Source organism: Halanaerocella petrolearia (assembly GCF_054657875.1).
Genome location: NZ_BAAHXW010000002.1, coordinates 980,417 through 1,315,286, shown reverse-complemented (window position 1 = coordinate 1,315,286; position 334,870 = coordinate 980,417). Strand labels below are relative to the sequence as shown.

Annotated in this window: 301 protein-coding genes, 3 tRNA genes, 3 rRNA genes, 5 pseudogenes, 2 riboswitches and 1 other annotated feature (1 of these 315 only partly in view); of the genes and pseudogenes, 29 read left to right on the top strand and 283 right to left on the bottom strand. The window is 32.2% G+C overall.

Translation table 11 applies throughout. From position 1 onward, the window contains the following. Positions 1–138 precede the first annotated feature (138 nt). The 33 genes and pseudogenes from hisB to ACYQ39_RS13675 all read right to left on the bottom strand — a co-directional run bounded on the left by hisB (position 139) and on the right by ACYQ39_RS13675 (position 33,560). Positions 139–721, bottom strand: a pseudogene (gene hisB / locus ACYQ39_RS13835) (imidazoleglycerol-phosphate dehydratase HisB). Between the two features lie 266 nt (positions 722–987). Continuing rightward, a pseudogene (hisD, locus tag ACYQ39_RS13830) lies at positions 988–2,278 on the bottom strand (histidinol dehydrogenase). Between the two features lie 54 nt (positions 2,279–2,332). Then, the gene (gene hisG / locus ACYQ39_RS13825) at positions 2,333–2,980 is read right to left on the bottom strand and encodes an ATP phosphoribosyltransferase (RefSeq protein WP_459844300.1); all 648 of its coding nucleotides are present in this window, start codon (positions 2,978–2,980) and stop codon (positions 2,333–2,335) included. Next, positions 2,973–4,238 carry an ATP phosphoribosyltransferase regulatory subunit gene (gene hisZ, locus ACYQ39_RS13820; RefSeq protein WP_459844297.1) on the bottom strand — a complete coding sequence of 422 codons (1,266 nt, stop codon included), beginning with the start codon at positions 4,236–4,238 and terminating at the stop codon, positions 2,973–2,975. The genes hisG and hisZ overlap by 8 nt, the downstream gene beginning before the upstream one ends. Positions 4,239–4,658: 420 nt before the next feature. Then, a complete protein-coding gene (locus ACYQ39_RS13815) occupies positions 4,659–5,249 on the bottom strand; it encodes a cell wall hydrolase (RefSeq protein ID WP_459844294.1) in 591 nt (196 codons plus the stop codon). A 12-nt stretch (positions 5,250–5,261) separates the two neighbouring features. After that, positions 5,262–5,933 (bottom strand): S-layer homology domain-containing protein, encoded by a 672-nt coding sequence (locus ACYQ39_RS13810; protein ID WP_459844291.1) that lies wholly within the window; start codon positions 5,931–5,933, stop codon positions 5,262–5,264. Next, complete coding sequence (locus tag ACYQ39_RS13805; protein ID WP_459844288.1) at positions 5,914–7,932, bottom strand: cohesin domain-containing protein; 2,019 nt, start codon at positions 7,930–7,932, stop codon at positions 5,914–5,916. Before ACYQ39_RS13805 ends, ACYQ39_RS13810 begins: the two co-directional genes overlap by 20 nt. An 11-nt stretch (positions 7,933–7,943) precedes the next feature. Beyond that, positions 7,944–9,020, bottom strand: a complete 1,077-nt coding sequence (locus ACYQ39_RS13800) for an energy transducer TonB (protein ID WP_459844285.1) — start codon at positions 9,018–9,020, stop codon at positions 7,944–7,946. A gap of 9 nt (positions 9,021–9,029) precedes the next feature. Next, on the bottom strand, positions 9,030–9,440 hold the full coding sequence (locus tag ACYQ39_RS13795) for an ExbD/TolR family protein (RefSeq protein WP_459844282.1): 411 nt from the start codon (positions 9,438–9,440) through the stop codon (positions 9,030–9,032). After that, on the bottom strand, positions 9,427–10,050 hold the full coding sequence (locus tag ACYQ39_RS13790; RefSeq protein WP_459844279.1) for a MotA/TolQ/ExbB proton channel family protein: 624 nt from the start codon (positions 10,048–10,050) through the stop codon (positions 9,427–9,429). Before ACYQ39_RS13790 ends, ACYQ39_RS13795 begins: the two co-directional genes overlap by 14 nt. Before the next feature lie 11 nt (positions 10,051–10,061). Further along, positions 10,062–10,883, bottom strand: a complete 822-nt coding sequence (locus ACYQ39_RS13785; RefSeq protein ID WP_459844276.1) for a PHP domain-containing protein — start codon at positions 10,881–10,883, stop codon at positions 10,062–10,064. Between the two features lie 145 nt (positions 10,884–11,028). After that, complete coding sequence (locus tag ACYQ39_RS13780; RefSeq protein ID WP_459844273.1) at positions 11,029–11,565, bottom strand: spore maturation protein; 537 nt, start codon at positions 11,563–11,565, stop codon at positions 11,029–11,031. A gap of 4 nt (positions 11,566–11,569) precedes the next feature. Then, positions 11,570–12,148 carry a nucleoside recognition domain-containing protein gene (locus tag ACYQ39_RS13775; RefSeq protein ID WP_459844270.1) on the bottom strand — a complete coding sequence of 193 codons (579 nt, stop codon included), beginning with the start codon at positions 12,146–12,148 and terminating at the stop codon, positions 11,570–11,572. A 91-nt stretch (positions 12,149–12,239) separates the two neighbouring features. Beyond that, positions 12,240–14,279 carry a bifunctional 4-hydroxy-3-methylbut-2-enyl diphosphate reductase/30S ribosomal protein S1 gene (locus ACYQ39_RS13770; protein ID WP_459844268.1) on the bottom strand — a complete coding sequence of 680 codons (2,040 nt, stop codon included), beginning with the start codon at positions 14,277–14,279 and terminating at the stop codon, positions 12,240–12,242. 139 nt (positions 14,280–14,418) lie between these two features. After that, positions 14,419–15,876 carry a DUF445 family protein gene (locus ACYQ39_RS13765; RefSeq protein WP_459844265.1) on the bottom strand — a complete coding sequence of 486 codons (1,458 nt, stop codon included), beginning with the start codon at positions 15,874–15,876 and terminating at the stop codon, positions 14,419–14,421. 71 nt (positions 15,877–15,947) lie between these two features. Continuing rightward, the gene (locus ACYQ39_RS13760) at positions 15,948–17,387 is read right to left on the bottom strand and encodes an ATP-binding protein (protein WP_459844262.1); all 1,440 of its coding nucleotides are present in this window, start codon (positions 17,385–17,387) and stop codon (positions 15,948–15,950) included. A 136-nt stretch (positions 17,388–17,523) separates the two neighbouring features. After that, positions 17,524–18,363, bottom strand: a complete 840-nt coding sequence (locus ACYQ39_RS13755) for an ABC transporter permease (protein ID WP_459844259.1) — start codon at positions 18,361–18,363, stop codon at positions 17,524–17,526. Next, entirely contained in the window at positions 18,356–19,123 is a 768-nt protein-coding gene (locus tag ACYQ39_RS13750) for an ABC transporter ATP-binding protein (protein ID WP_459844257.1), read from the bottom strand. The genes ACYQ39_RS13755 and ACYQ39_RS13750 overlap by 8 nt, the downstream gene beginning before the upstream one ends. 103 nt (positions 19,124–19,226) lie before the next feature. Beyond that, positions 19,227–20,225 (bottom strand): ABC transporter substrate-binding protein, encoded by a 999-nt coding sequence (locus tag ACYQ39_RS13745; RefSeq protein ID WP_459844254.1) that lies wholly within the window; start codon positions 20,223–20,225, stop codon positions 19,227–19,229. Between the two features lie 91 nt (positions 20,226–20,316). After that, complete coding sequence (locus ACYQ39_RS13740) at positions 20,317–20,934, bottom strand: tetratricopeptide repeat protein (RefSeq protein ID WP_459844251.1); 618 nt, start codon at positions 20,932–20,934, stop codon at positions 20,317–20,319. A 171-nt stretch (positions 20,935–21,105) separates the two neighbouring features. Continuing rightward, positions 21,106–21,948, bottom strand: coding sequence for a diaminopimelate epimerase (gene dapF / locus ACYQ39_RS13735; protein WP_459844248.1), 843 nt, complete (start codon positions 21,946–21,948; stop codon positions 21,106–21,108). Positions 21,949–21,991: 43 nt separating this feature from the next. Then, complete coding sequence (gene hfq, locus ACYQ39_RS13730) at positions 21,992–22,219, bottom strand: RNA chaperone Hfq (RefSeq protein WP_459844375.1); 228 nt, start codon at positions 22,217–22,219, stop codon at positions 21,992–21,994. Positions 22,220–22,288: 69 nt separating this feature from the next. Continuing rightward, entirely contained in the window at positions 22,289–22,489 is a 201-nt protein-coding gene (locus tag ACYQ39_RS13725; protein WP_459844245.1) for a hypothetical protein, read from the bottom strand. An 11-nt stretch (positions 22,490–22,500) separates the two neighbouring features. Continuing rightward, a complete protein-coding gene (locus tag ACYQ39_RS13720) occupies positions 22,501–23,016 on the bottom strand; it encodes a hypothetical protein (protein WP_459844242.1) in 516 nt (171 codons plus the stop codon). A 40-nt stretch (positions 23,017–23,056) separates the two neighbouring features. Then, positions 23,057–23,656 (bottom strand): GTPase, encoded by a 600-nt coding sequence (locus ACYQ39_RS13715; RefSeq protein ID WP_459844239.1) that lies wholly within the window; start codon positions 23,654–23,656, stop codon positions 23,057–23,059. A 25-nt stretch (positions 23,657–23,681) separates the two neighbouring features. Further along, the gene (locus ACYQ39_RS13710; protein ID WP_459844236.1) at positions 23,682–24,641 is read right to left on the bottom strand and encodes an AAA family ATPase; all 960 of its coding nucleotides are present in this window, start codon (positions 24,639–24,641) and stop codon (positions 23,682–23,684) included. Positions 24,642–24,741: 100 nt separating this feature from the next. After that, positions 24,742–25,065, bottom strand: a complete 324-nt coding sequence (locus tag ACYQ39_RS13705; protein ID WP_459844233.1) for a hypothetical protein — start codon at positions 25,063–25,065, stop codon at positions 24,742–24,744. A 14-nt stretch (positions 25,066–25,079) separates the two neighbouring features. After that, the gene (gene miaA / locus ACYQ39_RS13700; protein ID WP_459844230.1) at positions 25,080–26,015 is read right to left on the bottom strand and encodes a tRNA (adenosine(37)-N6)-dimethylallyltransferase MiaA; all 936 of its coding nucleotides are present in this window, start codon (positions 26,013–26,015) and stop codon (positions 25,080–25,082) included. Positions 26,016–26,026: 11 nt separating this feature from the next. Next, complete coding sequence (gene mutL, locus ACYQ39_RS13695; RefSeq protein ID WP_459844227.1) at positions 26,027–27,898, bottom strand: DNA mismatch repair endonuclease MutL; 1,872 nt, start codon at positions 27,896–27,898, stop codon at positions 26,027–26,029. Positions 27,899–28,050: 152 nt separating this feature from the next. Then, positions 28,051–30,738, bottom strand: a complete 2,688-nt coding sequence (gene mutS / locus ACYQ39_RS13690) for a DNA mismatch repair protein MutS (protein ID WP_459844224.1) — start codon at positions 30,736–30,738, stop codon at positions 28,051–28,053. A 187-nt stretch (positions 30,739–30,925) separates the two neighbouring features. Further along, entirely contained in the window at positions 30,926–31,303 is a 378-nt protein-coding gene (locus tag ACYQ39_RS13685) for a YlbF/YmcA family competence regulator (protein ID WP_459844221.1), read from the bottom strand. Between the two features lie 17 nt (positions 31,304–31,320). Further along, entirely contained in the window at positions 31,321–32,643 is a 1,323-nt protein-coding gene (gene miaB, locus ACYQ39_RS13680; RefSeq protein ID WP_459844218.1) for a tRNA (N6-isopentenyl adenosine(37)-C2)-methylthiotransferase MiaB, read from the bottom strand. 389 nt (positions 32,644–33,032) lie between these two features. Beyond that, positions 33,033–33,560 carry a ferritin family protein gene (locus tag ACYQ39_RS13675; RefSeq protein ID WP_459844215.1) on the bottom strand — a complete coding sequence of 176 codons (528 nt, stop codon included), beginning with the start codon at positions 33,558–33,560 and terminating at the stop codon, positions 33,033–33,035. Positions 33,561–33,935: 375 nt separating this feature from the next. Here ACYQ39_RS13675 and ACYQ39_RS13670 point away from each other — a divergent pair, with 375 nt between their 5' ends. Further along, on the top strand, positions 33,936–34,397 hold the full coding sequence (locus ACYQ39_RS13670; protein ID WP_459844212.1) for a DUF3189 family protein: 462 nt from the start codon (positions 33,936–33,938) through the stop codon (positions 34,395–34,397). A 64-nt stretch (positions 34,398–34,461) separates the two neighbouring features. Here ACYQ39_RS13670 and ACYQ39_RS13665 read toward each other — a convergent pair whose 3' ends face one another. The 8 genes from ACYQ39_RS13665 to ACYQ39_RS13630 form a co-directional block, all read right to left on the bottom strand. After that, positions 34,462–35,073 (bottom strand): hypothetical protein, encoded by a 612-nt coding sequence (locus ACYQ39_RS13665; RefSeq protein ID WP_459844209.1) that lies wholly within the window; start codon positions 35,071–35,073, stop codon positions 34,462–34,464. A 92-nt stretch (positions 35,074–35,165) separates the two neighbouring features. After that, positions 35,166–35,339: a small, acid-soluble spore protein, alpha/beta type gene (locus tag ACYQ39_RS13660; protein ID WP_459844206.1), complete on the bottom strand. Its 174-nt coding sequence runs from the start codon at positions 35,337–35,339 to the stop codon at positions 35,166–35,168. 67 nt (positions 35,340–35,406) lie between these two features. After that, positions 35,407–36,129 carry a DUF421 domain-containing protein gene (locus ACYQ39_RS13655; protein WP_459844203.1) on the bottom strand — a complete coding sequence of 241 codons (723 nt, stop codon included), beginning with the start codon at positions 36,127–36,129 and terminating at the stop codon, positions 35,407–35,409. A 1,239-nt stretch (positions 36,130–37,368) separates the two neighbouring features. Further along, positions 37,369–37,776: a hypothetical protein gene (locus ACYQ39_RS13650; RefSeq protein WP_459844200.1), complete on the bottom strand. Its 408-nt coding sequence runs from the start codon at positions 37,774–37,776 to the stop codon at positions 37,369–37,371. 11 nt (positions 37,777–37,787) lie between these two features. Then, positions 37,788–38,795 carry a flotillin-like protein FloA gene (gene floA / locus ACYQ39_RS13645; protein ID WP_459844197.1) on the bottom strand — a complete coding sequence of 336 codons (1,008 nt, stop codon included), beginning with the start codon at positions 38,793–38,795 and terminating at the stop codon, positions 37,788–37,790. Between the two features lies 1 nt (position 38,796). After that, a complete protein-coding gene (locus ACYQ39_RS13640; RefSeq protein WP_459844194.1) occupies positions 38,797–40,110 on the bottom strand; it encodes an NfeD family protein in 1,314 nt (437 codons plus the stop codon). Positions 40,111–40,156: 46 nt separating this feature from the next. After that, complete coding sequence (locus ACYQ39_RS13635; RefSeq protein ID WP_459844191.1) at positions 40,157–40,543, bottom strand: 4Fe-4S dicluster domain-containing protein; 387 nt, start codon at positions 40,541–40,543, stop codon at positions 40,157–40,159. Positions 40,544–40,742: 199 nt separating this feature from the next. Beyond that, a complete protein-coding gene (locus ACYQ39_RS13630; protein WP_459844188.1) occupies positions 40,743–42,113 on the bottom strand; it encodes an MATE family efflux transporter in 1,371 nt (456 codons plus the stop codon). Between the two features lie 238 nt (positions 42,114–42,351). Here ACYQ39_RS13630 and ACYQ39_RS13625 point away from each other — a divergent pair, with 238 nt between their 5' ends. Beyond that, positions 42,352–42,543, top strand: coding sequence for a hypothetical protein (locus ACYQ39_RS13625; RefSeq protein WP_459844185.1), 192 nt, complete (start codon positions 42,352–42,354; stop codon positions 42,541–42,543). An 89-nt stretch (positions 42,544–42,632) separates the two neighbouring features. On the opposite strand, the gene malQ is transcribed toward ACYQ39_RS13625, so the two are convergent. The 11 genes from malQ to ACYQ39_RS13570 form a co-directional block, all read right to left on the bottom strand. Next, complete coding sequence (gene malQ, locus ACYQ39_RS13620; protein ID WP_459844182.1) at positions 42,633–44,147, bottom strand: 4-alpha-glucanotransferase; 1,515 nt, start codon at positions 44,145–44,147, stop codon at positions 42,633–42,635. 73 nt (positions 44,148–44,220) lie between these two features. After that, positions 44,221–45,231 (bottom strand): hypothetical protein, encoded by a 1,011-nt coding sequence (locus tag ACYQ39_RS13615; RefSeq protein ID WP_459844180.1) that lies wholly within the window; start codon positions 45,229–45,231, stop codon positions 44,221–44,223. A 22-nt stretch (positions 45,232–45,253) separates the two neighbouring features. Next, complete coding sequence (locus tag ACYQ39_RS13610) at positions 45,254–46,006, bottom strand: outer membrane lipoprotein-sorting protein (protein WP_459844177.1); 753 nt, start codon at positions 46,004–46,006, stop codon at positions 45,254–45,256. 21 nt (positions 46,007–46,027) lie between these two features. After that, complete coding sequence (locus ACYQ39_RS13605; protein WP_459844174.1) at positions 46,028–47,287, bottom strand: ABC transporter permease; 1,260 nt, start codon at positions 47,285–47,287, stop codon at positions 46,028–46,030. Between the two features lie 12 nt (positions 47,288–47,299). After that, positions 47,300–48,538: an ABC transporter permease gene (locus ACYQ39_RS13600; protein WP_459844171.1), complete on the bottom strand. Its 1,239-nt coding sequence runs from the start codon at positions 48,536–48,538 to the stop codon at positions 47,300–47,302. Between the two features lie 2 nt (positions 48,539–48,540). Beyond that, on the bottom strand, positions 48,541–49,230 hold the full coding sequence (locus tag ACYQ39_RS13595) for an ABC transporter ATP-binding protein (RefSeq protein ID WP_459844168.1): 690 nt from the start codon (positions 49,228–49,230) through the stop codon (positions 48,541–48,543). 129 nt (positions 49,231–49,359) lie between these two features. Then, positions 49,360–50,532, bottom strand: a complete 1,173-nt coding sequence (locus ACYQ39_RS13590; protein WP_459844165.1) for a tRNA pseudouridine(54/55) synthase Pus10 — start codon at positions 50,530–50,532, stop codon at positions 49,360–49,362. A 211-nt stretch (positions 50,533–50,743) separates the two neighbouring features. After that, positions 50,744–51,298, bottom strand: a complete 555-nt coding sequence (gene yfcE / locus ACYQ39_RS13585; protein WP_459844162.1) for a phosphodiesterase — start codon at positions 51,296–51,298, stop codon at positions 50,744–50,746. Positions 51,299–51,318: 20 nt separating this feature from the next. After that, entirely contained in the window at positions 51,319–53,340 is a 2,022-nt protein-coding gene (locus ACYQ39_RS13580) for a sensor domain-containing diguanylate cyclase (RefSeq protein WP_459844159.1), read from the bottom strand. Between the two features lie 57 nt (positions 53,341–53,397). Beyond that, a complete protein-coding gene (locus ACYQ39_RS13575; protein ID WP_459844156.1) occupies positions 53,398–53,943 on the bottom strand; it encodes an NUDIX hydrolase in 546 nt (181 codons plus the stop codon). 168 nt (positions 53,944–54,111) lie between these two features. After that, complete coding sequence (locus tag ACYQ39_RS13570; RefSeq protein ID WP_459844153.1) at positions 54,112–54,408, bottom strand: YkvA family protein; 297 nt, start codon at positions 54,406–54,408, stop codon at positions 54,112–54,114. A gap of 170 nt (positions 54,409–54,578) precedes the next feature. Between ACYQ39_RS13570 and ACYQ39_RS13565 the strand changes: the two genes are divergently transcribed. Next, on the top strand, positions 54,579–56,336 hold the full coding sequence (locus ACYQ39_RS13565) for an Rqc2 family fibronectin-binding protein (protein ID WP_459844150.1): 1,758 nt from the start codon (positions 54,579–54,581) through the stop codon (positions 56,334–56,336). A 39-nt stretch (positions 56,337–56,375) separates the two neighbouring features. Here ACYQ39_RS13565 and ACYQ39_RS13560 read toward each other — a convergent pair whose 3' ends face one another. The 26 genes and pseudogenes from ACYQ39_RS13560 to ACYQ39_RS13435 all read right to left on the bottom strand — a co-directional run bounded on the left by ACYQ39_RS13560 (position 56,376) and on the right by ACYQ39_RS13435 (position 84,397). Then, positions 56,376–57,251 (bottom strand): GNAT family N-acetyltransferase, encoded by an 876-nt coding sequence (locus ACYQ39_RS13560; protein ID WP_459844147.1) that lies wholly within the window; start codon positions 57,249–57,251, stop codon positions 56,376–56,378. A 162-nt stretch (positions 57,252–57,413) separates the two neighbouring features. Continuing rightward, positions 57,414–58,685 (bottom strand): HD-GYP domain-containing protein, encoded by a 1,272-nt coding sequence (locus tag ACYQ39_RS13555; protein ID WP_459844144.1) that lies wholly within the window; start codon positions 58,683–58,685, stop codon positions 57,414–57,416. Positions 58,686–58,894: 209 nt separating this feature from the next. Next, positions 58,895–59,470 carry an orotate phosphoribosyltransferase gene (pyrE, locus tag ACYQ39_RS13550; protein ID WP_459844141.1) on the bottom strand — a complete coding sequence of 192 codons (576 nt, stop codon included), beginning with the start codon at positions 59,468–59,470 and terminating at the stop codon, positions 58,895–58,897. 389 nt (positions 59,471–59,859) lie between these two features. Beyond that, positions 59,860–60,774: a dihydroorotate dehydrogenase gene (locus tag ACYQ39_RS13545; protein WP_459844138.1), complete on the bottom strand. Its 915-nt coding sequence runs from the start codon at positions 60,772–60,774 to the stop codon at positions 59,860–59,862. Continuing rightward, positions 60,767–61,564, bottom strand: coding sequence for a dihydroorotate dehydrogenase electron transfer subunit (locus ACYQ39_RS13540; RefSeq protein ID WP_459844135.1), 798 nt, complete (start codon positions 61,562–61,564; stop codon positions 60,767–60,769). The genes ACYQ39_RS13545 and ACYQ39_RS13540 overlap by 8 nt, the downstream gene beginning before the upstream one ends. A gap of 246 nt (positions 61,565–61,810) precedes the next feature. Then, entirely contained in the window at positions 61,811–65,011 is a 3,201-nt protein-coding gene (carB, locus tag ACYQ39_RS13535) for a carbamoyl-phosphate synthase large subunit (RefSeq protein ID WP_459844132.1), read from the bottom strand. 340 nt (positions 65,012–65,351) lie between these two features. Continuing rightward, positions 65,352–66,428, bottom strand: a complete 1,077-nt coding sequence (carA, locus tag ACYQ39_RS13530) for a glutamine-hydrolyzing carbamoyl-phosphate synthase small subunit (protein WP_459844129.1) — start codon at positions 66,426–66,428, stop codon at positions 65,352–65,354. 298 nt (positions 66,429–66,726) lie between these two features. Further along, a complete protein-coding gene (pyrF, locus tag ACYQ39_RS13525) occupies positions 66,727–67,671 on the bottom strand; it encodes an orotidine-5'-phosphate decarboxylase (RefSeq protein ID WP_459844126.1) in 945 nt (314 codons plus the stop codon). Positions 67,672–67,823: 152 nt separating this feature from the next. Further along, on the bottom strand, positions 67,824–69,107 hold the full coding sequence (locus ACYQ39_RS13520; protein WP_459844123.1) for a dihydroorotase: 1,284 nt from the start codon (positions 69,105–69,107) through the stop codon (positions 67,824–67,826). Continuing rightward, entirely contained in the window at positions 69,100–70,032 is a 933-nt protein-coding gene (locus ACYQ39_RS13515) for an aspartate carbamoyltransferase catalytic subunit (RefSeq protein ID WP_459844121.1), read from the bottom strand. The genes ACYQ39_RS13520 and ACYQ39_RS13515 overlap by 8 nt, the downstream gene beginning before the upstream one ends. A gap of 322 nt (positions 70,033–70,354) precedes the next feature. Next, positions 70,355–71,761, bottom strand: a complete 1,407-nt coding sequence (locus tag ACYQ39_RS13510) for an ATP-binding protein (protein ID WP_459844119.1) — start codon at positions 71,759–71,761, stop codon at positions 70,355–70,357. A 200-nt stretch (positions 71,762–71,961) separates the two neighbouring features. Next, on the bottom strand, positions 71,962–73,248 hold the full coding sequence (locus ACYQ39_RS13505; protein ID WP_459844117.1) for a uracil-xanthine permease family protein: 1,287 nt from the start codon (positions 73,246–73,248) through the stop codon (positions 71,962–71,964). A 329-nt stretch (positions 73,249–73,577) separates the two neighbouring features. After that, positions 73,578–74,126, bottom strand: coding sequence for a bifunctional pyr operon transcriptional regulator/uracil phosphoribosyltransferase PyrR (pyrR, locus tag ACYQ39_RS13500; protein ID WP_459844115.1), 549 nt, complete (start codon positions 74,124–74,126; stop codon positions 73,578–73,580). Between the two features lie 180 nt (positions 74,127–74,306). Further along, the gene (locus ACYQ39_RS13495) at positions 74,307–75,215 is read right to left on the bottom strand and encodes an RluA family pseudouridine synthase (protein WP_459844113.1); all 909 of its coding nucleotides are present in this window, start codon (positions 75,213–75,215) and stop codon (positions 74,307–74,309) included. A gap of 19 nt (positions 75,216–75,234) precedes the next feature. After that, entirely contained in the window at positions 75,235–75,690 is a 456-nt protein-coding gene (gene lspA, locus ACYQ39_RS13490) for a signal peptidase II (RefSeq protein WP_459844111.1), read from the bottom strand. A 258-nt stretch (positions 75,691–75,948) separates the two neighbouring features. Beyond that, positions 75,949–76,593 carry a TraR/DksA C4-type zinc finger protein gene (locus tag ACYQ39_RS13485; protein WP_459844108.1) on the bottom strand — a complete coding sequence of 215 codons (645 nt, stop codon included), beginning with the start codon at positions 76,591–76,593 and terminating at the stop codon, positions 75,949–75,951. Between the two features lie 20 nt (positions 76,594–76,613). Further along, on the bottom strand, positions 76,614–77,141 hold the full coding sequence (locus ACYQ39_RS13480) for a nitroreductase family protein (RefSeq protein ID WP_459844106.1): 528 nt from the start codon (positions 77,139–77,141) through the stop codon (positions 76,614–76,616). 325 nt (positions 77,142–77,466) lie between these two features. After that, positions 77,467–77,730, bottom strand: a pseudogene (locus ACYQ39_RS13475) (alpha amylase N-terminal ig-like domain-containing protein). A 107-nt stretch (positions 77,731–77,837) separates the two neighbouring features. Beyond that, positions 77,838–77,913: transfer RNA gene (locus ACYQ39_RS13470), tRNA-Asn, on the bottom strand. A gap of 25 nt (positions 77,914–77,938) precedes the next feature. Next, positions 77,939–78,055: ribosomal RNA gene (gene rrf / locus ACYQ39_RS13465) — 5S ribosomal RNA — on the bottom strand. A 43-nt stretch (positions 78,056–78,098) separates the two neighbouring features. Then, a 23S ribosomal RNA gene (locus ACYQ39_RS13460) occupies positions 78,099–81,060 on the bottom strand. Between the two features lie 67 nt (positions 81,061–81,127). After that, a tRNA-Ala gene (locus ACYQ39_RS13455) sits at positions 81,128–81,203 on the bottom strand. Between the two features lie 5 nt (positions 81,204–81,208). Next, positions 81,209–81,285 (bottom strand) — tRNA-Ile (locus tag ACYQ39_RS13450). 79 nt (positions 81,286–81,364) lie between these two features. After that, positions 81,365–82,900, bottom strand: a 16S ribosomal RNA gene (locus tag ACYQ39_RS13445). The 16S, 23S and 5S rRNA genes sit together here with 3 tRNA genes alongside, the layout of an rRNA operon. 272 nt (positions 82,901–83,172) lie before the next feature. Next, positions 83,173–83,811 carry a uracil-DNA glycosylase gene (locus ACYQ39_RS13440; protein ID WP_459844103.1) on the bottom strand — a complete coding sequence of 213 codons (639 nt, stop codon included), beginning with the start codon at positions 83,809–83,811 and terminating at the stop codon, positions 83,173–83,175. A 28-nt stretch (positions 83,812–83,839) separates the two neighbouring features. Continuing rightward, positions 83,840–84,397, bottom strand: a complete 558-nt coding sequence (locus ACYQ39_RS13435) for a hypothetical protein (RefSeq protein WP_459844101.1) — start codon at positions 84,395–84,397, stop codon at positions 83,840–83,842. Positions 84,398–84,522: 125 nt separating this feature from the next. On the opposite strand from ACYQ39_RS13435, the gene ACYQ39_RS13430 reads away from it, so the two are divergent. Both ACYQ39_RS13430 and ACYQ39_RS13425 read left to right on the top strand, forming a co-directional pair. Beyond that, positions 84,523–85,800 (top strand): flagellar hook-length control protein FliK, encoded by a 1,278-nt coding sequence (locus tag ACYQ39_RS13430; RefSeq protein ID WP_459844099.1) that lies wholly within the window; start codon positions 84,523–84,525, stop codon positions 85,798–85,800. A 16-nt stretch (positions 85,801–85,816) separates the two neighbouring features. Further along, positions 85,817–86,080, top strand: coding sequence for an EscU/YscU/HrcU family type III secretion system export apparatus switch protein (locus ACYQ39_RS13425; RefSeq protein WP_459844097.1), 264 nt, complete (start codon positions 85,817–85,819; stop codon positions 86,078–86,080). Here ACYQ39_RS13425 and nth read toward each other — a convergent pair. The 28 genes from nth to ACYQ39_RS13285 all read right to left on the bottom strand — a co-directional run bounded on the left by nth (position 86,072) and on the right by ACYQ39_RS13285 (position 118,057). Next, complete coding sequence (gene nth, locus ACYQ39_RS13420) at positions 86,072–86,707, bottom strand: endonuclease III (RefSeq protein WP_459844094.1); 636 nt, start codon at positions 86,705–86,707, stop codon at positions 86,072–86,074. The two genes, ACYQ39_RS13425 and nth, sit on opposite strands and share 9 nt — an antisense overlap. Before the next feature lie 319 nt (positions 86,708–87,026). Then, a complete protein-coding gene (ribH, locus tag ACYQ39_RS13415; protein ID WP_459844092.1) occupies positions 87,027–87,503 on the bottom strand; it encodes a 6,7-dimethyl-8-ribityllumazine synthase in 477 nt (158 codons plus the stop codon). Positions 87,504–87,506: 3 nt separating this feature from the next. Next, a complete protein-coding gene (locus tag ACYQ39_RS13410) occupies positions 87,507–88,721 on the bottom strand; it encodes a bifunctional 3,4-dihydroxy-2-butanone-4-phosphate synthase/GTP cyclohydrolase II (RefSeq protein WP_459844089.1) in 1,215 nt (404 codons plus the stop codon). 17 nt (positions 88,722–88,738) lie between these two features. Next, positions 88,739–89,389, bottom strand: coding sequence for a riboflavin synthase (ribE, locus tag ACYQ39_RS13405; protein ID WP_459844086.1), 651 nt, complete (start codon positions 89,387–89,389; stop codon positions 88,739–88,741). A 159-nt stretch (positions 89,390–89,548) separates the two neighbouring features. Then, positions 89,549–90,640 (bottom strand): bifunctional diaminohydroxyphosphoribosylaminopyrimidine deaminase/5-amino-6-(5-phosphoribosylamino)uracil reductase RibD, encoded by a 1,092-nt coding sequence (gene ribD / locus ACYQ39_RS13400; protein WP_459844083.1) that lies wholly within the window; start codon positions 90,638–90,640, stop codon positions 89,549–89,551. A gap of 77 nt (positions 90,641–90,717) precedes the next feature. Beyond that, positions 90,718–90,832, bottom strand: a riboswitch (FMN riboswitch). A gap of 66 nt (positions 90,833–90,898) precedes the next feature. Then, positions 90,899–91,543 carry a ribulose-phosphate 3-epimerase gene (gene rpe / locus ACYQ39_RS13395; protein ID WP_459844080.1) on the bottom strand — a complete coding sequence of 215 codons (645 nt, stop codon included), beginning with the start codon at positions 91,541–91,543 and terminating at the stop codon, positions 90,899–90,901. Between the two features lies 1 nt (position 91,544). Then, on the bottom strand, positions 91,545–92,435 hold the full coding sequence (rsgA, locus tag ACYQ39_RS13390; RefSeq protein WP_459844078.1) for a ribosome small subunit-dependent GTPase A: 891 nt from the start codon (positions 92,433–92,435) through the stop codon (positions 91,545–91,547). A 30-nt stretch (positions 92,436–92,465) separates the two neighbouring features. After that, positions 92,466–94,379, bottom strand: coding sequence for a Stk1 family PASTA domain-containing Ser/Thr kinase (pknB, locus tag ACYQ39_RS13385; RefSeq protein ID WP_459844075.1), 1,914 nt, complete (start codon positions 94,377–94,379; stop codon positions 92,466–92,468). Positions 94,380–94,432: 53 nt separating this feature from the next. Continuing rightward, positions 94,433–95,146, bottom strand: a complete 714-nt coding sequence (locus tag ACYQ39_RS13380) for a Stp1/IreP family PP2C-type Ser/Thr phosphatase (protein WP_459844072.1) — start codon at positions 95,144–95,146, stop codon at positions 94,433–94,435. Between the two features lie 34 nt (positions 95,147–95,180). Then, positions 95,181–95,918 (bottom strand): FHA domain-containing protein, encoded by a 738-nt coding sequence (locus ACYQ39_RS13375; protein WP_459844069.1) that lies wholly within the window; start codon positions 95,916–95,918, stop codon positions 95,181–95,183. A 2-nt stretch (positions 95,919–95,920) separates the two neighbouring features. After that, positions 95,921–96,952, bottom strand: coding sequence for a dual-specificity RNA methyltransferase RlmN (gene rlmN, locus ACYQ39_RS13370; RefSeq protein ID WP_459844066.1), 1,032 nt, complete (start codon positions 96,950–96,952; stop codon positions 95,921–95,923). 43 nt (positions 96,953–96,995) lie between these two features. Further along, a complete protein-coding gene (gene rsmB / locus ACYQ39_RS13365) occupies positions 96,996–98,336 on the bottom strand; it encodes a 16S rRNA (cytosine(967)-C(5))-methyltransferase RsmB (RefSeq protein ID WP_459844063.1) in 1,341 nt (446 codons plus the stop codon). 2 nt (positions 98,337–98,338) lie between these two features. Next, positions 98,339–98,968, bottom strand: a complete 630-nt coding sequence (locus ACYQ39_RS13360; RefSeq protein ID WP_459844060.1) for a DUF6391 domain-containing protein — start codon at positions 98,966–98,968, stop codon at positions 98,339–98,341. After that, positions 98,968–99,663: a zinc metallopeptidase gene (locus tag ACYQ39_RS13355; protein ID WP_459844058.1), complete on the bottom strand. Its 696-nt coding sequence runs from the start codon at positions 99,661–99,663 to the stop codon at positions 98,968–98,970. Before ACYQ39_RS13355 ends, ACYQ39_RS13360 begins: the two co-directional genes overlap by 1 nt. 206 nt (positions 99,664–99,869) lie before the next feature. Then, entirely contained in the window at positions 99,870–100,616 is a 747-nt protein-coding gene (locus ACYQ39_RS13350; RefSeq protein WP_459844056.1) for a DUF116 domain-containing protein, read from the bottom strand. A 6-nt stretch (positions 100,617–100,622) separates the two neighbouring features. Then, positions 100,623–101,564: a methionyl-tRNA formyltransferase gene (gene fmt, locus ACYQ39_RS13345; RefSeq protein ID WP_459844054.1), complete on the bottom strand. Its 942-nt coding sequence runs from the start codon at positions 101,562–101,564 to the stop codon at positions 100,623–100,625. Between the two features lie 35 nt (positions 101,565–101,599). Beyond that, the gene (def, locus tag ACYQ39_RS13340) at positions 101,600–102,040 is read right to left on the bottom strand and encodes a peptide deformylase (RefSeq protein ID WP_459844051.1); all 441 of its coding nucleotides are present in this window, start codon (positions 102,038–102,040) and stop codon (positions 101,600–101,602) included. Positions 102,041–102,229: 189 nt separating this feature from the next. Then, positions 102,230–104,461, bottom strand: coding sequence for a primosomal protein N' (gene priA, locus ACYQ39_RS13335; RefSeq protein ID WP_459844049.1), 2,232 nt, complete (start codon positions 104,459–104,461; stop codon positions 102,230–102,232). A gap of 9 nt (positions 104,462–104,470) precedes the next feature. Continuing rightward, positions 104,471–105,511 carry a lysylphosphatidylglycerol synthase transmembrane domain-containing protein gene (locus tag ACYQ39_RS13330; protein ID WP_459844047.1) on the bottom strand — a complete coding sequence of 347 codons (1,041 nt, stop codon included), beginning with the start codon at positions 105,509–105,511 and terminating at the stop codon, positions 104,471–104,473. Positions 105,512–105,687: 176 nt separating this feature from the next. After that, positions 105,688–106,962 carry a YkvA family protein gene (locus ACYQ39_RS13325; protein ID WP_459844045.1) on the bottom strand — a complete coding sequence of 425 codons (1,275 nt, stop codon included), beginning with the start codon at positions 106,960–106,962 and terminating at the stop codon, positions 105,688–105,690. A gap of 117 nt (positions 106,963–107,079) precedes the next feature. Then, a complete protein-coding gene (locus tag ACYQ39_RS13320) occupies positions 107,080–109,413 on the bottom strand; it encodes a bifunctional diguanylate cyclase/phosphodiesterase (RefSeq protein WP_459844042.1) in 2,334 nt (777 codons plus the stop codon). A 40-nt stretch (positions 109,414–109,453) separates the two neighbouring features. After that, the gene (locus ACYQ39_RS13315) at positions 109,454–110,068 is read right to left on the bottom strand and encodes a YczE/YyaS/YitT family protein (protein WP_459844039.1); all 615 of its coding nucleotides are present in this window, start codon (positions 110,066–110,068) and stop codon (positions 109,454–109,456) included. A 123-nt stretch (positions 110,069–110,191) separates the two neighbouring features. Continuing rightward, the gene (locus ACYQ39_RS13310; protein WP_459844036.1) at positions 110,192–111,229 is read right to left on the bottom strand and encodes a YeiH family protein; all 1,038 of its coding nucleotides are present in this window, start codon (positions 111,227–111,229) and stop codon (positions 110,192–110,194) included. Between the two features lie 228 nt (positions 111,230–111,457). After that, entirely contained in the window at positions 111,458–112,771 is a 1,314-nt protein-coding gene (locus ACYQ39_RS13305) for an HD-GYP domain-containing protein (RefSeq protein ID WP_459844033.1), read from the bottom strand. A 293-nt stretch (positions 112,772–113,064) separates the two neighbouring features. Next, positions 113,065–114,465 (bottom strand): [Fe-Fe] hydrogenase large subunit C-terminal domain-containing protein, encoded by a 1,401-nt coding sequence (locus ACYQ39_RS13300; protein ID WP_459844030.1) that lies wholly within the window; start codon positions 114,463–114,465, stop codon positions 113,065–113,067. An 86-nt stretch (positions 114,466–114,551) separates the two neighbouring features. Continuing rightward, positions 114,552–116,657: an ATP-dependent DNA helicase gene (locus tag ACYQ39_RS13295; protein WP_459844027.1), complete on the bottom strand. Its 2,106-nt coding sequence runs from the start codon at positions 116,655–116,657 to the stop codon at positions 114,552–114,554. Between the two features lie 86 nt (positions 116,658–116,743). After that, positions 116,744–117,211, bottom strand: a complete 468-nt coding sequence (msrA, locus tag ACYQ39_RS13290) for a peptide-methionine (S)-S-oxide reductase MsrA (RefSeq protein ID WP_459844024.1) — start codon at positions 117,209–117,211, stop codon at positions 116,744–116,746. A 201-nt stretch (positions 117,212–117,412) separates the two neighbouring features. After that, positions 117,413–118,057 carry a hypothetical protein gene (locus tag ACYQ39_RS13285; RefSeq protein ID WP_459844021.1) on the bottom strand — a complete coding sequence of 215 codons (645 nt, stop codon included), beginning with the start codon at positions 118,055–118,057 and terminating at the stop codon, positions 117,413–117,415. 251 nt (positions 118,058–118,308) lie between these two features. On the opposite strand from ACYQ39_RS13285, the gene ACYQ39_RS13280 reads away from it, so the two are divergent. Beyond that, positions 118,309–119,082 carry an HD domain-containing protein gene (locus tag ACYQ39_RS13280; RefSeq protein WP_459844019.1) on the top strand — a complete coding sequence of 258 codons (774 nt, stop codon included), beginning with the start codon at positions 118,309–118,311 and terminating at the stop codon, positions 119,080–119,082. A gap of 54 nt (positions 119,083–119,136) precedes the next feature. Here ACYQ39_RS13280 and ACYQ39_RS13275 read toward each other — a convergent pair whose 3' ends face one another. Further along, positions 119,137–120,720 carry a DEAD/DEAH box helicase gene (locus tag ACYQ39_RS13275; RefSeq protein ID WP_459844017.1) on the bottom strand — a complete coding sequence of 528 codons (1,584 nt, stop codon included), beginning with the start codon at positions 120,718–120,720 and terminating at the stop codon, positions 119,137–119,139. A gap of 155 nt (positions 120,721–120,875) precedes the next feature. On the opposite strand from ACYQ39_RS13275, the gene ACYQ39_RS13270 reads away from it, so the two are divergent. Further along, positions 120,876–120,983 carry a KTSC domain-containing protein gene (locus ACYQ39_RS13270; protein ID WP_459844372.1) on the top strand — a complete coding sequence of 36 codons (108 nt, stop codon included), beginning with the start codon at positions 120,876–120,878 and terminating at the stop codon, positions 120,981–120,983. Between the two features lie 311 nt (positions 120,984–121,294). Here ACYQ39_RS13270 and ACYQ39_RS13265 read toward each other — a convergent pair whose 3' ends face one another. The 17 genes from ACYQ39_RS13265 to recQ all read right to left on the bottom strand — a co-directional run bounded on the left by ACYQ39_RS13265 (position 121,295) and on the right by recQ (position 146,473). Then, positions 121,295–121,486 carry a DUF3006 domain-containing protein gene (locus tag ACYQ39_RS13265; RefSeq protein WP_459844015.1) on the bottom strand — a complete coding sequence of 64 codons (192 nt, stop codon included), beginning with the start codon at positions 121,484–121,486 and terminating at the stop codon, positions 121,295–121,297. A gap of 254 nt (positions 121,487–121,740) precedes the next feature. Then, positions 121,741–122,928 (bottom strand): MBL fold metallo-hydrolase, encoded by a 1,188-nt coding sequence (locus tag ACYQ39_RS13260; RefSeq protein WP_459844012.1) that lies wholly within the window; start codon positions 122,926–122,928, stop codon positions 121,741–121,743. 163 nt (positions 122,929–123,091) lie between these two features. Continuing rightward, positions 123,092–123,757, bottom strand: coding sequence for an OmpA family protein (locus tag ACYQ39_RS13255; protein ID WP_459844010.1), 666 nt, complete (start codon positions 123,755–123,757; stop codon positions 123,092–123,094). A gap of 1 nt (position 123,758) precedes the next feature. Next, positions 123,759–125,624, bottom strand: coding sequence for a MotA/TolQ/ExbB proton channel family protein (locus ACYQ39_RS13250; RefSeq protein WP_459844007.1), 1,866 nt, complete (start codon positions 125,622–125,624; stop codon positions 123,759–123,761). A 20-nt stretch (positions 125,625–125,644) separates the two neighbouring features. Further along, the gene (locus ACYQ39_RS13245) at positions 125,645–127,549 is read right to left on the bottom strand and encodes an NYN domain-containing protein (RefSeq protein WP_459844006.1); all 1,905 of its coding nucleotides are present in this window, start codon (positions 127,547–127,549) and stop codon (positions 125,645–125,647) included. 331 nt (positions 127,550–127,880) lie between these two features. Further along, positions 127,881–129,797 (bottom strand): molecular chaperone HtpG, encoded by a 1,917-nt coding sequence (gene htpG, locus ACYQ39_RS13240; RefSeq protein WP_459844003.1) that lies wholly within the window; start codon positions 129,795–129,797, stop codon positions 127,881–127,883. 131 nt (positions 129,798–129,928) lie between these two features. After that, on the bottom strand, positions 129,929–130,666 hold the full coding sequence (locus ACYQ39_RS13235; protein WP_459844000.1) for a ribonuclease H-like domain-containing protein: 738 nt from the start codon (positions 130,664–130,666) through the stop codon (positions 129,929–129,931). A 35-nt stretch (positions 130,667–130,701) separates the two neighbouring features. Beyond that, positions 130,702–131,778 carry an SPFH domain-containing protein gene (locus tag ACYQ39_RS13230; protein ID WP_459843997.1) on the bottom strand — a complete coding sequence of 359 codons (1,077 nt, stop codon included), beginning with the start codon at positions 131,776–131,778 and terminating at the stop codon, positions 130,702–130,704. A gap of 2 nt (positions 131,779–131,780) precedes the next feature. Beyond that, a complete protein-coding gene (locus tag ACYQ39_RS13225; protein WP_459843995.1) occupies positions 131,781–132,221 on the bottom strand; it encodes an NfeD family protein in 441 nt (146 codons plus the stop codon). A 78-nt stretch (positions 132,222–132,299) separates the two neighbouring features. After that, on the bottom strand, positions 132,300–132,836 hold the full coding sequence (locus ACYQ39_RS13220; RefSeq protein WP_459843992.1) for a hypothetical protein: 537 nt from the start codon (positions 132,834–132,836) through the stop codon (positions 132,300–132,302). Positions 132,837–132,840: 4 nt separating this feature from the next. Continuing rightward, the gene (locus ACYQ39_RS13215; RefSeq protein WP_459843989.1) at positions 132,841–133,536 is read right to left on the bottom strand and encodes a hypothetical protein; all 696 of its coding nucleotides are present in this window, start codon (positions 133,534–133,536) and stop codon (positions 132,841–132,843) included. Between the two features lie 17 nt (positions 133,537–133,553). Beyond that, a complete protein-coding gene (locus tag ACYQ39_RS13210) occupies positions 133,554–136,583 on the bottom strand; it encodes an ATP-binding protein (protein ID WP_459843986.1) in 3,030 nt (1,009 codons plus the stop codon). A gap of 19 nt (positions 136,584–136,602) precedes the next feature. Further along, positions 136,603–139,386: a molecular chaperone DnaK gene (locus tag ACYQ39_RS13205; protein WP_459843983.1), complete on the bottom strand. Its 2,784-nt coding sequence runs from the start codon at positions 139,384–139,386 to the stop codon at positions 136,603–136,605. An 11-nt stretch (positions 139,387–139,397) separates the two neighbouring features. Continuing rightward, positions 139,398–140,135 carry a coiled-coil domain-containing protein gene (locus tag ACYQ39_RS13200; protein ID WP_459843981.1) on the bottom strand — a complete coding sequence of 246 codons (738 nt, stop codon included), beginning with the start codon at positions 140,133–140,135 and terminating at the stop codon, positions 139,398–139,400. 145 nt (positions 140,136–140,280) lie between these two features. Then, complete coding sequence (locus ACYQ39_RS13195; RefSeq protein ID WP_459843979.1) at positions 140,281–141,597, bottom strand: hypothetical protein; 1,317 nt, start codon at positions 141,595–141,597, stop codon at positions 140,281–140,283. A 58-nt stretch (positions 141,598–141,655) separates the two neighbouring features. Then, positions 141,656–144,229 (bottom strand): SF1B family DNA helicase RecD2, encoded by a 2,574-nt coding sequence (gene recD2 / locus ACYQ39_RS13190; protein WP_459843976.1) that lies wholly within the window; start codon positions 144,227–144,229, stop codon positions 141,656–141,658. 132 nt (positions 144,230–144,361) lie between these two features. Beyond that, on the bottom strand, positions 144,362–146,473 hold the full coding sequence (gene recQ / locus ACYQ39_RS13185; protein WP_459843973.1) for a DNA helicase RecQ: 2,112 nt from the start codon (positions 146,471–146,473) through the stop codon (positions 144,362–144,364). A gap of 204 nt (positions 146,474–146,677) precedes the next feature. Here recQ and ACYQ39_RS13180 point away from each other — a divergent pair, with 204 nt between their 5' ends. From ACYQ39_RS13180 to ACYQ39_RS13165, 4 genes are read left to right on the top strand one after another with little or no spacing between them, the layout of a single operon-like run. Next, complete coding sequence (locus ACYQ39_RS13180; protein WP_459843970.1) at positions 146,678–147,556, top strand: hypothetical protein; 879 nt, start codon at positions 146,678–146,680, stop codon at positions 147,554–147,556. 43 nt (positions 147,557–147,599) lie between these two features. Beyond that, a complete protein-coding gene (locus ACYQ39_RS13175) occupies positions 147,600–148,688 on the top strand; it encodes a hypothetical protein (protein ID WP_459843968.1) in 1,089 nt (362 codons plus the stop codon). A gap of 12 nt (positions 148,689–148,700) precedes the next feature. After that, on the top strand, positions 148,701–150,191 hold the full coding sequence (locus tag ACYQ39_RS13170; RefSeq protein ID WP_459843965.1) for a hypothetical protein: 1,491 nt from the start codon (positions 148,701–148,703) through the stop codon (positions 150,189–150,191). Positions 150,192–150,206: 15 nt separating this feature from the next. Further along, entirely contained in the window at positions 150,207–150,761 is a 555-nt protein-coding gene (locus ACYQ39_RS13165) for a hypothetical protein (protein WP_459843963.1), read from the top strand. A gap of 18 nt (positions 150,762–150,779) precedes the next feature. Here ACYQ39_RS13165 and ACYQ39_RS13160 read toward each other — a convergent pair whose 3' ends face one another. From ACYQ39_RS13160 to ACYQ39_RS13145, 4 genes are all read right to left on the bottom strand, one after another. Then, on the bottom strand, positions 150,780–151,892 hold the full coding sequence (locus tag ACYQ39_RS13160) for a DNA cytosine methyltransferase (protein ID WP_459843960.1): 1,113 nt from the start codon (positions 151,890–151,892) through the stop codon (positions 150,780–150,782). A 15-nt stretch (positions 151,893–151,907) separates the two neighbouring features. Beyond that, positions 151,908–155,009, bottom strand: coding sequence for an Eco57I restriction-modification methylase domain-containing protein (locus ACYQ39_RS13155; protein WP_459843958.1), 3,102 nt, complete (start codon positions 155,007–155,009; stop codon positions 151,908–151,910). A 214-nt stretch (positions 155,010–155,223) separates the two neighbouring features. Next, positions 155,224–155,853: a DUF3298 and DUF4163 domain-containing protein gene (locus tag ACYQ39_RS13150; RefSeq protein WP_459843956.1), complete on the bottom strand. Its 630-nt coding sequence runs from the start codon at positions 155,851–155,853 to the stop codon at positions 155,224–155,226. A gap of 266 nt (positions 155,854–156,119) precedes the next feature. Beyond that, on the bottom strand, positions 156,120–157,109 hold the full coding sequence (locus ACYQ39_RS13145; RefSeq protein ID WP_459843953.1) for a diaminopimelate dehydrogenase: 990 nt from the start codon (positions 157,107–157,109) through the stop codon (positions 156,120–156,122). Between the two features lie 394 nt (positions 157,110–157,503). On the opposite strand from ACYQ39_RS13145, the gene ACYQ39_RS13140 reads away from it, so the two are divergent. Then, positions 157,504–160,368: a cation-translocating P-type ATPase gene (locus ACYQ39_RS13140; protein ID WP_459843950.1), complete on the top strand. Its 2,865-nt coding sequence runs from the start codon at positions 157,504–157,506 to the stop codon at positions 160,366–160,368. A 204-nt stretch (positions 160,369–160,572) separates the two neighbouring features. Here ACYQ39_RS13140 and ACYQ39_RS13135 read toward each other — a convergent pair whose 3' ends face one another. The 19 genes from ACYQ39_RS13135 to ACYQ39_RS13045 form a co-directional block, all read right to left on the bottom strand. Further along, the gene (locus ACYQ39_RS13135; protein ID WP_459843947.1) at positions 160,573–161,358 is read right to left on the bottom strand and encodes an alpha/beta hydrolase; all 786 of its coding nucleotides are present in this window, start codon (positions 161,356–161,358) and stop codon (positions 160,573–160,575) included. A 763-nt stretch (positions 161,359–162,121) separates the two neighbouring features. Next, the gene (locus ACYQ39_RS13130; protein ID WP_459843944.1) at positions 162,122–162,799 is read right to left on the bottom strand and encodes a hypothetical protein; all 678 of its coding nucleotides are present in this window, start codon (positions 162,797–162,799) and stop codon (positions 162,122–162,124) included. 46 nt (positions 162,800–162,845) lie between these two features. Continuing rightward, positions 162,846–163,268, bottom strand: coding sequence for a hypothetical protein (locus tag ACYQ39_RS13125; protein ID WP_459843941.1), 423 nt, complete (start codon positions 163,266–163,268; stop codon positions 162,846–162,848). Between the two features lie 200 nt (positions 163,269–163,468). After that, positions 163,469–166,453 carry a type I restriction endonuclease subunit R gene (locus tag ACYQ39_RS13120; RefSeq protein WP_459843938.1) on the bottom strand — a complete coding sequence of 995 codons (2,985 nt, stop codon included), beginning with the start codon at positions 166,451–166,453 and terminating at the stop codon, positions 163,469–163,471. Between the two features lie 563 nt (positions 166,454–167,016). Next, a complete protein-coding gene (locus ACYQ39_RS13115) occupies positions 167,017–167,802 on the bottom strand; it encodes an Rpn family recombination-promoting nuclease/putative transposase (protein ID WP_459844369.1) in 786 nt (261 codons plus the stop codon). Between the two features lie 108 nt (positions 167,803–167,910). After that, positions 167,911–168,684: an Rpn family recombination-promoting nuclease/putative transposase gene (locus tag ACYQ39_RS13110; RefSeq protein ID WP_459844366.1), complete on the bottom strand. Its 774-nt coding sequence runs from the start codon at positions 168,682–168,684 to the stop codon at positions 167,911–167,913. 108 nt (positions 168,685–168,792) lie between these two features. After that, entirely contained in the window at positions 168,793–169,434 is a 642-nt protein-coding gene (locus tag ACYQ39_RS13105; protein WP_459843935.1) for an RpnC/YadD family protein, read from the bottom strand. 87 nt (positions 169,435–169,521) lie between these two features. Further along, positions 169,522–170,310: an HNH endonuclease gene (locus ACYQ39_RS13100; RefSeq protein ID WP_459844363.1), complete on the bottom strand. Its 789-nt coding sequence runs from the start codon at positions 170,308–170,310 to the stop codon at positions 169,522–169,524. Between the two features lie 42 nt (positions 170,311–170,352). Then, positions 170,353–170,862 (bottom strand): RNA-guided endonuclease IscB, encoded by a 510-nt coding sequence (gene iscB / locus ACYQ39_RS13095; protein ID WP_459843932.1) that lies wholly within the window; start codon positions 170,860–170,862, stop codon positions 170,353–170,355. Positions 170,863–171,133: 271 nt separating this feature from the next. Then, positions 171,134–171,427, bottom strand: a complete 294-nt coding sequence (locus ACYQ39_RS13090; protein ID WP_459843930.1) for an RpnC/YadD family protein — start codon at positions 171,425–171,427, stop codon at positions 171,134–171,136. Between the two features lie 469 nt (positions 171,428–171,896). Further along, complete coding sequence (locus ACYQ39_RS13085) at positions 171,897–173,225, bottom strand: restriction endonuclease subunit S (protein WP_459843928.1); 1,329 nt, start codon at positions 173,223–173,225, stop codon at positions 171,897–171,899. Further along, positions 173,218–175,245, bottom strand: coding sequence for a type I restriction-modification system subunit M (locus ACYQ39_RS13080; protein ID WP_459843926.1), 2,028 nt, complete (start codon positions 175,243–175,245; stop codon positions 173,218–173,220). The genes ACYQ39_RS13085 and ACYQ39_RS13080 overlap by 8 nt, the downstream gene beginning before the upstream one ends. A 16-nt stretch (positions 175,246–175,261) precedes the next feature. Beyond that, positions 175,262–175,777, bottom strand: coding sequence for a hypothetical protein (locus ACYQ39_RS13075; RefSeq protein ID WP_459843924.1), 516 nt, complete (start codon positions 175,775–175,777; stop codon positions 175,262–175,264). Between the two features lie 236 nt (positions 175,778–176,013). Continuing rightward, on the bottom strand, positions 176,014–176,217 hold the full coding sequence (locus ACYQ39_RS13070) for a cold-shock protein (RefSeq protein WP_459843921.1): 204 nt from the start codon (positions 176,215–176,217) through the stop codon (positions 176,014–176,016). A gap of 127 nt (positions 176,218–176,344) precedes the next feature. Further along, positions 176,345–176,590: a hypothetical protein gene (locus tag ACYQ39_RS13065; RefSeq protein WP_459843918.1), complete on the bottom strand. Its 246-nt coding sequence runs from the start codon at positions 176,588–176,590 to the stop codon at positions 176,345–176,347. An 80-nt stretch (positions 176,591–176,670) separates the two neighbouring features. Continuing rightward, entirely contained in the window at positions 176,671–176,970 is a 300-nt protein-coding gene (locus ACYQ39_RS13060; RefSeq protein ID WP_459843915.1) for a late competence development ComFB family protein, read from the bottom strand. Between the two features lie 36 nt (positions 176,971–177,006). Further along, positions 177,007–177,666: a hypothetical protein gene (locus ACYQ39_RS13055; RefSeq protein ID WP_459843913.1), complete on the bottom strand. Its 660-nt coding sequence runs from the start codon at positions 177,664–177,666 to the stop codon at positions 177,007–177,009. A 225-nt stretch (positions 177,667–177,891) separates the two neighbouring features. Further along, complete coding sequence (locus ACYQ39_RS13050) at positions 177,892–178,575, bottom strand: hypothetical protein (protein ID WP_459843911.1); 684 nt, start codon at positions 178,573–178,575, stop codon at positions 177,892–177,894. A gap of 66 nt (positions 178,576–178,641) precedes the next feature. Further along, on the bottom strand, positions 178,642–179,604 hold the full coding sequence (locus tag ACYQ39_RS13045) for a D-2-hydroxyacid dehydrogenase (protein WP_459843908.1): 963 nt from the start codon (positions 179,602–179,604) through the stop codon (positions 178,642–178,644). A 256-nt stretch (positions 179,605–179,860) separates the two neighbouring features. Here ACYQ39_RS13045 and ACYQ39_RS13040 point away from each other — a divergent pair, with 256 nt between their 5' ends. Further along, positions 179,861–180,460: a hypothetical protein gene (locus tag ACYQ39_RS13040; protein WP_459843906.1), complete on the top strand. Its 600-nt coding sequence runs from the start codon at positions 179,861–179,863 to the stop codon at positions 180,458–180,460. A 50-nt stretch (positions 180,461–180,510) separates the two neighbouring features. Here ACYQ39_RS13040 and metK read toward each other — a convergent pair whose 3' ends face one another. From metK to sfsA, 3 genes are all read right to left on the bottom strand, one after another. After that, positions 180,511–181,689 (bottom strand): methionine adenosyltransferase, encoded by a 1,179-nt coding sequence (metK, locus tag ACYQ39_RS13035; protein ID WP_459843903.1) that lies wholly within the window; start codon positions 181,687–181,689, stop codon positions 180,511–180,513. A 143-nt stretch (positions 181,690–181,832) separates the two neighbouring features. Continuing rightward, positions 181,833–181,934: riboswitch (SAM riboswitch) on the bottom strand. 62 nt (positions 181,935–181,996) lie between these two features. Then, positions 181,997–183,154 (bottom strand): MalY/PatB family protein, encoded by a 1,158-nt coding sequence (locus tag ACYQ39_RS13030; RefSeq protein ID WP_459843900.1) that lies wholly within the window; start codon positions 183,152–183,154, stop codon positions 181,997–181,999. A 17-nt stretch (positions 183,155–183,171) separates the two neighbouring features. Then, complete coding sequence (gene sfsA / locus ACYQ39_RS13025) at positions 183,172–183,867, bottom strand: DNA/RNA nuclease SfsA (protein ID WP_459843897.1); 696 nt, start codon at positions 183,865–183,867, stop codon at positions 183,172–183,174. Between the two features lie 186 nt (positions 183,868–184,053). Here sfsA and ACYQ39_RS13020 point away from each other — a divergent pair, with 186 nt between their 5' ends. Further along, on the top strand, positions 184,054–185,019 hold the full coding sequence (locus ACYQ39_RS13020) for a polysaccharide deacetylase family protein (protein WP_459843894.1): 966 nt from the start codon (positions 184,054–184,056) through the stop codon (positions 185,017–185,019). Between the two features lie 54 nt (positions 185,020–185,073). Here the strand turns inward: ACYQ39_RS13020 and ACYQ39_RS13015 are convergent. The 53 genes and pseudogenes from ACYQ39_RS13015 to ACYQ39_RS12755 form a co-directional block, all read right to left on the bottom strand. Then, positions 185,074–186,225: pseudogene (locus ACYQ39_RS13015) on the bottom strand (L-lactate MFS transporter). A gap of 327 nt (positions 186,226–186,552) precedes the next feature. Continuing rightward, positions 186,553–186,870: a P-II family nitrogen regulator gene (locus ACYQ39_RS13010; protein WP_459843891.1), complete on the bottom strand. Its 318-nt coding sequence runs from the start codon at positions 186,868–186,870 to the stop codon at positions 186,553–186,555. A gap of 26 nt (positions 186,871–186,896) precedes the next feature. Further along, complete coding sequence (locus ACYQ39_RS13005) at positions 186,897–187,871, bottom strand: sodium-dependent bicarbonate transport family permease (protein WP_459843888.1); 975 nt, start codon at positions 187,869–187,871, stop codon at positions 186,897–186,899. Between the two features lie 439 nt (positions 187,872–188,310). After that, positions 188,311–188,673 (bottom strand): Na-translocating system protein MpsC family protein, encoded by a 363-nt coding sequence (locus tag ACYQ39_RS13000; RefSeq protein WP_459843885.1) that lies wholly within the window; start codon positions 188,671–188,673, stop codon positions 188,311–188,313. A gap of 195 nt (positions 188,674–188,868) precedes the next feature. After that, positions 188,869–189,855: an ABC transporter substrate-binding protein gene (locus ACYQ39_RS12995; RefSeq protein ID WP_459843882.1), complete on the bottom strand. Its 987-nt coding sequence runs from the start codon at positions 189,853–189,855 to the stop codon at positions 188,869–188,871. A gap of 222 nt (positions 189,856–190,077) precedes the next feature. Next, positions 190,078–190,872: an ABC transporter ATP-binding protein gene (locus ACYQ39_RS12990; protein WP_459843880.1), complete on the bottom strand. Its 795-nt coding sequence runs from the start codon at positions 190,870–190,872 to the stop codon at positions 190,078–190,080. Beyond that, positions 190,850–191,755: an ABC transporter permease gene (locus ACYQ39_RS12985; protein WP_459843877.1), complete on the bottom strand. Its 906-nt coding sequence runs from the start codon at positions 191,753–191,755 to the stop codon at positions 190,850–190,852. The genes ACYQ39_RS12990 and ACYQ39_RS12985 overlap by 23 nt, the downstream gene beginning before the upstream one ends. An 11-nt stretch (positions 191,756–191,766) precedes the next feature. After that, positions 191,767–192,753: an ABC transporter substrate-binding protein gene (locus ACYQ39_RS12980; protein WP_459843874.1), complete on the bottom strand. Its 987-nt coding sequence runs from the start codon at positions 192,751–192,753 to the stop codon at positions 191,767–191,769. 209 nt (positions 192,754–192,962) lie between these two features. Beyond that, positions 192,963–193,406: an S-ribosylhomocysteine lyase gene (locus ACYQ39_RS12975; protein WP_459843871.1), complete on the bottom strand. Its 444-nt coding sequence runs from the start codon at positions 193,404–193,406 to the stop codon at positions 192,963–192,965. Positions 193,407–193,418: 12 nt separating this feature from the next. After that, on the bottom strand, positions 193,419–194,618 hold the full coding sequence (gene coaBC, locus ACYQ39_RS12970; protein WP_459843869.1) for a bifunctional phosphopantothenoylcysteine decarboxylase/phosphopantothenate--cysteine ligase CoaBC: 1,200 nt from the start codon (positions 194,616–194,618) through the stop codon (positions 193,419–193,421). A gap of 8 nt (positions 194,619–194,626) precedes the next feature. Beyond that, positions 194,627–194,833, bottom strand: a complete 207-nt coding sequence (rpoZ, locus tag ACYQ39_RS12965; protein WP_459843867.1) for a DNA-directed RNA polymerase subunit omega — start codon at positions 194,831–194,833, stop codon at positions 194,627–194,629. An 18-nt stretch (positions 194,834–194,851) separates the two neighbouring features. Then, positions 194,852–195,424 (bottom strand): guanylate kinase, encoded by a 573-nt coding sequence (gene gmk / locus ACYQ39_RS12960; protein WP_459843864.1) that lies wholly within the window; start codon positions 195,422–195,424, stop codon positions 194,852–194,854. Positions 195,425–195,443: 19 nt separating this feature from the next. Then, on the bottom strand, positions 195,444–195,695 hold the full coding sequence (remA, locus tag ACYQ39_RS12955; RefSeq protein WP_459843862.1) for an extracellular matrix/biofilm regulator RemA: 252 nt from the start codon (positions 195,693–195,695) through the stop codon (positions 195,444–195,446). Positions 195,696–195,799: 104 nt separating this feature from the next. Next, on the bottom strand, positions 195,800–196,276 hold the full coding sequence (locus tag ACYQ39_RS12950; protein ID WP_459843859.1) for a hypothetical protein: 477 nt from the start codon (positions 196,274–196,276) through the stop codon (positions 195,800–195,802). 26 nt (positions 196,277–196,302) lie between these two features. Beyond that, positions 196,303–197,826: a sensor domain-containing diguanylate cyclase gene (locus ACYQ39_RS12945; protein ID WP_459843856.1), complete on the bottom strand. Its 1,524-nt coding sequence runs from the start codon at positions 197,824–197,826 to the stop codon at positions 196,303–196,305. 186 nt (positions 197,827–198,012) lie between these two features. Further along, positions 198,013–200,802 carry an isoleucine--tRNA ligase gene (gene ileS, locus ACYQ39_RS12940; RefSeq protein WP_459843854.1) on the bottom strand — a complete coding sequence of 930 codons (2,790 nt, stop codon included), beginning with the start codon at positions 200,800–200,802 and terminating at the stop codon, positions 198,013–198,015. 127 nt (positions 200,803–200,929) lie between these two features. Beyond that, positions 200,930–201,169: a binding site (T-box leader), on the bottom strand. Between the two features lie 203 nt (positions 201,170–201,372). Then, on the bottom strand, positions 201,373–202,074 hold the full coding sequence (locus ACYQ39_RS12935) for a 5'-methylthioadenosine/adenosylhomocysteine nucleosidase (RefSeq protein ID WP_459843852.1): 702 nt from the start codon (positions 202,072–202,074) through the stop codon (positions 201,373–201,375). Positions 202,075–202,252: 178 nt separating this feature from the next. Continuing rightward, positions 202,253–202,498, bottom strand: coding sequence for a TM1266 family iron-only hydrogenase system putative regulator (locus tag ACYQ39_RS12930; protein WP_459843850.1), 246 nt, complete (start codon positions 202,496–202,498; stop codon positions 202,253–202,255). Positions 202,499–202,500: 2 nt separating this feature from the next. Then, on the bottom strand, positions 202,501–202,995 hold the full coding sequence (locus ACYQ39_RS12925) for a DivIVA domain-containing protein (protein ID WP_459843848.1): 495 nt from the start codon (positions 202,993–202,995) through the stop codon (positions 202,501–202,503). A 12-nt stretch (positions 202,996–203,007) separates the two neighbouring features. After that, on the bottom strand, positions 203,008–203,793 hold the full coding sequence (locus tag ACYQ39_RS12920; RefSeq protein WP_459843846.1) for a photosystem II electron transport protein, Sll1252 family: 786 nt from the start codon (positions 203,791–203,793) through the stop codon (positions 203,008–203,010). Positions 203,794–203,820: 27 nt separating this feature from the next. Next, a complete protein-coding gene (locus ACYQ39_RS12915; protein ID WP_459843843.1) occupies positions 203,821–204,093 on the bottom strand; it encodes a YggT family protein in 273 nt (90 codons plus the stop codon). 39 nt (positions 204,094–204,132) lie between these two features. After that, positions 204,133–204,948 carry a pyrroline-5-carboxylate reductase gene (gene proC / locus ACYQ39_RS12910; protein ID WP_459843840.1) on the bottom strand — a complete coding sequence of 272 codons (816 nt, stop codon included), beginning with the start codon at positions 204,946–204,948 and terminating at the stop codon, positions 204,133–204,135. A 3-nt stretch (positions 204,949–204,951) separates the two neighbouring features. Further along, positions 204,952–205,329 carry a cell division protein SepF gene (locus ACYQ39_RS12905; RefSeq protein ID WP_459843837.1) on the bottom strand — a complete coding sequence of 126 codons (378 nt, stop codon included), beginning with the start codon at positions 205,327–205,329 and terminating at the stop codon, positions 204,952–204,954. Then, positions 205,329–206,027, bottom strand: coding sequence for a YggS family pyridoxal phosphate-dependent enzyme (locus ACYQ39_RS12900; protein ID WP_459843834.1), 699 nt, complete (start codon positions 206,025–206,027; stop codon positions 205,329–205,331). Before ACYQ39_RS12900 ends, ACYQ39_RS12905 begins: the two co-directional genes overlap by 1 nt. A gap of 146 nt (positions 206,028–206,173) precedes the next feature. Then, positions 206,174–207,487: a PhoH family protein gene (locus ACYQ39_RS12895; RefSeq protein ID WP_459843832.1), complete on the bottom strand. Its 1,314-nt coding sequence runs from the start codon at positions 207,485–207,487 to the stop codon at positions 206,174–206,176. Positions 207,488–207,511: 24 nt separating this feature from the next. After that, positions 207,512–208,438 (bottom strand): biotin/lipoyl attachment domain-containing protein, encoded by a 927-nt coding sequence (locus tag ACYQ39_RS12890; RefSeq protein ID WP_459843830.1) that lies wholly within the window; start codon positions 208,436–208,438, stop codon positions 207,512–207,514. Between the two features lie 81 nt (positions 208,439–208,519). Then, positions 208,520–209,167 (bottom strand): phosphate signaling complex protein PhoU, encoded by a 648-nt coding sequence (gene phoU / locus ACYQ39_RS12885; RefSeq protein WP_459843827.1) that lies wholly within the window; start codon positions 209,165–209,167, stop codon positions 208,520–208,522. A 74-nt stretch (positions 209,168–209,241) separates the two neighbouring features. Continuing rightward, a complete protein-coding gene (locus ACYQ39_RS12880) occupies positions 209,242–209,928 on the bottom strand; it encodes a response regulator (RefSeq protein ID WP_459843824.1) in 687 nt (228 codons plus the stop codon). A gap of 169 nt (positions 209,929–210,097) precedes the next feature. Beyond that, entirely contained in the window at positions 210,098–211,582 is a 1,485-nt protein-coding gene (locus tag ACYQ39_RS12875) for a Na+/H+ antiporter NhaC family protein (RefSeq protein ID WP_459843821.1), read from the bottom strand. 173 nt (positions 211,583–211,755) lie between these two features. Continuing rightward, complete coding sequence (phoU, locus tag ACYQ39_RS12870; RefSeq protein WP_459843818.1) at positions 211,756–212,403, bottom strand: phosphate signaling complex protein PhoU; 648 nt, start codon at positions 212,401–212,403, stop codon at positions 211,756–211,758. Positions 212,404–212,462: 59 nt separating this feature from the next. Then, positions 212,463–213,221, bottom strand: a complete 759-nt coding sequence (gene pstB / locus ACYQ39_RS12865; RefSeq protein ID WP_459843815.1) for a phosphate ABC transporter ATP-binding protein PstB — start codon at positions 213,219–213,221, stop codon at positions 212,463–212,465. A 79-nt stretch (positions 213,222–213,300) separates the two neighbouring features. After that, positions 213,301–214,959: a methyl-accepting chemotaxis protein gene (locus ACYQ39_RS12860; protein WP_459843813.1), complete on the bottom strand. Its 1,659-nt coding sequence runs from the start codon at positions 214,957–214,959 to the stop codon at positions 213,301–213,303. A gap of 85 nt (positions 214,960–215,044) precedes the next feature. Then, a complete protein-coding gene (gene pstA, locus ACYQ39_RS12855; protein ID WP_459843810.1) occupies positions 215,045–215,941 on the bottom strand; it encodes a phosphate ABC transporter permease PstA in 897 nt (298 codons plus the stop codon). Further along, positions 215,941–216,837, bottom strand: coding sequence for a phosphate ABC transporter permease subunit PstC (pstC, locus tag ACYQ39_RS12850; RefSeq protein ID WP_459843807.1), 897 nt, complete (start codon positions 216,835–216,837; stop codon positions 215,941–215,943). Before pstC ends, pstA begins: the two co-directional genes overlap by 1 nt. Before the next feature lie 238 nt (positions 216,838–217,075). Further along, positions 217,076–218,044 carry a PstS family phosphate ABC transporter substrate-binding protein gene (locus ACYQ39_RS12845; RefSeq protein WP_459843805.1) on the bottom strand — a complete coding sequence of 323 codons (969 nt, stop codon included), beginning with the start codon at positions 218,042–218,044 and terminating at the stop codon, positions 217,076–217,078. 210 nt (positions 218,045–218,254) lie between these two features. Then, complete coding sequence (locus tag ACYQ39_RS12840; protein WP_459843802.1) at positions 218,255–219,196, bottom strand: PstS family phosphate ABC transporter substrate-binding protein; 942 nt, start codon at positions 219,194–219,196, stop codon at positions 218,255–218,257. Positions 219,197–219,333: 137 nt separating this feature from the next. Continuing rightward, positions 219,334–220,038 carry a glycerophosphodiester phosphodiesterase gene (locus tag ACYQ39_RS12835; protein ID WP_459843799.1) on the bottom strand — a complete coding sequence of 235 codons (705 nt, stop codon included), beginning with the start codon at positions 220,036–220,038 and terminating at the stop codon, positions 219,334–219,336. Positions 220,039–220,399: 361 nt separating this feature from the next. Continuing rightward, complete coding sequence (locus tag ACYQ39_RS12830; protein WP_459843796.1) at positions 220,400–222,790, bottom strand: heavy metal translocating P-type ATPase; 2,391 nt, start codon at positions 222,788–222,790, stop codon at positions 220,400–220,402. A gap of 254 nt (positions 222,791–223,044) precedes the next feature. Continuing rightward, on the bottom strand, positions 223,045–224,499 hold the full coding sequence (gene putP, locus ACYQ39_RS12825) for a sodium/proline symporter PutP (protein WP_459843793.1): 1,455 nt from the start codon (positions 224,497–224,499) through the stop codon (positions 223,045–223,047). Between the two features lie 193 nt (positions 224,500–224,692). Beyond that, the gene (locus tag ACYQ39_RS12820; RefSeq protein ID WP_459843790.1) at positions 224,693–225,427 is read right to left on the bottom strand and encodes an amino acid ABC transporter ATP-binding protein; all 735 of its coding nucleotides are present in this window, start codon (positions 225,425–225,427) and stop codon (positions 224,693–224,695) included. A 10-nt stretch (positions 225,428–225,437) separates the two neighbouring features. Further along, positions 225,438–226,094, bottom strand: a complete 657-nt coding sequence (locus tag ACYQ39_RS12815; protein ID WP_459843787.1) for an amino acid ABC transporter permease — start codon at positions 226,092–226,094, stop codon at positions 225,438–225,440. Between the two features lie 11 nt (positions 226,095–226,105). Then, positions 226,106–226,882 carry a transporter substrate-binding domain-containing protein gene (locus ACYQ39_RS12810; RefSeq protein ID WP_459843784.1) on the bottom strand — a complete coding sequence of 259 codons (777 nt, stop codon included), beginning with the start codon at positions 226,880–226,882 and terminating at the stop codon, positions 226,106–226,108. A 139-nt stretch (positions 226,883–227,021) separates the two neighbouring features. Beyond that, positions 227,022–228,506, bottom strand: coding sequence for a glycoside hydrolase family 32 protein (locus tag ACYQ39_RS12805; protein WP_459843781.1), 1,485 nt, complete (start codon positions 228,504–228,506; stop codon positions 227,022–227,024). Between the two features lie 307 nt (positions 228,507–228,813). Continuing rightward, positions 228,814–230,181 carry a sucrose-specific PTS transporter subunit IIBC gene (locus ACYQ39_RS12800; protein WP_459843778.1) on the bottom strand — a complete coding sequence of 456 codons (1,368 nt, stop codon included), beginning with the start codon at positions 230,179–230,181 and terminating at the stop codon, positions 228,814–228,816. Positions 230,182–230,548: 367 nt separating this feature from the next. Continuing rightward, the gene (locus ACYQ39_RS12795; protein ID WP_459843776.1) at positions 230,549–231,556 is read right to left on the bottom strand and encodes a LacI family DNA-binding transcriptional regulator; all 1,008 of its coding nucleotides are present in this window, start codon (positions 231,554–231,556) and stop codon (positions 230,549–230,551) included. Between the two features lie 91 nt (positions 231,557–231,647). After that, positions 231,648–232,598, bottom strand: a complete 951-nt coding sequence (locus tag ACYQ39_RS12790; protein WP_459843773.1) for an aminoimidazole riboside kinase — start codon at positions 232,596–232,598, stop codon at positions 231,648–231,650. Positions 232,599–232,769: 171 nt separating this feature from the next. Then, entirely contained in the window at positions 232,770–234,482 is a 1,713-nt protein-coding gene (locus ACYQ39_RS12785; protein WP_459843771.1) for a glycoside hydrolase family 32 protein, read from the bottom strand. Continuing rightward, positions 234,439–234,804 carry a hypothetical protein gene (locus ACYQ39_RS12780; protein WP_459843769.1) on the bottom strand — a complete coding sequence of 122 codons (366 nt, stop codon included), beginning with the start codon at positions 234,802–234,804 and terminating at the stop codon, positions 234,439–234,441. The genes ACYQ39_RS12785 and ACYQ39_RS12780 overlap by 44 nt, the downstream gene beginning before the upstream one ends. A 24-nt stretch (positions 234,805–234,828) precedes the next feature. Continuing rightward, positions 234,829–237,240, bottom strand: a complete 2,412-nt coding sequence (locus ACYQ39_RS12775) for an ATP-binding protein (protein ID WP_459843766.1) — start codon at positions 237,238–237,240, stop codon at positions 234,829–234,831. A gap of 258 nt (positions 237,241–237,498) precedes the next feature. Continuing rightward, the gene (gene pnpS / locus ACYQ39_RS12770; RefSeq protein ID WP_459843763.1) at positions 237,499–239,256 is read right to left on the bottom strand and encodes a two-component system histidine kinase PnpS; all 1,758 of its coding nucleotides are present in this window, start codon (positions 239,254–239,256) and stop codon (positions 237,499–237,501) included. Positions 239,257–239,268: 12 nt separating this feature from the next. Beyond that, positions 239,269–239,967, bottom strand: a complete 699-nt coding sequence (locus ACYQ39_RS12765) for a response regulator (RefSeq protein ID WP_459843760.1) — start codon at positions 239,965–239,967, stop codon at positions 239,269–239,271. A 13-nt stretch (positions 239,968–239,980) separates the two neighbouring features. Beyond that, on the bottom strand, positions 239,981–240,802 hold the full coding sequence (pgeF, locus tag ACYQ39_RS12760; protein ID WP_459843757.1) for a peptidoglycan editing factor PgeF: 822 nt from the start codon (positions 240,800–240,802) through the stop codon (positions 239,981–239,983). Positions 240,803–240,827: 25 nt separating this feature from the next. Further along, complete coding sequence (locus ACYQ39_RS12755) at positions 240,828–241,118, bottom strand: spore germination protein GerW family protein (protein ID WP_459843755.1); 291 nt, start codon at positions 241,116–241,118, stop codon at positions 240,828–240,830. 237 nt (positions 241,119–241,355) lie between these two features. Between ACYQ39_RS12755 and ACYQ39_RS12750 the strand changes: the two genes are divergently transcribed. Beyond that, positions 241,356–241,529, top strand: coding sequence for a hypothetical protein (locus ACYQ39_RS12750; RefSeq protein WP_459843753.1), 174 nt, complete (start codon positions 241,356–241,358; stop codon positions 241,527–241,529). 64 nt (positions 241,530–241,593) lie between these two features. Here the strand turns inward: ACYQ39_RS12750 and ACYQ39_RS12745 are convergent, their stop codons facing one another. The 5 genes from ACYQ39_RS12745 to ACYQ39_RS12725 all read right to left on the bottom strand — a co-directional run bounded on the left by ACYQ39_RS12745 (position 241,594) and on the right by ACYQ39_RS12725 (position 245,863). After that, positions 241,594–241,872, bottom strand: coding sequence for an SHOCT domain-containing protein (locus tag ACYQ39_RS12745; protein WP_459843751.1), 279 nt, complete (start codon positions 241,870–241,872; stop codon positions 241,594–241,596). A 100-nt stretch (positions 241,873–241,972) separates the two neighbouring features. Continuing rightward, positions 241,973–242,470 carry a Spy/CpxP family protein refolding chaperone gene (locus ACYQ39_RS12740; protein WP_459843749.1) on the bottom strand — a complete coding sequence of 166 codons (498 nt, stop codon included), beginning with the start codon at positions 242,468–242,470 and terminating at the stop codon, positions 241,973–241,975. A 146-nt stretch (positions 242,471–242,616) separates the two neighbouring features. Further along, positions 242,617–243,276 (bottom strand): PilZ domain-containing protein, encoded by a 660-nt coding sequence (locus tag ACYQ39_RS12735; protein ID WP_459843747.1) that lies wholly within the window; start codon positions 243,274–243,276, stop codon positions 242,617–242,619. Between the two features lie 36 nt (positions 243,277–243,312). Next, complete coding sequence (locus ACYQ39_RS12730; protein ID WP_459843745.1) at positions 243,313–245,178, bottom strand: HAMP domain-containing sensor histidine kinase; 1,866 nt, start codon at positions 245,176–245,178, stop codon at positions 243,313–243,315. Beyond that, the gene (locus tag ACYQ39_RS12725) at positions 245,168–245,863 is read right to left on the bottom strand and encodes a response regulator transcription factor (RefSeq protein WP_459843743.1); all 696 of its coding nucleotides are present in this window, start codon (positions 245,861–245,863) and stop codon (positions 245,168–245,170) included. Before ACYQ39_RS12725 ends, ACYQ39_RS12730 begins: the two co-directional genes overlap by 11 nt. Positions 245,864–246,561: 698 nt before the next feature. On the opposite strand from ACYQ39_RS12725, the gene ACYQ39_RS12720 reads away from it, so the two are divergent. Then, a complete protein-coding gene (locus ACYQ39_RS12720; RefSeq protein ID WP_459843740.1) occupies positions 246,562–247,083 on the top strand; it encodes a D-glycero-alpha-D-manno-heptose-1,7-bisphosphate 7-phosphatase in 522 nt (173 codons plus the stop codon). 2 nt (positions 247,084–247,085) lie between these two features. Here the strand turns inward: ACYQ39_RS12720 and pdxR are convergent, their stop codons facing one another. Next, complete coding sequence (gene pdxR, locus ACYQ39_RS12715) at positions 247,086–248,555, bottom strand: MocR-like pyridoxine biosynthesis transcription factor PdxR (protein WP_459843738.1); 1,470 nt, start codon at positions 248,553–248,555, stop codon at positions 247,086–247,088. A gap of 185 nt (positions 248,556–248,740) precedes the next feature. On the opposite strand from pdxR, the gene pdxS reads away from it, so the two are divergent. Together pdxS and pdxT are read left to right on the top strand one after the other, a co-directional pair. Next, positions 248,741–249,619 carry a pyridoxal 5'-phosphate synthase lyase subunit PdxS gene (gene pdxS / locus ACYQ39_RS12710; RefSeq protein ID WP_459843736.1) on the top strand — a complete coding sequence of 293 codons (879 nt, stop codon included), beginning with the start codon at positions 248,741–248,743 and terminating at the stop codon, positions 249,617–249,619. A gap of 10 nt (positions 249,620–249,629) precedes the next feature. Further along, entirely contained in the window at positions 249,630–250,229 is a 600-nt protein-coding gene (gene pdxT / locus ACYQ39_RS12705) for a pyridoxal 5'-phosphate synthase glutaminase subunit PdxT (RefSeq protein WP_459843734.1), read from the top strand. Between the two features lie 33 nt (positions 250,230–250,262). On the opposite strand, the gene ACYQ39_RS12700 is transcribed toward pdxT, so the two are convergent. The 8 genes from ACYQ39_RS12700 to pfkB form a co-directional block, all read right to left on the bottom strand. Then, positions 250,263–251,711, bottom strand: a complete 1,449-nt coding sequence (locus ACYQ39_RS12700; RefSeq protein ID WP_459843731.1) for a M16 family metallopeptidase — start codon at positions 251,709–251,711, stop codon at positions 250,263–250,265. 42 nt (positions 251,712–251,753) lie between these two features. Beyond that, complete coding sequence (locus tag ACYQ39_RS12695; RefSeq protein WP_459843728.1) at positions 251,754–253,097, bottom strand: M16 family metallopeptidase; 1,344 nt, start codon at positions 253,095–253,097, stop codon at positions 251,754–251,756. Between the two features lie 78 nt (positions 253,098–253,175). After that, entirely contained in the window at positions 253,176–254,252 is a 1,077-nt protein-coding gene (locus ACYQ39_RS12690) for a M48 family metallopeptidase (RefSeq protein WP_459843725.1), read from the bottom strand. A gap of 12 nt (positions 254,253–254,264) precedes the next feature. After that, entirely contained in the window at positions 254,265–254,585 is a 321-nt protein-coding gene (locus ACYQ39_RS12685) for a hypothetical protein (protein ID WP_459843722.1), read from the bottom strand. A gap of 257 nt (positions 254,586–254,842) precedes the next feature. Then, entirely contained in the window at positions 254,843–255,367 is a 525-nt protein-coding gene (locus ACYQ39_RS12680) for a Fe-S-containing hydro-lyase (protein WP_459843720.1), read from the bottom strand. A 12-nt stretch (positions 255,368–255,379) separates the two neighbouring features. Then, positions 255,380–256,222 carry a fumarate hydratase gene (locus ACYQ39_RS12675; protein ID WP_459843717.1) on the bottom strand — a complete coding sequence of 281 codons (843 nt, stop codon included), beginning with the start codon at positions 256,220–256,222 and terminating at the stop codon, positions 255,380–255,382. 94 nt (positions 256,223–256,316) lie between these two features. Continuing rightward, positions 256,317–256,892 (bottom strand): M15 family metallopeptidase, encoded by a 576-nt coding sequence (locus tag ACYQ39_RS12670; RefSeq protein ID WP_459843714.1) that lies wholly within the window; start codon positions 256,890–256,892, stop codon positions 256,317–256,319. Between the two features lie 220 nt (positions 256,893–257,112). Next, entirely contained in the window at positions 257,113–258,036 is a 924-nt protein-coding gene (gene pfkB / locus ACYQ39_RS12665) for a 1-phosphofructokinase (RefSeq protein ID WP_459843712.1), read from the bottom strand. A gap of 207 nt (positions 258,037–258,243) precedes the next feature. Here pfkB and ACYQ39_RS12660 point away from each other — a divergent pair, with 207 nt between their 5' ends. Further along, complete coding sequence (locus tag ACYQ39_RS12660; protein ID WP_459843710.1) at positions 258,244–259,881, top strand: glutamate synthase-related protein; 1,638 nt, start codon at positions 258,244–258,246, stop codon at positions 259,879–259,881. Positions 259,882–259,932: 51 nt separating this feature from the next. On the opposite strand, the gene ACYQ39_RS12655 is transcribed toward ACYQ39_RS12660, so the two are convergent. Beyond that, entirely contained in the window at positions 259,933–261,663 is a 1,731-nt protein-coding gene (locus tag ACYQ39_RS12655; RefSeq protein WP_459843708.1) for an ABC transporter ATP-binding protein, read from the bottom strand. A 104-nt stretch (positions 261,664–261,767) separates the two neighbouring features. Between ACYQ39_RS12655 and ACYQ39_RS12650 the strand changes: the two genes are divergently transcribed. Further along, positions 261,768–262,499 (top strand): PHP domain-containing protein, encoded by a 732-nt coding sequence (locus ACYQ39_RS12650; protein ID WP_459843706.1) that lies wholly within the window; start codon positions 261,768–261,770, stop codon positions 262,497–262,499. A gap of 93 nt (positions 262,500–262,592) precedes the next feature. On the opposite strand, the gene ACYQ39_RS12645 is transcribed toward ACYQ39_RS12650, so the two are convergent. From ACYQ39_RS12645 to ACYQ39_RS12615, 7 genes are all read right to left on the bottom strand, one after another. After that, positions 262,593–264,428: a patatin-like phospholipase family protein gene (locus tag ACYQ39_RS12645; protein ID WP_459843704.1), complete on the bottom strand. Its 1,836-nt coding sequence runs from the start codon at positions 264,426–264,428 to the stop codon at positions 262,593–262,595. Between the two features lie 33 nt (positions 264,429–264,461). Further along, positions 264,462–266,270: an oligoendopeptidase F gene (pepF, locus tag ACYQ39_RS12640; RefSeq protein ID WP_459843701.1), complete on the bottom strand. Its 1,809-nt coding sequence runs from the start codon at positions 266,268–266,270 to the stop codon at positions 264,462–264,464. Between the two features lie 162 nt (positions 266,271–266,432). Next, the gene (gene metA / locus ACYQ39_RS12635; protein ID WP_459843699.1) at positions 266,433–267,350 is read right to left on the bottom strand and encodes a homoserine O-acetyltransferase MetA; all 918 of its coding nucleotides are present in this window, start codon (positions 267,348–267,350) and stop codon (positions 266,433–266,435) included. A 198-nt stretch (positions 267,351–267,548) separates the two neighbouring features. Beyond that, entirely contained in the window at positions 267,549–269,270 is a 1,722-nt protein-coding gene (gene pulA / locus ACYQ39_RS12630; protein WP_459844361.1) for a type I pullulanase, read from the bottom strand. A gap of 34 nt (positions 269,271–269,304) precedes the next feature. Further along, positions 269,305–270,474 (bottom strand): pullulanase-associated domain-containing protein, encoded by a 1,170-nt coding sequence (locus ACYQ39_RS12625; protein WP_459843697.1) that lies wholly within the window; start codon positions 270,472–270,474, stop codon positions 269,305–269,307. A gap of 134 nt (positions 270,475–270,608) precedes the next feature. Continuing rightward, on the bottom strand, positions 270,609–272,366 hold the full coding sequence (locus ACYQ39_RS12620) for a GGDEF domain-containing protein (RefSeq protein ID WP_459843694.1): 1,758 nt from the start codon (positions 272,364–272,366) through the stop codon (positions 270,609–270,611). Between the two features lie 176 nt (positions 272,367–272,542). Beyond that, positions 272,543–273,517, bottom strand: a complete 975-nt coding sequence (locus ACYQ39_RS12615) for a YeiH family protein (RefSeq protein ID WP_459843692.1) — start codon at positions 273,515–273,517, stop codon at positions 272,543–272,545. 172 nt (positions 273,518–273,689) lie between these two features. Here ACYQ39_RS12615 and ACYQ39_RS12610 point away from each other — a divergent pair, with 172 nt between their 5' ends. After that, positions 273,690–274,583 carry a LysR family transcriptional regulator gene (locus ACYQ39_RS12610; RefSeq protein ID WP_459843689.1) on the top strand — a complete coding sequence of 298 codons (894 nt, stop codon included), beginning with the start codon at positions 273,690–273,692 and terminating at the stop codon, positions 274,581–274,583. 63 nt (positions 274,584–274,646) lie between these two features. Here ACYQ39_RS12610 and ACYQ39_RS12605 read toward each other — a convergent pair whose 3' ends face one another. Both ACYQ39_RS12605 and ACYQ39_RS12600 read right to left on the bottom strand, forming a co-directional pair. Further along, positions 274,647–275,117, bottom strand: coding sequence for a helix-turn-helix transcriptional regulator (locus ACYQ39_RS12605; protein ID WP_459843686.1), 471 nt, complete (start codon positions 275,115–275,117; stop codon positions 274,647–274,649). Positions 275,118–275,184: 67 nt separating this feature from the next. Then, the gene (locus ACYQ39_RS12600) at positions 275,185–275,601 is read right to left on the bottom strand and encodes an HTH domain-containing protein (protein ID WP_459843683.1); all 417 of its coding nucleotides are present in this window, start codon (positions 275,599–275,601) and stop codon (positions 275,185–275,187) included. Between the two features lie 226 nt (positions 275,602–275,827). On the opposite strand from ACYQ39_RS12600, the gene ACYQ39_RS12595 reads away from it, so the two are divergent. Then, on the top strand, positions 275,828–276,190 hold the full coding sequence (locus tag ACYQ39_RS12595; RefSeq protein WP_459843681.1) for a hypothetical protein: 363 nt from the start codon (positions 275,828–275,830) through the stop codon (positions 276,188–276,190). Between the two features lie 291 nt (positions 276,191–276,481). Here the strand turns inward: ACYQ39_RS12595 and ACYQ39_RS12590 are convergent, their stop codons facing one another. The 5 genes from ACYQ39_RS12590 to ACYQ39_RS12570 form a co-directional block, all read right to left on the bottom strand. After that, positions 276,482–276,892: a hypothetical protein gene (locus ACYQ39_RS12590; RefSeq protein WP_459843678.1), complete on the bottom strand. Its 411-nt coding sequence runs from the start codon at positions 276,890–276,892 to the stop codon at positions 276,482–276,484. A gap of 275 nt (positions 276,893–277,167) precedes the next feature. Next, positions 277,168–277,563: a hypothetical protein gene (locus tag ACYQ39_RS12585; protein ID WP_459843676.1), complete on the bottom strand. Its 396-nt coding sequence runs from the start codon at positions 277,561–277,563 to the stop codon at positions 277,168–277,170. An 82-nt stretch (positions 277,564–277,645) separates the two neighbouring features. Next, positions 277,646–278,794, bottom strand: coding sequence for an amidohydrolase (locus ACYQ39_RS12580; protein ID WP_459843674.1), 1,149 nt, complete (start codon positions 278,792–278,794; stop codon positions 277,646–277,648). A 105-nt stretch (positions 278,795–278,899) separates the two neighbouring features. Continuing rightward, positions 278,900–280,819, bottom strand: coding sequence for an OPT family oligopeptide transporter (locus tag ACYQ39_RS12575; protein ID WP_459843671.1), 1,920 nt, complete (start codon positions 280,817–280,819; stop codon positions 278,900–278,902). 109 nt (positions 280,820–280,928) lie between these two features. Beyond that, positions 280,929–281,672: an MBL fold metallo-hydrolase gene (locus ACYQ39_RS12570; RefSeq protein ID WP_459843669.1), complete on the bottom strand. Its 744-nt coding sequence runs from the start codon at positions 281,670–281,672 to the stop codon at positions 280,929–280,931. 227 nt (positions 281,673–281,899) lie between these two features. Here ACYQ39_RS12570 and ACYQ39_RS12565 point away from each other — a divergent pair, with 227 nt between their 5' ends. Further along, complete coding sequence (locus ACYQ39_RS12565; protein ID WP_459843667.1) at positions 281,900–282,133, top strand: hypothetical protein; 234 nt, start codon at positions 281,900–281,902, stop codon at positions 282,131–282,133. A gap of 7 nt (positions 282,134–282,140) precedes the next feature. Here ACYQ39_RS12565 and ACYQ39_RS12560 read toward each other — a convergent pair whose 3' ends face one another. The 4 genes from ACYQ39_RS12560 to ACYQ39_RS12545 all read right to left on the bottom strand — a co-directional run bounded on the left by ACYQ39_RS12560 (position 282,141) and on the right by ACYQ39_RS12545 (position 285,235). Continuing rightward, the gene (locus ACYQ39_RS12560) at positions 282,141–283,142 is read right to left on the bottom strand and encodes a 5-oxoprolinase subunit C family protein (RefSeq protein WP_459843665.1); all 1,002 of its coding nucleotides are present in this window, start codon (positions 283,140–283,142) and stop codon (positions 282,141–282,143) included. Continuing rightward, positions 283,142–283,873, bottom strand: a complete 732-nt coding sequence (gene pxpB, locus ACYQ39_RS12555; protein ID WP_459843662.1) for a 5-oxoprolinase subunit PxpB — start codon at positions 283,871–283,873, stop codon at positions 283,142–283,144. The genes ACYQ39_RS12560 and pxpB overlap by 1 nt, the downstream gene beginning before the upstream one ends. Positions 283,874–283,885: 12 nt before the next feature. Then, positions 283,886–284,650, bottom strand: a complete 765-nt coding sequence (locus ACYQ39_RS12550; RefSeq protein ID WP_459843660.1) for a LamB/YcsF family protein — start codon at positions 284,648–284,650, stop codon at positions 283,886–283,888. A 72-nt stretch (positions 284,651–284,722) separates the two neighbouring features. Next, positions 284,723–285,235, bottom strand: coding sequence for a L,D-transpeptidase family protein (locus tag ACYQ39_RS12545; protein ID WP_459843658.1), 513 nt, complete (start codon positions 285,233–285,235; stop codon positions 284,723–284,725). A 294-nt stretch (positions 285,236–285,529) separates the two neighbouring features. Between ACYQ39_RS12545 and ACYQ39_RS12540 the strand changes: the two genes are divergently transcribed. Then, positions 285,530–285,946, top strand: a complete 417-nt coding sequence (locus ACYQ39_RS12540) for an Hsp20/alpha crystallin family protein (protein ID WP_459843656.1) — start codon at positions 285,530–285,532, stop codon at positions 285,944–285,946. A gap of 36 nt (positions 285,947–285,982) precedes the next feature. On the opposite strand, the gene ACYQ39_RS12535 is transcribed toward ACYQ39_RS12540, so the two are convergent. Both ACYQ39_RS12535 and larAH6 read right to left on the bottom strand, forming a co-directional pair. Further along, entirely contained in the window at positions 285,983–286,108 is a 126-nt protein-coding gene (locus ACYQ39_RS12535; RefSeq protein WP_459843653.1) for a hypothetical protein, read from the bottom strand. Position 286,109: 1 nt separating this feature from the next. Then, positions 286,110–287,357 (bottom strand): nickel-dependent malate racemase, LarAH6 family, encoded by a 1,248-nt coding sequence (gene larAH6, locus ACYQ39_RS12530; protein WP_459843651.1) that lies wholly within the window; start codon positions 287,355–287,357, stop codon positions 286,110–286,112. Positions 287,358–287,568: 211 nt separating this feature from the next. On the opposite strand from larAH6, the gene ACYQ39_RS12525 reads away from it, so the two are divergent. Continuing rightward, positions 287,569–287,856, top strand: coding sequence for a hypothetical protein (locus tag ACYQ39_RS12525; RefSeq protein WP_459843648.1), 288 nt, complete (start codon positions 287,569–287,571; stop codon positions 287,854–287,856). A gap of 37 nt (positions 287,857–287,893) precedes the next feature. Here ACYQ39_RS12525 and ACYQ39_RS12520 read toward each other — a convergent pair whose 3' ends face one another. The 5 genes from ACYQ39_RS12520 to sigG form a co-directional block, all read right to left on the bottom strand. Next, positions 287,894–288,538 (bottom strand): hypothetical protein, encoded by a 645-nt coding sequence (locus tag ACYQ39_RS12520; protein ID WP_459843646.1) that lies wholly within the window; start codon positions 288,536–288,538, stop codon positions 287,894–287,896. 13 nt (positions 288,539–288,551) lie between these two features. Beyond that, positions 288,552–289,004 carry a transcriptional regulator NrdR gene (nrdR, locus tag ACYQ39_RS12515; RefSeq protein ID WP_459843643.1) on the bottom strand — a complete coding sequence of 151 codons (453 nt, stop codon included), beginning with the start codon at positions 289,002–289,004 and terminating at the stop codon, positions 288,552–288,554. A 152-nt stretch (positions 289,005–289,156) separates the two neighbouring features. Then, positions 289,157–289,417: a YlmC/YmxH family sporulation protein gene (locus tag ACYQ39_RS12510; protein ID WP_459843641.1), complete on the bottom strand. Its 261-nt coding sequence runs from the start codon at positions 289,415–289,417 to the stop codon at positions 289,157–289,159. 101 nt (positions 289,418–289,518) lie between these two features. Next, positions 289,519–290,232, bottom strand: coding sequence for a stage II sporulation protein R (gene spoIIR, locus ACYQ39_RS12505; protein ID WP_459843639.1), 714 nt, complete (start codon positions 290,230–290,232; stop codon positions 289,519–289,521). 2 nt (positions 290,233–290,234) lie between these two features. Then, positions 290,235–291,017: an RNA polymerase sporulation sigma factor SigG gene (gene sigG, locus ACYQ39_RS12500; RefSeq protein ID WP_459843637.1), complete on the bottom strand. Its 783-nt coding sequence runs from the start codon at positions 291,015–291,017 to the stop codon at positions 290,235–290,237. Positions 291,018–291,259: 242 nt separating this feature from the next. Between sigG and ACYQ39_RS12495 the strand changes: the two genes are divergently transcribed. Next, the gene (locus tag ACYQ39_RS12495; RefSeq protein WP_459843634.1) at positions 291,260–291,784 is read left to right on the top strand and encodes a LysM peptidoglycan-binding domain-containing protein; all 525 of its coding nucleotides are present in this window, start codon (positions 291,260–291,262) and stop codon (positions 291,782–291,784) included. Between the two features lie 65 nt (positions 291,785–291,849). On the opposite strand, the gene cobC is transcribed toward ACYQ39_RS12495, so the two are convergent. Beyond that, entirely contained in the window at positions 291,850–292,458 is a 609-nt protein-coding gene (gene cobC, locus ACYQ39_RS12490; protein WP_459843631.1) for an alpha-ribazole phosphatase, read from the bottom strand. 248 nt (positions 292,459–292,706) lie between these two features. Between cobC and ACYQ39_RS12485 the strand changes: the two genes are divergently transcribed. Then, a complete protein-coding gene (locus ACYQ39_RS12485) occupies positions 292,707–293,132 on the top strand; it encodes a GNAT family N-acetyltransferase (protein ID WP_459843629.1) in 426 nt (141 codons plus the stop codon). 9 nt (positions 293,133–293,141) lie between these two features. Here ACYQ39_RS12485 and ACYQ39_RS12480 read toward each other — a convergent pair whose 3' ends face one another. From ACYQ39_RS12480 to ACYQ39_RS12440, 9 genes are all read right to left on the bottom strand, one after another. Then, entirely contained in the window at positions 293,142–293,939 is a 798-nt protein-coding gene (locus ACYQ39_RS12480; RefSeq protein WP_459843627.1) for an L-2-amino-thiazoline-4-carboxylic acid hydrolase, read from the bottom strand. A 230-nt stretch (positions 293,940–294,169) separates the two neighbouring features. Then, positions 294,170–294,592 (bottom strand): DUF6326 family protein, encoded by a 423-nt coding sequence (locus tag ACYQ39_RS12475; protein WP_459843624.1) that lies wholly within the window; start codon positions 294,590–294,592, stop codon positions 294,170–294,172. Between the two features lie 243 nt (positions 294,593–294,835). Further along, positions 294,836–295,669, bottom strand: coding sequence for an EFR1 family ferrodoxin (locus tag ACYQ39_RS12470; RefSeq protein ID WP_459843621.1), 834 nt, complete (start codon positions 295,667–295,669; stop codon positions 294,836–294,838). A gap of 39 nt (positions 295,670–295,708) precedes the next feature. Continuing rightward, a complete protein-coding gene (locus tag ACYQ39_RS12465) occupies positions 295,709–296,254 on the bottom strand; it encodes a hypothetical protein (protein WP_459843618.1) in 546 nt (181 codons plus the stop codon). 103 nt (positions 296,255–296,357) lie between these two features. Beyond that, positions 296,358–296,948 (bottom strand): TetR/AcrR family transcriptional regulator, encoded by a 591-nt coding sequence (locus ACYQ39_RS12460; RefSeq protein WP_459843615.1) that lies wholly within the window; start codon positions 296,946–296,948, stop codon positions 296,358–296,360. 167 nt (positions 296,949–297,115) lie between these two features. Then, positions 297,116–297,862 (bottom strand): PHP-associated domain-containing protein, encoded by a 747-nt coding sequence (locus ACYQ39_RS12455; protein ID WP_459843613.1) that lies wholly within the window; start codon positions 297,860–297,862, stop codon positions 297,116–297,118. A 13-nt stretch (positions 297,863–297,875) separates the two neighbouring features. Continuing rightward, complete coding sequence (locus ACYQ39_RS12450) at positions 297,876–298,700, bottom strand: energy-coupling factor transporter transmembrane component T family protein (protein ID WP_459843611.1); 825 nt, start codon at positions 298,698–298,700, stop codon at positions 297,876–297,878. Continuing rightward, positions 298,687–300,399, bottom strand: a complete 1,713-nt coding sequence (locus ACYQ39_RS12445; protein ID WP_459843608.1) for an ABC transporter ATP-binding protein — start codon at positions 300,397–300,399, stop codon at positions 298,687–298,689. The genes ACYQ39_RS12450 and ACYQ39_RS12445 overlap by 14 nt, the downstream gene beginning before the upstream one ends. A 113-nt stretch (positions 300,400–300,512) precedes the next feature. Next, a complete protein-coding gene (locus ACYQ39_RS12440) occupies positions 300,513–301,379 on the bottom strand; it encodes a DUF8171 family membrane protein (protein ID WP_459843605.1) in 867 nt (288 codons plus the stop codon). A 217-nt stretch (positions 301,380–301,596) separates the two neighbouring features. Here ACYQ39_RS12440 and ACYQ39_RS12435 point away from each other — a divergent pair, with 217 nt between their 5' ends. Then, positions 301,597–302,436, top strand: a complete 840-nt coding sequence (locus tag ACYQ39_RS12435) for a MurR/RpiR family transcriptional regulator (protein WP_459843603.1) — start codon at positions 301,597–301,599, stop codon at positions 302,434–302,436. A 298-nt stretch (positions 302,437–302,734) separates the two neighbouring features. On the opposite strand, the gene ACYQ39_RS12430 is transcribed toward ACYQ39_RS12435, so the two are convergent. From ACYQ39_RS12430 to cobU, 22 genes and pseudogenes are all read right to left on the bottom strand, one after another. Continuing rightward, positions 302,735–303,262 carry a GNAT family N-acetyltransferase gene (locus ACYQ39_RS12430; RefSeq protein ID WP_459843601.1) on the bottom strand — a complete coding sequence of 176 codons (528 nt, stop codon included), beginning with the start codon at positions 303,260–303,262 and terminating at the stop codon, positions 302,735–302,737. 36 nt (positions 303,263–303,298) lie between these two features. Further along, positions 303,299–303,865: a nitroreductase family protein gene (locus ACYQ39_RS12425; RefSeq protein ID WP_459843600.1), complete on the bottom strand. Its 567-nt coding sequence runs from the start codon at positions 303,863–303,865 to the stop codon at positions 303,299–303,301. A gap of 1,020 nt (positions 303,866–304,885) precedes the next feature. Continuing rightward, a complete protein-coding gene (locus ACYQ39_RS12420; RefSeq protein WP_459843599.1) occupies positions 304,886–306,553 on the bottom strand; it encodes a hypothetical protein in 1,668 nt (555 codons plus the stop codon). 111 nt (positions 306,554–306,664) lie between these two features. After that, on the bottom strand, positions 306,665–307,459 hold the full coding sequence (locus ACYQ39_RS12415; RefSeq protein ID WP_459843598.1) for a hypothetical protein: 795 nt from the start codon (positions 307,457–307,459) through the stop codon (positions 306,665–306,667). A gap of 160 nt (positions 307,460–307,619) precedes the next feature. Then, the gene (locus ACYQ39_RS12410; RefSeq protein ID WP_459843596.1) at positions 307,620–307,895 is read right to left on the bottom strand and encodes a group II intron maturase-specific domain-containing protein; all 276 of its coding nucleotides are present in this window, start codon (positions 307,893–307,895) and stop codon (positions 307,620–307,622) included. A gap of 127 nt (positions 307,896–308,022) precedes the next feature. Next, positions 308,023–308,352: a reverse transcriptase domain-containing protein gene (locus ACYQ39_RS12405; protein ID WP_459844359.1), complete on the bottom strand. Its 330-nt coding sequence runs from the start codon at positions 308,350–308,352 to the stop codon at positions 308,023–308,025. A 33-nt stretch (positions 308,353–308,385) separates the two neighbouring features. Then, a pseudogene (locus ACYQ39_RS12400) lies at positions 308,386–308,583 on the bottom strand (reverse transcriptase N-terminal domain-containing protein); the annotation flags it as partial. 769 nt (positions 308,584–309,352) lie between these two features. Next, positions 309,353–310,351 (bottom strand): S66 family peptidase, encoded by a 999-nt coding sequence (locus tag ACYQ39_RS12395; RefSeq protein WP_459843594.1) that lies wholly within the window; start codon positions 310,349–310,351, stop codon positions 309,353–309,355. 887 nt (positions 310,352–311,238) lie between these two features. Continuing rightward, positions 311,239–312,000, bottom strand: a complete 762-nt coding sequence (locus tag ACYQ39_RS12390) for a methyltransferase domain-containing protein (protein WP_459843593.1) — start codon at positions 311,998–312,000, stop codon at positions 311,239–311,241. Positions 312,001–312,979: 979 nt separating this feature from the next. Beyond that, positions 312,980–314,050 (bottom strand): threonine-phosphate decarboxylase CobD, encoded by a 1,071-nt coding sequence (cobD, locus tag ACYQ39_RS12385; protein ID WP_459843590.1) that lies wholly within the window; start codon positions 314,048–314,050, stop codon positions 312,980–312,982. Positions 314,051–314,054: 4 nt separating this feature from the next. Beyond that, the gene (locus ACYQ39_RS12380; protein ID WP_459843587.1) at positions 314,055–314,936 is read right to left on the bottom strand and encodes a GHMP family kinase ATP-binding protein; all 882 of its coding nucleotides are present in this window, start codon (positions 314,934–314,936) and stop codon (positions 314,055–314,057) included. 156 nt (positions 314,937–315,092) lie between these two features. After that, positions 315,093–315,827 carry an adenosylcobinamide-GDP ribazoletransferase gene (cobS, locus tag ACYQ39_RS12375; protein ID WP_459843584.1) on the bottom strand — a complete coding sequence of 245 codons (735 nt, stop codon included), beginning with the start codon at positions 315,825–315,827 and terminating at the stop codon, positions 315,093–315,095. Next, positions 315,827–316,420 carry a cob(I)yrinic acid a,c-diamide adenosyltransferase gene (locus tag ACYQ39_RS12370; RefSeq protein ID WP_459843582.1) on the bottom strand — a complete coding sequence of 198 codons (594 nt, stop codon included), beginning with the start codon at positions 316,418–316,420 and terminating at the stop codon, positions 315,827–315,829. Before ACYQ39_RS12370 ends, cobS begins: the two co-directional genes overlap by 1 nt. A 331-nt stretch (positions 316,421–316,751) precedes the next feature. Then, a complete protein-coding gene (locus ACYQ39_RS12365) occupies positions 316,752–318,122 on the bottom strand; it encodes a cobyrinic acid a,c-diamide synthase CobB (RefSeq protein WP_459843579.1) in 1,371 nt (456 codons plus the stop codon). A 150-nt stretch (positions 318,123–318,272) separates the two neighbouring features. After that, the gene (cbiB, locus tag ACYQ39_RS12360) at positions 318,273–319,217 is read right to left on the bottom strand and encodes an adenosylcobinamide-phosphate synthase CbiB (protein ID WP_459843576.1); all 945 of its coding nucleotides are present in this window, start codon (positions 319,215–319,217) and stop codon (positions 318,273–318,275) included. A gap of 184 nt (positions 319,218–319,401) precedes the next feature. Beyond that, positions 319,402–320,916 carry a cobyric acid synthase gene (locus ACYQ39_RS12355; RefSeq protein WP_459843574.1) on the bottom strand — a complete coding sequence of 505 codons (1,515 nt, stop codon included), beginning with the start codon at positions 320,914–320,916 and terminating at the stop codon, positions 319,402–319,404. A 73-nt stretch (positions 320,917–320,989) separates the two neighbouring features. Then, positions 320,990–322,519 (bottom strand): cobyric acid synthase, encoded by a 1,530-nt coding sequence (locus ACYQ39_RS12350; protein ID WP_459843571.1) that lies wholly within the window; start codon positions 322,517–322,519, stop codon positions 320,990–320,992. A 13-nt stretch (positions 322,520–322,532) separates the two neighbouring features. Next, positions 322,533–322,931: an ExbD/TolR family protein gene (locus tag ACYQ39_RS12345; RefSeq protein ID WP_459843568.1), complete on the bottom strand. Its 399-nt coding sequence runs from the start codon at positions 322,929–322,931 to the stop codon at positions 322,533–322,535. Then, positions 322,921–323,538, bottom strand: a complete 618-nt coding sequence (locus tag ACYQ39_RS12340) for a MotA/TolQ/ExbB proton channel family protein (RefSeq protein WP_459843565.1) — start codon at positions 323,536–323,538, stop codon at positions 322,921–322,923. Before ACYQ39_RS12340 ends, ACYQ39_RS12345 begins: the two co-directional genes overlap by 11 nt. A gap of 4 nt (positions 323,539–323,542) precedes the next feature. Next, entirely contained in the window at positions 323,543–324,619 is a 1,077-nt protein-coding gene (locus ACYQ39_RS12335; protein ID WP_459843562.1) for an energy transducer TonB, read from the bottom strand. 100 nt (positions 324,620–324,719) lie between these two features. Further along, positions 324,720–326,528: a TonB-dependent receptor plug domain-containing protein gene (locus tag ACYQ39_RS12330; RefSeq protein ID WP_459843559.1), complete on the bottom strand. Its 1,809-nt coding sequence runs from the start codon at positions 326,526–326,528 to the stop codon at positions 324,720–324,722. Positions 326,529–326,569: 41 nt separating this feature from the next. Beyond that, entirely contained in the window at positions 326,570–327,163 is a 594-nt protein-coding gene (cobU, locus tag ACYQ39_RS12325) for a bifunctional adenosylcobinamide kinase/adenosylcobinamide-phosphate guanylyltransferase (protein WP_459843557.1), read from the bottom strand. Positions 327,164–327,838: 675 nt separating this feature from the next. Here cobU and ACYQ39_RS12320 point away from each other — a divergent pair. After that, positions 327,839–327,970 (top strand): hypothetical protein, encoded by a 132-nt coding sequence (locus ACYQ39_RS12320; protein ID WP_459843554.1) that lies wholly within the window; start codon positions 327,839–327,841, stop codon positions 327,968–327,970. A gap of 47 nt (positions 327,971–328,017) precedes the next feature. Here the strand turns inward: ACYQ39_RS12320 and cobK are convergent, their stop codons facing one another. From cobK to cbiD, 8 genes are all read right to left on the bottom strand, one after another. Then, positions 328,018–328,764: a precorrin-6A reductase gene (gene cobK, locus ACYQ39_RS12315; RefSeq protein ID WP_459843552.1), complete on the bottom strand. Its 747-nt coding sequence runs from the start codon at positions 328,762–328,764 to the stop codon at positions 328,018–328,020. Further along, the gene (gene cobJ / locus ACYQ39_RS12310) at positions 328,761–329,582 is read right to left on the bottom strand and encodes a precorrin-3B C(17)-methyltransferase (RefSeq protein ID WP_459843550.1); all 822 of its coding nucleotides are present in this window, start codon (positions 329,580–329,582) and stop codon (positions 328,761–328,763) included. The genes cobK and cobJ overlap by 4 nt, the downstream gene beginning before the upstream one ends. Continuing rightward, positions 329,477–330,505, bottom strand: coding sequence for a cobalt-precorrin 5A hydrolase (gene cbiG, locus ACYQ39_RS12305; RefSeq protein ID WP_459843548.1), 1,029 nt, complete (start codon positions 330,503–330,505; stop codon positions 329,477–329,479). The genes cobJ and cbiG overlap by 106 nt, the downstream gene beginning before the upstream one ends. After that, positions 330,502–331,257 (bottom strand): precorrin-4 C(11)-methyltransferase, encoded by a 756-nt coding sequence (gene cobM / locus ACYQ39_RS12300; protein ID WP_459843546.1) that lies wholly within the window; start codon positions 331,255–331,257, stop codon positions 330,502–330,504. The genes cbiG and cobM overlap by 4 nt, the downstream gene beginning before the upstream one ends. Positions 331,258–331,622: 365 nt before the next feature. Further along, positions 331,623–332,348 carry a precorrin-2 C(20)-methyltransferase gene (gene cobI, locus ACYQ39_RS12295; RefSeq protein ID WP_459843543.1) on the bottom strand — a complete coding sequence of 242 codons (726 nt, stop codon included), beginning with the start codon at positions 332,346–332,348 and terminating at the stop codon, positions 331,623–331,625. 4 nt (positions 332,349–332,352) lie between these two features. Beyond that, the gene (cbiT, locus tag ACYQ39_RS12290) at positions 332,353–332,940 is read right to left on the bottom strand and encodes a precorrin-6Y C5,15-methyltransferase (decarboxylating) subunit CbiT (protein WP_459843540.1); all 588 of its coding nucleotides are present in this window, start codon (positions 332,938–332,940) and stop codon (positions 332,353–332,355) included. Continuing rightward, entirely contained in the window at positions 332,933–333,559 is a 627-nt protein-coding gene (gene cbiE / locus ACYQ39_RS12285) for a precorrin-6y C5,15-methyltransferase (decarboxylating) subunit CbiE (protein WP_459843538.1), read from the bottom strand. Before cbiE ends, cbiT begins: the two co-directional genes overlap by 8 nt. A 347-nt stretch (positions 333,560–333,906) precedes the next feature. After that, positions 333,907–334,870 carry the 3' portion of a cobalt-precorrin-5B (C(1))-methyltransferase CbiD gene (gene cbiD, locus ACYQ39_RS12280; protein WP_459843535.1) on the bottom strand. It continues 119 nt past the right edge of the window, so the window shows 964 of its 1,083 coding nt (coding positions 120–1,083); the start codon falls outside the window, past its right edge — the gene reads right to left on this strand; its stop codon occupies positions 333,907–333,909.

Sequence of the window (334,870 nt, the reverse complement as noted above, 5' to 3'; positions counted from 1 at the left end):
TAGACTCAAAATTAACTTAAGCTTAATATCAATTAAACTCAAAGAATAAAACCATTTCCAAATAAATTATATTAATATATAAATTCTGTTTTTAACTTTGATTTTAACTGTACACTGTCAACTGTTAACTGTAAACTATTAAAGTTTCCCTTTCGTAGACATAACACCCTCAATTCTCTCATCTATCTTTACTGTTTTGGCTAATGCTCGAGCAAAAGACTTAAAGACACCTTCAATAATATGGTGGGTATTACTTCCTTCAATCTGTCTAATATGTAGGTTAAGTCCTGCATTATAAGCTACTGCTCTAAAAAACTCCTCTACTAGTTCTGTATCAAACTCTCCTACTTTCTCTTTAAACCTGTAACAGAGAAGTTAAGATAAAACGTCCACTAAAATCAATAGCAGTATGCAACAGTGCTTCATCCATAGGTACAAATTGGTCACCATAGCGCTGAATTCCTTCTTTATCACCAACAGCCTCTTTAAGCGCTTGTCCTAGAACAATGCCAATATCCTCTACTGTATGGTGTCCATCAATCTCTACATCTCCTTTAGCTTTTAACCTAAGATCAAAGAGGCCATGTCGACTAAATAATTCTAACATATGATCAAGAAAAGGAACTGGTGTATCAATCTTTGCCTCTCCACTACCATCTAGATTCAACTCTAACTCTATCTCTGTTTCACTAGTCTTTCGTTCTAACTTTGCCTGTCTCATTTTTTCCTCCCCGCTTATGAATTGATAATTGACAATGTAAAATTAATATAATGCAACTTAATTGATATATGTTTAACCGTTGAGTCTGAGCTTGAGTTTAAGTAGATTTATCACGAAGTGGTTGTTAAACCTGGAGGAACCATTAAAACAACTGGGATTAAGGGCTACTTAAACTTTATATTAATTAATTAAATATCTATCACTTGTTACTCGTCACTAATTACTAAATTTATTTTTACTATTTAACTTTAATTCTTAATTATCAATTAGTCTTCTGTTCTTACTCTGATACTATTCGCATGAGCATCTAGACCTTCTACTTCAGCTATCTTTACTGCTTCATCTTTAACCTTATCTAATCCCTCTTTAGAGTAATGAATAATACTAGACTTTTTAACAAAATCATCAAGGTTTAATGGTGAATAAAACTTAGCTGATCCCCCAGTTGGTAGCACATGATTTGGCCCAGCTACATAGTCACCAATTGGTTCAGCTGCATATTCACCTAAGAAGATAGCTCCTGCATTCTTTAACTTACCTAAGATAGAGAATGGTCTATTCACCTTGACCTCTAAGTGTTCTGGAGCAAACTGATTAGTTAAAGCAATTCCTTCTTCTAGATCTTCTACTACAATTAAAGCTCCATAATTATCTAAGGATTCACTAGCAATTTCAGCTCTAGATAACTCTTGTAATTGCTCTGTTAAATTCTTCGCTTACTTCTTGAGCCAATTGGTGAGAAGTAGTTACTAAGACTGCTGAAGCCATAGGATCATGTTCAGCCTGCGATAATAAATCGGCTGCTACGTAACGCGGATTTGCTTCTTCATCAGCTAAGACTAAAATTTCACTTGGCCCAGCTAGCATATCAATATCAACATAACCATAAGCCTTTCTTTTAGCTAAAGTTACATATATATTACCAGGGCCAACAATCTTATCCACCTTCTTGACTTCATCTAAATCTAAACTCAGTGCTGCTATAGCCTGAGCACCACCTACTTTATAGATAGTATCAACTCCTACTTCAGCTGCTGCAACTAAAGTATAGGGATTTAGACTACCATCTTCTGCCGGTGGAGAAACCATTACTATCTCCTCTACTCCTGCTACCTTGGCCGGAATACCATTCATAACTACTGAAGAAGGATAAGCAGCTCTCCCACCTGGTACATAGATACCTACTCGTTTAAGTGGTTCAAACTTCTGGCCTAAAATCACTCCATCTTCCTTTATATCTAACCAATCCTCTCGTAACTGCTGCTTATGAAACTCTCTTACATTAGCAATAGATTTTTGAATAGCAGTTAAGAATTCATCATCAACTTGCTTATAAGCAGCATCAACTTCTTCTTGACTAACCTCTAAATTATATAATTGGACCTTATCAAAGCGGGCTGTATAATCTAAGACTGCTTCCAATCCTCTTTCTTTAACCTCACCCCAAATCTCTTCAACTGCCGCTACCTGTTCTGGCTGATCAAAGGAAGAGCGATTTAAAATAGCATCTAACTTATCTGTTATCCCTGCTTGACTAGTATTTAGTATATCTATCATTTTAATCCCTCCACTATTAAGTTTAAGATTAAGTCTAAGTTTGAGTTACTAAACTTAACCTTTGTTTTCTACAACCTCTTTCACCTGTTTAACAGTCTCACTTATCTTTTTATTTTCTGTCTTATAGCTGACTCGATTGACGATTAACCTAGCTGATGATTTAGCTATCTCTGCAATCTCAACTAAATTATTCTTACGTAGAGTAGTTCCTGTTGATGAGATATCAACAATCATATCAGCCAATCCAATTAATGGGGCCAACTCAATAGATCCATTTAGCTTTACTAGTTCCATTTGAAAACCTTGTTCAGTAAAGAATTTACGAGCCACATTAGTATATTTAGTAGCTACCCTCCCTGTTAAAGGTAACTCATCTAAACTCTTAATATTCTCTTCTTCAGGTAATGCTACAACCAAACGGCATCCTCCAAATTTTAGATCTACTAATTCACAGACATCTGCTCCTGATTCTAATAGTATATCCTTACCTGCAACTCCTAAATCAGCTACTCCATGCTCTACATAGGTCTGAACATCTACTGCCTTAGATAGGATAAACTCTACTTCACCACTAGGATCAGGCAAGACTAATTTTCTTGAATCGTCATCTAATTCACGGTTAACTAAACCAGCTTCTTTTAAGATTTCAACTGCTGGTGCAAACATTCTTCCTTTAGGTAAAGCAATTCGTAATTTACTCATCTAACTCACCCTCTCCTACTTTAATCTCTGCTACTTCTAATCCTGCTACTTCCTTAGTAATATAATCTACCTTTAATTCTTCTTTACCTAGAGTTAAAATTCTATCTATTCCTTTACTAACTGCATAATCTATTACTTCTGTTAACTCTCTATTTACCACTTCTAATTCTACTTGATACTCTTCCTTACGTAACTGAGTTGCTAACCTAAAGCCTTCTTCTCTCTCTTCAGAAGTTACTAACAATAAAACTCTGTCTTCATCAGTATCAAACTCATATCCTTGTTTTTCTAAGGATAATAATAATCTATCAGTACCAATAGCAAATCCTGTCGCTGGTACAGAATAGCCAAATTCCTCTACTAGACCATCATAACGGCCACCACCACAGATTGTATAGCCTAAATCATGTGTATATCCTTCAAATACAATTCCTGTATAGTAATCAAAACTTCTGACTACACCTAAATCAATACAAATATATGAATCAACATCAAATAATTCTAAGTTTTTATAAACCTCTTTTAAGTTTTCTAGAGCCTGTATTGAAGCTTGATTATCAACTAACTTCTCTGCTGCAGTAAGAGTTTCTAAACCACCTCTTAACTTGGCCCCTTCTAATATAGCCTTCTCTTGTTGAGAAGTAAGATCAGCTTGAGTTAATAATTCTTCTAATTTAACAAAGTTTCTATTAGATAATGCCTTACGCACCTTAGTCTGTAAAGAATCAGATAAATCTGCCTCTTCCATAATCCCAGTAAAATAATCTACATCACCAATATCAATCTTAAAGTTCTTCAAACCTGATTCTTCTAAAGCTTGAGCAGCCATAGCAATTACTTCAGCATCTCCAACTGGTGTCTCTACTCCAAATAATTCAATTCCAGCCTGATAAAACTCTCTCTGGCGCCCTGCTCGTGGCGTTTCATAACGGAAAACATTACTTTGATAAGATAAACGCAAAGGTAACGGTTCATCTTTAAGCTCTGTTGCTACTAAACGAGCAATAGGAGCTGTCATTTCAGGACGTAAAGCAATAATTTCCCCCTTACGATTAAAAAATTTATACATTTTAGTCTGTAAACCTTCAGTAGCTTCTGATAAAAGCTCATAATACTCCATAGTAGGAGTAACAATCTGTTGGTAGCCCCAACTAGCAAAAGTTTGATTTAACCTTTCTTCTATCTCTTTCTTCTTAGCTGCCAAATCTGGCAAATAATCTTTTGTTCCTTCTGGTCTCTGTAATTTATCTACTGTCACTCTAACTCCTCCTTTAATACTTTAGTGCTTTAAAGTGGTGATTTATTAGAATATAACATATATTATTAGTACTGTCAATTATAATTTCTCCTACTCCATTATATATTCAATCTCTAGACAATTTTATTCTTTAATAGTGAAATATTATTGATATAAAGTGGCACTTTCGTGCCACAGCTATCAGCTATGTGCTGTGAGTAGTGAGCTAAATCAAAGTCAAAATCATAAATATATATCAAACCCTTGAAACGCAGGTATTGTAAGAATTTAGTTTTTGAACTGGCTGACAGCACACAGCACACGACAGACGACTGTGTCACCTATGGTGACACAATATATCAATTGAGTCTACTTTTAGTTTGCCTACTATAAAAAATTATTATAAGAAAAAAATCCCTAGAATTAACTCTAGGGATTGGATTACTTAGCAAAAACATGGTCTCCTATTTTTACTGTAGTTTCTTTTGTTTGAAACCAAGATATGTACTTAGCAGTCTTAGGATTATAAAAGTATAAAGCTCCTTGCGAAGGATCTTTACCATTTAGCGCCTCTTTTGCAGCCTTGTAGGCACTAACAGTAGGTTTAAGATTAATCTGTCCATCTTGTACAGAACTAAATTGCTTTTTTTGATGAATTACACTATAAATCGTATTAGGAAATTCACTACTAACTACTCGATTGAGAATTACAGCTGCTACAGCCACTTGGCCTCGATAAGGTTCTCCTCTTGCTTCACCATTAACAGCTTTAGCTAACCAATAAATTTTATCTTGATTATAATCATCTTCACTTATTATCTGTCCTTCTCTATTTTTGGATTCAGCATCATCTGTCAACCAATTCACAGTTAAAATAAGAATTCCAGTCAAAGCCAGACCTTTATAGGCTGTATCCTTACTAACTTCTGCTGCAGTAACTTGAGTAAAATTAGGAGCAAAGGGAGTAGTTACAATTGGAAACACTAATACGAATAAGAGAGTTAAAGCAATTACTTCTGTTATTTTAAACATCTTAATTCACTCCTAATTATTGACCAATAATAGTAAACCAATGCTTAAACCGGCTCCTAACCAATAAAATCTTCGTTGTAAAGTCTGTACTTCCTTTTCAGTACCTTTATCAGACAAATTAGACTCTATATTATTAACTCTTTCTCTCAACTCTTGATTACTAGTTTCTAATTTATCAATTCTCTGTTTTAATTTAGTCAATTTGGCTGCTTCTTTCTTTAATTCATTGACTAACTTATTTAACTCTGTTGTTAACTTATTAACCCTATCATTAGTATTAATTATATCTTCTTGATTAATTGTCTGTTTTTTAGATAGCTTATCTACTTCTTGCTGTACCTCTTTACTCTGACTCATTACCTCAACTAGTTCTGAGCGAAACTCTGTAGCTAACTTCTTTAGAGTTAAAATGTCCTTTTCTTTTAAAGAAATTTGCTCTTTTTCTACTTCTTCTAATATCTTATATACTGCCTTAGCCAATTGATAGCGACTGACTGAGGTCTCCCCTTTAAATTTACTACCATCATACAAAGATAAATAACCATGATCTACCAATTTTACTACACTTTCATATGCCCAATGGTTCTTAGAAACATCTTTTATCTTATCTTCAGCTAATGCAGGTACAGTACTACCAAATAGTAAAAAAACTATTAATAGAAAACTAATTATTCTCTGTTTCATCTTGATTACCCCCAATAGTTAATTGGTTATGCTGTAAACTCAATTTCAATTCTTGTTCTTTATCATTATAGACTTTAAAATTAGTAAGTTTTAACTTACTCTGTCCTGATGACTTCACTTTAAAGTGAATACTAACTATAGTCCCTTTTTTAATATCAAAAGGAGTATCCAAAGTTCCAGAAATTCCTTTGATTAGACCTTTCTGCTTAATTTGAGGTGAATTCCAGCTTAATAATTGATTATTTCTAACAAATATATCTCCTCGAGAAATATAAACTGGTTCTAAGACTTGAGAATTATAACTTAATCCACCATTTACTCGATATAAACTGGATATATTATCTAGTTTGATTTGAGCTGTTAGATAATCTCCTATTTGTAAATTTGACGCTTTATCTTCTAGTTTAACCTTAGCTTCAGGCTGACGATTAGATATATGCAATAAAGTATTTTGATCCTGATTAGCAGCATTTTTACTATCTACTCCTATAGAATAAGGTAACTTACCAGCTACTAAACCTACTGGTTTAATCTGCCAAGGTACTTTTACTGATTGACCAGGCGCTAAAGATCCTAGATATTTTTCTGCTTTATCACCAGCTGCTAAATCAAGACCTGGTGGTAAAGCTAAATAAGTATTCACTCCATGAGCTGTTGAGTCACCATTATTACTAATTCTGCCGTAGACTTTAACTGTATCCTTTAATAAGTGATTATTTTCCACTTTAATCTGAGCTGGAGTATCTAATTTTAAATTTAATTTAGGCGGGCCAACTACCTGTAAACTCCTAGCTACTTGATTATCATCAGTATTTTCGGCACTAACTTCTACTTGATAATCTAACTTTTGCGTCTTTAATTTATCAGGTCGTACCTTCCACATGACTTGAGCTGTATCTTGAGGTTTTAAATCACCTAACTTCTTTACTTTAGAATTAGACAATAACTCTAAATCAGAAGGTAACTTTAATTTAACTTCTACATCTTCAACTTCAATTTCAGCTGTATTCTGGATATAAGCTACAACCTGTAAGCTCTTATCTGGTCGATCCATAATTACTTTAGCTGGTGAAGTAACTCCTAATGATAATAATCCTGGTACAATAGTAATACCACCTAATCCATAATTAGTTACATACTCTCGTGTCTCTCCTGGCTGTAAAGAATCAGGTTGCCATAACAAAGACAGGGCACTATCTAATTCAAATTCTCCCTTTCTTAAAAACTTCTGTCCTGGATTAAAATCAAAATCCCAGAGTCCATCAGCTAAACTACCCCAATCAGCAAAGTATATCTGATCAGGAGCAGTTATATTTGGCCCTTTAATCGTCCCTTGTGCTGTTACTTGAGGATTATTTAAAGAATCAAAAGCCTGCCAAAAAGATGGCGACTCTTGTTTGGTATACAATTGGTCATCAGTAATAGCTTGGTTCTTGATCCGAAAAGGAGCTCCATCATTTTTTCCTAACATTGTATCAAGCATAACCCGCAGACCAACTTGATGGACTTTCTTTCCTTGATTGGTAACCTGGTACTTAATCTGCGCTGTATCAGGCAGTCCTGTAGTACTACTTTTAACAAAACTTAGAATTTGACTAACTACTAACTCTCCATACTTATATTTAGTTATAATCTGATCATTCTTTATTTGAGGTGGCGTCAGTACTTGGCCATACTCTCCTTTTCTTCCAGCTCGTTTATCAGTTGGCCCTCCAAAAACATAATTTGTACCATCTACTCGTAAAGTAGTATAAGACGTCCACGGTTTAGGACGACCATAAATTAATGGCTTACCATTATCGCCTTCTCTTAAAGGAGCACCTCCAGTTATATCAACAGCAAATCGCCCTTGATTAGATTGATCTTTATTGACAATAATTGAAATATAATCATTTTTTAACTTTAAATTCCCATGCTTATCTATTTGAGCTCCAGCTATTCCTGATAAAATAACTATTAACAAGCTGAGAATAAGTATCAATTGTATTACTTTCTTCATCTACTAACACCTCATTCCTGCTCCAATGTTAAATCTATATATTCTACATCAACCTGTTGTCCATCTTCTGTATTACGAAAATGAACTAATAAAGTCATCTGATAATCATTAGCCGCCTTCTTAAATTCCCAACCATGCTTAATTGTCATCAAGGCTATATTATTAAAGCTCTTATTATCTGCCGATTCTAAAAGGTTAACTTTCTTTATTTTTCCTGTAGCACTAACTTTAACACTTAATTTAACATTACCTTCTACAGAAGTATTAGAAGCATCTTTAGGATAACTAGGTGTAATATTAGTAGCAATCAGACTCTGTGGAGTTGGCGGAGTAATCTTCTCTTTCTTCTCCTTAGGCTGGCTTTTATTATCAGATTCATTATCTTCTTCTGAAGTATCCTTTACTTCTTCTTTTTGCTCTGTAGTATCTGATGTCTGAGACTCTTTAGTAGTCTTTTCTTCTTTTTCTCTCTTTTTCTGTTTAGGTTCAGCCTCTTCTTTCTGTTCTACTGAGTCTTGATTATTTTTAGCCACTTTTAGCTCTTCTGTACTATTTTCACTAGTCAATACTTTTTCAACATCTTTCTTTTCTGTCTTTATCTCTTCATTCTTAGTTTCAGATTTATCTTGAGTTACTACCTTCTCTTTTTCTTCTGAAGTTTCCTTACTTTTATTAGTTATTGCTTGATTCTGCTTGGTTGAAGGGCTAGTTTCAGATTTAGACTCTTTCTTTTCATTATTATTTGGTTTTGGTTGAGGATTACTCTTTTGTTGAGTAGAATCCTTCTTCTCCTTCAACTCTTTATCCTTATCCTCTTTAGCTTTATCTCTACTTTCAAGTTTCTCTTTTTCCTTCTTAACCTTTTCTTTCTTTTCTTCCTCTGTGACCTTTTTAGATACAACTTTAGACTCTTCTTGTTCAAGCTCTACTACTTTCACTTCACCATAATACTTCTTTTGCTGTTGAAAAGTTTCTTCTGCTTCCCAACCTGTTTGGGTTAGCAGATATAATACTATGGCATGGACAATAACTGAAATTGTTAAATACTTAACTAAATTATCTTCATTATTAAAATAGTCTCTCTTCATAGCCATCACCTAATTCATCTCTTCTTTATCTGCTGCCAAAGCTAACCTATGGCCACCTACCTGTCGAATTGTATCCATCACTTTAACAATCTGTCTATATTCAACCTGCTTATCAGCTTTAATAATAAATAATGTATCCTGATCTTCCTTTACTAAACCTACTACTTGAGACTTAAGATTAGATAGACTGATTAAATTCTTATCAATTGATAACTGTCCATCAGCTGTAATATTGATTCTTACTTTAGAATCTTGTTTCTGTTCAGTTACTGTTCTAGCTTGAGGAAGATTGATCTTCATCCCTGCTGGAGTAACTTTAAAAGTAGTAAATAACATAAAAAAGATCACTAAAAAGAGCATAACATCTATCATTGGTAATAATTTTACATCTAACTTTTTCTTTAAATTAGTCTCGAACATTATTACCATCCCTACTTAATAAATCTACTACATCCATAAACCAACGATTCATCTCCATTGTTCTTCGCTCTACTAAGCTAGTTAAGTAAGAATACATTAACATAGTTGGAATAGCTACGATTAAACCAGTAGCTGTACTAATCAATGCTTCAGCAATTCCAGAACTTAATGCTTGAGGAGAAGCAAGTCCTTGTGCCGCTTGTAAAATATTGAAACTATTAATAATTCCAATTACTGTTCCTAACAGACCTAACAAAGGAGAAACAGCAGCTATAAACTCTAATACTTTTAACCGTTTTTCTAATTTCTTAACTTCATTCTGTCCTGCTAATTCTAAATTATCTCTAATTTCATACTTACCTCGCCCTTGATACTTTAGTCCTTCTAATAACATACCAGCAATTGGCCCACGTTCCTCTTTAATTATCTCTTTTGCCTTACTTATCTTACTATTCTTCAACTTTAGTTTAACCTGCTTAATTAAATTATAGTTATTAGCCTTAGCTCGCTTTAAATAAATTAACCTCTCTAAACTAACTGCTAAACTAATAATAGAACATAAAATTAAAGGACTAATTGTTAGCCCACCTTGTTTAATTAACTGTAACATTTTTCTTCCTCCTATCTTGCTGCTTTTAATTCTTCTAGTAAAGAGTATGGTGCTTTAATCTGTCCTAGTAGCATACCTGCTTTTCTAGTTGGCCCATGGCAGTCAGAACCACCTGTTACTAATAAATCATGTTCTTGAGCCAACTCTATATAGTGTTCTGTCTCCTCTTGATTATGGTCAGTATGATAAGCTTCTAAACCTTGGGCTCCTGCATCTATTAATTCTGGTAATAATCCTTGATCACTTACCAATCCTGGATGAGCAATAATTGGTACTCCTCCTGCTGCTTTAACTAATTCAATTGCTTCAAAAGGAGTTAATTTCTCTCGTTTCACATAAGCAGGGCCAGAACGACCAATATACTGATCAAATGCCTCTTCCCATTCATCTACATAGCCTTTATTAAGCATTATCTTAGCTAAATGGACTCTACCTAAGGCAGCTCCCTCTGCTAATTCTTGAACTTCAGTAAATTCAATCTCTATTCCTAACTCATTTAACTTACTTACCATCTTCCTAATTCTATTAAAACGGGCTTGCTTTAAAGAAGTTAACTTATCCCGTAATTTCTGTCGTTTTAAATCAATATAATAACCTAAAATATGAATTTCTGCATCTTTATAATCAGTATTCAGTTCAATTCCTGGTACAAATTCAATTCCAACTTCTTGAGCAGCTTTTTTACCTTCTTCTAATCCATCTACTGTATCATGATCAGTAATAGCAATAGCACTAAGACTATGTTCCTTTGCTTTATTGACTAATTCTGTCGGAGTAAAACTACCATCTGATGCTGTAGTGTGTAGGTGTAAATCAATATATTTATTAGACATAATTTCATCTCCTATCTCTAGTAATCTGTGCTACAATTTTTAGTATAGACTAAGACTTAAACTAAAACTTGGACTTAATCCTACATTATTCTAGCTATATCACTAATTCAATATTTTAATACAAATTCCTGCTTTAAGCTCTAAATTAACTACTAAAAACTAACTGACAAATAAAAATAGCTGCTACAAAACCTGCTAAATCAGCTATCAATCCTACCACAATAGCATGGCGCTGATTTCTAATTCCTACTGCTCCAAAATAGACTGTAGCTACATAAAAAGTAGTCTCTGTACTTCCTTGTAAAGTAGAAGCTAGTCTACCAATAAAAGAGTCTGGACCATATTGGTTAATCAAATCACTGACTAAAGCTAAAGCACCTGTTCCTGATAAGGGCCTTAACAGTCCTAGAGGAAGAATTTCTTTAGGTACTCCAAGCAACCTTAATGGTTTCTCTAAAACATTTAATAATAATTCTAAACTTCCTGAAGCTCTAAAGATACTAATTGCCATTAACATTGCTACTAAATAAGGAATAATCTTAACTCCAATAGAAATTCCTTCTAAAGCACCTTCAGTAAATACATCATAAACCTTGACTCCTCGCCATGAAGACAAACCTAAAATTAAGACTATTAAACCAGGAATAGCCCACTGCGATAGAAGATTAATTAGATTAACCATCTTACTAAACACCTAATTTAATCATTAATTTATTAGCTAACAACCCAACTAACGTAGAACAAGTAGTAGCAAATAAAGTGGTTCCAATAATCTCTGTTGGATAGCTAGAGCCTGCTCCTATTCTTAAAGCTAATATAGTAGAAGGAATCAAAGTAACACTTGAGGTATTAATCACTAAGAAGGTACACATAGCATCTGATGCAGTCTCTTGTCTAGAACTTAACTCTTGTAACTTATTCATAGCTTTAATTCCTAAAGGAGTTGCTGAGTTGCCTAGACCTAATAAGTTAGCAGCTAGATTCATCATTATAGCTCCCATTGCAGGATGATCTTTAGGAACTTTAGGAAATAAAATCTTAGCTAATGGTCTAAACAACTTAGCCAATAACTCTGTCAGTCCTGCTTCTTCTGCTACTTTCATCAAACCTAGCCATAAAGACATAGGACCAATTAGCTTAATTACTATCTCTACGCTATCTTCAGCTGACTGTAAAATAGCCGTTGATACTGCTTCCATCTGTCCTTGAAGTGCCCCTACTAACACACCAATAATAATCATTGATAACCAAATTTTATTCAGCATATCATCCCCCCTACCTTAAATTTATGCTCTTACTAAGGGGATATGAAAAAAACCCTGACACTAGGTCAGGGTTTAAGGCATCTCTATAAGATTAATTAAATAAATCTTCTAAATCGTCGCCTACTAAATCTCCAATAGTAGTTCCATTCTTCTTAGCTTCTTTCTTAGCTTTATTAGCTGACTTATTAGCCCTATTTCTATTAGGCTTAGATTTAGGCTTAGGTTGAGATTTAGTCTGAGTAGCAGGTGCGTTATCTAATTCCTTCATACTTAACCCTACTCTTCTTTCATCTGTATCAATATTAATAATCTTAGCTTCTACTTCATCTCCTTCTGTAACTACATCTTCTACATTAGCTATATGCTCACGAGATAATTGAGAGATGTGAATTAAGCCTTCAACACCTGACTTAACTTCCATAAAAGCACCAAAGTCAACTGTCTTTGTAATGCTACCTTCAACTATATCTCCTTCATTATATTCTTGGTCAAACTCTTCCCAAGGATCAGTTTGAGTCTGTTTATATCCTAGAGCAATTCTTTCTTCAGCTGGATTAACACTTAAGACCTTAACTTTAATCTCTTGCCCCTCTTCCAATACTTTAGATGGATGTTCGATTCGTTGCCAAGAAATCTCAGAAATGTGTAATAAACCTTCAACCCCACCTATATCAACAAAAGCACCAAAATCGACTAATTTAGTAACTGTACCTTCAAGTACATCTCCTTCAGAAAGATCATTTAAAACTTCTTCTTTCTTCTTAGCAAGTTCATCTTCTAAAACTGCTTTACGAGATAATACTACATTATTATTCTCTTTCTCAACTTCAATAACCTTAAGCTCTAACTCTTCTCCTACAAATTGACTTAGATCCTCAACATAGTCAACTGCTACATGAGAAGCAGGAATGAATCCTCTTAGACCAATATCAACAACTAATCCACCTTTTACTTCTCTACTTATTTCAGCAGTAATAATTTCATCATTATCATATGCTTCTTCTACCTTGGCCCAAGCTGCTTCTTCATCTACTTTTCTTTTAGACAAAATAGCATGTCCTTCTTCACCTTCAGGATTTACTATTTCAACCTCTAACTCTTCTCCTTCACTAAGCTCTTCAGAAGGATCTACACGACGCGAGCTGATCTCATTAGCTGGAATAAACCCTTCAACTTTAGCACCTATATCTACATAGGCACCATCTTCAGCTAATTGAGCAACCTTTCCAGTTACTCTATCACCTGTTGTTAACGTAGTATTATTTTGTTCTTCAGATGCTGCTTGTTCTTGAACTTCTTCCATATCAGTCATTCGACTAACAACCTCCTTAATTATCCAATTAGGGGTCGAAGCCCCTGCAGTAACACCAACTTTTTTAATATTAGTAAACCAATCAGCTTGTAATTCATCTGCCTTTTCAATATGATAGGTTGTAACATCATTCTCTCGACAGATTTCAGCTAAGTGATTGGTATTGGCACTATTATATCCACCAATTACTATCATTAAATCTACTTCTTGACTCAAATCAGCTGCTTCATTTTGGCGCTGTTCTGTAGTAGTACAAATAGTATTATGTATTTTTAGATTAGTTACTTTAGGTACCAAATAGTTAATTAATTCTCTAAATTTATTAATTGACTGAGTTGTTTGAGAAACAACCCCAATTTTACTACTTAATTTTAAGTCTCTACAATCTGATAGATCTTCAATAACTACTGCTTCATCATCTGTATGACCTAAAATACCAACTACCTCAGGATGATTGCTATCACCACTAATTAAAACTTGATAACCATCTTCTAATAATTTTTCAGCTTTATCCTGAACTTTTTTAACAAAAGGACAGGTAGCATTAATTATTTCTAACTCCTTACTTTGAGCCTCATTTATAACTTCTGGTCTTACACCATGGGAACGAATAATAACAGTTCCATTATCTATATCATTTATTTTTTCTGTTACACCAACATTGGCTTCTTCTAACTTTTTTACTGCTTGTGGATTATGTATTAAAGGACCTAAAGTGCAAACAGCCCCTCTACTGTCTTGACCTGCTTTTAAAGCAACGTTCATTGCTCTATCAACCCCGAAGCAGAATCCACCATGTTCAGCCACAATAATCTCCATTTCTTCTACTCCTTCCAACCAACATATACATATGATACCCAAAGAAATATCAATTATACACTTCATTTTAATCACAACTATTCTATAGATATTATAACAGAAAAATAGACAAAACTAAAGAGTATTTCCATATTTTTATTTATACAGTAAGTAAAGAAATAACTGGAGTTATTAGTCCCATTATAAAACCTAGAACTGCTCCAAACCAAGTAATAGCTTCTAACTCTGTTTCAATTACATCTAATAATAACCTTTCTACTTCTAGGATATCAAAAGAATCAATCTTTCTTTTGACCATTCCTTCAAAATCTAAATCAGATAATACTTTACCTAAATGATGTTCCATTACATATTCAATTAAATTCACTATTCCTGTTTCTAACTTATCTGAATTAGTTGTAGGTAATTTAGAAAAATATAATTTTAATGGTTGAGAGAAGAAACTACTTAACCCTCTAGAGACTAATTTTTCAATAACTGTTATTAATAAATTAATATCAATTAGTTTATTAATAACTCTCTTTAATTGAATTTTTAAATCATCTACTGATAAATTATTTATTACAAACTTTTCTAAAGAATTAATTAACATTTCAATCCGACTATCTTCAACTAAATAATCGGCCATTTTTTCAGTTGTCTGATATATATCTTCTTCATCTATGTTATCTACTATAGTGGATAACTCTGTCTCTAGTATAGAATCTAAAAATTTATTAAGTTCTCTTCTAATTTCCTGGCGATTGTCAGGATCATCTAAAAATTCGACTAAATAACGTAAAAATTTTTCAACAACACTATCTTTTAACCCATCTAACATACTTACTAGTGGATTGTCTCCAAATAAACCATCTAGTCTTTCATCAATTTTTTCTTTTACTGAATCAGAAGTTAAAAACTCAGTAATCTGTTCAATCAATTTAGATTCATTATTAGCTAGACATTCCTTTATCTTATTTACTATAGGAGCAGGTATAATATCTCCAATTTCTTTTTCACTAGACTCTGATTCTTTTAAAATTGGTTGTAGAATGCTAACTAACCCCTGCTGAATCTTTTTTGCATCCAAATCTTGTAATAAATTAGTTTTTAACTGTTGATACTCTTCTGAAGTCAGATACTGCTCTAATTTATTTTGATCTAAATCAACAAATAAAGTATCAAGTAATCTATTAATTTGTTTCTCTGTTATTAAACTATCTATTAGTCTAATAATTAGCTTGGATAGATCTTGTTTTAACTCTTCAACTTTATCATTAGAAAATACTTGTTTCAAAATCTGTTCTAAACTTCGTTTCTCTACAGCTAATAATTCAAGTTTTTCTCTGATAAACCCTTTAACTTTACTCTTTGTCCTTTTCTCTTGGAACATTTTCTCAAACGCATCAGCAGTTAATAATTTCTTTCCTACTGCTGCTCCAATACTATCAGCTAACTTACCTCTCCTTCGTGGTATTACACCAGGAGTAAAAGGAATTTTAACTCCTAAAATTTCTTTCTTAGTTAAAGGGCGAAATAACATCTTAATTGCTAACCAATTAGTAAAGTATCCAATAATAGATCCTACAACTGGACTGATAATAAATACTGTATCCATTACTACTTACCTCCCATATCTTATTGTCTGCTAAGTTATTCTAGTTTATCCTCTATAAATAATTTTTTCAGTCAACTATTAATTCCTTTATATAATGTATCAAAGTCAATATCTAATTGATTAATACCATTTTCTAACTTGATATAAAAGGTGGTTCCTTCTCTATTACTTTCAAACCAAATATCACCTTGATAAATCTTAGTTACAATATAATAGGTAATTGTTAAGCCTAACCCAGCACCATTTGTTCCTTTTGTCGATGAAAATAAATCAAAAACATCATCTCTAATTTCTGATGGAATAGGTGGTCCAGAATTATAAATACTAAACAGAATATCATTACCTTCACCCCAAGATTTAATCTTAATCTTTCTATCCCCAGGATAATTCTGTAAAAACTCTATTGCATTTTCTATTACATTTTTTATGGCACGTAAAATAAGATTTTCATCTCCTATAATTTCTAAATCATCATTCTCCAACTCTACTAAAAAATCTATTCTTTTTTCTTTGCATTCTTGATAAATACTATCTTTTATTATGCTTAACAACTGTTTAACCTTTAACCTTACTAATTCAATCTCACCTGAATCAAAAAGCTGTAAATTTTCATTTAGAAGATTATTAATTCGTTTAACCTTATTATTAATTTTTTGAAAATAAAATTTAATCTCATCATCTTCAGCTTTTAATTCTCCCATTCCACTAGCGGCCATAATCTCCTGTAACGGATTTCTGATTTCATGTATTACTCGAAAAGCCATTTTTCTTACATTCTCTATTCTATTAGCTTGCTTTAGTTTTTTAGTATGTTGAAGAATATCTTCTGCATCTGCTGCAAAGGATATGGCTCCAATTACTTTTCCTTTTATAATTACAGGGAAACTAGTAACATCTAATATATATTTTTCTCCTGTCTGCTTTAACCGAGTAAATAGTCTGCTCTGAATAAGGTTTCCTTTTTTTATAGATTTTTCTGCCATAGATTTAATATCTTTAGAAGTTAATGATTCTAGAAAAAAGTCTGTTTTTTTATTGACTACATATTCAAAATCAACATTTAACTTAGTATTTAATTTATTTAATATTGATTGATTAAGATATACTATTTTTCCTTCTGTATTAAATAGAGATATACACATCTCTTTTGAATTAAAACAAGGTATCTGTTGCAACTCTTTCTTCATATCTGCTATATTTTCTATCTTAGACCTAAAAGCTAAAACTATAGTTAAATGGCCTTGTTGTTCACCATCAATTGGAGTAGGAAAACTATAATAGATAATTCCTTTACCTTTATATTCTTGATAACCATAAGTTATTTCATTATTCATTATGGCCTCTACTATAGATAATTCCTTAAATAAATTTACTTTTTCCAATTTAGCCCCTATTAAATTATCAACTATTATTTCTGCTCTATGATTAGTTTTAATTATTCTACTTTCATCATCTGTTATAATTACAAGTCCTGGATGTTCATCTATCATGAACTCTACGATATCCTTCATAATATTACCCCTTTTTCTATTAAAAAAACATATTTTTACATTTTATTCTGGAACCATATTATCATTTCGATAAATTTCCTAATTTTCCTTTTATTAATCAAAAAAAGATATCTCTCTACAAATAGCAGAGAGATATCTAATCTTCCCAGTCAATTACTTTATGCTCTAACCAAACTATAAAATAGTACAGTAAACCAGCCAAAATAGAAAGAATAATAACACTAGTCATTACTAGATTCAATTTAAACACTTGACCACCATAAACAATTAAATAACCTAGCCCAGCTTTAGAAACTAAAAATTCACCAACAATTGTACCTACTAAAGATAAACCAATATTTACTTTTAAAGCTGCAAAAATAGTAGTCAAATTAGCTGGTAAAACTACCTTCTTAAGGATTTGAAGTTTACTAGCTCCTAATGTTTTTAATAATTTCATCTTATTACTATCTGTTTCTTTAAAACCATTATAGGTCATCATAATCGTTACAATTACTGAAATAAGCAGGGCCATACCAATAATTGCTTGTTGACCATTTCCCAACCAGATAATTAAAACTGGTCCTAAAGCCATCTTAGGTAAGGCATTAAGCACTACAATAAAAGGTTCAAATACTTTAGATAAAAAATCAGACCACCATAATAAAATAGCAATTAAAATTCCTCCTGCAGCTCCTAAAGAAAAGCCAACTAATGTTTCGTAAACTGTAGTCCAAATATGTTTAAATAACTCTCCAGTTGTAGCTAATTTATAACTAGTAGCTATTATTTGTGACGGATAACTAGTGATAAAAGGATCTATTATTTTATAATTAGCTAATAACTCCCAACCAATAATTAATATAACTAATAGAGATACTTGAGCCAACTTGACACTAAACTGTTTTAATCTTACCTGTTTTAGATATTGACCATGCTCTTTAGTTACTGCTCCTTCAGTCAACAATTTATTAATCTCATCTTTTAATTTAAACATTAAGCTCCAACTCCTCCCAAATAGAATTAAAGTAATCACTAAACTGGGAAGCTTCTCGAGCTTTAAAAGTAGAAAAATCACCTTCAATAACCAAATCAATTGGATACTCAGCTTTAATGGAACCTGGCCGTTGACTAAAAACTAATACTCGATCTGACATGGCAATAGCTTCTGCAATATCATGAGTTACTAAAACTACTGTCTTATCTTCAGCTCTTAAAATATTAGCTACTTCATCCTCTAAGGCTAATTTAGTATGATAATCTAGAGCGGAAAAAGGTTCATCTAGCAGTAGAATATCTGGATCAAAAACTAGAGTTCTAGCTAAAGCTACCCGTTGTCTCATACCACCTGATAACTGACTAGGATAATGATGGGCAAAATCAGCTAAACCATAATCTTTAAGTAGTTTTTTGGCCCGTTGATAAGTTTTTTGGTTTAACATATCTTTAATCTCCAAACTAAGAAGAATATTCTCCTCAATAGTCCGCCATGAAAAGAGATGATCTTCCTGTAACATATAACCTACTTTCTGGTTAATCCCTTTAATCTCTTCATTATCAACTATCACTTGGCCACTAGTAGGAGAGATTAACCCTGCTAATAAAGATAGAGTAGTACTCTTACCACACCCACTAGGGCCAACTAAACTAACAAATTCATTTTCTTTTATAGAAAAGGATAAATCAGCTAAAGCTTCTGTCTCTGTTTCTAGAGTATGATACTTCATTCCCACCTCCCTAAACTCAATTTTATCCATTTTAGTTACCTCCTCTATAGTATTTTAGCTTGAGTTCAAATTCGAGCCTAAATTTAGCTTAATATTAAACTTAAACTCAATCTCAAATGCAATTCTTATAAGACTACCAAACAATCCAGATAGCAGCCCGCCCAAACTTAGGAATAACTACTTTTTTATAATCTACTTTCGTCTCTAATTCACCAGCTTCCTGAATAATATTCTGCCAACGATCAAAGTCTTCACGATGTAAAATTGGGTTATGAGCCCAAGTTTCTTGTTTCTTATATCTATCTACTACTGTAACCAATATATCAAACTCTATCTCAGGGAAAAATGGTCTAATTACTTGAGCAATTTCTTTAGCAGAGTGTTCATAAGTCCATTTTTGAGCTCGATAAATAGCATTAGTAAAAGCTTGAATAACTAATGGATTATCAGAGATATAATTCTTTCTAGCCATATAAGCAGTATAAGGTACCTTACTACCTAACTCTCCAAAGGAAGCTACTACATGACCTGCCCCTATCTTTTCCAACTGTGAAGCTTTAGGTTCAAACAACTGAACAAAATCACCTAAGCCATTCTTAAAAGCTGGTGCATTAGCAGTAAAATCCAGATTAGTAATTATATTGACATCTTTAAAAGGTTTTATTCCATTATGTCGCAAAACATACTCCATTACCATCTCTGGTGCACCACCAGGGCGATTACCAACAATTGTTTTACCTCTTAAGTCCTCGAGACTAAAATCAGGCATGGGCTTTCTAGCCACTAAAAAGGAACCTGCTTTTTGAGTTAATTGAGCAAAATTAACTGGATGATTCTCTTGACCTCTTTGATAGATATAGATAGCAGGTTCAGGACCAACTAAGGCTATATCTGTATGATTAGACATTAAACTAGCTGCTGCTTTATCACCACCCCAGGCTGTAGATAATTGGACATTTAGACCTTCTTGCTTAAAGAATTCTTTATGTAAAGCTACATATTGAGGAGCATAAAATATAGAGTGTACTACTTCAGTTACCTTAACACCCTTAACCTTAGCAAAACCTGTAATTGACAAAGAAAAAACTAACATAACCACTGTACAGAAGACAAATAACTTCTTCACCAACATCACCTCCAAATAATCTATTCCTATAGTTAGTTTATTCAACTTAAATATAAGTGTGCAAAAAATAAAAAAAGCGGCCTAAGCCGCTTACAAACTAATCTAAAAAGAGATCTGCTGCTTCTTTTCCTTTAGCAACATGATACATAGCTTTAAATATATTTCCTTGCTTATAGTAATTGACACCTAATAAAAAATGAGTATATTCATTATCTGTAATCTCTAAAGACTTTTCTAACATATCTTGAGCTTGATTATACTTCTCCTGCTTATGTTGGGTAATAGCTAAATAATTATAACTCCAAATATTATTTTTATCTAACTTAACTATATTATTAAATAACTTCTCAGACTCTTTATATTGATCATCTATAAAATAAGAAAAAGCTAAATAATTTAAAAGTTGAATATCTTCTTTCTGATCTATTCTTTTCTCATAATCAGTTATTAACTTCTCAAGTTTCTGCTCCCAGTCTTTCTGATCTAACTCATCAAATAATTTATTAGCCTTTTTAATCTGACCTAAATTAGCATAAGCTACTGCCAACTCATATTTTGTCTGGAGTTGAGCCTGATTCTGAGTAATTAATTGCTGGGAACTATCGACAACTTCTTTCCATTGGGGCTTAAACTTACTTTCAGCTATTACTTGTCCTGTGATTACTGCTACTAATAAACAGCTAATAAGCAGTACAGAAAGCCTTTGCCATTTCATATTTTGCCTCCCCAAAGTCTAGTTATCAGTTTTGAGTCATGAGCTATGAGCCAATTCAAAACTGTTAAATTCAAAATCAAAATCCTGATAATTCCTATATTTTAGGATATAGAAATATGTCTTGAGATAATATAAAAACAAAGGCGAGGTAACCCCCGCCTCTTACTTAATCTATAAACTCCAAGTACCTGTAAACACTTCTGTAGCTGGCCCACTCATATAGACATGATTATTCTCTTCATTCCATTCAATAACTAAATCGCCACCTAATAGGTGAACTGTTAATTTACTTGCTGTTAAATCATTTAAGTTGCAAGCCACTGTAGAACCGCAAGCTCCAGTTCCACAGGCTAAAGTTACACCAGCCCCACGTTCCCAAACACGCATTTCAATCTCATTATCATTAAGCACCTCAATAAACTCAACATTTGTATCTTCAGGAAAAGCTTGATGAGTCTCTAACTTAGGACCTAATGTCTCTACAGGGGCCTCCTCTATCTGATCAACAAAAACAACACAGTGCGGATTACCCATAGAAACGCATGTAACTTCAACTTCTTGTCCATCTACAGTTAATTTCTCTGCTACAACTTGGTCTTGCTCTTGACCAGTCATAGGGATTTGGCTTGGCTTCAATCCAGGTTGGCCCATATCTACCTTAACTAATTCTACTTCTTCATCATTAATAACTAACTCTGGTTTAATAATACCAGCTAAGGTCTCTACTTTAATATTCAACTTATCAGTTATATCTCGATCATAAAGATACTTAGCAAAGCATCTGATAGCATTACCACACATTTCTGGCTCACTACCGTCAGGATTGAAGATTCTCATTCTAAAATCTGCTTCTTCTAAGTCAGATGGCAGAATTAACACTAGTCCATCTGCGCCTACTCCAAAATTTCTATCACAGATCTTAGTAGCTAATTGAGCTGGATTAGTTACTTCTTCTGCAAAACAATTAACTAATACAAAATCATTTCCTAGTCCATGCATTTTAGTAAACTTCACTACTCTTCTCCTCCTTCTAAATACCTAGTTCAATCAATTACCTTTATTCAAATAAATCCTCAATTCCTCTAGCTGGTACAACAGTAGAAATAGCATGCTTATAAACTAACTGCTGACCTTTATCTGTCTGAACTACTACAGTAAAGTTATCAAAACCTTCAATCTTACCTGATAAACGTACACCATTTACCAAGAAGATAGTTACCTTAATATCTGCTCTTCGGGCTTGATTAAGAAACTTATCTTGTAAATTAATTTGTCCTGACACTATAATCTCTCCTTCCTATTGTAATAAAATTATCTCCTTTATCTTTATCTAAATTTATCTTTTCTATACGAATCACCTCTTTTCCTGCTTCAAAGAAAAATTATCCACCTTCCTATTACATAATAAACAACTCCCCTGCTTTAAACTTTGTTGTCTAAAAATTAAAGGCGCAGCAAAAAATCCTTCCTTAAAACCTCTCTGATAACCTAAATAACGACCTAAAAAATAACCTAGCACTAAAACAATGATCAATAATAACCACAAATCAAACAAAAAATCACCTCCTAACCTAAAAATACTGAAATCAGAGGGGTAAAAATAATAACTACCAAGGCTAACTGCCAGTTGATACCTAAAGCCACCCCTAAACAGATCATAGCTACTAATAATGTACCTATTCTATCTAAATAATTAACAAAATTACTTTGATTCACATATTCCTCTAAATGATAATCTATATAATCATCTATCAGCTGAATAAAGAAGATTACTGCTAAAGAAAATAAAAAATTCTTAACCCCTAAGATCCAAAACCCTAATAGAATCATAATAAATGATTCTTGATAAGCCTTCATTCCTGTAGGTAATGATTCTCCATTAAAGCCCATACCTACAATATAACTGGACCAGAATAAAGAAATTGCTAACTTATAATCAATTATAACAGCAAAACTAAATAACAATAAAGTATAAGGTAAAACTCCTCGCTGTAACTTAAGGGCCAAAGTCTGTCTATTATTTAACCTATCTATCTCCTGGTCTAAATAATCATCCATTAATTTAATTACTAAACCAGCCAACAAAACGACTAGAATTACAGCAAGTATCTTTAATCCCCCTTTATAGATTCTTCAATAAGAATTTTTTTACCTCAATAAATCCTTGTTGATAAAGAGCAGAGATAGGAAATATCGATTCTTTACCTACTAACTGCTGTAAAAAACTTAATCTCTGCTCTCCAGTATCTAAATCAATCTTATTAGCCAAAACCTTATATCCTACTTGTTTGTGTAAAAGGTTATATAGCTCTTGATCAATTAATTCTAGACCTTGGTCTAAATCAAGTTTGCTTAAATCAATCATATGCAAAACAATTTGACTATTAAATACCTGCTGTAGAGTTTGAGACATAGCCTGCCTTGTCTCTTTTTGCTGATGAATACCAGTTACTAAACCACAACTATCTACTAATTTTAATACTTTATCTTGCTTACCAACAGGTAACTTAAGCTTAATACTCTGTAGCTCCTTTGTTGTATGAGAAGTAACTGAAGTCAAATCATGAAAGGCTGTTTCTAATTGATAAGTTTCAGTTGCTGTGAAACCAGCTGGTTGTTTTACTAATAACTTTAATTCTGTAACACCTAAATACTGAGCAAAGTTAATCAAAAAAGATGTCTTTCCTACATTAGGCTGTCCGACTAATAATGCTGAAGTCATCATCTCCCTCCAAGATAAAAATAGTTTATAACTCATCACTTGATAACTTAGCTATATCCTGCCTAGTAATCTCCATTAACTCTTGACGACTATTCTTATTCTTGTCAACTAGTCTAGTTGCTTGTTTGCGAATTAATTGTTCAATAATATTCCTTACTGTTCGAGCATTTCCTGCCTCTGTCCCTTGATTCTGCCTGATTTGAGCCAGTAAAGTATATAGTTTGGTTTCAGCTTGACTAGTCAACTTATACTCTCTCTCTTGTAACATTAAGTGACCAATTTCTACCAATTGATCTAAGGTATAATCTTCAAATTCCATTTGAATAGGAAATCTAGAAGTTAAACCAGGATTAGAATTTAAGAAATGCTCCATTTCATCTGGATAGCCAGCTAAAATAACAATCAGTTGATCCTTATTATCTTCCATCTCCTTGACTAAAGTATCAATTGCTTCTTTACCAAAGTCCTTCTCGCCACCTCGGGCCAAAGCATAGGCCTCATCAATAAATAAGATTCCTTCCAAAGCTTCATCTATCACTTCTCTAGTACGTTTAGCAGTGTGACCAATATACTCACCTACTAAATCGGCTCTTTCCACTTCCTTAAGATGACCTTTTTCTAAGACTCCTAACTCTTTAAACAACTGACCTAAAATTCTAGCTACAGTCGTCTTACCAGTGCCAGGATTTCCTTTAAAGATCATATGCAAAACTAGAGAATCGACTTTTAGATTCCTCTTCTTCCGTTCCTGCTGGATCTTAATAAAAGCCTGTAATTCAGCTACTAAGTTTTTTATTCTATCTAAGCCAACTAATCTATCTAATTGAGCAATAACTTTTTTAACTTGTTCTTGTTGAGATTCTTCTTCTGCAATTGGTTCTGTTTCTTCTTTCAACGAGCTAAATAATTTAGAAATAGAAATTTGACCTGCTTCAAAAAGGCGAAATACCTCCTTTCTAGATACATCCTTCTGATTTAAGGGCATTTAATCCCCCCCTTTTGTTTAAATATTATATGCTTAAAGGCTAATAAAAAGAATTAAAGTTCTACTATACAATTTAATTTCAAAAAATAAAAAAAGAGGCCTAAGGCCTCTCACATTTAGTATTATTTATTATAAATTCCTCTGCTGAACAATAGTTCTTGCAAATATTTATTACCTCTAAATCAGAAGAGAATACTTCCTTGCCAAGAATACTATTAGTCAACTCATAATCATTACATAACTCATAACTACAGCAGACATGACACAAATAACCTTCAATAACTGGACAATATATATACTTAGTATGTTCTTGTGGCGGACAATTACAGCCTTGACAATTAACCTCTTTAGGAGTTGATGGTGGATTGACTCCTTCCTCTCTCAACTTAGTAATCAATTTAGCTACCTCTTTACTATACTTCATGCAAGATAGACCTCCTAGTCTAGCTCTTGATTAATTACTTCTTTTACCTCAGCAACTAACTCTTCAAACTCATACTTACCTACATCAAACCAGTGAATACTATCATCTCGCTTGAACCAAGTAAATTGGCGTTTAGCAAAATGGCGAGTATTACGCTTAATTAGTCTAACTGCTTCTTCTAAATCATATTCACCTGCAAAGCATCCTATGAGTTCTTTATAACCTAAACCCTGCATTGAAGTGAATTCACGATCATATCCTTGGTTATATAATTCTTTAACTTCATCTACTAAACCTTCTTCCATCATCTGATCAACTCGTCGGTTGATTCTATCATATAGCTCTTCTCGTTCTCGTCTTAACCCAATCTTGACGGCATTATAACGTGGTGGTCTCTTCTTAGCTTCTTCTTTAAAATGAGTAATTGTCTTACCTGTCTGCTTATATACTTCAAGCCCTCGAATAACGCGGCGTAAATCATTAGGATGTAACTTATCTGCTAAAGTAGGATCTATCTCTTTCAATTTATCATGAACATATTCAGTTCCATGCTCTTCTGCCTCTGCTTCTAATCTCTCTCTAAAGTCCCAATCTGTCTCCATATCAGGAAAGAGAAATCCCTCAATCAATGATTTAACATATAATCCTGTACCACCTACCAACATAGGTAATTTTTCTTGCGAAGCTATTTTAGGAATCAAATCATCTGCCCGAGCTTGAAAATCAGCTACACTAAATTCTTCATCAGGCTCAACAATATCAATCATATGATGAGGTACTAACTCCTGCTCTTTTGCTGAGGCTTTAGCCGTTCCAATATCCATCCCCTTATAAATTTGCATTGAATCAGCAGAAATAATCTCTCCGTCTAAATCCTGACCTAAAGTTAAGGATAATTTAGTCTTACCTACTGCAGTTGGTCCAACAATTGCTAGCATAGATTCATGCATAATATCACTCCTTATCTCCTTTTAAATTCTTTTTCTAATTCTTTCTTTGATAAATGCATAACTACTGGTCTACCATGAGGACAATTAGTTACATCATACTCATCAACTTCACCTAAAAGCTGATTCATCTCCTCAGTTGATAATTTATCACCAGCCTTAATCGCTGTCTTACAAGCTAACATAGTAATAAATTCTTCTACTAACTGATAATTTTCAGTTGCTTCTTGCTCAAGCAGACGGTCTATACTATCAAAAATCAAGTCTTTATCATCTAAGTTATATAGTTGCACTGGAACTCCACGTAAGATATAACTATTACCACCAAATTCTTCTACTTCAAAGCCTAACTGCTCTAATCTATCTTTTCTATCTTCTAATAATTTAACTTCTTGATAGGTTAACTCTAGCTGTAAAGGAACCAATAATTCCTGAATCTGTACCTCTTCTTCCTTAAATTTAGCTAATAAATTTTCATAAATAATTCTTTCATGAGCAGCATGTTGATCTATAATATACATTCCATCTTTACCTTGAGCTACAATATAAGTTTGATGAATCTGCCCTAGAGGTATTAGCTTAAAATTAGATTGATAATCTAGATTCTCTTCTTTTATCTCTAAATCTTCTTTAAGCTTATTATCTTCTGATCCAACCTGTTTCACACCAAATAACTTATCAATCTTTTTGGCCCGTTCTTCTTTACTATCCTGTTTATTATAATTATTCTGTCGATAATTAAATCTCTTTTTATTTTTAGAATTAGACTCTTTATTTTTTTGTAACTGTAATTTATTCTGCTTATATTCTTCCTTTGGAGTTTCTTTTTCATCAACTTCTTTCTTGTCAGATTCTTTCTGTTTATTTAGTTGAGATAACTTCAGTTCAGGAACTAACTCACTACCTTTAATCGCCTGACTAACCCCTTCTTTAACCAACTCATAAACTAAATCCCCGCGGCTAAATTTAGCTTCCAACTTAGTAGGATGTATATTTACATCTACATGAATTGGATTCAACTTTAACTTTAAAACAACAATAGGATATCGATCAATAGTCAATAAAGTATGATAAGCCTCTTCTACTGCTTTGCTCATCAGACCACTCTTAATAAAACGACCATTGACAAAGTATGACTGATGGCGTCTAGAAGAACGAGTTACAGTAGGTTTAGCAATAAAACCTTTAAGTTGCATATAATGATCTTCATAATCTACCTCAATCATTTCTTGAGCTACTTCTCTACCATAAATATTAAAGATAACATCTAATAAATTACCATTACCTGTTGTTTCTAAAATCTTGCGGTCATTGTGCTCTAAAGAAAAACTAATATTAGGATAAGATAAACTAAGCCGATTAATAATATCACTAATATGTCCAATTTCAGTTGAAGTCTTCTTTAAGTATTTATATCTTACGGGGGTATTGAAGAATAGATCACGAACAATAATATTAGTTCCCTGTCTACAACCGCAACTTTCCTTATCTTTTATTTCTCCTCCTGCTAACTGTAACTTAGTTCCACTCAAACTATCTTCAGCCTTTGTAACTATCTCCACCTTAGAAACAGCAGCAATACTAGGTAAAGCTTCTCCTCTAAAACCTAAAGTTCGTAGGGCAAACAGATCATTTGCCTGCTCAATCTTACTTGTAGCATGGCGTTCAAAGGCTAACCTTGTATCTTCAGCTGCCATTCCCTGACCATTATCAATAACTTGGATATAATCTTTACCACCATTTTTAACCTTAACCTTTATCTGACTACTATTGGCATCAATTGAATTCTCTACTAACTCTTTAACTACTGAAGCTGGCCTTTCGACTACCTCGCCTGCTGCTATTTTATTAGCTACCTTCTCTGGTAATAAATTGATCTTACCCACTTCTTTACCTCCTTTCAATATCAATAGTTTACAGTGTACAGTTGACAATGTACAATTAAACCTACAAAATCAAATTCAAAAACTAGTTTTTAGCCCAAACTTTCAGCAATGAAAAACTTATTTTAGTAGTTTTAATAATTTAACTTTGGATTTTAATTTTCAATCTCTTCTCTTGCCTGCTGTTGTAATTGATGTAATTTATTCATCGCTTCTAAAGGAGTTAAAGACATAATATCCAACTTGTTTAACTCTTCAACTACCTCACTTGGTTGACTATTAAAGAGAGATAATTGATTTTTTTTAACTTCTTCTACTTTATCTTCTTGTTCCTCTACTTCTGATTTATTGTCTAACTCATTTTCTACTGATTCTGTTTTAGATTCAGCAGCTACTGCCTTGACCTTCTCTTCATCTTTCTCCTCTAACCAATTTAAAATCTCTTTAGAACGATTAGTCACTTGGCTAGGCACTCCAGCTAATTTAGCTACTTCAATTCCATAACTCTGATTAGCTTCACCAGGAACAATCTTATGTAGAAAGATAACCTCGTCACCTTCCTCTTTAACAGCTACATTGTAATTCTTAACTCCTGGTAATGTCTCTTCAAGTTCAGTCAACTCATGGTAGTGAGTAGCAAATAATGACTTAGCTCCTATATTTTCTGGATCAGAGATATACTCTGTTACTGCCCAAGCAATACTTAAACCATCATAGGTACTAGTTCCACGTCCTACTTCATCTAAGATAATTAAACTATTCTTAGTAGCATTATTTAGAATATTAGCTACTTCATTCATCTCTACCATAAAGGTACTCTGTCCTGTAGTTAGATCATCTGAAGCACCTACCCGAGTAAAGATCCGATCTACAATACCTACCTCTGCTTTATCAGCTGGTACAAAACTACCTATCTGTGTTAATAGAGTAATTAAAGCAACTTGGCGCATATAAGTCGATTTACCAGACATATTTGGCCCAGTAATAATACAGAAACGATCATCTTTTTGATCTAAATAAGTATCATTAGGTACAAAAACTTCTTCTTCCATCATATCCTCTACTACTGGATGGCGACCATTTTCAATATTAATATTATCTCCTTCTGCTACTACTGGTTTAGTATAATCATTATTTAAAGCTACTTCAGATAAAGATAGTAAAGCATCTAACTCAGCTAATACAGTAGCTGACTGCTGGATTCTTTCTGTCTCTTGAGCTACCTTCTCTCTAACTTCAACAAATAACTCATACTCTAATTCTTTACTATTCTCTTGAGCTCCTAAGATAAGCGACTCTTTTTCTTTCAGTTCAGGAATAATATATCGTTCACTATTACTTAAAGTCTGTTTTCTAACATAATCTTCAGGGACTGCATCAAGATTGGCTTTAGTAACCTCAATATAATAGCCATGTACTTTATTATGACCTACTTTAAGCGACGTGATTCCTGTCCGTTCTCGTTCTTGTTTCTGTAGATCAACAATCCACTGTTTACCATTCTCCATTGCCTCTAATAATTCATCAAGCTCATCATTATAACCTTTCTTGATAATTCCACCTTCAGTCAAGGTAGTTGGGGGATCACTCTTAATAGATTCTTCAATTAAATCAGCTACATCTTCTAACTTATCTAATCTATCCTTTAGATTTTCTAATTTAGGAGTACTAAACTGATCCAAAGCTTGCTTCACATCAGGTAAGATATGCAAAGAAGTCTTTAAAGAGATTAAATCTCGGGAATTAGCTGACCCATAAATTATTTTTCCTAACAGTCGTTCAATATCATAAACTTCCTTCAACAATTCCTTAAGTTCTTCTTTAATAAATATATTTTCTTTAATCTCTTCTACTCCAGCTAATCGGTGTTGAATTCTATCTAACTCTAATAAAGGCTGCTCTACCCATTTCTTTAACATTCTACCGCCCATAGCTGTTACTGTTTGGTCCAAAACCCCAAGCAGACTACCATATTTACTCTTATCACGCATTGTCTTAGTCAGTTCAAGATTACGCCGTGTATTAGCATCTAAGACCATATAATCTGTTGTTGAATAAGTAGATACCTGGTTGATATGTCCTAAACTTCGCTTTTGTGTCTCAAGTAAGAAGTTTAGGACTGCTCCAGCTGCTTGAATAGCTAATGGTAAATCTTCACAACCAAAGCCTTCTAAATTAACTACATCAAATTGAACTGTTAGTAACTGATAAGCTCTATCTCGATCAAATCCTTCTTCAATATCTGTTAGACTTGAAGTCAGTTGCTGGTCAATAAATCCTATAATCTGCTCTGATTCTTGCACTTGCTTGTCTAATAGTATTTCAGAAGGGTTAATTCTTGATAATTCATCTATTACTTTTTCTGTCTTAGTTGGCCCGTCTAATTGAGTAGTTACAAATTCACCTGTAGAAACATCTACTACTGAAAAGCCATATCCTGTCTTATTCTTTACTATAGCTGCTAAATAATTATTATCCTTATCATTTAATAGATCATTATTGACTATTGTTCCAGGAGTAATAACTCTAACTACTTCCCTTTTTACTAATCCACTACTAGCATTAGCATCTTCTACCTGGTCACAGATAGCAACTCTATAGCCTCTTTCAATTAATTGTGCAATATATGATTCAGCTGATTTACAAGGTACACCAGCCATTGGAATTTCTTTTCCTCCGCCTTTATTGCGAGAAGTTAAAGTCAATTCTAATTCTCTAGCAGCTGTAGTAGCATCTTCATTAAACATCTCATAAAAATCACCTAACCTAAAAAATACTATTTCATCTTCATACTCTTCCTTTACCGAATAATACTGCTGCATTAATGGCGTCAACTCGGACACATTAATCCCTCCTGGTATAATTCAATTTATAGTTTATAATTAAATTGCACTATCTCCTTTAATACAATCGTAAATTATATTATACCATAATTTTTATTAAATCCAAATTAATTGAGTTAAAACTATTAAACTATAAAAATAAAACCCCTAGACCAATTGGTCTAGGGGTTAATATTAATAAGTATATTTAGCAGCAACCTCCGCCGCAGTTACCTGCGTCAGGACCGCATTCTTCTTCTTCACCACTTAAAGCACTAGAAATAACTTTGTTAACAGTATCCATTACCTGGTTAAACTGTTGCTGAGCTTCCATTAGTTGGCTAAGCTTTTCATTCTCTTGCATCTTAGCTTGTAATGACTGCATGTTATTTTGCATCTCTTCAGTTACTTCTTGACCGTTCATCTGGGCCATTTGTGCCTTTCTTTGTTCAGCTTGTAACTGTTGTAAAATTTGCTGAGCTTCTTCATCTTTAGAGACTTCTGCTTCAACACCCTTTAAACTTTGATATTCATCAGATTCAACAATAGTATCAGCTAAATCCTGAGCTTTCTCCATAATTGACATAAGTAAAATCCCCTTTCTTAATTGACAACTTCACCAAATAAAGTCCAACTCTGTGCCTTATTTATCTTAACATTTAATAGCTTGCCTGTCAAATCTTGTTCCGATTCTACTATAACTATTTTATCAGTACGTGTTCTTCCAGAGTATTTACTAGGATCTTTTTTGCTTGGCCCGTCTATTAAGACTTCAACAACTTCTCCCTTTAACTCCTTATTCTTCTCTAATCCAATTTCACTCTGTAACTCTAATAATTTCTGATGTCTTTCCTTTTTTACTTCTTCTGGTACTTGCTCTTCCATTTCAGCAGCTGGAGTTCCAGTTCTTTTAGAATAAATAAAAGTAAAGGCTCTATCAAAACCAACCTCTTTATAGATATCCATAGTTTTAGCAAAATCTTCTTCTGTCTCACCTGGGAAACCAACAATCAAATCAGTAGTAATTGCTGCTTTAGGCTTTCTCTCTTGTAGCTCTTTTACCAATTCTAGATACTCTTCTTTAGTATAACCTCGATTCATCTTCTTTAAAAGTCTATTACTACCTGACTGAACTGGTAGATGATAATGTTCACAGACTTTATCTAAACTTGTTACTGTTTCTATTAATTTATCAGTAAAATCTCGAGGATGAGAAGTCATAAATCTAATTCTGGGTAGTCCATCAATCTTATTTACTTCTTCTAATAAATCTGCAAACTCAATATCTTGCTCTAAATCTTTACCATAAGAGTTGACATTTTGTCCTAGTAACATTACCTCTTTAACTCCATCATCTACTAGTGTTTCAACTTCTTGAACAATATCTTCTTGCGGACGGCTACGCTCTTTTCCACGTACATAAGGCACAATACAATAAGTGCAATAATTATCGCAGCCATAAATAATATTTACTTTGGCCTTATGGTCTTCTTCTCGATCAGTAGGCATTCTATCTATCATCTCTCGCGCTTTATCCCACACTTCGACTAAACTTTTTTGTTCCTCTTTAGCATCTTCAAGTAATTTAGGAAACCTATGAATATTATGAGTCCCAAAAACCATATCAACAAAATTATATCTCTGCTTGATTTTATTTACAACTTCTTCTTGCTGCATCATACAACCACAGATTCCTACAATCAACCCTGGGTTTTCCTTCTTTAATTGCTTGATCTCACCTAATTTACCGAATACCTTTAATTCAGCATTTTCTCGTACACAACAAGTATTTAAAATAATTACATCTGCTTCTTTTAATTCATCTGCTGTTTGATATCCTTCATCTTCTAAAACACCAGATAGTTTCTCTGAGTCGTGTTCATTCATCTGGCAACCATATGTTCGTATAAAATATTTTTCTGCCATAATACTTCCTCCTTAGTAGATCTATATATAATATTACCTTCTAAATCTATAGTTTTCCATTGTGGCACTCATTATATTATAATTGATAAGAAGGAATAAAATCAAATTTTTCTATAGCAACTTTATAGTTCCTTAACAAAATAAATAGCATCAGTCCCTTCATTACATTCACAAAGTATATTCTAAATCTATTGTCTAATACTTATATCATTAAAATTTTAACTTAAAACTGAAAAAGCAATAGATAATTGAGATGAATTAACTAACCAACCTCCTATATCAAAATCTAAATTAAATTTAGAGACTAAAAATTATATTCCTTCCTTATTAATTAAAAAATTTTAATTAATAAAATATAGTCCCTAGGAATCTCCTAAGGACTATATATACTATAAATCGATAATACTCATAAGGCCCATATCCATCATCTGTAACAAATATAATTCACGAACTGCATGATACATCTCATCATGCATAGCATTAAAGAAGATATCTCTCAAATAAGGATTATTAGTCATTAAATAATAGTTTTTATAATCCTTATATTCAGCAGTATCTTCACGAATACTTCTGACTAATGCCTCTTCATATTCATCCTCTGCTAACTCAACCTCATATTCATACTCTGAAGTATAAGTGTCTCCTGTTAATCGTTCATAAGCGCGACGAAACTGATAAGCATGTTCTCGTTCATCTTTAGCAAACTCATTAAACATTTCTCTAGTAAATTGGTCTGGAGCTATTTCTGCTAAAGCCTTATAAAATGCTGCATCTTCAAGAGCTGACTCAATTGATAAATATAATTGTTGTAATAGATGTTCTAAATCTTCTTCAGAACCTTGTTGATTCCAATCTTTTTTCATCTTAACCAATTCCTTAGTCATAGCTAAGATATCTTTTCTACTTATATTATTCATTTAATACCCTCCTTTCGTGGTAACATTATATTCCATGGGATGAAAAAAGTGTGATAAAATAATAAAATGAGAGCCACATAATAAATGCAGCTCTCATCCCTAACTTATATTCAGTTAGTACTTAACTCCACCTAAGTTTCCTCCCATAAGTAATAAGATTAAAATTAAAAAGATTAGTAACATACCATCATCTCCGTATTCTCCCATGGTGATCCCTCCTTTTTCAAATTCAATATATAATAATAGACTATTTACTAAATCGTTCAAGGAAAATTATGTAATTATCTAAATGATCTAATTTTTATCTATTTATAATTATAATTTTAAGGCTAAATGGAAATATTAGAATAAAATAGTAAAATAAGGAGGAAGATAATGGATATTATTTACCATGATATAGGAGGAGCACATTCAGTAGCTACTGCTGCTGCAATTCATCTCAATAAAATACCATCTGATAGTAAACCGACTAAAGAAGAATTACTATCACTGCCTACATTCGATAAAGTAAAGAAACAGGACCTAGGTCACTTATTATACCAAGGTGATGATGAATTTGATAACTCAGTTTATACATTAGGCTATAAATACTCTAGCAAGATAACTTTACCAGTTATTAAAGATACTTATAATTTAGTAGGAGATAAAGATGACTTGTTACTTGTTGATACTAAACCAACTATTAACTTCTTAATGAAGGTGGGTGGGTTTTTATCTAGAGGATTAGGAGTAGTTAGTGTAGGACGACCAATAGTAGTTTATGGAGTGTTACAGACTTATCCTCAAATTGCCCAATTAGTAACAGATGTTAAGAGACAACTTCAAGTTAATAATTAATTAAATTAACTACTTGTCCATATCAAAACAAAAAATAATTCCCGGGCCAATCTCCCGGGATAGACTATAAGTCAAAATTCCAGATTAATGGTTCAGAACCTTCTTCAGTTTCTTCCACTTTCTCTGTTTTATTTTCTTCTTTTTCATCTTCTGATTCTTGCTCTTCATCTAAAGTAACTTCAGCCTGTAATTCCTCCAATGAATCTGATTGCTCTAAAATAACTACTTCTGTATCTTGATTATCAATTTCTGTCCCCTGCATTTTAGCAAATTTCTTTATCTCTTCTGTTAATTCATCTGTAGAATCAGTACTTTCTTTTATTTTCTTATCTAGCTTATCAACCTTATCTTCATCTATTACTTTTTCTTCAACATCTTCATTAACTATCTCTTCTTTCTCTGATTCCTTCTGTAGCTCTAAAAAACGCTGACCTGATTCAGTCAAATAAAAGACCTTTCTTCGTCCTTTTTTTAAGTCATGGTCTAAAAATAATCTAGATTCTAATTCATCAATTATACTTTTAACAGCATTTCTATCTAATTCAGTCGTCTGCTCAAATCCCATCCCTGTTAACCCTTTATCAATTAACACAGAAGAAAGTTCTTCTAAAGTCTGTTCTGCCTGATTCGATAAATTATTACCTAATTTTTTAATACAGTCATCACATAGCTTCAACTTAACTCCCCCCTATTTCTACCTATACCATATATATTTTAGGGAAGAGTAAAATATACTTAAAAAGAAAAACAGCAGGAGCTAAATTGCTCCTACTGCTCTTCTTGCTGAGCCATTGATTCTTCTGCCTTCTCTATTGCTCGTCTAACAAGCGACCCAGCTTCTCGAGTGGTTATATCCCCCCAATCACCATTCTTAACCTTATGATCAAAACCTAACTCCTCAGCTAGTTCATACTTGGTATCATCAGACATTATACGACCCATTGGGGAACCACCTCCACTAATTATAATGTTCAAAATCAGATTTATTATAACTACTTTCTTAGATTAATTAAAAATCACTGATATCTACTTTATCTTTGCTTAAGTTATCATCTTTAAAATCGAAATATAGACTTTTGTCAACTGGATTATAGATTACTAGAATAACCTCTTCTAATTTGACAATCTTCTGTTCTCTTAATTTTTCTTGTAGCCAATCTTCAGTTAAACCATGTTGTTTTAAATTATCTTTAATTATCTGACCATCAATTACTAACTCACTACAAATACTATCTTCCTCTGGTTGTAAACCTAAATCTTCTGGAGTAGCAGGCTGTTTGTTAGCTACTGGTAAAACACTTAAATATCCATCAGTTTCTAAAATAGCATAATGAACATCTCTAATATCAAATATCTGATTTTGTCTCAATTCAGACATTAAATCACTCATATTAAATCGTGTCTGTTTCATATTCTCCTCTAGAATCTTACCCTTATGGATTAAAATTGTAGGTTCACCTTCTATTACTTTTCTTGCTATTCTACTTTTAAGAGATATATACTGTAAAAGAAAAGTCAAAAAAGCAAATAAAGATAATCCAATTAAATGTTGCCAAGTCCTTTGATCTATATCAGAAGCCATATTTCCAGCAATAGAACCAAAGGTAATCCCATTAATATAATCATAAAAAGTTAATTCACTGATCTGCTTTTTACCAATTATTCGCGCAAAAAAGAGAGTAGCAAAAAAAGCTAATACAGTCTGTAAAATTATTTCTATTATTACCTCCATTATCTTCCTCCTATAATCTAAAACTAATTTTAGGATAAACTAAAATAAAGATATATATAAGGAGGAAACTAATGAGTTTATCTTTACAAACAATACTGACTATTCTATTTATTATTGCTGGCTTTACTCTACTATATTATCTTTCTAAAAAGGAGTTATTATAGAATACTGAAATTAGTAATAAAAAAATGGCAGGAATAAGTGTGAGTAAATATTTAACTCACACTTATTCCTACTATAAATAAGAAAACTAATTTATTATTTGTGTGCAAATAATAGAATAAGAACTAAAAATAGAATAAAAAAGCTATCTTTCCCCTCTTTATAACCACCCATATTATCCCTCCTTTTTCTATTCATAGTATATTTTATTCATTAATAAATTTTTTGTTAATAATATATTTAAAAGTTATAACTTTGTTTATATTTATTTAATTTATTAACATTTATTATTATAAATGCATAATATATACCAACAATTATTGGAAAGGAGGTATTTATTATGGGTGACTACTGCAAAGATGATGATTTAGTTTTTATTGTCTTCTTAATCTTAATTTTATTATTACTAGGTAGCGACTGCTAACTAATATTTAATCCTCCATTATTAACTCATTTATTTCCCTCTCTCGGCTATAAACCATCAACTGTCATAGTTGATGGTTTACTACATAAATTCAAATTCTTCTTAATTCATAACTAATCAATTATACATATTATTAACAAAAAATGGTTTTAACTCATAATATATACAAAGAGGATAAAAGGAGGTGCTATATATGGGAGATTGTGGAGGAAGTATCTATGATGATGGAGCATATTTAGTATTTCTTATTTTAATCCTACTTCTTCTAGGTAGCCACTAATAAAAAAAGAAGGAGCATCTAATATGCTCCTTCTTTTAGTTTCTATTTTACTGTAATTTCCTTAGCTGTTTTCCATTGTCCATGGACATTACAAAACGCATAAACTCTTGCTGTAATTCAAACTTGTCCAATTTATTAATAAAACAGAGGGAATTGCATCCCTCTGTTAATCTTATTATTAATAGTCACTACCTAATAATAATAAGATCAAAATTAGAAATACAACAAAAACATAATTATCATCTCCATAGTCACCCATATATCTCCCCCCCTTTCTAACTTCAATATATACTATGCCATAAATGAAAAAAGCGTTAAAAAATAAAAAAGCCTAAAGGTTTCCCCTTAGACTCTTTTAACTAATCTATTTATTTTAATTATCATTACGATATATTGGGTGTGGCTTTTTAGATCTTGGTTTATCTAATACCTCCTTGAAGATAATACCCTGCATAACCTGCCGTCTACCAAAAGGCTTAGACCTAGATTTAGATTGCTTATTAGTTAATTTCTTCTTTTTATTTTTCTGTTTTAATTTTCTATTCAACTTTTCTTCTGATAATCTCTCTTCTTCTATAAATCGATTAACAGGTTGAGAAGTAGATTCTTGAGCCAACTTAACTTCTTGCTCTCTTTGTGATCTATTCTTAATCTCCTGATTATTCTCTCTATAGGGCTGTTCTTGATTGATAGATTGATTCAATTTCTTAAGAAATTTACTTACTAGTCCCCATAAGACTACTACTACTGGCCAGAGAGCAAATAAATTATCTAAATCCATATTACCAACTCCTAATCTAGATCTTCTTCATCAACCATAGTATCCTGATCATCATAACCCTCTGCTCCAAACTGAGATATATTGTCTCGCATCTCAGTATCGGCCTTAACATTCTGCATATTCATATAATCCATAACTCCCATATTACCAGAACGTAAAGCTTCAGCCATTGCTTTAGGAACTTCAGCTTCTGCTGCTACTACTTTAGCTTTATTCTCTTGTACCTTAGCTTTCATCTCTTGCTCTTGGGCTACTGCCATAGCTCTTCTTTCTTCAGCTTTAGCTTGAGCAATCTCTTTATCAGCCTCAGCTTGATCAGCCTGTAATTTAGCACCAATATTCTTACCTACATCAACATCAGCAATATCAATAGACAGAATTTCAAAAGCTGTTCCCGAATCAAGACCTTTAGATAATACAGTTTCAGAAATAGAGTCTGGATTCTCAAGTACCTTTTTATGATTATCAGCTGAACCTACAGTAGTTACAATTCCTTCCCCTACTCTAGCTAAAATAGTCTCCTCACCTGCTCCACCAACTAAACGATCAATATCAGCTCGAACAGTTACTCTAGCATTAGCCTTAACCTGAATACCATCCATAGCTACAGCAGCTACCTCTGGCGTCTGAATCACCTTAGGATTAACACTCATTTGAACAGCTTCTAAAACATCTCTCCCAGCTAAATCAATAGCAGCTGCTTGCTCAAAAGGCAACTCAATCTCTGCTCTTTCAGCAGCTATTAGAGCATCTACTACATTATCTACATTTCCACCAGCTAAATAATGGGCTTCTAATTTATCAGTACCTAACTTCAATCCTGCCTTATGTGACTTGATCATTGGGCCTATAATTGCTGATGGAACAACTCTTCTTAACCTCATTCCAATTAAATTAAAGAAACTAATCTTTACTCCTGCAGCTAAAGCAGAAATCCATAAACCTACTGGAATAAAAAATAAAAATACAAATACAAATATAACTCCTAAAGTAATAAACAATAAAGCAATAGGTGTCATCTTATTCCTCCTTTATTATTTTTCTAACTACTACTCTATTCCCAGCTACTTCAATCACCTCTACTAATTCTTCAGCCTCAATAAATTCTCCTTCACTGACTACATTTATCCGTTGTCCATCAATTTTTACAATTCCTGCTGGACGTAGAGTATTAATTACTGTCCCTTGCTTACCTAATAGACATTCTGTCTCATCATTATGAGACCTATAACCTGTTTCTTTAGACTGCTCCTCTCCTAAAGAGACTCTCTGCCACAAGACAGAATTACCAAACTTTTTAACTATCAACCAAATACCAATAATTGATAATAATAAAGTTGCCGCTAAAACGGTCAAGGCTATATCAGAAGTAGGAAAGACCAGATACAAACTACTAAATATAGCAATCAAACCACCTATTCCAGTAATGCCAAAACCAGGTACAACTAACACCTCTAATAACATTAAAACAATTCCTACTATGAATAAAACAACTAATCCCCAACTTGCCATTCCATTAATAATATAACTACTGAAAAAGAGTCCTAAACTCAATAAACCAACTGTCCCTCCTACTCCCCACCCTGGGGCCAAGACTTCAAAAACTAAAGCAATAAAGCCTATACTTAGCAAGAAGGTACTAACTCCAGGATTAGTAATTAATCTAGCTACTCTTTCAGCCATAGTTAAATTTACTTCTTTTACTCTAGCTTTAGTTAAATCTAATTTCTTTAACAGACCTTTAAAATCTGTTACTTTAAAATTAGCTATATTATGAGTTATAGCTTCTTGTCTAGTTAGAGTCAATAACTTGCCCTGAGGACTAATATCTGGAATGTCTATCCTTTTATCAACCATAGCTGCTGCTAGATCATCATTTCTGCCTCTTTTTTGGGCTGTCGCCTTAAACTCCTTTCGCAAAGCTGAAATATACTTCTCTTCTTGTGGTCTAGTTTCAGCAGCACCAATGCTACTACCAGGAGTCATTGCTAGCTCTTCTCCTGCTAAAGCAATTAAAGCTCCAGCTGACCAAGCTCTACCTGATACATAAGTAACAGTTGATAACTTAGTAGTTAAAATCTTATCTCTAATCTTGATTGCTGAATCAACTAATCCTCCATAAGTATCAATCTCAAATACTATAGTATCTGCTCCAACCTCTTGAGCTTGATTGATTCCCTTATCCACTAAGTTGACTAAACCAGGATTAATAGTTCCTTTAATTGGTACTTTATATACAAGATCGGCTGAATAAGCAGAAACAGCAGGTATTAAGAAAAGAAGATTAAGTAATATTAATAAAATTATTATTTTCATTTGTGATCTAACATCCATCCTATCTATCACCTCCATTCTGACTTTTATAATTATCTTTAACCACTTAACTAGCAAAATATTCTGTTACATTAGCTAATAAATCACTTACTTCTAAATTCTGTGGACAAGATTCTTCACATTGACCACATTCAATACAAGCTTGACTCTTTTCTTCATCAGACATATTATTATACTTTTTAGTCATACTATCATATTCATTATGAATTTCAACCTGATTATATAAAGAAAAATTTTGTGGAATTTTAACTCCTTCTGGACAAGGAATATAATAGCCACATCCTGTACATCCTACAGCTGATAGCTCTTGGTACTTTTCATAAACTTGGTCAACTAAATCCAACTCTTCTTTAGTTAAAAGATTAATATCTGACTTAGCTGCACTTTCTACATTCTCTTTAACTTGCCATAGAGTACTCATTCCACTTAACACTAAAGATATCTCAGAGTGATTCCATAGCCATTGTAAAGTCCAATCAACAGGTGTTCTCTCTTCTTTAGCTTGTTTCCAGACTTTCTGTACCTCCTAATTTTAATTAGCATTACTTGTATTATAACATATTTTTTGAAATAAAAACAAATGTTAGCACCAACAAAAAAATAAATTTCCTGACTATATAGTGCAGGAAATTCTAACTATAATTATTTACTCTATTAACTACTACTTTATCTTTCCAAATACCACGTTTAAACCAGCCAAAAGCCCCAATAGCTCCAATTAAGTTACTAATAAAGACTCCCCACCATAATCCATCAGTACCTAACTGTACATAATGAGCCAGAAAATTAGCAATTGGTACTCGTAAGATACATAAACTTAAAGCTGAAAATACCATAGCCGGCATTGTATCACCAGCTCCTTTAAAACCACCATTAACCACTCGTAAAGTTCCCATAAAACCAAAAGAAAAAGCAATTATCTGTAGATAATCAGTACCTAATTTTACTACATTTAAATTATTATTAAAAATAACTACAATTTCTGAAGCAAATAAAAAGACAACAACAGATACTACTGTTAAAATCATAAAATCCAGTAGAGTTCCTATCATTACAGTCTTTTCTGCTTTCTCTTCATTATTTGCTCCTAAATGCTGTCCAACTAAAGTAGTTGTTGCTGCTGAAAAGCCAATTGCAGGCATAAACACAAGTGATAGCACCCGATTACCAATACCATAAGCTGCTACTGTAGCAGTCCCAAAACCAGCTACTGTCCCCATCATTAAAAACATACCTACAGCTCTAGTTGACTGCTCTAATGAAGCAGGAACTCCCACTTTAACTAATTTCTTTAATTCTTTCCATTTAGGCCATAAATTACTTAACTCCAACTTGACTCCATAGTCGCCACTGAGTAAAATAATAACTCCTATAATTGCTACTAATGTTCGAGATAGAGTAGTTGCTAATGCAGCTCCTTCTACTCCTAACTTAGGAATTGGACCCCAACCAAAGATTAATATAGGATCTAAGACAATATTAACTACTGTAGAAATTAACATTAACTTCATTGGCGTCTTACTATCTCCTAACCCTCTTAAAACTGAAGTAAATACAAAATAAACAAACATAGGAGTCAATCCTACAAAGATTATATTTAAGAAGTTAGTAGCTAAATCTAAGACTTGAGGTTTAGCCCCTAATAAATTTAAGATTTGACGATTAAATAAGAACCCAACTATAGAAAATATAATAGAGACTATAGTTACTAAAGTTAATGTTTGACCAGTAAATTTATCAACTTGTTTCTGATTTTTTGCTCCCTTATGCTGAGCTATAATAGAAGTCCCAGCAATAGTAAATCCTAAAGCTAGAGACATCATCAAAAAAATAATTGGAAATCCTAGTGAGACTGCTGCTACAGCATCAGCTCCTAGTTTTCCTACCCAGATTGTATCTACAATATTATAAGTAGTCTGCATCAGATTACTTAAAATGATTGGCCAAGCTAAAGTTAATAACCCTTTAGTTATTGATTCTCCTACCAAACTATCCTTATTCATATTAGTCACCTTCTTTCTTTAACTACACTTACCTACATATTATTGATATAAAGCATCATATCAAATCATAAGCTATAAATAGATTATTTTTATATAATAAATTGTTCTTTAATTACCTAAGATATCACTAAATAATGATATCACTTAGATATCTAACTGTCAATAAAATTTAGTAGTGCATTAATACTTCTTAAACTACAAATAATAAATTTAGTTAGTTCTAGAAAGGAGTCTAAATATGTTAGAAGACCAACTACTCCAAAAAGTAGCCCAACACTGTCCAGAATACGAACCAATTGCTTTAGCCCAAGGTTATGGTACTTCATGGCTGAATAACCCTGAATCTCTAGAAGAAGCAGAGTGTGACTTATGCATTAATTGGCAAGAAGGTGATTGTAATATCTTTCAAGAATATAAAAACAAATACTAATTAATTGAATTATTAATATTAAGTATTAACAATCAGTGTGAGTAAATTTATCTTTATTAGTATAGTGATAGAATTAACTCACACTGACACTACCTATTATACTTATCTGTCAAACTCTTTAACCTATCTGCTAAATCAGTAGTTAATATTCCTTTTTGATATCTCCATTGCCAATTACCATCTACTTGTCCTGGATTATTCATTCGGGCCTGACTTCCTAAAGAAAGTATATCTTGTAATGGAGCTAAAGTTAAATTAGCTTCTGAAGACCAAGCTAGCTCTAATAACTTCCAAGCCGGTTCTCTACTTTTAGTTATTGATAAATGTTTAGTAGTATATTGGGCCAATAACTCTTTCTGTTCTTGAGTAGCCTCTTCTTGATGCCAACCTAGAGTAGTATTGTTATCATGGGTACCAGTATAGACAACAGCAGCTTGATTATAATTATGTGGTAAATACTTATTATCTTCTCCAGACTGGAAAGCAAACTGTAACACCTTCATACCAGGAAAGTCAAATTTATTTCTTATTTTATCAACTTGATCTGGAACTACTCCCAGATCTTCAATGATAAAGGGGAGTGAATCCAATTCTTGACTAACTTTATTAAAGAAATCTTCTCCTGGGCCAACTTCCCAATGACCATGTTTTGCTGTCTCTTTATCACTAGGAACAGCCCAGTATTTTATAAAACCGCTAAAATGATCAAGCCGTAGAATATCTACTAACTCTAACTGTAACTTAAGCCTATCTAGCCACCAACTATAATTATTCTTTTTCAACTGTTGCCAATTATAGAGAGGATTCCCCCACAACTGACCTTCTTCACTAAAATAATCTGGTGGTACCCCAGCTACTTTAGTAGGTTCTCTTGTCTCATCTAAATAGAATAAAGAAGGATTGGCCCAGACATCAGCACTATCAAAGGCTACAAAAAGAGGCAGATCACCAATAACTTTAATTCCTTTCTTGTTAGCATACTCTTTTAAATCATTCCACTGTTTAAAGAAGAGATACTGGAGATACTTTCTAAATTCAATTTCTTCTTTAAGTTTATTTTGGTAATATGTTATCCCCTTCTCTTCTCTAAACTTAATCTTTTCTTCCCATTGATACCAAGGCTGTCCATCAAAATAATATTTCAGTGCTTTAAATAAAGCATAATCATCAAGCCAATCTTGATGTTGAGAACAAAACTCTATAAAATCATTCTGTTCCTTATTAGTATTTAACCTTTTAAACTCTCTAAAAGCCTGTCTCAATAATGGAATCTTAAAATCAATAACCTTTCCATACTCTACTTTATTTTCATTAAAACTAATTTTTTCTTTTAAATTAGACTCAACTAATAGCCCTTCTGCTACTAACTTCTCTAAACTAATTAAATAAGGATTACCAGCAAAGGCTGACATAGTTTGGTAAGGAGAGTCACCAAATCCAGTTGGCCCTAATGGACAGACTTGCCATAGGCTTTGATTAGCTCTAGCAAGAAAGTCAATAAAATTATAGGCTTCTGAGCCTAAACTTCCTATTCCATAGTCTCCTGGTAAGGAAGTAAGATGCAGCAATACTCCACCACTTCTTTCAAAATCCATCCCTATCACTCCTTGGTAGTATACTCCCTTTCATTATTCCATAATATACCATATAGTATCCATATAGAACTTTTTTAAAGTTTTAAAATGGATAACTAACAGTAGTCTCAATCATTCCACTATCAGAATCATTGCTATAAGAACCTTGTAATCTGAAATCAAGATTACTATTTAACTGACTCTTATATTCTCCACCTAATATTAACTCCTGTTGAGAATCGACTATAACATAAGAACTAATACTAGAAAAATCATCAAGCTCATAAGTAATCATTACTGTAACTAAGTCCTTACCAAGGTTTAAATTACTACCTATAGATGCTAACATCCCTTGTAATACATCAGCTTCATACCGTAAGTACTCACCTTGTAAAGTAAGTCTATTTATATCATTAAGAAGAAAACTATAATCTATTCCAGCTAGAAAAGCAGCCTCTTGGAAATCAAAATAATAGCCTACTGCTCCATAGGCCCCAATTGGCCCTAAATCTCCCTTTCCTGTAATTCCAATTCTCTGTCTATTATTATTTACATCTTTATCGGCTACATAGTTAAAACTTAAATCATAACCTTGATAATAAGTACGTCCTCGAAATCCAACTTTTATATCACCAGCATTATTATTAGGAAAAGCAGCTATCCCTGTAATACTAGAGTTCCAGTTAATTGGATAATAAACTTCTAAAGCATCTATACTTTTATTATTAGACTCTTCATTCATTGCTTCAGCACCTAGGTTAAAATCAACTGGATTTAATAACGAACCAAAAGACCAAGAGATAGGCTGCCTTCCTACTGTTAGATCAAATTTAGAAAAATGATTTGCTATATATAATTTTTTCAGCTGAGAATTAAGCTTATTATTTTTTATCCCATTAAATAGATCAACTTCAAATTTAGCTTCTGTATTACCACTAACCGGCAACATTAAATTTAAATTTAGTTTATTCTGTAAGAAATTTTGACTATCTTTATCATTAAGGGAAGTAATAATGCTAGTATCAACCTTACCTCCTACCTTTACTCTAGCCAAGACAGGAGAAGAAAGAAGTATTAATAAAATTAAAGTTACTATTATATACTTGTTTTTCATCTTATCCCTCTTTCTACTTAAACTACCTTCTCAAACTACGAAGACTAAACCTACTACTTGGAATATCAACATTAAATTCAATTGAATCCACTTTAAATTCAGTTCTTGTTCCTTGCTTCAACTTATTATCAACTACTTGATAGGTAGGAAACCAACGTTCTTTTATCTTCTTCATCTTCTTAGTCTTCATTACTTTTAATAATCTACCACTCCTAGCATATAACTCTTCTTTAAAAGGAATAAATCTTTCTTTATCTATCCAACTAAGGCGCCGATAATAAGAAGCTTCAGCCCTCTCTTTCTTAATGCCTTCTATTACATAACATAAACGATTTTTTATTTTCTCTTCTCTAATAATCTTAAAATCATATAAGTCAGTCAACTTAGTTGATTCCATCATATCTTGATATGAAAAGTCACTTCCCATCATACCTTTCTCTAACATATGATCAGAAATCTTGACTACATCTTCAGCATCAGGAAAGAACATCCATAAATTATCACCACGCTTTAGAAACTTGCTACCTCTATCTCGAGGATTAGTGAATTCAGTAAGTCCATACTGAGAACCTTTAACTAAACTAATCATCTCCTTTGTCATCTCTCTATTATCTTTAATAATAGTCATCTTTGCTTTCATTCTAGCTGATTTAAGATGCTGATACTCATCTACCTGACTCATAATCTCTTCAGGAGTAATTGCCATAGCTACATTTGAAACTAAACACAAGACTACTACTAAAATTGCTAACTTCCAGTTTGGCTTACTAATCATCTTTCCACCTCTTTCTAATTATTAATTACTACGTAATGCTTCTGTTGGTTCTAACTTAGCAGCCTTTCGGGCCGGAATAATAGAAGTAATAGTTACTACTATCGTACCCAAGATAAAAGCATAAATCAAATTAGTTATGTCAAAACTAGGATAAATAACTGGTCGCATTATTATTTCTGATCCTACATCTGACATAGCTGCTGAATAATCTAGTCCAACAATAGATAATACCTTTGTAATTATCCCCCCAGTAACTACTCCTAATAAGCTACCTGCTAAACCTAATCCTAATCCTTCTATAATAAAGAGATAGAGTATCTCTTGACGCTTTAATCCTAAAGCAGTCATCATACCTATCTCTTGAGTTCTCTCCTTAACAATCATCACCATAGTACTAACTACTACTATACAAGATAATAAGATAACAAAGACATAAACTAAATTATAAATATTCTTAGCCACTTGTAAATACTGAATAATACCATTACCTTGATTCCAAGCACTGACCTTATAAGTTTCTTGCTGACCTTTTTCTTTAAATAGCCCTCTTACTTGAGTTGTAATTTGGTCTACTTGTCTATAATTATCAGTCTGTAACAAGATTTCAGTAGCCATATCTGGCATGGCTAATATATTTTGGGGTTGATCCAAGGGTAAATAAAAACTCTTATCATCAAGTAACTTAAATCCACTTTCTATCTCTCCTACAATCTTAACTGTACTTCCTTTAAAGGAACCCCAAGAAGTGGTATAAACTATTGTAACCTTATCACCTACTTTAGCACCTAACTTATCTAATAGCTTTGTACCTGCTATTATCTCTTTCTTTCCTCTACCTATCATTCTTCCTTTTGTTAGATAAGACTTAATATCTGTAAATTGAACTTCTTTTTTTGGATTAACTCCCCAACCCATCATTGTTACCATATCGTCCTCAGTACTAACAGCAGCCCCAAATTTTATCCGAGGAATAGTCTCTTTAACTCCCTTAACCTTATTTAATTCAGCTTGCATCTTATTAATTCCCTTCTTATCAAAACCATTAACAGGATAATTTAGAGAAAGTAACTTCTCTTTCTGCTCATATTCCTGATTTATAATCTTAATATGACCTGCATCATATTGGATATGAAGCTGAAACATAGAATCAACCATACCTATAATCAAACCTCTTAAGACAACTACTATCATTACTGCAAAAGCAATAGCAATCACTGAAATGGTAGTTCTTAACTTATTCCTAAATAAGTTTTTTGTAGCCAAAGTCCATAAATAACTCATCTTCACACCTCCTTAATGATGATATATAGCTTCTACTGGATCTTTTTTAGCTGCCCAATAGGCTGGTGGTATACTGGCTAAAGCAGAAAGCATAACTCCAGCTACAAAAATGATAATAAAGTGAGACGGAGCCCAAATACCATGCAACTGACCTAAAATAGGCATACCAAAACTCTGATTTGACATTAATGAAGATAGATCTAATCCTTTAGCAACTAGATAATAGACTCCACTACCGCTTAATAGTAGACCAATTAAACCTCCAATGATTCCTATACCAGCCGATTCTATCATAAATACTAATATAATTTCATTCTTTTTAAATCCTAAAGCTTTCAGCATACCAATCTCTTCTCTTCTTTCTAAAGCAGATAAAATTACTGTATTAATAATTCCAATAGCAGCAATAATTAAGATTAGAGACATCATAACTATTGTTTCTATATTCTGTGCCTTACTCATTGCTATTACTGACTGGGCCAACTTCCGCCAAGAATAGACTCCTAAATTATTATCTTGGACAGCCAATCTCTGCTGTAATCCTTGCTTTGTTTCTAAAACTTGATCAACATTATCTAATCTAACTACTATTTGACTAACCTTTCCTTCTACACCTAAGGCCTGCTGAACAATATTTAAAGGTAGATAGACAAAGTTACTATTTACATCTGGATTCTGCGTAATTACCAGTCCTACAATTTTAACATCAATAGTATTAAAGCTACCACTTTTAGTCTTAACTAGTAATGTCAAATAGTCTCCTATTTTAAAATCCATTAAAGTAGCCAACTCTTTTCCTAACACTGCCTGATATCCTGAATCTTTAAAGTAACTACCTTTAACTATATAATCTTCTGTCGTAAAGACCTTTTTTGCTTGATCAGGAAGTATTCCATAACCTGTAATTGGTAGTTCATCAACTCCATTATTCAGCCTAGCTGAAAACTTCAGTTGAAGTGCCAAAGATTTAAAGTCTGGACTACTAGCAATAGACTGGCCTATTTTTTTATCATAATCTATTAAATTATCTAATAGCAACTCTTCTCTTTTTGACCAATATTCTTTATTTACTACCTGTAAATGACCAGTCTCTAAATTAATCAGATTATTAAAAGACATCTCTGTTAACCCCAACATTAATGAGTCTGTAGTCAAATAAATAGTAATTCCTATAGCTAAAATAACAGCAATAGCTATAACTCGTCGCTTATGTCGGGCCAAATTTCTTAAAGCCATCTTAACTAATAACAATCTTACCCCTTCCTTTCATCTTCAACAATCTGTCCATCCTTTAATGTAACTAACCGTTTAGCATACCCCCATACTTGCGGATCATGGGTAGAAAAAATAAAAGTAGTATCTAGCTGTTTATTCATCTCTAGCATTACTTCTAATACATCTTCACTAGTCTCAGAGTCTAAATTAGCTGTTGGTTCATCAGCAAGAACAAGTTGTGGTTCTTTAACTAAAGCTCTAGCAATTGAAACTCGCTGCTTTTGGCCTCCAGATAATTCATTAGGCTTATGATAAGCATAGTCTTCTAAACCTACTGCCTCAAGAATCTCCATTACCTTCTCCTTAATCTCATCTTCAGTTATATTATTAAGTAACTTTAAAGCAAGTTCAACATTTTCAAAAGCAGTTAATACTGGGATCAGATTATAACTTTGGAATATAAACCCTAAATTATTCCTTCTTAACATAGCAAGATCCTCTTGTGAAAATTCTCCAATCTCTTCTCCAACAAAAAATATCTTTCCTTCTGTTGGAGTGTCAAGACATCCTATCATATTTAATAAAGTCGTCTTCCCTGAACCTGATGGGCCAGCAATAGAAGTAAATTCTCCTCGACTAATAGTTAAATCAACTCCACGTAAAGCTGGAACTTCAATCTCTCCTTGTTGGTAAATCTTTTTAATCCCCTCTAATTTTAATAAAGCCACCTTGATACCCCCTTTTTATAGATGCCTTATAATCAAATTATTTCCTCAATCTTAATCTCAGGTTGAAATTAAACTTTATACTAACAAACTGACCATTCAGTCATATATGAAATTATTGATTACTGATACCTAATTATCTATATCAATTACATCTAATCGAGTACATTCAGCTTCACAACCTAATACCTTAGCTACACTGGGATTAGTTCTGCCTTCATCACTAGAGATTAACTCCTTAATGTAAGTTCCAGCTTCAGCTTTAATTATTAAGTCAATCTGTTTCTCAGTAATTAATTCAGCTGCTACCTTATAAACTTGTCGTTTTCTAACTCTATCTCCTCTACTACGCTTAACTCTTTCTGGGGTTTTTTGCTCTATAGTTCCAATTACTTGCTCTAACTTTACTAATTCTTCTTCCTCTACCTTCTTATTTACAGTTACTAAAGCACGATAAATCTTATCAACTCTCTTCTCCTTTAGACCTTTGATCTGCTCTCTATCACTAAATTCTAAAGCAAAGACTTCTACCCTGGATTGAGATTGATTTAATTCTGCTTCAAGTTGTTGTAGATTAATACTTCTCTTCTTTGGTTTGACTAGCTCTAAGACAAACTCACGTTTACCAAAACACCTAACATCAACATCTTCTCTTCCTGCCCCATGAAACTTAGCCTCTTTAGACTGAGTAAAATCCACAAAAGGAGTTTGAACTATCTCTTGTACAGAACTAGAAGAATACATCCATTCAGTCTGTGATATCTCTCGTGAATACTTGTTATACTTTCCATAAATAAATAAAGATTTTATTTGTAACTTTACATCATCATTCTCAATATCAATTAAGAATGTCATATTTGGATCAGCATAGTCAACTCCAACCTTTAACTTAGGTTTTACTCTCTTACCTACTAACCGGTTCCACTCTGATTTGATGGGTTTAGCAGAATCTTTTCCATATTTCTGCCATAACTCTTTCTGTTTCTTCTTTATTTCTTGCGGAAAATGAGTACCTACTAAGATAGTATTCATCTCATACTCAGCTACTGAGTCAACAACTTTATCTACATAATAGTCTAATCTATCAAATAATCCATTACAAAGATAACAAGAACCCCCAAGTTCAGTATCCTCTGGAATATTAGAGCGAATAAAATCATTTTCATTTATATCTTCTTTCTCTTTTAAGATAGCTCCTCGTTCATAGTTCTCTAACCCTCTACCTAACTTAGCAAACTGTCTTCCTAAACAATGATTACATAAATTCTTATCAATTAGTTGATCTCTTTTTTCTTGTAGATCCATTGATTTCCTCCTTATTATATCAGTTTGCAGTTTACGATTTACAGTTTACAGTTAAAACCTTAAAATTAAAACTCTATAAACCTTTACTATATAAACATCCATAAAAATTTTGACTTTAACTGTACACTATACACTGTAAACTGTTAACTATTGATATAAAGTTATAACTTTATATCAATAAAGGGCCAACATCACTGTTAGCCCTTTACTATTAATCTAACTTATATTCTTTTAATACTTCTTTACTCTCTAAAGAAACTAATTTAATCTGATCTTCATCTATCTCTGCTACTGTAGGAATAGCCGGATCCTGCTTAGGCAATGAAATACTACCTGGATTCAGTAAAGTAACTCCTTTTACTTCTTTTACTAAAGGCAGATGTGTATGACCAAAAACTAAAATATCTGCTCCTAATTTATGAGCAAAGTTGGCCCGCTCCTTTTCAGTTTCATGTTGATAACCATGATAAACAGCAATTCTACGTCCGTTATCCTCAACTACTGTATAATCAGATAAAGGATAGGGAAGAACCCAATCATCTACTAAAGCATCTACATTTCCTTTTACAGCTAAAAAATCTTCTTCCATTTGATTAAGTTCCTTTACTACTGCTTTAGTATCATATCCTTTAGGCAAAGGATTTCTAGCCCCATGATAAAGAAGATCACCTGCTATTAATAATAGATCACTATCTGCTAAATATTTCTTTGCTTTCTGAAATGCTGAAAAACTACCATGAATATCACTAATTACACCTAACTTCATAACTATCCCTCCTGAAAATATTATGCCACATAGATCCTATCTTTACCTCTATCTTTAGCTTCATATAAGGCTTGATCAGCTTGATTAATAAATTCTTTTTTAGATTGATCAAATTGATATATTGCTACTCCAATACTTACTGTCACATTTAACTCTAAATCATTATACTTAATATTTTCTTCTCGAACTAGATCATTGACTCGTTGGCCCATCTGATAAGCTCCTAGCTCATCAGTCTCAGGAAGAATAATAGCAAATTCTTCGCCACCATATCTAGCCACAAGATCAGCACCACGTACATTATCCTCTAGTACTTGAGCTATACTTCTTAAAACTTCATCTCCTGCTTGATGACCATAAGTATCATTAAAATTCTTAAAATTATCAATATCTAACATCAACAAAGCCAAATCACGTTTATAGCGATTACTTTTTTTAATTTCTTTGCCTAATCTATCTTGAAAATAACTATGATTGTATAACTTAGTCAATCCATCTCTGATAGCCATATTTTTCATTTGATTGTAAATTCTAGCATTTTCGATAGCAATTGCTACTTGATTAGCCAAAGTCGTAATAAACTTCCTATCTGCTCCTTTGAACTGACGCTCAAAATCAGTTTGGGCTGCAGCAATAGCTCCAATTACTTCTCCTCTGATTTTAAGGGGAACAAACATAACAGATTTAACATCAATTGTATCAAAACTATATTTTTCCTCAATTTCTTTAGCATTATCATTGATTAAAATCTTTTCATCATCAATTACTTCACTAGTAACTTCTTTAGCTGCTTTAACTATTGCTTCCTTTTCTAGCTCTGGCACTCCCTTAGCAGATACCAACTCCAGTACTTTATCACGGTTAAATAAAAAGAGACCTGCCATAGATACACCCATAGTGCCCATTACCATATCAACTGTATGTTCAAATACTTGATCAGTATTTAAAGTAGAATTAATTATATGGCTTGTTCTTTGTAACATAGACAGACCTGCTACATTCCGTTCTAATCTCTCAAATATTTCAGCTTTCTTAATTACTAATGGAGCTTGATCAATAACTGTCTGCAAAGGAATTAAGTCTAAATTAGAAAAGAAATCTTTCTGGGGAGCTAAAAAAACAAAAACACCTTTTAATTGATCCTGGCTAAAAATTGGGGCCATTAAAATAGACTCAACTTCTTCTCTTAAAGTAAACCTCTGTCCAAAACAGACTGATTCTAAATTATCAATTATAAGAATATCTTCTGTTTTTAAAGCTTCAGATAAACAATCTATTTGTGATATCTTAAATTCGTCAGAATATTTCTTACCTAAACCATACTCCGCTTTTAGTTCCAAGCAGTCACTCTCTTCATTATATAACAATAAACTACCATAACTAATATCCAATTGCTGACAACTAATACGTAATAATTCATCACATGCTTCTGATAAATTAAAATTAGAAATTAATTTCTCATTAATTGAATGTAATTGTTCTAAACTATCTCGCGCTTGACAAGCACTTCTAATTTCTAACTTTTGGTTTTGAAAAGACTGCAATTGTAATTTATGGTTGGTGATAATTGTAAATGAACCATAAAAAGCTAATGTATACAATGAAACACTTTGTTTTTGGGAGATAAGTATCAGACTAAACCCTAATAAAATACTGATTATAAGATCTTTTAATCTAATATTTAGTTTATCCAATAAAGATAGTTGATATAAATCACTAATTAAACCTAACAATAAAATTATCCCATTTAAATTAGCTATTTGATTACCTAACAAAAAGAATAAAATTCCAGATAAACTACCATAAGGAAAACCAAATAATCTACCACAAAGAATAATTCCGATAGCATAAATTAATATCTGGTAATCTCTAAAAAAATAAAACAAGCCTAAAGAACATAAAATAAGTCCTATAGACAAATAACTTTTCCTTTTCCACTCTAAATTAGTCATTAATCCTTGGGAAAAAATATCTATCTTTATTATTAAATAAGTAATTACTATAAAAGGTGAACTTTGTAAAATCAATTCTGCTAAAACCATTACTCCCCCCCTCTCTAAACTGACTATGACATTAAACAGTAAGTTTAATAACTACTATTAATCTAAATAATATCTTTGCGCATATAATAAAGCTAATACAGCCAAAGAATGATCTATATTCCCACTACCAATTAATGAATCTATTTCTTCAATTGGTACTAATATAAGTTCTATATCTTCAGTTAAATCCAAATCCTGTTTCTGAACCTGCTTAGCTCCTTCAGCTAAATAAAAATAACAATAATTATTCTGGATGGCAGGATTAGCAGCTACCTTTCCTAGATCAATTATCTCTGTTGCTTGATAACCTGTTTCTTCCCTTAATTCTCGCTTAGCAGCTAATCTAGGATTATCTTCTCCTTGATCTAAGGTTCCTCCAGGTACCTCTAAAGTAACTTCTTCTGTCCCAAAACGATACTGTTTAACTAATACTACCTCTTGTTGAAAAGTAATCGGAACTATATTAACCCAATCTAGAAATTCCATTCTAAAAAAAGAATGTTTAATTCCTTTTTCCTGATGCTGATATAACTCTTCTTTAAACTTAACAAAATCACGCCGATATATAACCTTCTCTTTAATACCTTGCCACTTATTATCCATTATAACCCCCTATATATACATACATATTAATACTAATTACAACCAATTACTGAATTTTAGATATACTACAACTATATATCTAACAGGTATAATAAGATATATTATACCTGTTACTTTTCCGATCCCATTATATACCACTAATATTTATTTGTCAAAATCATAGTTCAATTATTCAATATCATACTCATCCTCTTCTAAAGTATAATCTGTTTCATCATCAGTTGAATCATAATTACTTAAAATATCAAACATATACTTCCAAACAACTAAACCAATCACTGTATCATCTAACCAACCTAAAAACGGAATCAGATCACTTACTAGATCAAAAGGGGCAATAATATAAACTAAAGGAAAAACCAATAATATCTTCTTTCCTAAAGAAACTTGAGGATCCATTAGATATTGTCCAGCCAATTTGACACTACTAAAGATTCTTTTAAGTTTACTTAATTGTCGTCTCATCTTTACCACCTATCTTTAGAATAATATAATAATATTTTAAAGGTATTAGTCATTGAAATCAAGAGTTTAAAATGTTACATTAATATATAGGTTACCTTATTAAAATAAAATTATTTTTGATCAGTGAACTATTTAGGTAAGCATAAATATAAAATAAGGAGTTGTTTAATATGGCGTTAGATGGCGTTACCTTAGCTGCAATTAAGACTGAACTGCAAGACAAATTAATTGGTGGCCGAGTTGATAAGATTTACCAACCTAAAGATAATCTATTAACTATTAGAATCAGACAACCTGGTGAAAATATTAAATTATTAATATCTGCCAATCCACAAAATCCTAGAATTAATATTAGTCAACAGGAATTTGATAATCCCTATCAACCACCAGCTTTCTGTATGTTACTTAGAAAGCATCTCCAAAGTGGAAGAATAAAAGCTATCAAACAACCAGACTTTGAAAGAATTTTAGAAATTATTATCCAGTATAAAAATAATCAAGGTGAGATTGTAGATAAAAAACTATTAATTGAGCTAATGGGTAGACATAGTAATATTATTTTAACCAAAGAAGACGGACAGATTCTTGACTGTATCAAACGAGTAACGAAAAAAATTAGCCGCTATCGTGAATTATTTCCTGGTAAGGAATATTCACCACCACCTGAACAAGGTAAAACCAATCCTATAACTACTGATGCTAATAAATTTAGAAATTTATTAAAAGATAGTATAAATGAAGAAGAGATGTATAGAGCAATTATGAATAACTACCGAGGAATTGGCCCATTAATAGGTCAAGAAATAGTCTATAGAGCTGGTTTTAAACCTCAACAAGATCTATCTGATACTAAACAAATAGAAAATCTATGGTCTACATTCAAGAATATTTTTAACAAAATTAAAGAAAATGACTTTAATCCTACTTTAGTATTAGCTGAAAATGGTAATTTAAAGGACTATGAAGCTTTTGCCTTACAACAATTTGATTTACCTCAAGAAAGTTTTTCTTCAGCTAATCAACTATTAGATTATTATTTTACTAATTATATTACCCAAAGAAAAATAAATAGATTAACTAAAAGAATGAATAATATAATCAATAATAATCTAGAAAATGCTAACAAAAAGTATCGTCGAGTTAAAGGCCAATTAAAAGGAGCAAAAAATGCTGACAAACACCAGTTAAAAGGTGAACTAATTACTGCTAATATCTATCGACTAGAAAAAGGACAAAAAAAGGTTAAGTTAGAAAACTACTATGATGACAATAATAAAGAAGTTACTATCGAACTTGACCCTGAATTGACCCCAGCTGAAAATGCCCAACGTTACTTTGATAAGTACGAAAAAGCCAAAAAGAGTGTTAAATATTTAAAAAGAGAAGTTAGAAGGACTAAAAGAGAGATTGATTACTTAGAACAAGTAGAACTTAATATTGAACAAGCTGAATCATTAGCTGAGTTAAAAGAAATAGAAGAAGAATTGATTCAAGAAGAATATTTAAAAGCTAAAAACCAGAATCAAAATGATAAAAAAGATAAAAAGCTACCGCCACTAAAATTTGAATCTACAGCTGGGTATGAAATTCTAGTAGGTCGTAATAACAAACAAAATGATAGATTAACTCAAAGAATTGCCAACAATCAAGATACTTGGGTTCACGTTAAAGACTTAGCTGGTTCTCATGTCATTATCAGAAATCATACAGGAAAGGAAATACCAGAAGAAACATTATTCGAAGCAGCCCAAATTGCTGCTTTTTACAGTAAAGGACGTAAATCAAGTAATGTGCCTGTGGACTATACAAAAGTAAAATATGTTAATAAAGCCAAAGGAGCCAAACCTGGATTGGTCTATTATAAACAGGAGTCAACACTATATGCCACACCTGATCAAGAATTAGTGACTGATCTTAAACAAGACTAATAATAAAAAACCAGGGCCAATATTGGCCCTGGTTTTAAACTAAAAATCCATCTTCATCTCTAACCGCTCATCTTCTTCCTGCACTTCCCAGATATCTGATAAATCTAATTTAGATCTTAAATCTGATCGTAAATTAATATGTAAAGTATCGATATCTTCTTCTAAAGCCAAATTAGAACCATAAGCTATTAACTTCTCGATAATTTCTAAGTCTACATCAGCCTCAGGAAGATAAATCTGCAAAATTAGACCATCTAAAAGAATTACTCCTTCAATCCCATCAACTTTAACCTGATGTACAAAAGGACCAGAGTAATCTAAAACTTCTTCTTGACTGGCTCGAAAAGATTTAATCCATTGATAGTTTCTACCCCAAGGACAACCAACTACTACTTCCATATCTTTAGGCCTATCAGCAAAAGATAATTCTTTTAACTTTTCTACTTCCACATCCCGCTGACCTATTACCTTAACTAAAAGTTGAGGATCTCTAGTCAACTCTTTAAGACCTACCTTCTTAAACAAACCTTTTGACTTATCTACATCGGGCCAAGTAACATATCCATGATAACCTAAATCTTTCATAATAATTGCTGAATAACGAACTAATTCTATTCCAAATTTTCGCCTTCTATAGTCATCATGAATATCTAATCTAACTAAATAAACTGGTTTATCCTTTACTATAGGTAAAACTAATTCAGCATGACCAATTACTTTATCATTTAAAATTGCTACAAATACTTTACCATTAGCTTCTTTAAGTATATCATGGCGCAAATCATTTAGTTCTGGACTTTGCCACCAGTATTCAGGTTTGTAGTCTTGATACATATCATAAATTTTAGGAATATCATCTTCTTTGGCTTCCCGTAATAAAACTTTTCCTTCATTTGTATAAACAAACTGCTGCATAACATCACCTCTTTTAGAAAATAAACTCCTACCTATAAATACATATAGTGATTCAATTGATTATTAATTCTTGATTAACTCTTTTTTTCCTTCTTTTTCCCATAATTATCCTATCATTATACTTAGTATAGAATATTTATAGTAAAATATACATTCTAACTACTATAAAGTTTTATAAGTCTGCTGAAATAGTTTTTGATATTCTTCACTTTCTATAGTTTGAACTGAGTCTCGAATCCGATCAATCTCTTGATAATTAATTAACAAAACATCTACAATTTCTTTATCCAACGCAGAATTTTCTACTAATTCTACTAAAACTTTAGTTGCCTTTCTCTGATTCATCCCTTTTCGATAAGGTCTATCTTCTGTAATAGCAGTAAATACATCAGCTACAGCCATAATTCTTGATTCTAAAGAAAGTTGTTCTGCAGTTAAACAGAATGGATAACCAGTCCCATTTAATCGTTCGTGATGAAAAGCTGCCCACTGCTTAACTTCATCTAATCCCTCTACCCTAGATAAAATTCGATATGTATAAAAGGCATGTTTCTTAACAATATTAAATTCATTATTAGTTAATTTACCTTCTTTATTCAAAACTTCTGATGAAATAGCCAACTTTCCTAAATCATGCAAATATCCTGCTACTCTCAACATAATAGAATTTGATTTTGAAACTCCAACTAATTTACTTAATGTCTCAGCACTAGCAGCTACCCCACTAGAGTGTGTAGCAGTAAATGGACTTCTAAAATCTATAATCTGTCCAAATACTCGAGCTAACTGTAATAGAAGTTCTAAATCTAAATCAACAGCCAAACCAGTAGCTCTATCTTCTAAAGTTTGATCTATCTTATCAGATATAATATTAAACCAGAAAGATTCTCGTTTAGCTAAATCAAAAAAAGCAGTAACAACCTCTGGATTGAAGACTGTTCCTTCTTGTTCTTTAACTTCTCTTTTTATTTCCTCTGACTGAGCCAAAATCTCTGAATCCAGATCAATTAAGACATCAATTCGATCTGCTAAATGTAAAATATGACTGCCTAATGGATATTTTGATTTTAATTTAGATCTATTCCAGTGGGTATGATGATAACGAATTATTTTAGAAACATCTCTAAAAGGTATAAACTGATTTAATAATTTATAACCTATCTCAGCATGATTTCCTACATCATGAAAAGTACTAAAATCAAAAAACAAATCATCTATTTCTCTATCTAAAGCTAAAGTTCCTACATCATGTAAAGCTCCTGCAATCAGAATATCTTTTATTTCTTCTCTAGACAGATCCATCTCCCTTGCTATACTAGCAGCAATATAAGCTACCCGTTTATGATGACCTGTAATTACTGGATTGACCAAATCCAAAGCATCAGATAAACAAATTACCATATCAAACAAAGAAATTTCTAATTCAGAATTCATTTTTTCACCTCTACTTTCTTACATCACCTACAATATATATCAGCTACTTGTTATTAACTATCATTTATTCTACTAATAACTAATAACCAATAGCCAATTAATCACTACCATTATAACTAATAATCACTTGCTTTTAAAGTACTGATGTAATTAATTATCAAAATCAAAAAATAAAAAGATCAACCTATTAGGTTGATCTTTTTACTATATTAACTTAAATGCCGACTACCTGGTTGATCAAAACCTTTATCTTCTTTACACATAGGGCACTCTTTTGGTTGATAAGCTTCAACATCTACCTGCAACATTGACTCAGTTGGTACTTCAAAATTGACTTTGCCTTCACTACGATCAACTAAGACACCTACTCCTGCCAATTCAGCTCCAGTTCTATTTATTACTTCAATCACCTCATTAACTGACTTTCCTGTAGTTAATACATCATCAATTACTAATACCTTATCACCTGGGTCTAGTCTAAATCCTCTTCTTAATACCATCTTACCAGCTTCTCGTTCAGTAAAAATAGTCTTCTTCTCTAAAGCTAATCCTACTGCATAAGACAGAGTTACTCCTCCCATTGCCGGGCCAACTACTACATCAATATCCACCTCAGCAAACTTCTCAGCTAATCCATCAGCCAATTCTTGAGCATATACAGGATGCTGTAACACTTGTGCACACTGTAGATACTGACTACTGTGTAAACCTGAACTTAATTTAAAATGTCCTTCCTGCAGTACTCCAGTCTTCTTAAAAATTTCAATTACTCTTTCTTCTTTCATATTTATCCCCCTCAAATTTTTATTTATAAATTAAAATTCTGTCATATGCTATGTGTCGTGTGCCATCTGCTAATTCGAAAGATTTACATTCAAATTCTTTCATTTCAAGTCACTTAAACTATTTTATGCTTTTGACTTTGAATTAACTCCCCCTACGAGTTTCATAGAAACTCTTCGTGATGAAGATCATCTACTCACCACTCATAGATCATAAGATTAAGGCTAAGTAAAACCTTAAAAACCATTTATGATTTATAGGTTTTAATTTCTTAAGCTTAACCTTAATCTCAAACTATGCTCTATTTTTAAGCCTTTGAAATATTTATTCTCTATTCAATATAATTTATTATTTATTTTCTAACTGTAAACAGTCCACTGTCAACTGTTAATTATTTTATTGCTTGCCCTACTATCTTACTAACATCATCATAATTATTGGCTACTAGATACTCTTCTATACCCTCTAAGACTTCCATAGATACTTGTGGATTAACAAAGTTAGCTGTCCCAATAGAAATGGCATCAGCTCCTGCTAATAGAAACTCAATAGCATCTTGAGCATTGCTGATTCCACCCATACCAATTAATGGAACATCTACTGCTTGTGCTACCTGATAGACCATTCTAACTGCTACTGGCTTAATTGCTGGCCCAGATAATCCTCCCATCTTATTAGCTAAAATAGGTTCTTGATTATCAATATCTATCTTCATTCCTAATAGAGTATTGATTAAAGAAATAACATCTGTTCCTGCCTCTTCTACTGCCCTAGCAATTTCAGTAATATCAGCTACATTAGGTGATAGCTTAGTAATTAATGGTAGGTCTGTTTCCTTTCTAACTGCTGCTACCACTCCAGCAGCCATCTCTGGTTGGGTTCCAAAAGCCAGACCACCTTTTTTAACATTAGGACAGGATATATTAACCTCTAAAGCAGCTACATCTGCTTGATTTAGTTTACTAGCTAACGTAGCATAGTCTTCAACTGTATTACCTGACATGTTGACAATAGTCTTAAAATTATACCCTTTAATAGTGGGTAGAATCTTATCTAAAAAGTAATCAACACCTGGGTTTTGTAGCCCAATAGCATTTAACATACCAGCCTCTGTTTCAGCAATCCGAGGTGTAGGATTACCCTTTTTAGGATGTAAGGTAGTTCCTTTAACCATCACTCCACCTAATCTATCTAAATCTACATAATCTTGATATTCTTCCCCAAAGCCAAAAGTTCCCGAAGCCGTAGTTACTGGATTCTGTAGTTTAAGTCCATTTAAATCTACTTCTAGATTAACCTTACTCATCAAATATCACCTCGCCTAATGGGAAAGTTGGCCCTTCTGTACAAGTTTTTCGATACTCCCAATCATCTTTACTACCAACTTTGATTTTACAGACACAAGATAAGCAAGCTCCAGTTCCACAACCCATTCTTTCTTCTAAAGAGGTTTCGCCTGGAACCCCTTCTTGCTTAGCCCAGTCTTGTACCTTCTGCATCATTATCTCTGGACCACAAGTATACACATAATCTATATCTGTTAACTCTGTTAATAAGCCAGTTACAAAGCCTTGATGACCATAACTTCCATCCATTGTAGCTACTTTTAAATCTATCTCTAAATTCTGGTATTCAGATAAATTTAATAACTGTTCTTTGTTATTGGCTCCTAATAAGACAACTACTTCTTTATCTAAATCTAATAGTTGATTTACTAGAGGAAATAACGGAGCAATCCCCATTCCTCCACCTACTACAGCTACTTTATCAGTAGACTTAGGTATAGAAAAACTTTCTCCTAAAGGACCCATTAAATCTATTTTATCTCCTGCTTGTAGATTAGACAATAACTTAGTACCACGACCTATTACGCGATAGATAAGTGTAATAGTTCCTGTTTCTTGATTAATACTATTAAAGCTAATAGGACGTCGCAACAATGGATCACTCTGTTTTAAATCTTTGGCCCATTTTAAATGTAAAAATTGGCCCGGCAGAGATTGATTAGCAATCTCTGGAGCATTAATAACCATCTTAAAATGATTGGAACAGATCTCCGTTTGAGAAACTATTTCTCTAATTACTTGTTGTGCCATCTTAACACCTCTTCCTTTATTAATTTACAATTGAGAATTGATAGTTAAAAGCAATTAATAAATAATAGAGAATAAAGATTAAAAATAAACAAAATAGTAAAGAAAATGGTAGAGGGCTTAATATATTAAGCCCGTACCTACCAAATCTAAGTTTGAATTTTATTTAAACTTAATCTCAAACTCAGACTTATTCTTTTATTTTAGTTTTTTAATTGTTAATTGTACATTATAATTGTCAATTATTTTTTACACGTAGTCTTGTAAGGCCTTAGCTGTAATTTCAACTCCTGATTTAATCTCTTGTAATACATGTAAGATAGCTTCTGTTGTATCTAAAGAAGTTAAACATGGAACTCCCATCTCTACGGCATTTCTTCGAATCTGGAAACCATCTCTAGCTGGTACTTTACCTTTAGTTAAGGTATTAACTACTAAGTCAATTTGATCTTGCTTAATTAAATCTATTACATTCGGTGAACCATCTTCAGACAGTTTGTTGACTTCTTCTACTTCTAACCCAGACTCTCGAAGAGCTTGAGCAGTGCCTTCTGTAGCTACAATATTAAATCCTAGTTGAGCAAACTCTTTAATATAAGGAATAGCTTCCTGTTTGTCCTTATCTGCAATTGTAGCTAAAATAGTTCCATCTTCTGGAATATCAATTCCGGCTCCTATAAATCCTTTATAGAGTGCTTTTTCATAATCTTCATCTAACCCTAAAACTTCACCAGTCGATTTCATCTCTGGCCCTAAGTTGGTATCTACTTTCGTTAATTTAGAGAAGGAGAAGACTGGTACTTTAACTGCTACATGATCTTGTTTAGGCACCAATCCTGTTGGATAATCCATATCTGCTAGCTTTTCTCCTAACATTGCCTGTGTAGCTAACTTAACCATTGGAATTCCTGTTACTTTACTTAGATATGGAATAGTTCTACTTGATCTAGGGTTAACTTCGATAACATAAACTTCATCATCAAAGATTACACACTGAATATTGACTAAGCCTTTAACATCCATAGCTCTTACTAATTTAGTAGTATATTCTTCAATTTTTTCTTCTAATTCCTGTGATAAGTTCTGGGCTGGATAAACTGCTATACTATCTCCTGAGTGAACTCCAGCTCTTTCTACATGTTCCATAATTCCTGGAATGATTACATCTTCTCCATCAGAAATAGCATCTATTTCAATTTCATTTCCTACCATATACTTATCAATTAAGATTGGATGTTCAGGAGAAACTTTAACTGCTGTCTCCATATATTCAAATAGTTCCTCTTGATTATAAACAACTTGCATTGCTCTTCCACCTAGTACATAAGATGGTCTTACTAAAACTGGATAACCTATTTCACCAGCTATTCCCCTGGCTTCTTCTACTGACATTGCCACATCACCAACAGGAGCTGGTATATCTAAATCTTTTAGCAGATTAATAAATTTATCTCTATCTTCTGCTAGATCAATTGCTTCTACGCTAGTTCCTAAGATATTAACTCCTGCTTCTGCTAATGGCTTAGCTAAATTAACAGATGTCTGCCCACCAAATTGGACAACAACCCCTTCAGGTTCTTCATGTTCTACAATATGCATTACATCTTCTTTAGTTAGTGGTTCAAAGTATAATCTATCTGAAGTATCAAAGTCAGTACTTACTGTTTCAGGATTATTATTAACAATTACTGATTCATATCCTAATTCATCTAGCGCCCAGACTGAATGGACACTACAGTAGTCAAACTCAATTCCTTGTCCAATTCTAATTGGCCCCGAACCTAAGACCATTACTTTGTCCTGATCAGTAGTTTCAGATTCATTAAATCGTTCATAAGAAGAATAATAGTAAGGTGTTTCAGCTTCAAATTCAGCAGCACATGTATCTACCATCTTATAAACTGGGTTGATCTCTTCTTCAGTCCGCAACTTCTTAATTTCTTCTTCTGACTTACCAGTTAATAAAGCAATTTCTCTATCAGAGAACCCTAACTCTTTTGCTGCTGTTAATAATTCAGCAGTTAATTCTTCTTTTAATCTCTGTTCACATTCTATGATATTCTTAATTTTATGCAAGAAGAAAGTAGTAATCTCTGTAATTTGATAGACATCTTCTACTGTATATCCTCTTCTTAGTGCTTCAGCTACTACAAACAACCGTTGATCAGTAGCATCTTTTAATTGTTCTTCAATTTCATCATCAGATAGTTTTTCTATATCTTCATGCTTAAATCCGTAAGCTCCAATCTCTAAAGAACGAACCGCTTTTAATAAGGAAGTTTCTATTGTTCTATCTATAGACATTACTTCTCCAGTAGCTTTCATCTGAGTTCCTAATTCTCTATCTGCATAATGGAATTTATCAAAAGGCCAACGTGGAATCTTAGTTACTACATAATCTAGAGCAGGTTCAAAACAGGCTTTAGTCCGTTGTGTAATAGCATTATCAATCTCATCTAAGGTATATCCTAGAGCAATTTTAGCTGATACCTTAGCAATTGGATACCCTGTTGCTTTAGAAGCTAGAGCACTAGATCTACTGACTCGTGGGTTAACCTCAATCACATGATACTGGAAAGTATCTGGGTCTAGTGCATACTGAACATTACAACCTCCTTCAATACCTAAGGCCCTAATTATTTTAAGAGCTGAGGACCGTAACATCTGATATTCTTTATCAGCTAATGTCTGACTAGGAGCAAAAACAATACTGTCTCCAGTATGAACTCCTACTGGGTCAAAGTTTTCCATATTACAGACAGTAATACAGTTATCATTACTATCACGCATTACTTCATACTCAATCTCTTTCCAACCTTTAATACTCTTCTCAATTAAAACCTGACCAATCAGACTATGCTTAAATCCTCTACCAGCTATTTCCTCTAATTCATCTGGATTATTGGCTACACCACCACCAGCTCCACCCATTGTATAAGCAGGTCGGACAATGACTGGATAACCGATATCATTAGCAATATGCTTAGCTTCAACTATATTTTCTGTAATTCGACTAGATAAGACTGGCTCATCAATTTCATCCATCAGTGCTTTAAAAGAATCTCTATCTTCTGCTTGCTGAATAGTATCAATTGGAGTACCTAATAATTCAATTCCTAATTTATCTAAAATCCCTGTTTCAGCTAAATCAGTTGCTAGATTAAGTCCAGTTTGGCCTCCTAATGTCGGTAATAAACCATCTGGCTCTTCTTGCTCTAAAATTTGAGATACTGATTCTACTGTTAATGGCTCAATATAGACTCTATCAGCCATATTTCTATCAGTCATAATTGTTGCTGGATTACTATTAACTAATACAACTTCTAATCCTTCATCTTTTAAGGCCCGGCAGGCTTGACTTCCTGAATAATCAAACTCTGCTGCTTGTCCAATAATAATTGGCCCTGATCCAATAACCATTACTTTATCTAGATCTCTTCTTTGTGTCATACTTTAACCTCCCAATTATAGATTACAGTTCACAATTTACAGTTGACAGTTAAAACCATAAATTCAAAACCAATAGGTTTGATATATCAAGCCTTTACATCACATCTATCTTCTATTATAAAAATTCAATACATAGATACGGGCTTACTATATTAAGCCTCTACCACTAATTTCTCATCTTCCTGTTCCAAGAATTAAACACAAGATTTAATTCTAAGTTGTTCTTCACACTAATTCCTGACTCCTGATTCCTAATTCTAAATTATTCTATTCTTTATTAATTATTATTTGTTCTTTGCTCTTTCAATTGTAAATTGTACATTGTCAATTGTTAATTGATTTAACCCATCATTTCTATAAAATCATCAAATAGATAGTGTGAATCTTCTGGTCCAGGTGATGCTTCTGGATGATACTGAACAGAAAAGACTGGATATTCTTTATGCTTAATTCCTTCTATAGTATTATCATTGACATTTATATGAGTTACTTCTAAATCCAAATCCTTTACTGATTCTTCTTCAATGGCAAAACCATGGTTTTGAGAAGTAATATAAACTCGTTCTGTAGCTAAATCTTTAACTGGATGATTAGCTCCTCGATGTCCAAATTTCAACTTATAAGTTTCTGCTCCACAAGCTAATCCAATGATTTGATGACCTAGACAGATTCCAAAGATAGGTTTCTGACCAATTAATTCTTTAACTGTCTCTACTACATATGAAACATCTTGAGGATCACCTGGCCCATTAGAGATCATAATCCCATCAGGATCATAAGATAAAATTTTCTTAGCTGAAGTAGTAGCTGGGACTACTATTACTTCACAACCTCGACCTACTAAAGAACGAGTTATATTCTTTTTAGCCCCACAGTCGACTAATACAACTTTATACTCTTTATTTTCTTCTCCTTTTTTATAGATCTCATCTGTTGTTACTTCACCTACTAAATCTCTACCAGATAGTCCTGGTGCCTCTTTAGCTGCTGTAACTAATTCATTTTCAGCTTTATCTTCAACTGTAATAATCCCTTTCATTGTTCCTTCTTTTCTTAATTTTTTAGTTAGAGCTCTAGTATCTATTCCTGAAATTGCTACAATACCATGTTCTTTTAAATAATTAGCTAACTTCTCTTGGTAACGCCAATTACTAGGCTCTTGACAAAACTCTTTAACAATAAATCCATTTACATGTGATGTATAAGACTCTATATCTTCTTCATTAGTGCCATAATTTCCAATTAAAGGATAAGTCATAGTTACTATTTCACCTTTATAAGAAGCATCCGTTAAAATTTCTTGATAACCAGTCATTGAAGTATTAAATACAATTTCACCACTAGTTTCTCTCTGTGCACCAAAACTATTTCCTGTAAAGACTGTTCCATCTTCTAAGACCAACTTTGCTTGTTGCATTTGCATCCCTCCTAGTTTATTAGTTTGTAGTTAAACCATAAATTCAAACCAAACAGGCTTGATATATCAAGCCTCTCATCAATCTTCAATCGCTATTTTTCATATTTAATCTTTATTCTCTATTCTATATTATTTATTCTTTAATCCCTATTCCTATAATTCCTCACCTTTCTATTCCCAGAATCAAACACAAGGTTTAATTCTTCTGGCTTGTTCTTTACACTAATTCCTGATTCCTAATCTCTAATTGCTTTATTATTTGATTTTTAACTGTAAACTGTACACTATACACTGTCAATTATTCTTCCCACGCTAATTTATTAGCCTCTTGTAAAGCAGTATTAATATCTTCATTCATATCTAAGACTGCTTCTTTAGCTGCTTGTCTATAATCATTACTATAGTCTTCCTTTTCATAAGCAAAGATAACCCCTCGAGATGAATTAACTACTGTTCCTAAGCCATCTTCATTAAAACAAGGAACTACATCTTCTGCTCCTCCACCTTGGGCACCATAACCTGGTACTAAGAAATAATTCTGTTTCATTATTTCTCTTAATTCTTTAGCCTGTTGAGGATAAGTAGCCCCTATGACTGCTCCTATTGAACTATATCCTTTATTTCCTATACTATCTGCCCCCCAATCCACTACCAAACGGGCCAACTTCTCATAAACTAAATCCTCATCTGCCAATTCTAAATCCTGTAGTTCTCCAGCAGAGGGGTTAGAAGTTTTAACTAGAATAAAAAGTCCCTTATTATTAGCTTGACAATTTGTTACAAAAGGCTTAATTCCATCACTACCAAGATAAGGAGTTACAGTCAAAGAATCTGACTTAGCTTGTAGTTTATTATCCCATAACTTAGGACTTCCTAGATGCCCAGCTGCATAAGCTTCTGCAGTAGAACCAATATCATTTCTTTTAGCATCAGTAATCACTAACAGCCCCTGCTGTTTAGCATAAGCTACCGTCTCTTCAAAAGCCTTAACTCCTTGATAGCCATACTGCTCATAAAAAGCCATCTGTGGCTTAACAATTGGTATATAATCTTTTACAGCATCAATAATTCCTTGGTTGAAGGTTACAAAAGCATCAGCTACCGCTTCAGCTGTCTTACCATACTTCTTTACTGCATCTTCTTTTACTTTATCTGGAATCCGATTTAATCTAGGATCAAGCCCTACACAAATATGACTCTTTCTCTCTTCTACTTTTTCTATTAATCTATCTACAAAATTCATTTTTTCACCCCTCTTATCTAATTTACAATTTGAATCTGTTCCAAGAATTAAACACAAGGTTTAATCCTAGAGTGTTCCTCACACTAATTCCTGATTCCTAACTCCTCTATCCTTTGACTTTGAAATTGACTTCAACTGTCAGCTGTTCACTGTTAACTGTCAACTGAATACACTACTTCCCCAGCCACTACTGTCATTATCGTCTTACCTCTTAATTTATGACCAGTAAATGGTGTGTTCTTACCTTTAGAAATAAATTTAGCCGGATCTACCTGCCAATTATCTTTTAGATCAATTACTGTTAGATCTGCAACTTTTCCAGTTGCTATCTCTCCTTTATTTAAATCTAAAATCTGAGCAGGATTAATAGTCAACTTAGCTATAGCTTCTTCCAAGCTTAGAATCTCTGGCTTAACTAGTTCAGTTAAAACTAAGCCTAGAGCTGTCTCTAAACCAGATATTCCAAAAGGAGCATAATCATACTCTACATCCTTTTCTTCAACAGAGTGCGGGGCATGATCTGTAGCTATTACATCAATAGTTCCATCTTGCAATCCCTTCTTGATTGCCTCCACATCTTCTCGACTACGTAACGGAGGGTTTACTTTAGTAGCTGTATTAAAAGAAGTAATTTCAGCATCAGTTAAAGTAAAATGGTGAGGAGTCACTTCACAAGTTACTTCTACTCCACGAGCTTTAGCTTGTCTGACTAACTCAACTGAACCTTTAGTACTAATATGGGCAATATGGACTCTACTATCTGTTTCTTCAGCTAAAGATATATCTCGGGCTACCATTACATCTTCTGCTGATGCAGGAATAGAATCCAACCCTGTCATTGTAGAGTAATAACCTTCATGAACCACTCCATCTCCAGCTAAATTATCATCTTCACAGTGTGAAATAACTGGTAGATCAAAGTCTTTAGCATACTGTAAAGCCAACCTCATTACTTCAGCATTCATTACTGAGTTTCCATCATCTGAAACTCCAATAGCACCTGCTTGTTTCATACTACCAATCTCAGCTAACTCTTCTCCTTTACTCTCTTTAGTAATTGCTCCTATCTGACAGACATTGACTACTGCTTCTTCTTTGGCTGTAGCCAAAACTGACTTAACTAAAGCATCTTTATCAATTATAGGATCAGTATTAGGCATGGCCGCTACAGTAGTAAATCCACCTTTAGCTGCTGCTTTGGTTCCTGTTTCAATTGTCTCTTTATACTCAAAGCCAGGCTCTCTTAAATGAACATGCATATCAACTAATCCAGGAGTAATTATCTTTCCTGCTAAGTCAAATACTTGAGCAGTTTCCGATTTTAAATTACTACCTAATTTTACTATCTTATTATCTTCTATTAAAATATCTTGTTTCTGACTAGTCTGTTTAATTGGATTAATCACCTGTCCATTTTTTAATAATAATTTATTCATCTTCTAACCCTCCCTCTATTAACAGATACAATAATGCCATTCTAATAGCTACTCCATTAGAGACTTGTTCTTCTATTACTGATTGACTGCTATAAGCCAACTCTCTAGAAATCTCGATACCTCTATTGATTGGCCCAGGATGCATAATTAAAGCATCTTCTGCAGCCAACTTTAAATCTTCTTCTCTTAAACCATAAAATTGAGTATATTCTCTAATAGTAGGAAAGAACCCTTTATCCTGCCGTTCTTGTTGAATTCTTAATAGATAGATTACATCGGCATCTTTAATTCCTTCTTCTAGATTATTATAAACTTTAGCTCCCATCTGCTCTACTTCTACAGGCATTAAAGTAGTTGGCCCTACTAACCTTACTTCCGCACCTAACTTATTTAAGCCCCAAATATTTGATCTAGCTACTCGACTATGCCTAATATCTCCAATCATTGCTACCTTTTTACCTGCTATCTCTCCCTGTTCTTCCTGCATAGTATATAAATCTAATAAGGCCTGTGTTGGATGTTCATGCATCCCATCACCAGCATTTAAGACTGGAATTTCTACTGTTTCAGCCAATAATTTAGCAGCTCCAGGCACACCGTGTCTAATTACTACTCCATCAGCCCCTAAAGCCCTCAAAGTCTTAGCTGTATCTACTAAACTTTCTCCCTTTACTACACTACTTTGTTTAATAGATAGACTCATACCATCTGCACTCAACCTCTTAGCTGCTAAGCTAAAAGAAGATTTTGTTCTAGTACTTGGTTCATAAAAGAGATTAACTACTAGCTTACCTCTTAAAGTTGGTACTTTTTTAATTGGTCTATTTAATACTTCCTTCATTGACTGAGCTGTTTCTAGAATTAACTCTATCTCTTCTGTAGCTAACTCTTGTAATCCTAATAGATCTTTTTTTATTAATCCCATTCTTTCACCTCTCATTCTTTTTAATACTTAAGTTTACCTACTAAATTAAATATTATTGATTTTATCCTACAAAAAAACAGAACTTCCCTTGCCAACATAAGCTGACAAGGGAAGTTAATAATTTATAAAGTAAGCCCTAGATATACTAGGATCTAAAAATATTCATTATTAAACTATTCTACCCTTATTAGCCTCGCTGGACCAACTTAAAGGATTCTATTTTTTTAAGACGACTGCATAATCTCTTTTACCAGAACTTCTTTCCTAACCTCGCTGGGTTAGCTTAAAAGAAGTTTTTTACTTTAAAATAAAATTATCATACCTAAACAACATTGTCAATATTTTTCTGAAATTCTTTTTTAGGCAACTGGCAGATAAATTTTGTCCCAGATTCTTCTTTACTATGGACATTAATTTCTCCACCATAGTCCTCAATTAAACTCTTTACAATATGTAAACCAAAACCACTTCCTTTATCTTTAGTCGTATAACCAGGAGTGAAGATATTATCTTTTATATTAGCCGGAATTATTGGTCCATTATTATATATATTTAAAATCACTTTCTTCTTTTTAGCAAATAAATTAACTTCTACTTTACGATTATATTCTTTTTCCATTACTGCATCAAGAGCATTATCTAACAAATTAAATAAAATCTTAGTAAACTTACTATAAGGCATAGCAATCATACTAGGATCTAGCTTTACTTTAGCTTTTAAATCAATATTATTCTTTTCTGCTACCTTCTCTTTACATAATAAAACCGGTTTCAATTCATTATCATATTCTTCATTTTCTTCTAATTCTTTTGTTTCACTTAACTCACAGTGTACATCTTTAATATATTTTTCAGCTTCGTTACCTTTATCTAACTGTAACATAGTATAAATAGTCTGTAATTCATTCTTAAAATCATGGCGCTGAGACCTTAACTCTTTAATCATCTCCTGTTGATAATTTAATTTAGTATCCTTAATTTCAATTTCTTTTTGAACCAGAACTCCATTAGTTATTTCTTCACCAAAAAAACTTCTAAAGAAATAAATGAAAGCTACCAATTTATAAAAATGACTGGTAAAATAAACTGTTCCAAAAAAATCAACAGAGGATGATAATAATATTTCACTCAATAATAGAAAAACCAATCCTTTAACTACTAATAAATCATATTTATCTCCTGAATAATTATACTGTTTTACATAGTATACAATATTAATTATTAAACCAATAAGTACTATAGCTTTAATAGCAATGATCATTCTAGGAAAATAAAACCATAATTTAAATAATAAGCAAATAGAAATGATAGAATATAAGCTATTAGATACAACTAAGAAATAGAAATAAAATTTATAGCTATCAGTAGTTTCAGTATTAATTAGCCAACTAATTAATACTGTACTTACTAATATTAACTTAGGAGCTAAATCAAAAAAACTAAATCCTGAGTAATATGCTATATCAAACTGATTAAAAACCATTACTGAGTGAATTAAATTCATAATTCCAGCCCATAAGAAACTAACTGATATAAAAAGATTTCTTAAGTTTTTAGTAGCATGATAAGTATAAACTAATAATAAAAATATATTCCAACAAATAAAAACAATAGCAATTTCTAATCCAAACTCAATAAGATATTCTAGATTTACATTAAATAAATGTTCCATCTTATAGGGAAAACCAATACTTGATCTAAGATCAATCAACCTACCTAAAAATGCCACAGCTATACCCCATACAGCAAGAGACACTAATTCAAACTTATCTTTAAAAAATTCAGCTAACCCATTAATCTCCCCCCTTTTTTCTATCCTACTCCATTTGTAATAATTAGATATAATTACAAAATCTCCTGCAAATATATAGAAAAAACTTCTTGCTGATTATATCAACAAGAAGTTTTTCAGTAATAACCTATCTCTTATTATTCTGTAGGTAATAAAATATTTAATAAAATACCTACCATTGCTGCTAAGCCCATCCCTTTAAATTTCAATACATCAATTGCTTGGGCCAACTTATCAATCCAAGCTACTCCATCTAGCTGTAGCCACTGAACAATCTTGATAAAATTAATAGTTAGTGGAATACCACTGATTCCAACTACCAAGATAGTAGAAACAATTACTAGGTTACGATTAATACTTAAATCAACTTCATTTTCAATTAAAGTTCGCAAACCAATAGAAGCAATCATCCCAAATAGTAGAATTACTATCCCGCCCATTACTGCTTGAGGAATGGTCTGAATTAATGCACCCATCTTCTCAACAAAACTAATTCCTAAGACAATAATGGCTGCTATTTCAACAATTAAAGGATTATGAACTCCAGTCAGAGCTAAGACACCTATATTTTCACCATAAGTTGTATTCGGTGGTCCCCCTACTAAAGAAGCAAATGCCGTTGCTACTCCATCTCCCATTAGAGTACGATGTAGCCCAGGTTCATCAATAAAGTTCTCATCTACTGTCTTAGATAACGCTAGAACATCTCCTAGATGTTCTACCATTGTTACTATTGCCACAGGAGCAATTAAAGTAATAGCAGAAATACCATCACCTATTGAATCTAAAGCAAAAACTGTAGTAAAATTAGGCAGAGCAAACCAACTAGCCTGAGCAATAGGAGTTGTATCTACAATTCCATTAGCAAAAGCAAACAAATAACCAGCAATTATACCTATTAGAATGGGAACTACCTTCAAAAGGCCTCGCCCTAAAACACTGACACCAATTGCTACTACCAAAGTAAAGATCGCTGTCGGAAGATGTTTCATAGCCATATCTTTAGCCGTTGGAGCCAAACCTAAACCAATAGTCACAATTACTGGGCCAACAACTACTGGTGGTAAATACTCATCAATAAAATCAGTTCCTACCTTACTAATCACAAAAGATGCAGTTATATAAATCAGACCAGCTACTAGACACCCTAATAAAGCTGCCGGTAGACCATAGCTCTCTTTAGCTGCAATAATCGGACCAATAAAAGCAAAAGAAGATCCTAAATAAGCCGGTACTTGACCTTTAGTAATTATATGAAACAATAAAGTTCCTACTCCTGAACTAAATAAAGCTACACCTGGATTTAAACCAGTCAAACTAGGCACCAATACAGTAGCACCAAACATAGCAAATAAGTGTTGCACAGCCAATATCATTAATCTAGATAGTCCTAAATCACTTTCTTTTATCCGTTGTTTAATCATTATTATTCCTCCTTGTTTTATTGTGTGCTATGAGTTATTAGCTAATTCAAAACCTTTAAATTCAAAAAACAAGTCCTATATCCTATAGTTTTGAGATATAAATTCAATTTGGCTGACAACAGACAGCACATGGCTCATAGCTATATAATACCATTTTAAATAACAGTCATCAGTAACTATTAGTGTCTTTCTCACTTTAATATTTATTTTAAACTATAATATCTAGACATAAAAAAATTCCTTAACCTAGGTAGGCTAAGGAGGTAGAGTAATAGCTTAAAATCACTCCCCTTCTTAGCCTCACTGGACTAATTTAAAAGGAACTACTTTTATTCATTATATTCTTTTAAAGTAACTGAATCTCGATCATCAATTTCTTTTAATTCAACACTGATCACTTCTTCTTGAGAAGTAGGTAGATTCTTACCTACATAATCAGCCCGAATTGGTAATTCACGATGTCCACGATCAACTAAAATAGCCAATTGAATGCTTTCTGGTCTCCCTAGATCCATTAAAGCATCAAGAGCCGAACGCACTGTTCGTCCAGTATACAAGACATCATCTACTAAGACTACCTTCTTTTCTGTAATATCAAAAGGAATCTCTGTCTTGTGAACAATTGGTTGATTGGCTATAGTAGTTAAATCATCACGATAAAGAGTAATATCTAAACTTCCACTTGGTACTTCTTGACCTTCAATCTCTTCTAACATATCAGCTATCCGATTAGCTAATGGTACTCCTCGAGTTCTAATTCCAATAATTACAATATCTTCTAAACCTTCATTCTTTTCAATAATCTCATGTGAAATCCGAGTTAAGGCTCTGCGAATACCATCAGTATCAATTAACTCTTTCTTAACTTGTAAGTCCACTATTCATCCTCCTTTAAAGTAAAAAATCCTTCCCACTGTAGACAGTAAGAAGGGGGGGAGATAATAGTTATGTTCTATCTATCCTATCTTCCCCTTCTTAGCCTCACTGGACCAATTTAAAAGGGCAATCTTTAATTTGCTAACTGTAGTCTATCAAAAACTCATCCAACTTGCAAGTAGTTATTTTAAATCTGCTAATACTTCTTCCATATCCTCTAATAACGGCGCTTCAAACTCTTTCCATTCTTCAGTTCGAGGATGATAAAAACCTAATATTTTAGCATGTAGCATCTGGCGAGAAACCTCTAGTTGAGAAGTTGGCCCGTAAGTTTCATCTCCTACTACCGAATGTCCCATATAATTCATATGTAATCTAATCTGGTGGGTACGACCTGTCTCTAATTTAACTCTAACTAACGTATGATTCTGATACCTTTCTATAACTTCAAAATAAGATATAGCTTTCTTACTATTCTTACTTGTTACAGCCATCTTCTTACGATTATGAGGATCACGACCAATAGCAGCATCAATCTTTCCTTTATTATATTTTACTCTTCCTTGCACTAAAGCTAAATATTCCTTCTTTGTTTCTCGTTCTTTAAACTGTCGACTCAAATCTATATGAGTTTCATCATTTTTAGCTACTACTATTGCTCCAGAAGTATCTTTATCTAAGCGATGGACAATTCCTGGTCTAATAACTCCATTAATACCAGATAAATTATCACAATGATATAATAAAGCATTAACTAAGGTCCCACTAGTGTGCCCTGGTGCTGGATGGACAACCAAATCCGGTTGCTTATTAACTACTACTAAATCTTTATCTTTATATATAATATTTAACGAAATATTTTCTGGTTCTAGATCAACTTCTTCTGCCTCTGGAATAGTTAATTTAATCTTATCTCCTACTTCTAACTTATAACTTTTCTTAACTTTTTCGTTATTAACTAATACTTGTCCAGAATTTATCAACTCCTGAATATAACTTCTTGATAGATTATCATTTTTATTAGCTAAAAATTTATCTAAACGTTGTTTACTACCTTTATTTCTAATGTTAAACTCTTTCTTGTCTTCCATATTATCACTCCATCTTTAATTAATCAGCATCTATTACTAACATCCAATAACTGAAGATAATTACTGCTACTACAATAGCTGAATCTGCTATATTAAATACAGGCCAGACTCTAAAATCAAAAAAATCGATTACATAACCCAACCTAACTCTATCAATCAAATTACCTATTGCTCCTGCTATAGCTAATCCTAAAGCAAAACAATTTAAAAAGTTATCTAAAGGTAATTCTCTCAGAAAATAAATTAAGACTGCAATTAACAATAAAGTAACAATTATAAAAAAGGAAACTCTCCCTTGCAAAATCCCAAAAGCTGCTCCTCTATTCTGTACATAAGTAAGGTGAAAAATATTCTCAATAATTGGCATTGATTGATACAAAATAAATTCTTTAACAATCATATATTTTGTCACTTGATCTAATACCAAAGTAATTAAAAAAGTAATTAAGATGGTCATTTTCCCAACTCCATTCATTATAATAACCTCTTTGCTACTTATTATAATCAAACTAACTCATATTTTAGCATAAATAACATAAAAAAACAAGAAATATAGATTAGAGCTTATTCACAAAATAACTTTATATACAACACGATAATAATTAATTATACTCTAAGTTTATTAATAGTATCAGTATAAAAGTATAGACATATTTAATTAGACATATTAAAATATAATTAAAAATAAAAAGCCTTTTCTAATTTTAATAGAAAAGGCTTTTATGCTCCTATTTTATTCCTTATCTTCAAATATATCTTTCAGTTCATCTTCATAGAGATCTTGATAAGGCCATTCATCAGCATCAATATAACTATCTAAAGCATTACGAGCACCTGGCACATCAGAAGGTGTATTAGAAGTGCCTACCGAAGCCAAAGACTGCCAAGTATCTTCTCCATCAAAAGCTGTATTTTCACTATCATCTGTTAACCTAAAATATCCACCTGTATCAAAATAGTCATTCATTGTAGCCTCTTCTAATGGTCTATCACTGATATTTTCACTTGTCTCAAAATCATTTTTACAATCAATACAGATAGTAGTATGAGGCATAGCCTCTAAACGCTTTGAATTAATATCTTCCCCACAGTAGTCACATGAACCATACTGCCCTGACTCAATCTTTTCTAAAGCATCATCAATCATTGTCAACATAACCTTAGCATTATCTTGTAAGCCAATATCTTTCTCTCTTTCAAAAGTAGTATTACCAGAGTCAGCAGGATGGTTATCATAATTTGATAAACCACTAGTTGACTCACGAATACTATTCTTTAAACCAGCATAGCCATTATCATCAAACTTATCGATTTGATTCAAAATTCTTTTTCTTTCCTGTATTAATTTCTGCTGATAATAGTCTAGATTCAAATTCATTAATCATCACCTCCTAGTTCCTAATTAATAAATGTCACAATCTCATCTAGTGAGCGACTAGGAGTAGCATCTTTTAACTTTTCTTCTGAATAGCCAATAGTAACTAAAGCAATTGGCCAAGTTTCTTCTTTAATACCTAAAGTTAATTTTACCTTATTTTCATCAAATGCTCCTATCCAACAACTACCTAAATCATAAGCCTCAGCAGCCAAAATAATATTCTCAATTGCTGCTGCAGTATCTTGGATAACATATAAACTAGCACCACGCCTACCATATTCATCTGCTGAAATATCAGGCAAAGCACAAACCGTAATAATAGCTGATGCATCAGAAATCCACTTTTGATTATGGCAAGCTTCAACTAACTTATTAATTTTTTCTTGGTCTTTAACTACATAGAATTCCCAAGGTTGTAAATTACCTGCACTAGGAGCGTAATGAGCTGACTCTAATATTTCATAAATTACTTCATCTGAAACTGTTTCAGGAAGATAATTTCTAGTACTGACACGATCCCTCATTGCTGTAATAGCATCTTTAGACACTAATATGATACCTCCTTGCAGATCAATTATACAATTTTACTCTAGTATCTAACCTTTAAGTTTTCCTTAAAGCCAACTATTATACAAGCAATTAAAAACAAAGGTAGGAATATTTCGAATAGATTATCATCTAAAGAGTTAAAATATAAACTAAGATTTTATCTTAACATAACAACACTTTTAAAAAATTATTCCAACTTCAAAATTGCAACACTATCTCCATAATAAATCATTATCTTTTTAAGTATATTGGAAACAGTCTTTATCTTCAGGAAAATCAAATTTAAAACCATAAGTAGAATAATATAACCCTTCTTGACCATCATTAAGTAAAAAAATACTTAAACTTCTTTTTAGAATAATTAATCTCTACTTTAAAATAATCATATAACTGATTAGAACTATACTTTTTCATCTTTTTCCTAAAACGAGGTGCATTATTATTCCAGTCCCTAAAACCACCATCATAAATTACATATACATCATTTTAGTCACCTTTTTTAGCTCTTAACCGTAGAAAAAGCTGATCTTTATCTACTGGATAAACATAGTTCCCATATGGTTTATGATATACTGCTGCTCTTAACATCCCCCCCTAATATAAGACTAATTTATATCTTTCTATTATTTTACAATTAATTCCTGCAAACAAAAAATAAAAAAAGACACCTCCAAAGGTGTCAAAAAAAATAAAAATGGCTCCCCGAGCAGGACTTGAACCTGCGACAAAGTGGTTAACAGCCACTCGCTCTACCAACTGAGCTATCGGGGAACAATATAGTTTTATATATAGCAAATTCTGGCGGCGACCTACTCTCCCATAGGGCTACCCCTATAGTACCATCAGCGCTGGAGGACTTAACTACTGTGTTCGAGATGGGAACAGGTGTTGCCCCTCCGCAATCACCACCAGAATTATTTATTACACTTTCAAAACTGCACAATAATAACTTTATCTAGATTAAACCCTCGTTCTATTAGTACCAGTCAGCTTAATATGTCACCACACTTATACTCCTGGCCTATCTACCTGATAGTCTATCAGGGAACTTACTGGATTATTCCATGGGATATCTAATCTTGAGATCTGCTTCACGCTTAGATGCTTTCAGCGCTTATCAGTTCCGCACTTAGCTACCCAGCAATGCCATTGGTTGACAACTGGTCCACCAGCGGTACGTCCATCCCGGTCCTCTCGTACTGGGGATAGTTTCCCTCAAATATCCTGCGCCCACGGCGGATAGGGACCGAACTGTCTCACGACGTTCTGAACCCAGCTCGCGTGCCGCTTTAATGGGCGAACAGCCCAACCCTTGGAACCTGCTCCAGCTCCAGGATGCGACGAGCCGACATCGAGGTGCCAAACCTCCCCGTCGATGTGAACTCTTGGGGGAGATAAGCCTGTTATCCCCGGGGTAACTTTTATCCGTTGAGCGACGGCAATTCCATGCTCTACCGTCGGATCACTAAGCCCGACTTTCGTCCCTGCTCGACCTGTATGTCTCGCAGTCAGGCTCCCTTCTGCCTTTACACTCTTCGTGCGATTTCCAACCGCACTGAGGGAACCTTTGGGCGACTCCGTTACTCTTTAGGAGTCGACCGCCCCAGTCAAACTGCCTGTCTGAAACTGTCCTAACACTGGGTTACAGTGCGTAGTTAGAACGCCGGCACAATAAGAGTGGTATCCCATTGATGGCTCCATCGACACTAGCGCGCCGATTTCAATGCCTCCCACTTATACTGTACATAGTGTACCAAAGTTCAATATCAGACTGCAGTAAAGCTCCACGGGGTCTTTCCGTCCAGCCGCGGGTAGTCTGCATCTTCACAGACACTTCAATTTCACCGAGTCCTTCGTCGAGACAGTGCTTAGGTCGTTGCGCCATTCGTGCAGGTCGGAACTTACCCGACAAGGAATTTCGCTACCTTAGGACCGTTATAGTTACGGCCGCCGTTCACTGGGGCTTAAGTTCAATGCTTTGGATCTAAGTCCTAACATATCCCCGTGACCTTCCAGCACCGGGCAGGCGTCAGCCCCTATACTTCGACTTGCGTCTTAGCAGAGACCTGTGTTTTTGGTAAACAGTCGCCTAAGCTTCTTTGTTGCAACCTCTTCGAGCATAACTCTATTGAGGCACCCCTTCTCCCAAAGTTACGGGGCTAGTTTGCCGAGTTCCTTGACGAAGGTTCACTCGCTCGCTTTAGAATTCTCATCCAGTCCACCTGTGTCAGTTTGGGGTACGGGTACCTATCACCTTGCTAGAGGTTTTTCTTGGCAGTAGAGAATCAACTTCTTCGTTCCCGTAGGAACTCCTGATCACACTTCAAAGTTATCAATGGTCCGGATTTGCCTAAACCATCCTTCTAAGTGTTTCAACCTGTCATACCGTTGACAGGCAAGTCTATCTTCCTGCGTTACCCCTTCGCTCAAATGCTAATAGGTAGCGTCGGAATTTTGACCGACTATCCATCGCCTACGCCTTTCGGCCTCGGCTTAGGTCCCGGCTTACCCTGAGCGGACGAGCCTTGCTCAGGAAACCTTGGACTTTCAGCGAACAGGATTCTCACCTGTTTCTCGTTACTCATACCGGCATTATCGCTTCTATACAGTCCACAGCTCCTTCCGGTACTGCTTCAGTCCGTATAGAATGCTCCCCTACCATTGGATAACCAATTCGCAGTTTCGGTGGTAGACTTGAGCCCCGGATATTTTAGGCGCAAGACCACTCGACCAGTGAGCTATTACGCACTCTTTAAATGAATGGCTGCTTCTAAGCCAACATCCTGGTTGTCTAGGCAGTCTCACTTCCTTTGCCACTTAGTCTACACTTTGGGACCTTAACTGGCGATCTGGGTTGTTTCCCTCTCGACTATGAAGCTTATCCCACATAGTCTGACTCTTAAGCTTTCTGTATTAGGATTCGGAGTTTGAATGGATTCGGTAGCTTGGGTAAGCCCCTAGTCCAATCAGTGCTCTACACCCAATACAGCCGTCTTAAGGCTAGCCCTAAAGCTATTTCGGGGAGAACCAGCTATCTCCGAGTTCGATTGGCCTTTCACCCCTATCCACAGTTCATCCCATGGCTTTTCAACGCCAACGCGGTTTGGACTTCCACAGGCTGTTACACCTGCTTCATCCTGACCATGGATAGGTCACTCGGTTTCGGGTCTATGCTAAGCGACTTGCGCCCTCTTCAGACTCGCTTTCGCTACGGCTTCACCTTTTAGGCTTAACCTCTGCCACTTCACATAACTCGCCGGTTCGTTAAGCAAAAAGCACGCCATTAGGCTGATATATATACGCCCTCTGACCGCTTGTAAGCATATGGTTTCAAGGTCTATTTCACTCCCCTCTCGGGGTTCTTTTCATCTTTCCCTCACGGTACTGGTTCACTATCGGTCGCCAGATAATATTTAGCCTTAGGAGATGGTCCTCCTCACTTCCCACGAGGTTCCACGTGACTCATGGTACTCAGGTACTATCTAAGCCTCTTTTAATTTTCATCTACAGGACTATTACCTTCTGTGGTGTGGCTTTCCAACCACTTCGACTAGCTAAAAGTCAGCTTATGATACTTCATAGTAGTATCGTGATAGCCCTACGACTCTATAATAGCAATGCCTATGAGCTTTTACACTATTACAGTTTGGGCTATTCCCCTTCCGCTCGCCGCTACTTAGGGAATCGCTTTTGCTTTCTTTTCCTAGGGTTACTAAGATGTTTCAGTTCACCCGGTTACCTTCCTAGAGTTATTTTAATTCACTCTAAGATGACATGGGTTACCATGTCAGGTGCTCCCATTAGGATATCCTTGAGTCATCACTTGTTTGCAGCTCGTCAAGGCTTATCGCAGCTTGCCACGTCCGTCATCGGTTTCTGGCGCCTAGATATCCACCATACGCCCTTACTAGTTTAATCTAGACTCGGTTAATCGTTGTTATTGTGCAGTTTTCAAGGTGCAATTAAGAACTATAAAAGTCCTAAATGGTGGAGATAGTCGGGTTCGAACCGACGACCTCCGCCTTGCAAGGGCGGCGCTCTCCCAGCTGAGCTATATCCCCACGTATGGTGGGTCTAAGTGGATTTGAACCACTGACCTCACGCTTATCAGGCGTGCGCTCTGACCAACTGAGCTATAGACCCATATCTTATTAAGAGAGACTCAGTCTCTCAAAACTAAACAATGTAACATTCCAACTACCCTCAGCGTTTAACTCCTTAGAAAGGAGGTGATCCAGCCGCACCTTCCGGTACGGCTACCTTGTTACGACTTCACCCCCCTTATCGGGCACACCTTCGGCGCTTCTCTCACTTGGTTGAGTCAGCGACTTCTGGTGCCCCCAACTCGGGTGGTGTGACGGGCGGTGTGTACAAGGCCCGGGAACGTATTCACCGTGACATTCTGATCCACGATTACTAGCGACTCCAGCTTCATGCAGATGAGTTGCAATCTGCAATCCGAACTGAGACTCACTTTACAGGATTGGCTCTACCTTGCGGTCTCGCTTCCTTTTGTGTAAGCCATTGTAGCACGTGTGTAGCCCAGAACATAAGGGGCATGATGACTTGACGTCATCCCCACCTTCCTCCGCGTTCTTCCGCGGCAGTCTCCTTAGAGTCCCCATCATTACATGCTGGCAACTAAGAATAAGGGTTACGCTCGTTGCGGGACTTAACCCAACATCTCACGACACGAGCTGACGACAGCCATGCACCACCTGTCATTTCTGTCCCCGAAGGGAACTTCTCTGTTAAAAGAATATCAGAAAGATGTCAAGTTCTGGTAAGGTTCTTCGCGTTGCTTCGAATTAAACCACATGCTCCGCCGCTTGTGCGGGCCCCCGTCAATTCCTTTGAGTTTCAACCTTGCGGTCGTATTCCCCAGGCGGGATACTTAAAGCGTTAACTACGGCACCGAGGGAGTTGAACCCCCAACACCTAGTATCCAGCGTTTACAGCTAGGACTACCGGGGTATCTAATCCCGTTTGATACCCTAGCTTTCGTGCCTCAGCGTCAGAGTCAGACCAGGAGACTGTTTTCACCATTGGTATTCTTCCTAATATCTACGTATTTCACCACTACACTAGGAATTCCATCTCCCTCTTCTACTCTCAAGTCTAACAGTTTCAAAGGACTTTCACTAGTTGAGCTAGTGGCTTTCACCTCTGACTTGCTAGACCGCCTGCGCACCCTTTACGCCCAGTAATTCCGGACAACGCTTGCCCCTTACGTGTTACCGCGGCTGCTGGCACGTAATTAGCCGGGGCTTTCTTTTGAGGTACCGTCATACCTAGCAGTTGTTCACTACTAAGTTGTTCTTCCCTCAAGACAGAGCTTTACGACCCTAAGGCCTTCATCACTCACGCGGCATTGCTCCGTCAGGCTTTCGCCCATTGCGGAAGATTCCCCACTGCAGCCTCCCGTAGGAGTCTGGGCCGTGTCTCAGTCCCAGTGTGGCCGATCGCCCTCTCAGGCCGGCTACCCATCGTTGCCTTGGTAAGCTGTTATCTTACCAACTAGCTAATGGGACGCAAGCTCATCTTTAAACGATAGTAATCCATCTTTCCTCTAAAAAGAGTATATCCAGTATTAGCCACCCTTTCGAGTAGTTATCCCAGATTTAAAGGTAGATAACTTACGCGTTACTCACCCGTTCGCTGCTTTACTCGTTACCCGAAGGTAACTTTCTCGCACAACTTGCATGTGTTAAGCATGCCGCCAGCGTTCGTCCTGAGCCAGGATCAAACTCTCCGAAAAAAGGAAATGAGTTTGACACTGACTTCGGAATAGTCGGATGTTACATTGTTTAGTTTTCAAAGACCGAAATCTCTGTCGCCTTTTCAAGCGACATTTACTATATTATCAAACATTTGTTTTTCTGTCAATAAGTTTCCTGGATTATTTTTGCTTGTCCAAAAAGAACTACTGCTCTCGAGCGACATTTATTATATTATCAAACACTTCTTTTAATGTCAAGTTCTTTCTAAACTTATAGACAAACTGTACTTTGTGGTGACACAATTATCATCTTAAACTTCTTTCCCTTCAGCTTTCAACTTTAAATACTTATTATAAGTCTTTTTAATTTTTAAAAAATCATTCCAAACCGGTTTCTTTTTTCTTTCATCATGTAATAATGCTGCCGGATGAAAAGTAGGTAAAAAATACTTTCCTTCTCTTTCTACCCAAACTCCTCGCTGCCTAGTAATTCTCCCATTAGAATCTAATAAGCCTCTTAAAGCAGTTGATCCTAAAGGAATTATAATTTTAGGGTTCACAAATTTTATCTCTTGGGCCAATATCCAAAGACAACTCTGCATCTCCTTTATAGTAGGCTTTCTATTTCTTGGTGGACGACATTTAATAATATTACTAATATAAACTTCTTCTCTATCTATTTCAGCTGCTTTTAGTATCTTATTCAAAAGCTGTCCAGCATTCCCTACAAAAGGAATCCCTTGCTGATCTTCATTTTTACCAGGACCTTCACCTATAAACATTAAATCAGCCTTTAGATTACCAGAACCAAAAACTACTTGGGTACAATCTTCTCTCAGTCCACATCTATGACATTTAAGTGCTACTTTCCTTACTTCATCCAAGTTATTAAGCCTTCGATCTAATCGATTATTAAATAATTCCAACTGTGACTGAGTAGAAAATAACATTTAATTCCTCCTAACTAACCTTAATAAACTAAACAGGTAATAAATTATTTAAATTAAGTACATTAATATTAATTTCTTCAGCTGCTAGTTCTTCTTTTTCACAAACCTTCTCTCTATTATTAACCAAAAAATCTAACTGCTTGTACAAATTATTAAATTCCTCATCATCCTGTAATAGCCTCTGCTCATAAAACTGTTTACCTATTTTAATTAAACAATTTATATTCTCCTGATTTAACTGAGATAATTTCTTCTGCTTTCGTTGCAAAGAGTTATTCAATCTTTCTTTTCGTTTAGTAATCTTCTTCTCTTTTTCTAAATCATTATCTATTTCAACTAATTTATCTTCAGACTCATTAATTCCTTCTTCTAAGCCAGAAATTCTACTCTGTAATTGAGAACAGATCTGAAGATTATTGACTAATAAAGTTAATTGCCCCTTCAATTCAGAGCTTAATTTATCATTATACTTTAAGATAATCTGAGCATAATTCTTAATTACTAAGCAGCCTACAGAAATAAGTAAATCTTTCATATTTCCCCCACTACCTTTAATTCTTTGATATTTATTTACTGCTACTAACATACAGATCAACTCCTAATTAATTCAATTTTTCTAATCTTATTAAAACTTCTCTTAACTAAACAAGCAGGTTTATTAGAACCAGTATAGAATATAAATATATATAACATAAGGGGTGAATAATTAATATGGAAATTAACAGACTATCGACACTAAAACAGTATAACTTAAATAACGATAAAATGTCAAATTCAATTCCTAAAAATATAGATAAACTAAACTTTAAATCTATAACTATTTCTAGTTTACTACAGAACTTATCATTAAATACAACCGAATATAATAAAATGATTGCCACTGAGCTATTAAAAGCTAATCTACCTTTGAATAAAGAACTTATGACTACTATAAGTCAATTCTTACAAAATACTGAAGATGAGATTTCAGCTACAACAAAAGAAAAGATACAAGTAGCAATTTTATTAAAGCAACTTCAACTACCACTTAAAACAAAATATTTTCATCTAATCAAAGAGTATAACTCTTCATCTAAAGAACTAAAACAAATACTCAATCAACTATTTCATCAAGATAAATCTAAACTCAACTCACAAACTAATAATTCAAATAACTTAAAATCAGATTTACAAAAGTTAATTCAACAATTTAAAATACCTATCCAAAACAAAGAAGACAAATTAGTAACAATTTTTAAAAAAATAATTACTACCTTAGAGAATAAACCAAAACCAAATTTAACTTCTCAATTAACTAAAATCATAAAAAAACATCCTAATATATTAACTAGATTAAAAAAAGGATCATCTAAAGCTAAATTCGGTAAATTAGACAAACTAATTAAATCCTCTATCAACGACAATAATTTATTAGCTAAATACAAATTACTAACAACAGTTATTACTCCTAATAATACTACACCAGACCAGGTAAAACAAGGTCTCACTACTATAAATTTTAACCCTGGGCAAAAAAAATTAATTGAGCTATTATCAAACTTAGAAACTAATAAGCAAGAAGGAGATAAATTTATACATAAACTAATTAGTTTAAAAGCAATGAATTATGAGACTAACCTATTACAATTAGTTCTACCAATAATGATAAAAGATGCCTTCAGTTTAGTTCAAATAGAAATTAAAGATGATCAACAACAAAAAAAAGAAAAAAATAAATCCGATTTAGAATTTTCCATTGCTCTAGAAACAGAAAAATTAGGTGATATTAGAATTAAAGTCAAAATTCAAAATTCACAACTTAATCTTCTCTTTTTAACTGATAATTCAGAAACTGAAGAACTAATTCAAACACAATTAACTGACTTAGCAACTAAACTAAAAGATACAGGTTATCAGTTAAATTACTGTAACTGTAAATTAGCAGATCAAAAACTAACTAATAGCAATAAAAAAGAAATAAAACTGACAAATATTGATTTTACTATTTAAAATAAGGAGCTATAATATGAAAAAAGAAAAAGAAGAGGCTGTAGCCTTAAAATATGATATCAACCAAGACCAAGCCCCAAAAGTGGTAGCTAAAGGACAAGGAAGTTTAGCTAAAGAGATTATAAACAAAGCAGAAGAGCATGATATTGCTATTGAAGAAGACAAAGACTTAGTTGAAGTACTCCTTCAACTAGAATTAGGAGAAGAAATACCTGAAGAACTCTACCAAGTAATAGCTGAAATCCTAAGTTTCGTTTTTGGCTTAGAAGACTTAACTTAACTTCTGATAGTAATCACAATATTTACTTATTAGACACTTTTTACATTTAGGGTTTCTAGCTTTACAAATATTGCGGCCATGAAAGATTAACCAATGGTGAGCTGCAGACCATAAGTGCTGAGGAATTACATCCATTAATTGCTCTTCTGTCTTTCTTACTTTATCACTATCTGCCAGTCCAACTCTATTAGATACTCTAAAAACATGAGTATCAACTGCAATAGCATCTTGATCAAAAATACAACTTGCTACCACATTAGCTGTCTTACGTCCAACTCCTGACAGTTTCATTAGTTCTTTTCTTTGCTGAGGAACTTGACTATTATAACCTTCAATCAACTTACGGCAAGTCTGTACGATATACTTACTTTTATTCCTATATAATCCTACTCCTCTAATATAAGACTCTAATTCTTCAGGCTCTAACTTAGCTATATCTTTAGGAGTTTTAAATTCAGCAAATAAGTCAGTAGTAACTTTATTAACTTGTTTATCCGTTGTTTGGGCTGATAAAATAACTGCTATCAATAACTGAAATGGATTCTCATATTTTAACTCAGTTTCTGGGGCAGGATAAGTATCTTCTAAAATTTCTAAAATTTCAACTGCTTCTTCTGTAGTCTTCATCTCTATTCCTCCTCAATGGTATTGATATAGTGTGTCACTGCAAGTGACACAGCTGTGAACTATCTGCTTTGAGCTATGAGCCAATTCAAAACCTTAAAATTGCTGTAATCTAAGGATTTGAAACGTGTTTATGGTTTTGAATTTGCCTTAGCTGACCTACGAGTTTCATAGAAACTCTTCGTGATAAAACACATCTGCTGACGACAGATAGCTGATAACCGTGGCATGAAAGTGCCACTTTATATCAATTAAGTTTATCTAAAATAAAAGAAGGTTACCATTAAACTTTCAATGATAACCTTCTCTCTTTCTACATTTTCTATAATTCACTCATTAAATTAGCCATTTCTAAAGCTCCTAGAGCAGCTTCCCAACCTTTATTACCTGCTTTAGTACCAGCTCTTTCAATAGCTTGTTCAATAGTATCAGTCGTAATAACTCCAAACATAACCGGTAAATTAGTATCAAAACTGGCCTTAGCTACTCCTTTAGAAACCTCGGCACAGACATAATCAAAGTGTGGAGTATCACCACGAATTACTGTTCCTAAACAGATTACTGCATCATAGTCTTCACTACTAGCCATCTTTCTAGCTACTAAAGGAATTTCAAAAGCACCTGGTACCCAAGCTACTTCAACATCTTCTTCATTGACTCCATGTCGAGTTAATGCATCTAATGCTCCTGTTAATAACTTAGAAGAGATAAACTCATTAAACCTACCTACTACAACCCCAAATTTCAAACCAGAACCTATTAAATCACCTTCATATACTTCCTTTACATTATAATCCATTGTCTATTCCTCCTTAATAAAATCATTTTCTAACATATGTCCTAATTTTTCTTTCTTAGTATTTAAATAGCTTTTATTAACTTCATTAGCTTCTATCTGATGAGGAACTCTTTCTACTACTTCTAGACCATATCCCTCTAAGCCTACAATTTTACGTGGGTTATTAGTCATCAGGCGAATACTACCTAGACCTAGATCTGATAATATCTGAGCTCCAATACCATAATCACGCATATCATCAGCAAAACCAAGCTCCTGATTGGCTTCAACAGTATCTTTTCCTTCATCCTGTAATTGATAAGCTTTTAATTTATTAGCTAATCCAATACCTCTTCCTTCTTGGCGCATATAAAGAACTACTCCTTGGCCCTCTTCTTCAATACGCTCTAAAGACTTTCCTAACTGAGCTCGACAATCACACCGTAAAGAACCTAAAGCATCACCAGTTAAACATTCAGAATGAACTCTAACTAATACATTCTCTTTATCTTTTACTTCTCCTTTAATAATTGCTACATGACATTTATCATCGACTTTAGTTTCATAACCAATAGCTTTAAAATCACCAAATTTACTAGGTAGATCAACTTCTGCTACTTCATGAACTAACTTATCTTGCTTCATACGATATTCAATTAAATCTTCAATAGTAATAATTTTTAGATTATGTTCTTTAGCAAACTCCACCAGTTCTGGTACTCGAGCCATTGTTCCATCATCAGACATAATCTCACAGATTACACCCGCTGGCTTAAAACCAGCCAATTTAGCCAAATCAACTGCTGCTTCTGTATGACCAGTTCTTCTTAAAACACCACCATCTTTAGCTTCTAAAGGAAAGATATGTCCTGGACGATTCAGTTCTGAAGGCTCTGTATCTTCATCTATTAAAGCATTAATAGTTTGAGCTCTTTCAAAAGCTGAAATACCAGTAGTAGTATCCTTATGGTCTACTGAAATAGTAAAAGCAGTCTCATGGGTATCAGTGTTATCCTCTACCATTTGATCTAAATTTAACTCCTCTAATCGTTTGCTAGTCATTGGAGTGCAGATTAGACCTCTTCCATACTTAGCCATAAAATTGACCTTCTCAGGTGTAACCTTGTCTGCTGCTAAGATTAAATCTCCTTCATTTTCTCTATCTTCATCATCTACTACTATTACCATTTTACCTTCTTTAATGTCAGTAATTGCTTCTTCAATAGTATTAAATTTCATCTTCTCCACTCCTTACTCTAAGCTAATAAGAATCCCTTTTCTTTTAATAAATTGATATCTATATCTTCTTCTTCTTCCTCTTTAAAACCCATCATTCGTTCTACATATTTACCAATCATATCTGCTTCTAGATTCACCTTATCCCCTACTCCTTTATTACCTAATACAGTTTCTTGAGCTGTATGAGGAATAATAGAAACAGAAAATGTAGTCTCCTTAAGTTCAGCAACTGTCAGACTGATTCCATCTATAGCCACTGAACCTTTAGGGATTATATATCTTAGCAATTCAACTTCTGGCTTAATAGTAATAATAATTGCATTATCTTCTCTTTCTTGACTTACAATCTCTCCTAAGCCATCAATATGTCCAGAAACCAAATGACCACCTAATCTATCTCCTACTCTTAAAGCCCGTTCTAAATTAACTTGAGCACCAGTCTTTAATTGAGCAAGACTAGATTTTCGCATTGTTTCAGGCATAACATCGACAGTAAACTGGCTTTGACTAAAATCAGTAACTGTTAGGCAGACACCATTAGTAGCAATACTATCGCCAAGTTCTACATCCTCTAATACTTTCTTAGCAGCTATAGTTAATTCAATTGACTTACTTCCTCGATTAATCCGCTGTACTGTACCTAACTCTTCTACAATTCCAGTAAACATTATTCTCACCTCCTACCAGTCAGTTAACAGTTAACTGTTGACAGTGTATAGTTAAAACCCCAAAATCAAAATCTTATAATTCTCTTACAGATAAGAAAATACAAACAAGTTATATTTAACTTTGCTCTTGATTTTAACTGATAATTGTACAATTATCAGTTAATTATACTCTGGATAGCCTATCATTAAAATATCTTCACCAATCTCTTGAATCTCTTTATCTTTAATCCTAACTCCAGACTTAACTTGATCTACTCCTTGTCCTCCTACTACAGACACAGCATCTTCTCCACCGATGATTTTAGGAGCAATAAAATAATATAACTTATCTACTAATTCAGCCTCCCAAAATGAAGTATTAATCTGACTACCACCTTCTACTAATAAACTAATAATTTCTCGTCTTCCTAGTTTATCTAGTAACAAGTCTAGATCAACTTGATTATTTCCTGCTTCAATAATCTTAACTCCTATTGCTTTTAGCTCATCTTTCTTCTTCTCTGAAGCCTGCTTGGTAGTAACAACTATTGTTTTAGCTGATGATTCTTGAGTGATTACATTAGAATCAAGTGGAATACGTAATCTACTATCCAAAATAACTCTAACTGGATCTTCTCCACCATTAGGAAGTCTAGTTGTTAGTCTGGGATTGTCTGCTAAAATTGTACCAATTCCTACTAGAATAGCATCTACCTGATCCCGTAGCTTATGCACTAATTCTCGTGATTGCGAACCAGTAATCCATTTAGCATCTCCTGTCTTAGTAGCTATTCTACCATCTAAAGTTACTGCATTCTTTAAAATAACAAAAGGTTTTTTAGTAGTAATATATTTAATAAACCTTTCATTTAGTTCTTTAGCTTTATCAGACAAGACGCCTACTTCTACTTTTATCCCTGCTTCTCTTAGCATCTTTATTCCTGCTCCAGCTACTTTGGGATTAGGATCTTTCATGGCTATTACTACTCTCTCTATTTTAGCTTCAATAATTGCTTTACTACATGGTGGCGTCTTACCATAATGAGAACAAGGCTCTAAAGTAACATACAAAGTAGCTCCACTAATATCTTTATCAGCATTATCTAGAGCATTAATCTCAGCATGAGCTCCACCTGCATAATGATGATATCCCTGACCTATTATCTCTCCATCTTTAACAATTAAAGCTCCTACTAATGGATTAGGACTAGTTCTTCCTTTAGCTCTTTTAGCTAACTTTAATGCCTGTTTCATATACTCTCGATGATTCATCCCATCACCCTCCATCAAAAATAAAAAAGGTTCCTAAAGTAGACTTCAGGAACCTAAATTAAGTATAATCACCTTAATTCTCTCTCCTCCCTGCCAGACTATAACTGTCGGTTCTGGAATTACACCAGATCAGCTATTCGCTCGCGGACTATCACCGCCGGTTAGGATTTACACCTGTTCCCGAAGAAAGTAATACTAACTAATATTAAGTTTTAACTATCAACATTATACTATTATTCATCAAACAAATCAAATAATCTATTTATTTTTTAATTGATCTATAGCTTGAGCACGATTTTCAGCACCAAAAATAGCAGAGCCAGCTACTAAAATATTTGCGCCTGCCTCAATAGCATCGACTGCTGTAGTTCCTGGTTTAACACCACCATCAACCTGAATATCAATTTCTAAATTACGTTCATCAATTATTTTTCTTAATTCTTTGATCTTAGGTACTACTTCAGGAATAAATGATTGGCCACCAAAACCAGGATTGACTGTCATTAATAATACCATATCTAGTTCTGTTAATACATGTTCAATTGTAGTTAATGAAGTAGCTGGATTTAAAGCTACTGCTGCTTTAACTCCTTGAGACTTAATATTTTGGATAGTCCGATGCAAATGTGGACAAGTTTCAGCGTGGACTGTCATAATATCAGCTCCAGCATCAGCAAAAGCTGGAATATACTCATCAGGCTCTTCAATCATTAAGTGAACATCTAATATCTGATCAGTCTTATCTTGAATTGAATCTACAACTAACGGGCCAATAGTAATATTCGGGACAAAATGACCATCCATAACATCAAGATGTAAATATTCAGCATCCTTAACTGTAGCAATTTCTTCTTCTAACTTACTAAAATCAGCCGATAAAATAGAAGGTGCTATTTTAATCACGTTATCTCCTCCAGTCTCTTTCTTCTGCTTTCTTTATTTCATCTAAAAATTCTAAGTAATGATTATATCGATATTGAGCAATCTTTTCTTGATCTACTGCTGCTTTGACAGCACAATCTGGTTCATGGCTATGAGAACAGGGTGAAAATTTACAGCTATTAATATAACCAAGCATCTCTGGAAAGAAATACTGTAACTGTCGACTAGTAATAAAAGTTACATCTAAAGCACTAAACCCTGGAGTATCTGCTACCCAGCCTCCTATATCCAGAGATAATAACTCAACTCGGCGCGTAGTATGGCGACCACGCTTAATTCGTTTACTTATCTGACCTGTTCTTAACTCTAAATCAGGCTGAATAGCATTTAATAAACTAGATTTACCTACTCCTGAAGGGCCAGCAAAGACAGAAACTTTATCCTGCAGATTATTTTTTAATCTATCAATCCCCAATCCTTCTTGAGCACTAGTATAAACAACTTGATATCCAGCCTCTTCATAAGGTACCATTACTTCTTTTGCCTTATCTTTACTTAACAAATCAACTTTATTGACACAGATTATAATCTCTAAATCAGCTGCTTTACCTAAGATCAATAATCTATCTAATAACTTAAAATGCAGATCAGGATTAGCAATAGCTACTGTAATTACTACTTGATCTACATTAGCTATCGGAGGACGGAATAAAGAGTTTTCTCGCTCTAACCTCTCTTCTACTACCCCTGACCCATCATCTAAAATATTAAATTCAACCTTGTCTCCGGCAATAACATCAATATCTTCTTTCTTCAATCTACCTCTAATAGTTGATTGATATACTTTATCTTTTTGAGCATCATAGATAAAAAAGTATCCTCCATGTGCTTTTAATACCCTTCCTTGCTGCATAATCACTCTCCTTCCAACTGCATTTAACTACTAAATTCTCTTTTCTATATTTAGTTGACCATCGATATAAACTTGGATGACAGCCGATCCTACAGTTACAACTTGTTGTTCTACTTTATCCTCTGGTTGATGAGTCTGCTGATAAACAATTCGACGTCCATTATCATCTTTAACTACAATCTTTACTTCGCTCTTTTTTCCAGGTGGAATATAAGTCCTAACTTTAGAAGTTTTCACAGGAGCATCATAAGGATTTCTAATTCCTTGACTGATAATCAATTTAACAGTAGAACCTTCTAAAAGCTTATTACCTGATTCTGGCTGTTGAGCAATAATTCTACCTTTAAGATAATTTAAACTTTTTTTCTTAATTACCTGCCCTAAAATCAGATTTTTCTCTCTTAATTTATCAATTCCTTCTTCTCTTCTTAAACCTACTAAGCTAGGTACTGTTACTTCACGTGGTTTTCGGCCTTTACTGACAACTAACTTAACTTCTGTTTCGGACTTAACATTAGATTCAACTTGAGGAGTTTGAGAAATAATGTGATCCTTGGGAACTTCTTTACTATAAGTTCTCTCTACCTGACCTAAAATTAACTCTCTCTTATCTAATTCTAACTTTGCCTCACGTAATGTCTTATTAGATAGCTTAGGTATTTTAACTAATTTAGCACCTTTACTGATCACTACCTCTATTACTCGATTCTTCTTGACTACCTCATTAGGCTTAGGACTCTGAGAAACAACATGATTCTTCTTAATTTCATTATTATAAGCTTTATAATAAACCTCTAACCTTAAATCATGCTTATTTAATTTATTTTTAGCTTGTTTTATATCTCGTTTAATTATATTAGGAACTTTAACTTCTTCAACAGTCAAATAATCCATCAAGAAATAATAACCTGTCCCTAATACTATAGTTAAAATTAGTCCTACCATTCCTAAAGTAAATCCTAATCCTTTTTCTTGTTTCTCATCCGACTTTTCTTCTGCCACTGGTAAATCATCCTCTAAATTATTATTCTTCTCCTCAGTTTCAGCCTCTCTTTTCAGTTCCTCTTTCTTCAATTCTTCCTGAGCAATCACCATTGTCTCTTGATGAGATACCCCTTGTTCAATTCCTTTAGTAGCAATCTCTTTTAAATCACGTAACATTTCAGCTACCGAATTATATCTTTCTTCTGGTTCTTTAGCAAGAGCTTTAAGAATAATTTTCTCTAGCTTATTAGATACATTAGGATTTTTATCTTGTAGAGAGGGTGGCTCTTCTTCAACATGCTTTAAAGCTATCGCAACAGAACTATCAGCTCTAAAAGGCAGTTCTCCAGTTACTAACTCATATAAGACTACCCCTAAAGAATAAATATCTGACCTAGTACTTACTCTCTTTCCTTCAGCCTGTTCTGGAGAAAGATAATGGGCTGAACCAATAATAGAATTAGTCTGAGTCAAAGTAGCATCGGTTACTGCCTGTGCAATACCAAAATCAGTCACCTTAACTGTATTATCCTCAGTCAATAAAATATTATGAGGTTTGATATCACAATGAACAATATTATTACGATGGGCTTTAATTAATGCTCGACAGACTCCTTGCCCAATCTCAAGAGCCTTGCTTATCGGTAATTGGTTCTTTTCCTTTAGAACTTCTTTTAGATCAGAACTTCTAATATATTCCATGACTATATAGTGTAAATCATCTTCATGTCCAATATCAAAAATATTAACTATATTAGGATGAGATAAACTAGCTACAGCTTTTGCCTCTCTGTTAAATCTCTCTACAGCCTTTTGATTATCAGTAAATTGTTGTTGTAAGACCTTAACTGCTACTTCACGATCTAATAATTTATCTTTTCCTAAATAAACAATAGCCATTCCACCAGTACCAATCTTTTCTAATAGTTGATACCTATCATTTAATATTCTTCCAATCATCCCTGTCACCCCAGCAGTAAAACTAACCTTTTATATACCTAGTATATCATAATCTAACTATTCTGATAAATTAAAGCTGTAATATTATCATAACCACCAGCTTGATTAGCTCTTTCGACTATTAAATCAACCTTATCATCTAATGATAATTCTTTAGAAATAATTGTTTCTAACTCTCTTTTAGATAACATCTCTGTTACTCCATCAGAACAGAAAAAAATTAAATCATTACCTTCTAGGTTAATCTCAACTATATCTACCTCTACTTCTTCTTCAGTTCCTAAAGCTCTAGTCAATAAGTTTCTTTTAGGATGTTCAGCAGCCTCTTGAGAGCTAATTACATTCTTTCTTACTAACTCTCCTACATAAGAGTGGTCATCTGTAATCTGCTTTAACTTATTTTGTCGACATAAATAAGCTCTACTATCACCTACATGACCTATAGTTAAAATATTATTCTTAACTATACCTAAGGTCAATGTAGTTCCCATTCCTTTATATTTACTATCTCCTTTAGCTTGTTGTAAAATCTGACTATTAGCTTCTTTAATACATTCTCTAATCTCACTTGATAACTTATTCCCTCTAAAATTATGGTTCTCTACTGTACTTACAGCTATAGAACTAGCTACTGCACCAGCTCTATGCCCTCCCATGCCATCAGCTACAGCAATAATATCTAGATTATTCGCACCAATACTTACTAAATAATCATCTTCATTTCTGTCTCTAACTTGCCCTTGTTTAGAAATAGCTCCATAACCCATACTATCACCTCACTTAAGGTGTCTTTAATCTAACTTATTTTTCATAATAGAAATTTAATACTGCTTCTCCTAATTTTATTTTATCTCCATTACATAATTGCTTTTCAGTAACTAATTCTCCATTTACTAAAACACCGTTAGTACTATTTAAATCCCGAATTAGATAATAGTACTTTTTATTAATAATTTGAGCATGAACACGAGAAACACTAGGATCAGAAATTACAATTTCATTATTTGGCTGACGACCAATATTAGTCTCTACTGAATTAAGAAGAAAAGATCTTTCTTCTTTTTCAGGCATTAATAATTCAAGATAGGCCTTTCTTCTGGCTACAGGTTTAATCTTAATAGTAGAAGTAGCACTCATAGATATATCTTCTTTATTACTCTCTTTTTGAAATAATTTTGTTTCTTGTGTAATGGTTTCAGTATTAAGTTTAAATTCCCCTTTAATAGCTGGTTGTTCTAAATTATGCTTTAGACTAAAGTTCAACTGTAAATCATTACGTAATTTAAAGTTCATTTCCTCTAATTTCTCTTTAATTATCTCTTTAATCTCTATCTTTAATTGCCTATTAATTAATTCTAATTCAGAACTAGAAAGTTGAATTCTATAATAATCTGGAACATAAATTTCATTTTTACCACGTTTCTTTTTGGCTTTCATCTCAGCTATAATTCTAGTTACTATCCCTTCTATAATTTCATTTTTTGAATCAGTAGATAGTATCTTCTTTACCTTCCGGGCCAACTTAGCTGCAAACTTCATACTTAATCCTCCTTAGCCTGTAATTGGCCACATGCTGCATCAATATCAGCACCTCTCTCTGCTCTAGTACTAACTGGAATACCTTTTTTATCTAACTCAGCTTTAAATTCTCTAATCCTTTGCTCATCAGGGTTAGTATAGCCAGTCTCATCAACTTGATTGATAGGAATTAAATTAACATGGGCCAACATCCCAGCCAATAAATCAGCTAGTTCTTTGGCTTCTGCGACTGAATCATTAACTCCTTCTACTAGAGCATACTCAAAGGTAATCCGTCGATTGGTCTGATCAATATAATACTGGCAGGCTTCTATCAACTCTTCAACAGGGTAGCGGTCATTAACTGGCATCATCTCACTCCGTAATTCATTATTAGGAGCATGCAGAGAAATAGCTAAAGTAAGCTGTAACTCTTCTCTAGCCAACTTCTTAATCTCTGGCACTAAGCCACAAGTAGATAGAGTAATCTTACGCATACCAATATTTAGACCTTGGTTATGATTCATTAACTTAACTGCTTTAAGAACCTGCTCATAATTAGCTAATGGCTCACCCATGCCCATAAATACTACGTTAGTAATTCTAACTCCTTTAATCTCTTCTACAGTTAAAATCTGATTGATAATTTCACCAGCAGTCAGATTACGAGTTAAACCATGTAACCCAGTAGCACAGAATTCACATCCCATAGCACAACCTACCTGAGTAGAAATACATAAGCTATGGCGTTTATCCTCTATTGGTAGATAAACAGACTCAATCCGTTTACCATCTTCTAACTTAAATAAATACTTTTCAGTACCATCTTCTGACTCTTGACTAGCTACAACATCTAATCTATTTAATTCAGTCTTATTCTGTAATTGCTTACGTAAATCTTTAGCTAAATTACTCATATCAGAAAAACTAGTTACTTTTTTATCATAAAGCCAGCTAAAAAGTTGCTTAGCTCTAAAGCTAGCCTGATCTAATTCAGACATTAATTTTTTTAATTCAACTAAGTTCTGACCGATTAATTCTATCTTATCTTCCATGTTAATCCTTCCTTTGTTTCAATTATAAGTTGTGTACTGACACTTATGCTTTCTTGACTAACTTGGCCATAAAGAATCCTTCCCATAAGGTCGTATTAGGAATAATCTTTAGTAGTTCATCCTGATAGTATTCTGCTAGACCATAAGTCTCAGCCTCTTCTTTTAAATCAGCTATCATAAAGTCGGGGTGTTGCTCTAAAAAATCATTGACTACTTCGTCAGTCTCTTCTGGACTAAAGGTACAGACTGTATATAATAATTCTCCTCCAGACTTTACTAGTTGGCTAGCATTATCTAATAACTCTAACTGTAGTTCCTTTAATTGATCCAAATCCTGTGGTTTCTTCTGCCATCTAATCTCTGGTTTCTTAGCCATGATACCTAAACCAGAACAAGGTGCATCTACTAAAACCTTATCTACTTCTTGGTCAAAGGATATTTCTCGTCCATCAGCAGAATAATAATCAACATTATCAATACCTAACCGTTGACAGTTTTCTTCAATTAGATTCAATTTTGCATCGTGTAATTCTACTGCTTTCAGTTGGCCTTGATTCTCCATTAGTTGAGCTAAATGAGTCGTCTTACCTCCAGGAGCACTACAAAGATCAACTATTATATCACCCTGCTTAGGATTTAATAAGTGTCCAGTCAACATTGAGCTTAAACCTTGCACTATAAATTGACCAGCTTGAAAGCTATCTAATCCACCAATAGATGGATAGTCTAGCAGATTGACTGCCTCTGAAACTGGATCAACTGCTTTAGCTTCAACTCCCTCTTTCTCTAGATTAGACAACAGCTCTTCTCTATCTAACCTTAAAGTATTGGTTCTAATTATCATTGGCGGAATTTGATTTAAAGTCTTACAGATTTCAACTGTCTGTTCAGTCCCATAATACTTTCTCCAACGTTCTACTAACCATTGAGGTTGAGAGTAGTTATATCGTATATGTTGGACAGGAGATTCTTCTAAGTCAGGATACTGAATCTCATCTAAGTTACGAATGATATTACGTAAGATACCATTGATAAATTTAATTGCACCTCGATTACAATATTCTTTAGCTACTTCAACAGTCTCATTGCATGCTACTGGATTAGGAATTCGATCTAAAAACCTGATTTGGTAAACACCTAATCGCAAAGCATTGCGCACCCATGGTGTCATCTTCTTAACCTTCCTGTTAGCAAACTGATTAATTATCCAATCAAGACTATTTCTCCATCTAGTCACTCCATAGGTCAATTGAGTAGTCAAACCCCGATCTCGTTTGTCCAAATCTGACTCTTGTAGTAACTTATTAATTACTAAATTTGAATAAGCTTCTTCTTCATTGATCCGATAAATTGCTTTCAAAGCTAGTGAACGTGCTCGTTTCATACTTATCCTCCATAAACTTTTAAATTTTTAGTTCTAACAAATATTTTTTGATTTCCTGCTGAACCCAATATAGGATTAGAGTAATCTTTACGACTAACTCCTTCTATAGACATTCCTTCTACCTGATATGAGGTAGTAAAATTCTTCTGAAACCAAACCCCTAAAGTTGGCCCTAAAAATTTGGCCAAGAATAAAGCCAAAAAGACATTCAGCAGACTAAAACTTTTCGTTATAAATAATAATAAAAAGAAAATAACTGCAGCTAATATATTAGCCATAGCCATACTGGTTCCACATCTTCTATGAACTACTAGATCAGTCTCTCCTTGTTGCAGTCTTGTTAAACCCTCATAAGCGGCTTCTTCAATAACCAAAGGATCAAAGAGACCACTAATATAGAAACCATCTTCTTTAGATAATCCAGAGAGGTTCTGACAACCATATTTTTCTTCTAAAACATTAATAGTAGCATGCTCCAAAGCATGATTACGCCTTAAAGCCGGATTAGTGGCTATCTCAATAATCTGCCTTGGAGCATATAAAAGAGTAATAATTGAATCAATAGTAAATTTGTAAGGAATCAGAAAAATCAACAATGCAACTGGTAACAGAAATAGCAGTAATAGATACATCAATCATCATCTACCATACCAAACATCATTAGCAACCTTAACAAATGACCGATAGACACTAAAGTAGCAGCAACATAAGTTAAAGCTGCCGCATTAAGAACTTTCTTAGTTCCTTTAGCTTCTTCTCTATCTAAAAAATTATACCTTTGTAGTAAATTTAATGCTCTACTACTAGCATTAAATTCAACAGGTAAAGTAACTATCTGAAACAAAACAGCTCCTAAAAATAAAATGATTCCTAACCCAATTAAAAATTCAGATCTAAAGAACATAAAACCAAACAAACCTAGCATCGGGCCAAATCGAGAACCAAAATTGGCCACAGGAAATAAAGTATGCCTGATATTTAAAGGAGTATAACCTTTAGCATGCTGTAGAGCATGGCCTGTTTCATGAGCTGCTACTCCTAAAGATGCCAATGAAGTTCCTCGATAGACATCAGAAGATAATCGTAAAGTCTTAGTTCGTGGATCATAATGATCAGATAAGTTACCTTGAGTCAATTCTACTGCAACATCTCTAATACCCTCTCTGCGTAATAACTCTTTAGCTACTTCCGCACCTGTCTGTCCTGCTTTAGCTTTTACATCAAGATACTTATTAAAAGTACTTTTAACCTTATATTGTGCATAAAAGGTCAATAACATAAATGGAATTAAAATAATCATTGTTGGATCATAAAAGAAGGGAAACATATTATCACCCCAATCCTTATTAATTTACAGTTTACTTCAAATAATGAAAATTAAAACCTTGTAATTATTTAGTCTATAAACAATAGATTATTGGAAGATCATTTTAATCTTTAATTATCAAGATCAAAGTTAATGATCTTTTGGTTCCTCAATCTCAAACTCAACCTTAACCTAACTATCAACTATACACTATCAACTATTAACTACTAAGCCAGTATCTCTTCTATAGCCGATTCAATCTTTTCCATCTCTACTTTAGTATTAAAACAAGGCCCATTAGGCCGTAAGTTAACTACTCCCACAACTGGTAATGGATAGACATCTTGCATTCCACTACTTAAGTCTCGTTCACAAGCTACAGCCACAATCACCTTTGGTCTAGTCTCTTTAATGATCTTTCTAGCCAAAGTTCCTCCTGTAGCAATTGCTAAGTTAATACCATATCTCTCTTTTAATTCAATTAAATCTTGAACCTGACACTTACCACAGTGTTGACAGTTATCTAAATCACTAGTTACCCGATGACTACACTCAGACCACTGAATACAATGAGGCATTAAGATTAATACATCATCAGGTTTAACATCCATCTCTTCAGGACTAACTAACTGATTTCCTACTTTAATAAAGGAAGACATAATCTCTTCTTTTTCATAGCCAATCAACTTTCCTAATTGAATTATAACTGGTAAAAAATAAGAAATTACTATCTTAGTAGGAATCACTAGTCCAGGGACTGGTCTTCCTCGCTGACTAGTGATTAAAATCCCAATAATTCCTGAAATTAAGATTAATCCTACTATAGAAATAATAACTCCTAGTGTTAATAATACCCCTTGACTTAATATACTAAACCCAAAAAAATTAAGATACCAGATACCACCGATAAAGACTCCTACTACAGATAATGCCAGCAATAATAGTCCAATAAATAGTCGTCTAGAATTCTCCATAATTCATTATCCTAATTTAATACCTTCTTCTAAATCATATCCTAATAAATAATCAGCAGCAGACATTCTCTGTTTGCTGGCTGGCTGTAGTTGGGTTAGTAGTAACTGTCCTTCTCCTGTCTGAACCACAATTCCTAAATCACTATCTGCTTTAATAATTGTCCCTGGCTCAATTCCATCTCTATCTTCTTGATTATAGACTCTTGAAGCCCATAACTTAAGTCTCTTTCCGTCAAGGTAAGTATAAGCACCAGGCCAAGGATTCATACCTCGAATCAGATTCCAGATTGATTGAGCATCTTGACTCCAGTCAACTTCTCCTTCAGACTTATCAATTTTAGGGGCATATGTAGCCTGGCCATCATCCTGTTCAGTCGGTGAATCAGCACCTACTTCAATCTGCTCTAGAGTTTCGATTAATAGATCAGCACCTACTTGGGCCAACTTATCATGTAAAGCACCTACTGTATAATCTTCTGTAATCTCTACTCTTTCCTTTAATATCATATCTCCTGTATCCATACCTTCATCCATATACATAGTGGTAATTCCAGTCTCTTGATCACCATTAATAATTGTCCGATGGATTGGGGCTGCTCCTCGATACTCAGGTAATAAAGAAGCATGAACATTAACACAACCCTTAGGTGGTAGATCAAGTACTTCTGTTCCTAAAATCTGACCATAAGCTACTACAACAATCAAGTCAGGATTCCACTCTTTTAATTTATTAATTCCTGCCTCAGAAGTAACCTTTTGCGGTTGAAAAGTTTCTATATTATGTTCTAAGGCTTTCTTTTTAACAGGTGTTGGTTTCTTCTTTTGACCTCGTCCTCTTTTTCTATCTGGTTGGCTAACTACACCAACTACATTAGCAACCTTTGATTGGCATAATCCTTCTAAACAAGGAACAGCAAAATCAGGCGTCCCCATAAAGACAATATCCACTATTATCCCTCCTATTTTACCTATAATTTATATAACTATATCGTTTTATCAGTAAATAACTTGCCATCTAAATGATCAATCTCATGCTGTAAAGCTCTAGCTAATAGACCTTTGCCTTCAATTTCAAATTTATCTCCATTACGATTTAAAGCTTCTACTGTAACAGAAAAAGAGCGTTCTACTTTACCTTGCTCTCCTGGAATACTCAAGCAACCTTCTTGGTCTACATAAGTCTTATCTGATTTATCTACAATTTTTGGATTAATTAATTCAATCAATCCATCTCCAATATCAATTACCACAATCTGTTTAGAAATACCTACTTGTGGAGCAGCCAACCCTACTCCATCGGCATCATACATTGTATCTGCCATATTATCAAGTAGCATCCTAGTTTTATTAGTAACCTTCTGAATTGGTTTAGTATCAGTTCTTAATACTGGATCACCAACTTCTCTAATTCGTAAAATTGACATAATAGCACCTCCATTAAAAGTTGACAGTTTACAGTGTATAGTTTACAGTTAAATTCAAAATCATTAAACCACTATAATCATTTAAAAACTTTACGCTTTTTAACTGTCAACTGTCAATTGTACACCGTAAACCATTAGAAGAAACATCTATTTATTAATATAGTTAAGTAGTAATTACCTTTAATTAAATTATAGCACTCCTAGTGGGTCAACATCAATGCTAATTTTAACACTCTTTAATTTTTCGAATTCTTCTAACTCAGTTAAAGCCTGTTGATTAATCCCTCTTAACTTATCTAAATCTGGCCCCTTAAGTAACAATTGCCATCTATATTTACCTTTTATTTTGGATAATGGCGCTTTAGTTGGCCCTAGTAATTCAATAGTGTCATTATCTATGTTCTGTAACTGAGCAGCAATACATTCTCCTAATCGCTGAGCTACTTGAATAACTTTATTCTCCTCTTGGTCACTAATAATAATATTAATCAAGTGTGTAAAAGGAGGGTAGCACATCTCTTCTCTAAAAATAATCTCTTGTCTATAAAACCCTTTATAATTATGCTTTTTAGCTTGTTGAATACTATAATGCTCTGGGGTATAACTTTGGATCAGAACCTGACCTAATTTATCTCCTCGACCAGTTCTTCCTGCTACCTGGGCCAACAACTGAAAAGTACGCTCGCTGGCTCGAAAATCAGGCAGATTTAGAGCTGTATCAGCAGTAATAACTCCAACTAAGGTAACATTAGGGTAGTCATGACCTTTAGCTACCATCTGGGTACCTACCAGAATATCTATCTTTCCAGCTGAAAATGCTGATAAAATCTTCTGATAAGAACCCTTTCTAGTAGTAGTATCCCGATCCATTCTAACTACCTTAGCCTCAGGAAAGTTCTTATTTAAAGCTTGTTCCACTTTTTCTGTTCCTATACCAAAGTACTTAATATAACTACTACTACAATCAGGACAAATGTTAGGTACACTCTTACTCTCTTCACAATAGTTACATTTTAACCTCTCACCCTGGGAAAAATAGGTTAAAGAGACATCACAATTATTGCATTCAATTACATGTCCACATTCACGACACTGGACAAAGGTAGAAAATCCACGACGATTTAAAAAGATAATAGTCTGTTCATTATTTTGTAGTCGTCTCTCTATCTCGCGGGCCAACTTTCGGCTTAACATCTGCTTATTTCCTGCCTCTAATTCATCTCGCATATCTATTAACTCAACTTCTGGCAGAGGACGATCATCAACACGTTTAGAAAGCTCTAATAGCTTATAGTCTCCCTCTTGGGCTCGATAATAAGATTCTAAGGCTGGCGTAGCAGTACCTAAAATAGTTACTGCTTTGCTTAAGTTGGCCCGCTTAACAGCTACCTCACGAGCATGATACTTAGGATGTTCTTCTTGTTTGTAAGTTGTTTCATGCTCTTCATCAATTACAACCAACTCTAGATTATCAAAAGGAGCAAAGATAGCCGAACGAGCTCCAACAGCTATTTTAGCAGTTCCTTCTTTAATTCTTCGCCACTCATCAAAACGTTCTCCAGCAGATAACTGACTATGTAAGACAGCTACCTGTTTTCCAAAGCGACCTTTAAATCGAGAAATAGTCTGAGGAGTTAAAGCAATTTCAGGAATCAAAACTATTGCTTCTCCACCTTGAGCCAATACATCTGCAATAGCTTGTAAATAAACTTCTGTTTTACCACTACCAGTAACCCCTTTAAGTAAAAAAGTAGCAGAATCAGAATTAGAGACAGCCTGCTTTATTTCTGTTAATGCTTTCTTCTGTTCTAAAGTAGGAGTTAAAGGAGAAGTTGGTTCAATATTAGCATCTTGATAAGGAGTCCGTTTTATTTCAATATTAGTATATTCAAGCAGGCCTTTCTTAACTAATCGCCTTATAGTGCCTGGGCTAGTATCTACCTTATTAGCTAATTCAGTAGTTATTAACTGACTATCAGGATGTTCTATCAAATAATTTAAAACAGCTACTTGTTTATAAGCCTGACCTGGTAGTTGAGATATTACTTCTTTCGTCTCAGCAACTGACTGGCTCAACTGAACAACACGCTTAGTCTTAACTTTATGCTTACCACTAGGAACAATAGCCTTTAGAGCAGAAATCAAGTAAGACTGATAATATCCAGCCATCCAGTAAGCCAATTCCAATAATTCTTTATTAAATAGAATAAAAGGGCTAGTTACCTTAATGATTTCTTTTGTTTCAAAATCAACTTCCTCTACTTCAGCCACTATATAACCAGTAATCTTCCGTGGTCCAAAAGGAACTGTTACCTTCTTCCCAATTTCAACTTCTGTTCTTAAATCTTCTGGTACTTGATAAGTAAAAGTTTGATCAACTTGTTTGACTGGTAAATCGACTACTACAGCTACATACTTCATTATATGCCCCTACCCTTCTGAACTTACTGCTGATTTGGTTAAAATTCTAAGCAGAGCAACTCCACCTAAAATCAAAACTAAATAAAAGGTTAAGAATCTCCAAACTAAAGATAACAAGCCTATCAACCCTGCTGGCACAAAACTAGAGAATAAAGAAGCAAAACCTAACTCAGCTACTCCACTAGCACCAGGAGTAGGAATATAAGGCAGGATTAAATAGAAGATAGTCTGCATAATAAAGGACCGTAAAAAGAAAGGCTTAACTCCTAATCCTAATAAGATAACAGGAGCAATAGCAAAGAATAATCCCCAGTATAAAATAGTACAGATACCAGCCCAGATTAAACTACTCTGTTTATACTTAGTTAATTGCCATAAACTATCATGAAATTCTTCTACCTCATGATAGAATCTATCAATTAACTTCTTAGTCTTCTCATACTTCATTAATGGTTGCAAAAAAGAAAGTTCTCGTAACTTAGTTACTAATTTCTTTATCTTTTTTGGTTGCCAAATAAAATATATCATAAGCAAAGAGATACCTAGAGCAACCAAAATAGCTATATTAAATAACTGTGGTGGAATCAAACCAGGGTCAATTAAATCTCCAAACCAGAAAAATAATATAGGAGCAGCTAAACCAAAAAAGACTAAACGCAATACAAACTGCACTACAATAATTGTTGTTGCCTTGCCTAACGAAAGACCATCTTTATGTAATAAAAACACCTGAGCTGGTCCCCCACCAGAAGCAAAAGGAGTTACATTAGAAACGAAAGCACCAATTAAAAAGATACGTACTGCTTTCTTTATAGTTAAATTCTCTCCTGCTGCATCAGCAACTAACTTAATTCTTAAACCACCAACAGTCCACATAGAAAAGCTAATTAAAATAGCTAAAGCTAGATAAAAGGTATTAACACTCATTAATTTAGCAAAAGTATCATCATTTATAGTAAATAAAAATAATCCTCCTAGAGCTAAAATACTGACAATTAATGATAGTTCTAACCCTCTTTTAATTGTTCCTTTATTGATCTTCCCCTCCATTATTCTGCCTCCTAGTTAAAAAAATATGATATATTGTTATATATACTAAAACAATTAGTCTAACAGTATTATTATTCAAGTTGTCAGTTAATATTCCTGTTTATATTCATAATAAAGCCCCTGCTTCTCTAGCAGGGATCTTTAAATATCATAACATAATTTTTTTAACTAGGCAACTAAGACCAATCTGATAATCTGGTATAATAGTTAGCTGTTAGTTCTTCTCTTCTCTCTTTTAACTTTTCTTGCACCTTCTTATAATATTCTTTAGATTCTTCTTCTACAATCTGTGGTCGAGGATAAAATTCAACTTGATACTCTATCTGTCTATGAATAACATTAGATATTTCTCCAGCACCTCTAACCTTCTGCTCAGTTAAGTTGGCCCTAGTATCTAAACTTAAAAACTGACTAGTACTATGTTCAAACTTTAGATTTTCCTTACTCAAATCAGCTAGAATACGATTAGATATTAAATCATTAAAGTTACTTTGATTACTAAAATACCAGATTAAATTATCAATCTGATCCAAATTATAATTATCTATCCTCTCAAACTCTAGAGTCCGTTCTTGAGTAGTATACTTATACCCTCTCTGATTAGCTTTAACTTCTCCATTAATTATCTGCTCAAAAAGATTAAAGTCTATTGTAGCTGACAAATCCAATTGTTCAAACTCATGAGCTTTATACCTAATCATTTTGGCTCCAAAGGCTGATAATAGATTGATTTCTTCTTGAACTATATCTTGACTGATATACTGGTCAAAATTATCAATTGGAACTAAAGTTTTATAAAAATAGGGATGACCAATATATAACTGAGGTGCTTGCACTAAATTGTTATTTAAAATCTGCAAGCCAAATTCTTTTAATTGATCAGGGTACAAATATAAAGTCCTAACTCCTCCACTTTGCTGATATCTCTCTTTAATCTTATTAGTTGGTGGTTGTAAAGAATAAAATAAAGAATCCTCTCTTGGTTGTTGCTCATCTAAATATTGATTTAACTTCTGCCCTATAATTGAAACTGCTAACATAACTATAACTAAATCATCTAATAAACCAAAACCTAATACAAAATCTGGGATTAAATCTAATGGATTAAATATATATAATAAAGCTGCCCCAGCTATTATATGATAATAATTGGCTACTTTATCATCTTTAAGTAGAGAGAATAAAGCAATAACATAATCTTTAGCCTGTCTTAATGACGACTTATTAGCTTTAGCTTTAATCTTTTCCTCATTTAATATTAACTCTTCTATTTTTTCATCATTTACTTGACTTTGATAATGTTCTAAAACTGCTTCTACTCCTTTATCTCCTATCTGTAATTTATTCAAAACTTTAATCTGGTACATTTTAGCACCACAATTTGGACATAAGTAATAAGTTTCATCTGATAGATTAAGTTCTAAATTACACTCTATACACTGAAAATCCATTCTACTACCTCCTAATCAAGCTATTTATCACTTAATTATATGGAAACAAATTACATTATATTATCTATAACCAAAAAATAAAGTTAGGATACCAATATTGGTATCCTAACTTTATTATCAAGCATTTAATAACTTGATTAAGTTTTCACTATCTAATGGTCGACTGAAGAGATAACCCTGTAATACATCACAATCTTCTTGCTGTAAAAATTCTTGTTGTTCTTCAGTTTCTACTCCTTCAGCAGTTACAGTTAAATTTAGATTATGAGCCATTGTAATAATGGTTTCAGCAATAGCAATATTTTTAACATCTTTAGTTAATTCCATAACAAAGGATTGATCTATCTTTAAAGTATTAATAGCAAATTCCTTTAAATAACTTAAAGATGAATAACCAGTACCAAAATCATCAATAGCTATTTTGACTCCTAAATTTTGTAATTGGTCTAGTATATCTATTGTCTGTTCTATATTCTCCATAGTAGCCCGTTCTGTAATTTCCAACTCTAAATACTGGGCTTCTAGTTCTGTATGATGTAAAACCTTTTCTACTTTAGAAACAAAGTCACCTTCATTGAATTGTTGAGGAGCAATATTAACAGACATATATAAATCATCATAACCTAGCTGATGCCATTTCTTCAGTTGCTCACAAGAACGTTTTAAGACCCAATCTCCAATCTCAACAATTATACCTGTTCTTTCTGCTACTGGAATAAATTTACCAGGAGAAATCATACCCTCAATAGGGTGGTTCCATCTAATTAAAGCTTCAACACCTACTATCTTTTCTGTCTCTGCATCTAACAGTGGTTGGTAATTAAGATTAAACTGCTCTTCTTTTAATGCCTGTTTTAGCTTTACCTCTAGTTTCATTCGTTCTGATAATTTATCCTCCATATTAGCAGAATAGACCTGAATATCATTACCATTTCTTTTTTTTACTACATGCATTGCTAAACTAGCATTTTTAATTAACATCTCACTAGTAGTCCCTGCTGTAGGATATGTAGCTATACCTAAACTAGCTGTAATATAAATCATCTCTTCTTTAATAGCATATGGTCGAACAATTTCAGCTAATATTCTTCTTCCTAAATTTATGACCTTATTTTGATCACCAACTTCTGTAAAATAGAAGAAAAATTCATCTCTAAATCTAGCTATTACTACTTGATCATCTAAATTTTTCTGTAAACGATTGGCTAAACTCTTTAATACTTCATCTCCCATTTGGTGACCAAAATTATCATTAATTGTATCAAAATCATCAACTCCTAAAGCAAATAAAACTAACTGTTTATCAGTCTCTTTTATATCTCTTAAATCTGAATCAAACTTATCTTGAAAATAAGTTAAATTTAATAAATCAGTTAGTAAATCTTTACAAGTTAAGTTATTTATCTGCTCCATAATCTGATTAAAACTATCTGCCACTACACCAAGTTCATTATTGCTATCAATCTTGGCTCGAGCTGATAAATCTCCTGCAGCCCCTTTAGCAAAAACATTCTTCAACTTAGTAATTGGTTTAGTCAATTTCTGAGTAATAAAAAAGCTTAATACAGCTATTAATGTAATAATTATTAGACCAATCAACCATACCTTTTTATTTGCTAAAACTAATGGTTTAGTTAAATAGTTACCTGGCATCTCTAATGCTATCTTCCAGTTATTAGTTCCAACAATTGTATGATAGAATATATAATTAGCAGTATCATTTATATTATACTTTATCATCCCAGAAGTTTTTTTCTTAATCTTAGAATTTATAGCTTTCATTCTTGCACTATGATTATTAAATTTGAAATTAATCTGACTCGGATGCGCTAAAACTTCTCCTTCCTCCCCTATTAAATAAGCATACGAATTAAAATAATCTATCTTGAATTGGCTAACATAAGTAGATAGATCAGTTAATTTAATTGCGCCACCTAATACTCCAATTGGCTTATTAGCACTATCTTTAATAGGCGCAGCTACTACAATAATAGGTTTACCAGTAGTTTTAGAAATTAAAGGTTTAGAAATATAAGTCTGTCCTTGCATTGCATTTTTAAAATATTCCTCTTCCTTAACATTTCCTATATTTTTAAATTGAATTGTACTATAATTTCCATCCTTATCAGCAACAAAGAAAAAATCATAAATATCTAAACTATTGATTAATTCTTCCTTTAAATAATATTGTTTCTGTTGCCAACTACCTTTTCTTAAAATAGAATTATCAGCATAATTCTGCAAGTCATTCTTTCGCTCAGCAAACCAATCCCTTATCGCCAAAGCAGAAAGCTGAGCATTTTCTGTACCGTGTTTAAATGTTATCTCTTTAAAAACATTATGCGATAAAATAAAGGATAGATTAATTAGACTGAAACTTAATACTATAATAATTACTAATATCCAAAACCAAATTTTACACTTGATACTCTTGCATAATTGTATATTCATCCCCCCCTATCTTACTTGATAAAGTGCTAGATTTAATTCTCTATCTCCCTTCTATTTGTAAATTAGAATTATTAAATAAACTATTCATTAAATTTAAGGAAACCTCTACTATAGGGCCAACTGCTAAAGCAGTACATAACGTACCAACTCCAACTGGACCTCCTAAGAAATAACCTACTATTAAAATTGTTAATTCAATACTATTTCTAATCCATCCTAATCTAAAATCTAACTTCTTATCTAAAGCTATCATTAAACTATCACGTGGCCCAGCACCACACTGAGCTGAAATATAAGTTCCAGCCCCACTGCCAAAGATTATGATTCCTATAAACAAATATAAATAACGAATTATTAATAAACTAGGTTTTGGCACTAAAGGCATCAACAAATCAATTAAAAAGCCAACTAAAACTATATTAATAATTGTAGCTATTGTAGGTTTGATTTTAGCAACTAAAAAACTGACTAAAATGACTACTAAACCAGTTATCTGCCCAGCTTGTCCTACCTTTAAAGGTAGGTGATAGGTCAAACCAATATGAAATACAGTCCAGGGAGCTACTCCTAGATCAGCTTTAATTGTTAAAACTATTCCTAAACTTACAATTAATAATCCTATTGTAAATCTAGGCCAACTCTTCCTCTTATCCACTATAACGTAACTCCTTTCTTCATATTTTGATAAATCAACTACATTATACCAAGTATCACAATTAAATTAAACAGTAATCTTCAATTGAAAAATAATAAAAAAAGCCAGGATTCAATACCTGACTTATAAAATAAATAATACAGCTAATAAAGTAAAAACACTAACTACTAACTCTGCTCCTAAACCAACAAAAAAGGGTTTCAAGCCAGTCTCTTTCATTTTAGAAAATTGTGTTCGAAATCCTACCCCAACAAAAGATAACATAAAGACCCATTTATAAAGATGTTTTAAATTAGTAATCTCCTGAGCACTAAAAAAACCAAGTGTTGATAAGATAGACATCAATAAAAAACCAATTAAAAACTTAGGAAACCGCTCCCAGATAAATTGGCCCTTATTCTCTACTTGATCAGTAATACCCTTACGTGCATAATAAAGGGCAAAAAATAAGACTACAATTCCCATTAAAGCATTCCGAGATAGCTTGGTAATAGTAGCAATCTGACCTGCTCGTTCAGAATAAGCAAAACCTGTAGCTAATGACTCTGCTGTATTATCTACTGCTAACCCTGACCAGAAACCAAAAGCCTGCCCTGATAGATCAAATGTCTGCCCTAAAAGAGGATAAACAAATACCATTATAGCTCCAAAAATTAAGATAGTAGCAATTGCTAGACTCGACTCTTCTTCATCAGCATCAATTGCTCCTGTAGCTCCAATAATAGCTGATACACCACAGATTCCTACTCCTATCCCTAATAAACTACCTAATTTATCACTTAACCCAAATTTATTAGCCAAAAATTTAACTGTTGTTATAGAAACTAAAATCTCTAAAACTACCAGTATAATCCCTGTCAACCCTATCTTTAAAACATTCTGTAAAACAAGCCTAGCTCCTAATAGGACAATACCTAACTTCAACCATAATTCATAAGTATTAATCCCAGGAACAAAGACCTTAGGCAGTTCAATAGTATTACTAATTATCATACCTAATAAAATAGCAATTAAAACATACTCCATATGTGGAATATAGGAAGCTATAAATTTTGACATATATCCTACAACAAATAATAGTAAAATACCAGGTAGCTTACTAAATAGTTTCTTAAACTCAGTCTCTACTTTAGTACTACTTATTAATTCTTGTTCTGCCATAAAACCACCCTTTCTACCATGGAATATTAGAGAATAAACCCAACTTAACTAACAGTCCTAATAATAAGGCTCCACCTACTGCTAACCAGTCTGTACTAACTCCTATCTTTTCTAATTCCATCTTTCCACCTCCACAATAACGATATTAATCTTTAGTAAAAAATATTACATTTTTTAAATAAAACAAAAAACAAAGAGAGTCAGGTATAGTTACCTGACTCACATAATTCATCCTGCTAAACTATCAATATCTATTATATTTAGAAAAGCATCTATTACCTGAGGAGAAAATTGAGTCCCCTTATTCTTCTTTAACTCTTCGATAGCCACTTCTTTAGGTAAAGCACTACGATAAGATCTATTAGACCGCATAGCATCCCAAGCATCAGCTACACTTAAAATTTGAGAAACAAGAGGAATCTCTTCACCTTTAATTCCCTCAGGATAGCCCATACCATCCCAGCGTTCATGATGATATAAAACAAAACTTGCAATTTCCTCTAACTGTTTAGAATTCTGAAGTGTATAGTAAGCCCAAATAGGATGTTGCTTAATTAAACTATATTCCTCATCAGTCAACCTATCTTGTTTATTTAAAATTTCGCTTGGTATCAATGTCTTTCCTATATCATGTACCATCCCAGCCCAATAAGCTTGTTCAACCTGTTCATGAGACAAATTCATCTCCTTTGCTGTCTCTTTAGCATATCCAGCTACATTATCAGAATGGCCTTTTGTATATTCATCATGAATTTCTAGCATTTCAATTATTGAAAAAACTATCTCTTGTTGAAATTGATTTTGAATCGAATTATACTGTTGAATAGTATAAAATGAAACTGATACATCTTTAAATAACTTCATTAAATATTCAGATTTACTATCAAATTCTTGCTGACTATCATCAGCTATATCTAAACTAATTCCTGCTATTTTTTGATTATCAATATATAAATCAAAGGTTATTGACTGTTTAATTGGATTGATAGCTGCTTTAAATTTCTCTGCTATAGAATCTTCCATTCCATCTAATGAGTACGCTACAATATCATCAATAATAGTAATTTCACTTGTCGTCTTTTGAAAATTATCTTTATTTATAGATAATTCCTGTAGCATAGTAAGGTTATGACCTACCGTATCAACAAATTTTACTTGATTATCATCATATTTATGTACACTTCCATAATCTGCTTCAGGAATTAATTCAATAGCTGTATTCAGTAATTCTGACAAGAAACTTTCTTCATTTTTAATACTAGATTTAGTTAAATTAGAAGTCAAATTAATTATTCTTTCCAGATTAGTTGCTAACTTATTTACCTCTTGATAAGAACCTTCTAACTCTTCATTTAAAGCTAACATTTCTTCATTATAAGCCTGTAATTCCTCTTTCTTACTTCTTAACTCTTCTTCTACTTTCTTTCTTTTGAATATATTAACCATTAAAGTAATAATAATTAAAATTAGGAAACTCAAAGTAATAATTCCAGTGCTATTATTAATTAATAGTCTTATCATTTCATCCCCACTATTTATCATCTATTGACCTCACCTCTTTTCAAATTTAATTATTAGGCCAAAAAATTTATGGAATAAAATACTTCTTATGTAGACAATTCTAGATATTAATCTATTTTCCTTGTTTTTTTATCAGGTAATTTGTCGTTAACTTATCGACAAATTTCTACTATTTAATATCAATTCATTAGCAGTGAGCTATGAGTTAATTCAATATCTAAACTTATAAGGATATATCTTCTAATTATTCAAACTATATTTGTAATTGAATCTACTCACAACTCACACTGATTCCTGACACTAGACATCAATAACTAATCTACTCCATCTCTAGTCAATAAAGTTGCTATTTTGTGATCATTAGCCACATCCTCAATATTATCTACTCCTAGCTCTTCTAAGATCTTAATCAGATTCATATTATCAAAAGGGGTCATAATCAATGAATCTTCACCATATTCATTAACTATTTTAGTAGCTTCATCAGTCTCAATATTAGTTCTAGGACCTCCTACACAGCCACCTTCACAACCCATACCTTCTATAAAGTTAGCATCTATCTCCTCTCCAGCAGCTAAAGTATCGAGTATCTTCTTACAATCTACTACTCCATCAACTCGTTTAGAATCAAATTTAATTAATCTTCTTGGAGCTATTCTATTAACTACTGTCTTAACAGAAAAACTAACGCCTCCTGTTCTAGCATACACTCTACCAGCAAAAGAAGCTTGGTCTTTTTCATCCTGTGGTAACTCCTCTAAATCTATCTCAATAGCCTTAAATATCTCTTCTAATTCACGATAAGTTAAGACAAAGTCAATATCTTGAGCAAACTTCTCTTCTTTAGCCTCTGATTTCTTAGCTATACAAGGGCCAATAAAGACAACCTTAGCATCAGAATAAAGCTCTTTAAGCAGTCTACCTGAAGCTACCATTGGTGATAAAGAAGGTGACATCTGCTCAAAAATTTCAGGATAATTCTTTTCTACTAGATTAATCCAGACTGGACAACAACAACTTGTTAAAAAGAAGTCCTTTTGGCTATGAACTAAATCATTAAATTCAAAGGCTTCTTTAATAGTCAGCATATCAGCAAACAAAGCTACTTCAATCATATCCTGAAAACCTAATAACTTAAGAGCAGTTCTTAGTTGGCCCATTGTAACATCAGTCCCAAATTGACCTACTATTGAAGGAGCTACTGTAGCATAGACTGGTGTTTCTTCATCTTTAAGTAACTTGATTAAAGGAACAAACTCTATCTTATCGGCTAGAGCACCAAAAGAACAGCTAGTAACACATCTACCACAACTTAAACACTTATCATTAACAACAATTGGCCCTTCAGTTCTTCGATACATCTGAGCTTCATACTTACAGGAATCATAACAATCTATCTCATCAAACTCTTCACCACACTGCTGACAGATACCATCTATTTTAGTTACAATTGGTCGGTCTATATCATCAGAGTTAAGTGCCTCTTCTATTTCATTAGAAAAAGATTCTTCAGCTGTTGAATCCAGCCCTAAAGCTACTCTGATATGATCTTTAATAAAAGAGATATCCTTATCTTGATAACCATACTCTTTTTTTATCTCTTGAGCCAACTGATCTAAATTATGATTAGTTAAGTCTTCTTCCCAACCTCGCTTGACTATCTCTCGAAAGATCTCCATTCGTTTTTTCTGAAAATCTTTAAATTTATTTAGCATATATTTTCACCTTCAAGTCTAGTTTCTATTATTTTTACCACTTTTAGTTTACTAAATTCATTCTCAAAAAATAAAAAAAGCAACGCTTAAAGCGTTGCCTCTAATCTAGCTGTTAAATCATCTAATCTGTCGACAAAAGTATTATCAGTTGTTGGCAAAGCATTTAGAAAATAATTACCATAATTCTTCTTTAAGACTCGATTATCAAGAATAAATAGCCAACCTTTATCTGACTTACTTCTAATTAAACGTCCACAACCCTGTCTGAATTTAATAACAGCCTTAGGTAACATATACTCATAAAAAGAACTACTACCACTCTCATTAATTGCATCTAACTTGGCTGCTATATAAGGTTCACTAGGGACTAAAAAAGGTAGCTTAACAATAATTACACAACTTAAAGTTGGCCCAGGAATATCTACTCCTTCCCAAAAGCTACTTGTTCCTAATAAGACGGCTCCTTTCTTTTCTTTAAAGTCAGCAAGCAATTGCTGACGTGACTTTTGCCCTTGTCGTAATAAGTAATCAACTTCTAATTGACCTACTTGAGTAGCTAACTCTCTATAAACCTTATTTAATCTACTATAAGAATTAAATAAAAGTAAAGTCCTACCTTGCGTTGAATTGATAATCTCTTGTATACTAGAAACTACTTGCTTTATAAAGTTACCTTGTTTGGGGCCAACTAGATTCTTAATCAATCCTACTTGTAGCTGCTTACCATAATCAAACGGGCTACCTAAATCTAGAGTTTCTACTTCTTGGTCTACTAAGCCTAAGTTTTCCTTAATAAAAGCAAAAGAATTATCGACTGTCAAAGTTGCTGAAGTAAAAACAACAGAGTCAACCTTGTTTAATAAGTTATCTTCTAACTTCTGAGCAATATCCAAAGGAGCTGAACGTAGACTATAACCATCATACTCTTTTTCTAACCAATAAACACTTTCTTCATTAGCAAACTCTGTTATCTCAGTTAAAATAGTAGCTGTTTCAGAAATCACTCTAATCTTATTCTCTAATAAAGCCAAGATAGCTTCAAATTCAGCCACTTCACTGGCTGTCAAAACTGACAGTAGATCATTTAGTTTCCTATACAGATCATTAAGATTAAGAAGTAAATTTTCAAATTCTACTGCTAATACCTTCTGCCACATATTCTGTTGACGTACTTTCTCAGTTAAACGTACTTTCTTCCCTCTATGCTCTTCCATAAAATCAATCACTTTATCTTTTAAACCTTTAGTCTGGTCTAATAATTTAGCTACTGCAGGAAATAGTTCTTGATCAATTGCCTTTTGTAATTTAGCTTTAAGCCCTTTTTCTAACTGACCAATTTCAGCTCTAATCTGCAATAAAGCTCCTGTTTTATTCTGTGGATGATATAATAATTCTAAAGTTTCAACTATATCTTGACTATTGACTCTAATACCTAAATAATTAGTAGCTATCTCTTCTATGTTATGGGCTTCATCAAAAACGATTTTAGAATATGGTGGTAAGACTGCCTGCTGATTTTCAAACTCTCCTGTCTGTCGCAAGGAGATATCAGAAAATAAAAGATGATGATTTGCCACTATAATATCTGCTTCTTCTAACTTATTTCGAGCAAAATTAAAATGGCATCTATCATAATAAGGACATCTATGAGATAAACAATGTTGGGCTTGAGAAGATAGATTCTGCCATAGTTCTATTGCTACCTTAAAATCAAGATCAGAACGACAGCCTGTCTCTGTCTCTGCAGCCCACTTAGTAATATCTTGTAACTGTTGATATAACTCACTAGTTGGTTCCTCACTTCTTTGTTGTTGATTCAACCTTCTTAAACAGAGATAATTGCTTCTTCCCTTAGCCAAAACCACTTTGCAATCTATATCAAGCAACTGCTGTAAAGTAGGAATATCTTTAGCCATTAACTGCTCTTGTAGATTAATAGTATTAGTAGAAACTACAATACTCTCATCCTGTTTTAGTGATGATAAAATACTAGGTACTAAGTAAGCAAAAGACTTACCAGTACCTGTTCCTGCTTCTACTAATAAATGCTGATTTTGCTTAAAAACTTTAGCAATCTTGACTGCCATCTCTTCTTGCTGAGTTCGATACTCATAATTAGCAAAAGAGCCAGCTAGTTGACCATCTGGTGCAAAAAAGTTCTTTATTTCTTTACTATCTAAAACCTGTTGCATTAAATTTCTCCTTTATTGATTGGATATTGAGCTATGTGCTACAAACTGAAAATCTTAACTGATAGCAGAAGACACACGACTAATGACTATATATGGCACTGACCTGGATTTTTCTCTAAATAATCTTGGTGATATTCTTCAGCCTCATAAAAAGTTTTAGCTGCTACTATCTCTGTTACAATAGGATCATCGTACTTATCACTAGCATCTAAACGCTCCTTGGATTTAAGAGCAACTTCTTTCTGCTTTTGGTTGTGATAAAAGATAGCTGAACGATATTGACTTCCTATATCTGGCCCTTCTCTATTTAGAGTTGTTGGATTATGATTGGCCCAGAATATATCTAATAGTTCTCTATAAGTAATTTGATCTGGATCATAAGTTATCTCTACTGCTTCAGCATGTCCAGTATTATCAGTACAGACTTCTTCATATGTTGGACTCTCTGTCTCTCCACCTATATATCCAACTCGTGTAGATTCAACTCCTTCTAATTTATCAAATAATGCTTGTACTCCCCAAAAACATCCTGCTGCAAAAGTAGCCTTCTCCATGCTATCACTCCTTCTTTTAATATAAAGTGTTAGTAACTGGTGTGAGTGTGAGTAAATTTATTACGAAAAGTTCATCTTGAAACTTCTAGAGACTTTCACAGATAGTCTAGAGTATTTCAAGTTTTTGAATCATTAGATCTTGACTTTACTCACACTGATAACTAATATATTAATTATACCATCCTTCAGTTTAACTGTAAATTAAGAAGAAGCTGTATCGGTTAGATCATCTTTATATTCTCTATAACTAGGCATTTCTCCTTCTTTAGCATCAGGCACAAAAGTTGTATCTAAATTAATTCTATAAATAGTCCATGAGCCTTGGTCAGGAATTAATTTATAATATTTATTAAATTCAAATTTTCGTTTACTATAGCCAACACTCTGATATGAACTCTCTAACCGAATAAAATAAGCATCTCCTTCTTCTGGCATCTTCTCCATATACTCTTTTACTGGTAGAGAATCATAAGTATAAGGAGCTTCATTGGCCCCTAAATTAAAGTCTATCTTAGCAAATATGTATCTATTAAATTCGTCTTTCTGTAACAGTTCATTCTTTCTATCTGGAATAATACTGAAATCGTTATCTCTACCTTCTACTTTAGGTTCTATTAATATATAAATAACACCTTCAATTGATAATTCACCAACATTATCAATCTTCAATCTAGGACTACCTTGTTCATTAATCTCAATTTTAATATCTATTTGTGGTCTGTCACTTCTCCACTGCAGCATAATCTGGCGGTAAGCAATAGCAACAAAAGCTAGAGATCCAATTGCAACTCCTAAGTTGATAAGAATATCTATTAGCCATTTCCCATTATCTATTATCCAGTCCATAATCTACCTACTCTTCTTTACTCAATATATCTTTCCAGTCTGATTTATCCTTGTCAATTTTATCTGTCATTTTAACCCCTCCTTTATTTAATATGTACTTAGACTACTTAAAAAATAATCTTAAAATTGCAGATAAAATCTTAGAAGTACTAAGAGATAATAATTATGACTGTCAGACTAAAGATAAATACAAAACTTGCTTAAATATAAAATAATAGATACAATTGTAGTAGGCAAAGGAGGAGTTTTTAGTGAATAAGAATAAATTTTTAGCTTTAGAAGAATGGTTTGATAATTATGTTAATAACTTTTCTTTAACCGATCCAACAGAACAAGAAAATATCGACTTAAAGTATAAACATACTTATAAGGTTTGTGAAATGATAGAGCGTATTGCTAAAGAATTAGTAGTAGAAGAAGGATTATACATAGCCAAGACAATTGCTTTATTTCATGATGTGGGAAGATTTAAACAATACAACCAATATAAGACCTTTTCAGATGCTGAATCAGAAGATCATGCAGAGCTAGGTATTAAAATTTTACTAGACAATAATGTCTTAGCTGATCTTGAAGAGTTAATAGTTCAATTAGTCTTGACAGCTATCTCTTATCATAATAAAGCTACTTTACCTGAAAATGAATCAGAAGAGCCTCTATTTTACTCTAAATTGATTCGTGATGCAGATAAGTTAGATATTTGGCGAGTTGTACTTAAAGATTATAATAAAGAATCTAGAAATAAGACAGTTGGCTTAGGATTAGAAGATAACGATAAAATTTCTGACTATGTATATCATCAAATAATGAAAGAAGATGTTGTAGAATATGAAAGGTTACAGACTTTAAATGACTTCAAATTAATCCAGATGGGTTGGGTCTATGATATTAATTTTGGCCCAAGCTTTGAGGTTATTAAGGAAAGAAATTATATAGATAGATTATTCGAAACTCTACCTAAATCTAAAAGAGCAAATCAAGTTTATGCTAAAATCAAGTCTTATCTCATAGAACAAATTAATTAGAATATATAAAGGCCAACTTAGAAGTTGGCCCTTGCATAAACACAAATTTAGTTTTTACTTTGGATTGGCTGGTTCGATATCTATAGACTTTCCTTTTATTCTAGTATTCTTCATAATCTGTAGCACTTCTTTACCATGATCTTTAGGAACTTCTACAAAAGAGAATCTATCGTAAATATCAATTAAACCAACTAAATCACCAGAGATATTAGTTTCTCCTGCAATGGCTCCTACAATATCACCAGGTCTTACATGTTGATTCTTTCCAATATTTATAAATAATCTAACCATACCAGGCTCTGCTCCTGTATTACCAAAGTACTCTACATCTTCTGTATCCTCTTTCTTCTCATTTTCCATAACTAACTTTAATAAAGCAGCTGCTATATCAACAGAGACGTAATCTTCCTCAATTAAATCCTCAATCAATTCAGTTTCTTTTGCTAAATTGTCACCTTCTATAATTTCGGATACTTCATCTAAAACTATACCCATTTTAACTTCTCTTACATCACTAGCTGAAGGAACCTGCTTTCTCTCAATTTTAGTCTTAGTATACTTTTGGATTGACTTTAATTTATAAATCTCTTTTCCAGATACAAAAGTGAAGGCTCGACCTTTTCTTCCAGCTCGACCTGTTCTACCAATCCTATGTACATAATACTCTTCATCTTGAGGAATATCATAGTTAAATACCATCTCTATATCATTAATATCAATTCCTCGTGCAGCTACATCAGTTGCTACTAAAACTTCTATTGTACCAGTCTTAAACTTATTCATAACTCTATCTCTTTGCGGTTGACTTAATCCACCATGCAATCCATCTACAAAATAACCTCGTGCTTGTAGCTGAATTGTAAGCTCATCTACTTGCTTTCTTGTATTACAGAATACTAATGATAATTTAGGATCATACATATCAATTAGACGTGATAAAACTTCTAATTTATTACTTCTCTTAACCTCAAAATATGCCTGTTCAATATTTGGTACAGTTAATTTCTTATGAACTACCTTTACTATTTCAGGATCATGTTGATACTTCTTTCTTAAGTTTAGAATAGATTGAGGCATTGTAGCAGAAAAGAAAATAGTCTGTCTTTTGCCTTCAATACCATCTAAAATTGTTTCTATATCATCTCTAAAGCCCATATTTAACATTTCATCTGCTTCATCCAAAATAGCCATCTTCAAGTTATCAAACTTTAGAGTTCCTCTTCTCATGTGATCCATTAAACGACCTGGTGTTCCAATTACAACCTGAACTCCTTTTTTTAATGCTTTAATCTGACGATTAATAGATTGTCCACCATAAATCGGTAACGTCTTAATCTTATTTTTATACTTTCCTAACCTTCTTAGCTCTTCAGATACCTGAATAGCTAACTCTCTAGTAGGACATACAATTAAGGCCTGTACATCTTTACTATTTGGGTCTACCTTCTCTAAAACTGGAATTCCAAAAGCAGCTGTCTTTCCTGTACCAGTTTGAGCTTGTCCTATTACATCTTTGCCTTGTAACAGATAAGGAATCGCCTGAGATTGGATTGGAGTAGCTTCTTCAAATCCCATATCCTCAACTGCCCTATTTATCTCTGTAGATAGATTCAATTCTTCAAATTTCTTCTTTTCCATTATAATTTCACTTCCTTTTTTATATAACCATTCCATTTATTATATCATTATATAGATTTTTTTCAAGCCATAATTCTATATTAGTATCTTTTCCCAAGTGATTATTCAATATTTAATTATTTTTTAATTAATTTTATCAATTTATGTAAAAATTTATATATTACAAAGTACCTCCTATTATTTTTAACCAACTAACAAAAGCTGATTCTGCTGGGGTATACTATAACCAAAATATTAAAAAATCTTTGCTTGTAAAGAAATAACTTGTTAACTCTCTATTCCTTCAATTATTTTGAAAGAAAAGATTATTTTTTGTAATTTGATTGTAACTTTAGAACAAAAATGATAAAATTAAATTAAGATAATAAGTTATTAATAAGATTATAAGTTTATAAGGAGGAGTATAACAATGTTGAATCTATTTGATTTAGACAAGAAAGGATATGCTTTCTTAAAGAGTTTATCTTGGAAAGAGACTTTTAATAAGCATAATAAGCCAAGTAAGAGAAAGTAGTCTCTAACTTAAAAAGGTGCTTATGATGTCATAAGCACCTTTTTATTATTTATACAAAAATTATTTAAATAGCTCATCTGCTAATTCTTTGACCTTTTCTTCTCTACTCTCAGTTTCTTCTTTATCAATTACTACTTTAACCACATCTCCTTCTGTAGCCTGTTTAGGAAGTACTGACTTAGGTAGCGTAAAAGTCTGACTATCATACTCAATAATAACTTTATTCCCTTCAAACCTATCTATAATTAACATTCTTAACCTCCTTAAAATGTGTCACTTTCAGTGACACAGCTATCAGCTATGTGCTATGAGTAGATGGTCTTTATCACGAAGAGTTTCTATGAAACTCGTAGGATGAGCTAAATCAAAGTCAAAATCATTAATACAATTAAAAACTTAAAATATAAAATTCATAGGGATTTAGATTTTGAATTTGAAGATTTTGAATTAGCTCACAACACATAGCACACGACACACGACTGTATCACCTATGGTGACACAGTATATCAATACTTAGAAACTACTTTCTCATTAGAATTATACAACTTAGCTCCATCCCCATCATTATTCCAGATATACCAGTCATCCCAGACTAATTTATCCTCACCTGCTGTGGCAGTTGGCCCTGAAACTACTCTTATAGTAGATTCCCCTTCTATTATTGTTCCTGCTGGGAAATAAAAGACTTGTCCTCCTCTAGTACTTACTAATTTCCAACCAGAAATATCTACCTTGTTACTTCCTTGGTTCATTATCTCAACTACTTCATCTTCAAGACTTAAGTGGATTATCTTAATATCACCTGATTTGGTAAGACCATTATCTTCTCTAGAATCAACATTAAAGGTTATATCTTGTCCATTACTTGTAGCAATAATAGTTCCTTGTTTATCAGTACGATAAGTATTGATTCCTCTATACTTAAGTCTATCTATAACCTCAAATGTTGGATGACCATATCTATTATACTCTCCTACAGAAATTACTGCATACTTAGGATCTACAGAGCTTAAAAATGAGCTAGTAGTAGAAGAAGAACTACCATGATGAGCTATTTTTAAAAGATTAGCTTGGATATCTGTATTTTTATTTATTAAATCAAATTCTGCTTTAGTTTCCGTATCTCCAGTAAATAAAAATGATCTATCTTTATACTTAACTTTAGTTAAAACAGACCAGTTATTTAAATCTTTATAATTATTATCTACCGGGCCAACTATCTTGACCTGCAGATTAGAACTAGCAACTACTTCAAGGCCTGCTTGAGCTGGTATAATATTCCTCCCCTTAGCCTTAATGGCTTGTAATAGATCTAGATAAGTTTCAGTTGTGTGAGTAACCTGTGGTAGATAAATTTGGCCTATTTTGAAACTATAGATTACATTATCTAAACCTCCAATATGATCAGAATGAGGATGGGTACCAATTAAATAATCAATCTTTTTGATCTCCTGCTCTCTAAGGTAATTAACTACTTTTGGCCCTTGTTCATTCTCTCCAGCATCTATTAACATAGTCTCTTGATTAGGCAGCTGAATTAAAGTAGCATCACCTTGTCCTACATCTATAAAATGAATCTTTAATTTAAGCTGAGGTTTATTACTTTTCTTACTAATAGTACTTGGTAAATAGAAAAATAACGTGAAAACTAAAATAACTAACACCATTAGTATCTGTCTCTGTTTATCAACCACTTTTATTACCACCTATCTTCTTCTATAATCTATATTAACTTTAGTTAACTACTTAACAAAGTATCAGATCAATTAGTATATAAGAAATAAAATAGACATAAGAGGTAAAGAGAAAAAAGCTCTTTCTCAATAAGAAAAAGAGCTTTAATTGACATTTATAATTCTAGTTACTCCCAGTAATCTTATTAAAGATATTTTGGAAATAACTTTTATCTTTTAAACGAAACTGAAACTCTACTCTTCTCTGTTGTCGATTTCCTTTTTGGTTAGCAGAACCAGTTTCTGGGATACCACTAATTGTCATATAATCCTTTAGTAAGTCTCTATGTTTATATTTAGGGACCTCAGAACCTAGTATATACTCAACCACACTATAAGCACGATCTTGAGCCAACTTTAAATTATGCATATATCCTCCTGTAGCATCTGTATGTCCTTCAATAATAATCTGTGATATATACTTTCTTGTTTCATCTTTTAATAATACTTCTACATATTTGGGAACAAATTTATCTAGTGTCCTTTTAAATTTAGGCTTGATTTTAGCCTTATCAATTTCAAATAATACTTTTTCTTTAAACACAATAGCCCCTGTTTCTTTATCTACATCAACATCAATACCTGATTCAGCCAAAGTATGTTTTAACTCATTGATAATTTCTTTCTTGATTCCTCTCATTCGATTAATTTTATATGTATAAGAAATTATATTAACAACTAAAAATAATAAAATTACCAGAATTATAACACTCAATAAGTCTGTAAAACTAGGCCAGAAATTTTCTTCTTCCCCTTTCATATTAAAAAATTTATTATTCTTTCCTATCATACTATTCTCCCTTCTTAACTGAAATATCTTTTATTAACTGATCTATCTCTCTTTGCTCATTAACTAATTCATTATATTCTTCTGAAATCTCTTCTACTTTTTCATTAAGCTGACTATATAATTTCTGATTATTCTCTAAGTTAGTATCTATCTTGCTAACTTCTTCTATTAAAATATTGGCACTATCATCTAAACTATTTGATGCCTTAGAAATTTTATTTAAGGAATCTGTTAAGTCCTGACTATTAAAATCTACACTCTGTACCACATTACTCAATAGAGAATCCATATCAGAAAATTTATTCTTTATGATCTCATTAGTCTGCTTAATATAAGAACTAAACTCGCCAATTAAGTCCTCTAAATTACTTTGCAAATTACTGTTAAACTCTTGGTGTAATCTATCAATTGCAGTCTCTAATTTAGTAATGTTAGTAGACATATTATCACCAAAAGATTCTGTCATACTATCAACAGATCTTCTCAAGCTAACATTCAATTCTCTAATCTCTTCTTCTCTAGCTAACATATCTTTTTGCCGTTCTTCATATTTAGCTAAATCAGATTTCATTTCTCCTAATGCATCTCTAAAACTTGTTACTAATTCAGATTGAGATGTAGATACTTCAGAATAATCTATTAAATTAGCACTAACTTGTTCAAAACTATCCTCTATAGATTGATAAGTATTGATTAAATTCTGTTGTCTATTATCTATTGTGGTTAAAGTAGTAATCTGTTCTTGGATCTGAGAAGAATACTCTTCCATACTAGCTAATATATCCTCTAATAAATCTGTTTCTTTTTTAATAAGCCTTCTTTCTTCTGATAACTTTGCTAAATCTTCTCCCAAAGCAGAAAACTCGCCTTTTAAGTCATCTACACCTTCAGTAAAAATTGTAGTCAACTCTTTATTAGTCTGATATAATTCTGCAAACTTATTTACACTCTCTTCTAAACCTTGGTTGAACTCTACCATATAACCTTTAGCCTCTTCAAATTCATTTGATAGTTCATTAAATTTATTCATAGAATTATATATATTCTGCATGGTATTATCTAAAGTACCAATAGATTCAATAAATGTATCAGTTAATACATTTTCTAAACTAGAGAAACTCTGCTCGATTTTATTACTTAATTCAGTAACTGCTTCTACCTGTCTAGTCTGCCTATCTATCTGTCCTCTAATATTATTATCAAGGTAATCTTCTAATCTAGTCATAATCGAGATCATTTTTTGTTCAGGATTCCATATTCTATTTACAACATTTACAATTACAGAAGTGATCATTCCTGCAATACTAGTATAAAAAGCAATCTTCATCCCTTCTAATAATTTAGATAATTTATTAATACCTTTAGTCATATCTTGAGATAATATATTAAGATCTATATTACTTAAAGAAAAAGTTAAACCAATAAAAGTACCTAATACACCTAATAAAATTAAGACAGATACACTCTTATCAATAATCTTAATCCATTTAATTATACCATCTATCTTCTTTGAAAAATAAGCTTCTATAAATGACTGAGTATTGATTTTATCCTTTGATTTGGCCAATAATTCTTCATATTCTTCTTTCATACCTTTTAAAAAACTATCCGATTCATAGTTATTATTATTCATATTATCAATAATCTGATCTAATCTTAAATTAACCCTCCGTAATCTCCATATCATAAAGATGCCAATCAAAATAATAGCTACTATATACATTGTAATATAAGGATGCTTACTCCAAAACCCTGTTGCAGACTCTAATAAATTCTGAGCTATAGGTAAATTCATAAAGCCACCTATAATACCACCTATAATAATAATAGTAATCATCTTTTCTTTTAAACTCTTACTACCTTTCATAATTTAGCTCCTTTCTATAATTATTTGATAATTCTTTCACCAATTTCAATACAATCCCAAAAATCAGATAAATAATAATGTTCAAACCCTTCTAATAAACTATCATCTGTATCTTCAGTTGATATAGATATTATCTTAACTTCTTTACCTAATTGCTGATATTTACTAGCAATTTCATAAAAATCACTATCACCTGACATAATTAAGATACTGTCCCGATCATTAATTAAATCTTCCATCTTATTAATTAAGGCTTGATCATCTGAACTCAATCGCTTTGATTCCAATTTAGACTTAGGTGTACCATTCTCAACTTCTAAAACATTAAACCCCCATCTCTCTAAATATTTCTTAAGCTGATCTTGTTTTTCAGCTTGTCTTACTGTAGCTTCTGGATTATCTGGAAAGGTAGGATAAAAAAGAGTAGCATATTTATCCTTATTTTCAGCTGCATTATAGATTGTATCTAGTAATCTACCAAAATCAATATTTAGATTACCTAATCTAGCTCCAATTCCTTTAAAAATATTAGCTACATCTAAAAAGACCCCAATCTTCTGACTACGTTTTATCTTTTGACCATCAAACTGCTGTTTAATCTCTTCAAAACTATGATAGTGACCATTCTCTAAATTATCATAAATAATTTTGAAGTTATTATTTTCCTGATAAAGTTGATTGATATTATTAGCAATTCCTTTAACTGAAAAAGAAGCTTTTAACAGACGATATAATTCAGTTAAATTATTAGTAGACAACATCTTCTGAGACTTATGATTTATACTCAATGAATTATAATTAATAAAATACTTAATTTCTCCTTGTTTATTATAAAGAAAATTATTAAAAACATCTTCTTTAACAGTAGAAGAAGATATTTCATTCTTAACTGCTTTAATTTTATAACCTTCTTTAGTTAAGAAAGAGAAGAAATTAATCAAATTCTTTAGCCATTTAATGTTTGTCCCAATCTTATTTGCTATATCGTCACGCTGATATAAGTTTTCTTCTGTTCCAAAGACAGGTAAAATCAGACCAATATTCTCTCGTTTAAAAAGCCCTTGGTTTAATTTTTTTAAATTTTGATTAATCTCAGGAAAAGATTTATCATAGTTATTCTTTAAGTTAAAATCTTTCTTTTCTGAAGTCAATATCTCTTGTTTAAAAGTAAATAACCATTCTTTTGAACTTTGAGGTATAAGGTTATAATTACATTCATTTAAATATTCTAAAGAAATTCTTTCATAGGCAACCTCTGGAATAAATCTATGCTTAAAAGATAAACTATCTATAAAGCTTTTTTGGGCATATGAATTCTGTAATATCCTTTTTGAATTATCACTATCAATATTAACTGGTAAAATAGCATATTTATAATTACCCGATTTAGCTTTATTATCAAATTTATCTCTATTTTGTAGTTCCTGCTTAAACCTTGGATGAAGCTTTAATTTAGATTTTTTTCTAATATTAGACCCTTTATTTTTAGCAATCCTTTTACTTTTCTTATTTTTCATCGGATCTTTCTTTTGTGTATTTTCATTCTTATTATCACTATAAGTCTCCATAAACCAGAATGAAATTTTAGCAGCTAAGTTTAACAGTCTTTTTGCTTCTTCTCTAGAATCATAAGCATCATGTGCCGCTTTATTTCCTTCTGATCTTAAATTATGTAAAATATCTAACATCTCTTTACTAACTATATCTTTTCTCTCCAAATACTTAAGCCTATTAAATAAGGTGTTTTCTCTAAGGTTATCTAGATTTTGGTATTCAAAGATATATTTTACGATATGTTCAGCTAATAATCTCAACTTGATTAAAGTAGTATTCGGATCACTATTTAGATTTTTTTCTGCTAACCTTCCAAATTTAGCCAACTTAGGCCAGTCTTTTCTAAGGAAGTTAAAACTACTTTGTTTCATAATAGCCTCCTTTCTATTTCAAATAATTATATTGAAATAAATTACTATATAGTATTTATTCTATAATTTTACTAAATTACCTTTTTAATTGATAATTTAACCAATAATACTTGTTACAATACCGGGCCAACTTCTGACTCAGCAACCCATTAGCCGAAGCTAATCTAAAAAATCAATCTTACCTTACCACAGCCACCAAGCAAGCTATTATTAGCAGGATTTACAGTGGTTTCTACCTCTAAATTCCTGTAATAAACAGAATAAATACTAAAATAAAAAATACCAGAGCAGTTGGCCCTGGTATCCTTCTACAAATATTTTATTCTCAACTCTAATTAGCTTTAACCATCAAGTCTGTAATCTTATCACTAAGTGCTACTGGATCCTCTGGTGTAAATCCTTCTACCATAGAAGCTAGAGAATATAATAAGTCACTATATTCAGCCAACTGCTCTGAATTTCCTTTAGTAGCATGAATCTCTTTTAATTTAGAGAATAATTCATGATGAGGATTAATCTCTAGAATTCGCTGGGCTTGAGCTTGGCCCATATTTTGATTCATCTGCTCTAATACTTTCTCCATTGACATACTCAATCCTACATCTCCGCTAACTAAGCAGACTGCACTTGACTTTAATCGTTTACTTAGGCGAACATTATTGACTTTATCTGCTAAATTCTCTTCAATTGCTTCTAATAGTTCTTCTACTTCATCTTCATCAGTTTCAACATCTTCATCAGTTTCATCTAAATCTAAATCACCACGCAGAACTGACTTGAATTCTATACCGTCATACTCTCTTAAATTATTAATAGCAAATTCATCAATCTCATCAAAGAAATAGAGTACCTCTAGACCTTTCTCTTGTAGCAACTCCATCTGAGGCATCTTTTCTACCATTCTTTCATCTTCACCAGTTACATAATAGATCACATCTTGGTCTTCTTTCATTCGTTCAACATATTCAGCTAAAGTAGTCATCTCACCATCAGAGTCAGAAGAAGGGAATAATAGTAGATCAACTAACTTATCTTGGTCTTTACCATGAGTCATATTAATACCACTCTTAATTAATTGACCAAACTGACTCCAGAACTGCTTATATTGATCACGATTATCAGCTAACATATTCTTTAATCGTCTTAAAACCTTCTTCTTTAGATTTTTACTAATGATCTTTAACTGCTTGTCATCTTGTAGGACTTGTCGTGATAGATTCAGAGTAAAGTCAGGAGAATCTACTAATCCACGGACAAATCTTAAATAATCAGGTAATAACTTTGAACACTTATCCATTACAAAATTATTTTTAGAGTATAGTCTAAGTCCCTGCTCAAAGTCCTCAGAGAAGATATTAGATGGAGCCTGTTGAGGAATAAAGAGTAAAGTAGAGTACTTAACTAACCCTTCTACCTTACTATGGATTACTTCTAATGGCTCAGTCCAGTCATTAAAGACTTCTTTATAAAATTCATTATATTCTTCAGTGTCAACCTCTCCCTTATTTCTGACCCATAAAGGTTTCATACTATTTAAAGTCTTTATTTCTTCAATTGTTTCACCTTCATCATTCTCTTCATAAAACTTCATCTTAACTGGATACTCAACATAATTAGAATGCTTTTTGACCAACTGCTTTATAGTCTGGCAATTAGTTAGATCCATCTCATCTCCATCAGCAGTAAATTCATCTCTTAGCTCTAGCTTGATTGTAGTACCTCGCTTTGCTTTATCAATCTCTTCTATTGTATATGTACCGTCTCCTGTTGACTCCCACTTGACTCCTCTATCTTCTTTAGGTGCTTTAGTAGTCACAGTCACCTTATCTGCTACCATAAAGGAAGAATAAAATCCAACTCCAAACTGACCAATAAGGTCTAATCCATCACCTTCTGTTTCGGCTTGTTCTTGCTGTAACTTCTGTAAAAACTTCTGTGAACCTGACTGGGCAATAGTTCCTATATTCTCTACAACTTCATCATAGGTCATTCCTATTCCATTATCCTGAATAGTAACTACATTATTGGCTTCATCTATATCAAGCCAAATCTCAAAATCGGAATCTCCTTCTAAAATATCTGAATCTGTAAGTGATTGAAACTTAACTTTATCAATTGCATCACAAGCATTAGCAATTAACTCTCTTAAAAAGATTTCCTGGTTTGTATAAATAGAATTAATCATTAAATCAAGTATCTTCTGAGTCTCCGTCTGAAACTTCTTTTCTTCTACTTCTTTAGCTGTCATCTATTCTGCCCCCTTCTATTAATAAATGACTTAACTTTTATCCAGTATACATTTTAGCATTATCTAGCATTTATTGTCAAACTATAATCTTCAACCTATTTTTAAATAAAGATTACTGATCTTCTTAGTTTTTATAATTGATTTGTATTTCTTTGAATCTCCCAGTTTGGAATTACTGGAATTGCTTTTTGAGCTACTTTCTTCAACCTTTTAATATCTCGTTTATTATGCTCTATTATTTTATTCATTGCTTCTTCTTGTTCTAATTCATTATCAGTATTTTTAATTACTTTATATAACTTAGGTACTTCTGCTCCACTAGTATATTCTTCATTACACTCAGAATCAAATAATAACTGGTATACATTCTGTAAACTATTATCTTCATTAGGTTGCATTTCATAATCCAACCAATCAACCTTGTCTAGGTTCTTCATTAACTCAGTATAACACTGAGTCTTATTTTTATAATCTATCCCATTAGCATCAGCTAACTTTTTTAAATCATCAGCCATTAAACTACTTTTAGATGGTATATCATAAGAAGTTGTATTAATATACTTTTTGACTAAAGGTAATAAGTCCAGATGTTTTAGACCACCTAAAGTCCATTCTATATCCTGCTGAAGACACTTACTACGCAACCAAGGGAAATCGAATCCTCCCTTCCAGTTTTCACCATTGTAAGTTATAATAATACTCTTTCTTAAATCCATGAACTCTTCCATCAACTGATTAATTTCAGATATAACTTTCTCTTCTCCAGTAACTAAATTAGTATAAGCAGCACAAATAAATTCGTCTTCAAAAGCACTAAAACCTTCTGTTTCAATATCAAAATAAATAGGTATTAAACCATTAACTTTCATATTAACTTCCTTTCTTTAATAAATATCTTTTCTATTTAATTATCAATTTCTTCTTCCTTAGTTGTTACCATACCATCTTTCTGTTCTATAAATTCCTTAACTTTATGCCCAACCTTTCCTAACTCTTGACTATCTTCTCCCTTAAACAATTCTTTAATTCCTCCTAAAGAACTTAGTACTCCAGTAGCCTCATAAGGAAGATAGATTGTTTTATTATTATCTCCAGATGTCATTTCTTCTAATGTTTCAAGATACTTAATAGCAATTAAATATTGAGTAGGGTCTCCACCATTATCATTTAAAGCTCTACTTACCTTTGCAATTGCTTCTGCTTCACCTTCAGCTATCTTCTTTTTATACTCTTTTTCTGCTTCTGCTCTTAAGATACGAGCCTGTTTTTCACCTTCAGCTTTATTAATCTCTGATTCTTTCTTACCTTCTGCTTCTAATACTTGAGACTTCTTCTTACCTTCTGCCTTTAAGATAGAAGCTCTTCTATCTCTTTCAGCTCTCATCTGTTTCTCCATTGCTTCTTTAATATCCGCAGGGGGAATAATATCTTGAATCTCTACTCTATTGACTTTAACTCCCCACTTATCAGTAGCCTTATCTAAGATTTCTCTTAATTTTTTATTGACTTTATCTCTAGAAGATAATGTTTCATCTAATTCCATTTCACCAATAACATTTCTCAAAGTAGTTTGTGTCAAATTCTCAATTGCATTAGGTAAGTCATTAATCTCATAAACTGCCTTCTTAGGATCAGTAATCTGAAAATAAATCATAGCATTAATTTCAATACCTACATTATCCTTAGTAATTACACTCTGTTTTGGAAAATCATATACAGTCTCTCTTAAATCAATTCTTGATATCTGAGCTATTCTAACTACTTTACCTTGATCAGTCTCTTCTGTATACTTCCATCTTATCTTTCTAGGTTTCTCAATAATTGGATAGATCAAATTAATCCCTGATTCTAAGATTCGATTAAATTTACCTAATCTCTCTACTACCATTGTCTCCGACTGCTTAACAATTACCACAGAACGTGATATGATAATCACAGTAAATATAACCAAAACAATTAAAATTCCTAAAGTAAAACCCATAATTAATCCGTCTCCCTTCTTATTACATAAACTTTTGTTCCTTCAACCTCTAAAATTTCCACTCTTTCTCCTTGAGATATTTCTTTATCTACTTTAGAGATAGCTAACCAACTATCTCCTGCAATCTCAACTCTCCCCTTATTTTCACTAGGAATAATCTTTTCAGATACTATTGCAGTTTGCCCAACTAAAGCATCTACATTAGTCTTCTTATCTTCACTATCCTTATCTAAATATTTTAAGAAGAAAGGTCTTAAAAATACTAATGTAAGTAATGAACTTATAATAAATATGAGTATCTGAACTGTTAAATTAATACTAAATAAGCCAAATAGACTAGTTACTAAAGCCCCTATACCAAAACAAATTAGAAAAAAGGTAGGCGATAAGAGTTCTAAAATAAAAAATACAATAGATATTATAAACCAGATCTTAAATATCAAATTTTACCCCCTCCATAATAACAGATTATGGTTTTTAAAGCTCATCTATATTATAGCTCATTTTTCTTTGATAAACAATTAACAAAAACTCTCTGTCTTTTTACGATAGTACTTAGATAACTTGCTTTCCTCTTCTGGTTTTCGCCTTTCTTTCTTAATAATTTCTTCTGAATCTTCATCATCACTTATTAAAGTTACATTAGGAATACTACTCAAATAAAATAGTATTTCATATTCATCTGTATAAAGATCACTTATCTTTTCATTCTTGATTACCAATTCTCTTTTAATATTATTATAGCTTAATTGAATCTTTGCATAGGATAAGTGTTGAACTAAAAATTGATTTACTTCTTCTAAATTCCAAGTACTTTCTGAAACAGTAGGATAGCCTTTATTATATATAAAGTCATCACTCTCACTTATAAATAAAAAGTCTATCCTATCACTACTCTCAATAAATGAAATAGTCTTCTCCCACCAGTACCAAAAGGAATCAATATCTCCTGAATAAAAATCCTCTCCTTGATATCTAATCAATTCAAATTTACTATCTCTATATTGATAGGTTTCTATTTTATCTTCTTCTCTAAAAAAAAGATACTTATGTATCATAACTCTACCCTCTTTCAACTTCTCGACTTACCTGTTTCATTTCAAATATTCTATCTTGAATATCTTCATCTGATAAATCAGGATTTAGCTCTCTTAAAGTATCTTCAATTACTGAAGAGGTTTCTTTATTTTCTCTTACTGATAAATTGCCCTTTAAATAATCACCTAAATTAAGTTCAACTGAATCATTATCCTTAAAATTTTCTATATAAGCTTTTACCTCCTCAGCCTTCATATCCTGTTTACCTACTTCAACCCAAAAGTCTTCAGGAATTGTAATCTCTTTTTCTTCCTCTATTCCTTTCGATAAAACAGAAATACCAATTGCTGAACAGGCTAACCTTTCTTCTTCACCCATATTATTAAATTCTTCCATATCTAATTCTACTTCAGTTCTTAAGTGCTCTATATATTCTTCTGTTGAGCTAAAATCTTCTAAACCCTTTTCACTTTCTACTGCCTTGGCCCCTAATTCTTCTGGTGTTTCCTCTTCTTCAACAAGTCCTAACTCTTTAGCTATCACTTTTATAACAGCTGAAATAACTTCTGCAATAATAGCCACTTCTGGTACTCCAACAACTAATTTTTTTGCAAAACTACTAACTGCACTTCCAATACTACTTGCTACTTCACTTATACAATTTTTAACTGCACTACAGGCATCATTAACTACACTACAAGCACTACTGAACCAACCCATTTTTAAAACCTCCTTATTTATAAGAAATCATCATACTTATTGCCTAATTTTTTATCAATACTTCCACTACTAATGTCTTCTAACAATTCTTTAACTATCTCTTCTCTTTCTTCTAAACTACAACCATCTTCTGCAATATAAAACTTATTTGTCAGATAATTAGCCAACATTTCTAGACTATATTTAGCCAATAGTTTTTCAAGATATCCTTTGAAATCAAACTTTGTTATACCATTATCTATGAATTTCTTGAATTCTATTGCTAATTTATTACTCTGTAAAAACTCTATAAAATCTTCTACTAACTTTTGACTTGGTTCTTCTTCTAAATACTCTAGACCTTGTAATACTCCACTTTTATAATATTTTTGATAAAATCTTAAGATATTATCTCTAATCTCTTCTTCAGGAACTGATTCTTCTCCAGTTGTATCTGTTGTTTTTTTAACCTGAACCTGCAAGGCTTTATTCCAGCCTTGAGTAGATACTATAGCTCTACCTACTTCTAGATTAGACATAAATTCTTTCTGTTCATCATTTAAAGCAATTGTATTTCCAATAGCTTCTTTATCATCCTGAGCAAATATTTTGTGTACAATCTTGGTATTTGTATTCTTTAAAACCTCTGGAGTTAATTTATTAGGTATCTGGTCTACAATCATTAAAGATTCACCATACTTACGAACTTCAGCTAACATATCGGCAAAAACTTCAACACCTTGTTTTTTGTTTCTACTGTCTCCTGGTGTATATTTACTCAGTAATCTATGTGCTTCCTCTATCAATGTAACATGTTTAAACTCACCTGTTTTAAGATATTTAGCCTTAATACCTTCTACTAAATTAGTTAATACAAATCCCATAATTAAAGATTTTTCACTACCACTTTTAATTTCTTCTAATTCAAGAACAACTTTCTTCTCTATTAAACTTTCAAAATTAATTGATCGTTTAGTATTCAACATCAAACCTTTAGAACCAACTAATAATCCTTGTAATCTTGCCTTTATAGAACCGATATAATCATTCTTTAATCTATCATCAAAGCCTTGAACTTTAACTACTTCTTCTATCTTATCAATTAAATCTTCAAGGGTAGGAAAAGCATAGACTCCATCTGCAAAAGGATTATCATATTTTTCATTCTTATTAGTAGCTATATTCCACCCGTAATCTTCATAACACTCATAAATAGCCTTTTCTAATATCTGAGGAATTGCAGCCTCCATATCAAATGAAGCTTCTAAACTAGCTTTAATCATATCCACTCTTGAAGTTATACTCTCATGTTCAAAAAATTCAAAGGGATTTAATCTAAAAGGGGCTACTGTATCTTTTCCTAAAGTGAAAATTAAGATGTCATCAAACTCTTTGGTCAATATTCGATACTCTGTTTTAGCTGGTTCTACAACTAAGAATGGCAATTCACTATCAATTAATAACTTCTGACAGGTTGTTGTCTTGCCACTTCCTGTTACTCCAGTAACAAAAGTATGTTTATTTAGATTATCTTTATCTAAAGCCACATCTACTTCCTCTAAAACTCTACCACACTGTACTAAATTACCTAAGCTTATCTTCCTTTCTTGGTCTATATCTTGATTAAAATTCAGACCAAACTCTACCTCTTCTTTCAAACCTAATCCTACTATCTCTTTTTGAGGTAAGCCAGCAATCAAACTAAGTTCATTTGTTGAAATCCAGTTTCCTAAATAAACTTTATTATTTGTAACATACTGAGATAAGGCAGCTCTGGCATCTAATTCATTTTTACTTATATCATTTATAACACCACAAGGTATTTGAAAGTTTTTAAAATAATCTAAATAAGATTTTTTTGGTGACATATTTAATTTAAATGGTATCTTATTCCCACTCTTACCTGAATATAACGATTCTATTGTATTGCTTAATTTAATTAGATTACTCTTATTATTTGTAAATAAACAAGTTGTTGAAACAAAAATTCCTTTATTCTTTCCATAATCAAGACGTGGTAAGATAACTTCATCCAAATAATTAATCCATGTTTCAGCCTCTTTTTTTACGAATTCAACTGTGACAGTATTATTTTGACCTTTAGATACTGTATTTGATTCTGCTACAGATTCTCCTGTTGTTTTAGATTTTGTAGTTCCTTTAGTTTCTGAACTACTACTACTTTCTGTTTGGCCCCAAGTCTTAGTCTTACTACTTCCTTCTGTTGCTGTCTCTGTTTTACCAGTAGATTTTGAACTATCACCACTAGTTTCACTGGTTCCCTTTGCTGTACTCTTAGTAGTTGTTTCACTTCCTCCATTATTGCTACTTTTACTAGTTGTTGTTCCCTCAGAATAACTTTCTCCAGTAGTATTAGAAGAAGTAGTGGTAACTGTTTTTCCCTCAGTCTTTCCTTCTGAAGTTCCTTCTTGAACACTCTTTTTAACTAAAGGAGTTATTCCAGAATAAGTATTATACAACTTCTCTTCCATTGCAGTTATTTCTGATTGACCTATTGGCTTAGAAATAATTCCTAAACAGAAGTCATCTCCTAGCATCACATCTATAAGTCTATCTACTCCTTGAAGTTCTTCGCCATCTTCATTAATTCCTGGAACTCCCTCTAAGAAACCGCAATAATCCATTGCATCAATCTTATCTTTAATCTGTTTTTTTGAGGTTGGCTCAACTTCACTGATTTTGCTTCCTCTAAAGTTTCCTCTAATACTAGGCTTTAATATCTGCTCTCCTATATCTCGAATATTTAACAATAGATCCTGTTCTTCATTTAAATCTTTTACAACACCAAAATAAAAGTGAACTCCATCCTTATCACCTACTATTAAATATAAAAAACTGACTCCTTCTATTCTAAGAGAACTGATAACATTTTCAAAAGCTTCTCTTCTAGGAGCTTTATCTTCAAATGTCAACTCTTCTATATGATAAATAGCAAAGTCCTTTAATAATATTTCTTTTGCTTGCTCTAAATCAATTTTATCATTATCAGCCAAATAGTAGTTTTCTTCATTAGAAACAAAGTCTAGAGTATACTTATCTTGTTCCATATTGTCTCCTCTCTAATAACTAATTTAACTCTACCTGTTTAATTTCACCTAAATACTCTCCATTCTTAATTCCTTCTTCTGTTGCTACTACATACTCAATTACAGTAGGGCCAACTGCTCTCAGATAAACAAGAGCATCTTTATTGACTTTATCAATTCTACATTTCTTTCTAGAAGTCTTAGAGATATCTAATCGATTTCTACTTGCTTCTGGTAGACTAGTATAATAGACCTCAAAGTCCTCTTCTCCAGCATCAATAAAGTAATGCCACTTTTCATATGCAGTCTCTCTATCAATAATAACTCTAAACTTCTTCCTTCTATTGATACCAATAAAATACTTAAATTTAGCTTCATCTTCAATTACATTATTATTTATAACCTTTATATTACCACCTTGTCTACTTTCAACTAACCCAAAAGCAACACCTGTCTTTCCAGTTGGCTTGGTTATAGCATCTCTATCTACTGATATCTCTCGTTCTTCTTGTTTAGCATATGCTGCTTCTGTTCCTAAAGGAGGAAAGACTTCATAAAATTCTTCTTCTGGTTCTTCCTCACCTAAAATATTCTTAACTTCTTCTGCTATATATTCTTGAAATAATTCTTTTAATATCTCTGACTTACTTGAGTTTCCTGCTAAAAAGATATTAATCTTCTCTACATCTCTAGTGACTGGTTCATCAAAGGAACGTCTTAAAGCGTCAAAGAAGTTTCTAACTCCTTTTTCAATCCTTGCTCTTAATATTTCTTCTAATCTTTCTTGGTCTAGAGTTAATTCAAAATTAGGCTTAGCTTGTCCACTCTTATCAAATAGATTAACCTTGACAATTCCTTTATTAAACTTCTGCTCATAACCTTCATGTCTCTCCCATAAAGGTCTTAATTCTTCCATTAACTGTTTCATATTTAATTTTGCTTCCTGTGATTGATTTAATAACAGTTCACTACCAGGAAATCTATCACATTCTGGAGGTAAGGCAAATGAAATCTCTTCTTGTCGTAACTTTTTCTGATTCTCTTTAAATACCTCAAAGGCTAACAGTTCTAATAAATTTTCTCCCCCAAGATACTTATCACCTTCAGCTCCAAAGTGTTCAATTACAAAATCATAGCGCCTTTCTCTTATATCAGCTTCTTGCCAGATTCCAAAATCAAAATCAGTTGTTCCACCTCCAAAATCAAAGACGCCATAAAAGACTTTCTCATCACCAAAAGGTTCAAATTCATACTCCTCTAAAGCACAGATAGCATAAGCTGCTGGCTCACTTGCACCACTTGAAACTCTAAATCTATCCATAACCTCTTCATCATCATATAAAGGTAGTGGTAGTGACTTCTTTAAGCCTCGCTTGAAACTTTCCTGTATCTTAGTCCGTATCTTTCTTTCATAAGTTACAGGAAAAGAGAGAATATAGTCTAAGTAAATTCCATTATGCTGATTATTAATATATAGTCCAATATAATAAGCATATAATTCAATTGGATTAACATCATCTTCATCTAATTCTAAAAAAGTAGGCAGAGTAATATTTTGTCTACTCTTGTCCTTTAATCTAATTCGTTTCTTTTTATCTCCTGCCCACTGTTTTAGATCACTCAAGATAGAATAATAGTGTTCACTACTACTTTCCATCAAACTATTAAAAGCCGTATGAGAAACAGTTATATCCTCCCATAAAGTATCTGGTCTACTTAGCTTTGTACTATATTGTTCCATAAAACTCTCTAAATCTATAAACTCCATTACAGTAGGATTTTCGTAGTGCTTCTCTTCTATCTGTTTACTAAATTGTCCTACCCCTACTCGCATCGGCAGAGTATGTACACTATCTTCTTGATGAACTACAACTGTACTTTTAGTTCCAAAATCTATCCCAATTACTCCACCATCTTTGATATCAGCTCTAGGATCTCGAGCAAACAACTCTTCATCTAACTTAAGATTAATTGGATCTTCAAACTGATTATGTTTCCACAAGTTCCAGTGACCTCGATTAGGATCAGTTAGTATTTTGGGATCATAACTCTCTATATCAGCTCTATATCTATCACCATTTAGTAATGTATCTTTCAGACAATCACTCTTAATATCTACTTCAATTTCATTCCCTTTACAATAATCTGCTATTTCTCCTTTGCTAAAAGTTATGTTCTCATTTTTAAACTCAACTCCACACTCTGTTGCCAACTCAAGCAATTGCTGATAATTCTCTTTCTCTACCTTATTTAATCCTTGGGGCATTAACCCTTGCTTTAACCATAAATATAATACTTTTTCAGCCTTTACTTGACTACTATTCTCTCCATTTAGTCTAAAGATAGGCATAATAACTTCAATCTTATATCCTGTTTCATCATAATCCATTTCATATCCATCCAAAGTATTAGAGTCTTTCTTGTATGCCATCAGATAACTAGTATTATCACCATTATATTCAATACTATATGAACCAGATTTAAAGGGAAAATTAACATTCTTCTTAAAACTTTTCCTTACTTCTTCTAAAGTCATAAAGTCACCTTTAAAGCCTGAAAAATTCAAAGCATCTTTATCTACCTTATTTATAGGATGATTTGAGTTATTAATCTCAGTACATTGATAATGATTCAAGTCAGGATATAAAGCTATTACTTTATTATCATAAAAGGCATCCTTATTCTCCATAAAGACCCATCTATCTTCTAATAAGTCTTCAATTTTATCTAAAGCTGAATTAATACTATCCAGTATATTTTCAAATAGTATATCTTCAAATTCTTTAAAATCTACTTGATAATCAGTAACTAATTCTGTATCCATCTTCTTACCTCCTATATTCTTACTACAGATTTTTTAACTACCCTATCTGTATTTAAGTTAATATAACCCTTAAATAAAACATCTGTTATTCTTCCTCTCACCTTACTATTTTTACCTCTAATATGCTTGTCCTCATCAAATTCTTCTCCAGTTTCCACCTCTTGTATCTTATAAAGTGGATTGGCATAAATCTTATTATGAGCTACAAAAAAGTATCTAAAAATCTTCTCTAATTCTGTTAACCCTTCCTCATGTCCTTCAATGACCTCACGCTTTATGTATTCCCAAAGTGAATCTACATTTTCATGTTGTACTCCACAAAATATAAATTCATCAATACTATTACCTTTAAATATTCCTTGTAAAGCCTGGCGTTGCTTAGATGACAAATTTAAGTAAGTATTATATACTTCCTCTATTCCTTGAAACCTATTACTCAATCTCTTTATTTCTTCTTCTTTTCTCTGTATACTTCGCTTTAGCTCAAGGTTTCTGTTCTTTAGCTGCTTATTATCTGTCTCTAGTCTATTCTTCTTATCCTTTAGTTCTTCTACTATGCTTTGTTTACTCTCTAAACTAGTCTTGTATTCTTGAAGCTGACTCTCTAACTCTTCAATTCTCTTCTGCTTATCTTCTATTTCTATTAACTCTTTATCTTCTTTAGCTACAATTCTCTTTATTGCCTTAATTACTTCTTTTTCTTCTAATGCAGATAGTAAGGCCTTAATAAAGTCTTTATCTTTATTCATTCTATTCCCCCTGTACTTTAAATTATAACAACTACCTCTAGACAATAACTGTCTATTTATATTAAAATTTATCTATTATATATTCACTTACTACTATAAAAGTAGTATTTATCCTCTAATTTACTAAAAAATTAAATTTAAATTATTACTTTGATTCCTTCTGTAACTCTTTAATTTTAAAGTAAATTCTAGCTATTATTCTATCTAACTCCCTTATAATATCTTTTTTAGTAAATATAACTTTAGAAATTGGAACGGGAGTAGTAGAGTAGACATAACAATCAGAACCAAAATTATCATAATTCTTTTTATCTTCAAAATAGTATCTATTATATTTACTATAAATAACTCTTATACTTGCTATCTCTTTTACTATCTTTTCTGGCAACTCATCTATCCAATTCTGTTTCTTCTTAACATTATTCAAAGAGACGTTAAACCTCTGTAAATTCATTATATCCTGATCATTATGAATATTAGTATGATGTACATAAAAGTCTAAATTAGCTCTCCTACTTGTAAAAGCAATAATCTCATCATTACTATTTAAAAAAGTTACCATAATAGGCGCATACTCATTTAATATAGGTTGTCCTAATAACTCTTTGTTAATATTATCTAACTTACCATCATTAGGATAAATATACTCTTTATATTTTTCTATAATTCTATCAGCCTTTCGATAATAACTTTTATTTAGTTTAACCTGAATAGGGACTTCAACCTCTATATTCTCTGCACCTTTATCTTCAACCTTAGGTCTTCCTGCTATTGTTAACTGGAACATTTCTTTTGGATTGGCCACTTGCTTCAATTCTTTTAAATATAGTTTTAGCTTTTTTAGTCTCTTTATCCGTCTATCATTAATTTGAGCAAATAATTTCTGTCCATCAAATTTAAGAGCATTACCAATATCCTCATAAGACTGTGTAATTTCATTCAGCTGGGTTTTTAGTTCAACTGAATTAATATCTTCATTTCGAGACATCTTCTCCAATCTCTCTTCTAACTCTTTAACTCGATTGATTAGTTTTTGTACCTCTTTAGATGACTTCCTTCTTTTGGTATATGCTTTAATTCGTCTCTCAACATCTTCTTTATTGATTTTAAAGGTTGCTGTTATTTTAATGAAAATATTTCCTTCTTCTAACTGTTTAGTTGCTTTTTTAGATCCTGGAACTAGCTTTACAATACCTGCTGAAAGTGCTGTAACTTCATTTTTAGCTAACTTATGATTTTTAACTACAGTTTCACTTTCAATATATGTCCCAAACTTGCTTACAGCATGTTTTTTAGCCATTTTAAAGGCTACTTCTTCAGCTTGCTCTAGCGTAACTCCATTACCTAAGACTGATCTACCTATACCTTCTACTCTTTCAAACTTGCTGTTTTCTGCCATTACAGTAGCTGTAGTAGTTAATACTAATAACATTAATAGAGATAATACAGTAGTTTTCTTCATTTTACTCCTCCTATATAAATTAAAAGATTAGAACTATAGTTGGCCCTGTCTTTACTAATTAATTTATTTGCACTTGGGTATACTCCTCTTTGGGCTGGTTAAAATCAATTTTATAAGTCTTGATTAGATCTAAAACAGTATTTCTACTCTGATTAACTTCATTATTTAATGCCATATGAAAGGCTTTAGCTTGACCAACAAGATAGACTCTCTCTTTTCCTCTAGTTAATCCAGTATAGAGAAGATTCCTATTCAGCATAATATAGTGGGAGGTAGATAAGATATAGACTACTACTGGATATTCAGATCCTTGCATCTTATGGGCTGAACAGCAATAAGCTAAAGTGGTATATTTAATAAAGTCTTCTTTAGGATATTCTATAGTCCTATTTTCTAGCCCATTATCTAATTTACAGACTACAACTTCTTCTCTTCCTTCATCTCCTTCTCTAGACATTTCAGTATCTTCCTTGGCCCTTTCTTCAATTCTTAAGACCTCTAAAGTATCTCCATTTACAATATCTAGCTCTGGCAGATTCATTGTCTGCATTACTTTATCATGCCCTTTAATCTTTTTATATTTAGTTTCAATTAAATAATCATGAAGGTTAAATTCTTCTTGGATCAGTTCATTAATGGCATTAATTCCTACTATCCCATTATATTGAGGGCTAATAATCTGTAAATCATTAAAATCGGCATCTTCCTCCTCTAATTCATCCTTAACCAACCTTTTGATATAATCTAATATTTCTTCATTTTCCTTTCTAACTGACCTAATATCTTCATAATCAATTGTACCTGGGCTAGTCCCTTCAGCTATTTTGTTGCAGACTGACGCTATATGACTATCACTATCTTGTCTTTTTATCTCATCAAGCTCTACAAATAATCCCTCTATAAAATTAGTATTAATCATATTGATAATATCTCTAAAGATATTACCAGGCTGGACAGGAGGTATTTGAGCAACATCACCAATTAATACTAAAGTATGAGTTTGATTTAATCTTTTAAGTAACATATGAGCTACAGAAGTAGATAGCATCCCAGCCTCATCAACCATAATTACATCATAGTCATTAAATTCAAGATTATAACAGGCACTATGAATAGTATGGGCCTCTTTATCTGTTACTTCAATTACTCTTTTAGCAGCTTTACCTGTAGGGGCCAAGTTCAAAACCGTATCTCCATTAGCTGTAAACATATTGATAATACCTTTAGATACAGTAGACTTACCTGTTCCTGCCTTTCCAGTCAAGACTACTAGTTTTTCTTTTAAGCACTGCTCTAGTATCTCTCGTTGCTGCTTAGCATAGGCAAAACCCTGTTCTTCTTCTTGTTCAGTAATCAATTCTTGAATCTTATCTTGAGTTAGATTGACAGTAGCAGATCTAGAATTAATATCCTTTAACTTATGATAAATATTAATCTCTTGGTCATAACTTCTTTTAGTAGCTACACATAACTTTTTCCGCTTAGCTAATAGACTAAAATCTTCTTTATTATCTTCATTTAAAGGTTCTAAGTCATCTTCATTAAATAATACAAAGTCTTTAGTAAACTTTTTTGTCACTATCTCATCATCTTCTTTTATATTATAAGTTATCTCTTCAAACTCATAATAGGCCTTTAACACCTGATTAAATGCACTTTCTATCTCTAATTCTTCTGTAATAGTCTCTATTAATTCTTCTAGTTTAAAGTAAGTATGTCCATCAGATTTAGCTGATAGATAATAAGTTAAAAAGCTATTAATTCGATAATCACTGTCTTTGGCTAATCCCATCTCTTGAGCTATCTCATCGGCTTTCTTAAAACCAATTCCTCTCAGTTCAGTAATTAAGTATGGATTTTGATGTAAGAGATTAATTAATTCCTTACCATACTTTTCATAGAGCTTAAAGATCATATTTTCAGTAATATCATACTCTACTGCAAACTTAATCACTTCTTTAATCTTCATCTTTTCTTTAAAGGATTCGATTATAGTTGCTGCCCTTTTATCACCAATCCCAGATATACTAGTTAATTTCTCTGGTGATTCTCTAAAGATATCTAACGTATCCAACCCAAATCTATCTACAATTTTAGTGGCAAAATGTTTACCAATACCTTTAAAAAATTTAGAGCTTAAGAAATGAATCAAGGCTTTCTTATCAGAGAAAGGTAGCTCTTTACTCTGAGTTACATTAAAGTTTAGCCCGTAATCGTTCTTCTCAAAATAGCCTTTTAATTCAAGCTGAGTACCGATAAAGACTGGTGAACTTGAGACACAAGTAAAGTCTTTATCTCTCTCTTCGGTATCTATTTTAAATACATTAAACCCATCATCTTTATAAACTATACTAGTTACTTCTCCTGCTAAAACTTCTAAATCTTCTTCACTAGCTCCTTGTTCTTCAATTTCAATATTATTTTTATTAATTCTAATCTGGTGATTCTTATACTTATTATTCCACTCTTTCTGACCTGTTGTTATAACTAGATTTCCTTCTTCTATTTTGTCAGTAATTTTAGTAGGTAAATTTCCCTTAAGAGTTAATTGTTCGTGATTATCTCTTATAATTGAGAATATATAAAAATTGTTCTTATTATAATAAATTTTATTAATCCGACCCTTAATCATTATCCAAGCCTCCCTATTACTAGCTTATCTCTTATTATTTAAATTATCTTTCTTTTGTACTTTCTCGATTAGTCCAGTCTTACCTGCAAAATAAAAAATCAGGTGCCATAATTGGCCCTGATTTTAACAATTCTAAGATGAACTTTTGATCTCCTGTTTTATAATTTTATGCAACATAGCTCTAATCTGAAAGTAACTAACTTCTTCTGGTAAGGATTCTTTAATTGGTTTTAATCTAGTATCCTCTCGATCCTTTATTTTATCTAAAATTAATTCTCGATAGTCACTAGGTACAAAGGATTCTAAATCTACTTCCAATCCTTCCTTAGCTGCTCTTAGTATATGTTTTTGAATAGTACTTAACGTCAAGTCTCTTAGGTTAGCTATTTCTGCTAACTCTTTTCCTGACTTATATAATTTATAGCTTTTGATATAACTTTTCTTTCTATCTTTAATCGATTTATTATCCCTTTGCTGGTCTCTGTTAGTAACTTGCTTAATTTTTTCTAAGAACTGTTGCCCATACTTCCTAAGCTTAGTCAGTCCTACTCCTTTAACTTTTAACATTTCCTTACCAGTAGCTGGTAACTTATCTACCATATCACGCAGTGCACTATCAGGAAAGATGACAAAAGGTGGTACCCCTTCTTCTTCAGCTATCTCTTTTCTTACCTCACGTAATCTATCAAACAATTCATTAGTTTTAGAAATCTGTTTAGTCTCTTGACGAACTTTACGCCATACTTTCTTCTCTTGCCGTAATACAGGATAAGCTTTATTAGTAAGTTTAGTGGCAGGATATTGTCCTTTAGTTAGCCTAATATACTTTTCTGCTACTAGAAACTTAATTAAATTTTTGATCTCTTTAATTGTATAATCTTTAATTATGCCATAAGTTGATAATTCATCAAGTCCTAAATCCAAAATATCTTTAGCCTTTGAACCTCTCAATACCTTAGCTACTTTTGAAATACCATATCTTTCTTCCATCCTATAGATACAAGATAAGATTTTCTGTGTTTCAACAGTTATATCTACTAACTCTTTATCATCTGCACAGTTACTACAATTATCACAATCATCAGCTACATCATCTTCTCCAAAGTAATCTAATATATAACCTCGCAGACATCTACCAGTATAACAATAATCAATCATCTGCTGTAGTTTTTGATGGGCCAATGCCTTGCGCTTAGTAGACAGATTAGACTGTTGAATAAAATATTTAGGTAGCCTAATATCACTAGGGGAAAATAACAAGACACATTCACTTGCTTCCCCATCTCGACCAGCTCTACCTGCTTCTTGATAATATGATTCTATATCTTGCGGCATATTATGATGGATAACATACCTTACATTTGATTTATCAATGCCCATGCCAAAAGCATTAGTTGCTACCACAATTTTAATCTGATCATATAAAAAGTCATCTTGAGTCTCTTTTCTCACCTCTTTACTCAAGCCAGCATGATACTTACCAACTGCAAAGCCTTTCTGTTGTAAAAAAGCATGCAGATTATCTACTTCTTTTCTAGTTCCTGCATAGATAATTCCTGCTTCAGTACTATTTTTAGTCACATACTCAATAATAAAGTCCCGCTTATCTTCACCTTTAATCAATTTAAAAGTTAAATTGGCCCGATCAAAACTAGTAATAAATGACTCATCAATATCTAGGATATTACTAATATCTCTTCTTACATCTTCAGTAGCTGTAGCAGTAAAGGCCGCTACTACTGGGTCGCTAGCTAGTTCTTCTAAAAAATCAGAAATCAAGAGATAAGCTGGCCTAAAATCATGGCCCCAGTGAGAAATACAGTGGGCTTCATCAACTACTACTAAAGAGACCTTAATACTATCTAATAAATTTAAAAACTGTTTAGATTTTAATCTCTCTGGTGCTATATAGAGCAGATCATACTCTCCAGCTTTAACTTGCTTAATTCTATCTTCTATTTCTCTACTACCTAAAGAACTATTAATAAAAGTAGCATCAATACCTACCGCCTGTAAAGAATCAATCTGATCTTTCATTAAAGAAATCAAGGGCGAGAAAACAATTGTAACTCCAGATAGACAGAGAGCAGGTATCTGAAAACAGATTGATTTCCCCCCACCTGTCGGCATAACTCCTAAAGTACTATTACTATCTAAAATACTAGTTATAATCTCTTCTTGCCCTGGTCTAAATGAATCGTAACCAAAATAATCCTCTAAAATCATCTTTCTTTCTGCTGACATTTATCTTCCTCCAATATAAAAATAGTTATTCTTCAATACTTACTATAGTAGCTTTTATTATAACATTAAATGAAGACCTAACCAACTTTCCACCCTGTATTGGAAATTATCTATTTATACCATAACTTTCCTTGAATTCGTTTTTATGTTATAATAATAAAATAAATAATTTAAGTAATTACAAAGGCAAAGGAGGTTTTTTTATTGGTTAAAGATTTAAATCAGATTTTAAAAGATATAAACGATAAAAAATATTGGTACTTTGGCAATCATAATAAAGATTTTATAAAAATGTGTTACATAGTAGATTTACTAGATCAAATGTCACCTGATACTACTCAGAAAGAACTTGATAAAATAAGAAATGAATTTAACTCTAGTCACTCTAATATAAAACTTCATGCATCAATGTTTAAAAGTATGATATCATCTAAATTATATGGTTTATTAGATAACTCTAATAGAACCTATGTAAAATGTAACCCTACTCCTGTATTTAGAATAATTAAAGATAGAACATCTAGGGACTATAAAAATACTGACCTATATTTAGATATCATTGAACAACAAATAGAAAAAATTTATTGCATTACTCCTTTTTTTAGAACTAAAGGAAAAGAAGAAATACAATTATACCCTTTGTTTTTCTTATATAAAGTTCTTGTAGAAATAGGAAAAATAACTGGTAATTATAAAATTTCAGATGTTGAATTCAACTACTTTGTATCTACATCTAATACTTACTCAGAATGGAAAAATGTTGTAGATTCAATTATTTACTACAGAGAACTTAATACTGATTTAACATTAGAAATAGATAGAATATCACAAGAAAAAAAGATTAACCCACCAGACCAAAGGTATAACCAAATCATAAGTATTCTTCCTCAATTTAGAATTACAAGAGATTATTATAAACTTAGAAAAGATTATATAAATACTATTAAAGATAAAGTTGCAGCTTTTGAACTAGTAAATAGTATTCCTAGTGGTAATCCAGGCTCATTACCTAATGGACTTAATGACTTTAAAAATTATATTCAATTTCTAAATAATAACTCTTCTATGTTACCAAAATTATAATCTACTAATGTTGAAATACGCATAAAATAGAGAGGTGATAGCTATGGCTTACTACGATCAATTAAAAAGTGAATCAGAAATAATAGATTACTTATATGACTATATAACAACTAATAAGAACATGATAATTTCTAAAAAAGAAATAAAAAATCTATATTTCTCATTAAAGACCCAAAAACTAGTTATTTTAAACTCTAAGCCTGGTATGGGTAAAACAGAACTATGTAAATCTTTTATAGAAGGCTTTGAAAACATTTTAGAATCTACAGCTATTAAGAAAATATTTTTATCTATTAAAAAAGGCTTTGATAGATCTGATTTATTAGGTTACCAAGGACTCGACGAAGAGTACCATCCATCTAAATTTGCAAGAGAATTATTTGAATTAGATGAAGATGGAAACCCTCAAACCATAAATGATTTCAGAATTTATTTTATTATTTTAGACGAGATGAACCTTAGTCAAATTGATTTTTATTTTAGTGAGATATTAGCTGCTATCGAAAACAATGAAAATATTGAATTACCTAATGGAAAGGTTGTCTCATTACCTGAAAACACTTTCTTTTTAGGAACTATTAACTCTTTTACCTACGAAAGTTCTAGAAACCCTGTTAGTAGTAGTGTTAAACGAAGAGCTAATATAATCAATATTAAAAACCCATTAGATAAAATATTGAATATAGCATCTGAAGAAAAACAATTTAATACATTTAAAGATTGGATTAATAAAATTATTAAACAATCTGAAACTAATTTCAACACTACAACAGACTTTCTTAATAATTTCCGACAACTAAATTTTAGACAGAATGATTTAACTGATAGTAATTTTTATAAACCATTATTCGACTTGATTATATCTTTAAATAAATATAAAGAAAATAAATTAACTTTTGGAGTCTTACAAGATATTATTGAATATATCTTATTTTCAAATTTTGATAATATTAAAGCTTTAGACGTTCAAATAACTCAAAAAATATTACCTCAATTATCAGGATCTATCGAACAACTTCAAAAACTAGAATCATTATTAGATAAATATGATTTTAAAGAGAGCAAATATATTTTTCAGCAAATGAAACAAGATGCTGCAAGTAATATGGGCCAAATAACTCCATTATGTTAGGTTGTGAATAGCATGACTATTCAATGTATGCTTAAAAATGGAAGAAAGAAAGAATACAAAGTTAAATCAGATGCTAGCCTAGAAGTTACTGAAGGTAGATATTCATTATTGTTAACTAACATCCCTCAAGATAAAAACTATACACTTAAAATAAATGATGAACATTATGATATATTAGATGATACTACTTACTCTATAGTCATAAATTTGATTAATAATATAGGTTATTTCAAATATGAAATTTTAGATAATAAAGAAAAGGTAATATTTAAATTTCAACTCTTTAATAAGACCTATAAGCTAGCTAAAAAAGAGTTTTACAAAATGATAAATTTTGTAGCTAATAATAATATCTGGAATAATAAACAATTTGTTTATTATGATAGAAAAAAGCTCCCTCATAAAATAATAGATCCTCTATTTATTTTTAATTGGATCAGTAATCATTTTAATATAATAGAAAAATTAATCCTAAAGATAGACCAAAAAAATAATAAAAATAAGATTACCAAATACAGAAAAAATTTCTCAAATTCTAATAGATATAATAAAAGAAAAACAATGAATCACTTACGAAATAATACAGAATTACTTATGGAAGATCTCGCTAATAAGGGAATCATTAAAGTTGGAGATAAAACCTTTAATCCTCAAGCTGTAATTAAAGAGAAGAGTATTAGTAATGTTAAAACAAATGAACATCTACAAATACTAGAATTATTACTAAAAATATATGATTTTTTAAATAATACTAATAAATATTTTTCACATAGTAGATATGAAAATATAAGAGCTAAATGTAAGGATAAGGTAAAGTTTCATCAATGGATAAAAAGATTACACTATCTTAAAAATAATACTTTCTTAAAAAACATTTCAATGTTAGATATAAAACATATTACAAGACATCCTATTAGCCAACTACAAATGTCTGATTCTAACTATGGAGAGATCTATAAACTATATAAGGACTTTATAAATGACTATTATCAACTTATAACTGAAAATAACAACAATTTTTATCAACATATTAAAAATATAGATAAAGTATATGAATCATTTTGCTGCTATTTACTAGCTGATATACTAGAATTAGAATTTATTCAAAATAACTTTTTAGTATCAGGCAAAGCCTTTGAAAACTCTGATATAGCCCTATACTATCAAAGTAAACCTGCAACTATGAATGAATGGGCCTTATCTGATAGACCAGATATTATTTTAAAACATAAGAATGGAAATATAATTATACTTGATAGCAAATTTAAAATCAAAAATGGTAATGTAAAAGGAGAAGATATCCAAAAGCTACAAGCTTATTTAAATAATTACTTTCAGACTATTGGTGGTATTCTTTATCCAGGAGTTGACTTATCTTCTACATTAGATAGTATAAACAATATATATCAAATACACCATATTCCTATCTATCCTTGGTCTAATGATAAATATATAAAATTAAAAAATAGAATTAAAAATGAAATTTATAATTCTCTAACTTAAGAAAGGAGGAATAAAATGCCAACAGTACTAATAACTTCAGAAATGAGAAAGAAAGCTCATAATTTTGCATCTAATATTATCTCTGGTGGGAATCAATATGATAGACTTCCTACCACAATCAATGAAAGAATTGGAAGAACTTTTGCAGGAAAATTAGCAGAATATGCCTTTCTACATTACTTAAGAAGCCAAGAAATAAACTACTCAGAAGGTGACATGTTTGAAGTATTTGAGGGCCAAGAAAATGTAGATGGTTTTGACTTTGAAACTGACAATGGGAGAACAATAGATATAAAATGTGCATCAAAACCATTTCATAGTAGAATAATGGTTCCTATAGATCAATTTAATAGTATCCCTAAAGATTATTATATAGGTATTAAATTACACTCAAAACTATCTGATAAGGGACGGATTCTAACTAATTCCATAACAAAAGCAACTATAAGCGGTTACTGTACCTACAAAGAATTAGACCAAGTAACAACTAAAAGTTTTGGAGAAGGAGCTTGTAAACATAAAAGACTAGATGAACTTAATGACATAGAAACAATAATTAATATGTTTTAATAAAAAGAGAAGGTAGATCTACCTTCTCTTCTCAATATCTTCTTTTATTATCTTTGCAATCACCTGAGCCATTAAAGGAGGCACAGCATTTCCGATCTGTACTCTTATAGAAGATTTTGTTCCTAAAAACTTATAATTGTCATCAAATGACTGTATTCTTGCAGCTTCTCTAGCCGTTAACGTTCGATTCCTTTCTGGATGAATAAATCTCCCACCAGGAGGAGTATCAAATCTAGTCGTAATTGTTACTGCCTGCTGGTCCCATTTTAATCTTCCATATGCACCACTATGATTAGAATTAATATCATATCTATCAGTCAATTGTTCCCAGTTCTCGCCAGGATCGACTAGTTTAATTTTTTCTACTGTAGATTTACTATGTCTAGTTGCTTTATGATTATATAACTTTTTCGATCTTTCTCTTCTTGCTTTTTGATACTTGGTTAAATCTTCATTTATCTCTTGCTCTATATAATCATTTTCATAAGCTAACTCTTTTTTTCCTTCGCCAGCTTCAAGATAATTTAAATCTGATATTGCCTCTCTTAAATCAACTTTTTCTTTATAATGCTTTTTAGTTTCTTCAGCTAAATTTATTTTTTCATATTTTGAGCCTACTATAAACAACCTTTTTCTAGATTGTGGAACTCCAAAATCAGCTGTATTTAAAACTTCTTTATCTACTTTATAGCCTTCTCTACTAAATAATCTTATTATTTCATCTATAATTTTTCCATCATTAGAACTTAAAAGTCCTTCAACATTCTCCATTACAAAATAATCAGGTGCTAGCTCTATCAGTGTATTAAAATAGTCTCTAAACAGATAATTTCTTTCATCATCTGAAGGGCTATCTTCCCTATTTCTAGCTCCTGCTAAACTGAATCCTTGACAAGGAGGTCCACCTATTACAACATCAACTTTCTTACCATCTATTGCAGTTTCTAATTTATTAATAACTTTTGATTGATTTTTCATATCTTCTTGAATAACTTTTGTTGTTGAATGATTACATTCATAAGTTTTAGCTATCTTCTCATCCTTTTCTACAGCAGCCAAATTATGAAAGCCTGCCTTCTTAAACCCTTCTGAAAAACCTCCTGCTCCTGAAAACAGATCAACTACATTCATATTTTTAACTCACCTCTATTTATTATTAGAAATCTTATCTATATAATTTTCTAAATAATCACTTGCTCTATACTTCAAATTATAACTTCTTAAATAATCTACCTCTTGATCAGTAAAACCATAATATTCAGCCAAAATTTTATCGATTTCATCAATTATATTCTTAGACTTTTTATGTTTATACTCAACACTTGTCTGTTTAGTATTTACATCTTTTTTATGTTTAGCTATATCCTGTTCAAGTTCTACTGCTTTCTGAACTAGTTTTTCTTTTATCTCATCTTTCATACTATTTACATCAACCTTAAATAATTCTAGTTCTTTATTTGTTATATGCCAACAATCTGAAACAACTTCCCAAAAATAAAAGAATAGATTAGAATTTAATACTGCCATAATTACTTTAGCCTGTTGGTCACTCTCTAGATAATATTTATCAAACTCATTGGAGAATTCATCTGAATCTAGTCCTTTTTGTTCTGTTCCAAATCCAAGAAAACATTTTGTCCAAAATGTCATTCTTTTACTTAAATAAATACTATATGGAGTTTCTGTCTTTTTATCAAGTAGATCATATAAACTTTTATTTTTATTCTGTATTTTATTCCAAATTCCCTTTCCAATATTACTACCAAGCTTTAAAACACAATCTTCTATATCTTTAGAAGTTTGATTAGATACATATTTAATATTATCAAATAGAAACTCTCTTTCATTTTTTTCATTTCCAGAATACCAATGATAATATTTTGTTGTAAATAACTCTCTATCATCATCTTTAATAGTACTATTTTTTCTACTTAATAATATTGATAACTTCTGATGAACCCCTTCAAATAAATCTCCTGGTCTATCTCCAAAATTAGAATAATAAACATATTGACTATTATCTAATATTAGATTTCTTAAACTAGACATAGTGGGAGTTGAAACTATGGAAATTGGATTAATTAATCCTAGATGCCCTTCGTCTTTTAATATTTCATAGCTTCTTTCTGTAATAAGAGCAGCTAAATTATAACACTTTTCAGTTTCATACTGTTCTCTATAACCTGTTTTTTCATACTCAACTTTATAATGTTGTACATAAGGGGGATTACCAATTATACAATCAAAGCCTCCATTTTCAACTATAATAGTAGAAAATTCTAAAAACCAATGGAATGGTTTATATTCTTCTTTAAATTCTTCCTCTTCCATATCTAAGCATTCATCTAGTAATAAATTATCTAAAGTTTCTTTTTCTCTTGTATACTGTTCCCTTATATTTTGATACTTAAATTTAATTTCTTTATAATTTCTTTCTTTTGTTAAATAATCTTCTTTTGATCTTATGTATTCTTCTTTTAACTCAAATAATCTGTCAGACTCTTCTTTTATCTCACTTTTTAAATATTCCTTTGCTAATAAATCATCTAATTTTAATTTCAAATTATCTTTTTTACTTGTATATTCTTCTTTTATATTTCTAAATCTATTTTTAATTTCTTCATATTCTTTCTCTTTGCTCCAATATTCTTGCTTCAAACTAATATACTTTTCTCTTAATTTTAGTAACTTAATAGTATTTTTTATATCATTTTTAAATTCTAAATTTGAAAATCCTATTAAACTATTACCTGGAAGAATATTAAAATCAATATTAGGTAACGGTTCTACTTCCTCATAGTCGTCTACTAAAGAAATTAACTTTAAAAATAATCTCATTTTTGTTATCTCTACAGCTTCTTCCATTATATCTACACCATATAAATTATTTGATATAATAGACTTATAAATAAAGTATTTTCTGTTTTGATGACTATTTATTCTATCTAGTATAGTTTTAAATCCTTTAAATTGATTTGAAAAATCAGTTTCTATTCTATCTATACATCTCTCATAAATAAACTCTAATATATCTAAAGCTGAAAAAAGAAAAGCTCCTGAACCGCATGCAGGGTCTAATATACTAAGAGGAGATCTTTTGCCTGGTTTTCCAGCAATAATATAATAAAGCTCTCTAATAAATTCTCCTTCAGCATCTTTGATTACATCTTTAATAAGTTCTTTTAAGTTAAGATTATCAGTTATAAGATCATTTATACTATATCTTCCTTCTTTTGTTTTATCTTTGATTTTTTTGCAAATACCATTATATTGTCTTCTCTTATTTATGATTTCTCTCCATGTTTCCTTTTCAGTAATACTGAATTGATTTTTATATTCTACCTCTAATTCTTCATCTATACTTATGATTCTATCCCAGTTAAATCTTTTAGAAATATCTTCAAAGCCTACTTTTACTTTTGCAGGTAAATCCTCTTTTATATTTGCAAAGGATTCTTCATTTATACTCTGCTTTAGTTTTTCTGAAGAATAAATATATTTTCTTGGATTATTATTTAAAGTATCCCATATTACATTAAATTGATCACTAGTAAGTTTATCACTTAGCTCATGTAGTATAGATGGAATTATCGTATATTGCGTAATATATTCTGTAGTATCTTTTTTAGTATAATAGGCTCCTTTCTCTTTTTGATTAATATATTTCTCAAAAATATATCCTAATATCCTAGGTGTAATCTGATTATCATTATCTAATACTTCTTTACTCTGTCTTTCTTTATCTGTATATAAAGACCAATCATATCTATCAAAAAAATTAATTACTTCTTTAAAAATATTATTATCAATTTCTATACTAATATCATTAATTATCTTCTGATATTCATTAGTTTTTGCAGAAGTATATTTTTCTTCTAAAGAATGAATATCAAATATGCCTCCATTTAAATAAGGAACTTGTCCAATCAATTTTTCAGTCTCATCATCCCATGTTTTAGAGCTATTTAAACCATAATAGAATAATTTTAATAAGAAATCTCTATAAAAGGAATCAGTCTTAATATTTTCAAATCTATCTTTTAAGTAGTTAACATTATTATTTAATAGCCCTTTTTCCTGAATGAAGTATGTGATCATAAGTCTATTTAACATAACAGAACTATACCATTCTTTATCACCATTATCTTCAATACCAGATATAGACTCCATAAATTTATTATGTATTGTTGTATAAGATCTATAAAATTTCTTTGCTACTTTATCTATATCAACTTTTTTGTTACTCATCCTGTTACCCTCCTATTAAACTACACTCCAATTTTTTATGAGACTAGCACTTATTATATTATATCCAATTTGAAAAAACAAGTCGAAAAATCAGAGCCAAAGTTGGCCTAAATTCTAAGATTAAAAATGCTAAAATACTGAATATAGTATTTTGGTCATAGTTTAAAATAATTAACCCCTCAGGGCCAACGTCCCCAAGAGGTTAATATACACTTTAAAAACATCCTAACATCATCCCTAAAGGACTACTATCATCTATAATATCCTCTAGTTCATAAATTGAAATTGGAAAGCATGGTAGACCATAATAATAAGGAGTTATTTCATATAATTGAAAATAAATTACTAACATATTATCAGCTATATAATAATCCTGATCTTTTCTAATTCCCTCAAATTCACCTAAAATAGGAATATCGCGATCTATAATATCTTGAGCAATAATTTGAGATAGACGTTCTTGATAATTGCTATCTGCCTTAAAAAGTTCTTTTAATTGATAACTCTTCCCTGTATTCAGATCAAAGGTTAAAGACTTAACTATTGTTAAACCATGAGCTCCACCAGCATAGGCGTAATTAATTAAAGATAGACTTAAGACTCTATTTTGATTATTTTTTATCTGATAAGTAGCATCAATTGTAGTCAGAGGATTTTCATAATATCCCTGATCTCTAATCATCGCTCGAGCTAAGTTATAAATATCTTTATTTATCTTCCGCTGAATAAATAAATCTTTCATTCCCACTACCTTAGGGTATAATACTTCTAATCTAGGTCTGATTAAACGTGAAGTCTTAATCTTAACTGGTAAATAACTATACTTATAACCTCTATCTTTCATAATAACCTCCCTCTCTTAAAAAGATATACTCTTTATAGTCTATTCATCAGATTAGAGGGAAGTTACAAAAATTATCTATCCTATTTCGAGATAAGATTAAAGAGAATTGAACTTTATCTTAACAACCCCTTCTTACCAGCCTTCTATCTCTTTATCTGTCAACACTTTTATAGTTTAGACTTCTCTTCTTTCTAAAATAATTTGATATTGTCCATTCATTCATTAAAAAAAGGCCAACTCCTTTTGGAGTTGACCTTTTATCTATCTTATAGTAATTCTCTTCTTAATTCAGCTGAAGATTTATGAGTTAAATAAGATAACGGTACATCAAATGCTGTTTTAGCTCCAGTCTGTCCTTCTTGATTTAAGCGATGAACTGCTCGAGCATAAGCAACTAAGACACTAGCTGTAAATTCAGGGTTACTATCTAGATTTAAAGAAAACTCAATAATTTGATTATTATCTTTATTTTCTCCTGTTTGACCACTGCGCATCACAAATCCACCATGAGGCATAGCAGAATGCTCAGCATCTAACTCTTCTTGTGTTACAAAGTTAACTGTAGTTTCATAATCAGCAAAGTAATTAGGCATTGTCTTAATTTCTTCTTTAATCTCTTCTTTATCTGCTCCTTCTTCAGCAACTACATAACAATCTCTAGTATGCTTGTCCTTTGTTGCTAATTCAGGATTTTCTCCTTGTCTAACTCTTTCAATTGCATCTTCTTTAGGTAGAGTATATTGTACTGCATCCTTAACACCATCTACTCTTCTTACTGCATCAGAATGGCCTTGACTAACTCCATCGCCCCAAAAAGTATAAGCTTTCCCTTCTGGTAAAACAGCTTCTGCTAACATTCGATTCATAGAAAATAAGCCTGGATCCCAACCAATACTAATTGCACTAGTATTTCCATTCTCTTCAGCAACTTCATTTATTTCACTATAATACTCTGGAATCTCATCATGATTATCATAGCTATCTACAGTATTAAACATAGCAGCAAACTTTGGCCCTTGTACAGGAAGATCTGTAGCCGAACCACCACATAATAACATAACATCTATCTTATCAGTATAATCCTTAGCATCAACTACATTTACAACTTCAACACCTTCTTCGTTAACATCTACAGTATCTACAGGTCGTCTAGTAAAGACACCTACTAATTCAATATCAGGATTCTGCTTAACTGCTGCTTGTACTCCCTTACCTAAATTACCATAACCAACAATTCCTACTTTAACTTCTTTCATAATATGTACTCCACTCCTCTTTATAGGCAATAATAACGTCTCTAATAATTTTGAAATTCAATAATATTTATATACTGAAAATTATTCTCATCTTAATCATAATATATTAATTTACTCTTGTCAAATAATAGTTTGTCCAAAGAATAAGTCAGGTATCTCCTATTTTATATTCAAACTCTTCCTACAGCAATATATCTAACTTAATTATATCATAAAACTAATAAAACCTCTTTAAATCTTTCCTCAAAATCATTACTAAATATTGGTTTAACTATTTCTAGAAATACTCTTGCTTTTAAGTTGATCATTAGTATAAATAATAATAAAATATGAAAAAATAAAATTAGCAAATATCAACTATCACTAATTATTACTAAAACTTAAAAACAGGGAGGTGCAGAAAATTAATTTTTATCAACAACAGATTAAAGATATATTTAAAGAACTTGGTACTAGTCAGAAAGGACTTTCAGAAAAAAAGGCCAAAAGAAAATTAAAAAAACACGGTGAGAATAAATTAAAAACTTCTCAAGGAACACCAAAGTGGATCTTATTTCTGTTACAGTTTAAAGATGTATTAACTATAATGTTAGTGGTAGCTGCTGGAATGTCCTTACTAATTCAGAATTATCGTGATGCTATTGTAATGTTAGCAATAGTTGTTATTAATGTAGTAATTGGATTTTTTCAAGAATTTAAATCTGAAAAAATAATGTCTTCTTTAAAAAAATTAATCAAATCTCCTGCTAAAGTTTCTAGAGATGGTGAACTCAAAGAAATTAAACAACAGAAATTAGTCCCTGGTGACATAATTAGTTTAGAGGAAGGAGACAAAGTCCCTGCAGATATAAGAATAATAGAATCTAATAATCTTAGAACAAATGAGGTAGCATTAACAGGAGAATCAATGCCACAAGAAAAAGAAAGTGATCAAATTAGTGAAGAGAGTGCTCTTGGAGACCGTAGCAATATGGCTTATATGGGCACTACTGTTGCTTCTGGATCAGCTAAAGGCGTAGTGGTGTCTACAGGTACAGAGACCGAAATGGGTAAGATTGCTTCTTTAACACAAGAAGAAGAAAAATCAGAGTCACCTTTACAGAAAGAATTAAGGATAGTTGCTAATCAATTAGCAATTGCTGCTATTGTAATAGGTATCATACTATTTGGGGTCAGTATTTATCGAGGACTTAACCTGTATTATGCCCTGATTTATGGTCTAGGTGTAACTATTGCTGTTGTCCCCCAAGCATTACCCATGCAGGTTACCGTCTCGCTTTCTCAAGGAGTAGCTAGCATGTCTGAAGAAAATGCCATAGTAAAAAAACTTTCTTCAGTTGAAACTCTTGGGTCCACAAATGTAATATCTACAGATAAGACAGGCACTCTTACTAAAAATGAAATGACTGTTCAGACTGTCTGGTTTAATGATCAAGAATATAAAATCACTGGACTTGGTTATGAACCAGAAGGAAATATACTACATCAAGATGACACACCTGTTGCTAAAGAAGAAAAAGATGAATTAGAAATCATGCTTGATGCTGCAACTATGTCTTCAAATGCTGAAATTCATCCCCCTGATGATGATCATAAAGGATGGTACCCTATCGGAGACCCTACTGAAGCAGCTTTAATAACTTTATCTACTAAATTAGGCCTCCGATCTCCTAAAGAGGATGAAGAAACTCCTGAAATTCATGAATTTAGCTTTGACTCAGAACGTAAGAGAATGAGTTCTATAAGGGAATTTGAAGATAGTAAAGTTTTAACTATGAAAGGAGCTTTAAATAGTGTACTTTCAATATCAAAATATATTTATAAAAATGGTGAAAAGGTAGAAATTACTGATCAGGACAAAAAGAGGTTAACAGAGATAAATGAAAATTATTCAAATCAAGCTCTACGGGTTCTAGCTATCGCCCATCGTGAACTTGATTCTGATGAAACTGACTATGATATAAATGAAATTGAAAAAGAGGTTGTCTTTTTAGGATTAGTAGCTATGATTGATCCACCTAAAGAAGGGGTCAAAGAAGCCATGGAAGATGCACACAAGGCTCATATCGACACCTATATAATGACAGGTGACCATGCCATAACAGCGAGTGCAATTGCCGAAAAAATCAATCTAGGTGGTGATAAAAAGTCACCAGTAATTAGCAACCAAGAATTAGAAAAGTTATCTGATGAAGAATTAAAACAAAAAATGAAAGAGAACAGATCTTTAGTCTTCTCTCGTGTTTCTCCAGAAAACAAACTGAAAATTGTACAGAATCTAAAGGAAGAAGATAAAATTGTAGCAGTTACAGGAGATGGTGTCAATGATGCACCAGCACTAAAAAGTGCTCATATTGGTGTTGCTATGGGACAGATGGGAACTGATGTGTCAAAAGAAACAGCAGAAATGATCTTACTAGATGATAGCTACCCAACATTAGTTCATGCGATTAAAGAAGGAAGAACTATTTATAATAACCTTAAGAAGACAGTACTTGGCACCTTAACCAGTAATATCGCTGAACTATTAATTGTAATATTAGGTTTAGTTGGAGCAGTTTTCTTGGGATGGCCGATACCAATATTAGCTATTCAGATCCTTGCTATTGACTTATTAGCAGAGATTCTTCCTTTGACAGCATTAACCTTTGATCCTGGTTCTAAAGAACTAATGACTACTCCTCCACGTGATCGAGATGAGCATATTATTAACCAAAGTAGTACTATTGAAGTTCTCTTTTTAGGTATTATGATGGGAGGATTAGCTTTTATAAATTATGGTCTCTTTATCAGTAATATTGGAGGGGAACTCACAAAGAATAATACCTTATATCCTCGAGCCACTACTATAACCTATATGACTATCGTTATCTGTCAGCTTTTAAATATACTCTCACGACGTTATAAATTTACCAGTCTCTTTAATGAAAACTTCTTTAGTAATAAGAAGATGCTTTATTCAATCATGATTTCTCTTGGGTTAGTATTATCGGTTGTTTACGTACCAGGTCTTAACTCTTACCTTGATTTTGCACCACTACCAGCAACCGACTGGTTAAGAATATTATCAGCAGGTGGAATCTTCTTACTATCTTTTGAGATGGTTAAATGGTATAAACGAAAGAATACTTTTAGTAAACGAAGATCAACTAACAGGAAAGAATTAAAAAATTTAAAACCACTGTTTGATTTAGAAACAAGCAAAGAATTAGCCCCAAAGGATGATGAAAAAGAAGAAACACCTAAAGATGAATCTTAATTTGCAAATTAAATTCCCCCTCAATCTAATTTTAATGGAAGATGGGGGGGAAATAAAAAAAGACCCAAAGTTGGCGCAATTAAGATGATATGCTTTCCTTTTTTTAGTGCAGCTTGTATACGTTGTAAAACCATTTCTTTATTAGGATTAATCTATATTCTTCATCTTCATTGCCCTCTAAAATTTTATTTTAAATTATGTTAATTATTTATTTTCAAATCGACCATTTTTTAAAAAAGAATCAACTAACTCTGCTGTTTTGAATTGATAATGAATCTCTTTATGGTTATAGGGAATAACGATAAAGTCTGTTAAATCTTCATATTTCACAGAATCAACTTGAACTCTACCATCATTTTCATTTTTTAATAATTTTCCCAAAATTAGATTATTCTTATTACCAGCAATTGCTCCTATTTCAATAGCATCTATATTTTCCAAGCCTAATTTTTTTACATTATCAGTTTGTAATGAATTTAAAGTTTTAAAGATTTTAGTAAATAGAAGTTTTGATGCTATATCAGCTAATTTACTTCCTTGATTTGGGGTAGCTATTAGAATAGCTCTATTTATCTTATCTAGATATTCTGTATTAGATAAAAAGTATCTTATTATTAATCCACCAGTACTATGTCCTACAAAACTAACCTTTTCATTCTCTTCTAAATTAGATATAATCTCTTCTACTTTTTTCTTAAAAATAATACTAGAATCTTCAACCTTCTTAAATGTTAAAGGTAAATCAACTAACATTCCTTCATAACCTAACTTTTTTAAATTTTCTTTTAAAATAATCATATCATTTTTATTTTTATTATATCCATGTACTAGAACTACTCTATTCTTTATTATTTTTCCTTTATTTGAGTTTGGAAAACTTTCTTCTTTAGGAGTTAAATTTTCTTTAAAATTGGCGATAGCTTCATCTGCAAAATGTCCTGTTAAAATAACTAATAAAATTATAGAAATAACTATCAATATCTTTTTCATCTTATCACCTTAATTTCTTCTATTTTCATTTAATTATTGGTCTTACTCATTTATTTTATCATATAATATTAGTGATCGCTAATATCAATAACGAATACGATACTTATACTTGATAAGATTTTGACCTTGCCAACTACTTAACTAATTTAAATAGAATCAAATTTGTGTAGGTAGATATATAAGCATCATTATTATTTAAGTTAACTTTATATAGTATATCTGAAAATACTTCTTCTAGTTCTTTTGGATAAAAACTACTTTAATTTAATTACAACATACCTTTTATTTTACATAAATAGATACCGGGCCAACTTCCCAGCCTCACTTACTACACTAAATAAAAAAAGAGCCAAAAGTTGGCCCTTTATTAATAAAAATAGATAAGTATATACCCAATAAGCTAACTCCCAATAGAATCATAAAAAATAAGCTCTTCAATTAAGAGTACAAGGTTAATAAATTAATTACAATTTTATTGAAAGTATCTATCTCAAGATATGATTATAATAATATTCTTTTAACCGCTTATAGTAAATTTTTTGCAGTTTTGATTTATCTAAGTTATTTTTAATTTCAAAACAGAACCAAATAATATTCGATAAATTAGGAGATTTACCTAAACATATTTTTTCAAAAATAAATTCAACATATTCTTTATCTTTAGTTTTATTAAATATACGAATAATCTCATCTTTTAAAGGGGCCAAAAACATATATCCCATAGATATTTTATCTTTATTTGAGCTTTTACTAATATTTGATTTTACAGTTTTTCTTTTGGAAATTTTTTTGAGACATCTTTTTCATATTCTTCTTCAAAACTTTTAAAAGATGATATGATTTTATTAGTAAATTTTTGTTCTTCTTTTAATCCACAAATTAAATCTTCCTTTATTTTATTAATAGCAGTATCAATATTATATGAATCATCTATTTTACATATAGGATTTGGTTTAACAACTGTAAATAGTTTTTCTTGATCTTTATCTTTTATGATATGCCTTACTCTAAAATTTAAAGCATGACCTCTAAGTTCACTATTTGAAATTTCTATACCAAAAGAAATATTAAAACCGCTATAATTTTTGGATAACTTTTGTTCAAAGAATAATATTAATCCCGAATCACTAACTTTTGCTTTTTCTAAATGAAATTCTTTATTTAGATTATTTAATGATAATAGAATAATATATATAGCTATATTATTATCATAGTTATTATATTTGTTTTCAGAAGTAATATCTCTTAAATGACGATTACTATCATCTTTTCTTTCAATAAATCTATATTGTTGTTTATCATCATCCAATTCCTCTTCAACATATTTTTTCATCGCTTGTCTTATCAATTTCGCAAATTGATCTTTTTCTAATAAGTTTATTATATTCTTCGCATTAAAATATTTTTTAAAAAATTGATACGGATTCTCGTAATTCAACATCTCCTTACTCTTGTCAGAACTTTTAATAATTAATCTTCTTAATTCTTCAGATGCAAATATTATTTTTTTTAAAATCAAACATTATACTTTTCTTTAATTCATAATCTGGTGATTCAAAATTTATATTTTTCCAACTTTCTATTACATCTTCTTTTTTAACTTTCTCTCTAATCTTATTTAATATATCAATTAATGGTTTAGCACCTTTAACTTTTAATAATTTATTATCATCTATTATAGAAAACTCTTCTACTTTAGATATTTTGTAATCATAATATCTATCAGTAGGATATTGTTGATCATCTAATCTGAGTAGCTTTCTCAATTCCTTTAGTTTAACAAAAGAATCTTCATAATTCTCATATTTATCATTGTCTTTATTCAACCATCTATATACTTTATTATTTTTATCTACTAATTCATATTTTATTAAATGATTGTTTAAACTGTCGCTTAAACTTTTTGACAAAACCCCTCCCCCCTAAAACATAAAATTTACTTCATGGAATATGAAACATTATACTTTAATTGATTAATATTAGTTAATATTATGATTTATTACTTTTTTCAAAGATTAATATTACGTATTAATAAATTCGTTAAAAACAACTAAGAGTTCATTAAATCTAACTATAAAAAATAACCCCGGGCAGTTGGCCTGGGAAAAGATCAATAACTTATTTCTTCTCGTTCATCTTCAACTTCATCTACGCTTAAAGCATCATAAACTTTCTCTAATAAATATTCTTTAAGCGCATCTTGTAAATCATCATCATTCATTATCTTAGTAAACATCTTCTGATTTTTGTCCATCCGCTTAAATAGTTTCTTATTAAATTCTCGTTCAATAGCATATTTAAAGTTATCTTTACTATTGTTTCTTGCCTGCTTAGCCAACTTTTCATCAGCTATCATATCTTCTTCTATCTGATCTACAAAAAGTTTATCTGCTTCTGAGAAATCAGTTCCAAAGTGTTCATTAAACATCTCTATTACTTTTGATAAATATGTCTTCTCTTCCTCTTGTGGGCTACCAGTTCCTATATCAGTAGCTCCCTTAAGTTTACCATCTTCTTTAACTAGTGATATATCTTGCTGTTCTTGAGTCATATCTAACCTATAATATTCTAAAGTTACATCATTATCTAATGATATGTTAGCACTCTTATCTTTTTTAGGTAACTTTCTCAATAAAAACTTACCATAAGCATGTAACTTGTGAAGTTCAGGATCATTAAATGGTACTATCTGGGATAAAAAAGAATACTGTCTGACATAAGTAGTTAAAGTACTCTTAAATTCATGTTGTTCTTCTTCAGGTAATTCTTTAAATCTGTCTACTGCTGGATCAATATAGGAATTAAGTGCTCCTTGATCTTCTGGCTTCTGTTTAAATTCAGGCTTAAAAAAGACACTATTAAACTTCTCTATTTCAGAATCCCAATAAACCTGAAAATCATCTAACTTATATTTTAGATCATATAATAAGTTAGGATCAGTTGGCTCTTCTAGTATTGTCTGCTCATAATAAGGTTGGTATGATTTCTTAATAGTATCTATTTCATTAACAAAATCTAACACAAAAGTATCATGTTTACCCTTATGAGTTCTATTTAGTCTAGATAAGGTCTGGACTGCACTTAAACCTGATAACTTCTTATCAACATACATTGTATGCAATAATGGTTGGTCAAATCCGGTCTGATATTTATTAGCTACAATTAGAATTTGATATTTATCAGTAGCAAATTTCTTAGGTAATTCATCTTGAGAAAATTGATTCATAACTTCTTCAGTATATTCTTTTCCTGTATCCGGATCAGTTACAGTTCCTGAAAAGGCTACTACAGTATTTACGTCTTTAAATCCTTGTTCTTTAATATACTTATCAAAAGCTAACTTATACCTAACTGCATGTAGTCTAGAAGAAGTCACTACCATAGCTTTAGCTTTACCATTGATTTTATCCTTAGTAACTCTATTATAATGTTCGACCATTACTTGAGTCTTCTCTTTTATATTATGAGGATGTAATGATACAAACTCTGCTATAGCCTTTTTAGCCTTCTTCTTATCTAGTTCTGGGTCATCTTCAACTCTTTTAGCTAACCGATAATAAGTATTATAGGTAGTATAATTCTGTAACACATCTAGAATAAATCCTTCTTCAATTGCTTGGCGCATTGAATAAAGGTGAAAAGGCTTCTTCTGACCATCTTTTGTTTCAGTCCCGAACTTTTGTAATGTCTTATCTTTAGGAGTAGCAGTGAAAGCAAAGAAACTTAAGTTATCTTTTTGACCTTTTTTATCCATATCTTCTAATATTTCATCTTGATAACTCTTACTTTCCTCTTCTTCTTGAGAAGATAAGACCTTCTTTAAAGACTCAGATAAAGTTCCACTTTGTGACCTATGTCCTTCATCAGCAATTACTGCATAATTACGTTCTGGTAATTCTCCTATTTTATCTAAGACATATGGAAACTTATGCAAGGTAGTAATAATAATCTTAGCCCCATCTTCTAAAGATTGAGCTAACTGCGAGGAGTCTTCATCTATCTTTTCTACTACACCAGAAGTCCGTTCAAATTGATAGATTGTGTCTTGTAATTGTTTGTCTAAAACGCGTCTATCTGTAATGACTATTACTGAATTAAAGATTAATTCATCTTGTCGATTATGTAAGCTAGATAAATGATGGGCCAACCAAGCTATAGAGATACTCTTACCACTACCAGTAGAGTGTTGCACTAAATAATTCTTACCTGCTCCATACTCTTTCATATCAAAAATCAACTTTCTAACTGCATCTAACTGGTGGAATCTAGGAAAGATCATTATTTGTTTAGTATATGTTTCACCATTTTTAGTCTTTTCCTCTTCTTTAAGATGCATAAATCTAGCCAAGATATCTAATAAACTATCCTTCTGCCAGACATCCTGCCATAAATAACTGGTCTTATAGCCATTAGGATTAGGTGGATTACCTGCTCCTTTATTATGTCCTCTATTAAAGGGTAAAAAACTAGTATTATCACCAGCTAACTTAGTAGTCATATAGGCTTCATCTGTATCTACTGCAAAATGAACTAAAGCCCGCTTATTAAATTGAAATAGTCTTTCATTAGAATTACGATCCTTTTTGTACTGCACTTTAGCATCTTCTACTGTCTGATTAGTAAACTGATTCTTTAGTTCAATTGTGATTAGTGGCAACCCGTTGACACTTAACATCATATCTAGAGAGTTTTGATTCTTGTTACTGTAATAGAGCTGTCTAGTAATCTTTAATTTATTCTGCCGATATAACTCCATTGTTTTAGAATTTATATTATTTGCAGGAGCAAAATAAACTAAATCGAAATGGACTCCATAATCAGTTATTCCTTCTCGTAGAGTATTCAGCATCCCTCGCTTTTTAATAACTCTATCTAATCTCTGTAGTAATTTTTCTTTGATCTTATCGCCATGAACCTTCTTTAGTTCCTGCCACTTCTGTGGCTGACTTTCTTTAAGAAATTTAAATAAGGTCTTGGTATCTAAAGCATATGCTTTATCAAAGTCTTGAGAATAACCTTTAGTATAACCCCCATCCTTTAACAATGACTTCTCGATTGCTTCTTCTAAGGTCTCTTCACTATGATCTACCGGCATATTATCACCTACCCTTAATTAATTTACAATTTACAGTTAACAATTGACAGTTAAAAACAAATTCAAAAATAATCAATGCTGCGTTTGTTCCTTAATTTCATTTATCTTCTCTTTAGATAATTTAGTAACATCCTCAATATCTTTAATCTCCATTCCTTTTTTAGTAATCGCCTTGCTATTTTTAACTTGCTTTCTTCTTCACCCCTCTCAGTAGACATGTGAATTATTCATTACCTAATCATCCTTTATAATCTTTGTAAATATATTGTATCATATTTTACTATTGCTTTAAATCTCACATCTAAATACCGGCCAAGAGTAAAATTAAAACAATTCATTCATACATTTTGTCTTCTTCTGTTACCTCTCGTATATCTATTTCTAATATAATTTTATTATTCCACTCCTCTTTACAATTTGAACAGAACCAATCAATAACAAAAGGTTCGTTAATATTAGGTCGATATAAACAATAATCTCAACTCTTTTATCTGCTGAACAAAAAATACCGGGCCAACTTCCCAGCCCGGTACAGAATAAATAAACTTTACTTATTTGTTCTTCTAATGTCTAGTCTTTTTCTTAATCTTCTTTATCTCCTCTTCAGATAATCCACTAGCTTCAACTATTTTATCTATCTCAACTCCTACATTCAATAAATTTTTAGCCATTTCCATCTTACCTTCTCTTTTACCTTCTATCTTTCCTTCTTTTTTACCTTCCTTCTTACCTTCTTCTCGTAACTTCTCAGCAATAGTCATGATCTTTTCACTCCTTTCAGTAGAAATTTCTTTTGCTACCTCTTTTAGATCTTCTTCTGTTAAATCATCATTAGCACTCATAATATACTTAACCACCGTTTCAAAATACTCTAAACCAGTTCCTTTTTCCTCTAATTTATCTAAAACCAATAGTGCTTCTTTAAGTCTTTCCTTAAAACCATCACTAAATATTGCCCTAATTATTTCTAAAAATACCCATGCCTTGGCTGTCCCTTTAATCTCCTCTTCACTATATGGCGATAAGTCATATAGTAAATACTCAAAATCAGGTATATACTTTTCTAATTCCTCTGGAATCTCTCCTAGTAAACTAGATAAATTTAATCCAATATTCCATTCTTGCCTGCCATGATAAAATACCATAGGGATGACTAATAGCAATTTTCCTCTTTCTGTCTGCTTTAATTTTAGTTCCCAGATCTTGATTACATACTTTAGTAACTGAATACTTATCTTTTTATAGGTATAGCTCTTATGTTCAAATAGTAGATATATATAAGCATCCTTATTATTTAAGCTAACTTTATATAGTATATCTGAAAATACTTCTTCTAGTTCCTTCTCGATAAAAACTACCTTAATTTAATTATAACATATTTTTTATTTTACATAAACAGATACCGGGCCAACTTCCCAGCCCGGTACAGAATAAATAAACTTTACTTATTTGATCTTCTAATGTCTAGTCTTTTTCTTAATTTCCTTTATCTCTTTTTCAGATAATCCACTAGCTTCAACTATTTTATCTATCTCAACTCCTACATTTAATAAGTTTTTAGCCATTTCTCTTTTGCCTTCTCTCTTTCCTTCCTTTTTTCCCTCTTTCTTACCTTCTTCTCGTAACTTCTCAGCAATAGTCATAATCTTTTCACTCCTTTCAGTAGAAATTTCTTTTGCTACCTCTTTTAGTTCCTTTTCTGTTAAATCATCCTTAGCACTCATAATATACTTAACCACTGTTTCGAAATACTCCATTCCAGTTTCCTTTTCCTCTAATTTATCCAAAACCAGCAGTGCTTCTTTAACTCTTTCCTTAAAATCATCACTAAATATTGCCCTAATTATTTCTAAAAATACCCGTGCCTTAGCTGTTCCCTTAATCTCTTCTTCACTATATGGCGATAAGTCATATAGTAAATACTCAAAATCAGGGATATACTTTTCTAATTCCTCTGGAATCTCTCCTAGTAAACTAGATAAATTTAATTCGATATTCCATTCCTGCCTGCCATGATAAAATACCATGGGGATAACTAATGGCAATTTTTCTCTTTCTGTCTGCTTTAATTTTAGTTCCCAGATCTTGATTAAATACTTTAGTAACTGAATACTTATCTTTTTATAGGTATAGCTCTTATGTTCAAATAGTAGATATATATAAGCATCCTTATTATTTAAGCTAACTTTATATAGTATATCTGAAAATACTTCTTCTAGTTCCTTCTCGATAAAAACTACCTTAATTTAATTATAACATATTTTTTATTTTACATAAACAGATACCGGGCCAACTTCCCAGCCCGGTACAGAATAAATAAACTTTACCTATTTGATCTTTTAATGTCTAGTCTTTTTCTTAATCTTCTTTATCTCCTCTTCAGATAGTCCACTAGCTTCAATTATTTTATCTACTTCTACTCCCACTTTTAATAAGTTTTCAACCATCTCTATCATTCCTTCTTTTTTTCCTTCTATCTTTCCTTCTGCTTTTCCCTCTTTTTTCCCTTTAGACTTTCCAGCTTGATACAAATTAGTCATCTCCTTTGAAACTCCCATCTTATCACCTCCAATACTTTTAATAACATCATCTCTAAATTTCAACTCAAGATTAGATGGTAAAAACAATATTCCATCCAAAAATTCAAAAATCTTATATATCTTCTCTTTATCATGACCTCGCTCTAATAATAATTTAAATAACTTCCTTTTAAAGTTATACCTTAAGTTTTCTTCACCTTTAGTCTGTAAAGTATACAACCCTGCTAAAATTACTAAAGCAAAAGGATTATCAGAATCCAATAACTTTTTTTCATTCTGTTCCAATACTTTATAAACGTTATACTGATAATCTAATTTAGTACCATGAAAATCATATTCGAATCTATCAGGTTTATACCCTGTTTTATCTTCAGTAAAAATAGTAAGTGCTACTATCTTTTTATTATATTTATCATATATACGATAAAAATACTTAAACATTCTCTCACTAAACTCTTTTTCATAGAACTTGTTAATTGGAAACCCCTTACTTTAGTATGGGGAGGAAAATTAACAGCAGTTTGGTTTTTAAACTGCTAGTTTTTCAAAACTATAAGAATACCCATCCCCACGCTGTAATAACTCTAAATATTTACTATTAACTCCATCTACTTTAGAACCATCAAAACAATCTAGTCTAAAATAACTACTCTTTCTCGTTGATACACGAGCAAAATAAACTCCTTTATTTTTACCTTTGGTTATTTTTGCTTTAACTAAATCTCCTGTTTTAAATCTATCTACATACTTTTGATTGCTACGATATGCTCTAGGAAAACCATATTTATCAAGTAAAGTGCGTTGTCTAGTACCTCGACCAGTAGCTTTAATATTTAATACCTTAAATCCTTTATCAAAAGTATAATTACTTTCAGCTTCTTCAACACATAAAGCATCAAAATAATGTCTTTTATCTAAATTAGCTATTTGGTTACGATTGTATTTAGTCTTTGCCCCTGTGCTAAATTTTACTTTAGAATGTAATTTTTTAATCTCATTACCTAATTTAAATCTATAACTATTAACTCTGCCTGCACCTTTTAAATTTATATTTTCTTCTTTATTTAAGATTTCTTTAACATTGTTATATCTAAGTTTAAATAGCTTTTTTCTAAAATCTTTATCCTCTAAATCAGTTAACCATTCTTTAAGAGTATAATTATCCTTGTCTTGATTGCAAGTTTTACAGGAAAGAGTTAAATTGCTTAATTTATCAGTACCACCACAAGATTTAGGTATTTTATGTTCAACTTCTAATACTGGATCGTTAGTATAACCACCGCAGTATTGGCAAGAGTGGTTATGCTTATATAACAGATATTCTCTTATATTATAACCTTTTAATGTACCATGCTGATACTAAATACCTTTTATATCTGGGTTAACCATTTTTTGAGTATCAAACCTTGCAGTTTCTATAACTACTTTATCTATTGGACATAACTTTTTTAACCTTTTTATCCAGGTTTTAATATTGTTAACTATTGATTCTATGCTAGGTGGTAGCCAACCTTCTTTTTTAGTCCTGTTATCAAAACGAGGTTGCCTATACTTTATTTTGGAACGCCTAAACCTTCGGTGTTCCCTTCTAGTTTGTAAGTTTTGTTTGATAGTATCTGCTCTATGGTTTAAATTAGCTAAAAATACCACTTCACTACCACAATTAATAGCCAAACCTGTTGTTTGACTGCCAGGATCAATCTTTAAAGTATAATTTTTAAGATTAGGATTATCTATTTGCTTTTTAAGTCTAATAGTAAATGGTTGATACTTGTGTACTACTGCATATCCTTGAGATAATAACCATCTAGCTTTTCCATTACTAGTAGGATTTAAAGGTTTTTTAGTCTTATCTAATACAAATACCATTTTTAACACTTCCTTTTTTGTTTTAGGTTAAGTAGAGTTTGAATCTCTACTCTCAAATCAAATTGGTAACGATAAGCTTTTAAAAACGCTTATGCTCTCCTTGACAAAGTTATTTAGACTTTTTACACCTAATACACTACTCTTATCCCTTCAGAGTTGTTTAATATTAGGCAACAGAGTTTAGGACTGGAGTAGGCATCCTAAAGTGTTATAATCTAAATAACATAGTTAGAAAAAACTCTAACTTAGTCTGGACACCTTAGAACTTGAATTAATCAAGCTCTCCGACTTCAGTCGGGAGAAGATGACAATAACCTTGTACTTCTAAGTGAACTAAAATCCAATTTTCAGTTCCATCCTTTAAAAATACTTTAATTAATCTATCACTCATCTTCTTACCTTCTAATGTCTTATCTACTATATTAGCCAACTCATTATCTAAGAACTCATATCCTTTACTAAAATCAACTTTAGGATATAAATCAGGTAAGAAAAATCTCAAGAAATCTTCAAATAAATCTTCGATTATCTCCTTCCATAATAAATCTGGCATCTCTCGTTTCATATCCAAATTCCTCCTACAACAATATATCTAAGTTAATTATATCATACAACTGAATAAATTACAGATACCGGGCCAACTTCCCAGCCCGGTACCTCCCAATTCTTTTAAGTTTTTATTGGACATATCGTAGACTAAAATGTAAGCTGTGTCAAGAAATCTTATTTAAATAATTTGAACTATTTTTTTGATTTTGAATTAGCTCATAGCCCAAAGCAGATAGCTCATGACTATATCACGAAAATGACACAATACATCAATATTATGCTAAGTAACTATATTACCTTTCTGTAGCCTTTATATATTTAGATCATGATTAATTAGATTTTGAATTTAATTGTCAATTGTACATTCTCAATTGTCAATTATTTTTCTGTTACTTTAATCTTTCCTCATCCAGCATAAAAAGCAATGCTGGATGTGGACTAGATAGATATTCTTCTTTAGTTAACTAATAGATTATTGAACATCTTTACTCTTTTGTTACTTTTATTTTGCCTGTTACAGCATTAGAAATTAAAGCCTGTCTGTATTCTTTTAAGTTAGCTATCTGTTCTTCTGTTTTATCTATTAACTTATCTATTTTATTTATCTCTTTCTCAAGATAATTTGCTATTTCTTTTTGTTCTTCTAAAGATGGCACAATAGCAATAGATGATGCAACATCTCCAAGATAAACGCCACTTTGAGCACTTTGCTTAGCTTTTGATAATAACTCATCTTGAAAATAAGAAGTTTGTATTAAATAAAAAGCATATTCAGTCAAAAGATTTTCATTAGTCCCCATCATACAAACACTTCTTTGGAAAGCTACTTTTTCATCAATATTAAAAATAGCTACTCTACCTATCGTTCCAACAATAGTTAGCAACAAATCTCCTTTTTTCAAACTACTATTTGAAGTTATTGTCTCATAATCTTCTTCAGATATAAGACTTTCAGTATTTGATACTTTAACAGAACCATTTTGAATATTTTTAGCGCTAAGCAAAGGAATTCCTATATCTCTTCTACTAAAACTACCATGAGTTCCATCTTCAATAAATCTAGTAAGGTTTCGCAAACTCGTCATAGACCAATGTTCTGGTATCTCACCTAACCACTCAATTCCAGAATCCTTCATTTTTACATCAGAATCAAGTCCTTTAGTCACTGCCTGACTAATAGTAGCCTGTCGTTTTTCTGCTAATAATTCAATTAACTCTTCTTTCTTCTCAATCAATTTATCTATTCTACCGGTTTCTCGGTCAAGAAAATTAACAATAGCTTTTTTCTCATCCTTTGGCATATCTAGTACCATAAGATTTCTTAAAACATCTAACGATATAAAAGACTGAACTCCTCCTCTAGTCATTAACTCAAACTGAGTTTTTATAAATTTACTATCTAAAAAATATGATAATAAATTAGAATTAAAATTAGATTCACTAGTTTTAAAAAGAGCTACATTTTTTATAGAAAAAGCCTTTTCTGTTTTAACAACAACTGGATTACCAATAGTTCCAATCATAGGCATAATAACATCATTATTTTCTACATTAGAACGATTACTTATTTTTAAATGATCTTCAATTGAAATATGCTTAGCGTCTCTAAAATCAATTTCCCCATTTGTTATATCTTTAGTAGTAATCAAAGGTCTAGTTTCATTAGAAGGCTCTAAAAATTCAGGGGTATTATGTGTTCCATCTTTAACCTTCATTAAATATTTTAAAGAAACTATTTCCCAATGCTCTGGTATCTCACCTAACCATTCAACCCCAGAGTCTTTCATCTTATCATAACTAGGATACTTACTCACCAATCGTCACCTCACTTAAGAGGCCTAATATCTCATCTTCTAACTCCTTAATATCATTATCTATCTCTTCTAAATCTCTTAATTCCTCATACTCATAAAAATATCTAGTAAATGGTATCTCATAACCTATCTTAGTCTTATCATGATTGATCCACGCATCAGGTAAGTGAGGTTTGATCTCTTCATCAAAATAGTTATTGATATCTTCTTTTAAGGGGATATTCTCATACTCTCGCAGGTCAGAATTTGGCTTTTTATTTCCTTTCTTATCTCTAGCAGGTTCAGCTGTTTCATCTTCTTCACCAAAGGCTGCAAATAGAGCCTTCTTAATATAGACATACATCCGAATACTGATATCAGAAAAGATATCCTCCATCACATCCATAAACTCATTATGACTACTATAGACTTTACCAAACTCAAACTTCTCCTCTAGACCAGCGATAATCTGGGCTTGATACTCCTCACCATTCTTTCGCTCACCAATTCTCTGGAATCCATCTGTTTCTTTAAAGTCTTCTATAGTCTCTTCAGTAACCTGATAACTTCTTCTAATCGGCTGTTCTACAGCAACTCTCTGGTAACCAAAGTCTTGATTATCGAATATCTTACAGTATTCCCCCTCACTAAAGTCCTGATGAATCTGGGCAACCTCTTCTATCTGCTGAGCACTGATCTTACTTCGCTTATTACCTAAACTCTTTCTCATATCTTCATAAAAATCAACAGCATTAATCAACTGTACTTTACCCTTTCTCTCTTCAGTCTTATCACTAGTCAAGATCCAGATATAAGTAGCAATTCCTGTATTATAGAATAACTCCTCTGGCAGAGCTACAATAGTTTCTAACCAGTCATTTTCAATAATCCAACGTCTAATTTCACTCTCTCCTGAACCTGCTCCACCTGTAAATAATGGTGAACCATTAAAGATAATACCTAATCTACTACCCTCATCTTCTTTCATCTTAGATATCATATGCTGTAAGAATAATAATGAACCATCACTAACTCTTGGCGTTCCTGCTCCAAACCGACCATCAAAACCTAATTGGTCATGTTCATCTTCAATTTCATCTCTTACCTTCTTCCAGTTAACACCAAAAGGTGGATTAGACAACATATAGTCAAACTTTTCTCCTCGTAAGCCATCTTCAGTAAAACTATTACCAAACTTTATATTAGCAGTATTATGTCCTTTAAGTAACATATCTGATTTACAGATTGCATAGGATTCAGGATTTAACTCTTGTCCAAAAAGCTCTAAGTGGGCTTCAGGATTGACTTCTTCTACATATTCTTCTGCTACTGACAGCATACCACCAGTTCCACAAGCTGGGTCATATAATGTCTTTAACTTTCCTTCTTCATTCAATAGATCCTGAGAGTCTTCATTAAATAATAACTTAACCATTAATCTAATTACTTCTCGTGGTGTAAAATGCTCCCCTGCTGTTTCATTAGACTGTTCAGAAAACTTCCTAATCAATTCTTCAAATACATAACCCATCTCTAAATTAGTCATTACATCAGGATGTAAATCTATAGCAGCAAACTTCTGCATAACCTTAAATAATAGATTAGCATCATCTAATCTATCTATCTCTCGCTCAAAATTAAAGTAATCAATAATCTTTCTTACATTACTAGAAAAACCATTGATATAACACTTTAGATTATCGGCTATATGGTTCTGGTCTGCCTTTAACTTCTCAAAAGTAAATCCACTATGATTGTGAAAGCTATAGTCTTCCTCTAATATCTGATTAACTGTCTCATTCAACATTGGTTCTGGATTTTCTAGTCCCATATCTTCTAACTTGGCTTGTTGTTGATCTACTTCTTCAATAGTTGGTTCCAAGACACAATCTAACCGCCTTAAGACTGTAAATGGTAAGATTACTTTACCATAATCAGACTGCTTATAGTCTCCTCGTAAGATATCTGCTATACTCCATACGAAATTAGCTTTTTCTTTTACTTTTGCTTCTAAATTTCCTAATCCTAAACTATTTGCCATAATTAAGTCTCTCCTCTCATTTATAACTGTTACTTAAAGTTCCTTCAGTTCTAACCTCATCTTGCCACCTAGAATACCAACGCTTATAATCTGGAGTACAGACAGTAACATCCATTGAATACTCTTCTAGCACTTTAGGATGTAATCTACCATCATCAAAGTCATTAATCACAATTTTGTATTGATAATCTAACTTACGGCACTCCTGATATAATTCTTCAAGTTTCTCCCCATCAATATCCTTATGTAACTCTATTCTATCGGCTGAAAAATCAGTAAAATATTCATTGGCAAGTTTAAGTAATTTTTCGTCTTCTAAGACATAAAGTCCAATCATTAATAAAGCATCCTCTAATATATTTTCCCTAGTAGGAATCCAAGTTATTCTTCTCTGATCTTCTACTTCCTCGGGAAAGATATTTTGAGCAACTAGTGTCAAAGCCTCTGATAAGAATATATAATGGCTCGGATTAATCCCACCATGATTCGGATGAGCTCTACCTACTAAAATTTGCGCTGTCATTGTACCCACTATAAATCAACTCCCTATCTATAAAAGTCCAACTTTATTAATCTTATCTTATCATTTCTATATATGTACTTAATTACCTGCTAAGAAAATAAAGTCCTAATCTTTATCCAAAAATATCCCTCCAAAAACAAAAAATTCCCGAGCAGTTGGCCCGGGAATTAAAAAAATAAATAATATTTTTTATCAAAAACAAAAGCCTCGGAAAACCCGAGACTTTTCGCCGTAATCTATGTTAATTATAGCTTAACGACTTCTTCAGCTTGAGGTCCACGATCTCCCTCAACAACCTTAAATTCTACTGCTTGACCTTCTTCTAAGTTCTTGAATCCTTCTTCTTGAATTGCAGAAAAGTGTACGAATACGTCGTCTCCTGCTTCTCGCTCAATAAATCCATAACCTTTTTCTCCATCAAACCATTTAACATTACCTTGTTCTGTCATTATACAAACTCCTCCTAATAATTTAAAAATTTATCAATTGAACCACTTCATCAACTAACATACTACTATATTAACATAGCATTACACGATTGTCAAAAAATTATTATCTATTAAATAAATAATTTCATTACTTCTCAATCTTTGTCCCTGTATAAGTAAATTGATTTCGATTCATCTTAACATAATTTTTGCTACCTCTAGATTTAATATCTCCTATTATATTACCACAATTGTCACATACTAATTCATCCTCTTCAACCTTTCCATAAATTCTTCTTATCTTCTCTTCCCAACACCTTAATACTCTTCCTTTACCTATCTTCTTATATTTCAAAATCTTATCTTTACATTTCGCACATTTAATAGTTAACATTCTACCACTCCTTCTAGAGATAGTATCCAATTATATTAACAAAGATAAACAGGCGGGCCTATAGTTGGCCCGCCTATTCTTTAGTGATTTGGATTTTTAGCTACAACCTTGATTGCTTGAATTACTTTTAACTCAAAATCAACCTGGGGCTGATCTTCAAATTCATCTAAGCGGGTCATAACTTCCCCTCTAGAACTAGTAGTATACTTAGCTGGTAGTTGATTAAGAGCATGCGAGGCAATATCAAGCAGACACTGTTCACAAGTACAGACCTGTCCAAAATCATCTTCTGTTAATAATTCGGTTATCTTCTCTAAAACAACATCCTCAGTATGATTATGTAACCTCTCTTCTTTTATCTTCCCTAACTTCTCTATCATCTTAACTCCTCCACATTAAAATCTTTCAATTAAAGTCTACTCACTCTCAATTAATTGCCGATAGACAGATACACAAGCTCCAATACTTGTTGGATAAGTTACAAAGATTACAGGTAATAAAAATAAATGAGAAAAACTAACCATTATCAAAGCTACTACTAAAAATAAAAAAGCAAGTAACTTTATTTCCACTCCCCTAGTCAGATAAAAACTCTTCTTAAATGCTGCAAATAATTCTAATTCTTTATCTAGCATAAGATAACTAGCAAATAGAAATTTAGCATTTAAATAAGCTAATGTTCCTACTACTAATACCAACGATATAGTTAATAGTAACTGAGGATTTAACCCTAGAGCCATCTTCACTATCCATAAAGGAATAACTACTACTCCTAATAACACTATAAATCCAAGTAAAAACATAAATAATTTAATTGTAGTATCAAAATCTAAAATAATATCTTTAATATTAACCTCTTGCCTATCATATAATTTTAGGATTAAATTAATAATACCAAAGGTAAGTAAGATCCGTACTAAATTAAAAATAACTTGGCTTTTAAAGTTAAATGCTAAACCTAAAGCAAACATAATAAACCATAAAAAAGTGGAAAAGAAGAATAAACTAAAATTCTTTTTAAGTATATCCCAGCCAAAATTAAAAGCTTCTGTAATAGAAAAACCCTTCTCTGCCATATTCATACCCCTTTTCTAAAGATCAAAATAAAGATTATATAGTACACATCTTTCTTTTATCTATATACAAAATTAGATAGTTTTAATAAAACTCCTACCTAATTATTATTATTTTATTAAATTTTAGTTATTTTAATAATTATACTATTACAGGATACATAAAGCAATTCATTTAAAAGATAAATATGAAAAGCCTAGGTCAACTGGTCTAGGCTTTTCATATTACTAAAGATCAATATCTTCTAAAAAGATAGGTTCCTCAAAACTTAGATCTGAATTGACTACCAATTTACGATAGACAAAAGCAACTGCTCCTAAGCCAAGAGGTAAGCTAAGAAAGACCAATCCTAAGAAAAACCCAGGAAAAACCCCTAATAAATTAATAATCATTGTTGATAACCACAAACAGACCAGTCTAATAGTATGTCCTTCTGTTAAATGATAACTCAACTGTAAGGATGATATTAGATCTACATCCTTATCTATAATAAAATACCCTGCAAAGAAGAATCTAATAAATAAGAAAAAACCTACTAAAAATAAAATAAAACTAATAACTTGACTATTAAATGCTCCTGCTAAAGCACTCATTAAAGCTGAGGCTAAATAAAAAACCAAAGTTAATAAAAATAACGTTCCACAAATCTTACGCTTAAAAATTAAATCTTGCCATTCAACTTCAAGATCATCATATAATCTTAAGATTATATTAACTACCCCTAAAGTAACTACTAACTTAACATATTCAGTCACAATACCTAATAAAGAATTTACTTTGGGAGTAACTGCACTTAAAGAAAAAATTACTCCCCAAATCAATAACGGGCCAACTAACTTCCCAAAGTTATCTCTAATATTCTCCCAACTAACTTTAAAAGCCTCCATAATATCAAAACCATCATCAGCCATCTTTATCCCTCTTTTCTATTAAGAATCATAGTATTTTATTCAATGGCTGATTAGATAGTGATATATTTAGTATCCTACTCTAAAATTCACTCTATTCTTTAGAGGTTGACCTTTCATATAAGACTCTAAGTTCTTACTAAAGATATCATACAACCTTTTTGAATTGGTAGGCGAATAGCCAGAACAATGAGGTGTAATAATTACATTAGATAGTTCCCATAAAGGACTATCTTCTGGTAGTGGTTCAGGAGTAGTAACATCTAATCCAGCCCCTGCTATCCAACCTTCAGTTAAAGCCTTTATCAAATCATTCTGTACAACTAACTCCCCACGCCCAACATTAACTAAGAAAGCATCTTTCTTCATCAACTGTAACTCTTGTGCTGAAATTATTCCTTTAGTCTCTTCTGTAATCGGTAAAGATAAGATTATATAATCTGACTCCTTTAGTACTTGGTTAATTTCATCTTGAGTATATAACTTATCTACATAATCAGGAACTTGATCTACTGTCCGTTTCAGTGCCAATACTCTAGAGCCTAAAGCTTGAGCACGTTTAGCAACTTCTCTTCCTATATTCCCAAAACCAATTATTCCACAAGTAGAACCATAAATATCTCTTCTTGCTCTTACTGATTGCCATTCTTTCTGCTGTTGTTGCTCAAAATACTGAGATAGATTATTATTAAAAGCTAAAATCATACCTAAAATATGTTCAGCTATTGGCAAACCATAAACACCACTAGAATTAGTCAAAATAATATCTTGGTTATGATACAAACTTTGATCTATATACTTACTTGCACCAGCACTTGGTAGATGTAACCATTTCAAATTTTCTGCCTTCTTTAGATCTTCCTTCTTTGGCCAACCAAATATAATATCTGCTTTTTTTATCATTTCAGTAGTAACTTCATCTGCTTGAAGATTAGTAATTGCAACTTGAGGAGCCATCTTTTTTAAACTAGATAACTGACTTTGGTCAAAGTCTGCACCAAACATAATTAAAATCTCAAGATTATTAGTCACTTTATCTCCTCCTTTGTATATTACAATTATAAACCAATTTTATTGTATATTTCAATTAATTTAAATAGGCTGTTATTATATTTATGTATTATAGAAGGTTATTTATGCAAAGGTGATATTTCTCTTTCAGTAACATAGCCATCAGTTAATAGTATTATATACGACCAATACCTAGCTAAATAACTTAAATGCTACTATAGACAGGTTATAATCTAACCTGAACTATCGATAATATTAATAAGAGGGAGGGGATACTATGACTGAAGATGGCGTCAATAGAATTACAAAGACATCTCCAATTACTAAAACAAATCAGTATCATGACCATGCTTATAAACAAAATAAAGGTCGACAACAAAAGAAATCAAAAAAGAGTGACTTTCTTACTCTAACAGAAGAGCTTAAAGACGATAAGAAAGAGAAAAAAGAAGATAACCAAAAAGAATCTTATTCAGAATTAGAAGAAAAACTAAAGGTTGATACTGATAAATGGGGGATAGAGACTATTTCTAACCAAATTTTAGATTTGATCAAAGAAAAATACCAACAAAATCCAACTAAATTAAAGTCTTTCCATAAACAAGTTAAAAAGATTATTAATATTAGTTATAAGAAAGCACATAAAGCACTAGAACCTCTCCCAACAGATAGCGAAAAATTAATTACTGCTACTTATAAAGAGACAAGAAAAAAACTAAAAGAATGGACTATAAATAAAACTGAATCATCGCAACTAGCACCTAAAAACTTAACATTAAAAACCTTGCAAATAGAAATGACTGAATTATTTTTGGAGCAAGGTCGTTACTTCAAAGAACAAAAAACTTTACAACCAACTATTAATCTAAAAGGATAAACCAGCCCCTAATAAGATAAATACCGCCCTATAGGGCGGTATTTTATAATTTATAAACCTGCTTCTTCTTTTAATAGACCAGCTTTATCAGTTCTCTCCCAAGGTAAATCTAAATCAGACCGCCCAAAGTGACCATAGGTTGCTGTCTGGCGATAAATTGGCTGCCTCAAATCTAATTCTTTAATAATCTCACCTGGACGTAGATCAAAGTGCTTATCAACTAATTCTTCAATCTTATCCTCTTCAAGCTTAGCGGTACCAAATGTATCAACCATAATTGATACTGGATGAGCTACTCCAATAGCATATGATAATTGTACCTCACATTTATCTGCTAAACCTGCTGCTACTATATTTTTAGCTACATAACGAGCAGCGTAAGTAGCAGATCTATCTACTTTAGTAGCATCTTTACCAGAGAATGCTCCTCCACCATGGCGTGCCATACCACCATAAGTATCAACAATGATCTTTCGTCCTGTCAATCCAGCATCTCCTTGCGGACCACCAATTACAAAGCGACCAGTTGGATTGATATAATATGTAGTCTCTTCATCTAATAAATCAGCATCAATAACTGGCTTTACTACCTCTGCAACTAAATCCTCTCGTAGATCTTCTAGTTCAATTTCAGGATGATGCTGAGTAGAGATAACAATTGCATCAATTCGTACTGGCTTGTCTCCTTCATACTCTACTGTAACTTGAGTCTTGCCATCAGGTCGTAGATAATTTAGTGACCCTTCTTTTCTTACTTTAGCCAACTGCTGGGCCAACTTATGGGATAGAGTAATTGGTAAGGGCATCAACTCTTCTGTTTCATTAGTAGCATAACCAAACATAATGCCCTGATCTCCTGCCCCAATCTCTTCTTGGGCCCCTTCTTTAGATTCCAAAGCCTCATCAACTCCCATAGCAATATCAGGAGACTGTTCGTCAATAGAAGTTAAGACTGCACAAGTTTCAGAGTCAAAACCATATTTGGCCCTTGTATAACCTATATCTTCAATAGTTTCTCGCGCAACTTCCGAAATATCAACATAACAATCGGTAGAAATTTCACCAGCTACTAAGACCATTCCTGTAGTAACTGTTGTTTCACAAGCTACTCTAGCCGCTGAATCCTCTTCTAAGATAGCATCCAAAACAGCATCAGAAATCTGATCTGCCACCTTATCTGGATGACCTTCTGTTACTGATTCAGATGTAAAAAAGTATCTTTCTGACATAATTATTACCTCCTATATTTAATCCACAATTAATAATCACTAACTGCTAATTAAAATCTATCTATTATTTTTCCGCAACTAACTAAAATAATTTCTTATTAAAATAAAAAAACTCTCCTAACTGGAGAGATAATAAGCTACTCAATACATCTCCCAGAAAAAAGACTGGCAGGAATTAGCACCTTTCCTTCTCAGGCGGTTGCTGAGCTTCATAGGGCCTGTCCCTCCACTACTCGTGATGTATTATTCTATTTTTTAATCAACTTAATTCTATCATAACCAATTTAATATGTCAATTATCATAAGATTATATCTTATCAACTGCCTTTTTTAACCTCTGTAAACCTTCCTTTAATACTGATTTAGGACAAGCTATATTAATCCTTTGAAATCCACTTCCCTGCTCTCCAAAGATTGGCCCAGGATTTAAAATCAACTCCGCTTCTTTAAATAATAAACTTCTAATCTCTTTATCAGTCAAACCTAATTCTCTAAAATCTAACCAGACTAAATAGGTACCTTCTGGTTCAATAACATTTATTTGAGGTATATTCTCTTCTATATAACTTTGCAAAAACTCTAAGTTATTCTTTAGATAAACTAAAAGTTCATCTAACCATTCTTCTCCTTTATTATAAGCTGCCCTAGCTGCTGTAACTGCAAATATATTTGGCCTTCCTACCCCTGTACTCTCTAAAGTATGTTGAAATAACTCTCTAATATTCTGATTAGGAATAATAATATTAGAAATCTGAATACCTGCAATATTAAAAGTCTTTGTGGGAGCATTACAGATTACAGAATTTTGTTTAAATTCTTCTGAGAGAGAAGAAAATACTTGGTGTTCATTATCTGACAAAATCAAATCAGAATGAATCTCATCTGCAATTATAATTACGTCATTTTTATTACATATTTCCCCTAATTTCCTCAATTCCTCTTCACTCCAGACTCTACCAACTGGGTTATGAGGACTACAAAGAATCATAAGTTTAACTCGCGAGTCAAGTTTTTCCTCTAAATCTGCAAAGTCCATCTGATAACTAGCACCATCAAATTGTAAAGGATTATCAACTACATGACAGCCATTATTCTCTACTACTTCATAAAAAGGATAGTAGACAGGTGATTGAATAACTACCTTATCACCTTGATTAGTCAAAGCTCTAACTAACATATTCAAAGCTGGAACTACCCCTGGACTAATAGAGATCCAATCTTTCTTTACTTCCCATTGCTGGCGTCTTTTCATCCACTGGATAACTGCATCATAGTATGAGTCATATCCTCCAGCATAGCCAAAAATACCATGCTCTACTCTTTTAGCAAGAGCTTCTCTGACTGCTTTAGGGCTCTTAAAGTCCATATCTGCTACCCACATAGGTAACATATTATCATCACCAATTGTATCCCACTTTAAAGAATCAGTATCTCTCCGATCAATTACATCATCAAAATTAAACATAAAATAATCCCCCTTACTTATACCTTAACTTTTATTTGATTATCCAGCTTAATTCCATCTGTGTTTGTTTGGCATTGATAAGCATAAACTTCTACTCCTGCATCTATAGTTTCTTCTAACTTTTGAGCAAAGTCAAGATCAATTCTACGACAAGGAGTAAAATAATCAATATTCTGACGTTGAATAATAAATAAAACTACACTACGATAGCCCTTTTGATGAGCCTCAATCAACTCATCTAGATGTCTACGCCCTCGCTTTGTAGGAGCATCCGGAAATTTAGCTATCTTATCTTCTACTAAAGTAACTGATTTAACTTCTATTAAACATTCTTCTTCTCCATTACGTAATAAAAAATCTAATCTACTATTACCAACAGTATATTCAGCAATAACCTCTTGATAATCTTTAAACTCAGAAAAAAAGTTCGTTTCTAAAGCTTGGTTAACTAACTTATTAGGTAATCTAGTATCTAATGAAATCAACTCTCCATCTTGCTCAATCAATAATAAATCATACTCTGTCTTTCGACCTGGCTTAGCCTCATGCTTAACAAATACCTTGGCCCCTGGCAACATTAGCTCCTCTAGCCGACCTGGATTAGGTAAATATGCCTTAATCTCCTCTCCATCTAAATCTACTATAGCTACAAATCTATTAGGCCGTTCAATTAACTTACCTACTTCTAAATTTTCAAATTCAATTTTAGACATCTATATCTCTCCTTTGTAACTTCTATAGGTGAAAAATAACTTTATATCAATAACATTTCACTATCAAAGGATAAACTCATTCACTTCTTTGTTTCAATTTGTAATTTAATTACTAAAATTTACAGGTTGCTAAAGATATATTATGTATGTTACCATAAGCTTGTCCTAAAAAAGGAGGTGCCAAATTTGTTACCAAAGAAAACCAAAGTTGGTCTTATCTTTATGGTTATCTTGTTACTCTTACTCTCAGTAACAACAACTAGCTATGCTTATACAAAATATACTGTTGCAAATGGAGATTCATTATTCAAAATTTCCCTTAAGTTCAATACAAGTATGTCTAAATTATCAACATTGAATAACCTTAATAATCCAAATCTTATCTATACCAATCAGACCTTACTATTACCTGATAGTAACCCTAATTACTCAAATGGTAGTAATTCAACTGATTATAATAGTGGTTACCAACGTATTAGTTATAATTCTAAAACAGATGAGCAGACCTCTTCTCAACCAGAAGAACCTGCTAAAAAGATGTATCGTCGCGGGCCAAAAGTCAAAAAGATAGCTCTAACCTTTGATGACGGTCCAGATACTAAATATACACCTCGTATTCTAGAGATATTAAAGAAATATAATGTCAAAGCTACCTTCTTTTTACTTGGTAAATTAGCAGAAAAACATCCTGAAGTCGTCAGAAAGATTAAAGCTGATGGACATATAATTGCTAATCATAGTTGGTCTCATGCTAACTTAACTAAACTAAGTAAAGCAGAACTAAGCCAAGAGCTTAATGATACTTCAAAAGCACTTGAAAGAATCACTAATTACAAAACGATCTTACTAAGACCTCCTTATGGAGCTGTATCTGATAAATTACTAGATCGACTAAAAGGTACCGATTACGAAATTATCCACTGGTCTGTTGATTCTTTAGACTGGAAGTCAAAAACTAAAGAAGAGATCTTAAATCGTGTTCTACCAAAGATACATGATGGAGCAAATATTCTCTTCCACTCTGCTGGAGGGCCAACTCAAGACTTAAGCCCTACTGTTAAAGCCTTACCAGTAATTATTGAAACCTTACGTGAGCGGGGATATAAATTAGTCACTGTAGATAAACTATACTCCCTTCCTGCCTATGGATAAAATCAAATAAATAAAACTAGGAGTAGATTACATAATCTACTCCTAGTTAATATCTTATTTAGTTTCAGGCTCCTTTACTAATAGCACTGCAACTATCATTCCTAATATTGCAAGACCAATAGTTGGATAGAAAACATATGAATAACTCCCTAAAACATCTCTGATTTTACCTGAGAATAAGTTTCCTAATACAGCTCCTACACCATAGGCAGTAAATAGAAAACCATAATTCTTACTATAGTTCTTACTTCCAAAGAAGATTCCAGTAGCAGTCGGAGCTATAGCCAACCAACCACCTAGATTTAACCAGAATAGAGCAAAAGCAATACTGTAAAGAATCATGTCACCTTCTCCAGCATTCAACATTAAAATAGAAGCTACAATTATTAAAGAATAAGAAATTAAAGCCGCCTTTTTAGGATTCAACTTATCTGTAAGGCTACCAAAGATAGGTCTTCCAACTCCATTAAAGATAGCAAATAAAGAAACTAAGAAAGCAGCAGTACTGGCTTCTAAATTAATTATCTCTTCTGCTACAGGACTTGAAATTCCAATAGCCATCAACCCTATTAAAGTCCCTATAATAAAACATGTCCAAAGTCCATAAAAACTTTATGTCTTAACCATCTCTTTTGTATCAAAATTTATAATTTCTGATTTGTTATCTTCATTATTACCTGACTCTACATCTAAATTTTTGTCTGGAAACTTCAAAGGAATAGATAAGACTGTAATGATAATTCCAAAAGTAATACCTAAAACTTTAAAAGCTGTAAAAGGACCATAATTAGTTACCAACCAGTTAGCTACTGGAGCAGTTACAAAAGGAGATAAACCAAAACCTCCTAGAGTCAACCCCACTGCTAATCCTTCTTTATCAGGAAACCACTTAGCAGCTACTGCCATTGGAGCACCATAAGCTATTCCTACTCCCATTCCCGCAACTACACCATAAGTTATTGTCAATACTGTAATACTAGAAGTATACCCCGATACAAGCCAACCAATGGAGACTAATAATCCACCAACTATAGTCATTATCCTTGGCCCATACTTATCAATAAATCCTCCAGCAATTGGCATTCCTACTGCATAAAATACCAGAAACAACATATAAGGCAGACCACTTTCAGTTGCCCCTATATTGAAAGATTCTTCTATTGGTTTTCTAAAAACACTCCAAGAATAGACAGTCCCCATACACATAAATATTATAAGACCTAAGGGGATATAAAACCATCTCTTATTCCCTACAGAACTATTTGATTTTGATATACTTTCCAAAATTACTTCCTCCTTATTATTTAATAATTTAACTTAGTATAATTATAGTAACAGATAGAAATAGCTTTATCAAGTAATGGGTTCATGATTATACATTATAATTAATTATTATAAGACTTATGATCAATCTCTTCAACCTTTAGATATCTACTCTTTAACTATCTTTTATAAAGACAAAAAAGGTCAACACCTGATTAGCTATTAACTAACAAGGTATCGACCTACTGATTACAATAAAGCTATCACACTTTAGTCAAATTTATGCTTAACAACTCTAACATCTTCTAAATAGATTATACCAGCATATTTTGAATTTAAATATTTATCATATAGCTTTTCAGCTATATCAATTGCCTCTTCCTCATCTTCTATTATTATTTCAATTCTAATATTTTCACCAAAGTTACTAAGTCCCCCAGAGATTGATCTAATATCTCTATCACCTTGTCCAGAAACATCCTGATAAATAGTGTAAGCTTTAATATCTAGAGATTCTAAATAATCTATTATACGAGAACAAATAACTCTTTCAGTTATCATAATAATCTTTTCTACTTTTTTTAACATATCATTTACACCTCCCTGATTTCAAATTAAGAAACCATAGTTGCAATCTGATAGTATAACGGAATCCCTATTAAAACATTAAAAGGGAAGATAATACCTAGACTCATACCAAGAGCCAAAGATGGATTGGCATCTGGAAAAGTACTTCTCATTGCTGCTGGTGCTGAGATATAAGATGCTCCAGCAGCTAAAACTGCAAAAATCGTCGCTCCGCCAGGACTTAGACCAATAAAAGTAGCTAATAGTATAGTTGTAACAGCCTGGAATATTGGAAGTAGTATTGCTAATACAAATGTAACTGGCTTAACTTCTTTAAGTTCAGATAATCTTGAACCAGCAAGTAATCCTATATCAAGCATGAATATACTGAATATTCCTTTAAACATATCATCATAAAATAACATAATACTTTTAGTTCCTTCATGACCTGTTATTAAACCAATTACAAAGCTACCTAAAATTGCTACTGTTGATTTAGATGTCAAAGATTCACGTAATATACTGATTAAGTTATATTCATCTTCAGTAGCTTTTTGGTCTAAACCTGCATGACCTAAAAATATACCAGCAATTAAAGCCGCTGTATCCATAAAAGGATATAAAGCAGGTACAAATTCTTCAAAGTTGGCCCCAATTTGATTAAGAAAGACTATAGCAGTAGTCAGTGTTACACTACTACAAGCTCCATAATGCCCTGCTATAGAGCCAGCATTTGATGAATCAAAGCCTATCTTAGACATAACAAAATATACAAAAGTCGAGATTGAAATACCCATAATAATTGCTGCAATTACAGGTACTATTACTTCTACAATACCTGTTTTATTAACTGCTATACCTGCTTCTAAACCAATAGAAATTAAAACAAATAAAGTGATAGCTGTTCCTATTGAATCAGGTATCTCCAGGTCTGATTTAATTACTACAGCAATAACTCCTAATACAAAGAACAATATTGACGGAGATAACATATTACTAAAAGCCAATTCTAAAGAAACCATTTCCTTTAACACCTCTTAGATAATTTTATTCTTCTAATAATATTCTTAATCATTTACAGAAACCCATACTAAATATCCTAGAATAACTTTATAAATATTTAGCAATCTGATTTCAAAATTTCACATTATTATCACCTCAAAGATCTTTTTTATTTAAATAAAAAAGGTCAACACCATATTAACTAAGACCAAACTAGTTAACTACGGTGTTGACCTGCATTTGACTGGTATAGAATACCTTTCTACTGCCTATCAACTGAATTTTTATTTTTATAATTTTTACTATAACAGTATTAAAAACTTTAATACTGCTAAACTAAAATTATATAACTATCATTAGTGATTACTAAGATATTATATTAAAAGTTAATCGGTTTATCTTCAACTGCCCCTTAATTTAAAATAGGCCTTTGAAAATCTCCCGACATTATTCTAATAATTAAGAGCTTATTCTTTTCTCTAAATTAGATGATAATTTAAAGACCATAATTCGTTCACCGGTTTGCGTGCTAATATCAGTATGAAACATAACTACTTCTTCACCAGTCTGCTCTCTAATAATTTCATCTAATTGTTCTCTACCTGCTTCTACCAAATCCGCACGAATTCTCTTAATAGACAACAAACCTTCCTTGGTTTCAGAAAGTTTATGTTCAGCAGGTGTTAATATTCCCTTCAAAACAACAATTATCATATCCCGAAGAATATCTGCCTTCACCATAACAGAGCCTCGGCCTAGAAATTCCTTCTCCCACTGTGTTAATGCATTACTAATTTCTGCTTCCATTTGACCTTTTGTCATAGTTTAATCCTCCCAATTAAAAAATGGAAAGAATCTTTAAAACTTATTAATTTCTAAATAATAACATATCATCTTTAAAAGTATATTGTCAAGTAATTATTCATGATAAATATTAAATCAATACCCATATTAACATAATCGGCCTCAAATAGAAATTTTGACTTTAACTGTCAACTGTACACTATACACTGTTAACTATTCAATAACCTTCTCTGCCTCTTTAACTAATTCTTCTGGCACTTCTAAATTAATTTTATCAGCTGCTTTACGATTTATAATCAGACTAGTATCCTTAGTATATTCTACTGGCATCTGACCTGGATCTTTACCAGCTAAAACCTTAGCCGCAACCTGACCAGACTTTCTACCTAATTGATAATAATCAATTCCTAAAGTAGCTACAGCTCCAGCTTCTACTAAGCTATTGTCTGCTACTACTAATGGTAGTTTATTCTCATTAGCCACTTTAACCACTGATTGAATAGCAGAAGCAACTGTATTATCAGTTGGAATATAAATAGCATCTACTCGACCAGTCAGTGACTGAGCTGCTTGATAGACTTCACTACTAGATGTAACAGTAGCTGATACCAATTCTAATCCTAACTCTTTTGACTTCTCTTTAGCTAAATCAGCTAAAAAGACTGAATTACTCTCTCCTGAGTTATAGATAATTCCTATCTTCTCAATTCCAGCATCTAACCTTTTGAATAATTTAAATTGTTCTCCCACAGGAGTCAGATCACTAGCTCCTGTTATATTATTACCAGGTTGTTGGTAACTATCTACTAAACCAGCTTTTTTAGGGTCAGTAACTGCTGAAAAGATAATCGGTGTCTCTTCAACTGTATTAGCTACTGCCTGAGCAGTAGGTGTTGCTATAGCTAAGATCATATCTAATTTATCTTGAGCAAAGCTATTAGCTATTGTTTGTACAGTTGACATGTCACCTTGAGCATTTTTATAATCATAAATAACATCTTCCCCTAGCTTATAACCTTGTTCTTTAAGCTCATCAATAAATCCTTTACGAGCTGCATCTAAAGCTGGATGTTCTACAATCTGAGTAATCCCTATCTTAATCTTCTCTGCTTGTTTAACTGCCTGTTGACTACTACAACCTACCATGATACTTCCTACTACAACTACTAACAATAAAACCCCTACCATTCTACTCTTCATCCACTATTCCTCCTTATATAAGAATTAGTGTCAGGAATCAGTATTCAGTAGCAAGTGAGTAAAGTAAGAGGTGAAAAGTAAGTAAGGGGTTAATATATTAACCCCTTACTCCTTACTCCTTACTCCTGACTACTCACAACCCCTACTCATCACTTATAACTCGTCACTCCCCACTTACTCATTCCTCACACTAGTTACTCACTACTAATTACTCACTACTACTTACCCTAATAACATTCTATCATTAGTCAATCGATGACCACTGACCTTATTAAACTGCTCTAGTAGATCATTAATTGTCATCTTAGATCTTTCTTCTCCAGCAATATCAAGAACGATCTGACCATCATCCATCATAATAGTACGTGTCCCTAAATCTAAAGCATCATCTAAATCATGAGTTACTGTCAAAGTCGTTAAATTATGCTGTTTAACCAACTTTTTGGTAATCTTAGTAATCTTTTCTGCTGTCTTAGGGTCTAAAGCAGCAGTATGCTCATCTAATAATAAAATACTTGGTTCTTCAATAGTTGCCATTACCAAGGTCAATGCCTGACGTTGCCCACCTGATAATAGACCTACTTTATCATCTAATCTATCTTCTAACCCTAAATCTAAGATACTTAATTCTTCTTTAAACTTCTCTCTTCGATTTCCTGTTACACCTTTTCTTAGACTTAGACTACCTTTACGCTTCAAGGCCAGGGCCAAATTCTCAGCAATCGTCATATTAGCAGCTGTCCCTTGGAGTGGATCTTGGAAGACCCGACTTACTAAGTTGGCCCGTTTAAAGTCAGAATCAGAAGTTACATCTTGACCATCTATTAGCACCTGACCACTAGTCAACTGGTAACTACCAGCTACTGCATTTAATAAAGTTGACTTACCAGCACCATTACTACCGATTACTGTTACAAATTCTCCTTCACCTAGAGTTAAATCTACTCCTCGTAAAGCCGTATTCTGGTTGATTGTCCCTGGATTAAAGACTTTTTTAGCCTTTTTTAACTTCAGCATCTTCTAACACCTCTCTCTTGCCCCATTTCTCCTTAATAGTTGGAGCACCTAATGCGACTATTACTAATACAGCTGTAATCAATTTTAAGTCATTTGGGTTCAAATTCATCCGTAAAGCCAATGTAATTACTCCACGATAAATAATAGAACCAACTACTACACCTAAAGTAGCCCACTTAATACCTTTCTTTCTAACTACAGTTTCACCAATAATAACTGATGCAAGTCCGATAATAATCATACCAATTCCCATTTTAACATCAGTAAAACCTTGATACTGGGCTACTAAAGCTCCAGCTAAAGCTACTAGACCATTAGATAAAGCTAGACCTAGTATTACAGTATTATCTGTATTAACACCTAAACTTCTAATCATATCCTTATTATCTCCAGTAGCTCGTAAAGCAAGACCTAACTCAGTATTTAAAAACCAATCAATAGCCAGCTTAATGATTGCTACTGTTACTACAAAGAACAATAGGATACTCATCCGTTCTGATAAGTTAAGAAAATCAAATAAACCAAAAACTTTTGGTTTCCCTAATAGCGGAATGTTGGCCCGGCCCATAACTCGTAAATTAATTGAATATAAAGCAGTCATAGTTAATATACCAGATAATAAACCAGTAATCTTTAATTTAGTATTTAAAAGACCAGTAATCATTCCTGCTACCATCCCACAAATAAAAGCAACTACTGTAGCTAATAATGGAGGCTGACCAGCTAAAATCAACCTAGCAGCCACTGCTGCTCCTAAAGGAAAACTACCATCAACTGTTAAATCAGGAAAGTCTAAAATTCTAAAACTGAGATAAACTCCTAAAGCCATAATTGCAAATACTAATCCCTGTTCTGTTGGATTCAGTAGAATATTCAAATTCATAACTTCCACCTCTATTTAATTACTTTTTCTGCCTGTTTAGTTAATTCTTCTGGTAATTCTAGATTCATCTCTTTAGCCGCTTTACGATTAACAACTAACTTAGTCTCTTGAGCATACTGAATTGCCATCTTTGCTGGAGACTTTCCTTCTTCTAATACCTTAATAGCCATCTTACCAGTCTGTCTTCCTAACTGATAATAGTCAACTCCTAAGGTAGCTAAAGCTCCAGCTTCAACAGAATTACTTTCTCCTGTTATCAATGGTAAGTTATTTTCATTTGCTACCTTAATAACTGATTGAATAGCCGATACTACAGTATTATCAGTTGGTACATAAATAGCATCAACCCGACCTGTTAATGATTGAGCAGCTTGATAAACTTCACTACTAGAAGTAATTGTAGCTTCAACTAAATCTAAACCTAACTCTTTTGCCTTCTTTTTAGCCAAATCAGCTAAAAATACTGAATTGCTTTCTCCCGAATTATAAATAATTCCTACCCTTTTAATATCTTGATTCAATTTATTAAATAAAGCAAGTTGCTTACCTACTGGAGTTAAATCACTAGTTCCAGTTAAATTACCACCTGGTTGTTCATAACTATCAACTAGTCCTGCTTTTTTAGGATCAGTTACAGCTGAAATCAAAATAGGAGTATCATTGATAGCATTTGCTACTGCTTGAGCAGTCGGTGTGGCTATTGCTAGTATCATATCTAAGTCATCTTGAGCAAAGTTAGTTGCTATTGTCTGTGCAGTTGACATATCTCCCTGAGCATTCTGCAGATCATATACTATATCTTCTCCTTCTTTATATCCTTGCTTATTTAACTCATCAACAAAACCTTTCTTAACTGCATCTAAAGATGGATGCTTTACAATCTGAGTAATTCCCACTTTTATCTTATTATTCATCTCTGTAGCTTGTTGACTACTACATCCTACCACCAAAACTAAGAGTAATAATAATACCACTAAATATGATAATTTTCTACTCATCTACTAATCCTCCTTTGAATTCTTTAAAATAAATAAAACCCACTTCCAGTAGAAGTGGGTATAGTTATCCCCATAAAATTAACTATGATCTACTTCTACCTACTCTCCTACTCCTTTTATAACCTTACTTCTACCATACTACTCACTACTATAAATTATAATGACTTAGCTAAAATTATAGCTGACAGTCTACCTTATGTCAAGAATTACTAACTTCTAAATCCTTCTAATACTTCTTTGGCATACTCTTTAGCTCCAAATAAAGAATGATCACGATAATTACCACATTCTTTAGCAGTTGTAGCTTCTACTTCTTCTTCCTTTAAAGTCTGTTCTAAAGAAGTAACTAATGCCTCTTCTACTTTCTCAAGATTCATCTCTCCCACTTTACTTAAATAAAATCCTGTTCGACAACCCATTGGTGAAATATCAATAATATTATCTATCTGCTGACGCATAAATTTAGCCATTAAATGTTCTAAACTATGCAAAGCAGCAGTAGAAATAGCCCCTTGATTAGGCTGCATAAATCTTAAGTCATACTTTTGAATTATATCACCGCTAGGAGTAGTTATTTTACCAGCTTCTCTAACATAAGGAGCATCTACTTCTCTATGATCAAGCTTAAAACTCTCTACTTCAATCTCATCCATGACTACTCCTCCTTATTCTAAAATTGTAGTTACTTTATCTAATATTTTAGTAGCAATCTCTAACTTATCGGCTTGAGGTAATTCAGCTTCTTCTTCTTGACTGATAATCGTAACCCTATTATCAGATGCCCCAAAACCAGTTGTTGTAGCTGTAATATCATTAGCTACAATTAGATCAGTTTTCTTTTTCTTTAATTTACTCTGAGCATTAGTAATCAGATTATCAGATTCAGCAGCAAATCCAACTAATATTTGCCCTTTCTTTTTCTCTTCTCCTAAAGTAGCTAAAATATCCTTAGTTCGCTCTAACTCTAAAGTTAAACTTCCAGTATCTTTCTTAATCTTATTCTCTGCTACTTGAGCAGGGCGATAATCAGCAACTGCTGCTGCCATAATGATTATATCCTGTTCTTCTTGTTGGCTAATTACTTGCTGATACATCTCCCTAGCAGTAGTTACTTCAATCAACTTACAGCCTTTAGGCTGAGTTAAGTTGGTAGGAGCTGAAACTAAAGTAACCTCTGCTCCTCTAGCTTGAGCCGCTCTAGCCAAAGCATAACCCATTCTACCTGAAGAATGATTACCTATAAAGCGAACTGGATCTAAAGATTCTTTAGTTCCTCCAGCAGTAATTAGCACTTTCTTATCTACTAAATCATCTTGTCCTTGATTCAATAGATAGGCACTACTTGTCTTAACAATCTCCTCTGGCTTTGGAAAGCGACCTCTACCTTCATAGCCACAAGCCAAGTAACCTTTATCAGCCTCAATCATCTTATAGCCTTGCTCTTTCAGATAGGACAGGTTATCCTGTACAATTGGATTCTCATACATATTAACATTCATTGCCGGGGCCAAAACTACTTCAGCCTGAGTTGCCATTACAGTAGTAGATAGCATATCATCGGCAATTCCATTGGCTATCTTACCAATAATATTGGCTGTAGCAGGTGCAAGTAACATTAAATCTGCCTTATCAGCCAAAGAAATATGCTCTACATCCCACCTTTTAGGTTCAGAGAACATACTTACAACTACTGGATTATGACTAATAGATCGAAAAGTAAGAGGTTTAACAAATTCAGTAGCCGATTCTGTCATAATAACATGTACCTCAGCCCCTAATTTCTTAAATCGACTTGTAATCTCTACTGCCTTATAAGCAGCTATTCCACCTGTTACACCTATAATAACAGTCTTATCTTCTAACATAACGTCACCTATTCTTCTTCAATATTAGGTTCTATCTTGCCAGCAGCCAATTCTTCTAAAGCCTTAGAGACTACTTTTCTTCCTGTATATTCCTCTAAAAGCTGAGCTTCTTTATCATTTAATTCTTTAGCTCGATTAGCTGCAGTTAAAATATTAGCAAATTTTGATCTACCATTCTTTAAGATTTTATTAATTGGTGGTTCAGATAAATGCATCTTAACCCCTCCTTAGAATTATAATTTACATCTTTCAGCAATAATAACCGCTTCAAGTTTATTAACAGCTTTTTCTACCTCGTCATTTACAATTAAATAATCATAATGTTTTCTTTCTTCTAATTCATCTTTTGCATTTTTCATTCTAGTATTGATTGCTTCTTTACTTTCAGTACCTCGCTTAGTGATTCGATCTTCTAATTCTTCTAATGAAGGTGGGGCCAAAAAGACAAATATTCCTTCATCAAACTTCTCTCTTACTTGTTTAGCACCTTGAATATCAATTTCTAAGATTACATCTTTACCTGACTGCAATGTCTCTTCTACATATTTTATTGGAGTTCCATAATAATTATTATGTACTTTGGCCCATTCTAGAAATTCATCCTTATCTACTAAGGATTCAAATTCCTTTTTTTTCATAAAAAAGTAATCTTCCCCATTTTTCTCACCTTCTCTAGGCTCTCTAGTTGTAGCAGATATAGAGTAACAAATATCATTATAATTCTCTAATAAAGCCGCTAATACAGTTCCTTTCCCTACACCAGATGGCCCAGATAAAACTACTAAATTTCCTCGTTCTTCAATCATTCTAGTTCGCCCTCCTAAATTATTCCTCAGCGTCGTCATCTAAACGCTGTGAAACTGTCTCTGGTTGGACAGCAGATAAAATAACATGATCACTATCTGTAATAATTACTGCCCTAGTTCTTCGACCATAAGTAGCATCAATTAACATTCCTCTATCTCGAGCATCCTGAATTACTCTCTTAATTGGAGCAGATTCAGGGCTTACAATTGCAATAATTCGATTTGCCGCTGCAATATTACCAAATCCAATATTAATTAGTTCGATTGCCATAATTATCCCTCCTATAGATAAAACAATCTTATAAGACACATATATTATTGTCAAGTAAACTACTTAATAATATACCATATCTGCAGTGTACTTTTCAAGTCGACCTATCCTTGTTTTATTCTTGTTTTAACTTCTTTTACAATTAATTCATGAGTTTTAGGGTGTGAAAAGAGATAAGAGGTTAACATATTATACTCATGTTGATTGATTTTTTTATTATAAAATAGCATATCCAATATAGGCACAGGAAATTTGTCTAAATTAACTATAGCCAACCTCTTCTCCTGATCTGAACCTAGTTTAATAGCTACCTGTAAAGCATTAATCTTAGGGCCAAAAACTGTATCTTTGATCTGTTTAATATAAATAGAATCTAGATCAAGTTGATAATTAATACTTGGCGTAGCTACTAAATAATCTATCTGTTCAAAAGAAAAATCTAAATCTTCTACACTCAAATCTAATTCTTTTAATTTTCTATCTCCAAAAAATTTAAGACCCCAAAAATAGATTTCTGCTCCGTAAATTAGACCAATTCCAAGATAAGTTATCATTCCTAAAAATAAAAGATAACCAGACATACTGATCCCCTTTCTCTCTATTACTCTCAACTAAATTTGCTATCCTGATATTTCTTTACTAGATTACGACCTGACTCTTTAGCAGAATAAAGGGCTTTATCAGCAGCATCTATTAGCTGTTGTTTAGTATCAACATCTTCTGGAAATAAAGCTCCACCAATACTAACAGTTAATTGACCACTAGGTTGATTAACTTCATACTTGAATTTAGTTTCCACTATATTCTGTCTGATTCTTTCAGCAATCTGTTCTAGCTCTTGACATGATACATCTGGTAGAATAATTGCAAATTCTTCTCCACCATATCTACAGACAATATCATTACTTCTAACACTATTTTCTAAAACTTGAGCTACTTTTATTAGGGCTTGATTACCAGCGGGATGTCCATTATTATCATTATAAACTTTAAAATAATCAATATCTATCATTAATAAACCTAATTTAGAACTACCATCTAATTCATTTACTTTTCGAGTTAAACTATTCTGAAAGTAACGCTGATTATAAAGCCCTGTTAAATTATCTTTAATTGCCATTTCTTCCTTTAATTCATGTAAGCGAGCATTATTAATTGCTAAAGCTGCTTGGTTAGCAAAAGGAAGTAACGAGTCAATATCTTCATAAGTTATCTCCTGTTGATTAACAATATTATCTACACATAAGACCCCTATGGCTTCTCCGTTCACTACTAGAGGAATACAGGCAAAAGAACTTACACCTAATTCATCTGCTAAAGAAGATTGAAAAATATCATCTGGGTCTATCTCCTTAATATTTAAACATTCTTGTTTTTGAATAACTCTAGAACCTAGATGTTCTTTATCTAAATCAAAAGAAATCTGCTTAATAATTTCTTTTAAATCATAGTCATTATTTTCTAACTCACTCTGCTCACTAACCATATCATCTAGATTGAGTTTCTTCTTAGCCACACCTTGCCATTTAGTCAACCCTTCTTCTCTATTTAAAGGGCCAATACCTGTCTTACCAGTCAACTTATTATCTTCTACTAAAAATAATATAGCTCGATTAAACTCTAAACCATAACCAGCTGTTACTGCCAATAAAATCAGATGCAATATCTTATCTAGTTCTATAGTCTCTTGTAACAGAGCAGTGATCTCTCTTAAAACTCTCAATTCTTTTATCTGATTGGCTAGATTTAAATTTAACCTTCTATTTTTAGTAATAAAGGTTTTAATTTTAGCTATTAATTTACCGCCTATTAACGCTATAACTAAAAAATATAAAATATGATGCAAAATAGAACTTAGTCCAAAATTAAAATAAATTATTAATAATGAATAATTTATTAATAAAGCCATTATACCACCTATTTGGTCGAAAACAAAAATACTAGCAAAACTAAACAAATACAAAGCAGCTAAAACAGTAGTCCCAAATAATAATCTGTGAATAATCAATAAAACTAATAAACCACTTAAAAAGAATAGTTTGCCAAATAATTTATTTAATGAGACACTGCCTGATATAATCAATATTGGTAGAGTAACTACAGAAACTACAAAAAGAATAATTTTTAGCATTTTACCTCCTCCTAAAATATCTTCTTTCTTTTAAACTCCATGTATTATAATTCATTATATTACATTATATGTAACTGTATCTAATATATATATTATTAATCAAACTTTAAACTCCTTTATTATAAAATTCAAAAAAAGAAAAAGACTTGTAATCTAAAGGATTACAAGCCCCTTTCTTAATCAAAATTATAATTTCTGCACAACCTCTAAGCAGTCAGCACATATATCAGAATGTTCTTCACTCTGACCTACTGTTGTACTATAATTCCAACATCGATCACACTTTTCACCTGGTGCTTGATTAACTGCTACCTTAATTGCAGTATTCTGACTTGTGTAAATATTCTCTTCAGTTGTTTCAGCATTTGGTTCAGCTAAAGTAACATCAGAAACTATTAATAATTCAGCTAAATTATCAAATTGATCTAATAGCTGATACTGATTTTCAGTAGGATATAACTTAACTGCTGCATCTAGTGAGTGACCTACTACTTTTTCTTCTCGGGCCAACTCAATTGCCTTAGATATATCCTTTCTAATCTCTAAGAACTTACTCCATTTATCAGCTAGCTCATCATTTAAATAGTCTCCATTAACCTCTGGCCAATCAGTCAAGAAGACACTTTTAGTTTCTTCGCCTTCCGGTAAGTTCTGCCAAATTTCTTCTGCTGTATGAACTAGAATTGGAGCAACAATCTTAGTTAAAGTAATTAGGATCTCATACATAGCAGTCTGGCCAGAACGACGTACTCGATCATCCTCTTCTAGTGTATATAATCTATCCTTTAGTACATCCATATAGAAGGAGCTCATCTCTACAGTACAGAAGTTATGAACAGCATGATATACTTTGTGGTACTCATAATCCTCATAAGCTTTCTCACAGACTTCTAATACTTCTTGTAACTTCATTAGAGCCCATTGATCGATTTCAGTTAACTCATCATAAGCAACTGTATCTTCTTGTGGCTTGAAGTCAGATAAGTTACCTAGAATATAACGAGCAGTATTTCTAATCCGTCGGTAAACTTCAGAATTCTCACTTAAGATCTTATCAGAGATTCTAACATCCTCTTTAAAGTTAGAAGAAGCAACCCATAACCTTAAGATATCTGCTCCATACTGATCAATAACTTCATGTGGAGAAACAACATTACCAACTGACTTAGACATCTTCTTACCATTTTTATCAACGGTAAATCCATTAGTTACAACTGCTTTATAAGGCGCTTCATTACGAGAAGCAATAGAAGTTAATAAAGAAGAGTTAAACCAACCACGATACTGGTCTGTCCCTTCTAGATATAGATCAGCTGGCCGATCTAACATATCATAATTCTCTAGCACAGAAGCATGGCTAGCACCAGAGTCAAACCAGACATCCATAATGTCATATTCTTTAGTAAAATCACTATGACCACAGCCTTCACAGGCAATACTATCTGGTAGAATTTCTGCTGCATCTCTTTGATACCAACTTCCAGAACCTTCTTTAGCAAATAGTTCTTTTACAGCTTCAATACTTTCTTCTGTAATTAATGGCTCTCCACAATCATCACAATAGAAGATAGGAATTGGCACACCCCAAACACGTTGACGAGAGATACACCAATCATTACGATCTTCAATCATATTGGCCATTCTTCCTTCTCCCCACTCAGGATACCAGTCTACTTCTTTAACAGCATCTAAAGCTTGATCTTTAATGTCTTCTACAGAAGCAAACCATTGTTCAGTAGCTCTAAAGATAACTGGATTCTTACATCTCCAACAGTGTGGATAAGAATGATCAATAAAGTTTAAGTTCATTAGTAAGTTATCTTCTTTTAGTAAGTCAGTTACTTTAATATTGGCTTTATCATAATGTTTACCTTCAAAGTGCTCTCCAGCTTCTTCAGTGAAGACACCTACATCATTCATTGGAGCATAAACATCTAAATCATATTCTTGACCAATTACATAGTCTTCATGACCATGACCTGGAGCTGTATGAACACAACCAGAACCTTGCTCTAATGTAACATGATCTCCTAAAATTAGTGGAGATTCTCTATCAAAGAATGGATGATTACAGATAACACCTTCTAGTTTTTCTCCTTTAAATTCAGCTACAATTTCATAATCTTCAATATCACAGATATCCATCATTTCAGCTACTAACTCTTTAGCAGCTACTAATCTACCATTATCAGTCTCAGCAATTACATATTCAAAATCTGGATGGACAGAAATAGCTTGATTAGCTGGAATAGTCCATGGAGTAGTTGTCCAAATCACTACATAATCATCACTTGTTAGCTCTTCTCCACCTAGTGTTTTTCCTTCTTTTACTGGGAATTTAACAAAGATAGATGGACCATTAATCTCTTCATATTCAATCTCTGCCTCAGCTAAAGCAGTCTCACAGTTTGTGCACCAGTGAACTGGCTTTAACCCTCTAAATAATAGTCCTTCTAAAGCCATCTTACCAAAGACATCAATCTGCTTAGCTTCATACTCTGGCTGAAGAGTAATATAAGGATTATCCCAGTCACCCCAAACTCCTAGTCTTTTGAATTGACCTTTCTGTCGTTCAACATAATTTAAAGCATAGTCTTTACACTGCTCTCTCAATTCAGGAATAGATAACTCTTCTCTCTCTTCTCTACTTAACTCACTAGTTACTTTATGCTCAATTGGTAGTCCGTGAGTATCCCATCCTGGTACATAAGGACTCTGATAGCCCTGTAGATGATGATAGCGAGTTACAATATCCTTTAAGGTCTTGTTTAAAGCATGTCCAATATGAATATCACCATTAGCATATGGTGGACCATCATGTAAAATAAACTGCTCTTTTCCTTCTCTCTGCTCTAAAGCTGCTTCATAAATATTATTCTCTCGCCAAAACTTCTGAAACTGAGGTTCGCGTTCAGATAAGTTGGCCCTCATAGAAAAATCGGTATCAGGCAAATTTAACGTATCTTTATAACCCATTTTTAACCCTCCATCTATTTTATTTGAAAAATAAGTGTGAGGAATGAGTGTGAGCAAAAATATTAATTACTCACACTCATACTGACAGCTCACACCCTTATTACAAACTAAAAAAACCTCCTCCCAATAAAGGGACGAGGTTAATCGCGATACCACCCTAACTTAATATATGGTAACTAAATAATTATCAACCACATATTCACTCTAACAGAATAACGGTCTGCCTCCGACTCTTTCTACTAAATAAACTTATTCAAAAGAATGGCTAAGAGATGATCTTCAATATAGCTTCTATTGCTAGACTTTCACTATCTCTAGCTCGCTCTTAACTTCCACTATACATACTCTTCTCTATCTTGGCCTGTAGGCTATATTCATTTTGTACTTTATTATATTATAATTGGTTCAGCTCGTCAACTGTTATTTGAGATTAAGCCTGAGTTTTAGTTTAAGTCAACCAGAAAAAAATTGTATTTATGAATTATTCAGACTTAAACTCAATCTTAAACTAAAGCTAAAATAATAATTTGAAAGGTGTTCAACTATCAATTTTCAATTCTTAATTGTCAATTATAGCTTATCTAATATCCCTGTAACTATCTGATAGGAATGACTAGCAGCTACTTGAACAAACTCATCAAAGGAGACATCTGCCTCACCATCAGCCTTATCAGAAATAGATCTGATAATTACAAATGGAGTACCATTTAAAAAAGCAGCTTGAGCTACTGCTGCACCTTCCATCTCAGTACAATATCCTCCAAAAGTATCTTTTAACCAAGCTACTTTATCTTCATCAGCAATAAACTGATCTCCTGATAAGACTCGCCCCTTAACTAAACTAATATCTTCTTCAACAGTCACTTCTTTACCTATTTTATAGGCTAATGTAGTTAATTCTTCATCAGCTACAAAAGTAACTTGATCTAATTCTGGTATTTCACCAAGTTCTCTTCCAAAAGCCGTAACATCTACATCATGCTGAACTAGATCAGTAGAAATAACTATATCTCCTACATCTAACTCTGTATCAATAGCTCCTGCTACTCCAGTAAAGATAATTTTATCTACTGCAAAATCGTCCATTAATATTTGAGTACAGATAGCAGCATTCACTTTTCCAATCCCACTCTGGACTAATATAACCTCTTTATCTTTTAATATACCTTGATAAAACTTCATTCCTGCTTTATTTACTGTCCTTTTAAGATCTAAATCATCTCTTAATAATTCAATCTCTATCTCCATAGCACCAATTATTCCTAATTTCATACTTCTACCCCACTTTAGATTAATTTAAAGTTTAAAATTTACAATGTGCAATTAAAAAAATTAAATCCTTACAACTCATATATTCTAAGTAATTGAATTGTGTCTATGGTTTTAAATTTAACTTAACTCATAACTACTGATTTTAACTGTCAACTGTACACTGTAAATTGTACACTAGTTACGTCGCCATCATAGTCTTAACTTGAACTCCTTCTATATTACCTAACTTTCCAGCTAAACCTCCTAATTGATCATTAGTTCCATCAACAATTAAGGAGATTATATTTAATCCTTTGTTTTGATAAGGTAATCCCATTCTCCCTACAATCAATTCCCCATATTCACTCAAAATATCATTTACCTGTTGCGCAGCACCTTCTCTATCACTAATAATTATTCCTACTACTGCTATCCGTTGCTCCACTCTTATTCTACCTCCATTCTATCTTTAATACTCTCTCCTTCTTCATTCCCTAATAATTCTAAATAAGACTTTAATTCAGATTTAAATTTAACCTTAAATTTCTTTTTAGTTTCAAGTAACTCTTGATATTTTCGATACTCTTCTTGGGCTTTATCTTGTGCTTCTTTAATAATCTTATCAGCTTCTAACTCAGCCTTTTCTATAATCATATCAGCTTTTCTTTCTGCTTCCTTCTTCTTATTAGCAGCTGTTTCTTTAGCAGTAGCTATTGTCTCTTCTAGCGAAGACTGTAAGGTTGCTTGTTCTTCTTTGCAAGCTTCTAATTCCGATTCTAATTCTTTCACCTTCATCTCCAGTCCTTTATTCTCTTCTAATATTTCTTCATAATAAGTAGCTACTAAATCCAAAAATTCAATAACTTCTTGGTCATCATAAGACCATAAAGATAACTTCTTACTAAACTCTTTATTATAAATATCTTCTGGAGTTAATGCCATCTTTAATCCTCCTTATAAGTAACGCTTTAACCTTAATTTAATTCTTCCTCGTCGTGATTCACCTAATAGTTCATCTATTTCTACTCTGCCTCGCCCTCTCATAGAAAGAATATCATCTTGAGCAACCATATAGGATGTATCCTTTACTACCTTCCAATTAACTTTAACCTGGCCTTTTTCAATCTGCTCACTCATCTTGGTTCTAGAAGTAGAAAAACCAGAACTAGCTACAGAATCTAACCGTAAAGAAGCTACTGTATCTTTAATCAACTTAGTTCTTTCTGGTTCTAATCTTAAATCAGTAAATGGAATCTCTTCTACATCCACTCCAATTTGATGGACCTGCTCTAAATTTAGTTTTAAATAATCTTTCATTTCTTCAGCTACTATAGCTTGGCATCCTTCTTTATATAATACCAAATCACCAACTTTTTTACGTTTAATACCAGTTCCTAAAATAGAACCTAAAAAGTCCCGGTGACTTACCTGCTGAAATTTAAATTGGCCCGTAATATTTAATAGAGATATTGGTGGCTCAACTATATCAGGAATATAATAATCTCTCATTAATCCTAACCGTCTTCTTTCTGCTTTTTCATAGCCACCATACTCTAAAAACTTTAAATCTCTAATCTGTTCTAATACTGGCTTAGCCACATATATTTGACGTGGGTTTAGAAAATCAGTAAAGATTGGTTCATGTCTACGTAAAGCTAACTCTGCTTTATCTAATATTTTATCTACATCTCTTGCTTCTTCATTGTCTAAATGGGATAATAATTTTTCTTTATCAAACATTCTATCACCTCATACCTACCTGTAATGTTAAGCTAGATAAAACAATAGCTGCATTATTCCACCTCGAATAATATCTAGGGCCAAAAAAGCGATAATAGGAGATAAATCAATTCCAGGCAGAGGAATCATCTGTCTGATTGGGGCCAAAACAGGCTCAGTAGCCTGATAAACAAATCGCATAAACTTACGCATAAACTTATGATCAGTTGGTGGCTGAACCCATGATGCTATTATTCGAGCTAATAAGATAAAATTGTAAGCTTTAAAAGCTAAACTGACTAGATTAATTAATAAAAACACTCTATCACCTTCCTTATAATTCTTTAAAAATAATAATTATTATTCCCCTCTTAATTCTTTGGATTTAGCAGTTGCTGCTTCTACTGCTTGATAAAGGCTAGAACGAAGCCCTTCCTCCTCTAACTTCTTTAATCCAGTAATTGTTGTTCCCCCTGGTGAAGTTACAGCATCCTTTAATTGACCTGGATGTTTCTCTAACTCTTCTACCATCTTACCAGCACCTAATAGTGTCTGTAAAGCTAGTTTAGTAGCTATTTCTCTTGGTAGACCTACATTAACTCCTGCATCTGAGAGAGCTTCAACAATTAAATAAATATAAGCTGGGCCACTACCACTCAATCCAGTAACAGCATCCATTAAATCCTCTGCAACCTCTACGACTAACCCTACTGAACTGAATATCTCTTCTACTAACTTTCCTTCTTCTTGACTAGCAGCTTGACCTAAAGTATAAGCTGTAGCTCCTTCTCCAATTAAGGCTGGAGTATTAGGCATCAACCTTACTACGGGAACTTCTAAGGTCAACTGCTGTTCTAATTCTTTAGTTGTAACACCTGCTGCAATAGAGAATATCTTCTGATCTGGAGTGATCTGATCTCCTATCTGCCTCAATACTTTACTTACTACTTTAGGCTTAACTGCTAAAATAATATAGTCTGCCTCTGCTACTAACTGGCTATTATCCTCAACTGTCTCTACCTGATATGTATCCTCTAATTCAGTTAGACGTTCTCTATTAATATCACTAATATAGACCTCTTCTGGTAAATATAAATCTGTTTCTAAAATACCTGTCAATAATGATTCTGCCATTGATCCTGCACCAATAAATCCTACCTTATTCAATCTACTCACTCCTTACTGCTCATTTTGATAAACTATTTCTACTTCTGAAGGGGTAAATAAAAAGACATTCTCTCCTATCTTTTCAGAATAACCACCTAATGCATATATGGCTCCACTGATAAATTCAATAATCTTCCTTGCTTCTACTCCACTAACTTGGTTCAATCTAACTACTACTGAACTACCATTCTTTAGCTGGTCAACTATATCCTGTACTTTAGCAAAAGAGTCTGGCTCTATAATAGTTACATTCTCCTGTTGGTTGTCAGTTTCTTCCTTTAGAACTTGGGCCGCTTGTATCTTTTCAGTTTCTTGGGAAGTAGCAGATGACAAAATAGATACATCTAATAACTCTTCAACCTTACCTATCAGTCTATCAATTAGATCCATTACTTATACTCCCGAGCACCAAAGATACCTCTCCCAACCCTAATAATGGTAGCCCCTTCTTCAATAGCTACTTCGAAGTCATTAGTCATTCCCATTGACAGCTCCTTCATCTCTACTCCTGAAATCTGCTCCTCTTTAATATCATTAAACAGTTCTCTTAACTGGCCAAAATATGGTCTAGCTTCTTCCGGATCATCAAAATAAGGCAAGATGGTCATTAGCCCTTTAATCTGAAGGTGCGAAAATGAAGACACTTTAGTTAGAAAATCTTTTACTTTCTCAGGAGCAAAACCATACTTATTCTCATCACCAGCTACATTAACTTGCACCAAAGCATTTATCTTTCGACCTGCTTTCTCTCCTCTATCCTCTATCTTTTTAGCTAACCGCAAGCTGTCTAAAGAATGTATCAACTTACAATTATCCATTCTAGCTAAATACTTGACTTTATTACGCTGTAAATGTCCAATCATATGCCAATTCAAATCAGGCATTTCTTCATATTTATCTCTTAATTCCTGAACTCTACTTTCACCAAAGTTAACTAAACCTTCCTTAGACACCTCTTTAATCTTATCTAAGCTATAAGTTTTAGAAACTGCTACCAATTTTACCTCTTCTGGATTCCGGTTGGCCTTAGTAGCTGCTTCTTTAACTCTAGTCTCAATTTTAGTCAACCTTTTCTTTAGCTGCTGCATATAAATCCCTCCCTCTATATTATAAAAGTAGGGGCTAAATAAATCAAACTACTAATTTATATTTAACCCAATGATATTAAAAAACTTGCTTATTATTAGATAATAATAAGCAAGTTTGATTAAGAAGAGTTAAGATATTTTTATCTTTACAAGGAAATAGCAGCTAATTCTGCTAACTCTGATCTTTCTCCTTTAGATAGAGTAATATGTCCTACTACTTCTTTATCCTTCATTCGCTCTACTAAATAAGTCAAACCATTACTATTAGAATCTAGATAAGGATGATCTATCTGATAAGGGTCACCAGTCAAAATAATCTTAGTATCTTCCCCTACTCGAGTAATAATTGTCTTTATCTCATGAGGAGTTAGGTTCTGAGCTTCATCAACAATTATAAATTGATTAGGAATACTTCGTCCTCGAATATAAGTTAAAGCTTCTAGTTCAATTAGGTTCATATCTTCTAAGTCTGTAATCACCTCAGAAGGTTCACGATCATCACCTCGTACTAGATACTCCATATTATCAAAGATAGGCTCCATCCAAGGTCTCAATTTTTCTCGTTCGCTACCTGGTAGATAACCTAGATCCTTACCCATTGGTACAATAGGTCGAGCTACAATTAATTTCTCATACTCTTTATCTTCAACTACCTTCTGTAGACCAGCCGCTAGGGCCAATAAGGTCTTTCCAGTTCCAGCTCTACCTACTAAACTAACTAATTTGACTTGATCATTTAATAATAACTCAAAAGCACAGCGCTGTTCTCTATTACGTGGAGTAATTCCCCAAACATCACTAGTATTAAAGATAAAAGGGCAAATCATATCTTTAGACTGGTTATAATAACCTAAAGCAGACTGAGACCCTCCTAACTTATCCTCTAGATTAATAAATTGATTAGGAAATAATTCTTCTTCTAGTTCTTTAACCTTCAGTCCTTCTTGGGTAAAAAATTGATCTATTTTCTCAGAAGTGACTTCTAAATCACTAATACCAGAGTATAACTCATCAATCTTTACTACATCAGTCTCATAATCTTGAGCTGTAATACCTAATACATCAGCCTTAATACGCAAATTAACATCTTTAGAGACTACTACAACTGGCAGGTCAGCATTTTTACTAATACTTAACGCATAAGCTAAAATAACATTATCAGCTTTATCAGTATCCATTTCTGGTGGCAACTCTGTTACTGATTGATAAGATAGACTCGTCTTTAATGAGCCTCCTTGTTCAAGTTCAACTCCTTGTGATAAGTCTCCTTCATCTCTTAATTCATCTAAATATCTAGAGAAGATTCGAGCATTACGTCCTACAGAATCTTGTCTTCTCTTCTGTCCGTCTATCTCCTCAATTACAACCATAGGAATTATAACTTGGTTATCTTCAAAGGAAAATATTGCTCGAGGATCATGCAAAATTACATTAGTATCTAAAATGTAAATCTTCTCCATAAGCCACCATCCCCTTTTCTGTTTTTAATTTATCAACACCCTTGCACCAGGAAGTACACCCTTAACAACAACTTTATTCTCCACTCTAGCCTCAACCTCTACTTCAGTAAAGTAATCTTTGACATAGCCTTTGACTTGAACTCCTAATTGACCATCTTTATTCTTTACTAAAGCCGACTTAGGTAATACAATTCCAGAGTGTCTTTCCTTAATAACTTCAACTTTAGCTCGTCTTAGACTAATTAAATCAGGAACAAACTTATCTAGCTTGATAATCATTATATTTTCAGGTTTATCAGGTAAAATAATATCCACTTGCCCTTGAAATGGCTGAATTCCTAACCTAGAAAAGACTATTTGCACCTTAGTTCCTACTTCATAATTAGTCAATTCTTCCTGAGATAATAGGACTGCTAAATAAACTTGAAAATTATTAATCACCTTGAATAAAGGACGCCCAATATTAACTTGATTACCATCGTTAACTCTGTTAATTTCACCTTTAACCTTTTGAAATTTCTTATAGGTTAAATCCCCTCTGTTTTTGACAGACAGAGTAGTTTCTAAACCATCTACCTTATAACTTAAAATTCCTGGTCGATAATTATAAAGTTCATCTCTCTGTTGACCATTATGAATAGTTGCTATATGATTGCCTGCATTTAATCTCTCACCTTCAGATAACTTAAGTTCTATTTCCCCTGCTTGAGGAGCAAAAACAACTTTCTCATCTCTAATTAATAGACCACTAGTCTTAAAATTATGCTTTAATATTTGATAACTGGCTTTAGTTATTTGCGAAGAATGATAACCTAATAAATTAAAAGCTACTAATATAATTAGACCAGAACAGATTAGTAAAAAGATTCCCCAAACTACAACACCATGTTTTTTACTACTACTTTCTTTTCTTTCTTCTTTAGGATAACTTAATTGCCCAAAATCCTTCATTTCTTACCCTGCCTTTAGCTTAAATAATTACTTGTGGTAGTTAATAATATTCTTCTTAAGAGCTATAATCCCTGCATCAACTTAATATTTTATGCGCTGTCCTTCTAACATATAGATTATCTGTTCACAGATATTAGTAGCATGATCAGCAATTCGTTCTAAATAACGACTAACAAATAATAAAGGATTTTTATCTGTTATTAAAGAAGGGTTATTAATCATCTTCTGTAATAAACTTTCTGTTAGTTTTTGATCTAGCCTATCAACTTCTTCATCCCAGCTAGCTATCTTTTGAGCTAACTCAATATCATCTTTAACAAAAGCAGTTAAGGTCTGATATACCATCTGATATACTTTATCTGCTAACTGCAATAAATCAACAGGTAATCTAGATTTTGCTTTTGAATTTAATTCTATACTTATTTGAGCAATATTTTGAGCTAAATCACCTATTCTCTCTAAATTATTACTAATTCTAGAAATAGAAATAATTCGTCTTAAATCTATAGCTACTGGTTGCTGTAAAGCAATCAATTTAATACTATCCTCTTCAATCTCCAATTGATAATCATCTATTTGAGAATCATTAGTTATTACTTGTTGGGCTATATTGTTATTATTTTTCCTTAAAGACTTAATAGCATAATGTATAGCTTCTTCAACCATACTTCCTAACTTTACTAACTTCTCACTCAAATCATTTAACTGATCATGAAAATTATTACGCATCTGTAACCTCCTTTCTAATCAGAAATAATATCTCTGACTATCTAAATTTTATTAAAATATTAGGTAAAATATACCTAGTCTGTCATATGTAAAGTATATCCTCGACCTCGAACTGTCTTTATCCTTGGATTTTTTACTCTATGCTCCTCAAATTTCTTACGCAAACTTCTAATATGCACATCAATTGTTCGTAAACTAGTTAAAGAATCAGAACCCCAAACTTCAGTCAATAATTTTTCTCTGGAACAGACCTGATTCTCTTTCTGTAATAATAATTTTAATAATGAAAATTCTTTGTAAGAAAGCTTGACTTTATCTCCTTTAAAAAATATCTGATGCTTGGTAATGTCTAATTCTATATCTCCTAACTTTAAATTAGTCTCTTGAGTAACTCGGTTTCTCCTTATAATTGCCTTTATTCGTGATAATAGTTCACGTAAATTAAATGGTTTCCGTAAATAATCATCAGCACCTAAATTTAGTCCAGCTACTATATCTTCAACTTCATCTTTTGCACTTAAGAAAATAATAGGAATTTGACTATATTTATCACTAGCCTTTAAGTGTTGACAAAGACCATATCCATCTAACTTAGGTAACATAATATCTAATATAATTAAATCAAGGTCATATTCTTTTATCTTATTTAAGGCCTCTTGCCCATCAGAGGCTAGAATTGGGTTATATCCCTCTTGTTCTAGATTAAATTTAATTAAATCTAGAATATTATCCTCATCATCTACTACTAAAATCTGTTTCACCCACTCCACCTCCTCTATCTTAAGTATAGTAATCTAAACATAGTATGCCATATTAAAATTACAATTTAGTTATCATTAAGTTAATATTATGTTAAAATTCAAAATCTATTTCGAAGAGATACAAAAAATAGAATGACTCTGGCTACTAACCAGAGTCATATAATCTATATTATGAAACCATCTCATTATCTAATCCAACTTCTACTCCTTCTGGCAACTCTTTTACTGGTTCTCCATCTGCACCTATATATCTTCTTCCTAAACCAGTAATTGCTGCTACAAACATGATGGCTACTAAAAACCAACCATGGAATACATAAGGCCAAACCTGAGTAGTATCAATTACTTTTACAAATTCATATTGTCCTGCCATATTCTCTAGAGTACCATAACCTAATAACACTGCTGCACTCCAAGGAAAAATATATCCTAAAGCAGATGTAGTTGCATCTAATAAGTTAGCCCTACGATAAGGATGAATATTAAAATCTTCTCCTACCTCTTTTACAAAAGGGGCAGCAGCAATCTCTGCTGCTGTATTGACTGTAATAAACAGATTTAAGCCAGCAACTAGAGACCACATAGATAATTCAGCTCGAGAAGCACTATCTTTAACTTTATTAGATAACCATTTCTTCATTCCTTCCATTGTACCACCAATCTCCATAATATAACCAGCAGCTACAATTAATAAGATTAAAATAGCCATTGGTACATAACCAACTACCCCATCAACTATAGCTCCTTCAACAATACCTTTTTGCCTATTAATAAATAATAAATCCTGTGCCTTAATTAGACCAGTTCCTACTCCTAATCCAGAAGCAGTCACAATCCCCCAAGTTAGAGAAACAATTAGATGCTTGCCACTCATAGCCAAATAAATTACTAATGCAAATGGAATTAAGAATAATAAACCATTAGAATTGGCTGAATTAGCCATATATTCTGTAGCTTTAACTGCACTAATTCCCATATCACCACTAGCACTACCAAATATATATAACAGAATTAAGGATGGGATAGCAGCCGTAATAGCATACTTAAATCGAGATCTGACTACTCCTGGTACATCAGTTTCTTGTGTTACAGCAGAAACAATAGTTGTATCTGATACTGGAGCTAAGTTATCTCCAAATGCTGCTCCACCTAGAATACCTGCAAATAGAACAATAGGATGGGCTCCCATAATTAATCCAGCCGGATACATTAGTGTCGTAAAAGCTACCACTGTACCATAACCTGTTCCTACGGCAGTAGAAAATAAAGCAGCTAATAAGAAAGTAACAACTACAAAAAGTGAACCTTCAACTCCAGCAGCACTTGCTACCCAAACTAAACCTTTCACTAATCCTCCTTCTTGTAGAATCTGAGCAAAAGTTCCAGCAAAAAACCAAGCTATAATAGCAACTACACCTACATCTTGTGACATACCAGTAAAAATTACCTCACAATAATCCTCCCACTTATCTTTAACTAAAAACATACCTAGTGCTAACCCCATTAAAACTCCTACAATTAACCCATTGGTATCAGCAGCCCCTTGTACAGATATGAAAATAGCCCAAAACACAAAGAATAACATAGGTACTGCTCCACCTAAACTACCAAATCTAAAATTTAACCTTTCTTCTTCTTCTTTTTCAGTAGACATCTTCTCTCCTCCTCAGTATTATGTTTAATATTCCTGAACATGTGTCTTATATGATTATACATGACAAAACATATGTTTGCAATCCTAAAGACTACTTTTTAAATTTTCATAAAATTACATCAAAAAAAAGAAGAAGGTTCAGCTTAAGCTGAACCTTTAGCTAATTCTACTCTTTAGTAATGTACTCTCTCTCCAGTAACTATATAAATTACTTCTTCAGAAATATTCTTAGCATGATCTCCAATTCTCTCTAAATGCTTGCTTACAAACATTAATTTATTCCCTTGTCTAATTGACTCTGGGTTTTCCATCATATAAGTTAACAATTCACGTAAGATTTGATTGTCTAACTCATTTACTTCCTTATCCTTCTCTCCTATCTCTTCAGCCAATTCTACATTAGAATTAACAAAGGCATCTAATCCTTTTCTTAACATCTGCTGAACTATTTCACCCATTCTTGGCAGATCAACTAATGGTTTAATCAACTCTTCATCAGATATTTCTTGGGCAATTTCAGCAATATTTTGGGCCAAATCTCCAATTCTTTCCAAACCATTTGCCATTTTAGAGATCATATCAATTCGCCGTAAATCCTTGGCTACAGGCTGTTGTAGAGCAATTAACTGAATACATCTCTGTTCAATATCAGCTTCAAAATCATCTAAATCATCATCATTTTCAATTACTTCTGTAGCCAAGTCAAGATCCTGTTCTTTTAAGGCAGTAATCGCTTGATGAATTCTCTCTTCTACCATACTCCCCATTTTTAATAAATCTTGATTTAACTCCTCTAATTTTTCCTCAAAATTCTGTCTCATTAACCTATGCCTCCTTTATATTCAATTTATAATCAGATTCTAATATTAATTTTAATATTTTATCCAAATCTACCAGTAATATAATCTTCTGTCTTCTGGTTATCAGGATTTTCAAAGATCTTCTCAGTTGGCCCGTGCTCAATTAATTCTCCCATATAGAAGAAAGCTGTATAATCAGAAATACGAGCTGCCTGTTGCATACTATGAGTTACCATTACAATTGTATAGTCTTCCTTTAACTCATCAACTAAGTCCTCAATCTTACCAGTTGCAATTGGATCTAAAGCAGAAGTAGGCTCATCCATTAATAAGACTTCTGGATTGATTGCTAATGCTCTAGCAATACATAACCGTTGTTTCTGTCCTCCAGAAATTCCAAAAGCTGATGAATCTAATTTATCTTTTACTTCATCCCATAAAGCAGCTGATTTCAAACTATCCTCTACAATATTATCTAATTTACTCTTATCTGTAATACCATGAATTCTAGGACCATAAGCTACATTCTCATAGATAGACTTAGGAAAAGGGTTAGGATGTTGAAATACCATCCCTACTCGTTTTCGCAGATCAACTACATCTACTCCAGATTGATATATATTATTTCCATCTACTTTTACTTCACCATCTACTTTAGCTACTTCAATTAAATCATTCATTCGATTTAAAGTTCTAATGAAAGTTGATTTTCCACAACCACTTGGCCCAATTAAAGCTGTAACTTTATTTTCAGGAACTTCTAGTGATATATCCTCTAATGCCTGAAAATCACCATAATAGAAGTCTAAATCATTAACTTCAATCTTATTTTTAGCCATCTATATTCCTCCTATGCTATTGTTCAGATTAGACTATTAACATTGTAAAATAAAGAAACAAGAATTGCAATCTTTGTTATCAAATATTAAAGTTTTGTACTAAATCATTTAAATCCTCGGCCATAGTAGATAATTTACTGGCTTCTTTTGTAACTTCTTGAGAAATCACTTCAATCTCATCGGTTACTTCTAATACCTGTTGACTACCTGAAGCTAATTCCTCAGTTGAAGCAGTAGCTTCTTCAATATAAGTTACTGTCTCTTCTACAGCCTCATTAACTTGAGTAAAGGCTTGTCCTGTCTCTTTTATAATCTCTTCACCTTGATAAGTTACTTCTTGACCTTTATTAATTGCTTCGTTGGCCCTCATTGCTTGAGATTGGATATTACTAATTAAACCTTCAACCTCTCTAGTTGCTTCAGTCGTCTCATTAGCTAAATCTCTAATTTCATCAGCAACAACAGCAAATCCTCGACCATGTTCTTTTGCTCTTGCAGCCTCAATAGCAGCATTTAGAGCCAATAGATTAGTCTGATCAGCAATTTGATTGATCATCTCGATAATCTGACCAATCTCTTCAGACTGCTGGCTCAACTTATCAATTACATCTGATACCTCATCAACATTATCATGGATATTCTGCATTTGCGAAACTGATTTTTTTATCTTCTTATCTCCTTTTTTAGTCACATTTGCTACTTCATGAGAGAATTCCATTACTTCCTGACTACTAGCTGCAACTTCATCTACATCAGATGACATATCATCAACTATTGTTGAAGCAGATTGAATCGTAGTATCAGCTTCTGTAGCTAAAGCTGATAACTCTTGACTAAAACCTGTTACCTGATTACTTGTATCTGCTATATTAGTAATTAACTCTGATAAATTATCAACCATAATATTAAAGGATCTAGCCAACTCTTCTATTTGATCATTAGTATTGATCTTTAATTTATCAACTTGTAAATTACCATTAGCTAATTCATGGCTATAATCGACAAGCTTTTGTAAAGTATTTACTATATTCTTTTCTAGTAGAGTGACAATTAGGGAAGCTATTACTACAGTGACTATAAAGGTTATAATAAATGATCTATAACTGGAATTTATATTCTGTCCTACATTACTTACAGTGGCCATTCTTTTATCTGTAAATATCTCACTTAACTTATTACTATGATAAATAAGATCATTTCTAGCATCTTCTATTTTAAACATTGCTAACTTAAAGCTTTTATTTCCATTATACTCTATATCTTCTCCATTTTTGGCTTTATAAATTGGAATCAACTGTGTAGTAAAGATCTTATCAAACTCATCATTTCTTCGTACCAATGCTCTAAATATTCTTCGAGCTCGTTCACTTTTAATATTATCTTTTAAATTCTTAATCAGCTGATTAACTTTATCTTTATGATTTTGAAAATGTTCAATAGCTTGGCGATTATTATCGCCACGGCTATCACTTGTTATATCAATTGCATCCATATATTTGGCCCTAATTAAAGAAGATAACCTTAATACATAATACATATTATCGCCAGAGCTATCTAAATTATCGACATTATCATTAATATTATTCAGAAATATTAAGTTGATTCCTGAACCTAATAAAAATACTAAAATCACTGCTAAGAAACTGACAATTAATTTGTTTTTAAACTTCAAATTATTGAATTTCTCTTTTGACTTCCCTAGCTTTGAATTTGCTAACTTACTTTTTATCCACTCCATTAAATAGTCACCTACTTATTAAAGTTATTAATTAAAATCTGTTGAATTACAGATTAATCCAGTTATAGCAACTAAAGTAAGTTTTTTAATCTAGATCTCGTTGATATTTATTTCTTAACACTACTGCAATAGCATTTGCTGTTAATAATACAGCTAATAAAACAATAATTCCAGCAGCTGCTACATTATGAAATTCTGCTTGAGGTCTTGCTGTCCAGTTAAATATCTGAATTGGTAAGACAGTAAAAGTATCAAGGGGACCTCTTGGTAGGAAAGGAACGTATCCTGCGGCTCCTATAATTAATAATGGAGCAGCTTCTCCCATTGCTCGAGAAAGAGCTAAGATAACACCAGTAAAGATTCCTGGTGCTGAATAAGGTAATACAACTGCTTTAATCATCTGCCACTTAGTCATTCCTAAAGCATAGGCTCCTTCTTTTAGTGAACTAGGCACAGACTTAATTGCCTCTTGAGCTGATACAATAATTACTGGTAAAATAAGCAGACTTAATGTTGCTGCCCCAGCTAGTATACTTCTCCCAAAATTAAAAAAACGAACAAATAGAGCTAGTCCTAATAGACCATATACGACTGAAGGAACACCAGCTAAATTTGCTATATTTAATTTTAAAATATTAAAAAACCATGATTTCTTGTCTGCATATTCCTCTAAATAGATAGCTGTTCCTACTCCTAGTGGAACAGAGATTAAAGCTACTAAACCAATAATCCACAAACTCCCAATAAAGGCTGATTTAAGGCCCGCTTTTTCTGGAAAACGAGATGGAAAACTAGTAATAAAATCAAAACTAAGCCAGCCAAGTCCTTGCTTTAAGATATAAACTAATAAAACTGCTAAAGCAACAACTCCAAAAATAGTACACAAGAATAATACACCTTTAAAGAATTTATTCAATAATTTTCTTCGTTTTATTCTTTTTTTAGCTTCTGCTTCTGATTCTTCATTAAAATAGTCCTGCATTAATAACCCTCCTCTTGTCGCATATAAACAACTGCTTTAGCTAATAAGTTCATAACGAAGGTAATTATAAATAATACTGCTCCAACTGCAAATAGAGTCTTATACTCAATTGAACCACGAGAAATATCTCCTAAGCTCATATTAGCCATAAAACCAGTCATTGTTTGGATACTCTGTAGTGGGTTGAAATTCAGCAAGCTATTAGCACCAGCTGCAATAGCAACAATCATCGTCTCACCAATTGCTCGTGAAATTGCTAAGATAAAAGAGGAGACAATCCCTGATAAAGCTCCAGGTACTACAATCTGTGTTGCTACTTCAAATCTAGTCGCTCCTAAGGCATAAGCACCATTCCGAACTGAATCAGGAATAGCCCGCATTGCATCCTCACTTAAAGAAGCAACCATAGGAATAATCATAACACCAACTGCAATACTAGCACTTAAAGCATTAAATACTCCTGTCTGTGGTAAAATCATTTTTATTACTGGTGTAATAAAAGTTAAAGCAAAATAACCATAAACTACTGACGGAATACCTGCAAGAATCTCTAATAAAGGTTTGATAATTTTATTGGCTCTTTCAGAAGCATATTCACTTAAATAAATTGCACTACCTAAACCAATAGGTAAAGAAACAATACTTGATAATATAGCAATCATAAATGTTCCAGTTATAAGTGGTAATACCCCAAAACTCCGTGGTTGAATAGCCGGTGTCCATCTAGTACCTGTGAAAAATTTGACAATAGAAACTTCTTGGAAAAAGACAAAAGTCTCAGTAAATAAAGAGAATACAATACTTACTGTCGTCAAAATAGAAATTAAAGCACAGAAAACTAAAATGGCTTTAACAAGCTTTTCTCTTAAATATCCATTTTCCATTGAATTGTTCATCAAACTCCTCCTTATTATGTTATTTAAATAATTTTTAGTATACTTCTACCTAGAACCCTCCATCGCAATATTATATTATATTTAAAACTATTTGTCCAAAAAATATTATTTAGTTTCTACAAAAACCTCTAAAAATCTCATAAAATGACGAATTAATAGGAGGCAGATCAGTTTAAGACGCAAAACGCCCCCCAATTTATGGGGGCGTTTGAAGAAATTTTTAATTTTTTCCTAAAGATTATTCAGCTATTTTATTAAGCTTATCAAGTTGAGACTGATATTTCTCTTCAGAAAGTGGTACATATCCTATTTGAGGTACAATCTCTTTAGCATTATTCATATAAAATTCTACAAATTTCTCTACTGCTTTGTTATCCTTTAGAGAATTATTACTTACATAGAAGTATAATCCTCTAGCTAGTGGTTTATATTCTCCAGATCCAATACTTTCCATTGAAGGTTTAACTACTCCATTACCATTGTCAACTGCTACTACATTTAACTTATCTTTATTTTCTAAGTAGTAAGCAAATCCAAAGTAACCCAGAGCATACTTATTACCTTTAATACCTTGTACTAATACATTGTCATTTTCACTTGCTGTATAGTTTGCTCGACTAGCCCCTTCTTCATGATTAATAGCTTCAGTAAAGTAATCGAAAGTACCAGAGTCAGATCCTGGTCCATATAAATCAATCTTCTTATCTGGCCAGCTTGGTCGAATATCACTCCACTTCTCAACATCACTTCCAGGCTCCCAAATCTTACGTAATTCTTCTACAGTCATCTCTTTAGCCCAAGTATTGTCCGGATTAACAACTACAGAGATACCATCATAAGCTACAGTTACTCGAGTAGACTTAATACCATTTTCTCTAGCCAATTTTCTTTCTGAAGGCTTGATTTTACGAGAAGCATCATTAATATCAGTCTCTCCAATAGTATACTTTTCAAATCCTCCACCTGTTCCAGAAACACCAACACTTGCTCTAACTCCTGGATGTTTTTTCATAAATTCCTCAGCAATTGCCTGAGTAACTGGATAAACAGTAGAAGATCCATCAATTACTACTTCTCCTGTTAATTCTTCTTTTTCATCATCTCCACCAAAGATCCACCAAGCTCCTACTTTTCCAGTAGCAGTAAATACTACACCTAAAGTCAGAACCAATACCAATGATAAAGCTAATGTCTTTTTGTTAAACATTTAATCTGCCTCCTCTTATTGGTTTATTTCAGGGAATAATAAATATATGTAGTCCCTGTCTCTTTCCCTCTCTCTTATCTTGCATTTACAGTATAACACCCCTTTTTTACAAACAAATTAAATCAATGTTAACATTTTGTTAAAACTAATATCTTTTTAATAAAAATAAAGCGCCTGCCAATAGGCAGACGCTTTAAATAGATCTATAGATTACTTTATTGCTTTATTAAACTTATCTAGCTGAGTTTGATATTTCTCTTGAGAAAGAGGTACATATCCTACTTGAGGTACAATATCTCTAGCATTATTCATATAAAACTCTACAAACTTCTCTACTGCTTCTTTATCTTTTAGAGAATTCTTACTTACATAAAAGTATAATCCTCTAGATAATGGTTTATAACTTCCATTTCCAATAGTCTCTACTGTTGGCTGAACAGCTTCTCCATCTCCATCATCAATTGCTACTGTATTTAACTTCTCTTTATTCTCTTTATAATAAGCATATCCTAAGTATCCTAAAGCATATTTATTTCCAGATACACCTTGGATTAGTACATTATCATTTTCACTTGCTGTATAGTCAGCTCGACTAGCTCCTTCTTCATGATTAATAGCTTCAGTAAAGTAATGGAAAGTACCAGAATCAGAACCTGGTGCGTATAAGTCAATCTCTTTATCTGGCCATTCTGGTCGAATGTCACTCCACTTCTTAACATTACTTCCTGGCTTCCAAATCTTATTTAACTCTTCTACTGTCATGCTTTTGGCCCAATCATTATCTGGATGTATAATTATAGAAATCCCATCATAAGCTACAGTTGCTCTCATAGTTTCAATGCCATTCTCCTGGGCTAATTCTCTTTCTGAATCTTTCATTTTACGAGAAGCATCATTAATATCAATTTCTCCAATAGTATACTTTTCAAATCCTCCACCTGTTCCAGAGACACCAACACTTGCTCTAACTCCTGGATACTCCTTCATAAATTCCTCAGCTACTGCTTGAGTAACTGGATAAACAGTAGAAGATCCATCAATTAACACTTCTCCTGATAGTCCTCCTTCTTGCTGAGCACAACCAGAAAGAAGTAATATACTAACTGCTAAAATTGATACTAAAAATAGAGTTAAATTCTTTCTTGTAAACATTATTATTCCTCCTAAATAATTATTTTATTTCTTAGTATAAAGTGGTTAACTAACATTGTATTTTCCACTAAACCAAAATAATTATAACAATATTTCATTTATGAAGCAACTGAATTAATGTTAACATTCTGTTAAAATTAAGATTTAAATAGATCTGGATCATCAGTTATTATACCATCTACATCCATTTCTTCTAATTGATTAATCTGGCTTTCATCATTAACTGTCCAAGTATTAAGAAAATAACCCTCTTCTTGTATTTTATCTATTAACTCTTTATTGACAACCAAATAATTAGGATGAATCCCATCAGCACTAGCCTCATCAATCACCTTTACTGGATTAACTGGTAAAGCAACTATTAGAATCGCAGTTTTCAAGCTAGAATCAATCTCTTTTAAATATTTTAACAAAGAATGGTTGAAAGAAGAAATTATTACTTCCTCTTTAAAATCTTCTTTTTCTAATATAGTAACTAAATTTTGAATTAATATCTGCTTTTTATCTACTCTAGGCTTAAGTTCAATATTAAGTTTAACTTGTCCATTAACTAATTGAATCACTTCTTGTAAAGTAGGAATTTTTTCATTTTTAAATTCTTTACTAAACCAACTTCCTATATCAAACTTTTTTAACTCTGCTAGAGTCAACTCTTTTATTTGGACATCAACACCAGCAATTCTATTTAAATCATGATCATGAAAAACTACTAATTCCTGATCCTTAGTTAGTTGAATATCTAATTCTATCATATCTACCCCTAAATTTATGGCCTTTCTAAAAGAAACTAAAGTATTCTCGGGGGCCAATGCTGCAGCTCCTCGATGACCGATTTTTAACATAATACTCCTCCTCCCTGCTTATTATTTTACATAAGTGATTTTGAAATACAACTAATTAGAATAACCAAAATCATGAAATTATGGATGCTAACCTGATAGAACCGATATTGCTCAGGCTATGAGGGCAGATATTGTAGAACTAAAGTGGGGTGATTATATGATAATTTAAGTTTAAATTAAATTATTTTAATTTTCGTCATACTTTCGTAAAAAAATAAAGTTATAATATTAGTTGGAATCATCTTCTAGCATAAAATAAGCTTATAAACACACTAACTCTAACTTCTTATAGGTATATAAGAAGAAAAGTTCACTCCATTAATAAAGGGCTATGATACTTAAGTATCATAGCCCTTTAAATTTATACTTTAGCTCTAGTAATTCTCATTGCATTTAATACTGCAAGTAATGCTACACCTACATCTGCAAATACTGCCTCCCACATAGTTGCCATTCCGAAAGCCCCCATTGCAAGCACAACTCCTTTAACAATAAAGGCCAAGGCAATATTCTGCCATACCACATTACGAGTAAACTTAGCTACATTAATTGCGTCAACTAAATTAGATGGTTTATCTTTCATCAAGACAACATCTGCTGCTTCAATTGCTGCATCTGAACCTAATCCTCCCATTGCAACACCAATATCAGATCTAGCCAATACTGGAGCATCATTAATTCCATCTCCTACAAAAATCAACTTATCATTTTCCTCTCGATCTCTAATCAACTCTTCTACTTGTTCTACCTTATCATCTGGTAATAATTCAGCATAATATTTATCTAAATTCAAATCCTCTGCCACACTCTTAGCTACTTGTTCATTATCACCTGTCAACATAACTAATTTCTCAACCCCAAGCTTTCTTAAACCTGTGATTGCTTCTGCAGAATCCTCTTTAATTTTATCTGAAATAAGAATATATCCAATATACTCTCTATCAAAAGCTACATGAATTACTGTCCCAGACTCATCTGTACTAGAATAATCAGTTTCTTCTTTCTCCATTAATTTATAATTACCAGCCAGAATCTCTTTACCATCTACAACTACCTGTAAACCATGACCAGCAATCTCTTGATAACTATCTATATCTTCAGGACTAATCTCTTCACCATCATAAGCCTTTAAAATAGACTCTGCAATAGGATGATTAGAATTAATCTCTGCTTGAGTAGCTAATTTAAGCAATTTTTCTTGAGAATATTCATCTTCTGGTACTAATTTAGCTACTTCAAAGGTTCCTTCTGTTAAAGTACCTGTCTTATCCATAACCACTGTCTTGACACTATTTAGAGCTTCTAAATAATTACCACCTTTAACTAAGACACCTTGTTTAGAGGCCGATCCAATACCACCAAAGAATCCTAAAGGAATAGAAACTACTAAAGCACAAGGGCAAGATACAACTAAAAAGATTAAAGCCCGATAAATCCAATCACTAAAAGTAGCCCCTGAAATAACTAATGGTGGAACTATAGCTAAAGCCAATGCCCCAAAAACTACTACTGGAGTATAATAGCGAGCAAACTTAGTAATAAAGTTCTCGGTTGGTGCTTTCTCACTAGCTGCATTCTCTACTAGATCCAAAATCTTATTTACAGTAGATTCAGCAAAATCAGAAGTAACCTTAATAGTTAATAAACCATCTTGATTAATAAAACCACTTAATACTTCTTCTCCTGACTCAACTTTGCGGGGAACAGATTCTCCTGTCAGAGCAGATGTATCTACCATAGATTCTCCTGCAATAACCTCACCATCTAGAGGAATCTTTTCGCCAGGTTTAACTAAAATTATATCTCCAATTCCAACTTGATCAGGATCAACTTCTTTAACTTGACCATCACTCTTTAAATTAGCATAATCTGGTCTAATATCCATTAATGATTTAATAGAACGTCGAGAACGATTAACAGCAACATCTTGAAATAATTCACCAACCTCATAGAATAACATTACTGCTACCCCTTCAGGAAACTCTTGAATTGCAAAAGCACCAATAGTAGCAATAGTCATTAAGAAATTTTCATCAAAAATCTGTCCTCTAGATATATTCTTAGCCGATTTACTTAACACTTTACCACCAATAGTTAGATACGCAATTCCATACAGGGCCAACTCTCCCCACAAGTTAAGATTCAAAAATAGAGCTGCTATGAAAAAAACCGAACCAATTCCCAACCTAATAAATTCAGACTTCAAACTATCATTATCACCATGAGAATGATCATGGCTGTGACCATCATGAGAACCATGATCTTTAACTTCTTCTCTTATCTCTACATCAGGTTCAATATCCTTAATTAACTTTTTAGACTCTTCTACTACAGAAACTAACTTATTAGAATTATCTACTTTAATCTTCAATTTCTGTGAAGCAAAATTTAAATTAGCCTCACTAACTCCAGCCAATTGATTAATCTGTCCTTCGATCTTAGCTGCACAATCAGCACAACCCAATCCTTCTAGAATTAATGTTTGTTTACTATTACTACTTTCTTTGTTATTTCGACCTTTAAGTTTAGCCTTAACTCCTGGTTCTATTTCATCAACTAGTTTAGCTATTCTATCTGCAAGCTTATCTATATCACCACTAACTTTTACTTCCAAGATCTTCATAGTAAAATTCATCTTACTCTCTTCAACCTCTTCTAATTCACCTACCTGCTTTTCTATCTTACTAGCGCAATTGGCACAATCTAAACCTTCTAGTATAAATTTTTCTTTACTTAAAGCTTTTTCTTCCATTTTGTTACCTCCCTTTAACAAAAGTATGAGCAATCATTCAACTATCTATTAAAAAATATATGATTGTTTGTTCATATTTATTATATGATTCAGATCTTATAATGTCAATAAAAAGAGCAGAATCTTATAGAAGTTAAATTAATACATATAGAAATTACTAACTGTTATAATAAACCCTCTAAAGACAATTAAAAAAGCTACTCATCATAATGATGAGTAGCAAATTAATCCATTAAGTAATAAATAAATCTTTATTATACTCTAGTCTCTACTTCATTAAATCTATCTATTATCTCCTGATTCTCTTCTTCAATAAATACATTCACTCCACAAATAGTCACTACATTACAGATAAATCCAGGTACAATTTCATATAAAGTACTTCCAAATCCTAATTGTTTCCATAAAATTAAAACTATAGTTCCAGTAATCATACCTGCTAATGCTGCCTTCCAACTAGTATTCTTAGAGAAAAGTGCAAATAAAACAATTGGACCAAACGCAGCACCAAAACCACCCCACGCATAAGCAACTAATCCTAAGACAGTATTACTAGGATTTAGTGCTAACCAAAGAGCAATAGCAGAAATAACAAGTACACAGATTCTTCCTACATGCATCATCTCTTGTCGTGAGGCATCTTTATTAATAATCTTTTTATAAAAATCTTCTGTTAAAGCAGAAGAAGATACTAATAGTTGAGAATCAATAGTCGACATAATAGCTGATAGAATAGCTGCTAAAATAATACCCCCAACCCAAGGATTAAATAACTGATCAATCATATAAATAAAGACTTTTTCGTGATTTCCATTAGCTAAACTATCAAACATAGGGATTGAAACTAACCCTACAGCCAATGCTCCTCCTAAAGAGATAAAGACCCAAATAACAGCTATCTTCATTGCCTGTGGTAACTTCTTAACAGATTCAATACTCATAAATCTAGCTAGAATATGTGGTTGTCCAAAGTAACCTAACCCCCAAGCTAAAGATGAAATAATAGCCCAAATAGATAAATCAGCTGGAATTAAATTCATAGAAATTTCTCTCTGTAACATGACTTCTTTAATTGCTCCTACTCCACCAACTGAATTATAGGCTAAGACTGGAACAATAGTGATAGCTAAAAACATCAAAATTCCTTGAAAGAAATCTGTCCAACAGACTGCTAAAAAGCCACCAAGAAAAGTATATAACATAATGACAACTGCTCCAGAGATAACAGCAACTGTATAATCGACTTTAAACATTGATTCAAATAACTTACCTGCTGCAACTAGACCAGATGAAGAATAAATTGTAAAGAAGACTAATGTAATAATTGAACTAATTATTCTAAGTAATCCAGTAGGATCATTAAATCTTTCTTCAAAAAAGGAAGCTAAAGTCATAGCATCAGTCTCCTGAGTATAAACCCTTAATCGTGGCGCTACAAACTTCCAATTAAGCCATGTTCCAATAAAGAGACCAACAGCAATCCAAGCTTCTTTAACTCCACCTAAATAAACAGCACCAGGCAGCCCCATAAGCAACCAACCACTCATATCACTAGCCTGAGCCGATAGAGCTGTTACCCAACTACCTAAACCTCGGCCCCCTAATAGATAATCTTCAACATCAACAGTCTGACGATAAAAATAAAACCCAATTCCTAATAAAAAGATAAAATAGATCACAAAAGTAATTAGTGTCTGCATTTCTACCATTCTTCTCTATTCCTCCCTACTTATGATATTTCTCATAAATTTAACATCTATCAACTTTGATATAATACCATATTCCCATTATTTATTCAAATCAGATTATAATTATTCAATTTTATTACTTTAAATAATAACTTTTCCAGTTAACTTTATATCAAAAAACAAAAAAATGGTAGGTATCCACCTACCATTTAGGCTATCTAATAACTCTGCTTAAGAACTCTTTAGTTCTTTCTTTCTCTGGTTGAGAAAAGATTTGTTCTGGAGAATCAGCTTCAACAACTACTCCTTGATCCATAAATATAATTTGATCAGCTACCTCTCGAGCAAAATCCATCTCGTGAGTTACAACCAACATTGTCATTCCTTCTTGGGCCAACTCTTTAATTACTTTCAATACATCACCAATTAACTCTGGATCTAAAGCAGAAGTTGGCTCATCAAATAACATCAAGTCAGGATTAGTTGCTAAAGCTCTAGCAATTCCTACTCGCTGTTGCTGCCCCCCTGATAGAGAAGCTGGATACTCACCTTCTTTATCAGCCAAACCTACTTTATCCAGTAGATCTTGACCGATTTTAACTGTCTCTTCTTTTGACTTATTCTGAACTACCAATAAAGCCTCAGTTACATTTTCCAAAGCTGTCTTATTCTTAAAAAGATTATAACTTTGAAATACCATTCCTGTTCTTTGACGTAATTGACTAATCTTTTCTTTATCCTGACTACTTAAATCAACTTCTAAATCACCTAATTTAAGCTGGCCTTGGTTAGGAGTTTCTAAATAATTGATACATCTTAATAATGTTGATTTTCCTGAACCACTAGGGCCAACTAAAACAACAACCTCTCCTTCAGCAATCTCTAAGTCAATACCTGTTAGTACCTCTAATTGACCAAAAGACTTATGCAAGTTATCTATTCGTAACATATTATCAACCCTATTCATATGCCTCTTCAAGTTTATTTTCTAATAAGTTTTGAGCTTGATAGATTATAAAGAACAAAATCAAATAAACTACTGCAGCAGTAATATACATCTCTAAATAATTACCATGTAAAGCAGCCAACTTTTTAGTCTTAGCCATAACCTCTTCAATACTAATTACAAAAACTAAAGAAGTATTTTTAATTAGATTAATGAAGGTATTACCTGTTGTTGGTAGAGCAACTACAGCGGCTTGAGGTAATATAATCCGTCTCATTGCCTGCCAATAAGTCATTCCTACTGAGAGAGCTGCTTCAAGTTGGCCCTTATCAATTGACTTAATAGCTCCTCGAAAAACTTCTGATAAATAAGCACCTACATTAATCCCTAAGGCCAAATAAGCTGAGCTAAAAGCACCAAATTCAACTCCAGCTCTAGGTAGACCAAAATAAACAATATAAATCTGGACTAATAGAGGGGTTCCTCGAATAATAAATACATATAGCTCTGATAATTTATCTAGCACTGGAAGATTATACAACCTCATAAGTGCAGTAACCAGCCCTAGTACCAGACCAATAGCCATTGCTACTAGAGCAATTTTCAATGTTACTAACCCCAAAGGTAAAACAAAAGGTAGTTTATCTATTATTACTTCTAAATTTATCATCTTTATCCCCTTTACTTACTAACGTCAACTCCAAACCACTTCATAGAAATCTCTTTTAATGTCCCATCTTCTTTCATTTGACCTAAAGCTTTATTTACTTTATTTAATAGCTTATTATTACCTTTACGTAATACAATACCATTGACTACCTTCTTTACAGGTTCTCCTGCTAACTTTAGATCCAAACCAGTCTTTTTAATATTAATTCCAGCTACCAATTTATCATTTAAAGCAGCATCAATTCTACCAATTGATAGATCATTTAAAGTATCTAATAAAACCTCATAAGTTTTGACTTCAATTTCATTATTTTTATCAAATGATTTAACAATCTGTTCATAGTTACTACCTAACCCTACTCCTACCTTCTTTCCTTTTAAATCCTCTAGTGAATCAATATTATCCTGACCTTTCTTAACAATTAATTGAGCTCCTGAATATACATATGGTTCAGTAAAAGCATACTTTTCTTTACGCTTTGGAGTTATAGCTACTTGATTTACAATCATATCAAACTTTCTAGCCTCTAATGCTCCAAACATTCCCGACCACTTAGTAGGTACAAACTCAATTTGATATCCAATTCTTTTAGCAATCTCTTTTGCTACTTCTACATCATAACCTTTTAACTGACCATCTTCTGTTTCAAAATTAAATGGTGGATACGTACCTTCTAAACCTACTTCTAATACCTTTTTATCAGTAGTTGTTTCTTGATTGCTAGTACAACCTACAATTAAACCTCCAACTAATATTGTAATAATTAATATGAAACCTAATTTCTTCATTTTTCCATCCTCCAATCTGTATAATCCTTATCAGTTTTGTTGGTTTTATTATATAGAGAAAATAAAATAAAATCAAGTAAGTTAATAAAATTTTTATTAGAAAGTAATAAGGCTTGCCCAATTAGCAAGCCTTTAATAATTACTTAAGATTCCATTTCTCAACTTTTTTAAGATTAACTTTGCCATCTTGAGCAAAGAATTTAATTTCTTGACTATCTTTATCTGGATAAATCCGACTACTGAATACCTCTTCTCCACCATTAACAAATAACTCTAAAGAAGAAGTATCAAGAAATAGATGTAGTTTAACTGCACCATCATTCTCTAATAAACAACGTCTAATACCTTTCCCACCTTGACCAGATTTATTTCTATTAAGTGATAACTTCTGATTATTAGTATTATATTTAATTACAGTCTCTTCACTACCATCTTCAGCAGATCTAACCTTTAACCCAAACTCATGTGCATCTTCTATATCAAACTCAGCAATTAACTCAACTACATCTCCAGAAATACCTTCTAGAGCTAACTCTTCATCATTAATCTCAACCTCTTGATACTCTACTCTTTCTTGACGTAACTCCTTTAGCTCTGGAACTGGCTTTTGAATCAACTTATCATCTTCTCCTAACTCTAATACTCTAGGTAATGTCATTGCATGAATCCAACCATTCTCTCTCTCAGCATATTTTTCATCTTCCTCTGGCAGCCCCATCCAAGCAACCATAATTCTTCGCCCTTGTTGGTCTAAGGTAGTCTGAGCAGCATAAAAATCAAATCCCCTATCTAATTCAGTAAACTCTCCGTGATCAAACTCTCCTGTTTCATAATCTAGTTTACCAACTAAATAACCAGCTTGATAGATATTATTATACAGATCCCCTTCTGGTTCTAATCCTTGTGGCAAAGTAATCAATACCTCTTTATCTCCTAATTCAAACAAATCTGGACACTCCCACATGTAACCAAAATCATCTAAGCCATTTAGATTACTACCTGCAACTTCTCCTACTAAATCCCAGTCTTTTAAATCTGATGATTTATATAATAATACCCTACCTTCTTCTTTAACAGTTTGAGCACCAATTACCATATACCATACATCATCTTTCTTCCAGACCTTTGGATCTCTAAAGTGGGCTGTATAACCTTCCGGTTGACTATTAATTACTGGATTATCTTCACTCTTTTTAAAATCAACTCCATCTTCGCTTGTAACTAAACACTGATAAGCACTTCTGACTCCATCATTTTTGACATTACCAGTATACATCAAAGTAAGAATGCCATCATTATCTACTGCACTACCAGAATAACAACCATGAGTCTCATACCACTTATTAGGAGTTAAGGCAATAGACTGCTCTTCCCAATCAATTAAGTTTTGGCTTGTATAATGTCCCCAATATTTCAATCCACTCTCTGGACCACAAGGATGAAATTGATAAAATAAATGATAAGCCCCATCAAACTGAATAAAACCATTTGGATCATTTAACCAACCAGCTGGTGGCATAACATGATACTGTAATCTATAATAATCATTTTCTACCTTTTCTTTTACTTCTTCAATAGATTGATAAGCTTTATCTAACAATTCTTTCTTCTTTTCTTGACTCATTATAATCCCTCCAGTCTTAATTATCCATAATATAAATATGTCACTAAAAGTGACACTAGTCGTGTGTCTTGAGCTGTGTGCTATGAGCTAATTCAAAATCTAACTCACTATGAATCCTATATTCTAAGGTTTTATATTAATGATTTTGACTTTGATTTAGCTCACCTTACGAGTTTCATAGAAACTCTTCGTGATAAAGACCATCTACTCACAGCAGATAGGTAACACACTATATCAACAATCCTTCAATATATACAGTAAAAAAGGGAGGTCTCCCCCCCTTCTTTAAGACTTTCATATTCGGTTATTATTTTTCCTCAAAACCTATCATCCAAGTAGCTGCAAATGCACCACCAAATGCTATTAATAGTCCAATAACATAATTAACTATATCTCCAGAAGCTGCAATACTAATTGCTGGAAGTCCAGTCAATCCTAATCCAGTAAAGCCTACATTAGTAGCTACCACATAGACCCCACCTAAAGCACCACCAATGGCACCACCAATAAATGGTTTCATTAACCTTAGGTTAACACCAAAAATAGCAGCCTCAGTAATTCCTAATAAACAAGATGTTGCCGCAGGTAATGAAATCTGTTTCATATTATTATTTTCTGTCATAAAGTAAACAGCAAAAGCTGCACCACCTTGAGCAACATTAGCCATAGACCAAATTGGTAGCAAAAAGTTAACTCCAATATCTGGATTAGATAATAATCCTGCCTCAATAGCATGGAAACTATGGTGAATTCCTGTTACAACAATTGAAGAATAAGCACCACCAAAAATCAATCCTGCTAATGGGCCAGCAGTATCATAAATAGCTTGCAATCCAAATGAAATTCCATCTCCAATCAATCTAGCAAATGGGCCAATAACAACAAGAGAAATAAATCCGGTACTTAAAATAGTCAAAAATGGAGTTACGATTATATCTAAAATATCAGGTACGACTTTCTTCAAGCCATTATGAATATACTTCATAATCCAAACGGCTAATAAGATTGGTAATACTGTACCCTGATAACCTACCATTCCAATTTCTAAACCATACAAGTTAATTGTCTTTTCTATACCTTCTCCAATTGTCCAAGCATTCTGTAAAGCGGGGTGAATCATAATTCCACCAAGAACAGAAGCTAAATATGGATTAGTATCAAGTTCTTTAGCTGCACTAAAAGCAACTATAACTGGTAAGAAAATAAAAGCTGCATTAGAGAACATATTTAGTAACTTAAAAGCAGCACTATCTCCACCAACAACTCCATAAGCCTTAAGCATTCCTAAAACTCCCATTAAAACTCCACTAGCTACAATAGCCGGAATAATAGGAACAAATATATTAGATAACATCCTAGCAAAACGTTGGAATGGATTTAAATTCTTCATTGCTTCTTTTTTAGCTTCACCTTTACTTACTTCTGAAACATTACCAGCTTCAGTAAACTCTTTATAAACCTTATCAACTGTCCCCTGACCAATAATAATCTGAAACTGGCCAGAGTTTACAAATGCTCCCTTAACTCCATCAATATTTTCAACTGCTTCCTTGTCAGCTTTATCATTATCTTTAAGAACTAACCGAAGTCTAGTTGCACAATGAGCTGCACTATCTAGATTTTCTTTGCCACCAATTGCTTTAATAATCTCTGTGGCTACTTTTTTGTAATCCATTTTCTCTCCTCCTTATTTTTATTTCTTAATTATCCTACCTCAAAGAACACCTTATAAAGAGGAGCTTATGTAATTATTGTATATTAAAATATTAATCTAATATCTTATCTCCTCTATTAGTTAATTAACAGCAACCTATCAAGATACACTTGCTTAATCAGCTGATTATTTAATAAATTAATAGTTATAAACTTATTTGAATATATAAACCTATTTTAACTTATTAACTTATGAAAGTTATCTATTTAGGTCTATATAATATCTTATATTGGAATAATATCATTTTGGGAACCTTCCCAAAATATCTATAAGAATTTCCCAAATGAAGTCCATTTGGGAACCTTCCCAACTGTAAAATTATCATAATTTATATATTTATTACACTTTCTCTTTCTATAATATGAGAATCCATAACTAACTTGTTCTTCACTTGTTTATTATTAATGTAATTCAATAAGATTTTAGAGGCTTCTTCTCCTGCTTTTAAATGATCATACCGAACTGTTGTTAACTCTGGAGTAATTAAAGGACTTATATCAGAGTCGCCTATCCCTACTATAGATACATCTTCAGGCACTTGATAACCATTATCTTTAAGACATTTTATAGCACCAATAGCCAACCTATCCGTTGCTGCAAAAATAGCTGTAGGTAATTTTTTGGAATTATTGATTATTTCAAACATTCCGTTATATCCTGACTCCATACTAAAACCATCTTTATACATATATTCCTCTTTTACTTCTAAATTATTTTCTTTTAATACTTCTTCATATCCTTTTTTTCTCAGTTGGCCCACAGCAACATCATATTCTTTAATACCTATATAGCCAATCTCTTTATGCCCTTGGTCTACTAAATATTCTACTATATTCTTTGCTGAAATAAGATCATCATGAATAACACAAGGAAAATCTAAAAGATCAGTAGTGTCCTGACCTAATATTACAACTGGAATATCTATTCTATTCAATGTCTCTATATGCTCTTCTGTAACTTCAGTAGCAAAGAATAAAATTCCTCTTACTCTCTTCTCTTTTAATAACTTAAGATGATTTATTTCCTCTTCAGTGTTTAATCTAGTATTAGTTAATAAAATACTGTATCCATTCTCATGCATTGTATCACTTATGCCTTCTACCGCCGAAGAAAAGGTACTAGTATTTATTCTAGGGAGAATAACTCCTATTGTATTTGTCTTATTTCTTTGTAAATCCTTAGCTATAGAATTAGGAATATATCCTGTCTCATTTATAACCTGTTGAACTTTCTTTCTTGCTTCATCACTTACATGCTCAGAATCATTAATGACTCTCGAAACTGTAGACTTTGAAACATCAGCTAACTTAGCTATTTTTTTTATTGTCATTCCCATATACTATACCCTTTCTTTGGCTTGGTAACGTTCCCAACTCTTTTCTTATAAAAATTATACAAAATTTTGATGGTAAAATCAAGTATTAATTTTATTTATTCTTTACAATATCTTTTACTTCATCTAAAGTAGGTAATGCAGACATAGCTCCCTTTTGCGAAGCAGCCAAAGCCCCAGAAACACTAGCAAACTCTGTTACATAATCTAAAAACTCAGTATCTAACTCAGATAAATCTCTATCCATTTCATTGAGATTATAAAGAATACCAGATACAAAAGCATCACCAGCACCAGTTGTATCAACTGTATCTACTTTCATGGCTGGAACAAATCCTAAATCTCCTTGATAATAATAATAAGCTCCTTTACTACCAAAAGTTACATAAATTAATGAAATATCATACTCTTTCTTTAATTGCTTAACTCCTACTTCTACCTCTTGAGCACCTGTGATAAACTCTAATTCTTCTTCTGAAATCTTAAGAATATCTGTTTCTCCTAACATAGAAATAATACCTTCTTTAGCCTGATCAGCATCATCCCAAAGATTTAAGCGTAGGTTAGGATCATAAGAGATTAACATTCCATTTCTTTTAGCTTCTTTAACAGCATATTTAGTAGCACTACAAGCTGGTTCATTGATTAGAGATATAGAACCAAAGTGTAATATCTTATTCTTAGTAAACAGTTCTTCTTTAATATCTGCTTCATTTAAGAAGGTATCGGCACTAGGATCAATATAAAAACTAAAGCTTCGCTCGCCTGTTTTATCCAAAGTAACAAATACTAACCCTGTTCTAGCTTCATCAGTTAACAACATTCCTCCAGTATTAACACCTTTATCAGCTAAAGTTCTTTGTAAGAAATTACCTAGTACATCATCTCCTACTTTTCCTATAAAGCTAGAGTTGGCCCCTAATCTACTCAATCCTACTGCTACATTAGCTGGAGCTCCCCCAGGATTCTTCTTAAACTCTGTATTATTTTCATCTAAAGGAATAAAGTCAATCAATGCTTCGCCTAAAGTAATAACTCCTCTCATTTCATTTCAACTCCTTACTTAAATTTGATTTAAAATATACAAAGAGTATTAAAATCTTATCAACTTATACTCTTCTTATTTCTTTATTAGATTATATATACATCTCTAAACCTTGTCAAATCTAACTTTATATAATATTTTTTGTAGATTACAAAGTTACTTATATAGACTTTATTTTTTCCAAGCGGATTCTAACTTCCAAATATCAATTGACTTAAGAGTTACACTGCCATTTTCAATAAACAGATCAAGCCCTAAACTCTCTTCCCAGTGCGGATAAATTCTAGCTGATCCAGTTGCTCTTCCATCATTTGCAAAGACCTCAACTGAAGATCTATCTAGGTAAATATGAAACTTTACAGTATTATTATCAATCAATTTCAAATCTGTTTGATAAATACCTCTATTTCCTATACCTGACTTGTTTCTATTGATTATCAACTCTTCTGTTTTTGGATTATAGGCAATAATTGTCTCTTCATTCTCCTGGGGAGATTTACGTAATTCAATACCAAACTTATTAAAGTTGAAAGCATTAATCTTGAATTTAGCCTTTATCTCTAAAGTATCTCCTTTAATATTAGATAGGTAACCAGATTGTTTTGAAGTGATTTTTAGATCTTCAAAATGGTATTTAGGTCTCTTAGTAGCTCGTAGTTGTTTTAATTCTGCTATAGGTTTGCTTCCTAAATCACCATTAGGAAATAAAAATAGTTTACGTGGTAAAGACATTGCACCTAACCAACCACTCTTTTTAGTCAATTTAGCCCCTTCCCAACTATCCATCCAACCAATCATAATTCTTCTTCCTTTTGTATCTTTAAAAGTTTGAGCAGCATAAAAATCTGGACCAAAGTCGACTCTACCACTAGTTTCAGGGATGAATTTATTATTTTTATATTTTCCTACAAAATAAAGTGTAGTCTGCCTATTTCCATTAACAGTCACAAATATAATTGACTTATCCCTTATAGAAAAGAAGTCTGGAGTTATCCATCTACTACTATTAGTTTTATCTTCTTTGAATAATATCCCTAAGTAAGTCCACTCTTTTAAGTTAGGAGAGCTATATAAGTGAAGAATACCTTTATCATTATATCCTGAACCAAGTATCATCTTCCATAATCCATCTTTATCTTTCCAAACATTTGGATCACGAAATTGGGGACTTGCTTTAGCAGGCAACTTATCAATTACTGGATTACCTTTATACTTTTTAAATCTTATACCATCTTGACTAGTGGCTATTGCTTGAGTCTCAGGCATCTTATTAGGATGAGCTCTAGGATCAGTAAATTTGGTGTAGATTAAAGTTAATTCCCCTCTATTATTGACTACACTACCAGAAAAGATCCCACTCATATCTCCCATATTATCAGTCTCTTCTAGAGCTAGGGCAGTCGGTAAGTGTTGCCAATGTACTAGATCTTTACTGACTGCATGGCCCCAGTCAGTTGGCCCCCAAGTTACACTATTGAAACTAGATTGATAAAACAAATGATAATCTCCTTGCCAATGAATTAATCCATTGGGAACATTGATAGCACTTTGAGGAGTAGAAAAATGATATTGTGGTCGATAAGGACCACTATTATATAATTCTTTTATTTTATCTGAACTGAATTCAAAATCAGGTTTAGATAATTTAATAGCTGTCAAATTAGAAACCTTACTCTCTTCTATAGGGACATTAATATTATCAACATTAATGTGTCCCCAGCCACCTTGAGCTCTATCTACTACTTTAATATAACATTCTTCCCCAATATATTCTGATGCATTCCAGTATACTCTTCTATAATCTTCTCTATTTCTCCCTGTAGCTTTAAATAATTCTTTTTTATCTCTTACTCTTACTAAACTTATTAATATCTTTTCCTCCACCTATCAGTAAATCAATCTGACCATTACCTTTAAGAATAAAACTTTGAGATCTTAAAACACCAACTTGATTATCTCCTCCATCAGCATAACCCCATAAATGATATTTATCACTTTGATTAAAAGGACCATCCCATCCCCAACTACTACTATTAGTTACATCACCATCACTAAAAGCATTACCACTAATAACTTTCCAACCAGTTAAATCTCCTGTTTCAAAGTTATGATTTTTAATACCTTCTACTGTATAACTTGCTTGATCAGAATAATTACAACTAACTAAGAGTACTACTATAGAAATTACTACAAATAGACGTTTCATCTTCTGGCCTCCTTAAACTGATTACTATAAATCATAAATATCTGAAAGTTCTACATCTATTTTATCAATTAACTCCTTCTGCTGTTGAATATGATTAGAATCTAGTCTATCTTCACTTATTACTCTATCTGAAAGTTCTATAATAAACTCTGTACCTACACCATATCTACTATTTACTATAATCTTGCCACCATGTAACTCAACAAGTAACTTAACAATAGATAAGCCTATACCACTGCCCTCGTTATTTCGAGTAAAGGACTTATCCACTTGCCTAAACCTCTTAAAAATATTCTCTTGTTGATCTACTGGTATCCCAACTCCTGTATCTATAACTGAAATTAAAACTTTATCCTTTTGAGTAGAGATATTGACAAATATTTCATCCCCCTCTTCGGTGAACTTAATGGCATTAGATAATAAATTTAGTATTATTCTTTCCATACTAAAAGTATCAAAGGCTACTATCTTCTCTTCTAATTCTGAATTAAACTGCCATCTCCTATCTTTATTATCTATATAGTCTGCTACAGAATAAGTAACCTCTTTTACAGTTTCTACAATATCATGATTAGCTATATTTAACTTAAAAGAATTAGAATTTATCTTTGTAATATCAACTAAATTATTAGTTAATCTTAACATCCTATATCCATTCTGCCTAATAGTCGCAGTATATTTTTTCGCTTTCTGATAAGATTCAGAATCAATATTAGTCTTATGATATAAATCTAACATCTGTAAAGATGAAAAGATTAAATTCAATGGTGTCTTTAGTTCATGAGATAAATTAGCAAAAAACTCTACCTTGAATTTATTATATTCTAGTTCTTCTTTTAACATTTTTTGTTTAGTAACATCAACTCCTGATGCTAATATCCCTTGATTATTATCTTCATTATCTCTTAATAAAGAAATGTGCCAAGCAACTTTTCTTTCTTCATTATTCTTAGTTAAAATAGTCTGTTCAAAATATTCTCTCAACTCTGGTTTTTCATTCATCATAGCTTTAAAGTTATTTTTAGCTTCTTTTGTCTCTTCTTCCTTAGTAAAATTATCGAACCAATTTTTGTCTATCATCTCTTCTTCATCATATTCTAAAATATGACATCCTTTTTTATTAATTAATTCAACTTTTCCCTCCTTATCTAACACTAAAAATATCACTTCAGCTACATCAAGATACTTATGTAATTCATTCTTTTCATGCTTTAATTCTTGATTTAATTGATTCAACTCTTCCATTTTACTATGTAAATTATCTTTCATTATATTAAGAGCTCTAGACAACCTACCAACTTCATCATTAGTTTTAATCTGCAAAGGAGAAATATCTAACTTTTTATCAGCAATTTTTTGAGCAAAATCAGTAGCAGTAATTATAGGTTGTAAAAATTTATTAGAGAAGATTGTAATCATAACAATCATCATACTTGTAAATATAATTATTACTGAAAATACTACCTCATATATATAATATAAATCCTGGTTTAATTTCGATTCTTCCACTCCAAATATAAACTTCCAACCTGTCTGTAAAGATGTATTCACACTTACAAAATAATTTTTATTATTCATATTCACTTTAAAGTTTCCTTGCTCCATTTCAACTATGTTATTTAACTTATCTACTCCAATTTCCGTTATATTTTGAAAATTATATTTAGGCTTTTGAGAATGATTCAAAATAATTCCATCCTTAGTTGTCACAATCACATAACTTTTATTCTTCATGCTAATACTCTTTATTTTATCAACTAAACCTTTCAAACTAATATTAAGACCTAGTACTCCTATAATTTTTCCTTCATTATTTTCCACAGTTGTGACTATGCTAACAGTAGGTATTTTATTGTCTCTATTATTAGCCCATGAATAAGGATTAGTTTCTTGATTATTTCTATAATAGGGTCTGATTATACTAACTTGGCCTTTATTTTTCATAGCCATTTTATAAAAATAACTTTTTCTAGGATCATAATGTTGAGGAACTGATCTACTAGGCCACTGAATATAACCTCCATCTTTAGTTGCTAAATATACATAAGATATATTAGAATGAATCTGAGCAAAACTGGAAAATTTATTATAAATCCTAGTTTCAACTCCTCCATTTTTAACGAGATTCATCTGCAATTCTTTTTCTATTCCCTTATTTACATAAGAAGTAATATCCTTATCTACTTCTTCTACAATATAACTGGATGCTAATGATTTACATTCTCCTTTTATTCTATCAAAGTATACATCAACAGTATTATTTACTTGCTTAATTTCTCTTTTAGTAGCTGCAATAAAATTTTGCTGTAATATACTCTCTGTCTTTTGAATCTGCAAATAACTTAATATGAATACTGGTACTAATATTATTATTAAGAGTACTATAATTAATTTTAGTTTGATGCTACTAAAAATATTTTCAAATTCTTTCTTCATTAATATCTTTCCTTTCAATTATGATTACTTAATATATAATATATTACATCTACTATTAAATTTAGTTAATATGGATTAAAATTCCTTTATGTTCTTTTTATTTTTTACATTACATAAATGATTACATAACTTAGATATATAATAAAAAAACACACCTTTTAGGTGTGCTTTGCATCTAAATTAACAAAATTATTTATTAAATTGGGTTGTTGAGAAAATAACTTCACTATCTAATTTTAATTATAAGAGAATAGAGAACTATAATCTAACAGTAAATTTGGTCCCTTGCTCTAATTCACTTTCTACATTAATTTCTCCACCATGTTGGTCTACTATATGCTTCACAATTGATAGTCCTAGGCCAGTACCTCCTAGCTTACGACTTCTGGCTTTATTGACTCGATAAAATCGTTCAAAAATACGGGAAATATCCTCTTTGGGAATTCCTATCCCGTTATCCTCTACTTCTATTACTATTTCATCATTTTCAGAATAACCTCTAATTTCAACTTTTCCCCCAGAGGGAGTATATTTAATAGCATTATCAACTAAATTAATCATTAGACGAGATAATTGGTCTTGGTTCCCCTGGATTTTAGGTAATTCAAATGGTAAATCTAACTGTAATTCAACTTCTTTCTGTTGAGCTTTTGGCTCTAGAACTGGAATAATATCATTAATTACTGTTACTAAATCTATCTCTTCTTCTATTAAATTATTACCAGCTTCTATCTTAGATAAATCCAATATATCATTAATTAAATGCTCAAGGCGTTCTGTCTCATCACCAATTATCTTTAAGAAAGAATTATAAGTTTCTATATCTAAATCACTCTCTAATAATGTCTCTACATAACCCTTAATTGAAGTCAATGGAGTCTTTAACTCATGGGATACATTACTGACAAACTCTTTTCGCATCTGCTCTAACTTTCTTATATCAGTAATATCTCTTAAGCTAGCTACTACTCCTGTAGCTTGACTCTCTCTCTCTATCGGGGCCAACCTTATTCGAAATATCCTCTCTTCTGGTAATAATAACTCTATTTCTTCAGTTAAAACTTCTCCTGTCTCTAATGCCTCAGTTACCAATTCATCTAGCTTGTAATTTTTAGTAATTTGAATAACTGACTGCCCTAATACATCTTCTTCCTTAACTCCAAAAATCTGTTCTGTAGCTAAATTGATTAAAATAATCTCTCTTGCTTCATTGATAGCAATTACTCCATCACCAATACTAGTAACAATAGCTTCAATCTTACTCTTTTCACTAGATAGCTGCCCCATCTTATTCTTAACTTGATTTACCATATGGTTAAACATCTGGGCCAACCTACCAATTTCATCTCCAGTTTTAACAACTAGTTTCTGATCTAAAAAACCATTAGCTATCCTCTGGGCCACTGCTGTCATTTCACCAATTGGTTCAGTAATTCGCTTAGTAAACTTAAAAGATAATATAATAGAAATTATAAAAGCAGTTACTCCTATCTGAAATAAGACACGCCAAATACCATTATAAAGCTGATTTAACTTATTCAAACTTAAAGCTACCCTAATAATTCCAATTACTTGACCATTATTTTTAATAGGTATAGCTATATATCTCATATCAATTCCTAAAGTAGCACTATACCTTATCTTTTTACCTAACCCTTTATATAAAGCTTGCTGAATTTCAGGTCTAGTTAAATGATTATCCATTGTAGTTGGATCTTCTCTAGAATCTGCTAATACCTTACCATTATCATTAACAACTGTGATTCTGGTCTCTAACTGCTTACCATACTTATCAATCAACTTATCTAATTCTAAAGTATCTCTTCCTTGTATAATAGGCTTAATAATCCCTTTAACTAACTCCATTTCTCCAATTAATTTTTTATCTAACCAATGAGAAAAATAGTTTTCTAAAGATTGTTGTAAAAAGTATCCTGAAAAAACCAAAGTAATAATTAATAAGACTAAATATAAAGTTACAATCTTCCATCTAATACTCTTTAATCTCTGTAGCATATCTTTAACTCCTTATCCTAGATCCCTAAATTTATATCCTACTCCTCTAACAGTTTTAATATAATCTAACTTACTATATTCTCCTAGTTTTTTTCGTAATCTTCTAATATGAACATCTACTGTTCTAGTATCACCTTGATAATCATAACCCCAAATCTCCTTTAACAAATAACTCCGTGAAAATACCTGCCCAAGATTAGTCATTAACACAGATAATAATTCAAATTCTTTAGGGGTTAAATTGACTTCAGATCCCACAATTTCAACTTGATACTTATTCAAATCAAGCTTAACATCTCCTACTTTGATTACATCATCTTTCTGAACAAAATCCTGGGAAGTAACTCGTCGTAAAACTGCTTTAACTCGAGCAATTAACTCTCTAGGACTAAAAGGTTTAGTTATGTAATCATCTGCTCCTAACTCTAGCCCCAATATTTTATCTACTTCTTCTTCTTTAGCAGATAAAATAATAATAGGCAACTTATTAAACTGGTCATTCTTTCTAATCTCTCGACAAATATCAAATCCATCTACTTCAGGTAACATTAAATCTAACACCATTAAGTCAGGGTCTTCTTTCTTTACAACTTCTAATGCTTGCTGTCCATCATAGGCCGTAACAACTTCATAGCCTTTTTCTTCTAGATTAAATTTAACTAGTTGTACTATATTTTCTTCATCATCAACTACTAAAATCTTTGCAGACATACCTAATCCTCCATTACTTTAGTTTTATTAAGCTAGCCATCCTACCAGTCTCTCCTTTATCTCTACGATAGGAATAGAATAAATTTGAATGGCAAGCAGTACATAAGTTGCTATGTATAATATTTCTTCTTTCTACTCCGACTTCCTCTAATTGAACTTGATTTGCTAAACTTAAATCTAATTTCCATTGTTGATCATCTACTTCTTCAACGAATTCTTCCCAATTACTAAATTCTTTTTGCAAAGGATTAATTACTTGCTCATCAACTTGATAACAACACTTTCCTATAGACGGGCCAACTCCTACCAATAGATCACTTAAATTGGTTCCATAGACTTCCTTCATCTGTAAAACTGTCTGTTGTGCAATCTTTTTGACAGTTCCTTTCCATCCAGCATGAACTAAACCAACCACCTCTAAAACTGGATCTAATAAAAGAATAGGGGTACAGTCAGCATAGTAGGAAGTCAATAATATTCCTTTCTTATCAGTTAATAAAGCATCAGTATTCTCTAAAGCAGTATCATAACTCAAAGCCCCACTACCTTTATCTTCTCTATTAATAATTTTAACTCGATCATTATGCAACTGTTTTCCTGCCACTAACTGTTGATGATCACTATCTAATAGATTACAGATTCGTCTTCTATTTTCAACTACATCTTCTTTATTATCAGAGACATGTAGTCCAAGGTTCAAACTGGTATATTCATCTTTACTTACTCCACCTATTTTAGTACTAAAAGCATGTTCCACTAAACCAGTTTCTGAAAATTCCTCGATAATATAATATTTAACTCCATCTTCTATCTTTAATTTAAAAATTTTAATCACCTCTCTAATATTTAATTATAAACTACTAATTGATTACTTCAATCTTCTCTATCACTTCTGGAAATTCTTCTACAATTTGCTCCTTTGAACAATCATCTTGTAAAGGTAGAAAAGATACCTCACCTTGTGGCTTAATAATAACAACTGCTTTAGGAGTTAAATAAGCACCACCTCCACTAGCATTGGTACCACCACCTCCACCAACTAAAATATCTAAGATAGGAATTAAAGTCATATCTTCTACTTGATAAGGTTCACCTATCACTTGTTGATAGTCTATCTGATCTTTCAAATAATCAATAATTCTTTCTTCCATTATATCACCTCATAATAATTAATTAGTTTCAATATTAGTTTATCCTCTTTTTACTATAGTATATTCTTTGATAAACCCTATAATAAATATTGATAGTTAAAAAAACTTCATAACCTAATTTTAATTGCAGAAATGTCACTTTTGTGCCACGTCTATCAGCTATCTGTCGTCTGCTGTGTGCAGATTGATAAAAAACATTCACATGATAAATAATAATTAGAGAAGGAGGAACTTAAAATGTCAAACAAAGACCCTAAGCAATCTAAAGAAGAAATGGAAATAAGCCAAGAATTAGATAACAGAAAGACTGAAGAAATTCTAGAGAAAATTGATGCTGATGAAAAGAATGAACGTCTTAAAGACCCTAAACAGTCTACTCCTAATGCTCGCAGTGATCTACCTAAAGAATAATAAATATAATCTCTCAAAAAATAAAAGAAGAGGTAGATTTTCTACCTCTTCTCAGACTAATCTATTACTGTAATTCTTCTTTGATCTCTTGAAATTCAGTCTTACTAATCTCACCTTGAGCATAACGCCGTCTTGCAATCTCTAAAGCATCATCCTGCTTAGTTCTATTCAATCTTGACTTATTACCAGTAGTATTATTAATCAACTTGTTAATAAAATAAAAAGCACCACCAATAATTATAATCCAAAAAATAGCCATAATTATCATATTCCCCCCTAAAAATCCTCTACCAAAGAATCCACGCATTGGAGAACCCCATCCTCTCATCATACCATGCATCATAATTATCCCTCCCTTTGTAAATAAATCTTAATTTCTACTGCAATCTATTCTAGAAACAATTTTACTATTAACTCATAACAGACAACTCATGACTTAAGTCTTACCAACCCATCATTCTTGTACCACCCCTCATATTAAACCCAGGACAGAAATAACCTGCTCTTGTTCCATTGAAACCAAAACCATAGTCTGCAAACTGCTCTAGTTGGTCATCAGTTAAAACATTTCTTAACTTCCAATAGAAATTAGTTCTTAACTTAATTAGTTTATTTCTTAAACCATTAACTTCTTCTTGCAGCCCTACTACTTTATCTCGACTAGCATTTTGTTCAAAGTACAATTCATGTAATTCATAATTTTTGTCTCTTAACTGATCCATAATATCTTCAGCCTGATGATAATATTCATCTCTCAACTCTTCAATCTGGTTTAGTTGATCATCAGATAGATTCAACTGATATTGATAATAATCTTGGTCATATCTATAACCTCTACCTACTGATCCTTGATTACCAAATCCACCACCATGAGCTAATACTAAAGCAGAACCTGCTACTAATAGTACCAAAATCAATCCTAAACTAACTATCTTTTTCATCACTATCCCCTCCTTACAAAATTTATATTAAATTATCCCTTTCTCTTATCTTGCACTTATAGTATATACCTTAAATATTAAGAAAGTATTAAGAAAATTATAAGATTCTTTAAAGAAAATAAAAAACTTCAGCTGATAGCTGAAGTTTAAAGTTTCCCTTTTATTTTTAATTCTCTCTGTTTTGCAAATACCCATTCAATTATATCTTCTCGCCAAGCCTTAGGTAGGTCAACAAACTCTATTCCTAAATAATAAACTTTCTCTTCTGACTCAGAATCATCTTCTGCTTGTACACGAACTAATCTCCCCTCAACAATATTAAATTCTAAAGAAAAAGAATCAAGTTTTATTTCTAATTCAGCCTCTATATTAATTCCATCTAATTCCTTAGTCATTACCTTCAATCCACCACCACTAATATCTAAAGCTATTGCTTCTTTAAAATCATCTCCTTTATTATCTATTAATTTATACTCTATCTTTTTATAAATAGGGACCCTAACATACCGTCTTCTCTGTACCCTTTCTATACCACTTTCTACAGTTACTAATAGGTATTTTTCTTTAACTTCTTTTACAACTACCCTTAATCTATATAAAGCATTATTATCTATAAAAGATAGAGTCAATAATTGGTTTTCAGCAGTAAGCTCAGTCAAATCAGATTCAGAATGTAACCTAATCTCATCTTTCTTTAAATCAATTATTCGAGCTTTATAATCATCCTCTTGATCAATTCTACTAAGATGTACATACTGACAGACATATAATTTAGAAGACAATATCCACTTGCTCCTTTCTAGCAAAGTCAAACCTCTATATACTAATAATATTAAGTATAATTAAACTTTATTAAACTCTTTATTAGTATTTAAAGGAAGTGAGAAACTAAAGTTACTACCTACTCCTTCTGTACTTTCAACTGTTATCTCTCCATCTAAACCTTCAACTATCTCTTTAACAATTGCCAGACCTAATCCTGTTCCTTCTTCATCTGGACAACGAGCCCGATCAACCTGATGAAATCTTTCCCAAATATAAGGCAACTCTGTCTTAGGAATTCCTACTCCATCATCAATTACTTCAACTACAATTTCATCATCTTTAGATATTACCTTAATCTCAATATTACCATCTGCAGTAGTAAACTTAATAGCATTGCTTAATAGATTAATAACTACTTCTTCTAGTTTCCTAGGATCAGTTTCAATTATCAAGCTATGAGGCATATTAGTAGTTACATCTCTATCTTTCAGTCTCGATTCTAAATTAACTACTACTGATTCAATTAAACTGATTAAATCTACCTCTTCTAATTCAAATTCCATCTGCCCAGACTGTAGACGTGATAAATCTAAAATATTAGTTACTAATTCTGACATCCGATCTGTCTCTCTTAAAACCCTTCTTAAATACTCCTCCTCTAACTGCTCATCATCTATTACTCCATCTAAGATTGCTTCTAGGTAGCCACGTACTGCTGTTAATGGTGTCTTTAGTTCATGAGAAACATTAGCTACAAATAATCGTCTCATTTCATCTAATTTTCTAATTTCAGTCACATCACGAACTAGAATAATTACTCCCCATAGCTTGTCTGTTTTCTCTTCTACAGGAGCAGCTTGAGCTGCAATAATCTGATCTTGCCATTCAAACTCATAACTATTTTCTACTCCTTTAGTTAATACTTCTTCTACTAACTCTACTAATTCTCCTGGGAAATAATGTGAAAATTTTTGATTAATTATCTTTTCTTCAAATTCAAAGATTTCTTCTAACTTTGAATTGGCCAGTACAACTTCTTCATCAATTGTAATTCCCAATACCCCTTCAGTCATACTAGTTAGCATCTCTTCCATTCGACTCTTTTCTGTAGCTAAAGCATTCATATTCTTCTCTAACTGTTGCGACATATAATTAAAACTAGTTCCTAACTCACCAATCTCATCATCAGGTAAATCATTTAATTCTTCTTCAAAATTACCAGCAGCCATTCTTTGAGCTTTATCTTTCATCTCTTGTACAGGGCTAGTAATACCACGAGAAATAAAATAACCTAAAACTAAAGCTAAAATAATAGCTCCTAAAGTAATCTGTAATGTCAAATTTCTAATTCTAAATACCATTTCCTGTAGACCTTGAATAGGAGAGATCAAAAATAATGCTAATTGAGAAGAAGTATAGACTGGAATTCCTACAGCAATTATAGGTTGTTTCAACATTGGACTATTCCCTTGAAAAGTTACCTGTTTTCCTTCTAATACTTTATTTAGCTCATCTTCTAACCCTAACAGCTTTTCTGACCCATGCATCATATGATTAGGTCCTCTCCCGTTCACCTTTGATTTCATCATACCTGGCCCCATCATACCTCGATGCTTCATCATACCATTCATGCCCATAGGTCTATTCATCATTTGTCTCATCTGTCGTCCTTGATTAATAATTCTCCCTTCTGAATTAACAACAACTAGACTGGTATCTAATAACTGTTCTAAATTAGATAGAGACTCAGTAAGCTCCTGCTGATTACTATTAATTTTAATTATCTTACTTACTAACTGTCCTTTTCTAATTAATTCCTCTCTTTTGGACTGAGATAAATAATCTTCTAAGTATTGAGGTAGAAAAATAATCAAAGCAAGTAGAATTAGCAATGGAATTATAATATAACTTCCCATAATCTTCTTAAACAGGCTATTTAGCATCTTTATCTACTACAAACTTGTAGCCTACCCCCCAGACTGTCTGAATAAACCCTAAATCTAACTTATCTCTTAACCAATTGATATGAACATCAACTGTTCTCATATCTCCATAATGATCAACTCCCCAGATTCTATCGTATAACCTCTCTCTTTTAAATACCTGATTAGGATGCTGAGCTAATAATAGTAATATTTCATACTCTTTAGGTGATAATTCAATCTCTATCCCTTCTACTTTAACCTCTCGATTGGCTGGATCAATTACTAAATCTGGGTAAGTTATTAATTTGCGATCTGATTCTTCATTATTACTACTGTTAGACATTCTCTTAAAGATAGCTTTAGCTCTAGCAACTATCTCTCGAGGACTAAAAGGCTTTGTTACATAGTCATCAGCACCTAACTCTAAACCTAACACTCGATCAAACTCTTCCCCTTTAGCAGATAAAAATATAATTGGTACCTCATTATTCTTTCTCAATTCTTTAATTACTTCTAGACCATCAAGTTTAGGCATCATAATATCTAATATAATTAAATCAGGATCATTATCTGCTACCAGCTGTAGTGCTTCTTCACCATCTTGAGCCTTTAATATATTACAACCTTCTTTTTTAAGATACAAACTTATAATTTCATGTACATTCTGATCATCATCAGCAATTAAAATTTCTTTATCTTCCATTTTTATCACCTCAGCTAAAAATTTTCAGTAGATTTATTTTCAATTCAAAAATGAAATATTATCGAGATATTTCGTCACTTTTTAATAAAAAGTTAACTAAAAAAATTGAATTCAAAGACGGTTTCGGAACGGCCTATCGGCCTTCTTCCGAGTACCTTTTGTCAAAATACACCCCAAGAGTACTTCTTCATTTCATTTAGAGCGCAATTAGTAGTCTTTATCATTAATTCAATAATTTTAATCAGCTATATAGTTTAACAATAAATGAATTGAAGTAACTGACTATTTTTCATTTACATCTGATAAAACTACTAAAAAGGTACAAAAAGATTTTTTAGAAAAACAAGTTATGCTTCCTACTATTAAAAGATTACTAGATTATATTCAACACTTTTGATTCATATATTAACTGCTATCTTAAGTAAAAAGTCGCATTGTTTTTCTTATTTAAAATCAAAACCTTTTAAAAATAACAAAATTATTTTTAGTAAAGATACATCTTAGATTTTTATTGGTTTTGACCTTAACTGTACACTGTAAATTGTAAACTGTAAACTGCAGAAATATCTCGATATATTTTAACAATATACCAAAGAAAAGTTACCAATCTGTTTCTAGTATAACAACTAAATATTAAGAAAATATTAAATATATAAGAAAACTAATACTAACACTTTGTTTAAGAAAGGAGACCTAATATGAACAAAGCTGTATTTTTAGATCGTGACGGGGTGATTAATAATTATAAAAAACCAGTTAATACTCCTGAAGACTTAGAATTATATCCTTGGACTGCTAAAGCAATTAAAAGACTCAATCAAAATGGCTATCAAGTTCATATTGTAACTAACCAAGGTGGTATTGAATCTGGTTACTTTACAGAAGAGGATTTAGATAAGATTCATCAACACTTAATTATTACCTTAAAAGAAGACAACGCTATAATAGACGATATTGAATACTGTCCCCATTTTAAGACTGAATGCAACTGTCGCAAACCCAACCCTGGTATGATTCTTAAATTAGCCAATAAATATGATATTGATTTAGATTTATCCTTTATGGTTGGAGATCGTAAATCAGATGTTATTTCTGGTCACAGAGCTGGATGTAGAACTATTAAAGTTGGGGCCAAATATCCAAAAGCCGATTTTTCAGTCGAAAATTTAGCTGATGCTGTTGATGTTATTCTAAAAGTTGAAAGTCCTGTATATAGTTAGACCTAAACTAAAGGCATTACTGAATTATCCCAAGTATCATCTGATTTATTATCTAGCTCTTCTTTCAACACTGTACTCAACCTCTCTATTCCCTCTTTAATTTTTTGATTATCAACTGCTGCTATACTTAATCTAACTTTATTCTTCTGGGGCTGATTAGGATAAAATGCAGCTCCAGGAGCAATATTAACTCCTTTAGCCAGTGCTTTATCCTTAATTTTACTAGTAGATATTCCTTCTGGTAACTCTAACCATAAATTCAATCCACCATCAGGTTTCACAAATTCAATCTCATTAGGTAAATGTTCTTCTAAAGCAGAAATCATACTTTGATACCGGGCTTGATAAGTCTCTTTTAATCTAGCTAACTGCTCTTCCCAAACTTCTTCTTTAAAATAAAGATCTAATACTCGTTGTACCAAACCATCAGTAAAAATATCAGACATATATTTAGATAATAGAATCTCATTAAAATAACGATCAGGAATAATTAAAAAAGCTAACCTTAAACCTGGCATAAAGATTTTAGAGAAACTTTTAATATAAATTACTCTATCACTTCGATCTAATGATTTTAGAGAGTTACTATTCTGTCTTCCATAGTTCAAATCACTTAAACAATCATCCTCAATAATTAATAAATTATATTTTCGGGCCAACTCCATAATCTTCTCTTTCTTAGCTTGTGAATAACTATAACCTGTTGGATTCTGAAAATTAGACATTAAATATAAAAATTTAGGCTTTGTCTCTTCTAATTTAGTTTCCAAATAAGCAGTATCTATCCCATCCTTCTCTAGTGGAATTTCTACTATATTGGCCTGACGCGATTTGAAGACAGAAATAGCCCCTGGATAAGTCGGCTGTTCTACAAAAACAGTATCTCCATAATCTAAGAATGTCTTGGCTAAAATATCAATTCCTTGCTGGGCTCCAGATACTATCTGAATCTCCTCTGGAGAAGATTTAATATTATATCGATCTACATAATTACTAATTGACTTTCGTAAAGGAAGATAGCCTTGACTCTTTTGGTAACCAAAAGCATATCCTCTATCTCTATCTAAAACTTTATTTAATAATTTCTTAAATGGAGCTATAGGAAATAAATCAGGAGTTGGAGCCGCAGTAGCAAAATTAATCTCTCCTGCTTGATCTAATTTAGTATCTTCATCAATATAAATTTGTTGGTCTAAGTCAGCTGCTTCAGCATTTATTTCTATTTCTTCAGCTGGTGCTACAAAGGTACCACTACCTACCTTTTTATAGATTAACTCTTCCTCTTCTAACAAATTGTATCCTTTAACTACTGTTACATTATTAACTCCTAATTGATTAGCTAATCTTCTAATTGAAGGTAATTTAGTATCAGGACTTAACTTACCTTCCTTAACTAAATCTCTAATCTGATTATATAGTTGTAAATATAAATGAATAGAAGAAGACTCATCTAATTGTATCTCTTCTAACATAACAATCACTCCTTTGTTGAATTGTACCCAAACAATTATTAATTATAAATAATTATTGTACCCCTCTTGACAATACAATTTCCTTTTCGTATAATTATTCATGGATACAATGTTAATCATTTCAACATTGCATCGGTACAATATTATACTTTAAAATAAAAGAACTGTAAAGGAGTTGAGTAGAGATGAGTAACCGTTATGAACTAAATAAGAATTTAGCTCAAATGTTAAAGGGTGGCGTCATTATGGATGTTACTACTCCAGAAGAAGCAAAGATTGCAGAAGAAGCAGGAGCAGTAGCAGTTATGGCTTTAGAAAGAGTTCCAGCTGATATTAGAAAAGAAGGTGGCGTAGCTAGAACATCTGACCCGGCTATGATTAAAGAGATTATTGATTCAGTCTCTATCCCAGTAATGGCTAAGGCAAGAATTGGACACTTTGTGGAAGCTCAAATTTTAGAAGAAATTGGAGTCGATTACATAGATGAAAGTGAAGTATTAACTCCAGCTGATGAGGACAATCATATTGATAAGACTGAATTTGATGTACCATTTGTCTGTGGAGCTACTAGCCTAAATGAAGCTTTACGTAGAATTGGCGAAGGAGCTAGTATGATGCGAACTAAAGGAGAAGCAGGAACAGGTAATGTAGTAGAAGCAGTTCGTCATATGCGAAAAGTTAACTCTCAAATCAGACAACTAACTACTATGGATAGTGAAGAATTAATGGCTGCTGCTAAAGAGATGAGAGCACCATTTGATCTAGTAAAGTATGTAGCTGAAAATGGTGAATTACCTGTTATCAACTTTGCTGCTGGTGGCGTTGCTACTCCAGCTGATGCGGCAATGATGATGCAACTTGGCTGTGATGGTGTCTTTGTTGGATCTGGAATCTTTAAGTCAGGTGACCCTGCAGAAAGAGCTGATGCTATTGTCAAGGCTACTGCTCACTATAATGACCCCGCTGTTATCGCTGAAGTTTCTGAAAATCTCGGCGAGGCCATGGTAGGAATAAATATTGATACTCTAGATGAAGATGAAAAGTTGGCCCATAGAGGATGGTAGTGGTATCACAATGATTACAATAGGTGTCTTAGATCTACAAGGGGGAGTCAAAGAACATCTTGAACTATTAGAACAGATTCCAAATGTTACTCCTTTTCCTGTTAAAAAGAAGGAAGAATTTAATAAATTAGATGGCTTAATCTTACCTGGTGGCGAAAGTACTACTATGGGAAAATTACTCAATATTTTCAATTTAAAAGAACCGATTATTGAATTAGCTAATAAAGGAGTTCCTATCTGGGGTACTTGTGCAGGAATGATTCTATTAGCTAAAGAAATAGAAGATGGAGATAGTCATCTTAATCTAATGAATACTAGCATTAAAAGAAATGGTTATGGCAGTCAATTAGATAGTTTTAAGACTACAGCTATAATCCCACAGGTAACAGATAAAGAGATACCTTTAGTCTTTATTAGAGCACCTTATGCTACTAAGACAAGTAATAATGTAGAAATATTATTAAAACTAAAAGATAAGATTGTAGCAATGGAAGAAGATAATCTACTAGCTACTTCTTTCCATCCAGAGTTAGAAGGTGACTTAAGTTTTCATCAATACTTTGTAGATAAAGTTAAATCTTATCTTAATACCAAACAAAAAGTAATATAAAAAAAGGCCAACTCTAGAGTTGGCCTTTTTTTATTAATCAATCTCAATTACTTTTACATCAATCTCTTGTTCTTTGAATTGAGGTAATATATCTTTCTTATTACCTACAATTACTGTTAGAAATTGATCAGGACGGCTATATTGAGCAAATACTTGTTGAACTTCACTCTGATCTAAAGTATTATATTTTTCTATAAACTGATTCATATAATCCACTTCTCTATTTCTTAACTCTACATTATACATTACTTCATTTAAAACTTTTAACTTAGACTGATAACTCTTAGGAAAAAGAGCATTATACAGATTAACAACTTCAAATAATTCCTCTTCTGTTATTTCTTGCTCTCCTTGCTTAATAGTTATCATCTCTCTTTTAATACCTTGAATCACTTCATCAATCTTACTTGGTTTTGCCTCAGTAGCCACATAGTAAACTCCACCTAGTTGTTGATAACTGCTTTTAGCATGAATACCATACACATAACCTTTCTCAGTTCTCAAGTTCTCCATTAATCGACTACTAAAACTACCTCCACCATAAACTCGATTAGCTATCTTAAATGGTACTCTATCTTTGAATTTATAATCGAAGAAATTATAACCCATCTTTATCCTAGCCTGAGTAGCATCAGGTTTATTAACCAAGATTACTTCTCCATCATCAGTGTCTCTTTTTATCTCTGGCTTTCTTAAATTCAACTCTTTAGCTGACCACTTACTAAAGGTCTTCTTAATTAGATTCTCCATTTGAGTAAGATCTATATCACCAACAATACCTAAAACTATATTATTTGGAGCAATAGTCTGCTTATAAAACTTATTTAAGGTCTTAGGTGTAATATTTGCTAAAGCTTTTCTTCTTAAATTAAGATTATAGTCAAAAGAATAAGGATGGTCCTGATAAATATGTTTGTAAAAATACATATTTAATAAGGCTCGTTCTTGTGTTCTAGCTTGAGCTAACCCTCGTAAAGTCTCTCGTTTGATTCGTTTAAAGTATTGAGCTTTGAAATTAGGATTCTGCAGTATATCAGCTAATACTCTAATCAGTTCCTTCTGATCTTTACTTAAAGAGTTCCCAGAAAATTTAAAGTAATCTTTTCGAGACTTAAAATTAAGGTCTATACTATGTAGTTCTTTATACTTAGCAAGTTCTTGTTCATTAAAATTATCAGTTCCTGTATTCATCATCTCTAGCATTAAACTAGAAATACCTGCTATCTCTCTTCTTTCCTGTTTATTACCGCCTTTAATATAACCAGTCAATTCTACTAGTGGTAACTGATCATCTTTTACTAAATATACAACTAGACCATTATCTAATTCAACCCGCTTATAATCAGGAATATCTATCTTAGGAATGGGATTCTTATTCTGGGCCAAATTCTTGAATAACTGTTGACTGAAACTAGTTTGAGCATAAGAATCTTGAATAAATACTATAGATATAATAAGTAATAAAGTTAACATTATTGTCATTAGTTTTTTCACCCTCTATCACCTCACAAATAGTAATTTTTTCTATTTCTTCGGTACTACATAACCTACTGTTCTATTGTCCTTTTTAAAGTATTTCTTAGCTACTCTAATAATATCCTCTTTAGTTAAATTATTTAGCCACTTAATCTTTTTTTGGTATAATTGAGGATCATTATACCTTACTACATCTTTAATTATTCTACGTGCTGCAGTAGATGTATGTTTTTGACTTTTAATGATACTCTTAAGAGCAGATTTCTTAACTATCTTTAGTTCTTCATCAGTTATACCCTGCTCTATCAATTTTTTTAATTCTTGATCAAAAGCTGTCTGGACTTGATCTATAACCTTCTCTGACATAGGTATTGTATAAATCATAGCAAAAGCTGGTCTACGCAAAGCAACAGTAAAACCTCCTGTCTGGAGAATCAAACTTTTCTTCTGTTTTAGTTCGTTCTTAATTCGAGAAGTTGAATTATTGACTAAAATCTCAAGCAGGGCTTGAATAGCAACTAAATCACGATGGTCTCCGGCTGGAATCTTATACATCATTTCGATAAATGGTACTTTAGTTATCTTTTCTAAAGTAATTGTTCGCTCTTCTGTCTGTTTATCTTCTATTCTCTTCAGCCTTTTAACTGGTTGGGGCTTATAATCTCCATAATATTTCTTAGCTAATTGATATACTTCTTTAGGATTAACATCACCTGATACTGCTAAGACTGCATTATTAGGAGCATAATATCTATGGTAATAGTCTCTTATATCTTCTACTGTTATCTGATTTAAATCTTTTCTCCAACCAATTATCTGATGTTTCAGTGGCGAGTTAGGAAAGGCTTTCGCCTGTACCTTCTCTAAACTAGACTGGAAGATATTATTCTCTACTCTCTTCCTTCGCTCTTGCTTAACAACTTTCTTCTCTCGCTTAAACTCCTGAGGGTTAATATTTAAATTTCTCATTCGATCAGATTCAATGGCCATAGCTAATTCTAGTTTAGCTGATGGTAATTCTTCATAGTATTGGGTATAATCATAATTAGTTCCTGCATTATTGACACCACCAGCTGACTTAACTAGTTTATGTATTTGATTCTTATCTAATGTTTCTGTTCCTAAAAACATCATATGTTCTAATAAATGTGAAATACCTGATATTCCTTCTGGTTCATCAATGGAACCTACCTTATACCAAGCTGAAAAATTGACTAAAGGAACTTTATGGTCCTCAAAAACATAAATTTGTAGTCCATTATCCAACTTAAAATGTGAATAATCAACCTTTGGAATAAATATTTCTTTAGATTGATTTTGAGCTAATACTGAGATTGTCAATCCATTAACTAATAATAAAAGACTTAATATCAACAGAGTCATCTTTCTCATCATTACTCCCTCCCAAATGAGTTCAATATACTAAAACTATAACAGATATAACATTAACTTACAAATCTTCAACTTCATCTAATAAACAAATGGTCCTCTAGCAATTCGCCATCCATACTTACCAGCTATTAAATCAATTGCTAACACTAAATCATTAGATAGAGAAATAGCTACTCGTGATGTACCTTCAACTTGATTTCTTAATTGTAAGGTATAAGCAGATTTATTTTCTAATTGATTAATTCTACTTACTACCTTCTGATATCTTTCTTGCTGTTGAGATGCTTTAATTGATAACTGCTTTCTAACTTCTCTAGTATAAGTATCATAAATAACATCTATATCTTCTTTTAATAAGCCTTTAGTAAATCTACGTGCTGTAGCAAGTGGAGAATTATAGAGCTGATTAGCCTGTTTTAATTGATTGACTAATTGAGATAAATAGTCAATCCGATTATCTAAATTAGGATGATCAGAAACAACCTCTAGTAGTTCTGAATCAGTTGGCCCGTTTTGGTTTCTTTTAAGCAATCTCATGACTTCTACTGTACCTTGAGGATCATAACCTGCTCGCTGAGTTAAAAAGACTGAATATCTATCAGCTTCCTTCTCCTGTTTTCTACTATACCCTTTTTGGAGTAGATTAAAAGCTATAGTGGTTATTAACCCAGGACGTTCTTGATTAATCTTACCATCATTTATTAAATCAATTAAAGCATTTCCTAACTGCATAGTCTGAATTAATTCCAAATTATCTTGAATATCATCATTGACTCCATGTCCTAACTCATGGGCTATGATTGCTGCCAACTGCTTATCATTCTCTACTTTATTTATAAGTCCTTCAAATATTACTAACTGTCCAGCACCTAAGTAAGCAGCATTCATGACTGGAGCGGCAATTACATCATATTTAAAATTTAATTCTGGGTCATCTAATTTAGCTTTTCCAGCTAAGTCAGAAAAAATTTGATCAATTCTTCTTTTTTCTTCAGATTTCAAGTAGGCTCGACCATATTCATTAATATATCTCTTCAAGTTCTTCTTAGCTATCTTCTTTTCTCCTGCTGAGACTGCTTCTACAGATAAGCTAATTGAGACTAGTAAGCAAGCTAATAATATACCAATCAAGATACCTTTCTTTAATTTTAACATCTCTCTCTCCTCCTATAAGCTAACATCAACTGAATTGGTTTCTCTAGTATTAACCTTAACTTTTAATTCTTTTTTAGTATTTTGTCCAATAACTTTAACCCTATAAATTCCTGTTGGTAGACCTTTAAATTGAACCATTCCTTTAGTAGTATAACCAAATTTAACTCTTTCTCCATAATCAGTTGCATAAATTCCAACATAAATATCATTCTGTAATTCTTGTTGCTGATTAGAAACAGATACCACTAAACTTCCTACTCCTTGACTATTACAAGCTGTTAAAAATAAGACTAAGATCAATAATATAACCCCTAAACTTAATCTTCTTCTCATAAATTTTCACCTCAACCTAAATTAATACTCTCCTATATAAAGGATATGATACCAACTATCTAATTTCCTCTTTAAAATATAAGTTAATAAATATCTATAAGTAAAAAGACATACCAATATTGGCATGTCCTTAGTTAATAAAGCCAGTCTTCAAGCTCTTTATATTCAAAATTTAATCTTCATAAATGCTCTTACTTTAAGATTTTTAGTTTTGGTATTGAATTAACTCACAACTCATAACCCATGGCTCACGACTATTAATATAAACTATTGCCTTGACTATCAATAGCCACAACTACTGGAAAGTCTTCTACTTTTAACTTTCTAACTGCCTCTGTACCTAAATCCTCATAAGCAATTATCTCAGACTCTTTTATTTTCTGCGCAATTAAAGCTGCTGCTCCTCCAATTGCTGCAAAATAAACTGCTCCTTCTTCTTGCATAGTTTCTACTACTTGTTCATTTCGCTCTCCTTTACCAATCATACCTCTTAAACCTTCTTTAATTAATCTTGGGGCAAAAGGGTCCATTCTATAACTAGTAGTTGGCCCGGCTGAACCAATAGCTTTATCAGGTTTAGCTGGAGCTGGGCCAACATAGTAGATTACCTGTCCTTCTAACTCCATTGGCAATTCTTTATCTTCTTGCAAAGCATCTACTAACCTAGCATGTGCTGCATCACGGGCTGTATAGATTGTCCCTGATAGTAATACTCGATCTCCAGCTGCTAGATTTCTAACTTCTTCTTCTGATAATGGCATTTCTAATTTAATATTACTCATCTACTCTCCTCCTTAACCTAAAACTCGCTCTTTATGTCTAGTTACATGACAATTAATATTAACTGCTACTGGTAAACCTGCTATATGAGTTGGAAATGTCTCTATATTGACTGCTAAAGCTGTTGTTTGACCACCAAATCCTTGCGGGCCAACTCCTAATTCATTAATCTCCTCCAATAACTCATCTTCTAAGTTAGCTGTATCTTCATCTTCACTATCGACACCTAGTGGTCTTAACAGTGACTTTTTAGCCATTAGGGCTGCTTTCTCAAAAGTTCCTCCAATTCCTACCCCTACTACTACTGGTGGACAAGGGTTGGCCCCTGCATCCTTAACTACCTGCCGGACAAAATCCTTAACTCCTTCTTTACCATCTGTTGGTTTTAACATCTTGATCTGACTCATATTCTCACTACCAAAGCCTTTAGGAGCTACTGTCAACTTTAATTTATCTCCTGGTACTAGTTCTGTATGAATTACTGCTGGGGTATTGTCTTCTGTATTATTTCTCTCTAAAGGGCCTGCTACTACTGATTTACGTAAATAGCCTTCCTTATATCCTTCTCTGACTCCTTGATTAATAGCCTTTTTTAAATTTCCACCTTCAATTTTAGCATTCTGACCTAATTCAACAAAGACTACTGTCATACCTGTATCTTGACAGACTGGCATTCTCTCTTCTTTAGCAATCTCTGCATTCTCAATTAACTGTTCTAAAATCTCTTGAGCTACTGGCGAATCTTCTCTTTCTAAAGCTTGCTGATAACCCTTAATTACATCAGCACCTAACTCAAAATTTGCTTTTTGACACATCTTTGCTACTGTTTCTGTAATAGTATCAACATGAATAGCCATTATTCTCCTCCTAAACTGCTCTAATTGCTTTTATCTATCTTTTTCCTGAAAAATACTTCAAACCCTTTAAAAAACCAAAAATGACCAACTTATCTTACAATATTTCTTCTAAATACTCTTCTAGTGTTATATCTCTCATTGATATTTCTTCTGCTGTATTTTGGCCCACATAACGAAGGTGCCATGGTTCATACTTATACCCCGTAATATCTTCTTTTCCTTTAGGATAACGAATTATAAAACCAAATTTGTAAGCATTATTCTTAATCCACTCTCCTTCCTCTGTTACTCCAAACTCCTGTATTAATTGAAAGTCTACTGTTGGACTAGTCACATCCATTGCCAATCCAGTCTGATGTTCACTCTCTCCTGGTCGGGCACTAAATTGATTGGCCTGTCTCTCACCATACTTTTTAGATTTAGTGCTAAAGATCTTCTCCTGTCTCTTATATGATCTATATCCAGATGTTGCATATAAATCAATATTTTCTTCTGCTGCTTTAAATAACTTTTCTAAAGCATTTGCTGCCTCTTCCTGCATTAACTTTTTTTGATGATATTCAGTAAAAGAAAAAGGAACATCTGGCATTATAAGATTATCTGGAACATAATCAGCCGGTAATCTATTTTCCTTATTAACTAACATTAAATTATTTTTTAAATCTGACACTTTAATCCCCCTTATCTCTTAGTAGTTAAATATCATTGGTATTATGTGTCAGTGACAAGTAACAAGAACTAAAATAGTATAGGTTTACCTATCACTTGTTACCTGTCACTATAATATATAACTTTAGGACTAAAGATCAGCTACTAATATAAGTATGCAATAAATTAAAATCAGATACTCTCTATATTCTTAAATTTTTAATCCTCTCAGATTATTTTAACTATAGTTTTTTAATTTCTACCTGATCAATCACTTCTTTAGTCTCCTCTAATCCACCAACTTCTGAACCTGGCTGTAATATAGTAGCTACACTGACAGCTGTAGCAAATTTAAGCATATCCACAGGAGATTTATCTTCTAAATAACTCACTGCCATTCCTGCTACCATACTATCTCCTGCTCCTACTGTACTAACAGGATCAACCACTGGTGGATTAGCCTGTAGAATTTGACCTTCTGTAACTAAAATAGCACCTTCGGAACCTAGAGAGACCAATACTAGTTTAATCCCTTGCTTCACTAATTTTTGTCCTACCTCTATTACTTGAGACTGAGACATCTTCTGCTCATAAATCTCTTCTAATTCATGAATATTAGGCTTAATTAAAGTAGGTTGAACTTCTAAAGCTGACTTTAATGGTTGACCAGATGTATCTAAAAAAACCTTTACTTTATCTTGACCAATCTCTTTAATTAAATCATGATAAAAGTCCTGAGGTATACTAGGAGGTAGACTACCTGCTAAAACAATAACCTCGCTAGTAGCTACTGAATCTAATACTTTCTTCTTCACTTCAACCAATACATCTTCTGAAATATTAGCACCTTGTTGATTAATTTTTGTTTCGTCACCTGATTCATCCACTACCTTTAAGTTGGTTCTAGTTTCTCCATCTATCCAGCTAATATCAGCTGGAATCTTTCGTTTCTCTAAAAATCGATTAATATACTCTCCACCTGATCCCCCTAAACAAGCAATTGCTTTAGCTTTTTGACCTAACTTAACAACATCTTTAGCAACATTTATTCCCTTACCTGCTGCATCTTTACGTCTAAACTCTACTGAGTTGACTGCTCCTATTTCTAACTGACTAGTTTCAACTGTGTAATCAACTGCTGCATTAATAGTTAACGTAGTAATCAATTTTTATCCTCCTTAAAAATAATTATTTTAAAAAAACTATTATAAATTTATTCATTTTATAAAAATGGTTTTATTTCAATATATTAGTTGTTATAATCATATTAAGTCATCCTTTCTAGTTTATTATTTACTAAATACTTAGATAATACTAGAAATAGATGATTTTTATATTTATTTATAATGAGAATTTGAGGAGGAGAGAAGTTAATGCAGTGGAGAAAGAGAAATGATGCCCTGGGAACAGTAAATCGTGGTAATCCTTGTGAATCTGGACTTTGTACTCTATGTCGAGCAGATTGTAAAGGAAAATGTGAAACTTGGCTATCTTCCTTAGAAGGACGAAAGGTATTATATCCAAGAGACTTTGGAGAAATAACTTCAGGTAGTAATAATATCTCACCAAAGGGAGTTGGCTATCATAGTTTAAGAATTCAAGGCTATACTCATAATGCCCAAGGACTTCCTACAGGACTTAGCAATAGTGCTGATGACTGTATATTCTCTAATGTAGATACTACAACAGAATTTGGTAATCAGATTAAGACCAAGTCTACCCTACCAATTATGACTGGTGCTTTAGGATCTACCTTTATTGCAGAAAAATACTGGGAGTCTTTTGCTATTGGCGCAGCTCTAGTTGGCTTTCCTATTGTAATTGGTGAAAATGTAGTAGGAGTAGACCAAGAAGCAGAACTGAAAAATGGTAGAGTAGTCAAAGCTCCCGAATTAGACTATAGAATAAAGACTTACCAGAAATATGCTGGTGAAAATGGAGCTATCTTTGTTCAATTAAATGTTGAAGATACAAGAAATGGTGTAGCAGAATATATCAGTAATAATTATGGCGATGATGTAATTATTGAATTAAAGTGGGGCCAAGGAGCTAAAGATATTGGTGGAGAAATTCAAGTTAAGAGTTTAGAGTATGCTAAATTCTTAGCAGATAGAGGCTATGTTGTCGACCCTGACCCTAATATTGAAGCCAACCAAAAAGCCTTTAAGTCAGGTGCTATCAAAAGCTTTGCTCGTCACAGTAGATTAGGAGGTACTGATGCCAGTAATCCTGAAGCTCTACGAAAAGACTTTATGGAATCAGTTGACTATTTAAGATCACTAGGCTTTAAAAGAATATCTTTAAAGACTGGTGCTTATGGTATGAAAGGATTAGCTATGGCCCTCCGTTTTGCTGCTGATGCTAAATTAGATTTAGTTACTATAGATGGTGCTGGTGGAGGAACAGGTATGAGCCCTTGGAATATGATGCAAAATTGGGGTATTCCTTCCTTACAGTTACATACTAAGGCTATTGAATATGCTGATATCCTAGCCGAGGAAGGAATTGAAGTACCTGATCTTTCATTAGCTGGTGGATTGGCTAGAGAGGATCATATCTTTAAAGCTCTAGCTTTGGGTTCCCCTTATGTTAAGATGGTCTGTATGGGACGGGCTCCTATGATTGCAGGTTTTTTAGGCTCTAATATTGAAGGTGTCTTCCATCCTGAAAAAAAGGAAGAACTAAATGCTAACTGGGATAACTTACCTAAGACAGTTAAAGATATAGGTAACACCCCAGAAAGCATCTTTGCTGGTTGGCATGATGTAGCTGAGAAGGTAGGTACAGATGAAATAGATAATATTCCATTTGGAGCTATAGCTCTTTGGAATCTAGCTGATAAATTAAAGGCTGGATTACAACAGTTTATGGCTGGAGCTAGAAAGTTCAATCTAGATGCAATTGATCGGTCTGATCTAATGGCAGGTAATCGAGAAACAGCAGAAGTAACTGGTATCCCTTACATGACTGAAGCCCTTGATGAAGAGGCAAAAGAAATACTAAGAAAGTAAAAATTAAACTATAAAGGCCCTGGAATTAATCCAGGGCCAACTTGATTATAACTAAGCAGTCAAATCTTCTCTAAATTGTTTTTGATATAGACTACTATAGACTCCATTTGATTTATTAAGCAACTCACTATGGCTACCTCGCTCCATAATACCATCTTCAGTTAAGACAATTATCTTATCAGCATCTCTGACAGTAGATAATCTATGTGCTATGACTAAAGTAGTCCTATCTTGAGCTAATAGATCAATAGATTCTTGAATAATCTGCTCACTCTCATTATCTAGCGAAGAAGTAGCCTCATCTAAAATTAAGATTGGTGGATTCTTTAAGAAAGATCGAGCAATAGATATCCTTTGTTTCTGACCTCCAGATAGACGAATTCCTCTCTCACCAATTCCTGTATCATAACCATCTTCTAAATTCATAATAAATTGATGGGCATTGGCTTTCTTAGCAGCCGCAATAATCTCTTCTTCACTAGCATCTAATTTTCCATAGGCGATATTATCTTTAACTGTCCCATTAAATAAAAAGACATCTTGTTGAACAATACCTATCTTCTCTCGTAACGATTTAACTGTTAAATCGTTAATATTAGATCCATCTACTAAAATCTCGCCTTGATCCAATTCATAGAATCTAGGTAATAACTTACATAAGGTTGATTTACCAGCACCAGACGGGCCAACAAAAGCAACTGTCTCTCCTGCTTCAACATTAATATTAACTTCTGTTAACACTTTATTCTCTTCTCCATAACCAAAAGAGACATTATTATACTCTATCTCTCCTTCTACAGTAGTCAACTTCTGGGCATTATCACTATCTTTAATCTCTGGCTCAATTGCCAATAACTCAACAAATCTCTGAAAGCCAGCCATTCCCTTTTGAAACTGTTCATTAAATTGCATTAACTTCTCAATTGGTTTAATAAAAAGTTTAATATAGAAGATAAAAGCTACTAATTCACCTGTAGTCAATTGATTAAGATAAATAAAATATCCTCCTGCTCCTAAAGTTACTAAGATAATTAGATTACTCAAAAAATTCATAGTAGAGTAGAATTGGCCCATAGTCTTCATTGCTTTCTCCCGTGACTGACGATAGTTATGGTTTTCTTGGGCAAACTTCTCTTGTTCAAAAACTTGATTAGTAAAAGATTTAACTACTCTAACTCCACTTAAGCTATCTTCAATCTGTGAGTTTACCTGTCCTAAATCCTCTTTAATCACCTTAAAGGCTCGATGCATCTTCTGACCTAATTTAATCGAAAAGTAGACCATAATTGGTACCACTAAGAAAGTTACTACAGCTAATTGCCAATTTAAATTTAATAAAATTAGGAATGAACCAACAAGTGTTACTGTAGAAATCAAAAAGTCTTCTGGACCATGATGGGCCAACTCTGAAAGATTATGTAAATCGTTAACAATCCGCGACATTAAATAACCTGTCTTATTGTTATCATAAAACTTAAAAGATAACTTCTGTAAATGATTAAACAGATCTCTCCGCATATCAGTCTCAATTCTAATCCCTACTACATGTCCCCAATAATGGACTATATACTGCAGAATATACCTCAATAAATAGAGCCCTAATAAAATAAAAATTAACTTTGTTACTAAAACAAAGTTCCGATTAGGAAAATGGTAATCAATCATCTCTTTAATAAAGACTGGAAAAACTAAATCTAACCCTGACATCAAAAAAGCACTTATAATATCAACTAAAAACAACTTCCAATGAGCTTTATAATAATGAACAAACTTCTTTAACATTGTAAACCTCCTAATTAATATTAATTTAATTGAACAGTTTTCCATTTGTAGAACAATAACTTTATTGATATAATAAAATTACCATTTACAAAAGGAGAAAAATTATGTTAGAAAAAACTCAGCTACCTAATCTCTTTAATAAATCTAAAAAACAGAATATTAAATACATTGACCTTCATATCCATACAATTGCCTCTGATGGCTTAATTGAAACTCAATTCCTTATAGAATTTTTACAAAATAAAAATCATTTAATCTCTATTACTGATCATAATACAATTGCTAGTGCTCTAGAATTATACTCTATACCAGAAATTAATATCATCCCTGGCATAGAAGTAGGCTGTCAAGATGGTTTCGAATTACTAATCTATTTTAAAGATATTTCAGATTTAAAAAGTTTTTATACAACTAATGTAAAACCCTTTAAAAACAAATATAAGATCACTAGAACTAAACGAGACTACTCTTATTACCTACAAGAAGCTAGAAAATATGACTGTGTTATTTCTCTACCACATCCAGTAGGTATGGCCCAAAAAAATTACTTGAATAATAAAGACTATATTAATCAAGCTATTAAAGAAGTCGACGCTATTGAAACCTACAACCACGCTATTTCCCAAAAGAGAAACCGACTTGCCCAACAGTTAAGAAATAATCAAGATAAATTAGCTACCTTTGGTAGTGATGCTCATATTGAAAAAGAAGTCTTATCCTTTTATAAGTATCAAAATTGTAACTTCTCTAAGTTAGCCAAAGCCAAAAAAGTTCTTTATAACTGTTGTTCTATAATTGCTTTATTTGGTAAACATGTTCATCACCTTTTTAATTAAAATAAAAGAGAGGGGCCGCCTTTCAGTTGGCCCCAGTAACCAATCAGTCATATATTCAACTAGTCTTTTTCTGATATTAAAACCCGTTTTGAACTAAAAATTATAATTTAAATTGATTCCTAGTCTTGTATCTCTATTATCATTATCATAGGCAATATAAAGTCCTAGGTCAATCGGTTTAAGTCCTAATAAATTAAAATTAAAATTAGATCCTAATCCTATAGCGGAAGTTACATTATCTACTTGTTTATAATCAGTAAATAAATATAACTCTATGCTAGTTAACTGTAAAATAGGCATTACTTCTATTGAGTTTAGAAAATTGTATGTATAAATTAAATCAACTGCAGTCTGTAATTTAGGATCATCTCCAGTAGATATTCCTCTATAGATCAACGGAGTAGCTAACAATTCTGTATTATTAAAGACTAACCTAGACTTTATTCTCCAAATACTACTTAAATCATAATTCGCTTCTTGAGAAGCTAGAATCTTAACTGGATTATCATACCCTTCAACTAATAAATTAATATCATTTTGACTAAAAATATTTTGATAGTCAAAATTAAACCTATTATTAATTATAATAACCTGCTTTTGATCTAATCTAGCTTTTTTGAACCCTATAGCATAATTGTCTGTATAATATTTAATTCCTGCTTTCCAGTTACAATTTTTCTTATTTAAATTCCTATTTAAATTAATAATCAAATCAATATTTTTAGTTAATTTTTTCCATCTAATCTTAACGTCTGACTTCTGTCCACCATTCCAGTTTAATAATTTTAACTCTAAATGAGATTTATCAAGTTCGAAACCATACTGAGGACTAAATAAATCATTCTTAAATAAATTTTGTACAAATTGCGAATGATCTTTGCCATAATAATAGAGTAGTCTAAAACTTGTTTCATCAATTACTTGTCGTTCATACTTTATCTCTTGCAAAGTTGGTTTCAAATCTACTTTCTCTTTATCAATATTACTTTCTCTATTTTTAACTCCAATTTGGCTTAAACTTTTCTTTATTTGAGGTATCTTTTCTTTTGTCTGTTGATAACCAATCTGGACTAACTTATCAGCTAACTGAAAGTCCATAAAAGAATATTTACCCACATTATTTTTTATTACTATATTTGAGTAATTATTAATTATTCGTTCGGCATTCTTCTGCTGAATTAAAGAAAGGAATCTCATTGTAGAGTGTAAAGGACTGGCATAGTCATTGTAAGGTAGATTCCCAAAGGAAGTAGTAGCAATAACGAAATCAGCTCCTAAGACCTTAGCTGCCTTGGCTGGACTTATCTCAACTACCCCTGGATCAATTAAAAATCTATCACTTGACTGATAAATAGGAAAGTAAAAAGGAATAGCATATGAGCTCCGGATTACTTTAGAAATACGACCAGTAGTACTTAAGTATTTGTTACCACTACTCAGATCAAAACTCAATAAAGCAGTAGGATAAGGAAATTCTTCTAGATATTTAACAGGAGCAATATCTTCAATAAATTTATCAAATTTGGCTGTTGTCAATAAAGCATTACCAATATCTAAGTTGAGATCAAACATTTTAGAAAAATGAGTCTGAGTTATTATATTCTCTATCTGTTCTATTGGTAACCCACTTCCATACATAGTACCTACAATAGATCCCATACTAGTCCCTATAATCATATCAATAGGCACCTTAGCTTCTTCTAATGCTTTGATTACTCCAACATTTACTAATGCCCTAGCACCACCTCCACCTAAAGCTAAAGCAATAGTCGGGTTCTTTAATTTTTTAAAATGAGCTTGATCTTCTACTAGATAAACTTCACCTTTTTTATTTATTTTAGTTAATTTCGCCTCAGTAAAAGTAGATACCAAGATTAAGATTAAGCCTAAATAGACTATCACTTTAGCATATTGTTTTAAATTATCCATATAATCACCATATAAAAGTTTATTTTACTAAACTTAAATCAAATCTTTCATTTCCCCAACTGAATTAGAAAAAATATCTAATGCTTTATCAATTGGTTCTGGAGAACTCATATCTACTCCAGCTGTCTTTAAAATTTCTAATGGATAATCAGAGCTACCACTCTTTAAGAAATCTAAATAACGATTGACTGCTTGACTATCACCATCTAAGATCTGCTGTGATAAAGCTACTGCAGCAGAGAATCCTGTAGCATACTGATAGACATAAAAATTATAATAGAAGTGAGGAATTCTAGCCCACTCAATATCAATCTCTTTATCTATTATCAACTGGTCACCATAATATTTCTTATTTAATTCATGATATAATTTAGATAATAAATCAGCAGTTAATGCCTGACCTTCTTCTATCCGCTGATGAATCTCTTTTTCAAACTCAGCAAACATGGTCTGACGATAGACAGTACCTCTAAACTGTTCTAAATAATGGTTTAATAGATACTTTTTCTTCATTTCATCATCTGTATTCTCTAATAAGTACTGCATCAATAATGATTCATTAACAGTAGAAGCTACCTCAGCTACAAATATACTATAATCAGAATAGACATATGGCTGCTCTTGATTAGAGTAATAGGAATGTAAAGCATGACCTAACTCATGGGCCAAAGTAAATAAGTCATTTAATTCTCCTGTATAGTTCAATAGTATATAAGGATGAGCATCATAACAAGCAGCAGAATAAGCACCACTTCTCTTCCCCTTATTCTCATAAACATCAATCCAACTACTAGTAAAAGCTTTTTCTATTACTTCTAAATATTCATCACCTAAAGGCTGTAGAGCATCTAATATAATTTCTTTAGCTTCTTCATACTCTATATCCATTTCTATATCGTCAACTAAAGGTACATATAAATCATAAATATGTAATTGATCAAGATCTAGACCCTCTCTTTTTAAGTCAACATAATTATACATTGGGGCTAGATTATCTTCTACTGTCTGAAGTAGATTATCATAGACTTCAGTGGGAATATTATTACTATCTAGAGCAGCTTCGAGAGAACTAGAATAATTTCTAGCTCGCATATGAAAGATATCTTTTTTAATATTAGTACTTAACGTAGTAGCAAGTGTATTTTGCTGTTGTTGATATTTACCAAGATAAGCCTTGAAAAACTCTTTACGAACTTGTCGGTTGTCATCCTTTAGCAACTCTACATATCGTCCATGCGTTACTTCAATCTCTTCTCCAGTTTCATCTTCAATAATAGGGAACTCCATATCAGCATTATTGATCATACCAAATATATTCTCTGGCCCTTGTGATACTTCGCCAGATAAAGCCATAATTCGTTCTTCTTTAGCAGATAAAAAGTGTTCTTTTTGGCGTAACAGATTATCTAAATACTGTTGATATAACCTTAATTCTTTATTATTAGCTAAAAATCTCTCTAATTTATCCTCTGGAATCTGAATGATTTCAGGTCCAATAAAAGATGTCGCACTAGAAACTTGATTACCTAATCCTTGTACTCTAGAAACTAAAGCTTGATATTCAGTATTAGTTGTATCTTGATCACTTTTACGCTGGGCATAGTTATACAATTTAGATAATATGCGACTCAATTCATTACTCAACTCTATAACCTCTAATAAATTCTGAGCTGAATCACCTATTATTCCTTTGTATTCTTTAACTTGAGGTAGTTTATTCTTTACTTCCTCAAACTCAGTTTCCCACTCGTCATCATCTTTATAAATAGCAGTTAAATCCCATTTAAACTTATCACTAATTCCATCTCTAGTCGGTAACTTGTTTCCTTCTAGTTGGCCCATTGTTATCCTCCTTTGTTAAATAATAAGTGGACAGTTTACGGTTTACAGTTTACAGTTTACAATTAAAACCTTATGATCCTTTACTATATAAGTATTTATAACTGTTAATTATTGATAGAAAGCTTGACTTTATATCAATAATATATCCTTACTTATAGTTTATTATTTAATCTCATTAATATTATATGGAGTAACCTGATAAACATAATAATTTAGCCAGTTAGAAAATAGTAAATGAGCATGACTACGCCAAGTCACTACGGGATCCTGTGTTGGATCATCATTCAGAAAATAATTCTTAGGCTTTGCTATATCTAGTCCCTTTTCTAAATCACGTTCATATTCTCTTGCTAAAGTAGTCCGGTCATATTCTGGATGACCAGTAATAAAGATCTGTCTTCCATCTTTAGTAGCTACCATACAGACTCCTGCCTCTTTTGACTCAGACAAAATCTTTAACTTAGGAACTGTTTCAATATCTTTACGCCTAATCTTCGTATAACGCGAGTGAGGACAGAAGTATTGATCATCAAAGCCTTGTACTAACTTACATTTTCTATTTTGAACATCATGGGAAAAGATTCCAAAAATCTTTTCTTCTAACTTATACTTAGGAATATCAAAATGATGGTATAAACCAGCTTGAGAAGCCCAACAAAGATGCATAGTAGAAGTTACATTATGCTTTGACCAGTCCATAATCTCCTGTAACTCTGACCAATAATTAACCTCCTCAAAATCAAGTTGTTCTACAGGAGCTCCAGTAATAATCATGCCATCAAACTTCTCATTTTTAACATCATCAAGTGTCTTATAAAAAGTACTTAAATGTTCTTCAGAAGTATTTTTAGAAGTATGCGTTTCAGGATGTAATAAAACTACATCTACTTGTAACGGCGTATTACCTAATAAACGTAAAATCTGTGTTTCAGTAATCTTCTTAAGTGGCATTAGATTTAAAATTAAAATCTTAAGTGCTCGAATGTCTTGACTATAGGCCCGACTCTCCTTCATAACAAATATATTCTCATTCTCTAATGTCCGCACTGCTGGTAGATTGTCAGGAACTTTAATTGGCATCCTACTCACTCCTCTACTACATAATTATTCAAAGATTATTTAGTATTATAACACTTTTTAATTAGAGAATAAAGCCCAAGAGAACTAAAGTATACAACTCTCTTTCTATCTCATATAAATTAAGTAATAAGGAGTGATCAAAAAATGTAAAGACAAACAGATAAAAAAGTATAGGCGAATTATAATTCGCCTATACTCTTAATTATGCAATACAACAGCAGAAAGAGCTGGTACTTTAACCTGCTTCTCTTTAATTTCCACCTTAGTATCAGTTAGCTCTGCAACTCCTGCTTGCTGATCATCTGCAACCACTTGCCAACTACTATTAACTCCCTCTACTCTAATATTCTTCTCCTTTCGATTAGCATTATAAATAACCACAATATCTTCCCACTCGTCTGCAGCAAACTCTAATCTAAAACCAATTAAATAATCAGTTTCAGTAGGAATAAAGCTTAAACTTTCTTGAATCTGCTTCATTGTAGGCAACCGAAATGCTTGATGATTATTACGTAACTCAATTAACCCCTGATAATAAGAGAAGATATCTTTATGCTCTTCTTTTCTTGACCAATCAATTTGATTAGTATAGTCACTAGAGTTATAACTATTATGATCAACTTTAACTTCAAGTTCTGGATTGGGCTTACTACGTAATATCTCTGAACCACCATGCAGAAATGCCACTCCTTGAGCAGTTAAAATGATTGCTGTAGCTAACTTATGCATCTTTTTTCTCTCTTCTAGGCTAGCTTCAGGAGTAGAACCAACTATTTTATCCCATAAAGTATGACCATCATGACAGGTAACATAGCTGACTACTTCTCCTGGATCATCAGCAAAACGATGATATGGTTCTTCATTAATTGGTACATCAGTTTCATAGTCAACCATTCCTGCAATTACTCCAGCTCTAATTAGCTCCTGTGCATCAACTGTCTGTTGAATGAATCCTCCATCTTCTAGTCGAGCCCCAAAGTGACTATGTTTAATAGCATCTCTAATTGTATCATTAAAGAATCCTGGTGCCGATTCAATCTCTAATAGGCTTCTCTTTTCTCCATCTGCTTTGACATACTTCCTAGCAGTAGGTAAAGTACCTAAATTCCATCCTTCACCATAGATAATAGCAGACGGATTAATCTCTTTAACTGCTTCTGTCATTTTATTTACTGTTTTCTCATCATGCAACCCCATTAAATCAAAACGAAAACCATCAACGTGATACTCATCTGTCCAGTAGGTTGTCGAATCTATAATTAATTTCCGCATCATATCTCGCTCAGAAGCAGTATCATTACCACAACCTGATCCATTAGTAAGATTCCCATCTTCATGATACCGATAATAATAATAAGGAACTATATCTTCAAAAATATTAGCTTCAGCAGTATGATTATATACTACATCTAAAATAACACCAATTCCTGCTTCATGTAATGCTTGAATTAACTCTTTGACCTCTTGAATACGTTGCTGAGGTCGATCAGGATCCAATGAATACCAACCTTCTGGAGTAAAGTAATTATGAGGGTCATAACCCCAATTATAATTGTAACTACCATCTATATCATCGCCTACATCTTCATATTCCTTCTTATACTCATTCCCATAATAGAAATTTAAGATAGGCATTAACTGAACATGAGTTATTCCCAACTCTTTCAAATGAGGTATCTTATCTATAAACCCTAAATAAGTTCCTCTTTTTTCTTCTTCAACACCTGAATTAGAAGCAACAGTAAAATCTCTAACTGACATCTCATAAACTACTGCATCTTGAGGTTGATCCAATTCAATATAGTCGTCATTCTCCCATTCCTGTGGATTAGTCTGCTCTAAATCAACAACTGCTCCCTTGCCTATACTATCTTTATTTATATCAAAACCAGCCATTGATTTAGCATAAGGATCAAGAATACGCTTAGTCTGTGTACCATTACTAACTTTATAATTATAGAATTTTTCCTAATAAATCTTCTTCCACAGTTGTCTTCCAGACTCCATTATCCTGTCTTACTAAAGGAATGACTTCAATAGGAGTGTTAGCAAAACTATCAGTAAATAATTCTAAATCTACTTTACTTGCTGAAGGAGCCCATAATTTAAATTCAGTTGTTTCAGAATTATAAAATACACCTAATTCTCCATTATAAGTTAAATTATCTTCAATAATTTCTGGACTCAAAATAGTCTCAGCTTCTAATCTTCCACACTTAACTATATAACTTTTATCATATTCAAGATTCTGCTGAGTAATCAACTGGTATGTTCGATTCTTTGAATCATCTAATTTAGCTAAGGGAACCGTTTCTAAATTATCTTTAATAATAATTGCTTCTTCAACTGGGTGTTTAAAAGATACCTCAATCTTATTTTGGTCTATAATTATTGCTTCTTTTATTTCATTTCGTCCCTGCTCTAGAACTTCTAATCCACTATAGTATTCTGTTGAGTCACCGGCCATCATCCAAATCTCTTGGTTTCGATTGGGATTACAATACTTATGCTCACCTTCTACTTCTTTTGATTCTTCATTATAGATACTAAATTTTAGTTCATCATCACATGGACGACAGGGTATATCCCAATAAACACCACCTATACTTTCACCCATTGGTATCATTCTTCCTTCTTCTTTAGTCCTTTCATCTTCTCTACCTTCACGCCAATATTTAAGTTGCAACCCTTTATATTTACTATCAGGTCGATAATAATTCAATCTTACATAATTGGTTGGAATCGGAGGAATTAGTTCTAAATTAGAATTTTCAAGTGCTTCTTCTAAACTAAAATAGACTGTTGAGTTACCAGAAATAACCCAGATTTCTTCTGTTCCATTCTCTTTTATATATTCACCACTAATATCTGAGATCCTATAGTAATCATTATGGATCACAAACTTAAATGTTTCACCTTTACAATAAGCGATATCCCAATAAGCTCCATAACTATCAATACCAGCAATAGATAACGGTTCTCCCCACTTCACCCGTTTGGCATTATAACCTGGACCCCATAAATAAAGCCCCCAGTTCCAATAATCAGAGTCTATTGACCGTAGATAATGTAACCGTAAATGTTCTTTAGGAATCTCTAAGTCAGCTTTCTCATCACATATCATACTTTGCCCCCTGTCTAATGTAATGATACTATATACTATGATGATTTAGTCAAATATGATATATACATTTTTATTTCAAAATATTTGATATATTACATCTAATTTCGATTTTTTATTTTTTAAAATATAAAATGTTATTTTCTCCTTCTATCAAGCATATAATTACTTCCTGATTTAGCTTTAACATACTTTTTAACTTCAGCTAATATATCGCTAACCTGTAATGGACTAGAAATTTTTCTATCTTTATTACTTACAATAGCTATAGATAGACTAGTCAGCGGCATTTCTATCTCTTCTCCTTGTCTATTCTCACCTATAAAACAACCTCGTTCTCTATCCTTAGAATCAAAAAATTGATTAATACCTGTTTCAAACTTATCAATTGTTTTTTGACTAATCTCTACAACCTTATCTGGAACAGTAACAACTACAAAATCGTCTCCACCTATATGACCAATAAAATCCTGATTAGAACCTATCTCAGATACTACATTAGATAATACTTGAGAAGTAAATTTTATTACTTGGTCTCCTTTTTGATAGCCATAATAATCATTATAAACCTTAAAATTATCTAAATCAGCATATAATACAGCAAACTTATCTTTGGTTTCTATTCTACTTGAAATTTCTTGTTTGATGATTCTATTTCCTGGTAGATTAGTTAATGGATTCAAATGCTTAGCCTGTTCTACCTGTATATTAGTCAACTCTTCTAGTATCTTTTTTATTGAGACAACTCCTATATATTGATTATTTTTAGTTACAATTACAGAATTATATAAGTTATCAGTATCTCTGTCCATAGCTAATTCTACTACTTGAGCAAGAGAAGTATTAGCTTCAACTACTAGTGGTTGATCATCCATAATAGACTGAACAGCCTTATTAATAAAAATAGCATAACCATACTGAGTTCCTAACCTATAATAAAAATCATCTCGCATAATTATTCCTACAGGCTGCGTATCATTTAAAACTACTATACTATTTAGTTCAGACCTATGTTCAAATAGATTATCAACTACTTTATTTTTAGTAGTTGAAGTAATTGTTACAGTAGTATTCTTTTTAGCCAATTCACCAACTATTGTTTCTTCTCCTAAGTATCTACATTGCTTATTCATATCTATTATTTGATTAGTAATTTCCAACTTAGTCTGTATCTCCTCTTGTGGTCTAGCAATTAAATATCCTTGTCCATAATTAACTCCCATCTTAATTAAAGTCTTCAGTTCTTCTTTTCTTTCAATTCCTTCTGCTATCACTTTAGAATTTATCTTATCCGCAAACTCCATAAAGGCCTCTAATAATGACTTTTTAACTGGATCTTGATCAATATCCTGCACTAATGAACGATCTAATTTAATATAATTATAAGAAATTGAAACAATTGATTGCAACCCTGAATAACCTGCCCCTGTATCATCAATAGCAATCTTATAACCCTGTTGTCTATAATTATCTAAAGCTAATCTAAAACCTTGTAAGTCATCTATTGATGTCTTTTCAGTCAATTCAATAACTATTTCTTTTTGCGAAATTGATAGTTCATTTATCATCTCTTTTGTAGTTCCAGATCTAAAATCTTCATCATAAATAACAGCTGGATCTACATTAATAAATATATTATACTTATCATCTATCTTACGACAATTATCTAAAGCTGTTTCTCTACAAGCTTTTTCTAAAGCAAATAATTGATCATAATTTTTAGCTACTCTAAATAAATGGTATGGACTCTCTAATGAACTATCTTTAGGACCTCGACTTAAGGCTTCATAACCTAATATACTTCCATTTTTCAAATTAACAATTGGTTGAAAGACTGTTCTAATCTCTCTATCTTCTATTACATTAATAAGTTGTTCTACCAAATTTGGTCCCATTATTATTTAGCCCCCCCTTGATTTATTAACTTCTTCTTCTAATATCTTGTTTTATCATTATCTCAGACTAATGTTACAAGAGTTTTAACTAAAAATTAATTTTATGTTAATAACTACTACTAAAAATAAATCAGCTAGTTAGAAACTTTTAACTAGCTGATTTAAATAAAAGATTATTAAATTACAAAATAGATTAAAAATGTAATCAATATTAACTGACTTACAAAAGTTAAGCCTCCTACTAATAAGGCTTTAGGACCTTGATTAGCTAAACTAGCTAATTTAATCTCTAATCCTATTCCTGCCATAGCAATAGTCAATAAAATTTTACTTAAAGTCTTTAAGTAACTACTAATTGTAACTGGTAGTAGCTGAAAACTACCTAGCAGACTAAAAATAAAGAATCCAATAATAAAAGAAGGAATAGTTACCTTAGTCTCTTCTTTATTATCTTGCTTAGTAAACAGACTTAATAATAAAATTGTTGGCCCCAGCATTAAAATTCGTCCCATTTTAACTACTGTAGCTAAGTTGCCAATCTTATCATTAATAGAAAAACCAGCAGCTACAACCTGCCCTACTGACTGTAGTGTACCTCCAATCATTAAACCACTATTGGCTGATGTAAAATTTAATAAATAAGTTAATAAAGGTAATAAAAAAATTCCTAGTGTTCCTAGTAGGTTGACTACACCAATAGAGAGGCCAACTTCTTCTTCATTTTTAGATACTAAAGGAGCTGTAGCACCAATAGCTGAAGAACCACAAACTGCATTCCCTACTCCTAACAATAGACTAAAACTAGAAGATAATCCAAAAACTTGACCCCAAAAATAACCTAAAGTTATTGTAGCCACTACCATACCTATAATTATTAAAATAGCTGATAATCCTAATTGACCTAAGACAGCCAACTCTAATTTTAGCCCCATAAGTATAATAGCTAATGAAAGTACTTTCTTTTTAGCAAAATAAACACCAGGAAGATAAGTAGAATTAATTTTTATGGTATTACCAATTATTAATCCTAATATAATAGCTAATGTTACTCCTCCTAAATTAGGAACCCAATTAGCTATATATCTAGCAGATAATTCAATTATTATTGTTACTAATAAACCAGGTATTATTATAGTAAGGTCTTTTTTCATGCTATCACTCCTATCTTAAAAATAATATAGTCCTAATGCTCTTTAAATTCAAAGTCTAGCTCTTTATAATTAATATATTTTTAAACTGTTTCCATTTTAATACCTAGCTTGATATTAGTAAAATAATATAATATTATATATTATATAAGCAATTACTTATAGGAGGGCCAACATGAACTTAAGACAACTAAGAATCTTCAAGCAAGTTGCTAAAACAGGTAGTATGTCTAAAACAGCTGACCAAATATATATTACTCAACCAGCTATTAGCCAAACTATTTCTAATCTAGAAAATAAACTAGGAGTCAAATTATTTGAACGACTTAACCATAAATTAGTTTTAACACATGCTGGAAAAATTTTATTGAAATATAGTAAAAAGATATTGATATTAGTAGATGAAGCTCACAATAATATAGAAGACATTGCAAATATGAAACAAGGAAAATTAAAAATTGGAGCAAGCATGACTATTGGCACTTACTTATTACCTGATATAATAAACTCCTTTAATAATAAATATGAAGGAATTACTATCAATCTTATTATTGATAATACTAGCGTAATTGAAGATAAAATTTTAAATAACGATATTGATATTGGACTAGTAGAAGGGCCAACTACAACTGCAGATATAAATATAGACTCTTTTTTTGCTGATAAATTAATTCTTATCTCTTCGCCTGAACATAAATGGGCTACAAAAGGAATAATTACAGCTGATGAGATTGGAGAAGAGTCTTTTATTATGCGCGAAAAAGGAAGTGGCACTAGAGAAGTTATTGAAAAGACATTAGATCAACATAACCTATCTTATCAGACAAAACATATTCTTAATAATATAGAAGCAATTAAAAAAGCTGTTTCAGCCAATATGGGAATCTCTGTACTACCTAAAATAGCAATTAAAAAGGAACTAGAAACTGAAGAACTAACTCAAATTAAGATCGAAAAAATCGACTTTATTAGAAAGTTTAAGCTTATTTATCATCAAGATAAATTTAAATCAGATCTCTTTAGAAGATTTATCAGTTATCTAAAAGAAAAGGCAACAACTCAACATTAGAAATAAATTACTCAATATTATAATCAGGATACAACCCTAGTATTGTATCCTTTATAAGATCTATTAATAAATCTCAAGTATATTTTGAGCCATTTCTTTCATTTCCTCTCTTAGCTCTATTGGCTCTAGCACTTCTAGAGTTGGCCCTTGACTTAGCAGCCACATCTTTATCCCTCTACCATAGACTTCAGCTTGAACAGTATAAGCATCATCTTCTTTTGCAGTAACTTGAGCAGTTGGTAGTCGGTCTAATACTGCTTCTAAAGACCTACCCCAAAATCTAAACTTTATCTTTGTTAAGTTACCTGGTTGCATAAACTGAACTCGTTTTCTAAACTCGCCCTCTTGAAACCGATCTATATACTTAACCGAGAAGTTTTGATCAGTAATCTTATAATCAACAATTCTATCTAAACGATAAACTATCTTAAAATCATCTTCTGAATTACAGAAACTAGCTACTAAATAAAAATAATATTCTGAAAACATAATCCCTAATGGTTTGACTATTCGTCTAACTGGCTCTTTTGTCATAATCTAACTTAATTACTCTCTTCTCTCTTACTGCTTGACTCAAATCCCAAATCAGATTAAATAAAGGTTACTGATGCTTAAGTGGTTGATAATGAAATCGTTCATTACAGATTACTTGTTCAATATGCTTTTGATCCTTAAAATTTGACTGCAGAATCAGCTTGTCTAATAATTGATTCATCTCTTGGTCGGAAAAAGCTCTACTCTCTAATAATACCTTTACTAAACTTAAAGTTTCTCGATTAGTCAACCATTTCTTTTGATCACGCTGTAAAATATAACCCTTCTTGTCTCTATTATAGATTATTTGGGTCCCATCTTCGTAAAGTTGAGATAAATAATTACGCAAAGTATCTATATCACGCTTAATAGTTCTGGAACTAACAGAAAACTTTTCTGCTTCTGATTTACGGTTAATTACTCTACCTTGATTTAATCGTTCAAAGATAGATAAAACTCTAATTGACTTTGACTGTTTTTTCATAATTTAACTCCTAGTAGATATTTTAATTAACAATTTATGCGTATAAAATTAAATACCTTTAAAAAGTATTAATATAATTATAAAGGAGGCAGTGGACATTTATTGTCATAAAAAATATATGATAGCAGTTTTGACTTCATATCCATAAATATGTATAATGACCCATAGAAATATACAAAATAATATTTTTGCCAAATGCTTGATAAGTATACAAGGAGGATATAGTATGAACATATATAATATTAACTATAATCGTAGCAAAAATAGAATTCATATTAATTTTAAAGATAGTCTAAACTTTAAAGAAACTAAACAATATGTGAAAGAATTAAAGAAGGTAATTGATAAAGCACAACCACATTTCACATTCTGTCTCGATTTCTCTTGTGATCCAGTCCATTCCAAAAAAGTAGATGCTGTATTTAAAGAAGCAAGACAATATGCTATCGAAAATAAAATGAAAGGAACTGCTACAATCTTATCTAAATCAATTCTTTCTAAAATACAAATGAGAAAAACATTAAAAGATCTAAATAACAATATATTTGATAATAGAAAAGAGGCTGCAGAATATCTCGATTCTTTATAAAGTTAACTTCCTACTTAAAAATTTTCTTAACTCATCTGAGACAACTACTCAAGATTCTTTATTCAATCAAAATTAAATTAGTCATAAATTATGATCTATATATTTAGAGATTGTAAATATGAACCTCTTCACATACCTAAATCAGTGATTTAGATAGACCATTAATCTTTCTCTTTAACATAGAAAAACCAACTTTCATACACTGAAAGTTGGTCTAGCTAATATTTATTAATAATAATACATAAAGTTTGAAATTGCTAACACTCATACTAAGTTTCTGACACTATATTTTTAGTCAGCAATATCACTAATATCATCTGCTAATTCATCAATATCTTGGCCCATCTGTTCTGCTATCTCATCATGGTCTCTAGTATAGTCTCCTGTATCAGCCATAATCTCTTCTGCCATCTCTTCATTATAGTCTACAGCATTAATTGTTTTAGCCACTATATCGTCAGCTGGACTATAATCTGCCACACCAAGATCATCAGCAATTTCATCTACTATTCCTTCATCACCAGGAATATAACTCCTTCTATCAATGATATCATTTACCCCAGCCGATATCTCATCATTATTAGACATATATTTCTCCTGCTGAAGAATATCTTTAATCTCTTCTTCACTAATTTCTTCTAACATTACCCTATCCTCTGGTATATATTCATCTCTTACATCATCTATTTCCATATCTATCATCCCTCCTTAAGACTATCTTTTACTTACAAGTAAAAAAAGATGTCTAGACCTTCTTGCTAGCTAAACTATTATTTTTACCTTGTTCAATAATTAGTTAATTGTAATTGATATAATGTGTCATCATAGGTGACACATTATATCAATTAAGCTACATTTTTGTAGTTAACCTCAGAGAGTAACATTTTCCTTTTAGCAGACTAACTATTAAATAAAAAAGTCACTTACTTCCTAGAAATCAAACTTCCAGAAAATAAGTGACTTAACTATTAATTACTCTATTGTCTCTTACTATTATAATCTGTCTCGATGTCATCATCCATCTCATCTGTTATATCTCTGTCAACAGATTCATAACCTTCTACATCAATATCGACATCCATCTCTTCTGCTATATTGATCTCTTTTTTAGCCTTAGTTTCTCTAGTATCATCTTCAGCTATTACATCATCAAGAGGCATATTATAGTCTCCCATATCAACACCAGGTACAACTTCAGCAGCCAATTCATCATTTTCAGGAGTATAATCTCCTTCTTCTGCACCAGGAGCAACATTTTCAGCTACTTCTTCATATTCTGTATAGTCGGCTTCTCTATTAAAGTAACTATCACCAATCTTAGCTCTAAGTTTTTCTTCTCTCTTCTTCTCTTCTGGTGTATTATCTTTACCCATTTAATATCCCCTCCCTAAAATTTAGGGTGTACATAGAGGTAAGAAAGATACTTAGGATTTTTTGTTAATTAAGAGCTCTATTCTATTTTACTTTCTCTCCTTCAATTAAGACCATCTCTACTTCAGAATTAATATCTAGTGGATCGTCACTAAACACCACTAAATCAGCATCTTTACCTTCTTCTATACTTCCTACTCTATCAGCAATACCTAAAATCTCTGCTGGGTTAATAGTAACTGCTTTTAACGCTTCCATTCTATCCATTCCTGACTTAACAGCTAAAGCAACATAGATTAATAGACTATCAATTGGGCTGGCTGGATGATCACTCATGATAGCTACTTTAACACCTTCTTTAGATAAATCACCTGGTGTAGCAAAAGTTCTATCCTTAAGTTCTACCTTTACTCTTCCAGTTAAAGTTGGCCCGATAATAGCAGGATAATCAGTTTCTGCTAGCTCCTGAGCTATCTTATGGCCAGCAGTACAGTGTTCTAAAGTAATATCAATATCAAATTCATCAGCAATTCTTAAAGCAGTTATAATGTCATCTGCTTGATGGGCATGAACTTTAAGTGGCATCTCACCTTTAACTATCTTAGCTAAGTTTTCTAACTTAAGATCACGCTGGAATGGGTTATTATCTTTTTTAGCTCGTTCTTTACAAACTATATAATCTTCAGCCTCCATTAAACTTTGACGTAATAAAGCAGCTACTGCCATCCTTGTACTAGGTGCTTTATCTTGTTCATTATAAACTCGTTTAGGATTTTCTCCTAAAGCTGCCTTTAGTCCTACTTCTTCCTTAACTAACATATCCCTTATAGTTTTACCTGTTGTCTTAACTACACTACATTCGCCTCCTAAAACATTAGCACTACCAGGTGCCACCATAACAGTAGTAATTCCACTCTGATATGCATCTACAAAACCTTCATCTTCTGGATTAATCCCATCAAGTGCTCTTAAGTGTGGCGTAGTTGGATCAGTCATCTCATTATAGTCTTGACCTTCCCAGCCAACTCCTTCTTCACCGATTCCTAGATGAGTATGTGCATCAATCAATCCAGGCATAACAATCTTACCACTTAAATTAATTATCGGACATCCTTCTGGAATAGATATATCTTCTCCTATAGTTGCTATCTTTCCCTCTTTAATTAGAATTGTACCTTCTTCAATAATTTGTTGGTTCATTGTTAAGATCTTGGCATTAACTAACGCTAACATTATTATCCTCCTTTAATAAAATAATATTTTTCTTTTAATCTCTTTATTTATTTTATCATAAAAATAGAAAAGATACGTGACTAATTAGCCACGTATCTCCTAAATCTATTCTTTAATACTATCTCTAACTTCTGCTCTAACAGAATTATTCCAAAGAGTATAAGCTAAAAGAGCAAAAGTAACTAATCCAACTATATTAGCTGAATTTCCTAACCAACCTGCTCCTACTTTAATACTAGTATGCCAGCCTTTAAGTGCTAACCCAGCTAATAAGATACCAATTAATGCATCTCCTGCAACCAATCCTGAAGCAAATAAAATACCACTTTCATCCTTGTCTTCCTTAACTTCTTCAGAAACAAATTCTTTCTTTTCTAACGCTAACTTGATTAATCCACCAATTATAATCGGTGTACTTAAATGAATTGGCAAATATAGTCCTACTGCAAATGGTAAAGAGCCAATCCCAAACATCTCAATAACTACAGCAGAAAATACTCCTGTTAAAACTAATGACCAAGGTAAGTTTCCTTTCATAACTCCTTTAACTACCATTGACATTAAATTAGCCTGTGGTGCTGGTAGTTCTTTAGAAGCAATACCATAAGCCTCATGTAACATTAATACTATTCCACCAACAAAAATAGCAGAAATTAGAATACCAATTAGTTCACCAAATTGCTGCTTTTTTGGAGTAGCTCCTACTAAAAAACCTGTCTTTAAGTCCTGAGAAGTATCACCTGCAACTGCAATAGCAATACAGACAATAGCTCCTACACTTAAAGCAGCTATCATACCACTTTTATCAGTCCAGCCTAAATACTTCATAATTAAACTAGTAGCTAATAAAGTAGCAATTGTCATTCCAGAAGCAGGATTAGAAGAACTACCAACAATACCAACTATTCGAGAGGATACTGTTACAAAGAAAAAACCAAAAATAGTAACAAATACTGCTCCTAAAATACCAACTGGTAGTTGCGGTAGAAAAGCTATAGCTAAAATAACAAGAATTGCTCCGATAATCACCCACTTTAATGGTAGGTCTATATTAGTTCGAAGACGTTTAATATCTTTTTTAGTTCCTGTAGTCAATTCACTTACTGCTGCCTTAAAAGATGTAACAATTGTAGGTAAAGCCTTAATCAAACTGATTATACCTCCAACTGCTACTCCACCAGCACCAACATAACGAATATAATTATCCCATACACCCCAGTAACCTAATTCAACAATAGGCTTACTAGCAGGAAATAACGGTTCAGTCAATCCAGCACCTACATTAGTAATTAAAGGCATTAGTACAAACCAACCTAGAGTACCACCGGCCAACATACGAACTGCAATCTTAGGGCCAATAATATAACCTACACCTAATAGAGATGGATAGAGATTAAATCCAATAGCTGATCCTTGATAATTTGGAATTGACCACTCTACTGTTTCCGGCCAGATCTTCATTCCTCCAGACAAAAACTTATATAAGGCTCCAATTCCCAAACCCCAAAATACGTCTTTAGATTTAGCGCCACCTTCTTCTCCTGCAATCAGAACTTCAGCACAAGCTGTACCTTCAGGGTAAGGAAGATTATTATGTTCTTCTACAATCAAATATTTACGTAAAGGAATCATAAATAGAACACCTAACACACCACCTAGCAATGAAATTAAGAACATCTTAATCAAGCTAGGCTCAATTCCCCATAATATTAGAGCAGGAATAGTAAATATCACACCAGCTGCTAAGGAAGTTCCAGCTGAAGTAATAGTTTGTACAGTATTATTTTCTAAAATAGTACCTTTGCCTAGTAAACCACGTAAGACTCCCATTGAAATTACTGCTCCAGGTACTGAAGCACTAACTGTCATTCCTACTTTCAAACCTAAATAAGCATTTGCTGCAGCAAACACAACTGTCATAATAACACCTAATACTACAGAAATCCAAGTAAATTCTGCCATAGATTTTTCTGCAGTTACATAAGGAGTTACTTCTTCTTGCTTCTCACTTCTCATATCTGCCATAAAAAATCCCTCCTGTAAAATATATGCATACTAACATAAGTTATTATATTATAAAAGAAATACATTGTAAAACAATAAATTCTTATCATGAAATAATTTACAATTATAATTAATCTAAATTATAGTTTTCTCCTACTTGACTGACCTTAACTTCAATCTCCAGCTCTGGAATCTCATTTTTAATTTCTTCTAGTTTATAAATAGAACCTAAATGAGTTAATAACAATTCTTTAGTCTCTGCCTTTGCTCCAAAATCTACTGCTTCTTTAACTGTCATATGGCCAACTTTTCTTTCTTCTCTATCCTTGTCTAATAAACTAGCCTCTGCTACTAATATATCTGTACCAGATAAGAAAGAGATTAAATTTTGATCCCAAGCTGTATCTGCAGTATAACCTATTACTTTCTCTCCATCACTAATCCTTATTCCATAACATTCTTTGGAGTGATTAGACTGCTGAAAAGTAAACTCAACTTCTCCTAACTGTAATCTAGTATCAGCAGTAATCTGTTGTAGATGAAATTCTTTGCCTACTTTACTTCTAATAAAATCTAACTCTGAACATGCTGTAAAAGGTAGATAAACTGCTAATGCTTCCTGTCTAGTTTTTCTTTTTTGAGCAAGCATTAAAGCATAATGTAAAGGGATTAATTCTAAAAAATGATCAGCATGTAGATGAGAAATAATAACTGCATCTAATTGATGATACTCTATTAATTGATTTAAATTAGATAGTGTACCCGGGCCAACTTCCAATAGAATATTCTGTTCTTCAGTCTGCAATAAATAACCAACTCCTCCTGCTTGAGCAGTAGGGTAAGGAGAACGATTGCCTAATACAGTTAGTTTCATTTTATCACCTCACTATTATATTCTTTCCTAAGACCACAGAAACAATTAGTAGTCAAGTAACATAATATAATATAACCAATCAAAATTTACTTGCTAAATAAATTTATTCTCTGCTAATGTGATGATATAAAGTGTAGCTTTAAGTAACAGGTAACAAGTGATGAGTAACCAGTAAATCATTAACTTTTTGTTACTGGTCACTGATACTAAAGAAAGGAGGAAGAGAAATGATAAGCCTAGAACTGCTTGATTTATTACTCTTATTATTAACTATCTGGGGCCTTACTACTTGGGCTATAGCTTTAGCAACTATTATGAAGGTAGTTACAACAGAGGTGATCTTTAATAATAATGTAATTAATAGTAATCTTCTCTGTTGTAGCTTATTTATCGGTGAAGGTTTAATAACTCTCTTCTTGGCTTGGGGAGCAATAATCTATATCCTATTTAATATGCTATAGAGTAAATTCAACCTATCTCTTTTCTTGTCCAATTCTTTTTAGAACCATGTACTAGATAGATTTTATTTATAATTTCATTTAACTTCTTTAGTTTCTGTTCTTGTCTTCTATACAACCTTTGAGCAGTCTTAACGCTTACTGCTTTAAATCCAACTTTATCGCCTGGCTTCAGTTGGGCTAATTCAGGAATATCTACTGAAATTACATTGGCAATCTTAGTATATCCACCAGTTGTCTGTCGGTCAGCCATCATAATTATTGGTTTTCCATCTCCTGGTACTTGAATAGCACCCAGAGAAATCCCTTCAGATATTATATCGGCACTCTCTTGATGCTCTAAAGTTGGCCCATCTAGTCTATAACCCATTCTATCGGACTGTAAAGAAATCTTATACTCTGCATCTAGTAATTTAGTCAACACTTCTTGGGAAAAAGCCTTCTCTTGAGGCCCAATAATAACTCTAGCCTCAATACTATCTTGATACTGAGGAATATACTCTTGCTCTACTTTAATTAATCCTGAAAAATTTTCACCTTCTTCTTTAGCTACATCTAAAGTATCACCTTTCTCTAATCTTCTACCATTATGTCCTCCTAGCTCTCCTCGCAAATAAGTAGCAGAACTCTCCATTACTTGATAGATTTTTAAACCACCTGACACTGCTAAATATGCTCTACAACCTTCTTTAGGCCGACTGAAACTTAATCTATCTCCTGTATCGACTCTAAAAGAGGTCCAGGAGGATACTCTTCTACCATTTAATTTAGCACCTAAGTTGGCCCCAGCAATGGCTACTCTACAACTACCAGTAAATCTAATAGTTGGCCCTTGTAGAGTAATCTCTAAAGCAGGAAGATTCCTACTATTACCTGCTAGTATATTAGCCACTTGAAAAGCATACTTATCCATAGCACCTGCTACTGGCATTCCATACTGCTGATAGCCATATCTACCTTTATCTTGAATTGTTGTTAATAACCCAGCTCGCTCAACTACTAACTTACTCATTACTGCTCCTCCTTAAAATACTTCTTAACTTGATAATCTCCTACTTCTATCTGGTATTTAATCTGTTTAAACTCTTCTTTAGAAATAGAAATAAATTTAAGATAACAGCCAACTTCTAATAGAATATTAGTTTCTTGATTAGGATTAAATAGTTTAATAGGGGTCTGTCCTATAATTTGCCACCCTCCAGGACTTGCTATGGGATAAATCCCTGTCTGATCACCAGCAATTCCTACACTACCAGCTGGAATCTTCTGTCTTGGATTATCCCGTCTAGGAGTAGCTATCTGCTGAGACATACCACCTAAATAAGGAAAGCCAGGTGTAAAGCCTAACATATAGACTAAATACTCTCTACTACTATGAATACCTATTACTTCTTGGGAATTAAGTCCATTATAATCAGCTACAAAGTCTAAATCCGGGCCAACTTCTCCACCATATAAAGTAGGAACCTCCACTATTTGAGCTGGAGGTAATGATTGATGAACCACTTTTTTATCTAACTCTTTTAACTTAGCTACTAAATCCTGATAACCAACTAATAATGGGTCATAAACCACCATAATAGCATCATAACTAGGTACCAACTCTATAATTCCTGTTATCTCTTCTTCTTCTAATAAATGAATAAAAGCTCTAATTTGAGTATTTATTTCCTTATTGATTTCAGCTCCAAATTTGATTAAAATAGCACTATCTCCTGCTGGTTTATAAATTCTATTACTCATTATTATCTCCTTTTATCCTTCTTGACCAAGAGGCATTATATCAATTCCAGCTTGCTCTAAAGCAGACTCTAATTTATCAACTAAATTTAAGGCTGCTTTGTTATCTCCATGGACACAGATAGTATCAGCTTCAAGATCAATCTCTGTCCCCTCAATAGTCGTTACCTTATTTTCTGTTACCATCTTTAGTACTCGCTTCACTACTAACTCTTCATCTTCTATAACAGCATTAGGTTGGTTTCTAGATACCAGTCTACCCTCAGAAGTATAGGCTCGATCAGCAAATACTTCATTAGCCGTCCTTAAGCCTAACTCTCTTCCTGCTTTAATCAATTCAGAACCTGCTAATCCTACTAATATTATATCACTATCAATATCATAGACTGCTTCTGCTACAGCTCTAGCCAACTGATAATCATCGGCTGCCATATTATATAACGCTCCATGAGGCTTTACATGCTGTAACTTACCTCCTGTAGATCTTATAAAGCCATTTAAGGCACCTACTTGATAAATCAAATAAGCTCGTACTTCTTTAGATGTCAGTTCCATCTTCCTTCTACCAAAGCCCATTAAATCTGGTAGTCCTGGATGAGCTCCAATCCCTACTTTATTTTCTAAAGCAAATTCTATTGTCTCTTCCATAACTAATGGATCTCCAGCATGAAACCCACAAGCTATATTAGCCGAAGTGATGCGCTTAATAATCTCTTCATCATTACCTAAGGTATATCTACCAAAATCTTCTCCTAAGTCACTATTCAAATCAATTTTCATCCTTTTGGCTCCTTCTTAAAAATATAATTCTTTTCTAAAATCATATCAATCATAATTAATTTATTCAAACCATTACTGTGGGATCTTAAGTTTTTGACCTGGATGAATTAGCCTTCTATTCTTCAACTTATTTAACTTGGCTATTCTGTCTACTGTTGTATTAAATCGCTGAGCAATCTTGTATAATGTATCTTTTCTTTTGACAGTATAGTAGAAGAAATCTCTATCTGAAGAGACATTATTACTTCGGCTAGCTCGAATCTCTACTGGCGTTCCTACTTGAACTCGATCATAGACGTATTCTGCATCTCGATTATACATTCTAACACAACCATGAGAAACTGCCTGACCAATCAACCATGGCTTATTAGTACCATGAATACCATGTTCTCTAGAGGTAAACTGCATCCAACGCGTGCCTAAGGCAGGATTATATGGATTCTTAACCTTATTCAAAATTGAAAAGTTACCAATTGGCGTAGGAGTACTCGGTTTACCAATAGCTACTGGAAAAGAATTGACTACCCTTCCTTGTTGATAAAGATATAATCTCCGCTGGTTTAAAATAATTAAAATTTTGCTCATTTACTTCACCTCTCTTTCTTTTCTACTAGTATATTATTTAATCTATAACTTGTGATATAAAGTAACTAGAGTTACTTTATATCAGTCGTGAGCTATGAGTTATGTGTCATCAGCACAATTCAAAATCATAAAACACTTCAACTTTTTAAAATCATAAACTTTTAGGAAGATTAAATTTTGAACTGGCACAAGACACATAACTATGACACACTATATCAATTAACAAATACTGCTTAACATAATATATAGACATAAAACTAATAATATAAATAAAGACTTGGAGGGTAGATAATAATGTTTGAATTGATCTCTAATCCTAGAAGAAGAACCAAAAGTCGTCCTGATTTAACACCTGATTTTATAACTGATTTTATGGGATTGAATAATGTAGGCTATAGAACTGATATTAAAGAAGATGAAGGTAGTTATGTAATCCAAACAGAATTACCTGGTTTAAGTAGAGAAGATATTGATATAAAAGTTAGGGATAATCGTCTTACCATCTCAGCTGCTAATGAAAATGTAATTGAGGAAGCAGAAGATAATTATATACGGAAAGAAAGAAGAAGTGGTAGCTACTATCGTACTTTCAATTTACGAAATGTCAAAACTGATGAAATAAATGCTAAATATGAAAATGGGCTGTTAGAAGTTACTCTACCCAAAACTGAAAGTGCTGAAGAGCAAGGGCGCAGAATTGATATTCACTAAATTAATAAGCCCCGGGAAGTTGGCCCGGGGCTTATTTTAAATTACTAATTTTTTATTAAGAATTTTAGACATCTTAGTTAAGTCTACAATTAAATTAGAGAATTCTTTAAAAGTTAATGACTGTTGCCCATCACATAAAGCCTGTTCAGGATTAGGATGCATTTCAAATAACTGGTACAGTCAATCCACCTTGAGGCATAATAATAGATTTATAGTCTTTACCATATTGATTACTTATTTGGGCCAACGCTTCAGCAAGAGAATCTACTTTAGTGGCAAATAAAGCATCTGTAACATCTTCACTAAATTCCGAAATTAAGATAAACTCTTTATCCAGTACTACTTTACTGATAGCAAAAGCCTTATGCCCTCCTAGAACAAACTTTCTTTTTATTCTTTCTACATTATCTTCTGGCCTTTCAGAACTATGTACCCATTCTTCAAATACCTCTTCTCCTAATCCAGCTCTACATTCTGCTAATAAAATAATTGTTCCACCTTCTTTAACTCCTGCATTAGCATTATCAAGAGCCTTCTGGGCTTGATAGATATTAATATCTTTAGGATAACCTCCTGCACTAACAATAGCAACATCCGCTTTCTCTTCTAGTGGTACATGATACATCTTAGCGGAAGTTCTGGTGCCTTTTAGCCAAGTCTTCTCTAGATCACCAGCTACTACCTCTACTATCTCTTTCTTACTATTAGTAACTACATTTAGTATAAAATCTACTCCTACCTTATTAGCCCCTTCAATCATCTCTTGACTGATTGGATTCTCTTCTATACTAGGCAAGTCACCGATTAAATTAACCATTCGAGAGTGATTAAATTCAATAGTCTCTCTACCAGCCACTCCTGGTAATATTGACTTTCGTCCACCAGAAAAACCAGCAAAATAATGGGGAGCTATAACTCCTATAGTAATCAATAAATCTGCTGTAACTACTTTTTGATTGACATATAATCTATTTCCTGAACTTAACTCTCCTAAGTCTACTAAACCTTGATCTGGATTATGAGAAACAACTTGATAATTATCAACAATTTCATCTCCATAGATCTCTCTATTCTGTTTGGCAGTATGTGGTTCATGAATTCCTGTAGCAATAACAAAAGTAATCTCTTCTTTTTCTACTCCAGACTGATGTAACTTCTCTAACAAAGGAGGGAGTAACTCCTCATAAGGGGTAGGACGACTTACATCATTAACGACAATCACAACATCTTCTGGTTTTTTCTCAACTACTAACTCCTCTAAACTAGATGTATCAACTGGATCTTTTAAACTTGATTCCACAGCTGATCTAGGATTACTTAATCCCTCTTTCTCATTAGGTAATAACACCTGTTGATTTGGTAATTCTTCTAGATCTAATTCTACCTTTTCTGTTCCATACTTTAACTTCATTTTCTTTTCCTCCTCTAATACTCATATACTTTTTCTCTTTTTATTAACTATAGTTTATTAGTTAGCTTTTTCCTTTGCAACAATAAAAATAATATATAAGTTTCCAGCTATAATTTCACCTATTTTAGAATAACATAATCTATAATAGTTCATTGTTTATTTTATAGGTAAATTTTTCATCAACTATTACCAAGAAGGAGTGACACAACAAATGGTATCCCACTTAGATAAAATTGAGGAAAGAGAATCTGACGGCTTCTGCCTGCAAGTAAAACATAAAGCTCTAGAAGTACCTAAAGATATCTATTTAGATAATCTTAATGATTATAATGACCCTTTTTCTGAAGAAGCTGTTCAACATTTAGTAGAAGAGTACTTAGATTGGAAAGATGAACAAGGTTTAATAGGAATGGTTAGAATCAATGAAGAAGCCGATTCTGTAGAAATTGATGCTGCTGTCAGATACATAGTCGATTGTGAGACTGATATTAACAATTAAACCCCGCTTTTAAAAAACGGGGTTTTCATTTAACCAACTAAATTTTAGGTAAAATTTCCTCTAGATTCTCCATAGAATCATATTTTCGCCATTGATTAAAGGATGGATGAGGAATACCAGTAATAATTTCTTTCTCTCTAATTATTTCAATTGAATCTTTAATTAAATCTAAGTAGCTAGCTGCAAACTTACCACAAGGTACTAAATACTTGATTTTTTCTGATTCTTGTAGTGCAGTATGTAATCTCTCTTTAAAATCATCTAAAATAATCTCTTTTACTGAATTCCAACTATCCTTTTGATGTTGCTTAGCCTTATAATTAACTCTTAGTTTCTCTAAAATTTCTAATACATCTTTTTCAGTTGGAGTGAAACTATAATCTCCCAAAGCTTGACTCTGCATAGGAGCAGAACCAACATTTAATAATCCAAACTTTTCTAATTGATTATAGTCAGTCTCATACTCATCCTTTTTAGCTACCAATTTACCAAATGGCTCATCTGTATTATAGATATAATGAGCCATTTCAACTCCTGAATTACCAGCTACCGGATAGCCATGCTTAACTTCTTGGGTATGTGGAGACTCTAGAATAAATAGAATCTCAGTTTCACAATAATATATATCATCTACCTTATATTTCTTTAAGTAATCCCTAGCTGCTAGTTCTATATTAGTCATTTTCTCCCTCCACTTAATTATCTAGTAGTCTATCTAACTCTTTTCGAAAGGTTTGAATATCCTTAAACTGACGATAAACAGATGCAAATCGCACATAAGCTACTTCATCTAATTCACATAAATAATCCATTACTAACTCACCAATAACTGTACTAGGCACTTCATTCTCCATCCGATTCTTAACCTTCTTTTCTACTAAATTAACTACCTTTTCTAACTGTTCTCTAGAAATAGGTCTCTTCTCACATGACCTTAATAGACCATTTAAAAGTTTATTTCTATCAAATCTTTCACGACTACCATCTCTTTTAATAACCATAATTGGCAAATCATCAATTCGTTCATAAGTTGTAAATCGTTCTTCACAGGATAGACATTCACGTCTTCTTCTAATTGTTGTATTATCTTCTGTAGCTCTTGAATCAACTACTTTACTTTCTGAATGATTACAGTATGGACATTTCATACTTCTAGCTTAACTACCTTAAGTAGTAAGCTTCCCTCCTTTATTTTATATCCCATTTTAATTAATATTCACTATTATACTAATTAATTATAGTACATTGCTTCAACTTATTCAATCTAAAAACAAAACCAACCCATTAATAGGCTGGTTTCTTATTCTGGTAACTCAGCAGTCACATCTTCACTATTGGGTTTTACTAAAATAACATCCTCTCCAATCTTATATATTTCATTCCACGAAAGATACATATCTTCATCTACTCCAAATAACCCAAATAGTTTCTCTCCTTTAGGCACAACTAAACCCTTAATTTGACCAGCATTCAAATCTATATCAACATCAATAATCATTCCTAAACGTTGGCCCGTATCAATATTAATTACCTCTTTAGTCTCCAAATCTGATGTACGCATTATATTCCCTCCTTTTGGTAAATACCTATAATAATTATATGTGAAGAACATAAGTTTGTTACAAAAGAAAATAAAAAGCCTTCAGTAAATACTGAAGGCTTTTACTCTCTTTGTTGATTAGTTTCATTAGAAAATATTAGCTTATCTAATCCAGGAAAAGATGTCTCTAAAATATGGGCCAACTTTAATTTAGACTTAACAAACTGTGGATTATCTTTAAGTACTTCTACCAGCTTAAATTTAAACTCTACTGGTAGATTATTCTTTTTTTCTTTACTTGATACTTGTTTTAAATCCTGATTAGTTACTTGATCAACTGAATCTACAAAACAGAGAGGTGGAAAGAGAACACACCACCAGTTTTCTCCTTGACCAGATCCTAGTACAACTCTTAATGCCTTATAATTACCACTAGGTAAAGTCATTCCTCCATAGCTACGTGTCGGAAAGTTAAATCTACCTACTTTAAGGTTGACTTCATAATTTATATTACTAGCTCTTAACTTTTCTATAATAATATGTTTTAAATAAGGTAGTTTCCTCTTAATCAAAGCTGTGGGATCAAAATTCTGCTCTGTCGTATATAACTTAGCAGTTGCTTTAATAATTTCATCTCTTACTTCTCGTTTTATTTTTTGATCCTGAAGTGAATTACTATTTGCTATTACATGCAACCGCAATAAATCATCCGAACTAGTTACTGCATCTACCTGATTCTTCTTTAGAACTACGCTTCCTCTAAGTCCTACTAAAAATAATAAACTGATTAGTATAGATACTCCAACTACAAACTTAATTCTCCTACTAACACTCATTTTCATTCCTTCTCCTTAACATACTTCTTTAAATCCTGTAAAGCTGCTTTTTCTAATCTGGAAACTTGGGCTTGTGAAATTCCTATTGTTCCTGCTACCTCCATTTGAGTCTTACCTTCATAAAATCGTAAAGTTAAGATTAATTTCTCTCTATCTTCAAGTTTACGTAAAGCTTCTCTAACAGCAATTGCCTCTAACCAATCCTGATCATCAGTACTATCATCACATACTTGATCCATTACATAGATTGGATCTCCACCGTCATGATAAACAGGTTCAAAGAGGGAGATTGGATCCTGAATAGCATCAAGAGCCTGTACAATATCTGCTCTAGGAATTCCTAATTCTTTAGCTATTTCAGTTAGATTTGGCTCCTTTGACTTCTTATTTTCTAAGTTCTCTTTCATCTGTAAAGCTTTATAAGCTGTGTCTCTTAAAGAACGGCTAACTCTAATAGGATTATTATCTCTTAAATGTCGTTTGATTTCACCAATAATCATAGGTACAGCATAAGTAGAGAATTTAACATTTTTACTTAAATCGAAGTTGTCTATAGCTTTAATTAAGCCCACACAACCTACTTGAAAGAGATCATCAATTGGCTCACCTCGATTATTAAATCTCTGAAGGACACTCAAAACTAGCCGTAAATTTCCACCAATGATTTTACTGCGGGCTATATTGTCTCCTCTATGCATTCGTTTAAATAAATCTCGCATTTCTTCATTAGATAGAACAGGTAACTCTGACGTATTAACACCTGAAATTTCTACTTTTTTTCCCATAAACTCCCCCCTAATTTAAACAAATTAGGATTTAGCAATTTCACAAAGCATAATTCGACTACTAGTATGAATATTACTGAATACATATTACATCTAAAATGACAACAATTATAAAAGTTCCTAATTATCATTAACAGTATTAGTCCCAAGTAGATTAGATATACATTTAATTTCAAATTTGGAATTAACAAATCTTTAATTGACTACATATTTTATATTAAACCCTAGAAAGGAGGAATAGTATGGCTGATGCTTTAGAAATTGCTAATCAATTATTAGAAAATGAAAAAGAAAATCAACCACTATATGGACAACTACAAATGGAATTAGATGATACTATGTATAAAAGATACACTCGAACCTTACGTAATTTACAAGCAAGACAGATTAATGTCCTTAATACTTTAATCGAAGAATTAGAAGGTAAAATGCCTACTCCACCAACAAAACGCTATTATGCTCAACACATTCTCCAGCCTGGAGAAACTATACAGATTTTAGCTAGAAAGTATAATACAACTGCCTCTAAAATCAGAGAAGTAAATCCTGGTTTGCCAGACACTCCACAACCTGGCCAATTAATCTATCTCCCAATTGAAATTCCTGAACCTCCTGCTGAGCATATTAAATATTATGTACGAAGTGGAGATACCTTATACAAAATTGCTCAGCAGTATAATACAGACGTAGATACCTTAGTTAGATTAAACAACATTGCTGATCCTGATGTAATATTCCCTGGTCGAATCCTAATTATTCCAGGTTAAAATTAAAATCCTACTTTACAAAAAAAGAAAAGAGTCTGGGGTTAACCCCAGACTCTTTTATCTTCTCATTTTAGATGAGCTGTACAATTAAATAACTCTAGAATTACTTCATCATCATAAAAATTCAATTGACTAATTGCTGTATTAGCCTGTGTTAATCGCCAACATTTAGCAAGAGGCATACCTAAAAAAGTAGCCACTAAAACTCTAATTACTCCACCATGAGCAACTAACAAAATTCTTTCTTCAGAGTGATGAGTTAAAATTTTCTTTAAACTAGTAACTAATCTTGTCTCAAATTCTCCTAAGTTTTCTCCACTAGGAGCTCCATTATTTACTGGATCCTGCTCCCAAGCTTCAAATTCTGTCTGATAGTCTCTTTCCAGATCATTAAAAGTTAATCCTTCCCACTGACCAAAGTCTATTTCTTGCAAAGCACTTCTTTCTTCTACAGATAAATTATGATCTTGGGCTATTATTTCCGCTGTCTTAGAGGCACGACTTAAATCACTAGCATAAATAGCATCAATTTCAGTCCTCTCTAGCCTCTCGGCCAACTTCCTAGCCTGAGTTATACCTTTATCATTTAAAGGAATATCCTTACTTCCTTGAAATTTACCAGCTTGATTCCAACTTGTCTCACCATGTCTAACTAATATTACTTCAGTTCCCATTTAACTCCTCCTATCTATTTATATATTATTTTCTTTTATTAAATAAGAATCCCTCTTTAACTAGATAATTAAATATGTTATTTCACATAACATATCCTAATTTTTATAACGTCTTATTTTTATAATCTTAATTTACCAAGATTCAATTTAGCAATATTGTATTGTCAATATCTTTTTGTTATAATGTAATTAAATCAAACATAAGAAACTATGTAAAATACTATACTTGACCGAAAGGAATGAACTAAATGATAACAAAACATATTACAAATCAATCAGAATTTGAAAAGGCTTTTAATATAAGAAAAATAGTTTTTGTTGAAGAACAAGGTGTACCACTAGAAGATGAATTTGATGAATATGAAGAGCTAGCAGAACACATACTTGTATACTACAATGATGAACCTGTTGGTACTGGAAGACTGAGAGTTGTCAATAAAGTTGCGAAACTGGAAAGAATCTGTATTCTAGATTCTTATCGAAAACATGGTCTTGGAAAAGCCATTGTTCAAAGACTTGAGGATATCGCCAAAGACAAAGGGCTTACAAAAACAAAATTACATGGACAGACACATGCTCAACGATTCTATGAGAAATTAGGGTATCAGAAGGCATCAGAAGTATTTATAGAAGATGGCATTCCCCATCTTTTGATGGTCAAAGATCTATCCTAAATATCTTTATTACCATTTAAAACTGTCGTTATTTTCTCTATAATTTTTCTCCCACTTCTTAATAATTTTCATTGCATCATAAGGAGCTTCTTCTGTATCCCCATATCTTTTATCATCATTCTTTTTATCTTCTGCTGTTCTAATTTTATAGTGATGGTCACAATAACTATCACCTACCCCCTTACAATGATCTCTTTTAAAATATAATTCTGGAGTACAATTGTCAAAAATAATATGATCACAATAACAGACCATTGATGCTGCATATTCCATTCTATAGGCTCGAAGAATCTCAATATAAGCACATCTTGTAAATTTATAAATCACTTCCTGTTTATCTACTGATACCTTCTCTGTCCATTCAAAACCAGTTCCTCTACCAAGATAATTGGTCATATCTTGCCTAAATTCATCAATATCCTTTATATCAGGATTTGGTTTAAAAGTTTTACCTAAATAAGGTACTGATGCGGGGACACTTACTTTTGCTGTAAGTATCTGAGCTCGTTCCATCCCATAATCTTTCTTCAATCTATTAAATAAACATATAAAAGGAGTTAACTCTTTAAATTTCTTTTCATAAGTCTGTCTAACTTCCTTATTTGGTAAATCAAACAGTTCTGGTTTCCAGCTTGGTTTATTAAAGATAGGATCCCATAAAAACGATTTAAAGAGAATACTGACAGCCTTCACAATTCCAATCTCATTCTCTAAAATATGTTTCATTCCTTTCATAATATCTAATTGTGCTACAGAATCCATTTCACCATTTTGTGGTTCTAACTTTTTAGCTTCATAAAATTTCATTATATCGCCTCCTTAAGATATTAATTTTTGCCACGCCCCTTAAGATGATTTGCCAAGGAAGTAATCTTGAGGTAAACTTCACTAATTTTCACAAATTAAAGAAGATTTTAATTTGTGAAGTTATTTATTATTCGTGTCTATTTATGTTAACTAGTGGCTAAGCGTCTTTTTATTTCACTTTTAAATTGGATCTCTATATAACAATTCATTTCTTGATTATGAACATTATTCTAGTTTTGATAATTAGTATTTTCTTCAGGAGAAGTCCACCGCCAAGCATACCATAAAATAAATGAAGTAGTTGAAATTTCTATAATCGCAAAAAACAAATAATAAAGCGTTGGTGTTCCAGCAAATAGCGTTAAAATCATTACTATTGTTTTAATTGAAGATGCAATAATGTTTGCCCATCGATTACTTTTGTATTTCAAAACCCTTGACAATAATACCATTGCAATTGGAATTTCCATTAATATTGCAGCACTTAATAAAAAAACTTCACTCATGTTTAATCCATCTACAGTTCCTGTTAGATATTGCTTAAGTAAATTAGCGTCCATTAAGCCTATCAAATCACAATATAAATAATTAAGGGTTACAAATATCCATAAAGTCGACAAAACTATTTTCCTATTTTCAATTTCTGTATTCATTTTCTCTCCTCCTTGATTTAATTCTAATTTAGATTATTAATCTTATACATTAGTTTTTTAATTACTCATTTTTAAAAATATTATGATTATATCGAAAGTATAGATAATAAAAATAATTAACTATCATACCAAATGTAATAAATCTTAAAAAAGTTGATACTTTCTTTAAAAAACTAAATTAATTTAGCCAAGTTAAGATATTTTTAAAATTAATATAAAACCAATTTATTTATCTTTATTCAATCATTTTAAAGGATTGTAGTCATTGTTAGGTCCTTGCCACCTAAATTTATCTACAGTCCATTTCCCAATCTGTATTGCTTCAACTGGACATTGATGAATACACCTCATACATAAATAACATTGATCTGAAAATATAACTTCATTTTCTGTTACCTTTATATTATTAGCTGGGCAGATTTTTTCACAGACTCTACATTTAATACACTTATTATCAGCCCAAAATTTATTCTTGATAAATTTTTCGCCAGGATTATAAATCATTTTTACAAAAGAATCTAATAATACTCCCTTTGTCTTTAATTCTGGCATTACTAAATCTTCTTTATTTAATTCTTGCTTTAGTTTGTCAGTATTTTTATCAATAAAATTATAAATCTTATTCACATAATTTTTAATAATTGGATTTACTGAATAATCTTTTGATACAGCTTTATTCACAAAAGTTGAGTCTTTTTTCATAAAAGCTAAACCATCTGATCCTGGCATCTTAATTTCTTTTGACTTTAATGGAATGAAACCTTTATCAATAAATTTTTTAGCTGTTCTTCTTAAAGAGTTACCTGCATAAAATCCAAAAGTGGAAAATAAGATAACTCCTCTACTTTTAGAAAGGGACATTCGATCTACATATTCCTGCAAAAATGATGGCATATCACAAGCATAGATTGGAAAACCAAAGATAAGAATATCATATTCTTTTATATCTTTAGATGAAAATTTTTCTATAGATGATAGCTGAATATTATAATTGTTTTCCCTAAATTTCATATATATCATATTGGCAATAAAATAAGTATTACCTGTTCCACTAAAATAAAGATTTAAAATTTTCATATTTATCCTCCCTTTGGGCAAAATTGATCATACAAACTTTTAATTAGTTTCAGGAAAATGATTAATCGAATAGCCTAAAATTAATTTAGTCAAAAAAGTAATTGCAAACCATAACACGATTATAGGTGGATTTATTACATAAATACAAGTAACTATACCTATTAACCAGAATGCACTAGCAAAAGTATTCTTATAATCATCCTTTATTACTTCAGTTACCAACAAAGCAGTTAAAACAGGATACAACCATGAAAAAATAAAGAAATTTATTGATGTTTTAAAAGTTATAAAAATAATTAATGGTTGTAAAAAGTGTAACGAGTAGAAGAAAAGTCTTAGCTTACGACTTGAAGCATGAAAATTATTTGTTGATCTTGTAAAATTGGCAATTACACCGCCAAGATCATCCCATGCTATTACAACAATAATTACTTTTTGCAGAATAGTTGTTGTTTCTTTTATATCTGGTACAAAAAAAGCCAACAAAATACCCAGAAAAATTGGAACTAGATTTATTAAAATAACATCAAAAGTTTTTGGACTTTTACCAAAGAAAAATGAAATCTCATCTTTAATTAAATTCATAATTATCCCTCCTATTAACTTTAATATTATTTTTGAACGAATATTCGTTCAAAAATAATCTATATAAATTACTTCCTTAGAATCAAGGAAGTATAATTTTAGTTTAATCTTTTTTAATATAATTCTCTATTGCGTTTAAAAAAGAGTTAAAGATTTTATCAAGATCAAAATCATTGGAACGTAACAAACCTTGGATCCATAATCCATCAAAAGTAGCTCCTACCCAGGAAATTAATGCTTGAGGGTCAATATCTTCTCTAATTATTCCTCTCTTTTGATCACGAATTATCTTTTTAGTCATATGGTTAATGTAATCTCTATAAACATCCCCTAATTTTTCAAATTCTCCTTTAATACCTTGATAAAATAAATCAATAATAATATTAATCTCAGTTTTCTCTTCTTCTTTAATTTGTCTTTTTAATTTTTCTAAGATTATTTCAAATTCTTCTAAAACAGTTAGATCCTTATTTTTTTCTGGCATATATAAATCTTTCAAAAAATATTCTAATGCTTGTTTAATTAGTTCATCCTTATTATTAAAATATTCATAAATAGTGCTTTGGCCCATATTAAGTTCTCTAGCAATATCAGCTATCTTTAATTCACTTAATTCTTTCTTAGACAAAGCAAGCAAAGTTCCTTCAATTATTTCCCTTCTCTTTTGTTCTACATCAACTAATTTAGGAGACATATTTTCACTTCCTTCAAAAACTTAATTTTTTTATCGAAAACTGATTCAATAAAAATTATAATACTTCTTTGTTAACTTGTCAAGGATTTTAAAATTATCAGCTACCAAAAATAAATTCAGCCCGTTAAGGCTGAATAAAAAAATGATAATCTAATCCACACTTTATCTTAAATAACTCCACAACTCTTCATCTTTTTCATTACTTTTTTTGCAACTTGACCACAGAAGGCCTTAACTTTAGCTCCATTACTAATCTCAATTTCAAATTCTCTATTTTTAATAGCAGTTTTAAGATCAGAAATCTTTTCATGGTCCTCATAAAATTTATTCTTTACCGTTCCCATATGCCAAACATGGTGGGTATCACTACCAGCTACTATCGGCAGCTTAATATTCTCAGCAAATTCAATTACTTCTTCTTTAAGTTTTAATAGTTTTCCATTCAAACCTAAACCATCTAACCTTTTTAATAATATAGGATTTAAATCAAGCAAATATTTACTCTCTTTAGCTGGATGAGCACCAACTACAATCAGATTCTTTTTTTCAGCCTCACCCAATAAGTATTTAAGTGTAGGAAAATCACTTTCCCCCATATTCTCTGGAAATAATCTTCTTAAATCTAACAAATCTTCTTTTCTTCCTACTACTATAATATGACCGACTTCTTCAATGTCAACTTCCATGCCACAGAAAACTTTAAATCCATCTACATCATAATAATCATTCTTATATTCATAGTGCTGATCCAAAGTTTCATAGATATTATAAAAATTTACTGTGTGGAAATGCTCAGTCAAAGCAATTGCATCTAAATCATTTTTTTTAGCAGTTTCTACTATCTTTTGAAAACGAGCTAAGTCAAACTCAAATTTTTTAGATAATTTAGTATGACAATGAAAATCCATTTTCATAATAATCACTCCTTTATAAGGGATATATGCTACCTAATTTTACAATAGCAACTACTATCAAAACTGAACAAACTAAAAATGATACTTCCTTCAATCCTATCTCCATATCAGCTAATTTCAATTCTTTTACTTTTTTGTTATCTAAAGAATTAGCAAACCCTTTAACTTCTAGTGCTTCTACTGTCGTTCTAGTTCGTTTAGCTACATTTAAAACCATTGGATAAAAACCTAAAATGATTATTTTAATCAAATAATAAATATAACGCCAGCCTAAGAAACCTTTCTTTTCTGGTGTTTTACCACGCAGACGAAAAGAATTAAAAATATCATTATATTCTTCAAACAACAGGGGTAGTACACGATAACCATAGGAAACACCAAAACTATAACGTTCAGAAATACCAAAACTCAATAATGCTTCACTAAATTCTTCTGGGTCTATACTAGTAAATACTGCAATACTAGCTACAGCAATAACTAATAACTTTAGAGTAATCGTCAGTAAGGACGCAAATCCATCTAATCCACCACCAAAAAAGAAGGTTACAATAAAGACTGAACCTAACTGAGAAACTGTACTCATTGTTAATAGAAAGATTATTAAACGACTAACTTTAGCAACTATAGCCATAACTATCATAAATAGAAGTAATCCAGCTAAAATAGTTTTATTAAAAAAAAACCACGGTAAAATAGCAAACATTAAGTACCATACAATTAATACTCGTGGATCTAATTTAGCTAAAAAAGTATCCTGATTACCATAAGCAGTCTCCATTAAAGCCATTTTTAATCTTTCTACCGATAATTTATCCAATAAATCTTTAAATAGCTTCATCTTGTTTACCCCTTAATCTCCGGGCAAATTCTTCCACATTAAGAGTAATTGGAGACATATTTAATCTACGACTCAGTTCTACAATCTGAGGTGGCTGTAAATTAGCTTTATTTAAAAGTTCTTTATCATTAAATAATCCTTCTTGATCTGTATCTTTGATTACTTGGCCTTCGTTTAAAACAATTATTCTATCGGCCCAGCTAGATACTAGCTGCATATCATGAGTAGCTACAATTACTGTTTTAACCCACTTTTCTAACTTTTCAATCATAGTAAACATTTCTTTTCTACTTGCTATATCTAAACTAGAAGTGGGTTCATCTAATAATATTACTGAGGGCCTCATCGCCATTCCAATAGCCAATGAAGCCCGACGCTGCTGTCCTCCACTAAGTAATCGACCATCTCTATTCTGTAAGTCTTGTAACTCAAAAGTACTAATGATTTTTTCAATAAAATTTTGATAATCAGGTACATTACGTGCCTTTAAATAATATTCAATATCTTGGCGAATATTATCATTGATAAACATTTCTTCTGGATCCTGATAGATATAAGTAACTTCTTCAGCTAATTCTTCTGAAGAGATACAGTGGGTATTTTGATTTTCTACAATCACTTCACCTTGCTTTGGTTTAGAAATGCCTGTAATCATCTTTAATAAAGTAGATTTTCCTGCTCCATTACTACCAACAAGCGCCACTCGATCTCCAGAATAAAAAGATAAATTAACATTATTTAAAGCTGTTTGGGATTGATTACTCAATGTCTGATAACTATGAGTCACATCATTAAATTCAACCACTGTTTGATTATTATTTTTAGTAGTTTTCTTGACTTGAGTAAATGACTCCAAATAGTCAAAATTATAGTGTTTATTAAAATATACACTAGCTTCCTCAATAGTAATCGGATAAAGCTGCTGATTGCTAGCTAAATTATAAATCAGCTGAGTAACTTGGGGAGGAAAAATTTTCTTCTCCTTTAAATCCTCTACTTGTGATAAGGCAGGTTTAACTTTTTTCTGCCAAGCAACTTCACCTTGATCCATCATCACTACTCGATTACAATAATTAGCAATAAATTTAGTATGATGCTCAATAGAAATTATCGTTTTACCTTCTTGTTGATTTAACATCTCTAGTTTATCGTATATCTTTTTAGCATTTACAGGATCTAATTGAGCTACTGGTTCATCAATTACAATCACTTCGGGATCTAAAGCCAACACTCCAGCTAAAGCAACTAAATGTTTTTGGCCACCACTTAATTCCCAAATAAATTTTTCAGCAATCGATTCTAAACCTAATATTTCTAGTGCTTTTTGACCTCGCTCTTTATAGTCTTCATAACCGAAATTTAACGGAGAGAAAGTAACTTCATCATAAACCGTCGGACGTACTAATTGATTTTCAAAATCTTGATAAACATACCCAACTACTTGAGCTAAAGAAGCAACAGACGCATTAAAAACTTCCTGTTCTTTTACTATTACCTGACCTTCATAATCTCCTACATAGTAATGAGGAATTAATCCATTAAGAGATTTACAGAGAGTTGTCTTACCGGAACCATTACTCCCTATCAAGCCTATAAAATCTCCTTTGTTTATATCTAAACTTACATTATTTAATACATACTCCTTTGCACCAGGATACTTAAAGGATAAGTCTTGCACACTAATAATATTTTCCCTCATTTCTTAATCCTCCCCTATAATACTTAAATTACTCAACTTAAGAAAATTCATCTGGGAACAAAAATTGTTCCCAAATAAATTATTAACCTCTAATTAATCTTTATTAACTTATTTTAATTATTGTTCTTAATTTCTATCTCTTCTTTTCTTCCGTTAAGAGCCATAAATGAAATTAGTAATACTATACAAGCTACTGCAACGCCAACCCAAATGAAATTAGCGCCAAACTTTTCTAAAAACTCTGGCTCCCACACAGCAAAGTTAATATCCATTTCAGACATGAATTCAGCAATCGTAGCACCAAAACCAAAGATAATACCCATTAGAATTAATCTCGGAGTAATGAATTCTCCCATTGAAGCAGTAGATTTTTCTCGAGGCTTAACTCCTAATAAAGGCTCTATCTTACCATATAATCGTGGAGCTAAATAGATTGTAGGCAAGACACCAAATAATAAACCAGTAATCACCATTTCATTCACAAAACTTATTCCTTCTAAAACTAAAACACTCTTAGGTAAGCCAGGTACTGCTTCTAATTTTTCCACCCCCACCCAAACTTTAGATATATCTATAATACTACTTAGCATTTGGTCAATTCCCACACCAACGAAAGCCGCTATCCCTAACTGTCTTTTGTCAGTAGGATCTTTAACTAATAATCCAGCTACATATAATCCTAAAGCTAATTCAATAAAACCTTCTAACTCACCTATGCCACCGAAATCCCCCATTAATAAATCCGCAAATACAATTTCACCAAATACTGAACCTAAAGCTGTATACAATGGATCAAAAAGAAAACATAATGTTAAAGGAATAAAAGCAAAATAGGAAACAGAAAGTTCAATAGGTCCAAATGCAATTTCAGGTACAATTTCAGTCACTAAATCAGCCATTCCAAATAGAGACATTGCCAAAATAAAAACCATTGTCTTTTGAGCTTGGGTCAACTTAGAGTTTTTTGCTTTGCTTTTCATAGATTAATTTCCCCCTTTAAGAATTAATATTTTATCTTCAACTTTAGTATAGCACCTGAATATTACAAAAATATTAATTTAATATTAAATTAATGTAAAAAAACTTTTATTTATTTTTTCATGTAAATTTATTTACATAGATATTTTTACATCTTCTCTTTTATATACTATAATATTATTATATTTCTAGTAATTTTATTTTTAAGGAGGCATACTAATGAAAATTCATGATATAGAAGTAAATATTGAAGATTTATCTAAAAGTGAAAAAAAGATTGCAAATTTTTTCTGTAAAAATATAAAAAGTATCCCTTCCATGACCTTAAAAGATTTAGCACAAAATATAGAAGTTAGTATAGCCACAATTTCAAGATTCTGTAAGTCTCTTGGTTTTGTAGGCTTTAAAGATTTCAAAAATCATTTAAAGAAGTCATTTGAAATAACACCAGCGGATAAAATGAAATCTATTTTAAAAGAAATTGATGAAGATAAAATTACTCCTAGTATTCTAAACAAATCCATTAATTATCTCAAAAATACTCATGCTCAGTTATCAGAGGAGGAATTCAATCAGGCAGTAAATGCTTTGATAGCAGCGAAGAATATTTACTTATTTGCCCCTGGTCCTTCATCTGGGATTGCAGAATTATTATCCTACCGTTTACAAAGATTTCATCTAAATATCCATAAAATGAAACCAAGTGGAAAGGGGCTTTTAGAAAGCCTTATTAATTTGACTAGTGAAGATGTAATCGTTATTTTTGGATTTTTTAATTTTTCTCCTGAAATTAAAATTATTCTAGATTATGCAAAAAAAATAAATTTTACAACTATTTTAATAACTGATTTAGTGGTATCTAAAATGATTGATCAAAGTGATATTGTTCTTTATGTAGAACGTGGAGAATTATGGAATTTCCATTCAATGGTTGCTCCTATAGCTATAATTGAATCATTAGTCGTTGGCATAGCCATGAGTAATGAAGAAAAATTTCTAGATAAACTTAATAATCTACATAAATTGAGAAAGGAATATTCTGAATATCTGCCTAAATAGAAAAATATAGTTTTTAATCTTTAATAAACCATAACTCTCTCTATACATTTCTCGGATCAAATTACAAATCAATCAGAACTTGAAAGTGCCTTTAATATAAGAAAAATAGTTTTGTTGAAGAGCAAGGTGTACCACTGGAAGATGGCATTGCTCATCTTTTGATGGTAAGAGACCTATCCTAAAGAGGTTTAGAAAATTAATACTCTCAATCCCTAACTAAAATCATAACCTAATATAAAACATCCTAGCCTTAATTTATGTTAATAGCTAGGATGTCTTTAGTCTAATGTCTATTAGATTAACTTTTATTTAAAAATTTATACATTACATAAGCATCTACAAATCCTTTTTTAGGGTGATTAAAAGATTCAGGCAACTTACCTACAATTTTATATCCTAACTTTAACCAAAGATTAACTGCTTTTAAATTAGTTGAGGCAACAAAATTAAATTGCATAGCTCTATAACCTAGCTTAACTGCTGCTTGTTGCGAATGTTTACATAAAATAGTCCCAATTCCTTGTCCTCTTACATCTGGGGCAACCATATAGCCACAATTACAGACATGCCTACCTTGCCCACTATGATTTGGTTTAATATAATAAGTACCTACTACTTCCCCATCTTTTTCTGCCAGGTATGTCTGCTCTGGTTTCTCCATCCAAACATGCAAAGCATCTTCTTTATTCATATCAACAGGATATTCATAGGTCTTCCCCTCTCTTATTACTTCTCTTATAATCGGCCATATCTTGTCAAAACAATTTTTGTCTATCCTTCTAATCTTTATTTTTTCATTATTAGATTGATAATATTTATTTTTCATATATACCACCTTTTTTAATTTTGTTAAATTGAAAATTTATTCTAACCACTCTACAACTTCATTTAGATCCTTACGAGGACGTGGAAAAGGTGATTGATTTGCATATCCAATAGCTACTGCTGCTATAAGCCCCTCTTTTCTATTTAACCATGAACAAATTTCTTTTTTAGAATAAAAAACATCACAAATCCAAAGAGTAGCTAAACCCATGTCTTCTGCTGCTAAAATCATTGTTTGGATAGCTGCTCCAATTGACTGAGTATCCATTAATAATCTATTATGATTTATACTTTCTTTATCTTTAAAAAATGGATTAAAAACTAGAATTACTGCTGATGCCTCCGAAATAGCATTAATACTTAATTCACTACTTCCTATGCTCAAATTTTTCTTTTTAAGAAATTTTACTTTTTCATTCATAATTCTCACTAATTCTCTTTTGCTTTTATCTCTTAATACAATGAATCTCCATGGTTGTCTATTCTTACCTGATGGAGCTTGAATAGCTAATTCTAATAATTCTTGTATCATCTCTTTAGAAATATCTCTATCCTGAAATTTTCTTATACTTCTTCTTTTAGTTATTGCTTTTAATGTATCCATGTGAAATCTCCTAACAATTTATAGTTTTAAATATCTTACTAATAGCTTATAATAATATTAATAATATTCAGTTCACATTATCTATATATAAATATTGGGCTGCTATTATAGATAACGTTCCTGTGATCCGCTACGTCTAGCTCAGCCCGTTTATAACTTGTTCATCCTCAAAAAATTTCATATGTAATCCCTAGCTTTGCCTAACCTACTAGCCTAGATGTGGTAAGTAGATATATACACCTTCTAAACTTAGGACACGCTTTGTTTTCCCAGTTTTCTTACCCTTTCGTCTGTAAGTGTCACAATATTTGTTCCTTATTCAGTTGGTGTATATCCCTCTCAGAACCGAACGTGCCCAATTTAGGCATTCGGCTCCCCAGTGAGCCTCTTCACATGAATACCCATGCTATATAAGTAAGTTTTGTTCTCATCTTTATTCTGGTTCAGAGTCCAGAAGATATGTCCCTCACTTATAGTCTCAAAATCTGTTGCTTTCCTTTCTTCCACTAGAATTACCCAACTTCTTCAGTACTATGAAAGTATCCGACTTTTACCTCTTCAGCTCATCAGACATACTCTCTTTTCAGAAAGACCTCAATAGGAGATCCCTAGGTTTCTATATATTCTTAGTATTTAGCGAGGTAGTGCCTTAGACCACGGAGGATTTAATTATACTTGTCATTTCGCATAATTAATTATTGTCTTCCACTTTAACGACAGTTTCGACTTCCATCATTAGTTACATGATTTTCGAGGCTCAATACAATTCACCGCTGACAAACCAATTCCTACGAGTCTTATCAGCCTCTTCGTGAAACCCATAGAAACCATATCCAGTCGATTCTACCTTGCTAATTCTCTATCTATGCTTAAAATATTACGTTACCGTAACATTTCCAAGACTTGATACAAAGCTGGTGGCTAACCTTTACTTTGATGAGATTTACACTCACTAGAATGTATAGCCTGCTAGGACGCACCGCTAACCCCATGTTAGGTGAAGTTCCCACCCCTCCAAATTTAAACTCCATAATATTCTTTTCTACTCATTAGTTTGTGTTCTCCATTTGCAGAAACAATTATCCAACCTTCTCTCTTTTTAGTTCGTTCTCTTTCTTCTTTTCTTTGTCTTTCAGCTACCTTAGCTTCTCTTTTTCGTTTTGCTTTTTCTTTTTTAGCACGTTTTTCTCTTTCTTCCTTTGACTTCTTCTTTTCTTCTGCTTCCTTCTTAGCTCGCTCTTTTTTTCTATCTTCCTTGGTTATAAAACTCTTAAAAAACTTATGACTTTTTTTAGTATCTGGAGTATTGAATTGTTTAGGTTTAAAATTTGCTATCAATCTTTTCTTAAGTTTTAAGTCTGCTAAGTTTTTGTTATTATCTTGCTTATATTTTGTTTTGACATATCCTCCTAATTCATCAATTACTTCTTCTAATGTTTTTTTGCACCTATTTATAAGTTGATGAATTGCTTTATATTTTTTATCTTCATCTTTTGCTTTTTCCTTCTCTTTTTCCATACTTACTACTAATCTATCCATTAAAGGAAATATTAAAACATCTTGATTCTTTTCTATTTTTATAATGCTATTATATATAGGTTTCTTTTTATCTAATACTAGTCCATATTTCTCATCATATTTTTTTAAGAATTCTTCGGATACATTATCTATTTTTCTACCTTTCTCTTTAACTTCTGCTTTTATCTGTTTTACTGGATCTTGAGCAGCCTTATTTTCTAAATCCTTTATTATCTCCTTAATCCCTTTAACTTTATCATTTACTCGTCTATATTCTCCTACTTCAGATGGTGCTACAATGTTCTTCTCAAAGTAACATGCTATTTTCTCTATACTCTTTATTCCTTGTTTTTGAATACTTTCATCCTTTAATTTATCTAAAATCCACTCTGCTTCTTCTGATTTAACATCTTCATCATATAAGCCAAATAAATCTCCTTCACTATACCTTCGTTTGGCTAATCCTCTCCCACCACTTAAATTCTGCCATGCTTCCAAACATGAGTTATAGCGAAACTCATACCAGACTCGGGTTCTAGCCTTAAGTGCTTGTTCTGGATTACTCTCTTTATTATCAAGATATTCTCGTAATTTTTTCACACAATTATAAGGCTTATTGAAGTCAATTACTTTCCTCTTTCCTTGTTTAGTTTTACCAAAGAACAATCCATAACCAGAATTATACGCCATCGAAAAGATAGTACTCTTTTCTGCTTTAGTTAGCTTAGAATAATAATCTTTATCGGTTTTAGCATTGGCTATCTTCTTGACAGCTTTAAACTTATCCTCTGCTACTAAGTTAAATAAGGTATTAGCATATTCTATACTCGGTAATCTTAAATTTTGGTTTTCAGTTATGAAACTCTCCTTTTGATAATCTCTAGATAATTTTTTATACTCTTGAATTTTATTAAATGGTCGCAAACTATCATAATCAAATTTATCACTACTCCATTGATTTGCTTTATCAAAGATATTCTTTAATTCACTTTCACTATGTACTATTAAATCTAATCCATAACCAATGGCAATATTTCCCGCTGAATCTTTATGAATTTTTAAATTTTCACTATTATTTTTTCCATCTTTTTCATCTCTATATAACCATTCATTTTCAAAGCTTTTAATCAAATTAATACTTTTCTTTAAAACTTCATCTTTATAACTCATTTTAATTCTCCTCTTTCATTGTTATAAATTTTACACCTTTAATTATACCTTTACATTCAGGAATTTGATTGACTTGTACTAATAAAATTTCATCTTGGTTTTTCTCTGATTTTATTGAAAATTTTTTTCAATTCCTATATGTTTAATTTGAGGCATTTTTATTTTTTCTAATTTTCTATTCCATTTAAAATATATTTTTTTATTTATATTTTCTAGTTTATCAAAAGTTACTTTTACTAAATTTTCATTAGCCATTATATATATACCATCACTACTTTTTAATTTTGGCAATTTAAAGTTTTTAATTAATGTATCCCACAAGTCAATATCTTCTACTTCTTCTAAACTTCCTAAATTTAAATTTTTTAGACTATCATTTGAAGATATGAATATGTTTTCATTTATATTTTTGATAGAACTAAAATCTAAAATTTTTAACTTATAATTTTTATTTATAGTTATATTTTTACCGACATATTGTAATTTAGATAAATTTACTTCTTTTAAATTATCATTATATTCAACTTTTATACCCCAATTTACTCTATTTAGTTTAGATAACTTAATATTTGTTAATTTTTTTGTTCTTGCTATATGTATATTTCTTATTTCTAATAGTTCTGGCAATTCTATAACTTCTAATGTTTCTTTATTTTCTACATATAACCCCTTTTCTATATGTTTTAAGGAGGGCATAAAAGCTTTCTTAGAATTATCTAAAACTAAATTCCCTTTAATAGTTTCTATACTTTTAGCCTTTTCATAATTATCATCAGTTAAAATAAAATCACCATTAATGACAGTGCCTTTATCTGCTATATCTTGTTTACTATTAGCATAGATAAAAGCTGATAAAATTAAAAAAGATAATATTATAACTCCTAAAATAAATATTTTTCTTTTCATATGTCTTCCCCTCTCTATCATTATAATATTAATACTTCCTTGGTGGGTAGTCTGGTAGGTAAGGGACTTACGTCCCCTTCCCCCCATCAGAACCGTACGTGAACCTTTCAATTCATACGGCTCAAGCTATCTAAAACCAATCTTTGGATTGGCAACAATATTATTTTAATTTTCTAGCAAGATGATAGTTATCATATTTACTCAAGTAAGGGGTTGCCTCAAATTTAATTAGCCTATGTCTTTTTATCTTTGTATCACTGGCAACTATTAACTTATTATCTTTACTTGCGAATATCCAGTTACGTGTATTATTAGATTTCCAGTATCTATCCTTTATCCATTGTCTCGATCTATTAGGATGTCTTCTATTAGCCCACCTCCATAATGCTTGGAAAATATCTCTATCTAACTTTTGATAACTTATTTTAGAATTCAATATTTTAATTAATGTATTTTGTGCAGTAGTATTGTTTTTCTTTATTTAGGATAAAGTTGTTTATTTTCTATAAATCCTGATTTTAAAAATTCATTCTATATTTTCTTTTCCATTGGTATATTCTTTTTCAACCCTTGTGACTTATATTGTCAAAACAGCCTTTAATATCCCCTTCTAGTACCCATTGGGCTGATACTCTTCTACCCAATAGTTTGAAAAGATATTCTTTAGCATCATCACAGCTTCTATATTTTCTAAAACCAAATGACACATTATCTGCTTTTGTTTCCGCTATTGGATTTAAAGCCAATGCATATAGTGATTGCATTGCTCTATCATACATTGTAGGAATTCCTAAAGGTCTTTTGTCCCCATTTGATTTACCAATATATATTCTTCTTAGTGGTTTAGCTCTATATTCTTCATTAGTTAATTTTAGTGCATTTTCATACTTCATTGCAGAAGTTGACCAAATCTCTCCATCTACTCCTGCTGTTCTTTTTCCTTTATTTGTTGTTACTTTTCTTACTGATAATAACTTAGCGTAATATGAATTAGTTAATAAATATTATAGTTTTCTTGCTAGATTATCTTTTCCTTTTCTTATTGCTCTAGCAATTCGGGATTGAAGTTTATTAACCTTATTTTGAATTTTACTCCAGGGGATTACATCCCAACCAAAATACAATTCCTTTTGGTCTATGGTCGCCCCTCATATTGAGTTATTTGGCTTGCCATATTCATAAAGTTTTAATCCTTTCCTGCCTTAGATAACCTTTTAGAAAGTCAGCTTCCTTTCCGAATAGGGCAAATTTTGAACCCCTATCCATTCTTGTTATTCAATGGCATTCGCTTTTTCCAATCTCCCATACCCATTGGATATTGTATCGTTAAACTTAATGACCTACCTGAATTTTCAGGAATCCATTGGGGTTTCCCCATTCTATATCCTAGCCACTTCATATTGTTTTAGATTCTATCTTTACTCCGAAGATATTAGTCTACTTGTTAAGCAATACGAAAACTTACTTAAACCTTTTGGTTATAGTGTATCAGCCTAGTTTCACTATTTACGTTTGACGGAGCTTTCAATAGTTCACATATGTTAATCGTAACAATATATTTTCCCTAGCAATCACCTGCTTTAAGGCTAACAGTTTATTTCACATTTTCACTATCGCTTAGAACAAAATCGTTACCAATGATGCACCGATAGATAGGGTTACCTCAAATAGAATAGGTAGTCCAAAAGTTTTTCAACCTAGACAGCCTAAGATATAGCTTACCCCTATTACTTCAAAGACTGGTCGTACTTTCATATAACGTCCCTGGGTTTCACGACGTCCCCTTTAATACTCCTAACCTCGATTTAACACCTGTAAATCTAACATAATTCAGTCCCAGCCATCATTCATGCTCATGACTGGGATGTAGCTAATCCGCTGTTAGGTGAAGTGCTATCCCATCGGACTATCTAATATACTAACTTTTTTGTTAGTAACATCTAATTCAATTTTTGAACCAATAGGTAAAGTAAACATTGGATGAGTATGACAACAATCAAATTTAGCTAAAAATGGTATGTCTTTTTGTCTTAAAACTTCTTCTAATATCTCATAAGGTTCTCTGTCAGTTCCTTGGTCATCAAATAACTCATGTTTACCTAAAACAATTCCAGATATTTTATCAAATACACCACTTACTCTAAGTAATAAAAATAATTTTTCCATATGTGATGCTGTTTTCATAGTATCTTCAATGAATAAAATATCCCCTTTTTTTATTTTAGGCATATATTGACTGTTCCAAATACCAGTCATAGCATTTAAATTTCCACCAATTACTCTTCCAACTACTTTACCTTTATTAACCGTTATCCACTCATTTTTATTTTTAACTTTTTCCCTTTCTTTCTCTTCCCAATTTATATGTTCATCTGTCCAGCACTTTGGTTGTTCATAAATATAAGGAAAACTTTGTTCTTCTATTAAAATATCACTAAAATAATTATATGTTTCATGAACAAAAGGAGGAAATTCTCCAAATGAAGGAATTAAAGCTGGCCCATAAAAAGTCTTTATCCCAGTTTTAGCATATATAGCTAATAAAATAGCAGTTACATCTGAATAACCTATCATAATCTTAGGATTTTTCTTAAATGCTTCGTAATCAATATACGGTAATATTGAATTAGAATTTGTTCCCCCAATTACTGACATAATACATTTAATTTCAGGATTTCTAATTAATTCATTCAATTCTTTTGCTCGGTCTTTTATATTACCTGATCTATAAAAATCTCTTTTACCAGTCAATCTACCAGCTAATAAATTAAAACCTTTCTTTTTAAGATATTCTTTAGCTCTTTGAAATCTTTTTGGAGCAGTATTAGTTGCTGGTGAAGAAGGAGAATAAAAACCTATTGTATCTCCCTTTTTTAATTTCTTTAAGTTCATGATAACCTCTCCTTTCAAGCAAAGTAGCATTTCACCTAACGTCCCTGAGATTCGCGACGTCTGCTAATGCACCTGCAATTATTTCTTTCACCCTAAATTTCATAAGTCAGCACTTCTTTCTGCTCCGCAATTCCATTGATGTCTATAAGCCTATGTTATGTGACCGTAGCTAACATCATTTTGCTCTATAATATCTCAAAATCCACTCTACTTTTTTACCTCTGTAACCTTTCAGTTTTTAAAAGCACACAAATTACTCTTTTCTCTCAAATTTCATATAAATTCTCTACTATTTAATAAAAGTTGCTTTTATTATCCTAGCTATAAAAATTTAAAAAAGAGGATTGATTAATTCCCTAATTCCCCCTGCAACTTCTCCTTGTTAGACTTCTATCTATCTCTGAAACCATTCCAAAAGTAGCTAATTTTAAACTTAGCTAAATTCTTCTCTGCTCCTAAATACTTAAACAGTAACTATTACCTAAACAAATTCATACTCTAATATTATGGTTAACTACTTATATTAGTAATCCTTTGCCAACTTCCTAATTTTAATCCTTTTTCAATCCTCGTCAATCTTATTTAATCTATTCCTTATATGAATGATACTTCCATTTGCTTGTAAAAAATAATATTAATTGGGCTTTTAAAACCACTGCAGTTAGTTAGCTATGTCACATAACGTCCCGCAGATTCGCGACGTCCCCACTAATGCTCCTAATCTTATATAAACCCATAAATCTAACGTAAGTCAGCCCAACCCTCTTTATACATCTAAATTGGGATGTCGCTAACGTGATGTTATCTGAAGTGTGGCGGGGTTTTCCCAACATATTCATGATATCTCAAAATCTTCATGAAAATTCATTTTAGGATTCGCTTATACTTTATTTTTTACAAATTACAAGATTTCTATTTATTGAGTAGAAGAAATCATTTTTTTCATCTATTTCTTTTAAATCATTTAACCAGTTATTCAACTTTTCTTCCTCAATTTCATCTCCATTAACTAGCCAATCTTTCATCATATGAGCAATTTGATAAGAATAATAATTTTTCTCAAAGTTTTCATTAATTACTGTATAAACTAGAGGGGTTATTTCTTTAAAATTAGCTTTTTTACATAAACCTAATAGTTTTCTGCCTATTGTACCATTTGGACCACTATCAGTAAATTTATTAATAATTTTTCTTGTTAAATTCAATTGATTAGTTGTGAAAATCTGGCTATCAAAATCTGTATGCTGTACTATTCCTATTCCGTTGGGTTTTAATACTCTTTTTATTTCTTCTATTACCTTTTTAGGATTATCAACCCATTCTATCGTTTCAGCACATATAATTTTATCAAAAGTCCCATCTTCAAATTCTAAATTACATGCATCCATTTTTTGAAATTCAATCTTTTCTTTATGAAATTTTGTTTCCAATTTCTTTCTTGCATCCTTTAATTTATTTTCATCTATATCTATCCCTATCACTTTTTCTATTTGTGAATTGCTATTTATCATAAAAATTTCTGTATCTCCTCTATTACATCCGATATCCAAAACTTTATCTCCCTTTTTTAACTCTAATAATTCTAAATAAAATTTCCATTGCTCAATAATATCCGGATATACTTCAGTATAAAAATTTTCTTGTGCCATCTTTAATCACTCCCCTAATTTATTTAGCCACATTCCAGATAACGTCCCTAGGCTTCAAGACGTCCATTAATGTACCTGCAATTATTTTTCTATACTCTGAATTTCATAAATCAACACTTCTTTCTGCTCCACAATTTCATTGATGTCTATAAGCCTATGTTATGTGACCGTACCTGACATCAGCTTGCTCTACTATTACTTTAAAAACTACTGTATTTTCATTTTCCTCAACAACCCTTTCAGTTTTTAAAAGCACATAGATTACTCTTTTCTCTCACATTTCATATAAACTCTCTACTATTTAGTAAAAGTTACTCTTATTATCCTTACTAAAAAAATTTTAAAAAAAGGATTGATTAATTCCTTAAACCCCTCTGCAACTTCTTCTTGTTATACTTCTGCTCACCTCAATAATTACTCCAAAAGTACCTAATTTCAAACTTAGTTCAATTTATCTCTGCTCCCAATTACTTAGACAGCAGCTGCTATCTAATTTAAATCTATATTCTAATACTATAGTCTGTTAATTATATAAGTTATCCCTTGCTACTACTCTCAAATTTGATATTAACTTCAATCCTCGTCAACCTCAATCAATCTATTCCTAATATGATCAATACTTCCATTTGGTTTATAAAAAAATAATATTAGGCTTTTAAAACCTCTATAATTAGTCAGGTATGTCACATAACTTATTATTAACGACATTCGTAAATATCCTTTCTACCATGATCTTAACGACATTATATCTATTTGAAATAAATTAAACAATACACCATTTCCATTTATTCACCGAAAATACTAATTTTCCTTGTCTGATTAGCATCAAATTTACTTTAAATGAAAATATCTACTTTTCAATTCTTTCCCATCTAAATTCACTTCCTACAATAATTAACATTAGCTAAAATAAAAAAAGAAAAATACCCTTACATAGATAGCAGCAAGGGCATTTAAACTGTTAAAAATAATTGATTTTTTATTTGCACTCTTGTAATTTATTAATTAATCGTAGATTATCTTCTCTACTCTTAACTGCTACCCGAATAAAATCTTCTCCTAGGCCAGAATAAGTATTACAATTACGAATCAAAATACCTTGCCGGGCCAACTTCTCCTCCAACCTACTAGAAGTCAAATTACTCTTTCTTAAATCAATAAAAATATAATTAGCATGTGGATAATAAACTTTAAATGGAGAAAAATCAGTCAATTTCTGATATAAAAATTCTTTCTCTCGAAAGATAGCTTTCTTAGTTTTTGCAATATATTCCTTATCATTAAGTGCTACCCTACCTGCAAACTGAGCAAAATAATTAACATTCCATGGATCTTTACCAGCTTCTAATTGTTTAATCAATTTCTTATTAGCTACTCCATAACCTAATCGTAAACCAGGAATAGCAAAGAATTTAGTCAAAGAACGTAATACAAATAAGTTATCATACTGATTGACTAAGTCAATTACTGTTATATCTTCTTCTAGAAAGTCAACAAAGGCTTCATCTACTACCAGAAAAGTATCTTGACTAGCAGCATAATTAATTATCTCAATGACCTCTTCTCTCGTTAGAAACTTTCCAGTAGGATTATTGGGATTACATAAAAAGAAGATATCGACTTCCTCTAGCTTAGGCAGTAAGTCATCTAGATTGATAGTAAAATCTTCTTCTCTCTCTATCTGAAACTCTTCTACTCTGCCTCCTATACTCTCTACTGCCAGTCTGTACTCTGAAAAAGTAGGGGCCAACACTAGAGCTTCTGTCGACTGTAATACTTTAGCTAATAAATAAATTAACTCTACTGCTCCATTACCAACTAATAAGTTATCTTCTTCTACAGCCTCTTGTTCAGCTATTACTGACTTTAGTTGACTACATTCTGGATCAGGATAATCCTTTATTCCTGCTAAATTGTTCTCAATTATCTTAGTTACCGATTTAGGAGGTCCCAAGAAATTTATATTAGCACTAAAATCAATTATCTCAGTCGGATCTAAATTATACTCTTTAACTGCTGCTCTAATATTTCCTCCATGATCTTGTTGCAAACTATCACCTCATTATCTGATAACCACCATTAATTATCCTAGCATTAGTAATATGTTTCAAACTAGGTACTTGTTCTTTAATTCTATTCAAAATCAAATTTAATTTTTCTTCTGAATCCAATATAACTCCTACTAAAGTACCACTATGTGCTATATTAACTCCTAACATCTCTTCTTCTTGCTTGGCTAACTTAATTAAGCTTTCTAATTGAGCCTTATGTAAAATAGATTGATTGGCTAAACTACTTATAGTAGTCCCCTGTCCAACTAAGTTCATATCTTCTGTTTTGATTCCTCTAGAAATCAATTGATAAGCCTTTCTTACTTTCTTTTCTTTCTCTAACTTTAATTTAGTTAAATTTTCTCTAGCATTGAATTTAATTGTATCTATCTCTCCCCCAAGATCAAAGACTAAAATAGGAAGAGTTTCTATCTGACCTAAGTTTGCTAGATATTGACCTTGTAAATGGTTAAAAGCTACTATTTCTGATAGAAAACAAGCATCCGTCGGTTCAATAGATATAGCTATCTCTGTAACTAATCCAATATTCACTTCTTCTCCTAAAACTATCATTGTAGCAATAATACCAGCTACAATATCTGCCGTACTACTAGCCATCCCCTTCCCTGCTAATAATTCAGAATTCAAACTAACTTGTAGACCAAGATTTTGACTATTAAAATATTCTAATGTTTTTTCAATAGCAAGTACTGTTTTGGCTGCTTCTTTATTAATTTCAATATTAGATAAAGAACTATCTCTTTTAACTGTTACATAACTATATAGATCAATAGGACAACTAATCTGAAGATTAACTCCATCAATCATTCCTTGCATCAGTTCTCCACAAGTTCCAGGCACTTTAACTGTTACTTTTTCTGTCATCTTCTATACTCCCCTAGAGCAATTGATAATTGACAGTTTACAATTCAAATCAAGATCAAATTCAAAATCTCTATAATTATTTATATATCAATACTTTAAAAGAGTTTTAATTGTCAATTCTCAATTGTAAATTTGAGCTAAAGCGTAGCTTTTTCACTATAAAGTAACTACCATCACTAACAATGAAACTACCTCTATTACTTCATTCACAGCCCCATAATTATCTCCTGTCAGACCATCAATTTTAACCATAATTATTCTGGACAGCACTATTGTAGCTAACCAACTAGCTAATAAAATCAAGATTCCATGTATCCTAAATAAGAAAACTCCTACCAATAATGTCCAACTAGTAGCTAGTAAGAAATGTCTCAGTTCTAAATGTTCCTGGTAGACTTTACCTAATCCTTCTTGGCGAGGATAGGGATACAGAAAAGCTACATAAACCATAGCCCAGCGACTAATAGTAAGAGTATATAATAAAATTAGTCCCTTATATCGAGTTGGACTTTCTATTAATAAACTAAATTTCAATAACAATAATAATACCAACCCAATCACTCCAAAAGCACCTACTCTACTATCTCTCATTATGTCTAATATTCTTTCCTTATCTCGTCCACTAAAGATACCATCACAAGTATCCATTAAGCCATCTAGATGTAGTCCACCAGTTAAAACTACCATTCCTATTATCAAGAAAGCATTCCTTACTAATGGAGGAAAATATACTGCCCCCAACTGATTAATTGCCACTAAAATTGCCCCTAACAAGGTTCCAATTACAGGATAGTAGGCCATTGAAGCCCCGATTGCTTGTTCATCATAATTCAACTCATGCTTAACTGGAATTCGAGTAATAAACTGCAGAGCCAATAAAAACTGATTCATTAGTATTCGATTCCTCGTCTACTCTTAATTCCCTGCTCTTGATAAGGATGTTTCTTAGCTTTGATCTCAGATACTAAATCAGCCCTATCTAAAATCTCTTCTGGCATTCCTCGACCAGTTAAGATTAGCTCTGTCTCTTCTCCTTTTAAATCAATTACATCTAATACCTGATCAACTGTCAGTAGATCATATCGTAAAGCATTATTAATCTCATCTAAAATGACAATATCTGCTCTAGATTCTTTTAATACTTTAGTTGTATACTCATAAGCCCAGTCAACAAATTGTTGGTGAGTCTTTTTATCTTCATCTTGACTGACAAAACAGTCTCCACAACCTTGACAATCCATTAGCCCTTCTTTAATTCCTGCTGCATAAGAACAACTTTTCCCAAACTGTTTAATATCAAAGTTAGGTAATCTTTCTATAGAAAATAGTTCCCCTGTATAACTACTTCCCTTTAAATACTGAATCATCTCTACTTGAAATCCATGTCCAACTGCTCTTAATCCTAGTCCTAAAGCAGCAGTAGTCTTACCTTTACCTTTGCCAGTATAGACTTGAACTAAACCTTGACTTAATTTATCTTTCATCATTACTCCTCCTTATCTTGTTATTCAACTTTATTATGTAACTTAATTGATACAAAGTGGCACTTTGTGCCACAGCTATCTGTTGTCTGCTGTGTGCTATGAGCTAAATCAAATTCAAACCATAACACATGTCAACCTCTTAAAATATAGGTATTGTAAGGATTTAGTTTTTGAATTCCTATGAGTCCTACGGACTCTCCGTAAAAATCTGCTGATAGCACATCCTTCAGGTCTAGAAATCAAGACCTTTCGTAATAGAAACCATTTGCAGATAGCTCACAACTGTGTCACTAAAAGTGACACACTATATCAATAATATTTTACTTCTAAGTTACCTATAATTCTGACAGTAATCCAAAAAATTAGTAACCAAACTAGGGTTACTCCCAAAATGAATATGCAGATAACTAGCCAGTAATTTATCTTGGACAATCCCCTCAAATCTTCCTTCTTCACCTCGTCCACCATAGAGTTGATAGGCTTGCTTATTATTATCTGTTAGGTTAATTAACTTAGAATAATGAAACTCATGTCCTTTAATTTTCTCTCCTTGTTTCAATAGAATATTATCTTCAATTGCTTTAGCCTCTACATAACCCATAGCCTGTAAACTATCTGTCATCTTAATTTGGCCTGGAACTACCCCTACCATAGAAAAACTTTTATCTTCACTATCTATAATTTCTTCAGTTAAATACATTAAACCTCCACATTCAGCATAGGTAGGTAGACCATCTCTAATCTGCTGATAAACATCTTGTTTCATACTTTTATTATTAGCCAACTCTTCTAAAAAACTCTCTGGAAAACCACCTCCAATATAAAGACCATCAACCTTAGGCAGTTTATTATCTTCTAATAGACTAAAGTACTTTAAGTCAACTCCTCTACTAGCTAATAAATCAAGATTATCTTGATAATAAAAATTAAAAGCCTGATCATAAGCTACACCTAAAGTTAGACCATAGTCTTTAGAAGAAGTAAAAATTCTCTTCTCTGTAACCTCAACTGTAGATTCTCTTTGAGATAGAGAGATTAATTGCTCTAGGTCAATATACTCTTCTATTAAATCTACTAATTGATCCACAAAATCTTTTAATTCTTTACTTTCAGCAGTTGGCACCAAGCCTAAATGGCGTTCAGGTAACTCTAAATCTTTCTGATAAGGTAAATAACCTAATACTTTGACTCCAACTTCTTCTTCTAATGGTTTCTTTATCATTTTATGGTGCCTTTTACTACCTACATTATTAAGAATTACTCCAGCTATATTTAAATCAGAATCAAAATTTTTGTAACCATAGGCTACAGCAGCAGCACTTCTAGCCATCTTCTTAACATCCATCACCAAAACTACTGGTGTCTGTAAAGTCTTAGCTATATGGGCTGTACTTCCTGCTCCCTCTTTACCTTTTTTGCCATCAAATAAACCCATAACTCCTTCAATAATTGAAATATCACTCTCTTCTACTGCATTCAGAAATAATTCTTTGACTCCTTCTTCTCCTAAGAAGAAACTATCCAAATTACGTGATTGATTACCTGTTACTAAGGTATGAAAACCTGGATCTATATAATCCGGGCCAACTTTATAAGGCTGCACATTATAGCCTTGCCTATCTAGAGCAGCCATTAGTCCAATTGTTAATGTAGTTTTTCCTACTCCACTTTCTGTTCCAGCAATTACTATACGAGAATTCATATTATTACCTCCCATTTTAGTTGTCTGCTATGTGTCATGTGCTGTCTGCTAAGTCAAAATCATCAAGTTTAAAACCAAAACCTTTATCTAAGATTTATGCTTTTGACTTTGAATTTGCTCACAGCTCAAAGCACACGACTCACAACACAATTAAACTATCATTAGTACAAAATAGTAACATACGATAAAAGCTCCAACATCCCAGTACATTAGTCGTATCGTCTCTCTAATCTGCTGGGGATGAAATTCAACCTTCGCATCACCTAAATAAGCCCGAAAACTCTCTCTGCCTTGATAATAATTAACTCCACCTAAGCGTATACCCAAAGCCCCAGCAACTGCTGCCTCAGGAAAGCCAGCATTAGGACTAGGATGCTTACTAGCATCTCTCATCATAATCTTTATAGCACCTTTCCAGTTAGCACCTGTAAATAAAGAAGTAATTACAAATAATAATCCTGTTATTCGAGCTGGAATCCAGTTAGCTAAATCATCAATTCTAGCTGCAGCCCAACCAAAGTATTGATACTCTTTATTTTTATATCCTAACATAGAATCAAGAGTATTGACTGCTTTATAAGTCATTGCTAACGGGGCTCCACCAATGATTCCATAAAAGAGAGGAGCAATTATTCCATCACTAGTATTTTCAGCTACTGTCTCTATAATTCCTCTAGTAACTTCTTCTCTAGTTAACTTATCTGTATCTCGCCCTACAATCCAATCTAGTCTTCTTCTGGCTGATTCTAAATTACCTTCTATTAATGGTTGATAGATTGAGTTTCCAGCCTGGGCCAACCCCTTGATTGCCATTGTAGTAGCCAAGATCCAGACCTGACTTACCAATCCTAAATAATAATTAATATAATAAGCCAGATCAATTAACTTGTGAGTAATTAAATAAGTACTTATAATTATAACTACAGATAATAGAATTCCAGCTATTTTTTCTAATTCTTTATTAAATAACTTCCTTAAAATTCCCTCTAACCATTCAATTCCTTTACCAATGACTACTACTGGATGAGGATACCACCTAGGATCACCAATTATTAAATCAACTACTATTGCTAGCAGTAATAGATATCTATCCATTCTATTTTTCACCTCTTATAAAGTTCAATTCACAATGGACAATTGATAATTGACAATTAAAATCAAACCAATTATAATTTTGAGATTACCGTTACTATTAAAATTATTTTTTACCTTTTATGAACAGTTCTATTGTTTAAATAGCTTTTGAATTTGAATTAGCTCACAACTCATAACCCATAACTCATGACTCACAGCTCATAATCTGATACAACAATTCCAGATCCAGACTATCTCTAACTACATCTGCCAGTTGGTTATAAGCTCTTTCTCTCTCCTGCTTGACTGAAAGAGTATTCTTAGCTACTGGAGATAACCCTTTTTGGGCTCTTAACTGATTGATAAAGTTTCTTCTAAATCGATCATTATCAAATAGACCATGGATGTATGTCCCCCAGGCTAGACATGATTGACTATAGGCACCATCTAAAATCTCAACTTCTCTTCCTAAACGTTTGTTAATCTCAAATAGTGGCTTGGCAGTTGGCCCTAGTTCAGTCTCTCCAACATGTATTTCATAACCTGTTAAAATTTCTTGCTGAAATTCAAATAGATTATTCTCTTTAACTCTAGCTGCTACTTGATTAGTAACCTTATCTGTTAGTAAAGTAGTCTCTATATCTAATAGACCTAACCCTTCAATCTCTCCTTGATCTGTTTCTATTCCAGATGGATCATGAATAATATTACCTAACATCTGATAACCACCACAAATTCCTACAACAGGTACTTCAGTTTCTACTTGTTCAATAATCTTTTCAGCACAACCAGTCTGATATAAGTATTCTAAATCTTCAATTGTATTCTTACTTCCTGGTAAGATAATTAAATCTGGACTTCCTAATACTTCTTTAGGATCTACATACCTTACTCTAGTCTCTACCTCCTGTGCTAAAGCATCAAAATCAGTAAAGTTTGAAATATGAGGCAACTTAATCACAACAATATCTAACTGATAATCTTGACTTCCTTGCTTATAGCTTGGTAGAGAATCCTCTTCTGGGACTTTACAATCAGTTATATAAGGTACCACCCCTAAAATAGGAATGTCTGTCTCCTCTTCAATATAATCTATCCCTGGTTGTAACCGCTCTATATCCCCACGAAACTTATTAATAATAATCCCTTTAATTCGATCTCTTTCTTCTTTATTAAGTAGTTCTAAAGTTCCAATAATACTAGCAAAGACGCCGCCTCGATCAATATCAGCTACTAGAATAACAGGTGCTTGGGCCAACTTAGCTATTCTCATATTGACTAAGTCATAGTCTCGTAGATTTACTTCAGCTGGACTACCTGCCCCCTCTAAAACAACTGCTTGATACTCATTCTCTAATCTAGCTAAAGACTCTTTAACTGCTTGTAAACCAACTTGTTGCTTACTAAAATACTCTTTGGCAGTCATATTTCTTTTAACCTGACCATGAATAATTACTTGTGAAGTAGTATCTTCTTTAGGCTTTAGTAAGATTGGATTCATATCTATTGTTGCCTCTACTTTAGCAGCTTCAGCTTGGACAGCTTGAGCCCGACCAATTTCTCCACCTCTGTTAGTCACATATGAATTCAGAGCCATATTTTGTGATTTAAAAGGAGCTACATCATATCCAGCTTGAGTTAAAATCCTACTTACAGCAGCTGTCAAGATACTTTTTCCTACATCTGAAGCAGTCCCCTGAAACATTATCTTCTTTCCCACTTTCTCACCATCCTATAGAACAAATTTCAGTTTAAGCTTAAGATTTGACTTAAACTCAGCCTCAGTCTCAAACTTAACTCATTACTCCATCTGCTAATATTTCATAAAATAACTCTAGATCAAGATTTTCTCGTACTACTTCAGCTAAACGATCATAATTCTTCTCTAGCTCTTGTCTGCTAGAAGAATAATCCTCATCTAATTTAGCTAATCCTTTTTTCCTTCGTAAACTGTTGATAAATTCTCTTCTAAACTGATCATTATCAAAAATACCATGTAAATATGTACCCCAGACTGTTCCTTCTTTATTACAGGCTCCATCATCTAGCTCTACCTCTTGATCAGACCGATAATTGATCTTAAAAATAGATTCTGCTTGTTCTCCTAGGCTAGTTTGGCCCATATGAATCTCATAACCTGTTACTTGTTGGCCCGCTAGATTAAAAAAGAAACTTTGCTTACTTTCTATCTCAGCTCTAACTTGATAAGTTGACTTATCTGGACTAAACTCTGTTTCTATATCTAATAACCCTAGTCCTTTACTAACTCTTTTATGCCCTTCAGTCAATTCAGAATCCAACAACTTATTACCTAACATCTGATACCCACCACAGATACCAATAATTGATCCGCCATTCTCTGCTAATCTAATTACTTCTTTAGCCAGACCTGTTTCCTGTAAATATTCCAAATCAGCAGTTGTATTCTTAGTTCCAGGAATAATTACTGCATCATAATTAGATAATTGATTATCTGCAGCTAAATAATTGACTTCTACTTTTGGTTCTAAAGCCAACACATCAAAATCAGTAAAATTAGAGATATGAGGTAACTTAATAACTCCTATTTTAATTTCAGTTTCTTGTTTAGTAAAATCAGCTAAAGAAACAGCATCCTCATCAGGTAATCTAAAATCTTTTAAGTAAGGTATGACTCCTACTACTGGTTTTCCTGTCTTCTCCTCTAATATCTCAATACCTGGTTTTAATAAATCAAAGTCACCTCTAAACTTATTTAATATAATTCCTTGCACTAGCTCTCTTTCGGCTGGTTCTAACAATTTCAAAGTACCTACTACTGAAGCCAATGCACCTCCACGGTCAATATCTGCTACCAATAATACAGGAGTCTGATTTAATTTAGCTACCTTCATATTAGCTAAATCTTGATCTTTAATATTTATTTCTGCTGGACTACCTGCCCCTTCTAACACAACCACTTCATATTCTCGGGCCAACTCCTGCAGTGAATCATCTATCACCTCTAAAGCCCAATTAATATACTCTCGACTCTTTCTCTCTAGCCCAAAATCACCATAAGGCTTACCTTTAACTATTACTTGGGATTGGCCTTTTCCTTTTGGCTTAACTAATAATGGCTGCATCTTAACTGTAGCATTTATTCCTGTTGCATCAGCTTGAACAGCTTGGGCTCGACCAATCTCTCCTCCACTGGGTGTAACATAGGAGTTTAAAGCCATATTCCAAGCTTTAAAAGGAGCTACTTGATATCCATCTTGAGCCAACATTCGACATAGGCCAGTAACTAGAATGCTCTTACCTACATTAGAAGCTGTTCCCTGAACCATTATTCCTTTAGTCATCTTTATCTCCTTACTATTCTTTATATAAAGCAAAACTCAAGTTATTAATTTGTAATTCCTTAGCAATATCCATTAACTTTACTACCTGTTCAAATGATACTTTTTTATCAGCAAAAATAGTAATCTGATTCTGTGAATTCTTCTTTAACTCTTCAGTTAAATGCCTTTTTATATCTGTCCAAGCAACTCTCTTATCTTTAACATATACTTGTCCTTTTTGAGTCAGAGAAATACTTAACTTAGTCTTTTCTTTCTGCTGTACAGTTTCTGTACTAGGAAGTTGAATCTCTTTTTTAACTTCTCTAATATTCAAAGTAGAAGTTACTATAAAAAAGATTAATAATAAAAAGACCACATCAATCATTGGAGCTAAATTTATAGCTGGATCTGGCTTATCAATCTTATAACCCATCTTCAGCACCTACTTCACTAATATAATTAATCAATTCCACTTCTCGTTTTTCAGTATGCGTTACCATCTGTTGTAATTTATTAATAAAATAATGATAGGCCGCTAAAGTAGGAATCGAAATAGCTAAACCAGCAGCAGTAGTAATTAAGGCTTCAGAGATACCTCCTGCTAACTGCTGAGGTGCTCCATTTAAAGACAAGATATGAAAGGTTTTAATCATTCCTGTTACTGTTCCTAATAATCCTAAAGAAGGTGTTATCTTACCTAAAAAGTTTAAAACACCTAAATATTTCTCTAACTTAGGAAATTCAGCCAACTTAACCTCCTCCATTCTTTTCTTTACTCTTTTAGTCTCTTTATCATAATTATTAATTCCTTCTTTTAGGATCTTAGCAGTTGGCCCTTCTTCTTGTTCACATAATTGAACTGCTTGACTAATCTTTCCTTCTTTGATCTGTTCTTTAATCTGTTCCATTAGACTATCAGACAATGTTGTAGAAATCCTAAAGAACTGATAGCTTCTTTCAATAATAACTGTTAATGAGACTAAAGATGATACTAATAAGGGATAAATTATGGCTCCACCTTGAGCTAATAAATATTTCATCTAATCAACTCCTTAATCTAAATCTAATAGGAACTAATATCCAAGCTCCTAATTTCTCATCTTTTTCCTGGGCTGGATTAAACGACCACTCTTTGACTGCTTGCTGAGCTGCTATGTCAAACTTTTTATAACCAGATGATTTAGCTGTCTTTATTTTTATAACTCGGCCTTGATAATTTATTAATACCTTTAAAATTACTCTTCCTTCAACCTCTCTATCTCTTAATCTAACTGGATAAGATGGCGATTGATAATCAACTACTGATGGTGGCGTAATCCCTTCTTCTCTTCCAGTAGTTAAATCTACTCTTTTTCTAGTAGTCTCTTTTTTAGTCAGCTTTTCTTGTTGCTTAGTAGTTGCTTCTTTCTTAATCTCTTCTAGCTGATCCTCTTTTTCCTCAGTTGATTGTTTACTAGTCTCCTTTTTCTGTTTGAATTCTTCTCTATCTTTAACTTTCTTCTCCTCTATTTCAGCCTCTTTTTTGTTAGCTAAATTTTGATTAGATTTATATTGATTATCTTTATTTTTTTGATTCTCAGTAGCCACTTCTTCTTGCTTAATTTCTTCTAGTTGATCTTCTTTTTCTTTAGTTAATTGTTTATTAGGCTGCTTTTTCTGCTTAAATTCTTTCTCTTTATCTTTAATTTTCTTCTGCTTTGTTTCAGTCTCTTTTCTTCTAGTCACATTTTGATTAGATTTATCCTGTCCTTTTCTAACTTTATCTTCTATTGTTTGGGCAAGCTTTTGCTGAGTTTTTGTCTCCTCCAATTTCTTCTTTTTAGATTCAACCTGCAATTGATTACCCTTATTATTCCTTGCTATTTTACTAGTTTCTTTCTTCTGCTGCTGGTTTGACTTTTCTCTGTCTTCTCTATCAACTTGTTTTGGATTATTCTTTGCTTCTAGTAAATTACTTGCTTGAGCAGTTTCAGATAAATGAAAATTTACTCGTTCTACAGTCTGATCTTTCTTCTCAGTTAAGATTTTAGTTTCTATAGACTCTGGAATAAAATTAAATAAAGCTACATGAACTCCTATAGCTATAACAAAAGCAATTCCTAAAGGTGAAATTCTTTTCATTATTCACCACCTCATCAACTATCAAACTGGTATATTAATGACGAATAACAAGTATTAAACTTCTACTTGCTACCCGTCACTTATTACTATAAGTCTTTAATTAAAACTTCTTAGTCACCTCTAACATATAGTTTCTTTCTGGCATTGGGTATCCAGCTTTAACTTGATATTCTCGATTTAATAAATTATTCACTTCTAGTTCTACTTTCAATTCTTGATTATTAATAGTAATGTTTTTGCTAGCTTTAGCATCCATTACAAAATAAGCTGGCAGATTATCTGGACGACCATCTATTAATCTCCCATTTAATATAGTACTAATTTCTTGATTATCATAAACAATATCAAAATTAGCTGTATGATAAGGTTTATTATCTAATCTTTCCTTACTTATAGTATTTCTAGCATCCAAATAAGTGTAATTTAAACTAGTAGATATGCTTTTAATCAATTGTCTAGTAAAATTCAATTCAATTCCTTTAATTTTAGCTGAATTAATATTATATGGTCTATATTTTCCATCTTTTCCAGGAGACCAGTCAATTAAATCTTCTACATCTCTTTTAAAATAATTAAAACTAAATTCATTCTTATTATCTAAGTATCTACTTCCCATTTCATAAGCTACAGCTGTTTCTGATTCTAAATCAGGATTTCCCTCTGTATAAGTAGTTGCTGGCCAATATAGGTCATTAAAAGTTGGAGTTTTATATGCTTTACCTATAGAAGTATGTAAATTTAATTTATTATTAATACTATATACTACTCCTGCTCGTGGAGAAACTTCAGCCCCAAAGACTTCATGGTCATCATATCTACTACCTAGTGTAACCTTTAATGGCTTAGTTACTTGCCACTCATCCTGAATAAATAAAGCTTTATTCAGATTTTCATGTTCACCATTTTCATTACTGTCAATTTTATTCTGTTTTAACTCTGTACCATAGATTAAAGTATGATCTTTTAAATAAAAAGTTTGATTAAAATTCAATCCTGTTTTTGCAGTATCATGTTTACTTGGCCCATCATATCCAAATTCATCTGGATCATCATATCTTTGCTGATGTTTATTATGATAAGCAGTTAATTTCAAATCAGATTTTTCTGTCTTTCTCTTCCATTTCAAATTAATATTACTATCTTCATCTATCTGCTGAGCATTGGGGGTAGGAGAAGTAACTTTACCTGGTACTCCTTTCTCAGAATCATTATATCTAACTGATAAAATTAAGTCAGAATAATCATTCAACTTATAATCTAATCTAGTAAAAATATATTCCTGATCCAATTCACTATTGTCACGATATCCATCTGCTTTATTTTTAGACATAATTAGATTATAATCTAATTTATCTCTACTACCACTATAGTTTAAATTATATTTTTGCGTACTAAAAGAGCCATAACCTAACTTTACACTTGTTTCAGTCTCCTTACTACCACTATCAGTAATAATATTGACTACTCCACCTAATGCATTTGCTCCATAGATAGCAGAAGAAGGACCTCTCATAACTTCAATTCTTTCTATCTGCTCAGTATTGAACTGCCCTAAATCAACTCCACCATTCTGACTACTATTCATTGGTTGACCATCAATTAAAATTAAGACCTGACTACTTTTAGAACCACGAATACTGATTGACTTCTGACCAACTAATCCTCCATGATCATTAATTTGAACACCTATGATATCTCTTAATAAATCAGCTACATTATGAGCATTCTTCTGCTTAATATCCTCTTCATCAATTACTTCAACACTTGCTGCCGTTTCTGATGATTTTTCTGAATACTTAGATGCAGTCACTACAATTTCTTCTAAAGTGAAACTAGTTTCTAATTCTTTAGCTATTACTATTGGATTCAATACTGACACAATTGCTAAAATTAACAATAACTTTTTCATTATAATCACCTTTTTTAATTATTATATTGACTTAGACTCAATTATTTAAATAATTTTTCTTTAGTTTTTAGCGATAACTCTTTAATATTAATTGGCAAACCAGCATAAGTTACATAAACTTCATCAGCTTTGTCAGCTACTAATTGGTTGGCCCTTCCAACAATATCTCGATAGACTCTCCCTAACTTGTAAGGAGGTACTAAACCTTGGCCTACTTCATTAGAGACTATCACTAAGGTTAAATCTCTTTCTTTTACTTGGCCAATTATATTATCTACTTCTAATAAGATATCTTCTTCTCTAGCTTGACCATTAAAGTCATAGTCCTCTGTTGCTAATTCTTCTTCCTGTAATAACAGATTAGAAATTAAAACTGTTAAACAATCTAATAAAACTACTGATCCTGTATCTATACCTTGCATAACTTGACTAACTTCTTTATTTTCTTCAATAGTAGCCCACTCTTGCGGACGAGTTTCTTGATGCTGTTTTATCCGTTCTTCCATTTCCTGATCCCTAGCTTGAGAAGTAGCAATATATGTCACCTCTAAACCTCCCAAATCAGTAACAATCTCTTCTGCAAAACTACTCTTACCACTTCTAGCTCCCCCCAATACTAGAATTAACTTACCCATTTCTATCCCTCCTTTCTTTTTCTTCTTATAGAATTTTGATATAAAGCGTTACTTTTTATCAAAAAGTTTCAGTAAAAAAATTAATTCAAAAGCTATTTCGGAACGGCTTATCAGCCTTCTTCCGAGTACCTTTTGTCAAAATACAAAAGGTACAAAAAGATTTTTTAGAAAAACAAGATATGCTTTGTACAGTTGAAAAACACTAGATTATATCTAATACTTTTAGTTCATATATTAACTAGCATTTTTATTCAAAGGTCGCCTTGTTTTTCTTACTTAATTAATCTCTGTTATTTGAATTGATTTAAGAATTTATGAGAATTTTTTGTTTGAACGAAACGAGACTTATAAATTATTCTTTTAGGATAAATAAAACTAATTTTGTTACTTCAAATTTTAATTTAAATACTTAGTGAGCTAAGTGAGTTTAAAATTCTCCAAGATTTTTTGGATACTTTTGCGCCCAGAATGAAATGAGGAATTACCCTTGGGGTGTATCATGACAAAAGTATCACGAAAAAAGGCTTTTTTTAGCCTTTTCGTAAAATGTTTTAGATTTAAAATTTTGACTTCAACTTTTTAAAAGTGAAGCTTTATATCAATATAGTTACATTCAAATAGCATAATTTCTACTTAAATCACCAATCATAATAATAAAAAGTGGAGGTGGTCACCTTGACCGTTGAAGAATATGATTTTGCTGACTTAACTGCTGAACAAGTAAAAATGATTAAAGAGGCTGAAGCTAGAATAAATAAAAATAGACAGAATGATGAAGTTCTACTCTGGGCCCTTAAAGAAGAATAAAAAATAATATCTGGGGTTAGGTCTTTGACCTTTCCCAGATATTATTTTTATAACTCTTCTAATAATCCACAATAACTATCAACTACTTTAGGATAAGGCAAGTTAGGTCTAGTAATTAACAAGACTGGTATCTCTAATTCTAAAGCGGCTTCCAATTTAGTGTCTAATCCTCCTGTTTTGCCACTTGCTTTTGTTACCAGCAAATCAATATTATAGTCTCTTAATAGAATCTTATTTAATTCTTTACTGAAAGGTCCTTGCATAGCAATTAAATTTTGTGGAGTAAACCCTAATTTTTCTACCTGCTTAATAAACTTACCATTAGGTAATACTCTAGCTACCAATCGCTCCTGCCAATTCTCTATTTCTTCAACAAAGAAGTCTAAATTCTTACTTCCAATAGTCAATAATATTCTTTTGAACTCCTTTACTTCTTTAACTACCTCTTGGTATCCTGCGGCTTTAATTACTAAATTATTATCTGGAACTTCTACTTCTTTTCGTTCAAATCTAATATATTTTCTATCTAACTTTTTACTTACCTCAAGTGCATTATAAGAAACTTGTTGAGCAAAAGGATGGGTAGTATCAATAATAGTTTCAATATTATACTCTTTAATTAAATTCTTCATCTTCTCTAAATTTAACTTTCCTTTAATTACTTTAATACCTAATTCATCTAGTAGTTGATAGCCATAATCAGTCACTACTGAGGCAATAACAGGATAGGCTGCCTGTTGCAAACTTTTGATTATCTCTCGACTATCTTTAGTTCCCGCTAATACTAAAATCATACTTGATAACCTCGCGGAGTAGTCATTAAATCTTGAGCTGTAAATGTTTCTGAATTTCCAATAATTACAGTAGTCAACATATCAATTTTATGTTTTAACATATCTTCTAAGGTTGTAATTGTTACTTCTTCCGCTCCACGTTTAGCTTTACGAACAATTCCTACTGGAGTATCAGCAGGTCTATGCTCTAAAAATATCTCTCTAGCTATCTCAATCTGCTCAACTCGTTGTCTACTCTTAGGATTATAAAGAGCTATAATAAAATCACCTTGAGCAGCTTTAACCAATCTATCTTTAATTACTAGCCAAGGAGTCAATAAATCACTAAGACTAATTACAGCATAATCATGCATTAAAGGCGCTCCTAAAGAGGAAGCAGCAGCATTTGCAGCTGTAATTCCTGGTACTATCTCTACTGAAATATCTAATTTTTTTGTAACCACCAACTCTAAAATCAAACCAGCCATACCATAAACTCCTGGATCGCCACTACTAACTATTGCTACTTTCTGACCTTGATTAGCTAACTCAATTGCCTTTTCACTTCGTTCAACCTCTGCTCCCATACCAGTACTTACTATCTCTTGTTCATCAGATAATATCTCACTTACTAGGTTAATATAAGTCTTATAACCAACTACCACATCTACTTCCTGTAGTAGACGATAGGCCTTAAGACTCATCTGTTCAATATCTCCTGGGCCAACTCCTACTACATAAAGTTCTCCCTTACCAGTGCTACTGTTACTTTGTTGTTGATTGTTTTCGGTAATAGTAACTCCCCCTTTTGAATACTCAACTGGGCTGCTGGCTCGCATACTCCACCAACTCCTATCTGTTCTTTAACAAATTCTGATCTTGTATAGTCTAAATCAGCCTCTTTAATCTCCTCTCTAGCAATAATATCAACTGGTATATCTAGCTCTTTGGCCGTATCTATGATACCAGCCTCATCTTCTTTTAAATCTATAGTAGCCAATTTTTTAATACTTGCCTGATGTAAATCTAACTTCTGTAAAGCAGAGAAAATCGCTGTTTTAACTTGGTTAGCACTAACTCCTCTGCGACATCCAACACCTACCACTATATTCTGCGGGATTAGTTGTAAATAAGGTTTTGTCAGTTTAATATCTTGGTTAGAAATAATAACTGGAAAACCTTCTACTTCTCCTAACTGCTCTAGAGGAAATAAACTAACCTCTTCTGCTAAATTTAAATCCAATTCTAAATCTGTAAAAATATTGACCTGCCTTCCATTAACTAAAGCTGCATTAGCTAACTTTAAATTTTTCCAAGGTACAACTTCACAATTGAGCTTCTTTGCTAACAGATCAAAAGCCAATTTATCCTGACAATCAGTGGCCGTTGTAATTACTGGATTAGCCTCAATTAAACTAGCAACTTGGTTAGTTAACTGGTTGGCCCCTCCTAAGTGACCTGATAAAGTACTAATTACATTCTCAGCTGTCTCATCAACTGTAATCACAGCCGGATCCTCTCTTTTATCTCTAAGATAAGGTGATATTACTCTAACCACAATTCCTAAAGCCATAATAAAGATCAACCCATCATACTGAGTAAATAACTTACTAACCAGTTCCTTTAATGAAGAATCAAAGGTATTTACATCCTTTCTAGACTCAACCTTAGCTGCTAAATATAAATCGACTTCTAGCAATTCATCTAAGCTATAAGCCAACTCTTTTCCTGCTTCAGTTAAAGCAATCACAGCTAATTTCATTCTTCTTTAGCCTTTCTAAAGCCATGACTAAAGTTCTTATCATATAACTTAGAGTGACTATAATCTGTATCTAAAAAGTCACCTACTAGAATCATAGCTGTTCTATCAATTCCAGCAGCTTCAATTTTACCAACTATATTAGATAACTTTCCTTGGACTACCCTTTCATCACTCCAAGATGCTTTTTGTACAACGGCTATTGGAGTCTCTTGAGAATATTCTTCTTTCAATTCCTCAACTACTTCATCAATCATATGAATACTTAAAAAGATAGCCAGTGAAGTATTATGTTTAGCTAACTTATGTAATTGTTCTTTCTTAGGTACAGGAGTTCTACCTTCTAGCCTAGTAATAATTACAGTTTGAGCTACATCCGGTAGCGTAAACTCTCGTTCAACAGCTGCAGCAGCAGCTAAAAATGAACTCACTCCAGGAATTATTTCATAATCAATCTCTGCTTGCTTTAAATAATCAATCTGCTCTTGTAAAGCCCCATAAATACTTGGATCACCTGTATGTACCCTTGCTACTGTATTACCTTCTGCTCTAGCTTCTTCCATCTTAGTAACTACTTCCTCTAGCGTCATTCCTGCGCTATTATAAACCTCAGCCTGTGGTGCATACTCTAAAATTTCTGGATTAACTAATGAACCAGCATAAATAACTACTTCAGCTTCTTCTAAAGCCTTCTTTCCTTTGATTGTTAATAACTCTGGATCACCTGGACCTGCCCCAATAAAGTATACTTTCATATTTAACCTCCTTTTTAATTTTAAACTTAATTGATATTAAGTGTCACTTTTATCAAAAAGTTTCGATAAAACTTTAAGTTCAAAAGCTATTTCGGAGAAATAAAACTCACTTATCGCTACTCAAAGTTATTTAAACTAAAATACTACGTCATATTAAACAATTAAAAGCTTTTTTATTAAGTATTTATACTTTATAACCGCTCCGTTCAAACATTATTTCTCCCAAATTCAAAGTCTTTAAAAAAGAAAAGATTATTTTAATAATGGGGCTCTTTAGAGCTTAATTGCTTTTAGTTTTAACTATTAATTGTCAATTCTCAATTATCAATTAAAGTGACGCAATATATCAATAATGTTTCATTTATTCACACAGATTCCTCACACTTGCCACTAGCTTTAACAATAATCATCGATAAATAATCTATCTTTTCTCCTACTAAAGAATCTAAATCTGAAGTAATAAATTCTATCTCTTGACCACAGCGACTAATGAAGGTAGCATTATCTTTTAAGTCCAATTCAGTCAATAAATCAACAAGTGCATCATAATTTTTACTTACTTTCATTAGTACTACATTAGAAAATTTAGATAATATATCCTCTAGTTCCTCTAAATTAGAAGTAGCAGGAACAATAGCTATCTTTTCATCACCTTCAGTTAAAGGTAGATTAAGACGAGAACTAGCCGCATTAACTGAAGTAATCCCTGGAATTGTTCTTAAATCTATCTTAGGATACTTAGTCTTAATCTTCTTTAAGATATAAATATAAGTACTATACAATAAAGGATCACCTAAAGTAATAAAAGCTACATCCTTACCTTGCTGTAGTAAATTAACTATTTCTTGACTAGCTTCTTCCCAAGCTGCTTTTAATTTATCTTGGTCACGAGTCATAGGAAAGTATAATTCATTTACCCTCTCTTGACAGTCAACTACTTCTTTTACAATCTCTAATGCTAGACTATCTTTTTTACGTTTAGATTGAGGAGTACAAATTAGGTCAACTTCTTCTAAAATTCGTTTTGTCTTTAAAGTTATTAACTCTGGATCACCTGGGCCAACTCCCAGTCCATATAATTTACCGACCATCTTATCACCTCTTAATTCCACTAATAATGTATACTGGATTCATTCCTTGTAGCATTTGATACTCTCCTACTTCCTTGGTTCTAGTAACTGCTAGATTACAGATTTCTAAGTCATAATCTAACCTTTCTAACTCTTCTCTAGCAGTAGTCAAAGTATCTAAAGTAATAGCATTGATTACTACTCGACCATTATTAACTAGCTTCTGATCCACTACTTTCAAAATCTTATCAAGTTGGCCCCCACTCCCACCAATCATCACCCGCTCAACTGTTGGTAGATCCTTAAGTGCTGCAGGAGCTTCTTGGCCAATTACCTCTACATTATCTAATTCAAACTTAGTTAAGTTATTCCTAATTAACTCAACTCCATCAACTTCCCTTTCTATAGCATAGACTCTACCCTGCTTAGCTTGCAGAGCAGCTTCTACTGTTAAAGACCCTGTTCCAGCTCCTATATCATAAACAATACTATCTCTTTTCAACCTCAGTTTAGAGATAGTAACTGCTCTAACCTCTTCTTTAGTCATTGGTACATTATCTCTAATAAATTCAACATCAGGAATCCCTGGAGTTTGATAAGACCAGCTACTCATCATAGATCACCATGACTGATAATCCTCCAAATTTTTCTTGGCTCAACTTAATCAGACTTCCTCTGATCATTCGCTCTGAAGAATAAGCTAAGTTCTCAGCTACTAGTCCCTGTTTAGTAGTCACTCCCTGTTCTAATAAAAATTTAGCAATCTCTTGTGGTGGAAACTGCTGGTCAGTAAAGAAACCTACTTTAGTTTCTTCTTTAACTAACTTTACTAGTTTCTGTCGATTATCACTGCCATGTAAACTAGTAATTTTAGCATCTTGCCAAACCATTTTACCTTTAGCAAATCCTAACTGTAAAGCACTAACTCCGGGAATAACCTCTAATTTATCTTCAACAAAATATCTTTTTAAATAACTTAACATACTATACAGACCAGGGTCTCCAGATACCAAGACAACTATCTGCTGTTGTTTGTAATTTTCTATAATATAATCTTTAATCTCTTCTAAATTAGCAGTAATTTTTATCTTCTCTTTATCAGATTCAGCAAACAAATCTAAAGCTCTTTGGCCCCCAATTAAGACATCTGACTTACTAACAATCTTTTTAGTAATTGGTAACAGATAATCTTCAGTTCCTGGTCCAATTCCTGCAACATAGATTTTATTCATGTAGATAAACCCTTTCCATTTCACTTTTAAATTAGATGCTCATAATTTAACTTAATTGATATAAAGTGGCACTTTGTGCCATAGCTATCAGTCGTCTGTCGTCAGTCGTCGGCTAAGTCAAATTCAAAACCACAGATATATTTTGACTCCTTAGAATATCGGAATTGTAAGAATTTAGTTTTTGAATTTAAAGCTTTTGAACTCCTATGAGTCCTACGGACTCTCCGTGAAAATCTGCTGATAGCACATAGCAAATAGCTCACAGCTGTGTCACTGAAAGTGACACACTATATCACTTTAAACTTAACCACCTATATTAGTAACCTTCAACTGTCAACTGTACACTATCAACTGCACTTTCCAACGACTCCATCCTCCATAGAAAATAGTAGACTCTTTACTTCTAAAGCATTATCAGTATAATCCTGAGCTCTAATCATCACCCTTTTAGCCAACAGATTAAAGACTTCTTCCCACTCTGTACCTTTAACTATTCCCACTGCCTCTTCGGCAGTATTGGCTGTTAAAATTCTGTTAATCAACTCTTGGCTACCACCTAATGAAGCCGTATAAGCTGCTATTGTTTCTAATCTAGCATCTGCTATCTTACTATGTGTATTAAAAACTCCGGCGGCTACTTTAACTAATTTACCAATATGACCTATCAGAACTATCTGCTCTACTTCCTGCCTCATACAATGGTCTAACATAAAACCAACAAAATTACTCATTCTAATAATTTGTTCCTCTTTAAAGCCTAATTCTATAGCTTGCTTCTTTCCGTAGTTACCAAAGACTAGTACCAACTCTTCTACTCCAATGGCCTGGGCTTGATCAATTCCTATAGCTAAAGAATCTTTATAGGCCTCTTCAGACATTGGTTCGACTATTCCTGTTGTGCCTAAGATAGAGATACCACCTTTAATTCCTAGCTTAGGATTTAATGTTTTTTGAGCTGTCTCTACTCCTTTAGGTACTTCAATAGTTATTCTCACTCCAGCCTCTGAAGGTAAAACTTTACTAACTTCTTCTCGTATCATCTGGCGCGGAACTGGATTAATAGCAGCCTGCCCTTTATCTACTGGTAAGCCGGGTTTAGTAACTTTTCCTACTCCTGTTCCTCCTACAAGCTCAATCCCTGAATCAATTCTTTCTACTTTAGCTCTAATCTCTAAACCATCTGTTACATCAGGATCATCACCACCATCTTTAATAATAGCAGCTTGAGCATAATCAGGATCTAACTTAATATTTACTACTTCTAAGTCAAGCTCAATTCCAGCTGGTGTATCAATCTGAACTTGATTAATC

Bases quoted from the DNA above. Each gene is read 5' to 3' on its own strand.
- ACYQ39_RS12335 (WP_459843562.1), bottom strand. From the start codon at position 324,619: ATGAAAAGAATTTCACCTTTAGGAATTGCTTTTGTTATAGCTATAGGA.
- ACYQ39_RS12900 (WP_459843834.1), bottom strand. From the start codon at position 206,027: ATGCAGCAGCTAAAGAAAAGGTTGACTAAAATTGAGACTAGAGTTAAA.
- ACYQ39_RS13650 (WP_459844200.1), bottom strand. From the start codon at position 37,776: ATGGATTTAGATAATTTATTTGCTCTCTGGCCAGTAGTAGTAGTCTTA.
- ACYQ39_RS13660 (WP_459844206.1), bottom strand. From the start codon at position 35,339: ATGGGTCGTATAATGTCTGATGATACCAAGTATGAACTAGCTGAGGAG.
- ACYQ39_RS12860 (WP_459843813.1), bottom strand. From the start codon at position 214,959: ATGGAGTGGATAAAAAGTAAGTTAGCAAATTCAAAGCTAGGGAAGTCA.
- ACYQ39_RS12920 (WP_459843846.1), bottom strand. From the start codon at position 203,793: ATGTTTGATAAAGAAAAATTATTATCCCATTTAGACAATGAAGAAGCA.
- ACYQ39_RS13065 (WP_459843918.1), bottom strand. From the start codon at position 176,590: ATGTTAACTATTAAATGTGCGAAATGTAAAGATAAGATTTTGAAATAT.
- ACYQ39_RS13790 (WP_459844279.1), bottom strand. From the start codon at position 10,050: ATGTTACAGTTAATTAAACAAGGTGGGCTAACAATTAGTCCTTTAATT.
- ACYQ39_RS12425 (WP_459843600.1), bottom strand. From the start codon at position 303,865: ATGGATACATTAAAAGCAATAACTAAAAGAAGAAGTATAAGAAAATTT.
- ACYQ39_RS13770 (WP_459844268.1), bottom strand. From the start codon at position 14,279: ATGGAGATTATTGTGGCTGAACATGGTGGATTCTGCTTCGGGGTTGAT.
- ACYQ39_RS13425 (WP_459844097.1), top strand. From the start codon at position 85,817: ATGAAAAAAGAAAAAGAAGAGGCTGTAGCCTTAAAATATGATATCAAC.
- ACYQ39_RS13605 (WP_459844174.1), bottom strand. From the start codon at position 47,287: ATGAGTTATTTATGGACTTTGGCTACAAAAAACTTATTTAGGAATAAG.
- ACYQ39_RS12650 (WP_459843706.1), top strand. From the start codon at position 261,768: ATGTTAGAAAAAACTCAGCTACCTAATCTCTTTAATAAATCTAAAAAA.
- metK (WP_459843903.1), bottom strand. From the start codon at position 181,689: ATGTCAGAAAGATACTTTTTTACATCTGAATCAGTAACAGAAGGTCAT.
- ACYQ39_RS12595 (WP_459843681.1), top strand. From the start codon at position 275,828: ATGAACATATATAATATTAACTATAATCGTAGCAAAAATAGAATTCAT.
- ACYQ39_RS13685 (WP_459844221.1), bottom strand. From the start codon at position 31,303: ATGTCAATTATGGAGAAAGCTCAGGATTTAGCTGATACTATTGTTGAA.
- ACYQ39_RS12620 (WP_459843694.1), bottom strand. From the start codon at position 272,366: ATGGGACCAAATTTGGTAGAACAACTTATTAATGTAATAGAAGATAGA.
- ACYQ39_RS13355 (WP_459844058.1), bottom strand. From the start codon at position 99,663: ATGTTTCCCTTCTTTTATGATCCAACAATGATTATTTTAATTCCATTT.
- ACYQ39_RS12740 (WP_459843749.1), bottom strand. From the start codon at position 242,470: ATGAAAAAGATAGTTAGTTTAGGATTGATTTTGGTACTATTAGTAGCA.
- cobC (WP_459843631.1), bottom strand. From the start codon at position 292,458: ATGGGAACTGAAGTAATATTAGTTAGACATGGTGAGACAAGTTGGAAT.
- ACYQ39_RS13120 (WP_459843938.1), bottom strand. From the start codon at position 166,453: ATGCCGGTAGATCATAGTGAAGAGACCTTAGAAGAAGCAATCGAGAAG.
- ACYQ39_RS13575 (WP_459844156.1), bottom strand. From the start codon at position 53,943: ATGGATAATAAGTGGCAAGGTATTAAAGAGAAGGTTATATATCGGCGT.
- ACYQ39_RS13325 (WP_459844045.1), bottom strand. From the start codon at position 106,962: ATGGATTTTCAGTGTATAGAGTGTAATTTAGAACTTAATCTATCAGAT.
- pdxT (WP_459843734.1), top strand. From the start codon at position 249,630: ATGATTACAATAGGTGTCTTAGATCTACAAGGGGGAGTCAAAGAACAT.
- ACYQ39_RS12985 (WP_459843877.1), bottom strand. From the start codon at position 191,755: ATGAATTTGAATATTCTACTGAATCCAACAGAACAGGGATTAGTATTT.
- cobU (WP_459843557.1), bottom strand. From the start codon at position 327,163: ATGGGTAAGTTAATTCTAGTATTGGGGGGAGCTAGAAGTGGTAAGAGT.
- ACYQ39_RS13615 (WP_459844180.1), bottom strand. From the start codon at position 45,231: ATGAAAAACAAGTATATAATAGTAACTTTAATTTTATTAATACTTCTT.
- recD2 (WP_459843976.1), bottom strand. From the start codon at position 144,229: ATGATTAAGGGTCGGATTAATAAAATTTATTATAATAAGAACAATTTT.
- ACYQ39_RS13670 (WP_459844212.1), top strand. From the start codon at position 33,936: ATGGATATTATTTACCATGATATAGGAGGAGCACATTCAGTAGCTACT.
- ACYQ39_RS13755 (WP_459844259.1), bottom strand. From the start codon at position 18,363: ATGTTTAAATTAAAAGATGAGATTAATAAATTGTTGACTGAAGGAGCA.
- ACYQ39_RS12365 (WP_459843579.1), bottom strand. From the start codon at position 318,122: ATGAATTCTCGTATAGTAATTGCTGGAACAGAAAGTGGAGTAGGAAAA.
- ACYQ39_RS12455 (WP_459843613.1), bottom strand. From the start codon at position 297,862: ATGAAAATGGATTTTCATTGTCATACTAAATTATCTAAAAAATTTGAG.
- ACYQ39_RS12390 (WP_459843593.1), bottom strand. From the start codon at position 312,000: ATGGCACAAGAAAATTTTTATACTGAAGTATATCCGGATATTATTGAG.
- ACYQ39_RS12810 (WP_459843784.1), bottom strand. From the start codon at position 226,882: ATGAAGAAATTAGGTTTCATATTAATTATTACAATATTAGTTGGAGGT.
- ACYQ39_RS13175 (WP_459843968.1), top strand. From the start codon at position 147,600: ATGGCTTACTACGATCAATTAAAAAGTGAATCAGAAATAATAGATTAC.
- ACYQ39_RS12395 (WP_459843594.1), bottom strand. From the start codon at position 310,351: ATGAACTTAAAGAAATTAAAAAAGGGAGATACAATAGGTTTTTATTCT.
- ACYQ39_RS13255 (WP_459844010.1), bottom strand. From the start codon at position 123,757: ATGATAGGAAAGAATAATAAATTTTTTAATATGAAAGGGGAAGAAGAA.
- ACYQ39_RS12725 (WP_459843743.1), bottom strand. From the start codon at position 245,863: ATGGAAGATAAAGAAATTTTAATTGCTGATGATGATCAGAATGTACAT.
- ACYQ39_RS12805 (WP_459843781.1), bottom strand. From the start codon at position 228,506: ATGAGTCAAGAAAAGAAGAAAGAATTGTTAGATAAAGCTTATCAATCT.
- nrdR (WP_459843643.1), bottom strand. From the start codon at position 289,004: ATGAAATGTCCATACTGTAATCATTCAGAAAGTAAAGTAGTTGATTCA.
- ACYQ39_RS12695 (WP_459843728.1), bottom strand. From the start codon at position 253,097: ATGAGAAAGATGACTCTGTTGATATTAAGTCTTTTATTATTAGTTAAT.
- ACYQ39_RS12585 (WP_459843676.1), bottom strand. From the start codon at position 277,563: ATGGGTAAAGATAATACACCAGAAGAGAAGAAGAGAGAAGAAAAACTT.
- ACYQ39_RS12780 (WP_459843769.1), bottom strand. From the start codon at position 234,804: ATGAAACGTCTATTTGTAGTAATTTCTATAGTAGTACTCTTAGTTAGT.
- metA (WP_459843699.1), bottom strand. From the start codon at position 267,350: ATGCCAATTAAAGTTCCTGACAATCTACCAGCAGTGCGGACATTAGAG.
- rsmB (WP_459844063.1), bottom strand. From the start codon at position 98,336: ATGAAACGAGCACGTTCACTAGCTTTGAAAGCAATTTATCGGATCAAT.
- ACYQ39_RS12470 (WP_459843621.1), bottom strand. From the start codon at position 295,669: ATGAAAATTTTAAATCTTTATTTTAGTGGAACAGGTAATACTTATTTT.
- ACYQ39_RS13715 (WP_459844239.1), bottom strand. From the start codon at position 23,656: ATGACTTCAGCATTATTAGTCGGACAGCCTAATGTAGGAAAGACATCT.
- ACYQ39_RS12990 (WP_459843880.1), bottom strand. From the start codon at position 190,872: ATGCTGAAGTTAAAAAAGGCTAAAAAAGTCTTTAATCCAGGGACAATC.
- miaA (WP_459844230.1), bottom strand. From the start codon at position 26,015: ATGCATGAATCTATGCTAGCAATTGTTGGACCAACTGCAGTAGGTAAG.
- pyrE (WP_459844141.1), bottom strand. From the start codon at position 59,470: ATGAAAGAAGAAAGAGTAATTGAAATTTTTAAGAAGACTGGAGTACTG.
- ACYQ39_RS13040 (WP_459843906.1), top strand. From the start codon at position 179,861: ATGACTGAAGATGGCGTCAATAGAATTACAAAGACATCTCCAATTACT.
- ACYQ39_RS13295 (WP_459844027.1), bottom strand. From the start codon at position 116,657: ATGCAACAGGTTTTAGATAGTAAAGAAATAAAGAACTTTTTTGCACCA.
- ACYQ39_RS13360 (WP_459844060.1), bottom strand. From the start codon at position 98,968: ATGTATCTATTACTGCTATTTCTGTTACCAGTTGCATTGTTGATTTTT.
- ACYQ39_RS12845 (WP_459843805.1), bottom strand. From the start codon at position 218,044: ATGTTTAACAAAAAGACATTAGCTTTATCATTGGTATTGGTTCTGACT.
- htpG (WP_459844003.1), bottom strand. From the start codon at position 129,797: ATGACAGCTAAAGAAGTAGAAGAAAAGAAGTTTCAGACGGAGACTCAG.
- ACYQ39_RS13145 (WP_459843953.1), bottom strand. From the start codon at position 157,109: ATGAAAGAAGTTAAAGTAGGAATTGTTGGTTATGGTAATTTAGGTAAG.
- ACYQ39_RS12775 (WP_459843766.1), bottom strand. From the start codon at position 237,240: ATGAAGAAAGAATTTGAAAATATTTTTAGTAGCATCAAACTAAAATTA.
- ACYQ39_RS13375 (WP_459844069.1), bottom strand. From the start codon at position 95,918: ATGAAGTTTGCAGCTAAGTTGGCCCGGAAGGTAAAGAAGATACTATCT.
- ACYQ39_RS12465 (WP_459843618.1), bottom strand. From the start codon at position 296,254: ATGAATTTAATTAAAGATGAGATTTCATTTTTCTTTGGTAAAAGTCCA.
- ACYQ39_RS12625 (WP_459843697.1), bottom strand. From the start codon at position 270,474: ATGATATGTGATGAGAAAGCTGACTTAGAGATTCCTAAAGAACATTTA.
- ACYQ39_RS12895 (WP_459843832.1), bottom strand. From the start codon at position 207,487: ATGGAGAAGATTTACATTTTAGATACTAATGTAATTTTGCATGATCCT.
- ACYQ39_RS12890 (WP_459843830.1), bottom strand. From the start codon at position 208,438: ATGAAGGATTTTGGGCAATTAAGTTATCCTAAAGAAGAAAGAAAAGAA.
- ACYQ39_RS13805 (WP_459844288.1), bottom strand. From the start codon at position 7,932: ATGAAGAAAGTAATACAATTGATACTTATTCTCAGCTTGTTAATAGTT.
- ACYQ39_RS13215 (WP_459843989.1), bottom strand. From the start codon at position 133,536: ATGGGTTGGTTCAGTAGTGCTTGTAGTGTAGTTAATGATGCCTGTAGT.
- ACYQ39_RS12935 (WP_459843852.1), bottom strand. From the start codon at position 202,074: ATGAAATTAGGAATAATTGGTGCTATGGAGATAGAGATTGAATTATTA.
- miaB (WP_459844218.1), bottom strand. From the start codon at position 32,643: ATGGCAGAAAAATATTTTATACGAACATATGGTTGCCAGATGAATGAA.
- lspA (WP_459844111.1), bottom strand. From the start codon at position 75,690: ATGAATGGAGTTGGGAAAATGACCATCTTAATTACTTTTTTAATTACT.
- phoU (WP_459843818.1), bottom strand. From the start codon at position 212,403: ATGAGACAGAATTTTGAGGAAAAATTAGAGGAGTTAAATCAAGATTTA.
- msrA (WP_459844024.1), bottom strand. From the start codon at position 117,211: ATGGAGAAGGCTACTTTTGCAGCAGGATGTTTTTGGGGAGTACAAGCA.
- ACYQ39_RS13090 (WP_459843930.1), bottom strand. From the start codon at position 171,427: ATGAAACGAGAGATGCCAGATTTATTATGGAAGGAGATAATCGAAGAT.
- ACYQ39_RS13070 (WP_459843921.1), bottom strand. From the start codon at position 176,217: ATGACAGAACAAGGTAATGTTAAATGGTTTGATGGAGAAAAAGGTTAT.
- ACYQ39_RS12945 (WP_459843856.1), bottom strand. From the start codon at position 197,826: ATGCTAAAAATTATTCTTTTTGTAGTTTCTGTAGTTACTCTACCAATA.
- ACYQ39_RS13760 (WP_459844262.1), bottom strand. From the start codon at position 17,387: ATGAAGGATATCGTAGAGTTCATGATAGATGAACATCCAGGACTTGTA.
- ACYQ39_RS13205 (WP_459843983.1), bottom strand. From the start codon at position 139,386: ATGGATACAGAATTAGTTACTGATTATCAAGTAGATTTTAAAGAATTT.
- ACYQ39_RS13220 (WP_459843992.1), bottom strand. From the start codon at position 132,836: ATGATACATAAGTATCTTTTTTTTAGAGAAGAAGATAAAATAGAAACC.
- ACYQ39_RS13750 (WP_459844257.1), bottom strand. From the start codon at position 19,123: ATGGATAAAATTGAGTTTAGGGAGGTGGGAATGAAGTATCATACTCTA.
- iscB (WP_459843932.1), bottom strand. From the start codon at position 170,862: ATGGTATTTGTATTAGATAAGACTAAAAAACCTTTAAATCCTACTAGT.
- putP (WP_459843793.1), bottom strand. From the start codon at position 224,499: ATGGTAGAAATGCAGACACTAATTACTTTTGTGATCTATTTTATCTTT.
- hisG (WP_459844300.1), bottom strand. From the start codon at position 2,980: ATGAGTAAATTACGAATTGCTTTACCTAAAGGAAGAATGTTTGCACCA.
- ACYQ39_RS13745 (WP_459844254.1), bottom strand. From the start codon at position 20,225: ATGTTGGTGAAGAAGTTATTTGTCTTCTGTACAGTGGTTATGTTAGTT.
- ACYQ39_RS13435 (WP_459844101.1), bottom strand. From the start codon at position 84,397: ATGTTAGTAGCAGTAAATAAATATCAAAGAATTAAAGGTAGTGGGGGA.
- ACYQ39_RS12415 (WP_459843598.1), bottom strand. From the start codon at position 307,459: ATGAAAAGAAAAATATTTATTTTAGGAGTTATAATATTATCTTTTTTA.
- ACYQ39_RS13655 (WP_459844203.1), bottom strand. From the start codon at position 36,129: ATGGAGGTAATAATAGAAATAATTTTACAGACTGTATTAGCTTTTTTT.
- ACYQ39_RS12720 (WP_459843740.1), top strand. From the start codon at position 246,562: ATGAACAAAGCTGTATTTTTAGATCGTGACGGGGTGATTAATAATTAT.
- ACYQ39_RS13705 (WP_459844233.1), bottom strand. From the start codon at position 25,065: ATGAAGTATAGTAAAGAGGTAGCTAAATTGATTACTAAGTTGAGAGAG.
- ACYQ39_RS12445 (WP_459843608.1), bottom strand. From the start codon at position 300,399: ATGAGGGAAAATATTATTAGTGTGCAAGACTTATCCTTTAAGTATCCT.
- ACYQ39_RS12675 (WP_459843717.1), bottom strand. From the start codon at position 256,222: ATGGCTATTCATGTTGATACTATTACAGAAACAGTAGCAAAGATGTGT.
- ACYQ39_RS13210 (WP_459843986.1), bottom strand. From the start codon at position 136,583: ATGGAACAAGATAAGTATACTCTAGACTTTGTTTCTAATGAAGAAAAC.
- ACYQ39_RS12405 (WP_459844359.1), bottom strand. From the start codon at position 308,352: ATGAAGTATGAAAATGCACTAAAATTAACTAATGAAGAATATAGAGCT.
- ACYQ39_RS13285 (WP_459844021.1), bottom strand. From the start codon at position 118,057: ATGGACTGGATAATAGATAATGGGAAATGGCTAATAGATATTCTTATC.
- ACYQ39_RS12755 (WP_459843755.1), bottom strand. From the start codon at position 241,118: ATGGAAGAAAGAATTATTGATTATTTGAAAGATCAGATAGACTATCAA.
- ACYQ39_RS12380 (WP_459843587.1), bottom strand. From the start codon at position 314,936: ATGACAGAAAAAGTAACAGTTAAAGTGCCTGGAACTTGTGGAGAACTG.
- ACYQ39_RS12495 (WP_459843634.1), top strand. From the start codon at position 291,260: ATGGCTGATGCTTTAGAAATTGCTAATCAATTATTAGAAAATGAAAAA.
- ACYQ39_RS13155 (WP_459843958.1), bottom strand. From the start codon at position 155,009: ATGAGTAACAAAAAAGTTGATATAGATAAAGTAGCAAAGAAATTTTAT.
- ACYQ39_RS12975 (WP_459843871.1), bottom strand. From the start codon at position 193,406: ATGGATGAGATTGAAGTAGAGAGTTTTAAGCTTGATCATAGAGAAGTA.
- ACYQ39_RS12730 (WP_459843745.1), bottom strand. From the start codon at position 245,178: ATGCTAAATAGCCTGTTTAAGAAGATTATGGGAAGTTATATTATAATT.
- ACYQ39_RS13330 (WP_459844047.1), bottom strand. From the start codon at position 105,511: ATGGAGGGGAAGATCAATAAAGGAACAATTAAAAGAGGGTTAGAACTA.
- ACYQ39_RS13495 (WP_459844113.1), bottom strand. From the start codon at position 75,215: ATGGAAGACAAGAAAGAGTTTAACATTAGAAATAAAGGTAGTAAACAA.
- ribE (WP_459844086.1), bottom strand. From the start codon at position 89,389: ATGTTTACTGGAATTGTAGAAGAGTTAGGTACAGTACAGCGGATTAAT.
- larAH6 (WP_459843651.1), bottom strand. From the start codon at position 287,357: ATGAAGTTAAAGTATGGAACAGAAAAGGTAGAATTAGATCTAGAAGAA.
- ACYQ39_RS13165 (WP_459843963.1), top strand. From the start codon at position 150,207: ATGCCAACAGTACTAATAACTTCAGAAATGAGAAAGAAAGCTCATAAT.
- pepF (WP_459843701.1), bottom strand. From the start codon at position 266,270: ATGGGCCAACTAGAAGGAAACAAGTTACCGACTAGAGATGGAATTAGT.
- ACYQ39_RS13005 (WP_459843888.1), bottom strand. From the start codon at position 187,871: ATGGTTTCTTTAGAATTGGCTTTTAGTAATATGTTATCTCCGTCAATA.
- spoIIR (WP_459843639.1), bottom strand. From the start codon at position 290,232: ATGAGTGTTAGTAGGAGAATTAAGTTTGTAGTTGGAGTATCTATACTA.
- ACYQ39_RS13625 (WP_459844185.1), top strand. From the start codon at position 42,352: ATGTTAGAAGACCAACTACTCCAAAAAGTAGCCCAACACTGTCCAGAA.
- cobI (WP_459843543.1), bottom strand. From the start codon at position 332,348: ATGGTCGGTAAATTATATGGACTGGGAGTTGGCCCAGGTGATCCAGAG.
- ACYQ39_RS13305 (WP_459844033.1), bottom strand. From the start codon at position 112,771: ATGATAAATAGTGGGGATGAAATGATAAGACTATTAATTAATAATAGC.
- cobK (WP_459843552.1), bottom strand. From the start codon at position 328,764: ATGATTTTAGTATTAGCGGGAACTAAAGATAGTCGAGAGATAATCAAA.
- ACYQ39_RS12525 (WP_459843648.1), top strand. From the start codon at position 287,569: ATGGTATCCCACTTAGATAAAATTGAGGAAAGAGAATCTGACGGCTTC.
- ribH (WP_459844092.1), bottom strand. From the start codon at position 87,503: ATGGATTATAATGTAAAGGAAGTATATGAAGGTGATTTAATAGGTTCT.
- ACYQ39_RS12925 (WP_459843848.1), bottom strand. From the start codon at position 202,995: ATGGCATTAACTCCAGAAGATATTTATAATAAAGAGTTTAGTAAGAAG.
- def (WP_459844051.1), bottom strand. From the start codon at position 102,040: ATGTCAATTTTACGAATTAGAGAAGTTGGTGATCCAGTATTAAGAACT.
- ACYQ39_RS12545 (WP_459843658.1), bottom strand. From the start codon at position 285,235: ATGAGCAAAATTTTAATTATTTTAAACCAGCGGAGATTATATCTTTAT.
- rpoZ (WP_459843867.1), bottom strand. From the start codon at position 194,833: ATGCATTTATCTGAACCACCAATTAATAAAATCTTAAAGAATGGTAGA.
- ACYQ39_RS12435 (WP_459843603.1), top strand. From the start codon at position 301,597: ATGAAAATTCATGATATAGAAGTAAATATTGAAGATTTATCTAAAAGT.
- ACYQ39_RS13545 (WP_459844138.1), bottom strand. From the start codon at position 60,774: ATGAGTAAGGTTAATCTAGAAGTAGATTTAAATGGACTTAAACTACAG.
- ACYQ39_RS13245 (WP_459844006.1), bottom strand. From the start codon at position 127,549: ATGAAACAAAGTAGTTTTAACTTCCTTAGAAAAGACTGGCCTAAGTTG.
- ACYQ39_RS13135 (WP_459843947.1), bottom strand. From the start codon at position 161,358: ATGAAAAAGATATTGATAGTTATTTCTATAATTTTATTAGTTATTTTA.
- ACYQ39_RS13170 (WP_459843965.1), top strand. From the start codon at position 148,701: ATGACTATTCAATGTATGCTTAAAAATGGAAGAAAGAAAGAATACAAA.
- ACYQ39_RS13800 (WP_459844285.1), bottom strand. From the start codon at position 9,020: ATGAAGAGAGACTATTTTAATAATGAAGATAATTTAGTTAAGTATTTA.
- cbiB (WP_459843576.1), bottom strand. From the start codon at position 319,217: ATGGATAGATATCTATTACTGCTAGCAATAGTAGTTGATTTAATAATT.
- ACYQ39_RS12950 (WP_459843859.1), bottom strand. From the start codon at position 196,276: ATGTCTGGTTATCTTTTATTTTTAGGAATGATAACTTATCTTGGAATT.
- ACYQ39_RS13055 (WP_459843913.1), bottom strand. From the start codon at position 177,666: ATGGCAGAGAAGGGTTTTTCTATTACAGAAGCTTTTAATTTTGGCTGG.
- ACYQ39_RS12565 (WP_459843667.1), top strand. From the start codon at position 281,900: ATGATAAGCCTAGAACTGCTTGATTTATTACTCTTATTATTAACTATC.
- ACYQ39_RS12420 (WP_459843599.1), bottom strand. From the start codon at position 306,553: ATGAGTTATAAAGATGAAGTTTTAAAGAAAAGTATTAATTTGATTAAA.
- ACYQ39_RS13275 (WP_459844017.1), bottom strand. From the start codon at position 120,720: ATGGAAAAGAAGAAATTTGAAGAATTGAATCTATCTACAGAGATAAAT.
- ACYQ39_RS12370 (WP_459843582.1), bottom strand. From the start codon at position 316,420: ATGAAAGATAAATTAAGTCAAGGTTTAGTTCAAGTCTATACTGGCAAA.
- sfsA (WP_459843897.1), bottom strand. From the start codon at position 183,867: ATGTCTAAAATTGAATTTGAAAATTTAGAAGTAGGTAAGTTAATTGAA.
- ACYQ39_RS13195 (WP_459843979.1), bottom strand. From the start codon at position 141,597: ATGAAGAAAACTACTGTATTATCTCTATTAATGTTATTAGTATTAACT.
- ACYQ39_RS13250 (WP_459844007.1), bottom strand. From the start codon at position 125,624: ATGAAAGGTAGTAAGAGTTTAAAAGAAAAGATGATTACTATTATTATT.
- ACYQ39_RS12560 (WP_459843665.1), bottom strand. From the start codon at position 283,142: ATGAGTAAGTTAGTAGTTGAGCGAGCTGGGTTATTAACAACAATTCAA.
- priA (WP_459844049.1), bottom strand. From the start codon at position 104,461: ATGAAGTATGTAGCTGTAGTAGTCGATTTACCAGTCAAACAAGTTGAT.
- ACYQ39_RS13810 (WP_459844291.1), bottom strand. From the start codon at position 5,933: ATGAAACAGAGAATAATTAGTTTTCTATTAATAGTTTTTTTACTATTT.
- ACYQ39_RS12590 (WP_459843678.1), bottom strand. From the start codon at position 276,892: ATGATAGATATGGAAATAGATGATGTAAGAGATGAATATATACCAGAG.
- pknB (WP_459844075.1), bottom strand. From the start codon at position 94,379: ATGATTGGAAGAATATTAAATGATAGGTATCAACTATTAGAAAAGATT.
- ACYQ39_RS13765 (WP_459844265.1), bottom strand. From the start codon at position 15,876: ATGGATACAGTATTTATTATCAGTCCAGTTGTAGGATCTATTATTGGA.
- recQ (WP_459843973.1), bottom strand. From the start codon at position 146,473: ATGTCAGCAGAAAGAAAGATGATTTTAGAGGATTATTTTGGTTACGAT.
- ACYQ39_RS12480 (WP_459843627.1), bottom strand. From the start codon at position 293,939: ATGAAATTTTATGAAGCTAAAAAGTTAGAACCACAAAATGGTGAAATG.
- ACYQ39_RS12815 (WP_459843787.1), bottom strand. From the start codon at position 226,094: ATGATAAATTTAGAAGTAATAATAGATAAACTACCTTTTGTTTTACCT.
- ACYQ39_RS13740 (WP_459844251.1), bottom strand. From the start codon at position 20,934: ATGAAATGGCAAAGGCTTTCTGTACTGCTTATTAGCTGTTTATTAGTA.
- ACYQ39_RS13815 (WP_459844294.1), bottom strand. From the start codon at position 5,249: ATGTTTAAAATAACAGAAGTAATTGCTTTAACTCTCTTATTCGTATTA.
- ACYQ39_RS12700 (WP_459843731.1), bottom strand. From the start codon at position 251,711: ATGACAATAATGTTAACTTTATTACTTATTATATCTATAGTATTTATT.
- ACYQ39_RS13000 (WP_459843885.1), bottom strand. From the start codon at position 188,673: ATGACAAAAGGTCAAATGGAAGCAGAAATTAGTAATGCATTAACACAG.
- phoU (WP_459843827.1), bottom strand. From the start codon at position 209,167: ATGCGTAATAATTTTCATGATCAGTTAAATGATTTGAGTGAGAAGTTA.
- ACYQ39_RS12840 (WP_459843802.1), bottom strand. From the start codon at position 219,196: ATGTTTACAAGAAAGAATTTAACTCTATTTTTAGTATCAATTTTAGCA.
- ACYQ39_RS13590 (WP_459844165.1), bottom strand. From the start codon at position 50,532: ATGGATCTACAAGAAAAAAGAGATCAACTAATTGATAAGAATTTATGT.
- ACYQ39_RS12980 (WP_459843874.1), bottom strand. From the start codon at position 192,753: ATGAGTAGAAAATTATCATATTTAGTGGTATTATTATTACTCTTAGTT.
- ACYQ39_RS12510 (WP_459843641.1), bottom strand. From the start codon at position 289,417: ATGCGTACATCAGATTTGGAGACTAAAGAGGTAATTAATATTGATACG.
- ACYQ39_RS13505 (WP_459844117.1), bottom strand. From the start codon at position 73,248: ATGATTAAACAACGGATAAAAGAAAGTGATTTAGGACTATCTAGATTA.
- ACYQ39_RS12745 (WP_459843751.1), bottom strand. From the start codon at position 241,872: ATGATGCATGGTATGATGAGAGGATGGGGTTCTCCAATGCGTGGATTC.
- ACYQ39_RS12485 (WP_459843629.1), top strand. From the start codon at position 292,707: ATGATAACAAAACATATTACAAATCAATCAGAATTTGAAAAGGCTTTT.
- cbiG (WP_459843548.1), bottom strand. From the start codon at position 330,505: ATGAAATTAGCTGTGATTGCTTTAACTGAAGCAGGAAAAGAGTTGGCT.
- ACYQ39_RS12680 (WP_459843720.1), bottom strand. From the start codon at position 255,367: ATGAGTAATATTAAATTAGAAATGCCATTATCAGAAGAAGAAGTTAGA.
- ACYQ39_RS12430 (WP_459843601.1), bottom strand. From the start codon at position 303,262: ATGAAAAATAAATATTATCAATCTAATAATGAAAAAATAAAGATTAGA.
- ACYQ39_RS13570 (WP_459844153.1), bottom strand. From the start codon at position 54,408: ATGAGACGACAATTAAGTAAACTTAAAAGAATCTTTAGTAGTGTCAAA.
- ACYQ39_RS13105 (WP_459843935.1), bottom strand. From the start codon at position 169,434: ATGTTTAAGTATTTTTATCGTATATATGATAAATATAATAAAAAGATA.
- ACYQ39_RS13555 (WP_459844144.1), bottom strand. From the start codon at position 58,685: ATGAATTCTGAATTAGAAATTTCTTTGTTTGATATGGTAATTTGTTTA.
- ACYQ39_RS13235 (WP_459844000.1), bottom strand. From the start codon at position 130,666: ATGAAAGTTAATGGTTTAATACCTATTTATTTTGATATTGAAACAGAA.
- ACYQ39_RS12875 (WP_459843821.1), bottom strand. From the start codon at position 211,582: ATGTCTACTGAAAAAGAAGAAGAAGAAAGGTTAAATTTTAGATTTGGT.
- ACYQ39_RS13130 (WP_459843944.1), bottom strand. From the start codon at position 162,799: ATGTTGAATTACGAGAATCCGTATCAATTTTTTAAAAAATATTTTAAT.
- ACYQ39_RS12440 (WP_459843605.1), bottom strand. From the start codon at position 301,379: ATGAAAAGCAAAGCAAAAAACTCTAAGTTGACCCAAGCTCAAAAGACA.
- ACYQ39_RS13675 (WP_459844215.1), bottom strand. From the start codon at position 33,560: ATGAATAATATAAGTAGAAAAGATATCTTAGCTATGACTAAGGAATTG.
- ACYQ39_RS12655 (WP_459843708.1), bottom strand. From the start codon at position 261,663: ATGTTAAAGAAGTTTGTTCATTATTATAAAGCTCATTGGAAGTTGTTT.
- ACYQ39_RS13540 (WP_459844135.1), bottom strand. From the start codon at position 61,564: ATGGCACAACAAGTAATTAGAGAAATAGTTTCTCAAACGGAGATCTGT.
- ACYQ39_RS13160 (WP_459843960.1), bottom strand. From the start codon at position 151,892: ATGAATGTAGTTGATCTGTTTTCAGGAGCAGGAGGTTTTTCAGAAGGG.
- ACYQ39_RS13380 (WP_459844072.1), bottom strand. From the start codon at position 95,146: ATGGGTTATGGAGCTATTTCTAAACAAGGGCAAGTTAGAGACAGAAAT.
- ACYQ39_RS12610 (WP_459843689.1), top strand. From the start codon at position 273,690: ATGAACTTAAGACAACTAAGAATCTTCAAGCAAGTTGCTAAAACAGGT.
- ACYQ39_RS13560 (WP_459844147.1), bottom strand. From the start codon at position 57,251: ATGCAGCAGTTTGTTTATACAAATGAAGGAAAAGTTTTATTACGGGAA.
- nth (WP_459844094.1), bottom strand. From the start codon at position 86,707: ATGAAGACTACAGAAGAAGCAGTTGAAATTTTAGAAATTTTAGAAGAT.
- ACYQ39_RS13320 (WP_459844042.1), bottom strand. From the start codon at position 109,413: ATGAATATACAATTATGCAAGAGTATCAAGTGTAAAATTTGGTTTTGG.
- ACYQ39_RS12345 (WP_459843568.1), bottom strand. From the start codon at position 322,931: ATGGGTTATAAGATTGATAAGCCAGATCCAGCTATAAATTTAGCTCCA.
- pstC (WP_459843807.1), bottom strand. From the start codon at position 216,837: ATGAACAATTCAATGGAAAATGGATATTTAAGAGAAAAGCTTGTTAAA.
- cobM (WP_459843546.1), bottom strand. From the start codon at position 331,257: ATGAAAGTATACTTTATTGGGGCAGGTCCAGGTGATCCAGAGTTATTA.
- ACYQ39_RS12340 (WP_459843565.1), bottom strand. From the start codon at position 323,538: ATGAAATATTTATTAGCTCAAGGTGGAGCCATAATTTATCCCTTATTA.
- pyrF (WP_459844126.1), bottom strand. From the start codon at position 67,671: ATGAATTTTGTAGATAGATTAATAGAAAAAGTAGAAGAGAGAAAGAGT.
- ACYQ39_RS13030 (WP_459843900.1), bottom strand. From the start codon at position 183,154: ATGTTTAATTTTGATGATGTAATTGATCGGAGAGATACTGATTCTTTA.
- floA (WP_459844197.1), bottom strand. From the start codon at position 38,795: ATGACACCTATTGCTTTATTGTTTATTACTTTAGGAGTTATATTTGTA.
- ACYQ39_RS13150 (WP_459843956.1), bottom strand. From the start codon at position 155,853: ATGAAAGATAGAGGTTATAAGTATAGTTATTTACCAGTTAAGATTAAG.
- ACYQ39_RS12540 (WP_459843656.1), top strand. From the start codon at position 285,530: ATGTTTGAATTGATCTCTAATCCTAGAAGAAGAACCAAAAGTCGTCCT.
- pdxS (WP_459843736.1), top strand. From the start codon at position 248,741: ATGAGTAACCGTTATGAACTAAATAAGAATTTAGCTCAAATGTTAAAG.
- ACYQ39_RS12600 (WP_459843683.1), bottom strand. From the start codon at position 275,601: ATGAAAAAACAGTCAAAGTCAATTAGAGTTTTATCTATCTTTGAACGA.
- ACYQ39_RS13610 (WP_459844177.1), bottom strand. From the start codon at position 46,006: ATGATTAGTAAGCCAAACTGGAAGTTAGCAATTTTAGTAGTAGTCTTG.
- ACYQ39_RS13410 (WP_459844089.1), bottom strand. From the start codon at position 88,721: ATGAAATTTAATACTATTGAAGAAGCAATTACTGACATTAAAGAAGGT.
- ACYQ39_RS12460 (WP_459843615.1), bottom strand. From the start codon at position 296,948: ATGTCTCCTAAATTAGTTGATGTAGAACAAAAGAGAAGGGAAATAATT.
- ACYQ39_RS12835 (WP_459843799.1), bottom strand. From the start codon at position 220,038: ATGTTAAAAATCGGTCATCGAGGAGCTGCAGCATTGGCCCCCGAGAAT.
- ACYQ39_RS13775 (WP_459844270.1), bottom strand. From the start codon at position 12,148: ATGCTGAATAAAATTTGGTTATCAATGATTATTATTGGTGTGTTAGTA.
- ACYQ39_RS13795 (WP_459844282.1), bottom strand. From the start codon at position 9,440: ATGTTCGAGACTAATTTAAAGAAAAAGTTAGATGTAAAATTATTACCA.
- pxpB (WP_459843662.1), bottom strand. From the start codon at position 283,873: ATGAGTAATAGAATTTATAAACCAGCAGGAGATAGTGCTATTTTAATC.
- ACYQ39_RS13080 (WP_459843926.1), bottom strand. From the start codon at position 175,245: ATGGCAAATAGTTTAGGATTAGGAAATTTAGAAGCAAAAGTAAAAGAA.
- remA (WP_459843862.1), bottom strand. From the start codon at position 195,695: ATGGCAATCGAACTAATTAATATTGGATTTGGTAATATTGCAGCGGCA.
- ACYQ39_RS13230 (WP_459843997.1), bottom strand. From the start codon at position 131,778: ATGGGTTTTACTTTAGGAATTTTAATTGTTTTGGTTATATTTACTGTG.
- cobJ (WP_459843550.1), bottom strand. From the start codon at position 329,582: ATGCGAGCCAGCAGCCCAGTTGAGTATTCAAAAGGGGGAGTTACTATT.
- ACYQ39_RS12520 (WP_459843646.1), bottom strand. From the start codon at position 288,538: ATGACTAATATAGAACTAGCAGCTAGGGATTACTTAAAGAAATATAAG.
- ACYQ39_RS13060 (WP_459843915.1), bottom strand. From the start codon at position 176,970: ATGATAGAGAAGTTAGGGAAGATAAAAGAAGAGAGGTTACATAATCAT.
- ACYQ39_RS13780 (WP_459844273.1), bottom strand. From the start codon at position 11,565: ATGGTTAATCTAATTAATCTTCTATCGCAGTGGGCTATTCCTGGTTTA.
- ACYQ39_RS13430 (WP_459844099.1), top strand. From the start codon at position 84,523: ATGGAAATTAACAGACTATCGACACTAAAACAGTATAACTTAAATAAC.
- ACYQ39_RS13520 (WP_459844123.1), bottom strand. From the start codon at position 69,107: ATGAATAAATTATTATTAAAAAATGGACAGGTGATTAATCCAATTAAA.
- cbiT (WP_459843540.1), bottom strand. From the start codon at position 332,940: ATGAGTAGCTGGTCTTATCAAACTCCAGGGATTCCTGATGTTGAATTT.
- ACYQ39_RS12795 (WP_459843776.1), bottom strand. From the start codon at position 231,556: ATGGGAATGACAATAAAAAAAATAGCTAAGTTAGCTGATGTTTCAAAG.
- ACYQ39_RS12450 (WP_459843611.1), bottom strand. From the start codon at position 298,700: ATGAAGCTATTTAAAGATTTATTGGATAAATTATCGGTAGAAAGATTA.
- carB (WP_459844132.1), bottom strand. From the start codon at position 65,011: ATGACACAAAGAAGAGATCTAGATAAAGTAATGGTTATTGGATCAGGG.
- ACYQ39_RS13580 (WP_459844159.1), bottom strand. From the start codon at position 53,340: ATGGTTTTAGCAGAATTGATTTTACAAAGTTCACCTTTTATAGTAATT.
- ACYQ39_RS13485 (WP_459844108.1), bottom strand. From the start codon at position 76,593: ATGAATTTGAATCTAGACTATTATCAGCAGAAATTAATACAGGAAAGA.
- ACYQ39_RS12800 (WP_459843778.1), bottom strand. From the start codon at position 230,181: ATGGATTACAAAAAAGTAGCCACAGAGATTATTAAAGCAATTGGTGGC.
- ribD (WP_459844083.1), bottom strand. From the start codon at position 90,640: ATGAATCATCGAGAGTATATGAAACAGGCATTAAAGTTAGCTAAAAGA.
- sigG (WP_459843637.1), bottom strand. From the start codon at position 291,017: ATGGGAAAAAAAGTAGAAATTTCAGGTGTTAATACGTCAGAGTTACCT.
- yfcE (WP_459844162.1), bottom strand. From the start codon at position 51,298: ATGAAGTTAGGTGTAATTAGTGATATTCATGGTAGTTTTTCAGCATTT.
- ACYQ39_RS12350 (WP_459843571.1), bottom strand. From the start codon at position 322,519: ATGACTAAAGGAATAATGGTTCAGGGAACAGCTTCTAATGTAGGTAAG.
- ileS (WP_459843854.1), bottom strand. From the start codon at position 200,802: ATGGGTTATAAAGATACGTTAAATTTGCCTGATACCGATTTTTCTATG.
- ACYQ39_RS12535 (WP_459843653.1), bottom strand. From the start codon at position 286,108: ATGCATCCTAATCCTGAACAGGCTTTATGTGATGGGCAACAGTCATTA.
- rsgA (WP_459844078.1), bottom strand. From the start codon at position 92,435: ATGCAGCAAGGAAGGGTATTAAAAGCACATGGAGGATACTTTTTTATC.
- ACYQ39_RS12475 (WP_459843624.1), bottom strand. From the start codon at position 294,592: ATGAATACAGAAATTGAAAATAGGAAAATAGTTTTGTCGACTTTATGG.
- ACYQ39_RS12750 (WP_459843753.1), top strand. From the start codon at position 241,356: ATGTCAAACAAAGACCCTAAGCAATCTAAAGAAGAAATGGAAATAAGC.
- pstB (WP_459843815.1), bottom strand. From the start codon at position 213,221: ATGGCTAAAAATAAGATTGAAGTTAATGATTTAGACTTCTATTATGGT.
- ACYQ39_RS12660 (WP_459843710.1), top strand. From the start codon at position 258,244: ATGCAGTGGAGAAAGAGAAATGATGCCCTGGGAACAGTAAATCGTGGT.
- ACYQ39_RS12830 (WP_459843796.1), bottom strand. From the start codon at position 222,790: ATGGAAGAAAAAGCTTTAAGTAAAGAAAAATTTATACTAGAAGGTTTA.
- ACYQ39_RS13640 (WP_459844194.1), bottom strand. From the start codon at position 40,110: ATGGATGTTAGATCACAAATGAAAATAATAATTTTATTAATATTACTT.
- pnpS (WP_459843763.1), bottom strand. From the start codon at position 239,256: ATGCTACAGAGATTAAAGAGTATTAGATGGAAGATTGTAACTTTATAT.
- cobS (WP_459843584.1), bottom strand. From the start codon at position 315,827: ATGAATCAGTTTTTATTGGCTCTGCAGTTTATTACTCGAATTCCAGTT.
- ACYQ39_RS13265 (WP_459844015.1), bottom strand. From the start codon at position 121,486: ATGTTAATTATAGATAGGTTTGAAGGGAATAAAGTTATTATTGAGTAT.
- ACYQ39_RS13630 (WP_459844188.1), bottom strand. From the start codon at position 42,113: ATGAATAAGGATAGTTTGGTAGGAGAATCAATAACTAAAGGGTTATTA.
- ACYQ39_RS12550 (WP_459843660.1), bottom strand. From the start codon at position 284,650: ATGAAAATTGATTTGAATAGTGACTTAGGAGAAGATTTTGGTAGATAT.
- ACYQ39_RS12330 (WP_459843559.1), bottom strand. From the start codon at position 326,528: ATGAAAAAGTTATTGTTAATTTTAGCAATTGTGTCAGTATTGAATCCA.
- ACYQ39_RS13350 (WP_459844056.1), bottom strand. From the start codon at position 100,616: ATGGAGAATTCTAGACGACTATTTATTGGACTATTATTGCTGGCATTA.
- ACYQ39_RS12690 (WP_459843725.1), bottom strand. From the start codon at position 254,252: ATGTTAAAATTAAAGAAAGGTATCTTGATTGGTATATTATTAGCTTGC.
- ACYQ39_RS13515 (WP_459844121.1), bottom strand. From the start codon at position 70,032: ATGGGATTAATAAAAAAAGATCTATTAGGATTACAAGAGTTAGCTACA.
- ACYQ39_RS12615 (WP_459843692.1), bottom strand. From the start codon at position 273,517: ATGAAAAAAGACCTTACTATAATAATACCTGGTTTATTAGTAACAATA.
- ACYQ39_RS12605 (WP_459843686.1), bottom strand. From the start codon at position 275,117: ATGACAAAAGAGCCAGTTAGACGAATAGTCAAACCATTAGGGATTATG.
- ACYQ39_RS12995 (WP_459843882.1), bottom strand. From the start codon at position 189,855: ATGAAGAGTAGAATGGTAGGGGTTTTATTGTTAGTAGTTGTAGTAGGA.
- pstA (WP_459843810.1), bottom strand. From the start codon at position 215,941: ATGCAGGACTATTTTAATGAAGAATCAGAAGCAGAAGCTAAAAAAAGA.
- ACYQ39_RS13050 (WP_459843911.1), bottom strand. From the start codon at position 178,575: ATGGCTGATGATGGTTTTGATATTATGGAGGCTTTTAAAGTTAGTTGG.
- ACYQ39_RS12685 (WP_459843722.1), bottom strand. From the start codon at position 254,585: ATGAGAAGAAGATTAAGTTTAGGGGTTATATTATTGATCTTAGTCTTA.
- ACYQ39_RS12765 (WP_459843760.1), bottom strand. From the start codon at position 239,967: ATGTCTGCAAAGATTTTAGTAGTTGATGATGAAGAAAATATAGTACAA.
- pdxR (WP_459843738.1), bottom strand. From the start codon at position 248,555: ATGTTAGAAGAGATACAATTAGATGAGTCTTCTTCTATTCATTTATAT.
- ACYQ39_RS12790 (WP_459843773.1), bottom strand. From the start codon at position 232,598: ATGAGAGGAGTTATTACTTTAGGCGAAGCATTGATTGACTTTATTCCT.
- ACYQ39_RS13010 (WP_459843891.1), bottom strand. From the start codon at position 186,870: ATGTTAAAAAAAGTAGAAAAGATTATTATGATAACTGAAAGAGTTATT.
- ACYQ39_RS13200 (WP_459843981.1), bottom strand. From the start codon at position 140,135: ATGAATAAAGATAAAGACTTTATTAAGGCCTTACTATCTGCATTAGAA.
- ACYQ39_RS13310 (WP_459844036.1), bottom strand. From the start codon at position 111,229: ATGGCAGAACAAGAATTAATAAGTAGTACTAAAGTAGAGACTGAGTTT.
- ACYQ39_RS13710 (WP_459844236.1), bottom strand. From the start codon at position 24,641: ATGCCCTTAAATCAGAAGGATGTATCTAGAAAGGAGGTATTTCGCCTT.
- ACYQ39_RS12905 (WP_459843837.1), bottom strand. From the start codon at position 205,329: ATGGATCTAATTGATAGACTGATAGGTAAGGTTGAAGAGTTATTAGAT.
- carA (WP_459844129.1), bottom strand. From the start codon at position 66,428: ATGCAACAAGCAAAGTTGGTCTTAGAAGATGGAACAGTCTTTACAGGA.
- ACYQ39_RS12820 (WP_459843790.1), bottom strand. From the start codon at position 225,427: ATGTTACGAATAGATAACTTGCATAAGTCTTTTGGTCAATTAGAGGTA.
- ACYQ39_RS12580 (WP_459843674.1), bottom strand. From the start codon at position 278,794: ATGTTAGCGTTAGTTAATGCCAAGATCTTAACAATGAACCAACAAATT.
- ACYQ39_RS13300 (WP_459844030.1), bottom strand. From the start codon at position 114,465: ATGCTAAATAAATTTAAAGATTTTCAGAAAAAACGAATGGAGATCTTT.
- ACYQ39_RS12570 (WP_459843669.1), bottom strand. From the start codon at position 281,672: ATGAAACTAACTGTATTAGGCAATCGTTCTCCTTACCCTACTGCTCAA.
- ACYQ39_RS13440 (WP_459844103.1), bottom strand. From the start codon at position 83,811: ATGTTATTTTCTACTCAGTCACAGTTGGAATTATTTAATAATCGATTA.
- ACYQ39_RS12575 (WP_459843671.1), bottom strand. From the start codon at position 280,819: ATGGCAGATATGAGAAGTGAGAAGCAAGAAGAAGTAACTCCTTATGTA.
- rlmN (WP_459844066.1), bottom strand. From the start codon at position 96,952: ATGGAAGATAAGATAGAATTAATCGGTCAGAACTTAGTTGAATTAAAA.
- cbiE (WP_459843538.1), bottom strand. From the start codon at position 333,559: ATGAATAAAATCTATGTTGCAGGAATTGGACCAGGAACTGAAGATTAT.
- gmk (WP_459843864.1), bottom strand. From the start codon at position 195,424: ATGATTGAAGAACGAGGAAATTTAGTAGTTTTATCTGGGCCATCTGGT.
- ACYQ39_RS12645 (WP_459843704.1), bottom strand. From the start codon at position 264,428: ATGGATAATTTAAAACAATATGCTAAAGTGATAGTCTATTTAGGCTTA.
- ACYQ39_RS13785 (WP_459844276.1), bottom strand. From the start codon at position 10,883: ATGTCTAATAAATATATTGATTTACACCTACACACTACAGCATCAGAT.
- ACYQ39_RS13565 (WP_459844150.1), top strand. From the start codon at position 54,579: ATGGCGTTAGATGGCGTTACCTTAGCTGCAATTAAGACTGAACTGCAA.
- coaBC (WP_459843869.1), bottom strand. From the start codon at position 194,618: ATGTTAGAAGATAAGACTGTTATTATAGGTGTAACAGGTGGAATAGCT.